At 65.3% G+C, this 459,310-nt stretch carries 399 protein-coding genes, 5 tRNA genes, 1 other RNA gene, 11 pseudogenes and 1 riboswitch (2 of these 417 cut by a window edge); of the genes and pseudogenes, 222 read left to right on the top strand and 194 right to left on the bottom strand.

All coding sequences use genetic code 11. The annotated features are described in order from the left end of the window. Positions 1–744, bottom strand: the beginning of a protein-coding gene (locus tag AC3QL2_RS13975; protein WP_493230998.1) for a TonB-dependent receptor plug domain-containing protein. 1,701 nt of this gene lie to the left of the window's left edge; only the first 744 of its 2,445 coding nucleotides appear in the window; the start codon lies at positions 742–744; its stop codon lies off the left edge, out of view. 141 nt (positions 745–885) lie between these two features. Between AC3QL2_RS13975 and ftrA the strand changes: the two genes are divergently transcribed. Continuing rightward, complete coding sequence (gene ftrA / locus AC3QL2_RS13970) at positions 886–1,881, top strand: transcriptional regulator FtrA (RefSeq protein ID WP_493230997.1); 996 nt, start codon at positions 886–888, stop codon at positions 1,879–1,881. A 93-nt stretch (positions 1,882–1,974) separates the two neighbouring features. Here ftrA and AC3QL2_RS13965 read toward each other — a convergent pair whose 3' ends face one another. From AC3QL2_RS13965 to AC3QL2_RS13955, 3 genes are read right to left on the bottom strand one after another with little or no spacing between them, the layout of a single operon-like run. After that, complete coding sequence (locus AC3QL2_RS13965) at positions 1,975–2,574, bottom strand: c-type cytochrome (RefSeq protein WP_493230996.1); 600 nt, start codon at positions 2,572–2,574, stop codon at positions 1,975–1,977. After that, entirely contained in the window at positions 2,561–3,868 is a 1,308-nt protein-coding gene (soxC, locus tag AC3QL2_RS13960) for a sulfite dehydrogenase (RefSeq protein WP_493230995.1), read from the bottom strand. Before soxC ends, AC3QL2_RS13965 begins: the two co-directional genes overlap by 14 nt. 33 nt (positions 3,869–3,901) lie before the next feature. Next, positions 3,902–4,720, bottom strand: a complete 819-nt coding sequence (locus AC3QL2_RS13955) for a class II glutamine amidotransferase (protein ID WP_493230994.1) — start codon at positions 4,718–4,720, stop codon at positions 3,902–3,904. 465 nt (positions 4,721–5,185) lie between these two features. Between AC3QL2_RS13955 and AC3QL2_RS13950 the strand changes: the two genes are divergently transcribed. After that, positions 5,186–6,094 carry a hypothetical protein gene (locus tag AC3QL2_RS13950; protein ID WP_493230993.1) on the top strand — a complete coding sequence of 303 codons (909 nt, stop codon included), beginning with the start codon at positions 5,186–5,188 and terminating at the stop codon, positions 6,092–6,094. 19 nt (positions 6,095–6,113) lie between these two features. On the opposite strand, the gene AC3QL2_RS13945 is transcribed toward AC3QL2_RS13950, so the two are convergent. Both AC3QL2_RS13945 and AC3QL2_RS13940 read right to left on the bottom strand, forming a co-directional pair. After that, on the bottom strand, positions 6,114–7,313 hold the full coding sequence (locus AC3QL2_RS13945) for an ATP-binding response regulator (RefSeq protein ID WP_493230992.1): 1,200 nt from the start codon (positions 7,311–7,313) through the stop codon (positions 6,114–6,116). Next, entirely contained in the window at positions 7,310–11,464 is a 4,155-nt protein-coding gene (locus AC3QL2_RS13940; protein ID WP_493230991.1) for a PAS domain S-box protein, read from the bottom strand. The genes AC3QL2_RS13945 and AC3QL2_RS13940 overlap by 4 nt, the downstream gene beginning before the upstream one ends. Before the next feature lie 195 nt (positions 11,465–11,659). On the opposite strand from AC3QL2_RS13940, the gene AC3QL2_RS13935 reads away from it, so the two are divergent. Next, the gene (locus AC3QL2_RS13935) at positions 11,660–12,127 is read left to right on the top strand and encodes a hypothetical protein (RefSeq protein ID WP_493230990.1); all 468 of its coding nucleotides are present in this window, start codon (positions 11,660–11,662) and stop codon (positions 12,125–12,127) included. A 217-nt stretch (positions 12,128–12,344) separates the two neighbouring features. On the opposite strand, the gene AC3QL2_RS13930 is transcribed toward AC3QL2_RS13935, so the two are convergent. From AC3QL2_RS13930 to glmU, 13 genes are all read right to left on the bottom strand, one after another. Further along, positions 12,345–12,662, bottom strand: a complete 318-nt coding sequence (locus AC3QL2_RS13930; protein ID WP_493230989.1) for a hypothetical protein — start codon at positions 12,660–12,662, stop codon at positions 12,345–12,347. A 7-nt stretch (positions 12,663–12,669) separates the two neighbouring features. Beyond that, positions 12,670–13,218, bottom strand: a complete 549-nt coding sequence (locus AC3QL2_RS13925; protein WP_493230988.1) for a J domain-containing protein — start codon at positions 13,216–13,218, stop codon at positions 12,670–12,672. A 223-nt stretch (positions 13,219–13,441) separates the two neighbouring features. Beyond that, complete coding sequence (locus AC3QL2_RS13920; RefSeq protein WP_493230987.1) at positions 13,442–15,088, bottom strand: putative bifunctional diguanylate cyclase/phosphodiesterase; 1,647 nt, start codon at positions 15,086–15,088, stop codon at positions 13,442–13,444. 25 nt (positions 15,089–15,113) lie between these two features. Then, positions 15,114–15,827 carry a ferredoxin--NADP reductase gene (locus AC3QL2_RS13915; RefSeq protein WP_493230986.1) on the bottom strand — a complete coding sequence of 238 codons (714 nt, stop codon included), beginning with the start codon at positions 15,825–15,827 and terminating at the stop codon, positions 15,114–15,116. Positions 15,828–15,842: 15 nt separating this feature from the next. Further along, the gene (locus AC3QL2_RS13910) at positions 15,843–16,265 is read right to left on the bottom strand and encodes a c-type cytochrome (protein WP_493230985.1); all 423 of its coding nucleotides are present in this window, start codon (positions 16,263–16,265) and stop codon (positions 15,843–15,845) included. An 18-nt stretch (positions 16,266–16,283) separates the two neighbouring features. Then, entirely contained in the window at positions 16,284–16,868 is a 585-nt protein-coding gene (locus tag AC3QL2_RS13905) for a ferritin-like domain-containing protein (protein WP_493230984.1), read from the bottom strand. 40 nt (positions 16,869–16,908) lie between these two features. Continuing rightward, on the bottom strand, positions 16,909–17,598 hold the full coding sequence (locus AC3QL2_RS13900) for an RNA polymerase sigma factor (RefSeq protein WP_493230983.1): 690 nt from the start codon (positions 17,596–17,598) through the stop codon (positions 16,909–16,911). A 79-nt stretch (positions 17,599–17,677) separates the two neighbouring features. After that, on the bottom strand, positions 17,678–19,882 hold the full coding sequence (locus tag AC3QL2_RS13895; protein ID WP_493230982.1) for an OsmC domain/YcaO domain-containing protein: 2,205 nt from the start codon (positions 19,880–19,882) through the stop codon (positions 17,678–17,680). Between the two features lie 41 nt (positions 19,883–19,923). Beyond that, the gene (locus tag AC3QL2_RS13890) at positions 19,924–22,251 is read right to left on the bottom strand and encodes an ATP-binding protein (protein WP_493230981.1); all 2,328 of its coding nucleotides are present in this window, start codon (positions 22,249–22,251) and stop codon (positions 19,924–19,926) included. Beyond that, a complete protein-coding gene (locus tag AC3QL2_RS13885; protein ID WP_493230980.1) occupies positions 22,248–22,679 on the bottom strand; it encodes a hypothetical protein in 432 nt (143 codons plus the stop codon). The genes AC3QL2_RS13890 and AC3QL2_RS13885 overlap by 4 nt, the downstream gene beginning before the upstream one ends. Before the next feature lie 6 nt (positions 22,680–22,685). After that, complete coding sequence (locus tag AC3QL2_RS13880) at positions 22,686–23,957, bottom strand: hypothetical protein (RefSeq protein WP_493230979.1); 1,272 nt, start codon at positions 23,955–23,957, stop codon at positions 22,686–22,688. A 627-nt stretch (positions 23,958–24,584) separates the two neighbouring features. After that, positions 24,585–26,423, bottom strand: a complete 1,839-nt coding sequence (gene glmS, locus AC3QL2_RS13875; protein ID WP_493230978.1) for a glutamine--fructose-6-phosphate transaminase (isomerizing) — start codon at positions 26,421–26,423, stop codon at positions 24,585–24,587. A gap of 60 nt (positions 26,424–26,483) precedes the next feature. Next, the gene (gene glmU, locus AC3QL2_RS13870) at positions 26,484–27,848 is read right to left on the bottom strand and encodes a bifunctional UDP-N-acetylglucosamine diphosphorylase/glucosamine-1-phosphate N-acetyltransferase GlmU (protein WP_493230977.1); all 1,365 of its coding nucleotides are present in this window, start codon (positions 27,846–27,848) and stop codon (positions 26,484–26,486) included. A gap of 205 nt (positions 27,849–28,053) precedes the next feature. Between glmU and AC3QL2_RS13865 the strand changes: the two genes are divergently transcribed. Together AC3QL2_RS13865 and AC3QL2_RS13860 are read left to right on the top strand one after the other, a co-directional pair. After that, on the top strand, positions 28,054–29,463 hold the full coding sequence (locus AC3QL2_RS13865; RefSeq protein ID WP_493230976.1) for a bifunctional enoyl-CoA hydratase/phosphate acetyltransferase: 1,410 nt from the start codon (positions 28,054–28,056) through the stop codon (positions 29,461–29,463). Beyond that, on the top strand, positions 29,460–30,659 hold the full coding sequence (locus AC3QL2_RS13860; RefSeq protein ID WP_493230975.1) for an acetate/propionate family kinase: 1,200 nt from the start codon (positions 29,460–29,462) through the stop codon (positions 30,657–30,659). The genes AC3QL2_RS13865 and AC3QL2_RS13860 overlap by 4 nt, the downstream gene beginning before the upstream one ends. 215 nt (positions 30,660–30,874) lie before the next feature. Here AC3QL2_RS13860 and AC3QL2_RS13855 read toward each other — a convergent pair whose 3' ends face one another. From AC3QL2_RS13855 to AC3QL2_RS13805, 11 genes are all read right to left on the bottom strand, one after another. Beyond that, on the bottom strand, positions 30,875–32,338 hold the full coding sequence (locus tag AC3QL2_RS13855) for a glutamate synthase subunit beta (protein ID WP_493230974.1): 1,464 nt from the start codon (positions 32,336–32,338) through the stop codon (positions 30,875–30,877). A gap of 2 nt (positions 32,339–32,340) precedes the next feature. Further along, positions 32,341–37,017: a glutamate synthase-related protein gene (locus tag AC3QL2_RS13850; RefSeq protein WP_493230973.1), complete on the bottom strand. Its 4,677-nt coding sequence runs from the start codon at positions 37,015–37,017 to the stop codon at positions 32,341–32,343. A 235-nt stretch (positions 37,018–37,252) separates the two neighbouring features. Beyond that, entirely contained in the window at positions 37,253–38,377 is a 1,125-nt protein-coding gene (locus AC3QL2_RS13845) for a deoxyguanosinetriphosphate triphosphohydrolase (protein ID WP_493230972.1), read from the bottom strand. Between the two features lie 11 nt (positions 38,378–38,388). Then, complete coding sequence (gene aroB, locus AC3QL2_RS13840) at positions 38,389–39,468, bottom strand: 3-dehydroquinate synthase (RefSeq protein ID WP_493230971.1); 1,080 nt, start codon at positions 39,466–39,468, stop codon at positions 38,389–38,391. Beyond that, entirely contained in the window at positions 39,456–39,986 is a 531-nt protein-coding gene (locus AC3QL2_RS13835) for a shikimate kinase (RefSeq protein ID WP_493230970.1), read from the bottom strand. The genes aroB and AC3QL2_RS13835 overlap by 13 nt, the downstream gene beginning before the upstream one ends. A gap of 52 nt (positions 39,987–40,038) precedes the next feature. Beyond that, the gene (locus AC3QL2_RS13830; RefSeq protein ID WP_493230969.1) at positions 40,039–42,054 is read right to left on the bottom strand and encodes an Ig-like domain-containing protein; all 2,016 of its coding nucleotides are present in this window, start codon (positions 42,052–42,054) and stop codon (positions 40,039–40,041) included. Positions 42,055–42,323: 269 nt separating this feature from the next. Further along, on the bottom strand, positions 42,324–44,504 hold the full coding sequence (locus AC3QL2_RS13825; protein WP_493231610.1) for a type IV pilus secretin PilQ: 2,181 nt from the start codon (positions 44,502–44,504) through the stop codon (positions 42,324–42,326). Positions 44,505–44,506: 2 nt separating this feature from the next. Beyond that, complete coding sequence (locus tag AC3QL2_RS13820) at positions 44,507–45,031, bottom strand: pilus assembly protein PilP (protein ID WP_493231609.1); 525 nt, start codon at positions 45,029–45,031, stop codon at positions 44,507–44,509. 5 nt (positions 45,032–45,036) lie between these two features. Next, the gene (locus tag AC3QL2_RS13815) at positions 45,037–45,711 is read right to left on the bottom strand and encodes a type IV pilus inner membrane component PilO (RefSeq protein ID WP_493230968.1); all 675 of its coding nucleotides are present in this window, start codon (positions 45,709–45,711) and stop codon (positions 45,037–45,039) included. Beyond that, on the bottom strand, positions 45,708–46,313 hold the full coding sequence (locus tag AC3QL2_RS13810; RefSeq protein WP_493230967.1) for a PilN domain-containing protein: 606 nt from the start codon (positions 46,311–46,313) through the stop codon (positions 45,708–45,710). The genes AC3QL2_RS13815 and AC3QL2_RS13810 overlap by 4 nt, the downstream gene beginning before the upstream one ends. Next, a complete protein-coding gene (locus AC3QL2_RS13805) occupies positions 46,310–47,386 on the bottom strand; it encodes a pilus assembly protein PilM (protein WP_493230966.1) in 1,077 nt (358 codons plus the stop codon). The genes AC3QL2_RS13810 and AC3QL2_RS13805 overlap by 4 nt, the downstream gene beginning before the upstream one ends. A 175-nt stretch (positions 47,387–47,561) precedes the next feature. Here AC3QL2_RS13805 and AC3QL2_RS13800 point away from each other — a divergent pair, with 175 nt between their 5' ends. Beyond that, on the top strand, positions 47,562–49,844 hold the full coding sequence (locus tag AC3QL2_RS13800) for a penicillin-binding protein 1A (RefSeq protein ID WP_493230965.1): 2,283 nt from the start codon (positions 47,562–47,564) through the stop codon (positions 49,842–49,844). Between the two features lie 17 nt (positions 49,845–49,861). Here AC3QL2_RS13800 and cyaY read toward each other — a convergent pair whose 3' ends face one another. Continuing rightward, positions 49,862–50,182 (bottom strand): iron donor protein CyaY, encoded by a 321-nt coding sequence (gene cyaY, locus AC3QL2_RS13795; RefSeq protein WP_493230964.1) that lies wholly within the window; start codon positions 50,180–50,182, stop codon positions 49,862–49,864. A 47-nt stretch (positions 50,183–50,229) separates the two neighbouring features. Between cyaY and lptM the strand changes: the two genes are divergently transcribed. Together lptM and lysA are read left to right on the top strand one after the other, a co-directional pair. Beyond that, positions 50,230–50,418, top strand: a complete 189-nt coding sequence (gene lptM / locus AC3QL2_RS13790; protein ID WP_493230963.1) for an LPS translocon maturation chaperone LptM — start codon at positions 50,230–50,232, stop codon at positions 50,416–50,418. Beyond that, the gene (lysA, locus tag AC3QL2_RS13785; RefSeq protein WP_493230962.1) at positions 50,415–51,677 is read left to right on the top strand and encodes a diaminopimelate decarboxylase; all 1,263 of its coding nucleotides are present in this window, start codon (positions 50,415–50,417) and stop codon (positions 51,675–51,677) included. The genes lptM and lysA overlap by 4 nt, the downstream gene beginning before the upstream one ends. 131 nt (positions 51,678–51,808) lie before the next feature. Here the strand turns inward: lysA and AC3QL2_RS13780 are convergent, their stop codons facing one another. Genes AC3QL2_RS13780 through AC3QL2_RS13755 form a run of 6 tightly spaced genes read right to left on the bottom strand, consistent with a single transcriptional unit; the run spans position 51,809 to position 57,392 of the window. After that, positions 51,809–53,212 (bottom strand): exonuclease domain-containing protein, encoded by a 1,404-nt coding sequence (locus AC3QL2_RS13780; RefSeq protein WP_493230961.1) that lies wholly within the window; start codon positions 53,210–53,212, stop codon positions 51,809–51,811. Positions 53,213–53,219: 7 nt separating this feature from the next. Beyond that, positions 53,220–53,408, bottom strand: coding sequence for a DUF3460 family protein (locus AC3QL2_RS13775; protein WP_493230960.1), 189 nt, complete (start codon positions 53,406–53,408; stop codon positions 53,220–53,222). Between the two features lie 39 nt (positions 53,409–53,447). After that, entirely contained in the window at positions 53,448–55,658 is a 2,211-nt protein-coding gene (locus AC3QL2_RS13770; RefSeq protein WP_493230959.1) for a RelA/SpoT family protein, read from the bottom strand. Between the two features lie 26 nt (positions 55,659–55,684). Further along, positions 55,685–55,900, bottom strand: a complete 216-nt coding sequence (gene rpoZ / locus AC3QL2_RS13765; RefSeq protein ID WP_169145968.1) for a DNA-directed RNA polymerase subunit omega — start codon at positions 55,898–55,900, stop codon at positions 55,685–55,687. A gap of 1 nt (position 55,901) precedes the next feature. After that, a complete protein-coding gene (gene gmk / locus AC3QL2_RS13760) occupies positions 55,902–56,516 on the bottom strand; it encodes a guanylate kinase (protein ID WP_493230958.1) in 615 nt (204 codons plus the stop codon). A gap of 9 nt (positions 56,517–56,525) precedes the next feature. Then, entirely contained in the window at positions 56,526–57,392 is an 867-nt protein-coding gene (locus tag AC3QL2_RS13755; RefSeq protein WP_493230957.1) for a YicC/YloC family endoribonuclease, read from the bottom strand. Between the two features lie 86 nt (positions 57,393–57,478). Here AC3QL2_RS13755 and AC3QL2_RS13750 point away from each other — a divergent pair, with 86 nt between their 5' ends. The 15 genes from AC3QL2_RS13750 (at position 57,479) to AC3QL2_RS13680 (ending at position 72,127) form a co-directional block, all read left to right on the top strand. Further along, on the top strand, positions 57,479–58,429 hold the full coding sequence (locus tag AC3QL2_RS13750; protein WP_493230956.1) for a serine/threonine protein kinase: 951 nt from the start codon (positions 57,479–57,481) through the stop codon (positions 58,427–58,429). Beyond that, on the top strand, positions 58,426–59,334 hold the full coding sequence (locus AC3QL2_RS13745) for a PP2C family protein-serine/threonine phosphatase (protein WP_493230955.1): 909 nt from the start codon (positions 58,426–58,428) through the stop codon (positions 59,332–59,334). The genes AC3QL2_RS13750 and AC3QL2_RS13745 overlap by 4 nt, the downstream gene beginning before the upstream one ends. Continuing rightward, a complete protein-coding gene (gene rph, locus AC3QL2_RS13740; protein ID WP_493230954.1) occupies positions 59,331–60,077 on the top strand; it encodes a ribonuclease PH in 747 nt (248 codons plus the stop codon). The genes AC3QL2_RS13745 and rph overlap by 4 nt, the downstream gene beginning before the upstream one ends. A gap of 22 nt (positions 60,078–60,099) precedes the next feature. Further along, positions 60,100–60,693 carry an RdgB/HAM1 family non-canonical purine NTP pyrophosphatase gene (gene rdgB, locus AC3QL2_RS13735; RefSeq protein ID WP_493230953.1) on the top strand — a complete coding sequence of 198 codons (594 nt, stop codon included), beginning with the start codon at positions 60,100–60,102 and terminating at the stop codon, positions 60,691–60,693. 25 nt (positions 60,694–60,718) lie between these two features. Then, positions 60,719–61,942 (top strand): radical SAM family heme chaperone HemW, encoded by a 1,224-nt coding sequence (gene hemW / locus AC3QL2_RS13730; protein WP_493230952.1) that lies wholly within the window; start codon positions 60,719–60,721, stop codon positions 61,940–61,942. 34 nt (positions 61,943–61,976) lie between these two features. Next, on the top strand, positions 61,977–63,245 hold the full coding sequence (locus tag AC3QL2_RS13725; RefSeq protein WP_493231607.1) for an HsdM family class I SAM-dependent methyltransferase: 1,269 nt from the start codon (positions 61,977–61,979) through the stop codon (positions 63,243–63,245). 97 nt (positions 63,246–63,342) lie between these two features. Beyond that, positions 63,343–64,641 carry a glutamate--cysteine ligase gene (gshA, locus tag AC3QL2_RS13720; RefSeq protein ID WP_493230951.1) on the top strand — a complete coding sequence of 433 codons (1,299 nt, stop codon included), beginning with the start codon at positions 63,343–63,345 and terminating at the stop codon, positions 64,639–64,641. Between the two features lie 39 nt (positions 64,642–64,680). Next, positions 64,681–65,622, top strand: coding sequence for a glutathione synthase (gshB, locus tag AC3QL2_RS13715; RefSeq protein WP_493230950.1), 942 nt, complete (start codon positions 64,681–64,683; stop codon positions 65,620–65,622). Then, a complete protein-coding gene (locus AC3QL2_RS13710) occupies positions 65,613–66,665 on the top strand; it encodes an FAD:protein FMN transferase (protein ID WP_493230949.1) in 1,053 nt (350 codons plus the stop codon). Before gshB ends, AC3QL2_RS13710 begins: the two co-directional genes overlap by 10 nt. A gap of 121 nt (positions 66,666–66,786) precedes the next feature. After that, the gene (locus tag AC3QL2_RS13705; protein WP_493230948.1) at positions 66,787–67,170 is read left to right on the top strand and encodes a PTS sugar transporter subunit IIA; all 384 of its coding nucleotides are present in this window, start codon (positions 66,787–66,789) and stop codon (positions 67,168–67,170) included. A gap of 60 nt (positions 67,171–67,230) precedes the next feature. Beyond that, the gene (locus AC3QL2_RS13700; protein ID WP_493230947.1) at positions 67,231–67,500 is read left to right on the top strand and encodes an HPr family phosphocarrier protein; all 270 of its coding nucleotides are present in this window, start codon (positions 67,231–67,233) and stop codon (positions 67,498–67,500) included. Positions 67,501–67,564: 64 nt separating this feature from the next. Next, positions 67,565–69,286, top strand: coding sequence for a phosphoenolpyruvate--protein phosphotransferase (gene ptsP / locus AC3QL2_RS13695; RefSeq protein ID WP_493230946.1), 1,722 nt, complete (start codon positions 67,565–67,567; stop codon positions 69,284–69,286). A gap of 177 nt (positions 69,287–69,463) precedes the next feature. Further along, positions 69,464–70,588: a homoserine O-succinyltransferase MetX gene (gene metX / locus AC3QL2_RS13690; protein ID WP_493230945.1), complete on the top strand. Its 1,125-nt coding sequence runs from the start codon at positions 69,464–69,466 to the stop codon at positions 70,586–70,588. Positions 70,589–70,601: 13 nt separating this feature from the next. Further along, positions 70,602–71,204 (top strand): methionine biosynthesis protein MetW, encoded by a 603-nt coding sequence (metW, locus tag AC3QL2_RS13685; protein ID WP_493230944.1) that lies wholly within the window; start codon positions 70,602–70,604, stop codon positions 71,202–71,204. 59 nt (positions 71,205–71,263) lie between these two features. Continuing rightward, a complete protein-coding gene (locus tag AC3QL2_RS13680; RefSeq protein ID WP_493230943.1) occupies positions 71,264–72,127 on the top strand; it encodes a Dyp-type peroxidase in 864 nt (287 codons plus the stop codon). A gap of 24 nt (positions 72,128–72,151) precedes the next feature. Here AC3QL2_RS13680 and AC3QL2_RS13675 read toward each other — a convergent pair whose 3' ends face one another. From AC3QL2_RS13675 to AC3QL2_RS13665, 3 genes are all read right to left on the bottom strand, one after another. Further along, positions 72,152–73,021 (bottom strand): PA4780 family RIO1-like protein kinase, encoded by an 870-nt coding sequence (locus tag AC3QL2_RS13675; RefSeq protein WP_493230942.1) that lies wholly within the window; start codon positions 73,019–73,021, stop codon positions 72,152–72,154. A gap of 262 nt (positions 73,022–73,283) precedes the next feature. Next, complete coding sequence (arfB, locus tag AC3QL2_RS13670) at positions 73,284–73,685, bottom strand: alternative ribosome rescue aminoacyl-tRNA hydrolase ArfB (RefSeq protein ID WP_493230941.1); 402 nt, start codon at positions 73,683–73,685, stop codon at positions 73,284–73,286. A 39-nt stretch (positions 73,686–73,724) separates the two neighbouring features. Further along, on the bottom strand, positions 73,725–74,138 hold the full coding sequence (locus tag AC3QL2_RS13665; protein ID WP_493230940.1) for a VOC family protein: 414 nt from the start codon (positions 74,136–74,138) through the stop codon (positions 73,725–73,727). Positions 74,139–74,288: 150 nt separating this feature from the next. On the opposite strand from AC3QL2_RS13665, the gene AC3QL2_RS13660 reads away from it, so the two are divergent. From AC3QL2_RS13660 to AC3QL2_RS13650, 3 genes are all read left to right on the top strand, one after another. Beyond that, a complete protein-coding gene (locus tag AC3QL2_RS13660) occupies positions 74,289–75,326 on the top strand; it encodes an RNA methyltransferase (protein ID WP_493230939.1) in 1,038 nt (345 codons plus the stop codon). Between the two features lie 286 nt (positions 75,327–75,612). Next, positions 75,613–77,724: a TonB-dependent receptor gene (locus AC3QL2_RS13655; RefSeq protein WP_493230938.1), complete on the top strand. Its 2,112-nt coding sequence runs from the start codon at positions 75,613–75,615 to the stop codon at positions 77,722–77,724. A 10-nt stretch (positions 77,725–77,734) separates the two neighbouring features. Then, the gene (locus tag AC3QL2_RS13650) at positions 77,735–78,433 is read left to right on the top strand and encodes a PepSY-associated TM helix domain-containing protein (RefSeq protein ID WP_493230937.1); all 699 of its coding nucleotides are present in this window, start codon (positions 77,735–77,737) and stop codon (positions 78,431–78,433) included. Between the two features lie 3 nt (positions 78,434–78,436). Here AC3QL2_RS13650 and AC3QL2_RS13645 read toward each other — a convergent pair whose 3' ends face one another. The 5 genes from AC3QL2_RS13645 to AC3QL2_RS13625 all read right to left on the bottom strand — a co-directional run bounded on the left by AC3QL2_RS13645 (position 78,437) and on the right by AC3QL2_RS13625 (position 81,515). Continuing rightward, positions 78,437–79,444, bottom strand: coding sequence for a nucleoid-associated protein (locus AC3QL2_RS13645; RefSeq protein ID WP_374484526.1), 1,008 nt, complete (start codon positions 79,442–79,444; stop codon positions 78,437–78,439). 167 nt (positions 79,445–79,611) lie between these two features. Further along, on the bottom strand, positions 79,612–79,815 hold the full coding sequence (locus AC3QL2_RS13640; protein ID WP_493230936.1) for a hypothetical protein: 204 nt from the start codon (positions 79,813–79,815) through the stop codon (positions 79,612–79,614). A gap of 15 nt (positions 79,816–79,830) precedes the next feature. Continuing rightward, positions 79,831–80,202 (bottom strand): diacylglycerol kinase, encoded by a 372-nt coding sequence (locus AC3QL2_RS13635; protein WP_079434880.1) that lies wholly within the window; start codon positions 80,200–80,202, stop codon positions 79,831–79,833. A 20-nt stretch (positions 80,203–80,222) separates the two neighbouring features. Beyond that, a complete protein-coding gene (locus AC3QL2_RS13630; protein WP_493230935.1) occupies positions 80,223–81,020 on the bottom strand; it encodes an alpha/beta fold hydrolase in 798 nt (265 codons plus the stop codon). Between the two features lie 3 nt (positions 81,021–81,023). Next, positions 81,024–81,515: a flavin reductase family protein gene (locus AC3QL2_RS13625; protein ID WP_493230934.1), complete on the bottom strand. Its 492-nt coding sequence runs from the start codon at positions 81,513–81,515 to the stop codon at positions 81,024–81,026. 101 nt (positions 81,516–81,616) lie between these two features. On the opposite strand from AC3QL2_RS13625, the gene mutY reads away from it, so the two are divergent. Beyond that, positions 81,617–82,672 carry an A/G-specific adenine glycosylase gene (mutY, locus tag AC3QL2_RS13620; RefSeq protein ID WP_493230933.1) on the top strand — a complete coding sequence of 352 codons (1,056 nt, stop codon included), beginning with the start codon at positions 81,617–81,619 and terminating at the stop codon, positions 82,670–82,672. A gap of 57 nt (positions 82,673–82,729) precedes the next feature. Here mutY and AC3QL2_RS13615 read toward each other — a convergent pair whose 3' ends face one another. The 4 genes from AC3QL2_RS13615 to AC3QL2_RS13600 form a co-directional block, all read right to left on the bottom strand. Beyond that, positions 82,730–83,332 (bottom strand): LON peptidase substrate-binding domain-containing protein, encoded by a 603-nt coding sequence (locus AC3QL2_RS13615; RefSeq protein ID WP_493230932.1) that lies wholly within the window; start codon positions 83,330–83,332, stop codon positions 82,730–82,732. A gap of 55 nt (positions 83,333–83,387) precedes the next feature. After that, positions 83,388–84,005 carry a flavin prenyltransferase UbiX gene (locus AC3QL2_RS13610; protein WP_493231606.1) on the bottom strand — a complete coding sequence of 206 codons (618 nt, stop codon included), beginning with the start codon at positions 84,003–84,005 and terminating at the stop codon, positions 83,388–83,390. 103 nt (positions 84,006–84,108) lie between these two features. Next, positions 84,109–85,617 (bottom strand): high affinity choline transporter 1, encoded by a 1,509-nt coding sequence (locus AC3QL2_RS13605; protein ID WP_493230931.1) that lies wholly within the window; start codon positions 85,615–85,617, stop codon positions 84,109–84,111. A gap of 90 nt (positions 85,618–85,707) precedes the next feature. Continuing rightward, a complete protein-coding gene (locus AC3QL2_RS13600; protein ID WP_493230930.1) occupies positions 85,708–88,626 on the bottom strand; it encodes an EAL domain-containing protein in 2,919 nt (972 codons plus the stop codon). Positions 88,627–88,941: 315 nt separating this feature from the next. Between AC3QL2_RS13600 and ubiU the strand changes: the two genes are divergently transcribed. The 27 genes from ubiU (at position 88,942) to AC3QL2_RS13465 (ending at position 112,995) form a co-directional block, all read left to right on the top strand. Further along, the gene (gene ubiU / locus AC3QL2_RS13595) at positions 88,942–89,955 is read left to right on the top strand and encodes a ubiquinone anaerobic biosynthesis protein UbiU (protein WP_493230929.1); all 1,014 of its coding nucleotides are present in this window, start codon (positions 88,942–88,944) and stop codon (positions 89,953–89,955) included. Between the two features lie 4 nt (positions 89,956–89,959). Next, positions 89,960–90,865, top strand: coding sequence for a U32 family peptidase (locus tag AC3QL2_RS13590; RefSeq protein ID WP_493230928.1), 906 nt, complete (start codon positions 89,960–89,962; stop codon positions 90,863–90,865). A 19-nt stretch (positions 90,866–90,884) separates the two neighbouring features. Continuing rightward, positions 90,885–91,355, top strand: a complete 471-nt coding sequence (ubiT, locus tag AC3QL2_RS13585) for a ubiquinone anaerobic biosynthesis accessory factor UbiT (RefSeq protein ID WP_493230927.1) — start codon at positions 90,885–90,887, stop codon at positions 91,353–91,355. Between the two features lie 123 nt (positions 91,356–91,478). After that, a complete protein-coding gene (locus tag AC3QL2_RS13580; protein WP_493230926.1) occupies positions 91,479–92,558 on the top strand; it encodes a VanZ family protein in 1,080 nt (359 codons plus the stop codon). A gap of 96 nt (positions 92,559–92,654) precedes the next feature. Beyond that, a complete protein-coding gene (locus AC3QL2_RS13575) occupies positions 92,655–92,963 on the top strand; it encodes a (2Fe-2S) ferredoxin domain-containing protein (RefSeq protein WP_481120831.1) in 309 nt (102 codons plus the stop codon). 2 nt (positions 92,964–92,965) lie between these two features. Beyond that, positions 92,966–93,604, top strand: a complete 639-nt coding sequence (locus tag AC3QL2_RS13570; protein ID WP_493230925.1) for an alpha/beta hydrolase — start codon at positions 92,966–92,968, stop codon at positions 93,602–93,604. A 13-nt stretch (positions 93,605–93,617) separates the two neighbouring features. Continuing rightward, positions 93,618–94,226, top strand: a complete 609-nt coding sequence (locus AC3QL2_RS13565; protein WP_493230924.1) for a glutathione S-transferase — start codon at positions 93,618–93,620, stop codon at positions 94,224–94,226. Further along, positions 94,226–95,182: an ATP-binding cassette domain-containing protein gene (locus tag AC3QL2_RS13560; RefSeq protein WP_493230923.1), complete on the top strand. Its 957-nt coding sequence runs from the start codon at positions 94,226–94,228 to the stop codon at positions 95,180–95,182. Before AC3QL2_RS13565 ends, AC3QL2_RS13560 begins: the two co-directional genes overlap by 1 nt. 6 nt (positions 95,183–95,188) lie before the next feature. Next, complete coding sequence (locus tag AC3QL2_RS13555) at positions 95,189–95,989, top strand: ABC transporter permease (RefSeq protein ID WP_493230922.1); 801 nt, start codon at positions 95,189–95,191, stop codon at positions 95,987–95,989. 7 nt (positions 95,990–95,996) lie between these two features. Then, the gene (cutA, locus tag AC3QL2_RS13550) at positions 95,997–96,332 is read left to right on the top strand and encodes a divalent-cation tolerance protein CutA (RefSeq protein ID WP_493230921.1); all 336 of its coding nucleotides are present in this window, start codon (positions 95,997–95,999) and stop codon (positions 96,330–96,332) included. An 87-nt stretch (positions 96,333–96,419) separates the two neighbouring features. Beyond that, the gene (gene dsbD, locus AC3QL2_RS13545; protein WP_493230920.1) at positions 96,420–98,234 is read left to right on the top strand and encodes a protein-disulfide reductase DsbD; all 1,815 of its coding nucleotides are present in this window, start codon (positions 96,420–96,422) and stop codon (positions 98,232–98,234) included. Positions 98,235–98,288: 54 nt separating this feature from the next. Then, a riboswitch (S-adenosyl-L-homocysteine riboswitch) is annotated at positions 98,289–98,397 on the top strand. 101 nt (positions 98,398–98,498) lie between these two features. Then, on the top strand, positions 98,499–99,911 hold the full coding sequence (ahcY, locus tag AC3QL2_RS13540; RefSeq protein WP_493230919.1) for an adenosylhomocysteinase: 1,413 nt from the start codon (positions 98,499–98,501) through the stop codon (positions 99,909–99,911). A gap of 55 nt (positions 99,912–99,966) precedes the next feature. Then, positions 99,967–100,824: a methylenetetrahydrofolate reductase [NAD(P)H] gene (gene metF / locus AC3QL2_RS13535; protein WP_493230918.1), complete on the top strand. Its 858-nt coding sequence runs from the start codon at positions 99,967–99,969 to the stop codon at positions 100,822–100,824. Positions 100,825–100,829: 5 nt separating this feature from the next. Next, the gene (locus AC3QL2_RS13530) at positions 100,830–101,108 is read left to right on the top strand and encodes a DnaJ domain-containing protein (protein ID WP_493230917.1); all 279 of its coding nucleotides are present in this window, start codon (positions 100,830–100,832) and stop codon (positions 101,106–101,108) included. Beyond that, a complete protein-coding gene (locus AC3QL2_RS13525) occupies positions 101,105–101,611 on the top strand; it encodes a hypothetical protein (protein WP_493230916.1) in 507 nt (168 codons plus the stop codon). The genes AC3QL2_RS13530 and AC3QL2_RS13525 overlap by 4 nt, the downstream gene beginning before the upstream one ends. A gap of 18 nt (positions 101,612–101,629) precedes the next feature. Continuing rightward, positions 101,630–102,394 carry a hypothetical protein gene (locus tag AC3QL2_RS13520; RefSeq protein ID WP_493230915.1) on the top strand — a complete coding sequence of 255 codons (765 nt, stop codon included), beginning with the start codon at positions 101,630–101,632 and terminating at the stop codon, positions 102,392–102,394. A gap of 10 nt (positions 102,395–102,404) precedes the next feature. Next, on the top strand, positions 102,405–103,631 hold the full coding sequence (locus AC3QL2_RS13515) for a hypothetical protein (RefSeq protein ID WP_493230914.1): 1,227 nt from the start codon (positions 102,405–102,407) through the stop codon (positions 103,629–103,631). Between the two features lie 128 nt (positions 103,632–103,759). Further along, a complete protein-coding gene (locus AC3QL2_RS13510) occupies positions 103,760–104,917 on the top strand; it encodes an ABC transporter substrate-binding protein (protein WP_493230913.1) in 1,158 nt (385 codons plus the stop codon). A gap of 826 nt (positions 104,918–105,743) precedes the next feature. After that, positions 105,744–105,914: a DUF2256 domain-containing protein gene (locus tag AC3QL2_RS13505; RefSeq protein WP_493230911.1), complete on the top strand. Its 171-nt coding sequence runs from the start codon at positions 105,744–105,746 to the stop codon at positions 105,912–105,914. Positions 105,915–106,204: 290 nt separating this feature from the next. Beyond that, positions 106,205–106,573: a hypothetical protein gene (locus AC3QL2_RS13500; RefSeq protein WP_493230910.1), complete on the top strand. Its 369-nt coding sequence runs from the start codon at positions 106,205–106,207 to the stop codon at positions 106,571–106,573. 16 nt (positions 106,574–106,589) lie between these two features. Next, the gene (locus AC3QL2_RS13495) at positions 106,590–107,072 is read left to right on the top strand and encodes a YfbM family protein (RefSeq protein ID WP_493230909.1); all 483 of its coding nucleotides are present in this window, start codon (positions 106,590–106,592) and stop codon (positions 107,070–107,072) included. Positions 107,073–107,403: 331 nt separating this feature from the next. Beyond that, on the top strand, positions 107,404–107,919 hold the full coding sequence (locus AC3QL2_RS13490) for a hypothetical protein (protein WP_493230908.1): 516 nt from the start codon (positions 107,404–107,406) through the stop codon (positions 107,917–107,919). 94 nt (positions 107,920–108,013) lie between these two features. Next, a complete protein-coding gene (locus AC3QL2_RS13485; RefSeq protein ID WP_493230907.1) occupies positions 108,014–108,688 on the top strand; it encodes a CsgG/HfaB family protein in 675 nt (224 codons plus the stop codon). Further along, positions 108,685–109,068, top strand: coding sequence for a DUF4810 domain-containing protein (locus AC3QL2_RS13480; protein WP_493230906.1), 384 nt, complete (start codon positions 108,685–108,687; stop codon positions 109,066–109,068). The genes AC3QL2_RS13485 and AC3QL2_RS13480 overlap by 4 nt, the downstream gene beginning before the upstream one ends. Positions 109,069–109,105: 37 nt before the next feature. After that, complete coding sequence (locus AC3QL2_RS13475; protein WP_493230905.1) at positions 109,106–109,768, top strand: DUF799 domain-containing protein; 663 nt, start codon at positions 109,106–109,108, stop codon at positions 109,766–109,768. 250 nt (positions 109,769–110,018) lie between these two features. After that, entirely contained in the window at positions 110,019–111,017 is a 999-nt protein-coding gene (locus tag AC3QL2_RS13470) for a PEP-CTERM sorting domain-containing protein (protein WP_493230904.1), read from the top strand. Between the two features lie 274 nt (positions 111,018–111,291). Next, the gene (locus AC3QL2_RS13465) at positions 111,292–112,995 is read left to right on the top strand and encodes a DUF6765 family protein (RefSeq protein ID WP_493230903.1); all 1,704 of its coding nucleotides are present in this window, start codon (positions 111,292–111,294) and stop codon (positions 112,993–112,995) included. Positions 112,996–113,120: 125 nt separating this feature from the next. Here the strand turns inward: AC3QL2_RS13465 and AC3QL2_RS13460 are convergent, their stop codons facing one another. Both AC3QL2_RS13460 and AC3QL2_RS13455 read right to left on the bottom strand, forming a co-directional pair. Beyond that, on the bottom strand, positions 113,121–115,034 hold the full coding sequence (locus AC3QL2_RS13460) for a hypothetical protein (protein WP_493230902.1): 1,914 nt from the start codon (positions 115,032–115,034) through the stop codon (positions 113,121–113,123). Positions 115,035–115,256: 222 nt separating this feature from the next. Continuing rightward, on the bottom strand, positions 115,257–117,257 hold the full coding sequence (locus tag AC3QL2_RS13455; RefSeq protein WP_493230901.1) for a UvrD-helicase domain-containing protein: 2,001 nt from the start codon (positions 117,255–117,257) through the stop codon (positions 115,257–115,259). Between the two features lie 81 nt (positions 117,258–117,338). Between AC3QL2_RS13455 and AC3QL2_RS13450 the strand changes: the two genes are divergently transcribed. The 9 genes from AC3QL2_RS13450 (at position 117,339) to AC3QL2_RS13410 (ending at position 124,980) form a co-directional block, all read left to right on the top strand. Then, entirely contained in the window at positions 117,339–118,286 is a 948-nt protein-coding gene (locus tag AC3QL2_RS13450; protein WP_493230900.1) for a homoserine kinase, read from the top strand. Between the two features lie 107 nt (positions 118,287–118,393). Next, entirely contained in the window at positions 118,394–119,194 is an 801-nt protein-coding gene (locus AC3QL2_RS13445) for a BPSS1780 family membrane protein (protein WP_493230899.1), read from the top strand. A 4-nt stretch (positions 119,195–119,198) separates the two neighbouring features. After that, complete coding sequence (locus AC3QL2_RS13440; protein ID WP_493230898.1) at positions 119,199–119,972, top strand: BPSS1780 family membrane protein; 774 nt, start codon at positions 119,199–119,201, stop codon at positions 119,970–119,972. After that, positions 119,962–120,612: a nicotinate-nucleotide adenylyltransferase gene (nadD, locus tag AC3QL2_RS13435; RefSeq protein ID WP_493230897.1), complete on the top strand. Its 651-nt coding sequence runs from the start codon at positions 119,962–119,964 to the stop codon at positions 120,610–120,612. Before AC3QL2_RS13440 ends, nadD begins: the two co-directional genes overlap by 11 nt. Positions 120,613–120,616: 4 nt before the next feature. Beyond that, positions 120,617–120,985, top strand: coding sequence for a ribosome silencing factor (gene rsfS, locus AC3QL2_RS13430; RefSeq protein WP_493230896.1), 369 nt, complete (start codon positions 120,617–120,619; stop codon positions 120,983–120,985). 46 nt (positions 120,986–121,031) lie between these two features. Beyond that, positions 121,032–121,502, top strand: a complete 471-nt coding sequence (rlmH, locus tag AC3QL2_RS13425) for a 23S rRNA (pseudouridine(1915)-N(3))-methyltransferase RlmH (RefSeq protein ID WP_493230895.1) — start codon at positions 121,032–121,034, stop codon at positions 121,500–121,502. A gap of 4 nt (positions 121,503–121,506) precedes the next feature. Then, complete coding sequence (locus AC3QL2_RS13420; protein WP_493230894.1) at positions 121,507–122,106, top strand: Maf family protein; 600 nt, start codon at positions 121,507–121,509, stop codon at positions 122,104–122,106. A gap of 160 nt (positions 122,107–122,266) precedes the next feature. Further along, positions 122,267–123,721: a ribonuclease G gene (rng, locus tag AC3QL2_RS13415; RefSeq protein ID WP_493230893.1), complete on the top strand. Its 1,455-nt coding sequence runs from the start codon at positions 122,267–122,269 to the stop codon at positions 123,719–123,721. A gap of 170 nt (positions 123,722–123,891) precedes the next feature. Beyond that, positions 123,892–124,980, top strand: coding sequence for a ComEA family DNA-binding protein (locus AC3QL2_RS13410; protein WP_493230892.1), 1,089 nt, complete (start codon positions 123,892–123,894; stop codon positions 124,978–124,980). A gap of 64 nt (positions 124,981–125,044) precedes the next feature. Here the strand turns inward: AC3QL2_RS13410 and AC3QL2_RS13405 are convergent, their stop codons facing one another. Next, entirely contained in the window at positions 125,045–125,578 is a 534-nt protein-coding gene (locus AC3QL2_RS13405; RefSeq protein ID WP_493230891.1) for a M48 metallopeptidase family protein, read from the bottom strand. 199 nt (positions 125,579–125,777) lie between these two features. On the opposite strand from AC3QL2_RS13405, the gene AC3QL2_RS13400 reads away from it, so the two are divergent. From AC3QL2_RS13400 to AC3QL2_RS13375, 6 genes are all read left to right on the top strand, one after another. Then, positions 125,778–127,055, top strand: coding sequence for a TolC family protein (locus AC3QL2_RS13400; RefSeq protein WP_493230890.1), 1,278 nt, complete (start codon positions 125,778–125,780; stop codon positions 127,053–127,055). Between the two features lie 12 nt (positions 127,056–127,067). After that, a complete protein-coding gene (locus AC3QL2_RS13395; RefSeq protein WP_493230889.1) occupies positions 127,068–128,135 on the top strand; it encodes an HlyD family secretion protein in 1,068 nt (355 codons plus the stop codon). 8 nt (positions 128,136–128,143) lie between these two features. Then, positions 128,144–130,102: an ATP-binding cassette domain-containing protein gene (locus tag AC3QL2_RS13390; RefSeq protein WP_493230888.1), complete on the top strand. Its 1,959-nt coding sequence runs from the start codon at positions 128,144–128,146 to the stop codon at positions 130,100–130,102. Then, positions 130,099–131,253, top strand: a complete 1,155-nt coding sequence (locus tag AC3QL2_RS13385; protein ID WP_493230887.1) for an ABC transporter permease — start codon at positions 130,099–130,101, stop codon at positions 131,251–131,253. Before AC3QL2_RS13390 ends, AC3QL2_RS13385 begins: the two co-directional genes overlap by 4 nt. Then, positions 131,250–132,419, top strand: a complete 1,170-nt coding sequence (locus AC3QL2_RS13380) for an ABC transporter permease (RefSeq protein ID WP_493230886.1) — start codon at positions 131,250–131,252, stop codon at positions 132,417–132,419. Before AC3QL2_RS13385 ends, AC3QL2_RS13380 begins: the two co-directional genes overlap by 4 nt. A 75-nt stretch (positions 132,420–132,494) precedes the next feature. After that, positions 132,495–134,939 (top strand): sensor histidine kinase, encoded by a 2,445-nt coding sequence (locus AC3QL2_RS13375; protein WP_493230885.1) that lies wholly within the window; start codon positions 132,495–132,497, stop codon positions 134,937–134,939. A gap of 9 nt (positions 134,940–134,948) precedes the next feature. On the opposite strand, the gene AC3QL2_RS13370 is transcribed toward AC3QL2_RS13375, so the two are convergent. Further along, entirely contained in the window at positions 134,949–135,905 is a 957-nt protein-coding gene (locus tag AC3QL2_RS13370; protein ID WP_493230884.1) for a phospholipase A, read from the bottom strand. Positions 135,906–136,102: 197 nt separating this feature from the next. On the opposite strand from AC3QL2_RS13370, the gene AC3QL2_RS13365 reads away from it, so the two are divergent. Next, positions 136,103–137,356 (top strand): Bcr/CflA family multidrug efflux MFS transporter, encoded by a 1,254-nt coding sequence (locus tag AC3QL2_RS13365; protein WP_493230883.1) that lies wholly within the window; start codon positions 136,103–136,105, stop codon positions 137,354–137,356. An 11-nt stretch (positions 137,357–137,367) separates the two neighbouring features. Here AC3QL2_RS13365 and AC3QL2_RS13360 read toward each other — a convergent pair whose 3' ends face one another. The 4 genes from AC3QL2_RS13360 to AC3QL2_RS13345 all read right to left on the bottom strand — a co-directional run bounded on the left by AC3QL2_RS13360 (position 137,368) and on the right by AC3QL2_RS13345 (position 146,491). Next, positions 137,368–138,297, bottom strand: coding sequence for a LysR family transcriptional regulator (locus tag AC3QL2_RS13360; RefSeq protein ID WP_493230882.1), 930 nt, complete (start codon positions 138,295–138,297; stop codon positions 137,368–137,370). A gap of 4 nt (positions 138,298–138,301) precedes the next feature. Beyond that, a complete protein-coding gene (uvrA, locus tag AC3QL2_RS13355) occupies positions 138,302–143,824 on the bottom strand; it encodes an excinuclease ABC subunit UvrA (RefSeq protein ID WP_493230881.1) in 5,523 nt (1,840 codons plus the stop codon). A 103-nt stretch (positions 143,825–143,927) separates the two neighbouring features. Continuing rightward, the gene (locus AC3QL2_RS13350; RefSeq protein WP_493230880.1) at positions 143,928–145,904 is read right to left on the bottom strand and encodes a DUF1631 family protein; all 1,977 of its coding nucleotides are present in this window, start codon (positions 145,902–145,904) and stop codon (positions 143,928–143,930) included. A gap of 71 nt (positions 145,905–145,975) precedes the next feature. Continuing rightward, positions 145,976–146,491, bottom strand: coding sequence for a hypothetical protein (locus AC3QL2_RS13345; RefSeq protein ID WP_493230879.1), 516 nt, complete (start codon positions 146,489–146,491; stop codon positions 145,976–145,978). Positions 146,492–146,642: 151 nt separating this feature from the next. Here AC3QL2_RS13345 and AC3QL2_RS13340 point away from each other — a divergent pair, with 151 nt between their 5' ends. Beyond that, positions 146,643–147,500, top strand: coding sequence for an HDOD domain-containing protein (locus AC3QL2_RS13340; protein ID WP_493230878.1), 858 nt, complete (start codon positions 146,643–146,645; stop codon positions 147,498–147,500). A gap of 126 nt (positions 147,501–147,626) precedes the next feature. Here AC3QL2_RS13340 and AC3QL2_RS13335 read toward each other — a convergent pair whose 3' ends face one another. From AC3QL2_RS13335 to AC3QL2_RS13320, 4 genes are all read right to left on the bottom strand, one after another. Then, positions 147,627–150,149 carry a DNA topoisomerase III gene (locus AC3QL2_RS13335; protein WP_493230877.1) on the bottom strand — a complete coding sequence of 841 codons (2,523 nt, stop codon included), beginning with the start codon at positions 150,147–150,149 and terminating at the stop codon, positions 147,627–147,629. A 153-nt stretch (positions 150,150–150,302) separates the two neighbouring features. Further along, positions 150,303–150,782 (bottom strand): Smg family protein, encoded by a 480-nt coding sequence (locus AC3QL2_RS13330; protein ID WP_493230876.1) that lies wholly within the window; start codon positions 150,780–150,782, stop codon positions 150,303–150,305. Between the two features lie 29 nt (positions 150,783–150,811). Further along, the gene (gene dprA / locus AC3QL2_RS13325) at positions 150,812–151,903 is read right to left on the bottom strand and encodes a DNA-processing protein DprA (protein WP_493231605.1); all 1,092 of its coding nucleotides are present in this window, start codon (positions 151,901–151,903) and stop codon (positions 150,812–150,814) included. Between the two features lie 10 nt (positions 151,904–151,913). Continuing rightward, positions 151,914–153,011, bottom strand: a complete 1,098-nt coding sequence (locus AC3QL2_RS13320; protein WP_493230875.1) for a LysM peptidoglycan-binding domain-containing protein — start codon at positions 153,009–153,011, stop codon at positions 151,914–151,916. 143 nt (positions 153,012–153,154) lie between these two features. Between AC3QL2_RS13320 and def the strand changes: the two genes are divergently transcribed. From def to htpX, 3 genes are all read left to right on the top strand, one after another. After that, positions 153,155–153,658, top strand: coding sequence for a peptide deformylase (gene def / locus AC3QL2_RS13315; RefSeq protein ID WP_493230874.1), 504 nt, complete (start codon positions 153,155–153,157; stop codon positions 153,656–153,658). Next, the gene (gene fmt, locus AC3QL2_RS13310; RefSeq protein WP_493230873.1) at positions 153,658–154,578 is read left to right on the top strand and encodes a methionyl-tRNA formyltransferase; all 921 of its coding nucleotides are present in this window, start codon (positions 153,658–153,660) and stop codon (positions 154,576–154,578) included. The genes def and fmt overlap by 1 nt, the downstream gene beginning before the upstream one ends. Before the next feature lie 171 nt (positions 154,579–154,749). Then, entirely contained in the window at positions 154,750–155,601 is an 852-nt protein-coding gene (gene htpX, locus AC3QL2_RS13305) for a zinc metalloprotease HtpX (protein WP_493230872.1), read from the top strand. A gap of 108 nt (positions 155,602–155,709) precedes the next feature. Here htpX and AC3QL2_RS13300 read toward each other — a convergent pair whose 3' ends face one another. The 11 genes from AC3QL2_RS13300 to AC3QL2_RS13250 all read right to left on the bottom strand — a co-directional run bounded on the left by AC3QL2_RS13300 (position 155,710) and on the right by AC3QL2_RS13250 (position 170,893). Then, positions 155,710–159,645 carry a PAS domain S-box protein gene (locus tag AC3QL2_RS13300; protein ID WP_493230871.1) on the bottom strand — a complete coding sequence of 1,312 codons (3,936 nt, stop codon included), beginning with the start codon at positions 159,643–159,645 and terminating at the stop codon, positions 155,710–155,712. A 138-nt stretch (positions 159,646–159,783) separates the two neighbouring features. Next, positions 159,784–160,878, bottom strand: coding sequence for a protein-glutamate methylesterase/protein-glutamine glutaminase (locus tag AC3QL2_RS13295; RefSeq protein ID WP_493230870.1), 1,095 nt, complete (start codon positions 160,876–160,878; stop codon positions 159,784–159,786). Next, positions 160,875–161,378: a chemotaxis protein CheD gene (locus AC3QL2_RS13290; RefSeq protein WP_493230869.1), complete on the bottom strand. Its 504-nt coding sequence runs from the start codon at positions 161,376–161,378 to the stop codon at positions 160,875–160,877. The genes AC3QL2_RS13295 and AC3QL2_RS13290 overlap by 4 nt, the downstream gene beginning before the upstream one ends. Continuing rightward, positions 161,375–162,181 (bottom strand): CheR family methyltransferase, encoded by an 807-nt coding sequence (locus AC3QL2_RS13285; RefSeq protein WP_493230868.1) that lies wholly within the window; start codon positions 162,179–162,181, stop codon positions 161,375–161,377. Before AC3QL2_RS13285 ends, AC3QL2_RS13290 begins: the two co-directional genes overlap by 4 nt. Before the next feature lie 41 nt (positions 162,182–162,222). Further along, positions 162,223–162,813, bottom strand: coding sequence for a chemotaxis protein CheD (locus tag AC3QL2_RS13280; protein WP_493230867.1), 591 nt, complete (start codon positions 162,811–162,813; stop codon positions 162,223–162,225). Between the two features lie 19 nt (positions 162,814–162,832). Beyond that, entirely contained in the window at positions 162,833–163,411 is a 579-nt protein-coding gene (locus tag AC3QL2_RS13275; protein ID WP_493230866.1) for a chemotaxis protein CheW, read from the bottom strand. Positions 163,412–163,431: 20 nt separating this feature from the next. Further along, positions 163,432–166,707 carry a methyl-accepting chemotaxis protein gene (locus AC3QL2_RS13270; protein WP_493230865.1) on the bottom strand — a complete coding sequence of 1,092 codons (3,276 nt, stop codon included), beginning with the start codon at positions 166,705–166,707 and terminating at the stop codon, positions 163,432–163,434. 27 nt (positions 166,708–166,734) lie between these two features. Next, positions 166,735–168,912: a chemotaxis protein CheA gene (locus AC3QL2_RS13265; RefSeq protein ID WP_493230864.1), complete on the bottom strand. Its 2,178-nt coding sequence runs from the start codon at positions 168,910–168,912 to the stop codon at positions 166,735–166,737. Positions 168,913–168,926: 14 nt separating this feature from the next. After that, positions 168,927–169,220, bottom strand: coding sequence for an STAS domain-containing protein (locus AC3QL2_RS13260; RefSeq protein WP_493230863.1), 294 nt, complete (start codon positions 169,218–169,220; stop codon positions 168,927–168,929). A 15-nt stretch (positions 169,221–169,235) separates the two neighbouring features. Then, positions 169,236–170,522: a methyl-accepting chemotaxis protein gene (locus AC3QL2_RS13255; RefSeq protein WP_493230862.1), complete on the bottom strand. Its 1,287-nt coding sequence runs from the start codon at positions 170,520–170,522 to the stop codon at positions 169,236–169,238. 5 nt (positions 170,523–170,527) lie between these two features. Continuing rightward, positions 170,528–170,893: a response regulator gene (locus tag AC3QL2_RS13250; RefSeq protein WP_374481559.1), complete on the bottom strand. Its 366-nt coding sequence runs from the start codon at positions 170,891–170,893 to the stop codon at positions 170,528–170,530. A 361-nt stretch (positions 170,894–171,254) separates the two neighbouring features. Here AC3QL2_RS13250 and mnmG point away from each other — a divergent pair, with 361 nt between their 5' ends. The 4 genes from mnmG to AC3QL2_RS13230 are packed head-to-tail and all read left to right on the top strand — an operon-like array spanning position 171,255 to position 175,439. Then, on the top strand, positions 171,255–173,159 hold the full coding sequence (gene mnmG / locus AC3QL2_RS13245) for a tRNA uridine-5-carboxymethylaminomethyl(34) synthesis enzyme MnmG (protein WP_493230861.1): 1,905 nt from the start codon (positions 171,255–171,257) through the stop codon (positions 173,157–173,159). Further along, positions 173,156–173,788: a 16S rRNA (guanine(527)-N(7))-methyltransferase RsmG gene (gene rsmG / locus AC3QL2_RS13240; RefSeq protein ID WP_493230860.1), complete on the top strand. Its 633-nt coding sequence runs from the start codon at positions 173,156–173,158 to the stop codon at positions 173,786–173,788. The genes mnmG and rsmG overlap by 4 nt, the downstream gene beginning before the upstream one ends. A 2-nt stretch (positions 173,789–173,790) precedes the next feature. Continuing rightward, on the top strand, positions 173,791–174,561 hold the full coding sequence (locus AC3QL2_RS13235) for a ParA family protein (RefSeq protein ID WP_079434801.1): 771 nt from the start codon (positions 173,791–173,793) through the stop codon (positions 174,559–174,561). A gap of 8 nt (positions 174,562–174,569) precedes the next feature. Then, positions 174,570–175,439, top strand: coding sequence for a ParB/RepB/Spo0J family partition protein (locus AC3QL2_RS13230; protein ID WP_493230859.1), 870 nt, complete (start codon positions 174,570–174,572; stop codon positions 175,437–175,439). Positions 175,440–175,681: 242 nt separating this feature from the next. On the opposite strand, the gene AC3QL2_RS13225 is transcribed toward AC3QL2_RS13230, so the two are convergent. Together AC3QL2_RS13225 and AC3QL2_RS13220 are read right to left on the bottom strand one after the other, a co-directional pair. Then, a complete protein-coding gene (locus AC3QL2_RS13225) occupies positions 175,682–175,897 on the bottom strand; it encodes a hypothetical protein (RefSeq protein WP_493230858.1) in 216 nt (71 codons plus the stop codon). A gap of 98 nt (positions 175,898–175,995) precedes the next feature. Then, entirely contained in the window at positions 175,996–176,643 is a 648-nt protein-coding gene (locus AC3QL2_RS13220) for a Crp/Fnr family transcriptional regulator (RefSeq protein WP_493231604.1), read from the bottom strand. A gap of 111 nt (positions 176,644–176,754) precedes the next feature. On the opposite strand from AC3QL2_RS13220, the gene AC3QL2_RS13215 reads away from it, so the two are divergent. From AC3QL2_RS13215 to AC3QL2_RS13205, 3 genes are all read left to right on the top strand, one after another. After that, positions 176,755–178,683, top strand: a complete 1,929-nt coding sequence (locus tag AC3QL2_RS13215) for a CHASE2 domain-containing protein (RefSeq protein ID WP_493240260.1) — start codon at positions 176,755–176,757, stop codon at positions 178,681–178,683. 164 nt (positions 178,684–178,847) lie between these two features. Continuing rightward, a complete protein-coding gene (locus tag AC3QL2_RS13210; protein ID WP_493230856.1) occupies positions 178,848–182,243 on the top strand; it encodes a FecR domain-containing protein in 3,396 nt (1,131 codons plus the stop codon). A 49-nt stretch (positions 182,244–182,292) separates the two neighbouring features. Further along, positions 182,293–182,712, top strand: a complete 420-nt coding sequence (locus AC3QL2_RS13205) for a hypothetical protein (protein ID WP_493230855.1) — start codon at positions 182,293–182,295, stop codon at positions 182,710–182,712. 430 nt (positions 182,713–183,142) lie between these two features. On the opposite strand, the gene AC3QL2_RS13200 is transcribed toward AC3QL2_RS13205, so the two are convergent. The 6 genes from AC3QL2_RS13200 to AC3QL2_RS13175 all read right to left on the bottom strand — a co-directional run bounded on the left by AC3QL2_RS13200 (position 183,143) and on the right by AC3QL2_RS13175 (position 189,919). Further along, positions 183,143–184,234, bottom strand: coding sequence for a septal ring lytic transglycosylase RlpA family protein (locus AC3QL2_RS13200; RefSeq protein WP_493230854.1), 1,092 nt, complete (start codon positions 184,232–184,234; stop codon positions 183,143–183,145). Positions 184,235–184,276: 42 nt separating this feature from the next. Beyond that, on the bottom strand, positions 184,277–185,419 hold the full coding sequence (gene rodA, locus AC3QL2_RS13195) for a rod shape-determining protein RodA (protein ID WP_493230853.1): 1,143 nt from the start codon (positions 185,417–185,419) through the stop codon (positions 184,277–184,279). Continuing rightward, the gene (gene mrdA, locus AC3QL2_RS13190) at positions 185,412–187,316 is read right to left on the bottom strand and encodes a penicillin-binding protein 2 (protein ID WP_493230852.1); all 1,905 of its coding nucleotides are present in this window, start codon (positions 187,314–187,316) and stop codon (positions 185,412–185,414) included. The genes rodA and mrdA overlap by 8 nt, the downstream gene beginning before the upstream one ends. A gap of 14 nt (positions 187,317–187,330) precedes the next feature. Further along, entirely contained in the window at positions 187,331–187,852 is a 522-nt protein-coding gene (mreD, locus tag AC3QL2_RS13185) for a rod shape-determining protein MreD (RefSeq protein ID WP_493230851.1), read from the bottom strand. A gap of 3 nt (positions 187,853–187,855) precedes the next feature. Next, positions 187,856–188,704, bottom strand: coding sequence for a rod shape-determining protein MreC (gene mreC, locus AC3QL2_RS13180; protein ID WP_493240259.1), 849 nt, complete (start codon positions 188,702–188,704; stop codon positions 187,856–187,858). 171 nt (positions 188,705–188,875) lie between these two features. Next, positions 188,876–189,919 (bottom strand): rod shape-determining protein, encoded by a 1,044-nt coding sequence (locus tag AC3QL2_RS13175; protein WP_493230849.1) that lies wholly within the window; start codon positions 189,917–189,919, stop codon positions 188,876–188,878. Positions 189,920–190,029: 110 nt separating this feature from the next. On the opposite strand from AC3QL2_RS13175, the gene gatC reads away from it, so the two are divergent. The 4 genes from gatC to gatB all read left to right on the top strand — a co-directional run bounded on the left by gatC (position 190,030) and on the right by gatB (position 193,867). Beyond that, positions 190,030–190,317: an Asp-tRNA(Asn)/Glu-tRNA(Gln) amidotransferase subunit GatC gene (gatC, locus tag AC3QL2_RS13170; protein WP_493230848.1), complete on the top strand. Its 288-nt coding sequence runs from the start codon at positions 190,030–190,032 to the stop codon at positions 190,315–190,317. A gap of 75 nt (positions 190,318–190,392) precedes the next feature. Further along, positions 190,393–191,847 (top strand): Asp-tRNA(Asn)/Glu-tRNA(Gln) amidotransferase subunit GatA, encoded by a 1,455-nt coding sequence (gene gatA, locus AC3QL2_RS13165; RefSeq protein WP_493230847.1) that lies wholly within the window; start codon positions 190,393–190,395, stop codon positions 191,845–191,847. Between the two features lie 11 nt (positions 191,848–191,858). Then, complete coding sequence (locus AC3QL2_RS13160; RefSeq protein ID WP_493230846.1) at positions 191,859–192,380, top strand: hypothetical protein; 522 nt, start codon at positions 191,859–191,861, stop codon at positions 192,378–192,380. Between the two features lie 26 nt (positions 192,381–192,406). Further along, on the top strand, positions 192,407–193,867 hold the full coding sequence (gatB, locus tag AC3QL2_RS13155; protein ID WP_493230845.1) for an Asp-tRNA(Asn)/Glu-tRNA(Gln) amidotransferase subunit GatB: 1,461 nt from the start codon (positions 192,407–192,409) through the stop codon (positions 193,865–193,867). Between the two features lie 68 nt (positions 193,868–193,935). Here the strand turns inward: gatB and AC3QL2_RS13150 are convergent, their stop codons facing one another. Next, positions 193,936–194,712, bottom strand: coding sequence for a hypothetical protein (locus tag AC3QL2_RS13150; protein WP_493230844.1), 777 nt, complete (start codon positions 194,710–194,712; stop codon positions 193,936–193,938). Between the two features lie 214 nt (positions 194,713–194,926). Here AC3QL2_RS13150 and AC3QL2_RS13145 point away from each other — a divergent pair, with 214 nt between their 5' ends. From AC3QL2_RS13145 to AC3QL2_RS13135, 3 genes are all read left to right on the top strand, one after another. Further along, positions 194,927–197,989 (top strand): bacteriohemerythrin, encoded by a 3,063-nt coding sequence (locus AC3QL2_RS13145; RefSeq protein WP_493230843.1) that lies wholly within the window; start codon positions 194,927–194,929, stop codon positions 197,987–197,989. Positions 197,990–198,161: 172 nt separating this feature from the next. Then, the gene (locus tag AC3QL2_RS13140) at positions 198,162–199,688 is read left to right on the top strand and encodes a gluzincin family metallopeptidase (protein WP_493230842.1); all 1,527 of its coding nucleotides are present in this window, start codon (positions 198,162–198,164) and stop codon (positions 199,686–199,688) included. Positions 199,689–199,748: 60 nt separating this feature from the next. Then, positions 199,749–200,171 (top strand): hypothetical protein, encoded by a 423-nt coding sequence (locus tag AC3QL2_RS13135; RefSeq protein ID WP_493230841.1) that lies wholly within the window; start codon positions 199,749–199,751, stop codon positions 200,169–200,171. Positions 200,172–200,199: 28 nt separating this feature from the next. Here AC3QL2_RS13135 and AC3QL2_RS13130 read toward each other — a convergent pair whose 3' ends face one another. Continuing rightward, entirely contained in the window at positions 200,200–200,709 is a 510-nt protein-coding gene (locus tag AC3QL2_RS13130; protein WP_493230840.1) for a DUF4405 domain-containing protein, read from the bottom strand. Between the two features lie 240 nt (positions 200,710–200,949). On the opposite strand from AC3QL2_RS13130, the gene AC3QL2_RS13125 reads away from it, so the two are divergent. Together AC3QL2_RS13125 and AC3QL2_RS13120 are read left to right on the top strand one after the other, a co-directional pair. Then, the gene (locus AC3QL2_RS13125; RefSeq protein ID WP_493230839.1) at positions 200,950–201,720 is read left to right on the top strand and encodes a TIGR01458 family HAD-type hydrolase; all 771 of its coding nucleotides are present in this window, start codon (positions 200,950–200,952) and stop codon (positions 201,718–201,720) included. A gap of 12 nt (positions 201,721–201,732) precedes the next feature. Continuing rightward, entirely contained in the window at positions 201,733–203,115 is a 1,383-nt protein-coding gene (locus AC3QL2_RS13120; protein WP_493230838.1) for an APC family permease, read from the top strand. 109 nt (positions 203,116–203,224) lie between these two features. On the opposite strand, the gene AC3QL2_RS13115 is transcribed toward AC3QL2_RS13120, so the two are convergent. The 3 genes from AC3QL2_RS13115 to AC3QL2_RS13105 form a co-directional block, all read right to left on the bottom strand. Further along, entirely contained in the window at positions 203,225–203,755 is a 531-nt protein-coding gene (locus AC3QL2_RS13115) for a DUF4337 domain-containing protein (protein ID WP_493230836.1), read from the bottom strand. Between the two features lie 48 nt (positions 203,756–203,803). After that, positions 203,804–204,472 carry a hypothetical protein gene (locus tag AC3QL2_RS13110; RefSeq protein ID WP_493230834.1) on the bottom strand — a complete coding sequence of 223 codons (669 nt, stop codon included), beginning with the start codon at positions 204,470–204,472 and terminating at the stop codon, positions 203,804–203,806. A gap of 428 nt (positions 204,473–204,900) precedes the next feature. Further along, positions 204,901–205,368: a hypothetical protein gene (locus AC3QL2_RS13105; RefSeq protein ID WP_493230832.1), complete on the bottom strand. Its 468-nt coding sequence runs from the start codon at positions 205,366–205,368 to the stop codon at positions 204,901–204,903. 389 nt (positions 205,369–205,757) lie between these two features. Here AC3QL2_RS13105 and AC3QL2_RS13100 point away from each other — a divergent pair, with 389 nt between their 5' ends. From AC3QL2_RS13100 to AC3QL2_RS13060, 9 genes are all read left to right on the top strand, one after another. Next, the gene (locus AC3QL2_RS13100; RefSeq protein ID WP_493230830.1) at positions 205,758–206,219 is read left to right on the top strand and encodes a hypothetical protein; all 462 of its coding nucleotides are present in this window, start codon (positions 205,758–205,760) and stop codon (positions 206,217–206,219) included. 153 nt (positions 206,220–206,372) lie between these two features. Beyond that, positions 206,373–206,852 carry a DUF6985 domain-containing protein gene (locus AC3QL2_RS13095; protein ID WP_493230828.1) on the top strand — a complete coding sequence of 160 codons (480 nt, stop codon included), beginning with the start codon at positions 206,373–206,375 and terminating at the stop codon, positions 206,850–206,852. A gap of 18 nt (positions 206,853–206,870) precedes the next feature. Further along, positions 206,871–207,461, top strand: coding sequence for a hypothetical protein (locus AC3QL2_RS13090; protein WP_493230827.1), 591 nt, complete (start codon positions 206,871–206,873; stop codon positions 207,459–207,461). 28 nt (positions 207,462–207,489) lie between these two features. Then, positions 207,490–207,780 carry a YciI family protein gene (locus AC3QL2_RS13085; protein WP_493230825.1) on the top strand — a complete coding sequence of 97 codons (291 nt, stop codon included), beginning with the start codon at positions 207,490–207,492 and terminating at the stop codon, positions 207,778–207,780. A gap of 239 nt (positions 207,781–208,019) precedes the next feature. Beyond that, positions 208,020–209,312, top strand: coding sequence for a sensor histidine kinase (locus AC3QL2_RS13080; protein ID WP_493230824.1), 1,293 nt, complete (start codon positions 208,020–208,022; stop codon positions 209,310–209,312). Further along, on the top strand, positions 209,297–210,646 hold the full coding sequence (locus AC3QL2_RS13075; protein ID WP_493230823.1) for a sigma-54-dependent transcriptional regulator: 1,350 nt from the start codon (positions 209,297–209,299) through the stop codon (positions 210,644–210,646). Before AC3QL2_RS13080 ends, AC3QL2_RS13075 begins: the two co-directional genes overlap by 16 nt. 166 nt (positions 210,647–210,812) lie before the next feature. Further along, positions 210,813–211,499, top strand: coding sequence for a hypothetical protein (locus tag AC3QL2_RS13070; RefSeq protein ID WP_493230822.1), 687 nt, complete (start codon positions 210,813–210,815; stop codon positions 211,497–211,499). Between the two features lie 17 nt (positions 211,500–211,516). Beyond that, entirely contained in the window at positions 211,517–211,864 is a 348-nt protein-coding gene (locus tag AC3QL2_RS13065; RefSeq protein ID WP_493230821.1) for a DMT family protein, read from the top strand. A gap of 6 nt (positions 211,865–211,870) precedes the next feature. Next, positions 211,871–213,199 (top strand): MFS transporter, encoded by a 1,329-nt coding sequence (locus tag AC3QL2_RS13060; protein WP_493240257.1) that lies wholly within the window; start codon positions 211,871–211,873, stop codon positions 213,197–213,199. Here the strand turns inward: AC3QL2_RS13060 and AC3QL2_RS13055 are convergent. Continuing rightward, the gene (locus AC3QL2_RS13055; RefSeq protein WP_493230818.1) at positions 213,138–214,103 is read right to left on the bottom strand and encodes a DMT family transporter; all 966 of its coding nucleotides are present in this window, start codon (positions 214,101–214,103) and stop codon (positions 213,138–213,140) included. The genes AC3QL2_RS13060 and AC3QL2_RS13055 overlap by 62 nt on opposite strands. 105 nt (positions 214,104–214,208) lie before the next feature. Here AC3QL2_RS13055 and AC3QL2_RS13050 point away from each other — a divergent pair, with 105 nt between their 5' ends. Then, positions 214,209–214,697 (top strand): Lrp/AsnC family transcriptional regulator, encoded by a 489-nt coding sequence (locus AC3QL2_RS13050; RefSeq protein WP_493230816.1) that lies wholly within the window; start codon positions 214,209–214,211, stop codon positions 214,695–214,697. A gap of 90 nt (positions 214,698–214,787) precedes the next feature. On the opposite strand, the gene AC3QL2_RS13045 is transcribed toward AC3QL2_RS13050, so the two are convergent. Continuing rightward, entirely contained in the window at positions 214,788–215,987 is a 1,200-nt protein-coding gene (locus tag AC3QL2_RS13045) for an MFS transporter (protein ID WP_493230814.1), read from the bottom strand. A gap of 179 nt (positions 215,988–216,166) precedes the next feature. On the opposite strand from AC3QL2_RS13045, the gene AC3QL2_RS13040 reads away from it, so the two are divergent. Continuing rightward, entirely contained in the window at positions 216,167–216,862 is a 696-nt protein-coding gene (locus AC3QL2_RS13040) for a PA4824 family protein (RefSeq protein WP_493230813.1), read from the top strand. 119 nt (positions 216,863–216,981) lie between these two features. Here AC3QL2_RS13040 and AC3QL2_RS13035 read toward each other — a convergent pair whose 3' ends face one another. The 3 genes and pseudogenes from AC3QL2_RS13035 to AC3QL2_RS13025 form a co-directional block, all read right to left on the bottom strand. After that, on the bottom strand, positions 216,982–218,601 hold the full coding sequence (locus AC3QL2_RS13035; protein WP_493230812.1) for an inorganic phosphate transporter: 1,620 nt from the start codon (positions 218,599–218,601) through the stop codon (positions 216,982–216,984). Between the two features lie 161 nt (positions 218,602–218,762). Next, positions 218,763–219,422, bottom strand: a pseudogene (ppk2, locus tag AC3QL2_RS13030) (polyphosphate kinase 2); the annotation flags it as partial. Positions 219,423–219,482: 60 nt separating this feature from the next. Beyond that, positions 219,483–220,748, bottom strand: coding sequence for an ATP-binding protein (locus tag AC3QL2_RS13025; RefSeq protein ID WP_493230811.1), 1,266 nt, complete (start codon positions 220,746–220,748; stop codon positions 219,483–219,485). A gap of 256 nt (positions 220,749–221,004) precedes the next feature. Here AC3QL2_RS13025 and AC3QL2_RS13020 point away from each other — a divergent pair, with 256 nt between their 5' ends. Further along, the gene (locus AC3QL2_RS13020) at positions 221,005–221,445 is read left to right on the top strand and encodes an NUDIX hydrolase (protein WP_493230810.1); all 441 of its coding nucleotides are present in this window, start codon (positions 221,005–221,007) and stop codon (positions 221,443–221,445) included. Between the two features lie 3 nt (positions 221,446–221,448). Here the strand turns inward: AC3QL2_RS13020 and AC3QL2_RS13015 are convergent, their stop codons facing one another. Next, on the bottom strand, positions 221,449–222,354 hold the full coding sequence (locus AC3QL2_RS13015) for a LysR family transcriptional regulator (RefSeq protein ID WP_493230808.1): 906 nt from the start codon (positions 222,352–222,354) through the stop codon (positions 221,449–221,451). Positions 222,355–222,455: 101 nt separating this feature from the next. Here AC3QL2_RS13015 and AC3QL2_RS13010 point away from each other — a divergent pair, with 101 nt between their 5' ends. Continuing rightward, entirely contained in the window at positions 222,456–223,571 is a 1,116-nt protein-coding gene (locus tag AC3QL2_RS13010; RefSeq protein ID WP_493230807.1) for an alkene reductase, read from the top strand. 82 nt (positions 223,572–223,653) lie between these two features. Here the strand turns inward: AC3QL2_RS13010 and AC3QL2_RS13005 are convergent, their stop codons facing one another. Beyond that, positions 223,654–227,946, bottom strand: a complete 4,293-nt coding sequence (locus tag AC3QL2_RS13005; RefSeq protein ID WP_493230806.1) for a PAS domain S-box protein — start codon at positions 227,944–227,946, stop codon at positions 223,654–223,656. Between the two features lie 426 nt (positions 227,947–228,372). On the opposite strand from AC3QL2_RS13005, the gene AC3QL2_RS13000 reads away from it, so the two are divergent. The 8 genes from AC3QL2_RS13000 to pncC all read left to right on the top strand — a co-directional run bounded on the left by AC3QL2_RS13000 (position 228,373) and on the right by pncC (position 233,629). Then, on the top strand, positions 228,373–228,807 hold the full coding sequence (locus AC3QL2_RS13000) for a CBS domain-containing protein (RefSeq protein ID WP_493230805.1): 435 nt from the start codon (positions 228,373–228,375) through the stop codon (positions 228,805–228,807). Positions 228,808–228,975: 168 nt separating this feature from the next. Then, entirely contained in the window at positions 228,976–229,587 is a 612-nt protein-coding gene (locus tag AC3QL2_RS12995; RefSeq protein WP_493230804.1) for a riboflavin synthase, read from the top strand. After that, positions 229,584–230,684: a bifunctional 3,4-dihydroxy-2-butanone-4-phosphate synthase/GTP cyclohydrolase II gene (gene ribBA, locus AC3QL2_RS12990; RefSeq protein WP_493230803.1), complete on the top strand. Its 1,101-nt coding sequence runs from the start codon at positions 229,584–229,586 to the stop codon at positions 230,682–230,684. The genes AC3QL2_RS12995 and ribBA overlap by 4 nt, the downstream gene beginning before the upstream one ends. Positions 230,685–230,721: 37 nt before the next feature. Continuing rightward, positions 230,722–231,192 carry a 6,7-dimethyl-8-ribityllumazine synthase gene (gene ribH / locus AC3QL2_RS12985; protein ID WP_493230801.1) on the top strand — a complete coding sequence of 157 codons (471 nt, stop codon included), beginning with the start codon at positions 230,722–230,724 and terminating at the stop codon, positions 231,190–231,192. Further along, positions 231,189–231,668, top strand: a complete 480-nt coding sequence (gene nusB, locus AC3QL2_RS12980; protein WP_493230800.1) for a transcription antitermination factor NusB — start codon at positions 231,189–231,191, stop codon at positions 231,666–231,668. The genes ribH and nusB overlap by 4 nt, the downstream gene beginning before the upstream one ends. A gap of 31 nt (positions 231,669–231,699) precedes the next feature. Next, positions 231,700–232,668, top strand: a complete 969-nt coding sequence (thiL, locus tag AC3QL2_RS12975) for a thiamine-phosphate kinase (RefSeq protein ID WP_493230799.1) — start codon at positions 231,700–231,702, stop codon at positions 232,666–232,668. Further along, on the top strand, positions 232,665–233,144 hold the full coding sequence (locus AC3QL2_RS12970) for a phosphatidylglycerophosphatase A family protein (protein WP_493230797.1): 480 nt from the start codon (positions 232,665–232,667) through the stop codon (positions 233,142–233,144). Before thiL ends, AC3QL2_RS12970 begins: the two co-directional genes overlap by 4 nt. Further along, complete coding sequence (gene pncC, locus AC3QL2_RS12965) at positions 233,144–233,629, top strand: nicotinamide-nucleotide amidase (protein ID WP_493230795.1); 486 nt, start codon at positions 233,144–233,146, stop codon at positions 233,627–233,629. Before AC3QL2_RS12970 ends, pncC begins: the two co-directional genes overlap by 1 nt. Here the strand turns inward: pncC and AC3QL2_RS12960 are convergent. Further along, the gene (locus tag AC3QL2_RS12960) at positions 233,620–233,778 is read right to left on the bottom strand and encodes a hypothetical protein (protein WP_493230793.1); all 159 of its coding nucleotides are present in this window, start codon (positions 233,776–233,778) and stop codon (positions 233,620–233,622) included. The genes pncC and AC3QL2_RS12960 overlap by 10 nt on opposite strands. Positions 233,779–233,845: 67 nt before the next feature. On the opposite strand from AC3QL2_RS12960, the gene recA reads away from it, so the two are divergent. The 8 genes from recA to AC3QL2_RS12920 all read left to right on the top strand — a co-directional run bounded on the left by recA (position 233,846) and on the right by AC3QL2_RS12920 (position 239,855). Next, the gene (gene recA, locus AC3QL2_RS12955; RefSeq protein ID WP_493230792.1) at positions 233,846–234,877 is read left to right on the top strand and encodes a recombinase RecA; all 1,032 of its coding nucleotides are present in this window, start codon (positions 233,846–233,848) and stop codon (positions 234,875–234,877) included. A gap of 25 nt (positions 234,878–234,902) precedes the next feature. After that, the gene (gene recX, locus AC3QL2_RS12950) at positions 234,903–235,352 is read left to right on the top strand and encodes a recombination regulator RecX (protein WP_493230790.1); all 450 of its coding nucleotides are present in this window, start codon (positions 234,903–234,905) and stop codon (positions 235,350–235,352) included. Further along, positions 235,339–236,061, top strand: a complete 723-nt coding sequence (lptB, locus tag AC3QL2_RS12945) for an LPS export ABC transporter ATP-binding protein (protein WP_493230788.1) — start codon at positions 235,339–235,341, stop codon at positions 236,059–236,061. Before recX ends, lptB begins: the two co-directional genes overlap by 14 nt. Before the next feature lie 15 nt (positions 236,062–236,076). Next, positions 236,077–237,537, top strand: coding sequence for an RNA polymerase factor sigma-54 (locus tag AC3QL2_RS12940; RefSeq protein ID WP_493230787.1), 1,461 nt, complete (start codon positions 236,077–236,079; stop codon positions 237,535–237,537). Positions 237,538–237,553: 16 nt separating this feature from the next. Then, positions 237,554–237,877 (top strand): ribosome hibernation-promoting factor, HPF/YfiA family, encoded by a 324-nt coding sequence (gene hpf, locus AC3QL2_RS12935; RefSeq protein WP_493230785.1) that lies wholly within the window; start codon positions 237,554–237,556, stop codon positions 237,875–237,877. A 159-nt stretch (positions 237,878–238,036) separates the two neighbouring features. Continuing rightward, on the top strand, positions 238,037–238,522 hold the full coding sequence (gene ptsN / locus AC3QL2_RS12930; RefSeq protein ID WP_493230784.1) for a PTS IIA-like nitrogen regulatory protein PtsN: 486 nt from the start codon (positions 238,037–238,039) through the stop codon (positions 238,520–238,522). Further along, the gene (hprK, locus tag AC3QL2_RS12925) at positions 238,491–239,426 is read left to right on the top strand and encodes an HPr(Ser) kinase/phosphatase (RefSeq protein WP_493230783.1); all 936 of its coding nucleotides are present in this window, start codon (positions 238,491–238,493) and stop codon (positions 239,424–239,426) included. The genes ptsN and hprK overlap by 32 nt, the downstream gene beginning before the upstream one ends. A gap of 126 nt (positions 239,427–239,552) precedes the next feature. Continuing rightward, a complete protein-coding gene (locus AC3QL2_RS12920) occupies positions 239,553–239,855 on the top strand; it encodes a PsiF family protein (RefSeq protein WP_493230781.1) in 303 nt (100 codons plus the stop codon). A gap of 73 nt (positions 239,856–239,928) precedes the next feature. On the opposite strand, the gene AC3QL2_RS12915 is transcribed toward AC3QL2_RS12920, so the two are convergent. The 3 genes from AC3QL2_RS12915 to AC3QL2_RS12905 form a co-directional block, all read right to left on the bottom strand. After that, a complete protein-coding gene (locus AC3QL2_RS12915) occupies positions 239,929–240,792 on the bottom strand; it encodes an FHA domain-containing protein (protein WP_493230780.1) in 864 nt (287 codons plus the stop codon). A gap of 88 nt (positions 240,793–240,880) precedes the next feature. Next, entirely contained in the window at positions 240,881–241,816 is a 936-nt protein-coding gene (gene ttcA, locus AC3QL2_RS12910) for a tRNA 2-thiocytidine(32) synthetase TtcA (protein WP_493230778.1), read from the bottom strand. Between the two features lie 67 nt (positions 241,817–241,883). Next, on the bottom strand, positions 241,884–242,633 hold the full coding sequence (locus AC3QL2_RS12905) for a pteridine reductase (protein ID WP_493230777.1): 750 nt from the start codon (positions 242,631–242,633) through the stop codon (positions 241,884–241,886). 113 nt (positions 242,634–242,746) lie between these two features. Between AC3QL2_RS12905 and AC3QL2_RS12900 the strand changes: the two genes are divergently transcribed. Next, complete coding sequence (locus AC3QL2_RS12900; protein WP_493230776.1) at positions 242,747–243,907, top strand: class I SAM-dependent methyltransferase; 1,161 nt, start codon at positions 242,747–242,749, stop codon at positions 243,905–243,907. A 57-nt stretch (positions 243,908–243,964) separates the two neighbouring features. On the opposite strand, the gene AC3QL2_RS12895 is transcribed toward AC3QL2_RS12900, so the two are convergent. Further along, positions 243,965–244,183, bottom strand: a complete 219-nt coding sequence (locus AC3QL2_RS12895) for a hypothetical protein (protein ID WP_493230775.1) — start codon at positions 244,181–244,183, stop codon at positions 243,965–243,967. Between the two features lie 206 nt (positions 244,184–244,389). Beyond that, complete coding sequence (locus AC3QL2_RS12890; protein WP_493230774.1) at positions 244,390–245,196, bottom strand: alpha/beta hydrolase; 807 nt, start codon at positions 245,194–245,196, stop codon at positions 244,390–244,392. A 190-nt stretch (positions 245,197–245,386) separates the two neighbouring features. Here AC3QL2_RS12890 and AC3QL2_RS12885 point away from each other — a divergent pair, with 190 nt between their 5' ends. Further along, positions 245,387–245,584 carry a DUF2905 domain-containing protein gene (locus tag AC3QL2_RS12885; protein WP_493230773.1) on the top strand — a complete coding sequence of 66 codons (198 nt, stop codon included), beginning with the start codon at positions 245,387–245,389 and terminating at the stop codon, positions 245,582–245,584. Here AC3QL2_RS12885 and AC3QL2_RS12880 read toward each other — a convergent pair. From AC3QL2_RS12880 to AC3QL2_RS12865, 4 genes are all read right to left on the bottom strand, one after another. Next, positions 245,549–247,501, bottom strand: coding sequence for a transglycosylase domain-containing protein (locus AC3QL2_RS12880; protein ID WP_493230771.1), 1,953 nt, complete (start codon positions 247,499–247,501; stop codon positions 245,549–245,551). The genes AC3QL2_RS12885 and AC3QL2_RS12880 overlap by 36 nt on opposite strands. Positions 247,502–247,631: 130 nt before the next feature. Continuing rightward, positions 247,632–248,894, bottom strand: a complete 1,263-nt coding sequence (locus tag AC3QL2_RS12875; RefSeq protein ID WP_493230770.1) for a multifunctional CCA addition/repair protein — start codon at positions 248,892–248,894, stop codon at positions 247,632–247,634. After that, positions 248,891–249,844, bottom strand: coding sequence for a complex I NDUFA9 subunit family protein (locus AC3QL2_RS12870; protein WP_493230768.1), 954 nt, complete (start codon positions 249,842–249,844; stop codon positions 248,891–248,893). The genes AC3QL2_RS12875 and AC3QL2_RS12870 overlap by 4 nt, the downstream gene beginning before the upstream one ends. Before the next feature lie 70 nt (positions 249,845–249,914). Continuing rightward, complete coding sequence (locus tag AC3QL2_RS12865; protein ID WP_493230767.1) at positions 249,915–251,879, bottom strand: lytic transglycosylase domain-containing protein; 1,965 nt, start codon at positions 251,877–251,879, stop codon at positions 249,915–249,917. A 41-nt stretch (positions 251,880–251,920) separates the two neighbouring features. On the opposite strand from AC3QL2_RS12865, the gene AC3QL2_RS12860 reads away from it, so the two are divergent. Then, complete coding sequence (locus AC3QL2_RS12860; protein ID WP_493230766.1) at positions 251,921–252,538, top strand: 5-formyltetrahydrofolate cyclo-ligase; 618 nt, start codon at positions 251,921–251,923, stop codon at positions 252,536–252,538. Here AC3QL2_RS12860 and AC3QL2_RS12855 read toward each other — a convergent pair. Next, positions 252,528–253,445 carry a hydrogen peroxide-inducible genes activator gene (locus AC3QL2_RS12855; protein WP_493230765.1) on the bottom strand — a complete coding sequence of 306 codons (918 nt, stop codon included), beginning with the start codon at positions 253,443–253,445 and terminating at the stop codon, positions 252,528–252,530. The genes AC3QL2_RS12860 and AC3QL2_RS12855 overlap by 11 nt on opposite strands. 202 nt (positions 253,446–253,647) lie before the next feature. Between AC3QL2_RS12855 and AC3QL2_RS12850 the strand changes: the two genes are divergently transcribed. Together AC3QL2_RS12850 and AC3QL2_RS12845 are read left to right on the top strand one after the other, a co-directional pair. Then, positions 253,648–255,156, top strand: coding sequence for a DegQ family serine endoprotease (locus AC3QL2_RS12850; protein WP_493230763.1), 1,509 nt, complete (start codon positions 253,648–253,650; stop codon positions 255,154–255,156). A 192-nt stretch (positions 255,157–255,348) separates the two neighbouring features. Continuing rightward, a complete protein-coding gene (locus AC3QL2_RS12845) occupies positions 255,349–257,376 on the top strand; it encodes a TonB-dependent receptor plug domain-containing protein (RefSeq protein WP_493230762.1) in 2,028 nt (675 codons plus the stop codon). Positions 257,377–257,388: 12 nt separating this feature from the next. On the opposite strand, the gene AC3QL2_RS12840 is transcribed toward AC3QL2_RS12845, so the two are convergent. The 5 genes from AC3QL2_RS12840 to AC3QL2_RS12820 all read right to left on the bottom strand — a co-directional run bounded on the left by AC3QL2_RS12840 (position 257,389) and on the right by AC3QL2_RS12820 (position 263,777). Next, entirely contained in the window at positions 257,389–257,727 is a 339-nt protein-coding gene (locus AC3QL2_RS12840; protein ID WP_493230761.1) for a P-II family nitrogen regulator, read from the bottom strand. A gap of 57 nt (positions 257,728–257,784) precedes the next feature. Then, positions 257,785–260,886, bottom strand: coding sequence for an efflux RND transporter permease subunit (locus AC3QL2_RS12835; RefSeq protein WP_493230759.1), 3,102 nt, complete (start codon positions 260,884–260,886; stop codon positions 257,785–257,787). A 9-nt stretch (positions 260,887–260,895) separates the two neighbouring features. Next, positions 260,896–262,098, bottom strand: coding sequence for an efflux RND transporter periplasmic adaptor subunit (locus AC3QL2_RS12830; protein ID WP_493230757.1), 1,203 nt, complete (start codon positions 262,096–262,098; stop codon positions 260,896–260,898). Positions 262,099–262,112: 14 nt separating this feature from the next. Then, positions 262,113–263,339 (bottom strand): TolC family protein, encoded by a 1,227-nt coding sequence (locus AC3QL2_RS12825; protein ID WP_493230756.1) that lies wholly within the window; start codon positions 263,337–263,339, stop codon positions 262,113–262,115. A 120-nt stretch (positions 263,340–263,459) separates the two neighbouring features. Beyond that, positions 263,460–263,777, bottom strand: coding sequence for a hypothetical protein (locus tag AC3QL2_RS12820; protein ID WP_493230755.1), 318 nt, complete (start codon positions 263,775–263,777; stop codon positions 263,460–263,462). Positions 263,778–263,904: 127 nt separating this feature from the next. On the opposite strand from AC3QL2_RS12820, the gene AC3QL2_RS12815 reads away from it, so the two are divergent. The 4 genes from AC3QL2_RS12815 (at position 263,905) to lipA (ending at position 267,000) form a co-directional block, all read left to right on the top strand. Next, positions 263,905–265,029, top strand: coding sequence for a D-alanyl-D-alanine carboxypeptidase family protein (locus AC3QL2_RS12815; protein WP_493230754.1), 1,125 nt, complete (start codon positions 263,905–263,907; stop codon positions 265,027–265,029). Between the two features lie 122 nt (positions 265,030–265,151). Continuing rightward, positions 265,152–265,421, top strand: coding sequence for a YbeD family protein (locus AC3QL2_RS12810; protein WP_493230753.1), 270 nt, complete (start codon positions 265,152–265,154; stop codon positions 265,419–265,421). Next, the gene (gene lipB, locus AC3QL2_RS12805) at positions 265,418–266,047 is read left to right on the top strand and encodes a lipoyl(octanoyl) transferase LipB (RefSeq protein ID WP_493230752.1); all 630 of its coding nucleotides are present in this window, start codon (positions 265,418–265,420) and stop codon (positions 266,045–266,047) included. The genes AC3QL2_RS12810 and lipB overlap by 4 nt, the downstream gene beginning before the upstream one ends. A 5-nt stretch (positions 266,048–266,052) precedes the next feature. Then, positions 266,053–267,000 carry a lipoyl synthase gene (gene lipA, locus AC3QL2_RS12800; RefSeq protein WP_493230751.1) on the top strand — a complete coding sequence of 316 codons (948 nt, stop codon included), beginning with the start codon at positions 266,053–266,055 and terminating at the stop codon, positions 266,998–267,000. A gap of 124 nt (positions 267,001–267,124) precedes the next feature. Here lipA and AC3QL2_RS12795 read toward each other — a convergent pair whose 3' ends face one another. From AC3QL2_RS12795 to AC3QL2_RS12770, 6 genes are all read right to left on the bottom strand, one after another. Continuing rightward, positions 267,125–268,138 (bottom strand): T6SS immunity protein Tli4 family protein, encoded by a 1,014-nt coding sequence (locus AC3QL2_RS12795; RefSeq protein WP_493230750.1) that lies wholly within the window; start codon positions 268,136–268,138, stop codon positions 267,125–267,127. 44 nt (positions 268,139–268,182) lie between these two features. Beyond that, complete coding sequence (locus AC3QL2_RS12790) at positions 268,183–269,466, bottom strand: T6SS immunity protein Tli4 family protein (RefSeq protein WP_493230748.1); 1,284 nt, start codon at positions 269,464–269,466, stop codon at positions 268,183–268,185. Beyond that, entirely contained in the window at positions 269,466–271,187 is a 1,722-nt protein-coding gene (locus AC3QL2_RS12785) for an esterase/lipase family protein (RefSeq protein ID WP_493230747.1), read from the bottom strand. The genes AC3QL2_RS12790 and AC3QL2_RS12785 overlap by 1 nt, the downstream gene beginning before the upstream one ends. A 46-nt stretch (positions 271,188–271,233) precedes the next feature. Then, positions 271,234–272,472 carry a T6SS immunity protein Tli4 family protein gene (locus AC3QL2_RS12780; protein ID WP_493230746.1) on the bottom strand — a complete coding sequence of 413 codons (1,239 nt, stop codon included), beginning with the start codon at positions 272,470–272,472 and terminating at the stop codon, positions 271,234–271,236. Beyond that, on the bottom strand, positions 272,469–274,244 hold the full coding sequence (locus AC3QL2_RS12775; RefSeq protein WP_493231602.1) for an esterase/lipase family protein: 1,776 nt from the start codon (positions 274,242–274,244) through the stop codon (positions 272,469–272,471). Before AC3QL2_RS12775 ends, AC3QL2_RS12780 begins: the two co-directional genes overlap by 4 nt. A gap of 71 nt (positions 274,245–274,315) precedes the next feature. Then, complete coding sequence (locus tag AC3QL2_RS12770; protein WP_493230745.1) at positions 274,316–276,931, bottom strand: type VI secretion system Vgr family protein; 2,616 nt, start codon at positions 276,929–276,931, stop codon at positions 274,316–274,318. Positions 276,932–277,198: 267 nt separating this feature from the next. Between AC3QL2_RS12770 and AC3QL2_RS12765 the strand changes: the two genes are divergently transcribed. Further along, complete coding sequence (locus AC3QL2_RS12765; protein ID WP_493230744.1) at positions 277,199–278,197, top strand: LysR substrate-binding domain-containing protein; 999 nt, start codon at positions 277,199–277,201, stop codon at positions 278,195–278,197. 453 nt (positions 278,198–278,650) lie between these two features. On the opposite strand, the gene AC3QL2_RS12760 is transcribed toward AC3QL2_RS12765, so the two are convergent. Further along, entirely contained in the window at positions 278,651–280,609 is a 1,959-nt protein-coding gene (locus AC3QL2_RS12760) for a sigma-54-dependent Fis family transcriptional regulator (protein WP_493230742.1), read from the bottom strand. Between the two features lie 429 nt (positions 280,610–281,038). Here AC3QL2_RS12760 and AC3QL2_RS12755 point away from each other — a divergent pair, with 429 nt between their 5' ends. The 5 genes from AC3QL2_RS12755 to aldA all read left to right on the top strand — a co-directional run bounded on the left by AC3QL2_RS12755 (position 281,039) and on the right by aldA (position 286,393). Further along, the gene (locus AC3QL2_RS12755) at positions 281,039–281,656 is read left to right on the top strand and encodes a QcrA and Rieske domain-containing protein (RefSeq protein WP_493230741.1); all 618 of its coding nucleotides are present in this window, start codon (positions 281,039–281,041) and stop codon (positions 281,654–281,656) included. A gap of 56 nt (positions 281,657–281,712) precedes the next feature. Further along, complete coding sequence (locus tag AC3QL2_RS12750; protein WP_493230739.1) at positions 281,713–283,431, top strand: methanol/ethanol family PQQ-dependent dehydrogenase; 1,719 nt, start codon at positions 281,713–281,715, stop codon at positions 283,429–283,431. A gap of 108 nt (positions 283,432–283,539) precedes the next feature. After that, complete coding sequence (locus tag AC3QL2_RS12745) at positions 283,540–284,406, top strand: transporter (RefSeq protein ID WP_493230738.1); 867 nt, start codon at positions 283,540–283,542, stop codon at positions 284,404–284,406. Between the two features lie 31 nt (positions 284,407–284,437). Beyond that, positions 284,438–284,908, top strand: a complete 471-nt coding sequence (locus AC3QL2_RS12740) for a DUF1097 domain-containing protein (protein ID WP_493230736.1) — start codon at positions 284,438–284,440, stop codon at positions 284,906–284,908. Between the two features lie 48 nt (positions 284,909–284,956). Further along, positions 284,957–286,393, top strand: a complete 1,437-nt coding sequence (aldA, locus tag AC3QL2_RS12735) for an aldehyde dehydrogenase (RefSeq protein ID WP_493230734.1) — start codon at positions 284,957–284,959, stop codon at positions 286,391–286,393. 194 nt (positions 286,394–286,587) lie between these two features. Here the strand turns inward: aldA and AC3QL2_RS12730 are convergent, their stop codons facing one another. The 4 genes from AC3QL2_RS12730 to AC3QL2_RS12715 all read right to left on the bottom strand — a co-directional run bounded on the left by AC3QL2_RS12730 (position 286,588) and on the right by AC3QL2_RS12715 (position 290,519). Further along, a complete protein-coding gene (locus AC3QL2_RS12730; protein WP_079437100.1) occupies positions 286,588–286,845 on the bottom strand; it encodes a MoaD/ThiS family protein in 258 nt (85 codons plus the stop codon). Then, positions 286,842–288,020 carry a WD40/YVTN/BNR-like repeat-containing protein gene (locus tag AC3QL2_RS12725; RefSeq protein ID WP_493230733.1) on the bottom strand — a complete coding sequence of 393 codons (1,179 nt, stop codon included), beginning with the start codon at positions 288,018–288,020 and terminating at the stop codon, positions 286,842–286,844. The genes AC3QL2_RS12730 and AC3QL2_RS12725 overlap by 4 nt, the downstream gene beginning before the upstream one ends. A gap of 134 nt (positions 288,021–288,154) precedes the next feature. Beyond that, positions 288,155–289,363, bottom strand: coding sequence for a S53 family peptidase (locus tag AC3QL2_RS12720; RefSeq protein ID WP_493230732.1), 1,209 nt, complete (start codon positions 289,361–289,363; stop codon positions 288,155–288,157). Between the two features lie 124 nt (positions 289,364–289,487). After that, entirely contained in the window at positions 289,488–290,519 is a 1,032-nt protein-coding gene (locus AC3QL2_RS12715) for an adenosine deaminase (protein WP_493230731.1), read from the bottom strand. A gap of 171 nt (positions 290,520–290,690) precedes the next feature. Between AC3QL2_RS12715 and AC3QL2_RS12710 the strand changes: the two genes are divergently transcribed. Next, entirely contained in the window at positions 290,691–291,308 is a 618-nt protein-coding gene (locus AC3QL2_RS12710; RefSeq protein WP_493230730.1) for a PEP-CTERM sorting domain-containing protein, read from the top strand. A 60-nt stretch (positions 291,309–291,368) separates the two neighbouring features. Here AC3QL2_RS12710 and AC3QL2_RS12705 read toward each other — a convergent pair whose 3' ends face one another. Then, entirely contained in the window at positions 291,369–292,448 is a 1,080-nt protein-coding gene (locus tag AC3QL2_RS12705) for a BMP family ABC transporter substrate-binding protein (RefSeq protein ID WP_493230729.1), read from the bottom strand. A 162-nt stretch (positions 292,449–292,610) separates the two neighbouring features. On the opposite strand from AC3QL2_RS12705, the gene AC3QL2_RS12700 reads away from it, so the two are divergent. Then, complete coding sequence (locus AC3QL2_RS12700; protein WP_493230728.1) at positions 292,611–293,099, top strand: nucleoside deaminase; 489 nt, start codon at positions 292,611–292,613, stop codon at positions 293,097–293,099. 94 nt (positions 293,100–293,193) lie between these two features. Here AC3QL2_RS12700 and ccoG read toward each other — a convergent pair whose 3' ends face one another. Continuing rightward, positions 293,194–294,606 (bottom strand): cytochrome c oxidase accessory protein CcoG, encoded by a 1,413-nt coding sequence (gene ccoG, locus AC3QL2_RS12695; protein WP_493230726.1) that lies wholly within the window; start codon positions 294,604–294,606, stop codon positions 293,194–293,196. 116 nt (positions 294,607–294,722) lie between these two features. Between ccoG and AC3QL2_RS12690 the strand changes: the two genes are divergently transcribed. The 3 genes and pseudogenes from AC3QL2_RS12690 (at position 294,723) to AC3QL2_RS12680 (ending at position 296,391) form a co-directional block, all read left to right on the top strand. After that, complete coding sequence (locus AC3QL2_RS12690; protein ID WP_493230725.1) at positions 294,723–295,187, top strand: RrF2 family transcriptional regulator; 465 nt, start codon at positions 294,723–294,725, stop codon at positions 295,185–295,187. A 109-nt stretch (positions 295,188–295,296) separates the two neighbouring features. After that, positions 295,297–295,974: pseudogene (locus AC3QL2_RS12685) on the top strand (methyl-accepting chemotaxis protein); the annotation flags it as partial. Further along, on the top strand, positions 295,975–296,391 hold the full coding sequence (locus AC3QL2_RS12680; protein WP_493231601.1) for a CZB domain-containing protein: 417 nt from the start codon (positions 295,975–295,977) through the stop codon (positions 296,389–296,391). It begins immediately after the preceding pseudogene. Between the two features lie 11 nt (positions 296,392–296,402). Here the strand turns inward: AC3QL2_RS12680 and AC3QL2_RS12675 are convergent, their stop codons facing one another. After that, positions 296,403–297,221, bottom strand: a complete 819-nt coding sequence (locus AC3QL2_RS12675) for a class I SAM-dependent methyltransferase (RefSeq protein WP_493230724.1) — start codon at positions 297,219–297,221, stop codon at positions 296,403–296,405. 178 nt (positions 297,222–297,399) lie between these two features. On the opposite strand from AC3QL2_RS12675, the gene xdhA reads away from it, so the two are divergent. The 11 genes from xdhA to AC3QL2_RS12620 all read left to right on the top strand — a co-directional run bounded on the left by xdhA (position 297,400) and on the right by AC3QL2_RS12620 (position 313,894). Beyond that, on the top strand, positions 297,400–298,872 hold the full coding sequence (gene xdhA / locus AC3QL2_RS12670) for a xanthine dehydrogenase small subunit (RefSeq protein ID WP_493230723.1): 1,473 nt from the start codon (positions 297,400–297,402) through the stop codon (positions 298,870–298,872). Beyond that, complete coding sequence (gene xdhB, locus AC3QL2_RS12665) at positions 298,869–301,196, top strand: xanthine dehydrogenase molybdopterin binding subunit (protein ID WP_493230722.1); 2,328 nt, start codon at positions 298,869–298,871, stop codon at positions 301,194–301,196. The genes xdhA and xdhB overlap by 4 nt, the downstream gene beginning before the upstream one ends. 37 nt (positions 301,197–301,233) lie before the next feature. Then, positions 301,234–302,250, top strand: a complete 1,017-nt coding sequence (gene xdhC, locus AC3QL2_RS12660) for a xanthine dehydrogenase accessory protein XdhC (RefSeq protein WP_493230721.1) — start codon at positions 301,234–301,236, stop codon at positions 302,248–302,250. Continuing rightward, positions 302,247–303,815, top strand: a complete 1,569-nt coding sequence (locus AC3QL2_RS12655) for an ABC transporter ATP-binding protein (RefSeq protein ID WP_493230720.1) — start codon at positions 302,247–302,249, stop codon at positions 303,813–303,815. Before xdhC ends, AC3QL2_RS12655 begins: the two co-directional genes overlap by 4 nt. Further along, positions 303,802–304,872 (top strand): ABC transporter permease, encoded by a 1,071-nt coding sequence (locus AC3QL2_RS12650; protein WP_493230719.1) that lies wholly within the window; start codon positions 303,802–303,804, stop codon positions 304,870–304,872. The genes AC3QL2_RS12655 and AC3QL2_RS12650 overlap by 14 nt, the downstream gene beginning before the upstream one ends. 10 nt (positions 304,873–304,882) lie before the next feature. Beyond that, positions 304,883–305,803 (top strand): ABC transporter permease, encoded by a 921-nt coding sequence (locus AC3QL2_RS12645; RefSeq protein WP_493230717.1) that lies wholly within the window; start codon positions 304,883–304,885, stop codon positions 305,801–305,803. Positions 305,804–306,473: 670 nt separating this feature from the next. Then, positions 306,474–307,835 (top strand): 8-oxoguanine deaminase, encoded by a 1,362-nt coding sequence (locus AC3QL2_RS12640; RefSeq protein WP_493230716.1) that lies wholly within the window; start codon positions 306,474–306,476, stop codon positions 307,833–307,835. Then, complete coding sequence (gene guaD, locus AC3QL2_RS12635) at positions 307,832–309,175, top strand: guanine deaminase (protein ID WP_493230715.1); 1,344 nt, start codon at positions 307,832–307,834, stop codon at positions 309,173–309,175. Before AC3QL2_RS12640 ends, guaD begins: the two co-directional genes overlap by 4 nt. 82 nt (positions 309,176–309,257) lie before the next feature. Further along, entirely contained in the window at positions 309,258–310,451 is a 1,194-nt protein-coding gene (locus AC3QL2_RS12630; protein WP_493230714.1) for an MFS transporter, read from the top strand. A gap of 106 nt (positions 310,452–310,557) precedes the next feature. After that, entirely contained in the window at positions 310,558–311,934 is a 1,377-nt protein-coding gene (locus AC3QL2_RS12625) for a GGDEF domain-containing protein (RefSeq protein ID WP_493230713.1), read from the top strand. A 55-nt stretch (positions 311,935–311,989) separates the two neighbouring features. Further along, the gene (locus tag AC3QL2_RS12620; RefSeq protein WP_493230711.1) at positions 311,990–313,894 is read left to right on the top strand and encodes a B12-binding domain-containing radical SAM protein; all 1,905 of its coding nucleotides are present in this window, start codon (positions 311,990–311,992) and stop codon (positions 313,892–313,894) included. 9 nt (positions 313,895–313,903) lie between these two features. Here the strand turns inward: AC3QL2_RS12620 and AC3QL2_RS12615 are convergent, their stop codons facing one another. After that, positions 313,904–314,563 (bottom strand): PEP-CTERM sorting domain-containing protein, encoded by a 660-nt coding sequence (locus tag AC3QL2_RS12615; RefSeq protein ID WP_493231599.1) that lies wholly within the window; start codon positions 314,561–314,563, stop codon positions 313,904–313,906. 194 nt (positions 314,564–314,757) lie between these two features. Between AC3QL2_RS12615 and AC3QL2_RS12610 the strand changes: the two genes are divergently transcribed. Next, the gene (locus AC3QL2_RS12610) at positions 314,758–315,066 is read left to right on the top strand and encodes a hypothetical protein (protein WP_493230710.1); all 309 of its coding nucleotides are present in this window, start codon (positions 314,758–314,760) and stop codon (positions 315,064–315,066) included. A 107-nt stretch (positions 315,067–315,173) separates the two neighbouring features. On the opposite strand, the gene AC3QL2_RS12605 is transcribed toward AC3QL2_RS12610, so the two are convergent. Continuing rightward, positions 315,174–315,258, bottom strand: a tRNA-Leu gene (locus AC3QL2_RS12605). A 181-nt stretch (positions 315,259–315,439) separates the two neighbouring features. On the opposite strand from AC3QL2_RS12605, the gene AC3QL2_RS12600 reads away from it, so the two are divergent. Continuing rightward, a complete protein-coding gene (locus AC3QL2_RS12600; protein ID WP_493230708.1) occupies positions 315,440–315,994 on the top strand; it encodes a flavodoxin in 555 nt (184 codons plus the stop codon). A 468-nt stretch (positions 315,995–316,462) separates the two neighbouring features. Then, complete coding sequence (locus tag AC3QL2_RS12595; RefSeq protein ID WP_493230706.1) at positions 316,463–317,422, top strand: methyl-accepting chemotaxis protein; 960 nt, start codon at positions 316,463–316,465, stop codon at positions 317,420–317,422. Positions 317,423–317,434: 12 nt separating this feature from the next. Here the strand turns inward: AC3QL2_RS12595 and AC3QL2_RS12590 are convergent, their stop codons facing one another. From AC3QL2_RS12590 to AC3QL2_RS12580, 3 genes are read right to left on the bottom strand one after another with little or no spacing between them, the layout of a single operon-like run. After that, complete coding sequence (locus AC3QL2_RS12590; protein ID WP_493230705.1) at positions 317,435–318,202, bottom strand: ABC transporter permease; 768 nt, start codon at positions 318,200–318,202, stop codon at positions 317,435–317,437. Positions 318,203–318,212: 10 nt separating this feature from the next. Then, complete coding sequence (locus AC3QL2_RS12585; RefSeq protein ID WP_493230704.1) at positions 318,213–318,992, bottom strand: ABC transporter ATP-binding protein; 780 nt, start codon at positions 318,990–318,992, stop codon at positions 318,213–318,215. A gap of 26 nt (positions 318,993–319,018) precedes the next feature. Beyond that, positions 319,019–320,059, bottom strand: coding sequence for an ABC transporter substrate-binding protein (locus AC3QL2_RS12580; RefSeq protein ID WP_493230702.1), 1,041 nt, complete (start codon positions 320,057–320,059; stop codon positions 319,019–319,021). A 410-nt stretch (positions 320,060–320,469) separates the two neighbouring features. On the opposite strand from AC3QL2_RS12580, the gene AC3QL2_RS12575 reads away from it, so the two are divergent. After that, the gene (locus AC3QL2_RS12575; protein ID WP_493230701.1) at positions 320,470–321,333 is read left to right on the top strand and encodes a hypothetical protein; all 864 of its coding nucleotides are present in this window, start codon (positions 320,470–320,472) and stop codon (positions 321,331–321,333) included. 95 nt (positions 321,334–321,428) lie between these two features. Here AC3QL2_RS12575 and AC3QL2_RS12570 read toward each other — a convergent pair whose 3' ends face one another. Then, entirely contained in the window at positions 321,429–322,727 is a 1,299-nt protein-coding gene (locus tag AC3QL2_RS12570) for a dicarboxylate/amino acid:cation symporter (RefSeq protein ID WP_493230700.1), read from the bottom strand. A 138-nt stretch (positions 322,728–322,865) separates the two neighbouring features. Beyond that, positions 322,866–323,573: a DNA/RNA nuclease SfsA gene (gene sfsA, locus AC3QL2_RS12565; protein ID WP_493230699.1), complete on the bottom strand. Its 708-nt coding sequence runs from the start codon at positions 323,571–323,573 to the stop codon at positions 322,866–322,868. Positions 323,574–323,754: 181 nt separating this feature from the next. Between sfsA and rquA the strand changes: the two genes are divergently transcribed. Beyond that, positions 323,755–324,441 (top strand): rhodoquinone biosynthesis methyltransferase RquA, encoded by a 687-nt coding sequence (rquA, locus tag AC3QL2_RS12560; protein WP_493230698.1) that lies wholly within the window; start codon positions 323,755–323,757, stop codon positions 324,439–324,441. An 18-nt stretch (positions 324,442–324,459) separates the two neighbouring features. On the opposite strand, the gene AC3QL2_RS12555 is transcribed toward rquA, so the two are convergent. From AC3QL2_RS12555 to cbiB, 5 genes are read right to left on the bottom strand one after another with little or no spacing between them, the layout of a single operon-like run. Next, positions 324,460–325,266, bottom strand: a complete 807-nt coding sequence (locus AC3QL2_RS12555; RefSeq protein WP_493230697.1) for an ABC transporter substrate-binding protein — start codon at positions 325,264–325,266, stop codon at positions 324,460–324,462. 10 nt (positions 325,267–325,276) lie between these two features. Beyond that, positions 325,277–326,299, bottom strand: a complete 1,023-nt coding sequence (locus AC3QL2_RS12550) for a hypothetical protein (protein WP_493230696.1) — start codon at positions 326,297–326,299, stop codon at positions 325,277–325,279. Next, complete coding sequence (locus tag AC3QL2_RS12545; protein WP_493230695.1) at positions 326,296–327,165, bottom strand: cobalamin-binding protein; 870 nt, start codon at positions 327,163–327,165, stop codon at positions 326,296–326,298. Before AC3QL2_RS12545 ends, AC3QL2_RS12550 begins: the two co-directional genes overlap by 4 nt. Positions 327,166–327,189: 24 nt before the next feature. Continuing rightward, a complete protein-coding gene (gene cobD / locus AC3QL2_RS12540; protein WP_493230694.1) occupies positions 327,190–328,161 on the bottom strand; it encodes a threonine-phosphate decarboxylase CobD in 972 nt (323 codons plus the stop codon). Next, positions 328,154–329,095, bottom strand: coding sequence for an adenosylcobinamide-phosphate synthase CbiB (cbiB, locus tag AC3QL2_RS12535; protein WP_493230692.1), 942 nt, complete (start codon positions 329,093–329,095; stop codon positions 328,154–328,156). The genes cobD and cbiB overlap by 8 nt, the downstream gene beginning before the upstream one ends. A gap of 39 nt (positions 329,096–329,134) precedes the next feature. Here cbiB and AC3QL2_RS12530 point away from each other — a divergent pair, with 39 nt between their 5' ends. The 4 genes from AC3QL2_RS12530 to ssrS all read left to right on the top strand — a co-directional run bounded on the left by AC3QL2_RS12530 (position 329,135) and on the right by ssrS (position 331,388). Beyond that, on the top strand, positions 329,135–330,646 hold the full coding sequence (locus AC3QL2_RS12530; protein ID WP_493230691.1) for a cobyric acid synthase: 1,512 nt from the start codon (positions 329,135–329,137) through the stop codon (positions 330,644–330,646). A gap of 32 nt (positions 330,647–330,678) precedes the next feature. Further along, positions 330,679–330,873, top strand: a complete 195-nt coding sequence (locus AC3QL2_RS12525) for a coiled-coil domain-containing protein (RefSeq protein ID WP_493230690.1) — start codon at positions 330,679–330,681, stop codon at positions 330,871–330,873. A gap of 1 nt (position 330,874) precedes the next feature. After that, positions 330,875–331,171, top strand: coding sequence for a cell division protein ZapA (locus AC3QL2_RS12520; protein WP_493230689.1), 297 nt, complete (start codon positions 330,875–330,877; stop codon positions 331,169–331,171). Positions 331,172–331,206: 35 nt separating this feature from the next. Further along, positions 331,207–331,388, top strand: a non-coding RNA gene (ssrS, locus tag AC3QL2_RS12515) — 6S RNA. Positions 331,389–331,475: 87 nt separating this feature from the next. Here the strand turns inward: ssrS and AC3QL2_RS12510 are convergent. Next, the gene (locus tag AC3QL2_RS12510; RefSeq protein ID WP_493230688.1) at positions 331,476–331,931 is read right to left on the bottom strand and encodes a c-type cytochrome; all 456 of its coding nucleotides are present in this window, start codon (positions 331,929–331,931) and stop codon (positions 331,476–331,478) included. A 147-nt stretch (positions 331,932–332,078) separates the two neighbouring features. Between AC3QL2_RS12510 and AC3QL2_RS12505 the strand changes: the two genes are divergently transcribed. Next, positions 332,079–332,155 (top strand) — tRNA-Arg (locus AC3QL2_RS12505). Positions 332,156–332,301: 146 nt separating this feature from the next. Here the strand turns inward: AC3QL2_RS12505 and AC3QL2_RS12500 are convergent. Next, positions 332,302–332,517 (bottom strand): helix-turn-helix domain-containing protein, encoded by a 216-nt coding sequence (locus tag AC3QL2_RS12500; RefSeq protein ID WP_493230686.1) that lies wholly within the window; start codon positions 332,515–332,517, stop codon positions 332,302–332,304. A 147-nt stretch (positions 332,518–332,664) separates the two neighbouring features. Between AC3QL2_RS12500 and AC3QL2_RS12495 the strand changes: the two genes are divergently transcribed. The 4 genes from AC3QL2_RS12495 (at position 332,665) to AC3QL2_RS12480 (ending at position 335,834) form a co-directional block, all read left to right on the top strand. After that, positions 332,665–332,901 (top strand): hypothetical protein, encoded by a 237-nt coding sequence (locus AC3QL2_RS12495; protein ID WP_079437374.1) that lies wholly within the window; start codon positions 332,665–332,667, stop codon positions 332,899–332,901. Next, entirely contained in the window at positions 332,894–334,132 is a 1,239-nt protein-coding gene (locus tag AC3QL2_RS12490; RefSeq protein WP_493230685.1) for an Arm DNA-binding domain-containing protein, read from the top strand. The genes AC3QL2_RS12495 and AC3QL2_RS12490 overlap by 8 nt, the downstream gene beginning before the upstream one ends. After that, the gene (locus AC3QL2_RS12485; protein WP_493230684.1) at positions 334,125–335,096 is read left to right on the top strand and encodes an HD domain-containing protein; all 972 of its coding nucleotides are present in this window, start codon (positions 334,125–334,127) and stop codon (positions 335,094–335,096) included. The genes AC3QL2_RS12490 and AC3QL2_RS12485 overlap by 8 nt, the downstream gene beginning before the upstream one ends. Before the next feature lie 144 nt (positions 335,097–335,240). Continuing rightward, complete coding sequence (locus AC3QL2_RS12480; protein ID WP_493230683.1) at positions 335,241–335,834, top strand: hypothetical protein; 594 nt, start codon at positions 335,241–335,243, stop codon at positions 335,832–335,834. Here AC3QL2_RS12480 and AC3QL2_RS12475 read toward each other — a convergent pair. Further along, positions 335,816–336,091 (bottom strand): helix-turn-helix domain-containing protein, encoded by a 276-nt coding sequence (locus AC3QL2_RS12475; RefSeq protein ID WP_493240410.1) that lies wholly within the window; start codon positions 336,089–336,091, stop codon positions 335,816–335,818. The genes AC3QL2_RS12480 and AC3QL2_RS12475 overlap by 19 nt on opposite strands. A 186-nt stretch (positions 336,092–336,277) precedes the next feature. Here AC3QL2_RS12475 and AC3QL2_RS12470 point away from each other — a divergent pair, with 186 nt between their 5' ends. Beyond that, positions 336,278–336,931 carry a hypothetical protein gene (locus AC3QL2_RS12470; protein WP_493230680.1) on the top strand — a complete coding sequence of 218 codons (654 nt, stop codon included), beginning with the start codon at positions 336,278–336,280 and terminating at the stop codon, positions 336,929–336,931. Positions 336,932–337,284: 353 nt separating this feature from the next. Continuing rightward, a complete protein-coding gene (locus tag AC3QL2_RS12465) occupies positions 337,285–337,728 on the top strand; it encodes an Xre family toxin-antitoxin system antitoxin (RefSeq protein ID WP_493230679.1) in 444 nt (147 codons plus the stop codon). Positions 337,729–337,918: 190 nt separating this feature from the next. Here AC3QL2_RS12465 and AC3QL2_RS12460 read toward each other — a convergent pair whose 3' ends face one another. After that, positions 337,919–338,245 carry a hypothetical protein gene (locus AC3QL2_RS12460; RefSeq protein WP_493230678.1) on the bottom strand — a complete coding sequence of 109 codons (327 nt, stop codon included), beginning with the start codon at positions 338,243–338,245 and terminating at the stop codon, positions 337,919–337,921. A 90-nt stretch (positions 338,246–338,335) separates the two neighbouring features. Here AC3QL2_RS12460 and AC3QL2_RS12455 point away from each other — a divergent pair. Next, positions 338,336–339,059 (top strand): annotated as a pseudogene (locus AC3QL2_RS12455) (transposase); the annotation flags it as partial. Here AC3QL2_RS12455 and AC3QL2_RS12450 read toward each other — a convergent pair. The 6 genes and pseudogenes from AC3QL2_RS12450 to AC3QL2_RS12425 form a co-directional block, all read right to left on the bottom strand. After that, positions 339,052–339,345 (bottom strand): annotated as a pseudogene (locus AC3QL2_RS12450) (transposase); the annotation flags it as partial. The pseudogenes AC3QL2_RS12455 and AC3QL2_RS12450 sit on opposite strands and share 8 nt — an antisense overlap. Before the next feature lie 198 nt (positions 339,346–339,543). Beyond that, positions 339,544–339,954 (bottom strand): hypothetical protein, encoded by a 411-nt coding sequence (locus tag AC3QL2_RS12445; protein WP_493236655.1) that lies wholly within the window; start codon positions 339,952–339,954, stop codon positions 339,544–339,546. Further along, a complete protein-coding gene (locus AC3QL2_RS12440) occupies positions 339,951–341,285 on the bottom strand; it encodes an RHS repeat-associated core domain-containing protein (RefSeq protein ID WP_493240408.1) in 1,335 nt (444 codons plus the stop codon). The genes AC3QL2_RS12445 and AC3QL2_RS12440 overlap by 4 nt, the downstream gene beginning before the upstream one ends. Positions 341,286–341,295: 10 nt before the next feature. Continuing rightward, on the bottom strand, positions 341,296–341,649 hold the full coding sequence (locus AC3QL2_RS12435; protein ID WP_493236410.1) for a hypothetical protein: 354 nt from the start codon (positions 341,647–341,649) through the stop codon (positions 341,296–341,298). A 10-nt stretch (positions 341,650–341,659) separates the two neighbouring features. After that, complete coding sequence (locus AC3QL2_RS12430; RefSeq protein WP_493236409.1) at positions 341,660–342,016, bottom strand: hypothetical protein; 357 nt, start codon at positions 342,014–342,016, stop codon at positions 341,660–341,662. 17 nt (positions 342,017–342,033) lie between these two features. Beyond that, positions 342,034–344,004, bottom strand: a complete 1,971-nt coding sequence (locus tag AC3QL2_RS12425) for a hypothetical protein (RefSeq protein WP_493240406.1) — start codon at positions 344,002–344,004, stop codon at positions 342,034–342,036. Between the two features lie 1,981 nt (positions 344,005–345,985). On the opposite strand from AC3QL2_RS12425, the pseudogene AC3QL2_RS12420 reads away from it, so the two are divergent. Next, positions 345,986–346,234: pseudogene (locus AC3QL2_RS12420) on the top strand (IS5/IS1182 family transposase); the annotation flags it as partial. A 170-nt stretch (positions 346,235–346,404) separates the two neighbouring features. On the opposite strand, the gene AC3QL2_RS12415 reads toward AC3QL2_RS12420, so the two are convergent. The 12 genes from AC3QL2_RS12415 to gspG form a co-directional block, all read right to left on the bottom strand. Then, entirely contained in the window at positions 346,405–347,499 is a 1,095-nt protein-coding gene (locus tag AC3QL2_RS12415; RefSeq protein WP_493240271.1) for an IS5 family transposase, read from the bottom strand. Positions 347,500–347,705: 206 nt separating this feature from the next. Next, the gene (locus AC3QL2_RS12410; RefSeq protein WP_493236425.1) at positions 347,706–348,218 is read right to left on the bottom strand and encodes a type II secretion system protein; all 513 of its coding nucleotides are present in this window, start codon (positions 348,216–348,218) and stop codon (positions 347,706–347,708) included. Beyond that, on the bottom strand, positions 348,215–348,592 hold the full coding sequence (locus AC3QL2_RS12405) for a type II secretion system protein (RefSeq protein ID WP_493236427.1): 378 nt from the start codon (positions 348,590–348,592) through the stop codon (positions 348,215–348,217). Before AC3QL2_RS12405 ends, AC3QL2_RS12410 begins: the two co-directional genes overlap by 4 nt. Further along, positions 348,592–349,062, bottom strand: a complete 471-nt coding sequence (locus AC3QL2_RS12400) for a type II secretion system protein (RefSeq protein ID WP_493240405.1) — start codon at positions 349,060–349,062, stop codon at positions 348,592–348,594. Before AC3QL2_RS12400 ends, AC3QL2_RS12405 begins: the two co-directional genes overlap by 1 nt. Further along, a complete protein-coding gene (locus AC3QL2_RS12395) occupies positions 349,059–351,398 on the bottom strand; it encodes a secretin GspD/PilQ domain-containing protein (RefSeq protein WP_493240404.1) in 2,340 nt (779 codons plus the stop codon). The genes AC3QL2_RS12400 and AC3QL2_RS12395 overlap by 4 nt, the downstream gene beginning before the upstream one ends. After that, positions 351,395–351,874, bottom strand: a complete 480-nt coding sequence (locus AC3QL2_RS12390) for a hypothetical protein (RefSeq protein WP_493236390.1) — start codon at positions 351,872–351,874, stop codon at positions 351,395–351,397. Before AC3QL2_RS12390 ends, AC3QL2_RS12395 begins: the two co-directional genes overlap by 4 nt. Beyond that, positions 351,871–352,425 carry a hypothetical protein gene (locus AC3QL2_RS12385; RefSeq protein ID WP_493236392.1) on the bottom strand — a complete coding sequence of 185 codons (555 nt, stop codon included), beginning with the start codon at positions 352,423–352,425 and terminating at the stop codon, positions 351,871–351,873. The genes AC3QL2_RS12390 and AC3QL2_RS12385 overlap by 4 nt, the downstream gene beginning before the upstream one ends. Continuing rightward, positions 352,422–352,967, bottom strand: a complete 546-nt coding sequence (locus tag AC3QL2_RS12380) for a PilN domain-containing protein (protein ID WP_493236393.1) — start codon at positions 352,965–352,967, stop codon at positions 352,422–352,424. The genes AC3QL2_RS12385 and AC3QL2_RS12380 overlap by 4 nt, the downstream gene beginning before the upstream one ends. Continuing rightward, positions 352,964–353,671 carry a hypothetical protein gene (locus tag AC3QL2_RS12375; RefSeq protein WP_493236395.1) on the bottom strand — a complete coding sequence of 236 codons (708 nt, stop codon included), beginning with the start codon at positions 353,669–353,671 and terminating at the stop codon, positions 352,964–352,966. Before AC3QL2_RS12375 ends, AC3QL2_RS12380 begins: the two co-directional genes overlap by 4 nt. Then, positions 353,652–355,169, bottom strand: coding sequence for a GspE/PulE family protein (locus AC3QL2_RS12370; protein ID WP_493236396.1), 1,518 nt, complete (start codon positions 355,167–355,169; stop codon positions 353,652–353,654). Before AC3QL2_RS12370 ends, AC3QL2_RS12375 begins: the two co-directional genes overlap by 20 nt. Further along, positions 355,166–356,341: a type II secretion system F family protein gene (locus AC3QL2_RS12365; protein ID WP_493236397.1), complete on the bottom strand. Its 1,176-nt coding sequence runs from the start codon at positions 356,339–356,341 to the stop codon at positions 355,166–355,168. Before AC3QL2_RS12365 ends, AC3QL2_RS12370 begins: the two co-directional genes overlap by 4 nt. A gap of 3 nt (positions 356,342–356,344) precedes the next feature. Further along, positions 356,345–356,773: a type II secretion system major pseudopilin GspG gene (gene gspG, locus AC3QL2_RS12360; protein ID WP_493240402.1), complete on the bottom strand. Its 429-nt coding sequence runs from the start codon at positions 356,771–356,773 to the stop codon at positions 356,345–356,347. Between the two features lie 200 nt (positions 356,774–356,973). Between gspG and AC3QL2_RS12355 the strand changes: the two are divergent. The 7 genes and pseudogenes from AC3QL2_RS12355 to AC3QL2_RS12325 all read left to right on the top strand — a co-directional run. Further along, a pseudogene (locus AC3QL2_RS12355) lies at positions 356,974–357,546 on the top strand (hypothetical protein); the annotation flags it as partial. A 939-nt stretch (positions 357,547–358,485) separates the two neighbouring features. Next, positions 358,486–360,456: a hypothetical protein gene (locus tag AC3QL2_RS12350; protein WP_493240406.1), complete on the top strand. Its 1,971-nt coding sequence runs from the start codon at positions 358,486–358,488 to the stop codon at positions 360,454–360,456. A 17-nt stretch (positions 360,457–360,473) separates the two neighbouring features. Next, entirely contained in the window at positions 360,474–360,830 is a 357-nt protein-coding gene (locus tag AC3QL2_RS12345) for a hypothetical protein (RefSeq protein WP_493236409.1), read from the top strand. 10 nt (positions 360,831–360,840) lie between these two features. Beyond that, positions 360,841–361,194: a hypothetical protein gene (locus tag AC3QL2_RS12340; protein WP_493236410.1), complete on the top strand. Its 354-nt coding sequence runs from the start codon at positions 360,841–360,843 to the stop codon at positions 361,192–361,194. A gap of 10 nt (positions 361,195–361,204) precedes the next feature. Further along, positions 361,205–362,560, top strand: a complete 1,356-nt coding sequence (locus tag AC3QL2_RS12335) for an RHS repeat domain-containing protein (RefSeq protein ID WP_493240400.1) — start codon at positions 361,205–361,207, stop codon at positions 362,558–362,560. Positions 362,561–362,568: 8 nt separating this feature from the next. Then, complete coding sequence (locus AC3QL2_RS12330) at positions 362,569–363,003, top strand: hypothetical protein (protein WP_493236378.1); 435 nt, start codon at positions 362,569–362,571, stop codon at positions 363,001–363,003. 75 nt (positions 363,004–363,078) lie between these two features. Beyond that, positions 363,079–364,231: pseudogene (locus AC3QL2_RS12325) on the top strand (IS3 family transposase). Between the two features lie 350 nt (positions 364,232–364,581). Here the strand turns inward: AC3QL2_RS12325 and AC3QL2_RS12320 are convergent. From AC3QL2_RS12320 to AC3QL2_RS12310, 3 genes and pseudogenes are all read right to left on the bottom strand, one after another. Beyond that, positions 364,582–365,436, bottom strand: coding sequence for a hypothetical protein (locus AC3QL2_RS12320; RefSeq protein WP_493236380.1), 855 nt, complete (start codon positions 365,434–365,436; stop codon positions 364,582–364,584). A gap of 19 nt (positions 365,437–365,455) precedes the next feature. Next, complete coding sequence (locus AC3QL2_RS12315) at positions 365,456–366,241, bottom strand: hypothetical protein (RefSeq protein WP_493236382.1); 786 nt, start codon at positions 366,239–366,241, stop codon at positions 365,456–365,458. Between the two features lie 141 nt (positions 366,242–366,382). Beyond that, positions 366,383–367,317: pseudogene (locus tag AC3QL2_RS12310) on the bottom strand (IS5 family transposase). Between the two features lie 175 nt (positions 367,318–367,492). Here AC3QL2_RS12310 and AC3QL2_RS12305 point away from each other — a divergent pair. The 4 genes from AC3QL2_RS12305 (at position 367,493) to AC3QL2_RS12290 (ending at position 372,171) form a co-directional block, all read left to right on the top strand. Beyond that, complete coding sequence (locus AC3QL2_RS12305) at positions 367,493–369,193, top strand: hypothetical protein (RefSeq protein ID WP_493236384.1); 1,701 nt, start codon at positions 367,493–367,495, stop codon at positions 369,191–369,193. 3 nt (positions 369,194–369,196) lie between these two features. Then, positions 369,197–369,667 (top strand): hypothetical protein, encoded by a 471-nt coding sequence (locus tag AC3QL2_RS12300; RefSeq protein ID WP_493236386.1) that lies wholly within the window; start codon positions 369,197–369,199, stop codon positions 369,665–369,667. A gap of 903 nt (positions 369,668–370,570) precedes the next feature. Next, a complete protein-coding gene (locus tag AC3QL2_RS12295; RefSeq protein ID WP_493236388.1) occupies positions 370,571–371,086 on the top strand; it encodes a hypothetical protein in 516 nt (171 codons plus the stop codon). Positions 371,087–371,350: 264 nt separating this feature from the next. After that, a protein-coding gene (locus tag AC3QL2_RS12290; RefSeq protein ID WP_493240398.1) for an IS5 family transposase occupies positions 371,351–372,171 on the top strand; the annotation gives its coding sequence in 2 pieces (ribosomal slippage) (positions 371,351–371,699 and positions 371,699–372,171; 822 coding nt in all). A 170-nt stretch (positions 372,172–372,341) separates the two neighbouring features. On the opposite strand, the pseudogene AC3QL2_RS12285 reads toward AC3QL2_RS12290, so the two are convergent. After that, positions 372,342–372,620 (bottom strand): annotated as a pseudogene (locus tag AC3QL2_RS12285) (IS701 family transposase); the annotation flags it as partial. Between the two features lie 603 nt (positions 372,621–373,223). On the opposite strand from AC3QL2_RS12285, the gene AC3QL2_RS12280 reads away from it, so the two are divergent. Continuing rightward, positions 373,224–374,474: a hypothetical protein gene (locus AC3QL2_RS12280; RefSeq protein WP_493240397.1), complete on the top strand. Its 1,251-nt coding sequence runs from the start codon at positions 373,224–373,226 to the stop codon at positions 374,472–374,474. Here AC3QL2_RS12280 and AC3QL2_RS12275 read toward each other — a convergent pair. Next, positions 374,452–375,639, bottom strand: a complete 1,188-nt coding sequence (locus tag AC3QL2_RS12275) for an IS256 family transposase (protein ID WP_493240413.1) — start codon at positions 375,637–375,639, stop codon at positions 374,452–374,454. The two genes, AC3QL2_RS12280 and AC3QL2_RS12275, sit on opposite strands and share 23 nt — an antisense overlap. Here AC3QL2_RS12275 and AC3QL2_RS12270 point away from each other — a divergent pair. After that, positions 375,541–376,953, top strand: coding sequence for a hypothetical protein (locus AC3QL2_RS12270; RefSeq protein ID WP_493240424.1), 1,413 nt, complete (start codon positions 375,541–375,543; stop codon positions 376,951–376,953). The genes AC3QL2_RS12275 and AC3QL2_RS12270 overlap by 99 nt on opposite strands. A 126-nt stretch (positions 376,954–377,079) precedes the next feature. Further along, positions 377,080–377,241 (top strand): annotated as a pseudogene (locus AC3QL2_RS12265) (patatin-like phospholipase family protein); the annotation flags it as partial. Positions 377,242–379,568: 2,327 nt separating this feature from the next. On the opposite strand, the pseudogene AC3QL2_RS12260 reads toward AC3QL2_RS12265, so the two are convergent. Next, a pseudogene (locus AC3QL2_RS12260) lies at positions 379,569–379,788 on the bottom strand (transposase); the annotation flags it as partial. A gap of 246 nt (positions 379,789–380,034) precedes the next feature. On the opposite strand from AC3QL2_RS12260, the gene AC3QL2_RS12255 reads away from it, so the two are divergent. Next, positions 380,035–380,844 carry a hypothetical protein gene (locus tag AC3QL2_RS12255; protein WP_493235951.1) on the top strand — a complete coding sequence of 270 codons (810 nt, stop codon included), beginning with the start codon at positions 380,035–380,037 and terminating at the stop codon, positions 380,842–380,844. Here AC3QL2_RS12255 and AC3QL2_RS12250 read toward each other — a convergent pair. Further along, positions 380,828–386,131: a hypothetical protein gene (locus AC3QL2_RS12250; RefSeq protein ID WP_493235952.1), complete on the bottom strand. Its 5,304-nt coding sequence runs from the start codon at positions 386,129–386,131 to the stop codon at positions 380,828–380,830. The two genes, AC3QL2_RS12255 and AC3QL2_RS12250, sit on opposite strands and share 17 nt — an antisense overlap. A gap of 470 nt (positions 386,132–386,601) precedes the next feature. Here AC3QL2_RS12250 and AC3QL2_RS12245 point away from each other — a divergent pair, with 470 nt between their 5' ends. Continuing rightward, positions 386,602–387,846: a cystathionine gamma-synthase family protein gene (locus AC3QL2_RS12245; RefSeq protein ID WP_493235953.1), complete on the top strand. Its 1,245-nt coding sequence runs from the start codon at positions 386,602–386,604 to the stop codon at positions 387,844–387,846. Positions 387,847–387,930: 84 nt separating this feature from the next. Here AC3QL2_RS12245 and AC3QL2_RS12240 read toward each other — a convergent pair whose 3' ends face one another. After that, complete coding sequence (locus AC3QL2_RS12240) at positions 387,931–388,671, bottom strand: siderophore-interacting protein (RefSeq protein ID WP_493235954.1); 741 nt, start codon at positions 388,669–388,671, stop codon at positions 387,931–387,933. 63 nt (positions 388,672–388,734) lie between these two features. Between AC3QL2_RS12240 and AC3QL2_RS12235 the strand changes: the two genes are divergently transcribed. From AC3QL2_RS12235 to AC3QL2_RS12220, 4 genes are all read left to right on the top strand, one after another. Then, complete coding sequence (locus AC3QL2_RS12235) at positions 388,735–389,175, top strand: MarR family winged helix-turn-helix transcriptional regulator (RefSeq protein ID WP_493235955.1); 441 nt, start codon at positions 388,735–388,737, stop codon at positions 389,173–389,175. A 171-nt stretch (positions 389,176–389,346) separates the two neighbouring features. Further along, positions 389,347–389,422, top strand: a tRNA-Asn gene (locus tag AC3QL2_RS12230). A 9-nt stretch (positions 389,423–389,431) separates the two neighbouring features. Continuing rightward, positions 389,432–389,507, top strand: a tRNA-Gly gene (locus tag AC3QL2_RS12225). A gap of 12 nt (positions 389,508–389,519) precedes the next feature. Then, a tRNA-Lys gene (locus tag AC3QL2_RS12220) sits at positions 389,520–389,595 on the top strand. Between the two features lie 36 nt (positions 389,596–389,631). Here AC3QL2_RS12220 and AC3QL2_RS12215 read toward each other — a convergent pair. Next, on the bottom strand, positions 389,632–391,290 hold the full coding sequence (locus AC3QL2_RS12215) for a SulP family inorganic anion transporter (RefSeq protein WP_493235956.1): 1,659 nt from the start codon (positions 391,288–391,290) through the stop codon (positions 389,632–389,634). A gap of 223 nt (positions 391,291–391,513) precedes the next feature. Here AC3QL2_RS12215 and AC3QL2_RS12210 point away from each other — a divergent pair, with 223 nt between their 5' ends. The 3 genes from AC3QL2_RS12210 (at position 391,514) to AC3QL2_RS12200 (ending at position 393,871) form a co-directional block, all read left to right on the top strand. Then, a complete protein-coding gene (locus AC3QL2_RS12210) occupies positions 391,514–392,332 on the top strand; it encodes an alpha/beta fold hydrolase (protein ID WP_493235957.1) in 819 nt (272 codons plus the stop codon). Positions 392,333–392,846: 514 nt separating this feature from the next. After that, complete coding sequence (locus tag AC3QL2_RS12205) at positions 392,847–393,326, top strand: hypothetical protein (RefSeq protein ID WP_493235958.1); 480 nt, start codon at positions 392,847–392,849, stop codon at positions 393,324–393,326. Positions 393,327–393,334: 8 nt separating this feature from the next. Continuing rightward, entirely contained in the window at positions 393,335–393,871 is a 537-nt protein-coding gene (locus AC3QL2_RS12200; protein WP_493235959.1) for a DUF1697 domain-containing protein, read from the top strand. Positions 393,872–393,912: 41 nt separating this feature from the next. Here AC3QL2_RS12200 and AC3QL2_RS12195 read toward each other — a convergent pair whose 3' ends face one another. Both AC3QL2_RS12195 and AC3QL2_RS12190 read right to left on the bottom strand, forming a co-directional pair. Further along, the gene (locus AC3QL2_RS12195) at positions 393,913–394,338 is read right to left on the bottom strand and encodes an organic hydroperoxide resistance protein (RefSeq protein WP_493235960.1); all 426 of its coding nucleotides are present in this window, start codon (positions 394,336–394,338) and stop codon (positions 393,913–393,915) included. 178 nt (positions 394,339–394,516) lie between these two features. After that, positions 394,517–396,469, bottom strand: coding sequence for a PhoX family protein (locus AC3QL2_RS12190; protein ID WP_493235961.1), 1,953 nt, complete (start codon positions 396,467–396,469; stop codon positions 394,517–394,519). 98 nt (positions 396,470–396,567) lie between these two features. Here AC3QL2_RS12190 and AC3QL2_RS12185 point away from each other — a divergent pair, with 98 nt between their 5' ends. Continuing rightward, positions 396,568–397,041: a GNAT family N-acetyltransferase gene (locus tag AC3QL2_RS12185; protein WP_493235962.1), complete on the top strand. Its 474-nt coding sequence runs from the start codon at positions 396,568–396,570 to the stop codon at positions 397,039–397,041. Between the two features lie 32 nt (positions 397,042–397,073). On the opposite strand, the gene AC3QL2_RS12180 is transcribed toward AC3QL2_RS12185, so the two are convergent. The 3 genes from AC3QL2_RS12180 to AC3QL2_RS12170 form a co-directional block, all read right to left on the bottom strand. Further along, positions 397,074–398,558, bottom strand: a complete 1,485-nt coding sequence (locus AC3QL2_RS12180) for a hypothetical protein (RefSeq protein ID WP_493235963.1) — start codon at positions 398,556–398,558, stop codon at positions 397,074–397,076. 74 nt (positions 398,559–398,632) lie between these two features. Continuing rightward, positions 398,633–399,055, bottom strand: coding sequence for a GtrA family protein (locus AC3QL2_RS12175; RefSeq protein ID WP_493235964.1), 423 nt, complete (start codon positions 399,053–399,055; stop codon positions 398,633–398,635). A gap of 97 nt (positions 399,056–399,152) precedes the next feature. Continuing rightward, positions 399,153–400,100: a glycosyltransferase family 2 protein gene (locus tag AC3QL2_RS12170; protein ID WP_493235965.1), complete on the bottom strand. Its 948-nt coding sequence runs from the start codon at positions 400,098–400,100 to the stop codon at positions 399,153–399,155. Between the two features lie 314 nt (positions 400,101–400,414). Here AC3QL2_RS12170 and blaOXA point away from each other — a divergent pair, with 314 nt between their 5' ends. After that, on the top strand, positions 400,415–401,188 hold the full coding sequence (blaOXA, locus tag AC3QL2_RS12165; RefSeq protein ID WP_493235966.1) for a class D beta-lactamase: 774 nt from the start codon (positions 400,415–400,417) through the stop codon (positions 401,186–401,188). Positions 401,189–401,365: 177 nt separating this feature from the next. After that, positions 401,366–401,797 carry a cupin domain-containing protein gene (locus AC3QL2_RS12160; RefSeq protein WP_493235967.1) on the top strand — a complete coding sequence of 144 codons (432 nt, stop codon included), beginning with the start codon at positions 401,366–401,368 and terminating at the stop codon, positions 401,795–401,797. 179 nt (positions 401,798–401,976) lie between these two features. On the opposite strand, the gene AC3QL2_RS12155 is transcribed toward AC3QL2_RS12160, so the two are convergent. Next, positions 401,977–402,267, bottom strand: a complete 291-nt coding sequence (locus AC3QL2_RS12155; protein WP_493235968.1) for a hypothetical protein — start codon at positions 402,265–402,267, stop codon at positions 401,977–401,979. Positions 402,268–402,348: 81 nt separating this feature from the next. Here AC3QL2_RS12155 and AC3QL2_RS12150 point away from each other — a divergent pair, with 81 nt between their 5' ends. From AC3QL2_RS12150 to AC3QL2_RS12140, 3 genes are all read left to right on the top strand, one after another. Next, positions 402,349–403,332 carry a restriction endonuclease gene (locus tag AC3QL2_RS12150; protein ID WP_493235969.1) on the top strand — a complete coding sequence of 328 codons (984 nt, stop codon included), beginning with the start codon at positions 402,349–402,351 and terminating at the stop codon, positions 403,330–403,332. Positions 403,333–403,512: 180 nt separating this feature from the next. Next, positions 403,513–405,204, top strand: coding sequence for an AIPR family protein (locus AC3QL2_RS12145; RefSeq protein ID WP_493235970.1), 1,692 nt, complete (start codon positions 403,513–403,515; stop codon positions 405,202–405,204). A gap of 437 nt (positions 405,205–405,641) precedes the next feature. Continuing rightward, the gene (locus AC3QL2_RS12140) at positions 405,642–406,238 is read left to right on the top strand and encodes a hypothetical protein (RefSeq protein ID WP_493235971.1); all 597 of its coding nucleotides are present in this window, start codon (positions 405,642–405,644) and stop codon (positions 406,236–406,238) included. A 204-nt stretch (positions 406,239–406,442) separates the two neighbouring features. On the opposite strand, the gene gstA is transcribed toward AC3QL2_RS12140, so the two are convergent. Both gstA and AC3QL2_RS12130 read right to left on the bottom strand, forming a co-directional pair. Beyond that, positions 406,443–407,048, bottom strand: a complete 606-nt coding sequence (gstA, locus tag AC3QL2_RS12135) for a glutathione transferase GstA (protein WP_493235972.1) — start codon at positions 407,046–407,048, stop codon at positions 406,443–406,445. A gap of 129 nt (positions 407,049–407,177) precedes the next feature. Next, a complete protein-coding gene (locus AC3QL2_RS12130) occupies positions 407,178–408,029 on the bottom strand; it encodes an SDR family oxidoreductase (protein WP_493235973.1) in 852 nt (283 codons plus the stop codon). Between the two features lie 91 nt (positions 408,030–408,120). Here AC3QL2_RS12130 and AC3QL2_RS12125 point away from each other — a divergent pair, with 91 nt between their 5' ends. Next, a complete protein-coding gene (locus tag AC3QL2_RS12125; RefSeq protein ID WP_493235974.1) occupies positions 408,121–408,549 on the top strand; it encodes a winged helix-turn-helix transcriptional regulator in 429 nt (142 codons plus the stop codon). A 17-nt stretch (positions 408,550–408,566) separates the two neighbouring features. Here the strand turns inward: AC3QL2_RS12125 and AC3QL2_RS12120 are convergent, their stop codons facing one another. The 7 genes from AC3QL2_RS12120 to AC3QL2_RS12090 are packed head-to-tail and all read right to left on the bottom strand — an operon-like array spanning position 408,567 to position 415,471. Next, a complete protein-coding gene (locus tag AC3QL2_RS12120) occupies positions 408,567–409,550 on the bottom strand; it encodes a HEAT repeat domain-containing protein (protein ID WP_493235975.1) in 984 nt (327 codons plus the stop codon). Positions 409,551–409,569: 19 nt separating this feature from the next. Continuing rightward, positions 409,570–410,454, bottom strand: a complete 885-nt coding sequence (locus tag AC3QL2_RS12115) for an ABC transporter ATP-binding protein (protein ID WP_493235976.1) — start codon at positions 410,452–410,454, stop codon at positions 409,570–409,572. Then, on the bottom strand, positions 410,451–411,245 hold the full coding sequence (locus AC3QL2_RS12110; protein WP_493235977.1) for an ABC transporter permease: 795 nt from the start codon (positions 411,243–411,245) through the stop codon (positions 410,451–410,453). The genes AC3QL2_RS12115 and AC3QL2_RS12110 overlap by 4 nt, the downstream gene beginning before the upstream one ends. Continuing rightward, a complete protein-coding gene (locus tag AC3QL2_RS12105; RefSeq protein WP_493235978.1) occupies positions 411,242–412,657 on the bottom strand; it encodes an ABC transporter substrate-binding protein in 1,416 nt (471 codons plus the stop codon). The genes AC3QL2_RS12110 and AC3QL2_RS12105 overlap by 4 nt, the downstream gene beginning before the upstream one ends. A gap of 24 nt (positions 412,658–412,681) precedes the next feature. After that, positions 412,682–412,927, bottom strand: coding sequence for a 4Fe-4S dicluster domain-containing protein (locus AC3QL2_RS12100; RefSeq protein ID WP_079436527.1), 246 nt, complete (start codon positions 412,925–412,927; stop codon positions 412,682–412,684). 15 nt (positions 412,928–412,942) lie between these two features. Beyond that, the gene (locus tag AC3QL2_RS12095; RefSeq protein WP_493235979.1) at positions 412,943–414,700 is read right to left on the bottom strand and encodes a fumarate reductase/succinate dehydrogenase flavoprotein subunit; all 1,758 of its coding nucleotides are present in this window, start codon (positions 414,698–414,700) and stop codon (positions 412,943–412,945) included. 3 nt (positions 414,701–414,703) lie between these two features. Next, positions 414,704–415,471: a GntR family transcriptional regulator gene (locus AC3QL2_RS12090; protein WP_493235980.1), complete on the bottom strand. Its 768-nt coding sequence runs from the start codon at positions 415,469–415,471 to the stop codon at positions 414,704–414,706. 349 nt (positions 415,472–415,820) lie between these two features. Between AC3QL2_RS12090 and AC3QL2_RS12085 the strand changes: the two genes are divergently transcribed. Beyond that, the gene (locus AC3QL2_RS12085; protein ID WP_493235981.1) at positions 415,821–417,191 is read left to right on the top strand and encodes an amidase; all 1,371 of its coding nucleotides are present in this window, start codon (positions 415,821–415,823) and stop codon (positions 417,189–417,191) included. A 21-nt stretch (positions 417,192–417,212) separates the two neighbouring features. Here AC3QL2_RS12085 and adeC read toward each other — a convergent pair whose 3' ends face one another. From adeC to AC3QL2_RS12070, 3 genes are read right to left on the bottom strand one after another with little or no spacing between them, the layout of a single operon-like run. Further along, on the bottom strand, positions 417,213–418,607 hold the full coding sequence (gene adeC / locus AC3QL2_RS12080) for an AdeC/AdeK/OprM family multidrug efflux complex outer membrane factor (protein WP_493235982.1): 1,395 nt from the start codon (positions 418,605–418,607) through the stop codon (positions 417,213–417,215). Positions 418,608–418,617: 10 nt separating this feature from the next. Beyond that, positions 418,618–421,782, bottom strand: a complete 3,165-nt coding sequence (locus AC3QL2_RS12075; protein WP_493235983.1) for an efflux RND transporter permease subunit — start codon at positions 421,780–421,782, stop codon at positions 418,618–418,620. 12 nt (positions 421,783–421,794) lie between these two features. Continuing rightward, entirely contained in the window at positions 421,795–422,991 is a 1,197-nt protein-coding gene (locus AC3QL2_RS12070; protein ID WP_493235984.1) for an efflux RND transporter periplasmic adaptor subunit, read from the bottom strand. A gap of 206 nt (positions 422,992–423,197) precedes the next feature. Between AC3QL2_RS12070 and AC3QL2_RS12065 the strand changes: the two genes are divergently transcribed. The 3 genes from AC3QL2_RS12065 (at position 423,198) to AC3QL2_RS12055 (ending at position 426,736) form a co-directional block, all read left to right on the top strand. Further along, on the top strand, positions 423,198–423,860 hold the full coding sequence (locus AC3QL2_RS12065; RefSeq protein ID WP_493235985.1) for a TetR/AcrR family transcriptional regulator: 663 nt from the start codon (positions 423,198–423,200) through the stop codon (positions 423,858–423,860). 99 nt (positions 423,861–423,959) lie between these two features. Further along, positions 423,960–424,454 (top strand): phasin family protein, encoded by a 495-nt coding sequence (locus tag AC3QL2_RS12060; RefSeq protein WP_493235986.1) that lies wholly within the window; start codon positions 423,960–423,962, stop codon positions 424,452–424,454. 302 nt (positions 424,455–424,756) lie between these two features. After that, positions 424,757–426,736 (top strand): multiheme c-type cytochrome, encoded by a 1,980-nt coding sequence (locus AC3QL2_RS12055; RefSeq protein ID WP_493235987.1) that lies wholly within the window; start codon positions 424,757–424,759, stop codon positions 426,734–426,736. 148 nt (positions 426,737–426,884) lie between these two features. Here AC3QL2_RS12055 and AC3QL2_RS12050 read toward each other — a convergent pair whose 3' ends face one another. Further along, positions 426,885–427,331, bottom strand: coding sequence for an SRPBCC family protein (locus AC3QL2_RS12050; RefSeq protein ID WP_493235988.1), 447 nt, complete (start codon positions 427,329–427,331; stop codon positions 426,885–426,887). A gap of 64 nt (positions 427,332–427,395) precedes the next feature. Next, positions 427,396–427,635 carry a hypothetical protein gene (locus tag AC3QL2_RS12045; protein WP_493235989.1) on the bottom strand — a complete coding sequence of 80 codons (240 nt, stop codon included), beginning with the start codon at positions 427,633–427,635 and terminating at the stop codon, positions 427,396–427,398. A gap of 326 nt (positions 427,636–427,961) precedes the next feature. Here AC3QL2_RS12045 and AC3QL2_RS12040 point away from each other — a divergent pair, with 326 nt between their 5' ends. Beyond that, complete coding sequence (locus AC3QL2_RS12040) at positions 427,962–431,087, top strand: hybrid sensor histidine kinase/response regulator (protein WP_493235990.1); 3,126 nt, start codon at positions 427,962–427,964, stop codon at positions 431,085–431,087. Here AC3QL2_RS12040 and AC3QL2_RS12035 read toward each other — a convergent pair. Beyond that, positions 431,077–433,233, bottom strand: a complete 2,157-nt coding sequence (locus AC3QL2_RS12035; RefSeq protein WP_493235991.1) for a hybrid sensor histidine kinase/response regulator — start codon at positions 433,231–433,233, stop codon at positions 431,077–431,079. The genes AC3QL2_RS12040 and AC3QL2_RS12035 overlap by 11 nt on opposite strands. Before the next feature lie 268 nt (positions 433,234–433,501). Between AC3QL2_RS12035 and AC3QL2_RS12030 the strand changes: the two genes are divergently transcribed. Together AC3QL2_RS12030 and AC3QL2_RS12025 are read left to right on the top strand one after the other, a co-directional pair. Then, positions 433,502–434,140 (top strand): hypothetical protein, encoded by a 639-nt coding sequence (locus AC3QL2_RS12030; RefSeq protein WP_493235992.1) that lies wholly within the window; start codon positions 433,502–433,504, stop codon positions 434,138–434,140. A gap of 153 nt (positions 434,141–434,293) precedes the next feature. Further along, positions 434,294–434,902 (top strand): hypothetical protein, encoded by a 609-nt coding sequence (locus AC3QL2_RS12025; protein ID WP_493235993.1) that lies wholly within the window; start codon positions 434,294–434,296, stop codon positions 434,900–434,902. A gap of 55 nt (positions 434,903–434,957) precedes the next feature. Here the strand turns inward: AC3QL2_RS12025 and AC3QL2_RS12020 are convergent, their stop codons facing one another. Further along, positions 434,958–435,338: an Hsp20/alpha crystallin family protein gene (locus AC3QL2_RS12020; RefSeq protein WP_493235994.1), complete on the bottom strand. Its 381-nt coding sequence runs from the start codon at positions 435,336–435,338 to the stop codon at positions 434,958–434,960. A gap of 18 nt (positions 435,339–435,356) precedes the next feature. Then, positions 435,357–435,788 (bottom strand): Hsp20/alpha crystallin family protein, encoded by a 432-nt coding sequence (locus AC3QL2_RS12015; RefSeq protein ID WP_493235995.1) that lies wholly within the window; start codon positions 435,786–435,788, stop codon positions 435,357–435,359. Positions 435,789–435,972: 184 nt separating this feature from the next. Between AC3QL2_RS12015 and AC3QL2_RS12010 the strand changes: the two genes are divergently transcribed. Further along, complete coding sequence (locus tag AC3QL2_RS12010) at positions 435,973–437,124, top strand: S1C family serine protease (RefSeq protein WP_493235996.1); 1,152 nt, start codon at positions 435,973–435,975, stop codon at positions 437,122–437,124. A gap of 39 nt (positions 437,125–437,163) precedes the next feature. Here AC3QL2_RS12010 and nfsB read toward each other — a convergent pair whose 3' ends face one another. Then, entirely contained in the window at positions 437,164–437,817 is a 654-nt protein-coding gene (nfsB, locus tag AC3QL2_RS12005; RefSeq protein ID WP_493235997.1) for an oxygen-insensitive NAD(P)H nitroreductase, read from the bottom strand. 265 nt (positions 437,818–438,082) lie between these two features. On the opposite strand from nfsB, the gene AC3QL2_RS12000 reads away from it, so the two are divergent. Beyond that, positions 438,083–438,322: a hypothetical protein gene (locus AC3QL2_RS12000; protein ID WP_493235998.1), complete on the top strand. Its 240-nt coding sequence runs from the start codon at positions 438,083–438,085 to the stop codon at positions 438,320–438,322. A gap of 66 nt (positions 438,323–438,388) precedes the next feature. On the opposite strand, the gene AC3QL2_RS11995 is transcribed toward AC3QL2_RS12000, so the two are convergent. The 3 genes from AC3QL2_RS11995 to AC3QL2_RS11985 all read right to left on the bottom strand — a co-directional run bounded on the left by AC3QL2_RS11995 (position 438,389) and on the right by AC3QL2_RS11985 (position 441,759). After that, complete coding sequence (locus AC3QL2_RS11995; RefSeq protein WP_493235999.1) at positions 438,389–439,855, bottom strand: sensor domain-containing diguanylate cyclase; 1,467 nt, start codon at positions 439,853–439,855, stop codon at positions 438,389–438,391. A gap of 213 nt (positions 439,856–440,068) precedes the next feature. Further along, positions 440,069–441,205 carry a PEP-CTERM sorting domain-containing protein gene (locus AC3QL2_RS11990; RefSeq protein ID WP_493236000.1) on the bottom strand — a complete coding sequence of 379 codons (1,137 nt, stop codon included), beginning with the start codon at positions 441,203–441,205 and terminating at the stop codon, positions 440,069–440,071. 374 nt (positions 441,206–441,579) lie between these two features. Continuing rightward, entirely contained in the window at positions 441,580–441,759 is a 180-nt protein-coding gene (locus AC3QL2_RS11985; protein ID WP_493236001.1) for a hypothetical protein, read from the bottom strand. Between the two features lie 385 nt (positions 441,760–442,144). Between AC3QL2_RS11985 and AC3QL2_RS11980 the strand changes: the two genes are divergently transcribed. Genes AC3QL2_RS11980 through AC3QL2_RS11970 form a run of 3 tightly spaced genes read left to right on the top strand, consistent with a single transcriptional unit; the run spans position 442,145 to position 445,809 of the window. After that, positions 442,145–442,483, top strand: coding sequence for a P-II family nitrogen regulator (locus tag AC3QL2_RS11980; protein ID WP_079436551.1), 339 nt, complete (start codon positions 442,145–442,147; stop codon positions 442,481–442,483). A 10-nt stretch (positions 442,484–442,493) separates the two neighbouring features. Beyond that, positions 442,494–444,005, top strand: a complete 1,512-nt coding sequence (locus AC3QL2_RS11975) for an ammonium transporter (RefSeq protein ID WP_493236002.1) — start codon at positions 442,494–442,496, stop codon at positions 444,003–444,005. Between the two features lie 58 nt (positions 444,006–444,063). After that, the gene (locus AC3QL2_RS11970; protein WP_493236003.1) at positions 444,064–445,809 is read left to right on the top strand and encodes a methyl-accepting chemotaxis protein; all 1,746 of its coding nucleotides are present in this window, start codon (positions 444,064–444,066) and stop codon (positions 445,807–445,809) included. A 97-nt stretch (positions 445,810–445,906) separates the two neighbouring features. On the opposite strand, the gene AC3QL2_RS11965 is transcribed toward AC3QL2_RS11970, so the two are convergent. Next, a complete protein-coding gene (locus AC3QL2_RS11965; protein ID WP_374479395.1) occupies positions 445,907–446,509 on the bottom strand; it encodes a helix-turn-helix domain-containing protein in 603 nt (200 codons plus the stop codon). A gap of 146 nt (positions 446,510–446,655) precedes the next feature. On the opposite strand from AC3QL2_RS11965, the gene purU reads away from it, so the two are divergent. The 11 genes from purU to folB all read left to right on the top strand — a co-directional run bounded on the left by purU (position 446,656) and on the right by folB (position 458,475). After that, the gene (gene purU, locus AC3QL2_RS11960) at positions 446,656–447,516 is read left to right on the top strand and encodes a formyltetrahydrofolate deformylase (RefSeq protein ID WP_493240394.1); all 861 of its coding nucleotides are present in this window, start codon (positions 446,656–446,658) and stop codon (positions 447,514–447,516) included. A 24-nt stretch (positions 447,517–447,540) separates the two neighbouring features. Further along, positions 447,541–448,782, top strand: a complete 1,242-nt coding sequence (locus AC3QL2_RS11955) for an FAD-dependent oxidoreductase (RefSeq protein ID WP_079437539.1) — start codon at positions 447,541–447,543, stop codon at positions 448,780–448,782. 29 nt (positions 448,783–448,811) lie between these two features. After that, positions 448,812–449,069, top strand: a complete 258-nt coding sequence (locus AC3QL2_RS11950) for a sarcosine oxidase subunit delta (RefSeq protein ID WP_493236365.1) — start codon at positions 448,812–448,814, stop codon at positions 449,067–449,069. Further along, the gene (locus tag AC3QL2_RS11945; RefSeq protein WP_493236363.1) at positions 449,066–451,966 is read left to right on the top strand and encodes a 2Fe-2S iron-sulfur cluster-binding protein; all 2,901 of its coding nucleotides are present in this window, start codon (positions 449,066–449,068) and stop codon (positions 451,964–451,966) included. Before AC3QL2_RS11950 ends, AC3QL2_RS11945 begins: the two co-directional genes overlap by 4 nt. Next, complete coding sequence (locus AC3QL2_RS11940) at positions 451,966–452,568, top strand: hypothetical protein (protein WP_493236362.1); 603 nt, start codon at positions 451,966–451,968, stop codon at positions 452,566–452,568. Before AC3QL2_RS11945 ends, AC3QL2_RS11940 begins: the two co-directional genes overlap by 1 nt. 36 nt (positions 452,569–452,604) lie before the next feature. Further along, positions 452,605–453,933, top strand: coding sequence for a type III glutamate--ammonia ligase (glnT, locus tag AC3QL2_RS11935; protein ID WP_493236361.1), 1,329 nt, complete (start codon positions 452,605–452,607; stop codon positions 453,931–453,933). Positions 453,934–453,957: 24 nt separating this feature from the next. Beyond that, on the top strand, positions 453,958–454,866 hold the full coding sequence (locus AC3QL2_RS11930) for a class II glutamine amidotransferase (protein WP_493236360.1): 909 nt from the start codon (positions 453,958–453,960) through the stop codon (positions 454,864–454,866). Continuing rightward, positions 454,854–455,543: a protein glxC gene (locus AC3QL2_RS11925; protein ID WP_493236358.1), complete on the top strand. Its 690-nt coding sequence runs from the start codon at positions 454,854–454,856 to the stop codon at positions 455,541–455,543. Before AC3QL2_RS11930 ends, AC3QL2_RS11925 begins: the two co-directional genes overlap by 13 nt. 96 nt (positions 455,544–455,639) lie before the next feature. Continuing rightward, positions 455,640–457,001 carry an FMN-binding glutamate synthase family protein gene (locus AC3QL2_RS11920; RefSeq protein ID WP_493236357.1) on the top strand — a complete coding sequence of 454 codons (1,362 nt, stop codon included), beginning with the start codon at positions 455,640–455,642 and terminating at the stop codon, positions 456,999–457,001. Positions 457,002–457,092: 91 nt separating this feature from the next. Continuing rightward, positions 457,093–458,010, top strand: a complete 918-nt coding sequence (gene folD, locus AC3QL2_RS11915; RefSeq protein ID WP_493240392.1) for a bifunctional methylenetetrahydrofolate dehydrogenase/methenyltetrahydrofolate cyclohydrolase FolD — start codon at positions 457,093–457,095, stop codon at positions 458,008–458,010. Positions 458,011–458,079: 69 nt separating this feature from the next. Next, positions 458,080–458,475 (top strand): dihydroneopterin aldolase, encoded by a 396-nt coding sequence (gene folB, locus AC3QL2_RS11910; RefSeq protein ID WP_481116400.1) that lies wholly within the window; start codon positions 458,080–458,082, stop codon positions 458,473–458,475. Between the two features lie 150 nt (positions 458,476–458,625). On the opposite strand, the gene AC3QL2_RS11905 is transcribed toward folB, so the two are convergent. Continuing rightward, complete coding sequence (locus AC3QL2_RS11905; RefSeq protein ID WP_493235866.1) at positions 458,626–459,078, bottom strand: SRPBCC family protein; 453 nt, start codon at positions 459,076–459,078, stop codon at positions 458,626–458,628. Positions 459,079–459,238: 160 nt separating this feature from the next. On the opposite strand from AC3QL2_RS11905, the gene AC3QL2_RS11900 reads away from it, so the two are divergent. Beyond that, positions 459,239–459,310 carry the start of a diguanylate cyclase domain-containing protein gene (locus AC3QL2_RS11900; protein WP_493235867.1) on the top strand. Its footprint extends 1,293 nt past the window's final position, so only the first 72 of its 1,365 coding nucleotides appear in the window; it begins with the start codon at positions 459,239–459,241; the stop codon falls past the right edge of the window.

Here is a 459,310-nt window from a genome sequence, read left to right as displayed (position 1 = left end):
GTTGGCGGCGGTCAGGTAGGGCGGCACGAAGCGCGCGTCGTAGTCGCTGCGGTCGCTGTGGCCGTGGTACTTGGTTTCCACGCTGAGGTTCAGGAAGGCATCCTCGTGGGGCTTCAGGCCGACGTTGGCGGACAGGTTGCCGCTGGTGCCGTCGTCGTCGTAGTACTGGCCGCCGCCGAAGCTGACGCTGCCGCCCTGGTCGTTGCGCTTGAGGATGATGTTGATGACGCCGGCAATGGCGTCGGAGCCGTACTGGGCGGCGGCGCCGTCCTGCAGCACCTCGATGTGGTCGATGGCGGACAGCGGGATCAGGCTCAGATCGGCCGACGCGCCGCCGGAGAAGGCGCCGCCGGTGACATTGACGTTGGAGGTGCCGTGGCGGCGCTTGCCGTTGATGAGGATCAGCGTGTGGTTGGGGTTGAGGCCGCGCAGGCGGGCGGCGGTGGTCAGCGCCGCCGCGTCGCCGCCCTTGGCGTCGGACGTGAAGGCCGGCACGTTCTGGGTGAGGGCCTGGATCAGGTCGGGCGAGCCGCCGCGCTTCAGCGTGGCGGCGTCGAGGATCTGGATCGGTGCCGGACTGTCGGCGGCCTTCAGGCCGGCCTGGCGGGTCCCGGTGATGATGACGGTGTCGAAGGACTGGGCCGGATCGGCCGCGCCGGGGTCGGCGGCCGGGGTCTGGGCCAGCGCATAGCCGGATGACATCAGGGTCAGCAGGGCGGTCGTGTGACGGAGGCTGGGGCTCATTGATTCCTCTTGGAGTGCTGACGGATATCCGGTCGGGATTGACGAGAACGAGTCGAAATTATCCCTGGCAGGATTCCTGCATGGCATTGGAGGAACGGACAATCAACCTCAACATTGCGCCATTGCCTTGCTCATATCCATATGAAAATAAAAGATAAAAACAAGCTCGTCGTCTCCGTCGCCTATGATCGGCTGGGCGCTTTCGAATTCGGCTGCGTGACCGAAATATTCGATTTGCAACGCCCCGAGCTGGACGTGGACTGGTACCGTTTCGCGGTCTGCTCGGCCGAGGGCGGCACCCTGCGCGCCAGTGGCGGAATCCGTTTCGAAGCCCCCAACGGGCTGGAGATTCTCGATCTGGCCCATACCATCATCATTCCCGGCTGGCGCGACCCGGACGAGCCGCCGCCCGGCGCGCTGCAGGACCGGCTGCGCGCCGCCTATGCGCGGGGCACGCGCATCTGCTCGATCTGCTCGGGGGCTTTCGTGCTGGCCTGGTCGGGCCTGCTGGACGGCAAACGGGCCACCACCCACTGGCGCTTCACGGACAAGATGAAGCGGCGCTTCCCGAACATCCAGGTGGAAGCCGACTCGCTCTACGTGGATGCCGGGCAGATCCTCACCTCGGCGGGCTCGGCGGCCGGGCTGGACATGATGCTGTACCTCGTCGCACGGGATTACGGCAGCCGCGTGGCCAACCGGGTCGCCCAGCGCCTGATCGTGCCGCCGCACCGGGAGGGCGGCCAGGCCCAGTTCGTGTCGCGGCCGCTGCCGGCCGACGAATCCGGCCGCCTGTCGCGCCTCATCGACTGGGTCCGCCAGCACCTGGAGCACCCGCATACGGTGGCCTCGCTGGCCGACCGGGCGGCCATGAGCCCACGCACGCTGCAGCGCCAGTTCCGCGAATCCACCGGCCTGTCGCCCTACGAGTGGCTGCTGCAGGAAAGGGTGGCGCTGGCCAAGCAATTGCTGGAAACGCCCCATGTGCCAATTGCGGCGATCTGCGAGCGGGCCGGTTTCGGCTCCGAGGAGTCCTTCCGCCACCATTTCCGGCGCGTCGCGCGGGTCAGCCCGTCGAGCTACCGGCGGGCCTTCCTGCAAACCCAGGGCGATGTGGCGGAGGACGCCGCCGCCTGAGATTCCTTCAAAGCCGCCCGCTGCTGCGGGCCGGGCAGCGCCGCCACAACACTGCTGCCCGGCCCGCACGGGAAGCGGGCAGCAGCCGGGGCTTCAGGAACCCGGCACGCAGTCCTTCATGCAGCGCGTACCGATCACGTCCGGGCGGTCGTCCACCTTGAAGCCGTCCCGGTTGGGCATCACGATGCGCGGCAGGCTGGCCGCGTCGAGGCGCCCGTCGGCCGGCAGCAGGCCGTTGAGGTGCAGCACGTAGGCGCTCACCGCATAGACCTCGTCCGGCGCCAGGGACTGCGGGCTGTCGAAGGGCATCGCCCGCCGCACGTAGTCGAACAGGGTGGTAGCGTAGGGCCAGAAGCTGCCGACGGTACGCACCGGCGTCTTGGTGGCGAGGCTGCCCTGCCCGCCGGCCAGGCGGTCGGCGATGCCGTTCTGGCCACCGGCGCCGTGGCAGGCGATGCAGCGGGTCTCGTAGATGCGCTGGCCGGCGGCCACCGTGCCGCTGCCGGGCGGCAGGCCGCGGCCGTCCGCATCGATGTCGATGTCCCAGGCCGCCAGTTGGGCGGCGTCCACCGGCGTACCGAGGCCGAGGGGCTGGCCACTCCGTACGGGCTGGCTGTGGCAGGCGGACAGCACGGTCGACAGCGCCAGCGCGCCGACCAGAGCCGCCAGCGGCTTGCGTTCAAACGTGGACATTGTGCACCTCCCCGCTCGGCAGCACCTGCCAGCTCTGAATGCCGTTGTGGTGGTAGGCAGACTCGGTGCCGCGGGCGGCGATCAGCTGGCTGCGGGTCGGCTGCACGTTGCCGTGGCTGTCCACTGCGCGGCTCTGCAGCACTGCCGGACCGCCGTCCCACAGCCAGGGCAGGCTGAAGCGGGTCAGGGCACGGTCGAGCACCGGCATCTGCAGCACGGCCTCTTCCCAGTTGCGCCCGCCGTCGATGGACACGTCCACGCGGCGGATGCGCCCGTGGCCGGACCAGGCCAGGCCACTGATCTGCTGGCGGCCACGGTTTTTCAGGATCTGCCCGCCGGATGGCCCGGTGATCACCGACTTCACGTCGAGCACGAAGGAGAACTGGCGCGACGTGCCGTCCGGCAGCAGGTCGGTGTACTTGGAGGTTTCCTGGCGGCTCTGCCACGGCGCGGTGCCGAGCTTGAGGCGACGCAGCCACTTGACGCTGATGTTGCCTTCCCAACCGGGCAGCAGCAGGCGCAGCGGGTAGCCCTGCTCCGGGCGCAGCATCTCGCCGTTCTGGGCGTAGACGATCAGCGCATCGTCGAGGGCCTTGTCCAGCGGCACGCTGCGCGTCATCGCCGCCGCGTCGGCCCCTTCGGCGAGCAGCCATTTGGCCTCCGGCGCCACGCCGACCTCCTGCAGCAACGTGCCGAGGGACACGCCGGTCCACTCGCAGCAGCTCAACAGGCCGTGCAATGACTGCACGGTGAGCTTGCGCGCCGGCCTCCATTCGCTGCCGCTGTTGCCGGCGCATTCGAGGAAATGCACGCGGGACACCGCCGGAAAGCGCAACAGGTCGTTGAGGCTGAAGGACAGCGGTCGCTGCACAAGGCCGTGGATCACCAGCCGGTGCTGCTCCGGGTCGATGTCCGGAATGCCAGCGTGGTGGCGCTCGAAGACCAGCCCGTTGGGGGTGATGGTGCCGAAGATGTCGGCCAGCGGCGTCAGGCTCGACGCCGCGGTGGGAAATGGCGGCTGGGCCCCCTCGCGGACGCGGCGGATCACCCGCCCCTCGAAGCCCGACGGCTGGCCATAGGGATTGGCCGCCGGCCGCCCCTGGCTGCGCGTCCACGCCGGCACCGGCAGGGCTTCGCCGGCGGCGCGGGCCGGGCTGGCCAACGTGGCGGCGGCAACACCGGCGAACGCCGCGCCGCCCTGCAGGAAGCGGCGGCGGCCGGGCGGCTTGGCGCTCTTGTCGGCAACCAGATCGTCACCGGCGTCGAAGCCGGGCGGAGGCAGATAGGGGGGCATGGGTCCTCGCGGGAGAGTCGTCGGAAGAAGGGCTTACACGCAGTCGTCGGTGGCCAGCGGCGCCTTGCCGGCCCTCGTCGGGGCCATCGCCACCAGCTCGCCGGCCTGGAAGCACCACAGGCTGCCGGCCGGCATCGGCACCCAGCGCTCGTTGGCGGTAAGCGGCACAGTGGCGACGATGACGGTGCGGCTCGCCGGGTCGAGGCGGCAGCCGAGGTCGACGCTGAGATCGGCGTCCACCAGCTGCACGTCGCCAAAAGGCGCCTGGCGCGTCACGTGGCTGAGGCGCGTTGAACTGTGGGCGAACAGCAGCTCGCCGTCGGACAACAGGAAGTTGATGACGCCGAAGCGGGTCAGCGCGATGGCCGCCCCACGCAGCCATTCGAAGAGGGCCAGGCGTTCCGGTGGGTGGTCGCCGAAGCGGCGCTGCAGGCCTTCCATCAGCCAGCAGAAGGCGAGCTCGCTGTCGGTGGTGCCAGCCGGCCGGAAGCGGCCCTCGATGACCGGCGCGAAGTCGAGCAGCGTGCCGTTGTGGGCAAACACCCACTGGCGACCCCACAGCTCGCGCGAGAAGGGATGGGTGTTCTCCAGGCGGACCGCCCCGATGGTCGCCTTGCGGATATGGGCGATGACGGTGGTGGCGTGCAGCGGATGATCCGCCACCAGCGCCGCCAGCCGCGACGAGCAGGCCGGCTGCGGGTCGTGCAGCACACGCACGCCGCCCTCCTCGAAGAAGGCGATGCCCCAGCCGTCGGCATGCTTGTCCGTCTCTCCACCACGGGCCCGGAAGCCCGTGAAGGAGAAGCAGATGTCGGTGGGCAGGTTGCTGTTGAGGCCAAGCAGTTGGCACATGGGATCAGTTCCGGCGCGGCGGGACCTGGCGTTCAGGGCAGGTCGTGATACGGGCGCAGGCTCGTTCGACCAGGCTCGGCACGCCGCGTGGCGGCAAGACGGAGGAACGGAAAGCGGCGGATGCAAGACATCATGGAAGGAGACCTGATCTTGTTCTGGCTGACGGGATACAGCCCGCCGTCACCGCAAAATCCACGCCAGGGTGCATCGCCCTGCCCCGCCGCCCGAGGCCCTTCCCCGCCCTGCCCCGCGTTGAGTGGCGGACGGCGCCCTCACAGCCTCCGCCCCGCACGGCCAGCCAGCCTCAAGGAGCACCGCCGGATGCTGCAATCGGGGCAGCCCGGCCGGCAGCGCTGCTGGCATCGGCACAGCCGCATCCGCCCTTGCCGGCCTACCGGCCGGCAACTAGGCTGAGAGTCCGGCCATTCCCCGCCCCGGCGGGCGGCCTCTTGCGGAGCACACACCATGGGCGAACCCAGCACCCACCCCGTCATGCTCGATGACGACACCAAGCGACGCCTGGCGGAACAGCAGGCCACCTGCCCCTTCGTCGGCAGCCTCGTCGCCGAGGGCGTGCTGCCCGTATGCAACGGGGCGGACGCCCCGCTGGCGCGCCTCGAAGACCTGCGCATCCTCGGCAACAGCGGCGGCGGCAACCTGGGCGACCTGCTGGTGCTGTTCGCCGCCGGCAACCATGCCAGCATGGACGACGGCACCGGGCACATCAAACGGCCGGTGCCCGCCGGGCTGTTCTTCCTGGGCTTCCCCGGCTCCCAGGGTGCCCATCCGGGCCACAGCGGCATCCTGATGGGCGATCCGGCCACGCCCGGCTCGGGCCGCTTCGATCCCGACGCCTTCGCGCGCCTCGCCGCCCTGGCGCGGGACGGCTGGATCCGCCGCACGGACGTGGGGCACTTCATCGCCGCCAACCTGGCCCGCGACCCGGCCGCCAAGGTGCTCGGCAGCCACGTGGCCCGACTGCTCGCCTCCGACCTGCTGGATCTCGCGGAAAGTGCCGGCAGCCGGCTGTGGCACACGCTGTTCGGCGGCGCCGACGATCAGGATGCCGCCCATCGGCGGATGGAAGAGAAGCTGACCCGCCTGCTCGGCGAGGACAACCTGGTCGGCGCGGCGGGCGAGTTCGGCCTGCTCTTCGCCTTCCTGGCCAACCAGCCCGGCCGCCGGGAGATCGACGGCGACCCGGCCGTGGACCTGGACGACCTGGTCGCCATGTTCCGGGACAAGCGCCTGCCGGACGGCTGGCGCAACTGGAAGAAGACCCGCGGGGACTGGGTGGTCCACACCACCGCGCTGCTGCTCGCCGCCGCCCGCGAGTACCTCAGCCTGCGGCGCGCCCAGCGGCCGCCGGGCTGACGGCCGCAAGACGAGCGAGCTAGGCCGGCGCGCGCCGGACCCGGATCGTGAACCAGAACGTACTGCCGCGACCTTCCTCGCTCAAGCAGCCGGCGCTGCCGCCCATCGCCTCGGCGAGCTTCTTCACCGTAACGAGGCCGATGCCGGTGCCGCCGAAGCGCCGCGTCGGCGAGTTGTCCACCTGTTCGAAGATGGTGAACAGACGCGGCACGGCATGGGCCGGAACGCCGATGCCCGTATCGCGCACTTCGAACCGCAGCGTGAGTTCGGCCGCCTCGCCCGCCGCGTCGCGGGTGTCCACTTCCCACGTCGCGACAATGCAGACCGAGCCCTTTTCGGTGAAGGTGATGGCATTGCCGACATAGCACAGCAAGGCCAGGCGCAGGTTGGCGGCATCGCCGATCACCGTGAGGCCCCGCAAGGCGTCCGCATCGGCAATGAGCTGCAGTTGCTTGGCCATCGCCCGCCCCTGGCTGTCCGCGACGACCTCCTCCACCACCGCGCGGGCATCGAGCAGTTCCTCGCGCAGCACGATGGTCCGCGACTCCAGCTCGGTCAGCTTGAGGATGCCGTCCACCAGATCAATGAGCCGCTTGTGGATCGGCACCATCTTGTCCGCCAGGCTCTTCTGCTTGTCCGACAGCTCGGTGCGTTGCAGCAGATGGATCATCGCCGACAGCTGATGCAGCGGCGTGCGCAGCTCGTGGGACATGTTGCCGAGGAAATGGGTCTTGGCGACGCTGGCCGCCTCGGCCGCCAGCTGGGCCTTGCGGAGCGCCTGGGTACGCTCGGCGACGAGTTCTTCCAGGTTGTCGTTGTACAGACGCAGGGCCACTTCCTTGGCACGCAGGGCCAGTTGCACGTCCACCCGCGCGCGCACCACGTCCGGGTTGATCGGCTTGTGGATGAAGTCCATCGCACCGGCGGCGAGGGCGGCGGATTCGCTGGCCGAATCGTTCATGGCCGTCACGAAGATGACCGGGATGTCACGGGTGGCCGCGTCGCCCTTCAACTGGCGCAGCACTTCGTAGCCATCCATGCCGGGCATCTGCACATCGAGGAGGATCAGCTCGGGCCGGTTATGACTGATGAACTCCAGCGCCTGCTCGCCGGACAGCGCGAAGCTGACCTTGCAGCGGTCGGACAGGATGTGGGCCAGCACCTGCACATTGCTCGGCGCGTCGTCGACGATCAGGATCATCGGCTTGGTGGTCGTCACAGCAGATCCTTTCTCGCGCTTCCATAGGGTTTGAGCAACTGGCTGGCGCTCCTGAAATCCAGCTCGGCCATGCGAGCGGCAAGTTCCGCGAACAGTGTAGCGCCGATATGGGCCCGCAAGGCCGGCGCCGCCGCATCGAAGCACTGCCCCGCCTCGAAATCCTGCGCATCGAGCAGCGCGCACAGGCGGTCGATCTCCGCCCGCTCGATCGGCTCCACCGTCTGGCTGGCCCGTTCGAGCGCCCGGGCGGCCTGGGCCTGCCAGCTGGCGATCACCGGCATGGCCGCCTGCTGCAAGCCGGCGAGCGCGTCGGCGAGGGCACGCCGCGCGCCGTCCAGACCATCGGCATCGCCAGCCTGGGCCAGGCTTTCGAGCTGGGTAGCCAGCCGTGCGACGCCAAGGGCACCGATCAGGCCGGCGCTGCCGACCAGCTTGTGCATCCGCTTCGCCAGCCCGTCCCTCGCCAGCAGCGCATCGCCAACCGACGGCGCCCCGGCGAACTCGCCGAGGAAACGCTCCACCATCGACAGGAACAGATCCGGGTCACCGCCCAGGCGATGCCGGGCACCGTCCGCATCGAGCCCGGCAATCTCCGGCCAGGCCTGCTCCGGCGACATCCCGCGGACCAGCGGCCGGGCTTCCGGCGGCACGCCGGTGCGGCGCTCCAGTTCGGCGCGAATGGTGGCGATCAATTGCTGCGGATCGACGGGCTTGGTCAGGAAAGCGCTGGCGCCCGCCGCCAGGGCCTGCTCCTTCTGGCTGGCCAGCGCGCCGGCGGTGAACGCGATGACGGGGATCTGGTTCAGCAGGCCGTCTTCCCGCATCCGGCGGGTGGCCGTGAAACCATCCATCACCGGCATCTGCATGTCCATCAGCACGATGTCGACAGCGTGGTGATGCCCAGCCAGCCAGTCCAGCGCCTGCTGCCCGTTCATGCACAGGCTCACCTCGGCGCCCTGGCGTTGCAAGGTGTTAAACGCGACGTCGAGGTTCATCTCGCTGTCGTCCACCACCAGCGCCCGCACCCCGGTCAGCCACTGGAAGCCGGCGAGGTCCAGCTTGGCCTCGGCCTGCGGCAGGGCCGCCGGATCTGCCGCAATGAGCGGAATGTCGACCCAGAACCGGCTGCCGCAACCGGCCTCGCTGCAGACACCGACCTGCCCGCCCATCAACTCGGCGAGCTTGCGGACGATGGACAGGCCCAGGCCCGTGCCACCGAAGCGGCGAGTGGTGGAGGCTTCGGCCTGCGTGAAGGGCGTGAACAGTGAAGCCATCGCCTCGGGCCGGATGCCGATGCCGCTGTCCGCCACCTCGAAGCGCAGCAGCCGGGGGAGCTGGTCGATGGCCAGCAGCGTCACGCGGACTTCACCGCGTTCGGTGAATTTGATCGCGTTGCTCAGCAGGTTCATCAGGATCTGGCGCAGGCGCGTGTCGTCGCCCAGCAGCACCGGCGGAATCCCGTCCGGCGGCGCCACCACGCTGAGGGCGATGCCCTTGTTGACGGCCTGCACCGAGAACACCGAGCGCAGCTCCTCCAGCAGCGCCAGCAGACTGAACGGCCGCATCTCCAGCGCCAGCTCGCCAGCCTCGATCTTCGACAGGTCCAGCGTGTCGTTGATGATCGTCAGCAGCGTGCGGCCGGCGATCTGGATCTTGCCCAGCATCGTCCGCTGCTCGTCGTCGAGGGCCGTCTGTTCGAGCAGCTGGGACATGCCGAACACCGCGTTCATCGGCGTACGCAGTTCGTGGCTGATGAACGCCAGGAAGTCGCCCTTCGCGCGGCTGGCGTCCTCGGCCGCGTGCTTCGCCATCACCAGCGCCTGCTCGAAGAGCTTCTGCTCGGTCATGTCGAGCACCGTGCCCGTCATGCTGGCCGGCTCGCCTGCGGCATCGCGTTCGACCTCGCCTTGCGTCAGGATCGTGCGCTGGGAGCCGTCCTTCCGGTTGATGCGGCATTCGACGCGGTAGGCCGCCCGCCCGGCCAGAGTCTCGGCGATGGCAGCCTTCACGTGGGCATGATCTTCCGGTGCCACCAGATCGAAGAAATGGGCGTAGCTGGCCTCGACCTCGCCGGGCTCGTAGCCGAAGATGCGGAACAGTTCGTTCGACCACTCGTTGGCACCGGACGCCACGTCCCAGGTCCAGCTGCCCAGATTGGCGATCTTCTGCGCGTCGCGCAGGTGCTTCTGGATCTGCTGCTGGCGCTTCTCGGCCCGCTTGCGCTCCATGATGTCCTCGACCATGCACAGGTGGCGCGGCCGCTCCCCCGGCGCCACCTGGACCGGCGCGACCTTCATGCGGATCCACACCGGGCTGCCGTCGGGGCGGAGGTAGCGCTTGTCCATCTCGAAGAAGGAAATTTCGCCGGCATTGAGGCGGGCCATGTTGTCCAGGTCCTCCTGGAGATCGTCGGGATGGGTGATGGCCATCCAGTCGATCGCCAGCATTTCCTCCCGCGTCCGCCCGGCAATCAGCGCGAATTTCGGATTCACCTCCTGGATGCGGCCGTTCAGGGAGTCGATGAGGGCGATGCCCACCGGCGCCTCGTCGAAGATGGTGCGGAAACGCTGCTCCGACTCCTGCGTGAGCTGCACCGCCTGCTCCGCCACCTCCCGCGCGTTGAGCCATTCCGCCTGGTAGCGCTTCTCCGCGTCGATGTTGCGCCACCCACCGATGTAGGACTCGACCACCCCACAGGCATCGCCGAACGGCTTGATCCGCACGGAAACCCAGCAATAACCGCCCTCGCGCTTGCGCACGCGGGCCTCGAAGACCCCGGACCGGCCCGGCTGCAGGCCCTGGCGGAATTCCAGTATCGCGGCATGGTCCTGCGGATCCACGAACGCCAGGAAGGGCTTGCCGACCATCTCGTCCGGCGTCCAGCCGACCTGGCCGGTCACCGACGGCGAGACCCACTCCAGGATGCCGTGGTGGTTTCCCTTGAACACCACGTCCGAAGCATTTTCGGCGAGCAGCTGGAAACCGGCCCGCGAGGCCTCCAGCTCGGCCGTACGCGCCGCGACCTGGGCCTCCAGCGACGAACGGGCGGCCAGCAGCTTGTCCGCCATGCTGTTGAAAACAGCGCCCAGCGCGCCGAGTTCCGCCGCATTGCGGGACGACACCGCCACCCGCGCACCCAGCTCTCCGGCCCCGAAGCGCTCCACGGTGCGGGTCAGCGCTTCCAGCGGACGGCTGACGCGGGCCGCGAACCGGTAGGCCAGCGCCGCAAAAACCAGCACGATCAGCAGCCCGATGCCAAGCATGCGCTGGCGCAGCACCGCCACGTCGGCCAGCGCCTCATCGAAGGGCTCGCGCAGCACGATGCGCCAGCCGAGGCCGTTGTCCTCCCGCGGCACCGGCATCACGGCGGTGAGATAGCGGACCCCATCGACCACCTCGTCGCGCACACCGTCCATCCCCTGCCCCTGCGCCGGCACGACGGACGCGCCGAGACGGCTCAGGGGATACAGCGCGATCCCCTCCCCGTTGGCGATGAAGACCTCCGGCCGGGAGCCCTTGCTGCGCCGGGCGAGCACGTTGTCCACCGTATCGACCACCCAGGACCAGGGGATGTGGGCCGCCACCACGCCCTTCAGCTGCCCCTGGCCGTCATGGATTGGCGCGGCGACATCGATGAAGCGCAGGGGCTCCCTGTCATCCGGCTTGCCCAGATGGCGCGCCAGCATGACCGCCTCGTGCACATCGCCGACGAACGGACCGGCCAGCCCGGTCTTGAACCACGGACGCGCCGCGACGTTCTGCCCCACCAGCAAACCGCCCGTGGCCTGCTGGACTTTCCCGCCCGGATCGGCGATGCCAATCCATGCGAACTCGCTGCGCAAGGCCTGGTGCTTTTCCAGCAGCACCTGGACCGGCGGCGTCGCCAGATCGGCCTGCGTCAGCGCCGGGCCGCCGCTGAGCAGCAGGATCTCCCGGCGCCGCTCCTGCAGGCCGACCGCCAGCAGATCGGCGGCCGTCGCCGCATTGCCCTGCAGCGCCCGGATCGCGGCGCTGCTGGCCTGGTCGGCGATGAGCCGGCCGAAATACAGCATCGTCGCCACCAGCATGATCAGCGCAAGGCCACCGAGGCCGACCGACAACTGGCTCCGGAAACTACGGAAAAACGACAGGGCACCGGCGAACTGAAGCATGGGAAACGGACCCGATCAGATTGGAACTGGCCTCATTATTGTGCAAGAAACGCCTTCCTGCCCTCGGAAACGCTGTGAAAAGGTAAGTCACCCCTGCCGCATACCGACGGCGAGCTATCCGACATGGCGCGATTGAAGCAAACAGGCAAACCGGGCAGCATGGGCGGCGATTCCTCACCCTCAACCACCGCCTCCATGTCCCTTCGCCGGATCATCGCCTTCTTCGTGCTGCTCGGCGCCCTCTACGTAGCGGCCACCCTCCGCGACGGCCTCGGCATGTTGGGCCCGGTCTTCGTCATCCTCGCGGTGATCGTCGCGATCCTGGCCCTCGCCGTGGTCATCTTCGACCTCCCGTGGAGCCAACCGAACCCACGCATCCGCACGCGCCCCCCACTGCGGGCCTGCCCGGCCTGCGGCGCGACGACGCTGGTGGACGGCCGCATCTACGCCAACCGCAACGACGACGGCCGCGCCGAGCGCTTCTTTCCGAAAGGCCTTCGCCTGCTCGCGCTGCGCCACTCCGTCGGACTCAACGGCCGCCACCCCTTCCGCGCCTGCCTGTCCTGCGGACACCTGTGGAGCGCGCTGGATGCCGAGGCGCTCCGCGAATTGATGGAGGCAAGCGGGGTGAAAGGGAATGAAATGGTGCGCCGTCAGAAATAGGCGTGAGGAAAGATCGCGTCCTCGAATTTCACCGACGACTGATCAAATCGCTGGAGGTCGGTCAAAGAGGGGCCGGGCGTGAAGACCGGGCAGCAACTCCGGCGATCAACGGCCTGTCGCTGCGGGCAAATGATCGGCCAAAGCGGTCGTCGGGTGAAGTTGAGTGCGGGGGACAGAACGGGTTCGAGGGGTGCCCGCTAGGCAGCTTCAGGCCCACTCACCGGGACTTGTGGTACTCCGCAACCAGCACCCGTGCCTTGAGCCGCATGATGTCCTTCAGCATGCGTATTTTCCGGCCGTGCTCCTGGTGGGCCAGGTCGTAGATCTGCTTCTTGAGCGTTTCATCGCAGCCCTCCGGCAAGCTCAGGGACCATTGGGTGAAATAGGTGTCGTAGCTGTCGATCGTCTTGATCAACTCGAAGCGGAGCTTTTCCCGATGCTTCGCCGGGATGGAGGCCAGGATTTCCTCGATGTCGGCATCGTAGTCGTGATTGCGCGGGTTGTTCGGAACGGGAAATTCGATGATCTGGGTCATGGGGCATTCACCTGTTGATCGTTTCGAGCAAGGCGGCGCGGGCTTTCGTGATGCGTACGAAGCGTTCGTGGCTGCCGCCGGCGTCGGGGTGGGCTTTCTGGGCGAGCTTCCTGAAGGCGGCATTGACCTGGCTGCGGTCGAGCTTTCCGTCGGCCGGCAGGTTCAGCGCTTCGCGGTGTTGCCGCTCGTCCTCGGGCTGGCGCATGCCAGGGTGGCGACTGTGGTGGCTTTGCCCGCCGGAGAAGCGCGCGAACTCCTCGTTGATGCGCTGCTGGGCGGCACGGCGCAGGTGGATCGATTCATGACGCAATTCCGCCTGATCGTCCTGCCAACGCTGGCGCGACATGACGATGCAGGCCGCAAAGGCGATGCGGCCGTGGGTCTCGAGTTCGTCGAGGCTGAACGGCCCGACCATGTCGAAGGGGTCGTCCAGCCATGCCTGGCGGCAGCTGCCGCCCTGCTCGACGCGGCCGAGCGTGGCGGTGGTGACAAGGCCGAGCCCGCCGTTCCAGATCACCCATTCCTCGTCGCCGGCGGCCGCATACGCGTCATGCATGCCTGGCCTCCCGGGCCTGGCCATCGTGATATCGCCGGGACCGCGCGCGGCCGCGAGGGTGGCGCCTGTCCGACGCGCTGCCTGAACTCGCCGGACAGGCGGCCTGGTAAGTGGCTTGAATTGAAGGAAACACGACAAGAATCGCCCGTTTGAACGCTGTTCCCAACGGGGTTGCAAATTGCGCACCAAGCAAGCGCAGCAGGCACGGCCCGTGCCGGCCGGCTTACACGGTGGTCTCGCTCTGCTGGCGGACCAGCCGGTGGAATTCGGCCGGCGGCAACGGGCGCCCGAACAGGAAGCCCTGCCCGATATCAACACCCAGGGCGGTGAGGCTGGCGGCCTGGGCCTCGGTCTCGATGCCTTCGGCGATCGTTTCCAGCCCCAGCCCGCGGGCCAGCGCGACGATGGCCTGGGCGACGCTGACGGCCGTCTGGTTATCCGGCAGATCGCGCACGAAGGCGATGTCGATCTTCAGCGCATCGACGGCGAAGTGGCGCAGGTAGGCCAGCGCGGTGTGGCCGGTGCCGAAGTCGTCCAGCGAGACCCCGACCCCCAGCGCACGCAGCGCCTGCAGCCGGGCATTGACCGAGGGCACGTCCTGCACGGCGGCCGACTCGGTCAGTTCGATGACCAGCCGGCCCGGCGCCAGTTCAGCCTGTGCCAGCGTGCCGCACAGGCGGGCGACGAAGTTGGGGTGGTAGAAGTCCAGTGCCGAGAAATTGACGGCGACGCTGATCGCCGGGTCGGGACACATGGCGATCTCGACCAGGCTGCGCTGCAGCACCCAGTCGGTAATCTCGCCCACCAGGCCGAGCCTTTCGGCCAGCGGGATGAATTCGGCGGGCGGGACCGGGCCCAGCTGCGGGTCGTCCCAGCGCACCAGTGCTTCGGCGCCGACGATCCGCCGGTCGGCCAGGCGGCATTTGGGCTGCAGCACCAGCATCAGCCGGTCGTGGCGCACCGCCTCGCGCAGGCGGGATTCGATGCAGAACTCGCGCACCGTCGATTGCTGCAGGCCGTCGGTGAACGCATTGATGCCGCCGCGGCCGGCGGCGCCGGCGCGGTCGCAGGCCCACTGCGCGGTGCGCAGCAGATCGGCATAGCCGCCGCTGGGGCTCGACAGGCCGAAGGTGACGGTCAGCAGGAACACCGTCGTGTCCAGCGCATAAGGCTGGCGCAGGACGGCGGCCAGCGTGTCCACCCGCGCCTCAGCATCGTCGCCCAGCCACAGCGCGAAACTGTCCTCGCGCACGCGCCCGACGGTTTCGTGGGGCGCCAGCGCGGACCCGAGACGGGCGGCGATTTCCTGCACGGTGGCGATGCTCCAGCGCTCGCCATAGGCCACCGAGAAGCGCCGGAACTCTTCGAGCCGGAACACCGCGATGCGCCGCTGGCCCTCCGCCAGACCGGCGCAGTGTTCGGCAAAGCCCCGCTGGTTGAGCAGGCCGCTCTCGGCGTCGTGCAGCGCGAAGTAGCGCATGCAGTCCTCGCTGCGCTGCCGTTCGCTCATGTCGCGGACAAAGCCGGTGAAGTAGCGCCGCCCGTCCCGCTCGAAGGCGGAGATGCCGACCTCGACCGGAAAGTGCGAGCCGTCCTTGCGCAGGCCGTCGAGCCGCTGGCCGCTGCCGAGCACATGCTTGACGCCCCGGTCCGGGCTGAAGGCGCGCAGGAAGCCGTCGTGCTGCTCCTTGAGCGGCGACGGCACGATCAGCGAGATGTTGGCCCCCAGAAACTCCTCGCGCTGCCAGCCGAACATCCGCGTGGCGGCCGGATTCACATCGACGATCAGGCCATGGGCATCGATGGTGAATGCGGCATCGAGGCTGGTGCCGAGGATGCCTGCAATGGCTTCGGGGCCATAGTCGAACATGCCGCTCTCCCGAATCTGCTGCCCGTCAGTAGCCGTAGAAGCCTTCGCTGCGGATATCGTCCTCGTCGGCGCCATGGCGGCACAGATCGGCCTGCATGGCTTCGACGAAGGCCGGTGGCCCGGCCAGGTAGTAGATCGGCGCCGTAGCAGCGAGGCCGACCAGCAGCGCGCCGTCCATCCGGCCGCTACGCCCCGTCCAGCCCGGCGGCACGGCGTCGGCCTGGGTCAGCGTCGGAATCACGCGCAAGCCCGGGGTGTCGCGGGCCAGGGCCAGCAGTTCGTCCAGAAAGGCGGCATCCCCGGCACGCCGGTTCGAGTAGACCAGCACCAGTTGCCGCGCCGCGCGCTGCTGCGCCGCCTGGCGCAGGATGCTGACGAAGGGTGTGATCCCGATACCGCCAGCCACCATCACCGCGTCGCGGGCGGCGTCCCTGTGCAGGGTCAGGCTGCCGAACGGACCGTCGATGTCCACCGCGGCGCCCGGCGCCAGCGCACGCAGGCCCTCCTTGTAGGCGCTGCCCCGCAGGCGGGTGGCGATGCTCAGGCGGGCCTCGTGGGGGGCGCTGATCAGCGAGAAGGCGTGGCGGGCGGCCTGCCCGTCCTCCTGCACGGTCGGCAAGGCGAGGTCGATCGCCTGCCCGGCCCGGAACACGAAGTCCGCGGGCTTTTCGAAATGGAAGGCCATGGTCCGCTCCGCGACCAATTCAGAGCCGATCAGCCGTGTGGTGTAGGTGCTCATCTCCGTGTCCTCCTTCTACGGAAGTCGCTCGGCGCCCACCGGCAGATTCTGGCAGCGCGCCGAGCGGCCGGCTTCGCGCAGGAACAGGATCAGGTCCCGCCGCTCGCCGTCGTCCTTGATCCCATCGTAGCCCATGCTGGTGCCGGGGACGGCCGTGGGCGGCGAACGGAGGAAGCGGTCGAGCGTCCTCTCGTTCCACACGAAGCCGGCACGGCGCATGGCGGGCGAATAGAGAAAGCCCGGCACGCTCCCCGCCCGCCGGCCGATCAGGCCACAGTGCCGCGGCCCGGTCCGGTCGGTCTCCAGCGCGTGGCAGGCGGCACAGCGCTCATACACCTGGGCGCCCCGCGCATAGGCGTCGGCGGGGGCATCCGCCGCCGACGCGCCGACGAGCGCGGCGCCCAGCAGCAGCCCACCCAGGGCGTGCAGCGTGCCCATGGCCGTGGTCCTCCCGCCTCAGTGGACGAAGGCGTCGGGGACCGGCACCTCGCCAACTGCCTGGCGCAGGACGGCCCAGTGCATCGCCTCGTCGCCGAGTATGCTGCCGGCGGCCTTGGCGAGATCCCGGTTACCGAACAACGGAATGGCGCCCAGGTAGGCGCTGACCGCGCCCTTCTCGAGCCCGGCGGCAAAGCGCAGCACGTCGGTCTGGTTTTTCAGCGTGTCGACCGGAAAGCTGTACTTGTCCCTGGCGCTGACCGGCCGCCCGCCGAGCTTGCCGATGGTGCCGGCAAGCAGGTCGGCATGCTGCTTGTGATGGCCCTGGAAAGTGAGCGCCAGATCGAGAGCCGGCTTTTGCAGCAGGCCGCTTTCGGCACCGACCTGGTAGGCCGCGATGGCTTCCAGTTCGGCGCCCAGCGCGGTGTTGAGGATGCGCAGGTCGCTTTCGGCCGCGCCATCGGCCTTGGCGGCCTTGGCAGCCAAGGCCTCGCGGCCGGAAAGCAGCGCAATGGCCGTGCCGGAAAGCAGCAGGCCAGTCTGGCCGAGGAAGCTGCGGCGCGGTTCGACGATCGCAACGGCCTGCTTGATCAGTGCATTCATGATTCGTCTCCTTGTGCGGTGGGGTGCAGCGCGGGGCTGCTCAAACGGACTTCTGCCGCAGGCGTGCCAGCACGCCCGCAACGATCCGGTCGCAGCGGTCCCCGGCAAAGGCGAACACCTCGCCGAAGACGTCATCGATATCCTTGGCCAATGCCTTGCTGAGAAGATGCCGGGCCCGGAAGAAGCGAGTGCGCACCGTCGCCTCGGGAATGCCGAGAATCCCGGCGGTCTCTTCGTTGCTGAGCTCCTCGACGCCGCGCAGCACGAAGATCTCCCGGTACAGGTCCGGCAGCCGGTCGATGTGGGCTTCGAGCAAGTGGCGTAATTCGCCGTTGGCGGCGGCGGACTCGGGGTTCTGGAAACGGCTCTCGCCCATGTCGTCGTCCTCCTCGCCCGCGGGGGCATCGCTAGCGGCAAAGATCGCCCGTTCCTGGCCCAGGCGCTGCCGGCGACGGATCGCCCGGTTGGCGACGATCCGGATCAACCACGTGGACAGCCGCGCTTCGCCGCGGTATTGGCCCATGCCCCGGTAGGCGAGCAGGTAGGCGTCCTGCACCACCTCCTCGGCCTCCCGGTCGTCGCGCAGGATGCTGCGCGCGGTGCGGAACAGCATCTGGTTGTGGCGCCGCATCAGCGTCTTGAAGGCATCCTGGTCGCCTGCCGCAACGGCATGCGCCAGCTCAAGGTCTGCATCGGCAGCCTGGGTGACGGGGTGTTGGTCCGGGATCATGGGTTGCTCCGTTGCGTACGTCGTCAACCCATTGGATGCAGGTGCTGCGCTCCCCGTTTCAGGGGAGCATCAGGAATTTCTAGCCGGCGGAAGCCACCACCTTGGCCCGCGCCGTGTGCAGTTTCCGGTAGCTGTCGATCAGGCGCTGGTGGCGGTCGAGCCCTTCCAGTTTCATGCTCGTCGGCGTCAGGCCGAAGAAGCGCACGCTGCCGTCCACCGAGCCCATCGCCGCGTCCATACGCGGGTTACCGAACATGCGGCGGAAATTGGCCTCGTAATCGGCCAGTTCCAGCTCGTCGTCCAGCACCACCTCCAGCACTACGTTCAGGGCCTGGTAGAACAAGCCGCGCTCGACCGTGTTCTCGTTGTATTGCAGGAAGGCTTCCACAAGTTCCTTCGCCGCGTCGAATTGCTGCAGGGCGAGATTGATCAGCAGCTTCAATTCCAGAATGGTCAGCTGGCCCCATTCCGTATTCTCGTCGAACTCGATGCCGATCAAGGTAATGATGTCGGTGTAATCGTCGAGCTCGCTGTCCTCCAGCCGCTCGAGCAGCGCTTCCAGGCGGGCATCGTCGAGGCGATGCAGGTTCAGGATATCTTCACGGAACAGCAAGGCCTTATTGGTGTTATCCCAGATCAGGTCTTCCAGCGGATAGATTTCCGAATAGTCCGGCACCAGGATGCGGCAGGCCGTGGCGCCGAGCTGATCATAGACGGCCATATACACTTCCTTGCCCATCTCCTCGAGAATGCCGAATAGGGTCGCGGCCTCCATCGCATTGGAGTTTTCGCCGTGGCCGGAGAAATCCCATTCGACGAATTCGTAATCGGCCTTGGCGCTGAAAAAGCGCCACGACACCACGCCGCTGGAATCGATGAAGTGCTCGACGAAGTTGTTCGGCTCGGTGACGGCATTGCTTTCGAAAGTGGGCCGCGGCAGATCGTTAAGGCCTTCAAAACTGCGGCCCTGCAGCAATTCGGTCAGGCTGCGCTCCAGCGCCACCTCCAGGCTGGGATGCGCGCCGAAGGACGCGAACACACCGCCGGTACGCGGGTTCATCAACGTGACGCACATCACCGGGAATTCGCCGCCCAGCGACGCATCCTTCACCAGCACCGGAAAACCCTGATCTTCCAGGCCCTTGATGCCGGCCACGATGCCGGGGTATTTGGCCAGCACTTCCTGCGGTACATCGGGCAGCGCAATTTCGCCTTCGAGGATTTCCCGCTTCACGGCCCGCTCAAAGATTTCCGACAGGCATTGCACCTGCGCTTCGGGCAGCGTATTGCCGGCGCTCATGCCGTTGCTGAGGAACAGGTTGTCGATCAGGTTGGTCGGGAAATACACCACCTCGCCGTCCGACTGGCGCACATAGGGCAGCGTGCAGATGCCGCGCTCCGTATTGCCGGAATTGGTGTCGTAGAGGTGCGACGCGCGCAGCTCGCCGTCCGGGTTGTAGATCTCGAGGCAGTAATCGTCGAGCAGGCCCTTGGGCAACGCATCCTTCTTGCCCGGCTTGAACCAACGCTCATCCGGGTAATGCACGAAGGCCGCATTGGCGATGTCCTCGCCCCAGAACTGGTCGTTGTAGAAATGATTGCAATTGAGGCGCTCGATATATTCGCCCAGGGCCGACGCCAGCGCGCTTTCCTTGGTCGCGCCCTTGCCATTGGTAAAGCACATCGGCGAATGGGCGTCGCGGATATGCAGCGACCACACATTGGGCACCAGATTGCGCCACGAGGCGATTTCGATCTTGATGCCCAAGCCGGCCAGAACGCCCGACATATTGGCGATGGTCTGCTCCAGCGGCAGATCCTTGCCAACGATATAGGTGCTGGCGTCGGAATCCGCTTTCAGCGTCAGCAGGGCCTGCGCGTCGGCATCCAGGCTTTCCACTTCCTCGATGACGAACTCCGGCCCGGTCTGCACCACCTTCTTGACGGTACACCGGTCGATGGAGCGCAGGATGCCCAGCCGGTCCTTGGCGGAGATATCCGCCGGCAATTCGACCTGGATCTTGAAGATCTGCTGGTAGCGGTTTTCCGGATCGACGATGTTGTTCTGCGACAGGCGGATGTTCTCGGTGGGAATGTTGCGGGTTTCGCAGTACAGCTTCACGAAATAGGCCGCACACAAGGCCGAGGACGCCAGAAAGTAATCGAACGGCCCTGGCGCCGAGCCATCGCCCTTATAACGGATGGGCTGGTCGGCGATTACCGTGAAGTCATCGAACTTGGCCTCGAGACGAAGCTTGTCGAGAAAATTGACCTTGATTTCCATGGGGGAATTCCGAAATGGCGTTCAAAACGAGTTGGTCGCCATTATCGCGGTTTTCCCGGTGGGAGACCCGTGTGGTCGAGATTGGCCTGGATCTCCAGCCGTAGGGCGTCGAATGCATCGGCCAGCAGCCCGGCCAGTTGCCCACACTCGGGGCTGCCCTCTCCGGCGGCGTGCTCCAACTGCATCGCCAGTTCCCGGCAGGAGGTGGCGGACAGATTGCCGCTGACCCCGCTCAGGCGATGGGCAATGAACTGGAGTTCGGCAAAGTTCGCCTCGGCCCCCAACCGGCGTAAAGCGGCCGGCATCTCGCAAAAATCCTCCACCGCCCGGTGCAGCAGCTTGTCGACCAGGGCTGGTCGGCCGGCGAAGCGCTGTCGCAGGGCGGCCCAGTCGAGCACACCGGCGCCGGCAGAGCCCGCCAGGCCAGCCTGCTCCGCCGCCAGCTCCGACCCACCGGCCAGGTCGCCCCTCGGCGGGGCCGTGCGCGGGTCGATCAGACGGAAATCGACCACCTGCCGGATCGCCGCCACCAGGCGGTCCGGCTCGATCGGCTTGGCCACATGAGCCACCATACCCGCCGCCAAACAGCGCTCCTGCTCCCGCTGCACCACGTGGGCGGTCAGGCCGATCACCGGCAGGCCAGGGGCCAGCGCATGGATCAAGCGGGTCGCCTCGTAGCCATCCATCTCCGGCATCCGGATGTCCATCAGCACCACGTCGTAGGCGGCGGGCTGCTGCTTGAGGCAATCGACGGCCTGACGGCCGTTCTCGGCAAAGCGGCAGTAGGCGCCTTCATGCAGCAGCAGATCCTCCAGCACCACGCGGTTGAGCTCGACGTCCTCGGCAGCCAGCACCCGCAGGCCTGCCAGCCGCTTCGCTGCGGGCAGGGCCTGATCCGTGCAGTCGGAGCGGAATTCAGGCGCCGCGGCCTCGACCAGGGGCAGACGCAGGCTGAAGCAGCTGCCCTGCCCGACCGTACTCCTCACCTCGATTCCGCCGCCCATCAGGCGCGCCAGGCGCATCGAAATCGCCAGCCCCAGCCCGGTTCCGCCAAAGTTGCGGGTAGTCTGGTTGTTGGCCTGCTCAAAAGGCAGAAAGATGCGCTCGAGCACCTCTGCGCTCATACCGATGCCTTCATCAGCGACCTCGAACAACAAGTCGCCCCCCTCGACCCGCACCGCCAGTGACACACGCCCCCGGGCGGTGAACTTGACCGCATTGGAAAGCAGGTTCACCAGGATCTGCCGTATCCGCAGTGCATCCCCCTGAATCCAGGCTGGCAGGTTCTGTGCGGCATCGAGGGCGAGATCGAGCCCCTTTTCCTGGCAACGGAGGCGCACGAGTTCGCCCGTCTCCGCAATCAAGGCGGACAGGCAGATCGGCGCCGCGTCGATGTCGAGCTTGCCGGCCTCGATGCGTGAGAAATCCAGGATATCGTTGAGTACGCCTAGCAGGTGTTCCCCCGCCGTCAGGATGCGCTTGAAATGATCCCGTCCGTGCGCCTCCATGCTGTCCCGCGCCCCGATGCGGGCCAGCCCGAGCACGGCATTCATCGGCGTCCGGATCTCGTGACTCATGTTGGCGAGAAAGACGCCTTTGGCTTCCGAAGCCGCCTCCGCCAGCTGGCGCGCCCGCTCCGACTCGTCCATGGCGTCGGCCAGCCGATCCGACAAGGCATTGATGTCGGCAACCAGCTGGCCCAGTTCGGTGCCCGCATGCCCCCGCGGAACCGACAGGTGTTTGCGGTCCCCAGGTGTCTTCTGCTTCAGATCCGAGGAAATCCGGAGCATCGGGCGAATGAAGAAATGCCCGAAAGCCACCACGATGACCAGCAGGACGAATAGCAATTGCAGCGCCAGTTGCTGCAGCGCCAGGCGAATATCGGAGTCACGCAGTGCGGCAACGACCTGCCCGTCCGCCAGCAAGGTGATTTCACCGATCGTCTTTTCCTTGCTGAAGGGCGATCCGATGCGTCGGGTGATGGGTTTGACATGGCTGGCCACTGAGCGGCGACTGCCCCCCCGCTCGAGTTGCGCCAGGACCTCGGCGTCGCTGCGGATGACCACGCCTAGCACTTCCGGATTGCTCATCAAGCCCAGGGCAACTTCCTTGGCCAATTCACGATCCTGCACATAGCACACTACTTTCAGCGCGCTTTCCACTGTCCCCAGCAGACTTTCGAGGCGAGCCTCGATGGTGCTGATCGCCCTCTCCCCGGTCACATGCGCGGTATACGCCATCGAGACAATGGCGGCGACGAGGAAGGCGACGACCGTCACTCCCGCTGCATGCACGGCAATGCCGCGGTTCCTGAAGCCCGACATCACGGGTTGTGGTGCATCCGGTTCCACGATGCCGGGGGCGCTCATGGATTCCCCAGGGGCAAAACGATCCGCACCCGCTCATCGACCTGACTGCGTTCGACATAGCCAATCGCACCCTCGACCGTCGCCACGGCCTTGATCAGCTCCTGCACGGATGAGCTCACTTCGGGCGGCTTCGTCTTGCCGGAAAAATAGAGTCGCGCCCAATAGGCGCTTATTTCCGCCGGATTCTTGTCCACCAACTTGCGGTAGAAAACCGTGCGCAGCTCATCACCGACGGGCAGGTCGTAAGGCCTGGCAAGGACGCCCGACGGCAGTTTTCGGTAGCGTCCGAGAAAGATGTTGATGACTTCGTCCTGCGTCAGGGCCTTGATGCCGCTGCCGGCCCCTACCACGACGACCACCTCCGCCAGCACGGACGCGGGCGCCAGCAGGGCCAGCAGCACGAACAGGAGCGTACGCAGCTTCGCCATGGCGGATCAATAGGCAAAATCCAACGCGGCACTGAATACATTCATGTGCCCGTCCCAGTGGATATTGGGCCCGCGGAACAGGAATATTGAATCAGTGCTGCCGCGAATGGCATCCGCCTGGAACTTCAAGGCCCAATTGGGCCGGAAGTCCCAGCGTACTCCCAAGGTAACCGTATGCTGGTCCAGATGAGTTCCCGCGACGATCTCCTTCGCGAACATATTCAATGCAGGGCCGAAAGGACCGGCAGGCACCGTCGTGACACTAGCCGGTTTGCTCCTCACCCAGGAATAACCCAGATAAGGCGTGAGCGCACCCAAGCGATAAGCGCCGAGCACGAAGGCGGCCCGGCTATCCTCATAGGATTCGGTTTGATGCCTGATCCTTCCGATCATCCCCTGGATCTGCAAGGCCCCCTTGTCGTACACCAGACCGATGGAATCGAAGCGGGAGTGGGTATCGACGGTGCGGAGTTCCGGTATCTGGCCGGTGATATCGACAGGGGCGATCGACTTGAAAGGCGCCAGGGCGGGCGTGGAAGCGATCAGGAGATTGGCCAGATAGTTCAAGGGCTGCTCGGGCGAGGAGAACTTCACCTCCATGTGGGCGACCCGCAATTGCCACGGCCCCTTCAGAAAATCCAGATAACCGCCGAACAGCTGCGAACCCCTGATGTCCCAGGTCACCGGATCGAAGAATCCGGTTCTTTCCGGGGAGCGCCCCCCATATAGCTTGCCACGCAGCACTCCATCCGCTACCGAAGTACTCACCATGACATCCGCGCCATCGAAATAGGCGAAGACCAGGGAGCCATAGAAATCCGCCGGGGGACGAATTGCGATGTTGGAGTAACCGACCAGCCGGGAATCGGCCAGCATATAGATTTCCGGCGCCAGCCGGCCGACACGGACCTGCAGATCGGGAGAGAACTCGTGACGCAGAAAGGCCCAGGACACTTCCGGCGTGTGGGTCCCCTCGGGGCGGTAGCGGCTGATCACCTGCAGCACGCCTTCGGTCTGCGGCCCGAGGTGCGCATTCATCTGCAGGCCTACCACGGAATCATTGCGGCTGGTCCAGTGCTTCGTTATCCCCCGCGGCTGGGACAGATCGCGCACGAACTCGGCATCATTGCTGTCCGAGCGCGCCACCCCCAGGGTGCCAAAACCCTTGAACTCCACGGCTGAAGCCACAGACTGGAACACGGAGTCCTCGGCATGGGCATGGAGAGACGGCAAAACACCTGCCATCACGGCAAAGAGCCTGGCTAGCGCGCGACGCATGATGAACGACCAAGCACCATAAGAGGACACCAGATGAGACAGGGGAACAGGCGCTTACAGTGAAAACCGCCGCCCCTGAACAAGGTCATCTTAGCCAGACAAGGCCGGCCCGAACAACGCAAGCTGATTCATTTCGCGTAATCACCCAAAATTTAACAGTTTGAACGGCGACGCCTACTCTGCGCCCGCCTCCCCCCTCACCGCCCTCCGGAAAGAAATGAAAAAATCATTCTGAACAATTCACTAGCGGTACAAAAAATAAAAAAACGGAACCCATATCGGGCCTGCAAGGCCATTGCCTGACAATTCAGTGATGACGCAAAACGATTGCCTGGCGCAACAAATCATCCGTTCCATATGAAAAAAGGGATCCATCACATGACGGATCCCTTTTCTCATATGGACAACTTCTCTTTTCACATCACCGAAACTACGGGAAATATAAAAAATGCCTTAACGCTGCGACAAAACGACTCGGCGGCATGACTAAATCACATCTCGATATGGAGAAATGATTTAGTCATGCCACCGATACTCTCTTGCATGTGAAAGACCGCTCCCCTCATATGAAGAAAAACGTCTTTCACGGCGCAAAAGGTTCTTGCCATGTGAAGAAGGAAGCGCCCCTTACTCCACCGTCACCGATTTGGCCAAATTACGCGGTTTATCGACGTCGGTGCCCTTCACCAGCGCGGCGTGGTAGCTGAGCAGTTGCAGCGGCACGACGTGGAGGATGGGGGACAGCAGGCCGTAGTGTTCGGGCAGGTGCAGGATGTGCACACCTTCCGATTCGGCGATCTCGCAGCCGACATCGGCAAACACGTAGAGCTCGCCGCCGCGTGCGCGGACTTCCTGCAGGTTGGACTTGAGCTTTTCGAGCAGGCTGTCGTTGGGGGCGACGGCGATGACCGGCATCTCCTTGTCCACCAGGGCCAACGGGCCGTGCTTGAGTTCGCCGGCCGGGTAGGCTTCGGCGTGGATGTAGGAGATTTCCTTGAGCTTGAGCGCGCCTTCCAGCGCGATCGGGTAGTGCATGCCACGGCCGAGGAACAGGGCGTGGTGCTTGCCGGCGAAGCGCTGGGCCCAGCGTTCGATCTCGGGCTCCAGTTCGACGACCTTGGCGACGGCCACCGGCAGGTGGCGCAGCAGGGCCAGATGGCTGGCCTCGTCGGCTTCGGAGAGGCGGTTATTGACCTTGGCGAGAGCCAGCGTCAGCAGCGCCAGCGCCGCCAGCTGGGTGGTGAAGGCCTTGGTGGAGGCGACGCCGATCTCGGGGCCGGCGCGGGTGATGAAACGCAGCGCGGCCTCGCGCACGATGGCGGACTCGGGCACGTTGCAGATCGCCAGGGTCTTGGTCATGCCCAGGCCCTTGGCGAACTTGAGGGCGGCCAGGGTGTCGGCGGTCTCGCCGGACTGGGAGATGACGACAACCAGGGTTTCGGGGTCGGGCACCGATTCGCGGTAGCGGTATTCGCTGGCGATCTCGACGGAACACGGCAGCTTGGCAATGGCTTCGAGCCAGTAACGGGCCACCATGCCGGCGTGGTAGCTGGTACCGCAGGCGAGGATCAGCACACGGCGGGTGGCGGCGAAGACGTCCACCGCGTCGCTACCGAACAGCTGCGGCGACACGCTGCCGCCGCCGGCGATCATCTCCAGCGTGTTGGCGAGTGCCTGGGGCTGCTCGAAGATTTCCTTCTGCATGTAGTGGCGGTACTTGCCAAGCTCGACCGCATCGGCGGACAGGCTGGAGATATGTACCGGGCGATCCACCGGCGTGCCATCCTGGCGCGTGACACGGTAGCCGTCGAGGGTCAGCTCGGCCACATCGCCGTCCTCGAGGTACACCACCTTGCGGGTGACCTGCAGCAGCGCGGCGGTGTCGGAGGCGGCGTAATGGCCGTCCTCGCCGATGCCGAGCAGCAGCGGCGAGCCCTTGCGGGCGACGATGGCGCGGCCCTGGTCGAGCTCGCTGACGACGCCGATGGCGTAGGCGCCGACCAGCTCGGCCAGCGTGGCGCGCACCGCGTCGAACAAGTCGGGGATGGTCTTCAGCTTGTCGTGCAGCAGGTGGGCGATGGCTTCGGTGTCGGTCTCCGACGTGAAGGCGTAGCCCTTGGCGCGCAGGCCGGCGCGCAGCTCTTCGAAATTCTCGATGATGCCGTTATGCACGACGGCAAGGCCGCCGGAGATGTGCGGGTGGGCATTTCGCTCGCTGGGCACGCCGTGGGTGGCCCAGCGGGTGTGGGCGATGCCGATTTCGGCGGACAGGCCGGTGGCGTCGGCCTGAGCCGCCAGCTCGGCGACGCGGCCGACGGCACGCAGGCGCTGCAGCGTGGGCGTGCCGTTCTGCTTGAGGACGGCCAGGCCGGCGGAGTCGTAGCCGCGATATTCGAGCTTGCGCAGGCCTTCGAGCAAAACGGGAACGATGTTACGACGGGCGATGGCGGTAACGATGCCACACATGATCGGAAACCTTTCAGAGTTGCCCGGCCTGCACGGCCGGACCGGAAATGATGGACGGCATCAGGCCTTCTTGATCTTGACCGGGCGTTTCCAGCCCGGGATCGACAGCTGCCGCGCGCGGGACACAGTGAGCTGGTCGGGCGGCGCATCCTTCGACAGCGTGGTGCCGGCGCCGAGGGTGGCGCCGCGGCCGACGCGGACCGGCGCAACCAGCTGGGTGTCGGAACCGATGAAGACGTCGTCCTCGATGATGGTGCGGAATTTGTTGGCGCCGTCGTAATTGCAGGTGATGGTGCCGGCACCGACGTTGACTCGCTGGCCGATGTCCGCGTCGCCGATGTAAGCCAGGTGATTGGCCTTGGAGTGGTCGGCGATGGCGCTGTTCTTGACCTCGACGAAGTTGCCGAGGTGCACGTCCTTGCCGAGCACGGTGCCGGGGCGGGTTCGCGCGTAGGGGCCGATCACACAGGCCTCGCCCATCTCGGTGTCCTCGATCTGGGAAAAGGCGGCGACCTTGGTGCCGGCGCCGATCTTCGCGTTCCGGACGACACAGTTGGCGCCGATGCGCACGCCGTCGCCAAGCTCCACTCGGCCTTCGAAGATGCAGTTGATGTCGATCTCCACGTCGCGGCCGCAGATCAGCTCGCCGCGCACGTCGAGGCGAGCCGGGTCGATGACGGTGACGCCGGCATCGGTGAGGCCGCGGGCGATGCCGCGCTGGTAGATGCGCTCCAACTCGGCGAGCTGGGTCTTGTTATTGACGCCGAGGGTTTCCTCGAAGGCGTCGGGCTGCGTGGTGACCACATCCAAGCCGTCGGCGACGGCCATCGCGATGATGTCGGTGAGGTAGTACTCGCCCTGGGCGTTGTCGTTGCGCAGGTTAGCCAGCCAGTGGCGCAGGCGCGCGACGGGGGCGACGAGGATACCGGTGTTCACTTCGCGGACGCTGCGCTCGTCGGGCGTGGCGTCCTTCTCTTCGACAATGCGGGTGACCTGCCCGGCCGCATTACGCAGGATGCGGCCGTAGCCGGTGGGATCGTCCATCGTGACGGTGAGCAGGGCCAGGCGCTCGGCGCCGGCCGCCTGCATCAGGCGCTGCAGCGTCGGTACGCCGATCAGCGGCACGTCGCCGTAAAGGACCAACGCGACGTCGCCGTCCTCGACCAGCGGCATGGCCTGCTGCACCGCATGGCCAGTGCCCTGCGGCGGGTCCTGCCGGGCCCAGGCCAGGTCGGGGGCATCCAGCGCCTCGCGCACCACCTCGCCGCCGTGGCCGTACACCACCACGATGCGCCGCGCCTCCAGTGCCCGCGCGGTATCCAGCACGTGGGCCAGCATGGGCTTGGCGGCCAGCGGCTGCAGCACCTTGGGCAGCACCGAACGCATGCGCTTGCCTTGTCCGGCGGCGAGAACGATCACTTCCATGAGAATTCCTGATGCAGTTTGAATGTAAGCTGGGGCGGATTCTAACATGCACGAATTAGCCACTTTGCGGCGCAGTTCTCGGATGCACCGATCACATCTCCAGCCCGCTGACGCGACGCAACAATCCTTTGATCTAATACTAAAGTTCTTCCAGGCCCGTTCGTTAGAATCAGGGCGCTGCAATGCAAAAAAACAGGATAACGCCATGATCGACGCTCGTGATTTCATCCAGAACCGGACGTTTGACGAAATTGCCGTGGGCGACACCGCCCAGTTGGTACGCACACTACGCCCGGAAGACATCCATCTCTTCGCGGTGATGTCGGGGGACGTGAATCCGACCCACGTGGACCCCGAATTTGCCCGCTCCAGCCAGTTCCGCGAGGTGGTCGGGCATTCCATGTGGGGCAGCGTGCTGATCTCGTCCATCCTCGGCACCGAGTTCCCCGGCCCCGGCACCGTGTATGTCGGCCAGACCCTCAAGTTCTGGCGGCCGATCACCATCGGCGACACGCTGACCGTCACCATCACCTGTACCCAGCGCTTCGAGCACAACCACCACCTGCTGCTCGACTGCCAATGCATGAATCAGGACGGGCTGAAGGTCATCGACGGCACCGCCGAGGTGATGGCGCCCACCGAGAAGATCAAGCGCCTGCGTGTCGCGATGCCGGAAATCACCATTTCCGACCGCCAGCAGCGCTACCTCCACGCGCTGGAACTGACCAAGGGCCTGGAGCCGATCCCCATCGCGGTGGCCCACCCCTGTGACACCGAATCCCTGCGCGGCCCTCTGCAGGCACGCGACGCCGGCCTGGTGATCCCGGTGCTGGTCGGCCCGGAAAGCAAGATCCGCGAAGTGGCCGAGCAGGAAGGCCTCGATCTGCGCGGCGTGCGCATCGTCGATGCGCCGCACAGCCACGCCTCCGCCGAGATCGCCGTGCGCCTCGCGCGCTGCGGCGAGGTCGAGGCGCTGATGAAGGGCTCGCTGCACACCGACGAGCTGATGAGCGAAGTCGTCGCCAAGGACACCGGCCTGCGCACCTCGCGGCGCATCTCCCACGTCTTCATGGCCGACGTGCCGACCTACCCGCGCCCACTGCTGATCACCGACGCGGCGATCAACATCGAGCCGAGCCTCGACGACAAGGTGCACATCATCCAGAACGCCATCGAACTGGCGATCATGATGGGCGTGCCGGAACCCAAGGTGGCGATCCTGTCCGCCGTCGAAATGGTGAACGTCAAGATCCGCTCCACCCTCGACGCCGCCGCCCTGTGCAAGATGGCCGACCGCGGCCAGATCAAGGGCGGCCTGCTCGACGGCCCGCTAGCCTTCGACAACGCCGTGTCGCTGGTGGCCGCCAAGACCAAGGGCATCCGCTCCGCGGTGGCCGGCCAGGCCGACATCCTGGTGGTGCCCGACCTGGAATCCGGCAACATGGTCGCCAAGCAGCTCGAATACCTCGCCGACGCGCTAATGGCCGGCGTGGTGCTGGGCGCCCGCGTGCCCATCGTGCTGACCAGCCGCGCCGATACCGCCGAAACCCGTACCGCCTCCTGCGCCATCGCGCAGCTGATGGCCCATAAACGCCGCCAGGGAGTCCGCCTGTGAAAGCCATCCTCATCCTCAATGCCGGCTCGTCGAGCCTGAAGTTCGCCCTTTTTCCGATGATCCCCGAGCTGGCCGACCGACCGCGCCTGTCCGGTCAGGTGGAAGGCATCGGTGCCGAGCCGCTGATGCACGCGGTGGACAGCAGCACCGGCGAGCGCTTCGCCGAAGGCCTGACCGTGCCCGAGGGCACCGACCAGAACGGCCAGCACCGCCTGGCACTGGAATTCCTGTTCGAGTGGATCAACCGCCACACCCCCGGCGTGGACATCATCGCCGCCGGCCACCGCATCGTGCATGGTGGCGACCACTACGGCGCCCCCGTCGTGCTGACGCCTGAAGTGGTCGGCGAACTGGAAGCCCTGATCCCGCTGGCGCCGTTGCACCAGCCGCACAACCTGCGGGCCATCAAGTCGCTGTTCACGCTGATGCCCGAGGTGCGCCAGGTCGGCTGCTTCGACACCGCCTTCCACCGCACCCGCCTGCCGGTGGCGTCGCGCTTCCCGCTGCCCCGTGCGCTCTACAACGAGGGGGTCAAGCGCTACGGTTTCCATGGCCTGTCCTACGAGTTCGTGTCCCGCCAGCTGCCCGACCTGCTCGGCGAGGAGAAGGCAGGTGGCCCGATCATCGTCGCCCACCTGGGCAACGGCGCCAGCATGTGCGCACTGCGCGACGGCGTCAGCCGGGACACCAGCATGGGCTTCACCGCGGTGGACGGCCTGATGATGGGCACCCGCACCGGCGCCCTCGACCCCGGCGTGATCCTGCACCTGATCGAACAGAAGGGCATGGACGCCAAGTCCCTCAGCAACCTGTTCTACAAGCAGTCCGGCCTGCTCGGCGTGTCCGGCATCAGCCAGGACATGCGGGCACTGCTCGACTCCGACGAGGCATCGGCGAAGGAAGCTGTCGAGCTGTTCTGCTACCGCGCCGCCTGCATGATCGGCCACCTGTCGATGGCCGCCGGCGGGCTGGATGCGCTGGTGTTCACCGGCGGCATCGGCGAACACGCGGCGCCTGTGCGCGCGCGCATTGCCGAATGGCTGGAATGGACCGGCCTGCGCCTCTACCCCGCCGCCAACCAGCGCCACGCCACACGCATCCACGCCAAGGACAGCAAGGTGGAAGTGCTGGTCGTGCCGACCAACGAGGAATGGATGATCGGCCACCACACGGTGAACCTGCTGGGGCTGAACTGAGGCCTCAGGGCTGATAGGCGGCCAGGACCACGGAAGGCGCGCCTTCCGTGGGAGTCGTGCGGGGCAAACTCATTCGCCCCCAACTGCAACAGGCGCATCCCGTTCCCGCAAAAGGACGCCCTGCAGTCCTCGCCTGATCAGCGGGTGATGCGAACGCCGCCAGAAATGCAAAAGGCCCGGAAACCCGGGCCTTTTTGCTTGCTGCGCTGGATGGATCAGCGCGGCAGGACGCTGCTGCCCATCAGGAAGGTGTCGACCTCGCGGGCGGCCTGACGGCCTTCGCGGATCGCCCACACGACCAGGGACTGACCACGGCGCACGTCGCCGGCGGCATAGACCTTCGGCACGTTGGTGGCGTAGCAACCGTCACCGTCGGTGGTGGCCTTGGCGTTGCCACGGCCGTCCTTGTCGACGCCGAAGGCTTCGAGCAGGGACGCCACCGGGTTGGTGAAGCCCATCGCGAACAGCACCAGGTCGGCCGGCAGCTCGCGCTCGGAACCCGGCACTTCACTCGGCTTGCCGTTCTTCCATTCGAGTTCGACGGTACGCAGGGCCTTGACCTTGCCGTTCTCGCCGATGAACTCCTTGGTGGACACGGCGAACTCGCGGGAGCAGCCTTCCTCGTGGGAGGAAGAGGTGCGCAGCTTGATCGGCCAGTACGGCCAGGTCAGCGGACGGTCCTCTTCCTTCGGCGGCTCGGGCATCACTTCGAACTGGGTCACGGACGTGGCGCCGTGACGGTTGGAGGTACCCACGCAGTCGGAACCGGTGTCGCCACCGCCGATCACGATGACGTTCTTGCCAGCCGCGGAGATCGGGTTCTTGTCGTCGCCCGCCACTTCCTTGTTCTGCGGAATCAGGAATTCCAGCGCGAAGTGAACGCCGGCCAGCTCGCGGCCCGGGACCGGCAGGTCACGCGGCACTTCGGAACCGGCGGCGAGGATCACCGCGTCAAACTCGGACTTGAGCTGCTCGGCGGACACCACTTCGACGGCATCATCGTTGATGCCGGTGACGCCCGGCTTCACGCCGACGCAGACCTTGGTGCGGAAGGTGACGCCTTCGGCCTCCAGTTGCTCGACGCGACGGTCGATGGTGGACTTGTCCAGCTTGAAGTCGGGGATGCCGTAGCGCAGCAAGCCGCCGATGCGGGAGCTCTTCTCGAAGACGGTCACGTCGTGGCCGGCGCGGGCCAGCTGCTGGGCCGCAGCCAGGCCGGCAGGGCCGGAACCGACGACCGCAACCTTCTTGCCGGTCTTGGTGGCGGCGGGCTGGGCCTTGACCCAGCCGTTTTCCCAGGCCTTGTCGATGATCGCGTGCTCGATCGACTTGATGCCCACCGCTTCCGTGTTGATGTTCAGCGTGCAGGCCGCCTCGCAGGGTGCGGGGCAGATCCGGCCGGTGAAATCCGGGAAGTTGTTGGTCGAGTGCAGGACTTCGATCGCTTCCTTCCAGTTGCCGCGGTAAACCAGGTCATTCCAGTCGGGAATGATGTTGTTCACCGGGCAGCCGTTGTTGCAGAACGGAATACCGCAATCCATGCAGCGTGCGCCTTGCTTGGCCGCATCCTCGTCGCTCAGGTGGTCGACGAATTCCTTGTAGTGCTTGAGACGCTGCTCGACCGGGGCGTATGCCTCGGAAAGACGCTGGTACTCGAGAAATCCAGTTGGCTTGCCCATTGTTACGCGGCCTCCAGTTCTTTCTGTTGTTGCGCGGCCATCTCGGCCAACGCGCGACGGTATTCGTGCGGCATCACCTTGACGAACTTGCAGCGGTAGGCTGCCCAGTCGGCCAGGATGGCCTTGGCGCGCTCGCTGCCGGTGTAGGTGGCGTGACGCTCGATCAGCATCTTGAGCAGGGCTTCGTCGGCCATGCCCAGGTGACGCACGTCGACGCGGCCGTGGCCTTCGAGGTCGTCACCGGCCTCGGACCCCTGACGGGCGGCGAATTCTTCCTCGACCGGCTCCAGGGCCACCTGGGCCATGTTGCAGCGGCCTTCGAAAGTGCCGTCCTCGTCGAACACGTAGGCGACGCCGCCGGACATGCCCGCAGCGAAGTTACGGCCGGTCATGCCGAGCACGACGACGGTACCGCCAGTCATGTATTCGCAGCCGTGGTCGCCCACGCCTTCGACGACCGTGGTCGCACCGGAGTTACGCACCGCGAAACGCTCACCGCCGACGCCGGCGAAGTAGGCCTCGCCTTCGGTCGCACCGTACAGCACGGTGTTGCCGATGATGATGTTGCTCGGCGTGTCGCACTTGAAGCCGGGCGCTGGGCGCACGATGATGCGGCCACCAGACAGGCCCTTGCCGACATAGTCGTTGCCTTCACCAACCAGCTCGAGGGTCAGGCCACGGGACAGGAAGGCTGCGAAGCTCTGGCCGGCGGTGCCGTTGAGGCGGATATGCACGGTGTCGTCCGGCAGGCCGGCGTGACCGTACTTGGCAGCAAAGCGGCCGGACAGCATGGCGCCGACGGTACGGTTGATGTTGCGCACCGGGACTTCGAAGGAGACCTTCTCGCCATTTTCGAGGGCCGGCTTGGCCAGCTCGATGAGCTGGTTGTCGAGGGCCTTGACCAGGTTGTGATCCTGGACTTCGGTGTGCAGGCGCGGCACTTCGGCAGGCACGTTCGGCAGGTGGAAGATGCGGCTGTAATCCAGACCGCGGGCCTTCCAGTGCTCGATGCCGGCACGCATGTCGAGCAGGTCGGCACGGCCGATCAGGTCGTCGAACTTGCGGATACCCATCTGGGCCATCAGCTCGCGCACTTCCTCGGCAACGAAGAAGAAGTAGTTGACCACGTGTTCCGGCTGGCCGGAGAAGCGCTTGCGCAGCGCCGGATCCTGCGTGGCCACGCCCACCGGACAGGTGTTGAGGTGGCACTTGCGCATCATGATGCAGCCTTCGACGACCAGCGGCGCGGTGGCGAAGCCGAATTCGTCGGCGCCCAGCAGCGCACCGATGACGACGTCGCGACCGGTCTTGATCTGGCCGTCGACCTGCACGCGGATGCGGCTGCGCAGACGGTTGAGGACCAGGGTCTGCTGGGTTTCAGCCAGACCCAGTTCCCACGGGGAGCCAGCGTACTTGATGGAGGACAGCGGAGACGCACCGGTGCCACCGTCGTGACCGGCGATCACCACGTGGTCGGCCTTGGCCTTGGCCACACCGGCCGCCACGGTACCGACGCCCACTTCGGACACCAGCTTGACGGAGATGTCGGCCGTCGGGTTGGTGTTCTTCAGGTCGTGGATCAGCTGGGCCAGATCTTCGATCGAGTAGATGTCATGGTGCGGTGGGGGCGAGATCAGACCGACGCCCGGCACGGAGTGACGCAGGAAGCCGATGTACTCGGACACCTTGTGGCCGGGCAGCTGGCCGCCTTCACCGGGCTTGGCGCCCTGGGCCATCTTGATCTGGATCTGGTCGGCATTGACCAGGTACTCGGTGGTCACGCCGAAACGGCCCGAAGCGACCTGCTTGATCGAGGAACGCAGGCTGTCGCCAACCTTCAGCTCGATGTCGCGCTCGATGCGGCTGGCGCCGATCAGCTCGGACAGCTTGGTGGGCTTGGAGATCGGGATGAAGCGCTTCGGATCCTCGCCGCCTTCGCCGGTGTTCGACTTGCCGCCGATGCGGTTCATCGCGATCGCCAGCGTCGTGTGGGCTTCGGTGGAGATGGAGCCGAGGGACATCGCGCCGGTGGCAAAGCGCTTGACGATTTCCTTGGCGGATTCGACCTCTTCCAGCGGCACCGGGGCGCCAACGGGCTTGAGTTCGAACAGGCCGCGCAGCGTCATGTGGCGCTTGCCCTGATCATTGATGATCTTGGCGTATTCCTTGTAGGTGTCGATCTGACCGCTGCGGGTGGAGTGCTGCAGCTTGGCGATCGCGTCCGGCGTCCACATGTGCTCGTCGCCGCGGATGCGGAAGGCGTATTCGCCACCGGCATCGAGGGCGTTGGCCAGCACCGGGTCGGCACTGAAGGCAGCCTGGTGCAGACGGATGGCTTCATCCATCACCTCGAACACGCCGATGCCTTCCACCTGGGACGCGGTACCGGTGAAGTACTTCTCGACCAGCGTCTTCTTGAGGCCGATGGCTTCGAAGATCTGGGCGCCGGTGTAGGACATGAAGGTGGAGATGCCCATCTTGGACATGACCTTCATGAGGCCCTTGCCGACGGCCTTGATGAAGTGCTTGACGTACTTCTCGGCGGTCTCGGCATCACCGTGTGCCATCTCGGTGAGGGTCTCGAGGGCCAGGTAGGGGTGCACCGCCTCGGCGCCATAGCCGGCCAGCACGGCGAAGTGGTGGGTCTCGCGGGCGGAGCCGGTTTCGACCACCAGGCCGGTGCGGGTACGCAGGCCCTTGGTGACCAGGTGCTGGTGAATGGCGGACGTGGCCAGCAGGGCCGGGATCGCTACCTGCTCGGCACTGACCTTACGGTCGGACACGATCAGGATGTTGGAGCCTTCCAGCACCGCGTTCTCGGCTTCGGCACACAGGGAGGCCAGGCGTGCTTCGACGCCTTCCTTGCCCCAGGCCAGCGGGTAGCAGATGTCCAGTTCGGCGGAGCGGAACTTGTTCTCGGTGTAACGGGCGATCTCGCGCAGCTTCGCCATGTCGGCGAAGGTCAGCACCGGCTGGGTGACTTCCAGGCGGTACGGGGGGTTGATCTCGTTGATGCCGAGCAGGTTCGGGCGCGGGCCGACGAAGCTCACCAGGGACATGACCAGTTGTTCGCGGATCGGGTCGATCGGCGGATTGGTCACCTGAGCGAACAGCTGACGGAAGTAGCTGAAGATCGGCTTGGCCTTGGCGGACAGCACGGCCAGCGGGCTGTCGTTGCCCATCGAGCCAGTGCCTTCCTCGCCGGTCTTGGCCATCGGCTCGAGGATGAACTTGACGTCTTCCTGGGTGAAGCCAAAGGCTTGCTGACGGTCCAGCAGGGAAGCGGCGCACTCGGGCGCAGCGACGCTGGCAGGCGCTGCACAGGTGTCGAGCTTGATGTTGATGCGGGACAGCCATTCCTGGTAGGGCTTGGCGGCGGCAAGGGATTCCTTGATTTCCTTGTCGTCGATGATGCGGCCCTGCTCCATGTCGATCAGGAACATCTTGCCCGGCTGCAGGCGCCACTTTTTGACGATCTTCTCGTCGGGAATCGGCAGCACGCCGGATTCGGAGGCCATCACGACGTAATCGTCGTCGGTGACCAGGTAGCGGGCGGGACGCAGGCCGTTACGGTCGAGGGTCGCACCGATCTGGCGGCCGTCGGTGAAGGCCACCGCGGCGGGGCCGTCCCACGGCTCCATCATGGCCGCGTGGTATTCGTAGAAGGCACGGCGCTTCTGGTCCATCAGCGTGTGGGATTCCCAGGCTTCGGGAATCATCATCATCATCGCGTGGGCCAGGGAATAGCCGCTCATCACCAGCAGTTCGAGCGCATTGTCGAAGGCGGCGGAGTCGGACTGACCCGGGTAGATCAGCGGCCACAGCTTCTGCAGGTCTTCGCCGAGCAGCGGGGACTGGGTGCCCTTCTCGCGGGCGCGCATCCAGTTGTAGTTGCCGCGCACCGTGTTGATTTCGCCGTTGTGGGCGATGTAACGGAACGGGTGGGCCAGGTGCCAGGTCGGGAAGGTGTTGGTCGAGAAGCGCTGGTGCACCAGGGCCAGCGCGGAGACGCAGCGCGCATCCTGCAGGTCGGAGTAGTACTGGCCGACCTGGTCGGCAAGCAGCAGGCCCTTGTAGTTGATCGTACGCGCCGACATGGACGGCGTGTAGAACTCCTTGGAGTGCTTCAGCTTGAGGGCGGCGATGGCGTTGGCGGCACGGCGACGGATCACGTACAGCTTGCGCTCGAGGGCGTCGGTGACCATCACGTCGGGACCGCGGCCGATGAAGACCTGGCGGATCACCGGTTCCTTGGCCTTGACGGTCGGGGACATCGGCATGTTCGGATCGGTCGGCACGTCGCGCCAGCCGAGCACGACCTGGCCTTCGGCGCGGGTGGCGCGCTCGATTTCGTCCTCACAGGCGAGACGGGAGGCATGCTCCTTCGGCAGGAAGACCATGCCGACACCGTAGTCACCGGCCTGCGGCAGGGTAACACCCTGCTTGGCCATTTCCTCGCGGAACAGCGTATCCGGAATCTGGATCAGGATACCGGCGCCGTCACCCTGCAACGGGTCGGCACCCACGGCACCCCGGTGGTCCAGATTCTTCAGAATTTCGAGACCCTGATTTACGATCTCATGCGTCTTGTTGCCCTTGATATGTGCAATGAAGCCGACACCACAGGCGTCATGTTCGTTGGCGGGGTCGTAAAGACCCTGCTCCAGGGGAAGATCCATCTTGTTTTTCCTCGACACAACACACACCGGCGCCGCGTAGCGCACCGCGCCGGACCTTCAAACTGCGGGAAATCGCCCCGTCCGAACCGTGAAAAAGCCGGCGACACGCGGCCAGCCGGCTACGTTCGATCCCGACGAGGAGACCGTTCAAACACATTGGGCGAGGGTCGAATATACCGCTCCAAGAGCCCTGTTTTCAAGGATTTTTTTGCGCCGCCGCAAGCCGTTGCGGGGCTTAGTGGATCTCACCGACCGCAAAGAGGCGCCGGTGTTCACGCATCGCATACCGATCCGTCATTCCAGCGACATAATCAGCGATCGCCCGCGGCTTGTCATTACGGGCCATCTGCTGGTATTGCGGCGGCAACAGACGGGGGTCGTTCATGAACGCCCCGAAGAGATCCTGAATGATGCGCCTGGCCTTGTCGGTCATGCGCAGCACCTGGAAGTGGTGATACAGACTTTCGCGCAGGAAGGTCTTGAGGACGCGCAACTCGGGCAGCATCCCGTCGCTGTAGGCCACCAGGCGCGGAGCCGCGTGCACGTCGGCAAGGGACGCGACGCCGGCCGCGGCGATATTGGCGCGGGTCTGCTCGATGAGGTCCACCGCCATCATGTTGACCATGCGGCGGATGGTTTCATGGATCAGCCGCCGCCCGGCCAAGCCCGGATAGGCCGCCTCGACCGCCTCCCGGTTGCGGCGGAAGATCGGTACCGCATCGAGTTGCTCGAGGGTGATCAACCCGGAGCGCAGGCCGTCGTCCACGTCATGATTGTTGTAGGCGATCTCGTCGGCCAGGTTGGCCAGTTGCGCTTCCAGCGAGGGCTGGCGCCCGTCGATGAAGCGCTGCCCGATGTCGCCGAGCAGTGCGGCATTTTTGAACGAACAGTGCTTGAGGATCCCTTCGCGGGTCTCGTGCATCAAGTTGAGGCCATTGAACTCGGCGTAGCTCTCTTCGAGCACATCCACCGTCCGCAGGGACTGCAGATTGTGCTCGAAGCCACCGAAGTCCTTCATGCAAGCGTGCAGCGCATCCTGCCCGGCATGGCCGAAGGGGGTGTGACCGAGGTCGTGGGCCAGGGCCACCGCCTCGGCCAGATCTTCATTGAGGTGCAGCGCCCGCGCTATGGAGCGGGTGATCTGCGCGACTTCGATGCTGTGGGTCAGCCGGGTGCGGAACAGGTCGCCTTCGTGATTGACGAAGACCTGGGTCTTGTATTCGAGGCGCCGGAAGGCCGTGCAGTGCACGATGCGGTCGCGGTCGCGCTGGAACTCGCCGCGCGCCACCGGCGGCGGCTCGACCACCCGGCGGCCACGGGAATTGGCCTCGACGACGGCGTAAGGCGCCAGCTCGGCCATCGGCGGGGCGCTCAGCAGCAGGCCTCGATGGAGGCGCGGATGTCGGCCTGGCTGGCCTCGGCGGTGATCACCGCCTCCCCCACCGCCTTCAGCAGCACCAGCCGCAGGGTACCGTCCGCCACCTTCTTGTCGTGGGCCATCAGCTCGAGATAGCGATCCGCCCCCAGCGGCGCCCCCTTGACCGGCAGGCCAGCGCGCTCATGAATGGACCGCACCCGCTCGACGTCCGCATCGGACAACCAGCCCAGGCGCCGGGACAGGTCGGCAGCCATAATCGCCCCGGCCGCCACGGCTTCGCCGTGCAGCCAGACGCCATAACCCAGCCCGGTTTCGATGGCGTGGCCGAAGGTGTGCCCGAGGTTGAGCGTTGCACGCACACCCTGCTCGGTTTCATCAGCAGCGACGACTTCCGCCTTGTTGCGGCACGAACGCTCGACGGCTTCGGCCAGCGCATTGGCATCGCGGGCGAGCAGGCGCTCGACGTTTTCCTCGATCCACGCCAGGAAGGGCAGATCCCGGATCAGCCCGTACTTGATGACCTCGGCCAACCCCGCCTTCAGCTCGCGCTCAGGCAGTGTATTGAGGACCGAGGTATCGGCGAGCACCAGACGCGGCTGGTAGAACGCACCGATCATGTTCTTGCCGAGGGGATGGTTGATCGCGGTCTTGCCGCCGACGGACGAATCCACCTGGGATAGCAGCGTGGTCGGAACCTGAATGAAAGGTACGCCGCGCTGGTAGGTCGCCGCGGCAAAGCCGACCATGTCGCCGACCACGCCACCACCGAGGGCAATCAGCGTCGTTCCCCGGTCGCAGCGGCTCGACAGCAGGCCATCGAAAATCGTGTTGAGAGTCTCCCAGTCCTTGTGCGCCTCGCCGTCCGGCAGCACGATCTCGGTGACCGTCAGCCCGCGGGCCTTCAGCCCATCCACAAAACCGCGCAGGTAGAGGGGGCCCACCACGTCGTTGGTGATCACCGCCACGCGGCGCGACTTCACATAGGGCAATACCAGTTCGGAGTCTGCCAGCAGCCCGCCACCGATCCGGATCGGATAGCTGCGGTCGGCCAGTTCGACGTTCAGTGTGCGCATAAGTCCTGCAATTCCTTTTCAATCAGACGCACCATCGCATGCGGCGTTCCACGCCCGCCTTCAACGATGATGTGGGCTACCTCGCGATACAACGGATCGCGGACCACGTACAACTGCTGCAGCCGCCCCTTCGGGTCCGGCACCTGCAGCAAGGGACGTGTCTTGTCGTGACGGGTGCGCTCCCACAGCACGTGGGGCGGCACGTTGAGATAAATGACCACCCCCCGCCCGGACAGCAGGGTACGGTTGATGGGATTGATGACGGCACCGCCACCGGTCGCAAGCACCATCCCCGACTCGGTTGTCAGCTCATCCAGGGTCTGGGTCTCCCGACGCCGGAAGCCCTCCTCGCCCTCGATCTCGAAGATGGTCGGGATCTTGACCCCGGTCCGCGCTTCGATCTCGTGGTCACTGTCGACAAAACGAAGGCCGAGACGCTTGGCAAGCTCCCGGCCGACGGTGGTTTTTCCTGAGCCGGGCATGCCGACGAGGACAACACACCGGCACTTATCGATCATAAACCCATCCACTTTTCATCATGAATGGGGTTATGTCCGGAACGGAATACAGTCAATTATTTTTTACCTGAACAGAAATGAGCGTGGTGAGCCCCTTGGGCGAGGTGGCCTGTAGCGTAAAGGTACCATTCGGTATCGTTTTACATTTGGTTCCCTGCATTTGAATGCTGTGGGTCGTCCCCCCCGGAGCAATCGTATCCAAAACCTTATTGTTCAATACCGTGACCTCTGCGGCCACAGGGTCGGTAGAGCCGCTCTGCGTATAAAGAACAGAATTATTCGTTGCAGCAAAGACTGTACCTGCCGGCAAGGGATTGTTGTTCACGTCCGACATGCGAATACTGAATTGTGCAGAGCATGTCCCGGTATAGCCGCCGTTCCCATCAGGCGTAAGACCGAACGTATCGGTGACCGTAATGCCTTTCGAGACCTGGTTCGACGTCGTCTTCACATTATCTGACGACGGATAAACAAACTGGACGTAACTCCCAGAAAGAATCATGACCAGATCACGACGCACCTGAGCCTGCCCCCACGTCTTGTTGCACGTATTGGCTTTCGACTTCGCATTTTCATATCCAACATATGACGGGCATGCGTCTCCCGTACTTTGATTGTCAGCCGATGCGACGAAGGGGAAATACTGTTCGGGCGATGTCCAGATGCCGTCTTCATTGTTGTCAACAAAGACATCCCCGATGTTCCGGAAAATCTCAGGGGACTTCCACAGGTTATCGCCGTTTGTATCGTCGAAGCCCTCTTCGCCATTGGCAAAAGCCAGCACAGTCACACGCCCATTTTGCACACAGGTCGTCGAATCCACGTTCGGATCGGTACCCGTCACACGACGACTACCACTTGTATCCAAGCATACCGCCACCGATTCGTTTCTCGGCCGACTTTCTGCACTGACAAAACTGATGGAACACGTTCCGCTCGCCAAGGAACAGGTACCCGGCGACGGAGAGGTGCCTGCGCCTTCAGTCACAAAGTTCACCGTCGTCCCGTCCGGCACCGGATTACCGACTCGATCGAATGCATAGACAGTCAAACTGGACGTGACACCATCGTATTCCCAGCCTTCGATGTTATGCACGCCTGCAGATAACGAGAAACGATCCTGCGAGGGCAAGCCGGTGGAAATGATCAACTTGCTCGACTGTGTGCTCAGCGACGCATTGAGTACGTTGGCAAGCACCCAGACGGAAGTCGGATTGGAACCCGCCTGTACAGTTACCGATACCGTTCCGTCCGCAGCCGTCTGCTTACGCACCTTGCTGTTGGTCATGGCGTCGACTGCAGCCTTGGTATTGTCGTCGAGCCTGATATCACCCGTCCAATTGCTCAGGTAGAACTCAAGCGTTGCAGAGGGCACTGCCACACCGGACGCATCAACAACTTTGAACGTCACAGTAGAGACGGTGACAAGACCCGCCGTTCCCTTCAATGCAATCGAAGAGGGGGTTGCCGAAACGAATTGAATATTGGCAGGCGCAGAACCGGCGGATTTGATCGTCCCTTGCACCGATTTGTCCAGCAGGGTGGCCGTAATGGTGTCCACGCCATTGCAGCCCTTATCCGTGTAAGTAGCCGTGGCCACGCCATTCACCGTTTGGACAGTGGAGGGCAGGCTCGCTTTGCCGCTGCTCGCACAACCTGACGAAAAACTGACCGCAATGGGAGAGGTGGTCGGACTACCATTCACATTGACGGTGACAGAGACAGTGCTCGTCCCATACGCGGGGATATCCGTTGCACTGATCGCCAGACTGCTCAAAGCAATATTGGCAGCACCAACCTGATAACTCCCAGCGCCAGAAACAGTGGTTGAATTGACCGATGCGGAGGCAGTCACGGAACCTGCGCCTGCAGCACTAAGAGAAGCGCTCGACATCTGAACTGTTGCAACACCAGCACTATTGGTGAGCGCAGTCCCGGACGAAGGATTGAAAAGCCCCAAGGAGGCATCCGTTACGAAGGTCACGACGGCCCCGGACACTGCTGCGCCACTTGCGTCTTTCACTGTCGCGCGAACGGTAACAGAACCCGACGACGGCAGCGTATTCACCGTAGCTCCGGATGCATCTAGGATGGCGACTGTCACTGCAGCAGTCGCCGTCGTGTTCGTCGAACCACTCCCCGAACACGTGATAAACCCGCCTGGACAGGATGAAGAACTTCCTGACCCGCCTCCACCACCTCCACCACCTCCACCACCTCCACCACCTCCGCACCCGGCAAGGAGCAGCACAAAGAGGCTGGCAAGCACTGAATGAATGCGCAAGGCTCGACACGTAGCACTGAAGTTAAGCATACAAATTTCCATTCAGATCAAGCTCAGCGCAGACCAAGCTGATCGTTAATGATGCGAGGCGTAATGAAGACGAGCAATTCCGTCTTGTTGTCCTTACGCTCGGTATTTCTGAAGAGGTACCCAAGCACGGGCACATCTCCCAGCAACGGGATCTTGGTCGTGTTATTCCCGACTTCCTGAACGTAGATTCCGCCAATCACTACAGTGCCGCCGTTCTCGACCACCACTTCGGTCTTCACGTGCTTGGTATCGATCGGTACGTTATTGTTGGCGACGGGCTGGTCATAACGCGGCTGATCCTTGTTGACCTCCAGCGACATCATCACCTTCCCGTCGGGGGTGATCTGCGGCTTCACCTTCAAGGCGAGGTTGGCTTTCTTGAAACTGACGGTTGCAGCAGTCGTACCACTCGCCTGCGTCTGGTAAGGCACTTCTGTACCTTGCTCGATCAGCGCTTCTGCCTTGTCCGCCGTCATGACCCGCGGCCGGGAAACGACCTTGCCACGACCATCCGCTTCCAGTGCCGAAACCTCGAGATCGATGTAGCGGGTTGCCGCGCTGTTCCACAGGGCGAACGAGAACGCACCGACCGACTTGCTGTTGATCTGCGACGCCGGCAAATTGACACCCAGACTACTGGTGTAATCGGGCACAGTCGAAATCTGGCCGGCCTGGTAGGCCGTCGACGACAGGCTGCCAGTGCCGAAGGTATTCCGGTAAACCGAAACACCATCCGAAGTCGTCCCGATCTTCCCGCCGGTCTTCCCTCCGAAACCGAGGCGCACGCCCAGGTTGCTGGCGAACGTGTCGGTGGCCTCGACGATCTGCGCCTCGATCAGGACCTGGCGCACCTCGACGTCCACCTCAGCGATCAGGCGCCGGATGTCCTCGAGCCGGGACGGCACGTCGCTGACGAAAACCTTGTTGCTGCGCTCGTCGGGCAGAACGCTGCCACGCTTGGAGAGTACCGTCTGGTCCTTGCTCTTCAGGAATTCCGCAACGCTCTTGGCCTTGTGGTAATTGATCTGGAAACTCTCGGTCCTGAGCGGCTCCAGGTCGCCGACCTGGGCCTTGGCCTCCAGGTCGAGCTTCTCACGGGCCGCCAGTTCGTCCCGCGGGGCGATCCAGATCACGTTGCCGTTCTTGCGCAAATCCAGCCCCCGGGCCTGCAGGATGATGTCGAGGGCTTGATCCCAGGGCACGTCCTTGAGCCGCAGCGTCAGATTGCCCTGCACGGAGTCGCTGGTGATGATGTTGAAGTTCGTGAAGTCGGCGATGACCTGCAGCACCGAACGAACATCGATGTTCTGGAAGTTGAGGGACAGCTTCTCCCCGGAGAAACGCTCCTTGCCGGAACCCTGCGTCAGCTTGTTGGGATCTTCCTTGACTGGCTTCACCTCGAGCACGAACTGGTTGTCGCTCTGGTATGCATTGTGTTCCCAGAGCCCGCGCGGCGTCACCGTCATGCGCACGTTGCCACCCTGGGTCTGGGTCAGCACGGAGGACACCGGCGTACCGAAGTCCAGCACATCGAGTTTGCGGCGCAGTTGTTCCGGTGCGTCGGTCTTCAGGAAATCGACGATCAGCTTTTCACCCTGCTGACGGATGTCGATGCCGGCATTGGGGTCGGACAGATCGACAACCAAGCGCCCCTCACCATTCGCACCACGCCGGAAGTTGATGTCACGAATGGCATGCCGCTCCGCCTGCCCCGCGGCAGCCGGTGCAAACTGGGTGCTCTGCTGCACGAGCGAACTGGTGGCCTCGCGGATCGGCCCGGTCGCCAGCGTGATCAGTAGGTCGTTTCCATCCTGACGTGTCTCATAGGGGTAGACGCGGGACAGGTTCAGGACCAGGCGGGTCCTGTCCCCGACCTGCACGACGCTGACGCTACGCAGATCACCGGCATTGAGCACCTGGCTGTTACGCCCGAGACCGTTCGCGGTATCCGGGAAATCAAACGCGATACGCGCAGGACTCGCCACGCTGAAACTCGCCGGCGAAGCCGCAAGTGGTTTGGCCAGCGTGAGCTTGAGGATGACGTTCCCCCCCTGCTCCGCAGCCATGATCTTCTCGATCCGGTTACTGGCCGGCACTACATCCCCAGCCTGCTGAACCTGTGCGAACACGGCCTCCGAAGGCAGCAAGCCGCCGAGACAAACCGCCACCACCAACGCACCAAACCTGAGCCCACAAGGTCTCATCTTCATTTCTTCGCCTCCTGAGGCGCCTGCTCCTGCAACTGAAGCGTGCTGATGCGCTCGGTCCACTCACCGCTCGCGTCCTCTACAAGTTCTTTCAAGCTCACATCGGATTCACTGATGGCCGTGATCTTCCCGTAGTTCTGCCCAAGATAGTTGCCAACCTTGACCTGGTGGAGCGTCTTGTCGACAGCGATGATGGCATGGACCTGCCCTTTCTTCATCATGACGCCGACCATCCTGAGCGATTCGAGCGGATAGGCTTCCAGGGGCTCCCGACGACGGTTCGCGTCGGGCATGAACATGGTCGATTTCTTGTCCGGCTCCAGCTTGGCAGGCTTGAACGGATCAAGCATGCCACCACTGTCGTAATTCACGACGGAGGCCTTCCGAATCGGCGGCAGGGGTTTGAGGTTCGGCTTGAGGTCCTTCGAGGCCTCCGCCATCCAGTCACGCAGATCCTGCTGCTGGTCGCTACAACCGGCGAGCAGCGCTGAAACCAACAGGGGCACCACCAGAGTCAGTCGCATGATCGTCACTTGCGCGCCTTTTCCTTGGCCTTTTCCCTGCGCAGAGTCGCAACTTCCTCGTCATCCAGATAACGATAGGTCATCGCGGTCGCGTCGAACTTCAGGCTGCCATCCTTGAGCGTCTCGATGGCCACATCGTTCAGGGTCACGATGCGCGGCATCTGCGCCACGTCGCTGACGAACTCACCGAGGTCGTGGTAATTGCCGGTCACCCGCACGGCGATCGGCAACTCCGCGTAGAAGTCCTTCAGGCCTTCAGAGCCCGGCTTGAAAAGCTCGAACTGCAGGCCACGCCCCAGGCCCGCCTGGTTGATGTCGGCCAGCAGCGACTCGATCTCGGAGCGGTTCGGCAACTGCTTCAGCAGCGCACCGAACTGGCGGTCGATTTCGGCCAGTTGCCGGCGGTATTCGGGAAGATTGACGGCCTGGCGCTTCTTGGTGAGCCACTCGTCCTTCAATGTGAGCTCTTCCTTCTGCTTGGAATCCAGCGAGGTCAGCTGGTCGCTCCAGTCGAACCACCAGCCACCGACGACGATGACCAGGAAGATCGCGAGCAGCGTCGCAAGCCGGGGCAGCAGAGGCCATTGGCCGGGATCGTTGGGATCCAGGCCCTGAAAGTCCCTCATCAGGGTCTGGACGTCCAGCGTCCGGAGCTTTTCGATCGACTCCTTGATACTCATTGCGGCTTGCCTCCCGCAGCAGCACCACTACCGGGCTTCGGCTTACCGGCGTCCTCGGTCTTGGCCCGCTCGACGCTCACATTGAGATTGAATTCGCTGACACGGCGGGTGTTCAGAATCGCCGCCTTGACCTCGACCAGATCGGCGTGCTCCAGATAGGGCGAAGCTTCGAGATTGCGCATCAGCGTGGAGACACGGGCGTTCGACTGGGCGTAGCCGGTCAGGTTGATCTTCAGGCCAGACTGCTTGAGGGTCTTGAGATAAACCCCCTCCGGCATCTGGCGGACCAGTTCGTTGAACAGCTGGACGGTCTCGGTACGGTTGGTCTGCAGCGACTCGATGACCTGCTTGCGGGACAACAAGGCCTCAGCCTGTTCCCTCAAGCCCTTGATCTCGACGATTTCCTTGTCGAGCACCGCGATTTCATGCTTGAGGAAGCCGTTCTTCTCATCCTGGCCGTCCACATAACCGGCCAGGATCGTGTGTCCAATGAACCACACGACCAAGCCGGCAATCGCCACAAGGGCCGCAAACAGCGCGAACTGCTGGCGGCGCGCCTTGCGTTTCTCTTCCCGGTGGGGAAGCAGGTTGATACGGATCACGAATCAAACCTCCGCAGTGCCAGACCACAGGCAACCAACAAGGCAGGAGCATCCGCGGCAAGATTCTTCGGCCGCACCTTGGGGCCGAGGCTCATGTTCGCAAACGGGTTGGCGACCAGGGTATCCACCTGGGTACGCCCGGCAACGGTTTCGGCCAGCCCCGGGATCACCGCACACCCTCCCGCGAGGACGATGTGGTCGACCTGGTTGAACTGGGTGGAGGTAAAGAAGAACTGCAGGGCCCGCGACACCTCCAGCGCCATCGCATCCATGAAGGGGCGCAGCAGGTCGGTCTCGTAACTCTCCGGCAACGAACCCGTGCGCTTGCCACTCTCGGCCTCCTCGAGGGACATGCCGAAATGACGCATGATGTCCTGGGTCAGCAGGAAACCGCCGAAGGCCTGCTCACGGGCATACACCTGGTTGCCGTTGCGCAGCACCGAGACATTCATGACATTGGCCCCCGCATCCACCAGCGCGATGATCTTGTCATCGCCGCGATCGGGCAGCTGCTCCTGGACAAGCTCGAAGGCCGCCAGCGACGCATAGGATTCGACATCCATCACCAGCGCCTTGAGGCCGGCAGCTTCTGCGGCGGCAACCCGGTCCTCGACCTTCTCCTTGCGGGACGCGGCGATCAGCACCTCATCCTCATCGACATTGGATGCGGCGGGACCGATGACCTGGAAATCCAGGTTCACCTCATCGAGCGCGAACGGGATGTACTGGTTGGCCTCGGACTCCACCTGCACTTCCAGCTCCTGGTCGCGCAAGCCGGCAGGCAGGATGATCTTCTTGGTGATGACTGCGGACGCCGGCAAAGCCAGGGCCACAAAGCGGGTCGCGGTTCCGAGCCGGCGCCAGCCACGCCGGATGGCGTCGGAGACGGCTTCGAGATTGACGATATTCCCATCGGACACCGCCTCCCGCGGAAGCGCTTCGATGGCGTACCGCTCGACCCGATAGCCGCCCCCCGAGACGGTGGACAACTCCACCATCTTGACCGAGGACGACGAGATGTCGACCCCGACCAAAGGACGCGCCCGAGGGCTCAAAAAGGAGAGGTCGATCACAAAAAGTCCTGATATTTCTTTATGTTAGGTGCAATACCAACAAACTACTTGAGATGCTAACAACAACCATGACAAGTGTAAAGGCAAGGCCAGGCAGAATACCGGATCGCATATCCGGCGACAAATCCGGCCTCCTCGTATAATGCGGCACTTCATTCCGCTCCCCGCTCCCGACATGCGCTGGGTACTCTACCCCTTCATCGCACTGCTTGGCCTGCTGGCCATCGGCCTCGCCATCCTCGCCCTGGCCGTCGCTTTCGCCTGGCCAACCCTCCCCTCGTTGGAGGCGCTGACCGACTACCACCCCAAGATTCCGTTACGCGTTTACACCGCCGACGGCGCCCTGATCGGCGAATACGGCGAGGAACGCCGCGCCTTCATCCGCATCCAGGACGTCCCTCCGGTGCTCAAGCACGCCATCCTGGCCGCTGAAGACGACCGCTTCTACCAGCACTCCGGCGTGGACTTCGCCGGCGTGCTGCGCGCCGCTGGTGCCAACATCATCACGGGCAGCAAGCGCCAGGGTTCGTCGACGATCACCATGCAGGTCGCGCGCAACTTCTTCCTGACCCGGGAAAAAACCTATTCGCGGAAACTCTACGAGATCCTGCTCGCCTTCAAGATCGAACAGAACCTCACCAAGGACCAGATCCTCGAGGTTTACATCAACCAGATCTACCTTGGCCGCCGCGCCTATGGCTTTGCCGTCGCCGCCCAGACCTATTTCGGCAAATCCATCCATAACCTTAACGTTCCCGAGGCGGCCATGCTCGCCGGCCTGCCGAAAGCCCCCTCCGCCTACAATCCGGTGGTCAATCCGAAGCGAGCAGCACTGCGTCAGCAATACGTGCTGCGCCGCATGACCGAACTGGGCTTCATTTCCGAGGCGGAGCACCAGCAGGCCGTCGATGCACCGCTGAAGGTCGTCACCGGCCCCTCCGACTATGGCGGCGGAGCCGACTACGTGGCAGAAATGGCCCGCCAGATCGCCTACGAGCAGTTCAAGGAAGAAGCCTATACCCGCGGCATCAAGGTCATCACCACGATCAACAAGGCCGAACAGGATGCCGCCTACCGGGCGCTACGCCGCGGCATCCTGGATTACGATCGCCGCCACGGCTACCGGGGCGTCGAAGGCTATGTGGATCCATCCCGGATGAGCGGAGAGCAGACCGAGGGCCTGGACGAAGTCCTGGCCGAGACGCCTGACTACGACGACCTCCAGGCAGCCATCGTGACCCAGGCGGGCAATGGCGCGGTCACCGCATACCGCTACGGCGAGACCTTCCGCATCAGCGGCGACGGCCTGCGCTTCGCCGCGGCGATGCTCAGCGAGAAGGCCCCGCCCAACAAACGCATCCGCCCGGGCGCCATCATCCGCGTGGTGCACGTGGACAACCACTGGGAGATCAGCCAGTTGCCGGAGGTCGAAGGCGCCCTGACCGCGGCCGACCCACGCACTGGCGCGATCCGCGCGCTGGTCGGCGGCTTCGACTTCAACCGCAACAAGTTCAACCACGTCACGCAGGCATGGCGCCAACCCGGCTCAAGTTTCAAGCCTTTCATCTATTCAGCCGCCTTCGAGAAGGGCTACGGCCCGAACAGCATCGTCGACGACTCACCGATCTCCTTCCCCGCTGGCGACACTGGCAGCCAGGCCTGGGAACCGAAGAACTATGATGGCAAGTACGACGGGCCGATGTCCCTGCGTTCCGCACTGGCGCGCTCCAAGAACATGGTGTCGATCCGCCTGCTGAAATCCATCGGCCCACGCTACGCCCAGGACTACGTCACCAAGTTCGGTTTCGACGCCGAGCGCCATCCGGCCTACCTGACCATGGCCCTCGGCGCCGGCTCCGTCACGCCCTGGCAGATGCTGCGCGGCTACTCGGTCTTCGCCAACGGCGGCTACCGGATCGAGCCCTACCTGGTAAAGGAGATCCAGGACGAGGCCGGCAACGTGCTGGCGCGTGTCGACCCACCGGTAGCCGGACAGACGGCCGAACGGGCCGTCGACGAACGCAATGCCTACCTGATGGACTCGATGCTGAAGGACGTCGTCCGCCGCGGCACCGCCGCCAAGGCCTTGGTCCTCAAGCGCGGCGACCTGGCCGGCAAGACTGGCACCACCAACGAGTACGTGGACGCCTGGTTCTGCGGCTACCAGCCGACCGTCGTCGCAGTGGCGTGGATCGGCTTCGACCAGCCACGCAAGCTGGGCAGCGGCGAAACTGGTGGCACAGCAGCCCTGCCGATGTGGATCAACTACATGCGCAAGGCCCTCGACGGCGTACCCGAGAGCTATCCGACCCCGCCGGACGGCCTGATCCGCATCCAGCCGGAAGGCAGTGCCACCGAGGAGCTGATCTACAAGGAAAACCTGCCGGCCGCGCCGGTGGAAGCTCCGCAGGAGCCCACCAGCCCGCCGGCGGAAGAGGCCCCGCGCAACACCAACTAGCGGAGCTCGGGAGCCGGTCAGCCCTTCAGGTTGACCGGCTCCCCGGCCTGCTCGGACATGCAGCGGGACAGCACGGCATAGAAATCCGCCCCGTCCCGCGTGCCCAGCCAGCGCCTGCCGTCCGGGCGGAAGTGGAAGCCGCCCGACTTGGCGGCCAGCCAGATTTCCCGCGCCGCGCTGTGCCGGTTGACGATGATCTTGCTGCCGTTGTCGAACTCCAGTTCGAAGACCCCGCCCGGCTTGACCTCGTAATCGAAATCCAGCTCACAAGCCTCCAGCAGGCCCTCCAGACGCTCCAGTTCGGCATCCGCCAAGGCGTTGAAATCCGCTTCGTCCATCGACCCCTCCATTGTTCTGTTAACATTGCCGTTTTTGCGCGGAACCCATGCGAACCATCGCCATTGCCGCCGCGACCTGCGGCCTGCTCGTCCTAGCCGGCTGCGGCATCAAGGGGCCGCTGTACATCCCGCAAGTTCCCAAGCCCGCCAACAAGCCGGCTCCGCAGCCCGCCGACGCCACCCTGGCGCCGGGCGGCGATCATAACAAACCCGCTCCCCAGGATTCAGTCAAATGACCACCGCACTGCCCGTGCCGACGCTCGTCGCCGGCCCCGCCGGCCTGACCCTCGAAGGGGTCGCCCTCGCCGACATCGCCGAGCGCTTCGGCACCCCGACCTATGTGTATTCCCGCGCTGCACTGACTTCCGCCTTCGCGGCCTACCAGCAGGCCCTCGGCATGCGCAAGGCACTCGTCTGCTACGCGGTCAAGGCCAACTCCAGCCTAGGCATCCTGTCGGTGTTTGCCAAGCTGGGCGCCGGTTTCGACATCGTATCCGGCGGTGAGCTCGCCCGCGTCCTCGCCGCCGGCGGCGACCCCGGCAAAGTGATCTTCTCCGGTGTCGGCAAGAGCGTCGCCGAAATGCGTTACGCGCTGGAGTCGGGCATTGGCTGTTTCAACGTCGAATCCGCCGCCGAACTGGACCGTCTGAATGAAGTGGCCATCAGCCTCGGCAAGCGCGCGCCGATCGCCTTCCGCGTCAATCCGGACGTCAATCCGAACACCCACCCGTACATCTCCACCGGCCTGCGCAGCAACAAGTTCGGCGTGGCCTTCACCGAAGCCCTCGCTCTCTACCGCAAAGCGGCCAAGCTGCCGAACATCGAGATCAGCGGCATCGACTGCCACATCGGCTCCCAGCTCCTCGATCCGGCCCCGATGGCTGAAGCGGCCGACAAGATCCTGGGCCTGGTGGACCAGCTGGCCCGCGAAGGCATCACGCTCGACCACATCGACCTGGGCGGCGGCCTCGGCATCCGCTACCGCGACGAGGAACCGCCGACGCCGACCGAATACCTCAAGCCCCTGCTGGAGCGCTTCGCCGGCCGCGACGAAGCCCTGTGCTTCGAGCCGGGCCGCTCGCTGGTCGGCAACGCCGGCCTGCTGCTGACCCGCATCGAATACCTGAAGCCCGGCGTCGAGAAGAACTTCGCGATCATCGATGCGGCGATGAACGACCTGGCCCGCCCCGCGCTGTACGACGCCTACCACGAGATCGTCGCGGTGGCACCGCGCGCCGTGCCCGCCACCCGCTACGAAGTGGTCGGCCCGATCTGCGAGAGCGGCGACTTCCTCGGCCACGATCGCGACCTGTCGGTGGAAACCGGCGACCTGCTGGCGATCCTGTCGGCCGGCGCCTACGGCATGACGATGAGCTCCAACTACAACACCCGCCCGCGCGCGGCCGAGATCCTGGTGGACGGTACGGAAGTGCACGTCATCCGCGACCGGGAAACCCTCGCCCACCTGCTCGCCGGCGAACGCCCGCTGCCCTGAGCGGCGCAAACCTCCGCAGGGCGCGTTCATTCGCGCCACGGAGGAATCGGGTTTTCAGTCAGAACTGATGTGAAGCAGGAAATGCCCCGAGCCGCAGCACCTCGGCTCGGGCAAAACCGGGTTGACGCGCCTCAGTCCAGCGGCGTGACCGCCGCCCGCCCCACGGGCGTCTCCAGCCAGCGGACGAGGATGCGGTAGATATCGGGATCGAAACGGCGCTGCGGCAAGGCCGCCCGCAGACCCGCCAAGGCCACCTCGTCATCGACGCTGCCGAGCAGGCACCACTGGTCCACCACATGCGCAGCGCTGCGCCCGGTATCGGCATGGTGTTCGCGCACTACCACCGGGCCGGACCACGACCAGCGTCGCAGGCGCAGGCTTTCGAGCACCTTCAGCAAACGCTCGTCGTGCTGCGCCGCGCTCTCCTTGCCGGCACACACGCCTGCACAGCGGCGCGCCTGATGCGCAAGGCAAGGCCCTTCGCTCCACGCCTCGGTGCCGATGCGGCGCGGGCACAGCTTGTAGAGACTGGCCAGTTCCCGCAGCGCGTTGTCGGCTTCCTTCTTGGTCCGGAAAGTCCCGTAGAGATGCTCCCAGCCCGCCGGATCGCCGCCGTTCAGGGGCTCGCGCTGCAACACCGGGCCACGCCGGCGGGCCGCGTCGAAACGCAGGCCGAAGACCGCAGCGGCATCCGCAGGCTGACGGTTCTCGGCCGGCCTCTCGGTGCGGACGAGGTGCGACTCGAGCAGCAGCGCACCCAGCTCGCCGGCGGTCACCCGCCAATCCACACGGCGGACCTGCTGGATGATCTTGGCCTCCCGGCCCTTCAGCTTGTCACCCGCAAAGTGGCTCATCACCCGCGAGCGCAAGCTGACGCTGCGCCCGACATACAGCAGCGCATCGTTCTCGCCGTAGAAGAGATAGACCCCTGGCCCTTCGGGCAGGCCTTCGAGCACCCCTTCGGGTAGACCTGCAGGCCGGTTCGGCGCCTTCATCGCCTTGATGATCGCCGCATCGAGCACCCCACGCTCGAAGCTTCCCGCCACCTGGCCGACAAACTGGACCAGGGCCTCCGTATCGCCAAGGGCGCGATGGCGGGCCGAACAGACGAGCCCGTGACGCTCAATCAGGGCGTCGAGACCATGGCGGTGATGCTGGGGATAGAGGGCGCGCGACAGCTTGACGGTGCACAGCACCGGCGCCTCGAAGGACTGGCCCAGACGCTGGAACTCGTTCTTGATGAAGCCGTAATCGAAGCGCGCGTTATGGGCGACGAAGATGCAGTCCGCAAAGAGCTCGCGGACCCGATCGGCCACGTCGGCGAAAGGCTGCGCCTCCGCCACCATGTCGTCGGTGATGCCGACCAGACTCTGGATGTTTGGCGGAATGGCCCGCCCGGGATTGACCAGGGTGGACCACCGCTCGACCAGTTCACCGTTCTCGACCCGCAGGATCGCGATTTCAGTGATCCGGTCTTCCACCGGATTGGCCCCGGTGGTTTCTACGTCGATGAAAGCAAGCTTGGGAGCGAGCAATGCCCGCTCAGCTTTCAGTCGAGTAAGGATAGGGCTTGTGGGCGACGCGGCCGACCGCGTACTCGCGCTGGGTTTCCAGATCCTGCGGCTTGTCCCACCACAGGGCGCGGCCCTTCTTCTGCTCTTCGACCTGCTCAGGATGCTTGGCCATCCATTCGCGCATGAACTTGGTGTGCTCGGACTCGTAACCTGCCATGTGGATCTCCCTTTTTAAGCGGCGTGGATTCTAGCAGCCTCAGCTGCCCTTCTGGTCGCCCTTGAGGCGGTTGATGCGGACCACCTCCGGGATGTTGCGTATCCCGCGGATGACCTTGGCGAGATGCAGGCGATGGGTCACCTGCACCGTGATGTAGATAGTGGAATAGGCGCCCTGCTCGCCGTCGGTGCTGACGTTCTGGATATTGCAGTCCTGCTCGGCGATCGCATTGGCGACCTTGGCGAGCACTCCGCGCACATTCTGCGTGAGCAGACGCAGCGTCACGTCGAACAGGCGGTCGGTGGCGGTTTCCCATTCCACGTCGATCCAGCGATCCCGCTCGCTGCGCAGCTTGCGGGCCTGCGGACAGTCGTGCATATGCACTTCCAGCCCCTGCCCCTTGCGGATGATGCCGACGATGGGATCGCCCGGGATCGGCCGGCAGCAGCGCGCCAGCTGGACCGCGACGCCTTCGGTACCGCGGATCAGGATCGCTCCGGCGGGCTTGGGCTTGACCACGTCAGCCCGGCCGGATTCGGCATCCTGGATCTCTGCCAGGCGCCGCGCGACGATGGCCGGCAGGCGCCGCCCAAGGCCGATGTCAGTCATCAGCTCCTTGCGGGTGGCGAGAGTGAACTCCTTCAGGAAACGCTCCCACGCGAAGGTGCTCACCTGGCCGAGGGTCAGGCCATGCAGGCGCAGAGCCTGATTGAGCAGACGCTCGCCGAGGGTCGAGGCTTCTTCCTGCTGGGCGTTCTTGAGGAAATGGCGGATCTGCGCCCGCGCCTTGCCGGTCCGCACATAGGACAGCCAGGCCGGGTTGGGGCTAGCGTGGGCGGCAGTGATGATTTCGATCTGGTCGCCGTTGTGCAGTTCAGTGCGCAGTGGCATCAGCTCGCCATTGATGCGCCCCGCCACGCAGCGGTTGCCGACGTCGGTATGCACCGCATAGGCGAAGTCAACTACGGTGGCGCCGCGCGGCAGCGCGAAGATCTTGCCCTTCGGCGTGAAGGCGTACACCTCGCCGGGGAACAGGTCGACCTTCACGTGCTCCAGGAACTCGCTGGAGTCACCAGACGTGGATTGCAGTTCGAGCAGCGACTGCAGCCAGCTGTGGGTCTTGTGCTGCAGCTCGGTGAGGGTTTTTTCGTCTTCCTTGTACAACCAGTGGGAAGCCACGCCGCTCTCGGCGATGTGGTTCATCTCCTGGGTGCGGATCTGCACCTCCACCGGCGTGCCGAAGGGGCCGATCAGGGTGGTGTGCAGGGACTGGTAGCCGTTCGCCTTGGGGATGGCGATGTAGTCCTTGAACTTGCCCGGCACCGGCTTGTACAGCGCGTGCAGCGCGCCGAGGGCGCGGTAACAAGTCTGCACGTCCGGCACAATGACGCGGAAACCGTAGATGTCGAGCACCTGGGAGAAGGTCAGGCGCTTCTCCGACATCTTGCGGTAGATGCTGTAGAGGTGTTTCTCGCGGCCGCGCACGTCGGCCTGGATGTCCCACTGGGGCAGGCGTTCCTCGATCGCGGCGAGGATCTTGCCGACCACTTCACGCCGGTTGCCCCGCGCCGCCAGGATGGCCTTGGACAGCACGCGGTAGCGCATCGGGTAGCGATGCTTGAAGGCCAGTTCCTGCAGCTCGCGGTACAGGCTGTTGAGGCCCAGCCGGTTGGCGATCGGCGCGTGAATTTCCTGGGTTTCGCGGGCGATGCGGCGCCGCTTGTCGGGACGCACGCAGTCGAGCGTGCGCATGTTGTGCAGGCGGTCGGCCAGCTTGATGAGGATCACCCGCAGGTCGCTGGCCATCGCCAGCAACATCTTGCGGAAGTTTTCCGCCTGGGCTTCCTCGTGGGACTGGAACTCGATCTTGTCAAGCTTCGACACCCCATCCACCAGTTCCGCCGTGGTCCGCCCGAAACGCTCGGCGATCTCGGCCTTGGTGATGTGGGTGTCCTCCATCACGTCATGGAGGAGGGCCGCGCACAGGGCCTGGGCGTCCAGGTTCCAGCCGGCGAGGATCTCGGCGACGGCGACCGGATGGGAGATGTAAGGCTCACCGCTGATCCGCATCTGCCCTTCATGGGCATCGGCGGAGAAGTGATAGGCAGCCTCGATGCGCCCCACGTCCTCGGGACGCAGGTAGGCGCTGACAATGTTCTTCAGGCGACCGAAGTCGAGAGGCAGGACGCAGGAAGCGGGGGGCTGGAAAACGCCGCTACCACTGACCGGAGTTGGCGCGGCGGATTCCATGGCATTGCTCTCTGGCGGAAAGGCGCTCAGGCCTGGCCGCGGTTGAGGACTTCGGCGCCGACCTTGCCGGCAGCGATTTCACGCAGCGCGATCACGGTGGGCTTGTCCTTGTCGTGGCGGTCCAGATCCACCTGCGGGGTGGCGCCGGCCGTCAGCTGACGGGCACGGTAGGTCGCAGCCAGGGTCAGCTGGAAGCGGTTGGGGATTCTTTTCAGACAGTCGTCGACGGTAACGCGGGCCATATCAATCCTGTTCCAGGTAATGGAAAAACTCCGGCTTGCGTGCCTCCTGGTTGGCGTAACGCAGCCGCGAGGCTCGCACCACGGCAACCAGATCGTCCAGGGCCGCAGGCAAGTCTTCGTTGATTATAACGTAGTCGAACTCCGCCACATGACGCATCTCGCCCCGGGCTGCCAGCACGCGGCGGGCGATCACCTCCTCGCTGTCGGTGCCACGGCCGCGCAGGCGACGCTCCAGTTCATCCACCGACGGCGGCAGGATGAACACCCCGACCGCCTTGGGGAACACTTTGCGGACCTGCTGGGCGCCCTGCCAGTCAATCTCAAGCAGGATGTCCTTGCCGGAGCTGATCTGGGATTCCAGCCAGGTCTTGGAGGTCGCGTAATAGTTGCTGTGCACCTCGGCCCACTCGAGGAACTCGCCCTTGTCGCGCAGCGCGCGGAAGGTCGGTACATCGACGAAATTGTAATGCTGGCCATGCACCTCGCCGGTACGCGGTGCACGGGTGGCGTAGGACACCGACAGACTGACCAGCGGGTCACGCTCCAGCAGGCCGCTGACGAGGGTGGTCTTGCCAGCGCCGGACGGCGCGGTGACGATGAACAGGGTCCCGGGCATGCTCACTCCTTACTCGATGTTCTGCACCTGCTCGCGCATCTGCTCGATGGCCAGCTTGAGTTCGACGGCAATCGCGGTCATGTCGGCAGCCATGGCCTTGGAGCCGAGGGTGTTGGCCTCGCGATTGAGCTCCTGCATCAGGAAATCCAGCCGCTTGCCGGCCGCACCACCGACCTTGAGGATGCGCTCGACTTCATCCAGATGGGTGGACAGGCGGGACAATTCTTCCGCCACATCGACGCGCTGGGCGAACAGGCCGACTTCCAGGCGGATGCGGTCGTCGTCGAGGGTCGCCGCTGCGTCGCGCAGGCGGGTGGCGAGCTTTTCCTGATATTCGGCGACCAGCGCCGGCACGCGCGGCTGCACCGTGGCAACCAGGCCACGCATGTGGGCGATGCGCCCACGGATCATCTCGGCGAGCTTTTCGCCCTCGCGCCGGCGGGTGGCGATCAGCTCGTCCAGCGCCGCGGCGATGGTCGCCGCGATCTCCGGCTGCAGGGATTCGAAAGTCACGCTGTCGTCGGCCAGCATACCGGGCCAGCGCAACACCTCGGCCACCGACAGCGGCGCGGCCTGCGGCAGGTCGGCCTGCACTACCGCCTGGGCGGCTTTCAGCTGGGCCAGCAGCACACTGTTGATCGCAAGGTCGCGAGGTGCGCTATCCTTCGCCTGCAAATTGAAACGGCATTCGACCTTGCCCCGCCGCAGCTTGGCGGTGATGGCTTCGCGCAGCATCGGTTCGGCCTGCCGCAGATCGTCATTGATCCTGAAGGCGAGGTCGAGATAGCGGGAATTGACGCTGCGCAATTCCAGGTGCAGGGCGACTCGGCCCAGGTCGCGTGCCTGGACGGCATAGCCCGTCATGCTGTGGATCATCGTGTTTTTCCCGAGATAGCGCGGCGAAGCGAGGCTAAACTAGCGCCTTCGACCGCCACAAAAGACGAAGTGTAGCGCCCTGCCTGATGGCCACTCAACAAAACTGCGCCCTGCCGTCCGGATTCCAGCTCGATCACTACCGGGTCGAGCGACAGCTGTCCCTGGGCGGCTTCTCCATCGTGTACCTGGCCTACGACCAGGACGGGACGCCGGTCGCCATCAAGGAATACCTGCCCAACTCCCTCGCGTTGCGGGCCGAGGGTGAAGTCACGCCGCACGTCACCGAGGCCTACCAGGGCGCCTTCCGCTACGGCATGAAGTGTTTCTTCGAGGAAGGCCGGGCGCTGGCCAAGCTGGTGCACCCCAACGTGGTGCGGGTGCTCAACTTCTTCCGCGCCAATGGCACCGTCTACATGGTGATGCAGTTCGAGCGCGGGCGGACCCTCCACGACTACGTGCAAAAGAACAAGGGCAACGTCCGCGAGCGCTTCATCCGCGGCGTGTTCACACGCATGCTCAATGGCCTGCGCGAGGTGCACGCACACAAGCTGCTGCACCTGGACATCAAGCCGTCCAACATCTACCTGCGCGCCGACGGCACGCCCGTGCTGCTCGACTTCGGCGCGGCGCGCCAGACTCTGATGTCCGACACGCCGATCCTCAAGCCGATGTACACACCCGGTTTCGCATCGCCGGAGCAATTCACCAACCGGGACGCCCTCGGCCCGTGGAGCGACATCTACAGCGTGGGCGCCAGCATGTATGCCTGCCTGGCCGGCATCTCGCCGCAGCGCTCCGACGAGCGCCTCAAGCACGACACCGTGGTGCCCGCCACCAAGGCCTGGGCCGGACAATACTCGCCGCATTTCCTGGCCACCATCGACTGGTGCCTGCAGCTCGACCCGCTGAAACGGCCGCAGAGCTGTTTCGCGCTGCAGAAGGTGCTCGCCCAGCGCCATCGGGAAGCCCCCCCGCAACAGAAGTCCTGGCTCGAAGGGCTGGGAACAAGACTAAGAACAATGATAGGCCGCTCATGAGATTCACGATTTTCCAGGAGAGCCGGGTCGGCAAGCGCCGCACCAACCAGGACCGCGTCGCCTACTCCTACACGCGGGATGCGCTGCTGATGCTGCTCGCCGACGGCATGGGCGGGCATCTCTACGGCGAGCTGGCGGCACAGATCTCCGTCCAGTTCATCGCCCAGTCCTTCCAGCAGGAGGCCAAGCCCAAGGTCACCGACCCGGTGCTGTTCCTGTCGCGGGTGCTCAGCAACGCCCACCACGCGATCCTCGACTACGCCTTCGACAAGCACCTGTCGGACATCCCGCGCACGACCATCGTGGCCTGCCTGATCCAGGACGGCATCGCCCACTGGGCTCACGCCGGCGACTCCCGCCTGTACCTGATCCGCAAGGGCCGCCTGATCGCCCAGACCCGCGACCACTCCCGCGTCCAGCTGATGCTCGACCAGGGCCTGCTGGATGCCGAAAGCGCCGCCGTGCATCCGGGCCGCAACCGCATCTTCTCCTGCCTGGGCGGCAGCCATCCGCCGCAGATCGAGTTCTCCCGCGGCGCGCCCCTCGGCAACGGCGACGTGATCGCCATGTGCTCCGACGGTGTGTGGGGCCCCCTCGACACCGACACCCTGGTGAAGGGCCTCACCGACGGCAAGGTCATGGAAAGCGTGCCGCGCATCATGAACAATGCCGAGGAGCTCGGCGGCGCCCAGTGCGACAACATGTCCCTGATCGCCATGGCCTGGCACGACGACAACCCGGGCGACATCCCCGACACGGTGTCCACCCGCACCATGCCCTTCGACGCCGTCACCACGCAGATGGAGGGCTTCGGGCGCGGCAAGCGCGACCAGGAAGACCTCAGCGAAGACGAAATCGAACGCGCCATCCGCGAAATCAACGCAGCCATCCACAAATTCAAATGACCACCGCCTCCGATACCTTCGCCCGCCCCAGCGGCCGTGCTCCCGCCGACCTTCGTCCGATCCGCATCACCCGCGGCTTCACGCGCCACGCCGAAGGCTCGGTGCTGATCGAATTCGGCGACACCCGCGTGCTGTGCACGGCCAGCGTCGAAGAGAGCGTGCCGCCCTTCCTGCGCGGCAAGGGCCAGGGCTGGCTGACCGCCGAGTACGGCATGCTGCCCCGCTCCACCCACACCCGCAGCCCGCGGGAAGCCGCCAAGGGCAAGCAGAGCGGCCGCACCCAGGAGATCCAGCGCCTGATCGGCCGCAGCCTGCGCGCCGTGGTGGACATGGAAGCCCTCGGCGAGCGCCAGATCACCATCGACTGCGACGTGCTGCAGGCCGACGGCGGCACCCGCACCGCGTCCATCACCGGCGCCTGCATCGCCGTCCATGACGCCCTCGAAGGCCTGGTCAAGGCCGGCAAGCTGCCTGCCAATCCGATGCGCGATTTCGTCGCCGCCATTTCCGTCGGCATCTACAAGGGTGTGCCGGTGCTCGACCTCGATTACCCGGAAGACTCCGGCTGCGACACCGACATGAACGTGGTGATGACCGGTCGCGGCGGTTTCGTCGAAGTGCAGGGCACGGCCGAAGGCACGCCCTTCTCCCGTGCCGAACTCGACAGCCTGCTGGAACTCGCCGCCGCCGGCGTGGCCCAACTGGTCGTCGAACAGAAGAAGGCGCTCGGCATTGGCGCCTGAAGCCCACGGAGGATCTGGCGCCATGAAACAGCTCGTCCTGGCCAGCGGCAACGCCGGCAAACTCAAGGAACTCTCCGCCCTGCTCGCCCCGCTCGGCATTGAAGTGCTGCCCCAGTCGGCCTTCAACGTCAGCGAGGCCGAGGAGCCGCATCCAAGCTTCGTCGAAAACGCCCTCGCCAAGGCCCGCCACGCGTCCCGCGCCACCGGTCTGCCGGCCCTCGCCGACGACTCGGGCCTGTGCGTGGACGCGCTGGGCGGCGCGCCGGGCGTGCTGTCGGCGCGCTTTGCCGGCGAGCCCAAGTCCGACGAGCGCAACAACGCGCTGCTGCTCGAACGCCTGGCCGGCCAGGCCGACCGCCGCGCCCGTTTCTACTGCGCGCTGGCCCTCGTCCGCCACGCCGACGACCCGCAGCCGCTGATCGCCTGCGGCGAATGGCACGGCGAGATCCTGCCCGCGCCGCGCGGCAAAGGTGGCTTCGGCTACGACCCGCTGTTCCTCGTCACCGACCTGGAGCAGACCGCCGCCGAGATCCCGCACGAACTCAAGAACGTCCTGTCCCACCGGGGCTCCGCCTTCCGCCAGTTGCTCGACAAGCTGCGCGCCGAACAGAGCTGAGCCCCCGCTTCACGCATCACGCTCCATGCCCGAAAACCGGATCATCCCGATCACACCCAGGGCCGCCGCGCCGAAATTCGCCGACGGCCGCTGGGAATCCCGCCTCATCGCCTCGCCGCCCCTGTCCCTGTACGTGCATTTCCCGTGGTGCGTGCGCAAGTGCCCGTACTGCGACTTCAATTCCCACGCGGTGAAGGACGAGGGCATCCCCGAACAGGCCTACATCGCGGCCCTGGTGGCCGACCTGGAAAGCGCGCTGCCGCAGATCTGGGGCCGCCGCGTTCACACCATTTTCATCGGTGGCGGCACACCCAGCCTGATCACCCCCGACGGCCTCGACGAACTGCTCACCGCGATCCGCATGCGCGTGCAGCTCGACCCACAGGCCGAGATCACGCTGGAAGCCAACCCGGGCACCGTCGATTCCGGCCGTTTCCGGGCCTTCCGCCAGGCTGGCGTCAATCGCCTGTCGGTCGGCATCCAGAGCTTCGACGAACGACACCTGCAGGCCCTCGGGCGCATCCACGGCCGTGCCGACGCCATCGCGGCGGCCGAAGCGGCACTGACCCACTTCGAGGCGGTCAACCTCGACCTGATGTACGCGCTGCCCGGCCAGACCCTCGCCGAAGCCGGGGCCGACCTCGCCACCGCGCTGGCCCTCGGCCCCCAGCACCTGTCCTGCTACCACCTGACGCTGGAACCCAACACCGCCTTCGCCGCCAATCCGCCGGAAGTGCCCGACCCCGACCAGTCCGCCGACATGCAGGACCTCGTCGAAGCGCGCCTGGCCGAAGCCGGCTACGGCCACTACGAGACCTCGGCCTTCGCCAAGCCCCACCGGGAGTGCCGCCACAACCTCAACTACTGGACCTTCGGCGACTACCTGGGCATAGGTGCCGGCGCCCACGGCAAGCTGTCGTCCCATGAAGGCATCGTGCGCGAAACCCGCCCCAAGCATCCGGCGGCCTACCTGGCGGCCCGCGACAGCGACGCTTTCGTGCAGGAACGCCGCAATATCGGTACCGACGAGCTGCCCTTCGAGTTCATGATGAACGCGCTGCGTCTCAACAAGGGCGTGCCGCTGCGGCTGTTCTCCGAGCGCACCGGCCTGCCCTTCGAGGCCGCCGAAGAAGGCCTGCTGAAGGCCCGCCAGCAGGGGCTGATCGAGATCGACGACGAGACCCTGCGCCCATCCGCCAAGGGCCGCCACTTCCTCAACGAACTGCTGATGCTGTTCCTCGCCGCCTGAACCGCCTGTGCCTGCCAAGCCCGGCCCCAAGCCCCTGACTCCGACCGCCGCCGACCTGCCGACTCCCGAGGCCCTCGGCCAGGTATTCACGCCCGACAAGGTCGTGCGCGCCATGCTGCGCCTGCGCCAGAACGCCGGCCGCGTGCTCGAGCCCTCCTGTGGCGACGGCGCCTTCCTGCGCCACCTGCACAACGCGGTCGGTATCGAGTTCGACCCCCGCCAGTGCCCGCCGGGCGCAAGCAACATGGACTTTTTCGCCTATCCGGAGAGCGAGAAGTTCGACACCGTCATCGGCAACCCGCCCTATGTACGCTACCAGGACATCGGTCGGGGCACGCGGGCGCTGCTGCGCCAGGACGGCCTCGACGGACGCAGCAACCTCTACCTGTTCTTCATCGAGAAGTGCCTGCACCACCTGCAGCCGGGCGGCGAGCTGATCTTCATCACGCCGCGCGATTTCCTCAAGGCCACCAGCGCCCGCCCGCTCAACCGCTGGCTGTTCGAGCACGGCACCATCACCCACGCCATCGACCTGGGCGACGCCCGCGTGTTTTCCGGCGCCGTACCCAACTGCCTGATCTGGCGCTACGAGCTCGGCAACCTGTCGCGCCGCACCGCCTGGGCGCAGATCGGCCAGGGCGACGACCTCGCCCGCAGCCTCGAACAGCCGCCCTGGCAGGCCCGCCACTTCTTCGAATGCGCCGGCCACCTGCTGTTCTCCCGCGGCGAATACCCCCTCAGCCTGGCCGACGTGGCCAGCGTGAAGGTCGGCGCAGTCTCCGGGGCCGACGACATCTACGTCAGCGACACGGCCGGCACGCGGGACTTCGTCAATTCCCGCACCGCCCGCAGCGGCGAGACCCGCCGCATGATCTGGTGCGAACCCGGCGCCGGCGCACCCGGCGTGCTGCTGCCGCACCGGGAGCGCTTGCTCGCCCGGCGCATCCGCCCCTTCGACGAGAACAACTGGTGGCAGTGGGGGCGCGGCTACCCGCAGACCGACGCACCGCGGGTCTACGTGAACACCAAGACGCGCCAGCTGAACCCGTTCTTCCTGCACGCTTGCAACAACTTCGACGGGGCGATCCTCGGCATTTTCCCGCTGTGCCGCGATGCTGATCTAGCCGCCTTCCGCGACGCCCTCAACGGCGTGGACTGGGCCGACCTGGGCTTCGTCTGCGACGGGCGCTACCTGTTCTCCCAGCGCAGCCTGGAAAACGCACCGCTACCCGACAGCTTCCGGGCCTTCCTGCCGCCCGCGGCTGGCGCCCCACCGTCGGGGCCGCCGGAGTCGATGGTGTAACATCGATCGAACAAATACGGGCCACGCAGGTCGACGACGCACGCGCATTCGTCGGACACCCGACGCATCGCCCCCTGAGAACAGTCCGCGAGGCCCCATGGTTCCCCATCTCACCACCGCCCTCACCGGCCCGCTGCTGGAGCTGGAACGCCACTTCCTCGACAACGCCTGCGCCATCGAGCGCTGGATGCGCACCCGCTGGCAGGAACACCTGCCCCCCTTCTACGCCTCGACGGACCTGCGCAACGCCGGCTTCAAGCTGGCGCCGGTGGACCTCAACCTGTTTCCCGGCGGCTTCAACAACCTCCACGACGCCTTCCTGCCGCTGTGCGTGCAGGCCGCCCAGGCCGCCATCGAGCGCATCTGTGTCGACGCCCGGTCGATCCTGCTGATCCCGGAAAACCACACCCGCAACCAGTTCTACCTGCAGAACGTCGCCAAGCTGGTGTCCATCCTGCGCCTCACCGGCCTGGAAGTGCGCCTCGGCAGCCTGCTGCCGGAGATCACCGAGCCGACTGCGGTCGAGCTGCCCAATGGCACCAGCCTCACGCTGGAACCGCTGGAGCGCCACGGCCGTCGCCTCGGCCTGAAGGACTTCGACCCCTGCGCGGTGCTGCTCAACAACGACCTGTCCGCCGGCGTTCCCGCCCAGCTCGAAAACCTCCACGACCAGTGGGTGATCCCGCCGCTGCATGCCGGCTGGCACACCCGCCGCAAATCCAGGCACGCCGCCGCCTACGACCGCGTGACGCAGGAGTTCGGCGCCGCCATCGGCATCGACCCGTGGCGCATCAACCCGGCCTGGGACAGCTGCAGCGGGCTGGACTTCCAAACCCGCAGCGGCGAGCAGGAACTTGCCGACAAGGTCGCCACGATGCTCCACGGCATCCGCGCCAGGTACAAGGAATACGAAATCGGCGACGAGCCCTTCGTGATCGTCAAGGCCGACGCCGGCACCTACGGCATGGGCGTCATGACGGTCAGGGACGCCGCCGAGCTGATCGGCCTCAACCGCAAGCAGCGCAACAAGATGAGCGTCGTCAAAGAGGGCCTGGCGGTCCACGACGTGATCATCCAGGAGGGCGTTCCGACCCTCGAAACCGTCCATGACGCCACCGCCGAGCCGGTGGTCTACATGATGGACCACTACGTGGTGGGCGGCTTTTACCGGGTGCATGGCCAGCGCGGCCGCGACGAGAACCTCAACGCCCCTGGCATGCAGTTCGAACACCTCGCCTTCGAGGCCCCCTGCAGCCTGCCCGACTGTAGCCTGGGGCCGGATGCCCCGCCGAACCGCTTCTACGCGTACGGCGTGGTGGCCCGGCTCGCCCTGCTCGCCGCCGCCCTCGAAATCGAAGCCACCGAACCCGCTGTTCTGGCCGCAGAAGCGGCCTGAGCCTCCCGACAAGAACACATCGCCAACACCGACACGACCATGAAATTCGCCTTCATCCTCGACCCCCTCGACAAGCTCAAGGCCTACAAGGACTCCAGCATCGCCATGATGCGCGCCGCCGCCCGCCGCGGCCACCAGGTCTACGCCATCCAGCGCGAACACCTGGTGTGGGAAGCCGGCACCGTCAGCGCCCGCGCACTGGCCCTGACGCTCACCGACGACGACGAAGCCTGGTATGTAGCGGACGCCGAGGAAAGCCTGCCCCTCACCGCCTACGACGCGGTGCTGATGCGCCAGGACCCGCCCTTCGACTTCGAGTACGTCACCGCCACCTGGCTGCTGGAAAGCGCCGCCAAGGCCGGCGCGCGGATCTTCAACAGCCCGGAGTCGATCCGCGACCACTCCGAGAAGCTGGCGATCCTCGAATTCCCCCAGTTCATCCCGCCGACCCGCGTGGCCCGCGCCGCCGCCGACGTCAATGCCTTCATTGACGCCCATGGCGATACCATCCTCAAGCCCCTCGACGGCATGGGCGGCAGCCAGATTTTCCGCGTACGCGCCGACGACCCCAACCGCAACGTGATCATCGAGACGCTCACGCAGGAAGAGCGCCGCACGATCATGGCCCAGGCCTATCTGCCGGCCATCTCCGGCGGCGACAAACGGGTGTTGATCATCGGCGGCAAGGTCATCCCCTACTCCCTCGCCCGCATCCCCAAGGCCGGCGAGACCCGCGGCAACCTGGCCGCCGGCGGGCGTGGCGTGGCCATGCCGCTGACCGACGGCGAGCGCGCCATCGCCGAATACCTGGCGCCCATCCTGTGGGCGCGCGGGCTGCTCATCGTCGGCCTCGACGTGATCGGCGACCGCCTCACCGAGATCAACGTCACCAGCCCCACCTGCATGGTCGAGATCAGCGCCCAGATGGGCTTCGACGTGCCCGGCGCGGTCATCGACGCCCTGGAGGCCGCATGCGCCTGAAACGGCACCTCGCCGGCTGGCTGGCCGCAGTTGCCTGCGCCACCGGCCTCCTGGCCGGCTGCAGCCGGGAGCGCATCCACCAGCAGGAGTCCTACGTCTTCGGCACCCGTGTCGAGGTCCTGACCTGGGATGCGTCCGAAGAACATTCCCGCGCCGCGGTGAGCGAGGTATTACGCGAGTTCGACCGCCTGCACCGGGCCTACCACGCGTGGGAGCCGTCCGAACTCACCGCCCTCAACAGCGCCATCGCCGCCGGCCAGCAGGACATCCCGGTGTCGCCCGAGCTGGCCGCTATGCTCAGCGACGCCAAAGCCATCGCCGCCAAGGGCGACGAACTGTTCGACCCGGCCCTCGGCGAGCTGATCGCCCTGTGGGGCTTCCACACCGACACCTTCGTGCCGACCCACCCCGATCCGGCCAAGCTGGCGGCGATCACCAAAGCCCATCCGCAGATGGCCGACCTGACCATCGTGGACAACAAGGTCAGCAGCCGCAACCGGGCCGTCCAGCTCGACCTGGGTGGCTACGGCAAGGGCTACGCGCTCGACCGGGCGGCGGCGATCCTGCGCGCCCACGGCGTCAACAACGCCCTCATCAACATCGGCGGCAACGTGCTGGCCCTCGGCAGCAAGGGCGACCAGCCCTGGCGGGTCGGCATCCAGCACCCCCGCGAACCGCGGCCGCTGGCGTCCCTGCCGCTGCGCGACGGCGAGGCGATCGGTACCTCCGGCGACTACCAACGCTTCTTCGAACTGGACGGCGTGCGTTACTGCCACCTGCTCGATCCGCGTACCGGCATGCCGGCCCGCGGCACCCAGGCGGTCACAGTCCTGATCACCCCGCGCCCCGACGCCGGCACGCTGTCCGACGCGGCCAGCAAACCGGTCTACCTGGGTGGAGATCGCTGGCGCGAATACGCCAAGCGCTTCGGCATCGACCACGCGCTGCGGGTGGACGCCGACGGCAAGGTGGAAGTCACCCGCGCCCTCAACGATCGTCTCCAGTACGGCGACAAGATCAAACCGGCCCGCATCGTCGACTGAGCCCCGCTTGTTTGATCTGACGCATCCTTTCACGGATTGTTACTTGCCAGCAGTCTCCATCTGACGCAGCCTTCAAGGATTCCGTCTTGCCCGACGGAACCCATCGGATAGAATGGCCTGAATGATCGGAATCCTCATCATTACCCACGGCAGCCTGGGTGAAGCGCTCATCCAGTGCGTATGCCACGTCATGAACCGCCGGCCGCCACAACTGCTGCAACTCGGCGTATCCGGTCAGGACGATCCGCTCGACGTCCTGCCGCTGGCCCGACGCCTGCTGAACATGGTCGATAGCGGAGACGGGGTATTGATCCTGACCGACATTCTCGGCGCCACCCCCGCCAACACCGCGGCCAAGCTCCTGGAGCCGGGCCGCATCGAAGGGGTGGCAGGCGTAAACCTGCCCATGTTGCTGCGGACCATCACCTACCGGGAACGCAATATGGAAGTACTGGTCAAGAAAGCCGTGGCCGGCGCCTGCGAAGGCGTCGTGCATATGAAATAAAGATAGAAATCGAAGGCCCCGACACAAGAGCCCAAAACCACATCGAGGAAGAAGAAAGAGATGCCACGTCAGGACGCCGAAATCATCAACAAGCTGGGCCTCCACGCCCGCGCCTCCGCCAAACTGACCCAGACCGCCAGCGCCTATGAAAGCGACGTCTGGCTCGAACGCAACGGCAAGCGCGTCAACGCCAAGAGCATCATGGGGGTGATGATGCTGGCCGCCGCCAAGGGCAGCACGATCACCATCGACATCGACGGCCGCGACGCCGACCAGGCCATGTCCGCCCTCGTCGGCCTCATCGCCGACAAGTTCGGGGAAGGCGAATGACACGCCGCCCCGCGCCCTTCAGCACCCGTCCGGCCAGCCTTCCGTCTGCCGCCCGGGTGCGGCGATGAGCTTCACCGTCCACGGACTCGCCGTCTCCCAGGGCATCGCCATCGGCCATGCCCACCTGGTTTCCCATGCGCTGCTGGAAGTCGCCCATTTCACGATTTCCCCCAAGCACGTGGAGTCCGAGGTCGCGCGCCTGCTCGCTGCGGTCGCCACGGTCAAGACCGAACTAGCCAGCCTGAAGGCGTCTGCCAGCGCCGGTGCGGCACCTTCCGAGGTGGACGCCTTCATCGGCATGCACATCATGATCCTGCAGGATCCGATGCTCGTCGATGCAGCCTCCAACCTGATCCGCACCCGCCGCTCCAACGCCGAATGGGCGATGGTCCAGCAGATGGAACAGCTGGTCGAACAGTTCGAAGCCATCGAGGACGCCTACCTGCGCGAGCGCAAGGCCGACGTGGTGCAGGTGGTGGAGCGGGTCGTCAAGGTCCTGCTCGGCCATCCGGGCCACCTGCCGCCCAAGCGCAAGGACGGCCTGGGCACCATCGTCGTCGCCCACGACCTGTCACCCACCGACACCATCGGCTTCAAGGACCACGCCGTCGCCGGCTTCATCACCGACGCGGGCGGCCCCACCGGCCACACCGCCATCGTCGCCCGCAGCCTGTCGATCCCGGCGGTGGTGGCGCTGCGCCACATCCGCCACGTGGTCAAGGACGATGAGCTGATCATCATCGACGGCACCCGCGGCGTGGTCATCGTCGATCCGGACGAACGGGTCCTCGAGGAATACCGCCTGCGCAAGGCCGAGGTGGAGCTCGAACGCTCCAAGCTCAAGCGCCTCAAGTCGATGCGCGCGGCCACCCTCGACGGTGAGGAAGTGCAGATCCTCGCCAACATCGAGCTGCCGCCCGATGCAACCCAGGCCAAAAACGTCGAGGCCGACGGCGTCGGCCTGTTCCGCACCGAGTTCCTGTTCATGAGCCGCGACACCTGGCCGGACGAGGACGAGCAGTTCGAAGCCTACAAGACGGTGGTCAAGACGATGGCCGGCAAGCAGGTCACCGTGCGCACCCTCGACGTCGGCGCCGACAAGGAACTCGAAGGCGCCACCCGGCCGGAGGACAACCCGGCCCTCGGCCTGCGGGCGATCCGCTACTGCCTGGCCGAACCGAAGATGTTCCTCACCCAGCTGCGCGCGCTGCTGCGGGCCAGCCACTTCGGCAAGCTGAAGATCCTGATCCCGATGCTGGCCAGCAGCAACGAGATCGACCAGACCCTGATCCTGCTCGAAAAGGCCAAGACCCAGCTGCGCGAACGCAAGATCAAGTTCGACGAGGCCGTGCCGGTGGGCGGCATGATCGAGGTGCCCGCCGCGGCGCTGTGCCTGGGCGCCTTCACCAAGCGCCTGCAGTTCCTGTCCATCGGCACCAACGACCTGATCCAGTACACGCTGGCCATCGACCGTGGCAACGAGGCGGTCGCCCACCTCTACAACCCGCTGCACCCGGCCGTGCTGCGCCTGATCCACCAGACCATCCAGGCCGGTGTTAAAGCCGGCATCCCGGTGTCGGTGTGCGGCGAAATGGCCGGCGACCCGGACTGCGCCCGCCTCCTGATCGGCATGGGCCTGCGCCAGTTCTCCATGCATCCGGCGCAGATCCTCGAAGTCAAGCAGGCCATCCTGCGCGCCGACGCCGCCGACCTGACGGTCAAGGTGCAGCGCCTGCTCAAGCTGGACGATCCTGACCGGGTCCGCGAGGCAGTCGAGAAACTCTGACATGCTGGCGACCGGCGGCGGGTTTGACTTGCCGCCGGCCATCGCGCTACTCTGTACCCCACAGCGCCGATTTGAGTCCTTCAGCTTGCGGGCGCTTTACAAGTACGGCTAAAGCGACGGCAGCCCAGTCCGCGACCGTTCGCCGGCTGGGTTTTTCGTTTCCGGAACGAAACTGAGATGACACAAGAACAATCCATCGGAATCGTGGTGCCACAGACGGCCCACTTCAGCACGCCCCTGCCCCTCAAGAGCGGCGGCACCCTCACCGAGTACGACCTGGTCTACGAGACCTACGGCACCCTCAACGCCGCACGCAGCAACGCGGTGCTGGTCTGCCATGCGCTGTCCGGCTCCCACCACGTGGCCGGCATCGACGCCGACAGCGGCGCCGTCGGCTGGTGGGACAACCTGGTCGGCCCCGGCAAGCCCCTCGATACCGGGCGCTTCTTCGTGATCGGGGTGAACAACCTCGGTGGCTGTTACGGCAGCTCCGGCCCCAACTCGATCAACCCGGCCACTGGCAAGCCCTGGGGCGCCGACTTCCCCTTCGTCACCGTCGAAGACTGGGTCGATGCTCAGGCGCGGCTGGCCGACCAGCTCGGCATCGAGCGCTTCGCCGCGGTGGTCGGCGGCAGCCTCGGCGGCATGCAGGCCCTGTCATGGACGCTGCAGTACCCCGAGCGCGTCGCCCACGCACTGGTGATCGCCTCCGCACCCAAGCTCACCGCCCAGAACATCGCCTTCAACGAAGTGGCTCGCCAGGCCATCCTGAAGGACCCGGAATTCCACGGCGGCCATTACTACGAGCACGGCGTGGTACCAGCCCGCGGCCTGGCGCTGGCGCGCATGATCGGCCACATCACCTACCTGTCGGACGACGCGATGGGCCAGAAATTCGGCCGCACGCTGCGCCACGACAAGCCGGTGTTCAGCTACGACGTGGAATTCGAGATCGAGTCCTACCTGCGCTACCAGGGCGACAAGTTCGCCGGCTTCTTCGACGCCAACACCTACCTGCTGACCACCAAGGCCCTCGACTACTACGACCCGGCCTTCGACTACGACGGCGACCTGGTGGCCGCCCTCGGCCGCGCCAAGGCCGACTACTTGGTGGTGTCCTTCAGCACCGACTGGCGCTTCGCCCCGTCGCGCAGCCGGGAGATCGTCTACGCGCTGATGCACAGCGACCGGCGGGTCAGCTACGCCGAGATCGACTGTCCGGCCGGGCACGACTCCTTCCTCCTCGACGACGCCCAGTACCACTCCGTGCTGCGTGCCTACATCGACAACATCAAGCTGTGAGGACTGGAAAAAAATGAGCTTCCAGCGCTATGACTACGATGTGATCTCCAACTGGATCGAGCCCGGCGAACGAATCCTCGACCTGGGCTGCGGCGACGGCAGCCTGCTGCGCTACCTGAAGGAGCGCCGCCAGGTCCGCGGCTACGGCGTCGAGAACGACCCCGAGCGGGTCCTCGCCTGCGCACGCAATGGCATCAACGTGATCCAGATCGACTTGGAACAAGGCCTCGCCGGCTTCGACGACGGCTTCTTCGACCACGTCATCATGAGCCTGTCCCTGCAGGCCATGCGCAACACCCAGGGTATCCTCAAGGAGATGCTGCGGGTCGGCCACGAGGCAGTGGTGAGCTTCCCCAACTTCGCCTACTGGCGTCATCGCCAGGCCATCCTCAACGGCCACATGCCGGTTTCCAAGAACCTGCCCTACCAGTGGTACGACACGCCCAACGTGCGCTTCTTCACCATTGCCGACTTCGAGACCCTGTGCGAACAGGAAGGCATCGCGATCCACGAGCGGCTGGCTTTCGACGAGGACAAGGTGATCGTCGAGGAGCCCAACTTCCTGGCCAGCGTGGCCCTCTACCGCCTCGGCCGCAACGGCTCGACGGGCGGCTGACGGCCCGGCGGGGATTGCTCTATCATCGCCGGCGAAGCGAACAATACCCGGAGAGAATCATGAGCACCCCGCAAGCCGGCATCCTGCAGCCGCTGCCGCCCCTCGCCCGCTACCTGTCCTTTTCCCTCACGCCCGACAGCGACGTGTCCGCCGGCCTCGCCGCCCTGCAGAGCGTCGTGGACGGCGAGCGCACCGTAGCCGGCATCGGCCTGGCGCCGGTCAGCGCCCTCGGCCGGAAAGTCGTCGGCCTCAAGCCCTTCCCGCCTCTCAACGGCCCCGGCGTGGAACTGCCCTCGACGCCCTTCGCGCTGTGGCTGTGGCTGCGCGGCGAGGACCGCGGTGAACTGCTGCACCGGGCCCGCCACCTCGAGGAGGCCCTGGCCCCGGTGTTCCAGCTGGAAGAATCCTGGGACGCCTTCAAGCACGACGGCGGCCGCGATCTCAGCGGCTACGAGGACGGCACCGAGAACCCCACCGACGAAGGCGCGGTCGAAGTCGCCATCGCCGCCGACGGCTCCAGCTTCGTTGCCGTACAGCGCTGGATCCACGACTTCCGCCGCCTCGAAGCGATGGCGCCGGAGGAGCGCGACGACTGCATCGGCCGCCGCCGTTCCGACAACGAGGAGCTCGACGACGCCCCCGCATCGGCCCACGTGAAGCGCACCGCCCAGGAGAGCTTCAGCCCGGAGGCCTTCGTGCTGCGCCGCTCGCTGCCGTGGGCGGAAGGCCGCGACGCCGGCCTGATGTTCGTTGCCTTCAGCCACACGCTGGACGCCTTCCAGGCCCAGATGCGCCGCATGGTCGGCCTGGAGGACGGCATCGTGGACGCGCTGTTCCGCTTCACGCGGCCGCTGTCCGGCAGCTACTTCTGGTGCCCGCCGATGACGGACAGCAAGCTGGACCTGTCCCGCCTGCGGGCCTGAAAACGACCGAACGGCCCCGCCTGCTCAGTCCCCGCCCAACGCCTCGAGCCGGGCTGCCTCCAGGCGGGCCCGCCGTTCAGCATCTTCATCCTTGGCTGCGTCGATGACCTGCATGACCTCATCCAGGTCCACGTCTCCTGCCGCCTCCTCGAAACGGCCCGTCAGAGGGCTTTCCGGATGGAGCGCCCCAGTCTCGTAAAGAGACCAGATTTCAGGGCCGTAGCGGGTATCCAGCAACACCGGTGCAAACTGGCCGAAGTAGCTGGCCAGGTTATCCACGTCCCGCTCCAGCATCCGCTTGGCGTTGTTGTTGGCCGCGGCATCCACCGCCTGGGGCAGGTCGATGATGACCGGGCCGTTCGCATCCACCAGCACGTTGTACTCGGAGAGATCGCCGTGCACGATGCCGGCGCACAGCATGCGCACCACCTCGCGGATCAGGGCCGCGTGGTAGGCAAGCGCCTCCTCCTCGCTCAACGCCAGATCATTGAGGCGCGGTGCCGGCTCGCCATCCTCGTCGGCCACCAACTCCATCAGCAGCACGCCCTCATGGAACTGGTAGGGCTCGGGCACCCGCACGCCCGCCGCGGCGAGGCGGCGCAGGGCATCCACCTCGGCGTGCTGCCAGGCGGCCTCCTGCTCCTCGCGGCCGTAGCGGGAGCGCTTGGCCATCGCTCGGGCCTGGCGGCTGTTCTTCACCTTGCGGCCCTCGGTGTAATCCACCGCGGTGTGGAAGCCACGCTTGTTGGCCTCCTTGTACACCTTGGCGCAGCGGATCTCGTCACCGCACTGGACAACGTAGACCATGGCCTCCTTGCCACTCATCAACTGACGCAGCACGCCATCCACCAGACCATCGGCGACCAGCGGTTCGATTCGGCTCGGTGTCTTCATGTGCGGGCCACCGGGTTCAGCCTGGCATGGGCCGCCAGCAAGGGGATGGCGATGGAGGATTCGAAAGCGGCATCCTTGCCGAAGATGAAACAGTGGGATTGCATGGGGAGTCCTGCGGGATGCTGCGTAAAAAGGCCGGTGACAGTGCCGCCGGATGAACGACCGGCACATGCGGGAAGAAACAGGGAAGAAATTGCGGGGCGCGGTAAAGGCGTGAAGCGCCCGGATAAAGAGTGACGCGGCAATTATCTCGCATCCAGCCCTATTCGACACGCCCCCGGCCGGCCTTGACGGCACTACGACGCGCCTTGCCCTCCAGCCGGCGAGTCACCGAACCCCGGGTCGGCCTGGTCGCCCGCCGCGCCTTCGGCACCACCGCGACACTATCGATCAGCGCCTGCAGGCGGCCCAAGGCCTCGGCGCGGTTCTTGTCGAGGCTGCGGTACTCCTGGGCCTTGATGATGATCACCCCGCTCTTGCTGATACGCTGGTCACCCAACTGGAGCAGACGCGCCTTGATGGCGTCGGGGAGCGACGACGCAACAATGTCGAAACGCAGATGCACCGCCGTCGACACCTTGTTGACGTTCTGCCCACCAGCCCCCTGGGCACGGATGGCGGTGAATTCGACCTCGTCGTCGGACACGCGGAAAGAGGGGCACATCGCCGGCACTTTACCCGATACGCGGCCCCCGGCACCCCGTCACGGCGCCACATTGAGCATCCACAGCACGCCGAAGCGGTCCGTCACCATGCCGAAACAGGGCGACCAGAAGGTCTTGCCGAGCGGCATCTGCACCTGCCCGCCATCCGCCAGTGCGGTGAAGACTCCCTCGGCCGCAACCGGATCGGCCGGCGCGACGGACAAGGCGAAGCCCTGGAACGGCGTGCCACCCTGGCAGCGACCGTCGGAGGCCATCAGCAGCGTGTCCCCGATGCGGAAACTACAGTGCAGGACCTTGTCTTCCGAACCGGGCGGCAACATGCCCGGCGGCGGCGGTTCGGGGTTGTCCCGGTTACGCATCAACATGTCCACCTGGGCACCGAAGATGTGCTGGTAGAACTGGACGGCCTCTTCGCAGCGGCCATCGAAAAACAGGTACGCGTTTACTTGCATGGCAGGTCTCCTTCCGGGGTTGGACACGATGCGGGCACACCGCCCGATGCTGGAGGTTTAGGCGACAGTGCGGCCGGCGTCCACCGGGGTTTTCATCGCGGACAACGCGGATACCGCCCCCCGGCCCCAATTGCTATCATTCGCCCCCTCATGCGCATCGAACACCTCCGCCAACGCCTCGCCGACCTGGGCGCCAAACCCGTGCACATCCAGCGCGTGCTGCGCGCGTGGACTCACGCCCTGCCCCTCGACGCCGGGCCCACGCGGCGCGGGCCGATGCTGCCGCAGGCCATCGTGGACGCCCTGCCGGCCCTCGCCGAAGAACTTGCCGGACTGGCCCAGGTGCGTTCGGAACACCCGGCCGACGACGGCTCGGCACGCCTGCTGGTGCAACTCGCCGACAAGCAGACGGTGGAGAGCGTGCTGCTGCCGCGGGACGGCCTGTGCGTGTCCAGCCAGGTGGGTTGCGCGGTGGGCTGCCGCTTCTGCATGACCGGCCGCGACGGCCTGCTGCGCCAGGTGGGCAGCGCCGAGATCGTCGCACAGGTGGTGCTGGCCCGCGCCCGCCGCCACGTGAAGAAAGTGGTCTTTATGGGCATGGGCGAACCGGCCCACAACCTGGACAACGTGCTGGAAGCGATCCAGCTCCTCGGCACCGAGGGCGGCATCGGCCACAAGAACCTGGTGTTCTCGACGGTCGGCGATCCGCGGGTCTTCGAACGCCTGCCGGAAGGCCCGGTGAAGCCTGCACTGGCCCTGTCGCTGCACACCACGCGCGCCGACCTGCGCGCCGACTTGCTGCCCAAGGCACCACCGCTGACGCCGGACGAGATCGTCGAACTCGGCGAAGCCTACGCCCGCACCACCGGCTACCCGATCCAGTACCAATGGACGCTGATCGACGGGCTCAACGACACGCCGGAAGAACTCGACGGCATCGTGCGCCTGCTGGCCGGCAAGTACGCGATCATGAACATGATCCCCTACAACGCGGTGCCCGACCTGCCCTACCGCCGGCCGGACTGGGACAAGGCTGCCGATATCGCGCGCCAGCTCCACCGCCGCGGCATCCTCACCAAGCTGCGCAACTCCGCCGGCCAGGACGTGGACGGCGGCTGCGGACAGCTGCGCGCCCGCCTCATCGCCGGTGAAACGCCGGTACGCATGGTCCGCAAACCGGCGGCCTGATACCGCCTCCGCAACACCTTTCCCCCCCTGCCCCAAGCACCGTCTCCCGCGCCCCCACGCGGAAAACGGCGGCATCCTTGCGCCCTCTCCCCAGGCCGGCGCGCGCCCTGCGCTGCACCAATCGGATTCATCGGACTTGCAGATGAGAATAAACATCATTTACAATTTTCACAGATTTACCGATATTTACCCTGCTTAACACCCGGGCTTTCAGCCAGCCAGAGCCGTCAGACGACGCGACCAGCCAGCCACGCCGGATCACATCCCAGGTCTCCAAGGAACCGACATGGCACTGCAACGACGCCCGCTGGCGCTGGCAATCTCCCTCCTGTGCAGCTCCGGCGCATGGGCCCAGCAATCTACCGAAGCCGATGGCGGGCCGACCTTGTCCGCGGTCAAGGTCAGCGGCGGTCGCGAACTGCCGCCGACCTACAACCCGCCCACCGCCACCAGCGCCACCAAGATCGACGCGCCACTGCGCGACATCCCGCAGACCGTCAATGTGGTGCCCCAGAGCCTGCTGCGCGACCAGGCCGTCCATTCGCTGCAGGACGTGCTGAAGTCGGTGCCCGGCGTCGGCCTGTCCACCGGCGACGGCCAGCGCGACCAGGTGACGATCCGCGGCTTCTCGGCGATCGCCGACCAGTTCATCGACGGCCTGCGCGACGATGCGATGTACTTCCGCGACCTGTCCAACATCGAGCAGGTGGAAGTTGTCAAAGGCCCAGCGTCAGTGCTGTACGGCCGCGGCTCGTCGGGCGGCCTGATCAACCGCATCACCAAGAAGCCCGGCATGGACCGCAGCGAGGTCAGCCTGCAGGTCGGCAGCTGGAACCAGCGCCGCGGCGAGGTGGACCTGGCCCGCAAGTTCGACGACAGCGGCGTGGCCTTCCGCGTCACCGGCGCCATCGAGCGCGGCGACAGCTACCGCGACATGCAATTCCTTGAACGCGAAGCTTTCGCACCGTCCCTGTCCTTCCAGCTCGGCAGCCAGACCAGGCTGCTGATCCAAGCCGAATACCTGTCCGACCGCCGCCTGACCGACTTCGGCGTTCCGGCCTACCAGGGCCGGCCGGTGAATGTGCCGGCCAGCACCTACTACGGCGCCGCCAACGCCCGCGACGCGGACTACACGCAGACCCGCGTATCAGCCATCGGCTTCACGCTGGACCACCGCTTCGACGAGGCCTGGTCGGTACGCAACGCCTTCCGTTATTACGACTACACGCTGGACCGCAACAACACCCTGGTCGGCTCGGTCAATGAAAAGGCCCTGACCGCCTCCCTCAACCGCAGCAACGTGCGACGCCAGGAAGACGGCTACTTCAACCAGACCGAGCTGGTTCAGAAGACCACACTGGCCGGCATGCCCCACCAACTGCTGTACGGCGTCGAGGTCAGCCAGCAGACCAAGGACCAGCTGTTCCGCACCCAGAACAACATCGCCACCGTGTCGCTGTTCAACCCGGTGCTGCCGGTGCTGCCCTTCAACGTGACTGCTGCGCCGTCCACCAACAACGTCGGCATCATGTCGGTGAGCAGCGCCTACATCCAGGACCTGGCCACCCTGTCCCAGCACTGGAAGGCCCTCGCCGGCCTGCGCTACGACCGCTTCCAGCAGGCAACCCGCGAACGCCGGGCCGGCCAGTCCAACCTGGAACGCACCGACAGCGCGCTGAGCCCGCGCGCCGGCCTGGTCTATCAGCCGACCGAAGACCGTTCCTACTACGCGTCCTGGAGCAAGTCCTTCCAGCCGTCCGGCGAGAGCCTTCCGCTGGCCGCCAACAACGCCAGCATCGCCCCGGAGGAAACCACCAACAACGAGATCGGCGCCAAGTTCGACTTCTTCGATGGCCTGGCCTCAGCCAGCGCGTCGGCTTTCCGCCTCGAGCGCACCAACATCAAGTCCACCGATCCGGCCACCAACGCCCTCGTGCCCCTCGGCGTACAGCGCACCAACGGTATCGAACTGAGCTTCTCCGGCGATCTGCCCCACGGCTGGCAGCTGTGGTCCGGCTACGCCTGGCTGGATGCACGCATGGTGTCGTCGATCGCCATGGACGCCGGCCAGGCGGTGCAGGGCAAGCGCCCGACGCTGACGCCGGAACACAGCGCCAACCTGTGGCTGACCAAGGCCCTCGGCGGCGGCTTCGGTGCCGGCGCCGGCCTGAACTACGTCGGCGACCGCTTCGCCAACCCGGGCAACACCGTCACGCTGCCGTCATACACCACTGTCGACGCGATGGCCTATTACCGCGTCAAGGGCCTCGACCTGCAGCTGAACCTGACCAACCTGTTCGACCGCAAGTACATCGTCGCCGGCCACGGCAGCAATGCCAACCTGAACCTGCCGGGCGCCCCGCGCGCCGCACAGCTGACCGCCCGCTACGCCTTCTGAGGACTGCCCGATGCCTTCCAGCGACACCGCCATCCTCGACGGCAAGCCTTCTGCCGCCCCGCAGCACGCCGCCGGCGCCCGCCCGCGGCGGCGCAGCCGACGCGCGGTGTTCCTCGGCTGGCTGCGCAAGATCCATCTCTACGTGGGGTTGTGGGGTGCCGCGCTGGGGCTGCTGTTCGGCGCCACCGGCATCCTGCTCAACCACCGGACAGTGCTCAAGATCCCGGTGGAGAAGACCGTACAGACGACGGTCCAGCTGCAGCTGCCGCGGGCATTCGGCAGCCCCGACGAGCTTGCCGGCTGGCTGCGTGATGAGCTGGGTTTCAGCACGGGACAAGTCACCCAGGTGAAGACCCAGCCGGCCCGCACGGTGGTCTGGGCCGACCGGGACGTGGCCCAGCCGGAGCGCTGGACCATCGGCCTGCAGACGCCGACCCGCGGGGTCAGCGCCGAGTATTTCGTCGGCAACCGTTTCGTCAAACTGGACCAGTCGGACGCCACGCCGATCGGCACCCTCACGCGGCTGCACATGGCGGTCGGCGCCAGCGCCTTCTGGGTGCTGCTGTCCGACACCATCGCCGGCAGCCTGATCCTGCTGTCGATCACCGGCCTGCTGCTGTGGACGCAGTTCCACCCGCTGCGCACCACCGCCGTGTTCACCAGCCTCGGCGCGCTTTCCGCCGCCGGCTGGTTCATGTGGACGCTGTAGGACTCACTCCTCCAGCAGCAGCTTCTTGAGGCTTTCCGGCACGTTGGTCAGCACCAGCGTGTTGCTGGCCTTGTCGTACTGCACGGCGCCCGACCGCAGGCCGCTGCGCTCGAACTCCAGCTTCCAGTCCTCAGCGCTGGCCCGGAAGCGGATCAGGGGCTTCAAGGCACGCTTGTCCGGCACGAAGCCGCTGGCCAGATCGAGGGCTTCGTCCTGCAGCGTCTCGCTGAGCTTCTGCGGTGCGTCGGGGAAGATCTGGCTCGCCACCGACTGCAGGTCGAGGGCCGCGCCGCTCTCGCCCATCTCCTCCAGCACCAGGTGGGCGCGTTCGAGCAGTTCGTCGCGCTCGCGGGTTTCCAGTTGCTGGGTGTCGGCGAAATGGCTCAGGGTCTCGACCAGCTTCTTGGTCTCCTTGAGGGCGATCACCACGTCGGTACAGCCGAGGAAGCGCTTGAACCAGCCGGCCAGGTCGCCACGCCCCTTCAGGAAGGCGATGTAGCGCTCGGCGCCGTTCTGCCAGGCCGTGATGTCGATACGCCCGGCCACCTGCAGCGCGCCGAAATCCAGGTGCGGGCTGTCGTGGATGCTGAGGCCGTCGCCGATCACCGTGCCGAGGGTCTCCTGCAGCAGGGCGACGTACAGGCAGTCGGCCCCGAAAATGGTGGCGCGGGCGATCAGCACGTAGCCGCCGTCATCCACCTTGTCCTCGTCGAGGCGCTGCTGCAGGTGGGTCACCATCTCGCGGGACAGGGTCGCGAAGTCCATGCTGCCGTCCACCGCGTGCTCGCGCACCAGGCGTGGCATCGGAAAAGCCCGCTCGTCCTTCTCGAACCAGCCATAGCCCTTGCCCGGCCGCTCGGCGAAGTGCCGGCACAAACGCTCCATCAGGCGCGCGGCGGGCTCGTCGACGGGATTGGAGGCCGGCCGCAGCTCGACCGTGGACGCACCCTCGGCGGCACGGATCAGGCGGTGGATGACGAGGTCGGCGATCGCCTGGGTCGATTCGGACATGGACAACTCCGGAAATGGACGGGGGCGCGATTCTCTCACGCCGGGCAAGGGATGACGGACCCCGTGGACGCGAATTCACCCGCCCTGCAGCGGACCATGGGGGAATGAACGCATCCCCGCGCGGGACATCCCTCATCCCTCAGAGGACATCCCCGGCGGGGCTTCCGTCAGAAACGCATCTTGCGGCGGTTGCCCGGCAGCTGGCGCAACTGCTCCCGGCGCTGCTGGCCGGCGGACTGCGGCTTGGCCGGTGCCGTGTTCTGCTGCGCCGCCAGCTCCGGCGGGATGTTGGCACCCACGCCGCGCGGGCAGAAGCCGGTGGTGGCGCAGGTGCAATTGACGCAGGGTTTCTTGCCGGGTGCGGTGTTCATGACGATTTTTCCTGCTTAGCCAAACAGCACCAGCCCCCACACGGCGACGACATTCACCAGCGCTACGAAGACCGCCGCGCTCCCGATGTCCTTGGCGCGCTTGGCCAGGTGGTGATGTTCGAGGGAGATGCGATCCACGGTGGCTTCGAGGCCGGAATTGATCAGCTCGACGATGATCACCAGCAGCACGCTGGCGATCATCAGCGCCTTGCCGATACCGCTGGCGGGCAGGAACAGCGCCAGCGGGATCAGCACGATCGCCAGCCAGACCTCCTGGCGGAAGGCGTCCTCGTTGCGGTAGGCGGCACCGAGCCCGGCCATCGAGTAGTGGAAGGCGTTCCACACGCGGGTCAGGCCGGTCTTGCCTTTGAAGGGGCTTTCTTCCATGGCGGGCAAAATGTCCAAGCCTAGCGGCTGCCGGTGACAGACAGGTTATCGAGGCCGGCGATGAAAGCGCGGACCTCGGCGGCGAAGGCTTCCGGCTCCTCGAAAGGCGCCATGTGGCCGGCGTCCAGCTCCCGGTACGTGGCCAGCGGCAGGCGCTCGGCCATGCGGCGCACCACCTGCGGCGTGGATACGGTGTCGTGGGTGCCGGCCAGCACCAGTGCCGGCATGGCCAGCGTGCGCAAGGCTACCCGCTGGTCGAAGCGCACCAGCGCATGCATCGCAGCCCGGTAGCTGTCGGGTGGAATCCGCGCCATCAGGTCCACGGCGTCATGCACGACCTCGGCTTCGCTGCCGGGGCCGACCATCGTCGGGATCAGTTCGATGGCCAGTTCGCGCATGCTGGCCCCATCGTCCAGCGGCCCCAGGCGACGGTCGAGGAAGGCGTTCTGCAGCGCACCCGACGCAGCGCCGAAGGCCGGCGTGCAGCAAGCCAGCACCAGGCCGGCGACCCGCTCCGGAAACCGCACCGCCGTCTGCAGCGCGATCATGCCACCCATGCTGTGGCCGACCAGCACCACGCTGTCGAGGCCAGCCTCGTCGAGCAGATCCACCACGGCGCCAGCAAAGCTGTCGAAGCTGACGGGCTCCACCGCCGGGCTGGCGCCATAGCCGGGCATGTCCCAGGCCAGACCGCGCCAACCCGCTGGCGTCATCTGCGGCAGGATGTCGAACGCGCCGGCGGCACCACCGCTGACCCCATGCAGGAACACCAGCCCACGAGAGCCGCTACCGGTCTCGATCCAGTGCGGTGCATCCATGTTTCAGGCCAGACGGCGGTAGGCGCCGCCCTGGAAAACCAGCGGCGTCTTGTCGAGCTGGCGGTCGAAGCGCACCACTTCGCCGATGAACACCACATGGTCGCCGCCTTCATGGCGGGAGAACTGGCGGCATTCGAACCAGGCCACGCAGCCCGGCAACAACGGCACGCCGTCCAGGCCCTCGGTGAAGGGCAGGCCGGCGAACTTGTCGTCGCTGCGGCTGGCGAAACGCTGGGAGATGTCCTGCTGATCCTCGGCAAGGATGTTGATCGCGTACACTGCGGCGTTTTCGAAGATCGGCACGCTCGGCAGGTGTTTGGACAGGCTCCACACGACCAGCGGCGGCGTCAGGGACACCGAATTGAAGGAGCTGACGGTGAGGCCGATCGGCTCGCCACTCGGCGCGCGGGCGGTAATCACCGTCACGCCGGTGGGAAACATGCCCAGCGTGTCGCGAAAGGCGCGTACCGCCGGATCATTCTTGGGAGAGGTCATATGAAATCGGGTAGTCCGCGCGCCATCACGGCGGGCAGCAATCCAGTTGGGGGGGTTGAAATTATCGCCGCCCGGCGGGCCAGCGTCGAGAGCTTACGAAATTGAGTACGTTTGCGGAAACCCTGATCGCCTGGCAGCGCCAGCACGGCCGCCATGACCTGCCCTGGCAGACCGACGATGCCTACCGGGTGTGGCTGTCGGAGATCATGCTGCAGCAGACCCAGGTGGAAACCGTCATCCCCTACTACGCGCGCTTCCTCGAGCGCTTTCCGGATCTGCCCAGCCTCGCCGCGGCGCCGGTGGAGGACGTGCTGACCCTGTGGAGCGGCCTCGGCTACTACGCCCGCGCGCGCAACCTGCACAAGTGCGCCCAGGCCCTGATGGCCCGCCACGGTGGCGTGTTTCCGGCCGATCCGGCCCAGCTCGCAGAGCTGCCGGGCATCGGGCGCTCGACAGCGGCGGCGATCAGCGCCTTCGCCTACGGCACGCGGGCGGCGATCCTCGACGGCAACGTGAAGCGGGTGCTGACCCGCGTCTTCGGCATCGACGGCTTCCCCGGCACCAAGGCCGTGGAAAACCGCCTGTGGGACCTGGCGGAAAGCCTGCTGCCGGAACGGAACGTGGGCGTCTATACCCAGGCCCAGATGGACCTCGGCGCCACGATCTGCACCCGCGGCCGGCCGGCCTGCACCCGCTGTCCGCTGGCCGAACGCTGCGTGGCGCTGCGCGACGGCCGCGTCGCCGAACTGCCGACCCCGCGGCCGCGCAAGGAAAGCCCCCAGCGCAGCGGCCGCTTCGCCGCCATCCTCGCCAATGGCGCGGTGCTGCTGGAACGCCGCCCGCCGAGCGGCATCTGGGGCGGCCTGCTGAGCCTGCCGGAACTGCCGGAGGACGCCGACAGCGCCGAATGGGTGGCCCAGCACTACGGCCTGGACGTCCGCCAGCGCACGCCGCTGACGCCCTTCCGCCACGTGTTCACGCATTTCACGCTGACACTGCAACCCGAAGCACTGGAAGTCGCACCGCCCGCCCCCGCTATCGCCGAAGACGGCCGCCTGTGGCAGCCCCTCGACCGCCTCTCCGACGCCGCGCTGCCAGCACCAATCCGCAAGCTGCTCGAACAGCTGGTGCAGGACGACCTGTTCAGCAGGACCTGAGCCGGACCGGGAACGCTCGATCTGCAATGGGCGATTGAAGGCCGTGCCCTCCGGAACTCAATCGCTGCTGTCGATCAGCTGATGCTGCTGCAGGTAGACATGGATGATCTCCAGGCGGGAGATCGAATCGTTGAGTTCGAGCAGGCGCTGGCGGGCCTTCACCGGGATCGGCAGGATCTCGGCGAGGCGGTAGCCAACCCAGCTGGCGTCGTCGAAACGGTGCGGCGGCGGGAACATCTCGTCGCCGGCGTCGGCCACGATGGCGCGCAGCAAGGGCAGCAGGCTGCGCAGCTCGTCCGGCACCGGCTCCACCGGCGGTTCGATGATCACTTCCACGTGGGCCGTCTGCAGGCGATTGGAATGGATGTCCCGCGACGCGATGCGGAAACGCTCGCCGCCCCGGCAGGTGATGAACAACAGGCCGGGCTGGGACATGTCCCAATCGGTTATGCGCGCAACGGTGCCGGTCTCGAAGGGCACCGCCGGATTGCCGACCTCGCCGCCTTCCTGGATCAGGCACACACCGAAGGGCGTCCCGGTGCGCATGCTGCGCGCCGCCATGTCGAGGTAGCGGGCCTCGAACAGCTTGAGGGACAGCACGCCATCGGGGAACAGCACCGTATGCAGCGGGAAGAGCGGGATTTCGACGGTCTCATGCATGATGTCACTCCTGTAATCCGGCACAGCCTCCCCGTCGGCGCAAGTGGATGCGCCCCTACTCGTCGCTTTCTCCCCAGCGGGGCATCAACGCGTGGGGCACGGCCAGCTGGTCGAGCACCCGGGCGACGACGAAATCCACCACCTCCCCGACCGTCTGCGGCCGGTGATAGAAGCCCGGATTGGCCGGCAGGATCACCACCCCCATGCGGGCCAGGCGCAGCATGTTCTCCAGGTGCAGCGGCGAAAACGGCGTCTCCCGCGGCACCAGGATCAGCTTGCGCCCTTCCTTGATCGCCACGTCGGCAGCCCGCTCGATGAGGTTGCCGGCCAGGCCGGCGGCAATCGACGCCAGCGAACCCATCGAGCACGGGCACACGACCATCGCGTCTGGCGGGTTGGAACCCGAGGCCGGCGGCGCGAACCATTCCTCGCGGCCGAACACCCGCAACTGCCCGGCTGCCGCACCGAAGCGCTCGCCCAACAGGGCCTCCACCTCAATCGGCCGGGACGGCAGGGCAAGATCCATCTCCTGCTTCGCGACGATCTGCGCCACCTGGGAATACAGCAGCCACACCCGGCAGCCGGCGGCCAGCAGGCACTCCACCAGGCGCAACCCGTAGGGCATGCCGGACGCCCCGGTGAGGGCGACGGCGATGGTCTTGGGCAATTGCACGGACGGGGTCAAGGCGGGATTCCTGGCTGATAGCGGTTAATACGACAGACGGCAAGACGCGGCCAAGGTTCCGGCCAGCGCGGCGGGGGCGATGAATCCGCCACTACTGGCCATGTTTGTGCACTGCGCCGATCCCCTCGTGGGCAAGGCCATGGGGCTCAGCCGCATAGTGGCCGCGGAGCAGGCGGTCATGCACGTGGATGTCGTGGTGAACCAGCTGCCTCACAAGCGAGCCGACCACCATCGCCACCGCACTGGCTGCCAGACCGGCCAGCTGGGCCGGCACGAAGGGGTCCTCGCCACCGGCCAGGAGCACCGCCAGCCACACGCCGATGCCGCAGAAGATGGACGCCAGCGCCCCCTGGTTGGTCGCCCGCCGCCAGTACAGCCCGCACAGCAGCGGCACGAAGGCCGACACCAGGGTTATCTGGTAGGCGTTTTCGACCATCTTGAAGATGCTGGCCTTGGAGTACATCGCGTAGATGGTCACCAGCACGGTGAAGCTGAAGGTCACCACGCGCATCCAGAACAACAGCTTGCGATCGGTGAGATGCGGCAGCGCCGGCTTGAGGATGTTCTCGGTGAAGGTCACCGACGGCGCCAGCAGCGTGGCCGACGCGCAGCTCTTGATCGCCGACAGCAGCGCGCCGAAGAACATGACCTGGGCCACCAGCGGCGCCTTGCTCAGCACCAGCTCGGGCAGGATCATCTGGGAATCGGAAGAGATCAGGCGCGCCACCATGTCGGGCGAGATCAGCGTCGCCGAGTAGGCCAGGAACATCGGCACGAAGGCGAACACGAAATACAGGCTGCCGCCGAGCACCGACCCCCACACCGCGATCTTCTCGGACTTGGCCGACTGCACGCGCTGGAACACGTCCTGCTGCGGGATGGAGCCGAACATCATGGTCACCGCGGCAGCGAAGAAGGCGATCATCTCCTTCGGCTCGGCGGGCGGCAGGAAGGCGAACTTGCCTTCGCCCAGGGCGTGATTGACGACCGCCCCAACGCCGCCGGCCATGCTGCTGACCTCGCCGCCGATCCACAGCATGCCGATGACGATGATGATCATCTGCAGGAAATCGGTGACCGCCACCGCCCACATGCCGCCGAACAGCGTGTAGATGAGGATCGTGCCGGAGCCGATCCACATGCCGGCTAGCCGGCTCACCTCCCCGCCCGACACCACGTTGAAGACCAGCCCGAGGGCGGTGATCTGGGCGCCCACCCAGCCGAGGTAGGAGATCACGATGGCCAGCGTGGTCAGCACCTCCGCGGTACGCCCGTAGCGCCGCTTGTAGAAGTCGCCGATGGTCAGCAGGTTCATGCGGTACAGCGGCGCCGCGAAGAACAGGCCGACCAGGATCAGGCACAGGGATGAGCCGAAGGGATCGGCGACCACGCCATGCAGGCCTTCGTTGAGGAAGGTCGCCGGAATGCCGAGCACCGTTTCCGAGCCGAACCAAGTGGCGAACACCGTGGCGGTGACCATGTAGAAGGGCAGATGACGGCCGGCGACGGCGAAGTCCCTGGTGTTGTGAACCCGCGTGGCGGCGATGAGGCCGATGGCCACCGAGATCAGCCAGTAGGCGATGACGAACCAGAACAGCATCGGAAAAAATGGAAAAAGCGTTGGCGAATCCGCGGATTATAGGGACGAGCGGGGTTCGCGGGGGCGCCACGAAGGAGTAGCTTTTCCGTCTTATGCCAAACGCTCGGCGAAGCGTTCCGCCGGTTCCGCCTTGCCGAAGTGCCAGCCCTGCAACGAATCGCAACCCAGATCGAGCAGTGTGTCAGCCATCGCCGCGCTCTCGACGCCTTCCGCCACCAGCCCGAGGCCCAGGTTGTGGCCGAGCCCGACGATGGCGGCGACGATCGCCCGATCCTCCGGCCCGGCGTTGATCGCCCGCACGAAGGACTGATCGATCTTCAGCTTGTCGAGGGGGAAGCGCCGCAGGTAGGCGAGGCTCGAGTAGCCGGTGCCAAAATCGTCGATGGCGATCGACAGGCCCAGCGCCTTCAGCTCGGCGAGCTGGTGGGCGGCCTGCTCCACGTCGGCCATCACCATGCTCTCGGTGACCTCGAGGGTCAGCAGGTCGGGCGGCACGTCGTGGCGCTCAAGCGCCGCCGCCACGGTGGCGACGAAATCGGCGCGGCGGAACTGCAGCGGCGAAATGTTGGCCGCCACCGGCACCATGCGGCGCCCCTCCGCCCGCCAGGCCGCCAGCTGGCGGCACAGGGTGTCGAGCACCCACGCGCCGATGGGCAGGATCAGCCCGCTCTCCTCGGCCAGCGGAATGAAGCGGGCCGGCGGGACATTGCCGAGTTCCGGGTGGGTCCACCGCAGCAGCGCCTCGGCGGCAATCAGCCGGCCGTCGGCCGCCACCACCGGCTGGTAGTTCAGCGCCAGCTCGCCCCGCTCCAGCGCGCGGCGAAGCGCGTGCTCGATGGACAGCCGCTCGCTGGTCGCGGTGGCCATGCTCTCGGTGAAGAACTGCACACCGTTGCGCCCCTCTTCCTTGGCCTTGTACATCGCCATGTCGGCCCGGTCGAGCAGGATCTCCGCGTCCTCGCCGTGATCCGGATAGACTGCCACGCCGACGCTGGTGGACAGGCTGAACTCACAGCCGGCCAGGCGGAAAGGCTCGTCCAGGGCCGCCAGCAGACGCTCCCCCGACGCCTGGAGATCCGCCGGACCGCCCTGCTCGGGCACCACCACGACGAATTCGTCGCCGCCGTGGCGCAGCACGCTCTCCCCGTCACGCAGCACCGACGTCAGGCGCTGGGCGACCTCCACCAGCAGCTGGTCGCCGACGTGATGACCGAGGGTGTCGTTGATGTTCTTGAAGCGGTCGAGGTCCAGGAAGCACAGTCCGATCCGCCGCCCATTCCGCCTGGCGTCCTCGACGGCCCGCGCCATGGTCGGCTGCAGCGCGGCCCGCGACGGCAGGCCGGTGAGGAAATCGTGGTTGGCCAGGAAGCGGATGCGTGCCTCGTCGGCCTTGCGCCGGCTGATGTCGGAGAACACCCCGACGTAGTGGAAGGCCGGACCGTCCGGGGCCCGCACGACGCTGATCGACATGTCGGCGGGGAAGCTCTCGCCGCTGGCCCGGCGTATCCACACCTCGCCCTGCCACAGACCGTCCTGCAGTGCCTCGGCGCGGATACGGCTGGCGAAGCCGCGCGGATGCACCTGCGGATCGAACAGCACCAGCGGCCGCCCGCGCACATCCAGCCCGGCAATGCCGGTGAGCGCGGTGAAGGCGCGGTTGGTCATCACCACCCGCCGTTCGGGATCGATGATGACGATGCCTTCCGAATTGTTCTCGAAGACCTTCGCCGCCAGCCGCAGCGTCTCGTCGCGCCGGTAATTGCGCAGCGCAAAGCCGATGTCGGTGCTCATCTCATCGAGCAGGGCCACCGTCTGCGCATCGAAAAAATGCTTCTCGGCTTTGCGCAGCACCAGCACCCCATCCGGCCCGCCGCTGTCACGGATCGGGAACAGGGCGAAGGAGCCGGCCGCCTTGTCCCGCCCCGGGCAGCCGGGGCACACCCCCGCCATGCCGGGCAGGGCCGGATCATTGACGATCAGCGCCTCGGCCGGAACCTGATGCGTGGGCAGACAGCCCAGATCCGTGCCTCCGTCACGGCAGTTGCCGTGCATGGCCACGGGCTTGAGGACGCCGCCCTCGGTCTCAGGGAAGCCGATCCAGGCCAGGTCCAGCTCACCGAACTCCACCGCGATGCGGCATACCTGGGGCAACAGCACTTCCGCATCGCGGGCATGCACGATAGCCTTGTTGGTCGCCGACAGGGCGTGGTGCAGGCGCTGCAGGCGCTCGATGTCGCGGTTGCGGGCGCGCAGCGCGGACAGGGTTTCGTCGAGGGTCTCGGCCAGCTCCCCGAGCTCGTCCCGACGCACCACCGGCACGCGGACTTCGGCGTCCGCGCCGCCGGGCGCCCGGCGGCGCCCGAGGACCGCGCGGATGGCCTCGGCCGGACGCAGCACGTAGCGGGACAGCAGCAGATAGACCAGGCCGGCCACCAGGCTCAGCACCGCCCCCAATCCGACGGACAGGTGTAGCGCCGTTTCCTCGGCGGCCTGCCACAGGCTGTCCGCATCGAGGCGCAGGAACAGCACACCGTCGGCCAGGCGACCACTGCCGCCCCCGGCGCCGGGCAGCAGCACCGGCTCCAGTACATCCAGGCTGCGACGCCGGGAGTCCAGCACTCGCGCGCCGCGACGGGACGCCTGCACACTGCCGAGACTGGCCGCCAGCGCCCGGTCGGGCAGCGCCGACAGCCCCTGATCGTTCCAGTCGGGGTCACTGGCAGCGATGACGCGGCCCGGCTCACCCGCCGCCAGCACCAGGCGCTGCACGTCCGGTGCAGCCCCCAGCGCGGACACGAGGCGGCGCAGGTCGGCGGAATCCTGGGCAGTCTCAGCCGCCGCATGGACCGCCGACACGACTGCCTCGGCGCGCTGCTCGACGAGGGTCTGGAAGCGCTCCACGATGCCGGAGTACAGCACGCTGACCAGCAAGCCCATTCCCGTCGCCCACAGGGCCAGCAGGGGCCCGAGCAGACGCCAGCGCAGGGACAGGAAACGGCCGCCGCTCATCGGCGCATGTCCTTCGACATGCACGTCATACGGGGCGACCGCTCTCGGCGATGGGCTCGCGGGCGATCAACAACAGGAGGAAGTGACGACGCGACACGGGCATGGACGGGCTCATAAGCCAAATCAATAATCTTCTCCGCCGACAAGTATGCACCGGTGTTCAAAAAATGCCCATGTCCCGAAACCGCCCGACACACTCGCCGAGCGGCACCTCCAATCCCGGTCGCGACCCGGCGCCCCGTTGACCGCGGTCAAGGCCCGCCCGGCAGGGCACGCCTATAGTCCGCCGGCGTCATTTTTCGCCGCCCGGAACCCATGACTCCCCCGCATCCGATCGAACTGGTCTGCCCCGCCGGCAGCCTGCCCGCCCTCAAGACCGCCATCGACAACGGCGCCGACTGCGTCTATCTCGGCTTCAAGGACGCCACCAACGCCCGCAACTTCACCGGCCTCAACTTCGACGACAAATCGATGGCCGACGGCGTGCGCTACGCCCACGAGCGCGGCCGCAAGGTGCTGCTGGCCCTCAACACCTACCCGCAGACCGACAACTGGTCCAGTTGGACCCGCGCCATCGACCGCGCCGCCGACTGCGGCATCGACGCGCTGATCCTCGCCGACCCCGGCCTGATGGCCTACGCGCGCAAGACCCACCCGCAGCTGCGCCTGCACCTGTCGGTGCAGGGCTCGGCCACCAGCTACGACGCCATCAATTTCTACTACGAACGTTTCGGTATTTCGCGGGCCGTGCTGCCGCGCGTGCTGTCCCTCGCCCAGGTCGAACACGTGATCGCCAACACCCCGGTCGAGATCGAGGTGTTCGGCTTCGGCGGGCTGTGCGTGATGGTCGAGGGGCGCTGCGCGCTGTCGGCCTACGCCACCGGCGAATCCCCCAACTGCAACGGCGCCTGCTCGCCGGGCAAGCACGTGCGCTGGGAGCAGACCCCGAAGGGCATGGAAACCCGCCTCAACGGCATCCTCATCGACCGCTTCGCCGACGGCGAGCGGGCCGGCTACCCGACCCTGTGCAAGGGCCGCTTCGACGTGAACGGCGAGACCTACTACGCCATCGAGGAGCCCACCAGCCTCAACACGCTGGAACTGCTGCCCGAGCTGGCCCGCGTCGGCGTGCGCGCGATCAAGATCGAGGGCCGCCAGCGCAGCCCCGCCTACGTAACTCAAGTCACCAAGGTATGGCGCGCCGCCATCGACCGGCTGCAGGCCAACACCGCGCCCTTCCGCGTCGAGGCTTCGTGGATGGCCGAACTCAACAAGGTGTCCGAAGGCCAGAGCCACACCCTCGGCGCCTACTACCGCCCCTGGAAGTAAACCGATGAAACTCGCCCTCGGTCCCCTGCTCTACTACTGGCCCCGCCAGGCCACGCTGGCCTTCTACGCCGACATGGCCGACGTGCCGGTGGATATCGTCTATCTCGGCGAGACGGTGTGCTCCCGCCGCCACGAACTGCGCCTCAGCGACTGGCTCGAAGTGGCCGACATCCTCGCCGCCGCCGGCAAGGAAGTCGTGCTGTCCAGCCAGGTGCTGGTCGAATCCGAATCCGATCTCAAGACCCTGCGCCGTATCGTCTCCAACGGCCGCTTCCGCGTCGAAGCCAACGACATGGGCGCGGTGCGCCTGCTCACCGACAGCGACGCGCCGGTCACGGACTGGATCGCCGGCCCGACGCTGAACATCTTCAACCCGGCCACCCTCGGCATGTTCGCCGAGCTCGGTGCCACCCGCTGGGTCGCCCCGCCGGAGATGTCGCGCCAGCAGATCGCCGAACTGCGCGGCGGCCTCGGCCGGCCGATGGAAGTGGAAGTGTTCGCCCACGGCCGCCTGCCGCTGGCCTTCTCGGCGCGCTGCTTCACCGCCCGCCACTACAACCTTCAGAAGGACACCTGCGAGTTCCGCTGCCTACAGTTCGCCGACGGCATTCCGCTGAAGACCCGCGAAGGCGAACCCTTCCTGACCCTCAACGGCATCCAGACCCAGTCCGCCCACGTACACACCCTGCTCGGCGACCTGCCCGCCGTGCAGGCTGACGGCCTCGACATCCTGCGCATCAGCCCCCAGGGCGAGCACACCGCCGAAGTCATCGACCTGTTCCGCCAGGCCCTGGCCGGCACGCTTCCGCCCGCCGAGGCCTTGCGCAACGCCCGCCCGCTGCTGCCGGAAGCGCCGTGCAACGGCTTCTGGCACGGCCGGCCCGGCGTCGAACAACTCGTCACCGCCTGATCTTCCGGAGCGCCCGACCATGAAACTGCCCGCCTTCACCCTGCCCAAGCCGATTGCCAGCGTCGGCGCTCGCCTGCCCCAGCTGCCGCCGACGCTGGCGCTGGTCGGCGGCCTCAACCTGACCCTCGACCGCATCCTGCCGCGCGACACCCTGGAACCGCTGACCGGCAAGCGCCTGCTGCTCAAGGTCACCGATGCCGGCCTGGCGCTGCGCTTCACCTTCACAGCGCGGGGCTTTCGCCCGCTGTTCGACTCGCGCCAGCCGGACCTGACCATATCCGCCACCACCCGCGACTACCTGGCCCTCGCGCTGCGCGAGGAAGACCCGGACACCCTGTTCTTCAGCCGCCGCCTGCTGATGGAAGGCGAAACCGACCTCGGCCTGCTGGTCAAGAACACGCTCGACGCGGTGGACTGGGATGCGCTGCTGGCGCGCCTCGCCGCCTTCCGCCCCGGCTTCGGCAAGCGCACGCCGGCCCAGCCGGCCTGAGGCTGCAGCGGGGGTGGCCCCCACCCCGGCCCCATCTCCCGGCCACGGCGTGGCGCGGGTCCGCCGCCCCAAACCCGTGTCCGCAGCTAGAATGAAGCCTGACGCGCTTCTCCAGCCAGCCCGATGCCTTCGCCACGCCACAGTTCTCCGCTCGCCGCCTACTTTGCTGCCGCCATCGGGATACTGATCGTCTACGCCTGCCTGCATCCCTTCACCGGCTGGCGGGATCCAGGCCTGCCGATCTTCGACTTCCTGTCCGCCCCGTGGCCGCGCTACTACAGCTGGGTGGACCTGGTGGTGAACGTCATCGGCATCGTGCCCTTCAGCTTTGCGCTGGTGCCGGCGCTGGGCCGCCTGCCCCGCACACTGGCGGTGCTGCTGGCGATCCTGCTCACCGCCAGCATGAGTCTGTCGGTGGAAACCCTGCAGAACTTCCTGCCCACCCGCGTCTCGTCCAACGTGGACGTGGGCTGCAACACCATCGGCGGCATCCTCGGCGCACTGGCCGGCGCGCGCTGGGGCGAGCGCCTGTTCGCCCCCGACAGCGGCCTCACGCGCTGGCGCCAGCGGCGCATCGTGCCTGGCCATGCGGGCGAGATCGGGCTGGTACTGATGGGCCTGTGGCTGCTCACGCTGCTGACCCCCGAGAGCCTGCTGTTCGCCACCGGCGACCTGCGCCGCCTGTTCGATCTGCCGACCCCGCTGCAATTCAACCCGACGCGCTTCGTCAAGGTTGAGGCCGCCATCGCCACCAGCCAGTTGCTCGCCGTCGGCCTCACCGCCAGCTGCGTGATGCGCCGCTTCAGCCCGTGGCCGCTGGCCGCGCTGGTGCTTCTCGGCCTCGGCGCCAAGACACTTGCCGCCGCAGCCTTCTTCTCCCCCGGCGAGCCCTTCCACTGGATGACCCCCGGCGGGCAGATCGGCCTCGCCGCCGGCGCGGCGCTGCTCGGCGTGTGCCTGCTGCTGCCCAAGCGCAGCCACGGCATGCTGGCCGGCATGGCGCTGCTGGTTGGCACCGCGCTGGTCAACCTGGCCCCCGAAAACCCCTTCCTGCCCAGCGACGTGGAACTGATCCGCCACGGCAACTTCCTCAATTTCCACGGTCTTACCCAGCTCACGGCCAGCCTGTGGCCCTTCGCGGCCTTTGCCTACCTGGGCCTGACGGGCCCCAGTGCGCCGGAGAACAAGGGCCGCCGACCCTGACCGCGGGCTTCACCCGACTCTCCCGCACACGGGGCGATTGGCCGATAATCGCGACCACATTCCAACAATCAGAACCGCTCCCCCGGAGACCCGCCCATGAGCTACTTCAAGCACCACGTCTTCTTCTGCTGCAACCAGCGCGGCCCCGGCGAAACCTGCTGCGCAGCCCAGGGCGCCGTCGAGCTGCAGACCTATGCCAAGGACCGTATCGCCGCGCTGGGCCTGAAGGGCAAGGGCAAGGTGCGCATCAACAAGGCCGGCTGCCTCGACCGCTGCGACGAAGGCCCGGTGCTGGTGGTGTACCCCGACAACGTCTGGTACACCTTCGTGGACAAATCCGACGTGGATGAAATCATCAGCGAGCACCTGCAACACGGCCGCATCGTCGAACGCCTGAAGATCTGATCATGCCCGCCACCGAAACCGCCCTCATCAACGGCCCCGACGGCGCGATCGAACTGATCATCGACACGCCGGACCAGGTCCGCGGCATCGCGCTGGTCTGCCACCCGCACCCGCTGTTCCACGGCGCCAACACCAACAAGGTCGCCCACACCCTGGCGCGGGTCTTCCGCGACATGGGCTACGCGGCGCTGCGCCCCAACTTCCGCGGCGTCGGCAAGAGCGTCGGCAGCCACGACAACGGCGGCGCCGAAACCGAGGACATGCTGTCCGTCATCGCGTGGGCGCAGAGCCGCTGGGGCGGCCTGCCGCTGGCCCTCGGCGGCTTCTCCTTCGGCGCCTACGTGCAGACTCGCGTCGTCGCCCGCCTGGCCGACAGCATCACGCCGCCCGGCCGCATCGTGCTGGTCGGCACCGCCGCCGGCGAAGTCACCGGCGCGCGCAGCTACACCACGCTGCCGGTACCCAAGGACAGCCTGATCATCCATGGCGAGCGCGACGAGACCGTCGCCCTCACCAACGTGATGGAATGGGCCGAACCGCAGGAGCTGCCGGTCGTCGTCGTCCCCGGCGCCGACCACTTCTTTCACGGCAAGCTGCACATCATCCGCAGCATCATCGAACGGGCGTGGCGCCCTCTCTGACAGCACAAAAACAATGAAACTCGTCGTCTCCCTCACCAGCCCCTACGCACGCAAGATCCGCATCGTGCTGGCCGAAAAGGCCCTGCCCTTCGAGCAGATCGTGGATATCCCGTGGGTTCCCGAAACCCGCGTGCCCGACTACAACCCCCTCGGCAAGGTGCCGGCGCTGGTCGCCGACGACGGCCAGGTGTGGTTCGACTCGCCGGTCATCGCCGAATATCTCGAAACTCTCGGCGGCCCCGAGCTGATCCCCGCCGAGCGCCTGGCCGCGCTGCCGGTGCGCCAGAGCGAGGCCCTCGCCGACGGCATCACCGACGCCGCCGTGGCGGCCTTCCTGGAAAGCCGCCGCCCGCTGCCGAAGCAGGATCACGCCAACATCCAGCGCCAGCTCGACAAGATCCGCCGCGGCCTGGCCGCGCTGGAAGAACGCCTCGAACAACGCCTGGGCCTTGGCGACGAAGCCCTCAGCATCGCCGACATCGCCGCCGGCTGCGCCCTCGGTTACCTGGACCTACGCCTCGCCGAGTTCAACTGGCGTTCCCGCCACACGGCGCTGGCCGCCTGGGCCGAGCCGCTCCTCGCCCGGCCGTCCTTCGTATCCACCACGCCGCCGCCGAACTGATGCCCCTCGAGATCAGCGGACTCGTCAAGCGCTTCGGCGAAGGCAGCGAAGCCCGTGAAGTGGTACGCGGGCTCAACCTCAGCCTGCGCCCGGGCGAATGCTTCGCGCTGCTCGGCCCCAACGGCGCCGGCAAGACCACCACGCTGCGCTGTGCGCTGGGCCTCACCGCGCCCAACGCCGGCGAGATCCGCCTGTGCGGGCTGCCGGTGCCAGAGCAGGCCCGCGAAGCCCGCATGCGGGTCGGCGTGGTGCCCCAGATCGACAGCCTCGACCCGGACTTCACCTGCGCCGAGAACCTGGTCGTCTTCGCCGGCTACTTCGGCATCCGCGAGAACGCGATCCGCCCACGCATCCCCGAGCTGCTCGCCTTCGCCGGCCTGGAGGGCAAGGACAACGCGCGCATCCAGTCCCTGTCCGGCGGCATGAAGCGGCGCCTCACGCTGGCCCGCGCGCTGGTCAACAAGCCCGAACTGCTGATCCTCGACGAACCCACCACCGGCCTCGACCCGCAGGCCCGCCACCTGATCTGGGAGCGCCTGCGCCGCCTCACCGCGGAAGGCACGACGATCCTGCTGACCACCCATTTCATGGATGAGGCCGAACGCCTCGCCCACCGGCTGGCCATCCTCGACACCGGGCGCATCCTCGCCCAGGGCAGCCCGCGGGAAGTCATCGCCGCCCACATCGAACCGCAAGTAGTGGAAGTGTTCGGCGAATGGACCGGCAACGGCCAGGCCGCCGGACCCGAATCCGGTGCCGCCGCGTGGGCCACCCGCTACGCCGCCGATTTCAGCAAGCGCTGCGAGATCAGCGGCGAAACCGCCTTCTGCTATACGGACGACGCAGCCCCGCTGCTGGCCCACCTGGCCCATCAGCCCGGCCTGCGCACCCTCCACCGCCCGGCCAACCTGGAGGACGTGTTCCTCAAGCTCACCGGCCGCGAACTGCGCGACTGAACGCCCATGGATAAACCGTCCGGCCGCCGCGGCCACTTTGCTCCGCCACGCCTGTCCCTGCGCTTCGCCGCGGTGTGGCGGCGCAACTTCCTGGTCTGGAAGAAGCTCGCCCTGCCGTCCATCGTCGGCAACCTGGCCGACCCGGTGATCTACATGCTGGGCCTCGGCTACGGCCTCGGCATGCTGGTGCCGCAGGTCGAGGGCGTGTCCTACATCGCCTTCCTGGCCGGCGGCACGCTGTGCTACTCGACGATGAACGCCGCCACCTTCGAAGCGCTGTACTCCGGCTTCTCGCGCATGCACGTGCAGAAGACCTGGGAAGCCATCATGAACGCCCCGATCGCCCTCGACGACATCGTCGCCGCCGAGCTGGTGTGGGCCGCCAGCAAGGCCACCCTGGCCGGCACGGCGATCCTCGCGGTGATCGCTGCCTTCGGCTTCACCGCCTCGCCGCTGGCGCTGGCGGCGATCCCGGTGGTATTCCTCACCGGCCTGTGCTTCGCCGCCCTCGGCCTGATCATGACCGCGCTGGCGCCGAGCTACGACTTCTTCATGTACTACTTCACTCTCTTCATCACGCCGATGACGCTGCTGTCCGGCGTGTTCTTCCCGCAGAGCCAGCTGCCCGCCGCGGTACGCAGCATTGCCGACGCGCTGCCCCTCAGCCACGCTGTCAGCCTCGCCCGGCCGCTGCTGCTCGGACAGGTGCCGCAGAACATCGCGCTGCACGCCGGCATGCTGGCCGCCGTCACCGTCGCCGCCTTCTGGCTGGCCCTGGCGCTGACGCGCCGCAGGCTACTGAAGTGAAAACCCTATGAGCACCACCGACGACACCCTGCTGGTCCTCACCAACCTGCCCGACGCGGCCGCGGCCAACACCCTCGCCGCGCTGCTGATCGAGCGCCGCCTGGCCGCCTGCGTGAACATCCTGGCCCCATGCACCTCGGTCTATCGCTGGCAGGGCGCCGTCGAAACGGCCAGCGAAGTGCCGCTGCTGATCAAGACCACCTGCGCCCGCTACGCCGAGCTGCAGGCCGCCGTGCAGGAAGCCCATCCCTACGAACTTCCCGAGCTGATCGCAGTCCCTGTCACTGACGGTCTGCCCGGCTACCTGGCCTGGGTCGCCGCCGAAACGCAGGCTGCCACCTGAACGCCTCTGGCGCCTTCAACAGCCCGGGCGCCATTTCTTGATCCATTCGCGGGGCGGCCCGGCCGTGCTGCCCCTACACTGCCGGCCATGATCCGAATCCGCACCTTCCTGCTGCCCCTGCTGCTCTTCACGCTGTCCCTGCTCGGCAACCTCGCCCGCGCCGCCGAAGAGCCGCTGCCGGTCGAACAGGCCTTCCGCGTCTCCGCCCGCGCGGTGGACGACCACACCGTCGAAGTGCGCTTCCAGATCGCCGACGGCTACTACCTGTACCGCCACCGCTTCAAGTTCCAGGCCGAAGGCGTGACCTTCGGCGAAGCAGCCATCCCGCCCGGCAAGCCGAAGAAGGACGATGCCTTCGGGCAGGTGGAGATCTACCGCCACGAACTGGTCGTCCCGGTGCCCATCGTCGCCGGCAAGCCGCCCTTCGAGCTGGAAGTCAGCAGCCAGGGCTGCGCCGACATGGGCATCTGCTACCCGCCGCAGAAGCAGAGCTTCACCATCGCCGCAGCCGGCGCCGACAGCGGGTCCGGCGGCTTCCTGGCCCGCGCGCTGGGCAAGGGCGACGCGCCCGCCGCCAGCGCAGCGCCTGCCTCTGCCGCCCCGGACGGCCACGACGAATCTGGCCGCATCGCCCGCCTGCTGTCCGGCGGCAGCACTGCCACCATCCTGCTCAGCTTCTTCGGCTTCGGCCTGCTGCTGGCGCTGACGCCTTGCGTGTTCCCGATGATCCCGATCCTGTCCGGCATCATCGTCGGCCATGGGCATGCGATCACCAAGAGCCGCGCCTTCGGCCTGTCCAGCCTGTACGTGCTCGGCATGGCCCTCACCTACGCGGCCGCTGGCGTCGCCGCCGGGCTGTCCGGCACGCTGCTGTCCGCCGCCCTGCAGAACCCCTGGGTGCTCGGCGCCTTCTCGCTGATCTTCATCGTGCTGGCCGGCTCCATGTTCGGCTTCTACGAACTGCAGCTCCCCATCGCGCTGCAGAGCCGCCTGTCCGACACCGTCAACCACCAGAGCGGCTCGCCCGGCGGCATCCTGCTGATGGGCGCCCTGTCGGCGCTGATCGTCGGCCCCTGCGTCGCCGCGCCGCTGGCCGGCGCGCTGCTCTACATCGCCAAGACCGGCAACGCCGCGCTCGGCGGCGCCGCGCTGTTCATCATGGCCTTGGGCATGGGGGCCCCGCTGCTGCTCGTCGGCGTGCTGGCTCGCAGCGCGCTGCCCAAGCCAGGCCCGTGGATGGAAGGGGTTAAGCGCGCCTTCGGCGTGATGCTGCTGGGCGTCGCCATCTGGCTGGTCACGCCGGTGCTGCCGAGCGTCGTACCGATGCTGGCCTGGGCCGGCCTGCTGGTGTTCTCGGCGATCTACCTGCACGCCCTCGACCCGTTGCCGCCCCACGCCAGCGGCTGGCAGCGTTTCTGGAAAGGCTTCGGCGTGCTCGCGCTGATCGCCGGCGCGGCGCTGTTCATCGGCGCGATGGCCGGCTCCCGCGATCCGCTGCAGCCCCTCGCCATCCTGCGCGCCCAGGCCGCCGGTGCCCCCGCCGCAGCCGAAACCAGGTTCCAGCGCGTCGCCTCGGTGGAGGAACTCGACCAGGTTCTCAAGACCGCCACCCGCCCGGTGATGCTCGACTTCTATGCGGACTGGTGCATCTCCTGCAAGGAGATGGAGCGCTTCACCTTCGCCGACCCGGCCGTCGCCAAGCGCCTGGCCGGCTTCCAGCTCGTGCAGGCCGACGTCACCGCCAACAACGACGCCGACAAGGCGCTGCTGAAGCGCTTCAATCTCTTTGGCCCGCCCGGCATCATCTTCTTCAAGCCCGGCGGCGAAGAACGCCAGGACCTGCGCGTGATCGGCTTCCAGGAAGCGGAAGTCTTCGCCAAGGTCCTCGACGCAGCCCACTAGGAGCGCGGCAAAATTCTCAAGAGAATCAGCGTCGATCCGCTATAATCGCCGACCTGAATCGAGGAGCGCTGCAAGACTGCCGGGTGCAAGGCCCGCCGTCCCAGGCTCGATGTCGGTGTCGCGAGGTCTTTCTCTCCGCCACCTGCAACCGCGCTCACCCGTCCATGCTTGTTTGCAAACCCGTGCCGGGCACGGGGAGACGCGGTGAGCCATCATCCCGAGCCACGCGTAGTCCCTTCCCGGCCACATGTTCGAGGAATTCTCATGAACGCTGTGGCTGAAAAGTTCACCGATTTCGTTATTGCCGACCTGTCCCTGGCCGACTGGGGCCGCAAGGAAATCCGCATCGCCGAAACCGAGATGCCCGGCCTGATGGCCATCCGCGACGAGTTCGCCGCGGCCCAGCCCCTGAAGGGCGCGCGCATCACCGGCTCCCTGCACATGACCATCCAGACCGCGGTGCTGATCGAGACGCTGACCGCTCTCGGCGCCGAAGTGCGCTGGGCCTCGTGCAACATCTTCTCGACCCAGGACCACGCCGCCGCCGCCATCGCCGCGCAGGCCATCCCGGTGTTCGCCGTCAAGGGCGAATCGCTGGCCGACTACTGGGACTACACCCACCGCATCTTCGAGTGGGCCGACGGCGGCTACTCCAACATGATCCTCGACGACGGCGGCGACGCGACCCTGCTGCTGCACCTGGGCGCCCGTGCCGAGAAGGATCTGTCCGTCATCGCCAAGCCCTCGTCCGAAGAAGAGACCATCCTCTTCGCCGCCATCAAGGCCAAGCTGGCCGTCGATCCGACCTGGTACTCCGTGCGCCTGGCCGCCATCAAGGGCGTCACCGAGGAAACCACCACCGGCGTGCATCGCCTGTACCAGATGCACCAGCGCGGCGAACTCAAGTTCCCGGCCATCAACGTCAATGACTCGGTCACCAAGTCCAAGTTCGACAACCTGTACGGCTGCCGCGAATCGCTGGTGGACGGCATCAAGCGCGCCACCGACGTGATGGTCGCCGGCAAGGTCGCCGTGGTCGCCGGTTACGGCGACGTGGGCAAGGGCTCCGCCCAGGCCCTGCGCGCCCTCTCCGCCCAGGTGTGGGTCACCGAGATCGACCCGATCTGCGCGCTGCAGGCCGCCATGGAAGGCTACCGCGTGGTCACCATGGAATACGCCGCCGACAAGGCCGACATCTTCGTCACCACCACCGGTAACTTCCACGTCATCACGCACGACCACATGGCCGCCATGAAGGACCAGGCCATCGTCTGCAACATCGGCCACTTCGACAACGAGATCGACGTCGCCTCCATCGAGAAGTACCAGTGGGAAGAGATCAAGCCCCAGGTCGACCACGTGATCTTCCCGGACGGCAAGCGCATCATCCTGCTCGCCAAGGGCCGCCTGGTTAACCTCGGCTGCGGCACCGGCCATCCGTCCTACGTGATGTCCAGCTCCTTCGCCAACCAGACCATCGCCCAGATCGAGCTGTACACCCGTACCGCCGACTACCCGGTGGGCGTGTACACGCTGCCCAAGCATCTGGACGAGAAGGTTGCCCGCCTGCAGCTCAAGAAGCTCAACGCCCAGCTCACCGAGCTGACCGACGAGCAGGCTGCCTACATCGGCGTGTCCAAGACCGGCCCGTACAAGGCCGAGCACTACCGCTACTAAGAGCTGGCCCCTGCCTGCCGGCGCCGCTGCGCCGGCAGGCCCGCGAGGAAATCCCGTGCCGAACAAGACTCCCTTCTCCATCGAATTCTTCCCGCCCCAGACCCTGGAAGGCGTCGAGAAGCTGCGCGCCACCCGTGCCCAGCTGGCCGTGCTGCAGCCCGAGTTCTTCTCGGTCACCTTCGGTGCCGGCGGCTCCACCCAGGCGCGCACCTTCGAGACGGTGTTCGAGATCCAGCGTGAAGGCCACCAGGCCGCGCCGCACCTGTCGTGCATCGGCTCCACCCGCAGCCACATCCGCGAGATCCTGCTGCGCTACAAGGCCGAAGGCATCCGCCGCATCGTCGCGCTGCGCGGCGACCTGCCCTCCGGCGTCGGTGATCCGGGCGAGCTGCGCTACGCCAACGAGCTGGTCGAATTCATCCGCGCCGAGACCGGCGACCACTTCCGCATCGAAGTCGCCGCCTACCCGGAATACCACCCCCAGGCGCGCACCCCGCAGGACGACCTGCAGGCCTTCAAGCGCAAGGTGGATGCCGGCGCCGACTCGGCGATCACCCAGTACTTCTACAACCTCGACGCTTACCTGCACTTCCGCACCGAGTGCGAGCGCCTCGGCGTCAGCGTGCCCATCGTGCCGGGCATCATGCCGATCGTCTCGTTCTCCAAGCTGGCGCGCTTTTCCGACGCCTGCGGCGCCGAGATCCCGCGCTGGATGCGCCGCAAGTTCGAAGCCTTCGGCGACGACTCGGAATCCATCAAGGCCTTCGGCCTCGACGTGGTCAGCGAGCTGTGCGCCAAGCTGATCGAAGCCGGCGCCCCCGGCCTGCACTTCTACAGCATGAACCAGGCCGCCCCCACCATCGCCCTGTGCGAACGGCTGGGCATCGGCCAGGTCAACAACAAGCAGGGCTGAACGCCATGCGCGATCCCTACGAAGTCCTCGGCGTCGCGCCGAGCGCCTCGGCGGAAGTCATCAAGACCGCCTACCGCAAGGCGGCGCGCCTCTACCACCCGGACCGCAACCCCGATCCGGGCGCCGCGGCGCGCTTTCGCGACATCCAGGCGGCCTACGATCTGCTTGCCGATGAGGCCAAGCGCCGCGACTACGACGCCCTGCGTCAACGCAACCTCATCGACGATCCGCTGCAGGAGGCCACATCCCTGTGGGCCTCGTACATTGAAAAGGTAATTTCTTGACCTCGTTTTACTTCGAAGACATTTTCGAGCGCTACGCCAGTGAAATCGACGACCTGCGCACCGACTCGGAAGGCAAGGACGTGCTCAAGAAGCGCGTCCGCGAGAAGCACAGCGAATTCCCCTTCCTGCTCTCGATGATCGACACCGCCCCCGAGATGGTGGCCTCCGCCCTCCACGGCGCCTTCCGTTTCACCTCGGGCAAAGCCTTGCACGCCGTATCGCAAAGCGAACCCGGCGACGGCCTCTTCCCGGCCTGGGACGAACTCGCCGAATCCCTCGACATCGCCCCGTGGGCCCAGCCGCTCATCGCCCAGAGCCTCAAGCAGGCCGGCGGCGCCGACTTCCTCGTCACCGCCGCGGTGCTCGAATGGATGCTCGGCAGCGGCGCCATTGCCCGTGCCGCCGCCCCCAGCACCAGCGATGAAGACGAAGACAGCGACGACCTCGGCGAAGCCGGCGAAGAGTGGCTGTCCGAGCAAGGCTTCGACGCCGTCGACCGTTAATCGAAAGGTTTTCTCCCCATGTCTGAGCTTGTCATCAAGCAAACCCATGCCTTGATCCAGGCCGGCGAAATCGCCGAAGCCGAAGCCAATCTCGCCGTCATCGCCGAACAGGAAGGCGACCACGCCCTGGTGGCGGTGCTCGACGAGATGGCCCCCAAGGACGTGCTGGCCGTCATGCGCGAATTCGACGCCAGCAAGGAATCGGTCATCAACCTGCTGGTCAGCCCCGAGCAGTTCGTCCAGGCCATCCTCCTCGAACGCCAGTACGGCGAGCCCCTCGAGAAGTACGTGCCGCGCCTGCGCAACACCATGAACGCCGTCATGCACCGCACCGGCCCGTCCTGCGCCGAAGTGCTGGAATGCCTCGCCGAGCACGACGAAGGCGTGCGCCTGCTGGCCGACTACTTCATCGACCACTACGACTCCCTGCTCGCCCTCGCCTTCCACGGCGTGTTCGAACAGGAGATCGACGCAGAAAAGGCCTTCGCCCCCAAGTCCGCCATCACCTGGGACGCCGAGCGCGTGGACGAGCTCGACCAGGGCCTGGAGATCGGTGACGCGATCGAGATGGTGCGCGTGCGCATGTCCCGCTCCGAAGTGGCCGACAGCGACTGGATGGAAACCGCCTGGGTGCTGCGCCACGAGTTCCAGGACACCTTCGAGCTGCTGGTCATCGAGATCCAGGACCGCCTCCAGCGCGCCGCCGAAGCCGCCCGCCTGCCGGCCGAATCCGAACCGGGCGTACCGCGCCTGGAAGAGGACGACGAAGAATCCGCGATCTGATCCGACGCCCATGTCCATCGATACCGCTCTCGCCACCGTCGACACCAGCCCCTATTTCGAACGGGTGCTGCGCCACGCGCTGAAGAACCACCACGTAGATGCCGGCCGCCTGGACGGCATCCACAAGGAAGGTGCCAAGGGCATTGTGCAGTTGGCGGCCTACTTCGGTACCGCCAACCTGCGCCCCGAACTGGAAATGGCCCGCAACCGGCTGGTGACCCTCGTCGGCCTGGCCCTCGAAGCGGAATCCGGTGGACGCATGGACGTCGCCACCCAACTGCTGCGCGACAAGACGCTGCTGGCCCTCTCCAAGGCCGGCGCCGACCGCCTGCGCAAGCTCCACGCCCTGCCCAGCGAGCGCCTGCTGGCCGGCCCCGAGGTGTTGCGCGAGAACGAGAAAGACTTTCTCGACAAGCACACCTCGGTCACGCCGATCACCTTCTCGCGCTACCTCGCCGAACGGCGCGCCCGCGAGCAGCACCAGCACCACATCGAGCTGGCCTACTGGCTGGCTGGCAAGTTCGGCGTGAGCCGCGACGACGCCACCGAATGGCACGTGTTCAGCGAATCGGTGATCAACAGCGCGCTGCTGATCCTGCTCAGCGAACGCAAGCCCGCCGGCTTCTTCAGCGTCGACCGCTTCATGAAGCTGCACGAAGCCGCGCTCAAGAAACGCAGCCCCGCCTTCCCGACCCTCGACGCCTGGCTGGAGGACGCCCCCGCCCACCTGCGCAGCCTGATGGAGAAGGAGAAGGAACGCTTCATCGCCAAGGTGCTGCCGGTGATCCGCGAAGTGCCCGCCACCGAGCTCTACCGCAACCAGGACCGCTTCTCCGGGCTGTTCTTCTTCGACACCAGCTCCGTCGACGAGATCACCCACCACGACAAGGCCCGCGCCGAAGAATGGCAGCACATCACCGGCCGCCAGGGCGACCACACCGACGTGCAGTGTGGCGTGCTGCTGATGATCGCCACCGGCGTCGAACCGACCCGCAGCCTGCGCAAGAAGGACGCCCTGCAGATCTGGGACAACTTCCGCGACAAGGGCTTCGACGAACAGGCCGTCGCCCACTTCATCGAAAACGTCGTCCCCTTCGAATACCAGGCCGACGTGCGCCGCATGTGGCTCGAAGACCTCGGCCCCGAAGCCCGCATGCAGCTCGACCAGCACGACGAGGGCGACGTCCTCGACTACCTGCAGGACACCTGCCGCGCCAGCTGGAAAAAACGCGGCTGACCCCCGGCATCGCGCCAAAACCATGACACCCCCATATCCGCAAGGCATCGCTTGCGGATAAAATCGCGCCTCCAACAATCGAGAGCCGGCAACAGATCGGCTCCGTCACCCTGTTCATGGAGACTGTCATGGGATTTCCCGCCCGGGTCCTGCCGGCCCTGACCACGCTGATCGGCAGCCTGCTGATTGCCAGCACCCCGCTGCACGCCGCCCCCGAAGCCTCTGTCGCGAGCGACACCATCCGCATCGGCCAGAGCGCCGCCCTCAGCGGCCCGCTGGCCGAGCTCGGCACCGAACTGCGCGACGGCGCCGACGCCTACCTCAAGTGGATCAACAGCAAGGGCGGCATCCACGGCAAGAAGATAGAACTCGTCAGCGACGACGACGCCTACGTGCCCGAACGCGCCGTGCAGAACGTCAAGAAGCAGCTCGACAACGACAAGGTGCTGGCCTTCCTCGGCATCATGGGCACCGCCAACTACTGGGCCGTCATGCCCCTGCTCGACGAACGCAAGGTGCCCTCCGTCGCCCCCTACACCGGCTCCGACGACCTGCGCAACCAGACCTCCCCCTACACCTTCTGGGTGCGCGCCAGCTACGGCGACGAAGCCGAGAAGATCGTCCGCCAGCTCACCACCACCGGCGTCACCCGCATCGCCGTTTTCTACCAGAACGATACCCTCGGCATCTCCGGCGTGGATGGCGTCACCAAGGCCCTGCGCAGGCGCAACCTGACCATTGCCGCCAAAGGCGCCTTCGACAAGAACACCCTCGACATCGCCCCCGCCGTGCGCAGCATCACCGCCGCCGACCCGCAGGCGGTGATCATGTTCAGCACATACAAGGCCACCGCCAACTTCGTCCGCAAGCTCAAGCAGGGCGGCAGCACCGCCCAGCTATTCGCCGTCTCCGTCGTCGGCGTCAAAGCCCTCGCCAACGAACTCGGCCCCGACGCCACCGGCATCGCCATCTCCCAGGTCATGCCCTACCCCGGCAACGCCGCGCTGCCGCTGGTGCGCGAATTCGAAGCCCTCCCCAAGCCCTTGCAACCCAAAGCCGGCCTCACCTACACCACGCTGGAAGGCTTCATCGCCGCCAAGGTCCTCGTCGAAGGCCTGCGCCGCGCCGGCCCCCAACCCACCCGCGAAAAACTCACCACCGCCCTCGAAAGCCTGCGCAACTACGACGCCGGCGGCTACACCCTCGACTTCGGCCCCGGCAAACGCCAGGGCTCCCACTTCGCCGAAGTCACCATCCTCGGCAGCGGCGGCAAGCTGCTGCACTAAGCGCGCAGCAGACACCAAGGGAGCCCGGAGGCCAAGGCCAACCGCGCTGAATCCTTCGAGCCCCTGAAACGCAAAAGTCAGAAGCGCCGTCACAATCACGACACAAATCTATTGCACAATCCGGCCCACGCATGGTAGGGTGCGCCACCAATTCACCAAGAAGCCCACCACCAACCGGGGCTTTTCGTGAATTTCAATAGCGCCTATCGCGCAAGCAGCGGCAACCCTCCCATCCAGACGCAGCGTTCCGAATTTGCCAGCCATGGCGCCAACGGAACGCCCGGATGCGAAGCCTTCCCCTTCTTGAAAACAAACCGGCGGACGAGCCATAGCGCGTCATCGCGTTTGGCACCGGCAAGCACTGCGTACCCACGACATCACGGGCAATCGGATTTGCTCGGTCGTGACGTCGCACTCCTGGGGTACGCCTCAAGACACGGTAGGCCTTGTCTTATTAAATTCATCCTGCATGGCACGCGCCATCTCAAAAAATAAAACTATGCACAACACCACACCCATCACTGTAGGCCGCTTCCGCGTTTCCCCCATGACGAAGCAAGACTCCGACGGCGGCTTTGCCGCATCGGTGTCCATCCACTCGGGCAGAGGCACATCCACCACGACCCGGATCATGCGTTTCAAACCCAGCTTCACGAGTCAAACCGCTGCCCTGCATTACGCCTCGACCGAAGGCGTCGCCTGGGCCCTTCAGAACTAACAGCAAGCCAACACACGATGGAATGCAAGAGCCGGCCAGCAAGGCTCTGGCAGCGCTCTTCGTCATGGCTGCGGCCCGTATGATGTCGATCATGGGTACCGCCACACCTTGAGCCCACCCACCTCCCGCACGCACAGCACGAAAAAGTCCGATCTTCCGAGCAAGATCTGCGCATGCTGCGGCAGGCCATTCCTGTGGCGAAAAGAATGGGCGTCAGTCTGGGCAGAGGTCAAATATTGCTCCGATAAAGCATCTCGCAACCCGGAAGTCATTTCTTGACCATGCGAAATGACTTCATCCATCTCATAAAAGTGTTCTGAGCCACCCGAATAAATTTCGGCACCTCCAGAACATTTATCTCGCATCACTGAATCCTCTTCGCCACCTCGCGAATGTTCTTCGCCTACCCGCGAAGTTCAATCGCCCCCCGCCGAACTCACTTCCGGGCTTCCGAGTGCATCACTTCACAGCCCAAAATGCATACGCCATCGTAGTGTATCGGGCATAGACAGCGTCTCCAGCTTCTTGCCCACCACACACACGCCATGGCCAACCCCACCAAAGTCCGCATGTCGCCGCAACATCTCAGGGCCGACGAAGACACCTACCGCGCCCTCAAAGGCATCCCCCACTACCAGCCGTACAAGGACGGCTACAGCTTCCCTGCCGTCAGCGCCGCCTACGAGCGCCTGAACGCCGCCCACGAAGCCGAGCTCCACGCCCGCAACACCCACGCCGCCACCCGCGACGCCCTCATCGCCGCGCAGCACGAATTCCACGAACTGATCCTCGGCGTGAAAAACCAGGTCAAGGCCATCTACGGCCCGGATTCGGACGAACTGGCGGCGCTGGGGTTGAAGAAGAAGTCGGAGAAGAAGGGGCGGGGGAAGGCGTCCGGCAAATCCGCAAATGAAGTAACCGTCGGTCGCAACAGTTGATACCCGGAGAATCCCCATGTCGATGATTGGAAATTTCCTAGCGTTACCCCAAACCGAACTGGATGCGCTATACGCTAATCCTGAGTCCGTTCCTATGGTCCTCTATGAAACGCAAGCATCTGAAACTGTTGATCTCGATAAGGCGTGGCACGGAATCCACTTCATGCTGACAGGAGAGCAATACGGCGGGGCTGGACCGCTTGCCCAAGTCATCATGGGTGGCATACCAATCGGCGAAGAAGATGTTGGTTACGGCCCCGCCAGGGGAATGTCTGCATCTGATGTCAAAGAAGTAGCAGTTGCACTTGGCCAAATATCGGAAACCGACTTTCGAGCTAGATTTGATCCAACTGCGTTGAGCAACGCCGATATCTATCCTCGGATTTGGGAAGATGGCGACGGCGCCTTGGACTACATTACAGATAACTTTCTTGAAGCCAAACGCTTTTACGAAATGGCTGCAGAAAGAGAATTGGCCGCAATTCTCTTCATCAACTGAACATCTCTAAGCTTTTGCATTTTCCTCACACGGACATATTGAAATCTCGCGCTGAACTCCAAGCATCCAGCGCGAGACAATATCAATCGACAACCTCTACCTCCTTGCATCATCAGTGCGTTCAGCACATTGCCAATTCGCGGACTTCTGGTGGCGGTACAATACGATGGCATATCCATTGCCTGTACCTCCCTAAAAGGAAACGCGCTTGTAGATGGGCTTGGTGGAATGGGCCTGTGCAAGCTTGTCATCGGGCATCTCCACCTCCCACAACTAAACGGAGGGCGGAGCAATGGCTCCTAATATCCGCCTAGGGACCAAGGAGAAACGTATGCCATTCACACCATTCCATTTCGGCCCCGGCGCAGTCCTTCATGCTCTGGCGCCACGCCGCGTCAGCTTTCTCGCCTTCTGCGCAGCCAATGTGGTGGTCGATATCGAGCCGCTGTATTACATGCTCACCCGCCAGTATCCGCTGCACCGCTTCTTCCATACCTTCATTGGGGTGTCCTTCGCGATAGGGCTGACGGTGGCCTTGTTTATCGGGCTGTTGAAAGCAAGTACCAAGGTCCGTTTCATTCCCAACCTGTTCGGCTGGAAGTCGCTCACCCCACTCCCCGTCATCGTCGGCGCCGTGCTTGGTGGCTATACCCACATCGTGCTGGATGGCCTGATGCACGGTGACATCCAGCCACTGGCGCCATTCAGTTCCGCCAATCCCTTTCAGGGGCTGGTATCGCTGGCTGCGTTGCATCGGTTCTGCATCTATGCAGGCGTGTTCGGACTGGCCGTGGTGGCGATACGCAGACTAACGCATCGCCGACGGACACAACCCATTCGCCCGTGAATGGCCAGCCCCTGTGCCCCGGTTCACAGACCGGATCATTACGGGAACATACAATGATGCCGAAAACATCCCCATCGACTCCGAGAAGAGAAACATGAAACGCGTCCTTGTTCCCGCAATTGTTCTGGTCGGCGCCATTGGCGTGCTGAGTGGCTGTGCGACCGAAGATTCCCGCAGCCTTGCCGTTGCCAAATCCGCGTCGGCGGCGCGGCCTTATAGTGGCGTGCGCAATCCCATTTCCGTGGGCAAGTTCGACAATCGCTCCACGTTCATGCGCGGCATTTTCACCGACGGGGTGGACCGCCTCGGTAGCCAGGCCAAGACGATCCTGATCGGGCATCTCCAGCAGAGCAACCGCTTCAATGTGCTGGACCGCGACAACATGAGCGAGATCAAGCAGGAGGCGGCGCTGAGCAAGACGACGCAGACCTTGAAGGGCGCGCGTTTCGTCATTACCGGTGATGTCACCGAATTCGGCCGGAAGGAAGTTGGCGATCACCAGTTGTTCGGCATCCTGGGGCGCGGCAAGCAGCAGATCGCCTATGCCAAAGTGACACTGAATGTAGTGGATGTGCAGACCGCTGAAGTCGTTTATTCGGCCCAGGGCGCTGGTGAATACAGTCTGTCCAACCGGGAGGTGATCGGTTTCGGCGGCACGGCCAGTTATGACTCGACCCTCAACGGCAAGGTGCTCGATCTGGCGATACGCGAGGCGGTGGACAGCCTCGTGGGCGGCATTGAAAGCGGCGCGTGGCGCCCCGTCAATTGATCCGCGCCGACGCCCTCGCCATGTATCGCTTTTGCAGAAATGGTTTGCTGGCCGCAGCAGTGCTGTCCGCCACCCTGACGACGGGCTGCGCCAACCGTCCGCAATCCGTCTATTACTGGGGCGACTATCAGCCCCAGGTCTACACCTATTTCAAGGGGGAAAAGGGGCCGGAGGATCAGATCCAGGCCCTGGAAGCGACGCGTGAAAAAGCCGCGGCCCAGGGCAAGCCCCTGCCCCCCGGCTTTCAGGCGCATCTGGCGATGCTGTACGGTCAGAGCGGGCGCACCGATCGCATGAAACAGAACCTCGAAGCAGAGAAGCAGCAGTTTCCGGAAAGCACAACGTTCATGGATTTCCTGCTGAAGAAGGTCTCCCCCTGACGGTCCGTCGAGGCACACGATGAAAGAGAAATACGCCATGAAATGGACCACCCTGCTTGCCGCCGCCTTGCTGCTGGGCGGCTGTGCGACGCAAGGCAAGAAATACGACTACTCGGCTTTCCAGCAAAGCCGGCCGGCCTCCATCCTCGTCCTTCCGCCCCTCAACGGTTCGCCGGACATCGGCGCAACCTACAGCCTGTGGTCGCAGACGACGCTCCCGCTGGCCGAGTCGGGCTATTACGTGCTCCCAGTGACGCTGGTCGACGAGGCCTTCCGGCAAAACGGCCTGACGGCGCCCGCCGACATCCACGAGATTGCCATCGACAAACTGCGCCAGATCTTCGGCGCGGATGCGGCGCTGTATATCAACGTCAAGCAATACGGCACGTCCTATATGGTGGTGTCGAGCGAGACGCGGGTGACAGCAAACGGCAAGCTGGTGGATCTGCGTTCCGGGGCAACCCTGTGGGAAGGCAGCGCAACGGCGTCCACCAGCGAGACCGACAATAACTCCGGCGGTGGCATTGTCGGTTTGCTGGTCAAGGCCATCATTTCCCAGATCGGCGACACCCTTTCCAACCGGGGACACGCTATTGCCGGCATCACCAGCAGCCGTCTGCTCTCGGCTGGGCAACCGAATGGAATTCTTTATGGACCCCGTTCTCCAAAGTATCTGAAGGACGGCTCGCCGACGCCTTGAGCGCCGGATGGGACAATCAGGCGGGGCGCTCAGCAAAGCCAACAGCAAGCTCCCCGCAAGAAATGCGAAAGACCAGCGAAAGACATTGCAGAGCATCGATGTCGAAGGGCTTTACACGCCACTTCAAGCTTTCACCCACATCTGCAGGAAATTTCTGATTAATTAATCATCTAATCGCGTCAGCCTGCTTCTTGCTTGGTGAGTTCAGTCGCAGCCTCTTGCAGCGCGACAAAACCCAAAGGAGGAAGACATGAGCAGAATGCTGGCCAGGATGCTGCGTACCACTCTTTCGCTGGTGCTGGTGGCGGGGGCAGTGAATGCGGAAGCAACCCTCTTCTCGGGAACGCTTTTTTACACCACCTACAACGGAGGGCAGAACGTCTGGAGCATCGATTTCAATTACAGCACCGCGACGAACAGCTATAACCTCACCAATAACACCAATATTGCTTCCACCAACGGTGCAGACGGCATCATCTTTGCGCCCAACGGGAATCTGCTGGTTGGCGGGCAGGGCTCCGGCAATGTCTATGAAGTGAACAAGACCAGTGGCGCCGTGGTGAATACCCAATTCACCGGAACGCCGACCTATCACCTTACCCTCGATCCAAACGGCAACAAGGTTTACACCAGCGATTTCGGCGGGAGACTCAACACGCTATCGCTCCCCATCGGCACGGGCAGTACGCCGACGACCATTACGGGGAACGATGGCGGCATCACGCAGATCGCGTTCGGCATGGGCGGTACGGTCTTCTATGTGAACGGAAGCCCCAACGGATTCGGCAACGTCGGCACCATCGATCTTTCCACCGGTGTCACCACACGTCTCCATTCGTCGGTTCTTCCCGCCCACGGACTGATCTTCGATCCATTCACCAACATGATCACCATGTTCGGTGATGGCCATACGGGCACGATGAATGCCACCGACGGTTCGGGCCTCAAGGTGAGCGGCACGCAATTCACCTGCGACTTCGACCAGGGCGCGGTCACCGGCACCGGTATCGCGTTGGTCGCCGGCTGTGGCCGACTGACCCTGCTGGACTATACCCAGTCTCATGACATCACGAATCCGGACTGGTTCGGCTCGATCTTCGTAAATGGAGCGATCGACGACGTGGCGCCACTCGTCGGTGCCGGCTCGCAATGCGGCACTCGCTGCAGCTCTGTTCCGGAACCGGCGACGCTGAGCCTGCTCGGCCTCGGCATCATCGGGGCACTACTGGCCCGCCGCCAAAGGGCCTGAAATTGCAGTGCTTCGTGCCGGACACCCACAGCCTGGCACGAAGACCCTTTTAACGCCCTTTTTCCATCATCGAACGACGGCGAAAGGAGCATTCATTCCGCATTCAAGCGACACTTTAATATTCCAATCTCGTAATCCAAATGACGTTTGCTAACATTCCATTCGTGTACTCCAATGCACAGACACGATTTCGGCAAACGTCTCGCCTTGCACCTCTCATAGGTGCTACGGCACGTGTGCCGTCCCCCAAAATGAGATTTCAGCGAGGCAATCCATGGATATCGATTTCCACTACTACGCCACCTACGTAGCAGCCGTCGTTGCAGGCTACAACACCACCGATGCCACATCGATCGCGCATGCCGCGCAGTACATCGATGACGCGACGCCGATCCGGCAGATCAAGACGGCCGATATCGAGACGATCGCCACGGTATTGCCAACCCTATCCAGCGATCCCCACGAGGAAACGGCGGTGGGCTCGGCCAACGACTGGAATCCGAACAAGATCGCCCGCCACCGGCGGATGTGGACGGCCTTCCATTTCCTGCCCGGCAATATCGGCCCCCATTACGCGGTGCCCTACAAGGGGCCACAGTCCGATTCGTCCGTCTATGGCGCGTGGAACTACAACGACGAGCTGGCCCAGTTGCAGTTCCAGTCCATGTGCCTGCCCGGCAGCCCGCTCGCGCTGGCAATGGTGGAGGACACGCTCAGGAATCATTCGCACGATCTGAAGATGATCGGCATCCGCATGCATGTGCTGATTGACACCTTTGCACACCAGCACTTTTGCGGCTCGGCGGCCTGGCATGTGAATGACGTGCACAACGATGGGCAGTATTACGACAAGAGCGGCAACATCACCAACATTGAGGTGGGCTTTTTCGACAAGACCGGCGGATCGGGCAACTACAACTCACTCAGCTTCACCGGGCACGGCCGCATGGGCCATCTGCCTGATTACCCGTGGATCACCTTCCTGTACCAGCCGCGCTGGTCGGACAAGACGATCACCCGCGACAACCCCACCCAGTACAGCCGGGCCTTCCGGGAAATGGCCCATGCGCTGTACTGCATCCGGACCGGCACGGAATACACCTACGGCCTGTCCGACGATGCGCTGCTCAGCAGGCTCGGTGTTTCCGGCGCGGTCTTTGCCACGGTGGACGAGATCATCCGCCTGCGCCCGAAGGGCGAGAGCGTTGGCGAGCGCACGGCTTACATTCTGTCGGACTGGACCGACGAGCGTTGCGAGAACTGGCGGGAAAGACTCAATGGCCAACGGTTCGAGCACGCCCTGCTGAAAGCAGCACCGCCGGACTACCAGGAAGCCCAATACCAGGAAGAGGCCGAAGCGTTGCTGGGCAGGAATCAGCCCATCAGCGGCAGCGCATACGCGGCGTGGCATGGCGCCGCGCTACAGCACCTGGACTTCGTGGACACCTACCTCGGCGAGCATAAGCTGGGCCGTCTGCTCGGCACCGTGCCCTTTGTGGGGGCCGCAGAGTTGAAGCACATCCTGGACAAGACCTGTTTCATCGCACCGCGCATGAACGAGAAGGAGGCCGTCGTCGAGGTGGAGAACGACAGCCGGGAGAGCGGCACGCCCATCCAGCTGTACGACCGCAAGCATTCCACGCCCGAAGTCCATTGGACGCCCAAGTACATCGGGAAGAATGAAGACGGCGACGATCTGTTCACCTTCCACAACGCGCGCATCGGCAAGTACCTCAGCGTGAAGGATGGTTTCGCCCGCAGCAGCGACCAGCCTTATGCGTTCCGTCTATCGGTGAGCTCCACGAACATCGGCGCAGGCTGGCCGAAACAGCCCCGCCATCTGTCGATCTGGGTGGATGAGGATCACGTGCTCAAGCTTGAAGACAACCAGTTCGGCGATAGCACCAAGCTGCAGGTCTGGGAGCCGGATCCGAACAATCCTCACTTCAACGACTGGCTCGTCCAGGCCGCCAGCTGAGACATTCCAGCGCAGGCTCCGCCGCCGCGCTCTTTCCGGAGTCCGGCACTGATCCTGTTCGCGTGGGACGACGCAGCAGACCGAGGAGGGCATGGCGACGGAGCCCCGCCGTCATGCCCTGCAGTTCAGCGGGACAAGGGCGGCCACATCAGGGCACCACGAATACTCTTGGAGTCCCCCATCACTTCGCTGTTGTTCAACCACACAGCCAGGGTGCCTGTGGAAATCGACGCCAGCGCCGGGTAATAGAGGCGTGTGCTGGCCTGCGGGGCCCCACTGACGGCAAGGCCGGGGGCCGCTGGCGAGACACTGCCGTCGGCACCGATACACCGTGCGTACACACCGGTGGGGCCACCCGGATTGTTGACGTAGGCTCCCTGCGACCAAGCCAGTACGTATCCGCTGGCCGCGAAGACCAGGGACGAATCACCGGAATTGGTGGTAATGCCAACGGCAAGGGGTAGCCCGCCGCTGGCCGGCGGTCCGTTAAGAAGCACACCTTCGCGGGTGATGAAGGTCCCGTACATGTCGCCTGGCGAGGAGTAGTTGAGACCGACGTAGTTACGACGATCTATCCAGGTGATCAGGCAATTGACCGGGTCACAGGCGACACGGGGCGCGAATTGCATGTCGGGAGCGGTAGAGATGGCGATGGGCACGAGATCCAGCAGAGCCCCCGCCGTACTCACCCGTGCGGCCACAATGTCGTGGTCAGGCAGGCCGGATGAGCCGGTTTCCCAGGCTACGATGAAGTCCCGCCCATCGAAAGCGACCGCTGGTATATCCGAATAGCCGGAAATGGCCGTTCCGATCAGGAAGTCAGCCCCGACGACACCGCTGGACGAGACGAGCACGCCGCGAATGGTGCTCTGTACCGGATCGTAGTTGTAATAGGCCACCAGATATTGTCCGTTGCCGTAGGCCACCGCGGGAAAGCGGCCGTTCGCCGCCAGGACGGCCCCAGGGTAAGGATCCAGCACTACGCCGTCGCTACTTACCCGTTGTGCGTGCAAGCCAGCCTCATCACGCATGACCGTCATGTATGTATTGCCATTGGAGGCAACAGCAGGCGCACCCTCCAGACTGGACAAAGCCGCGCCGGAGAGGGCGATATTCTGCTGCAACGCCCCGTCGGCAGCGATGAATTGGCCGATCCATTGTCGACCACTGGCGCCCTGGCGGTTACTGACGAGTAAATAGCGTATGCCATCGCTGGACAGGGCCGGTCCGCCGGGCCGGGTTGCATCGGAGTCTCCGTTAGCCAACACGCCCAAAAGATCGCGCGGCGGAAATACCCCGCCCTTGATGCCATTGACGGACACCGCGCGCAAATCGGACGTCTCCGTGCTGGTTTGTGTACCGACAGTGGCTTTGACAAGCTGGCGGATGGTCCCTATGCCATCGGCACGCCATTCGTGGACGGTCTCCGCGACGGGCACAGAACCCCCAGCAGACAACGTCAGGGTGCCTGCTATGTCGTAACGGATCCGTGCAGCATTGGAGAAACTACCAGCCCCGAGCACCAATGTCTCGTAACCTTCGACGACGCCGGTCACCTTGACGTCTACGTGCTCGTCCTTGCCATCCCCGTCCAGATCAGTACCGATGTCCACGTTCTTGCGGTCGAGCAACGGCGTCTGGCTGAACGTGCCGTCGAAACGCATGAAGTCCACCTGATTGATGATCGCATTGACCCAGCTTGCCGGGGAATTGTCTCCCAAATAGACGAAGGCCCGCGCATCCTTGGCGTAATAGCTGTCGACGGCGACCCCGTCCCCCGATGGATTGCTTTCTCGGAACACCCAGGCATTAACACCTGCGACAGGCTGCGTCCCGGTGATCTGCATTTCATTGATATAGGTGGAAACCGAGGAATCCGGAGAGATGGAGTTGACGTCGTAAACCCAATCCGCCCCGGTGAGCACCGGATAATAGGACTCTGAAATTCCGGTCGCTTGCGGTGGCGTCGAACCGCCACCGCCACCCCCACCACAACCTGCCAGGAAGACGCCCAGCAGGACCATGATCCGCTGCCGCATGACACACCTCCCGTCTGTTCTTCGAGACTCTTTATTATTCAGGGTAGGCAGTGATCACTATGCTTTCAAGAAAATGGAGCGCATTTACCATGCATTCATTTGAAATATAAAAAAATGAAACTAAACTTCCCGAGACTTACCCTTGCTTTGCTTTCGCCATAAATTGGCGAAATAGGGGACATCTAAAAAACTGTTATTAGCGCGAAGCCGAATAGCCCCCGATCAGGCGGCACCACCACCTGTTTTACCGAGCATCGCCCGCAGGTTGGCGATGCGTGCTCGGGCGTCTTCCTTGCTGACCGGCTCGGGGTTCTTGCGGTCGCTGCGCTTGATGCCTTCCATGCCCATCTCGTCGATGAAGCGCGACGGGTCGCAGGTACGCACGTCGCGGCCGGCCTTGCGGCGTTCGCAGTAGCTGATGGTCAGGCTGCGCTGGGCGCGGGTGATGCCCACGTACATCAGGCGGCGCTCTTCCTCGATCTTGTCCTCGTCGATGGACGACTGGTGGGGCAGCAGCCCTTCCTCGACACCGACCAGGAAGACGTGCTTGAACTCCAGCCCCTTGGAGGCATGCAACGTGGCGAGCTGGACCTGGTCGAGTTCCTCGTCGTTCTTGTCGAGCATAGTGATCAGGCTAATAGTCTGGATCATGTCCGACAGGGTCTTGCCGTCCTCCTCACCCTTGCGGCCGAGCCAGCCGGTGAAGTCGCCGACGTTGCTCCACTTGGTCTCGGCTTCGCGGGGCTCGCAGCTTTCGTACAGCCAGGCTTCATAGTTGATGGCCTTCAGCATGTCGTTGATGACTTGCCCGGCGGGTTCGCGCGGGGCGCGGTGGGCCATGCGGTTGATGAAGTGGCAGAACTCGCGCACGGTTTCGAGCTGGCGGGCGTTGACGTGCTCGGCGGCGCCCTCCTCAAAGGCGGCGCTGAACAGGCTGATGTTGCGGTTGGAGGCGTAGCGGCTGAGGGCTTCGATTGAGGCAGCACCCACGCCGCGACGCGGCACGGTGATCGAACGGATGAAGGACAGGTCGTCGTCCTCGTTGGCGATCAGGCGCAGGTAGGCGCACAGGTCCTTGATTTCGGCGTTCTCGAAGAAGCTGCGCCCACCCGAGATGGCGTAGGGGATCTTGTGGTTGCGCAACTGCTGCTCGAACAGGCGGGCCTGGTGGTTGCCGCGGTAGAGGATCGCGTAGTCCTTGAAATGGGTACGGTTCTCGAACTTGTGGGCGGACAGCTTCATCACCACCGCCTCGGCCTCGTGCTCTGGGGTCTGGTAGGCCACCACGTTCACCGGGTCGCCAGCGCCGTGCTCGGACCACAGCTTCTTCTCGAAGAGCTTCTCGTTGTTGGCGATGACGGTGTTGGCGGCGTGCAGGATGCGCGTCGTGGAGCGGTAGTTCTGCTCCAGCTTGATGACCTTCAGCTTGGGGAAATCCACCGGCAGCTGGCGCAGGTTCTCCACGTCGGCACCGCGCCAGGCGTAGATGGCCTGGTCGTCGTCGCCCACCGCGGTGAAGGCCGCGCGCACGCCGGTGAGCAGCTTGATCAGCCGGTACTGGGCGCGGTTGGTGTCCTGGTATTCGTCGACCAGCAGGTAGCGCAGCTTGTTCTGCCAGCGCTCGCGCACCTCGGGGTGCTCCTCGAAGAGCTTGACCGGCAGGCGGATGAGATCGTCGAAATCCACGCCCTGGTAGGCGCGCAGGGTCTTGTCGTACTCCATGTAGAGCAGCGCGGCTGCGGACGAGATTTCGTCGTTGGCCAGGTGGGCCGCCTCGTGGGGTTCGACGAGGGCGTTCTTCCAGCTGGAGATCTGCCACTGCAGGGCCTTGGCGCGGTTCTTGTCGGTGTTGGCCGTCATCTCGGCGATGATCTGCGTGGTGTCCGACGCGTCGAGGATGGAGAACTGCGGCTTGAGGCCGAGCAGCGCGGCCTCCTGGCGCACGATGCGCACGCCGAGCGCATGGAAGGTACACACCGTGAGACCCTTGACCGCGCGCCCGCCCATCAGCTTCTCGATGCGCTCCAGCATCTCCTTGGCCGCCTTGTTGGTGAAGGTGATCGCGGCGATGTTGTGCGGGTTGAAGCCGCAGTCGCTGATCAGGTAGGCGATCTTCTGGGTGATCACCCGCGTCTTGCCGGAACCGGCGCCGGCCAGCACCAGGCAGGGGCCGTCCAGGTAATGGATGGCTTCGCGTTGCGGGGCATTGAGGAGGAGCGACATGAGCGTGCTGCGGACATCGGGTGGAGCGGGAGCGCATTCTACCGCGCCGCAGCGACCGGCCTGATGTAAGCTCTTCGCACCATGTCCGTCTTCACTCCCGTCACCGACGCCGACCTCGCGGTCTGGCTGCGGAACTACGCCATTGGCCGCCTGGATGTTCTGCAGGGGATCTCCGCCGGCGTGCAGAACAGCAATTTCTTCGTCACCACCAGCCTCGGCCGCTACGTGCTGACGCTGTTCGAGACGATGCCGCGTGCCGAGCTGCCTTTCTATCTGCACCTGATGGCCCACCTGGCCCGCCACGGCCTGCCGGTGCCGGCGCCGATCGCCAACCGGGACAACGAATACCTGGGCACCCTGTCCGGCAAGCCGGCGGTGCTGGTCACGCGCCTCGCCGGCAAGTCGGAGATGGCGCCCACCGTCGCCCACTGCGCGCGCATCGGCTCGATGGTGGCCGGCCTGCATCTGGCCGGGCAGTCCTTCGGACGCAAACAGGCCAACCCGCGCGGCGCGGAATGGCGCCGCGACTGCGCGGCCCGCGTGCGCACCCATCTGCCCGCCGACGAGCAGGCCGAACTCGATGCCGAGTTGGCCTTCCAGACCGGCTTCGACCTGCGCGCGCTGCCGCAAGGCGTGATCCACGCCGACCTGTTCCGCGACAACGTGCTGTGGGACGGCGATTTCGTCGGCGGCGTCATCGACTTCTACTTCGCCGGCGTGGATGCGCTGCTGTTCGACGTGGCGGTCACCGTCAACGACTGGTGCGCCGACGCCGACGGCCAGCTCGATGCGGCCCGCGCAACGGCGCTGCTCGCCAGCTACGCCGAGGCCCGCCCCTTCACCGCCGCCGAACGCAACGCCTGGCCGGCCGTGCTGCGCGCCGCCGCGCTGCGCTTCTGGCTGTCGCGGCTGGAAGACTTCCACCTGCCGCGCCCCGGCGAGATGGTGCTGGTGAAGGATCCGGGCGAGTACCGGCGCATCCTGCAACTGCGCTCCCATGCCGATGCGCTGCCGGTTTTGCCGGCCTGAAAACGTGCCGCGAGGGTTTTGCCCGTTTGAACTGGGTGGGGGATTTGGGCTAGCATCTCGTCGCAGCGCAACATCCTGATTTTTCACTCCGTTTCCCACGCCCGACAATGACCGAACCGGCTGCCCCGGCACACCATCCCCACAACGCCGCGCGCCATCCGCGCCCGCGCCATGTTTCGCCCTTCGAAAGCCTGGTCTGGCTGAAGGCCGGATGGTTCTATTTCGCCCGCAATCCGGGGGTGTGGGTCGCCATCAGCGTGATCTTCATCATCATGCTGTTCGTGTTGGGCCTGGTGCCGCTGCTCGGCTGGGCGGTGGTGCTGATCGGCTTCCCGGTGATGGTCGCCGGCATGGTGCTGGGCTGCCATGCGCTGGCCCAGGGCAAGGCGCTGCGCGTCGAACACCTGTTCGCCGGCCTCAAGGTACATGCCGGCAACCTGTCGCTGGTGGGCGTGTTCTACCTGCTCGGTGGCCTGCTCGCCGGCTTCGTGTCGGTGCTGATCGGCGGCGGCGCGCTGCTCACCGGCTACATCCTCGGCGCGCTGGCCGGCATGGGCATGGGCCTGGTCAGTGGCGTGCTGCTCGGCAGCATCGTGTTCTCGGTGCTGTGGGTGCTGCTGATCACCGCGCTGTGGTTCGCCGCCCCGCTGGTGGTGCTGCGCGACACCCCGCCACTGGATGCGATGAAGATGTCCCTCTCGGCCTGCTTCGGCAACTTCGGCGCCTTCGTGGTGCTGGGCGTGCTGATCTACGTGCTGATCTGGGTCGCCATGATCCCCGCCGGCCTCGGCGTACTAATCCTTGTTCCGGTGCTCGCCGGCACACTGTACGCGTCCTACCAGGACGTCTTCGGCGACACGGCGCTGGTCTCACCGCACGCCGCCGCGGCTCCGGCAGAGACGGACTGAGCGGATGCAGGCGCGCACCTTACCGGCCCAGCGCGGCTGGGCCTGGATCGCCGATGGCTTCGCCCTGTGGCGGCGCAACCCGGCGCTGGTCACTTTCCTGGTCTTCGGCAGCTCGCTGACGCTGCTGCTTGTCGCCGCGATTCCCCTTATCGGCCAGGTCATCATGTTCCTGGTGATGCCGGCACTGTCGCTGGGCATTTTCAACGGCTGCAAGGCGGTCGCCGAACGGCGCAAGGCCGGGCCCGAAATCCTCGTTTCCGGCTTCCGCCAGAACCTGCAGGAGCAGGTCAAGATCGGCGGCATCTACTTCATCGGCTCGCTAATCGTGCTCGGCCTCAGCACGCTGTTCGATGCCGAGGTGAACAGCAAGCTGTTCAAGGCCGTGATGGGCAAGACCAGCTGGGGTGAGACCCTCGACGACCCGGCGTTCATCGTCGCACTGCTGGTCAGCACGGTCGGCTCGACACCGCTGATGATGGCCTACTGGTTTGCGCCGCTGCTGGCCGGCTGGGGGCGCATCCCGGCCACCAAGGCGCTGTTCTTCAGCTTCGTCGCGTGCCTGCGCAACTGGCGCGCCTTCCTAGCCTTCGGGCTGGGCCTGATGGGCGTGGCGCTGGGCGCCGGCGTGCTGGTCAGCGTGCTCGAACTGGTCTCGCCACTGCTGAGCCTGCTGCCGGCGCTGGCCTTCCCGATCGTCTTCATCCCGGTCGTCTTCGCCAGTTTCTACGCCAACGCGCTGGACGTGTTCGACCGCATCGGCCCTGACGATGCCAGCTGAACACGCCCTCGGGCTTTTCGGCGGCACCTTCGACCCGATCCACTACGGCCACCTGCGCCTCGCCGAAACAGCCCGCGAAGCCCTCGGCCTGGAGACGGTGCGCTTCATTCCCGCCGGCCAGCCGCCGCATCGGGACGCCCCCGGCGCCAGCGCCGCAGACCGGTTGGCGATGGCCCGTCTGGCCACCGCGGACAACCCGGCCTTCGACGTGGACCCGGCGGAAGTGGAGGCCGCGCAGGCGAGCTTCACGATCCTGACCCTCGAACGCCTGCGCGCCGAGCTGGGCCCCACGCGGCCGCTGGTGCTGCTGCTTGGCGTCGATGCATTGCTCGGCCTGCCCACCTGGAAGCGCTGGCACGAACTCTTCGACTTCGCCCACGTGGCCGTCGCCAACCGCCCCGGCTACAGTCTCGACAGCGCACGCATGGCACCGGAGCTGGCCGAACTCACGCACCGCCGCCACGGCACGCTGGACGCCCTCGAAGGCCGCCCGGCCGGCTCGCTGGTGCAGTTCGCGATGACCCCGCTGGCGATCTCCGCCACCGACATCCGCGCCCGCCACGCTGCCGGCCAGAGCCTGCGCTATTTGCTCCCGCCGGCCGTTGTTGACTATATTTCCTTGCACCAACTCTACCTCTGAATCAATGGAAATCACCCAATTCGAACAACTCGTCGTCTCCGCCCTTGAAGACATCAAAGGCAAGGACATCCAGGTCATCGATACCACCCGCCTCACCTCGCTCTTCGACCGGGTGGTCATCGCCAGTGGCGACTCCAACCGCCAGACCCGCTCCCTCGCCCGCAACGTGGCCGACAAGGCCCGCGAAGCCGGCCTCACGGTGATCAGCGTGGAAGGCGAAGACTCCGGCGAATGGGTACTGGTGGATCTGGGCGACATCGTCGTGCACGTCATGCAGCCGGCCGTCCGCGCCTACTACAACCTGGAAGAGCTGTGGTCCGCCACGCCGGCGCGCCCGTCCCGTCCCGGCAGTGCCGCGGCCCGCGCCGCCTGATCCTTACCGCACGACCCGCGGCGCAACCGGCGCCGCCCCCCGCCCCATGAAACTCCTGATCGTCGCGGTCGGCACCCGCATGCCGGCCTGGGTCGACACCGCCTTCGACGACTTCGCCAAGCGCATGCCACGCGAGCTGCCACTGCAGCTCGTCGAGGTGAAGGCCGAGCCCCGCACCACCGGCAAGACCGTGGAAGCCATGATGGCCCTCGAAGCGTCCCGCATCGAGGCGGCCCTGCCGCCGCGCTGCAGGCGCCTGATCCTCGACGAACGCGGCGAGGACCTGACCACCAAGGCCCTCGCCAAGCGCCTGGAGCGCTGGCAGGACGTCGGCGACGACGTGGCGCTGATCATCGGCGGACCGGACGGCCTCGACCCGGCCCTGAAGGCCACCGCCCACGAGACGATGCGCCTGTCCAGCCTGACCCTGCCCCACGCGATGGTGCGGGTGATGCTGTCCGAAGCCTTGTACCGGGCCTGGAGCCTGTCGAAGAACCATCCGTATCACCGGGAATGATGTCGTGATCTACCTCGCCTCCAACAGCCCCCGTCGCCGCGAACTGCTCAAGCAGATCCATGTCCGTTTCGAACCGCTGCTGTTCCGCAGCGGAGCGCGAGCCGACGCCGATGTGAACGAGGACGTTCTACCCGGCGAGGACGCCTTCACCTACGTGCAGCGGGTCGCCATGGCCAAGGCCGTCGGCGGCATCAAGCGGATCAGCTGGCGCAGCCTGCCGCCGCGCCTCTTGCTGGCTGCCGACACCACGCTGGAGCTGGATGGGGCGATCATCGGCAAACCGGACAATGCGGAGCACGCAGTGGACATCCTGCGCTCCCTGTCCGGCCGCAGCCATCAGATTCTCACCGCTGTGGTGGTCAGCGACGGCCAGCGCTATGCCCAGCGCCTGTCGACCAGCGAAGTGCGCTTCCGCACCGTGGATGAGCAGGACATCCGCCGCTACGTGGCCAGCGGCGAGGCCGCCGACAAGGCCGGCGCCTACGGCATCCAGGGCCGCGCTGCAGTCTTCATCGAGGAGATCCGTGGCAGCTACACCGGCATCATGGGCCTGCCGCTGTTCGAGACTGCCGCCCTGTTGCAGGAATTCGGCTATCCTCTCTGATTGACGCCGACCAACAAGAGTCGGCCGCCTATCGGAGGAGAAGACCACCACACGCTAGCTGGCGCGACACGCCCCGCGCAGCCGATGCCGGACGAGCGGCGATCGGCGATGGCACATCCACGCGATGTGCCATCGCCCATCACCGTTTGCTTCTCGCATCATGTCTGACGAATACCTGATCAATTTCACCCCTCAAGAAACCCGCGTCGCCCTCATGCAACAGGGCGTCGTGCAGGAAGTCCACGTCGAACGCACGGCGAGCCGCGGCATCGTCGGCAACATCTATCTGGGCCGCGTCGTACGCGTGCTGCCCGGCATGCAGTCGGCGTTCATGGACGTCGGCCTCGAACGCACCGCCTTCCTGCACGTGGCCGACATCTGGGCCGACCGCCACCACGGCGACGCGCCGCGCCCCATCGAACGCATCCTGTCGGAAGGGCAGAACCTGATCGTCCAGGTGCTGAAGGACCCCCTCGGCACCAAGGGCGCCCGCCTGTCTACGCAGATCTCCATCGCCGGCCGGATGCTGGTCTACCTGCCCCAGGATAAGCACATCGGCATTTCCCAGCGGATCGGCGACGAGGCCGGCCGCGAGGCCCTGCGCGAGCGCGTCACGCGCCTGCTGCCGAGCGACGAGACCGGCGGCTACATCGTCCGCACGATGGCCGAGAACGCCAGCGACGAGGAGCTCGCCGCCGACATCGCCTACCTGCGCAAGCTGTGGGCCGAGATCAAGAACCGCAGCGTCGGCGCCCGTCCGCCCACGGTGCTGTACCAGGACCTCAACCTGGCCCAGCGGGTGCTGCGCGACCTGGTCACCGACGCCACCACGCGGATCGTCGCAGACTCCCGCGAGAACTTCCAGAAGCTGACCGGCTTCGCCACCGAGTACATGCCGCAGGTGCTGCCGCTGCTCGACCACTACACCGGCGAGCGCCCGCTATTCGACCTGCACGGTGTCGAGGCGGAGATCGAGAAGGCGCTGGCGCGGCGGGTCGAGCTCAAGTCCGGCGGCTACCTGATCATCGACCAGACCGAGGCGATGACCACCATCGACGTGAACACCGGCGGCTTCGTCGGCGCGCGCAACTTCGACGACACCATCTTCAAGACCAACCTGGAAGCGGCCCAGGCCATCGCCCGCCAGCTGCGCCTGCGCAACCTGGGCGGCATCATCATCGTCGACTTCATCGACATGGAAAGCCCGGAACACCGCACCGCGGTGCTCGAAGAGTTCCGCAAGGCGCTGGCCCGCGACCACACCAAGATGACGGTGAACGGCTTCACCACCCTCGGCCTGGTGGAGATGACCCGCAAGCGCACCCGCGAATCCCTCGCCCACCTGCTGTGCGAACCCTGTCCGACCTGTAACGGGCGTGGCGAGGTGAAGACCGCCCGCACCGTGGCCTACGAGATCCTCCGCGAGCTGCTGCGCGAGGCACGCCAGTTCAATGCCCGGGAGTTCCGCGTACTCGCCGCGCCGAATGTCATCGACCTGTTCCTGGAAGAGGAGTCCCAAGCGCTCGGCATGTTATCGGACTTCATAGGCAAGGCCATTTCCCTGCATCCGGAAGCCAGCTACGGCCAGGAACAGTTCGATATCGTGCTGCTCTGACAACGACGTCCGCATTGCCGCACCTATGTAGCGCATCCTACATTTGGCGCGGCCTGCGGCGGTTTTCTGCCCCTCGTCGGTGCATCGAAATATTCAATCGGCCAGTGATTGACGATGCAATCAAAGCGCCTTCAAAATCCGGCGCCTCGATACAGGCAGGACCACTTGCAATGCATACCCAAAACCTTCTCCAGGCCACCACCGGCCAGCATGCCGGCGCAGTGCGCATCGGTTTCAATCACGGCTACGCCTTCGACGGCGACAGCGTCCGCCTCGACGCGGAGCTGCTGGTCGGTAATCCCGATGCAACCACCGATCAGGAATGGGCACTGCAGCTGTGGGCCTGCGAGACGCCCTTCGCCGGTGAGCCGGTCCGCGGCACCAAGGTCGCCGAGCTACCGGTCGGCCAGCTCGACAGCCTCAACCAGAGCTGGGTCAGCGCCTTCACCGCGGCCCTGCCACCCGCCGGCCACGCAGAGCACAGCATGGTGCTGGTCCTCGCCAGCGGTCGTGACGGCCAGTTCGACGCGGTTCAGGATTTCGCCAACTTCCCGCGCGCGGAGAGCTTCGTACAGCCGCGCCTGGCCGGCGCCTCCGGCTTCAGCCTCGGCGAACAGAGCGTTGGCATGCGTGTGGAAAGCCTCGAAAACCCCCGCGCCAGCGACAACCTGAGCGGCACCCTGTCCCTCGAACTGTGGGCCCTGGCTGCTCCTTACGCGGCCGGCACGCCCGCTGGCACCCAGCTGGCCGCCGCCAACCTGGGCTCCCTGGCCGGCCAGCGCAGCTGGCAAGACCTCGACCTGACGCTGCCGCTGGCCGCCCGCCCGGTCGGCACCTGGCACGTGGCATTGCTGCTGCGCGAATGGACCGCCACCGGCTACGCGACCCGCGACTTCGCCAACTTCTCACTGCCGGTCAGCTGGAGCGCCGACGAAGAACCCAGCGCCGCGCCCGAGCCCGTCAAGGCCGAACCGGCTGCCGAACCCGTCGCCCAGCCGAAGGCAGCCGGCAAGACCGCACAGAAAGCCGCCACCAAGGCTTCCGCAAAGTCTGCCAAGGCTGAACCGGCTGATACCACCAGCCTTGTCTCCATCAACACCGCCGGCAAGACCGAACTGGCCGCACTGAAGGGCCTGTCGAAGACAGCCGCCGCAGCCATCATCGCCGCCCGCCCGTTCAAGACCATCGACGAACTGCTGACGGTCAAGGGCATCGGCGCCAAGCTGCTCGACAAGCTGAAGAACAACCTGAGCCTGTAAGCAGCGCTCCGGCAAGCGCCGCGAGGCCCGGCCCGGATCACTCCGGCGCCGGGCCTTGTTCATTTCAGGGGCGCGTGCCCGGCGTCCATACGCCATCACCGGTGGCCTCCAGCCAGCACAGCCAGGCCCGCACGTCGAACTCGAACTGGTGGTAATCCGGCTCCATGCGGCAGCACAGCTGGTAGAAGGCCTTGTCGTGCTGGCGCTCCTTCAGGTGGGCCAGCTCGTGCACTACGATCATCCGCAGGAATTCCGGCGGCGCCTCCCGGAACAGGTTGGCGACGCGGATCTCCCGTTTGGTCTTGAGCTTGCCGCCCTGCACCCGCGCCACCGTGGTGTGGGTGCCCAGCGCGTTGTGGATGGTCTGCAGCTTGCCGTCGAAAGCCACCTTGCTGAGGGGCTCCGCATTGCGCAGATGGCGCGCCTTCAGCTCCGTCACGTATTCGTAGAGCGCCGTGTCGTTGCGCACGCCATGGGGCTGGGGGTATTTCTTCAGCAGCCAAGGGCCGAGGCGGCCGTCTTCCAGCAGCTCGCGCACCTGGCCGACCAGATGCTCGGGGTAACCGAAAAGGTATTTGAGGGACACAGGAACGGACATCGGCGACGCAAACAAGACGGAAGGAGGCGATTCTAGCGGTTGACGCCGGGTCACTTTGATCTTCCGCAATGCGGAGTCCATCCTGTCGGCGTAATTTACTGACCGACAAGTCATTAATTACCCGGCGGAGGATTCGATGAAGGCTCCCCGTTTCCACCTTGGACCTGCCACAAGCCCGTGCCGCTTGATACGGCCCGCGTTGCTGGCGGCGCTCCTCACCGCCACGCTGCCGGCCTGGTCAGCTGAAACCCTGGCCGACGCATGGCGCCAGGCCCTGTCCGCGGATGCCCGCCTGCGTGCCGCCGACGCCGAAGCCGACGCGGCCCGCGCCACCCGCGCTGCCGCCCGCGGACTGGCGCTACCGAAAGCCACTGCCAGCTCCAGCTACACGATGCTGAGCAGGGAGCCGGCCGCGCTGATCGGCCTGCCGTCCATCCCCGGCATCAACCTGCCCGACCAGATGCCGCTGTCGGAACGCAACTACGCGACCCACGCGCTGCAGGCCACGCTGCCGGTCTACACCGGCGGCCGCATCAGTGCCGCAGTGAATGCCGCCGAAGCCGGCGTGCAGGCCAGCGGCTTCGAGCGCACGCGCAGCGAGCAGGCCATCAAGCTCGACGTCGCCGAAACCTACCTGAACGTTCTGCGGGCACGTAGCGCATTGGCGGCCGCCGAGCGCCACCTGGCCGCCCTCGACGCCCACGCCGCCGACGTAGCCGAACTCGGCAAGCAGGGCCTGGTCGCCCGCAACGACATCCTGTCGGTCGCCGTCTCCCAAGCGGATGCGCGCCAGCGCCGGACCCAGGCCCGCAATGCCGCCGAACTCACCGCCGCGGCCTACAACCGCCTGCTCGGCCGCCCGCTCGACAACCCGGTGGACCTCGCCGAACCCGCCAGCGACATGTCCGGGCGGCCGGACATCGCGGCCCTAGAAGCCCGTGCCCGCGGCCTGCGTCCGGAAATCGCGCTGCTCGGCGCCCACGCCGAAGCCACCGACCACGAAGCCGAGATGGAGCGCGCCGGCACCCGCCCACAGGTCGGTATCAAGGCCGCCGTGCTGCACGAGGACAACCGCTACCGGGTCAACCAGGACATCGCGCAGCTCACGGTCGGCGTGCAGTGGGACATCTTCGACGGCGGCGTGCAGCGCCGCCGCGCCGATGCCGCCACGGCCCGCGCCCGCGCCGCCCGCGAGCGGCAAGACGACGCGGCCAGCCTGATCGCGCTGGAAGTCCGCAAGGAATGGCTGGCCGTCGGTGAGGCGGACGAACGCCTGGCCACCACCCGCACTGCCCTGGCCCAGGCCGACGAGAACCTGCGGGTGGCCCGCGACCGCTACCGCAACGGCGTCGGCACCCACACCGAGGTGCTCGATGCGGAAGCCCTGCGCAGCCTCACCGACAGCAACCACCTCAACGCCCACTACGATCTCCACCTCGCCCGGCTCCGGCTCAAGAAGGCCGTCGGCGAGCTGTGACGGGAGCCCGCCATGCGATTCGACAAGAAGAACCTCCTGATCGGCCTGGTGGCCGTGGCCGTCATCGGCGGCGGCATCTGGGCGTGGCAGCGCTTCGCCGGCAGCGGCGCGCTGCCGGAAGGTCTGATCCAGGCCAACGGCCGCATCGAGGGCGACCACACGACGGTGGCCAGCAAGCTGCCCGGGCGCGTCGCCGTGTTGAAAGTGCGCGAGGGCGACGCCGTACAGGCCGGGCAGGTACTGGCCCAGCTTGAGGACACCCAGCTCGCCGCCAAACAGCAGCAGGCCGATGCCGCCGTCGCAACCATCGCCGCCCAGTTGCAGGCCGCCCGCGCCCAGTTGGCCATTGCCCGCCGCGAAGTGCCGCTGGCCGAGGCCAGCGCCGACGCCGTGCTCGCCAAGGCCCGCGCTGCCGAAGCCCAGGCCGCCAAGGATGCCCGGCGCTTCGACGAGCTGGCCGAGCGCGGCACCGTCGAACCCCGCCGCGCCGAGCAGATGCGCCTCGCCCACACGACCGCCCAGGCCGACCTGCGCCAGGCTGAGCAGAGCCTCAGCGCCGCCCACCTCGGCCACGACAAGGTGAAAGCCCGTGAGAACGACGTCGCCGCGCTGGAAGCCAGCCTGCGCCAGGCCGAAGCCGGGGCGAAGGAAGTCGCCAGCCTGGTGGACGACCTGAGTCTGCGCGCGCCGACCGGCGGCGTGATCCTCACCCGCCTGCGCGAAGCGGGCGAGATGGTTGCCGCCGGCACGCCGGTCTTCGACCTGGTGGACCTCGACAAGCTCTACCTCAAGGTCTACGTGCCCGAAAAGCAGATCGGCCAGCTGCGCCTCGGCCTGCCAGCGCAGGTGTATACCGACGCATTCCCTGACAAAGCCTTTCCCGCCACCATCCGCTACATCGCGTCCCAGGCCGAGTTCACGCCGAAGGAAGTGCAGACCCCCGACGAGCGGGTCAAGCTGACCTATGCGGTGAAGCTCTACTTCGACGCCAACCCCGAACACCGCCTGACCCCAGGCGTACCCGCCGACGCGGTGATCCGCTGGCAAGACGGCGTGCCCTGGCAGGCCCCACGCTGGTAACGCAGACCATGTCCGCACCGGCGATCCGCGTCGAAGGCTTCATCAAGCGCTACGGCAAGCGCGTGGCCGCCGACGGTCTGGCGCTGACAGTGCAGCACGGCGAGATCTACGGCCTGGTCGGCGCCGACGGGGCCGGCAAGTCCAGCCTGATGAAGGCGGTGGCCGGCGTGCTGGCCCACGACGGCGGCACGGTGGAAGTCTTCGGCACCGTCATCGATTCCGAGCGGGCCGCCGAGAAGGTCAAGCAACGCATCGGTTTTCTGCCCCAAGGGTTGGGCCTCAACCTCTACCCGGACCTGTCCATCGAGGAGAACGTGGACTTCTTCGGCCGCCTGCGTGGAGTGCCAGGCGCGGAGTTGGCCGCGCGCAAGAACATGCTCCTCGGCATGACCCGCCTCGACGCCTTCCGCAGCCGCCCGATGCGCCAGCTGTCCGGTGGCATGAAGCAGAAGCTCGGGCTGGTGTGCACGCTGATCCACGAACCCGAGCTGGTGATCCTCGACGAACCGACCACCGGCGTCGATCCGGTATCGCGCCGCGATTTCTGGGCCATCCTCGGCAAGCTGCTGGAGGAAAAAGGCATCACCGCGCTGGTGTCCACCGCCTACCTGGACGAGGCCGACCGCTTCCACCGCGTGTCCCTGTTCCACGAGGGCAAGGTGATGGGCGAAGGCACGCCGGCCGAACTGATCGCCCGCGTGCCCGGCACCCTCGCCCTGTTCCGCGCCGAACCCCAGGCCGACGCCCTGCCGCGCCTGAAGGCGCAGTTCCCGCAGACCGAAGCGATGGGCGCCTGGTTGCGGGTGTTTGCCGAAGGGCTGGATGTGGCCCAAGCGCGTGCGGCGGTCGACACCTGCCTCGCCGCGTCCGGCCCTGCCGATACCACCATCCATCTCAGTGACTGGTTCGCCCGCGAGCCCGAACTGGAGGATGTCTTCGTCGCCATGCTGCGCCAGCGCGGCGCCCGCCTCGACACCAGCCTGCCAGCCGACGCCCCCGCCGCCGCGCCGACCTCGACGCTGGCCATCGAAGCCACCGGCCTGACCCGCGTCTTCGGCGATTTCCGCGCCGCCGACGCGGTGAGCTTCGCCGTGCCCCAGGGCGAGATCTTCGGCCTGCTCGGCGCCAACGGGGCCGGCAAGACCACGGTAATCAAGATGCTCACCGGCATCCTCAAGCCCTCGTCGGGCTCCGGCCGCGTCGCCGGCGCCGACATGCGCAGCGCCGGGCTGGCGATCAAGGAGCGCATCGGCTATATGAGCCAGGCCTTCTCCCTGTACCACGACCTGTCGGTGGTCGAGAACATCCGCCTGTACGCCGGCATCTACGGCCTCGACGACCGCCGCGCACGCCAGCGCAGCGACTGGGTGATCGGCATGGCCGGGCTGGCCGGCTTCGAGAACGACGCCGCCGGCCGCCTGCCGATGGGCCTGCGCCAGCGCCTGGCCCTCGGCTGCGCGCTGGTCCATGAGCCGCGCGTGCTGTTCCTCGACGAACCCACCTCCGGCGTCGATCCGATCGGCCGCCGCATGTTCTGGGACATCCTGTTTCACCTGTCGCGGCGCGAAGGCGTGGCGATCCTGGTAACCACCCACTACATGAGCGAGGCCGAGCACTGCGACCACCTGGCCCTGATGTTCGCCGGCCGCGTCGTCGCCGACGCCTCGCCGGAGGCCATGAAGCAGGAGCTGATCACCAGCGCCGGCCAGTTGCTGGAGCTGCGCGTCGACCGCCCGGTGCCGGCCCAGAATGCATTGCGGGACGCCGGCTTCGCCAACGTGGCGCTGCACGGGCGCGCCGTGCACCTGCTGTCGCGCGATGCCGACACCGACCGGGAACGCCTGCCGGCCCTGCTCGACAAAGCCGGCATCGCGGTGCAGTCGGTGAGCCTGCGCCCGCTGTCGATGGAAGACGTCTTCGTGCAGCGCATCACCGCGCTGGAAGACGCCGGACGGAGGTCGCCATGAACGGCCAACGCATCGTCGCCCTGGCCTGGAAGGAGTGGCGCGAGATCATCCGCGACCGCCTGTTCTTCGCGCTGGCCTTCGTCGTGCCGGCCATGCTGATGCTGCTGTTCGGCTTCGGCCTGACGCTGGACGTGGAAAACCTGCCCTTCGCGGTGGTGGATTACGACAAGACCGCCGCCAGCCGCGACTACGCCTACCGCTTCATCTCGTCGCGCTACTTCGCCTTCCAGGGCTACGCCGCCGACGAGCACGACGTGGACGCGCTGCTCGCCGACAACAAGGTGCGCATGGTGCTGGTGATCCCGCCGCGCTTCGACGAACGCCTGGGGCGCGGCGAACCGGCGCCGGTGCAGGTGCTGATCGACGGCACCTTCCCGGAACGCACCCAGACCAGCATGGGCTACGTGACGGCGATCAACAGCGCGGTAAGCCTCGACAACATGGCCCACGCCCTGTCCCGCGTACGCGGCATTCCGCTCGCCGAGGCGCGCCAGCGGGTCCAGCCGGTCAAGCTGGAGGTCCGCTACCTCTACAACCAGAGCGTGAAGAGCATCTGGTCGCTGGCGCCCAAGCTGATCATGCTGATCATGATGCTGTCGCCGCCCTTCCTCACCGCCGTTGGCGTGGTGCGCGAGAAGGAGTCCGGCTCCATCTTCAACATCTACTCGTCCACCGTGTCGCCGGGCGAATTCCTGCTCGGCAAGCTGGCGCCCTACGTGGCGATTTCCATCGCCAACGCGATGTTCCTGTGGCTGCTCGCCACCTGGCTGTTCGGCGCGCCGTTCAAGGGTGACCCCCTGTTCTTCGCCTTCGCCACGGTGCTCTACGTCATCTGCACCACCGGCATCGGGCTGGTGATCTCGATGCTGGTGCAGACCCAGGTGGCCGCGATGATCGTCGCCAGCATCGTCAGCATCATCCCGGCGGTGCTCTACTCCGGCGTGCTGCTGCCGCTGCCTTCCCTATCGCCGGCGGCATCGGTGCTGGCTCACGCGCTGCCACCGATGTACTACACCAACATCGTCGTCGGCTGCTTCCTGAAGGCGGTGAGCTGGCACGCGCTGTGGGTCGAGGTGCTGGTGCTGGCCGCCTACGCGGTAGGCCTGTTCGGGCTGGGCTACCTGTTGTTCACCAAGAGGCCGAAATCATGAGCGACATGACGAACGGCGGACTCTTCTCGGTGCCCGGGCTGCGCCGCCTGCGGGTGATGACGCAGAAGGAGCTGCTGCAGCTGTTCCGCGACGTGGCCCTGATGGTGTTCTTCCTGTACAGCTTCACCGGCGACATCTACCTGGCCGCCTCCGGGGTCAGCATGCAGCTCAAGAACGCCGCCATCGCCACCCTCGACGCCGACTACAGCTTCGCCTCACGGGAGCTGGCGAGCCGCTTCCAGCCGCCCTACTTCCAGCCCGCCGGCAGCGTGGCCGACGCCCGACAGGCGATCCGCCGCCTCGACGACGGCGACGTGATGGCCGTGCTCGACGTGCCGCCACGCTTCCAGGAACGCCTGCAGCGCGGCGAACAGGTGTCGGTTCAGCTGCAGGTGGACACCTCCAACTCGGTGCTCGGCTTCCTCGCCTCCAGCTATGGGGCACAGATCGTCGGCAAGTACGCCCTCGAAGCCGCCGCCCAGCGGGAAGGGCTGGCGGCGTCCGGCGGCATCGCCGGCCCGCTGGTCGAGGCCGACACCCGCGTTTGGTACAACCCCAACCAGAACGACGCGTGGTTCATGGGCATCTCCGAGCTGCTCACCGTGGTGACCCTGTTCTCCATCCTGCTGCCGGCGGCGGCAATGGTCCGCGAGAAGGAGCGCGGCACCATCGAGCAGCTGATGGTCACGCCGCTGACGTCCTTCCAGATCCTCTTCCCGAAGGTCGTCGCGATGACGCTGGTGATCCTCGCCGGCAGCGCCATCGCGCTGTTCGGCGTGCTCGGCCCGCTGTTTCAGCTGCCGATGCGCGGCAGCCTCATCACCTTCTTCCTGATCACCGCCCTCTACGTGTTCACCACCGCCGGCCTCGGCCTGCTGGCCGCCACCGTGGCCCGCAACCTGGCCCAGGTCGGCATGCTGACGGTGGTGATCCTGATGCCCATGCTGCTGCTCTCCGGCGCATGGACGCCCATCGAGGCGATGCCGCCGTGGATGCGCGGGCTGGCCTGGATCTCGCCGCTGCACTACTTCCTCGACGCCGCCTACGGCATCCTGCTGAAAGGTGTCGGCATGGACCTGCTGTGGGATTCGGTGCTGGCGATGGGCGGGCTGGGCATTGTCGTCTTCGCCGCCGGCATGCGCCGTTTCGATCGTCAGTTCGGCTGAGCACGGCGGCTTAGGCCGCACCTTCCGCTACGGAATGGCGTAGAGTCCTGTTCCATAACAAGAACAGCCTCCGTCATGCCCGCCTCGTCGAATCCGTCCGCCAGCCGCACCCTGCTCGCCCGCAGCCTGTGCCTGCTGGCCTGCGTCGCCCTGTGCCTGCTGCAGGGCCTGGCCCGGGCGGAAAACGGGACGCCGCCGCCCCATGTGCTGTACCTCAACTCCTACCACCCGGGCTACGCCTGGAGCGACGCGATCGAGGAAGGCATCCGCGAGGAGCTGGCCGACGACACGCGCCAGGTGGAACTGTCGGTGGAATACCTGGACGCCCGCCGCTTCCCCGACCCCGCCCGCATGGACCTCCTCGCCGACGCGATGGCGATCAAGTACCGCGGCTACCGGCACGACCTGCTGATCGTCTCCGACAACGACGCCTTCGACTTCGCGATCCGCCACCGGGAGCGCCTGTTTCCCGGCCTGCCCATCGTGTTCTGCGGCTTCAACCATTTCCGCCCGGAGGCGCTGAAGGGCATCGACAACATCACCGGCGTGAACGAGGAAATCGACATCGGCGCCAGCGTGGAGCTGGCGCTGAAGGTCCATCCGGCCACGCGCCAGCTGGTCTTCATCCTGTCCACCGGCGACCCGAGCAGCGCCCGCAGCGCCAGCGAAGCCGAGAGCAGTATCCTGCCCCGCTACAAGGCGCGCTTCCAGGTCAGCGTGCTGAAGGATGCGTCGATGCAGACCATCCGCGAACGCCTGCAGACCCTGCCGAACGACGCGCTGGTCTTCCTCGCCGGCCAGACCAGCGACCGCGGCGAGGGACGCGCGCTGACCCCGGTGGAGAACGGCCGCCTGGTGGCCGCCGCCAGCCCGGTACCGGTGTATACCTTCTGGGACTTCCACCTCGGGACCGGTGTGCTCGGCGGCCACGTGCTCAACGGCCTCGACCAGGGCCGCGAAGCCGCCCGCCTGGCGCGCCAGGTCCTCGACGGGCGCCACGCATCCGACATTCCGGTGACAATGAAGTCCCCGGCCCGCGACGTGTTCGACTACCCCACGCTGCAACGCTTCGACATCCCGACCAGCGCCCTGCCCGACGGCGCCGAGATCATCGACGCCCCGACCAGCCTGTGGGCGCTCTATCGCGGCCAGATCCTCGCCGCGATCTTCGTCGTGGTGCTGCAAGGCCTGCTGATCGTCGCGCTGATCCGCGTCGCCCGCCAGCGCCACCAAGCCCTCGCCGAGCTGGCCGAAGAACGCAGCCTGCTCGAAGCCCGCGTGCGCGAACGCACGGCCGAACTGGCCGACGCCAACACCCACCTCACCGGCGAGGTCGCCGAACGCCGCCGCGCCGAAAACGGCCTGCGCGAGGCCGTCGCCGTCACCGAGACGGTGCTGCTGGCCTCACCGATCCCCATCGGCGTGTATCGGGACACCGGGCCCTGCGTGATGGCCAACGAAAGCTATGCCCGCCTGGTCGGCGCCAGCCGCGAACAGCTGCTGGCCCAGAGCTTCCACAGCATCCACGCTTGGCACGCCAGCGGCATCCACGACGACTGCCTGCTGGCCTTGCAGACCGACACCCGCCAGCAGCGCCAGATCCACGTGACGACCTCTTTCGGCCGCGAGATCTGGGCCGACAGCCTGATCCTGCCGGTGCACCTCAACAACGAAAAACACCTGCTGATCCAGTTCGTGGACCAGACCGAGAGGGTCCAGATGCTGACCGAGCTGGAGCAGCACCGCCAGCACCTGGAAGCCCAGGTCCGCCTGCGCACCGCCGAGCTGCAGGCAGCCAAGGAACTGGCCGAAAGCGCCAACCGGGCGAAAAGCACCTTCTTGGCCAACCTGAGCCACGAGATCCACACGCCCCTCAACGCCATCCTCGGCTTCAGCCGCATCCTGCGGGACAAGAGCAGCGACGAGAAGCAACGGGACCGCCTGGAGCGGATCCTGGCAGCGGCCAGCGGCCTCCACCAGATCCTCGACGATCTGCTCGACCTCGCCGCCCTCGACGCAGAGCGCATCCCTATCGACGAAAAGCCGTTCGCCACCGACGACCTCGCCCAGCGGGTCGCGGACGCCACCGGCGCCGACCTGCGTGCCCGCGGCCTGGACTACACGGCGGACCTCGCCGGCCTGCCCACGCAGCTGAAGGGCGACCCGCAGCGCATCGGCCAGATGCTGATCAACTACGTCGGCAATGCCGCCAAGTTCACCGAGCGGGGTTTCGTCGCCTTGCACGGGCGAGTGCTGCGGGAAGATGCCAGGGGCCTGCTGCTGCGCTTCGAGGTGCGGGATTCCGGTATCGGCGTGAAGCCGGAAGACCAACAGCGCATCTTCCTCAGCTTCGAGCAGGCCGACGGCTCCTTCACGCGCCGCCACGGCGGTACCGGCCTCGGCCTCGCCATCAACCGCAAGCTAGCCCGCCTGATGGGCGGCGAAGCCGGCGTGGACAGCACGCCGGGCGAAGGCAGCACCTTCTGGTTCACCATCCGCCTGAAAACGGCCACGCCCTGAGGCCAGTGCCTACAGCCAGTCCACCAGCGACACGCCGATACCAAGGGTGGTCTGGCGGTGGTTGTAGTCGATCAGCGTCTCGCCGAAGCCGTTGAAGAGCTGTACGAAGCCCTTCAGGTTGCGGTGGATCGGGAAGCTCCAGTCGAGCTGGGCCGAGCCGCGGCCGGCCAGCAAGGGGCCGCGCAGGTTGAGGCCGATGCCGTGCTCGCCGAGTTTCCACATGGCCTGCAGGTCGCCGTAGCCCAGGTAGCGGCCGATGTCCGGGTTGTCGTCGTGGCTGGCCTTCTCGGGCAGGCGATACCAGGGTCGCAGCACCAGCGCGAAGTCGCCGCGCTCCACGCCAACCTGGGCGGTGATGCGGTTCCAGCTGCGCGACAGCGGCACCGCGCGGCCGTTGGACTGGTGGTTGATGCCGACCGCCAGCATCTTCACCTGGAAGCCCAACCCAGCGTCCAGGTTGCTGCGGAACACCGCCATCAGCTCCGGCTCATAGTCCGTCTCACGGAACGGCGAGGAATTGCTCTTGTTGTACACCTGCCAGCTCGACTGCTGCGTGTAGCCCAGCCACAGGTCGCCGTGGTGGCCGACCAGACCTTCCCACAGCTTGGTCTTGAAGCTGATCTGGTACTTGGCCTCCACCGGCACCACGTCCTGGGGCTCGCTCACGCTGTGCAGCGGACTCGGCGAACCCGGCTGGCGGTTGGCCGACGTGGTCCAGCGCCCAAGCAGCATGTAGGTCGGCTTGTAGGGCCGGATCAGGAAGCTGCCGCGCTTGTCCTCCGCATCCAGCTCCCAGCGGGCGGTGAACGGCGGCGAATCGGAGACCGGTGCAGGCGGCGCCTCCCGGTGCGCGCGGCCGACCGCCGCGTCGTAGCAGGCCAGCCGCTCGGTGTTGTCGGCGATCGCCGCGCAGGCTGCTGGATCGCTGGCCAGCACGGCGGATGTCGAGAGAACGCCGGCCAGCATCAACAGCACCGCCCCCGGCCGGTGCCGGCAACACCTCATTTCAGTCTTGCCCCCCATTCATGCTCCCTTCCTGGATACCCGAATCGTCCCGCCCGGCACACCGCGCCCGCAGCGCTGCATAGCGGCTATGCAGCTGACGCCATGGGCAACTGCAGCAGGCCGCCCATACTGTAGCCCCCAACCGGTACTTCATCATCATGACAACGACTTCTCCAGGCGCCGAAGAGCGCCTCGGCCTGCCGCCCTGGCTGGTCCTGCTCGGCGTGCTGACCGCCATCGGCCCGCTATCCATCGACATGTACCTGCCCAGCTTCCCGCTGATCGAGCGCAGCCTGGGCGGGCAGCCCGGCAGCGTCGAGCTGACGTTGGCCGCCTTCTTCATCGGGCTGACCCTCGGCCAGCTGTTCTATGGTCCCTTCAGCGACCGCTTCGGCCGCAAGAAGCCGCTCTACGTCGGCCTCGCCCTCTATACGATCGCGGCGATCGGCGCCGCCTGCGCGACGAGCATCCCGGCCTTGATCGGCTGGCGCTTCGTGCAGGGCCTCGGCGGCTGCGCCGGCATCATCATTCCCAGCGCCATCGTCCGCGACCGCTGTTCAGCGCGGGAATCGGCGCGCGCCTTCTCGCTGCTGATGCTGGTGATGGGCCTCGCCCCCATCCTTGCCCCGCTGGTCGGCGGCGCACTGCTCGGCCTGGCCGGCTGGCGCAGCATCTTCGTCGTGCTGGCGGTGTTCGGTGCAGGCTGCCTGCTGGCCATCCGCGTCGGCCTGGCGGAAAGCCACGACACCCGCCACGAACCGCCGCTGCTGCTCGGCACGGTGCTGCGCAACTACGGCCGCCTGCTCGCCAACCGGGCCTTTCTCGGCTACGCGCTGGGCGGCGGCCTGGCCATGTCGGGCATGTTCGCCTACATCGCCGGCTCGCCCTTCGTGCTCATCGACCTGTACGGAGTCGCGCCGCAGGACTACGGCTGGTTCTTCGGCAGCAACGCCTTCGGCCTGATCGCCGCCAGCCAGCTCAACGCCCATCTGCTGAAGCGCTACCCGGCAACGCTGCTGCTGCGCCGCGCGCTGTGGGTGCCGCTGCTCACCGGCCTGCTGCTCGCCGGGCTGGCCTTCACCGGGCAGATCTCGCTGCCGTGGTTCGTCGGCGCCTTCTTCTGCTTCGTCAGCAGCCTCGGCTTCATCATCCCCAACGCCACCGCCTCGGCGCTCGCCACCCACGGCCAGCAGGCCGGCACCGCGGCGGCCCTGGCCAGCGCGCTGCAGTTCTTCTTCGCGACCCTCGCCGGCGCGCTGGTCGGCCTGCTCCACGACGGCAGCGGCCGGCCGCTGGCGGCGGTGATGGCCTTGTGCGGCATCGGCGCGTGGGCCGCGCACCGCCTGCTCGTCGCCCATCACGACCACCGCCACGCTGGCGCGGCGGAACCGTCCCACTCCAGCGCCGCCTGAGCCCCAGCAGGCTAGCTGCCTTCGAGCTGCGCGTCCGGCCACTCGCCGGACGCCACAAGGCGGCCCACCTCGTCCTTGATCAGCCGGACGATGCCCCACAGGCCATCTGGTACGACCCGGTTGCGCGCCAGCACCAGCCCGACCTGCCGGCTGACCTCCGGGTCGGTCAGGCGGCAGGTCTTCAGCAGGCCGGCGACGATCTCGTCCCGCACCGCCGCTTCCGGCAGCAGCGTGGCGCCGCAGCCTTCCAGCACCATGCGCTTGATGAGGGCGATGGAGCCATCCAGCTCGACCGCAATCCGCGGCGCGAAACCATGGCGCGCCGCCAGGGATTCCACCTGCAGGCGCAGGCCGTGGTGGGTGCTTGGCAAGATCAGCGGGATGTCCCGCAGCGCGGATACCGGCAGCACATCGCCGGCCAGCGGATGGGCGGCCGGCAACACCAGGCGCAGCCCCTCGCGGAGCAGCACGTCGGCCTGCACGACGCCCTGCTCGGGCAGGTAGATCAGCGCCAGGTCCACGGCGCCGCCGGCCAGCTTGTCGAGCAGCTGGTCGGCCAGCCCTTCCACGAAGCGCAGACGGGTGTCGGGATAACGCGTCCTCAGCAACCGCGCCAAAGGCCCGAAAAGCAGGCTGGCGAGGGTCGGCTGGGCGGCGATGTGCAGCTGGCTCGGGCCGCGTCCGTCCCCGTGCTGCATCACCGAGCCGGCCTCGTCGAGCAGGCGGCCGATGGACTCGGCGTATTCGAGCAGCTTCTCGCCCCTTTCGGTGGGCAGCACGCCGCGCCCGCTGCGGTGCAGCAGGCGCGTGCCGAGCTCGCCTTCCAGCGCTGCCAGGCGCCGGCTCAGCGTGGACTGGTCGACGCCCGTCTCCAAGGCCGCCCGCGAGATGCTGCCAGCCTTGACGATGCGCGCGAACAGCCGCAGGTCGTCGGAGTTCATCGCCTCAGGCGGCCTCGCCGCGGCGCGCCGCCAGAAACTCGCCGAGGATGCGCCCGGTGTGGGAGCGCGCCACCTGCACCACCGCCTCCGGCGGCCCTTCGGCGACGATCTCGCCGCCGCCGTCGCCGCCTTCCGGCCCGAGGTCCACAATCCAGTCGGCTTCGGCCATCAGGTCCAGGTCATGCTCGATGACCAGCACCGTGTGGCCGGCGTCGGCCAGGCGGTGCAGCACGTGGATCAGCTTCTCCACGTCGGCCATGTGCAGGCCGACGGTGGGCTCGTCGAGCACGTACAGGGTGTGCTTCTCCGGCGGCAGCGGACGGCCGGGGCCGGCCGCCGACTCGCCGGCGCGGCCGCGCACCTTGGCCAGCTCGGAGACCAGCTTGATGCGCTGGGCTTCGCCGCCTGACAGGGTCGGGCTGGGCTGGCCGAGGGTCAGGTAGCCGAGGCCCACGTCCTGCAGCAGGCGCAGCGGATGGGCGATGGACGGGTGGGCGGCGAAGAAATCCACTGCGTCCTCCACCGCCATGTGCAGCAGGTCGGCCACCGTCTTGCCCTTCCACTGCGCGGTCAGGGTTTCCGGGTTGAAGCGGGCGCCGCCACAGGCCTCGCAGGGCATCTTCACATCGGGCAGGAAGTTCATCTCGATGGTGATCTGGCCCTGCCCCTCGCACACCGGGCAACGGCCGGCGCCGGTGTTGAAGGAGAAGCGCGAGGCGTTCCAGCCGCGCATCTTGGCCTCGGTGGTCTCGGCGAACAGCTTGCGAATGGCGTCCCAGAAGCCGATGTAGGTGGCCGGGCAGGAGCGCGGCGTCTTGCCGATCGGCGTCTGGTCCACTTCCAGCACGCGGCCGACCAGCTCGCGGCCAGCCAGCTCGGCGCAGCCCACCGGAGCCCCCGCCGCCAGGCTGGCGTGCAGCACGTCGCGGGCGAAGGTGGATTTGCCGGAGCCGGACACGCCGGTCACCACGCACAGGCGGCCGAGGGGCACACGGGCCGAGACGTTCTTCAGGTTGTGCAGGCTGGCATTACGCACCACCAGCGCCGGCTGATCGTCCGCCACCGCACGGCGCGGCGCCAGCGGATGGACCAGCGGCTGGCGGAAGCAGCGCCCGGTGGCCGACTCCGGCGCCGCCATCAGGTCGGCCAGCTTGCCTTCGGCGATGATGCGCCCGCCGCGCACGCCGGCGCCGGGGCCGATGTCGATGACGTGGTCGGCACGGCGGATGGTGTCCTCATCGTGCTCCACCACCAGCAGGGTGTTACCGCGGCCGCGCAGGGCTTCCAGCGTGTCGAGCAGCAGCTGGTTGTCGCGCGGGTGCAGGCCGATGGTCGGCTCGTCGAGGATGTAGCACACCCCGGTGAGGTTGGAGCCGAGCTGGGCCGCCAGGCGAATGCGCTGGGCCTCGCCGCCGGACAGGGTCGGTGCGGCGCGGTCGAGAGCCAGGTAGCCGAGGCCGACCTTCTTCAGGAAATCCAGCCGGCCGCGGATCTCGCCGACCAGGTCGCGGCCGATGTCGGCCTCCCGGCGGGCCAGCTGCAGGCCGTCGAAGAAGTCCGCCACCTTGCCCACCGCCAGCGAGGCCAGCTCGTGCAGGCCCAGGTCGCGGAAGCGCACCGCGCGGGCCACCGGGTTGAGGCGGGCGCCGTGGCAGCTCGGGCAGGCCTCGTCGCCGTCGGTCTCCAGTTCGCCCAGATCGAGGTCGTCCGGGTTCTCCACCTTACCGGCGATCTTGATGCCGGTGCCGTAGCAGTCCGGGCACCAGCCGTGCTTGGCGTTGTAGGAGAACAAGCGCGGATCGGGCTCCGGGAAGCTGGTGCCGCAATCCGGGCAGGCGCGCAGCGTGGACAGGGTGGTCAGCGTCGCGGACTCCTCGCCGAGCGGCAGCACCTTGAGGACGCCCTTGCCGTGCTCCAGCGCCGCCTCCACATATTCGCGCAGTTGAGCTTCGGTGTCCGGCCTGACCTGCACCATGCCCACCGGCAGCTCGATGTTGTGTTCCTTGTAGCGGTCGAGGCGCGGCCATTTCTTCGTTGGCAGGTAGCCGCCATCGACGCGCAGCTGCTCGAAGCCCTTGCCCCGCGCCCACTTGGCGAGGTCGGTGTACAAGCCCTTGCGGTTGATGATCAGCGGCGCCAGCAGCTCGACGGAGCGGCCGTTGAAGTCGCGCTGGATCTGCGCCACGATGTCCTCGAAGCTCTGCGGCGTGACCGGCACGTCGCAGTCCGGGCAGTACTGCGTGCCGAGCTTCACGTAGAGCAGGCGCAGGAAGGGCTGGATCTCGGTGAGGGTGCCCACCGTGCTCTTGCGCCCGCCGCGGCTGACCCGCTGCTCGATGGCCACCGTCGGCGGAATGCCGAAGATCGCGTCCACCTCGGGGCGCGCCGAGGGCTGGGCAAACTGGCGGGCGTAGGCGTTGAGGGATTCCAGGTAGCGCCGCTGGCCCTCGCCGAAGACGATGTCGAAGGCCAGGGTGGACTTGCCCGAGCCGGACAGGCCGGTGATGACGGTGAACTTGTCGCGCGGGATGTCCAGGCTGATGTTCTTGAGGTTGTGGTGGCGGGCATGGCGGATGGTGATGGCCTTCTGCGCCACGGCCCGGTAGCGCGGCGCCGGTTCGGCGACCCGCGGCGCGGCCTGCATGGCCAGCAGCTGGGCGGCGTAGTCGGCCAGGGCCCTGCCGGTGTGGGAGGCCGGCGTGGCGATGAGCGCGGCCGGCGTGCCTTCGGCAACGATCATCCCGCCGCCGCTGCCCCCCTCGGGGCCGAGGTCCACCAACCAGTCGGCGGCGGCGATCACGTCCAGGTTGTGCTCGATGACCACCAGGGAATGGCCCGCATCCAGCAGCTTCTCGAAGGCCGACAGGAGCCGAGCCACGTCCTCGAAGTGCAGGCCGGTGGTGGGCTCGTCGAACAGGAACAGCAGGCCGGGCTCGTCGGCCATGTCGACAGCAGCGGCCTTCCTCGACTTCTTGGCCGCCAGTTGCGCTGCTTCGGCCAGGTAGCCGGCCAGCTTGAGGCGCTGGGCCTCACCGCCGGACAGGGTCGGTACCGGCTGGCCGAGGCGCACGTACTCCAGCCCCACGTCGGCCAGCGGCGCCAGCGCGGCGAGCACCGCCTTCTGGTCGGCAAAGAAGGCCAGCGCTTCGGAGACGGTCATCTCCAGCACGTCGGCGACGCTCTTGCCGCGCCAGTTGAGGGCCAGGATCTCCGGCCGGTAGCGCTTGCCGTCACAGTCAGGGCAACGCAGGTAGACGTCGGACAGGAACTGCATCTCCACGTGCTCGAAGCCCGAGCCGGTGCAGGTCGGGCAGCGCCCGGTGCCGGAGTTGAAGCTGAAGGTGCCCGGCGTGTAGCCGCGCTCCTTGGCCTCCTCGAGGTTGGCGAAGAGTTTGCGGATGGCGTCCCAGGCGCCCACGTAGCTGACCGGGTTGGAGCGCGCGCTCTTGCCGATCGGCGACTGGTCCACCATCACCACGCCCTTGATCGCCTCCACGCCGGCGAAGCCTTCAAAGGCGCCGGGATGCTCGGCAGGCTGGCCGAAGTGCTTGGCCAGCGCCGGGAACAGCACGTCCTGGATCAGCGTGGACTTGCCGGAGCCGGACACGCCAGTGACACCAACCAGGCGCTGCAGCGGGATCGCCAGATCGACGCCGCGCAGGTTGTGCTGGCGCGCGCCGAGCAGCGTCAGGCGCGGCGCGTCGGCCGTCACCGGCCGCGGCACACGGCGCGCATCGACGCGCTTGCGGCCGGCCAGGTAGGCGCCGGTGAGGGAGGCCGGATCGTTGGCGATACTCACCGGCGGGCCGTAGGCGACGATCTCGCCACCGCGCTCGCCGGGGCCGGGGCCGATGTCGAGCAGGCGGTCGGCAGCCAGCATCAGCTGCGGGTCGTGCTCCACCACCACCAGCGAGTTGCCGGCGTCGCGCAGGCGCTCCATCACCCCGAGAATGCGGTTGATGTCGCGCGGGTGCAGGCCGATGGACGGCTCATCCAGCACGAACAGGGTATTCACCAGCGAGGTGCCCAGCGCGGTGGTCAGGTTGATGCGCTGCACCTCGCCGCCGGACAAAGTGCGCGACTGGCGGTCCAGCGTCAGGTAGCCGAGGCCCACGTCCTGCAGGTACTTGAGGCGCCCCTTGATCTCGCCGAGCAGCAGCTCGGTGGCTTCGTCCAGTGGCGCCGGCAGCGTGAGCCCGGCGACGAAGGGGACGATCTCGTCCACCGGGCGGGCCAGCAGTTCGTGGATCGCCCACTCGCCGGCGGCGGCCGGCAACCGCCACAGCAGCGCGTCCGGCTTGAGGCGGGCGCCGTGGCAGGCGGGACATTCGGTGTAGCTGCGGTAGCGCGACAGCAGCACCCGGATGTGCATCTTGTAGGCCTTGCTCTCCAGCCAATCGAAGAAGTGGCGCACCCCGTACCACAGGCGCGGCCAGGACGAATCCCAGCTCTTCCACTTGTCGTCGCCTTCGAGCAGCCAGTGGCGGTGTTCCGGCGACAGCTCGCGCACCGGCACGTCCATCGGCACGCCGTACTTCTTGGCCATCTTGGCCAGGTCGTCCTGGCATTCCTTGAAGCTGGGGCTCTGCCAGGGCTTCACCGCGCCTTCCGCGAGGGTCTTGGACTCGTCCGGAATGACCAGTTCGAAATCGACGCCGATGACCCGCCCGAAGCCGCGGCAGGTGTCGCAGGCGCCGATCGGCGAGTTGAAGGAGAACAGGCTCGGCGTCGGGTCGGAATAGGCGATGTCACAGTCGGCGCAGTGCAGGCCGGAGCTGAATTTCCAGCGCGTCTCGCCGTCGTCGCCCAGCGCATGCACGCTGAGGCGGCCGTGGCCGGCACGCAGGCCGATCTCCAGCGCCTCCATCACGCGGGCGTGCTCGGCGTTGCCGAGGCGGAAGCGGTCCTGCACCACGTCGAGCTGCTCGCCGTTGCGGGCATGGATGCGGGTGTAGCCCTGCTGGGCGAGAAGGCCGGCGATCTCCTCGTCGCTGAAGCTCGTCGGCACGGTGACCGGGAAGCTCACCACCAGGCGCGGATCGCCGGCCGCCGCGGCGCGGGCCGCCAGGTCGGCGAAGATCGTCGCCGGCGTGTCGCGGCTCACCGGCTTGCCGCAGCAGCGGCAGTGCAGCTTGGCGGCACGGGCGTAGAGCAGCTTGAAGTGGTCGGCCAGCTCGGTCATCGTGCCGACCGTCGAGCGGGAGGTGCGCACCGGGTTGGTCTGGTCGATGGCGATGGCCGGCGGCACGCCTTCGATGCGATCCACCTGCGGCTTGTCCATGCGGTCGAGGAACTGCCGCGCGTAGGGGGAGAAGGTCTCCACGTAGCGGCGCTGGCCTTCGGCGTAGAGGGTGTCGAAGACCAGCGAACTCTTGCCGGAACCGGACACCCCGGTGACCACCACCAGCTCGTTATGGGGGATGTCGAGGGACAGGTTCTTCAGGTTGTTCTGGCGCGCGCCGCGGATACGGATGGCGTCGGCGTCAGCGGGGCCGTGATCGGCCGGACAGGCAGGATCGGAACACATGGGCAGCGGAGTCGGAGAAGAGGCAGGCGGCCCCCATTGTAGGGCCTGTAGGCAGACCTGCCGCAGCACCGCGGGTTCCCCCGCACTGCCAGCGCCCCCCGGATCAGGGATTGATCAGCTTGTCGGTGGCCGCTTCATCGACGATCGACTCGTCGCGGAACAGACGGGTTTCTGGCGAAGAGGCCTGCTGGGCCAGCGCGCGGGCGGTGACGGCGAGCATCTCGCCGCTGTCGCCATCGACGATCAGGATCAGCTGGCGGGCCGGGCCGATCAGCCCGACGAAGCCACGGGCGGTGCTCCCGTCCGGCAGTCCGACCGACACGCTGTCGCCCACCTCCAGTTCGGCCCACTCGGCGGCCAGCGACAACTCGCCGGCAAAATACTGCTTGTAGCGCAGGACGCGGAAATCCGGCCGCTCGCCGACCGGACCGAGGATCGGCATCGCGGGCCTGCGGTAACGGGGCTCGGGCCCGGGCCGGCCGGCGATCAGCGCGGCATGCAGCTCCAGACACGGCGCCAGGCCTTCACGGATGCGCTCCGGAGCCAGGCCTAGCCAGGCCAGCCCCTCCTCCAGCGAACGCATCAGTGCCGGCATCTGGGCCATCAGTTGCCGCCGCACCGCCTCATCCGGTTCGGGCATCGCGCTGACCAGCAGGCGGTGGGCCACCTGCACCCGGGCGGTCCATTGGGGGCTTTCGGTGCCGTAGCGATAGGCCGTCTTGGCCAGCACATGCACCCAGAAGCCCTCGATGAAAGCCTGCACCACCGGGTCCGAACGATGCCCGATCAGCAGGTAGATCGCGCGGCTCGCCTGGTGTAGCGCCACCTCGCGCCGCTCCAGGCGCTCGGCTTCATCCTTGCAGGCTTCGGCGCGGGCCAGCGCCCCTTTCTGACGGGATCTAAGCAGGGTTTCCGCCCCGGTCAGGGCGACCTGGAAATCCCGGTCCTCGATGCGCGGTTGCCGCTGCAGCGGACGCGCGACGAGCAACAGGCCCCGGCAGACCGGCAGATCGGGGGGACAATCGGGCGGGAGCGTCTGGCCGACATTGGCGATCAGATCCACCAGCCGCAGGGCCGGGTGACGCTCGTCGGCGAGCAGGGTGTCACTGCGCAGGGCCAGGCGCAGCATCGGCACCCTCAGGCCGGCCAGGACCGTGCGGATCGTTTCCGGCAGGTACTCGGCAGCCCCTACATAGGCAAACACGGTTTCCACGACTTCGACGGCCGCCGCTCTGGACGGCGCCAGCAGGGCCCCGAGCTCGCTCGTGCCGAGGGACTGGGGCACACCGCCGCCATAGTTCTGGCGCTCGCCGAGCCAGGCCTCGACACGCTCCAGCAATGCTGCGGCCAGCGTCGGATCGAGGTGGGCGGTACCGGGCGACATTTCCCGCCGGGCCAGCACCGACAGGCGCAAGGCATCCACCGCATGGATGGGCAGGTTGCGCGGCGCTTCCGCCGCCTCCACACGCTCGCTGCCCGGCCCCAGGTATGGACGGGACGGCGTGGCGATGCGGTAACGGGAGTCGATGCCCGCATTGGCCAGGTCGTGCTCGAGTTCCCGATAGAACGCGCACAGGTGACGCTGCAGGGGCTCCTCCAGGCGCTTGAGGAGCACCATCGCTTCCTGGACGCTGAGCCGCTCGGCCTCCTTCAGCGCGCGCAGCGCCCGGCAAACGCTCTCGGTGCCCACCGGCGACTCCTTCTGCAGCGTGCTGTCGGTACCGGTCATCAGCATGCGCATGCGCAGGTGCAGGGCCGCCAGTTCGCGCGCGCAGCCGTCCCGCAGACGCTGGTCGAGGTTCATCAACTCGACCGAATAATCCATGTCCTCATCGTGCACCAGGCTGATGCGGGACGCCGTCAGCCCGTGCATCTGCTCGAACCCGGGCCGCTCCTTGCTGCCCGACAACTCGTCGAAGCACTGGCCGGCGGCCTGGGCCATTTCGTCCAGCCACGCGGTGTGGCGAATGACCTCGCCCGCCCCCTGACGCAGCGTCTTCAGGAAACGCGCACGGCAGTCGGCCAGCAACTGGACGGCCATCGTGCCGGATTTGTCGTCGGTGATAGAAGGGAGCGCCATGGCGATTGCGTTCGTGTTATTTGGGCAGATCTTAGCGGTGGCTGACTATACCGGGAAAAACATCGAAATCTTCAATGTGCAGGACGCCCTGCCAAGCCGACTTTAATGAGCAGGCGCCACGCCGTCCACAGCCCGAACACGACGACCATCCCCCATTTCAGCAGCGAACACGTGGCCGACAGGGGGATGAGCGCACTCGGCGCGCCGAAGGGCCCGGCCAGCAGACGGAGCTGCAGCAGGTTTTCTGCGACATCGAACAGCGCCGCCAGCGGCAGCAACGCGGCCAGCCTGCCGGACGCCCGGCTCTCGCTCTCCGCGAACAGGCCGCCACGGCGCGCCAGCACGTAGCCGAACAGCGCGTAGAGGCACAGGTGGAGCCAGTCCGCAGCAAAATGCCCGCGATAGGCCTGCAGCCCCTCCTGCCCCCAGGCGCGCAGAACTCCCCAATAGCGCTCGGAGCTGAAGCTGAGTTGCAGGCACAGGATGTTGGGACGGTACGCCCCCACCAGCCGGGCCAGATGCACCTGGGAAACCGCTACCGCCACGCCGGCCAACCCCACCAGCCAGGGAGACGTACGCACTGTCATTCCGCCTCCGGCCACTCACTGCCACGGCACGGGTGTGCAATAGTCACGGATGCGGCAAAGCAGCCATTGCCCATCGTCACCTTCGATTTAAAATAATAAAATTGATTTTTTCGACAAATTCATAAAACCGGACCATCGTCAGCACGGAATCATGACAAGCTCTACCCTGTCTCCAGCTCCCAGCAGCGCGCGACTCGCGGCCGATCTGGCCGCGATCCGCATTCCCGCCTGCCCGGCCGTGGTCACCGAGGTCCTGCGGGAAGCCCGCAAGGACGAACCGAACTTCAAGGTCCTGGCCCGCATCATCTCGTCCGACGTGGGCATGTCCGCGATGGCAGTCAAGCTCGCCAACTCGTCGATGTTCGGCTCCGCGGCTCCGGTCAAGAGCGTGCAGCAGGCCATCAACCGCCTCGGCACCAGCAACGTACTGAACATCATAGTCGCTGCCGCGCTGCGCAGCTCCGTCGATGGCCTGCCGGCCGACTTCCTGCAGCATTTCTGGGACATGGCGGCCTCCCGCGCCCTGTGTGCCGGCCTGCTGGCCCGCAAGCACGTGGGCATCCCGCCGGAGGACGCCTATACCTACGGACTCTTCCAGAACGCCGCCGTGCCGGTACTGATGCAGCACTTCTCGAGTTACACGGCCCTCTACAGCAGCGCCGGGGAGCACGGTGATCATCTGGTGGGGCTAGAACGCGCGCAGTTCCACAGCGACCACGCGGTGGTCGGCTGGCTGCTGGCGCGCAACTGGGGCCTGCCGGCCAAGATCGCCGCAGCGATCAAGCATCACCACAACCCCGAACGCTACATCCTGCCGGAGGAGGAACTGCCATCGAATGCGCTGGCGCTGATCGCCGTCACCCAGCTCGCCGAGTACATCATCGCCGAACTCGGCGGCGCTGCGCTGGACGTGAGCCAGCGCACCTTCGAGGACGCCCGCAGCTTCCTCGGCACGACCGACCACGACCTGGACGAATTCCGCGAGATCGTCGCCGCGGCATTGGTCTGAGGAGGAACAGGGAGAGCACTGGGGAAGCCGACGGGTACGAGCCCATCGGCAAGCTCCGAGTCCCGCCCCTTCGGCATAAAAAAGCCCGCCATGCTCTGGCGGGCTTTTTTCCGAAGCGGGCTCGGCCTACTCGGCTTCAGCCTTCTTGCGGGTGGCCGGCTTCTTGGCGGCCGCAGCCTTGGGTTCCTTCTTCTCGAACTCGAAACCGACCTTGCCGTCGTCACCGCGCACCAGGAAGGCGGAGAACTTGCGCTTGGTGCGGCTCGACACGAAGCCGCGCAACAGGTCGGTCCGCCCGGTATCGAGCAGCTTCTGCATCTGATCGCGCTCGATCGGCTGCTGCAGGATGATCTTGCCAGAACGGAAATCGCAGGATTTGTCCGGCCCCACCGACTTGCAGCAGACGTAGGACAGGCCGTGCTCATACACCTGGGCACTGCACTTCGGGCACTGGCCCAGGGAGTCCTGGCCGGAGAAGTCCACCGCCTCGGCGGCTTCGTCTTCCTTCGGCTGGCCAAAATCGAATTCGGGCTGCTTGTCGTCGTTGAGACGGATCTCGGCGTTGAACAAACGCCCCATCTTGTTGCGGAAGCCCAGCAGCGGGCCAACCCGGCCGGTGGTCAGCAGGGCCTCGATCTCCTGGATCTCGAACTGGCGGCCGGCGACGATCTTCCAGGCGCTCCAGTCGCAGCTCTGGCAGGAGAACTTCTTGTAATTCTCCTTCACCTGGCCGCCGCACTTGGGGCAAGGCGTCTGCAGCGTGGCGAAGTCGCCGGGCACAGTGTCGGACTCGTAGCGCTTGGCGCGCTCGACGATGTCGCGGGTCATGGCCTGGATGTGCTCCATGAACTCGGCCCGCGACAGCGCGCCGCGCTCCATCTGGGCCAGCTTGTGTTCCCACTCGCCGGTGAGTTCCGGCGAGGTCAGCTCGTTGGTGCCCAGGCCGCGCAGCAGCGTGATCAGCGAGAAGGCCTTGGCGGTCGGGATCAGCTCCTTGCCGTCCCGCAGCATGTAGGTTTCGCCAATCAGGTTTTCGATGATCTGCGCGCGGGTCGCCGGCGTGCCGAGGCCGCGACCGGCCATCGCGGCGCGCAGCTCCTCGTCGTCCACCATCTTGCCAGCACCTTCCATCGCCGACAGCAGGGTGGCTTCGTTGAAGCGTGCGGGCGGCTTGGTGACCAGGGCTTTGACCAGGATCTCGTCGGTGCTGACCTTCTCGCCGGGTTCGACGGCCACCAGCTGCGGCGTGCCGCCCTCTTCATCACTCGCTGCCGCGGCGGCCTTGCCGTAGATGGCCAGCCAGCCCGGATTGACGAGGATCTTGCCCTCGGTCTTGAAGGCTTCACCCTCGACACGGGTGATACGGGTGGTCACGCGGTACTCAGCGGCGGGGTAGAACACCGCCAGGAAGCGCCGGGTCACCAGATCGTAGATCTTCGCCTCGGCCTCGGACAGGCTCTTGGGCGCCGTGCCGGTGGGGATGATTGCGAAGTGGTCGGAGATCTTGGCGTTGTTGAAGATGCGCTTGTTGGGCTTGGCCCAGCCGTGCTTGACGATCTCGTTGGCGAACGGCGCATAGGCATCCGGCAGGCCGCCGAGGATGCCCTGGACCTGGCCGACGTAATCCTCCGGCAGCGCGCGGGCATCGGTCCGCGGGTAGGTCAGGACCTTGTGCTTTTCGTAGAGGGCCTGGGCCAGTTGCAGCGTGGTCCGCGCCGAGAAGCCGAAACGGCCGTTGGCCTCGCGCTGCAGGGAGGTTAGGTCAAACAGCAGCGGCGACAGCTGGGTGGTCGGCTTGGACTCTTCCTCGACGGTGCCGGTCTTGCCCTCGCACTTGGCCTTGATGGCTTCGGCCTTCGCCTTGTCCCACAGACGGAAGGCGGTGGCATGCTCAGCGAGTGGCGTGCCTTCCTCGGGCTTCTTGAAACCCTCGTCGAACCAGCGGCCGGCATAGGCACCGGCCTGGCAGCCGAAGCTGGCCTCCAGCTCCCAGTAGTCGGTGGGCTTGAAGGCGCGGATCTTCTCCTCGCGCTCGACGACGATGGCCAGCGTCGGGGTCTGCACGCGCCCGACCGTGGTCAGGTGGAAGCCCCCGGTCTTGGAGTTGAAGGCGGTCATCGCGCGGGTGCCGTTGATGCCGATCAGCCAGTCGCTCTCGGCACGGCACACGGCCGCTTCGCGCAGACCTTCCACGTCGGCGGCGGCGCGCAGCTGGGCGAAGCCGTCACGGATCGCGCCGGCGGTCATCGACTGCAGCCACAGGCGCTGCACCGGCTTGGCGCTGCCCGAATGCTGCACGATGAAACTGAAGATCAATTCCCCTTCGCGTCCCGCGTCACAGGCGTTGATCAGGCCGGTGACGTCCTTGCGCTTGATCAGACGGGTCAGCAGCTTGAGTCGGTCCTCGGTCTTCTCGATCGGGTTGAGGGCGAAATGGGGCGGAATGACCGGCAGGTGCGCGAAAGACCACTTGCCGCGCTTGACTTCGAATTCGGCGGGAACGGTGAGCTCCAGCAGATGGCCGACCGCCGAGGAGAGCACATAGTGCTCCGACTCGAAATAGTCTTTTTCCTTGGTGAAACCACCCAGGGAGCGGGCGATGTCTGCCGCGACCGAGGGCTTTTCCGCGATGATCAGCTGCTTGCTCATTGGAGTACCTTCGTGCTGCGCACTCCGGTTCTCGCCCAGCGGGCGTCCGGCCGGCTCACGCCTGTATTGCGCAACATGGCGCCTGATTCGGGTTATTGGGAGAGCGGCGCATCATACGGAAGCCTGCACCAGGCGTGCAAGCCGCCTGGCCGCTCAATGCACCGGGAATGCAGCCGGCTCGTCTTCGTCCTCGAGCCCTTCGTTGAGCAGTTCGTCGAGGATCAGCCCGTTGATCGGGCGGTCCTGCTGCCACAGCACCATCAGCACGATGACCTTGAGGTTTTCCAGCTCGATCTCCGGATCGTCGAGGGCCAGCGCCCGCTCGATGATGATCTCCCGGCACTCGGCATCAAGGATGCCGGCGTTTTCGAGGAACAGCAGGAAACCACGGCACTCGACCCCCAGGCGGGCCAGCTCGTCGTCGGCGTAGACGCGCAGGGAGCCGGCACGGGCGTTCTGGGCCGGGCGCTCACCGTCGGACAGCTGGCGCAGACCGGACAACCATTCCAGGGCGTCGGTGATTTCTTCTTCCTCGAAACCGGCGGCCGTGAGCTTGCGGGCCAGCTGCGCAGGTTCGGGGCATGCGTCAGCGTGGACGTAGTTCTCGAAGAGGTACACGAGGATATCGAACATGGCGCGTAGGGCCTGAGGCCGGTGGTTTTTCAAAGGCGCTGGAGGCGCCCTCCGGGCAGGCGGGAGACCCGTCCGTCGAGTTCCAGCGTAAGCAGAATGGCGTAGAGCGCTTCCGGCGTCAAGCTGGTGCGGTGCACAAGAGTCTCCATATCCACCGGATCATGCCCCAGCGCCGTAAGCACGACGCTTTCGTCTCCGGCCCCCTCCATCGGGCCGGGAGCTTGCTGCGGCGCCACTTCCAGCGTCGGCAGGCGCAGCTCCTCGAGTATGTCACTGGCAGATTCGACGAGCTTCGCGCCGTCGCGGATCAGGCGATGGCAGCCGCGGGACAGCGGCGAGTGGATCGAGCCGGGGATCGCGAAGACCTCGCGTCCACAGTCGCCGGCCAGGCGTGCGGTGATCAGAGAACCGCTCTTGACCGCCGCCTCGACCACCAGTACCCCACGGGACAGACCGGCGATCAGCCTGTTGCGGCGCGGAAAATGATGGGCCAGCGGGCCGCTGCCAAGGGGAAATTCACTGACGATGGCGCCGGCTTCGGCGATGCGCCGGGCCAGCGCCGCATTGCGGGCCGGGTAGATACGGTCGGCCCCGGTGCCAATCACCGCCACCGTGCGCCCAGCCCCGGCAAGGCCACCCCGGTGCGCTGCCGCATCGATGCCGAGAGCCAGGCCGCTGACGATGCCCAGGCCGGCGGACGACAGCGCGGCGGAAAACGCCTCCGCGTTGGCCTCCCCCTGCGGCGTCGCGTTACGCGCGCCCACCACGGCGATGGAGGGGCGGCCCAGCAGGTCGACGTCACCCTTTACGTAGAGCAGTACGGGAGGATCGGGGATTTCGAGCAGTGCGGCCGGGTAGGCCGCATCGCCGAGGGTCACGATGGCGTTGCCGGGTCCGTCCTGCCAGGCCAGACCGGCGTCCACCGCCTCCGCTGCAGCGTGTTCGAGGAGCAATCTGGCCGCGGCGTCGCCGACGACTGCCGCCAGCGCGGTGTGCGTGGCCGAGTAGATCGCCTCCGGTAGCCCGAAGGCGGCCAGCAACTGGCGCTGGCTCGCCGGGCCCAGGCCCGGCGTGAGGGTCAGCCGCAGCCAACCGGAAAGAGGATGGGCGGCCGGCAAGATGGTCTGCCGCTCAGGGCTTGCGTACGCTGTCGGCCACCGTCACCGCCCCTTTGCTGTCCATCACCAGCGCGTAGGAGAGGCGGTCGAAGACCCGGAACACGAAAACCAGCCCGTAACGCTGCTCAGGCAGGCGGAAACGCTGGGCAGGGCCGACGTTGTCCTCCCTGTAGACCGTCTCACCCCGGTTCCGGTGCAGCGCCAGGACATGGCCGACCTCGATACCGTTGCGTTTGCCGAGACTGAGGGACACCACATTGTAGCGACCGGTCTCGTTCACCCCGTTGTAGATCGAAACGACGCGCCCGGAGAGATCCTCGTCCGGCGCATGGGGCACGTAGCTGGGCAATTCGGGGCGGCCCGCCGGCAGCAGCCGGTCGCCCTTGCCGATTTCCTGCTTGGCAGTCAGCACCACCAGGCTGGTGGGCACCACGGTCCCCGGCTTGCTCTCGGCAGCAGCCTGCTGATCGGCAACCGGATCTGCATTCACCTCCGCAACGCCGAGATGCACGGCTTCGTAGCCGAGGATCTCGCCGCTCACCGGATCCTTCAGCGGCTTGGCCTTGCGGTACACATTCCAGGTTTTGGTGTCCGGCGTGATGCGCGTCGCAAAGATGGTGTCGCCGGCACTGGTGAACACGCGCCCTTCCTGGGTCGCGACGAGGATGCCGGCGGTAGTGTCTTCCCGGTCGGACACCACCAGCGGCTCGGTCAGGAAAGGCGCGATCACGCGCAGCGGGATGCTCTGGATCGCCGCCTTGTCGGGCGTGGAATACACCTGCGGGAACCGCTTCTCGTAAAGAGGGCGATCGGGCGGGCTGCCGACGCGCTGGCCAAGCTTGAGCGTCGGGCCGTTACGGTCGAGCACGATGATCTGGCCAGGATAGATCAGGTGCGGATTGCGGATCTGCTCGCGGTTGAGGCGCCACACCTCGGGCCAGCGCCAGGGCTCTTTGAGGAACATGCCGGAGATGCCCCACAGGGTGTCACCGGGAACCACGACATGGCTATCTGGCGCGTCGTCGGCCAGGCGTACAGGGCTTGCGGCACCGGCACCGACAGGTACCAGGGCGGCGACGCCGATCAGGAGGGCGGATATAATGCGAATCATCGGAAGAGCACTCGCTTTCGGCGAACAGGCATCACCCGGCAAAGGGTTGCCTGTGTTGCGGAGCCGATACCCGCCTTGCAAGATGCGAGCATCGTAGATTTGGCTCAAAATTCTGCACGTAAAGTCTTCATCCGGCAATATTTATGGCCCTGCTACCCATTCTCCGTTATCCCGATCCTCGTCTGCACACCCGTGCCACCCCGGTACGCGAGGTGACCGACGAAATCCGCCGGCTCATCGCCAACATGGCCGAAACCATGTACGAGGCCCCCGGCATCGGCCTGGCCGCCACGCAGGTGGACGTCCATAAGCGGGTCGTCGTCATCGACGTTTCCGAGGACAAGTCCGAGCTGCTAGCGCTGATCAACCCGGAAATCCTCGAGCGCTCCGGCGAGCATCTGGGCGAGGAAGGCTGCCTGTCCGTGCCCGGCATCTACGACAAGGTCGTCCGCGCCGAGCGGGTCAAGGTGCGCGCCCTCAACCAGAAGGGCGAGAGCTTCGAAATGGAGGCCGACGGCCTGCTCGCGGTGTGCATCCAGCACGAGCTGGACCACCTGGAAGGCAAGGTCTTCGTCGAATACCTGTCCCAGCTCAAGCAGACCCGCATCAAGGGCAAGCTGGCCAAGAAAGCCCGGATCACCGCCTGATGAAAGTCGCCTTCGCCGGAACCCCCGAATTCGCCGCCGCCGCGCTGCAGGCCATCCTCTCCGCCGGCTTCGAGGTCCCCCTGGTCCTGACCCAGCCGGACCGCCCCGCCGGGCGCGGCATGCAACTGCAGCCCAGCCCGGTCAAGCAGGTCGCCGTCGCCGCCAGCATTCCCGTCCATCAGCCGGAAAAACTGCGCACGCCGGAACAGCAGGCGCCGCTGGCCGAAGCCGGCGTCGACGTGCTGGTGGTGGCCGCCTACGGCATCATCCTGCCCCAGGCGGTGCTCGACCTGCCGCGCTACGGCTGCCTCAACATCCATGCCTCACTGCTGCCGCGCTGGCGCGGCGCGGCGCCGATCCACCGGGCCATCGAGGCCGGCGACGCGGAAACCGGCATCACCATCATGCAGATGGATGCCGGCCTCGACACCGGCCCGATGCTGATGAAGCGCAGCACGCCCATCGAATCCGACGACACCACCGGCAGCCTGCACGACCGCCTGGCCGGCCTCGGCGCCGACCTGATCGTCGACGCCCTGCGGGCACTACCCGACGGCCTCACGGCCACGCCGCAGCCGGCCGACGGCGTCACCTACGCAGCCAAGATCGGCAAGGCCGAGGCCACCGTGGACTGGACCCGCCCGGCTGCCGAGATCGAACGCGCGATCCGCGCCTTCAACCCCTTCCCCGGCGCGCTGGGCACCTACCAGGGCACGCCGATCAAGCTGTGGCGCGCCCGCGCCATCGACGCCAGCGGCGCCCCCGGCGAGGTACTGATGGCCGAAGGGGCCGGCGTGATCGTCGCCTGCGGCGAGGGTGCGCTGTGCATCACCGAGCTGCAGAAGCCCGGCGGCAAGCGCCTGGCCGCAACCGATTTCGTGCGCGGCACGGCCATCGCCGTGGGCAGCCGCTTCGACTGATCCAGCCTCCCGAGCACCGTCCCAAGCCCGCGCCGCCCGCGGGCTTTTTTTCGCGCCTCATGCCGGTTGGCTGCCGCCTTCCCGCAAGCATCTAAAAATTCTTGAATTTTTGGGGGCTTCCCCCATCTAACCGGTGTTTCCCACTCAAATCCGAAAGGACGGTTACACCCAATGCTCGGCAACTGGCTCAAGACATCCATCCTGATGGCGGCGATCATCGCGCTGTTCGGCGTGATCGGCGGCCTCATCGGCGGCAAGTCGGGGATGGTGCTCGCGCTGGTCTTCGGCGGCGCGATGAACCTGTTCTCCTACTGGTTCTCCGACAAGATGGTCCTGCGCATGTACAACGCGCAGGAAGTGGACGAAACCAGCTCCCCCTACCTGTACAACATGGTCCGCGAACTGGCCGGCCGCGCCCAACTGCCTATGCCGCGCGTGTACATCATCCACGAGGACCAGCCGAACGCCTTCGCCACCGGCCGCAACCCCGAGAACGCCGCCGTGGCGGCCACCACCGGCATCCTGCAGATGCTCAGCCAACGCGAACTGCGCGGCGTGATGGCCCACGAGCTGGCCCACGTGAAGCACCGGGACATCCTGATCTCGACGATCTCAGCGACGATGGCCGGGGCGATCTCGGCGCTCGCCAACTTCGCGATGTTCTTCAGCGGCCGCGACTCGGAAGGTCGGCCGGCCAACCCGATCGCCTCCATCGCGGTAGCCCTGCTCGCCCCGCTGGCCGCCAGCGTGATCCAGATGGCGATCTCCCGCGCCCGTGAGTTCGAGGCCGACCGCGGCGGCGCCGAAATCGCCAGCGACCCGCACGCACTGGCCGACGCGCTGATGAAGATCGACGCCTACGCCCGCGGCATCCCGATGCCGACCGCCGAGGCCCACCCGGAAACCGGCCAGATGATGATCATGAACCCGCTATCGGGCCGCGGCCTGGCGGGCCTGTTCAGCACCCACCCGGCCACCGAGGAGCGGGTCGCCCGCCTGCGCGCGATGGCCGGCCGCCGCTGAAGCTGCTGCACCTGCCACCGTACGGAACCCGGCCACGGCCGGGTTTTTCATCATGGCTGGCCAGCCACGCTGGCCGCCATCAGGCGGGCGCGACTTTCAAGACCTTGCTCACGACCGGGTATCCATCCCGGTACTCAGGGCCACGCGAATTGCGCTCATCAGTTTCGGCAGCACCTGCCCGAGCGTGGTCAGCTGATCCGCCAGCACATCTATGTTCCCGCTGCGCACGGAGCGGCAGATCCCATCGGCCAGCGCGAAGACGTCGGCCGCCCCTACGTTGCCTGCGGCCCCTTTCAGCGTGTGGGACAGATGTTCGATGCCGGCCAGGTCACCGGCCGCCAAGCAGGCATTGAGGCGATCAGCCACGTCTCCCTGGTTGCTGACGAAGATTCCAAGCAAGCGTCCATAAGTAGGCCACTTGCCCCGCACCAGGCGCACCCCCTTCTCGGTGTCGAGCCCCGCGATGCGCCGCAGGCGGGCAATCCATGCGTCGGAGCCGATCTCATCGGCGATGGCAACGGGCCCGGGCGCCGACGACTGCAGCACCGCGCCCGGCACAAGCCATTTGAACAGCATGCGGCGCATGTCTTCGGGTTCCACCGGCTTGGCGAGAAAATCGTTCATGCCTGCGGCCCGGCACGCATCCTGGTCCTCATCAAACGCGTTGGCAGTCATCGCGATGATCGGCAATTCGCCCATTCCGGGCAGCCCCCGAATGCTTCGGGTCGCGTCCAGACCATCCATCACCGGCATCTGCATGTCCATCAGCACCAGGTCGTAGGACGCCTTCTGCACGAACGCCACCGCCTCCCGGCCATTCGCGGCGCAGTCCACGACCATGCCAAGGTCGGAAAGCATATCCATCGCCACTTCCTGGTTCAGCAGGTTGTCCTCGACCAGCAGGACGCGTAGCCCCTGCAGAGCGGGGCCCCCTTCGGGCGGCATGTCGCCGCGCAGGTCACCCCCGACCACGGGCAGGCTCACGCCCGGCCGGGCCTGCAGGCGGGCAGTAAACCAGAAGGTGCTGCCCTGCCCCTGGCAGCTTTCGACCCCGGCCTCGCCGCCCATCAACGCGGCCAGATGGCGGGTCAGGGCCAGGCCGAGGCCGGTGCCGCCGTACTTGCGGGTCGTGGACGCATCCGCCTGCTCGAAGGACTGGAACAGTCGCGGCAACTGCTCGGCGGCGATGCCTATCCCGCTGTCGGTGACCTCGAAGCGGACCAGCAGGTCCTGCTCCCCTTCCTCGACAATGCGGGCCGTCAGACTCACTCCACCGAACTCGGTAAATTTGACCGCGTTGCCGAGGTAGTTGAGCAAGGCCTGGCGCAGGCGCGTCACGTCGCCGCGCAGTACCGGCGGCAAGCCGTCGGTGTCGGAACGGAAGCTCAGGTGCTTGGCGGCCAGGCGCTCATGGATCAGCGAGTGGGCCTGGTTGAAGAGGGCCTCCGGCGAAAAGTCGATCGCTTCCAGCTGCAGCTTGCCGGCCTCGATCTTCGAGATATCGAGGATGTCGTTGATGATCGACAGCAGGTGCGCACCGGCATGGCGGATCTTGAGCAGGCGGTCGCGCTGGGCAGCGTCAAGGGGACTGCGTTCGAGCAGGCGGGCCAGGCCGAGGATGGCATTCATCGGCGTGCGGATCTCATGGCTCATGTTGGCCAGAAACGCGCTTTTCGCCTGGCTGGCGGATTCAGCACGCTGGCGCGCCTCGGCCAGTTGCGCGGTACGCTCGGCGACCAGGTCCTCGAGGTGATGGTGATAGACGGCAAGCTGGGCGTCCCGCTCGCGCAGCTCGGTGATGTTGAAAAAGGATGCCATGAAGAAATCGCCCACATCAGCCCCCGCCACCAGCAAGGTCCGTAACTCCCCGGACTTGCAGGTGATGCGGAACTCCCGGGGCTCGACCGGGCGGCCGGCGGCGCGGGCCTGGTCGATGGCCTCCAGCCAGACGTTCCGTGCCCAGGCCCGGTAGTCCGGGTCGGGATAGGCCAGCTGCCACCAGGTATCCGCATCGGGGATCTCCTGACGGGTGTAGCCGAAGCTCTCGATGAAGCAGCGATTGATACCGACGATCCGCCCCTCGCCATTGACGAGACTGAGCGGCAGCGGTGCCACCTCGAACAACTGGCGGAAGCGGGCCTCGCTTTCCCTCAGGGCGGACTCTTCCCGGTGGCGCGCGATGGCGATCGCTGCCAGGTCGGTGGCCATCACCACCTGCTGGAGATGGCTTTCCGCCGGCCCCGAGACGCTCTGCGGATAGAGCGCAAAAGTACCGAGCACCGCCCCTTCCCGGCTGAAGATCGGCATCGACCAGCACGCCACGAGGCCATACTCCGCGGCCAACGCCCGGTAGTTCTGCCACAGAGGATCGTGGGCGATGTCCTTGACGATCACCGGACTGTGACGCCATGCTGCCGTACCGCAGGAGCCCACCCCCTCCCCGATGGCCAGGCCATCGACAAGACGGTTGTAGCCCGCCGGCAGGCTGGGCGCCGCGCCGTGCCGCAGGTGCACGCCATCCGCATCCAGCAGCAGGATGGACACCCTCACGTCGGGCAACTGGGCTTCGACGCCATGGGCCAGGGTTTCCAGAGTGTTATTCAGCGCGGCGCCCGAGGCGACCATCTCGAGGATACGGTGCTGAGCCGCCAGGGAGATCTCCCCCTGCTTGCGAGCCGTGACATCGGTCCACGAGCCGACAATCTCCGCACCCTCCTCGGCCTCGCTACCCGCCATGCGCAGTTCATCGCGCACCCACACATGGCGCCCGTCCCGATGGGCGAAGCGGTATTCGAGGCCCAGTTGCCCCCCGACCTTCAGGCTGCGCCAGGCAGCCTTCGCGGCCGCGACATCATCGGGATGCAAGCCGGCCAACCACCATCCCGGCTGCAGCACCTCCTCCGGCGTGTAGCCGAGGATGCGCTGGATATTGTCGCCGACCATGACCGGCACCCATTGGTCAGCCTCCCGCCGCATCGCGTACAGAATGGTCGGGCTGGCCTCAACCAGGTGGCGCAGCTGGCTCTCGGCCATCAACTGGCGGCGCTGGGCCTCCTCCCGCGCGGACCTATCGCGCAGCGCCCGGATGCCGAAGGCGAGATCGCCGCCCAGATCGGACAAGAGGCACATTTCTTCGTCGTCAAAAGCATCAGCCTCGCTGGAATAAACGCTCAGCGCCCCGAAGCAATGGCCGTCAGCATCCAGCAGCGGCAACGCGCAGGAAGACGCGTAGCCGTTACGCACGGCAGCCTCCCGCCAGGGTTCGAAGCGTGCATCGCTGAGGATGTCGCGGCACACCTGCGGCCGTCGTTCACGAATGGCCGTGCCTGTGGGCCCGACGCCGTCCGCGCCGTCACGCCATGACACGACCACAGAATCCAGGTAGCCATCGATGCAACCGGACTCCGCCACCGGCCGGACCCGCCGTTGAATGTCATGTTCGGGATAACCGACCCAAGCCATCCGGTAGCCACCGAAATCCACCATCAGGCGGCAGATGTCCTGCAGAAGGGTGTTCTCGTCGCTGGCGCGCGCGACCGCCTGGTTGCATTCGCCGACCGTCGCCAACGCACGATTCGCACGCCTCAACCCGGCCTCGACGCGCTTGCCCGCAGTAATGTCGCGGGCCACCCCAAGCACGCCGATCAGCTTCCCATCCGCGTCGTACATCGGGGTCTTGATGGTCTCGAGAATTTCCTGATGACCATCCGATGCAAACGTGACGAGTTCCTCGTTGCGCAGCGGCGCAAGCCCCTCCATGGCGGCCAGATCGTTCCGGCGGAAGGTATCGGCCAGTTTCAGCGGGACGAAATCATAATCGGTGCGCCCGACGATATCGGCCTCGCGAGCGCCGAAGAACAACTCGAAGCGCGGGTTGCAGGCCAGGTAGACGCCCGCGGGATCCTTCAGCCAGACCAGGTCCGGCAGGGTCCGGACCAGGGCGTCGAGCAGCGGGCCCGGACGTGTGCCGCCGCCGACCGGAGCCGGAGTGAGGACGGCGGAGGAAACGGCTTGGGAGCACGAAGTCTCCGGCGGCAGAGACATGGGGTAGGGCCCTTTGCGGTCGCAGGTCAAGGCTTGCCCGGCGCCCACACCGAACCGGAAGGGACGCGTCGGACCAGCGAAATCAGGACATCGACATTAACACGAAGCGTAGCGGCAGATCGGCACATGAAACCCGCCTCAACCATCCTTTCCGCGGCTCCAGGCCAGCAGACCGCCAGCTATGTCATGCAGAGGCAGTACGCTGCCAACCGCGCCACGCAGGATGGCCTCCTTCGGCATGCCGAAGACAACACAGGTTTCCTCGGCCTCAGCGATCGTTACCGCACCCGCATCGCGCATTTCCTTCAGGCCCAAGGCCCCATCGTCACCCATGCCGGTCATGATAATCCCCAGCGCATTACCGCCGGCCACGCGGGCCACCGAACGGAACAACACATCCACCGACGGCTTGTGCCGGTTGATCAGCGGGCCATCCATGACGCCAACGAAATAGCCGTTGCCATCCCGGGCCACCTGCAGGTGGCGCCCACCCGGCGCGATCAGCGCCAGCCCGGGTTCGACACGATCCCCATGGCGCGCCTCACGCACCTGGATGCGGCACAATCCGTTGAGGCGACGGGCAAACATTTCGGTGAAACCGGCCGGCATGTGCTGCACCACGACGATGCCTGGCACATCTTCCGGCAGCGCGGTCAACACCGCCTCCAGCGCCAGCGTTCCACCGGTGGACGTGCCGATGGCCACGATGCGTGTCCGGTCGCCACCGGCCGCCAGGCGTGGCCCACGCGGCAGGTCGCCGAGGGTCAGCTTCGGGCGCGGCGGCGCCTCCGCAGCTGGCGCGGCCCTGGCCCTGGCCGGATGCAGGCGGGCATTCGCCGCCGCACGCACGGCCGCCACCAGGCTGTCGCTCTCGTCCTGCAGGAACTGTTTGAGGCCGACCTTGGGCTTGGTCACCAGGCCAACCGCCCCCGCCGACAGCGCCTCGAAGCTGGCCTTGGCGCCGCTCTCCACCAGCGTCGAGCAGATCACCACCGGCGTCGGCCGCTCCGCCATCAGCTTGCGCAGGAAGGTCAGGCCGTCCATGCGTGGCATCTCGATGTCGAGGACCACCACGTCGGGCCATTCCTTGCGCATCTTGTCGATGGCGAACAGGGGATCGACCGCAGTGGCCAGCACGGTCATGTCGGGCTGGGCGTTGATCGCCTCACTGGCAACCTGGCGCACGATCGCCGAGTCGTCGACGATCATCACGCGAATCGGGCGGGATCTCATGGATTCACCTCGTCGATTGGGCGATGAGCCAGCCACACGTGACCGGTCCACAGGTCGAAGATCAGCTTGCGGTGCCCCGTCCCGCCGCAATGGGAGGCGCTCGGGCGATAGCCATGCCGAACCAGCAGCGCATCGGCCGCATCCACGTTGCGACGGGCGATGTCCATGACCGCCGGGCGGCCCGCGTCGCGGTTCAGCATGTTGCCGCCGCCGAAAACCTTCACCTGGTAATCCGTCGGCCGACCGCCCGCCTTTTCGACCTCCCGATCGAAAAGGGCCAGCGCCTCATCCGCATAGCGCCCGTCCAGCGCCTGCCCGCCCATCCGCCCACGGCTCGGCAGCATGTAATGACACATGCCACCGATCAGGCGCAGCGGATGCCACAGGGTTATGGACACGCAGGAGCCGAGCAGCGTCGAGATGCGCGTGCGGCCACCACCGAAGAAAAACCCGCCGGGTTGCAGGAAGACTTCCCGGATATCGTCGCCGCACTCGATCATGGTTTGCGATAGATCGTCGCCTTCACCAGTTCCAGCCCCTGCTGGATCCCGTTGAGCGTCTCGGAATGGCCGATGAACAGATAGCCCCCCGACTTGAGGCGCGGCAACAGGTTGGCAACGACTTTACGCTTGGTGTCCATGTCGAAATAAATCATCACGTTACGCAGGAAGATCACGTCGAACTCACCGATATCGGCCGACACCGGCAAGGTCAGATTGACCTGCCGGAAGCGCGTGCGGCGCTTCAGCTCGGGTGTAATCAGGAAGGTCCCGCTCTGGCTGCGCACGCCTTTGAGGCAGTAGCGGGTCAGGAACTCGGGCGGGATACCCTCGTTCCGGTCGAGCGGATAATGCGCCGCGGCGGCCTTGGCCAGCACCTGGGTGCTGATGTCCGAGCCCACCACCTCCCAGGGGGACTGCGGCAGCGAATCGGCCAGCAGCATCGCAAGCGTATACACCTCCTCGCCGGTGGAGCATGCAGCGCTCCACACACGGAAGGTACCGGCGGAACGGCGGGCACGGATCACCTCCTGCTTCAGGAAGGCGAAGTGGCCCGGCTCACGGAAGAAATAGGTTTCGTTGGTGGTCAGCAGATCCACCATGACCTGCAACTCCTCCGGATGCTGGCCAGAACTGAGCAGGCGGTAATACTGGGAAAAGGTGTCGAAGTTGTGGTGCTTCAGGCGCTTGGTCAAGCGGCCGACCAGCAGCACCTTCTTCGCGTCGGACAGGCTGATGCCGGCGATCTTGTAGATCAGCCGCTGAAACAGCGCGAATTCCTCGTTGGTGATGGCGGAACCCATGGGGCTCCCGACAGGGGGGCGAACCCGTTCCATGGTGATCCTCAAAACAGTTCGACGTTGTTGTCCGGCTCGGCGGGCCTGTTCAGTGTGGCCGCATAAGCCTGCTCCTCGCGGGCAATCACCTCCGCCGTGGCGTGGGACGTGACGATGCGCTTGCACCAGGCGTCCCCGTTGCCGGGCAGGAACAGCAGCTTGCGCGACCAGGGGCCGAGAAAATCCGACGCCAGCAGCGGAATGCCTTCCCGCTTCAGCCAGTCGCGGGCAAAACGCGCATTACGCTGACCGATGGCGAGGGACTGTCCGGAGGTTTCGATGATGGTACCACCCCCGAAAGCCTTGGCCTGCAACCGCGGTTTGCGGGCCCCCTGGGCCAGCAGCGCATTGAGCAGGGCCTCCATCGCATAGTCGCCCGCCAGCAGCGCATCCACCTCGCCATGGGCGCTGCGCTGCAGGTTGGGCAGCATGAAATGGTTGATACCGCCGATCCGCGTCTGCGGATCGAACAGGCACACCGCCACGCAGGAACCCAGCAACGTGGCCAGCGGCCGCTCCCGCTCCACCGCCCAAGCGCCGGGCGCCACGTTGCGGGCCAGGCGCTCGATCTCCCGCGCCGGCAGACTGGCGTAATCCATCGTCCTCACCCCGCAGCACTCAAGCCGACGGCGTGCCTCCCGACAGGTCGGCCGTTCCACCATCCGAAGCGACGCGGGCCAGCGTGGCAATCTCATCGACCGAGAGGACTTTCTCGACCTCCAGGATGATGACGAACTTGCCATTCACCTTGCCCATCCCCTTGATGAAGTCAGCGCGGATCTTGGCCCCAAAGGACGGCGGCGGCTCGATCTCCGAAGCCGGAATCTCCAGCACTTCGGACACCGCGTCCACCACCACGCCGACATCCTGGCGCTCGTCGTTCTCGGTGAGTTCGATGATGACGATGCAGGTCCGTCGCGAGATCTCGGAACGCTTGCCGCCAAAGCGGCTGGCCAGGTCGATCACCGGCACCACCGCACCGCGCAGGTTGATGACCCCGCGGATGAAGGGTGGCACCATCGGAATCTCGGTGACCGTCCCGTACTCAATGATCTCCTTGATGTTCAGGATGCCGACGGCAAACATCTCGCCGCCGAGCAGGAAGGTCAGGTACTGGGCCGGGCTGGTGTCGACGACCGCTGGGGCCTTGGCCCCGGCAACGGCAGTGGCCCCCGCCGGTGTGGGCAGCGTGCTCATGCTCTGGCTCCTTTCGCCGCTCAGAACTTCTCGAAGTCGCCTTCGTTGAACGCGAAGCCCGCCACCTTGGCCGGCGTACGGGCCTTGCTGACGTGGGAATGGCCCAGCGCCGCCGACGGTGCCGCGGCCAGAATCCGGCCCATATTGCGCTCGTCGATGGTGAAGAACTGCATCAGTTGCTGCAGCTGCTCAGCCTGGCCGCCCAATTCTTCCGCGGTTGCGGCCAGTTCTTCGGACGCCGACGCGTTTTGCTGCGTGGCCTGGTTGAGCTGGTTCATTGCGTTGTTGATCTGCGCAACACCGGAGGACTGCTCCTGGGACGCGGAGGCGATCTCCTGCACCAGGTCAGAGGTCTTGCGGATCGACGGCACGATCTCGTCGAGTAGCTGACCGGCGCGCTCGGCCAGGCCAACGGAATCACCAGCCAGGCCGCCAATTTCCTGCGCTGCGACCTGCGAACGCTCGGCCAGCTTGCGCACCTCGGCCGCCACCACCGCGAAGCCCTTGCCATGCTCGCCGGCACGGGCCGCCTCGATGGCGGCGTTGAGGGCCAACAAGTTGGTCTGGTAGGCGATGTCGTCGATGATGCCGATCTTCTGGGCAATCTTCTTCATCGCATCGACGGTGTTCTTCACCGCGTCGCCACCCTCGGTGGCCTCCACCGCGGTCTTCGAGGCCAGGTTGTCGGTGACCTTAGCGTTCTCCGCGTTCTGCTTGATCGAGGCCGACATCTGCTCGACCGACGCGGACGACTCCTCGACGCTGGCCGCCTGCTCCGACGACGACTGGGACAAGGATTGGGCGGTCGCCGAGACCTGGCCGGACGCGTTGGTCAGCGCATCCGCGGCAGTACGCACCTGGGTGATGGTGTCGGAGAGCTTGCCAACGGTGTTGTTCACCGCCTCCTTGAGTGCCTTGAAATCGCCCTGGTAGTCGTTGGTGATGTTCTGGGTCAGGTCGCCCTGCTCGATCGCGCTCATGATGCGGCGCACTTCGTTGATCGGCCCGACGATGGCATCCAGCGTGCCATTCACGCCATCCACAATCTTGCGGAAGTCGCCCCGGTGCTGGCTGCCATCGGCACGGGTTTCCAGGCGCCCGGCAATCGCTGCGGCGGACAGCATGTTGGCATCGCCAACCAGCTTGTTCACCGCGTCGATGCAGGTATTGAGGTTGTTCTTGATGATGTTGTAGTCGCCGCTGTACGGGTCGGTGATCTTCGGCGGGATATCGCCCTTGGAGATACGGTCCACGTAGTCCGCGGTGACATTGAGCGGATTCACGATGTTGGTGATGGTGTCGTTCACGCCCTTCACCAACTGGTTCCAGCCCCCCACGAAGAGCGCTGCGTTGGCACGCTTCTTCAGCTCGCCCTCGGCGGCGGCCTTGATGATGATGTCGGTCTGCTCCAGCAGATCGCTCATCATCTTCACCACGTTGTTCAGGTTGTTCTTGATGACGTTGTAGTCACCCTTGTACTCGGTGGTGATCAGCGGCGGGATGACGCCCTTGGCCACCTTGTCCACATAGTCGGCCGTCACGTTGAGCGGATTGACGATGTTGGTGATGGTGTCGTTCACACCCTTCACCAGCTGGTTCCAGCCACCCACGAAGAGGGCCGCGTTGGCGCGCTTGTTGAGTTCGCCATCGGCAGCGGCCTTGATGATGACATCGGTCTGCTCCAGCAGATCGCTCATCATCTTCACCACGTTGTTCAGGTTGGTCTTGATGAGATTGAAATCACCGTTGTAGTTGTCGGTGATGACCGGCGGAATGACCCCCTTGGCAATCTGATCCACGTAGGTAGCCGTCACATTCAGCGGTCCGATGACCGCATCCAGCGTGTCGTTAACCCCCTCGACGATCCTGCGGAAATCGCCCTGGTGCTTGCTGGCATCGGCACGGGTCGCCAGACGGCCTTCGACAGCAGCCTTGCTAAGCGCGTTGGCATCGACGATCAGGGCCTTGATATTGGCACGAACCTGTTCGATGGTCTCGTTGATAAACTTCTTCTTGCCCGGGAACTGCTCCAGCGGCGCGTCCATGTTGCCTTCACCGAAGGCCTTCACGCAGGCCATGGCCTTCTTCTTGACCGCAATGTGGCCGAAGACCATCCCATTGACGCCCTTCGCCATCTCTGAATATGCACCCTGGAACTTGTTTTCGTCGATGCGCACATCAATGTCGCCGGCGTCGTGTTCGGATGACATGTGATTCATCTGCGCGATCAGGCCGTTGAGGCTGTCGATGCAGGTGTTGAGGTTGTTCTTGATGGTATTAAAGTCACCGTTGTAGTTGTCGGTGATCTTGGTCGGGATATCGCCCTTCGAGATGCGATCCACGTAGTTGGCCGCCACGTTCAGCGGGTTGATGACGGAATCGAGGGTTTCATTCACCCCTTCGACAATCTTGCGGAAATCACCCTGATGCTTGCTGGCATCGGCACGCGTGGCCAGACGGCCTTCGACAGCAGCCTTGGACAGGCGCTCGGCATCGGCAGCCATCGCCTGCACCGAGTGCTGGATCGACTCGACCGCCTGCACGACCTGGCCGACCTCGTCCTTCGCATCGCTCTTGAGCGTGAAGTTGAAGTCGCCTACCGCCATCTTCTTGGCCGCCTCGACGACCTGATTGACCGGACGGGTGATGCTGCGGGTCAACCACAGGGCGATCAGCACGGCGAACACCAGTGCAACGCCGGCGATGGTCAGCACCAGCGAGCGGGAGGACTGGGCCAGCTCAACCGCATGCTGCCCCCCCTTCTTCGCAGCCTCGACCTGAAAGCCCTCAAAGTCCGCCAGCGACTGGTTGTAGGCGTCGGCCGCATCCTTGTATTCACCGAACAGCATCTGGACCGCCTTCTCCTGGTTGTACTGGGGAGAAGAGGTATCCGCTACCAACAGCAACCGGTCCGTCACCGGGTTGAACTTCGCCCGCAGCTCAGACACCTTGCCCAGCAGTGCCTTGCCTTTCTCGGTACTCACCAAGGGCGTCATCTGCTCGAGGATTTCACTATTGCGGCTGCGCAGCTTGGCGATCGATTCGAGCGTCTGCCTTTCCAGGTTCTTGTCCGTCGTCAGGATCATGTTGCGCACCTGACGCCCGATCATCAGCACGTTGAACTTCATTTCGTCGGCCAGCACGATCTTCGGCAAGCGGCCTTCGGCCAGATCATCGATGCCGTCGTTGAGCTCGTTGATACGCGTGATCGACACCGCCGAAATCGCCACCAGCAACATCAGGACGACGGCGAAGCCGATCCCCAGACGAACACCTATTTTTAGGTTATTGAACATGATGAATCTCCGGGTAAGACAGCAAGGTCAGACACTACGTTGCTCCGGACGGGCCAGCATGCGCTGCTCGGCCTGACCGGAAATCTTGATGAGGGCGGAAATATCGAGGATCAGGGCCACCTCGCCGCTGCCTAGGATGGTCGATCCGCCGATGCCCTGCAGGTGGCGGAAGATCGCGCCGAGGGGCTTGATGACGGCCTGCAGTTCGCCGGCCAGACGGTCCACCACGATGCCGGCGCGCTGGCCGGCGTATTGCACGACCACCACGCTCTCCCGCGCCGGGCGCTCGCCGGGCAGGCCGAAGCTCTCCCGCAGGCACACCGACGGCAGCACCTGGCCACGCAGGTTGAAATAGTTGCGATCGTGCTCGGCCTCAGGCCGCTCGACACACTCGACGACCGCGTCGAGGGGAATCACGTAGGAGCGGTTGGCCGACACCACCAGGAAACCGTCGATGATCGCCAGCGTCAGCGGCAGCCGCAGCGTCAGGCGCGTGCCCTGGCCGGACTGGCTGCTGACGTTGATGGTGCCGCGCAGGGCCTGCAGGTTGCGGCGCACCACGTCCATGCCGACGCCGCGCCCGGACAGGTTGGTGACCTGGTCGGCGGTAGACAGGCCGGGCGCGAAGATCAGGTCGTAGATCTCCCGGTCGGACAGATGGGCATCCGGCTCCACCAGGCCGCGATCGATGGCCTTGGCCAGGATCTTGTCGCGATTGAGGCCGGCGCCGTCGTCGGCTACCTCGATGACGATGTTGCCAGCGTCGTGGTAGGCATTGAGCAGCAGCGTACCGCGCGGATTCTTGCCGGCCGCCTCGCGCACCGCCGGCGCCTCGATGCCGTGGTCGAGGGAGTTGCGCACCAGGTGCATCAGCGGATCGCCGATCTTCTCGACGATGGATTTGTCGAGTTCGGTCTCGCCGCCGGAAATCAGCAGCTCCACGTCCTTGCCCAGATCCTTGCAGGCATCGCGGACGAGCCGGTGGAAACGGTTGAAGGTCTCGCCGATCTGCACGGTGCGCAGTTGCAGCGACGCATCGCGGATCTCTTCCACCAGTCGCGTCAGCAGTGACGAGGATTCGATCAACTCGCCATCGCTGCGCTTGTGGGCCAGCAGGCTGGTGGCCGCGCCGGCAATCACCAGTTCGCCGACCAGGTTGATCAGGTGGTCCAGCTTGTCGGCCGGCACGCGGATCAGCTTGGCGTCCTGGGCCTTCTTCTCGCTGACCTGGGTCTGCTTGGCCACCGCCGCGGCGACTACCTCGGGCTGCACGACCTGCTGGGCCACCAGGATCTCGCCGATCGGCTTGTCGTGGTGTTCGGCCGCCGGCACTTCGCCGTCGTCCGCGGCTTGGGCACGCAAGCCGTCGCTCAGCTCATCGGCGGTCAGCGCGCCGATGCGCACCAGGATCTCGCCCAAACGCAGGTTGTCTTCCGGCAGGCTGTCGATCAGATCGAGATAATCATTCACCTTGCTGTTCGGCGGCAGGATCGACAGCTGGCATTCGTCACGCACGAAGGCGAACACGTCTTCGATGGCCTGCTTGTCGGCGGCGGACTCCAGCGCGATCTCGAACCCCAGGTAGCACAACTCCGGATCCATCTCGGCAACCGGCGGCATCCGATCGGCCAGCGTTTCTACATGGCGGATGTTGCCGACCGTCTCGAGGAAACGCAGGAAGTTCTCCGGATCCATACCCTGGCGCAGCACGTCGGGGCCAAAGCGCACCGAGATATGCCAGCAGTTATGGCCAGTCTGCGGGGACGGAATGCGCTGCACGCCGGGCTCCGTGGCCTTGGGTGCGGCCTGCACCTGTCCGCCCGGCCCGAAAGCCCGCAGGCGTGCCAGCAGGCTGGCCGTCTGGGTTTCGATATCGGCGGCCCCCATCTGCGCGGAGCCTGCCTCGCTGGCGACCAGCACGCGCAGGTGGTCGGTGCAGACCAGCATCAGCGCGGCCAGTTCGGTGGTGACGGCAATTTCGTGGTTGCGCAGGCGATCGAGCACATTCTCGACCACGTGAGCAAAGGACTCCACGGCGGCGGCTTCGACCATCCCGGCCGCGCCCTTGATGGTGTGGGCCGCCCGGAAGATGCCGTTGAGGGTGGTCTCGTCGTCGGGGTGGGCTTCCAGCTCGAGCAGCAGCGATTCGAGCGCGTCGAGCTGCTCACCGCTTTCCTGCAGAAAGACTTGCTTGAGTTCGTCCATGGTGAGCGCCGGGATTATTCTGCGGAGACGACCAGCGGGTCGCCGAACCAGGCCGCAAGGTTGTAGAACTCAATGAGCGACTGCACGGCTGGGCTGTGGGCGACGATCGCCAGCGTCTTGCCGGAGGCGCTGGCTTCCCGCTTGACCAGCATGAGCAACTGGCAACCCGCCGAATCCATGCGCTCTACACCGGACAGATCCAGCTCGATGCGCTCGGCCTCAGCCAGCAGGCCGAGCAGGCCGGGCTTCAGCTCGGCGACGCGATAGATCGTGAAATCCTCGGCGAAAGCCTGACGAATGACACTCATGCTGCCCTCTGACGGTTAAAACAGTTCGACTGCCGGGCCATCGCCTGCCGAGGCCGACGCAGAACGAGAAAGAGTGATGCCACTGCGCCGGGCGTGCTCTTCGCGCTCCCTCTCCATCACATAGCTCTCGAAGAGGCGGTCGATCTGTTCGGTCATCGCTGGAATGTCGCTGATGGCGGCGGTGCCGTTCAAGCAGGCGGACAGTTTCAAGACATGCTCGTCGAGACGCTCCAGTGCCTCGATCACGTGGCCGATCTGCTGGCGGGTGACATCCTGAAACTGCACGCTGGCCATGGTTTCCATGAACATCTCGGCCAGCCGGTGGCTCGATTCGCGGAACACGCGGAGGATCCGGTTCTCATGGTCGAGCAGCTGCGTATAACTGTCGCTGACCTCATGGAACTGATCGGCCACCGTGCGCAGTGCATCTTCCTCGGCATTCGAAATGCTCTGATCCAGCTGGGCGCTGAACTTGGACTGGATGGTATGCACGACGCGATCGATGCCTTCGCTGATCTTCAGCACGGCCTGGTCGGTCTGCCCGGCCAGCTTGCGCACCTCGTCCGCCACCACCGCGAAGCCGCGCCCCGCTTCACCGGCCCGGGCCGCCTCGATGGCCGCATTGAGGGCCAGCAGGTTGGTCTGGCTGGAAATGTCACGGACCAGATTGACGAACTGCGCCAGGGACTTGGCCTCCTCGAGCGCCGCCATCACATGCGCCTGCTCTTCGCCGACGTTTTCGAGGCGACGATGGATGTAATCCTGGAGCGCGCTGAGGGTCTGCTGGTTGGAGGCTGCCCGCGTGTTGGCAGCCTCGACGATCTGGTTGGATTCCTGCGAAAAGGCCTGCACGACCTGATCCAGATCCTGGACCACCGCATCCACCGCCTGCAAACGCTCGACCATGCCCAATGCCGCAGCCTCGGTCTGGTCGGTGACGGCATTGAGCTGCCCGACGAGGATGCCATTGAGATGGGGCACCTGGTCCAGGGAGCGGCTGACCTCGGCAGCGACCTCCGTCTTGTGCTCAAGGCTATCCTTGGTCTTATCGAGCGCATGCTCCGCACCGTACAGCGCATCCCGATAACGCATGACCGACAGCATGCTGAGCGCCTCGAAGCTGAGCAGCACAGCCGCAATCGCACCAATGGCATCCACCAGGGACTGGCTGAGCCCGACACCATCCAGCAGGACCCGGTGATAGGTGTCGTTGCCGAAATACACGACAACGAACACCCCCACCGCGGTCAGCAGGGACAGGAGCAGACGGCGGCGCCGGGATTTCTCGCGGATGGCCTGCATGACGTTCAGCGCAGGACGAGCTTGATCGTATTGAGCAGCGTATCCGCCGTCGCCGGCTTGACGATCCAGCCCGACGCGCCGGCGGCCTTGGCTTCGGCGCGCTTGCTCTGCTGGGATTCGGTGGTCAGGAACAGGATCGGCATGAAGCGCAGCTCGGCCTTCTGGCGCACCACCTTGATGAACTCGATGCCGTTCATGCCGGGCATGTTGAGGTCGGTGATCAGCAGGTCGGGCTTGGTGCCCGCCGCCAGCTTCTTCTGGCCGTCCTCGGCGCTGTTGGCGGTGACGACCTGAAAGCCGGCCTTGGTGAGAATTCCGGAAATGGACAGCAGAACGGTGGCCGAATCATCGACCAACATGATTGTTTTCATTTTTCCTCCTCCCGGAACGGCATACCCGGGGTGTCGAAGCAGCAAGACTTGTGAGACGAGAGGGTGCAAACCCAAGCCGGGCAATGCATCCTGACATCCGTATATTGCATGGTTCTACGGACGACAGGGTGCAAACTTTAGAATCTTCGGGGAAATTTGATTTATTGCCCACCCAGGCCCCAACGCCATTGGCAATACCTCTTTGGTGACGCACGCGAAGCACGCTTCAGGCCACCAAAGATCACCTGTAAACCGTTGTAAATCCTTTGTTTTTCAGGCACTCCCCAGGTACTGAGGCTGTATTTTTGCGGCGCAAGGTCGTATCATGCGGCTCCCCCGTTTCACCATTCCCGGTTTCCCCATGCTTCATCCCACCCGTTTCGACGTCATCGTGGTCGGCGGCGGCCATGCCGGCACCGAGGCCGCACTGGCAGCCGCACGGGCCGGGTGCGCCACGCTGTTGCTCACCCACAACATCGAGACCCTCGGCCAGATGAGCTGCAACCCGTCCATCGGCGGGATCGGCAAGGGCCATCTGGTCAAGGAAGTGGACGCCCTCGGCGGCGCCATGGCGGCGGCCACCGACGAAGGCGGCATCCAGTTCCGCATCCTCAACGCCAGCAAGGGGCCGGCCGTGCGCGCCACCCGCGCCCAGGCCGACCGGGTGCTGTACAAGGCGGCAATCCGCAAGCGCCTGGAGAACCAGCCCAACCTGTGGCTGTTCCAGCAGGCCGTGGATGACATCACCGTCGCCGGCGACCGGGTCACCGGCGTGGTTACGCAGATCGGCCTGCGCTTCGAGGCGCCCACTGTCGTACTGACTGCCGGCACCTTCCTCAACGGCTTGATCCACGTCGGCCTGCAGAACTACTCCGCCGGTCGCGCTGGTGACCCACCGGCGATCAGCCTCGGCCAGCGCCTGAAGGAACTCGCGCTGCCCCAGGGCCGCCTGAAAACCGGCACGCCACCGCGCCTCGACGCGCGCAGCATCGACTTCTCGGTGATGGAGGTGCAGCCCGGTGACGATCCGGTGCCGGTGTTCAGCTTCCTCGGCAAGGCCAGCCAGCACCCGCGCCAGCTGCCGTGCTGGATCACCAACACCAACAGCCGCACCCACGACATCATCCGCGCCAACCTCGACCGCTCGCCGATGTATTCCGGCGTGATCGAAGGGGTCGGCCCGCGCTACTGCCCGAGCATCGAGGACAAGATCCACCGTTTCGCGGACAAGGACAGCCACCACGTCTTCCTCGAGCCGGAAGGCCTCGACACCCACGAGATCTACCCCAACGGGATCTCCACCAGCCTGCCCTTCGACGTGCAGTTGGACATCGTGCGCTCCATCAAGGGCCTCGAGAACTGCCACATCCTGCGCCCGGGCTACGCCATCGAGTACGACTACTTCGACCCGCGCAACCTCAAGTCCAGCCTGGAAACCAAATCCATCGGCGGGCTGTTCTTCGCCGGCCAGATCAACGGCACCACCGGCTACGAAGAAGCCGCCGCCCAGGGCCTGCTGGCCGGCATCAACGCCGCGCTGCAGGTGAAGGGCCAGGAAGCCTGGTGCCCACGCCGCGATGAAGCCTACCTGGGCGTGCTGGTGGACGACCTGATCACCCGCGGCGTCTCCGAGCCCTACCGGATGTTCACGTCCCGCGCCGAATATCGCCTGTCCCTGCGCGAGGACAACGCCGACCTGCGCCTCACCGAGACCGGCCGCCGCCTGGGCCTGGTGGACGACGCGCGCTGGGCCGCCTTCTGCACCAAGCGCGAAGCCATCGAACGCGAGACGGCACGCCTGCGCGCCACCTGGGCGACGCCCGTCAAGGTGCCGGCGGAAGCCGCCGAAGCTGTGCTCGGCAAGTCCATTGAACGAGAATATTCCTTCTTCGACCTGCTGCGCCGCCCCGGCGTCAGCTACGCGGCGCTGATGACGCTGCCCAGCGCCCCGGAAGCACCAGAAACCGACCCGCAGGTCGTCGAACAGCTGGAAATCGCCGCCAAGTACCAGGGCTACATCGACCGCCAGCTCGACGAAGTGGCGCGCCAGGCCGACGCCGAGGCCACCCGCCTACCGCCCGACCTCGATTACGGCACCGTGCGCGGCCTGTCCAAGGAAGTCCAGGGCCGCCTCAACCAGCACAAGCCGGAAACCATCGGCCAGGCCAGCCGCATCCAGGGCGTCACGCCGGCGGCCATCAGCCTGCTGCTGGTGTGGCTGAAGCGCGGCGAACTGGCCCGCGGACAGGAGCAGAAATCAGCATGAGCCGCCGTACCCTCGAACAGGGCATCGCCGCCCTCGGCCTCGACCTGCCCGCCGACGCTCCGGAGAAGCTGCTCGCCTTCGGCCAGCTACTGATCAAGTGGAACAAGGTCTACAACCTCACCGCGATCCGCGACGAGGCCCAGGTCATCACCCATCACCTGCTCGACTCCCTGTCGGTACTGCCGCAGCTGGCCGGCATCTCGCGGCTGGTGGACGTCGGCTCTGGCGGTGGCCTGCCCGGCGTGGTGCTGGCGATCTGCCGGCCCGACCTCCAGGTGGACTCGGTCGAGACGGTTCAAAAGAAGAGCACCTTCCAGAACCAGGCGCGGATCGAGCTCAAGCTCGCCAACTTCCGCGCCCACCACGCCCGCATCGAAAGCTGGCAACCGGCCTATGCGCCGGATGCCCCCGACGGCATCATTTCGCGCGCCTTCGCCGACCTGGCCGACTTCGTGAATCTCACAGCCCACCTGGCCGGACCGCAGACACGCATCCTGGCCATGAAGGGCGTGTACCCTGAAGACGAAATCGCCCGCATTCCGGAAGGCTTCGCCATGGAACGCAGCGCAGAACTCCAGGTGCCCGGCCTCGACGCCGAACGCCATCTCATCATTGTGAAACGGACCTGAGCATGGCCCGCATTTTCTGCATCGCCAACCAAAAGGGTGGAGTCGGCAAGACGACCACCTGCGTCAACCTCGCCGCCGGCCTGGCCGCCGCCAAGCAGCGCGTACTGCTGATCGACCTGGACCCCCAGGGCAACGCGACGATGGGTAGCGGCATCGACAAGCGCACCCTCGGCAAATCGGTCTATCACCTGCTGGTGGGCCTATGCACCGTCGCCGAGGCGCGCGTGCGCTCGGAAGCCGGCAAGTACGACGTGATCCCCGCCAACCGCGATCTGGCCGGCGCCGAAGTCGAGCTGGTCGGCCTGGAGCGGCGCGAGAACCGCATGCGCGACGCCCTCGCGCTGCACGCCCAGGAATACGACTTCATCCTCGTGGACTGCCCGCCGTCCCTGTCGCTGTTGACCCTCAACGGCCTGTGCGCCGCCCACGGCGTCATCATCCCGATGCAGTGCGAATACTACGCGCTGGAAGGCCTTTCCGACCTGGTCAACTCGATCAAGAAGGTGCATGCCAACCTGAACCGCGAGCTGGGCATCATCGGCCTGCTGCGAGTGATGTTCGACCCCCGCGTGACGCTGCAGCAGCAGGTCTCCGCCCAGCTCGAATCGCACTTCGGCGACAAGGTCTTCAAGGCCGTCGTGCCGCGCAACGTGCGCCTCGCCGAGGCCCCCAGCCATGGCGTGCCCGGCGTGGTGTTCGACCGCAGCGCCAAGGGCGCCCAGGCCTACCTAGCCTTCGCCAAAGAACTGATCCAGCGGGTAAAAACCCTCTAACCGACACCATGGCATCTCCGAAACTCAAAGGCCTCGGCCGCGGTCTCGACGCGCTCCTCGGCGGCAATGCCGAGCCGGAAAAGGCCGAGGGCGAACTGCAGATCCTGCCCGCCTCCGAACTGCAGCCCGGCAAGTACCAGCCGCGCACGCGCATGGACCCGGGCTCCCTGGAAGAGCTGGCCGCCTCCATCAAGTCCCAGGGGGTCATGCAGCCCATCCTGGTGCGCCAGATCGGTGGCGCCTTCGACGCCAAGCGCTACGAGATCATCGCCGGCGAACGGCGCTGGCGCGCCGCGCAGATCGCCGGCCTGTCCGCCGTGCCCTGCCTGGTACGGGAGATCCCGGACGAAGCCGCGCTGGCGATGTCCCTCATCGAGAACATCCAGCGGGAAGACCTCAATCCCCTCGAAGAGGCCGCCGGCATCCAGCGCCTCATCGACGAGTTCGGCATGACTCACCAGCAGGCCGCCGACGCCGTCGGGCGCTCCCGCCCGGCCGCCTCCAACCTGCTGCGCCTGCTGCAACTAGCCCCGCCGGTGCAGGAGCTGCTGATGGCTGGTGACATCGACATGGGCCACGCCCGCGCGCTGCTGCCCCTCGACGGCGCCACGCAGATCGGCCTGGCCAACCTGATTGCCGCCAAGGGCCTGTCGGTGCGCGACGTCGAGCGCCTGGTGCACCAGGCGCTCAATCCCAAGAGCAAGCTGCCGCCCCCCCTGCCCGACCGGGACATCCTGCGCCTGCAGGAAGACATCGCCGACCGCATCGGTGCAACGGTGAAGATCAAGGCCAACAAGAAGGGGGTTGGTGCCGTAACGATCCAGTTCGGCAGCCTGGACCAGCTCGACGGACTGCTCGAGAAGCTGAACCTGAAGTAAGCGGAACGCTTGCGCGGGCGGGGCTCACCCGCCCCTAGGGCTTGTCCTGTCCCAGCAGTTGCTTGAGCAGGGAACGCCTGGCTTCCTGCCGCTTAACCCCGGGCGACTTCTCGTGGGGCCCCGCCTTGCGCTGCAGCGCCGGAACAACCAAAGGATTCCGCGGCCCGCCCTTCCGGACACCGTCCGGATTGCGGAACACCAGTTTCTGGCGCGTACCGAGAGTCCGATTGGCCATCGTATGCTTAGGGCTTGCGCCCATGGGCCGCATCGGCAACGGCGAGTTGCTCCAGCGTGGCTGCTTCCGTCACCCCGGAAATCTCGGCGAAACAAGTGTCAAGCGGGCACTCGCGGCCTGGTGGGCAGCCGTGCTCCAAGGCACACTGGCGCTGGGTCTGGTCAGTCAAAACCATCTCGCGGACGGCTTCGCAACGACTGATGGGCGAATCGATGAAGCTCATGATATTCCTCCCGTCGATGCTTCCAGTGTAGTCCGGGCGTGTTAAATTTCCTTCCTATTAGAAGGGTTTTTCACCCCTCAAACCACATCCGCCATGCCTTACCAGCTCTGGGGCAATTTCTTGCACAGGATGATGCGTTGCTGCTCGATCTCGATGTAACCACCGGCAACCAGGTCGCGGAGAATGCGATTCACCATTTCCCGCGAGGCGCCCACCATGTTGGCGAGGTCCTGCTGGGTCAGGCGGCGGTCGATCAGCATGATGCCATCCCGCTCGACGGCCATCGTTTCGAAGAGCCGGGCGATCCGCCCGAACACATCGACGAGCGCGAGCGCCCGGACGTTGTCGGTGAGCAGGCGGATCCGCGCCACCAGGTTGCGCACCACCATCTGCATGCAGGTTGGATCGGACTCGATCAGTCCCAGGAAGGCCGTGCGCGGAATCTGCAATACTTCACTCCGCGTCACCGCAATGACCGACGCGGAACGGGGGGAATCGTCGAGCAACGCGAGCTCGCCGAAGTAATCCCCCGGATCGAGGAGGGACAGCGTGACTTCCCTCCCGTTGTTGTCGGTGAGAAAGGCCTTGAGCGACCCGCTTTGCACCACGAACAGACTGCTGCCCTCGTCACCCTCGTTCACGACGATGGTATTGGCCGCAAAGCTGCGTATGCGCGAACGCTCCTTCAGCATCTTGACCTGCGTTTCATTCAGGCCAGCAAACAAATCCACCCGCTCAAGATACATCACCCACGTTCCCCCCTATGACCGAACAGTCCTGACCACCGCCCCGTGCTGCCTCCAGACAAAACCTTCGCCGGATTTCTTCTGACCACACTGCTGGTGCTGGCGATGATCATGTTGTCGCCAATCCAGGAGCTGGAGAACGGTGCAGGCCTCGATTTGCTCTATTCATTGCGCGGCCCTCGTCCAGCGCCCGAATCGGTGGTGATTATAACCCTCGATTCCCGCTCAGCCCGGGACCTCGGTCAGTCTCCCCGTCCCGAACGCTGGCCTCGCATCCTCCATGCCCGCCTGGTAAACGGTCTCGCCGAGCGCGGGGCACAGGCCATCGGCTTCGACGTGCTCTTTGAAAGAGAGCGCGAACCCGCCGACGACCAGGCACTGGCCGCCGCCTTGCGCAAGGCCGGCAACGTGACGCTCATCGAGGGCGTGAGCCGTGAGGCCATCAACGGCCCCCGCGGCGAAGTCCTGGCCAGCATGGACCACCTGACCCAGGCCCAGCCCATGCTGCGCGATGCGGCCTGGGCCAACGGCCCCTTCATCATGCCGAAAACCCCTGACGGCGTCATCGAATTCTGGGGCACCGTGCCCAGCGTCGGCGACCGGCCGTCCCTCCCCCTGCTGATGGCCCGCCGCATGGGGCAAGCGCTCGAGGCCCAGCAGCCTGGGCAGCGCCACATCCTCAATCTCTACGGCCCGATCGGCAGCATTCGCACCATCCCCTACTCCGCCGCCCTCGAACTGGTCGCCGACCCCGCCGCCGGAGACGCCGCATTCCGCGGCAAGGCGGTCCTGATCGGCTTTTCCGAGTTCAACCAGTCGCGCCAGGCCGACATGTTCCGGACCCCCTACAGCACACCGGACGGCCTCGACGTCAGCGGCGTCGAACTGTGCGCCACCGCGCTCGGCAACCTGCTCGAAGACTCCAGCCTGGAGCGCCCGCAGCCGGGCGCAGCAGCGGCGGGCATGCTCGCCTGGGGCCTGCTTCTCGCCCTCTGCTGGCGCCTGACCAGCACCCGGCAGGCCCTGACCCTCACCGTGGCTCTCGCCCTCGGCTGGCTGGCCATCGCCTATGCGAGCTTTACCTGGGCTCATCTGTGGCTGCCGGTCATCCTGCCCGCCGCAATCGCCCCCTTGCTCGCCACGGCCGGCGGCTTCGCGCTGCACATGCGCGCCGCGCGCAAACGGGAGGACCAACTCGTCAAGGCCCTCGACCGGGGCCTCAGCCGCCAAGGCAACGCCAAGCTCGCCCAACTGCTGCAGGGACACGACGGCGGCCGCATGGTCCATGGCGTGTGCCTGTGCAGCGATATCGAGTCCTACACCAGCCTGTCCGAGAGCCTCAGCCCGGAAGCCACCCTCGAAGCTCTCAACCGCTATTTCGCGATCTTCAACCCACTCGTCGAGGCACACGGCGGCCATATCATGGACATTGTCGGCGATTCGGCGATGTGCCTGTGGCTTGCCGACGACTCCGCCGCAGACGCCTGCAACCGGGCCCGGGCCGCGGCGCTGGCCTTGCATCAGCAATTGAACGTCGCCACCACGCCGGGCGCCCTGAAGACCCGCTTCGGCCTCCACTATGGCCCGGTCGTCCTCGGGGAAGTCGGTAGCGATCAGCACCGCGAACTGCGGGTGGTCGGCGACATCGTTAACACATCGAGCCGCATCCAGGGCGGGAACAAGCCACTGGGTACACGGATCCTGGCGTCCGCCGCAGTCGTCGCCCAAGGCAGCGACAGCGGTGAGCATGGCTATGCCCGTGCCCTCGGCGCCTTCGCCCTGGTCGGCAAGCGGGCACCGCTCGAACTCCACGAAATACTGGCCGCTCCGCTCCAGCCGGAGCTTGCCCTTGCCTTCGAAACCGCCCGCAACGCCTACGCCACCGACGTACCAGAAGCCGCCCTGGTCCACCTGCAGCAGGTGCAGGAACACCTGCCGCAGGACGGCCCGACGCGCTTCTACCTGCAGCGCTGCCGTGACCGCCTGGCTGGCGTTCCAGTTCCCGATGGGGATGGCCACATTGTCATGACCAGCAAATAGAGTGCAGCCAAGGAACAGGAAAAAATTGATACAAACTGCATTTATTCAAATAAGACAAAGACTTAAACATTCAGCAGATACGCATTCTGCAGGGATTTGCGGTTAATATTGCGCCTGCACATGCCTTGCCAAAGGCGCCACAAATTCGATCCGGTACAGTTGAAATGGGGCCAACCTCCTCCACCCAGCGCACTTTTTCGCTACATCCACAGCAGCTTGCCCTGGCTATCGCCTGCGCCCTCGCGGCGCTCGAAGCGGGTGCGGCCTGCGAACCGAAGGCCGGCACGCTGACGGCACTGGAGGGACGGGTTGAATTCCGTAGTGGCGGGAGCGGCAACTGGCAGGCCGCAACGCCGCATCAGCCCCTGTGCCCCGGCGACCAGCTTGCGGTGCGCGGCCCCGGCCGCGCCGCCGTGGTGCTGAGCCAGAACGTCCTGGTACGCCTGGACCAGAACACCACTCTGACGCTGCCGCCGACAGCCGACAGCGGGGAACTGGGCCTGAGCAAGGGCATCGTTCATGTCATCAGCCGTTTCAGCAAGCGTTTCGGCGTCATCACGCCGTTCGTCAATGCAATGGTGGACGGCACCGAATTCACCGTCGCCAGCAGTGACAAGGACGCCCAGGTGGTGGTCGCCGAAGGCCGGGTCCGCACCGGCAATGCCGCTGGCGAAAAGGTCCTCGGGCCCGGAGATGCCATCGAGGCCCATGCCGGCAGCGCCCCCGGCAGCATCGCGGTCCGGCCGCTGGATGCCGTCGCCTGGGCCATCCATTACCCACAGGTCGCACGCCTCGACAGCAACGCGCTCGCCAACCAGCCGGCGGCACTGCGGCAAAAGCTCGAAGCGGCCCAGCGCGAGGCCGATCGCGGGCATTTCCTGGCCGCCCTCGACACCCTTGGAGACACTCCCGTGTCGACGCCCGCGGTGGCAGCCCTGAAAGCGGGCATCCTCCTCGGCCTCGGCAAGGTCGACGAAGCCCAGGGCCTGCTTGCCTCCCGCGCCCAGGACAAGCACGCGGCACTGGCGGCAGTCCAGTCCATCGTGCACGTCAGCCGCAACGAAAACACCGAGGCGGAAGCCACCGCTCGACAGGCCCTGGCCCTCGACGAGACTTCCGTTTCCGCCCAGCTGGCCCTCAGCTATGCACTGCAGGCCACCCGGCGCCTGCCGCAAGCCCTGGCCGCCGCCGAGCGCGCCACCGTGCTGGCCCCCAACGATCCTGTGGCGTGGGCGCGCCGAACCGAGCTCGAGCTGAGCCTCGGCCATGCCACCGCCGGTGACGACGCAGCCCGGCGTGTCCTGGCCCTCGATCCCGATACCTGCCGGGCCCGTGGGCTGGCAGCCTTCGCGCGCCTGCTGCGCGGCGAAACCGCGGATGCCCGGGCCGATTTCGTGACGGCACTCGAGCATGACGACAGTGATCCCCTGACGCATTTCGGGCTCGGGCTGGCGCTGATGCGCCTGGGCGACACCGAAGGCGGCCGCCGCGAAGTCGAAATTGCCGCCCTGCTCGATCCCAGCAATGCCGAGCTCCGCAGTTACCTGGGCCGTGCCTATCTCGAGGAAGCACGCAACAAGGTCGCCGGCGCCCAGTTCGACCTGGCCCGCCGCCTCGATCCAGCCTCGCCGACGCCCTGGTACTTCGACGCCTTCCTGAAGCTGCTCCAACGTGAACCGCTGGCCGCCATCAACAGCGGCGAAGAGGCCCTGGCCCGCAACGACAACCGCAGCGTGATGCGCTCCAGCGAATTGCTCGACCAGGACCGGGCCGCCCGCACAGCCAGTCTCGGTGCCGCCTATCAGCAGGTGGGCTTTGCCGCTGCGGCCCAGGCGACCGCCATGAACGCGATCGAGGATGACGTGCAGAGCGCATCGGCCCATCGCCTGCTAGCGGATGCCTATGCGGAAACCCCGCGCTTCGAGACGGCCCGACTGGGTGAATTGCTGCAAGCCCAGTTGCGTCAGCCCATCGGCCAGTGGCCCCTGCCGCCCCAGTTCGTGATGCCCCCGCTGCCCACCCTCGACGGACCGCGCGCCGCATCGCCCGAAGAAGCCACCTCCTTCTTCGACCGCAAGCCGGACCGCTTCGCCGCCACGCTGGCGGCAGGAACCCGGGAAACCCAGTCCGGCAGTCTGGTTGCCTCTCACTCCTGGGAGCGCGGGCAAATCTCCGTCGGCGCCTTCGACTACCGAGGCCGCGGCCTCGACGAACGCATGACCGACACCCATCTCAGCGGTGGCCGCGTCAATGCCCAGTTCGCTCTGACGCCCGACACCATGGTCCTGGGAGAGATCCGCCACAGCGAGCGCAACGGCGGCGATATCGACAAGTCCCTGTTCGATGGCCCGATCAATACCGACCATCGCATCATCAACGACCTGCAGCGCATCGGCGTACGCCATACCTTCGGCAACGGCGAGGAACTCATCGCCGAAGCCAATACCCAGCGTATTCGTGAGCGCGTCGAGGATCTCTTCCAGAGCAGTGGGCTCGACAACAACATCGATGCAACGCTGGGGCAGCACAGCAAGGCCATGTCGGCCCTGTATTCGCTGCAACGGGACTGGGGCAGCGTCGCCACCGGCGCCACAGCCTTCCGCCTGTCCGGCACCCGCGACATCAATCTGTCCTTCGCCCCCAGTGCAGCCCCCGACATGATCCTGGGCACCTATACGCTCCCGACCACGCAACTCCGGAGCGACCGGGACACCGTGTTCAGCTATGGTCAATGGAGGCTCAACCAGGTCGTCATCCTACATGGTGGCGCCGAGTACGTCCGTCTTGACGAACTCAACAACACCAAGGGCGAACGCATCAACGGCAAGTTCGGGGTCGTTGCCCGCCTGCACAGCGGCACCACCCTGCGCGGTGCGTTCTTCCAGGGCGTTTCCGGCTCGAAGTACGATCGGGAAAGCCTTGCCCCCACGCAGTTTGCCGGCTTCAACCAGGTGTTCGACGACACCAACGGCACCCGCTGGCGGCGCGCCGCCGTGGGTGTCGAGCAACGCTTCGGCAATGGCATCAACGCCGGGCTGGAAGCCTCCGCCCGCCATATGGACGTACCGATGCCGGGCCTCAGCAGCACCAACGACCTGGAGGCCTGGAAAGAGCAGCTCCATCGCGCACATCTCACCCTGCCTCTCGGCCAGAAGCTGGCGTTCAGCCTCGAATGGCGCCACGAAGAAATCACGGCCCCAGACGACACGGCCCTGCGCGACAGCTTCCATCCCTACAAGGTCCGCACCGATCTGATTCCGGCCCGGCTGTGGATCAAGACCGGCCCTGCCGACACCCTGCTCGAGCATTGGACCGTTGACCAGCATGCCGCGCTGCTGTCCAGCGCGGGGAGCGAAACCCGCGCCCAATCGAAATTCTCGGTCACCAACCTGCGCTTCTCGCTGCCCATGTTGAGCAATCGCCTGACCATGTCTCTTGGCATATACAATGTATTCGATCGTCAATTCCGCTTTCAGAATACCGACCTGAACGGCGACCCTCGGGTCCCCCTGTTCTATCCCCAGCGCACCGCGCTGCTGCAGGGCAACCTGCGTTTCTGAGCGCGGAGCTTGCCGGTCGTCCGTATAAACCATCTGGAGAACCTAAAGAATGAGGCTGTTTCCGACTCGACGCACTTTCCGGCAACTCACGCTGATCGCCGCTGGCCTGATGGGCAGTGCACTGATCCAGGCGCCGGCGTTCGCCGCCAGCAACCTGGGGCAATTCACCAAGGGCGTGCTGGCCCCTGCCGACATCACCGGCGCCGTCGTCTTTGGCAAGAACGGGGAGATCATCCCGCTCGACGCCAAGGGCAAGCCTGCCAAGGCCTGCGTGATGTCCAAGCTGGCAACTGACATGGCCAAGGCCAAGAAGGCTGCGCTTCCGGAGTGTGAAGGCGGCAACGCCCAAGGGGGCTCCGACGGCCCCAAGCCCAAGGACAGTACGCCCTGCCAGGGTTACTACATCGTCTGGATCGGCGGTGTCCCTGTCAAAGTCTGGTATCCGGCCGGCTGCACCCCGCCGAACTGATCCTGCCGCAATGAAATGGGCCGCGCACGCGGCCCATTTCATTTGGAAGCCCACGACAACTCAATGCCCGGGCGAACGGCTTGGATGAAACTGGAGGTGATAACTGCGGATGTGCCCCCAGAGCACCGCAAGCAGATCGATTTCGTCCGGAATATCCTCCAGATTGAGCTCCTGGCAAATCTCTATACCCCCGAGCGCATCGCTAGGGCACGGAGTACCAACGGCAAGAGGCAATGAAGGGTTGCGATGAAGTAGGGCCATGGTTCCAAAGTCCGGAAAACACGGGCCACCGAATTGAAAGAGCCACAGGCAACGCCTTGACTCGACCCGCAGCTTCGAAGCTTAGGCGCAACACCCCAAACATGAAGCCGGCAAAGTCACCCTTCCCATGTGAAGGGTGTCACTGGGCGCAGGAATAGCGGGCCGGTACTTACTCGGCCCGCCCCTTGACGACCGGCTTCAACTTCAAGGTCGTGGCAATGCGGTCCGCCATCTCCCGCGCTTCCAGCGCAGACGCGAATGGCCCTAGTTGAAGCCGGTACTTGCCCTCGGAAGCCAGCACCGACACGGACTCCTTGAGCGACTTGAGCTCGTGCTCGACGAAGCCCTTGAAGTTCTCTGCATTGACGGACGAGGCAAACGCCCCCAGCTGCAGGAAGACACCCTCGCGCTCCGGGCGCGGCGCAGCGGAAGAACCCTGATTCTGCACCAGCTGCGGCATTACCGCCGCCGCCACGGGCTCAGCCGCAACCCTTGACGCAGCCGGGGCAGGAACAACCACCGCCGCCACACTTACCGGCGCAACGGCCGGCTGCGGACGGGACGCATGCACGACCGCAGGCACCGCCGCCTTCCGGCGCGCCAGCGGCGGCACCGGCCGACGTGGCTGGACCATCGCCACCCCTTCCGGCAGGACCAGGGCAAGTTCGACGTTGGCGTGCCCCTGGTCGGCAAAGCCGAGCTTGTAGGCGGCCGCATAGGACAGATCGATGATCCGCCCCGGATGAACCGGGCCACGATCATTGATGCGGACGATCGCCGAACGCCCGTTGGCCAGATTGGTCACCCGCACATAGCTGGGGATCGGCAAGGTCGGGTGGGCGCCGGTCAACGCATACATGTCGTAGGGATCACCACTGGACGTACGACGCCCCTGCAGGGCCTTGCCGTACCAGCTGGCCGTCCCCTTCTCACGGAAGGCTCCGGCACTGTTCCCCAGCACGGCACCGCGGGCGAGTGCGTAGTCGCCCCCTTCATACACCGGAGCGATCAGTTCCCCATTTTCGTCGGACTGGGCCGACGCATCTTCTCCCGTCGCATAACGCAGGCGGCCGCCCGCGAGGGACGACGCTTGAGCCGGTCTGAGCCCCGCCTGCAGGGCCTGCGCATGCAGCACCCCGGCAGCCGGGGCGGCCGTCACCGGACCTTGTGGCGGGAGACCGGCACAGCCAGTCAGAAGCAGGGCGCTACCGAAGGGCGCCAGCACGAGGCAGGCGCGACGAAATATCGCTACAGGGGGCATGACGCTCTTCCTGTTCGGGCACGCGCATCAGCGCGCGCGGGTTCAGGTGCCTACCCGACGCCGATGGCGCTGTATGCTCATGAGCATCCCAACGCCGAGACAAAGGGTAACGAGTGCAGTGCCGCCGTAACTGACGAAAGGCAGCGGAACGCCAACAACCGGAAGGATTCCGCTCACCATGCCCATGTTCACAAACGCATAAGTGAAGAAGATCAGCGTAAGGGCGCCTGCAAGCAGGCGCGAGAACAGGGTCGGGGCACCCGCGGCAATAAAAAGGCCGCGAAAGATCAACAGGATATAAAGTACCGCAAGAAGCAGGGCGCCGGCAAGCCCAAATTCCTCGGTGAGCACCGCGAAGATGAAGTCCGTATGACGTTCAGGCAAAAAATCCAGGTGCGTCTGGGTACCCTTGCCCCAGCCCTTACCCATCACGCCCCCCGAACCGATGGCGATGGTGGACTGGATGATGTGGAAACCCTTGCCGAGCGGGTCTGAAGTCGGATCGAGCAGCGTGCACACCCGATGTTTCTGGTAGTCCCGCAGGCCTGGCCACACCACATCCGGCTGACAGATGGTGTCGCCCATCGCCACAATGGCACCGACGCCGACGATGCCGACCAGCGCCACCGGCAGGATCAGACGCCAGGTCAGACCGGCGAAGAACAGCACGTAGAAGCCCGCCGCCGCCACCAGGATCGCCGTGCCAAGGTCGGGCTGCTTGGCGATCAAGCCCACCGGCACCAGCAGCAGCGCCGCCGCCACGAAGAAATCCCGCACCCGCAACATGCCTTCCCGGCTCTGGAAATACCAGGCCAGCATCAGCGGCATCGCGATCTTCATCAGCTCGGACGGCTGGATACGCGCCACGCCGATGTTCAGCCAGCGCCGCGCGCCCTTCGACACATCGCCGAACAAGGCTACCCCGATCAGCAGCAGCACGCCCAGCACATACAGCGGCAGGGCCACGCTCATCATGCGCTGGGGCGGGATGCGCGCAGCGGTCCACATCACTACGAAAGCCACCCCGATATTCATCGCGAGGGTATCCAGGCGATCCGGCGACGCACTGACCATGACCACCGTGGAAAAGCTCAGGATCGCCAGCACGATCAGGGCCAACGGCCCATCAAGCGGCGAGAGGACTCCCGCCAGCCACTTACGGAGGCTGAAACGGAAGTCAGTCACCGCCGGCATCCCCCGTCGAACCTTCCGCCGCAGGATCTTCAGCGGCCATCCCGGCCGGCAGCTTGCCGAGCAGGTAGTAGTCCATCACCGCGCGGGCGATCGGGGCTGCCGACTGCCCGCCAAAGCCACCGTTCTCCACCAGCACCGCCAGTGCGATGGTTGGCTTGTCGGCCGGTGCGAAGGCGATGAACAGCGCATGGTCGCGCAGACGCTCATTGATCTTCGCCGAGTACTTGCCGCCCTTCAGCGAGAACACCTGGGCCGTACCGGTCTTGCCAGCCGACAGATAGGGGGCGCCCGCGAAAGCCCGTGCACCGGTACCCTCCTTGTTCACACCGATCATCGCTCGCCGGATCGTCTCCAGATGCTCCGGCTTGATCGGGATGGTTTTGATCGGCTCCGGCTCGATGGCGCGGCGGGCACCATCCTTAGCGCTCTCGATGTATTTGACCAAGTGTGGCTTGTACATCACGCCGCCCGCCGCCAGCGTGGCGGTGGCATGCGCCAACTGCAGCGGCGTGTAGGCGTTGTAGCCCTGGCCAATACCGATGGAGATCGTCTCGCCGCCGAACCACTTCTGCTGCTCCGGCCGCTTGAAGCGCTTGCGCTTCCACTCCGGCGACGGCAGCACGCCGGTGCTCTCTCCTTCGATATCGATGCCGGTGCGGCTGCCAAAACCGAACTGGCCCATGATCGAGGCGATCAGGTCGATGCCCATGTCGTTGGCCAGGCGGTAATAGTAGGTGTCGCAGGACTGCACGATGGAGCGGTACATATCCACCATGCCGTGACCACCCGGCTTGTCGTCGCGGAAGTGGTGACCACCGAAATCGTAGAAGCCCGGATCGGCGATTGCCTGGCCCGGCGTGCGCTTGCCACTCATCAACGCGGCCAGGGCGAGGAAGGGCTTGAAGGTCGAACCCGGCGGGTAGGCGCCGTTGAGCGCCCGGTTGACCAGCGGATGATCGAGCGAGTTGTTCAGCTCATCCCAGTCCTGGGCCCCAATGCCATCCACGAACAGGTTGGGATCGAAGGTCGGCACCGACACCAACGCCAGGATGCCGCCGGTGCCTGGCTCGATGGCCACCAGGGCGCCGCGCCGGTTGCCGAAGGCCTTCTCGACCACCTCCTGCAGCTTGAGGTCGACGGTCAGGACCAGGTTGTTGCCCGGCGTCGCATTGGTCCGCCGCAAGGCCCGCACCGCCCGGCCGCCGGAATCCACCTCAACCTCCTCGAAGCCGGTCGTGCCATGCAATTCCCGCTCATAGCTCTTTTCCAGGCCGGCCTTGCCCATGTGGTCGGTGCCACGGTAGTTGGCCGCATCGTCGTTCTCCTCGATGCGCTCCAGATCACGGTCGTTGATGCGACCGATGTAGCCGACCAGGTGGGCACCCAGGTTACCCATCGGGTAATCGCGGAACAGGCGGGCCTTCAGCTCGACGCCCGGAAAACGGTAGCGCTGGGCAACGAAGCGAGCCACCTCCTCGTCCGACAGGCGGTTGCGGATCGGCAGCGACTCGAAGCTCTTGCTCTCGTCCATCAGCTTCTTGAGGCGCCGGCGGTCCTTCGGCTGGATGTCCACCAGCTTGGAGAGCGCCTCGATGGTCGCATCCAGGTCCGCCACCTTGGACGGCGTGATCTCCAGCGTGTAGGCCGAGTAGTTGCGGGCCAGCACCGTGCCGTTGCGATCCAGGATCAACCCGCGGTTCGGCACCACCGGCACCAGGGAAATCCGGTTGTCCTCCGCCCGCGTGGAGTAGTAGTCGTAGCGGAGCACCTGCAGGTAGAAGAAACGCGCGGCCAGCAACGCGAAGCACACCACCGCCACGACGCCGGCCACTGCCAGACGGCTGCGGAAACGGGCCAGTTCCTGTTCGGGAGTACGAATACCGCTCATGGCATGGACCAGCCCTAGATCGGCCGGTTCTCGTCCCGCTCGACCGGCCGGTACTGGGGCAACAGCAGCACGTAATGCAGCGGGATCCACAGCGCCGCGCCGACGAAGCTGCCGAAGAACATCCACCAACCCGGGAACTCGGCGCCCGCCAGCAGGCGCACGATGACCATCACGACCTGCGCCAGGAACAACAGGGGCAACACGTGCAAGGCCTGCTCCACCGGCGTGAACCACATCACCCGGCGGGCCAGCTCATTGGCCGCATAGGCCAGCAGCACGTAGGCGAAGGCATGCTGCCCCAGCGCCGCGCCGACACCGATGTCGGTCAGCAGGCCAAACACGAAACCGGCGCCGATACCAATCTTCAGCGGCTCGCGCACGCACCAGAAAGCCAGCACCAAGGCCACGAAGTCCGGCACCGCCGGCAGGTGCCCGGTGGGAATGTAGTTGAGGAACAGCGCAAAGAAGAGCGTGGTGTAGACGAACCACATCTTCACCGGCAGCAGGATTCGGCTCGAACGGTTGGTCGGTTGCATCGCCTAGTCCTTCACCGCGCGGGACTTGCGCCCCTTGCCCTTGTTGATGACTTCCGGCTCGGGCGGCCGCGGCAGCACGTTGGCCCGCTGGCCGAGCACCAGCACGTGGCTGAACTGCTCGACACCGGCCGCCGGCAGGCACGGAATGCGCGCGAAGGCCTGGGCCTGGTCGCGCTCGACGCGCGCCACCGTCGCCACCGGCAAGCCCGACTGGAAAACCCCGTCGAGGCCCGAGGTCACCACCTTGTCGCCGGGCTGCACGTCGGCATTGGCCGCCAGGTAGCGCAACTCCATCAGACCGTTGCCCGAACCGAACAGCACCGCCCGCAAACCGCTGCGGACGATCATCACCGGAATCGCCTGGTCCTTGTCGGTCAGCAGCGTCAGTTCGGACTGCATCGGGAAGACCCGGGTGATCTGGCCGACCACACCGACGTTGTCCACCACCGCCTGCCCGGCCACGATGCCGGCCTGGGTGCCTTTGTCGAGGATCACCTTGCGGGAGAACGGGTCCTTGGCGGTGTACATGATCTCGGCCACGACCGAATCGACCTTCTGGCGCGCGCGCACCTCCAGCAACTCACGCAGGTGGCGGTTCTCCTGCTCGATCTGGTCGAGGCGCAACAGGCGCTCGGCGCCCTGCAACTGCTGGCGCTTGAGTTCCTTGTTCTCGATCTGCAGGCGCACCAGCGACGCGAAGTAGTCCGACGCGTTGCGCACGAAATCCGCCGGCGTGGCCGCCGCCATCTGCATCGGATAGGCCAGCACCGACAAGCCCTGGCGGAAGGCGTCCAGGTAACGCAGGTTGAGGTCGCTGATCAGCAGCCCCAGCGAGACGAGCACGAAGAACACGAGCTTGGCCAGCGGCGCAGGCCCGCGTTTGAAAAAGGGAGGAGGCGAATGGCCGACCATGGGCAGTCCGCTTGTCGATCACGCAACGACCGCGCCCGGGACCAGCCCGGGTCGCCGGCACACGCAGGTGAACGAAGCGTTCACCGCGGGCGCCCCGATCGTCGCCGACGCTTACTCGCTGGTGAAGATGGAACCGAGCTGGTCCATCTTTTCGAGGGCCATGCCGGAACCGCGCACCACACAGGTCAGCGGATCATCGGCGACGATGACCGGCAGACCGGTTTCTTCCATCAGCAGGCGGTCGAGGTCGCGCAGCAGCGCTCCGCCCCCCGTCAGCACCATGCCGCGCTCGGCGATGTCGGCGCCCAGTTCCGGCGGCGTCTGCTCAAGGGCGATCTTGACCGCGGAAACGATCTGGTTGAGCGGCTCGGTGAGCGCTTCGAGAATCTCGTTGGAGGAAATCGTGAAGGCGCGCGGGATACCTTCGGCCAGGTTGCGGCCCTTGACTTCCATTTCCTGCACTTCGGAGCCCGGGAAGGCCGAGCCGATGCCCTTCTTGATCGATTCTGCGGTGGTCTCACCGATCAGCATGCCGTAGTTGCGGCGGATGTAATTGACGATGGACTCGTCGAACTTGTCGCCACCGACGCGGATCGAACCCGCATAGACCATGCCGCCGAGAGAAATCACACCCACTTCGGTGGTACCGCCGCCGATATCGACGACCATCGAACCGGTTGCGTCGGCCACCGGCATGCCCGCACCGATCGCCGCAGCCATCGGCTCCTCGATCAGGTATACATTGCTGGCACCGGCGCCGAGGGCGGATTCGCGGATCGCCCGGCGCTCCACCTGGGTCGACCCGCAGGGCACGCAGATGATGATGCGCGGGCTGGGGGAGAACAGGCGGGTGTCATGCACCTTCTTGATGAACTGCTTGAGCATCTGCTCGGTGACGGTGAAGTCGGCGATCACGCCGTCCTTCATCGGCCGGATGGCAGTGATGTTGCCCGGCGTCTTGCCCAGCATCTGCTTGGCGGACATCCCCACGGCGAGGATGGTTTTCTTGGCATTCGGCCCGCCTTCGGTACGGATCGCAACCACGGACGGCTCATCGAGAACGATGCCCTTTCCCCGGACGTAGATCAGCGTGTTCGCGGTGCCAAGGTCAATGGCGAGGTCATTCGAAAAGTAGGAGCGCAGAGAACCAAACATCGGTGGAGAATCCCGGAAACCGTAGGGGTTGGAGGTGGGAATTGGGCAATCGAAGAATCGCTTATGATAACCTACAAACCTTTGTCGTTTAAGCAACTTTGTAAATAGCCATGTCTCTTTCCCTCGACGAAGTCCGCCATATCGCCAAGCTCGCCCGACTCGAACTCGCCGCCGGCGACGCCGAGGCCACGCAGGCCAAACTGAACGGAATTTTCGGCCTCATCGAGGAGATGCAAGCAGTCGACACCGACGGGGTCGAGCCGATGAGCCACCCCCAGGAACTGGCCCAGCGCCTGCGCGACGACGCGGTCAGCGAAGCCGACCGCCGCGCCGCCTTCCAGGCCGTCGCGCCTCAGACCGAAGCCGGCCTGTATCTGGTGCCGAAGGTCATCGAATAAGGCCCGCCACCGGACTCTGATCGCCGCCGGCCCGGCCGGCGCCCCAGCACCGCTCAAACCGCAGCCCCACGCACCATGATCGAATCCAGCCTCAAGGACATCGCCGCGGCCCTCCGCGACAAAAAGGTTTCCGCCGTCGAACTCGCCAACGAGAGCCTTTCCCGAATCGAAGCCGGCAATGCCCGCATCAACGCCTTCGTCACCGTCGACCGGGACGGCGCCCTGGCCGCCGCCAAGGCCGCCGACGAGCGCCTGGCCGCCGGCACGGCCGGCCCGCTGACCGGCATCCCGCTGGCCCACAAGGACGTCTTCTGTACCGAAGGCGTGCTCACCACCTGCGGCTCGAAGATGCTGTCCAACTTCGTCAGCCCGTACGACGCCCACGTGGTCAGCCTTCTCAAGCAGGCCGGCGCGGTGATGGTCGGCAAGACCAACATGGACGAGTTCGCGATGGGCTCCTCCAACGAGAACTCCCACTTCGGCCCGACCCGCAACCCGTGGAACACCGACAAGGTGCCCGGCGGCTCGTCCGGCGGTTCCGCCGCGGCGGTCGCCGCGCGCATGGTGCCGATCGCCACCGGCACCGACACCGGCGGATCGATCCGCCAGCCGGCATCCCTGTGCGGCATCACCGGCATCAAGCCGACCTACGGCCGCGTGTCCCGCTACGGCATGATCGCCTACGCCTCGTCGCTCGATCAGGGCGGCGCCTTCGGCTACAGCGCCGAAGACTGCGCGCTGCTGCTGTCCGCCATGGCCGGCCACGACCCGCGCGACTCCACCAGCCTCGAACAGGGCGCCGAAGACTTCGGCCGCGACCTCGCCAAGCCCCTCGCCGGCCTGCGCATCGGCCTGCCGAAGGAATTCTTCGCCGAAGGCATGTCCGATGACGTGCGCGCCGCCGTCGACGCCGCCATCGCCGAATACCGCAAGCTCGGCGCCACCACCGTCGAGGTGAGCCTGCCCAACGCCCGCCTGGCGATCCCCGCCTACTACGTGATCGCCCCCGCCGAGGCCAGTTCCAACCTGTCCCGCTTCGACGGCGTGCGCTACGGCCACCGCGCCGCCAACTACGGCGACCTCAACGACATGTACTGCAAGAGCCGCGCCGAAGGCTTCGGCGGCGAGGTCAAGCGGCGCATCCTGGTCGGCACCTACGTGCTGTCCCACGGCTACTACGACGCCTACTACATCAAGGCCCAGAAGCTGCGCCGCCTGATCGCCAACGACTTCGCCGCCGCCTTCCAGCAGTGCGACGTGATCGCCGGCCCGGTCAGCCCGACGGTGGCCTTCGGCATCGGCGAAAAGAGCGACGACCCGGTCCAGATGTACCTGTCGGACATCTACACCATCGCCGTGAACCTCGCCGGCCTACCCGGCCTGTCGCACCCAGCCGGTTTCGGTGCCGGCGGCCTGCCGGTGGGCCTGCAGCTGATCGGCAACTACTTCGGCGAGGCCAGCCTGCTGAACACTGCCCACCAGTACCAGCAGCACACGGACTGGCACACGCGGGCTCCGGCCGGCCTGTGAAGGCACGCATCATGACCGCCCTGCCACGCTCCTCCGCCGTCCGCATCGCCGCCGGCCTGGCCGTGGCCGTGCTGGCCGGCTGTAGCGTGGTCGCACCGCGCCCCTCGACGGCGCCGTCGGCCCCGGCGGCCGAACAGCAGCCGTCCGAGGTTCTGGCCGCCCCGTCCGGCCGCCTCAAGCCGATGCCGCTGCGCACCTTCACGGTCGCCACCGAATGCCGCTTCCGCGACGAAACCGGCAGCTCGGGCAAGGCCACCGTGGACGTGTCCGAATCCAAGGTGCGGGCCCTCAACGTCGAACTGACGATGCCCAAGCACGGCATCTGCCGCTACGACCTGGCCAACTTCCATCAAACCCAGGCCCTGCCGTCCGTCGAACTGGAAGGCCCCCGCGACTGCCGCGTGCGGATGTGGGAACAGGGCGAGCAGATCACCGTCGCCTTCGCCGGCTGCTACAGCATGTGCTCCCCGTCCAGCGCCCACGACTACGTGTGGCCGCTGCTGATCGACAAGAACACCGGCAAGTGCGACTGAACGACCAAGAAATCTAGAGAGCAAACATGAGCAGAACCGACTGGGAAGTCGTCATCGGGCTGGAAATCCACACCCAGCTCAACACGCAGTCCAAGATCTTCTCCGGCGCCAGCACCGCCTTCGGAGCCGAGCCCAACGCCCAGGCCTGCGCGGTGGACATCGCGCTGCCCGGCGTGCTGCCGGTGCTCAACAAGGGCGCCGTCGAGCGGGCCATCCGCTTCGGCCTGGCCATCGGCGCCACCGTCGCGCCGAAGAGCATCTTCGCCCGCAAGAACTACTTCTACCCCGACCTCCCCAAGGGCTACCAGATCAGCCAGTACGAACTGCCCGTCGTGCAGGGCGGCCAGATCACGCTGCTGGTGCCGGACGGCAAGGGCGGCGCCTACGAGAAGGTCGTCAACCTGACCCGCGCCCACCTGGAAGAAGACGCCGGCAAGAGCCTGCATGAAGACTTCCACGGCATGACCGGCATCGACCTCAACCGAGCCGGCACCCCGCTGCTCGAGATCGTCTCCGAGCCCGACATGCGTTCGTCCGCCGAAGCCGTCGCCTACGCCAAGGCCCTGCATGCGCTGGTGCGCTGGATCGACATCTGCGACGGCAACATGCAGGAAGGCTCCTTCCGCTGCGACGCCAACGTCTCCGTGCGCCCCCGCGGCCAGGCCGAGTTCGGCACCCGCCGCGAGATCAAGAACCTCAACAGCTTCCGCTTCCTGCAGCAGGCCATCGACTACGAGATCCAGTGGCAGATCGATCTCATCGAGGACGGCGGCAAGGTCCAGCAGGCCACCGTGCTGTTCGACGCGGACACCGGCGAAACCCGCGCCATGCGCAGCAAGGAAGACGCCCACGACTACCGCTACTTCCCCGACCCCGACCTGCTGCCGCTGGTGATCGACAGCGCCTGGATCGAGCGCGTGAAGGGCGAGCTGCCCGAACTGCCGGAAGCCCTGTCGGCCCGCTTCCAGGGCGAATACGGCCTGTCCGCCTACGACGCCACGACCCTCACCGCCAGCCGCGAAGTGGCCCAGTTCTACCTCGACACCGTCGCCGCCGCCGGCACCGCCAACGCCAAGACCTGCGCCAACTGGGTCATGGGCGAACTCGCCGGGCGCCTCAACAAGGCCGAGCTGGACATCACCGCCAGCCCCGTCAGCGCCGCACAACTGGCTGGCCTGGTGCAGCGCATCGCCGACAACACCATCTCCAACGCCATCGCCAAGAAAGTCTTCGAGGCACTGTGGAACAAGGAAGGCGAGTCCGCCGACGCCATCATCGAAGCCCAGGGCCTCAAGCAGGTCACCGACACGGGCGCCATCGAGGCAATCATCGACGAAGTACTGGCCGCCAACCAGAAGTCCGTCGAAGAATTCCGCGCCGGCAAGGAAAAGGCCTTCAACGCGCTGGTCGGCCAGTGCATGAAGGCCTCCAAGGGCAAGGCCAATCCGGCCCAGGTGAACGAGCTGCTGAAGAAGAAGCTCGGCTGAGTCCCGCCAGCCTGCTGGAAATAAAACGGGCCGCCCCTCGGGACGGCCCGTTTTGCATGAACGGCGCCCTACTTCCAGTAGGGCAGCAGCGCCTTTGCCGCGTCGATGCGATGCGCTGCACTGGCGGTCGGGTCGTTCATCACTGCCAGCAGGAAGCTCTGCGGATCGCCGAAATGGCCTTCGACGCCGAGCCTTTCAGTGCAGCCCATCGTCGGCAGCGCCGGCAGGCCCGACTGCACCTCGGCCACCACCGATGGCGCCGCCACGACAGGCGGCGGCGCCAGCTGCACCAGCGCCCGCTCGAAGGCGGACCGGTCGATGCGCAGGAAATTACCCAGCAAGTCGGCCTGGCGCTCCGGATTCGGCGCGATGTCCAGCCACGGCTCATGGGCCAGCACCCGCCCCATCGACGGATCGATGAAGGCCGACCACTTGCCGCTGGCGGCGTTGATGCCCGGCACCACGTGCACCGTCGTTCCCGGACACGGTGTCAGCCGAGCCGTCGGCACCTCGGCCAGATAACGCCGGCACAGCCCGGCCAGGAAGCTGCCTGCCTTCGCCTGCGGCACCGGATCGGCCAGCGGGAACCACAGCTGGAAACCGTCCGCCCCCGTCACCGCCATCACCGGCGCCGGCAGTTGCAGGTCATCCTGCACCGCCTGCCACAGGGCCGCCACATGGTCCCAGGCATCCGCGCCATTCACCCCCAGCACCATCGCCCGCAGCTGCCCGTCCGGCCCCAGCGGATCGAAGACCTGCGCCGCCCCACTCAGCAAGGCCGCTTCATCCGGCGACAGGCCGGGGTAGAAGAAGAGCCGCTGCAACTCTGCAATCAGTTTGTTCATGGATCACCACCAGACGACGACCGGGCGACTGTACCCGGCCTGGCCATCCATTCGCAACGTGATGGTCAGGCCAGCGTGGTCATGGCGCCGGCAGGCGCCTCCTGCCAGGAACCGGGCGAGAATCAGCAAAAAAGACGCACCCGCACACACTATTCACGGCCTCTCCGCCCCAAACCGGGCAATAATCCGAAGCACGCCGCCGCCGCCGCCCTCCATGAATACCATCGACATTTTCCCGTGGGACGATAACTTCAACACGGGCCTGCCCACCATCGATGAGCAACACCGCAAGCTGGTGCATCTGCTCAACCGACTGGCCGGCCAGCTCGCGCTGGAAGCGGACGAACTGGATCTGGCGCCGCTGTTCGACGAACTGGCCGCCTATACCGTCTACCACTTCGAAACCGAAGAACGAATCTGGAACACGTTCATGGGAGGCGACGCCCATGAACTCGCTCACCGGGACAACCACGCCTCCTTCGTCCGCTACGTCCAGCAGACCCGCGACAGCCTGGACACCCGCCGGCAAACCGAAGTCGCCGAAGAGGCCCTGGGTTTCCTGACACGCTGGCTGGCCTCCCATATCCTGGAAACCGACCGGGCCATGGCCTACACCGTGTGCGCCATCCAGGACGGCATGCCGCTGGATGCCGCCAAACGGCATGCTGCGGGACAGATGAGCGGAGCCACCCGCACGCTGATCGACATCATCCTGTCGATCTACGCCACCCTGTCCAGCAACACGCTGCGCTTGCTGCGCGAACTGGCCGAACACCGCCAGGCCCGGATCGCCCTCGGCGAAGCCAAGGACGCGCTGGAGAAATCCGGCAGGTTGCTGCAGACCATCATCGACACGGTACCGATGCGCGTCTTCTGGAAAGACCGGGACCTGCGCTACCTCGGCTGCAATCCGGTCTTCGCGCGGGATGCCGGCAAGTCGGCCCCGTCTGAACTGATCGGCAAGGACGACTACGCCCTCACCTGGGCACCGGAAGCCGACATCTACCGGGCCGACGACCAGGCGGTCATCACCTCCGGCAAGCCCAAACTCGGTTACGAAGAGCCGCAGACCACACCGGACGGCCACCAGATCTACCTGCGCTCTTCCAAGGTGCCGCTCACGGGCTCCGATGGCGACATCATCGGGGTCCTGGGCATCTACGAGGACATCACCGAAAGGACCGAAGCCCAGAAAGCCCTGCACGAGAGTGAGGAGCGCCTGCGCCTGGCCCTCGGCGTCTCCAACCAGGGCTGGTTCGACCTGGATCTGCCCAGCGGCCGCGTGGACGTCAGCCCCAATTACGCCAGCATCATCGGCCACGACGGCAGCGACTTCGAAACCAACCTCTCCAACTGGTTCGCCAACATCCACCCGGAAGATGTGGAAGCCCTGAAGCACAAGTTCGCCGCCTGCCTGCAGGGCGGCGGCCCGGAGAACATGGAATACCGCCGCCGCACCCGCGATGGCGAGTGGATCTGGCTCGAATCCGTCGGCAAGATCGTGCAATGGGATGCCTCCGGCAAGCCCCTGCGCATGATCGGCATCCATACCGACATCTCCGCCCGCAAGAAAGCCCACGAAGAGCAACGCCGCCTGAACCGCGCCCTGCGCCTGCTCAGCGAATGCAACCTGGCGCTGGTGCGCGGCGAAGACGAAAGCCAACTGCTCAACCACATCTGCCGCCTGGTGGTCGAATCCGGCGGCTACGTGATGGCCTGGGTCGGCTACGCAGACCACGACCCGCAGAAGTCGGTCCAGCCCGTCGCCCGCTCGGGCTATGAAGAGGGCTATCTGGACAATGTGCGGATCAGCTGGGACCACGAAGTGGACATCGGCCGCGGCCCGACCGGCAGCGCCATCTGGTCCGGCGAGACGCAGATCAACCAGGACGTGGAGAGCAATCCGGGCCTCACCCCCTGGCGCACGGCCGCCACCCAGCGGGGCTACCGCTCGTCGATCGCCCTGCCGCTGCGCCACGACGGCACCGTGTTCGGCGCGCTGACCATCTATGCGGCGGAGCGCAACGCCTTCGGCAAGGATGAAATCACGCTGCTCGAAGAGCTGGCCGCCAACCTCAGCTTCGGCATCCGGACCCAGCGCACCCGTGCCCAACGGGAGGCCGCCATCGCCGCCAACCAGGCCAAGAGCTCCTTCATCGCCAACATGTCCCACGAGATCCGCACGCCGCTCAATGCCATCAACGGCATGGTGCACCTGCTGCGCCGGGATGGCGTGGACGAGCAACAGGAAGGCCGCCTTACCAAGATCGAGGACGCCAGCCAGCACCTGCTGGAGATCATCAACACCGTGCTCGACCTGTCGAAGATCGAAGCCGACAAGCTGGAACTCGCCGACGATCCCATCGACCTGCACGCCCTGCTGCAGCGTGCCGCCGCGATGGTCCAGGACCGGGTACACGGCAAACCGCTGCAGCTGAGCATCGCCCTCTCGCCAAACCCGGCCCCGCTGCTGCGCGGCGACGCCACCCGGCTGCAACAGGCCCTGCTCAACTACCTCGCCAATGCGGTGAAGTTCACCGACGCCGGACACATCCGGCTGAGCTGCGAGCTCACCGCAGACGACGGCGACAGCGCGTGGGTCCGCTTCACCGTCCAGGACACCGGGATCGGCATCGCCCCCGACACGCTGGCCCGCCTGTTCTCGGCCTTCGAACAGGCCGACAACTCCACCACCCGCCAATACGGCGGCACCGGCCTCGGCCTCGCCATCACCCGCAAGCTGGCCCAACTGATGCACGGCGAAGCCGGCGCCGAGAGTACCCCCGGCGTGGGCAGCACCTTCTGGTTCACCGCCCGCCTCAAGCATGCGGCAGACACGGCCAAGGCAGCATGCCCGGCAGACATCACCGACGCCGAAAACACCCTGCGCCAACGCTTCGCCGGCAGCCACGTCCTCCTGGTGGAGGACGAACCCACCAACCGCGAGGTCGCCCGGCTGTTCCTCGAGGATGTGGCCCTTGCCGTGGATATCGCCGTGGACGGCCTCGAAGCGGTATCCCGGGCCCGCTCCGGCCGCTATGACCTGATCCTCATGGACATGCAGATGCCGCACCTGGACGGCCTCGATGCCACCCGGCAGATCCGCCGCCTGCCCGGCCACGCCCATACACCGATCATCGCCATGACCGCCAACGCCTTTGCCGACGACCGGCAGCGCTGCCTGGCCGCCGGCATGGACGACTTCATCGCCAAGCCCTTCGATCCCGGCCAGCTCTTTGCGGCGCTGCTCCAGTCCCTCGCCGGCCGTGGCACCTGAGCCCGCCGATGCGGGGGGCATCCCCCGCGCGAGCACATTTACATTGCACCATCGTGGGCTAGACTGGCCTTAGCCCGCCAGTGACAGGCAAGCGGGCCAAACAACCCGGCCCGGACGGACAGTGCCGCGCCGCGGCCCCACCGCCGGGCTCACACCTGGAAGGGGGATGATCATGGCCAAGACTTCTTCAGACGCGGGCAGCAAGAAACCCTCCAAGAGCAGCACCAAGCCGCCCAAGACACCGAAGCCGCCAAAACCGCACAAGACGCCGACCCCAACGGCCAGCCTCATCAACGCCTGGGAGCAGGACCCGGGCGCCAGCGCCGCAGCGGACGGTGGCACGCTGGTCCAGCGTAGCGTCCCCAAGCTGTCCGCCACGCCCCTGCCCACCAAGATCACCCACCCGTCCAGCGCCCCCGCCGCCGGGGTGTACATGCCCGCCACCGCCGAGTTCCGCTACTGGGCCTGCGCCGACGCGCTGCGCCGCGGCTCCGACTTCTGGGGCGGCCTGATCGCTGGCGTGCAGTGGCAGGTCGGCACTACCCTGCCGGTGGACCTCGACCACGGGCAGGACCTCAACGCCTATTACGACCGGGTCGGCCTGCGCTTCTTCCACGGCAGCGTGCGGGGCCGCACCTTCTATTCCGGCGAAAGCCCGGACGTCGTCTGCCACGAACTGGGCCACGCCCTCCTCGATGCGATCAAGCCGCAGCTGTGGGACGCCGCCAGCCTGGAAGTGGCCGCTTTCCATGAATCCTTCGGCGACATGAGCGCCCTGCTCACCGCGCTGCAACTGCCGTCGGTGCGCCACAGCGTACTCGCCGAGACCCAGGGCGTGCTCTACCGCTCCAGCGCCCTGTCGCGCCTGGCCGAGCAGCTCGGCTGGGCGATCCGCCAGAGCTACCCGGACGCCGTCGAAAGCGACTGCCTGCGCAACGCGGTCAATTCCTTCTCCTACACCGCGCCCCAGCACCTACCCAGCTCGGGGCCCGCATCGGTGCTCAGCGCCGAAGCGCACTCCTTCTCCCGCGTGTTCACCGGCGCCTTCTTCGAAGGGCTGGCCGGCATGTTCAAGGCCCAGGCCAGCCAGGACGAGAATAGCCTGCTCAGCGCCAGCCACGACGCCGCCACGCTGCTCGTCGCCGGCATTGGCAGTGCGGCGGTGGTGCCGGCCTTCTACAGCCAGGTGGCGGCGCAGATGATCCTCGCCGCCAAACAGCAGTTCGCCGCCCTGCCCTACGCCCAGGCCCTGAAGAGCGCCTTCGTCCGCCACGGCATCCTGTCCCCCGCGGCGGCGGCCGTCACCGAAACCGCCAGCCCCCGCGGCATGGCCGAACCGGCCGCCGAACTGGCGCGCCTGAGCCTGTCGGTCGCCGAATACGGCCTCAGCGACGAGGAGGTGCATGTCTTCGCCCCGTCCCAAGCAAGCTCGCTGGCGGTGGCCGGCGGGGCGCGGGGCATGGGCTCGTCGCCCGACACCGCGCCCACCGATGCCGCCCGGGCCTTCCTGGAACACCTGCTGCGCCGGGGCCGCCTCAAGCCCCAGGAAGAGAAAGGCGGGCAGACCCGCGGGCTCATCGCCCGGACCACCGCCCCCGACACCCACGAAACCCACACCCACGAGCTGCGCCGGGAAGGCAAGGACCTCGTCCTGCGCCGCCTGCGCATAGACTGTGGCCCATGCTGCACGCACCACTGACACAGCCACTCCGGCGGGACGCAGGCCCCGCCGGCCTCCACCAACACTTCGGACAGCCCCGTGACCGACCCGCAAGCCATCCCCGCTCCCAGCCCCGATGAAGCCCTGCTACTAGCGGGACTGGCCGGGCGCGGGCTGGAACTGGCCGGCATCGACGTGCACCGGCCCGACGGCAGCTACGACCTGCAGGTCACCCGCCTGCAAGCCCTCGACGGCGGGCACGGCGCCACCCTCTACGCCCCGGTGCGCTTTCCGTGCCGGGTCCGCCTGACGGCGGCCGGCGAGCTCGACTGGCTGGACGGCGACGCCGCCGCAGACGCCGCCCGGGCCGACGCCCAGGCCTGGCTGTCGATGCTGATCGCCAACAAGCAACTCGCCCCGGCCGGCGCGCCCCTACCGCCGGGCGCCACCCACCGCATCGAAACCGACGCCGCCGGCCGCCCGGTGGTACGCCGCGCCCGCTTCGGCCTGGGCTTCCACTGAAGGCCCGGCGGCGGGCAAGAGGGTCCGCTCAGCGGCCAGGCGCCTCCAGTACCTTCGTTTCCAGCACCTTCTTCAGCAGGCGCGCGCGCTGGCCCATGTCCGGCCCGGCCAGTTCCCCCAGGCTCTGGGTGTCGGAAGCCTCGGGCAGACCTTCGGCGGCCAGCACCGCCCGGATCTGCTCCGGGCTCTTGCGGGCCACCTGGGCCAGCGTGGCGAGCGGCGCGTCCGACAGGGCGCGGACCGAGGCCATGAAGGGCGGCTCGCGCTTGGCCCCGACACTGACGAAGCTGAGGGCCAGCAGCACCGCGAAGGCCCCCATCACGCCGGCGCCGATGCGCGACGTGCAATGGCGCTTGAAGGCCGCCAGGTTGGCCACCACGTGCAGCACCACACCGGCGAGCAGCAGCCAGCTCAGCCATTCATGGGCCAGCTTGTTGAGGCCCGAATCCAGGTGGAAGAAGATCAGTACGCCCGTCACCGCGGACAGCAGAAAGGTCCCGGCCGCAATCGGCGTGACCCAGTTTCGCGAAATAGCCATCTTGTTATTGCCCAATCGACATGGAAGCGGCGGGAGCGGGCCCGCCCGGTGGAAACACGGGGTCATTTTCGGTTGGGCAAGCGGCAATGCGCGCTAGCGGGGGTAAAAGCGTGTAAATGACGGCGTGGCGGGCCTTGTAGCGCAGTGCTAGCCTGACAGCAGGATCCCTGCCCCGCCATGCGGACGCGCGCCCGCCGGCGCGGCGATGGGGGCGGGCCGCTGCCGAACGGAGAGACATCCATGCCCCTGCCCACCGCCCCCCGTGCCGTGCTGATCGACCTGGCCGGCGTGCTGCACATCGACGACCAGGCCATCCCCGGCGCGGTCCAGGCCCTCGAGGCCCTGCGCGCCAGCGGCCTGCCGCTGCGCTTCCTCACCAACACCACGCGCAGCCCGCGCGGGCGCATCGTCGCCAGCCTTCAGGCAATGGGCTTCGACATCCAGGCCGACGAGATCCAGACCGCCGTGCTGGCCACCCGCCGGCTGGTGGCGCAGCGCGGCCTGCATCCGCATTACCTGGTCCATCCCGACATCGCCGGCGAGATCGGCGCCAGCCATGCCGAGCCGGACGCGGTGGTGATCGGCGACGCCGGCCCGCACTTCGAATACGACGCGCTGAACACCGTCTTCCGCCTGCTGATGCAGGACCTGCCCTTCATCGTGATGGCCCGCAACCGCTACTTCATGGCCCGCGACGGCCTCACCCTCGACATGGGCGCCTTCGTCACCGGCCTGGAATACAGCAGCGGCCGCCAGGCCGAGGTGGTCGGCAAGCCGGCCGAGCCCTTCTTCCGCACCGTGCTCGACGAACTCGGCGTGGCCCCCGCCGACGCCGTGCTGATCGGCGACGACCTGGCCGACGACATCGGCGGCGCCCACGCCGCCGGCATTCCCGGCATCCTGGTGCGCACCGGCAAGTTCCGCCCGGCCGACGAGCACCACCCCACCCACCGCCCGGCCGCCGTGGTGGACGACTTCGCCGCCGCCGTCGCGCTGCTGGCCACCGCCTGAAGCCCGGCCCGCATGGACATCCAGCGCAAACTGGCCCCGGACGCCCTCGGCGCCTTCGAATCGGCGGTGATGGGCATCGCCGGCACCGCGCCGGCCTTCAGCGTCGCCGTCACCACCGCCACCATCGTCGCCGCGGTGGGCGTGCTGTCGGTGGGCAGCATCCTGTACTGCGGCCTGATCATGTTCGGCATCATGCTGGCCTTCTTCCACCTGTGCAAAATCACCCCCGACGCCGGCGCCGCCTATGCCTGGGTCGGCCACGTCTTCGGGCGCAGGTGGGGCTTCTTCGCCGGCTGGGGGCTGCTGGTCGCGTCGATCTTCTTCATGGTCTCGGCCACCGTCCCGGCGGCCACGTCGACGCTGGTGCTGCTCGCCCCCGACAAGGTCGAGAGCACCGCCTGGGTGACCTTCACCGCGGCGATCTGGCTGACCCTGGTCACCGCCGTGGTGACCCGCGGCATCAAGCACTCCAGCTACGCGCAGCTGCTCCTCACCGGCACCGAGACCACCGTGGTGCTGGCGCTGATCGTCGGCGCCTTCGTCGAATTCGGCGGCCGGCCGGCCCACGTGCCGTCGGTCATCTGGTTCTCGCCCTTCTCCTTCACGCCGCAGCTGTTCGCCACCGGCGCGCTGACGGCGATCTTCTTCTACTGGGGCTGGGACGTGACCCTCAACCTCAGCGAGGAAACCCGCCACGACGGCACGGACGGTGCCCACCCGGCCGGCAAGGGCGCCTTCTGGGCGATGGTGAACCTGATCCTGTTCTTCATCATCATGATGGTCGTGGTCCTCATCGTGCTCAGCGACGAGGAGATCGCCACGGCCAACACCAACGTGTTGTACGCCATCGCCAACAAGCTCTTTCCGCCGCCGTGGAACTACCTGGCGGTACTGTCCACCATTCTCAGCACCATCGGCACCATCGAGACGCAGATCCTGCAGTTCAGCCGCAGCATGTTCGCAATGGCCCGCGACCAGATGCTCCACCCCCGCTACGCCGACATCCACCCCCAGTGGCAGACCCCGTGGCTGGCCACGCTGGTGATCTGGCTGCTCGGCGTGCTGCTGTTGTTCAGCGCGTCCTACATGCCGTCGGTGAGCCGCATCCTGCAAAGCTCCATCCTCGCCATCGGCTTCCAGATCTGCTTCTACATGAGCCTGGCCGGCTTCGCCTGCGCCTGGCACTACCGCGCCCGGCTGACGAGCGGCGCCGTGGACGCCGTGTCCTACGTGCTGTGGCCGCTGCTGGCCGCGCTGTTCATGGTCTTCATCGCCATCTACAGCATTCCCAGCTTCGATGCCGTCACCGACGTGATGGGCATCGGCGGCATCCTCATCGGCTTCGTGCCGCTGCTGCTGGGCCGGCTGCGGCGGGTGAACCGTGCCCCCACCTAGCGGCCCGTCCCGCGCCTCCGCCCACGACCACCCGGCGCGGCCGTGCAGTATGCAGAGGGCGTTTCATCGCGGCTGAGCGCCCACCGCCGGCAGAAGGCCGTGCCGAGCCTCAAAGAAACCCCAGGAACCCATCCGCAAACAGCGCCACCCCCACCAGCCCGATGGGGATCGCGGTCCACCACACCCGCTTGGCCTTGACCAGGCCGGCCACCGAGTTGAGCAGGATGGCCACCTGCAGGAAGATCACCGCCAGACCGAAGGGGCGGCCGTGCAGCTTGGCTTCGTCGCGCAGGGCCTCGAAGGCGCGGGCCTTGGCCTCGATGTCCTTCTTCTCCTGCTTGTAGCGCTCGATCTCCTTCTGGTATTCGGCGATCTTCTGCTGGTAGGCGGGCACGGCAGGGTTGTCCGGCGGCAGGGCCATGGCCTGCAGGCGGAACTGTTCCACCTGCACCTCGAACAGGTGCTGCTTGGTGCTCTTGGACTGGTAGAAGGCCCACTGGTCCGACGCCAGCGCCTGATTGACCACCCCCTGGGTCGAGAACGACCCGCCCTTGAAGGTGGACAGGGTTGCGCACACGGCCAGCACCACGGTGGCCAGGGACATGCCGTTGAGCCACGGCTCCTTCTTTTCTTCGCTCATGCTTCCAACTTTCCTTGCTGCAAATACAGGCGGCAGATCAGGCCAGCCTCACTCGACGACGGCCGGTACCACAGTGGCTGCGGGTACGGGCGGGGGAGCCAGCACCGCGCAGGCCTCGGGCAGCCCGTCCAGGCCCTGCTTTTCGACACTGAAACGGACCACTGGCGCGTCGTGGCCGGCCTGCTGCACGCGGATCACATACAGGCTGTCGTAATCGTCGTCGGCCCATTTGGGCACCGCCTTGGGATCGGCGCCGAAGGTCTTGAGAAACAGGCGCGCCAGGGATTCGCCCCAGTGGTGCTCCCAGGCGATCACGTGGGTGCCGGTCGGGTGGGCGAGCACCTGGTGCACCAGCGGCTTGATGTCCTCCATGCCGCCGCCGAGGGTCACCGGCTTGCCGGCGCGGATCGCCAGCGGCTCGATGGTGGCCAGCGGGCGCACATAATTGAAGGGCACGCCCTTGTCCTTCTTCAGCACCCCCGGATTGGGCGCATACACCCCATCCGGCGCGCCGAAGCGCGACAGCAGCAGCGGCGCCAGCGCCAGCGAGCGGTTGAGCCCCTGGCAGGTCAGCTGGCCCAGCCCGTCGGCGGGCTTCTCCCCATGGCGCAGGATCACGATGGTCATGTCCGCAAAGGCCGGCGCCGCCGCCAGCCCGCAGGCCAGCGCCAGGCCCCGCAGCGCAAGGCGCGCGGCAGCGGTTCGAAGGATCTTCATGTGAGTGGGCCCCAATGGCAGCCCCGCCGCCGGAATGGGGCGGGGCGATTCAAGAGGCGCGATCTTCCGGGATTTTTGCCGCGAAGGACAGGGGGCCGTGGGCCATCCGGCCCCGCGCACGCCGGGGTGGATATTCACTTTCCATTTTTCGGGTACGGAGCCCGAAGTTTCGGACTCGACGGTCGAAGTTTCGAGCTCGGAACTCGAATGTTCGAGCCCTGAATCCGAAACTTCGAGCTTTGAGCTCGAAACTTCGAGTCCTGGGCTCGAATATTCGAGCAGATCGGCCGAACATTCGACCGTGGATCCCGAAACTTCGAGTTCAAACACCGAAAGTCGGACAGTTACTTTCCATCACCGGAATAATTCCATCCGATTTTCGGCAAGCGCCCCCGAAAAACGCCACCGCCCCGTCCCGCGATCCGCCCTCAGGCCGTGGTTTCGGCGGGCTTGGTCTTGCGACCGGGGTTGCGCACCAGCATCGCCTTGCGCAGGGTTTCCAGCCCCTCGCTCTTCCCGTACATCTTCATCAACGCATACCCTTCCAGCATCGCCACGAGGATGTCACTGCCCAGCGCCGTCTCGGTGTCCTCCGCCTTCGCCATCACCTCGCGCAAGCGCATCAGGCGCGGCCGCAACGCATCGAAGGCCGCGAAATCGCGCTTCATCTCGGGCACCGAAAAGCTCGGCGGCAGGATGTCCCGGTTGTGCTCCAGCACCAGCGCCGTCTGGCGACAGAACTGCTCCGACTTGTCGCCCATCTTGCTGAGCGCCCGCACCTCGTCGGCCGACAGGCTGATGAAGGGCTCGAAGACCCGCTCGATGTTGGTGAGCGCCTGATCCAGCATGGCAAGGGCTTCGGCGGACAGATCGAGGGAAACGAGGTTCTGCGTCATGGCGTGGCTCCGGGTGAGATAGGGAAGATCGCACCGGGCGGGTCCGCAAGGCGGACAGCCATCGCCGGCGCGCCGGAATATTACGATGAGATTACGTCAAATGCATACATTGACGAGCGAAGTGGACACCCGCGGTGTCAAGCCCACCTGCCACATGCACGCGGAGTGACGTACTCAACTGAAGCGCTTGGCAGCAGATGGGAGCATGGCAACTCGCACTCCTCACCTTGCACGCTGGGCACAACCAAAACCATGAAGCACGTACTGTTCGTTTGCAGCCAGAACCGACTGCGCAGTCCAACTGCCGAGCAAATATTCTCGGATCACCCGGGCATTGAATGCACGTCTGCTGTCCAGTTACTTTCACCGTAGTGCATGAAGGAAACACCATGGCGCGTGTTGATAAGCTGACCAAGCTCGTCGCTGTTTTCGACCAATTCCACGCCACTATTGGTGCGATGGATGATCCACTCGCCAAGCAGCTTGTCGACGGCTGGGGAAGTATTAGGAATCAATATATCAGCCCCGAGGACGCACCTCGCTCTGTCTTTGCGGCAGGAATGGAGCAGGGTCTGCGTGAGACACCCATGGCACTGAGATCGATGCAATCTGCATCTAGAAAAGTAGCAATGGACGCCCTTGCAGCCGCGATCACAACGCACTATCCGGAGTTTTTGGCCAAGGACGCGGCACGCCTGGACAAGATCAAAGCACGTGGCTTCATTCGGAGCGAGAACGAGTTCTATCTGGTCTGCCACCATGTCGCCACTCTCGAAGGGAAACCAGGCCGAGAGGCGGAACTGGCACAGTATTACGAATGGGTCGATCGATTTGAGGCACGAGGCAAATGAAGCATAGCCGTTCGGCCTGCAGACATCGGTCGTCGTCGGGAATAACAACGATCCTAGGGAGCTGATATCGGCCTTGATCGCGTATCACCCGGGGCCACGCGACAAGCCAAGCACAACGCAGCTTGATTCAACCTCGGACGTCGGGAGCAAAGCATGTTCGGACTCTTCAGGACGGAAGACTTCCACCACCCTTCCCTCGGCACGCTCCAACGGAGCCGCGGATATTGGCGGGGACAGATTTCCTTTCCGGGCGTGGGCACGGTCCCACTCATTGTTGATGGCACTCCCAAGGGCCCAGATCCCCACGCATTTCAGCACGCCATGAACCTGCCCGCGGATTTTGCCCACATTGCCCCCGAACTGAAGCAGGCGCTTTACGAACACTATGAGCCTTACGCCGAAGCCACTATGAAGGGGCACCTGGCAGCACAGCGGGGCCCCCTTCCACAAGTATCCTGCCCCGAGGACGCGCTACGCCTGCTAGTGCCGGGAGCCGTGGCAATCATCGAACTTGACGGAAAACTCGCTACGGAGATGTGCTTCAACGTCCCGTGGGACGAAGAACACATGCTTGGTGCAAGGTTTCGGGGAGGGAAATGGATCGAGCTCTGCGGTAGCACCCTCGTGCCATAAAGGTAACACCCAGGCGGCTTGAACACTGATCTCAACACCCTTCACACAGAACGTCATATGCATAAGCTCTCGCGCCAATCAGGCGATGCGTGGATCGCGCATTCCCATCCAGCCACGTTCAGAACCGAAATCGTAAGCGATGGAAATGAACGTCTCGTTGCGGGGGTACCAGTTGGAGGCGTCACCATATTCAAGCGTCTGGTTGAATCCATCGAAGCGCCGTATTTCTTGCTCTACGTACTCCACACCCCGCGCGGCGAAGGCCAAGCGGGACGGTACCAGAGTCCGTCTATCGGCCTCGACAAGCTGGAGTCCTTTCTGGAACGTTACGCCGCGTTCCTGTCTGGAGACGCCCGCTTCGATATCTGGGCGTACTCCCCAAGTGAAAATGCAACCGTTATCTGGGATCGCCACGATCTTATCTACGCCTACGGCGCAACTGAGCGCTTTGCCATGGCATTACGGGAGCTTGGTTTCGAACAAGGAACTCCTGGTATCCAGTTCCCTCATCAACACCACTATCGCGCAGAGTTCGATGCTGATGCATCGGATGTCTTGCACGCATTTGAATGGTGCTATTCGCCTCTTCACCCGGAGGATGAGCAGTGAGCACTCGCCAAGGACAAAGCCCGCGGGCATGTTTGTCGTGCTGTTGAACTACGTTGAGCCGTTATCCGAAGTTGATCGTTTCGTTGGAGAGCATCACCAGTTCTTGAAACGCTATTACGCAGCGGGAAATCTCCTTCTTTCGGGGCGTAAAGAACCGCGTACGGGTGGCGTAATCCTTGCAACCGCAGGAACCCGTGCCGAAGTCGAGTGCATTATCCAGAGCGATCCATTTCACCGAGAAGAGATCGCCAGCTACGAGATCGTCGAGTTCCTGCCGTCGATGTCGGCGGAACACCTTGCCAATCTGGTCGCGCCGTAACTCAAACGCTCCGGAACGTCGGCTTCTCCAGGTCTGCAATGACCGCTTTCGGCGAGCCGGCCGTTTCTTGCGCGGCAATGTCCGTTCTGGCAAGGTGGTGTCCATCACCGGAACGATCTCCGGCTCCCCGGCGGAGCTTCACATCAAGGAAACCTGATCTGCCGCAGCAACCATCCGTTCGACGCGATCTGCTGATCCTCTGGCTTTCCATCGCTGCGGTTGCGCTTGTGCTGGGGTGGTTGCTGCTGTTGCTCAGCCGCCAGAGCGCCGGCCCCCAGATTGCGCGGGCGCGCCAGCTTACCTCGACCAGTTGCCAGGCGCTGCAAGCGGGTGCGGCGCGCATGCGTCAGCAGTTTCCGCCGGCAAACGGTCCGTCCCATCCCATGGCCGCGGCCGCTGCCGCGGCACAGGCGGTGCTCGATCTGGCGCTACGCGACCAGCCGGGCATGGAGGGCGGATTCTGGCGCGCGGATGCGGGGGTGGTGGCCTACGCCTTTCCAACCTATGACGGCACGGGAATCAAGCGCGATCCGCCGAGCGCCGAACTGGAGCGCATTGCCGCCACGGCCCAGCGTGCGCAGGATTCCGCAGGCCTCGTGGCGGACGTGCGGCCGGGTTTGCGCGAGGCGGTGGCTTTCGCGGCCTGCCCCGTGGACACCGATGACCGGCGCCTGGTCGCGTGGACGCTGATGCGCGTGCCGCTGCTGGCGACAGAAACGGTCAACACCTTGATCCTCGCGGTGAGCCTGCTGCTGGCACTGGTCGTGGTCTCGGGTGCGTGGCTGGGCTGGATGATTTCGCGCTGGCAGCGTCAGTCGAGCGATCTGCGCAGGCAGCTGGCCCAGTCCGAACGCCTGGCCACGCTGGGACGCGTCTCCGCCGGGCTGGCGCACGAGATCCGCAACCCCTTGGGCACGATGCGCATGAAGGTGGAGAACGCGCTGGCGGCACCGGCGGAGTTGCGGGAGGCGCGCGTGGAGGGTGCGCTGGATGCCGTGCTGTCCCAGACCGCACGCCTGGAGACGCTGGTGTCGAGTCTGCTGGCCTTGACGCAACCGTTCCGCGCGGAGCGTCAGGCCGTCGACCTGCAGGGCTGGCTGGAAGCGCGGCGCGGCGCCCACGCCGAGGCTGCGCAAAGGAGTGGCGTACGAATCACGCTGGCGCTTGAACCGGAGCTGGCCGACGCCGCAAAAGGACTCGCGCTGTTCGACCCGATACAAATGGCCCGGGTCTTCGACAACCTGCTGCTCAACGCGCTGGCGCACACGGGAGAAGGCGGCGAGGTCGAGCTCGGTGCCAGTCGCACGCGCCGCGGCGCCCTGCTGCTGTGGGTGGCAGACAATGGTTGCGGGATACCGGCCGAGCTGCGCGAGACGCTGTTCGAGCCTTTTGCCACGTCCCGCGCGGGCGGCACCGGCCTGGGGCTGGCGCTCGTGCGCGAGATCGTACAGGGCCATGGCGGGCAGGTCGCACTCGCCGGGTCGGCCAGGGGAACACGCATTGAGATGGAGCTGCCGTGGCCCGAATCCTGATCGTCGACGATGACGCGGCGTTCCGCGACAGCCTTGCGGAAACGCTGCAGGACCTGGGGCATTCAGTGCTGCAGGCCGAAACCTCCGACGCCGGCCTGCACACGCTGCGCAGCGAGGACGTGGATGCGGCCATCGTCGACCTGCGACTGCCGGGAGAGGATGGCCTGACCTTCCTGCGCCGGGCGGCGCACATCTCGCAGGTGCCCTGCATCATGCTCACCGCCTATGCGAGTGGCGGCAATACCATCGAGGCGATGCGCCTGGGGGCGTTCGACCATCTGACCAAGCCGGTGGCCAGGGCAACCTTGGTCGAAACGCTCGGGCGCGCCCTGCGGCAGGAAGCCAATGCCCCGGACCGACATCAGGAGGCCGGCGCAGCGCCCGTTGCAAGAGCGCCCGCGGACAGCAGCGAACTGGTCAGCAGCAGCGAAGCGATGCGCCAGGTCTTCAAGCGCATCGGGCTGGCGGCGGACAGCGAGGCCACGGTGTTGATCCTCGGCGAGACGGGGACGGGCAAGGAGCTGGTGGCACGCGCCCTGCATCGCAACAGCGGCAGAGCGGCAAGGCCCTTCGTCGCGGTGAACTGCGCCGCGATTCCGGCCGAGTTGATGGAGAGCGAGCTGTTCGGCCACGTCAAAGGGGCATTCACGGGCGCCGTCAGTGAGCGCCTCGGGCGCTTTCGCGAGGCCGATGGCGGCACCCTGTTCCTCGACGAGATCGGCGACATGCCGCTGTCCACCCAGGCGAAGATTCTGCGGGTGCTGCAGGAACGCGAGATCACCCCCGTCGGTACCAACCGCGCCCAGCCGGTGGATGTGCGCATTGTCGCGGCCACGCACCGGGATCTGCCCGCGGCGGTCAGGGAGGGGCGCTTCCGGGAGGACCTGTGGTATCGCCTGCAGGTGGTGCCGCTGTGGCTGCCACCGCTGCGCGAGCGCCTGGGCGATGTGCTGCCGCTGGCCGAACACTTTCTGCGCCTGCTGGGCGGCGACGCGCCCAAGCGGCTGAGCGCGGCGGCAGCCCGGTTGCTGCTGGCCCACCCCTGGCCCGGCAACGTGCGCGAACTGCGCAATGCCATGGAACGCGCGGCCATCCTCAGCCACGGCGCCGTCATCGATGTCGAGCATATCGGCCTGCTGACACCCACGGCGTCCGCCCCGGGCCTGGACATCGACTGGGACGGCCCGATGGAACTGGCCGTCGCCCGCGTGGAACGCGAGATGATCGTGCGTGCCCTGGCGGCAACGGCCGGCAACCGCGCGGAGGCGGCGCGGCGCCTCGGTCTGTCGCGCCAGCAGCTCTACCGCAAGCTGGCCGAGTTCAAGCTCGACTGAATCTGCCGCACAAAGGCCGGTGTCCGATCCGGTGACACTCCGACGTCACCAGAACGGACGGCGGATACCATCACGCGATTTCAAGCCGTTGATTTAACTAAAACTCTCATTGGCATGGTGTTTGCGCTACAGCTTGGGTGCTTTTCCCAACCCAAGGAGCTTCGCCATGTCCGCGCATTTCCCCGCCACGTCCGTCGCGCTGGCATTCGGCCTGTGCAACCTGAGCGCCCACGCCGTGCCGCCCGGTCCGGCCCCTCATCTGCCCCCGCCACCACATCAACGGTTCGAGGCCCCTGCGCCAATGGGCCAGTACGCCGTGGAAGGCCAGGTCCAGCGGATGCTCATCAATCCCTACGGTGAGGTTGACGGACTACGCCTGAGCGACGGAACGATTGCCAGATTCCCGCCGCACATGGCCGATGCACTCACAGCGGCGGTCAAGGTCGGGGACGCCGTCCGGATCATCGGACGGGCGGAAGCGGGAGGCACGCTCAGGGCCGACGCCATCGTCCACACCGGCAGCGGGCGTGCCCTATACGACCAGCCGCCACCGGTTGGCGCGGGCCGGGCCCTGCCGCCCCACCTGCGCGCCCAGCGACTGCAGCCCCAGCAGGTGGAGGGCCGCGTGGAAACGGTGCTCACCGGGCCGCGGGGAGAGGCCAACGGCGTCATCCTGAGCAACGGCAGCATCGTCCGCTTTCCGCCTGAAAGCCTGCATCTTTCGGTGCAGACGGGCGCGCCGTTCGCGGCGTCCGGACTCGGCACCCGCAATGCGTTTGGCACATCCCTGGAAGCCATCAGCATGGGCACGACCCTGTCCGCTCTGCAACCCCTCTACGAGCGCGCACCGTAAATACTGGAATCCCCCCGATGCCCCCCAAAGTCTTACCCATCGCCCTTCTTCTCGTCTCCAACGCCTTCATGACGGTTGCCTGGTATGGCCACCTCAAGTTCGGAGAGCGCCCCCTTTACCTGGTGATCCTGGTGAGCTGGCTGATCGCCCTGGCGGAATACTGCTTCGCGGTTCCCGCCAACAGGATCGGCCACGCCATCTACAGCGCCGCAGAGCTCAAGACGATGCAGGAGGTCATCACGCTGGTCGTCTTTGCGGTCTTTTCCGTCGTTTATCTCGGTGAGCGGCTCACGCTCAACCATCTGGTGGGCTTTGGTTTCATCTGCCTGGGCGCGTTCTTCGTCTTCAAAGGCCCGTTGAACTAGGAGCCGATGATGGCCATGCTCTCCACGCACACCAGCTCGCAAAACTGGCTTTCCGGGCTGAACTTCTTCCTGGCCGACGTCCGTGACGGTCTCGGGCCCTTTCTCGGTGTGCTTCTGGCCAGCCAGGGCTGGCGGGCCGATGACATTGGCTATGTGATGGCCCTGGGCGGTGTCGCCTGCATGCTGACGACGACACCGATGGGCGCCTGGGTCGACGCATCGCGCCACAAGCGGCTTCTGTTGGCGAGTGGCACCATCGTGCTCACGCTCGCCACCGCGGCGCTATGGACGACGCCGTCGTTCGGGGTCGTTGCCGCTTCCCAGGCGGTGACCGGTGTCGTGGGCGCCTTGATGGGGGCCGCCATCACGGGCATCACCTTGGGCGTCGTTGAGCGAAGGGATCTGTCCTGGCAGTTGGGCGTCAACGAGGCCTGGAACCATGCCGGCAATCTGGTCGCAGCCGGATTGGCCGGGCTGGCGGGCTACCGCTGGGGGCTGTCGGCCGTGTTCGTTCTGATGGTGGTGATGGCCTGCGCAGCGCTTGCCTGCTTGTGGAAGATCCGTCCGCAGGACATCGACCATGAGCGTGCTCGTGGCGGTGATCTGGTACCCAGCCCGCCAACTCAAGATTGCCGCGCCCCGCCGTCCATCCGGCAAGTGATGACGGACTCGCGCGAACTGGGCCTCATCGCGATCACCATGCTGCTGTTCCATCTGGGTAATGCCGCGATGCTGCCCTTGTTTGCGCAATCGATCGTCACGCGTGGGCTGGCGGACCCCAGCATTTTTACGGCATCGACCATCATCGTGGCCCAACTGGTCATGATTCCCGCTGCACTGTGGGCCGGATGGCATGCCAGCCGGCACGGATATCGGACGCTGATCATTGCCGCCCTGCTGGCTTTACCCTTGCGGGGCCTGATCGCCGGTTGCTGGGAATCCCCATGGGCACTGATTCCAGTCCAGGCCCTCGACGGAATCGGAGCAGGTCTGCTGGGGGTCGCCTTGCCTGGACTGGTTGCTTCCATCCTGCAGGGCACCGGAAACGTCAATGCGGGGCTCGGCGCGGTGATGGCAATCCAGGGCGCGGGGGTGGCCATGAGTCCGGCACTCGCGGGCTGGATCGCACACCATTTCGGCTATGGCGCGGCTTTCATCGTCCTGGGCATCGTTGCCGCAGCCGGACTGTTCATCTATCTTTTCGGCACTCTCTTCCTGATGTGCCCGAATAGCAGGCTTCTTATTCCCCTATTGCGCCGCAATCATGAACGCTTCAGGACTGGACTGCAGGAATTCCCGATTCCCTTCTCTGATGCACCGTCACGCAGGAAATGACGCTGAATACCACGAACACGAAAGCGGCCGCCTCGGGCAAGGTCGGCAGGCGTTGTTCCCAGACAAAGCAATAAAGCAGCGCAAACAGCGTTTCGAAAAGGATCATTTGCCCGACCAGCGTCAAAGGCAATATACGGCTCATGGAATTCCAGAAGGCGTTGCCGGCAATCGACGCGAAGACGGCCAGCCCGATTGATACGGCGGCAAGACGCAGCCATGCGGATTCGCCGTGCTGGCCATTGGTGAAGGCCAGGGCGAGCGGGATCATGGCGAGGGCCTGCGCACCGGTCACAATGCCGATCAGCAGATTCCATTCCTGGGCAGAAATGGTATTGCCGAGGCGGACAAGCCATCGCTGATTGCCGACGGCGTAGCTGGTCCACGACACCAGCGCGCAGATTGCGCACGCCAGCCCCGCGGCGTGCGTACCCCCTTCGCCGGCCCCCAGTTGAGCAATGGCTTGCCAGCCGATGCACATTGCGCCGCCAATGCACAGCAGCAGCGACGGCATGAGCCGCGGGAGGGGCACGGCGCCATGGTCGCGGCTGCCGATGAGGGTCACCGCGACGGGGAGAAAACCCATCACCAGGGAAGTCATGGCGATGCCGCCGAGCTGCACGGCGCTGGACAGCAGGACGTAGTAGAGCGTGTTGCCGGTCAGCGAAAGCCAGGTCAGCGCGATCCATTCCCGACGGCTTATTCGGGCAAAAATGGCGTGCCGTTTCGGCCAGATCAAGAGCACCGAAATCGCCCCGTAAAGCAAATAGCGGCCAATACTGATTTGCAGTGGGGAGAATTCCCTGACCAGTTCGGGCGCCAGAAAAACCAGCCCCCACAGGGCGCCGGCGCCCATTCCGAAACCGATGCCCTTGCCAATGGCGGCCGAGTTTTTTCCATTGCCCACTGAATACCTGCCGCAATCCGAATCTCTTGATCGATGAAGCGTAGCATCGGAGATCAGATTAATTTCCGCTATTATCGGCCTGGAAATGCAACAAAAACTCGCCCCATGAAGAGAAAGCCCGAGCCGCACAGGTTGCTGGACAGCTTTGACCGGGCCATCCTCCGGATCATCCAGCACGACAACAAGACGCCCCAGCGCGCCATCGCCGAGGAGGTGAACCTGTCGGCGGCGGCGGTGCAACGGCGGATTGCCGCGATGGAAGCGGCCGGCGTCATCACGCAGAACACGGCGGTCGTCGATCCGGACAAGGTGCCGCTGACCATCACGGCCATCGTCGAGCTGCATTTGCAGGACGAGCGCGCGAGCACCGTCGATGCGGCCAAGGCGATCTTCCGGGAAGCTCCGGAGGTGCAGCAGTGCTACTACGTGACGGGCGGGAGCAGCTTCGTGCTGGTCATCGTGACGCCCGACATGCGGACCTACGAGGCGCTGACCCGCAAGCTGTTTGCGACCAATGATCTCGTGGCGCGCTATCGCACCCTGATTGCGCTGGACAAGGTGAAGACGGGCACCGGGATCGTCATTCCCGATTGAGTCGGGCGGCTGGCCACCGGTTGCAACACCGTCGGCTCGTCGGTAGCCCACAGGAGGTGGATGACGCCCACCGGGGCCGGCCGGCGGCGTTCAGATGGATTCGGTCGCCGGCACCAGCTTTCTGCTGGTTCGCAATTGGACGAGCACCAGCAGCAGGCCCAAGGCCGCCAGCGTGCCACCCGCAACCGATACCGCCGCATAGCTGCCGCCGGCTTGCAGGACGGCCCCGCCCAGCGCGGCACCCAGCGCGTTGCCCAGGTTGAAGGCGCCGATATTGACCGACGATGCGAGCCCCGGGGCGGCGGTGGCGGCGCGCATCACACGCATCTGCAGCGGCGGCACCACCGCGAAGGCGGCCGTCCCCCACACCAGCAGCGCCACGGCCGCGCCCAGCTGGGTCTGCGCGAACCACGGGTAAGCCAACATGCTGGTGACCAGCACCAGCAGGAAGCCGATCAGCGCCCCATCGACGGAGCGGTCTGCGAGCTTGCCGCCGACCGTGTTGCCGATCGTGAAGCCGATGCCGATCAGCACCAGCATGGCAGTGATGAAGGCCGGCGAGGCCTGGGTGAGCACCTCCAGCGACGGATTGATGTAGGTGTACAGCGCGAACATCGCGCCGGAGCACAGCACCGTGGTGGCGAGCGCCATCAGCACCGGCGGGCGCGTCAGGGCATGCAGTTCGGCGCCGACGTCCGGCACATGGCCCTTGCCGCCCGGCGGCAAGGCGAAGCGCAGCGAGGCCATGGCGAGCACGCCGAGCATCGCCACCGCCGCGAAGGACTCGCGCCAGCCGATCTGCTGGCCCAGCCAGGTCGCCGCAGGAACGCCGCCGACGTTGGCGATGGTCAGCCCCAGGAACATGGCGGCCACGGCGCTGGCCTGTTTCTCCCGTGGCACCAGGCTGGAGGCCACCAGGGAACCCAGGCCGAAGAAGGCGCCGTGGTTGAGGCTGGTGACCACCCGCGCCACCATCAGGCTGAGGTAATCGGGTGCCAGGGCCGACAGCAGGTTGCCGACGGTGAAGATCGCCATCAGCGCGATCAGGGCCTTGCTGTGGGACCAACGGGCCAGCAGCAGGGTCATGATCGGCGCACCGACCATGACGCCGATGGCGTACGCGGAGACCAGCATGCCCGCCGAGGGGATGGAGACGCCGACGCCCTGGGCAATGGTCGGGAGCATGCCCATCGGGCCGAACTCAGTGGTGCCGATGCCGAAGGCACCGATGGCGAGTGCCAGCAGCGGCACGGCCGCGCTGCTCTGCGAGGGGGAATGAATATTGGACATGAATTTCTATGAGTTGAATTCCTGAGCGAATTCTGACGCCTGCGTTTTTGCGGATAAAGGCTTATGGCGCAAAACACTTTTGCGTCAATCAAGGTCAATTAGGGAAATCTGCTGGCGGACCCCAGCAACCACAGGCGCCGGGAAATATGGGCGCCATGTCTGCCCAATAGAATGGACTGATGAAATCCGGTGCCCTGGCCTTGGCAGCCTTGATCTTTCCATCCTGCGTCTTCGCCGCCCGTCCGTTCGTCACGGATGATGCGCGCCTGACCACCGGCGGCAGTTGCCAGTTCGAGAGCTGGACACGCGTCTATCCGCACAGCCGGGAGATCTGGGCGCTGCCGGCCTGCAACCCGACCGGGAATCTGGAATTCACCTTTGGCGGCGGGCGGGCCAGATACGACGGCGAATCGGCAACGCGCGATTACGTCTTTCAGGCCAAGACCTTGTTCCGCCGGCTGGAAACCAATGACTGGGGCTGGGGCCTGGCGGCGGGCACCATCCGCCATCCGGAAATCGCCCCCGGCCCCAACCTGCTCGGCAATACCTACGCCTATATTCCGGTTTCCATTTCCCTGAACGACGACCGGCTCATCGTCCATACCAACCTGGGCTGGCTGAAGGACCGTGCCTCCGGGCGCAACAGCGCGTCGTGGGGGATTGGCGGCGAATTCAGCCTGCGCGCCCGGCTGCTCGGCATCGCCGAGACCTACGGCGACAACCACGGCATGTCCTATGGACAACTGGGCGTCCGTTATTCCGTGATCCCCGATCTGTTGCAGCTCGATGCCACAGCCGGGCAGCAACTGGCCGGGCCCGGCAAGAGCCACTGGCTGTCCTTCGGCATCCGCTACACGCCCGACAAACTGTTCTGAACACCAGCCCGGGAGACTGGAAGACCGAGCGATGGGCGAGCCCCTGCCCGGTCAAACGGCCGGACAGGGGATTTTCACTTTCTAGATCACGTGGCGGCCGGTGCCTGACCGCCGGCACTTCAGAAGATGTGCACGAACAGCCAGTACAGGCTGCCCGACAGGATGATCGCCGCCGGCAGGGTGAGGACCCAGGCCATCAGCAGGTTACGGACGGTGGACATCTGCAGGCCGGAGCGGTTGGCAGCCATGGAGCCGGCCACGCCGGAGGACAGCACGTGGGTGGTGGATACCGGCAGGCCGAACATGTCGGCGGCGCCGATGGTGCCCATGGCCACCAGCTCGGCGGACGCGCCCTGGGCGTAGGTGAGGTGGGTCTTGCCGATCTTCTCGCCGACGGTCACGACGATGCGCTTCCAGCCGATCATGGTGCCCAGGCCAAGGGCGATGGCGACCGCCACCTTGACCCACAAGGGGATGAACTTGGTGGCTGCGTCGAGCTCGGTCTTGAAGGCCTTCAGGTTGGTGCGCGCGTCGTCGTCGAGCTTGACCGCCTCGCTCTTCTCGATGAAACGGATCGCTTCGGAGGCCAGGTACATGTCGTTGCGCACGTTGGCCACGGAGTCGGCCGGCAGCTTGGCGAGGGAGTCGGACTGCTTGACCTGCTCCTCGATGGTGCCGCTCAGCGCGGCCAGGGCCGGCAGCACCTCGGGCGTGAGGTCCTTGGTGCGGATGTAGGTCGACAGCACCTCGCGGGGGGCGGCCGGCGGCGCCATCGGTGCGGCCTTGAGCAGGGCTTCCTGGGTGACGTGGGCGACGGCGGCGAACTGGGTGACCTCGCTGGCCGGCATGGCGCGGTTCAGCGCGTAGGACAGCGGCACGGTGCCGACCAGGATCAGCATGATCAGGCCCATGCCCTTCTGGCCGTCGTTGGAGCCGTGGGCGAAGGAGACGCCCGTGCAGGTGAGGATCAGGATGCCGCGGACCCACCAGGGCGGCGGGGTGTCGCCCTTCGGCTCGTCGTACAGCTCACGGTTCTTGACGAGGGTGCGCAGCACCAGCAGCAGGATCGCCGCGCAGCAGAAGCCGACCAGCGGGGACAGCAGCAGGGAGTAGCCGACCTTGGTGGCCTGGGCCCAGTCGACGCCGCTGGTGCCGTCGCGGCCGTGCATCAGCGCGTTGGCCACGCCGACGCCGATGATCGAGCCGATCAGGGTGTGGGAGGACGAGGCCGGCAGGCCGAACCACCAGGTGCCGAGGTTCCAGATGATGGCGGCGATGAGCAGCGCAAAGACCATCGCGAAGCCGGCGCTGGAGCCGACCTGCAGGATCAGTTCGACCGGCAGCAGGGAGATGATGCCGAAGGCCACCGTGCCGCTGGACACCAGCACGCCGAGGAAATTGAAGACGCCGGACCACACCACCGCGAAATGGGGCGGCAGCGAGTGAGTGTAGATGACGGTGGCCACCGCGTTGGCGGTGTCGTGGAAGCCATTGACGAACTCGAAGCCGAGGGCGATCAACAGCGCGATGCCGAGCAGCAGGTAGGGCAGCAGGGAGCCCATCTGCGTGCTCGACTCGGCGATGTCGGCAAAGACGCTGTAGCCGGTGAACAGCAGGCCGCCGAGGATGAAGACCAGGAACAGGGCGCGGCTGCGCGGCCCGGAGCCATGATCCAGATTGGGTTTGGATGAGGCGCGCAACGCGTCGGGCGTGGCGGCCATGTCAGTGCTGGGGTTCATGCGGTTATTACCTGTAAATGGGGTCGCCGCATTTTCATTGCCGCCCATGACGGCTCAATGATGTCTGCATGGAAGCTCATGGTGCCGATTGCAACAAATGGCAAACTGGCCCGGCGGCCCTATCCCCGCGGCGGAGCCGCCCGTGGGTAGACAAGCGGCGCTCAGCCGAAGTAGTCGGGCACCATCATCTCGCCGGAAACCGGGTGGCGGACGTAGTCCGGGTGGCGCACCCGCTCCGGCAGATCGACCGGCGGACGGATCACTTCCTCGTAGGGCATCTGGTCGAGCAGGTGCTGAATGCAGTTGAGGCGCGCGGCCTTCTTGTCATCGGCATGAACGATCCACCAGGGCGCTTCCGGAATGTGGGTGCGCTCCAGCATCACCTCCTTGGCCTCGGTGTATTTCTCCCAGCGGGCGCGGGATTCCAGATCCATCGGGCTGAGCTTCCACTGCTTGAGGGGGTCGTGGATGCGCGACAGGAAGCGGAAGTGCTGCTCCTCGTCGGTGATGGAGAACCAGTACTTGATGAGCTGGATGCCCGAGCGCACCAGCATGCGCTCGAACTCCGGCACCGAGCGGAAGAACTCCTCGTACTCGTCGTCGGAGCAAAAGCCCATCACCCGTTCGACGCCGGCCCGGTTGTACCAGCTGCGGTCAAAGAGGACCATCTCCCCGGCGGCCGGCAGGTGATGCACGTAGCGCTGGAAATACCACTGGGTGCGTTCCCGGTCGTTCGGCGCCGGCAGGGCCACCACGCGGCACACGCGGGGGTTGAGGCGCTGGGTGATGCGCTTGATGACGCCGCCCTTGCTCTGGTTGTCGATGCAAACTCGAGCGGCAGCGTGCCGCAAGCGTGTTACAGCAACGGGCCGACAGGCGTTTCAGGCACCGGGGAAATGGAGCGAGAAGCACGCGCCCCCCGCCGGCAGGTTGCGGGCCGTGATGCCGCCGCCATGCAGGTTCATGATCTCGCGGGAGACCGACAGGCCGAGGCCGGCGCCGCCTGTCCCGGTCGGCGTCTGGCTCGACAGGTTGAAACTCTCGAAGAGGCTTTCCAGTTCGTCGTCGGGAATCCCCGGCCCCTGGTCGATGACATCGAGGCGGTAGCCGACGGCGGGCTCCGCGGTGGTGCTGCATTCGACAGCCAGCCGGAGGACGATTTCCGAGTTGAGCGGCGAGAACTTCAGCGCATTGCCCAGCACATTGGTGAGCACCTGGCCGATGCGCTGCGCATCGGCGCGCAGCGGGGTCGGGGCTTCGGGCCGGTCGAGACGGACGACGATGTTGCGGTGCCCCGCGGTGTCGGCAAAGGTGTCGCGGACGGTGGCCAGCAATTCGCCGAGATCGGTGTAGCCGATATCCAGCACGATGCGTCCGGTATCGAGCCGGGACACGTTCAGCAGGTCGTCCACGAGCAGCGACAGCTTGACCGTGCTTTCGTGGATGCGGGCGAAATAGCTGCCGAGCTTGGGCCGATCGGCATCGGCATGCCGCTGCGTTCCCAACTGGGAGAAGGCCATGCTGGCATGCAGCGGCGTGCGCAGTTCGTGGGACATCTGGGTCAGGAAATCGCTCTTGGCCCGGTTCGCGTGCTCGGCCTCCTGCTTGGCCAGCCGCAAGTCGCGGGTGCGCTCCTCGACCATCGCATACAGGCGGTCGCGGTGTTGCCGCAGCTCATCGGCGGCGCGGCGCTCGTGCTGGCGCAGCGCGGCAAGCACGTCACTGGTGAAGCCAACGCCCTGCAGTTTGCCGTCGCAGACGATGACGAAGCTCTCCGGCAGGCCGCCCGGCACGTCGCCAACCAGGCGGTCGGCGATCTCGTGGATCGGCAGCGCGGCGTCGATGCGCACCGGCGCGTCATCCATGACCTTGGTACAGCGTTTCTTGCCGTAGACTTCCCAGTGAAAACGGCCGGCGATCTGCACCATGAAGCTCTGCCGGTTGATCAGCCCGACCAGGAGACCCTCGGCCAGGACCGGCAGGCACTGGATCTGCGGCGAGGCCTCGAAGATCTCGAAGACTTCCGTGTTGCGGGTGCCGGCATCGATGAAACGCACCGCATGGCACAGGTCCGCCGCGGTACACGCCAGTTTGTCCACCGCCTGCGCGGAGGAGGCTTTGCCGGAAGAAATGCTTTTGTTGGGCACGATGAACGACGCGAGAAGACGAGGAGTGGAGATGGGCCGCTGGCGGGCGATGACGTTATCTGGTCGGGCCCGGACAGGCTGGTTAGCCATGGACAATCAAGGCTAACCCACTTTGGTGACAGGGAATTTGCAGGCTAATATCGGCCCCTGCGCGAGCATTGCAACGCGGTGACGCAAAATCGTCACATAAAAGAAACCCTGCTCCGTTATAAGATATTCGTATTACCCCTGATCCATCAGCGAAGCCCCGACAGTCATGGCAAAAGACCGCGTGAAGCCCTCGCCCGCCAAAACCGGCGTGTGGGCCATCATCCAGTGCATCGAAACAGGCAAGCTCCTGCTCGGCAAGCGTTCCGAAGTCGTCAATAACTCAGGGTTGTGGAATTTCTTCGGGGGCCGGGTGGATCGCGGCGAGGCGCCGCGCAAGGCGCTGATGCGCGAGCTGGTGGAGGAAACCGGCCTGCGCGTGAAGGAAAAGCAGCTGATCAAGCTCGGGCGCGTGTCGTCCATCAGCGGCGACGTGGCCGACCGGGACATGCACTACTACCTGCTGCGCGTCAGCCAGGAGATCGCTCCGCGCCTCAACCGCGAACACTCCAACTTCCGCTGGTTCAAGCGCAGCAGCCTGCCCGACAAGTTCAACCGGCCGACCACCGCGGCGATCAAGCGCGGCCTGCTCGAGAAACTCGAGCACTGAAGCTCACGGCGCGGCTCGCGGCCCGCCGCGGAAGGCTTCCTCCAGGTAGCCCAGCAGCGCCTTGATGCGCGCCGGCTGATAGCGCCGGCTCGGATAGGCCACATACAGCGGCGAAGGCTCGCCGCGGGCATCGGGAAAGAGTTCCACCAGGCGGCCGGCGGCAAGATCGTCCTCCACATCCAGACGCGACTTGTAGGCGATGCCGTGGCCCTGCACGGCCCACTGGCGCACCAGCGCACCATCGTCGGCGGCGCGGTCGCCGCGCACCTCGATCTCCCTCTGCCGGCCCTGGTGGAACAGGCTCCAGCGGTCGAACAGTTCCCCATTGCGGTAGAAGCAGATGCAGTTGCGGCCGGCCAGCTCCTCGAAGGTGGCCGGCGTACCGTGACGGGCCAGATAGGCCGGCGCGGCGACCAGCACGCGGCAGTTGTCGGTGAGCTTGCGGCCGATGAGGCTGGAATCCGCCGACAGGCCGTAGCGCAGCACCAGGTCCACCGGGTGGCGATAGAGGTCGGTGAGGCTGTCCGACAAGTGCATGACCAACCGGACCTGCGGATGGCGCAGACGGAAAACTTCGAGCAGCGCATCGAGGCGGCCGCGGCCCAGATCGGACGAGGCACCCAGGTGGATGTCGCCGCTGAGCTGCTCGCGCCCTTCGCGCAGCGCGGCGAGACCTTCTTCAAGCAATTGCTGGGACTGGCTGCAGTAGGCGAGGAAGTTCTCGCCGGCCTGGGTGAGGCGCAGCGAGCGGGTCGAGCGTTCGAAGAGCTGGCTGTCCACGCGCTGCTCCAGGCGCTTGATGGCGGCGCTGGCGGCGGCGGCACTGAGGCCGAGGGCCCGCCCGGCGGCGCTGATGTTGCCCAGTTCGCTGACGCGGATGAAGAGCTGGACGTCGGCCAGGTGAATCATTTTCAAACCTCGTTTGAGAATGCATCAAATCCTAGCCCAATTATCAAACGGAAGCCCCTTCCCTAGACTGGCCTCACCTCCACTATCTTCAGGCCATCGCCATGAGCGCTTCCCTCTTCCAGCCCTTCTCCCTCGGCACGCTGACGCTGCCCAACCGCATCGTGATGCCGCCGCTGACCCGCGCCCGCGCCGGCCAGCCGGGCAACGTGCCGACCGCGATGAACGCCGAGTACTACGCGCAACGCGCCTCGGCCGGGCTGATCATCGCCGAGGCCACCGATATTTCGGCGGACGCCAAGGGTTACTCCCTGACACCAGGCGTGCACAGCGCCGAGCAGATCGCCGGCTGGCGCCTCGTCACCGACGCAGTGCATGCGGCCGGCGGACGCATCTTCCTGCAGATCTGGCACTGCGGCCGCATGTCCCACCCGAACCTGCGCGGCGGCGCGACGCCGGTGGCGCCGTCAGCGGTCGCCTTCCCGGGCCAGATCTGGCTGGCCGGGCCGGACGGCAAGGGCGGCATGGTGGATTGCCCAGAGCCCCGTGCCCTCGACCGGGCAGAGATCGCGCCCATCGTCGCCTCCTTCCGCCAAGCGGCGCTGAACGCCATCGAGGCGGGTTTCGACGGCGTCGAGATCCATGCCGCCAACAGCTACCTGATCGACCAGTTCCTGCGCACCACCTCCAACCGGCGCGACGACGACTACGGCGGCAGCCGGGACAATCGCCTGCGCTTCCTGCGCGAGGTGGTGGACGCGGTGATCGGCGCGATTGGCGCCGAGCGCACCGGCGTGCGCCTGTCGCCGCGCAACCAGGCGCGCGGCATGGACTGCCCGGACAGCCTGCCAACCGCCCTCGCCGCGGCGGCCTTCCTGGCCGAACGCGGGGTGGCCTACCTGCATACCAACGAGCCGGAAGAGCCCGAGCCCAACCCGGCGGCGGAAGCCTTCCATGCCGACCTGCGCGCGGCCTTCCCGCGGCCGATCATCGTGGCCGGCGGCTATACGCTGGCCCGCGCCAAGGCAGTGCTGGCCAAGGGGCACGCCGACCTGGTGGCCTTCGGCCGGCCCTTTATCGCCAACCCGGATCTGCCGACCCGCCTGCAGCACGGCTGGCCCCTCAACACCCCGGACGCGACCACCTTCTTCGGCGGCGACGCCCACGGCTACACCAGCTATCCCTTCCACGCCCAGATCACCGAGGAGAGCCCCGCATGAAAGCCATCGGCTTCCGGCAGCCCGGCCCCATCGGGCGGAACGACGCGCTGGTCGGCATTGAACTAACGCGCCCCGGCGGCGGCTAGCGCCGCCGCAGCCAGCGCAGGATGGTCGAGAACAGGCGGTCCGGGTCCACCGGCTTGGACAGAAAATCGTCCATGCCGGCGGCCATGCACTGAGCGCGGTCTTCGGCAAAGGCATTGGCTGTCATGGCGATGATCGGCACCTGGCCGTAGGCCGACAGCATGCGGATCCGGCGGGTCGCCTCAAGGCCGTCCATCTCGGGCATCTGCATGTCCATCAGAATCAGGTCGAAGACCGAGCCAGCGGCCATGTCCACCGCCACCGCGCCGTTGCCGGCGATGGCCACATCCAGCCCGGCATCGAAGAGGAAGAGCTTGGCGACCTCCTGGTTCACCGGCTCGTCTTCCACGAGCAGGATCTGCGCACCGGCATATTCCTTCTGCAGCACCCTCTCCGCACAGCCGCCGTCATCCTGATCCGGCAGCGCCTGCTGGATGGAACGCCCGAGCCCCAGCCAGGCGGTGAACCAGAAGGTGCTGCCCTTCCCGACATCGCTCGTCACGCCGGCTTCGCCGCCCATCAGTTCGGCCAGCCGCCGGGTGATCGCCAGCCCGAGGCCGGTGCCGCCATACTTGCGGGTGGTGGAGGCGTCGCCCTGCTCGAAGGGGCGGAACAGCTTGGGCAGGACCTCCCGCGGGATACCGATGCCGGTGTCGCGCACTTCTGCGCGCACGCGCAGTGCGTCGCCCTGGCGCTCGTCGATGCGCAGGCTGAGGGTGATCGCCCCGGACTCGGTGAACTTGACCGCATTGCTGGCCAGGTTCAGCAGCGCCTGCGTGAAGCGGGTCGAATCGCCACGCACCAGACAGGGCACGCTCTCTGCGTCCACGACGAGGCACAGGCCCTTGGCGGTGCTGCGGTCGTGGATCATGGAGGCGACGTTGGCGGCCACCCCTTCCAGTGCGAACTCCCCTTCCTCGAGGATGAACTTCTCGGCTTCAATCTTGGACAGGTCGAGGATGTCGTTGATGACGCCGAGCAGGTGCTGGGCGGCGCCGTCGATCTTGCCGAGCTGCTCGGCCTGGGTCGGGCTGACGCCGTCCCGCTGCATGATGCGCGCCATGCCGAGCACCGCATTGAGGGGCGTGCGGATCTCGTGGCTCATGTTGGCGAGGAAGGCGCTCTTGGCCCGATTGGCGGACTCGGCGGCCTCCTTGGCCTGCAGCAGCTCTCGGGTGCGCGCGTCCACCAGGCTTTCCAGATTCTGGCGGTGGCGCTGCAGCTCCTGCTCGGCGCGCTTGCGCTCGGTAATGTCGGTGGAAATGCCGCACAGGGCGTCGATGCTGCCGTCCTCCCGGCGCAGGGGTAGCTTGATCGAGATGTAGCTGTGGGTCTCGCCGGTGCGGGCGTCCACATTGTTCTCCTCGAGCTCGATGCGTTCGCCGCCTTCGATGACCCGGCGGTCGTTGTCGCGCAGGTTGCGGGTCGTCGTCGCGTCGAAGAAAGCGTCGTCGGTACGCCCGACGATCCGCTCGCGCTCGACACCGAACAGCCGGCAGACCGCACCATTGGCGTAGGTGTAGCGGTATTCCGTATCCTTGATGTAGATGTAGGCGCCCACGTTGTCGAGGATGGTGGCCAGCATCGCTTCGCTCTGGCGGCGCCCTTCTTCGGCCAGGCGGCGGGCGCTCACGTCGATGACGATACCGATGTAGCTGCGCACCCGGCCCTCGTCGTCGCGCACGGGCTGGGCGATGGACAGTAGCCAGCGGGGCGGCTGTCCCTCCGGCAGATTGACCCGCCACTCGACCTCGAAACGCTCTTCGCGGGCGCTCGCCTCCACAATCACCGCGTCGGCCTGGACCCGGTCGGCAGGATGGACCGTATCCAGCCAGGCGGCATAGGACGGGGTGACGGAGTCGGGCTCGAGCCCGTACAGGCCCCACAACTCATCGGACCAGTAGCGGTTTTCGCTCTCGATGAAGACTTCCCAGAAGCCGGCCCCTGCGGCATCGAGGGCGAGGCGCAGGCGCCGTTCGCTGGCCTTGAGCAGCGCTTCCGCCAGACTGCGCTCGGTGACGTCCGACACGGTGGCCAGCACATGATCCACGCCGTCGATGTTGAGGTTGCCGAGGCTCAGTTCGATGGCGAACTCGCTGCCGTCCTTGCGGCAGCCGCGCAGGCTGCGCCGGGACATCAGGGCCTGGGCCTGGGCCGGGCTGTGGTGATAGCGCTCGCGCTGGAGACCGTGGCTCGCCCGCTGGTCCTCCGGTACCAGCATGTCGACGGGCTGGCCCACCAGCTCATCCTCCACATAGCCGAACATCTGCGCGAGGGCCGGGTTGACGAGCACCATCTCCCCATCGGGTTTGACCACCAGCAGACCTTCCACGCTGGAATCCCAGACCTGGCGGAAACGGGCCTCGCTATGGGCCTGGGCGTCCTCGGCGCGGCGCAGGTCTGAAATGTCGGTGAAGGTCAGCACGGCGCCTGCTCTGCCGCCGGCCTCGTCGAGGTAGGGATCGACCTGGACCAGGTAATGCAGATCGCGCTGCTGCACGTGCTCGACGCGCGAACCCTCGCCGGCCACCACACCGCTCACCCACTGGCGCAGCAGCGGCAGGTCGAGGTGACAGGGCACCCCGTACAGGAACTGGCCGACATCGCCAGGCAGCAAACCGAAGATGCGCCCGGCCAGCGCATTGAAGCGGGTCACCCGCCCGTTCCGGTCCACCACCACCAGACTTGAGCGGATGGAATCCTGGATGTTGGCGAGGGTGGTGTTGAGCTGGACGTACTCGAGGGACTTGAGGCGCAAGGCCTCGTTGAGCGTCGTGAGCTCCTCGTTGGAAGCCTGCAGCTCTTCGTTCGAGGCCTGCAGTTCCTCGCTGGAAGCCTGGATCTCCTCATTGAGGGACTGCAGCTCCTCGTTGGACATCTCCAGTTCCTCGATGACCGCCTGCAGATGTTCACGGGTGTCGGCCAGTTCCTGGCGCAGTCGGGCGATCTCTTCCGCCGCTTCGGCGGCAGCCAGCCCTCCACCATCCCCATCCACCACTGGCGCCGTCTTGAGCGGTGTCTCTTCGAAGCTGATCAGCACGGCGCCCGATGGCGCCCCATCCGGTCCAGACACCCGCCGCAGAACGGGACGGACGCGCAGGGTCTCGCCGCCGATGCGCACCCGCGCACCGACGCCGCACAGCACATCGGTGGCATCCTGGCGCATGCGCAGGCCCAGGGCCTTGAGCTCGCTGCGCAGCTCCGGCAACACCAGCGCGAATACCGAGAAGTCGGCACTGGCCACCGGCAACGCGAAGTAACGCCGCGATGCGCCGAAGAAATGCAGGGGCTCGAAATTGGCATCCACCAGCACGCCCGGCGGACCATAGGCCTCCACCACCAGATCCCGCGCCTGCTCGGCCAGCACTTCGCGTTGTGGTCTGGCGTGCATGCGCGGTGCTACGCGGGTGATCCGCTCGGGCAGGCCGGTCCGGAAACTGGGCACGTGCACCGCGCCTGAAGTGGCTCGGCGCCGGAAGAGCTTTCCGGCGCTATCGACGGGCTCGAACAAATCATGTCCATAACCGATGGACTCGGCCTTGCCGAGAAAGAGCAAGCCCCCAGGGTTAAGTGCGAAGTGGAAGCAGCCGATCAGCTCGGTCTGTTGCTCGGGCTTGAAATAGATCAGCACATTGCGGCAGCTGATCAGATCCATGCGGATGAAGGGCGGGTGGCCAGTCAGGTCGTGCAGCGAAAACACGCACAGCTCCCGCAGAGCCTTGCCGACCCGCCAGGCTTCGCCGTCGGCGACGAACCAGCGGGCCAGGCGTTCGGCCCCCAAGCCTTCCAGCCCGGCGGCATTGTAACGGCCGGTACGGGCAAACTCGAGAGCCCCCTGGTCGATGTCGGTGGCGAAGATGCGGACCTGACGCGCGCGCCCCTGCTCCTGCACGATCTCGGCCAGCAGCATTGCGATGGAATACGCCTCCTCACCCGTTGCACAGGCCGGCACCCAGGCCCGCAGCGGCACGGCGGCGGGCAGCCGGCCGACCAGTTCGCGCAGGCTGTGCGCCAGTTCGCCGAACACCTCGGCATCACGGAAAAAAGACGATACGGACACCATGCAACCCTGTTGCAGGCAGCCCAGTTCGTCCGCGTGCTTCTGCGCGTAGGCCAGATAGTCCGTCAGGGTGCTCAAGCCCAGCATCCGGCAACGCCGTACGGCGTGCCGGTGCAGGCTGCCTTCCTTATAGCGTTCAAGATCCACGCCGGTTTGCCGGGAGGCCGGTTCGAGCAGGGCGTGGAAAGCTTCCGCCTCCCTCTGGATGGATGGTTCGGGACTGCTTGTCATTGTTCTTGCATTGCCCGTCGTGTCCGCATCGGAGTCCGGACAGCCACACGCCGTCCGCCACTGGATGATGGTATGCCTAAGTACGGGCCTGCACCACGCTGCCCAACACAGGTATGGCGGTACTTTTTCGCAACTTGCGAAAGTACCCCGAACGTTCCATGATTAACCATCGAATCCCTCCACGAGGAGCAGCCCCAATGACCCGCTCCGTCGCCCTCCTCCTCGCGCTTGCCCTGGGGTGCATCTCCGCAGCGCAAGCCTGCAGCACTTCCAGCAGCAAGCACACCAAGCCCGACATCAGCAAACCGGCCCAGCCTCCGGGAGGGGCCTGACCCGCATTCCGGATTCCCGGCGGGGCGCCCGTACGCCCCGTCTTCGCGCTTACCCTGTCCGCATCTTCAACACACACCTATAAAGGAGACAACGATGCTGAATAGAACCCTGCGTGACGTCATCGACGGCCAGTCCATCACCTGCGCCATCGCCGCAACCAGTGTCCGTGCCGCGGCGGTTGCGATGGCCAACGCCCAGGTCGGCGCGATTCTGGTGGTTGACGACGACGGCCTGCTGACCGGCCTGTTCACCGAACGCGACGTGCTCAACCGGGTCGTGGCCAGAGGCCTCGACCCGGACAAGACGCCCCTCTCCGACGTGATGTCGGTGAACCTGCAGACCGCCAGCCCCGACAAGCTGCTCGACCACGCGCTGCACATGATGTTCGAGGGCGGTTTCCGCCACGTTCCGGTGGTCGACAACGGCCGCCCGGTCGGCATGGTATCGGCGCGCAATGCGCTGGGCCGTGAGATCTGCCAGTTCGAGGAGGAACTGAAGGAACGCGACCACATCGCCGAAATTCTTTAATCGCCCGGCAACATCGCCCCCGACAGGGATTCGATCTCTGCCGGGGGCTGGTTCGAATGATTCGGCCCCCGCGGACGGAAGCCGGGCTCTCTGCCGTCCGCACAAAGCGCCAGCCCCGTGCGGAAATCGCCTAGAATCGCGTTTTCCCCTTTCCAAGCCCCCAATCCCATGTTCTCCGGAATCGTTGCCGCTACCGGCCGCATCCTGAGCGTGTCGCCCCTTGAAGACGGCGTTCGCCTTGCCGTGGACGTCGGCACCCTCGACCTGGACGACGTCCAGCTCGGCGACAGCATCGCCAACAACGGCGTGTGCCTCACGGTGATTGCCCGCGAAGGCAATACCGTCCACTTCGACGTGTCCCGCGAAACCCTCAACTGCACGGTCGGCCTCGCCGAGCCCGGTGAGGTGAATCTCGAGAAGGCCCTGCGCCTGGCCGACCGCCTCGGCGGCCACCTGGTCACCGGCCACGTGGACGGCATCGGCGAAGTGGTCAAGTTCGCGCCGATCGGCGAGAGCCATGAACTGATCATCCGCGCCCCGGCCGCCCTCGCCTGCTACATCGCCAAGAAGGGCTCGGTGACGATCGACGGCGTGAGCCTGACCGTCAATCGCGTCCACGGCCGCGAGTTCTCGATCAACCTGATTCCCCACACCGTTCAGGTCACCACCCTCAAGCGCCTCGCCGCCGGCAGCACCGTGAATCTGGAGATCGACCTCATCGCCCGCTACGTGGAGCGCATGCAGGCCTGGCGCAACAGCGACGAAGGAGCTTCCGCATGAGCGCACTGGCCCCGATCCAGGACATCATCGCCGACATCAAGGCAGGCAAGATGGTCATCCTCGTGGACGAGGAAGACCGCGAGAACGAAGGTGACATCGTCATCGCCGCCGAGTACATCACGCCGGAAGCCATCAACTTCATGGCCAAGCATGCCCGCGGCCTGATCTGCCTGACGCTGACCGAAGAGCGCTGCCGCCAGCTGGGCATCAACCACATGGCGCGGGACAACCGCAGCCAGTTCAGCACCGCCTTCACGGTGTCGATCGAGGCCGCCGAGGGCGTCACCACCGGCATTTCCGCCGCCGACCGGGCGCGCACCGTGCAGGCTGCCGTGGCCCGCCATGCCAAGTCCACCGACATCGTGCAGCCGGGCCATATCTTCCCGATCATGGCCAAGCCGGGCGGCGTGCTGATCCGCGCCGGCCACACCGAAGCCGGCTGCGACCTGGCCGCCATCGCCGGGCTGGAACCGGCGTCGGTGATCTGCGAGATCATGAACGACGACGGCACGATGGCCCGCCTGCCCGAACTCATCGAGTTCGCCAAGGAGCACGGCCTGAAGATCGGTGCGATCCGCGACCTCATCGAATACCGCGCGCGCACCGAGAAGCTGATCGAGAAGGTCAGCGAGAAGACCGTCGCCACCGCCCACGGGCCTTTCCGCCTGTGCGCCTTCGAGGACAAGACCTCCGGCGACGTCCATCTAGCGATGGTGTATGGCGACATCTGCGCCGACGTCGAAACCCTCGTCCGCGTCCATGAACCGGTGTCGGTGCTGGACTTCCTCGACACCTCCAGCGGCCGCCACAGCTTCCCGGTGGACGCCGCCCTCAAGCGCATCACCGAGCACGGCAACGGCGTGATCGTGCTGCTGTACCGCCCGCAGAGCGGCCAGGAACTGCTCGCCCAGCTGTCCGGCGACCCGGCCGCCACCAAGCCGGCCCAGAAGTGGGACCCACGCCTCTTCGGCATCGGCGCCCAGATCCTGCGCGAACTCAAGGTCGGCAAGATGAAGCTTCTGGCCAGTCCGCGCAAGATCCCCAGCATGGCCGGTTTCGGCCTGACCGTCGTCGGCCACGTCGCGCCCGAAGCCTGAGCCCACCGGCCCACGAATCCTCCTTTCAGGTAACCCCATGCCCCGTTACGACAACATTCCCGAAATCGCCCCGAACCTCGACGGCCAGGGCCTCCGCGTCGGCATCGTCATGTGCCGCTTCAACATCGACGTCTGCGAAGGCCTGCTGTCCTCCTGTACCGCCGAGTTGCTACGCCTCGGCGTGGCCCCCGACGCGATCACCATCGCCACCGTGCCGGGCGCCCTCGAAGCCCCGCTGACGCTGCAGACCATGGCGAAAAGCGGCCGCTACGACGCGCTGGTGGCCCTCGGCGCGGTGATCCGCGGCGAGACCTACCACTTCGAACTGGTCTCCAACGAGCAGGGCGCCGGCCTCACCCGCGTCACGCTGGACACCGGCGTGCCCATCGCCAACGGCATCCTCACCACCGAGGACGACGACCAGGCCCTGGCCCGCATGCAGGTGAAGGGTGCCGACTGCGCCCAGGCCGCCATCGAGATGGCCCGTTTGCTGAAGGCGCTGGCATGAGCACGCCGAACAAGTCCCCCCGCCGCCGCGCCCGCGAATTCGCGCTGCAAGGCATCTATCAATGGCTGCTGAGCCAGTCCTCGCTGACCTCCATCGAGAGCCAGATGGGCGAAGTGGGCGGTTTCGACAAGTGCGACCGCGACCTCTTCCTGGGCCTGCTGCGCGGCACCATCGGCAACGCGCCCGACCTGCAGGTGGCCTTCGCGCCCTACATCGAGCGCCCCCTCAACGAGCTGTCGCCGATCGAGCGCGGCATCCTGCTGATGGCCACCTTCGAACTGGTGCATCGCCCGGAAACGCCGTACCGCGTGATCATCAACGAGGCCATCGAGCTGGCCAAGGGCTACGGCGGCACCGACGGCCACAAGTTCGTCAATGGCGTGCTCGACAAGCTCGCCGCCCGCGTGCGGGCCGACGAGGTGGAAGCCAACGCCCAGCAGCGTCGCGGCCCCCGCAACAACGACAAGTCGAACTGAGCCGGCCCCGCCGCCGGACCGTCCCCGCGCGATGCCCTCCGAATTCGCCCTGATCCGCCGGCACTTCACGCGTCCCGCCCGCCACACCGACCTGGCGGTGGGCGACGACGCGGCGCTGATCCGGCCCCGGGCCGGCATGCAGCTGGCCATCTCCACCGACATGCTGGTGGCCGGCACGCATTTCTTCGCCGACACCGACCCGGAAGACCTGGGCTGGAAGACCCTCGCGGTGAACGTCTCCGACATCGCCGCGATGGGCGCCGAACCCCGCTGGGTGGTCCTCGCAGCCTGCCTGCCGAGCGCCGACGAAGCCTGGATCGAGGCCTTCGCCCGCGGCTTCTTTGCCTGCTGCGAGGCCTTCGGCATCGACGCGATCGGTGGCGACACCACGCGCGGGCCCCTCAACCTGTGTCCGACGATCTTCGGTGAAGTCCCCACCGGCACCGCCATCACCCGCTCCGGCGCCCGTCCAGGCGACGACCTGTGGGTGTCCGGCGCGCCGGGCCGCGCGGCCCTCGGCTTGGCCGACCTGCGCGGTGAGATTCAGCTGGCCGCGGCCTGCCGCGCCGACTGTCTGGCCGCGCTGCAACGGCCGCAGCCGCGGGTTGCCCTCGGCCTGGCCCTGCGCGGGCTTGCCAGCGCGATGCTGGACGTCTCCGACGGCCTGTTCGGCGACCTGAGCCACATCCTCGAACTATCCGGCGTCGGCGTGGAAATCGACGAAACCGCACTGCCCCTGGCCGCACTGACCACCGCCTGCGGCGACGCAGCGCGGGCCTTCGCCGCCTGTACCGCCGGCGGCGACGACTACGAACTGCTGTTCACCGCACCGGCCGAGCGCCGCGGCGACATCGCAGCCATTACGCAGCGCCTGCAACTGCCGCTGCACCGCATCGGCCACATTACCGAACAAGCCGAGCAACTCTCGCTGCGCACCCGCGACGGCCAGTTGCGACCGGCGCAGGCCAGCGGCTACGACCACTTCGGCCGCGGCGCATGAAGCCCACGCCGCGCTTTCTGGTTTCCGACCCAGCCCACTTCGTCGCCCTCGGCTTCGGCTCCGGCCTGGCACCGAAAGCCCCCGGTACCTTCGGCACGCTGGCCGGCTGGGCGCTGTTCCCTTTCGTATCGGCGCCGCTGTCCGACGGGATGTTCAGCGCGCTGCTGGTGGCCTGCTTCCTGTTCGGCATCCTGGCCTGCGAACGCACCGGCCGGGCTCTCGGCGTGGCCGACCACGGCAGCATCGTGTGGGACGAGATCGTCGCGATCTGGCTGGTGCTGTGGCTGACCCCAACCACGCTGGCCTGGCAGGCCGCCGCCTTCGTGACCTTCCGCTTTTTCGACATCGTCAAGCCGCCACCGATCCGCTGGGTGGACGAACGCACCCGCGGCGGCTTCGGCGTGATGCTCGACGACCTGCTGGCCGCCGGCTATTCGCTGCTCGTGCTGGCCATCCTGAAGAGGATCATCGGCTGATGGACGCTCAACTGGAAACCCTGTCCCGCCTCGTCGGCGAGCATCTGCAGGCCAAGGGCTGGCGACTGGCCAGCGCGGAATCCTGTACCGGCGGCTGGGTCGCCGAAGTGGTCACCGCCACGGCCGGCAGTTCGGCCTGGTTCGACTGCGGCTTCATCACCTACTCCAACGACGCCAAGTGTGCGCTGCTCGGCGTCTCGCCGATGACCTTGGCGCGTTACGGCGCAGTCAGCGAACAGACCACCGCGGCGATGGCCAGCGGCACGCTGGAACGCGCCGAGGCCGACCTGGCCCTGTCGATCTCGGGCATCGCCGGTCCCACCGGCGGCTCGCCGGAAAAACCCGTCGGCACCGTCTGCTTCGGCTGGATCCGCACCGGCGAGGCCGCCCAGACCGCGACCTGCCACTTCGACGGCGACCGGGAAGCGGTGCGCCACCAGGCCGTTGTCTTCGCCCTCGAAGAGCTGCTCCGCCGCTACCGCTGAAGCGCTTCGCCGCCGCCAGGCGCAATGCCAAAAAAGTCATCTGGCATGCGGATTGCAATAATGCTCAGCAATTTCGCTGGACGCCCGCCAGCGACTGTATAAAATACCAGCATCGCCACATGCTTCGTGGCGAAAATTTGCTGCGGCACCTGCGTCCACTCCTACGCAAACTCTGTGCCATAATCTCCAAAACCCTTATCACAAGGATCAAGACAAATGGATGACAACAAGGCCAAGGCCCTCGCCGCTGCCCTTTCGCAGATCGAAAAGCAGTTCGGCAAAGGCTCGATCATGCGCCTCGGTGACGGCGAGGTCGAAAGCGACATCCAGACCGTGTCCACCGGCTCCCTGGGCCTCGACATCGCCCTCGGCATCGGCGGCCTGCCCCGTGGCCGGGTTGTCGAAATCTATGGTCCCGAATCCTCCGGCAAGACCACGCTGACCCTGCAGGTCGTAGCCGAGATGCAGAAGCTCGGCGGCACCGCCGCCTTCATCGACGCCGAACACGCGCTCGACGTCACCTATGCCCAGAAGCTCGGCGTCAATATCGGCGACCTGCTGATCTCCCAGCCGGACACCGGCGAACAGGCCCTCGAGATCGCCGACATGCTGGTGCGTTCCGGCGGCGTGGACGTGGTCATCATCGACTCCGTCGCAGCGCTCACCCCGAAGGCCGAAATCGAAGGCGAGATGGGCGACCAGCTGCCTGGTCTGCAGGCCCGCCTGATGTCCCAGGCCTTGCGCAAGCTCACCGCCAACATCAAGCGCACCAACACGCTGGTGATCTTCATCAACCAGATCCGCATGAAGATCGGCGTGATGTTCGGCAGCCCGGAAACCACCACCGGCGGCAACGCGCTCAAGTTCTACGCATCCGTGCGCATGGACATCCGCCGCATCGGCACCATCAAGAAGAACGACGAGGTGATCGGCTCCGAGACCAAGGTGAAGGTCGTCAAGAACAAGGTCGCCCCGCCGTTCCGCGAAACCCTGTTCGACATCCTGTACGGCGAAGGCACCTCCCGCGAAGGCGAGATCATCGATCTGGGCGTCCAGCACAAGTTCGTCGACAAGTCCGGCGCCTGGTACGCCTACAACGGCGAGAAGATCGGCCAGGGCAAGGACAACGCCCGCGAGTTCCTGAAGACCAACCCGCACATCGCCCGCGAGATCGAGAACAAGATCCGCGTAGCGGTCGGCCTGCCCGAGATGGCCGCGGTGGCTCCGGCAGCCGCAGCGGCGGCCTGACGAAGCGGCCCCGGACGGCACGCCGATGACTGCAAGCCTGCATGAGCGCGCGCTACGCTGCCTGGCCCAGCGGGAACACTCCCGCGTGGAGCTGGCGCGCAAGCTCGGCACGCTCGGCAGCCACGAGGAGGTCGATGCCGAGCTCAACCGCCTCGTAGACCTCGGCCTGCTGTCCGATGCCCGTTTTGCCGACGCCTACGTGCGCGCCAAGGCCAGCCGCTTCGGTGCCGCCCGCCTGAAACTGGAACTGAGCCGCCGCGGGGTATCCTCCGAACTGATCGGCGACGCGATCGCGGAAAACACCGCTGAGAGCGAATTCGAACGGGCACGCGACATCCACCGCCGAAAATTCTCCACGCCGCCCGCAGACGCGCGAGAATGGGCACGGCAGGCGAGATTCCTTCAAGGTCGCGGCTTTTCCACCGAAATCATTCGTAGAGTCCTGAAAGAACACCCCGGCGATGAGCCTGCTTAAAGTCAGCAACCTGCGCAAGAAGTACAAGGCCCGCACGGTCGTTCACGACGTTTCCTTCAACGTCGGCAGTGGCGAGGTCGTCGGCCTGCTCGGCCCCAATGGCGCCGGCAAGACCACCTGCTTCTACATGATCGTCGGCCTGGTGGCCGCCGACGGCGGCGAGATCACCCTCGACGACGAGGTGCTGACCCATCGCCCGATCCACCAGCGCGCGCGCCTGGGGCTGTCCTACCTGCCGCAGGAGATGAGTGTCTTCCGCAAGCTGACGGTGGCCGAGAACATCCAGGCTGTGCTCGAGCTGCAGAGCCTATCCAAGGCCCAGATCGCCAGCCGCCTCGACGAATTGCTGAACGAGCTGGGCATCGAGCACCTGCGCGACAGTACCGCCATCTCCCTGTCCGGCGGTGAGCGCCGTCGCTGCGAGATCGCCCGCGCCCTGGCCACCGCCCCCCGCCTGATCCTGCTCGACGAGCCCTTCGCCGGCGTCGACCCGATCGCCGTCATCGACATCCAGAAGATCATCCGCTTCCTGAAGGACAAGGGGATCGGTGTGCTGATCACCGACCACAACGTCCGTGAAACCCTCGGCATCTGCGATCGTGCCTTCATCATCAACGCCGGCGAGGTGCTGGCCAGCGGCCGCCCGGACGAGATCGTTCACAACGAACAGGTCCGCCAGGTATACCTCGGCGAGCACTTCAGGCTCTGAGGCCCGATACGACTCATGAAGCCCAGCCTTCAGCTCAAACTCTCCCAGCATCTCGCGCTGACGCCCCAGCTGCAGCAGTCCATCAAGCTGCTGCAGTTGTCGACCCTCGAACTCAACCAGGAGATCGAGAAGATCCTCCTGGAAAACCCCATGCTCGAGCGGGAGGAGCCCGAGGGCGACCTCGGCTCGAGCCGCGTCGAGGCGCCCGGCCCCGTGGCGCCGGCGGGCAGCGAAGCCGCCCACGAGCGCGAGCAGGAGCAATCCCGGGAGGCGGAACGCGAGCGCGAGCCGGACCACGATTTCGACGGCAGCGGCGAAGCCGGCGAATGGGCTGCGGCGGGTAGCGGCGGGCAGCGCGACGACGACGACGAGACCGACTTCCAGGAGTTCCAGGCCGCCGTGCCATCCCTGCGCGACCACCTGGACGCTCAGGTCGCCCTGACCCCGCTGTCCGACCGGGACAGGGCGCTGGTGCGCTTCCTCATCGAGGCCCTCGACGACGACGGCTACCTCAGCCAGGATCTGGCTGACCTGCTGCCGCTGCTGCCCCCCGAGCTGGAAATCGAGCTCGACGATCTCAAGATCGCGCTGCGCCAGATCCAGAGCCTGGACCCGGCCGGCATCGGCGCCCAGGACGTGGGCCAGTGCCTGGCCTTGCAGCTGCATACCCAGCCCCCCGGCGAAGCCCGCGACCTGGCCATCGCCATCGTCAGCGAACACCTCGAACTGCTGGCTGCCCGCGACTTCCTGAAGATCAAGCGCGCCCTGCGCTGCAGCGACGACACGCTGCGCGAGGCCCATGCGCTGATCCTCAGCCTCAACCCGCGCCCCGGCGCCCAGTTCTCCCAGGCCGACACCCGCTATGTGGTCCCCGACGTGGTGGTCCGCAAGATGCGTAACAACTGGGTCGTCAGCCTCAATCCCGACGCGATGCCGCGCCTGCGCATCAACCAGCTGTATGCCCAGATCCTGCGCGACAACCGCGGCGCCAGCGGTTCCCTGTCCAGCCACCTGCAGGAAGCACGCTGGCTGATCAAGAACGTGCAGCAGCGTTTCGACACCATCCAGCGGGTTTCGCAAGCGATCGTTGACCGCCAGCGCCAGTTCTTCGATTATGGCGATGTGGCAATGCGACCGCTGACCCTGCGGGAAATTGCCGAACAACTGGATCTACACGAATCCACCGTTTCGCGGGTGACCACCCAAAAGTACATGGCCACACCGCGGGGCATTTTCGAGTTCAAGTATTTTTTCGGCAGTCACGTTGCCACCGACAGCGGTGGGGCTGCTTCCTCGACGGCGATTCGGGCGCTGATTCGCCAGCTCGTGGGAGCGGAAGACAAGAAGAAACCCTTGTCCGACGCCAAGATTGCCGAGTTGTTGGGCCAGCAGGGTATCGTCGTGGCTCGTCGGACAATTGCAAAATACCGCGAGTCCCTCGATATTCCGCCGGTCAGTCTGCGCAAAACCATCTGACAGAAAGGTAGCAACCATGAACCTCAACATCACGGGGCATCACGTCGAAGTTACGCCGGCCATCCGCGAGTACGTCACGAGCAAGCTGGACCGCGTGATCCGTCACTTCGACAACGTCACCAGCGTCGGCGTGATCCTCTCGGTGGAAAAGCTGCGTCAGAAGGCCGAAGTTACCGTGCACGTGCGCGGCAAGGACATCTTCGTCGAGAACGAAGATGCCGACATGTACGCAGCCATCGACGGGCTGATCGACAAGCTCGACCGCCAGGTCCTGAAGTACAAGGACAAGACCAGCGACCACGGTCACGACTCCCTGAAGCAACACCTCGCCGAGTCCTGATTCCCGGCGTCGCGTAATACCCTTTTCCCCGGGACCGTTGTGGCTATAATGCGCCCCAATTGACACAACGGCCCCGGCGGCCTCCGCCTCCGGATCTTCCTGAATCGCCTTTCACCGGCAACCTGTGTCGGCCCGTTCCGCACACGGGAGAGTCCTCGCATGAACCTCATCGCCAAACTTCTGCCGCCGACCAACGTGGTCGTCGGACTCGAGGCGAGCAGCAAGAAGCGCGCTTTCGAGCAAGCCGGCCTGCTGTTCGAGAACAACCACGGCATCGGCCGCAGCACAGTCTTCGACAGCCTGTTTGCCCGCGAGAAGCTCGGCTCGACCGGCCTCGGCCAGGGCATCGCCATTCCCCACGGCCGCATCAAGGGCCTCAAGGAGGCGCTGGGTGCCTTCATCCGCCTCGCCGAGCCGGTACCCTTCGACGCCCCCGACGGACGCCCCGTGTCGATGCTGTTCGTGCTGCTGGTTCCCGAGCAGGCCAACGAGCACCATCTGCAACTGCTGTCCGAACTGGCCCAGATGTTCAGCGACCGCAGCTTCCGTGAACAGCTGATGAGCGCGCCCGATGCCCAGGCCGCCCACACCCTTTTCGCCCAATGGGGCAGCCATGCGTCAGACGACAGTCAGCCGGCTGTTTGACGACAACCTGGAGCGCCTGCGGCTGCGCCACATCTGCGGCAGCCTGGCGACCCGCATTTCGGTCTCCGAAGACCGCATCTGGCCTGCCGACATGGTCGGCCACCTCAACCTGATCCACCCGGACCGCCTGCAAATCCTCGGCTCCTCCGAGATGGCCTGGGCCCGCCGCCAGACCCGCGAGAAGGTCATCCACCACGTCCGGGAGATCCTCTCCTACGCCCCGCCGGCACTCATCGTCGCCGACGACGAGGAGATTCCGAGCAGCATCCGCACGCTGTGTGCGAACGAGGACATCGCCCTCTTCGCCAGCCCGCTGCCGTCCGCCAACGTCATCGACCTGCTGCGCAGCTACCTGTCGCGCCAGCTGGCCGAAAGGGTCGCTCTGCACGGGGTGCTGATGGACGTGCTGGGCCTTGGCGTGTTCATCACCGGCGACTCCGGCGCTGGCAAATCCGAACTGGCGCTGGAACTGATCTCCCGCGGCCACGGCCTGGTGGCCGACGACATCGTCGAGTTCTCGCGCATCGCCCCGACCGTGCTGGAGGGGCGCTGCCCCGAACTGCTGCAGGACGTCATCGAGGTGCGCGGCCTCGGCATCCTCAACATCCGTACGATCTTCGGCGAAACGGCCTGCCGGCGGAAGATGAAGCTCAAGCTGGTGGTCCATCTGCAACGCCGCCAGCCGGGCCAGGAAGACCCGCTACGCCTGACCCTCGACGGCGAGCAGCAACCCATCCTCGGCGTGCCGGTACGCCGCGTCGTGCTGCCGGTTGCGGCCGGCCGCAACCTCGCCGTGCTGCTCGAGGCCGCCGTGCGTTCGACGATCCTGCTGCTGCGCGGCATCGACTCGACGCAGGAATTCGTCGACCGCCAGCGTCGCGCAATGGAAGAGAGCGGCTTCTAGCCGCCGTTGACACAACTCGTCGCAAACGACGTGTTGGCGGGCCTTTACGCCGTCAACTGCGGGTCTCGCGGTGCGTTTATGCTGCATCCGCAGCACCGACAAACCGTCCATACGAGGAGTGGCATGATGAAAAAAATGATCCTGAGCGTCGCCGTGTCCCTGTTTGCCGCCAGCCTGGCGCCTGCAGCCTTCGCCGCAACCGGCCAGCAGAACAAGATGAAGGAATGCAATGCCTCCGCCGCCGACAAGAAAGGCGATGAGCGCAAGGCCTTCATGAAGGACTGTCTGTCGGCCAAGCCTGCCGCCGCCGCCAAGGATGGCAAGACCACCCAGCAGGACAAGATGAAGTCCTGCAACAAGGAAGCCGGCGACAAGGCGCTGAAGGGCGACGAGCGCAAGAAGTTCATGAGCGGCTGCCTGAAGGGCTGAGCTGCTTCATTTCCATGATAAAGGGCCGCGGATGCGGCCCTTTATCATTCAGCCCGGCGCCTGTGCTCCCCGATCACCCCAAGGCAAACGCCACCACATCCGACATGTTGTCGTTGACGGAGAAACCGCAGCCGATATGCCCTTTCTCGCCGAGGATGAACTCCTCGCGTTTGATGCAGTGCTCCGGGCTGCCCTCCTCCAGCAGGAAGGTTCCGTTGGTACTCGAATCGGTCAGGTAGAACAGGCCGTTGCGCAGTTCGAGGCGCGCATGGCGGCGAGAAACCCGCGGATCGGAGATCACGATGTCGTTGCCGGTATCGCGCCCGAACAACAGCGCCGGGCGGGCCACGTCGATCACCCAGCTCCGCCCGCGATAGCTGATCCGCATCTGCTTCTGGGCATGCAGGGCTTCGTGACGCAGTTCAGCCGGACTTGGCGGCGTTCCCTCCCCGAGCTCGAGGACGGGAATCGGCATTTCACCCACGCCCTCATCGGAATGCCCCAGCATGCGGCGCAAGGACGGCGTCAATACCCGCCCGAGGTTCTCCGACACCGCAATGCTGTCAGGCCCATGGCTTTCGACCAGCAGCACGGCCAGCTTCTCGGCCTCCAGCCCCAGCCCCTCGGCTTCCGTCTCCAGCACCACCCCTGCCTTCAGCACCAGCTTGATGCCGCTCAGCGGCGGCAACGCCCGGACCCGCTCACGCATTTCCCGGGCGGCCAGCAGCGCCGAGTCCGCATCGGGAAAATGGGCCACCAGCGACTCCCCCCGCACCGCAAAACCGATGGCCTGGTAGGCCTCTGCGCAACGCGACATGCGGTTGAGACTGCGTTCGACCGCGTAGGCCGCCTCGGCCTCGCCCAGCTTTTCGGCAAGATGAACGCCGCCCGCGATCTCGGCGAGGAGGAGGCAGGGCGCCCGGGCGCGATCATGCATGCTGGACGACTCCGCGACCTACTGCAGGCGAAAAAAGCGGGATCCGGATCAGGTGGCTTCCGGCAGGGGCAGGGCTGTGGTTCATGAATCAGTTCTTCCAGAATCCGATCGGGATGGAGGCTTCATGCTCCGGATGGGACGGCAACTCGGGACTGTCGAAAACGATGTCCCCCTGTTCCACCTGCGTATCCCGCGACACGTTGCGGAAATCAAACAGCTCGACGTCGGCCATGTGCGACGGCACGATGTTCTTCATGGCGGTGGAGATGGAGACGATGCGCCCCGGGAAGCGTTCGTCCCAATCGCGCAACATCGCCTTGATCTGCTTGCGCTGGGCATTCTCCTGGCTGCCACACAGGTTGCACGGGATGATCGGGTACTCCATGCCACGGGCAAAGCGCTCGATATCCTTTTCCGCACAGTATGCCAGCGGCCGGATCACCACGTTCTGTCCGTCATCGCTGACCAGCTTGGGCGGCATGCCCTTCATCTTGCCGCCGAAGAACATGTTCAGGAACATGGTCTCGATCATGTCGTCGCGATGGTGGCCGAGGGCGATCTTGGTTGCGCCGAGCTCCTTCGCCGTGCGGTAGATGATGCCCCGGCGCAGACGCGAGCACAGTGAGCAGGTCGTCTTGCCTTCCGGGATCTTGTCCTTGACAATTTTGTAAGTGTCTTCGGTAACGATCCGGTATTCCACGCCCACCGATTCGAAGTACGCCGGCAGCACATGGTCGGGGAAGCCGGGCTGCTTCTGGTCGAGGTTCATCGCGACGATGCGGAAATCGATCGGCGCCCGCTCACGCAGTTCCATCAGCAGGCTCAGCAGCGTGAACGAGTCTTTCCCGCCTGACAGACAGACCATGACAACGTCACCGTCGTCGATCATCCGGTAATCGCCGATGGCTTCGCCGACCTTGCGCATCAGGAACTTCTTCAGGCGCAGGAAGGTGTTGGAATGGCGGCTTTCCGTTTCGGACTGTTCTGCTGCCTGGCTGGCGATGGCTGGCACTACGTGTTCCATGTCAATTAAATTTCCGAAAATTATAGTCTGATAGCATCAACAGCCATCGGCATAAATGTTAAATAACTTATAAATGGGCGCTGCGGCCGCCGTCCACCGACAGGATCTGGCCAGTCACGTAGGGCGCATCGAACAGCAGGAAGCGCACCGTGCGGGCGATGTCCGACGGCGCGCCGACCCGCCCCAGCAGGGTATGGGCGACGATGCGCTCCCGCTCCTGCGGCGGGAACTGCCCATCGTCGGGCCATTCGATCGCCCCCGGCGCCACCCCATTCACGCGGACCCGCGGCGCCAGTTCCAGCGCCAGGGCGCGGGTCAGCCCGAGCAAACCGGCCTTCGCCGCGCAATACAAAGCGTAGCCCTTCAACGGCCGCTCGGCATGGATGTCGACGATGTTGACGATCGCCCCGCCGCTCGCGCTCAGGTGTGTGGCCGCCGCCTGGGCCAGGAACAGCGGCGCCTTCAGATTGGAGCCGACCAGATCGGTCCACGCCGTCTCATCGATTTCGCCCAGGGCCGTCGGGAAGAAGCTCGACGCATTGTTGACCAGCCCATCGAGCCGCCCGAAACGCGCCACGGCGGCGTCCACCAGACGCGGCAGCGCCGTGCTGTCGAGCAGTTCGGCCTGCAGCGCCACCGCCGAGCCCGGGCGCAGCCCTTCAAGGGCCGCGACCAGCGCCTCGGCCTCGCCGCGGGAATGGCGATAATGCACGGCCACCTGCGCACCGGCCGCGTGCAGACAGCGGACGATTTCGGCGCCCACGCGCCGTGCACCGCCCGTCACCAGCACGACCGGGGCGATCGGATCTTCAATCATGACTACCAGGGGAGAGAATCGAAGCGAAGGGCGTAATCATACGGTGCCAACCCCCTCGACGGTGCACTGCAACGAACGGTTAAAATGCGGACTTTCCCCTATCCACCGCCGCCATGAACCTGCCCCAGCCCTCGCCCGACGCCCTCGAACAGAGCGCACGCCTCGTTTACCGCCTGCGCAGCCTGATCGAGGCACAGGACGGCTGGATCTCCTTCGCCACCTACATGGCCGAAGCCCTGTACACGCCCGGCCTTGGCTACTACAGCGGCGGCGCCCACAAGTTTGGGCCAGGCGGCGACTTCATCACCGCGCCGGAACTGACTCCCTTGTTCGGCCAGGCGCTGGCGGCCCAGGTTCAGCAGGTCATGGGATTGTCTTCGCCACACATCATCGAAGCCGGCGCCGGCACCGGCCTGCTGGCCGCCGACCTGCTGCTGGAACTGGAGCACCGCGGCGCGCTGCCGGACAGCTACGGCATCCTCGAGGTCTCCGGTGAGCTGCGCGAGCGCCAGTTCGACACCCTCGCCGCCAAAGCCCCCCACCTGGCGTCCCGCGTCCGCTGGCTGGACAGCCTGCCGGAGCGCTTCTCCGGCGCGCTGGTCGCCAACGAGGTGCTCGACGTGATGCCGGTTCATCTCGTCGCCTGGCGGCCGGACGGCATCTTCGAGCGGGGCGTGGCCCTCGGTGCCGACGGCAATTTCGTCTGGGCCGACAAGCCGGCCAGCGGCAAGGTCGCCGAAGCAGCGGCCACCCTCGATGTGCCGTTGCCCGAGGACGGCGAATACGTCAGCGAGATCAACCTCGCCGGGCGGGCGTGGATCGCCGAATGGGCGGTACGCCTGGAACGCGGGGCCATGCTGCTGGTGGACTACGGTTATCCGCGGGCCGAGTACTACCTCGACAGCCGTGCCACCGGCACGCTGCTGTGCTACTTCCGCCACCACGCCCACGGCGACCCCTTCCTGTGGCCGGGGCTCAACGACATCACCGCCTTCGTCGATTTCACCGCAGTGGCCGAAGCCGGTTTCGAGGCCGGCCTCGACGTGCTCGGCTACACCAACCAAGCCACGCTGCTGTTCAACTGCGGCGTGCTGGAATGCCTGTCCCGCCGGGCGCCGGAAGACAGCGTGGATTACATCCGCGCCTCCAAGGCGGTACAGCGCCTCACCGGCCCCCATGAAATGGGCGAGCTGTTCAAGGTCATCGCGCTCGGCAAGGACATCACCCAGCCGCTGCTCGGCTTCATCCGGGGCGACCGCCTCCACGCGCTCTAAAAAGCAAAAAGGCCTGCTGGCTCGATGAGCCGGCAGGCCTGACGGGAACCGCGAGTCCTACTCCTGGTAGCGATACACCGCTGCCAGGAAGGCCTCCACGTCGGTCGGCGCCGCATGCTGCCCGCGCCCGACGCTCGCCACCTCCTGCAGTCCCAGCGCCAATTCGGGGGGTAAGGGGTTGGCATTCAGCACCTCATCGCCGTACGCCATGCCGACCTCTTCGATCGGCTCGCCGTAGATCCGAGCACCGCTTTCCATATCCATGCTGATCACCATATCGGCCTCCGTTGCGGGTAAGGGAAAAAATCAGGCCCGCTGATGCATCTAACGGCTGCGGCCTCCAAAGGTTGAAGGAAAATCGGTACGGAACCCCTGCAGCCGCCTCCGCACCCTCTCGTTCACGGTTTCAGCATGGTCGACGGCGCGCCGCGCCGCCATGACGGACTTCACGGCACGGGCCAGACACGGCCCGTTCGGAGCCCTTACAGGCCTTTTTCCTTCATCCAGCGCACGATCGGCTCGGCCGCCAGACGCCAGTCCGACTCCATCATCAGGCCGTGCCCGAGGCCCGGCAGGATCTGCGCCTTGACCCCGTAGCGGGCCGCCGTCATGCGGACCTGATCCGGCGGGATCAGCACGTCGTACTCGCCACCGAGCACCAGCATCGGCGGAATCTGCATGCGCGACAGGAAGGGCAGGTCAAACAGCGACATGTCCCAGATCGCCCGATGGGACTCCGGCTGGCACAGGTGGTAATAGCGCTGCAGGCGGTCCAGTTCGATCGCCTCGTGGAACAGCGCGTCGCGCAGGGTTTCCATCTGCGGCTGGCCGCCGCCCATCAGGCGGTTGAGATCGCCGAGCAAGTGCGGCCGCGCGAAGGCCAGCCCAAAAGCCGAACCGAGCAAACCCTGCGGCGGCACCGAGGACATCAGCACCACGCCGGGCGCCGAGTGGTTCTCGAGGAATTTCTGCACCACCATGCCGCCCATCGAGTGTCCGACCAGCACCGGCGGCGCCGGCAGCGCGGCCACCACCTCCGCCACGTCGGCCACGTAGTCGGCGATCGAGAAGCTGTCCAGGTAGGCCCGCCCACGACTCTTGCCATGGCCGGACAGGGACATGGCGTACGCCGTGAAGCCCTGCTCGGCAAACCACGACAGGAAGAACTCATCCCAGCACCAGGCGGCCGTGTAAGCGCCGTGGATGAACAGCAAGGGGGTTTCGTGGGCCGTCGTCCCGGCCGGTGCGCGACAGAGAACTTCCAGGTCGCCAAAACGGGAGCGGTTCATGCACACGTCCTCTGAGGAGGGACGGCTGAAAACGGCAGACAGGGGGTCGGCGTCATGGGGTGGGCGTGAATATGTATTGTTGTGGGTCCAGAACTTACAGCACACACGGGCAGGGCGAAAGCAGAAAACATGCTGCTGCGCAGAAAACTGCGGTTAAATCGGGGCTTTGAACGACTGAAGGCAACCGGCAATGCTCAAATGGCTGCTGGCCATCGTGGTGGTGGCGGTAGTTTCCGGACTCGGCTCCGGCCTGCCCCTACGGCGCTGGCGCATTGGGCACCTGCCCGGCGACTTGCATTTCGACGTCTTCGGGCGGCACATCCACATTCCATTCACCAGCACGCTGCTGATGTCACTGGCCGTCTGGCTGCTGCTCCGGGCGCTGTAGGTCCGGTTCGAGAGGAGCCCGCACGGCGAAGGTCACGCCGTCGAGGACCTGGCCTTCGGCAGACATCAACTCCAGCACATGCCGGCCGGCCACCGGCCGCCAGGCGATCCGCTCGCCGCGCCCCAGAGCCTCTCCGTTAAGGCGCCACCAGGCGCCCGCTGGCAGGTGGGTGGCCTCGAAATACACCTTGAAGCCCTCATCACGCAGCAGCGCCATCGCATCCACCAGCATGCCGTTGAGCGGCTGGACGATGCGCGGCAGCACCCGTGGCACGGCAACCCGCTCCACTTCCGTGCCGCGGATGAACCATTCCCGCCGTGGGCTCTCGACCGGCGGCTCGAACACCACCAGGCTCGGCACCACGCCTGCCGGCGGCACCGGCCGCACTGGCGTCTGGCCCCGCTGCAGCCCACGCAGGATGTCGTTCCAGGCCTGGCTGGCAGCGGGCTGCGCGCTGCGCAGCCCGGCCACCCACAGGACGATCGTGAAGCGCTCGGAGAAGCCCACCGTCAGCGTCTCGCGGCTGTCCACCGTGTATTGGCGGACGACATAGGGCAACGGAGCGCCATCGGCATCCGGCAAGGCCAGCATGTCGCTGACGATAAAGCTGGCCTCCGGCCGCAGCAGGCGGCGCTGTACCCGATCTACGTTGGGTTGGAAGCGGGGCACCTGCCATTGCCCACCCACAGCCAGGCTGCGGTAGAGGGCGGCCAGCGGCAGCAGGGCCAGGTCGGCACTGCCGCCACGCACGTCGACCTCGGCCTGACGCAGACGCTCCGACAAGCCCTCCCCCACGAGCCGGCCCACGGCCTGGGCCGGATCACTCATTCCTTCGGCCAGCGCGCGCCGCACGCTGACCCACATGCGCTCGTCGGGCAAGGTTGGTGCGTGGTTGGCCAGCGCCTCGTCGAGCAGGCTGGCGGCGGTGATCTGCCGGCGCTCGAGCGCTAGGCCATAGGCAAAGGGCGACAGCAGGCTACCCGCATTGCGCGGCGTCAGCGCATGGTCCGGCGCCGCGTAATCCGGCGCCCCGACGTAGGCCAGCACGTCGCCGGTGGGATTGTCGAGCACCACCGCGGCCGACTCCAGCGTACCCAGCCGATGCAGCACCGCGGTCACGCCCTTCTGAGCTTCCGCGTCGAGCGTGCTGGTCAGACGCTCGCCCGGATGCTGCAGGAGCAACCGCCCCGCATGGGACGCCCATTCCCAGCGCGGCCCGGTGTGCTGGCGGTCGAGGTTATTGGTGGCCAGACGCTGGACCACCGCACACGTCGACGGCGCATTGACGCGCTCGGCCAGTACGCAGGCACGGTGGGCAACGACATCCGGCTTGGCATTGGGCCCGCGCAGCAGGACCGACAGAAGCAGTGCTTCAGGGCGCCCCAGTTCGGACGGCGACTTGCCGAACAATGCCCGCGCCGCCGCATGGACGCCCTGCAGGTCGCCGCGGAACGGTGCCAGATTGAGATAGGCCTCGAGAATCTGCTCCTTCGTCCAGCGAGCCTCCAGGGCCTGGGCGGCCAACGCCTGGTCCCATTTCTGGCCCAGGCTGCGCCGCGGCATGCCGTCGCGGCCAAGGGCCAGTTCCGGGTCGAGCAGGCCGGCCAGCTGCATCGACAAGGTCGAGGCGCCGCGTTTGCGGTCGTACCACAGGTTGTGCCATAGGGAACCGGCAAACGCCTTCCAGTCGACGCCGGAATGCTCGAAGAAACGCTTGTCCTCCGCCGCCAGCAGGGCCTCCTTGAGCGATGGGGACAGGCTGTGCAGACCCACCCATTCCAGGCGGCGCACATGGGGGTTGAGGCGCCGCTCGGCCAAGGGCGTGCCGTCCCGCGCGAGCAGAACGCCTACCGAAGGCAGGGCACTGGCCTTGACCTCGGAAAAGGCCGGGATCGGCTGCACGGCCGCGGCAGACACGGCCAGACTCAGGCCGGCAAGCAACAGGATTATTCGCCGGACCAGGAGTGACACGACAGGCAAATCGATGGGCAAGCGCATGGAAGTGCGCGCATTGTAGGTCGCTACGACGGCGGCGTGCGTGGAAAGGCTAACGAGTTTCTACGCGGCATGGAGCGTTCGCCGCGCCGGCATCGGCTTCGCGGCCTTCCAGCTGGCGCACCGCCGCCACGCGGGCCGCATGGACCTCGACCGGGATGCGCACTTTGTCCGCCACGCCGCGGGCGATGGCGCCGGCATCGACGCCGCGCACCGCGGCCAGCGCCGCAAGCAGGCGCTCGCGCTGGGGATAGGGCCGCTCCTCGTAAGTGCTGCGCCCCCGGTAGTCGCAAGCACAGGCGTCGAGCAGCGCGACGAAACGTTCGGGCCGGCGCAGGCCGTCGCAACGCTCGATGAGCTTGACCGTGGTCTCGGCGCGCAGAACCTGGCCCTGGTGCACGATGCCGTGCTCACGGGCCATCATCAGCGCCAGGTCGCGGCAGTCGACCGGGCATTTGAGGCGCTGGCAGACCTCCCGCGCCAGCCGCTCGCTGGCCGCCTCATGCCCGTAGTGATGGGGCAGCACATCCTCCGGCGTGACGCCCTTGCCCAGGTCGTGCAGCAGGCAGGCCAGCCGTCCGGGCAAGGCCAGGCCGTCGGCGGCGGCGCGGTCGAGGACCATCAGGACATGGACGCCGGTGTCGCCTTCCGGGTGGTATTGCAGCGGCTGCGGCACGCCGAACAGGCAATCCACTTCCGGCAGCAGCCGCGCCAGCGCGCCGCAGTCGCGCAGCACCTGGATCATCCGCGACGGCCGCGCTTCCATCAGGCCGCGGGCGAACTCCTGCCAGACCCGCTCCGGCACCAGCGCATCCACCTCGCCAGCAGCGACCATCGCGCGCATCAGCTCAAGGGTTTCCGGCGCCACCGTGAAATCGGCGAAGCGGGCCGCAAAACGCGCCAGCCGCAGGATGCGCACCGGGTCCTCGGCAAAGGCCGGGCTGACATGGCGGAACACCCGGCTGTCCAGGTCGCGGCGGCCGCCGTAGGGATCGACCAGCACGCCATCGTCGTCGCGGGCAATCGCGTTGATGGTCAGGTCGCGGCGAGCCAGATCCTCTTCCAGCGTGACGTCCGCCGCGGTGTGGAAGACGAAGCCGGCGTAGCCAGGCGCGGTCTTGCGCTCGGTGCGCGCCAGCGCATATTCCTCGTGGCTGCGGGGATGGAGGAAGACCGGGAAGTCCTTGCCGACCGGCGTATAGCCCTCGGCCAGCAGGGTTTCAGGGGTGGCGCCGACGACCACCCAGTCCCGGTCCTTGACCGGCAGGCCGAGCAGTTCGTCACGGATGGCGCCGCCGACACAGTAGATTTTCATGGGCGATGCAGTTGGAAAGCGGTGTAGCGGCCGCGCTTGTTGAGGGATCCCAGGTAACACGGCGCCACTGCCTCGAGGGCCGTCGGATGGCGCCCCCACGGCTGCGGCGCACCGCTGGCGACGTTGGGCACGCGCATCGAGCGCACGTTGTCGCGGCTCATCAACGGCCCGGGCAGGCATTCGAGCAGCGCCGCCTGCAGCATGGCCAGCCCTTCCGGCAGCGGAATCACCGGACGCGGGTGGCCGGTGATGCGGCCGACGTATTCGACGAGCGCCTGCAGGCTGTACGGCCGTGGGCCGGCCAGCTCGTAGGTCTGGCCGACGGCGTCCGGCCGTTCGAGGGCCTCGGCCACCACTTCCGCCACATCACCCACATAGACCGGCTGGAAGCGTGCCTTCGCGCCGCCGAGGGGCAGCACCGGGAAACGCTGGAGCAGGCTGGCAAAGAGGTTCAGGAAACGGTCGCCGGGCCCGAAGATCACCGACGGGCGCAGGATGGTCCAGCCGATGTCGGGCGCCGCGGCACGGATCGCCGCCTCGCCGTCGGCCTTCGAGCGCAGGTATTCGGACGGCCCGTCCGCCGCCGCACCCAAGGCGCTGACATGCACGATGCGCTGCACGCCGGCCTCGCGGGCGGCGGTGACGATGCCCTTGGGAAGAACCACGTGGGCATGGGCGAAATCCGGCCCGTAGGGATGGCCGGAGCGAGAATGCAGCACGCCGACGAGATTCACCACCGCGTCGACGCCGCTCATCAGCACCGCCAGTTCGGCCGGATCGCCGACGTCCGCCTCGACCACGTCGGCGGTCGGCAGGGCCAGCAGGTGGCGCACCCGCTCCCGGTGGCGCGTGGGGATCAGCAGCGTCTTGCCGGATGCGGCCAGGCGGGCGGCGACTGCGGTACCGACGAAACCGCTACCGCCGATGAGGAGAACTGTGCGGATGGACATAATGACGATTCCCGAGCGATGCAACTGCTCTACAGATCGCCACGCCGCCAAAGAATTCCCTCCGCGACGCTCATTCCAGCCCGGCACCCGGCGCGGGGCTGCCCAGGTCGCTGCCACCAGTGCCGTCGCTGGCCGAGATGGTACCCAGGCGCGCCTTCAGGGACGGCGCCCGCCCGTCGAGCAGCGCGGAGTAGATGATGCTGTTGGCCATCACCTTCTTCACGTAGTCGCGGGTTTCGTTGAAGGGGATGGTCTCGGCATACACCGCGCCTTCGAGGGGCTTGCTGTCCTTCCACTTCTTCGCCCGCCCCGGGCCGGCGTTGTAGGCGGCGGACGCCAGCACCGGGTGGTTGTCGAGGCCGGCCAGCACCATGCGCATGTAGGTGGTGCCGAGCATCACGTTGGTGTCCGGGTCCTGCAGCCAGCCGACGTTGAAGCCCTTCATGCCGAGTTTGCCGGCGACCCACTGGCCGGTGGCCGGCATGATCTGCATCAGCCCCTGGGCGCCGACGCCGGAACGGGCGGCGGTGACGAAGCGGCTCTCCTGGCGCATCAGGCCATAGACCCAGCCGGTGTCCAGGTCGCGGCTCTTCGCGTTGGGCTCGATGCGGTCGCGGAAGGGCGCCAGGTAGCGCAGGCTGTAGTCGTGCTCGTTGCGGGTGCGGTCGGCCGCGTTGATGGCCCGGTCGTAGATGCCGAGCTGCTGGGCCATCTGGGCCGCGGCGAGCAGGAAGCGGTCGTCCTTGTTGCGCAGCGTCCAGTTCCACTCGCGGGTTCCTTCGGTGCGCAGGTCCAGGCGGAACAGCGCGATGGCCCGCTGCAGGCCCGGCGTCTGGCGCGCCAGCTCGGCCTCGTCGACGCTGGTGGCGCGGGCCTTGGCGGGCAGCGTGAAGGTCTGGCCGAGCTCCTCGCCAGCCAGGATGCTGTAGAAGGTCGGATGGCCGGCGATGCGCGCGAACTCCTTGCGCGCGGCCTCGCGGTTGCCGAGGGCCTGCTGGGCGCGGCCGAGCCAGTAGCTCCAGTCTGGCTGCTCGCGCAGCGCCGGCGCCATGGCCTCGACAGCGCTGCGCACGGCGCGCCAGTCCGCCGCACGCAAGGCCGCACGCACGCGCCAGGTGGCCTGTTCGTCGGACATCGGGGTATCGCCGGCGGCCTTGAACCAGGCGTTCGCGTCCGGCAGCAGGCGGGCCGCCGCCTGCCAGCCGATCTGCGCCAGTACGTAGGCGCGGTCACTGCTCGACAGACGCTCGTCGATGCGTGCATAGCGCACGTAGGCGGCCGGCGGATCGTCGCGGGCGATGCGGGCCAGGGCGATCAGCGCCAACTCGCGCCCCTGGCGGGACGCCGAGAAATTGATCGGCAGGCGGTCGAAGTAGGTCGCTGGATTGGTGCTGGCCCGGTCGAGTTCAGACGGGGCCGGCTGCTGGTCGGCCGGCAGCCAGCTCGCCACCGCGCGGGCGCCGGCGAGGCGCTTGGCCTCCATCAGGCGGCGGATGCGGAACCACATGTCGTCCGGGCTGACCAGGGCCTCTCGGACCAGGGTCTGCAGCACCGGCACGCAGCTGTCGGGCGTATCCACCAGCTGGAACCACAGCGGACGGGCTTCGTCGAGCGCGGTCCGGTCACCGTTCTGCAGGCGGGCCTGGAACTGGTAGCACTTCAGATCCTGCTCCGGCTGCTCCATGTTCGGAAATTCACCGGCCAGCTGGGCCCAGTCGCCGCGCCTGCCGAGGTTGCGCAGCCACTCGCCACGCAGCTTCTCGGCCACCCAGCTGCCCGCATAGCGCTGCAGGAAATCCTGGATACGCGCCGCATCCACGTCGCCGGGCCGGGTGACCTGATTGGACAGCGCCCAGTATTCGGGATAGGGATCGAGGACGTGCCCCGTGGGGGGCGCAAACTGGACCAGGCGATTACGGTCGCCGCTGCGCGCGGCATCCCTGGCGAGCAGAATTCTCTCGTCACCCGGATCGCCACCGGCCGGCAAGGCCATCCACAACACTGCCGCCAGCACGGCCCACACGCTATTCTTCATTGCTTTTACGTCCTGCATCGATGCCAACGGAGAATAGCACAGTGCCCCCTCCCCTCCCCCACCCGGAAGCGGATCCGGACGCCACAGTTGCCGCACTGCGACAAAATTTAAGAAAAACCCGCATCGCCGCACGGGAGCAGCTCCCCGCGGCCGAACGCGCGGCCTTCACGCGCCGGATCGAGGATCATCTGGACCGCCTGCTGGACGCGCTCGCGCCGAAAACGGCGGCCTTCTGCTGGCCGTGGCGCGGTGAGGTGGATCTGGTGCCCTGGGCGCAGCGCTGGCTGGCCGCCGACCCGGCACGGCAGATGGCACTGCCGGTGGTCCGGACGCCGTGCGCACCAATGACCTTCCTGCACTGGCACCCGGAAGTCCCGATGGAAACGGATCACCACGGCATCCCGGTTCCCGCCGGCACGGAAACCCTGCAGCCCGAGCTGATCCTGGTGCCCCTCAATGCCTTCGATGCGGCGGGTTACCGCCTCGGCTACGGCGGCGGCTATTTCGACCGCACGCTGGCGGCGCTGCAGCCGGCGCCGCTGTGCGTCGGCGTCGCCTTCGAGCTGGCACGGGTGGCCGACACCTTCCCGCAGCCCCACGACCAGCCGATGGACTGGATCGTCACCGAGGCCGGGGCGGCCCGGGCAATCAGCGGCTGACCGCCCGCACGCCGGCCAGCGGGCTGGACAGGATCGCCGAGCGGATCACGTCGATGGCGCCGCTGCGCGGATAGGTTACCCGCCAGGCCAGTGCGACGCGGCGGAAGGGTTCCGGCGCCACGAAGGGGCGCACGCTGAGCAGCGCATTACCGTCCGGCAGCGGGTCGGCCGCACTGCTCGGCAGCACGGTGATGCCGGCGCCAGTGGCCACCATGTGGCGGATGGTTTCCAGCGAACTGCCCTCCAGCGTGCGCTGCAGGCCTTCGCCGCTGCGGCACATCGGGCATACCTCCAGCACCTGATCGCGGAAGCAGTTGCCGGCCCCGAGCAGCAGCAGCGGCGCCTCGGCCAGCGTAGAGGCGGCGATCGCCTGCTCCTTCTCCCACGTATGGCCGGCCGGCATCAGCACGCGGAAGGGCTCGTCATAGACAGCCTGGGTGACGATGCCGGGCTCCTCGAATGGCAGAGCCACGACGATCACGTCCAGGTCGCCGCGCTTGAGGGATTCGGCCAGGCGGGCGGTGTAGTTTTCCTGAATCAGCAGCGGCATCGACGGCGCCGCCTCATGCACGCGCGGAATCAGGTGCGGCAGCAGGTAGGGCCCGATGGTGTAGATCACGCCGACCTTCAGCGGGCCGGACAGCGGGTCGCGGCCGGCGGTGGCGAGCTCCTTGATCTGGCCGGCCTCGAGCAGCACCTTTTCGGCCTGGGCGACGATGCGGGCGCCAATGTCGGTGATCTTCACATCGGCGGCGCTGCGCTCGAAGAGCGTCACGGCCAGCTCTTCTTCGAGCTTCTTGATCGCCACCGACAGGGTCGGCTGGCTGACATTGCAACGTTCGGCGGCATGCCCGAAATGACGCTCGCGGGCCAGCGCAACGAGATAGCGGAGATCGGTCAACGTCATGGAACACACCTGCAATGGTGATAGAGATTAACTATACAACGCCCACGCCAAAAAGCAGCCTTTGCGTATGTCGGCCGGCAGCCGCGCGGCCCTCTTGCAGTCTGTCCGATCACCCCCACTTTTGTAAGCGATTGTTGTAGCAGGGAACACGACGCCGCCGCGCGGCGTCCATGAATTCAGATAAAAACTACAGGAGTTGCGCATGAAAACTGCCGTGCTTCGTTCCAGCCTCGCCTTTTCCGCCATCGTCCTGGCCCTGTCGGGCTGCCTGCAGGAGGGCGGCGCCATTTCCCCGTCCCATGCCGTCAGCACGCCGCCGGCGGTCGCTCCTGCGGCACCTTCCGCCGCCGCGGCCAACCGCTACGGCCTGCCGGACTTTTCGGGATTGGTCGAACAGGTAGGGCCGGCAGTCGTCAATATCAGCGTCACCCAGAAGATCAGCCGCGGCGACGCCGCGTCCGGCGAAGACCCCTTCGCCGACGATCCCTTCTACGACTTCCTGCGCCGCTTCGGCATCCCCGTGCCCGGCACGCCGGGCAGCGGCGGCGGACGCGGTGGCCGGGCGGCGCCCGAGCAGATCCAGCAGGGCGTCGGCTCGGGCTTCATCGTCAGCGCCGACGGCTACGTGCTGAGCAACGCCCACGTGGTGGACGGCGCCACCGAGGTCACCGTCCGGCTGACCGACAAGCGCGAGTTCAAGGCCAAGGTGGTCGGCTCCGACAAACGCACCGACGTGGCGTTGCTGAAGATCAACGCCAGCGGTCTGCCCTACGTGAAGACCGGCGACGCCGAACACAGCAAGGTCGGCGAGTGGGTCGTCGCAATGGGCTCGCCCTTCGGCTTCGAAAACACCGTGACCGCCGGCATCATCAGCGCCAAGGCGCGCCGCCTGCCGGACGAGACCTACGTGCCCTTCATCCAGACCGACGTGGCGATCAACCCGGGCAACTCCGGCGGACCGCTGTTCAACCTGGCCGGCGAAGTGATCGGCATCAACTCGCAGATCTACTCCCGCTCCGGCGGCTTCATGGGCATCTCCTTCGCAATCCCCATCGACGTGGCGCTGAAGGTCAAGGATCAGTTGCAGAAGTACGGCAAAGTGTCCCGTGGCCGCCTCGGCGTGGCCATCCAGGGCCTCGACACCGACCTGGCCCAGAACTTCGGTCTCGACAAGCCCACCGGCGCACTGGTCGCCAACGTCGAAGCGGGCTCGCCGGCCGAAAAGGGCGGACTGCAGGCGGGTGATGTGGTCCTCGGCGTCAACGGCCAGAAGGTGGACAGCTCCGCCGACCTGCCGCGCATCATCGGCGAGCTGAAACCGGGCTCTGTGGTGCGCCTGTCGGTCTGGCGCGACCGCAAGGCCCGCGAGCTCAACGTCACCCTGGGCGAACAGGTCGCCGAACGCAGCCTCGCCGCCCCCCCGGAGCACAAGTCCGAAGCAGCCAGCAGCAAGCTGGGCCTGACCGGCCGTGGGCTGACAGCCCAGGAAGCCTCCCGCCTCGGCGTGCCCGGCGGCCTGCTGGTCGAAGATGCCGCCGGCCCGGCCGCCAAGGCCGGCCTGCAGGCCGGCGACGTGATCCTTGGGATCAACAATCAGCCAGTCACCGGCGTGGCCCAGTTCCGCAAGCTCCTCGACGCGGCCGGCAACCGCTTCGCGCTGCTGGTCCAGCGCGGCGGCAGCCGCATCTTCGTGGCCGTTCGCCTGTCCTGAGCCCGGCCGCCGGCTGCGCTGTCGACAGACGATGCAGCCGGTCCACCCGGAGCCATAGAATTGTGAGATAGCTCATTTAATACCGATAAAATGATTCACAACCTAACCAGAGCGAGGTCGATATAATCGAAAGGTTGGGGGTGACAAAAGTCTGGGAGACCCCCGTTTCCACCCAAAAATAAAAATCGCTCAATGCCCTTGCTGACAATTCGGCAGGCCCTACCTGCTGCGCTTGCCGGTTTGCTGTGCCTGCCCACGCTCCATGCCCAGGCGCAGAGCCGGGGTGACAGCGCGGAATCCCCGTTTTTCGAAGAACTGCCCACGGTCCTGTCGGCATCCCGCCTGCCCCAGGTCCTCAATGAAGCGCCCGGCGCGGTCACCATCCTCGACCGCGAGTTCATCCGCGCCACCGGCTACCGGGATGTCGCCCGCCTGCTGCGACTCGTTCCCGGCATGCAGGTCGGCCAGGAGCGCGGCCATGCCCAGTGGGTAACCTACCACGGCCTCGGCAGCGACTACCCGACCGAAATCCAGGTCCTCATCGACGGCCGCTCGGTGTATGCGCCGAGCTCCTTCGGCGGTGTCGACTGGTCAGCGCTGCCGCTCACCATCCAGGAAATCGAGCGCATCGAGGTCGTCCGCGGCACCAACTCCAATGCCTACGGTGCCAATGCATTCCTGGGCGTCATCAACATCATCACCCGCCACAGCCACCAGGACCACGGCACCTCGGGCCAGATCAATGTCGGCCAGCACGGCATCGCCGACCTGTACGCGAGCTGGACGGGCGGTAGCGACGGGCTGGGCGTCCGCTTGTCCGCCGCCCAGACGCGGGACAACGGCTTCAGCGCCCTCAACGACTCCCGCCACACTCAAACGCTCAGCCTGCGCAGCGACTACCGCCTGAATTCCCGCGACGAACTGACACTGCGGGCCGGGTACAGCCGCGCCCAGCGGGGACTCGGCTACCCCGATTCGCTGTTCGACAACAATGCCGAGCGGAACGCCGATTCCGAGGCATCAACCATCCACCTGACCTGGCGCCGGACGCTCGACGAGAACGAAGAATGGCTGGTCAGCCTCTACCGCAACCACGAAGCCGGCACGGAGAAGTGGCTGGCCTCGGCGCCGCCCACCTTTCCGGCCGTCCCACTCAATCGCAGCCGCGACAGCGATCGCACCAACGCCGAGATCCAGCACCGCTTCGCGCTGACCCCCGATGCACGCATGGTGTGGGGCCTCGAGGCGCGGCGCGACTCGACCGACGCGTCCTTCCTGTTCGCAGGCCAGAAACCGCCGGTGCTCGACCTGTACCGCGGCTTCGCCAATCTCGACTGGCACCTGACCCCCGAGTGGCAACTCAACCTCGGCGGCCTGCTGGAGAAGAACAGCGGGATGGCCAGCCAGTTCATCCCACGCGCCTTCCTCAACTGGCAGGCGAGCCCCCGCGACACCTTCCGGGCCGGCTACGCGCGGGCGTGGCAGCAGCGCAACCTGTTCGACCTATACGGCGACGTGCGGGCCTACGATCCCAAATCGGGCATCCTGGTGTCGTGGCCCTACGTGTCCAATCCCAATCTGCGCACGCCGCACGTGGATACCGTCGAAGTGGGTTACCTCGGGCGCTTCCCGGCCTTCGACGCCACACTGGACGTGCGCATCTTCAACGAACGCATCACCGATTTCGTGATCCGGCAGACGGTGCCCTCCCCGGTCGGCCCGCTGCCGCTGCCGCTGCCCAGTTCCCAGTTCGTCAATGTGGACACGCCGGTCGAGCTGCGCGGCATCGAATACCAGCTGCGCACCAAACCCTGGACCGGCGGCGAAGTGCTGTTCAGCCACACGCTGATCGATCGCCGGGTCAGTGATCGATCCATCGCCGAGCGCACCTCGCCCTATTCGGCCAGCCTGACCTGGTTGCAGGACTACGGCAATGGCTGGAAGAGCACGGCCAGCCTGCTGCGCATGGGGCCGCTGGCCGGCGGCTACGGCTACGTGCCGGGCTATGACTACGTGTCGCGGCCCTACACCACCCTCGACCTGCGTATCGCTCGCAACTTCCGCATGGATGGCCGTCTGGTGGAAGTGGCGCTGAACGGCATCAACCTGGGCTCGTCGCACCAGGAGATCACCGACCGCTCGGAGCAGTTCCTGCACCCCGACCGGCCGGTGAATCCGGCGTCCAGCATGGTCTGGCTGTCCGTCGCCATCGATCTCTGAACGACCGGCGCCTCAGGCTTGCGGGGTGCCGTCGACGGTCTTGCGGATGAACACCGCGCGGTCCACATCCACCACCCACACCAGCCCGTCGCCGGTCTGGCCGGTGCTGGCCACCTGCACGACCTGCTCGACCAGCGCATCCACCAGCTCATCCGGAGCGAGGATCTCGACCCGTACCTTGTCGCTGAAATCCGTCAGCTCGTCCTTGATGGTGGCCGGCGTGTGACGCACGGTAGAGCCGCAGCCCACCGCCTTGCTGATGGTCATCCCCGGAAAGCCGGGGATAGCCCGCAGAACTTCACGCAGCCGGGGCAGTTTCTGGGGCCGGATGACGGCGCGTATCTCTTTCATGATGTCTCCTTCGCACTGCAGCGGGCCGCCCCGCAGGGCGGCCCTTTCAAGTCTTGATCAGGCTTCGTAGGGGGTGTCGTCGAACCACTTGTAGAGGGTCGGCAGCACCACCAGGGTCAGCAGGGTCGAGGTGATCAACCCGCCGATCACCACGATGGCCAGCGGACGCTGCACTTCCGAGCCCGGCCCGGTGGCGAACAGGAAGGGCACCAGCGCCAGCAGGGCTACCGTCGCGGTCATCATCACCGGCCGGAAACGCAGCGTCGCCCCCTTCACCACCGCCTCGGCCAGCGGCACGCCCTCGGTGCGCAGGCTGCGGATGTAGCTCACCAACACGACCCCATTGAGCACCGCGATCCCCCACAGGGCGATGAAGCCCACCGAGGCTGGCACCGACAGGTATTCGCCGGTCACCAGGAGGCCGATCACCCCGCCAACGCTGGCAAACGGCAGCACCAGGATGATCAGGCTGGCCAGCTTGAGGGAGCCGAACAGCAGGAACAACAGGAAGAAGATCGCCCCGACGGTCACCGGGATGATGATCGTCAGGTGGCCCATCGCCCGTTCCAGGTTCTGGAACTGGCCGCCCCATTCCAGGTAATAGCCCTCCTTCAGCTTGACCTTGGCATCCACCGCCTTCTGCAGCTCGGCGACGAAGCCGCCCAGATCCCGGTCCTTCACGTTCACGCCGACCACGATGCGACGCTTGGCGAGCTCACGGGATATCTGCGCCGGACCGTCGGCGACGCGGATCAATGCCAGGTTCTCCAGCGCCACCTGGGCGCCGCCCGGCGTGCTGATCAGGATGTCGCCGATCTTCTCGACCTTGTCGCGGAAGCTCTCCGGCAGGCGCACTACCGACGCAAAGCGCCGCTCGCCCTCATACACCTCGGTGGCCTGCTTGCCGCCGATGGCAGCCTCGATGGTGTCGTTCACGTCCGACACGTTGAGGCCGTGACGGGCAATGGCCTGGCGGTCGATCTCGATGGACAGGTACTGCTGGCCGGTGACCCGCTCGACGCGGATATCCTCGGAGCCGGCGATGCCGCCCGCCACGCGGGCGATCTCCTCGGCCTTCTTCTTCAGCTCGTCCAGATCGTCGCCGAAGACCTTGATCGCCACGTCGGAGCGCACCCCGGTGACCATCTCGTCCACCCGGTCGGAGATCGGCTGGGCCATCACCACCTGCACGCCGGGCAGGGCCTTCAGCTTCTCGCGCATCGCCGCGGCGATGTCGTCCTGGGTCCACCCGGCCGGCCACTCGTCGCGGGGCTTGAGGCTGACGATCGGGGTCGACTCGTTCTGGCCCTGCGGGTCGGCCGGCGACTCGCCGCGACCGACGCCCGAGATGGCCGACTTGACGCCCGGCACCTGCATCACCAAGCGCATCGCCTCCATTTCCATCTTGATGGACTCGTCCAGCGAGATGTTCGGCACCCGGTTGATGCCCGGCACCACCGAACCTTCCTTCATCTCGGGAATGAAGGCAGTGCCGAGGAAGGGGAACATGCCCAGCGTGACGACCAGCAGGATCACCCCGCCAGTGACGGTCTTGCGGCTGTTGGCCACCGCCCAGTGCAGCAGCTTCAGGTAGGGCGCCTTGATTTTGGCGATCAGCCAGGTGTCGTGCTCCGCGCCGCCTTTCAGCAGGTAGGATGACAACACTGGCGTGAGGGTCAGGGACAGGAACAGGGACACCGCCAGCGCGATGGCGATGGTGTAGGCCAGCGGCGCAAACATCTTGCCTTCCATGCCCTGCAGCGTCATCAGCGGCAGGAACACCAGGATGATGATGCTGACCCCGAAGATCACCGGCGTGGACACCTCGCGCACCGCGTCGAAGATGATGCGTACCTTGCTCTCGCCGCGCTCGGTGGCATGGCCGAGACGCGCGAAGGCGTTCTCCACCACCACCACCGAACCGTCCACCATCAGGCCGATGGCAATCGCCAGGCCGCCGAGGGACATCAGGTTGGCCGAGATGCCGTAGTGGTTCATCGCCAGGAAGGTCAGCAGCGGCGTCAGCACCAGCGTGGCCACCACGATCAGACTCGAACGCACGTCGCCGAGGAACAGGAACAACACCACCACCACCAGCGCGATGCCTTCCAGCAGCACCTTGATGACCGTGTAGAGCGCCGCATCGACCAGCTCCGAGCGGTCGTAGTAGGGCACGATCTGCAGGCCGTCGGGCAGCATGCCCTTCTCGTTGATCTCCGCCACGCGGGCCTTGATGCGGCTGACCACCTCCTTGGCGTTGCCGCCGCGCAGCATCATCACCACACCGCCCACCGACTCGGTGACGCCGTTCTTCACCACCGCGCCCTGGCGCACCTCGTGGCCAAAGGTCACTTCCGCCACGTCGCGCACATACACCGGCGTGCCACCGACCTCCTTCAGCACGATGGCGCCGATATCGGACAGGCTCTTCACCAGGCCGACGCCGCGGATCAGGTACTGCTCGGCGTACTGGGGCAGCACGCCGCCGCCGGAGTTGGCGTTGTTGCGGGCCACCGCCTCATACACGTCGCGCACGGTGATCTTGTAATGGCGCAGGCGGTCGGGGTTCACCAGCACTTGGTACTGGCGCGCGAAGCCACCCTGGGAGTTGATCTCCGCGACGCCGGGGATCGAGCGCAGCAGCGGGCGCACGACCCAGTCCTGGGCGATGCGCCTGTCGGTCAGCTCTTTCTCGGTCAGCTCCCGGTTGCCGTCGTCGGGCCGGTCGAGGGTGTACTGGTACACCTCGCCGAGGCCGGTGGACACCGGGCCGAGCACCGGCACCACGCCTTCCGGCATCCGGCTGCCCACTTCGAGCAGGCGCTCCATCACCAGCTGGCGGGCGAAATACACATCGGTCGCGTCGGTGAACACCAGCGTAATCAGCGACAGGCCGGGCTTGTTGAGGGAACGCATCTCCTCCAGGCCAGGCAGGCCGGTCATGGAGATTTCCAACGGCACGGTGACGAAGCGCTCCACCTCCTCGGGGGAACGCCCCTTGGCTTCGGTAGCGATCTGCACCTGTACATTGGTCACATCGGGGAAGGCATCCACCGACAATTTGCGCGCCGCGTTGAGGCCGAAGGCGAGCAGCACCACGGCCACCACCACGACCACCAGGCGCTGGCGGAGCGCGGCACGGACAAGGGATTCGATCATGGTCCGTCCTTATTCCAGCTCTTTACGCTTGCGCTCGTTGTTCAGGTGGAAAGCACCCGATACGAGGATCCGCTGATCGGCCTTGAGGCCCGACAGCACCGCCCGCCGGCCGTCCATGTCGGGGCCGAGGCGCACCGCGGTCAGGCGGAACTGCTGCGGCCCCGTCTCGACGAAGACGTTGTCGGCATCGCCATCGCGCACCACCGCTTGGGACGGCACCACCACCCGCTCCACCGGCGCGGCCTGGATCAGCATGGTCGCCAGCATCGCCGGCTTGAGCTGGCGCGCGGCGTTATCCACCACGCTGCGCACGGAGATCGTGCGGGTCTCCGGATTGACCGTGTCGGCCACGTAGATCAGCTTGCCGGTCAGGCGCGAGCCGAGGGCCGGCACCTCGATATCCACCGACTGGCCGGCCTTGACCAGTGCCGCCTGCTGCTCGGGCACCTCGGCGGTGACCCACACGCGGGACAGGTCGGCCACCACGAACAACGCATCGGCCGGCTGCACCACCTGGCCCTGAGCCACCGGCCGCTCGACCACGACGCCAGCCATCGTCGACGCCACCGAGATCACCGAATTGATGCTGCCGGAACTGCCCAGCCGGTTGATGGCCCCCGACGACATGCCGAGCACACGCAACTGGTCGGCCGCGCCGCGCTGTTCGGCGGAGGCAATGGCCAGTTCGCTCTCGCGGCGCTGCAGCTCGGCCTTGCCGATCACGTCGGCGGCGAACAGCTGGCGCGCCCGTTCCACGCTGCGCGCCTGCAGATCGGCCTGGGCGCGGGCTTTCAGGTAGGTGAGCTGGGCGGCGCTCAGCTCGGTACTGTTGATCGTCGCCAGCGTGTCGCCGATCTTCACCGGCTGGCCCAGCTGGGCCTGGATGTCGATGACGCGGCCGGTCACCGTCGCGCCGATGCGCGTCACTCGCTGCGCATCGAAATCCACCTTGCCGGCCACCCGCAGGGTGTCGGCAACGGCGCTCTGCCCGGCCGGCGTCACCTTCAGTTCGGCGCCGAACCCGGGCGGCACGGTGACCAGTGCCGGATCGGCCGGCGGCACCTTGGCATTGACCACACCGCCTTCGGCGATGGCGGCCGTGCCGTTGGCGTCGGCAGCGGGTTTGTCGGTAGTCTGCGCAGCATCCTTGCTGCACGCGGAAATCATGAGGGCGGCCAGCAGGGTGGCCAGGGTGGTCGGTCGAAGCTTCATGGGAGCGATCCGGATCATTGAGCTGCGCGCAGGCGCTCGATTTCGATGACGGCCAGCTGCAGTTCGTAGCGGGCGGCGATGAGTTCATTACGGGCGGCGCGGAAGACCCGCTGGGCATCCAGGTAGTCGAGAATGCCGCGCTCGCCGAAGCGGTAGGCGGCTTCGGCCACCTTCAGCGCGGCCTCCGCCTCGCGGATGATCCCGTTCTCGAGGGCATTCACCTGGGTGCGGGCGATCTCGTACTGGCGATAGGCGCCTTCCAGCGCCTGGGTCAGGGCCAGCTCCTGCCCGGCCTGCTCGCTGCGGCTCTTGCTCAGCAGCGCGCCGGCCTCGGCCACCGGCCCCTGGCGGCGGTCCCACAGCGGCACGCTGAGGATCACGCCGACGCGGCTGTCACGGAGCTCGCTGTCGCGCTCCTCGGTCACCTTGACGGCCAGCTCGGGCTGGCGGCGCAGACGCTCCAGCTCCAGCTGGCGCTCGGCGCGCTTCACCTCGGCCTGGCTGCGCGCCAGCTCCGGATTGCGGGCCAGCACCTCGGCGCGCAGGCTTTCGAGGCTCGGCACCGTCGGGCTGGTCGCCAGCGAACCCTCCACCGCGAACCCCGAAGGCAGGTTCGGACTGACCACCGCCCGCAGCGCCGCCCGCGCCTGGGACACCCGCAGCGCGGCGCCTTCGGCCGACTTCTGCGCGTTGAGCAGCTCGGTGTCGGCCTTGATCAGCTCATAGCGCGGCGACTCACCAGTCTGTACGCGCACCGCGACGCGGGCGCGGATCTGCTCGGCAAGGCCCAGGTCCTCCTTGGCCGCGCGCACTTCTGCCTCCCGGCGCAGCAGTTCGTAGAAGCGCTGATCGAGGCGGGCCAGCAGATCGTTCTCGAAACTGCGCTGCTCGGCCTCGCGGGCATTCAGCGCGAAGCCGGCGGCGTCGATGCGGGCGTCCCGCTGCCAGGGGTTGTCGACGCGCTGGGTGATCTCGAGGCTCTGCACCGCGCCGGTGGTGGCGCCGGGCGCGCGGGCCCGCGTGCGGCCGGCGAGGAACTCCACCTCGGGGTTGGGATAGGCGCCGGCACTGGTCACCTGCGCCCGCCCGGCCTCGACGGCCGCCCGCGCGGCGGCAAGGGAAGGATGGGCGGCCCGGGCCGCGTCGCGCAGCGCCGGCAGGGAATAGGTGGCAGTACCGTCGGCGACGGCGTGGGTGGCAGCCAGCAAAAGGGCGGCGGCCAGAAAGGACTTCCTGAACATGCGGATTCATCAGCACCCAGCAGGTGCTGCTCCCGTTTTGTTATGCGACAAGCGACAGGCGACACAAGGCCCGTCCGGAACAAGACGTGAAGGCGCAACCGGCCCTGGCGGGCAGGTCGTTCAGGCGTTTCTGGGAGGCGGTGCCGCGGGCTGCGGCAGGATGGAGTACCACACCGGAGGAACAGCTTCCGGGCGGACGTCTAAGAGATGGAGAACAGGGAGCGGGATACCGCTGGAGAGCGCCGGGCAGTCCTGCGGATCGGCGCCGTGCAGGTCGGGGACTAGCGGATCGGCCTCGGCGTGGAACTGCTCCGCGCTCTGCATGTAGTCGGCCAGATCTTCCGCCGCGTCGATGCAATCGTCGGCAAAGGCCGCCCCTGCCCAGATGAGCACGAGACAGGCCAGCACGAGAGAGAGACCACGGCGAATGAGTTGCATTGCGTCAATCCAGACAGGGCGAGCCTAATGGAGTTCCCGCTGCAGTGCAAAAAAACCATTACAAACTCGGGCGTCGGGCACCGGACGGGGTGTCTATAATTGCGCTTTTGCTTCTCCCCACCCCACCATGTTGCGTCGTTTCATCCTGCTCCTGCTGCTGATTCCTACCCTCGTCTTCGCCCAGATGGTCCCGCCGACCGTCGCTGCACGGGCCTGGCTGCTCCTCGACGTGGGCTCCGGCCAGGTGCTCACCTCCGAGAAACCCGACGAGCGTATCGAGCCGGCATCGCTGACCAAGCTGATGACCGCCTACCTCACGTTCGCGGCGATCAAGAACAAGACCATCACCCTCGACCAGATCGTTCCCGTCTCGGAAAAGGCCTGGAAGATCAGCGGCTCCAAGATGTTCATCGAGCCCAACATGCCGGTCACCGTGAAGGAACTGATCCACGGCATGATCATCCAGTCCGGCAACGACGCCTGCATCGCGCTGTCCGAAGCCATCGCCGGCTCCGAAGAGAACTTCGTGCAGCTGATGAACAAGGAAGCCGCCCGCCTCGGCCTCAAGAACACCCACTTCGAGAACTCTACCGGCCTGCCCAGCCCGACCCACCTGGCCTCGGTGCACGACTTGGCCATGCTGTCCGCCGCGATCATCCGCGACTTCCCGGACTTCTACCCGATCTATTCCATCAAGGAATACACCTACAACAAGATCCGCCAGCCCAACCGCAACCGCCTGCTCGCCCTCGATCCGACCGTCGACGGCCTCAAGACCGGCCACACCGAGAGCGCCGGCTACTGCCTGATCTCCTCCGCCAAGCGCAACGACCGCCGCCTGATCTCGGTGGTCGTCGGCACCACCAGCGACAACGTGCGCGCCCAGGAATCCCAGAAGCTGCTCAACTGGGGCTACCTGGCCTACGACGACGCCAAGGTCTATACCGCCAACCAGGCCGTCAGCGATTTCCGGGTCTGGAAGGGCGCCGAGAACAGCGTCAAGGTCGGCGTGCTGAGCGACCTGATCCTGTCCCTGCCGAAGGGCGACGCACAGAAGCTGAAGACCGCCATCGTCACCCCGCCGGATCTGATCGCCCCGATCGCCAAGGGCCAGAAGGTCGCCAGCGTGCAACTGTCGATGGACGGCAAGACCATCGGCGAATACCCGCTGGTTGCCCTCTCCGACGTCCCCGAAGCCGGCTGGTTCGGCCGCCTGTGGGACGCCCTGCGCCTGTGGATCAAGAACCTCTGACAGCCGCGGCATTTGAGGATCGCGTCGGGACACTTGAAGTTGCGCACCTGCGCCCGCATCTTGTGAGGGTGACCGCCCAGCGCGCCCCCGCCCCGACGCCTCCCCCTCAACCAGGAACATCGATGACTGAACAACGCACCACCCTGCTCGAATTCCCCTGCGAATTCCCGATCAAGATCATGGGCGCGCGGGTCGACGGCTTCGCCCAGGCCGTGCTGGAAGTGGTGACGGTGCACGCACCGGACTTCGACGGCACCTCGATGGAGATGCGCCCGTCGGCCAAGGGCAACTACCTGTCCATCACCTGTACCGTCAATGCCATTTCCCAGGCCCAGCTCGACGATCTCTACCGCGCGCTGACCGCCCACCCGCTGGTCAAGGTCGTACTGTGATCGTCCGCCACCTGGGCCTGGTGCCCTACGAGCCCACCTGGCGGGCCATGCAGGAATTCACCGCCAGCCGCAACGACGCCACCCCGGACGAGTTGTGGCTGGTCCAGCACCCGCCGGTCTACACCCTCGGCCAGGCCGGCAAACCCGAACACCTGCTGCACGCCACCGAAATCCCGCTGGTCAAGATCGACCGCGGCGGCCAGATCACCTACCACGGCCCCGGCCAAGTGGTCGCCTACCTGCTGCTCGACCTGCACCGCCGCCACCTCAAGGTGCGCGAAATGGTGAACCTGCTCGAACAGGCCATCATCGACTGCGTCGCCGACTTCGGCCTCGTCGCAGAACGCAAGGATGGCGCGCCAGGCGTGTATATCGCCGGAGAAAAGGTCGCCGCCCTCGGCCTGCGCGTACGCAACGGCTGCAGCTATCACGGCCTTTCCCTTAACGTCGACATGGATTTAACCCCGTTTACGTGGATCAACCCTTGCGGCTATAGTGGGCTCAAGACAATACAACTCAAGGACTTCGGCGTGACTGAAGGCCCCGACGAAGTCGCCGAACGGCTTCTCGGCCACCTCCAGCGACATTTTCCCGAAGTACCGCCCACCGCCTTACCAAAGGATTAGATTCAATGGATTCCGAGAGCCGCAAGCAACGCGGCGCCGAAAAAACTGCCCGCATCCCCATCAAGATCGTTCCCGCCGAGCGCCTCAAGAAGCCCGACTGGATCCGCATCAAGCTCGGTGCGGGCGTCGAAGTCGAACGCTTCAACGAGATCAAGGACACCCTGCGCGAGCACAAGCTGCACACCGTCTGCGAAGAAGCCTCCTGCCCCAACATCCACGAATGCTTCGGCAAGGGCACGGCCACCTTCATGATCATGGGTGACATCTGCACCCGCCGCTGCCCCTTCTGCGACGTCGGCCACGGCCGCCCCGAACCGCTGGATGCCAACGAACCGGCCAACCTGGCCAAGACCATCGCCGCGATGCGCCTCAACTACGTGGTGATCACCAGCGTAGACCGGGACGACCTGCGCGACGGCGGCGCCCAGCACTTCGTCGAATGCATCCGCTCCACGCGCGAAGCCAGCCCCAAGACCACCATCGAAGTGCTGGTGCCCGACTTCCGCGGCCGCATGGACGTGGCCCTGGACATCTTCGACCAGTCCACGCCGGACGTCATGAACCACAACCTGGAAACCGTGCCGCGCCTCTACAAGCAGGCCCGCCCGGGTGCCGACTACGCCTACTCGCTGGAACTGCTCAAGCAGTTCAAGGCCCGCCACCCGGAGGTCAACACCAAGTCCGGCCTGATGGTCGGCCTCGGCGAAACCGACGAGGAAATCCTCGAAGTGATGCGCGACATGCGCGCCCACAACGTGGACATGCTCACCATCGGCCAATACCTCCAACCCTCCGGCGGCCACCTGCCGGTGCTGCGCTACGTCCATCCCGACACCTTCAAGATGTTCGAGACCGAAGCGCTGAAGATGGGCTTCAAGAACGCCGCCTGCGGCCCGATGGTCCGCTCCAGTTACTGGGCGGATCAGCAGGCGCACGGAGCCGGCGTGGTGTAAGTCAGCCGCGTACGAGTTCGTAGCACACGCACTGCAAGGGCCGGTCTGCATAGCGCAGCCGGCCCTTGTTTCATTTCGGGCTTCTTCATTTGGCAGCTGCGGTGCTCCCTCCGCCGGCGCTGAATCACTCCAACCGGTCTCCTGACACGGCACCAGGCGCCGGCGCGATCATACCCGCACCGTGCACAGCCCGGTCGGTGGGGCGCAGGCGGATGGAGTTCACCACGGCGTCGAACAATTCGACAGCCTCCTGTTCGGAGATCGTCGGGCGCACATCCTTGTCTTTCCCCCGTCCGGTACTTAGTTGCACGACGATGACGGGTTTGAAGGGATCATCCAGTTCATAACGGGATTCCCATCGGAACCTATGAACCTTGTACCCGTCATCCGTCGGGACCATGTTCAGCGACTCTTCGCCCTTGATCGGCCCGACATCATGGGCTCCACGGCGCAAAGTCTTGATTTTTCCCATCACGGACATGAAAATTTCAGGGACTTTTGCACTCCCTAGACGTTCAAGAAGCGACGGCTCAGCTTTAATCATGGTCATCGTCTCAACGGAGACGCTCAGATCCGGCCACTTATTGAATCTCAAACTAGTCCGAACATTCTCAGACGCATTCCCAGATCCGTCAGTCATGATAAATCCATCCTGAATACACAGACCTGGCTCGGACGGAATTTCGTTTAGCTCTCGCACTAGAAGACTGGATAACATGACATCAAGTCTTGGCAACACAGTTTTTTTGAATACGCCCTCGTCGTAGCTATCTTGCAATGACGAGAAGAGAACTCCCTTTTTCAAGGCATAAGCTTCAAATCCAAAACTATCCTCCCCAAATAGATTCTGGACTATAGCAATTACTCTTGAATTCGAATTGGGTGAATAGCTTCGCACCAAAGCCGGACCTCTCTTGCTATCCCGACCACGGTAAGCCCCCTCTCGCTCTGCCACCATTTTTTCGAAACCTGCCGTATCCATAGCGACTCGCCCAGACTCAAGCTCACCAAACATGTACTCGGATGTAATTCCCAACATCTTTGCCCCTTCCGGCAAGTTGACAAGGAAACGTCCAAAACACACTGGCGTCCCAGAGCGCTCTGGCTCAGCAATACAGAGCGAACTGAAAAGTGCCATCACTACGGCGCAGCACCTACGCATCCAGGAACTTCCGCATATCGTCACCCTGCGCTCCCCTGACCATCCGGCGGCGTGTCATCTGCGGGCATCTCATAGGCCACCAGTTTCCACACCGTTGCGGACCGGTAAGTTGGAGCGGCTTCGCCGCGCAGTTTCTGCCAAAGGCTCGCTGTACCGCTCACGGGCGTATGCGGCATGACCTCGCCTTCCCGGATCAGGCGTTCTTCTCCTTCTTCAGCCCGCCAACGGCCTGTTTGCGGACACTGACGTCCTGTCGTGGCCATTTCTCCGAGGGGGGCTTTCGGGGCCGGGGCTGCCTCGCTCCGTTTGACCGGGCCGGTCGGGCGCAGGCGGATGGAGTTCACGATGGCATCAAAGATTTCAACTGCATCCTTATCCGAAATCGTTGGACGCTGCCGTCGTCCTGAGTATCCCGTATTCAGTTCCACAACAATCATCGGCTGAAAGGGATCATCGAGTTGAAATTTCGACTCCCACCTAAAAGCATGAACTTTATAACCTTGGTCAGTGGGCAGCATATCCAGGGACTCCTCCCCCTTGATTGACCCAACGTCATGATTCCCACGTCGTAGTGTCTTGATTTGTCCAATCAGCGACAGAAACACTTCGGGAACCGTGGCACTCTGCAAACGATCAAGCAGCGATGGTTCAACTTTAGAAATCTTTATCGTTCTAACTGAAAGATAAAGATCTGGCCATTTCTTAAAATTCAAAACTAGCCGACTACTCTCAACCCCCTTTTCGGAACCGTCGCTAGCGATAAAACCATTTTCGATGCACAAGCCGGGTTCTGAGGGAATTTCATTAGATCCCCGAACCCTCAACCCCTGTAGCACTCGTGCTTGCACCCTATCGAGAACAGAGTCGATCTTATGAGGTTCATACCCATACTGCCCCATTGAGAACAACATATTTTTTTCATACTTATAAGCCTCAAATCCAAACGCAGTGCGAGTAATCAACTGACGATGCAACTTAAAAATCCGGCTATTTAGTGGCACACCGCCGATAGTGGAAACGAACTGAAAGCCATCTTTCCCCCCGGTTTCCCGAAGCTGTGCCTCCCGGCTTGTCATGCGCTCAGAAAATCCTCGCTCGCTCATCTCCACTCGCTCGGAGATAATGCTCGCAAACAAATAATCAGTGCTTAGTCCCGCCACCTCCGTTTCTGGTGGAATGGTGATTATGAAACGGCCGAAACATGTGGATTGCGACGCCTCGACAGCAGCCTCCGCTGAATTACTTGCCGACACCATAAAGGAGACTCCCAAGAAAAATGATGCACGAAATATGAATGCGAACATTATTTGTTTTTCGGCAGATTTTTTAACGGTTCTGCTAGCTGTATGAGGCAACCAAGGCTATACACAACAGCATGTTGAGCCACCTCATTCTTATAGCTTAATTGGTGATCAAAGCCAGTCATTCTAAAAACAGCTCTTATGGATTGATCAGTTTGATCAAGCAGCATGCCCGATTGGCGTGGGACAGTGGCATCCCCTGCGTTCTCATCTACATCACTTGCCGGCCTTGCAGACCGAGGAAGATACAGTCTTATTTCACGCGCGCCATCGGCCAGGACGCTCTCCCCCAACGTTGTCCAACTCTTGGCCTGAGCATGCATCAATCCAGATTGAAGAAAATTGGAAGGTGTATCCTTGGCAACCCAGCGTACAGATCCATAAGTCACCTGGCTTTTATCAGATCCATAATAGCCGTAGGTTTGAGGATGAAAATACAATTCCATATTTTCATGAAACCCCTTGGCTTTTGTTAGTGCCAGTTCATAGGACTGTATGGGAGTCAGACCACAATCTTTAGTTATACCTGCCGGATCAATCAGGGTTTCATCCACCATACCCCACCATTTATCCTGAACGCGTACCGCATAGATCTCTTTATAGGGATCGCCACCCGGCGTAGGCAATGGCGGCATCAGCGCTTCCTTTCGCTCCCCACTATGTAGCTCGAAGCGCAACCATCCGGCGGGATAGTGTTTGGTCGGCAGCAATTCCAACGGCCCAGGTGAATTGGCCATCACGCAGGTAATGTCGGCAGCACTCCACCCAAGAACTTTCGCCGCAAATGCCCCCTTCACATCGGAAGGCCCCTTGGTCTCCGTTCCGGCCCGGAATCGCCGATAAACGACCGGGGCGCCGCCAACGGGCTGGACGCCATGGACGACACCGAGGATGTCCTTTTCGGCCAGTTTTGCCGCGGCGCGTGCAACCAAGCCTCCCATTGAGTGGGTTATCAGGATCACCCGACCTTCCGGGATGAACTGGCAATCGGGATTGCTGTAGTGCTTGAGAACATCCTGGATGCGCTGGACCAGGCGCTTGGCGGAATCGGCATTGCTTTCCAGCCAGTTGTAGCCGCAGGCCCATACCGGATAGTAGTAGTCATCCAGGCGCGCGATTTCATCGTCGGTCAGCGGGGGACAATCGCCGCCGGCAACCTTGTTCCAGCGCTTGAGCGCATCCGTCGGCAGCGGGTTGCCGTCCTTGTCCTTCTGCCCCGCCGGATACTGCAGGGTTTTGGCCAGTTCCCAGACCGGCATCAGCCGGGACGGCAACCCGTCCGGGCTGCTTTCGTACTGGTCATTCAGTACTTTCTCGAGAGTCAGCAGGATTTCCCCGTAACTCTCCCAATGTAGTTCTCCCCAGCCACGACGACGTGCCTCGGACTCGTCGAGGGTATAGGTGAAGTCCGACAACTCGACCGGGCCCGTCGGATCGACCTCACAATGCTCGGGCGTCAGCTGCGTCTGACGCGCTGCCGCATCCTGCCTGCATCGGTAGAACCACTCCCCTATACCTTCGGCCGTTCCATTTGGGGGTCGCCAGGCCGGGGGCTGTTTAGCGTCATATTCCGCCGTCGCCCTCAAATTACTCCCCATGATCCCCGGCACGAAGATCACCGGGATCACGTGCCGTTTGGGCAGGATGCATAGCGCGCGCGGGGCGAAGCTTTCGGGGCTGAGGACAGAGTCGAAGACGGGGTTGCCGTTCGTGTCGAAGCGCATCACGAGGCGGCATGTCGCCCTTGCCGTATGAGCGGAGTGCGGACGGTCAGCCCGTGCTCCCCTGACTATCCGACGGCGTGTCATCTGCGGGCATCTCATAGGCCACCAGTTTCCACACCGTTGCAGATCGGTAGGTCGGAGCGGCTTCGCCGCGCAGCTTCTGCCACAGGCTCGCCGTGCCGCTCACCGGCGTATGCGGCATGACCTCGCCTTCCCGGATCAGCCGCTCTTCCCCTTCCTCAGCCCGCCAGCGGCCTGTTTGCGGGCACTGGCGCCCCGTCGTGGCCATTTCTCCGAGGGGAGCTTTCGGGATCGGGCTCGCCTCGCTCCGTTTGGCCGGGCCTGTGGGACGCAGGCGGATGGAATTCACTACTGCGTCGAACAATTCGACAGCCTCCTGTTCGGAGATCGTCGGACGCACATCCTTGTCTTTCCCCCGTCCGGTACTTAGCTGCACGACGATGACGGGTTTGAAAGGATCATTCAATTCATAACGGGATTCCCACCGGAACTTATGAACCTTATACCCCGCATCCGTCGGCAGCATGTTCAGGGACTCCTCTCCCTTTATCGGCCCGACATCATGAACTCCACGGCGCAGAGTCTTGATTTGCCCCATCAAGGACATGAAGATTTCAGGGACTTTTGCGCTCCCTAGACGCTCCAGAAGCGATGGCTCGGCTTTAGCCATGGTCATCGTCTCAATTGAAATTCTCAAATCCGGCCATTTATCGAATCTCAAACTTGTCCGAACATTTTCGAAATCATTCTCCGAGCCGTCAGTTTCGACAAAGGCATCCTGGATGCACAGACCAGGAGAAACGGGAGCTTCTTGAAACTGCCGCAATCGAAGATTAGAGAGCATCTTCTCAAGACTTGGCAACACCTTCTCTTTCAGAACCTTTTCCTCATAACTTTTCTCGTTCATAGAGAAAAGAATAGGTCCTTTCAGGCCGTAAGCTTCGAATCCAAAATTATCATGACCAAACACATCTTCGACAGTAACAATGACCCGAGCACCAGAATAAGGCGCATAGCTTCGTACGAGGATACGATCATTCTTCTTGTCGCTCCCTTTATAGACACCCTCCCGCTTGGAAACAAATTGTGCAAACCCTTTCTCATCTATGTCAACTCGCTCCGACTTGAGAGAACCAAACAAATAGTCAGTCGATATTCTCGAGACGCTTGCCCCTGGAGGCACATCCATCAGGAAACGACCAAAACATGTAATCTCACTCGGCGTGTTCTTCGCGGCAGCCAACCCTTCATCGGCAATCGTCATAGCGCATGCTCCGGCAAGCAGGAAGAGGATGACTCTAAACATGGACTTCCTTTCGATTGAGGCAATTTCTGAATAGGCTTAGCAACAAGAACGAGACGAGCAATGCTGTAACTTACGGCATGCTGCACTTCGGCGTTCTTATAGCTGAATTGATGGTTAAAACCCTTCATTCTGAAGATCGCTTGAATGGCACCCTTCCCACCCTTCAAAAGATCCCCGGATGCACTGGGCACCGTAGCATCTCCTGCGTTTTCCCCATTTGCATCATTGGACGCCGCCGCCCGAACAAGATGCATACGAACACCACCCTCTCCCTCAGCGAGGACGCTCACCCCCAGCCTTCCCCAAAACTTAGCCTTCCATGTCATGAGTCCCGTTTTCATTTCAAAAGGGACATCATCCTGCGTTACCCAGTGCACCGCCCCATATGAAACCTGCCTTTCATCTGAACCGTAATAAGCATAGGTCTTTGGGTGAAAATAAAGGCCAAGTTCTTTTTCATGAAATTTCTTAACACTTCTAAGAACATCTAAATAGTATAAAAAAGTCGCTTTATTTTCCGTATTTAACAACCCAGCGGGATCAATCAGAGTCTCATCCACCATCCCCCACCACTTATCCTGTACGCGCACCGAGTAGATTTCTTCATAGGGATCACCACCCGGCGTTGGCAAGGGCGGCATGAGCTCTTCCTTCTTCCCCCCACTGTGCCGCTCGAAGCGCAACCACCCGGACGGATAATGTCTGGTCGGCAATAGCTCCATCGGCCCCGGTGAATTGGCCATCACACAGGTAATCGCCTCGGCATCCCAGCCGAGGATTTCCGCGGCGATGCCCCCCACCACGTCAAGGGGACCACTGGTTTCCGTACCGGCACGGAAGCGCCGATAAACGACCGGTGCTCCGCCAACCGGCTGGACGCCATGAACGATGCCAAGGATGTCCTTTTCGGCCAGTTTTGCCGCGGCGCGTGCAACCAAGCCCCCCATCGAGTGGGTTACCAGGATCACCCGACCTTCCGGGATGAACTGGCAGTCGGGATGGTTATAGTGCTGGAGGACATCCTGGATGCGCTGGACCAGGCGCTTGGCGGAATCGGCATTGCTTTCCAGCCAGTTGTAGCCGCAGGCCCATACTGGATAGTAGTAGTCGTCCAGGCGCGCGATTTCGTCGTCAGTCAGTGGGAGACAGTCTCCGCCGGCAACCTTGTTCCAGCGCTTGAGTGCATCCGTCGGCAGCGGGTTGCCGTCCTCGCCCTTCTGCCCCTCTGGGTACTTCAAGGTTTTGGCCAGTTCCCAGACTGGCATCAGCCGGGATTGCAGCCCATCCGGGCTGCTTTCGTACTGGTCGTTCAGCGCTTTCTCAAGGGTCAGCAGGATTTCCCCGTAACTGTCCCAATGCAACTCTCCCCAGCCACGGCGGCGTGCTTCATCTTCATCCAGCGTATAAGTGGATTCGGACAATTTTATTTTCCCCCCGGGGTCGACCTCGCAATGACTGGGTGTAAGCGCTCGCTGACGCTGGGAACTGAGCTGAAAGAGCCGGCTCAACCACTCCCCAAGCCCCGTACATACCCCATTTGGCGGGCCCCAGACGGACGGCTGGTCCTGGTCATATTCCGCCGTCGCCCTCAAATTACTCCCCATGATCCCCGGCACGAAGATCACCGGGATCACGTGCCGTTTGGGCAGGATGCACACCGCGCGCGGGGCGAAGCTTTCGGGGCTGAGGACAGAGTCGAAGACGGGGTTGCCGTTCGTGTCGAAGCGCATCACGAGGCGGCGTGTCGCCTGGGGGTGGACCGGGACGTCGGGAAAATCGGCCATGGCGGGTCGGGATCGGGTCAGGGTTTGGGGGTGATCGACAGGGGTTTCATGTCGGTATCGCTGACGATGCTGCGGGACGCTCCATCGGCGCTGCTGTTGCCGTCGTCGCGCAGCGCACCCTCCGCATCGTGGACGGTGTAGGCGATGCCTTCGCGGGCCTGGCCGGCGCGGCCGGCGAAAGCGACCCGCTCGTTGGTGCGCATGCTCGACGTGGGCATGCCGGGCAGGTCGATGCCACCGCCCCCGCCGCCGCCGAAGTTGAAGCCGGCGGCCTTGCCCTGCACCTGGCCGGTGGCCGACAAGGTGATGCCGCTCTCGTCCAGCGCGATCTGCGCGCCGGCCGTCTTCAGCAGGATGCGCGGCGCCTCGATGAGGATGGAGTCGAGGGAATACTGGTGCAGGCGCTTGGCGGCGCCGATGTCGATGCCGTCCCGGTGGGCCATCAGCTGCAGCTGCCCGGCCGCCGCGACGAGCTTCATGCCGGCCTGGTGGGCGAAGGCGGCGATGCCCTGGGCGGCGCGCATGACGATCTTGCGGCCGGTGCTCAGGTTGACGTCCTGCATCGCGGTGAAATCCAGGTTGCTCCCCGATGAGGCCTGCACGCTGCGGGGACTCGACATAGCGATGCCGGCCGGCGCCGACACGGCAATGGCCGCCTCCGCCGGCTGCTTGTGGTCGCCCCAGCCACCGACGGCGTCGCGCAACGCGGCCTGGCCGCTGGTGTCGGTACCGCCGGCCTGGTGGGCCGTCGCCATCTCGCCGAGCTGGCGGCTCATGGCCAGCGTCACGTCGAGCTGGCCGAGGAGTTCCTGGCGGTCCAGCGTGCCGCCCTTACCTTCCGGACGCGGGTCGGCGCTGATCAGCAGGCCCTTGGCAGCCCGCAGCGCACCGAACAGATCGGAACGCAGTTCGAATCCGGCCCCCCGGTAGACCGACGCCCCATCGTGGCGCGGACCGCCGATCCAGCCCAGGTTGAGCTGGGTCTTGCCGCACTCGGACGACAGCTTGGTCTTGATCTGCCCGGTGGAATCATCGAACAGCAGCTCGCCGTAGCCGCTGCCGCGCAGCTCCCGGCTCTGGAAGCCGGACAGGGCGCGGTTGGCCGGGTAATGCCCGGCCCCGGAGAAGCGCGGCGGCGGATGGGTGCCGTTGCTGAGGCAGCCCAGCACTACTGGCCGGTCGATGTCGTTGCCGATGTAGCCGACCAGCACCTCCTGGCCGACCCGCGGCAGGTGCAGCTGCCCCCAACCCTCGCCGGCCACGGGCGTCAGCACCCGCAGCCAGCAGGTGTCGCGGCCTTCCGGATCCCACGGGAAGCGGACCTGAATGCGCCCCAGCGCATCGGTATTGACCTCCTCCCCCGGCGGGCCGACAACCACCGCCGGTTGTACGCCCGGCGCGGTGGGCTTGGCATGGCGGCTCTGCTCATAGGCGGGGCGCCAGGGCACGCCGGCGCGGACCGCAGTGAAGCGGTTACGATAGCCCGCTTCGCCCTTCGCCCCGTCAGCGCTGCCGTCCGCGAGGCCGGAGATGCGATGGAGCAGGTCCGGCGCCAGGTTGTTGCGGGCGTCGTGCTCGACGGCCACATAGAGGAAGCCCTTGTCGTCGGCCGCGGCGTAATGGCCGTCCAGATGGAAGCTGCTGCCGGCCACCGCGCTACGGATACTTCCGCCGCCCTCCCAGCACAGCGCGCGGGATTCGAAAGCCTCCATACGCAGGCGGGCATAGCGGTACAGGTCGTCGCTACCCGATCCGTAGTACTGGGGCTGGGGCCCATAGTCCGGCAGCCCGCGGGCCAGATCGGCACCTGGGCCGTCGTCGAGGAGGGTCGGCAGATCCGCGGTCAGGCTCACCACCCCCTTGTATTCCCAGCTCTGCAGCGCCACGCCGCCCGGCACCAGGCGACGCGTCGGCTCCCAGCGGTCGATGGTGTCGAAAGCCTCGGTGGCAAGGGCCTGGCGATAAGGCTGCACGGCCTGGGCGTTACTGGGCAGCGCCCCCACATCGTCGAAGAACACCAGGCTCTGCAGGCCGACCTCGTCGCCGTCCGCCGGCAGGTGCTCGAAGTAGTAGCCGATGCCTTCCTCCGCGGCCAGGCGCTCGATGGCAGCCAGCGCGCTTTCCTGGTGGAAGACCGTGTAGCTGCGCACCGGGTAGCGGCCGATCAGCGCGAAGCGCCACTGCAGATCGGGCACCGAACGCTGCCAGCGGCGCAGCTCGGCATCGAGGATGTCCGGTACCGACAACTCCTGATAGGTACGGGCCACCCGCCCGATGCCCAGCAATGCGAAATGCGGCGCCAGCGTCAGGTCGAAACGCGCGAAGCCGCCATCCGCCCCGCGCGGCGTAGCGCGGGTAACGACGCCGTTGAACCAGCGCGCATTGCCGGTCACCCCTTTCAGCTCGACTCCGATCCGCCGCCCGAGAAAGCGCTCCGGCCCTATCCCCGCCTTGGCGCTGTAGCACTCCAGCTCATAGGCATAGCACTCGGACAGCGCCTCCCGTCCATGCAGGCGGCCCGCCAGCAGCAGGCTGCCATCCGGCTCGCCGGCGTCGATATGCAGGGCAAGCAGGCGCGACGCGTCGGTAAAGCTGCGCAGCAAGGCCGCAACAGATGCGGGCGAGAAGTCCATGGCAACACACTCGGCAGTGGCAGATGGAGGCGCATTTTAATTCCATGTGGATTTAATATGCCAAACAAATCTCCGTTCTGCATGGTGCGTCCATTCGCCCGACATCCCGCCGCCACGCACCAGCCCAGTGCCCGTGCCCCTGCCCCGCACCACAACGGCCCTCCATGACAGGGCAAACGTCACCCCGTAGCCCCGAAATGGGGGCCTTTCCCCATGGAACGTTTTTTGCACCGCAACACGCAATCAACCATTCATCGGAGAGCCGACATGGCCGCGAACTGCACCTGGGATTCCATGGATGTCCATCTGCTGCGCGTACTGCACGCCCTGCTCACCGAGTGCAGCGTGAGCAAGGCGGCGCGGCGTCTCAACCAGTCCCAGCCGGCGGTCAGCACCGCGCTGCGGCGCCTGCGCGACATCACCGGCGACCAGTTGCTGGTGCGCTGTCGCAACGGCATGACGCCCACCGAGCGCGGTGCCGGGCTGCTTGAGCCGGTCAAGATCGCGCTGCAGCAGATCGAGGCGATTGCGGTGCGGCAGGTCAAGTTCGACGCGGCCAGCTCGCGGCGCATCTTCAACATCGCCACGCCGGACTACCTCAACGCGGTGCTGCTCGGCGAGATCGTCGCCCGCCTGCGCAAGCTGGCGCCGCACAGCCAGGTGGCCTTCCATTCCCTCGGGCCGGATTACGACTACGCCCGTGCGATGGAGAACGGCGAGCTCGACGTGGTGATCGGCAACTGGCCGCAGCCGCCGGAAAACCTGCGCATCGCGCCACTGTTCGAGGACGAGGTGGTGTGCCTGATGCGCAAGGGCCATCCGCTGGCCGGCAAGCCGCTGGGCACCGCCGAATACCTGGCCGCCGAGCACCTGGTGCCGACCCCCTATGCGGTGGGCCAGCGCGGCGTCATCGACCTGCACCTGGCCCGCGAGCGCATGAAGCGCAACGTGGTGGCCTACGTGCCCTACTTCGGGCTGGTGCCCTACCTGCTGCTGGAAACCGACATGCTGTTCTCCAGCCCGCGGATCTTCGCCGAGCACTGTGCCAAGATGATGCCGCTGGCCGTCGCCGAACCGCCGATCGAATTCCCGAAGATGAGCTTCTACCTGCTGTGGCACGACCGCAGCCACTACGAGGAGGAATGCCGCTGGTTCCGCGAGCAGATCATCTCGGTGGTGCGCAACTCGCCGGCCCTGCAGAAGCCGGCCGCCGGCGCCGCACCGAAGGGCCGCGCCGCGGACAGCGGCGCCTACGCCACGGTTTGATGCGGAACCGCCACCCGCCCCGACCGATGCCGGGGGCAGGCTGGCGGGCGAATTTTCATGCGGAAGAATGATTTTTTCCCGCCGAAAAATCATTTTTTGGCGGGAAAATTCCGTTTTTTCATATGACATAAAAATCCGGTCATATGAAAAATTCCTCGATATGCGTGTCGGAACGATTTTGTCCCGTGACAGATTCGTTCCAGCACACCACCGGACGATCGCGACACGTGGCGGAATTCTTGCGCCACATGACAAAACGTACGGGCGGAGTGACGCAGGGATTTTTTCCGCCGAAACATCGGTTTTTTCGGCGGAAAAAATCTTCCTGCGGCCCGACCGAACGAACCCTTCATCCACGACATGCCACGAGTGGCGCACAGCGACGGCTGATTCCGTGACGGGCGCGCGGCGTTCGGCGCCTGCACGCCGGCTCCCGCAGCGGCGCGAAAAACCTCAGTGCGTCAGCCGGCCGTGGGCCTCCAGCGCATCGACGGCATTGGGGGCGACGATGCCCTGGCGCTGCATGCGCCGGTAAAGCGTCGAGCGCGACACGCCGATGGCGGCGGCCGCGGCCGAGATGTTCCAGTGGCAGCGGCGCAGTTCGTCGAGCAGGACTTCCCGCTCGCTGCCGGCCGGGCGCCCCACCTCCGGTGCAGCCGCAAATACGGCAGCTGGCGGCGCAGCGACAAGCAGCACCGGTGCTTGCAAGCCATCGGGAAAATGGGCTGCCGCCAGCACGCCGTCGTCGCACACCGCCACCGCAAAGCGCAGCGCGTTGCGCAGCTCGCGGATGTTGCCCGGCCACGGGTAGGCGGCCAGTTGTTCGAGCACCACGTCGGGCAGGCTCAACTGCCGCCCGGCGGTGGTCAGCTCCTGGGCCAGCACCTGGCGGATCACCACCCGCCGGTCGGAGCGCTCGCGCAGCGCCGGCAGGCGGAACACCGCCGCATTCAGGCGGTAATACAGGTCTTCGCGGAACTGGCCGGCGCGCACCATCGCCGCCAGGTCCCGGTGGGTTGCGCAGACCACGTTGAGGTCCACCGCCTCCGGTTCCGACGCGCCCAGCGCCACCACCTCGCCCTCGGCCAGCACGCGCAACAGGCGCGTCTGCAGGGCCAGCGGCATGTCGCCGATCTCGTCGAGGAACAGGGTGCCGCCGCTGGACTGCTGGACCTTGCCCTTCGAGCCCTTGGCCTTGGCGCCGGTGAAGGCGCCCTCCTTGTAACCGAACAGCTCGCTCTCGATCAGGCTCTCCGGGATCGCCGCGCAGTTGAGGGCCACGAAAGGCTTGTCGCGGCGCAGGCTGTGGCCGTGGATCGCGCGGGCGAAGGCTTCCTTGCCGGAGCCGGTCTCGCCGAGCAGCAGGATGGTCAGCTTGCGGTCCACCACCCGCTTGACCCGCTCGATGCTCTCCAGCACCCGTGGGTCTTCGGCGGCCAGCGCATCGAAGCCGCGTTTGACGGACAGCGTGGCGGGCACCGCCGCTTCGCGCACCGGCGCGCGCAGCTGGGCTTCGAAGCGCACCCCGTTGGCCAGGCAGCGCAGCGGAATCGGCGCGCCGGGGCGCTCGTGGGCGCGCTTCACCAGCTCGTCGGCGGACAGGTCGAAGACGTCCTCGATGCGCCGCGACGGCAGCTCCGCGCCGGGGAACAGCCCGGCCCGCAGGCGCCGGCTGGCGGCGAGGATGCGCCCACCATCGTCGAAGGCCAGGCAGTGCGCCTCGCCGAGGCTCCAGCAATCTCCCGGCCCGCTGATCGACAGGATCCACGCCGTCTTGTAGCTCTCTACAAATAGCGCGTTCTCGATGGCCAGCGCGTTCTGCTGGACCAGCCGGAACACCACCGACTGGCTGCTGCGGTTCTCCGGCGCCGCGAAGGCCGACGCGTTCAGCACGCCGACCAGCTCGTCGCGGGGGCCGAACACCGGCGCCGCGCTGCAGGTGATGCCGTGGTTGTGGTTGCGGAAATGCTCCTCCCGATGCACCAGGATCGGCGCCCGGTCCACGATGGCGGTGCCGACACCGCAGGTGCCTTCGTCGGATTCCGACCAGCAGGCTCCGGTAATGAAGCCGCGGCGCCGGAACTCCGCATCCAGGCTGGGCGTGCCGCGGAAATCCACGCTGGTGCCGTCGCCGGTGGTGAGCAGCACGCAATAGCCGGAATCGCGCACTTGTTCATGCAGGCGCGCCACGCCCAGCTGGGCGATGCGCAGGAAGGTCGCGGTGCGGTCGCGCAGGTCGCGGAACTCGGCGGCCGACAACACCCGCGGGCTGGAACGCGTCGAGGGGTCGATGCGGTAGGTTTCCTCCGAGCGCCGCCACGATTCGCGCAAGCGCGCCTCGGTGGCCGCCAGGCTCAGTATTCCGCCGGGCAAGAGCCCCCCGGCCAAGGCATCGGTGTGCCTGCCCTGCATATCCATCTCCTCGTCTCCACCGCTTATATGGCGTGCGCCGCGCTGGCGGATTCCGCCGCTGCGGCTGCTATTTGTGGCTGGATGATAGCGCATGAAAATTGCCACCGCGAATAAAAAGCGGCGAATAAGGAAATACCCCGATGAATACCGCAGCGCAGCAGAAAAGCAGGCTGTAGCGAATTACGGTTTTGCGACACGACACCTGATGCACGCCCCGCTACACCTGTAGTGCACGGGCGGACGGCAGGCGGCCGTCAATTCAATCCATTTTGAATTTAAAACAAATCCTTCGCCATCAATAAAAACAAGAAGCGATTGATTCATAACAACAAAACAAACAAAAAACCTCCTTCCTGCGTTCCATTTCAATTCCGTGGCACAGGCTTTGCCTAATAGACCCGGCCACAAACCAGAACGCAGGACAGGAATATGAACAGGACGCCCTCCACACCGTTTGTCGAGACCACGCCGGAGAACGTGGCCAATCCCAATAGACGGGAAACGCTGAAAGCCACCTCGGCGCTGCTCCTCTGCGCCGGGCTGGGAATTGGCCGCAATGCCCTTGCCGACGACGATGCCAATTCCAAGCCGAAAGTCGGCGACCAATTGGCGCGCACCGATAGCGAAGGCAAGGCCCAGCCCCTGCGCGGCAGCGAGATCCAGCCGGATGCCAAGCCGGTGGCCGCCTTCCCCTTCGAGCCGGCCACCGGCGAGGTGCGCGACGGCTCCCGCCTCAACAAGGTGATCCTGGTCCGCGTCGATCCGCAGGAGCTCACCGACGAGACCCGCGCCTATGCCGCCGGCGGCGTGCTGGCCTATTCGGCGGTGTGCACGCACCAGGGCTGCGAGGTTTCCGAATGGGTCGCCAAAGACAAGACCCTGATGTGCTACTGCCACTTCTCCAAGTTCTCCCCCAGCCAGGGCGGCCAGGTCGTCGCCGGCCCGGCCCCGCGCACCCTGCCGCTGCTGCCGCTGAAGGAGGAGAACGGCGTGCTGGTGGTGGCCGGCCCCTTCACCTCCCACCCCGGCGTCGCCAAGTCCGCCTGATTTTTCCCCGCCTCACCCGCTCGCCCACACCAAAGCAATAAAGGAGACATCTGCAAATGAAAACCCGACTCAAGGCCCTGTGTGCCAGCCTGGCCCTCGTCCCCATGTTCGCCGGCGCCAGCCTGGCCCCCTACAGCCCCGTCACCGACGCCCGCCTGACCAAGCCCGAGGCCGGCAACTGGCTGATGTACCGCGGCAACTACGAGGGCTGGGGCTACAGCCCGCTCAAGCAGATCACCAACCAGAACGTCGGCAAGCTGGTGCCGGCCTGGTCCTACACCACCGGCATGACCGAGGGCCACCAGGCGCCGCCCATCGTCAATAACGGCTACATGTACGTGTCCACCCCCAACAACCAGGTGATCGCGCTGGAAGCCGCCACCGGCAAGGAGCTGTGGCGCTACAAGAAGACCATCCCCGACGAGCTGATGCAGCTCCACCCCACCAACCGCGGCGTGGCGCTGTACGGCGACAAGCTCTACCTCGCCACCACCGACGCCTTCCTGGTGGCCCTCGACGCGGCCACCGGCAAGGAGCTGTGGAAGGTGCCCGTGGCCGACTGGAAGAAGGGCTATTACATGACCCTCGCCCCGCTGGCCGCCAAGGGCAAGATCATGGTCGGCTCGTCCGGCGGCGAGCTGGGCATCCGCGGCTTCATCGCCGCCTTCGACGCCGACTCCGGCAAGGAAGCCTGGCGCACCTACACCATCGCCGGCCCCGGCGAAGCGGGCAGCGAAACCTGGCCCGGCGAGACCTACAAGACCGGCGGCGGCTCGGTATGGATCACCGGCACCTACGACTCCCAGACCAACATCGCCTACTGGGGCGTCGGCAACGCCGGCCCGTGGATGCCCGACACCCGCCCCGGCGACAACCTCTACGCCAACTCCACCATCGCCCTCGACGTGGACACCGGCAAGATCAAGGGCCACCACCAGTACCACTGGAACGACGCCTGGGACTGGGACGAAGTCTCCGCGCCGCTGCTGATCGACCTGGAACACAAGGGCAAGAAGTTCAAGTCCCTGGTGCACGCCGGCCGCAACGGCTACCTGTGGCTGCTGGAGCGCACCCAGGACAAGGTCAATTACGTGGATGCCTGGCCCTACGTGACGCAGAACGTGTTCACCAGCCTCGACCCCAAGACCGGCCGGCCGACCTATGACGCCAAGCGCATTCCGGGCACCGGCAAGAAGACCGACTTCTGCCCGTCCCTGTGGGGCGGCAAGGACTGGCCGCCGGAAGCCTACAACCCGCAGACCGGCCTGCTCTACATCCCGGCCAACAACAACCTGTGTTCCGAGCTGACCGGCGAACCGGTCAAGTACAAGGCCGGCAGCCTGTACATCGGTGTGTCCCTCGACAACATCCTGACCAACGTGCGGATGACCGAGAAATCCCGCCAGCACATCGGTGAAGTGCAGGCCTGGGACCTGAAGACCGGCAAGAAGGTGTGGACCCACACCTACCCCGAGATGAACTGGGGCCCGCTGATGACCACCGCCGGCAACCTGGTGTTCGGCGGCGGCACCAACGACCGCATGTTCCGCGCCCTCGACGCCAAGAGCGGCAAGGTGCTGTGGGAGACCCCGACCCCGTCCGGCGTCACCGGCGTGCCCTCGTCCTTCGAGGTGGACGGCGAGCAGTACGTGGCCGTGCAGTCCGGCTGGGGCGTCGATGCCCAGCGCATGCAGGGCGCCTTCGACGCGGTGCTCGACCACAAGACCGTCGTACCCCAGGGCGGCACGATCCTGGTCTACAAGCTGCAAAAGTAAGCCCACCCCGCTCCACCCCGGTTCAGCCCACCCGCGTGATCCGCCCCGCGCCGCCCTCCGGCGGCGCGGCGGGAGGACTCACGCCCAAAAACGACAAAGGAGACATTCATGCAGACCCTTCACACCCCCTTCCGCCGTCTGTTGTCCGCCGCCGCGCTGGCCGGCCTGGGCGCCGCCTGCGCCCCCGCCGCCTTCGCCCAGACCACCTTCGACGTCATCGGCCCCCACGAATACGAGCTGCCGGTGGACTTCAAGCCCTTCAACGTCTTCGTGCAGTACGGCTACGTGCAGAACAACAAGGACACCTTCAACGCCAACGGCGACAAGGTGAAGGGCGACGGCAGCCAGACCATCGTCGGCATGTCCAAGTACGTGCGCTTCTGGACGCCGGAAGGCAACCCGAAGATCGGCCTCGCCTACGAGGTGATCGTGCCGGAGATCGGCGTGCGCAACCAGCACGCCGCCAATGCCGCCGACCGCCACATCAGCGGCATCGGCGATCCGCTGACCGGCTTCGCCGTGTGGATGAAGCCGAGCCCCGACTCCACCTTCGGCTTCCAGTCCTTCCTGCAGGTTCCGGTCGGCGACGACCGGGTCAGCGACACCAACTGGAAGAACCTGTCGAGCTTCCTGTGGGACGTGCGCCTCACCGACAAGCTCGGATGGACCGCCGACGCCGGCATGGTCTTCCAGAGCGAGAAAAAGGACGGCAGCCGCCCCGGCAACACCTTCCACACCAACCACCGCCTCGGCTACCGCGTCACCGGCCTGCTCGAGCCCTTCATCGCCCTCGACTACGAGAGCACCAGCAGCCGCAACAACCAGCCCAGCGCCCGCGTGCTGGACGGCGGCGTCGGCGTGATGTTCCACACCTTCGACAACCAGTCCATCAGCCTGCGCTACTCGTCCAGCATCGACGGCAAGAACCACGCCGCCAACAACAGCATGAACATCAAGTACGCCTACGTGTGGTGATCCCCCAAAACCAGCGCCAAGGAGTGTTCCCATGAAGATCCTGCATGCCCTCGCCTTCAGCATCGCTCTGCTCGTCGCCGCCTGGGTTTATCTTAGCGTCGGCAACCCGAACCTGGGCTTCAACCCGTGGATCGGCTTCGTCGCCTGGGCCGCCTTCTTCGCCGCCGGCGGCGGCGGTAGCGGGCTCAGCAAGGCCCTCGGCGCCGGCCTGGCCGGCATCCTGCTCACCGCCGTGACCCTCGCCGGGGTGCAGGCGATGGGCGGCGGCCTCGGCCCCCTGATCGGACTGGTCGCCGTGCTGGCCTTCGTGCTGGTGGCGATGGCCGACATCGGCGCGCTGTCCTACACGCCGGCGGCCTTCCTCGGCGCGGCGTCCTTCTTCGGCTCCGGCGGAAAGATCGACCTCAGCATCGCCCTCGTCGCCCTCACCTGGGTGGCCGGCCTCGCCTTCGGCTACGTGTCGGAGAGCGTCGGCAAGAAACTCGCCCGCCCCGCGACTTGAACCTCCCCCCACAACACCCCAACCCCACACGACTCAAGGAGACCTACCGTGACGACCCTCTACGAGAACTACATCGACGGCCGCTTCGTGCCCGCCGACGCCTCTACCGCCATCGACGTGCATAACCCGGCCAACCACGCGCTGCTGGCGCGCATCCCCACCGCCAGCAGCGACGAGGTGAATGCCGCGGTGGACGCCGCCCGCCGCGCCCAGCCGGGCTGGGAACGCCTGCCGGCGATCCAGCGCGCCGCCCACCTGAAGGCCATTGCCGCCAAGGTTCGGCAGAACAAGGAACGCCTCGCCGAGATCATCACCCGCGAGCAGGGCAAGGTCCTCGGGCTGGCCCGCGTCGAGGTGGATTTCACCGCCGACTACATGGACTACATGGCCGAATGGGCGCGCCGCATCGAGGGCGAGATCCTGCAGAGCGACCGGCCGGGCGAGACGATCTTCGTGCATCGCAAGCCGATCGGCGTGACCGTCGGCATCCTGCCGTGGAACTTCCCGTTCTTCCTGATCGCCCGCAAGATGGCACCGGCCCTGGTCACCGGCAACACCATCGTCGTCAAGCCGAGTGAGGAGACGCCGATCAACGCCTTCGAGTTCGCCCGCCTGGTGGCCGAGGCCGGCCTGCCGGCGGGGGTCTTCAACCTGGTCGGCGGGCGCGGCGCCGACGTGGGCGCCAGCCTGTGCACCCACCCGGACGTGGGCCTGATCAGCTTCACCGGCAGCGTCGCCACCGGCTCGACGATCATGCAGGCGGCCGGCCGCAACCTGACCCGCGTGAACCTGGAACTGGGCGGCAAGGCGCCGGCCATCGTGCTGGCCAGCGCCGACCTGGACCTGGCCGCCAAGGCGGTGGTGGATTCCCGCGTGATCAACACCGGGCAGGTGTGCAACTGCGCCGAACGGGTCTACGTGGAAAAGTCGGTGGCCGATGAATTCAGCGCCAAGGTGCGCACGCTGATGGCCGCCACGCGCTACGGCGATCCGCTGGCCGAGCCGGATGTGCACATGGGCCCGCTGGTGAACCAGATCGGCCTCGACAAGGTAGCGGCGATGGTGAACCGGGCCCGCGAACAGGGCGCCGAGGTGATCCTCGGCGGCCGCGTGGCGGACCGCCCGGCGGGCTACCACTACGAGCCGACGGTAATCACCGGTTGCAGCGCCGACATGGAGATCATGCGCAAGGAGATCTTCGGCCCGGTGCTGCCGATCCAGGCGGTGGACGGCCTCGACGAGGCCATCGCGCTGGCCAACGACTCCGAGTACGGCCTCACCTCGTCGATCTTCACCAAGGACCTCAACGCGGCGATGCAGGCCTGCCGCGAGCTGCGCTTCGGCGAGACCTATGTGAACCGGGAACACTTCGAGGCCATGCAGGGCTTCCACGCCGGCCGCCGCAAGTCCGGCATCGGCGGTGCCGACGGCAAGCACGGCCTCTACGAGTACACCGAGACCCACGTGGTGTACATGCAGAACTGAGCCGGTAACCCCACCCTTTCAGCGGCGCAGACCTTCGCCGGCCTGCGTCGCTGATCAAAAGTTTTCTCCTCGTTGTTCTCCGCGTTGTTGTTACGGCGGCCGCCGACCCCTCGGTCGTGCCGCCGGGACGGCGGGCGAATCCTCCCTCTCGCCCGTCGTCCCTCCTTTTTTTGCCCCGCCTCAGTTGCCCTGCCTCAGCCGCCGCTGAGGGCCTGCACGATGACCAGCTCCTGCACACCGTCGAGCCGCCGGGCCAGGTCGAAGACCTGCTCCCCATCGACGAAGAAGCGGATGTGCGGACGGATGCGGTTCTGCTCGTCGATCATGCGGAAGCGGATGCCCGGATAGCTGCGGTCCAGCGCGGCCAGCACCGCCGCCAGCGTATCCCCACCCGCCTCGGCGTAAGCCTGCTCGGTGTAGGAGCGCAGCGCGCTGGGGATCAGCACCTTCACGACGCGCCCTCCACCCCCATGGCCACCTCCACCGCGTAGATCTCCGGCAGGTGCTCAGCAATGCGCGTCCATTGGCGGCCCTCGTCGCCGCTCATCCACAGCTCGCCGCTGGTGGTGCCGAAATACAGCCCGACCGGGTCCGCGCTGTCGGCCGTCATGGCCTGGCGCTTGACAGTCCACCACGCCTGCTCGCCCGGCAGGCCGGCGTCGAGGCGCTGCCAGCTGTCGCCGCCGTCGCGGGTGCCATACACGGCCGGTTTGCCGTCGGGGCTGGTGCGCGGCCACACGCTGGTGCCGTCCATCGGAAAGACCCACACCGCATTCGCGTCGCGGGGATGGACGACCATCGGGAAGCCGATGTCGCCGACCTCCGCCGGCATTGCGCGGCCGATGCGCTGCCAGGTGTCGGACGGGCGGTCGAGGCGGTAGATGCCGCAGTGGTTCTGCTGGTAGAGCCGGTCCGGATTGGTCGGACACAGGCGCACGCAGTGGGGATCATGGAAAGTGGGGTCGCTGCCGTCGAAGCCCTCGACGACCTCGATGCCGCTGAGCAGCGGCGCGAAGCTGCGGCCGCCGTCCCCCGATTCATGCACGCCGCCGCCGGACATCGCGAAGTACAGGTGCTCGGCGTCGCGCGGGTCGACGATGATGGAGTGCAGCTTGGGGCCGTCCGGCGTGCCGTCCTGCACGGTGCCCATCCACTGGCGGTACTGCGGGTCGTCGTTGATCGGGGAGAACGGCGCCCAGCTGACGCCGCCGTCCTCCGAACGGAACAGACCCTGTGGCGAGGTGCCGGCGTACCACACGCCGGGCTGGTCGGCGTGGCCGGGGGTCAGCCAGAAGGTGTGGTCCACCGAACGCCCTGCCTGGCCTTCGGGAGCCGGCGCGAAGGCCGGCGGACGGGCCGCTTCCTGCCAGCTGCGCCCCAGGTCGGTGGAACGGAACACCGTCGGCCCGAGGTGGCCGGTCTTGGCGGCCGCCAGCAGGGTGCGCCCGTCCCGCGGGTCGAGCACCAGGTGGTTGATGATGTGGCCCAGGAAGTGGGGGCCCTCCACCCGCCAGTGCTGGCGGGTCGCGTCGCCGTGGTACAGCCAGGCGCCCTTGCGCGTGGCCACCAGCAACAAGACGGGGCTGGGACCGCGCTGCGCGGCCCCCTTATCGATCTCGCTTGCCATCGCTCGCTCCTCCAAAAGACCGCCGGCGTGGCGGGAGGGCGGCTGCGGCACGCGTCCGCTGCGCGTGTCAGGGCCGCCGACGAACCCGTGGGTGACGGGAATGCCTGCTTTCGATCATGCCGGCGACGCCAAGTTCAGGGTAGCGCCACCAGCGCGGGCACCAGCAGGGCCGCCTTCGGGCTGCCCAGGCCGGTCACGTAGTCGTAGCCGCCACTGGCCGAACACAGGGTGCCACAGCTACCGTTGCTGCCGGTGGTGATGTCGTTGAAATCACCATAGGCGCTTTTGGCGACGGCGTAGAGATTGTTGTACGGCGCCGCCAGGCGGGCACGCCCGAGGGCCACACGCTGGGAATTGACGATGGCCAGCAGGGCCGCCCACTGGGGCGCACCGGCGCTGGTGCCGCCCACCTGGAACCAGCCGGACTGGTTCGCGTAGGTGACGCTGCTGTACACCGGGAAGCCCGTTGCAGGATTAGCGTCATAGGCCACATCGGGGCTGCCACGCTTGCCAGCGTAGGGCGTCGGCAGGTTGGTCTGGCCCGACGGTTCCGGTTCGTAGGCGCTCAAACCACCGCCGCTGCCGGACCAGGCGCTCTCGCCAACGTAATTGCCGGCCGAATCGACGCTGAGGGTGCTGCCGCCAACGCTCAGCACGTACTGGGAGGCCGACGGATATTCGACGCCGGCACCGCTGTCGCCGGACGAGGCAGTAAAAGCGACGCCCGACACCTTGAAGTGACTGTCGTAGTAGGTTTCGCTGCTGAACTCGCTGCCGCCGAAGCTCATGGACACTGCGGTAGCGCCCTTCTTCACGGCGACGTCGACCGCAGTCAGAAGGTCGGAAAAGCTGCTCGAACGGGCCTCGACCAGCATGATCTTGGCGTTCGGCGCGATCGCATGGGCCCATTGCACGTCCAGCGCCATCTCCAGCGACCAGCCGGCGTCGCTCTTGGGTTTGCTCCCAGCTGCATAGATCTTGGTGAAACAGCCGTTGGCGGTCGTACAGGCCGGCAGGCCGAAGGTGGCGTTGAAGACCCCGAGGTCGGACTCGATGGACGGATCGTCGTAGGCATCGATGATCGCGATGATCTGGCCCTCGCCGCCGTTGGCGATCTGGTCGAAGCCGTAGGAGCGGCGTACCTGCACCGGTGTCAGCCCGCTCGGTACGGTGTTTGTGACCGACGGATGGATGTGAAAAGGCGGGCGGGCATAACCTTGCGGCGCGCGTACGCCCTCTTGCGCATGGATCACGTCATCGGCCAGTGCGGGGGCGGCCAGCAGGGCGGCCTGCACTCCGAGGCCCAGCACCCAGGCGGCCCGCTTGCAATGCTTGTTCTTCATTTTCCACTCCGTTCGTCGCAGGGTAGAAGTTGGACGGCCTTCCTTCCCAAACCTCTATCGAACAGCAGAAAGCTGTCGACAGCTTGACGCCACCGGCAGCGTGTCGCGGTGAGTCCGGCCAACTTCAGTGCAACGCGCCCGCCGCGGCGAAGTAGGCGTCCAGTCGCGCGATCCAGCCGGCCTTTTCGTCGTCGCTGGCGAACCCCGCCTCGAAGCTGTTGCGCGCCAGCCGGTACCAGGTGGCGGCATCGAAGTGGAAGGCTTCATGCACCGCGCGGATGTTGGCGTTGAGGTAGCCGCCGAAATAGGCCGGGTCGTCGCTGTTGAGCATCGCCTTGGCGCCAGCGGCGAGCAGGCGCGGCAGGCTGTGCTCGCGCATGTCCTTGAACACGCACAGGCGCGTGTTGGACAACGGGCAGACGGTCAGCGGAATACCTTCCTTCGCCAGGCGGGCCAGCACCGCGGGGTCGTCCACCGCCCGCACGCCGTGGTCGATGCGCGCTGCGCCGAGCAGATCGAGGGCTTCGGTGATGTATTCCGGCGGGCCTTCCTCGCCGGCATGGGCCACCACCGGCTTGCCGAGTTCGCGGCAGCGGGCGAACAGACGCACGAACTTGGACGGCGGATGGCCGCGTTCGGACGAATCCAGCCCGAAGCCGTGGATGCGTGCCAGGTAGGGTTCGGCCTCAGCCAGGGTGGCCAGGCATTCGTCCTCGCTGAGGTGGCGCAGGAAGCACAGGATCAGCCGCCCCGAGATGCCCCAGCGCCGCGCCCCTTCGGCCAGCCCGTCGTCGAGGCCGTCGAGCACGGTGGCGAAGGGGATGCCGCGGGCGGTGTGGGTCTGCGGGTCGAAGAAGATTTCAGCGTGTATCACCCCGTCGGCGGCGGCCCGCTCCAGGTAGGCCAGCATCAGGTCGCGGAAATCCTCGCGGGTGCGCAACACATCGGCGCAGGCGTAGTACAGGTCGAGAAAGCTCTGCAGGCTGTCGAAGGCGTAGGCCGCCTTCAGCGCCGCTTCGTCGGCATAGGGCAGCGTGATGCCGTTGCGGCGGGCCAGCGCGAAGGCCAGCTCGGGTTCGAGGGTGCCCTCGATATGGACGTGCAGCTCGGCCTTGGGCATGCCAAGGGCCAGGGAGAGGGTGTCGCGGGCGGTCATGGGTGGGTCTCCACGGCAGGGACTATTCAATTTCGGATCGGCGGGTGACCGGGACGGGTAATCGGAGGCGCCCCTTTAAACTCATAAGGCATACACTGCAAAACCCTTTATGCATAGTCAAATCGTGCACACAGGCTTGCAATTACCTCACTCATCATCCGGGGACTCACCATGCATCGATTCGCGCTTCGCCGTGCCGTCGCAGGCCTTGGCCTGCTGGTTCTCGCCACGTTCAGCCATGCCGCCACCTTCAACTTCCACCAGGCAGGTTACTCCAGCGGGGGCGAAGTGAGCGGCTACTTCAGCGGCACGGACCTCAACGGCGACGGTTATCTCAACGGCGCTCACGGTGAAATCAGCGATTTCCAGCTGTCCTTTGCCGGCAACGCGTCGATCGGCGCCTTCAGCGTCGACTACGCGGACTTCCTGCAGACGGTGTCGATCGGCTGGGGGCTGATCTACCGGCTCGGCTCGGCGACGATCGGCACCGAGTTCAATGGCCTGGCCGACGGCATGCTATTGGTCTTCAATTTTGACGCCAACGGTATGCCGCAGGACTCGATATCGGCGGTCCAGCTGGCGGACAACTTTCTGAGTGCGAACACTTCCGGCATCCAGAGCCTTACGCCGCCCAGCGCCTTCGGCACCGCGTCCGACGCCTACGGCAACATCGACATGGCTTTCGCGCCGATGACCCTCTCGCTGCAGAGCGTGCCGGAACCCGGCAGCCTGGCCCTGGCCGCCTTGGGCGGCGCCACCCTGCTGGCCCGGCGGCGGCGGCGGAGCTGAACATGGCGGCAGGCGGCGAAGGGCAGCCCGGCCCCCTCGCCGCACGCCACCGCGAAGGCCTTACTTCGGGATCGAGCCTTCCACGCCTTCCACGTAGAAATTCATCTTGCGCAGGTCCGGGTCGCCCATGGTCTTGGCGGCGGCCAGCACTTCCTTGCCGTCCTGGCCCTTCAACGGGCCGGTGAAGGGATGCAGCTTGCCGGCCTTGATCGCGTCGCGGCGCTCCTCGGCAAGCTTCTTCACGTCGGCCGGCACGGCCGGGCCGAAGGACTCGATGTTCACCGCGCCCTCCTTCACGCCCCACCAGATGTCGCCGGACTTCCAGGTGCCGTCGAGCACTTCGCCGACGGCCTTGGTGTAGATCACGTCCCAGTGCAGCACCGAGGCCGCCAGGTGGGCCTTGCCGCCGAACTTGGTCATATCGGAATCCCAGCCGAAGGCCAGCACGCCCTTCTCCTGGGCGGCCTGCACGACGGCCGGCGAATCGGTGTTCTGCATCAGCACGTCGGAGCCCTGGGCGATCAGGGTCAGCGCGGCTTCACGCTCCTTGCCCGGATCGAACCAGCTGTTCACCCAGATCGCGCGGGTGGTGGCCTTCGGATTGACGCTGCGGGCGCCGAGGGTGAAGGCGTTGATGTTGCGGATCACCTCGGGGATGGGGATCGACGCCACCACGCCGAGCTTGCCGGTCTTGCTCATCTTGCCGGCGACCACGCCGAGCATGTAGGCGCCCTCATAGGTGCGCACGTCGTAGACGCCCAGGTTGGGCGCCGTCTTGTAGCCGGTGGCGTGCATGAACTTGGTGTTCGGGAAGGCCTTGGCAACCTTCACCTCCTGGTTCATGTAGCCGAAGGAAGTGCCGAAGATGATCTTGTAGCCCTGCTGGGCCAGGTCGCGGAAGACCCGCTCGGCGTCGGCGGTTTCCGGCACGTTCTCGACGAAGGTGGTCTTTACCTTGTCGCCGAACTTGGCGTCCACGGCCTTGCGGCCCTGGTCGTGGGAAAAGGTCCAGCCGTGGTCGCCGGTCGGGCCGATGTACACGAAGCCGATCTTGGCGGGGTCGGCGGCGAAGGCCTGGCTGGCCAGCCCCAGTGTCACGAAGACACAGGTGGCGGCGGTCTTGAAGCGGGACAGGGACATGGGGGCAATCTCCGTGGGCAGGGTTGTGCGTCGTGGGAGCCACTGTAACAACCGGACCACCGCGAACCCATCCCGGTTCCGTTATGACCGGTATATGGTTCGGCGCAGAAAGCGGCCCGCGGCGGCGGCCATAATCCGGCCACCTTCAAGCGGAGCACGAGCATGTCCTTTCCCACGTCCCAGGACGAACATTTCCTGCGTTACGCCATCGAGCTGTCCCGCCGGGTGCGCGACAGCGGCAAGCACCCCTTCGCCGCATTGGTCGTCGATGCCGCCGGGAATATCGTCGCCGAGGCCGGCAACGATTCCCTGCCCCCAGACGGCGATCCGACCCGCCACGCCGAGCTGGTATCCGCGGCGCAGGCGGCGCGCCGCCTGACGCCGGAAGAGCTGGCCAAGGCCACGCTGTATTCCAGCGCCGAGCCCTGTGCGATGTGCGCCGGCGCGATCTACTGGTGCGGCATCGGCCGCGTGGTGTATGCGCTGTCGGAGCACGCGCTGCTCGGCCTCACCGGCGACCACCCGGAGAACCCGACCTTCTCGCTGCCGTGCCGCGAGGTGTTCGCCCGCGGCCAGCGCCGCATTGAGGTGCACGGGCCGTGGCTGGAGGCCGAGGCGGCCGCGCCCCACGCCGGCTTCTGGAAACGCTGAAGCCGGCTGCGGGGATTTCAAGGAAACGTCGGGCCGCCCCAGGTTTCCTTGCCCCCCGCGGGGCGGGCTGGGTGCAGCCCAGCCCTGAGGGCACTCACGGCAGCCAGAACTTGGCCGGCTCGTCGATGCGCACGTCGGGCGCCGCGCTGTCGGTGAGGACGAAGTGCATCGGCTTCGAGCCGTGCTGGTTCTCCACCGCGTCCGGCGCGACCCGCACGGTGACCGTCACCGCCGTGCTGGCGGCGCCGGGCACCTTGACCTGCACCGGCGTCGCCAGGCGGATGCCGTCGATGCCGGCCACGTCGACGGTGTAGCTGCGCTCGGTCTCGCTGGTGCTGATCAACTGCAGCTGGAAGACGTTCTCGATGCTGCCGTCGTCGGCCTCGCGGGCCATCACGCCGCGGTCGCGCACCACGTCCACCTTCAGCGGCGGGCGGGTCAGCAGCGACCAGCCGGTGGCCACGGTGAGAATCAGGAACACCGCCGAGTAGATCAGCGTGCGCGGCCGGAAGGCGCGCCTCACGATGTCCTTGCGCACCAGGCCTTCCTTCAGCGCGTTCTCCGTCGAATAACGGATCAGGCCGCGCGGATAGCTCATCTTGTCCATCACCTGGTCGCAGGCGTCGATGCACGCCGCGCAGCCGATGCATTCCACCTGCAGGCCGTTGCGGATGTCGATACCGGTCGGGCAGACCTGCACGCAGATGCCGCAATCCACGCAGTCGCCGAGGCCCTCCTTGCGCGGATCGGCCTTCTTCGAGCGGCTGCCGCGCGGATCGCCGCGCTGCTCGTCGTAGGTGATGATCAGCGTGTCGGAGTCGAACATCACGAACTGGAAGCGGGCGTAGGGGCAGATGTACTTGCACATCTGCTCGCGCAGGAAGCCGGCGTTGCCGTAGGTGGCGGCGCCGTAGAACAGCACCCAGAAGATCTCCCCAGCTGTCATCGACACGCTGAGCGCCTCGTGGCCGAGGTCCTGGATCGGCGTGAAGTAGCCGACGAAGGTGAAGCCGGTCCATAGAGACAGCGCCAGCCAGATCGCGTGCTTGGCCGTCTTGCGGCCGAACTTGGCGGCACTCATCGGCGCCGCGTCGAGCTTCATGCGCTGCTGGCGGTCACCTTCGATCTGCTTCTCGATCCACAGGAAGATCTCCGTATAGACCGTCTGCGGGCAGGTGTAGCCGCACCACAACCGCCCGGCCACCGCGGTGAACAGGAACAGGGCCAGCGCCGACAGCACCAGCAGCAGCGCCAGGTAGATGGTGTCCTGCGGCCACAGGACCAGGTCGAACAGGTAGAAGCGGCGCGCGTCCAGGTCGAACAGCACGGCCTGCCGGCCGTGCCACGGCAGCCAGCACAGGCCGTAGAAGATAAGCTGGGTCAGGGCCACGAAGCCCCAGCGCCAGCGCTGGAAGAAACCCTGGATGGAACGGGGATAGACCTTCGGCTCCGCCTTGAACAGCGGCTGGATCGGGATGACGCGTTGGGGTTGGGGCTGATCGGACATGAATATAACCGGCGCCTTATAAAGATATATGTTCAGTGCCTCTTTATGCTAACAACCGCCTGATGGATAATCAACATCCTGCGTACATCTTTTGAACCGCCCGACGGAAAGCGCCGATGCGACTGAGCACCTTCACCGACTACTGCCTGCGCACGCTGATGTACGTGGGCGCGGAACGCGAACGCCTGGTGACCATCGGGGAGATCGCCCAGGCCCACGGCATCTCCGAAAACCACCTGATGAAAGTGGCCCACCACCTGTCGCGCAACGGCTTCATCGACACCCAGCGCGGCAAGGGCGGCGGCATGCGGCTGGCCCGCGATCCGGGCAAGATCGTCCTCGGCGACGTGATCCGCCAGACCGAGACCGACTTCGCGCTGGTCGAGTGCATGGGCGACGCGTCGTCCTGCCGCCTCGGCGGGGACTGCGAACTGCAGGGCATCCTGCAGGAAGCCCTCACCGCGCTGCTCAAGGTGATGGACGGCTACACGCTGGCCGACCTCATCAAGCGCGGGCCGCAGGGCGAATGGCAGGCGATCCGCCTGTTTCCGCCCACCGCCCCCGCCGCCGGCGACGCCTGAGGCCGGGCGCAGCATCAGCAATCTCCGCACCGCCTTGACGCGGATCAAGGCCTGCGACGCAATACCCGATCAAATTACTCAACATTAAACCCCTCAGGAAGCACATCCCATGCTCGGTTCGAAAACCCGGCGCGAACTCGCCGTCGCCCTCGCCGACAACGCCGCCCTCAAGGCCCAGACCCAGGCCCTGCGCGACGAGTTGGCCGACCTGCAGCGGCGCCTGGCCGACGCCGAGGCCGGCAGACAGCAGCTCGCCGCCCGCCAGAACCTGCTCGACGGCGTGGTCGGCAACATCCCGCATTTCGGCGAGTCCCTGGCCGGCATCCGGCAGTCCTTCGCCGGCCTGTCGGAACAGCTCGGCGAGGACAAGGCCTCGGCGCAGACCGCCGCCCGCGAGTCCGACGCCAACCGCAGCGCCTTCGAGAAGATCGCCGACAACCTGCGCACAATGTTCGAGCGCATCCAGGCCGCCGGCCACAGCGTCGATGGCTTGTCCCAGCGGGCCACGGAAATCGGCGGCATCGTCCGGCTGATCCGCGAGATCGCCGAGCAGACCAACCTGCTGGCCCTCAACGCCGCCATCGAAGCGGCCCGGGCCGGCGAGGCCGGGCGCGGCTTCGCGGTGGTGGCCGACGAAGTGCGCAAGCTCGCCGAACGCACCGCCAAGGCCACCACCGAGATCGGCAGCCTGGTCACCGGCATCCAGGCCGAGACCGGCGAAGCCCGCAAGATCATGGAGATCGGTGCCGGCGACGCCGCCAGCCACGGCGCCGACAGCGAAGCGGCGATGCACAGCATGCAGCGCCTGTTCGGCCTGTCCCGCCACATGCAGGACAGCATCGCCACCTCGTCGCAACTGGCCAACGCCGAGCTGGCCAACATCGAGGAGCTGACCCTCAAGCTCGAGGTGTACAAGGTGCTGCTGGGCCTCTCCGACCTGCAGCCGCGCGACCTCCCCGACGAGACCCAGTGTCGCCTCGGTCGCTGGTACTACGAGGGCGAAGGGCGCACCGAATTCTCGCGCCTGCCCGGCTACCGGGACATGGAAGCCCCGCACAAGGCGGTGCACGACCACGCCCGCCGCGCCGTCGAGCGCTACCGCAGCGGCGACTTCAACGGCGCCCTCGACGCCCTCGGCCGCATGGAAGAAGCCAACCTGACGGTGATGGCCGGCATGGAGCGCATCCTGCGCGGGCGCGGCTGACCCCGCGGGCCTCAGTGCTCGACGGTCACCACCTGCGCCTGGATCTTGCCGTCCAGCGGTCCGGCGCCGAAACGGGCCCGCAGCGCGTCGGCACTCACACGCATGGCAGCCTCCAGCCTGCCCGGATCGCGCGCATCGATCTCGTTGCGTAACGGTGTGCCCTGGCAGAAGGCCAGCGCCAGCGCTTCTGCCGACTCGGCGCGGCCGCGCTCGGCCCGGGTCTCGAAGCGGATCGGCGCCGTGAAGCCGGCCAGGCGCAGATCCTCCTCAATGCGCTGTCTGTCGTGGTAGCCGTGGGGCGTCCGCGCCATGAAACGCGGCGGATCGTCCGGAAACAGCGTGGCCAGCGCGTCCGTCACGCAATCGGTAAATTCATTGTCGACGAGCCGGTCCCAGACGCTGAAGATCAGCACGCCGCCCACCCGTAGCACCCGCCGGATCTCGCCCAGCGCCTGGGCCTTGTCGGCAAAGAACATCACCCCGAACTGGCAGACGACCGCATCGAAGGCGCCATCGCCAAAGGGTAGCCGTGCCACGTCCGCCTGCTGCCAGGTCACCGGCCGCGGTGTGCCGATGCGCCCCGCCTCGTCGAGCATGGCCTGGTTCAGGTCGGTGGCGACGATGGCGACGTCGGCCGGCAACCTTGCAGCCAGCGCGCGGGTCACCACCCCGGTCCCTGCCGCCACCTCCAGCACCCGCTCCAGCCTGCGCCCGCGCAGACGGCCAGCCATGTCGACCGCGTAAGGGGCGAAGATCACCGGCACCAGATGCGTCTGGTACAAGTGCGGAATCGAACCGGCAAACTGCTTGTCCAACCCAGGATTGAGCATGATCCACCCTCCAGCCATACAACAGTCTTCGACTGGCCGGGGCACCCAGGGGTTCGGAGCACCTGCGCGTTCATTCAGCTTTGCCCATATTCCGTATACGCCGGCACCGGCAGCAGGGCGGCGCGCCATGTGTTAACTTGAAATCATCCCGGTACGCCGGCATGCACGAGTCAGCCCCATGAGCGAACGCCCCATCCATTTCTACTTCCGCGGCGAGATCCGGCAGATCGCCGATGCGCTACCGACGCGCACGGTATTGCAGTTCCTGCGCGAGGACGCCCACGCCACCGGCACCAAGGAAGGCTGTGCGGAAGGGGACTGCGGCGCCTGTACGGTGGTGCTCGGCGAGAACATCGGCGGCGAACTCCAGCTGCGCGCGGTGAACGCCTGCATCCAGTTCCTGCCGACCCTCGACGGCAAGGCCTTGTTCACCGTCGAGGACCTGGCCGGCATCAACGGCCTCGGCATCACCGGCCTGCTCCACCCGGTGCAGCAGGCGCTGGTGGATACCCACGCGTCCCAGTGCGGGTTCTGCACGCCGGGTTTCGCGATGTCCCTGTTCGCCCTCTACGAAAACAACCCGGCATGCCCGGACAAGGCCGCCGTCTGCGACGCGCTGTCCGGCAACCTGTGCCGCTGTACCGGCTACCGGCCCATCGTCGACGCCGTGCCGGCCGCCTACGAACAGGCCCGCGTCGGCCTCGACCGGCCTGAGATCCTCGCCGCGCTGGCGCCGCTGGCCGCGCTGCCACCCCTCGACTACCGCGCCGCCGGCCAGCGCTTCCTGGCCCCGCGCAATCTCGCCGAACTGGCCGACGCCCGCCTCGCTGCGCCCGACGCGCGCCTGCTGGCCGGTGGCACCGACGTCGGCCTGTGGGTCACCAAGCAACTGCGCGAACTCGGCGACCTGATCTACGTGGGCGCGGTGCCCGAGCTGAAGACGATCCGCGCCGACGCGGACGGCCTCCACATCGGCGCCGGCGCCAGCCTCACCGATGCCTTCGAGGCCCTCAGCGCCTTCGAACCGGCGTGGACCGAACTGGCCCGCCGCTTCGCCTCGACGCCGGTGCGCAACGCCGGCACGCTTGGCGGCAACGTGGCCAACGGTTCGCCCATCGGCGACTCGATGCCCGGCCTCATCGCGATGGGCACGCAGATCGTGCTGCAGCGCGGCGAACGGGTGCGCCGGCTGCCCCTCGAGGACTTCTACCTGGCCTACCAGAAGACCGCCCTGGAAGCCGGCGAATTCGTTCTGGCGCTGCAGATTCCGCCACAACCGGCGGAGCGCCGCTTCCGCACCTGGAAGATCTCCAAGCGTATCGACCAGGACATCTCGGCGGTGTGCGGCGCCTTTGCGCTGAGCCTCACGGACGGCGTCGTCAGCGAGGCGCGCATCGCCTTCGGCGGCGTCGCCGCCACGCCGCTGCGGGCCCGCGCCACCGAGAAGTTCCTGACCGGCAAGCTGTGGGGCCAGACCACCGCAGCAGCGGCGGCCGACGTACTCGCCAACGAATACACGCCCCTCGACGACATGCGCGCCTCGGCCGCCTACCGCCGCCAGGCGGCGGCCGGCCTGCTGCAGCGCTTCTGGCTGGAGGACGCGACAGGCGGCGCACCGACGCGCCTGTCCGAACTGGAGGTGCTGCCATGAACGCCCCCAACCGCAACCCGCCCCCCGCTGTCGGCGCCGGCCTGCCCCACGAGAGCGCCCATCTGCACGTCAGCGGCCGCGCCACCTACGTGGACGACATCCCGGTGCCGGCCGGCACGCTGCACGCCGCGCTGGGCTTGTCCACCATCGCCCACGGGCGCATCAAACACCTTGACCTGTCCGCCGTGCGCGCCGCCCCCGGCGTGCGCGCGGTGATCACCGCCGACGACATCCCCGGCGACAACGACTGCGGCCCGGTCAAGCACGACGATCCCATCCTGTGCGACGGCGAGATCCTGTTCCACGGCCAGCCGCTGTTCGCCGTGGCCGCCGACAGCCACGAGCTGGCCCGCAAGGCGGCCCGGCTGGCCAGGGTCGAAGTGGAACCGCTGCCGGCCCTGCTGAGCGCCGAAGCCGCCGCCGAGGCCGAATCCTGGGTGCTGCCGCCGGTCGAGGTGACGCGCGGCGACGCGGCCGCCGCGCTGGAGGCCGCCCCCCACCGCCTGCGCGGCGAAGTGCAGTTGGGCGGCCAGGAGCACTTCTACCTGGAAGGCCAGACCGCCTGCGCGATCCCGCTGGAGGACGAGACGATGCGCGTGCTCACCTCCACCCAGCACCCCACCGAGATGCAGCACATGGTGGCCCACGCACTCGGCTGGCGGGTGCACCAGGTCACCGCCGAATGCCGGCGCATGGGCGGCGGCTTCGGCGGCAAGGAAAGCCAGTCGGCCCAGATCGCCTGTGTCGCCGCGGTGCTGGCCCAGCGCTGCGGACGGCCGGTCAAGCTGCGCCTCGACCGGGACGACGACATGCGCATCACCGGCAAGCGCCACGACTTCCACATCGAGTACGACGTGGGCTTCGACGCGGCCGGCCGCATCGCCGGGCTGAAGCTGCTGCTGGCCTCCCGCTGCGGCTTCTCGGCCGACCTGTCGGGCCCGGTGAACGACCGCGCCATCTTCCACGCCGACAACGCCTATTACCTGGACGCGGTGTCCATCCTGAGCCTGCGCGGCCGCACCCACACGGTATCCAACACCGCCTTCCGCGGCTTCGGCGGGCCGCAGGGCATGTTCGCCATCGAATCGGTGATCGACGATATCGCCCGCCACCTCGGCCTCGACCCGCTGGCCGTGCGCCAGGCCAACTTCTACGGCGACAGCGCCGGCAGTGAGCGCAACGTCACGCACTACGGCATGAAGGTCGAGGACAACATCGTCCACCCCCTGGTCGCCGAGCTGGCCGCCGAGGCCCGTTACGCCGAGCGCCGCGCCGCCATCGACGCCTTCAACGCCAGCAGCCCGCTGCTCAAGAAGGGCCTGGCGCTGACGCCGGTGAAGTTCGGCATCTCCTTCACCGCCACCTTCTACAACCAGGCCGGCGCGCTGGTGCATGTGTACAACGACGGCACCGTGCTGGTCAGCCATGGCGGCACCGAGATGGGCCAGGGCCTGTACACCAAGATCCGCCAGATCGTCGCCGAGGAATTCGGCCTGCCGATCGAGGATGTACGCCTGTCCTCCACCGACACCAGCCGGGTGCCCAACACCTCGGCCACCGCCGCCTCGTCCGGCACCGACCTCAACGGCAAGGCCGCCCAGGCCGCCTGCCAGGCGATCCGCCGGCGCATCGCCGGTTTTGTCGCCGAACGACTGGGAGTCAGCGACGAGGCGGTGATCTTCGCCGCCGGCATGGTCAGCGCGCCCGGCTTCGACGCCACTTTCGCCAGCGTCGTCGCCGATGCCTACCGGGCCCGCGTGCAGCTGTGGGACGCGGGCTTCTACAAGACGCCGAAGATCCATTACGACCCAGTGACCATGCAGGGCCGGCCGTTCTACTACTTCTCCTACGGCGCAGCGCTGGCCGAAGTGGCCATCGACACCCTCACCGGCGAGAACCGCGTGCTGCGTGTGGACATCCTCCACGACGTGGGCCGCTCCATCAATCCGGCCCTCGACATCGGCCAGATCGAGGGCGGCTTCATCCAGGGCATGGGCTGGCTGACCACCGAGGAGCTGGTCTACCAGCCTGACGGCCCGCAAGCCGGCCGCCTCGCCACCCACGCCCCGTCCACCTACAAGATCCCGGCGGTGTCCGACCTGCCGGCGGTCTTCAACGTGCGCCTGTTCGACAACGCCAACGTGGAGGACAGCATCCACCGCTCCAAGGCGGTCGGCGAACCGCCGCTGATGCTGGCCTTCTCGGTCTTCTTCGCACTGCGCGACGCGGTGGCGGCGGCCCTCGGCCCCGGCACCCGCCCACAACTGGACGCACCCGCCACGCCGGAAGCCATCCTGCGCGCGCTGCACGGAGGGCGCCTGTGATGCCTCCCTTCCCCGCCACGCTACCGGAGATGTCCCCATGAACGACTGGCTCCCCACCCTCGCCGACTGGCTGGCGGCCGGCCAGCCGGCGGTCCTCGTCACCGTGGTGCGAGCCGACGGCTCGACGCCACGGGAAGCCGGCGCCACGATGCTGGTCGGGCGCAATTCCACCGCCGACACCATCGGCGGCGGCCACCTGGAATGGCTGGCCACCGCCGCCGCCCGCGACCTGCTGGCCAAGGGCGGCCAGCCCCACGTGATGCGCTGCGCCCTGGGCGCGTCCCTCGGTCAGTGCTGCGGCGGCGTGGTGTGGCTGGCGCTGGAGCGCATCGAAGCCAGTGAAGCCGCCAGCTGGCTGAGCCGCGCCGCGGCCGTTGCCAGCTGGCAAACGCTGCAGCGCCGCCTGCTGTCCGGCGACGAGGGTTCCCTGTGGTCCATGAGCGCGAATGAGCAAGGCAAGCGCGATCCGGCCCATTTCTGGTCCGATGGCGGCCATTGGCAGTTCGAGCAGCAGATCCGCAAGACCCAGTTCCCGGTGGTGCTGTTCGGCGCCGGCCACGTCGGCGAAGCCATCGCCCGCACGCTGGCGCCGCTGGGTGCGCACATCAGCTGGGTGGACAACCGGGACTCCATCTTCCCCTCCGAGCTGCCGGCCGGCACCGACGCCATCAGCACCGATACGCCGACCGCCGAGGTGCGCGCCGCGCCGCCCTGCGCCTACTTCCTGGTGCTGACCCACGACCACGGCCTCGACTTCGAGCTGTGCGAGGCGATCCTGGCCCGCCACGACTTCGCCTTCTTCGGCCTGATCGGCTCGACCTCCAAGCGCGCCCGCTTCGAGCACCGCCTGATCGCCCGCGGCATCGACCCGGCCCGGCTGCTCGACATGACCTGCCCGATCGGCGTGCCCGGCATCCGCGGCAAGGAGCCGGCCGTCATCGCCGCCTCTGTGGCAGCCCAGCTGCTGCAGGTACGCGAAGCCCGCCAGGCCATCGCCGAGACATCCCGCCCCTTGCGCATCACGCCCTTCCTGCTGTCAGGAGCCCGCCCGTGAGCATTCCCCCGCCCCCCTTCAGCGGCCCGCTGGCCGGCATCCCGCGCCTGGAACTGTCCGGCATCACCAAGCGCTACCCGAGCGTCGTCGCCAACGATGGCATCAAGCTCAAGGTCGGCCCCGGCGAAATCCACGCGGTGCTCGGCGAGAACGGCGCCGGCAAGAGCACGCTGATGAAGATCATCTACGGCGCCGTGCAGGCCGACGCCGGCCAGATCCAGTGGAACGGCCGCGAAGTGGTCGTCGCCAACCCCGCCGAGGCGCGCCGGCTCGGCATCGGCATGGTGTTCCAGCACTTCTCCCTATTCGAGACGCTGAGCGTCGTCGAGAACATCGCGCTGGCCCTCGACGAACCCTTCGACCTCAAGGCGCTGGCCATCCGCGTGAAGGAGGTTTCGACCCGCTACGGCCTGCCGCTCGACCCGGACCGCCTGGTGCACAGCCTGTCGGTGGGCGAACGCCAGCGCGTCGAGATCGTGCGCTGCCTGCTGCAGCAGCCCCAGCTGCTGATCCTCGACGAGCCCACCTCGGTGCTCACCCCGCAGGCCGTGCAGAAGCTCTTCGAGACCCTGCGCCGGCTGGCCGCCGAGGGCGTCAGCATCCTCTACATCAGCCACAAGCTGCACGAGATCCAGAGCCTGTGCCACAGCGCCACGGTGATGCGCGGCGGCAAGGTCACCGGCACCGCCACCCCGTCGCGGGAAACCCCGGCCAGCCTGGCGCGCATGATGATCGGCCGCGAGCTGCCGGTGTGCGAGGTGCCCGCCTACACCGGCATCGCCACTCCGGCGCTGACGGTGAACAAGCTGTCCCTGGTGCCCGACGACCCCTTCGGCACCCGCCTGCAGGACATCGACCTGGAGGTGCGCCGCGGCGAGATCCTTGGCATCGCCGGCATTTCCGGCAACGGCCAGGCCGAGCTGCTGGCCGCCCTGTCCGGCGAGACCACGAGCACGCCGGACTCCGTCAAACTGGTCGGCCTGCCGGTCGGCCACCTGGACGCCGGCCGCCGCCGCAAGCACGGGCTGGCCTTCGTGCCGGAAGAGCGCCTTGGCCGCGGCGCGGTGCCGTCCATGTCGCTGGCCGACAACGCGACCCTCACCGCCCAGCGCCAGGGCCTGGTCAAGAAAGGCTTCCTGCGCCCGAAGGCCGCATGGGACTTCGCCAAGCGCTGCATCGAACGCTTCGACGTGCGCTGCGGCGGCCCCGGCGCGGCGGCGCGCAGCCTGTCCGGCGGCAATCTGCAGAAGTTCATCGTCGGCCGCGAGATCATGCAGCAGCCCATCGCAATGGTCGTCGCCCAGCCCACCTGGGGCGTGGACGTCGGCGCCGCCGCCTTCCTGCGCCAGACCCTGATCGACCTGTCCCGCCAGGGCGTGGCGATCCTGGTGATCTCCGAAGAGCTGGAAGAGCTGTTCGAAATCTGCGACCGCATCGCCGTACTGGCCGAAGGCCGCCTCGGCCCCGCCGTGCCGAAGGCCGACACCAACGCCGAGAAGATCGGCATGCAGATGTCCGGCCTGTTCGCCCCCGCCGACAAGGAACCCGCCCATGCCGCTGCTTGAACCCCGCCCCACACCGTCGGCGCGGATGCGCCTGCTGTCGCCGCTGATCGCCATCGGCCTGACCCTGGCGGTCGGCTCCCTGCTGTTCCTGGCCCTCGGCAAGAATCCCGTCGAAGCCTTCACGGTGTTCTTCATCCAGCCCCTGTCGTCGGGCAACGGCTGGAGTGAGCTGATGGTCAAGGCCGGTCCGCTGATCCTCATCGCCCAGGGCCTGGCGATCGGTTTCCGGGCGCGCATCTACAACATTGGCGCGGAAGGCCAGCTGATCGTCGGCGCGCTGGCCGGCGGCGGCGTGGCGATCGCCCTCGACGGCGTGGATGCCTGGTGGGTGCTGCCGCTGATGGTGGTGGCCGGCGCCATCGGCGGCGCGCTGTGGGGTGCCGTCCCGGCGCTGCTGAAAACCCGCTTCAACGCCGAGGAAACCCTCACCACGCTGATGCTCACCTACATCGCCAGCTTCACGCTGTCGTACATGGTGAATGGCCCCTGGCGCGACCCGGAGGGGATGAACTTCCCGCAGTCCATCATGTTCGGCGACCCGGCCCTGTTCAGCCCGTGGTTCGAGGGCATGCGCGTCAATGCGTCGATCCTGATCGCCGCCGTCGCCTCCATCGCCTTCTGGATCTTCACGTCGCGCAGCTTCCTGGCCTACCAGCTCACCGTCGGCGGCCTGGCCCCAGCGGCGGCCCGCTACGCCGGCTTCTCGGCCCAGCGCACGGTGTGGGTCAGCCTGGTGCTGTCCGGCCTCACCGCCGGCATCGCCGGGGTCGGCGAAGTGGCCGGGCCGGTCGGCCAGCTCAACCTCAACATCTCGCCGGGCTACGGCTTCGCCGCCATCATCGTGGCCTACCTGGGGCGCCTCAACGCGGTGGGCATCGTGCTGGCCGGGCTGCTGATGGCCCTGCTCTACCTGGGCGGCGAGGCGGCCCAAGTGGCGCTGCAGCTGCCAGCGGCGATCACCGGCCTGTTCCAGGGCATGTTGCTGTTCTTCCTGCTCGGCGCCGACGTGTTCGTCGATTACCGCCTCAAGCCCCGTCCCAAGCCCGCTTACGCGTAAGGACCCCGCGATGCTCGAACACCTGATCCCCGTCCTCGCCGGCACCCTCGGCGCCGCCACGCCGCTGATCTTCGCCGGCCTCGGCGAACTGGTGGCGGAGCGCACCGGCGTCATCAACCTGGGCGTCGAAGGCATGATGCTGATCGGCGCCATCGCCGGCTTCGCCGCCGCCGCGGATTCGGGCGGCGGCGCACTGGCCGGCCTGCCCGCCGGGGCCGTCGCCGGCATGCTGGCGGCGCTGGTGTTCGCCGTGCTGTCCCTGTCGATGGCCGCCAACCAGGCCGCCTGCGGCCTCGCGCTGACCATCTTCGGCGTCGGCCTGTCGGCCTTCATCGGCCAGCACTACGTGAGCTTCAGCCTGCCCGGCCTGCAGCCGCTGGACATCCCCGGCTTGGTGGACATCCCGGTGATCGGCCGCATCCTGTTCCATCAGGACCCGGTCACTTACCTGGGCCTGATCACCTTCGCCGTCGTCTGGTGGGTGCTCCGGAAAACCCGCCTCGGCCTGGTGCTGAAGGCCGTCGGCGAAGCCCCCGACGCCGCCCATGCGATCGGCTACCCGGTCATCGCCATCCGCTACGGCGCCACGCTGTTCGGCGGCGCAATGGCCGGCATCGCCGGCGCCTACCTGTCCACGGTCTACACGCCGCTGTGGGTGCAGAACATGGTCGCCGGCCGCGGCTGGATCGCCATCGCGCTGGTGGTCTTCGCCACCTGGAACCCGACCCGCCTGCTCTTCGGCGCCTGGCTGTTCGGCGGCGTGACGATCCTCCAGTTCCACGCCCAGGGCCTCGGCATCGCACTGCCGGTGCAGTTCCTGGCTGCGCTGCCCTACCTGGCGACGGTAGTGGTGCTGGTGCTGATCTCGCGGGACAAGCGCTTGTTACAGCTGAACTTGCCGGCTTCGTTGGGGAAGCCGTGGATGCCGTAGATGTGAGGTGGGGCTTTTGCCCCGGTGGTGGCCTCCCCGGTAAGCCCGTGCCTTTTCTGAATGGCTTTCCGGTTTATTGGCTTACGTTGGCCGGGTCTCGCCCCGGCAGGCGACCTCCTTCTTTGTCACACGACAAAGAAGGAGGCAAAAAAACGTGCCCCGCTTCCGCGCCCCCTGCGGGGGTGCCCGAGTTCCGGGCGTGCCGGGCGGGGTCTGCGCAAACTCGCCCTGCGGGCTCAAACATGCGCAGCCCTGATCCGCCCGTCCCACCCTCCACTCGGCGCGGCAGAGGGGGAAAGGAAAAGCGGCCGCTCGATGGCAGGTGCCGCACAAGGCGGCTATACCAACTACCTCAGCTTCAGGAAAGGCTCGGAGCCTCCCCCAAAGCCCGTCCCGAACCTTTGATCCGCACAGCGGCAGGCAGGGAAGTCCGGCGCGGCTGTTTGAGGAGGCGAAGCCGACGAGTTCCGCGACGGCCGCCTGCTGCGAGCAGCGCAGGGAAGTCGTCCGCATAGCGGACGACCGGTGAGGCACGGGTCGCCTTCTTTGCCTTCTTTCTTGGCGACGCAAGAAAAAAGGTCGCCCGCCGGGGCGAGTCCCGGCCAACGTAAGCCCATAAAACGGAAAGCTGTTAATCAGCCCTAACAGAACGCCCCGACAGCGCAAAAAAATGAGCAAAACCCTCCTCCTCCACCACGCCGACACCCTCATCACAATGGACGCCACCCGCCGCGAGATCCGCGACGGCGCGGTGTTCATCCGTGACGGCATCATCGAAGCCGTCGGCCCGAGCACGGAACTACCCGCCCACGCCGACGAGGTGCGCAATCTCTCCGGCCGCATCGTGCTGCCCGGCCTGGTGAACACCCACCACCACATGTACCAGAGCCTGACCCGCGCGGTGCCTGGCGCGCAGGACGCGGAGTTGTTCGGCTGGCTGCAGACGCTCTACCCGATGTGGGCCGGGCTGACGCCGGAGATGATCCGGGTGTCCACCCTCACCGCAATGGCCGAGCTGATCCTGTCCGGCTGCACCACTTCGTCGGATCACCTCTACCTCTATCCCAACGGCAGCCGGCTGGACGACAGCATCGAGGCGGCGACGTTGATCGGCATGCGCTTTCACGCCTGCCGCGGCAGCATGAGCGTCGGCCGCTCCAAGGGCGGGCTGCCGCCGGACGCGCTGGTGGAAGACGAAGCGGCGATCCTCACCGACAGCCGCCGCCTCATCGAGACCTGGCACGACCCGGCCCGCCACGCGATGCTGCGGATCGCGGTGGCGCCCTGCTCGCCGTTCTCGGTGAGCACCGACCTGATGCGTGAATCCGCCGCGCTGGCGCGCAGCTACGGGGTGTCAATGCACACCCACCTGGCCGAGAACGACAACGACGTGGCCTACAGCCGCGAGCGCTTCGGCATGACGCCGGCCGAGTACGCCGAGAGCCTGGGCTGGGTCGGCCCCGACGTGTGGCACGCCCACTGCGTAAAGCTCGACGCGGCCGGCATCGCGCTGTTCGCCCGCACCGGCACCGGCGTAGCCCACTGCCCGTGCTCCAACATGCGCCTGGCCTCGGGCATCGCGCCGGTCCCGGCAATGCAGGCGGCCGGCGTGGCGGTCGGGCTGGGGGTGGACGGCTCGGCCTCCAACGACGGCGCCGACCTGCTCGGCGAGGCCCGCCAGGCCATGCTGCTGGCGCGGGTCGGCCACGGCCCGGCAGCCATGAACGCCCGCCAGGCGCTGGAGCTGGCGACCCTCGGCGGCGCCAAGGTGCTCGGCCGCGACGACATCGGCGCGCTGGCACCGGGCATGAGCGCCGACCTGATCGCCTTCCGCAGCGACACCCTGCGCCTGGCCGGCGGCGCCGTGCACGACCCGGTGGCGGCGCTGGTGTTCTGCGCCCCGGACGCGGTGGACCTGAGCCTCATCAACGGCAAATGGGTCGTCGAGGACGGCAAGCTGCAGACGGTAGACCTGCCGGGCATACTCGCTCACCATAACCGCCTAGCCCGACAACTCGCGGAGGCCTCGTGACCCAGCACCAGCCCACCCCCGCCCAGGCGCACGTGCTCGTGCGCGGCCAGATCCTCCACTACCTGGCCGACCCCGGCCCCGGCGACGACCCGAGCGCCTGGGAGTTCTTCGACGACGGTGCGCTGTGGATCGTGGACGGCCGCATCCACGCCGCCGGGCCGTGGTCGGCGATCAACGCCAACATGCCGCCCGACGTGCGCCGCGCCGCCCTCTTCCACGACCACCGTGACCGCCTGGTGCTGCCGGGCCTGGTGGACACTCACATCCACTACCCGCAGGCGGGGGTGATCGGCTCCTTCGGCCGCCAGCTGCTGGACTGGCTCAACGACTACACCTTCCCCGCCGAGGCCCGCTTCGCCGACTACGGCGTGGCCGAGCGTACGGCCGAGTTCGTCGTGGAGCGCCTGCTCGCCCACGGCACCACCACCGCGTCGGTGTTCGCCACGGTGCATGCCCATTCGGTGGACGCCTTCTTCGAGGCCGCCGCGGCGCGCAAGCTGCGCATGCTGTGCGGCAAGGTGCTGATGGACCGCAACTGCCCGGACGAGCTGCGCGACGACGCGGTCTCCGGCCGCGCCGACAGCCAGGCCCTGATCGAACGCTGGCACGGCCGCGAGCGCCTGCGCTACACCCTCACGCCGCGCTTCGCGCCAACCTCCACGCCGGAACAGCTGCACGCCGTCGGCGAACTCTTCGCAGCCCACCCGGACCTGCACCTGCAGACCCACCTGGCCGAGAACCCGGCCGAGATCGCCTGGGTGCGTGAGCTCTTCCCCGAGCGCAGCAGCTACCTGGACGTCTACGCCCATTACGGCCTGCTCGGCCCGCGCAGCATTTACGGCCACTGCATCCACCTTTCGCCGGCCGAGCGCCGCGAGATGGCCGCCACCGGCGCCGCCGCGGCCTTCTGCCCGACCTCCAACTTCTTCCTCGGCAGCGGCGCCTTCGACTACGCGGCCAGCACCGCCGCGGGCCTGCGCGTTGGCCTCGCCAGCGACGTGGGCGGCGGCACCGGCTTCAGCCTGATCCGCACGCTCGGCCAGGCCTACGAGGCCAGCCAGATCCACGCCGCGCCGCTGTCCGGCATGCGCGGCTGGTACCTCGCCACCCTCGGCGGCGCCCGCGCCCTCTACCTGGACGAACACATCGGCAGCTTCCAGCCCGGCCGCGAGGCGGATTTCGTCGTCCTCGACTGGGCCGCCACGCCGGAACTCGCCTGGCGCATGGACAGCACCCGCACGCTGGCCGAACGCCTGTTCGCACTGATGATCCTCGGCGACGAGCGCTGCGTGGTGGCCACCCACGTGCTCGGCGAATCCGCTTTCACCCGCCGCACCTGAGCCCGCCCAGGGGCCTCGCCCCGCATCGGGCAAACGGTAGAATGGCAGGCTCCCCGCGGCCCTCCGACTTCCCAGCCTGCCCATGCCCGCCTTCCTCCGCGCCCTCGAATCCCGCAACTACCGCATCTACTTCGCCGGCCAGCTGGTCTCCCTGGCCGGCACCTGGATGCAGCAGATCGCCATGGTGTGGCTGGCCTACCGGCTGTCCGGTTCGGCCCTCGTGCTCGGCACGGTCGGCTTCGCTAGCCAGATCCCGATCCTGGTCTTCGGCGCCATGGGCGGCGTGGTCACCGACCGCTTCGACAAGCGCCGCCTGCTCATCACCACCCAGGCCCTGTCGATGGTGCAGGCGCTGCTGCTGGCGGCGCTGGCCTGGCGCGGCGAGGCGACCACCGGGCACCTGATCGCGCTGGCCTTCGGACTCGGCTGCATCAACGCGCTGGACGTGCCGACCCGCCAGGCCATCGCAGTGCACCTGGTGGACGACAAGGGCGACCTGCCCAACGCCATCGCGCTGAACTCCTTCCTGATGAACGTGGCCCGCTTCGTCGGCCCGACGCTGGCCGGCTTCGTCGTCGCACTGGTCGGCGAGGCGGTGTGCTTCCTGCTCAATGCCGCTTCCTACCTGGCGGTGCTGCTGGCCCTGCTGGCGATCCGCCTGCCCGCCGACGGCAAGGGGCGACCCTCGGCACCGCCGCTGCAGGCCCTGCGCGAGGGCCTCAGCTACGCGGCCGGGCATCCCGGCATCCGCTCGTCGCTGCTGATCGTCGCCACCACCAGCTTCCTCGCCGCGCCCTACGTGGTGCTGATGCCGCTGTTCGCGAAGGAGATCTTCGGCGGCGACGCACGCCTGTTCGGCCTGCTGGTCGGCTGCGCCGGCGGCGGCTCGCTGATCGGCAGCCTGTACCTGGCCGGGCGCCAGGGCACCGACGGGCTGGCCCGCTTGGTCGGCATTGCCGCCCCGGCGACGGGCGCGGCGGTGGCCCTGTTCGCGCTGTCCCCCGGCCTCTGGATGGCGATGCCGGTGCTGGTCGCCCTCGGCCTGGTGATCATCGTCACCGTGGCCGGCAGCAACACGCTGATCCAGACCCAGGTGGACAACGACTTCCGCGGCCGCGTGATGGCCCTGTTCACGATGGCCTTCCTGGGTATCGCGCCGCTCGGCAGCTTCAGCGTCGGCAGCCTCGCCCATGCCTTCGGCGTGCGCCCGACACTGGTCGCCTGCGGCCTGCTGACGATTGCCGCCGGCCTCGCCTACCGGCGCCGCGCGGGCTGATCGCGGCAGACTGACTTCATTCCCAACGGGTAAAACTCCCTTGCGTCATCCTTCGCCTGCGCTTATCGTCGAGTCCCAAAAACAATAAAGGACAGGGAGCGTACGCATGCCCCACACCCCTCGTCTGGCAGCCGAAACCTGGCAGCGCCTGGCCGAGACCTCGTCGGACGCGATCCGTGCGGCGGTCACCGGCATCATCCAGCGGGACAAGGCCGAACTGGCCGGCCGCTTCTACGAGCAGATGATCGACGACCCCGCCGCGGCCCAGTTCCTGTCGGTGCAGGCCGTCGAAGCCCACCTCAAGCCAGGCCTGCAGCGCTGGATGGAAATGCTGCTGTGCCACCGCAGCGTGGAGGAACTCGTCGCAGCCCTCGCCCTGCAGCGCCACGTGGGCGAGGTGCATGCCCGCGCGCAGATCCCGGTGCAACTGGTGGCGCGGGGCTTCCGCTTCCTCAAGCAGGCCATCAACGCCCGCCTGATCGCCACCGACCTCGACCGGGAAGCCCTGGTCCATGCGGTACTGTACGTGGACCACCTGACCGACATCGCCTTCGAGGAGATGAGTGCGGCCTTCATCCTGTCCGCCGAACGCAGCGCCCGCACCGACGAGGCCTACAAGATGCACGAGGCCGGCCGCAATCTGGCCCTGGAGCGGGAAAAGCAATCCGTCGCAATCCTCGAGTGGGAGGCCCGCGTGTATCGCCTGCTGGCCTCCGGCGCGCCTTTCCACGATATGCCCAGCCTGCAGGACTCGGAATTCGGATTGTGGCTGCATCACAAGGCGCCGCTGCTCTTCGAAGACACCCGCGAGCTGCCGCTGATCGAAGCCTGTGTGGAGCGCATCGACCGTTCCCTGTTCCCGCGCCTGAGCGGTGAGCGGAACGCCGCCCAGGACGGCGACGATCGCCGTGCGCTGACCCGTGCGGTGCTGGTGGAGATCGAGGAACTGAAGTACCTGCTGCGCAACATGTTCGACCACATCATGGAGCTGGAGATCGGCCGTGACGTGCTGACCCACCTGTTCAACCGGCGCTTCCTTCCATCCATCCTGCGCCGCGAGATCAGCCTGGCCCGCAAGTACGAGTGCACCTTCTGCGTGCTGATGATGGACATCGACCACTTCAAGCGCATCAACGACGAGCACGGCCACGACGCCGGCGACCGGGTGCTGCAGCAGGTCGCCGGGCTGATCGTCAGCCAACTGCGGGCTGGCGACTTCGTGTTCCGCTACGGCGGCGAGGAATTCCTCGCCGTGCTGGCCGAGATCGACCTCCCGCGGGCGGTCTCCGTCGCCGAGAAGATCCGCCAGCGCATCGGCGACAGCGACGTCTTCCTGGCCGGCGGCGAAGCGATCCGCGTCACGATGAGCATCGGCCTGGCCGGCAGCGACGGCCACCCGGACTACCAGCGCCTCATCGACCGGGCCGACAAGGCCCTTTACGCGGCCAAGGAAGCCGGGCGGAACCGGGTGGCGACGGACTGATATCATTCCGGGCCTCGATCGCACCACCTTCCGGGCCCCCGGCCCGGCCGCCGCCATGACCGCAAGCCCCGGCCCCCGCGTGCTGTCGCTCATCCCGCCGATGACGCAGCTCAACACGCCCTACCCGTCCACCGCCTACCTGACCGGCTTCCTGCGCAGCCGCGGCGTGGACGCGGTACAGGACGACCTGGCCCTGAAGCTGGTGCTGGAACTGTTCTCCGCCGCCGGCCTCGATGCGCTGCGCGACAAGGTCCGCGCGCTGCCGGAGAAAAAACGCTCGGCGACGCTGCACACCTTCGACGGCGCCTTCGAACGCTACCGTGCCACCGTCGGCCCGGCGCTTGGCTTTCTGCAGGGTCGCGACCCGACCCTCGCCCACCGCATCGCCAGCCGCGCCTTCCTGCCCGAAGGGCCGCGCTTTTCGTCCCTCGACGTGTATTACGACCCGGACGGCGGCGATCCGCTGGCCTGGGCCTTCGGTGCACTGGGCGTGCAGGACAAGGCCCGCCACTTGGCGACGCTATACCTCAACGACCTGGCCGACGTGCTGCGCGAAGCCGCCGATCCGCGCTTCGAATTCGTGCGCTACGCCGAATCCCTGGCCATGGCCCAGCCGAGCTTCGAGCCGCTGGCCAAGGCCCTCGCCGCGCCGCCGACACTGGTGGACGAGACCCTCAAGCAGCTCACGCTGGACACCGTGGCCCGCCACCAGCCGCGCGTCGTGCTGCTGTCGGTGCCCTTCCCCGGCTCCGTGTATGCGGCCTTCCGCATCGCCCAGACCATCAAGTCCGCCCACCCGCACATCGTCACCGTGCTCGGCGGCGGCTTCGTGAACACCGAGCTGCGCGAGCTGACCGAGCCGCGCGTCTTCGACTACTTCGACTACCTCACGCTGGACGACGGCGAGCGCCCGCTGCTGGCCCTGCTCGAACACCTGGACGGCAAGCGCGGTGCATCGCGCCTGGTGCGCACCTACCTGCGCGAAGACGGCCAGGTGCGCTACATCAACCTGGCCGAAGCGGACATCCCCTTCGCCGAAGTCGGCACGCCGACCTGGGACGGCCTGCCGCTGGGCGGCTACCTGTCCATCCTCGACATGCTCAACCCGATGCACCGCCTGTGGTCGGACGGACGCTGGAACAAGCTCACCGTAGCCCACGGCTGCTACTGGAAGAAGTGCAGCTTCTGCGACGTGAGCCTCGACTACATTGGCCGCTATGACGCCGCCAGCGCCGAGATCCTGGTGGACCGCATCGAGGCAGTGGTCGCCGAAACCGGCCAGACCGGCTTCCACTTCGTGGACGAGGCCGCCCCGCCGAAGATGCTGAAGGCCCTCGCCGACGAACTGGCGCGACGCCAGCGCTCGATCTCCTGGTGGGGCAACATCCGCTTCGAGAAGTCCTTCACCCCCGAGTTGTGCCAGCAGCTCGCCGACAGCGGCTGCATCGCCATCTCCGGCGGCCTGGAAGTGGCGTCCGACCGCCTCCTCAAGCTGATGAAGAAGGGCGTCTCGGTGGACCAGGTGGCCCGCGTCACCAAGGGCTTCAGCGACGCCGGCATCCTGGTGCACGCCTACCTGATGTACGGCTTCCCGACGCAGACCGTGCAGGACACCGTGGATGCGCTGGAATACGTGCGCCAGCTGTTCGACGCCGGCTGCATCCAGTCCGGCTTCTTCCACCGCTTCGTGTGCACCGTGCACTCGCCGGTCGGCCAGAACCCCGACGAATACGGCGTCAAGCTCAAGCCTCTGCCGCCGATCAGCTTCGCCAAGAACGACGTTGGCTTCATCGACCCCACCGGCGTGGACCACGACGCCCTCGGCGTCGCGCTGAACAAGGCCCTCTACAACTACATGCACGGCATCGGGCTGGACCAGGACGTGCGCAGCTGGTTCGACGGCAAGGTACCCCGGCCGCGGGTGCCCAAGCACTTCATCGACCGGGCGCTGGGTTACTGAGCAGCTGGATTACTGAATGTCGCGACGGCCCCGGCGCCGCCGGGATGCCGCCCAGCCGGCACCCGCAACGGCGACGCAAGCCAGCGTGCCGGGCTCGGGCACCGTAGCGGCCGGAGCCACCGCCGTGGCGACGATCTGATAGGTGAAGGAATCAGAGAAACCCAGCGGCGACACACCGCTCAGGAAGAAGGTTTGATCATCGAAGGTGCCGGCGTAGGTTTCGCTGAACATAGCGCCCCCGCTGCAACTGCCGAAGGGCAAGGAGCAGGGGTTGTTACTCCCCGTAAAACTGTTGCCAGTCACGATGCCGGTGAATGTCGGGAACAGAAAACCGAGTGCCGCTGCGCCGCCGGAATCAATGAGCGCAGATTCGAAACGGATCAGGGTGACATCGAAGAACGATGATGGATCGAACCAGACGGGGACCGAAATCGTCTCCTTCTTCACATCGAAGCTTCCCGACAGCATAAAGGTCTGCGGCGCCGGCGGCAGCGAGCAGTTGCCGGACGGATCGCAGATCGGAGGCATGCTGGACGTGTAGGTCACCGAACTCTGACTGGCATCGATCTTGACCACTGCGGCCTGCGCTGACGCACTTGCCGCGCCCAGCATGAGGGCAACGGCGGCAAGCCGGGCAGCGGAACGACGGCGCGGAGCCATTCTGGACATGTTCAAGGGCTTTTCCTTTTCGAAGGTTTACGGGGAACATCAGGCCAAACCAAAAGCAGCCCGGATTATTCCATTAGGATTTACCGGAAAAGGTGCGAAATCACCTGAATGACAGAGGAATCGTCCACTCGCCCGCCACCGGCTCCCCGTCCCGCCAACGGTCTACAATCACGGCTTTTGCCGCCGTCCCGCCCATGAAACTGTCCAATCTCCCGATCGGCGCCCGCTTCGAGTTCGAAGGAAAGATCTACACCAAGACCGGCCCGATGACCGCCAGCGCCGAGAGCGGCGGCCAGCGCATGATCCCGCGCTACGCGGTGCTGAAGCCCGTGGACGGCGTTCCGCCTCCCGCCGCGCCCACCATCAGCCCCAGCGTGGACGCCGACACCGTGCGCCAGGCCTTTGACGCCTTCTACGGCACCTGCCTGCGCCTGACCGACGACTTCGGCCGCGCCGAACTGGAAGCCGCGCGGCAGCGCTTTCTGGAGAGTCTGGAGAAATAGCCTGCGTGCTGCGCCGACAGATCGGCGCACGGTAGACGCAAAAAAGGCCGGAACCCTTGATTTCTCTGGGCTTACCGGCCTGATTCGGAATACTGCGGAACAGCTATTGGTGCCTTGGGCGAGACTCGAACTCGCACGTCTTGCGACACTACCCCCTCAAGATAGCGTGTCTACCAATTTCACCACCAAGGCATCCATGCATGACCCGGCTCCGTGAATGCAGCTGCCGGAACGGGTGCGCAGAAGGAGGCGGATTATAGCGGAGCCGGCGCGAAGGTCAACAGGTACCGGAAAACCGCCGGGGCCGGAGGGTATGAATTCTGCTTGGAAGCCGTGATCCCTCAAATACGAGTCGCGTTCACGACAATCCATCATGAAAACCATCGGCATCTTTTTCGGCACCGAAACCGGCACCACCCGGCTCATCGCCAAGAAAATCCACAAGAAGCTCGGCGACGAAATCGCCAGCAAGCCCGTCAATGTGAACCGCATCGAGATGGCGGAAATGCTCCAGTACGACGCCTTGATCCTCGGTACGCCGAGCTACGGCGTCGGCGAGATTCCCGGCAAGAGCGCCGGCTGCCTGGAGCCGAACTGGGAAGAGTTCCTGGCGAAAAGCGGCACGCCGGATTTCAGCGGCAAGCGCATCGCCTTCTTCGGCCTGGGCGCCCAGGAACGCTATTCCGACCGCTTCGCCAGCTCCCTGCTGCGCCTCCACGATGTCTTCAAGGGCTTCGGCGCGGAGATCGTCGGCGACTGGAGCACCGAGGGCTACACCTTTGCGCATTCCGCGGCAGTGCAGGACGGGCGCTTCGTCGGCCTGGTCATCGACGAGCGCACCCAGGGCATGTTCACCAACGAGCGCCTCGATACCTGGCTGGCCCAGGTCAAGCCGCTACTCCTTGAGAAACTCGCCACACCGGCCTGAACACCCACGCTTCACCCCGACATCGGCAGACCGTCGCCGGCGGCACACTTCCGATGCATCAAGTGATGCACTGATACCGATATTTTATTTATCGATTAGATCATTTGATGAACATCCAATCCCAGGCCAAGCAGCCCTGCCACGGCCTGTAAGCGTCCCCATGCCGCGCATCCCGCGTCCGGACTGGATCGGGCGCTTTTTCCCGGCATCCACTCCCCGCGCTGGCACCCTTTCTGCTCATTAAGCAGCGGATGGCGTGAATGTGACCAGATGCTCGACCGGCGGGCATCCTCACCTCACGTTGCCTGATGTTCGCCTCTGTCCCCGGTTCAGCGCCTCTCCCTCCCGTTTCTGACATCCGCGTGCGCGTCGATCGTCCAGAAAAGCTGAATCGGGATTTCGACCCGCGGAAGCGGGTCTTTTTTTGCCCTGACATCGAAGCCCACCCTGCCCGACGAGACACCCGCCATGCCGAACGCCCAGACCTTCGACAAGAACACCCTGATCTGCCTGTCCGCCGTCCTCCTCGCCGGCGCGGCGGCCGTGTTGCCGAACGGCGTTGCGCAGAGCGCCTGCGCCGTGCTCGCCGCGCTGTGCGCGCTGGTGGCCGGCCTGGGTCACCGCTCCGAAAGGCGGGGCATCCATCGCCAATTGCTGCCGCGCCTGCACGACGAGCTGGCGGCAGCGCAGACCACCAACCAGGCCTTGCGCCAGGAGCTGGAGGCAGCACGCCAAGCCCTGCAGGCGGGCACAAGCACCACGGAAAGCGATCCCCGCAGCACCGCCGTCTTCGCCTCCATCGCCGATGCCGCACGCCTAGCCGCCGAGCTGGGCATGTCGGTGGAGCAGGCGCTGGCCGACATGGCCAACGCCAACCGCCTCGCCGAAGCCAGCGGGGCGCGGGTGGCGGCCGGGCGGAATCACATGGGCAGCGCCAAGACGGACATCGAGCGGGCCGGCGACTGCCTCGCCAGGGTGCAGGCCGACCTGGACACCCTCGCCGTCCAGTCCGGCCAGATTCCCGCCATCGTCGCACTGATCACCCAGATCTCGGACCAGACCAACCTGCTGGCCCTCAATGCAGCGATCGAAGCGGCGCGGGCCGGCGACGCAGGCCGCGGCTTCGCCGTGGTGGCCGACGAAGTGCGCAAGCTGGCCGAGCAGGCCAAGGCCGCCAGCGACCGCATCGGCGCCATCGCGACAGAGCTGCAGCACACCTCGTCACAGGCGTCCACGTCGGTCCTCAGCGCCAGCACCGCGGTGAGCGCCGGACGGGACGCCACCGCCGAGGCCGAAGCGGCGATGCGGGCGATCCAGGACAGCGCCCGCGAGCGCGTCGCGGTGGTCACGCAGATCACCGAGGAAATCCGCAACCACCGGGACATCGGCCAGTCGCTGATGGTGGCGCTCGCCCGGGCCGAGGCCTGAGCGGCGCCAGCGTCACGCCGCGCCGTTCGGGTTGCGGTGGGCCCAGCTCGTCATGCGCTTCTCGACGAAGGCGAACAGCTCGTACATCACGACGCCCATCACGCCGATGACGATCAGCCCGGCAAACACCAGGGGCATGTTCATCGACGAACTGGCCGACATCATCAGGTAGCCGATGCCCAGGTTGGACGCCACCGTCTCGGCGATCACCGAGCCGACGAAGGCCAAGGTGATCGCCACCTTCAGGGACGCGAAGAAGTACGGCATGGCGCGCGGCAAGCCGACCTTGGCGAGGATGTCGAGGCGTGAGGCACCCAGCGAACGCAGCACGTCCTCCAGCTCCGGCTCCAGCGTGGCGAGGCCCGTGGCCACGTTGACCACCACCGGGAAGAAGGAAATCAGGAAGGCGGTTAGGATGGCAGGCACCGTGCCGATGCCGAACCACACCACCAGCACCGGCACAAAGGCCACCTTGGGGATCGAGTTGAAGCCGACCAGCAGCGGATACATGGCCCGGTAGAGCACTGGCGACGAGCCCACCGCCATGCCGATCAGGAGGCCCACCAGCACGGCGATGGCGAAGCCGGCCAGCGTGGTGAGGAAGGTCTGGGTGGCGTGCATCATGATCGGCTCGAACTGCTCGACGCCCACATGCCACACCGCGCTGGGTGCCGGCAGCAGGAATTCGGGCACGTCGAAGCCGATGCAGATCAGCTCCCACAGCAGGAACATGCCGGCCACCACCAGCCACGGGGCAGCCTTGACGAGATTGGGTTTCATGGCTGTCCTTTCAGGATGCGCGCACGCGGCCGATGTGCTCGCGCAGTTCATGGACGTAGCCGGCGAAGGCATCGGTGTAGGTCACGTCCAGGTCGCGCGGGCGCGGCAGGTCGATCTCCCGGCGCACCAGCACGCGGCCCGGCCGCTTGCTCATCACATAGACGGTGTCGGCAAGAAAGACCGCCTCGCGCAGGTCGTGGGTGACGAGGATCACCGTGAAGGGCTGCAGCTGCCACAGGTCGCGCAACATGCACCACAGCTCTTCGCGGGTGAAGGCATCCAGCGCGCCGAAGGGCTCGTCGAGCATCAGCAGGCGCGGCTGGTGGATCAGCGCGCGGCAGATCGACGCCCGCTGCTGCATGCCGCCGGACAGCTCCCACGGGAACTTGTCCTCGAAGCCAGCCAGGCCGACCTTGGCGAGCAGCTGGCGCGCCTCGGCCTCGTAGCGCGGGCGCTCCTTCTTCAGCGTGGACCGGTAGGGCTCGACGATTTCCAGCGGCAGCATCACGTTATCGAGGGTCGTGCGCCAGGGCAGCAGGTTGGCGTTCTGGAAGGCCATGCCGACAATCTTCAGCGGCCCGCCGACCTGGCGGCCGTCCACATAGACATAGCCGCCGGACGGCATGCGCAGGCCGGAGATGAGCTTCATGAGGGTGGATTTGCCGCAGCCGGACGGACCGACGACGGCGACGAACTCGCCCTCGCGCACGTCCAGGCTGACGTCCTCGATGGCCAGCGCGCCACCCGGCGCGTAGGCGAGATCGACGTTCTCGAATTTGACGAAGGACATGGGTCTTTTCGGAAGGAGGGGCAGGCCTACAGGCTGCGGTCGGCCTTGGCGGGCAGGAAGGCGGCGTTGAACAGCTCGGCGGCCGACGGCACCTTGGGCAGCGCGTAGGCTTCGGCGGTCTCCGCCATCGAGCGCTTGAGGCGGTCCGGCGTCACCGCGCCGAGGCCGATCTGCTTCACTTCCGGTGTGACGATGCTCGACTCGATGGCCAGCTTCAGGCGGCGCGTTTCGAGGCCCGTGTCGATCAGCGGGTCGCGCTCCTTTACCGCCGGCACCGCCGCTTCCGGCCTGGCGATGGTCTCCTTCAGCGCCTTGTTGAAGGCGCGCAGGAAGCCCTCGATGGCCTTCGGCTTGTCGGCAATCAGCTTCGGGCTGGCGATGATCGCGTTGCCATACAGCTCGACACCGTGGTCCGGGTAGCGCAGCGCGACGATGTCGGCCGGCTTCACGCCGCGAGCTTCCAGGTTGAGCAGGCTGGTGAAGTAGAAACCGGTGATGCCGTCCACGTCGCCGCGGGCTAGCAGCGTCTCGCGGATCGCCGGATCCACCGACTGCCACTTCACGGCGTCCACGCCCAGCTTGTTGGACTTGGCGAAGGCCGGCCAGGCCTTGCGGCCGGCGTCGAAGATCGGCGCGGCGAGGGTCTTGCCGGCCAGGTCGGCGGGCTTGGCGATGCCGCTCTTCTTCAGCGCGAACACCGCCGCCGGCGTGGCGTTGTACACCATGTACACCGCCTGGATCTTGGAGCCCGGCGTCTTGGCGTCGTATTCCACCAGCGCGTTGAAGTCGGCAAAGCCCATCTCGTAGGCGCCGGTCGCCACGCGGGTCACCGCGCCGGCCGAGCCGTTGCCGGCGTCGATGGTCACGTCTAGCCCTTCGGCGGCGAAGTAGCCCTTGCTCTTGGCGAGCAGGAAAGGCGCCGCCGGCCCCTCGAAGCGCCAGTCGAGGGTGAACTTGATCTTCACCGGCTCCTCGGCGAATGCGGGGGCGGGTAGCAGGGGTGCGGCGAGGGCGGCAAACCCGGCGGACAGAAGCAGGCGACGGGATGCGCGGAAACGGTGCGGCATGGGCAGAAACTCCGGAAATGATTGGACGAGTACGTCGAATGGTGCATCTCGCCCTCTTTCCGCAATCTCCATGCCAATTTCCAAGCCGTTGATTTGTATGTCTTTAAATCCTCACGGCGGAATCGCCCCGGATTCAGGCCGCAATCTCCCCGAAAAAGCCGCCAGAATACGCCCCCGCATGGTGCAAAACGCTATTCCACGCACTCGCAGAGTGCATGCAAAAACCATATAAACAACGGGAAAGATTCTTTATTTTCAAATGGATATACACCATCAACTATATCCTTTTGGTGATGATGGATATCGCCATGCCCATAGCGGGCTCCTGCTAGATTCGGCTCCAAGGCGTCGCCGTGCCTAGCCACGCGGACCACCTACAGATCCCTCGAATCGACCAATCAGGAGCCACCATGAAGTTCTCGCAGAAGACGATCCTCGCCGCATCCCTCCTTGCAGCCTGTGCCGGCACGGCTACCGCCGCCGAATGGAGTGACACCTCCATCGGCTACCGCTACGGCACCAAGTTCGCCGAGCCATACGAGAGCAACAGCATCAACAAGAGCATCGTCAACCTGACCCACGCCAGCGGCTACAAGTACGGCACCAACTTCCTGAACGTGGACCTCCTCCTGTCCGACAGCAAGGATCCGGTCGGCCCCGGCTCGAAGTCCGGCGCCCAGGAAATCTACATCGTCTATCGGCACACCCTGGATTTGGGCAAGATCACCGGCCAGGACTTCAAGTTCGGCCCGGTGCGCGGCCTCGGCCTGACCGGCGGCTTCGACGTGAATGACAAGAACGACGCCGGTTACAACTCCCGCAAGCGCATGCTCGTCGCTGGCCCGACGCTGATGATGGACGTCCCCGGCTTCCTCAACGTGAGCCTGCTCTACCTGTGGGAAAGCAACGCGCCCTACAGCAAGTTCTCCAACACCCAGACCGACCGCTACAGCTACGACGTGCACCCGATGCTGACGGCCGCCTGGGGCATCCCCTTCAACCTCGGCCCGGTTCCGCTGTCCTTCGAAGGCTTCGCCAACTTCATCGCCAGCAAGGGGCAGAACGAGTTCGGCGACGGCACCAAGCCGGAAACCAACATCGACATGCAGGTCATGTACGACGTCAGCCCGCACATCGGCGCCGCCAAAAACACCTTCAAGGCCGGCTTGGAATACCAGTACTGGCGCAACAAGTTCGGCAACGACCACACCAAGGCCGCCGGGGACGGCGCCTTCGCCAAAACGCCGATGGTGCGCGTCGAGTACCACTTCTGAGCCCGCTTGGACGGCAGGGGCGAATCCCGCCCCCCCGATGGACGCAAAAAAGCCAACCCCGCGGGGTTGGCTTTTTGATGGAGAAGACGACTGGATCAGGCAGCTGCGGCCAGCGGCTTCTCGCCGTTCGAATCCTCGTCGAGCACACCGTTCAGGGCCTTGTTCATCCGATCCATGTCCAGCTCGTTCTCGGAACGGGACACCACCACGGTGGCGACGGCGTTGCCGATGATGTTGGTCAGCGCACGGGCTTCGCTCATGAAGCGGTCGATGCCGAGGATCAACGCCATGCCGGCCACCGGGATCGTCGGCACCACCGCCAGCGTGGAAGCCAGGGTGATGAAGCCGGCACCGGTGATGCCGCTGGCGCCCTTGGAGGTCAGCATCGCCACCACCAGGATGGAGAGTTCCTGGGACAGGGTCAGCTCGGTATTGGTGGCCTGCGCGATAAACAGGGCCGCCATCGTCATGTAGATGTTGGTGCCGTCCAGGTTGAAGGAGTAGCCGGTGGGCACCACCAAGCCGACCACGGAGCGGGCGCAGCCCATCTTCTCGAGCTTCTGCATCAGCTTGGGCAGGGCGGACTCGGAGGACGAAGTACCCAGCACGATCAGCAGTTCCTCGCGGATGTACTTGACGAACTTGAAGATGTTGAAGCCGGTGTAGCGGGCGATGGTGCCCAGCACGATGAAGATGAACAGGATGCAGGTGAGGTAAAACGAACCCATCAGCTTGGCCATCGGGATCAGGGAGCCCACGCCGTACTTGCCGATCGTGAAGGCCATCGCACCGAAGGCGCCCAACGGAGCGAGCTTCATCACGGTATTGACGATGCCGAACATCACGTGGGAGATCTGCTCGACGAACTGGAACACCGGCTTGCCCTTCTCACCCATCGCGGCCAGCGAGAAGCCGAACAGGATGGCCAGCAGCAGCACCTGCAGGATGTCGCCCTTGGCGAAGGCATCGACGAAGGTGCTCGGGATGATGTTGAGGATAAACTCCACCGTGCTCTGGGCATGGGCCTTGGCGGTGAAGTCGGCGATGGCCTTTGTGTCCAGCGTCGTCACGTCGGCGTTGAAGCCGGCGCCCGGCTTGGCGACGTTGGCGACCACCAGGCCGATCATCAGCGCAAAGGTGGACACGATCTCGAAGTACAGCAGCGCCTTGCCGCCGACCCGGCCGACCTTCTTCATGTCCTGCATGCCGGCGATGCCGTGCACCACGGTACAGAAGATCACCGGAGCGATGATCATCTTGACGAGCTTGATGAAGCCGTCGCCAAGGGGTTTCAGATCGACCCCCAGCTTGGGCTCGAAATATCCCAGCAGCACGCCGCAGGCGATGGCGAACAGCACCTGCACGTACAGAACCTTGTAGAACGGCTTCTTCATGACGGTTAATCTCCGGTGTTATATAGGACTATGAGACGAACAATAGATCCCCCACCGAAGCCCCGAAATTGTGTCCTCCCCCATTGTGGACGGCCCTATTGTGGTTATCCGCAATAGGCTGAAACAATCGGACAGGCGTCAGCCCAGTACGACGACCGCCAGCCGCCGGTCGAGCACGATGCCTTCCGGCGTGACCTCGGCCCCCAGCGCGAACACCTCGACCCCCTGGGCCAGCGCGTCGCGGAGCGCCTGCCCGTAGGCCGGATCGATGTGGTCCGCCGGCCGCACCTCGTCCACGTCGCCGCGCTGCACGCAGTAAACCAGCGCCGCCCGATGGCCGGCCGCCACCATCGCACTCATCTCGCGCAGGTGCTTGGCGCCGCGGGTCGTCACCGCATCCGGAAAGAAACCGACGCGCCCCTCCACCGCGGCGGTGACGTTCTTGACCTCCACGTAGCAGTCGGGCCGGCCGTCCCCCTGCAGCAGCAGATCGATGCGGCTGCCCTCGCCGTACTTCACCTCCGGGCGGATCGTCCGGTAGCCGGCCAGTTCGGGCAGCGTACCGGCCTCGATCGCCTCTCGCACCAGGGCATTGCTGCGTCCGGTATGCACACCGACCACGCAGCCCGGCGCCACGTCCACCAGCTCCCACGTCCATTGGAGCTTGCGCGCCGGATTGTCCGCCGGCGACAGCCACACCCGGCTGCCCGGCGCCTTGCAACCGAGCATCGAGCCGGTGTTGGGACAGTGGGCGGTCACCAATCCAGCTGGCGTTTCCACGTCGGCCAGGAAACGCTGATAACGCCGCAGCAGGCGGCCTTCTAGTAGCGGATGAGGGAAGCGCATGGCAGATCAATGTCGGTAAAGGATGCGGTCATCAGCCTGTCCGCATGGAAAAAATCACATCGCAAGGGGCACTAATTCTCTCACCCGCCGTATCATGGCCCCAGAAAGCAAGCGTGGTGCGGCTTTGCGCCGGGCCACCCATTACAACCCGCCGAACAACGACAGCCAACGATACCCAGCCATGCGCGATCCTTCCCCAGCGGCGGCGGCCAGCGAGCTGCCCGACTATCTCCGCGAAACCTACACCTGGGCCTATCTCGACCACCGCACCGTGCCCTGGCTGGACCGGCCGGTCGTGGTGTCCGCAATCCTGTGGGGCAACGCCAGCCGTCTGATGGACAGCGCGGTGCGGGAATTCAACCCCGGCCAGCGGGTGCTGCAGGCGGCGGCGGTGTATGGTGATTTCTCGCCGCGCCTGGCCCGCCGGCTTGGCGACGCAGGGCAGCTCACGGTGCTCGACGTGGCGCCGATCCAGATCGCCAACACCCGGCGCAAGCTCGCGCCGTGGCCCCAGGCCCACGCCCAGGTGGCCGATCTCACCGAGCCGGTGGGTGCCACCTTCGACGCCGCCTGTTGCTTCTTCCTGCTCCACGAAGTCCCGCACCATGCACGCCGGCGCATCGTCGCCAACCTGCTGGCGGCGGTCGAGCCGGGCGGCAAGATCGTCTTCGTGGACTACCACCAGCCCCGCTGGTGGCACCCGATGGGGCCGATCATGGCGCTGGTGTTCCGCTATCTGGAGCCCTTCGCCAACTCCCTGCTGGCCGACTCCATCGAAACACTGGTGCCCGAATGCGCCGACTTCGAGTGGCGCAAGGAAACCCGTTTCGGCGGGCTGTACCAGAAGGTGGTCGGCATCCGCCGCTGACACCTTACGGAAGGGCGTTCAGCCCTCCGCCACCCGGTCCAGGCACGCGGCAATTGCCGGCAGGCCCTCGCGGATCGCCGCCGGCCCCGGCGCCAGCAGGATCGCCGACTTGATCTCGAAGACCCGCCCGTCGCGCACCGCCGGCAGCACGTCCCAGCCCTCGCGCGAGGTGACGTGGCCGGGCTGGAAGTGCTTGCCGCACCAGGAGCCGATGATCACCTCCGGCACCCGCGGGATGACCAGCGCCGCATCGGCGAGGATGCGCTGCTTGGCGTTGGGATGCACGGACAGCTCGCCGAAGCAGTCTTCGCCGCCGGCGATGCCGATCATCTCGGACACCCAGCGGATGCCGGTAATCAGCGGCTCGTTCCACTCCTCGAAATAGACCTTCGGCCTGCGCCCCAGGCGTGCTGCGCGAGCCTCGCCGCGGGCCCGCACATCGGCGATGGTCGCTTCCAGCTCGGCCACCAGGGCCAGCGCCTTCTGCTCGGCACCCACCAGCCGGCCGACGGTCTCCACCATCGCCAGGATGCCGTCCACGCTGCGGTGGTTGAACACATGCACTGCCACGCCGGCCTTCACAAGATCCCGCGCGATATCGCCCTGCAGGTCGGAAAAAGCCAGCACCAGGTCCGGCTCGACGGCCAGGATGCGTTCGATCTTGGCGCTGCTGAAGCCGCTGACCTTGGGCTTCTCCTTGCGCGCCCGCGGCGGATGGGTGGTGAAGCCGGAGATGCCGGCGATGCGCGCCTCCTCGCCGAGCAGGTAGAGCACTTCGACAGTCTCGGTGGACAGGCAGACGATGCGTTGGGGCAGACGGGACATGGGCTTTGCGTTATCGGGGATAAGGCGCCGGGCACCGCTGACGGTCGCCGGCCGGGTTGCACAGATGGACCTGAGCTAGGAAGGCCTCCGCCGCCTCCCGGGGGTTTTCGCTGTCGGCCTTCAGCCGCTCGGCGTCACCCGCCGGCAGGCGCCAGGCGCGCTGGACCACATACACGTAGTCCGGCCCCTCGATGGCCTTCACGACCGCCATTTCGGCGTAGTTGGTATCCGGCACCTGGGGGCACACCAGGTAGGTCTGCACGGTTTCGCCGCTGGCCCCGTCGCCGTCGCGGGGCAGACTTTCCACCGAACCGGCCGGCACACCGCAGCGAACCTGGCGGGCCTGCTGCATGCCTTCGAGCAGTGCCCGCGCCTGGCCCGGACTGTTTACCCGCGGCAGGCCCTGCACGCCGATCAGCTGGGTCCATTCCCGCGGGCTGTCGCCGAGGGGCACGAAATCCGCCAGCCAGCCCCGCGCACCGGCGCTGTTGGCGGACGGCACGCTGTCCGACGGCAGCGGCAGGTTGAGCCAGCGCAGCGTGCCGGCAGATTCTTCCGCGCTGCGCGCGGCGGCCAGCTCCTGCAGGCGGCGCAGCGGCGGATCGAGCTCGGCCTGAAAGTCGGTGGCACTGCTCTCGCTGACCTTCAGCTGGGAGCTGCTGGCTTCGAAGCTGTACCACACGTCGTAATGGCGCAGCGCGCCGCAGGCCTGCACGGACCAGCGTTCCAGGGCGTGGTGCACGCGACGAGGCCGGGTTTCGATGAGATCCGGCGCGGCCTGTACCGTATCGATGACGATCAGGTTGCTGCAGGCCTTGGCGCGCCGGCTTTCCAGCGCCTCGATACGTTCGATGACCTTGGACTGGGCAGCGGCCTGGCGCCATGCGCCGGCATAGCCCGGCACTTTGCGCTCATCCGCGGGAACGGCGGCCACCTGGCCGATCTGCGTGACGACCTCGCCGGGGAACGGGCCGGCCGCGGCCACCCGCAGCGCCGCCGCCAGCGCCAGGCCGAGCAGGACGCGGCCCTTCATCGCTTGGCCCGCGCTTCTTCGAGCTGGCCGCACAGGCGCTCGGCACCGTCGAGGATGCGCGGCGTGTGGCGCTGGATCAGGTCCGGCGGGATGAAGAACAGGTTGCCCTTGGCCACCGCCGGCAGCTTGGTCCACTTGCGCCAGTCGTCCAGCCATTCCGGCCGGCTCTCGCCCATGCCGCTGGCGACGATGACATCCGGTGCGGCAGCCAGCACCGCTTCCACGTCGATGGTCGGTGCCAGCATCGGCAGCTTGGTGAACACGTTGTCGCCGCCGCACAGGCGGATCACGTCGGAAATGAGGTGTTCGCCGTTGATGGTCATCAGCGGGCGGTTCCAGATCTCGTAGAAGGTCCGTACCTTCGGACGCCCTGCATAGCGGGCCTCCAGCGCCGCATGGCGGTTGCGGAAGGCCTGCGCGGCCGCGTCGGCCGCGGCAGCGGTGCCGGCCAGCCGTCCGAACTGGGACAGGCTGCGGGCCACGTCCTCGATGCGCCGCGGCTCGTTGATGAAGACCGGCACGCCGAGGGCCTTGAGCTTGTCCAGCTGAGCTTCCCGGTTGCCGCTCTTCCAGGCGATCACCAGGTCGGGCTTGAGGGACGCGACCTTCTCCATATCCGGCGCGGTGTAGCTGCCAACCCGCACGACCTTGCGCGCCGCCTCCGGATAGTCGCTGTACTGCACCGCACCGACCACCCGGTCGCCCGCGCCGGCGGCGAACAGCAGTTCGGTCACATGGGGCGCGAGACTGACGATGCGCCTGGCCGGCTGCGCGAGATGGAGAGCCTGGCCCTGGTCGTCGGTGACGTCGATGGACGCCCGGGCGAAACCGGACACGAGCAGCAAGGCGAGAAGAAACCGACTCATGGAGAGGTCTTTCAGTGGAGGTCGTTACAGTCGGGCGAGCGCCGCGGCCAGGCGCGACCACTCGCTCTCGTTGCCCGGCAGGCCGAAGCGCAGCCCGGACGGCGTGTCGAACAGGCGGGTCAGGATGCCCTGCCCCGCGAGGCGGGCATGGATGCCGCTTGCGGCAGCGCTCGGCCGCCACTGGAACAGCGCCGTGCTGGCCCCGCCGCAGAGGCCATGGCGATCCAGCAGGGCTCCGAGCCGCCGGCTGTCGGCCACCAGACGCTCCTGCGCCGCGTGCTGCCAGGCCCGGTCGGCCAGCGCCGCGGCGGTCACCGCCCGCGCCGGGCCGGACACCGCCCACGGCCCGAGCCGCTCGGCCAGTCGCGCACGCAGCGCGGCCTCGGCAAACACGAAGCCGACCCGCGCCCCGGCCAGGCCGAAGAACTTGCCCACCGAACGCAGCACTACCAGGCCGGGGCGCCCGGCCAGCGGCACCAGGCTGTCGGCCGGCTCGGCATCGATGAAGGCCTCATCCACGATCAGGCGCCCGCCGCGGCTGGCCAGGTCTTCCTGCCAGACCAGCAACTGCCGGCGCGAGAAACGCTGCCCGTCCGGATTGTTGGGCTGCACCAGCAGCAGCGTGTCGGCATCGCGTACCGCAGCGTCGATCTGCTCGGCCGGCAGCGCCCGCAGCGCGTGGCCGCGCCAGGCGTGAGGGTGCTCGGCGTAGGTCGGCGCCAGCGTGATCACGCGGCCGGGCGGAAAACACGCCGGCAACGCCTGGATGGCGGCCTGGGAACCCGCCACTGGCAGCAACTCCGAGCTGCCGTAGTAGGCCGCGGCGGCAGCTTCCAGGCCGTCGTCGTCTTCCGGCAAGCGCAGCCAGACATCCGGCGCCAGCGCGGGCACCGGGTAAGCCCTGGGATTGATGCCGGTGGAAAGATCCATCCAATCGCCCAGCGGAATACCGTAATGCTGCGCCGCGCTACGCAGGCGACCGCCGTGTTCAAGCATGGAGGAACACGCTGACGATGGCGACGCCCAGCACCCACAACCAGACGCTGTTCTGCACCAGGGCCAGCGCCTTGTCGATGTCCGCCGCCGCCGCCGGCCGGCCAGCGCCCAGGGACGGACGGCTTTCCAGGTGGCCGTGGTAGATCGCCGGGCCGCCGAGGGACAAGTCCAGCGCACCGGCACCTGAGGCCATCACCGGCCCGGCGTTGGGACTGTCCCAGGCCGGTGCCTGGGTGCGCCAGCAACGCAGCGCGGTCGCCGTGTGACCGAGCAGCGCGTAGCTCAGCGCGGTCAGGCGGGCTGGAATGAAATTGAGCACATCATCGATGCGCGCCGCCGCCCAGCCGAAGCGCAGATAGCGCTCATTGCGGTAGCCCCACATCGCGTCCAGCGTGTTGGCGAGGCGGAACATCAGCGCCCCCGGCCCACCCAGCAGCGCGAACCAGAACAGCGCGCCGAAGATCGCGTCGTTGCCGTTTTCCAGCACTGATTCGACGGTGGCCTTGGCCACGCCGGACTCATCCAGTTCGGACGTATCGCGGGACACGATCCACGACAGGCGGCCGCGCGCACCGGCCAGATCGCCGGCCGCAAGAGGTGCCGCCACGGCCCGCGCGTGCTCGGCCAAGCTGCGGCCGCCGATCGCCGCGTACAGCAGCACCACGTCGAGCAGCATGCCGAACCAGAAATGCCCCTCCCGCAGCGAACCGGCCAGCGCGACCCACGGCAGCACCGCCACGCTCCAGGCGAGCAGGCCGACGGCCCGGTTGATGATGCCGATGCGGCGGAACAGGCGCTCGACGGCTGACGCATAGCGGCCGAAGCCGACCAGCGGGTGGTAACGGCGCGGCTCGCCGAGCAGGTGATCGAGGAGCAGACCGAGGGCCATCGGGATGACAATCGGCAGCAGGACGAGGAGGTATACAGCGGACATGGGATAATCGAAAGCTTTCTGCACCCGAGATTGTAAGTCATGCGCCACGCTAGCACCCTGATGGTTCAGGGCACCACGTCCGACGCGGGCAAAAGCACCCTGGTCGCCGGCCTCGCCCGCCTGTTGTGGCGGCGCGGCGTGCGGGTCGTGCCCTTCAAGCCGCAGAACATGGCCCTCAACTCGGCGGTGACGGTGGATGGCGGCGAGATCGGCCGCGCCCAGGCCCTGCAGGCGGTGGCCGCCGGCCTCGACCCCCACACCGACATGAACCCGGTGCTACTCAAGCCTTCCACCGATATCGGCGCCCAGGTCATCATCCACGGCCGCGCGGTGGCCAACCTGTCGGCCCGCGACTACCACGAGTACAAGCCGCGAGCGATGGCGGCCGTGCTGGAAAGCTACGGCCGCCTGACGGACCAGTACGAGGCGGTGCTCGTCGAAGGCGCTGGCAGCCCGGCGGAAATTAACCTGCGCGACCGGGACATCGCCAACATGGGCTTCGCCGAAGAGGTGGACTGCCCGGTAATCCTCGTCGCCGACATCGACCGCGGCGGCGTATTCGCCCACCTGGTCGGCACCCTCGACCTGCTGTCGCCCAGCGAACAGGCCCGCGTGAAGGGCTTCGTGATCAACCGCTTCCGCGGCGACATCGGCCTGCTGCAGTCCGGCCTCGACTGGCTGGAACAACGCACCGGCCGGCCCGTACTGGGCGTGCTGCCCTACCTGCACGGCCTCTTCCTCGACGCCGAGGACGCGCTGGCCGACGCCCGCGTTGAAAAGGGCGAAGCCCGCCTGCGCGTCGTCGCGCCGGTCTATCCGCGCATCTCCAACCACACCGACCTGGACGCCCTGCGCCTGCACCCGCAGGTCGATTTCAGCTGGGTCGGCCCCGGCCAGCCCATTCCGCCGGCCGACCTGATCGTGCTGCCCGGTTCCAAGTCCGTGCAGGCCGACCTGGCCTGGCTGCGCGCCCAGGGCTGGGAGACGGCGATCCGGCGCCACCTGCGCTACCGCGGCAAACTGGTGGCGATCTGCGGCGGCTACCAGATGCTCGGCCGCCAGTTGCACGACCCGCAAGGCCTCGAAGGCGCTCCGGCCAGCCTGCCCGGGCTCGGCCTGCTCGACGTGGAAACCACGCTGGAAGCCGAGAAGCAGCTGGTCAATGTATCCGGCACGCTGGCGCTGCCCGGCGCGCCAACCGTGCGTGGCTACGAGATCCACATGGGCGTCACCCGTGGCGCGGCCCTCGAACGCCCCGCAGCCCATCTCTCCGACGGCCGCCCCGACGGCGTGCAGTCGGATGACGGGCAGATCCTCGGCACCTATCTGCACGGCCTATTCGACCACCCGGACGCCCTCGCCGCGCTGCTGGCCTGGGCCGGCGTCAGCGATGCGGAGCGCATCGACCTGGCCGCCCGCCGCGAAGCCGACCTCGACCGCCTCGCCGACAGCATGGAAAAACACCTGCATCTGGACCGTCTGGCCGCCTGCTTCGGCGACGGCGCCGCGGCCCGCGCCTTGCGTTCGTCATCGCCGACGGCGCTTGCTTGACCCCGTCCTCGCCCCTCTCTAACATTCGCCGCATGGACGCCGAACTCGCTTCACTCGAACAGAAACTCGAACAACTGATCAGCCATTGCACGGCTGCTCGGACCGAAAACCAACGCCTGCGGGAACGGGTCGCCAGCCTCGAAAATGCCAATCAGGAGCTCAACGCCAAGCTGAGCCAGGTCGGCAACCGTCTCGAGGACCTTCTCGCCCGCATCCCTGAGGCCTGACATGGAACAGCTGGATATCAAGCTGCTGGGGCGCGAATACCGCGTCGCCTGCAAGCCGGAAGAAAAAGACGGCCTGCTGGCCGCTGTAGCCTATCTGGATGGCAAGATGCGGGATCTGGCCACCAAGACCAATTCGTCCGGCGAACGCCTGGCCGTCATGACGGCCTTGAATATCAGCCACGAATTTCTGCAACATCAACGCGCCGGCGGGTTTGACATCCCGACGCTCAAGCGTAGAATCGAACACATAAACGGTCGCCTCGATACCGCCCTCGCTGAGCAGGTAAACCTGTTCTGAGAACGGAAAATCCGGGCAATCGAAAAGGTTTGATAAATCCCCTGCGGTGTTGGTCAAGGCTTAAAACTCCTTGAACCAATGTCTTCGTGACATGGGTCGCTGCCCATAGAAACCGTTGGTGTGCGCGTTCCTCGTCGAACGTGCCTGATACGGAAGGAATGCGGCCCCCCTGAACTCCGGTTCAGGATGAAGGCCTGACGGCACGCGCGGGGGACCCACAAAGAAAAGGCGCAGACAACGGTCTGCGCCTTTTCCATTTCCGCGCCGGCTTTTGCCCCGTGGAGCAAAAGCCGGCCAGGAAGACTTATTCCGGAGCCTTGAAGCCGGCGCCCGCCTTGTTGGCCAGGAAGGCCACGGCACGCTTCAGCTCGTCGTCGGTCAGATCGGCCGCACCACCACGCGGGGGCATGGCGTTCTTGCCGGCGGCGGCGGACTTCACCAGGGTGTCGTAGCCCTGGGCGATACGCGGGCCCCAGGCAGCCTTGTCGCCAGCCTTCGGCGCACCAGCGGCACCACTCTCGTGACACGCAGCGCAGACGGCCTTGAAGATGTCCTCACCCTTGCGGCTGCCGGGCGCAACGGCCGGCGCGGCGGCCAGCTCAACCTTGGCAACCGGCTGAACCAGCTTGGCAGCCAGTTCTTCATCGACGGCGGCCTTCTTGCCACAGCCCACGAGCTGGGTAGCAAGCGCAGCAACACCGATGGAAAGCGCAATCCGCGCAAAGGAACGAACAGGGGCAGAACGACCAAGATCCGACATGCTGAATTCCTCGATTACTGGCAAATTTAATAAAGCATTGATTATAGCGGGGCTATTCACCTTCTGTCAGGCAAAGCATGGACTTCGCCGCCGTTTCAGGCTATCCTGCGCGCCGCACATGAAAATGCGCGGCATTGTTTCCGACAGGCGCCCGTAGCTCAGCTGGATAGAGTACTGCCCTCCGAAGGCAGGGGTCGGACGTTCGAATCGTCTCGGGCGCGCCAATACATCAATGGGTTAGATCGACAGATCTAGCCCATTTTTGTTTTGTGCCCACGCCGTGCCCAACGTGTGCCCCATCCGTGCCCACTGTTTAGCGGCATTTCGCGGAAAGCAGCAGATTGATCACTGCTTTCCGTGCCTGCTTTTTTCACGAAGGCAGATTCTCCTTCACCCGCTCGAATAGATCTCCCACCTCACATGCGAACAGTTCGCAGAGGCGGTCGATCGTCTCCATGTCCACCCGGTTAGCAGTCTCGTTGTAAAGCAAAGTAATGGTGTTGCGATGAAGGCCCGTTTCACGGGCAACGTCAGCAATCTTGAGCTTTCGCTCCCCCATCATCCGGGACAGGTGACATCGGATCATTCCTTCCTCCAAAACAAAAAATCATCTTGAATGACAAAAAGAGATTGACAACGACCTTTTGAGAGATAGAATGTCACTCAGAACGACAAAACACACAGCTAAATGTGTTTTTAAAGTTCTGCGTGATTTTAATTCTTGGAGACTGTCATGTCACTGACCTACCTCACCACCGACGAACTGTCGGGCCTCATCAAGTACGACTCAAGGACGATCCGGGAACGCCTCAAGGACAGCGTCCTGCTGGAGGGTACCCACTACATCCGCCCATTTGGCGGCAGGAAAATTCTGTACATCTGGGAGCACATCGAACGCGACATGGGCTTGAAGTCGGCCGACACCAGTTTCGCGATCCCGATGGCCAACGGAGGTGTCTGCCATGGGTAGCATTCGTCGGCGAACCGACAACAATCTGCTATTTCTGGATTTTCGATTCAGGGATATCAGGTGCCGCGAGCAAACCGCTCTTCCAGACACTCCAGCAAACCGGAAGAAGGTTCAGAAGGTTCTCGATCGGATCGAAGCCGACATCGCCACCGGCATCTTCGAGTACCGCAAGTACTTTCCGGCCAGCAAAAACGCCGCCCGCTTCGATGCGCCTCCGGCAATCAGTGTCGCTGTGACTGTGACCGCTCCAAGCACACCACCGCTCGCCCCGACGCCGCTCTTCAAGGACTTCGCGGAAACCTGGTATCTGGAGAAGGAAGTGGAATGGCGTAAGTCCCACCGGATCACGATCCGACGGGAGCTCGACAGCCTGATTTCCCGGTTTGGGGAGAAGGCGGTCGGCCAAATCACCAAGGCTGACGTACTTGCCTACCGCGCCGAACTCGGCAAAGTGACTGCGCGGGGCAAGGAAACCAAGTTGTCTGCTGCACGGATCAACAAGATGCTGAATCCGCTCAGGCAAATCCTCAACGAAGCGGCCGACCGATTCAATTTTCCCACGCCCTACCAGAACATCAAACAGCTACGTATCAAGCGCACGGACGTGGATCCTTTCTCCCTTGAGGAGGTGAAATCCATCCTCGCCACCGTGCGGACGGACTTCCACGACTACTTCACCGTGCGCTTCTTTACCGGCATGCGCACTGGCGAGGTGGATGGACTCAAGTGGAAGTACGTGGATTTCGATCGCCGGCTGATCCTCGTCCGCGAGACGGTTGTCCTTGGTGACGAGGAATACACCAAGACGGACGGCTCGCAGCGGGACATCCAGATGAGCCAACTCGTTTTTGATGCGCTCAAGCGTCAGTATGAAGCGACCGGCAGGATTTCCGCATTCGTATTCTGCAATCGGCTGGGCAAGCCGCTCGATCACAAGAACGTGACGAATCGGGTCTGGTATCCCCTCCTTCGCCACCTAGGGCTCAAGAAGCGGCGCCCTTACCAATGCCGACACACGGCGGCCACCTTGTGGCTCGCCGCCGGCGAGGCGCCAGAGTGGATCGCGCGGCAGCTCGGCCACACAACCACCGAGATGCTGTTCCGGGTCTATTCCCGCTATGTGCCCAACCTGACCCGCCGGGATGGTTCGGCCTTCGAGCGCCTGATCACCCAGTCGATCGCCGAGCAGCCGCTGCCCGTTCAGCACGCGAAGGAGAACCACAATGTCTGATTCGAAACTCACTTCTGGCGTCGGTCAGTTGCCGGGCGCCGATCACCTGGTGAATCGCCTCCCCACGGTGTTTCGCCTGCAAGCCATCGCTCGCCTCCCCTTCGATGAGCGACACACTCTGTGCCAAGCCGTGTTGTTCCATGAGCAAGCCAGCCTCAAAGTCGAGTGGCTGTGCCGCCAACCTGACAACCGGCTCACCGTCGGTACCCTGGTGGCGGTCCGTTGGCTCGGTCGTCCGGTGACAATGGCTGGGGCAGTGAGGATCTCGCGTATCGTGAAGCTGGAGCGGCCGGAGGCCAGCGTGAATCCCTTCTCCACGATTCTCCATGCGTGGGTCAAGGATCGCGCGCTCATCGCGCGTGCCGCCCAACTCTGGGAAGCCATGGGTCGTCCTCTGCAACACCTGTTCAACGCGGTGTTCTGGGATCACCACCGGTTCGAGCGCTACCTGGACGGGCCCAGTTCTCTGGCGGGCCACCACAATGGCCGTAACGGCAATTTCAGGCATGCGGTCGAGGTCGCTGAACGCGCTCGGGCCCTCGCCAGCCACCACACGGAGGCGCACCTGCCGGTGCTGATCGCCAGCAGTCTCCTGCACGATGCCGGCAAGGCCGAGGAATACCGTTTCAACGGCCGGCACCGGCGATTCGAGATGACCGAGAGAGGAACCCTCCTTGGGCATAAACACACCGTACTGGAGTGGATCGCTGCCGCCCGCGTGCAACACCGGGTGATCATCCCGGAGCCCCATTACCTGGCCTTGCTCCATGCCATCACCGCCGCCAAGGGGGCCCCTGACTGGCTGGGACTGCGGGAGCCGCTCAGTCTCGACGCCCACATCCTTTCGATGGTGGATCGTCTGTCCGGGCAAGCCGATCTGGTGGCCCGCCATGCGCCGGTACAAGGCGGATTTGGTGCCTACCACCGGCATCTGGGCGGACGGCCTTACGTACTGAGGGAATGAGGCCACTCAGGGCAGGCTCCGCCGCTCGGCCTTCCCGCGGCGGCGGAGCAAAGTTATCGCTTTGAGCATTGAGGCGTTCCGTTTTGCTGATTCTGACAGCGGACGTCCCGTCATTCCCATTCTTGATATTGTTTGGAGAGTCTCATGAATCCACATGAGGGTAGCGCTCGTCCCAATAGTCCATCACTGCACGGCACCCGCGTCACGCGTACCTTTGAATTGGCCAATCCGCGTCTCATAGACACCTGGAAATGGAGGTTCGCCGAGATCAGCGACCGTCTGTATGCCATTTCCGTCATGGGCCCCACGGTGCTGCGCGAGAGCTATCCCACAGCAACATCCGAGGAGATCAAGGATTTGATCAAGCTGCAGTCGCACAAGATCGAACAGATGATCAAGTGGGCCGACCAGCAACTCCTCACGGAGAACCTGCAGATAGGCCAACCCGGCCGACTCGAAGTCCTCAACGCGGCCATTCGGACGCCGCTGGCCAGTGCTTACATCGATCTCTTGATCCAGGTGGACTGTGCGCTTCGCTTGCTCGACTCGCTGTGGCTGCAAGGCGCTCTCACCGACGCTGGCCATGCAGAAAGGGTAGCGGCGATGCGGCGAATACCACGAAGGGTTCTGGGCGCAATCAGAAAGGCGCATTGGCACTGCCGCAGAGACATACAGGCCCAGTATGCGAGACACGCCTCCTCTACTGATGCGCAGCACACTCACTCAGACTGCAACTGACGGATCAATAGGTGGAGCTGGTCGCGGGAGCAACCACCCAGAATCCGAATCAACTCCGCCAGGTCGTCATCCGGCTCATACAGGTAGGAGACAGGCACCCCCAGTTCAGCAGCCAGGCGTTGGGCTGTTTGCAGATCCGGCACATGCTTGCCCCGTTCATATTGGTTGATTCGGGCACTCGCAACGAACTGATCAACACCGGCCAAGATTCCAAGCTGCTTCTGCGATACGCCTTTTGCTTCGCGGGCCGTCTTCAAGCGCCTGGCGAACACTGATCTTTCATCCACTCTCAGTCCCCTGCTTACAAGGACTAAGAGATTCTTAGGATTTACACCTATGGCATACCAAGGAATCCTTAGCATCCACACCAACGGTACCGACGCTGCCTCCAAGGCAGCCTCACCAATCCGATATTTCTGCATCCATCGAACAAGGAAAGAAACATGCACAAGAAAGCTACCGCCCTGGCAGCCGCAATCATTCTGAGTGGCTGCGCCTCCATGAAGCCGACTTACCACACCGAGTCGACGTTCGTGATCTACGATGTCCAACCAGCGACGCTCGACAGAAATCAACTCCTGACTGCCGTACTGGGTGCAGTGCAGAAGAGCGCCACCAAGTTGAGGGTCAATCGTGACATCCCTCCCGCGGAACTTCCGGCCATCCCAGGTCGGTTCGAGCTGCAGGATCCATTCGCTAATTCGAAACTGGGTGCGCTGATGGCCTCACAGGCTCAGAACATTCGAGTCCCGGTTTGCAAGAACGCCTTGATGACCGTATCGACAGATGACACCTCGATGGCACGTTACGGAGAGCAGACGACGTTCTTTCTGTGCGTCCTTCCCTACAAGGACGGCTATCAGCTCGATATCCATGCAACTTTCACTCGCGTAAGCGGTGGCTTTAGTCCTCAAGGCATCGGTACGGCCGTTGGACGCTCTCTCGTGGGCGACTCGAGCCAGTTCATCCCTCAGACGATGTACTCGGTCCGTACAGCGGCCGAATCGGTAGGCGGCAAGGTGACGGTTGTCGATAGCTACATTCCAGAGGATTTCAAAGGCGCATTTACCAATCAGGCCGAAGGCGCTGGAAAGTGACCAATACAGGGGGAGCGTTGAGAATGGACAGTCATGCCCCTCGCGCCTCCGCCTGGTCCGAATCGACCTAGCCGCGTTGCTACTGATCGGCCCGCCGGTCCGGGGCGACGCCTACAGTCTGTTTGCCTGGAAAGCGGCGCGCGATGCACTGAACGGTGGTGCGCACCATGGTTTGCACTTTGCGTTCTCCAGATCCCGCTACGGCAAGCCGGCCATGCATGAAGCAACGTAGATCATGCGTTTTGGGGAGCACCACTTGTGACACTTACGCATCTGCACCGGCACTACGTCGAATCCGGACGTGTTACTCGAGCATGTGTCTAGAAACTAAGTTCACAGCAACGGAGCTTGCCTTGGAACCCGACACCACGACGTTTGCGAAAACCCTCTATCGAGCCTCACCGGCTGAACGCATCAGCTTCATCCGCGCTGGGGTGCCAGCCTCCAGCATTCCAGAGCTCGTGACAGCGATGCACGTGTCGCGAGAAAGCCTACTGCGCCTGCTCAATCTGCCTGCTACCTCAAGCCGACAGAAAGCCCGTTCAGAAGCCATGCTCTCGACTGAACAATCCGAGCGATTCATCGGGCTAATGCAGTTGATTGGTCAAGTCGCCGTCATGATGCACGACTCAGGCGACTCAACGGACTTTGACGCCGCCCGATGGGTCGGCGAGTGGCTTGAGCAGCCGGTCCCCGCCTTGGGTGGAGCGAAACCGTCGGACTACATGGATACGATGACGGGACAGAGGCTTGTATCCAATCTGCTTGTACAGTCGCAGCTTGGCGTGTTCGCGTAATGCCAGGGGATGGGCTGACCTACTGGGGGTAAATACGAGCCCAGGTAGCCAGCACTACCAACCGATCAAGGCACAACGAGCGGCTGCGCGGCACGACGCTTGAAGCCCCTAGGCACAGCGCCGGTGCTGCGCCTAGTGATTTTGCAAACGTGATGGAGACGTCTGGGCTTACAGGGTTGACGCTAAGAGTTCAAGTCGCCAGATCGACAATCAGGTCCATCATTGCCATTGGCACGGTACCTAATGGCTCGTCCCCAAGAACCAAAACGGACAGGTCACAGTAACGGTCCACAAACCGCACTCGCTGCGGCCCAATCATCGGAACGACCTGATGATGGTCATTGAGCAGCACGACTTCGCGGATACCCGCCTCGGACATATCAAACCCGAACTGACCCGCCCCATGCTCTGGCACAGTCAGAAAAACTTCTCCGTCATCCACCGCTGCCGTTCGTGCCAGAGCACGCTTGGTGAGAAAATAATCGGCCCTGAACAATCTGCCCCAGTCTTTCTCCACGCGGGCTGAGCATCCTTGGATGCCTTGCCGAATCTTTCAGTTTTCAATGCAATAGCTTCACTTTCTGGAAGATTGGGAGGGCAGTTTTCGATGACGACCTGGAATTTTCTCCGCGCCCGGTTGGAGGCGATGATCGATCTGCGCCACCCGCTGGCGGCATTGGCAACCCGCATGCCGTGTGCGGAGATCGAATCGGCGCTGGCGCCATGCTTTGCCCGCCAGGACCGCCAAGGGCGTAGGGCCGAAGGCTTGGATCTGTTCGGCCCAAGCGCAGCGGGGCGTCCGCGCCTGCCGATCCGACTGATGGTCGGGCTTCTGTACCTGAAACACGCCTTCGGTGAGAGTGACGAGAACGTGCTTCAGAAAATAGGCCGAGAACCCGTATTGGCAGTTCTTTTGCGGCGGCGGGTATCTTGAAACCCGGTTGCCGTGCGACCCAAGTGGCCTGACGCGCTTCCGTCGTGCGCTGGGGGATGCGGGGATGGAGGAGATCCTGGCCAAGACCATCGAGGCCGCCGTGTCGATGAAGGCGATTGCGCCCAAGGATCTAGAGCGGGTGATTGTGGACTCCACGGTGCAGGAGAAAGCCATCGCCTTTCCCACCGACATCCGGCTGCTCGAAGTTGCCCGGCGCAAATTGGTGCTGATCTCCAGGCGGGCCGGACTGGTGCTGCGCCAAACAGTCGAGAAAGAAGGCCGTAGTCTCAGGCGACGGGCCGGCGGCTACGCCCATACCAGGCAGTACCAACGGATGAGAAAGGTGCTCAAGCGCCAGCGGACGATCCTGTGTCGGGTCATGCGTGAGCTATCCCAATTCAGCGACTTGTACAGCTCTTGTGGTAATTTATGCGCGCTCTTGATCAGTGCGTTGTCCACCGTCTCGGTGTCCTTGCCGGTAAATTTGAGCGGCATCACGTAACGTGACCGGCGCTCAACGAGCGTCGCTATCTGACTGTACTGGCTTCACACAGCAGATCACCCTCCCAATGACCGGGGGCCGCTGGGTCTTCCGCCGTTGCGGGACGTTCGCTAATGGAGACGGTATCGATGATTCGGCCGTGGTTGGGCGTCTTCTGCCTGTGATGACGAGAGCGGGGCATGGTGAATTGCCCCTGGTTTCCTAGACACCCTGCAGCCTCACAACTAAGGCAATACAGTTCTCTCATCCTCGCCCCCGAGTTGCTTCGGACTCTATCGAGGCGACAACTATTCTGGCGCGGGGGGCTATAAACCAGACCCCTTATCGCTTCCCCGAATTGCAAAAGGCCGCTTATGCGGCCCTTTCCCTAGTTTCGCTGTCAGCTGAACACGACTTGCTCGCACACTGCTGCAATCTGCGCTCCGGCTGAGGGTTCGAAGACCACCAGTTCCAGTGTGCCACCTGCACAATCGTTTAACCAATCTTGCTTACGTTGCTCGGTGAGCCACGAGGCAGCGTCAGAAAGACTCGTGGCCCACGTTATCCAATGAACGATCCCGTCGGGAGAAATATTTTTCTGCGAAGACAATAGTACGCGACTCACCACGTTCTGTAACGTCAAATCCTCACAGCGAAATGCCTTCACCCCTAACAACTCGACTGTGTCGAGTGCGCCATCTTCTTGACGAAAGCTCAAACGCGCAATCGAATTGTTACGATCAACGGCTACGGTTATCAGCTCCGCATCGTGCAAGGGTAGCCCTTTAGAGTACTCATAATTCATAGTCACAACCCCCTTCCTCGACCTTGAGGCCAAGGAGAAATAGGCACACCCGGTCCGCGTATTGGCCCCCCGTTCGGACCACGGTCCCAGTTGTGAGCATGCGGCACCCCTTGCCCATGGTCGTGATCCCAATCAATATCGTAATCTGGTTTTCCATCAGAGCCATATTGACGCTCCTGACCACTACCTGGATTCACATGACATGAACCAGGTTCGCCTGTGTTCGGGGTCTTGCCCTCGCTTAAGATCGGACCAAGCACATTCCAACCAATCCAGGTCCCAACACCCGCACCAATCACGCCGCCTACGATGGTGCCAACACCCGGGAATACCGCAGTGCCGATTTCAGCGCCAATCGTCGCGCCGGCAACAGGGTTCAAACCTCGCGGGTCTCTATAGCCGAGCGGATTCCCACCCACGTATGCATACGCATTACTTCCGCCCTCGATCCCGATCGGATCGGGTGGGATATACCGCCCGAGCCTGGGCGAGTAGTAGCGATTCCAATTGTAGTGCAGCCCGCTCTCCAGATCGTAGTACTGCCCCGGGAACCTCAGGTTGATGCTGGTGTACTTGCCGTCGCCGTCCGGATCCTGAGTGGGGGCGCTTGCGCCGTAGCCATCGCTGTCCCAGCGCCACTGGATGATTCCGGCATCGTTCTTGGCCAGGCGCGGGGTGCCCAGGTGGTCGTGCTGCAGGTGCAGGGTGCGGGGCGGCGTGGAGAGCGCAGCGTGCTCGATGATGGTGATGGGTAACTCGCCCAGCCAGGCGTAGGTGCGCAGCGGCGTGCCGTCGCTGCGAGTCTCGGCGATGAGGTGATCGTCCTGGTCGTAGTGGTAGAGGATCGTCTGGGCGCCCTGGGGCGCGGCGGCGGTAGTGGTCTTGCGGCTGCGGCGGTTGCGGTGATCGTAGGCGTAGGTGGCAAGGAGGCTGCCGCTCTTCGAGACGGTCTTGAGGCGTCCGACCTCGTCCCAGGTGTAGGTGTACAGATCGTCGGCGAGGAGGTTGCCGGCGGCATCGAAGGTGACGGCAATGCCGTTCAGGGTAGCGATGCGGTCGGAGGCCGGTGTGTAGGTGACGAGCGTCGGTGGCACGGCGCCGTTGGTGCTGCGGTTGGTATTGGCATCGTAGGCATGGGCGCGGGTGCCAGTAAAGCCCGCCTCGGTCTTGAGGCGGTTGAGCTCGTCGTAGGTAAAGCTGCGGGTGCCACGGTCGCTGGAGAGGGTGGAGAGGTTGCCCAGGACATCGTAGGTGTAGGTGTCGGCACGGGCCGGCGCGCCGACCAGGAGCAACGCGGCCAAACCGATCCGGATCAGGCGCAGGAGCGAAGCAGGCATGGTCCGGGTCTCAGTAGTTGGCGAAGAAGGTGGCGGCATCGGCGTTGCCATAGGTGGCGATGGACGAGCACACCGCGGCGCTTGTGCTGTCGTACTGGGCGGTAGTGCCGGCCTGGGTGATCTGGGCGGCCAGGGCCTGGGCCTGCCAGAGCTTGCAGACCTCGGTGGGGATGCCCTTCCACGCCACCGAGGTATTGCACAGGGTGACCCAGTCGCCGCGCCAGGCCGGTTTGATGCGTAGCTCCCCGGTGGCGGTGTGGGCCAGATCGGTCACAGTCCCCTTGCAGGTGAGGCTGGCGGCGAAGGTGGCCGGTGCGAGGGTGCCAAGGAGAAGGGCGAGGGCGAGGCGGATACGAAGCGTCATGGCCGTCCCCTCAGTTGTTGCCGACGAACTCGGGCGCGTCGGCGTTGGTGTAGTTGCCCATGGCGCCGCAGGTGGCCGCGGTGGTGGTGGCGTAATAGACCCGGCTGCTGGTCTGGGCGATCTGGGCGGTGAGGACATGGGCGTGCCAGCGCTTGCACACCTCGACCGGGATGCCCTTCCAGACGGTGCTCACATTGCACAGGGTGACCCAGTCGCCGCGCCAGGCCGGCAGGATGCGCAACTCGCCGGACGCCGAGGTCTGGATCTGGGAGATACCGCCCGTGCACGAGAGGGCCACGGCGTGAGCCTGCAGCGCGGCGGTCGAGAGAACGAGGCCCAGGGTGAGGGCGGGGAGTCGCAGTGTCATGGTGGCGTGCCTCGGCATCATTGAAGGAGATCTTCGAAGAAGAGATTGGGCGGAACCCCGACGAGCAGACGGCGGGTGGGTGAAGTGCTGGAGGCGTAGGGCGGATTGGGGCTGAAGGTGGCGTAGAGGTGGTGTACGCCCTGAGGTAGCCCACTGAGGGTGCCAGTCAGCAGGCCGGCACTGGCCGGGCCTTCGGCGAGTTTGTTGGGGCCCTGGCAGTCGAGCCGACACAGGCTCAGGGTACCGCCCGCCTGGACGGGGTTGAGGGCGACGGTGAAGGTCAGGCTCTGGCTGGGGCGGATGTAGCGTCGGCTCAGGCCGACCGTCAGCGACGTCGACGCCAGCCCCAGGGTGGAGAACCCCAGTCGTCCGTCCTCGTCACGCTGGATGGAATGGGTGAGCCCGCTGCCTTGGGTCAGCTGAGTGGGCTCGCCCGATCCATCGTAGGTAATGGCGGAGGCGACCGGGAACACGCTGGAGCCCTGGGTGGCGGTCAACGTCTGGACACGCCCTGCCGCATCGAGGGCCTGATCGAGGAGCGTGCCGGTGGGGGTGAGGGTGGCGACGAGGCGGTCGGCGGCGTTGTAAGTGTACTGAGTGGTGAAGGTCTTGCCGCCCTCGAGACGGGTTTCCGAGAGGCGGTTACCACGGACGTCATAGGCATACGTGGTGGTGACGGTGCCGTCGGCCACCTGGCAAAGGCGCCCCTTGCCGTTGATGCAGCCGGTGGCGCTGTCCCAGGTGTAGGTGAGGGTCTGAACGACGGAGCCCGTGCTGCTCTTGAGCAAAGTCTGGGTGAGCCGGTTGAGGGCATCGTAGGTGTGGCTCAGGGTGTTGCCGCGGGCGTCGCTACGGGTGAGGAGGTTGCCGGCGGCGTCGAAGGTGGTGCTGACGGCGCCCCGGTCTGGTCCGCTCTCCTGGCGCAGATTGCCCAGGCCGTCCGTCGTGAAGTTGGTGCTGGCCCCATTGGGCGCGACGAAGCGGGTGATCTGATCGAGGGCGTCGTAGTCAAAGCCGGTATGGCCCGGGGTAGGCAGGGGATCGGTGATGTCCTGGACGCGTCCGAAGGTGTCGCGGGCATAGGTCGTGGTTCGCCCCGCGGGATCGACGACGGCATTGAGCCGGTCCATGGCATCGTGGCGCGTCTCAGTGACATGGCCAGCTGAGTCATAGTGCTTCCAGGGCCGCCCGAGGGCATCGAAGTCGGTGCGGGTGCGGCGGGAGATCCGACCCTGGCTGTCGTGGGTCTCGGAGGCGGTGATGTTGCCGGCGTTGTCGAGCGTGAAATGCGTGGTGTTGCCCATGCTGTCGCTGATGTCGGTCAGGCGATGGGCGGCATCCCAGGTGTAGACGGTGTAGCTGTTGTCCGGGAGCGTGACGCGGGCGAGGCCGCCCCAGGGGGTGTAGTCGTATGTAGTTGTCTGTCCGCCAACGCTGCGGGTCTTGAGCCAGCCACGGGGGGTGTAGGTGAAGGTGAGGGGCGTGCCGTTGGCGTCGGAGGCCGCGAGCAGGCGCCCCGCCTTGTCGTACTGGGTGTAGTTCCAGGTGTGGCCCAGGGCGTTGGTGACGCTCTTCAGATCCCCCCGGGTCCAGGTCGCGGTCGTATCGGGATAGTAGGTGTAGGTGGTGGTGTCGGCGACGTCGGTGCGCGGACCGTTCTCGGTGAGGACCTGGCCGAACGCGTTGTAGGTGTAGGTCCAGGTTCGGGCGAGCCCATCGCTTGCTGCGGCGAAGGCGGCGGCGCCGGAGGTGTCGGTGGTGGGTTGCTCGACCTTCTTGCACAGCACGGCGATGGGCTGCCCGTCAGGGAGCTTGGCATCGGCGGGGGCGCAGGTGGCAACGGCGTTGCCGCCCGTGGGGTCGGGCTGTCCGTTATAGACCCAGGTGGTGATGCGCTTGGGCTCGGCACGGCGGGCTTCGAGGTGCCAGAAGGGATGCCACTGGGTGGTGGTCTTGCGCTGGCCGGTTGCGGGGGCCGCAGCCGTCACATCGGTCGGGCAGGCGCTGGCGCCCTCGATGCGGGCCGTCTCGAGGTTGCGGGTCGGGTCGTTGGCGTAACAGGTCTTGAGGCCCGCAAAATCGGTGCGCGACGTGACGTTGCCGGCACTGTCGTACGTGATTGCGCTGCTCGACGCGCTGCAACCCGCGCCCCCAGGACGCGAAGTCCCTGTTTCATAAACAACACCATCAATTGTGATGGTTCCTATCGCAAAACTCTGACGAAAGTCGGGTGTGACTGTAAAAGAGTTGGTTTCATACTGAATTTCAGTGCCTTGCACCGAACCCGTGTGCTCAGTGCGAACAGGACGGCCGGATGAATTGTACTGATATGTTGAGTACCTATTCGCGGCTTCGTCAATAATTCCAGTTAATGGATTAGCATCAAATTCACCAAAGTATGAATTAGCCAGTTCAGCATTATTTTGAGAATTGCCTGAAATGTCATTCATATTGTAAATACGAGACCCAATTACGGAGAAGGAATCTAAATATTGAGGCGGAGGCATGCCTGGTCCATATTCACTCTCGTATAGAAAGGTTTTAGTCTTCGTATCCGGAAACTCAATTTTCTCAAGCCTATCCAGACTTAATGAAATAGCATACTTATAGCGCACTTCGTCTGCAGATAGCACGTCCAATCCATCCGGAGCTTTGGCTAGCTTAATGGTTCGATCACGCAAGTCGACAATGGATTCGATGAAATTCTGACCGTTGCGATTTATCTTGACATGCCGTCCAAAAGCGTCATTTATTTCTACAATAAATCCAGCTGAGTTATAAATTTCATACGTTTTGGAGACTCTATCGGTTAGCCGATAGCCTTCAGGAATTTCTATTAAATCTATGCTGTTGTGGCGAACTGGGACCAAGCTGGATGAAATCCGCTGAAAAAACTCGCGCCGATCAGCCGTTCGGACTGCCTCAAGAAGCTGAGTGTCTCGGGCATTTTTGACTATTTTTCGATCGTATGGAGATAAGAACCATCCCTGCCCAAGCAGACCTCTAATGCGATCGATGTTAAGGCTAGAGTATTCAATAGTGCTCTGAATCCCTTCCGGTAGGCTCGGAAAGGCGTCAGATTCCCGGTGTATTTTTGAACCAAGGCCAGGAGAGATAGGATTGCCGTACTCGCAAGTCTTGCTTAAATACCTGGAACGATTTCGGTAACAGATCTTGTTGGTGTTGTCGAAAGTCCAGCCATTGGGGCATGCCAAGTAGGGTATAGACCAAGCCCTTCCCTCCCAGTTTTCTACTGATGATGACCCTCCGTTTTTCTGTAACCAAGTTACCGTGTATTGACAAGAGGGTGTTCCATCCGTATCGAAATGACCAGCTCCACCCGAGTAGCAAATTTGACATGCATCCGTTGGATAACTGCAGGCATTTGGATAACAACCGGGTGATGATGCTTTACACGCAGCATCCCAGGATGAAAAGTATTTATTAACCATCGACGAATAAACAACATTGGGCTTAATGCTCTCTGTTTTGTTGCTTCCGTACCCTTCTGAAATAGCCTGCAAAGAAAAAAATGACAAACAAAATAAAACAACCCATTTTTTTATAAAATCCATTGCCATATTTAGGTTGTCATTTTCTTTCATTTCTTAGGCCCAATCTAAAACAATCTTTATTTCACTAAGTTAGCGAGAGTTTTTTCAATTGCATCGTTACTCATTGATCTGAAATCGTGAGAACCTCTTTTTCGAATGCAGAAAATCTCGCTCAAAAAAAATGCCGACGGCAAATAATATGCATTATATATTTCAATAATGTCAACTACATATTGATACCCAGGGAATAAATGTGCGCGTTTTCACTTACAGCGTTGATCGGCTTCCACTGCTCGAACTGTTGGTGTTGGTGATCAAGATCGGTAGCCTGGCGAGGCTACGTAGGCACCTTAGTTCTTCACACACACTGCAAGTCCAAGGTCAAGGCGCCGCCGGTGTAGATCGATGGGCTGAACCGCTGGCTGTCATCCTGACCGGCGCCAATCGCAACGACGTGCCCCAACCTCTGCCCCTCGTCGAGGTGACTCCACCCCTCCGTTGCAAACGGGGGCATCCGCTCTCCAAGCCTCGGATCATCCCGGCCGACCGCGGCTACAGCCATGACAAGTATCCTCGGCCACTCCGCGCTCAAGGCATCAAGACCGAGATCGCACGGCGCAACACGCCGCATGGCAGTGGCCTAGGTAAAGCCCGCTGGGTTGTCAGCGAACCATCGGTTAGCAGGCCGATGCAAAAAGCTCAGACTCCACGTCCAGCCTGAAGCCCGTTGTTTGATCTCTCATGACTTCATTCCCGAAATTGGATTCTCAATCCCATTTTTATGCCCATAGACTGGGCAGGGAAATGGGTTTTCACCCGATTCCAAGTGCCGCTTCATGCCGCACTCCCCATCGTCTGCAATTTCGCAATCCGCAGCAGGTTGTACGCCGCTGCCGACAAATAGGCGGCGATCTGGGTTCGGGCTTCTCCGATGAAACGGGTCTTTCTCATTCCACCCACCGTCTTCAACCACCCGAAGATCTCTTCAACCCGCTTTCTCTTGCGCTGGCTGACCTTGTAGCCTTCGGTGCAGGTCGTCCGTCCATCGAGGCCCGGTGTCTTGCGTCCTTCAATTCGGGCGATATGAGGTTTGATCTTGTGCTCGCGCAAATGCTGGACAAAGTCCTTCACGTGGTAGCCCTTGTCGGCCCCCAGCGTCTTGGGATGAATCCTGCGGCGCCGGGCGCGGGTGAGCAGTTGGCGAGCCGCTTTGTGTTCGGCCATCGTCGCATCGGTGATGAGCAGATCGATACACAGGCCGCTGCGGTTCTCCATGAGCGCATGGCCGCCGTAACTGAGCTTGGCCGGTTGGCCGTTGCCTTTCCTCATGAGCTTCGCGTCGGGATCGGTCGTGCTCCGGTGGGTGGCGTTGGAACGCTTCTCGCCTTTGAAGTCCACCATGCCGGTGCCGTCACCGCCGGGCTTGGGGGGCTCGTCGTCGTCCTTGCGCTTGAAGCTCTTGAAGGATGCCCAAGCGTCGATCAAGGTGCCATCCACGGTGAAGTGATCGGACGACAGCAGCTTGTCCTTGCGGGCCAGACGCACCACTTCGTCAAAGAAACGACGGGCGATGTCCGTTTCCACCAATCGCTCGCGCAGGCGGCTGAAATTGGATTGATCCAATCCACCCGACTCCAGGTCCAGATCGAGAAACCAGCGAAACAGCAGGTTGTAATCGAGTTGCTCACAGAACTGCCGATCCGAGCGCACCGAGTAAAACGCGATCAGCAACTGCGCCTTGAGCAACCGCTCCGGCGGAATCGACGGTCGGCCGCCCTTGGCGTAAAGCCCATCGAGTTCCGCGGAAATCGCCGAGAGTGCCGAGTCGGCCAGTTTCTTCACCGGACGCAGCGGATGATCGGCCGGAATCCGGGACTCGACCGAGAAATAGTGGAACATCGAGGACTGGGGATCGACTTCGCCGCGCATCGGTGCTGTGCCTGGGGTTTGAAGGATACGGCTAGGACAGGTGGGTGGCCGGATCGTTCACTGGGTTCTGCATCAGCCTGTTAGTTACACAATTACCGACGCCTGAATGTTCGATTCGCTCGATTGGCTGTCAGTCACAAAGCCTTTATCAAGATCGCCTGCAGCCTCATTTGCTTTGCTGGCGAAAGTTGAAATACGCGGGAGGCTCATTTTGTTAGGGTTTCTTGGCGCGTCTTCAGACCATTACGCTTTGGCCCTTCCAGCCGGAACAACCAGTCGGTGTAACGAATGCTCTCACCATGCTCACTGGACAGGTTCACCCAAGCAGGTAGATGTGCACGCCGCAATGCAGGTCCGAGCGAACGGCTACGCACCCCGATAACTCGTCCCTCCTGGCGCTCTACGATCCAATCCGCCGCGCCAGTCATCGGATCGCGGTACAACCGGCGCAGATGGCGCCGCACGAAAGGCACACGTGGGTCGAGGACCAGATCGTTCAGCGTCGCCGGACCAACCGCTGGGTCGTCAGGCTGGGCGGCCTGATAGCTGGCCAACGCGCGGGCAAACTCGCCGCCGATGAACAGCAGCTCGGCTTCCCGCGCTCGCTGGGCGGTGATCGACCACAGGCTGCCGAAGCGGGCCAGGCCGAAGCCCAGGGCCGCCACCGCGAAGAGCATCAAGAGGTAGGTGACGCCGCGCTGGCGTCCGCGCGTGGTCATAGCTCGCCGAACGGACGCCCGTCGCGGGCCGTTCCGGGGGCGCTGCTGTGCAGGTCCCACACGCCGGCACCGCCGGGTGGGGCCACCAGCAGCCAGCCATCGCGGCGGTCAGTCAGCGGATCCACCGGCGCAGCGCGCAGGTAGCGGCGGTCTACCAACTCGTCCAGGTCCTGTGGGTAACGCCCGGTGTCGCCGCGGAACTTGTCGATGGCGTCGCGGGTGACCGCCAGCGTTTCGGCCAGGGCCGCCTCCCGCGCCCGTTCCAGATGCACGAAGTAGCGTGGAGCGGCAATCGAGATGAGCAGCGCGACGATGGCCATCACCACCAGCAGCTCGATCAGCGTGAAACCACGGCCGCCGCCTGGCATCCGCATCACCATTCCCGGTAGGGCACACCGTCGAGCCCGCTGCCCGGCGCGCGGGAATAGACGTCGTACACGTCGCGCCCTTCCTCAGGCGCATCGGGTGGGCTGGCGTAGCTGCGCAGACCCCAGGTTTCAGCAGGGTTTAGCACTCGACCGGACTCGAAAGGATCTCTAGGCAAGCGTCTTAGCAGATAGATACGCGCCCCATCGGGAGAACGCTGGTCAGGCACACCTTGAACCAAGACATCCAAGGTGGGCGGATAGCCGCTTCCATCTGCCGCCCGAGCTATACGCCCTTCATCCACCAGTTGCTTGTAGCGATCGATGCCTTCGCGGAGCTGGCGCAAGGCCAAGCGCAGTTCACCTTCTTTGGTGCGCTGGACGGTGAGCTGCGCGACTGGCACCGCGATGGCCGCCAGGATGGCCACAATTGCCGTAGTCACCAGCATTTCAATCAGGGTGAAACCTCGCGGTCTCATTTACCCCCCGATCTTGCCTCGATCCTGACACTTACCGGTGGTGACGTAGGGACAGGCTGAAGCTGCCCGTCGACCTGAGCCAGAGCAGAACGTATCGAGAACCAAGCTTGACCTTTAGCCTCTTCGCGAACCTTAAAACGTATAGCCAATTGGGCCGAATCGCCTGCCGGCAACTGCAGCTCAAGAGTATTTCCACCCTCACGTGGCTGATCCATTGGCTCCACGAGACGAGCATCAAACCCCATCAACACGGGGCCACCTTCACCTGAGATGCCCTTTGCCTGCACCGTTACGCTGAAGACTTCACCGGGGCTCACTCGGTCGGGGCCCAGGATGACAAGCTCCTTCGATGAGGCCTCCTCTAGGCCCGTAGATTCTCCGCCCTCCGCCACTTGCGACGGAGTATTTGAGCCACCGGGATCCAAGGGAGTTGCTAGCACCGGCATCGCCACCACCGGCGGCGGCAACGTCTCGGCCTGCCGTGTCCCAGCCGCCGGCCCCGCCACGGGCGCGAGCAGCAGCGGCGCGGCCCCCACCGCCGACTCCGTCCCCGCACCAAACGTGGCACTGGCCAGCGCCGGCTGGTTGAGATTGCGCAGCACCCGTGGGGTGATCAGCAGCACGATCTCGGTCTTGTTGGCCACGTCACGCTGGCTGCTGAAGAGCCGCCCGAGCCCGGGCAGATCGCCGAGGCCCGGCAGGCGGTTGGCGGCACTGCGCTCCTCGTCGCTGATGAGGCCGGCCAGCACCTGGGTCTCCCCGTCCTTCAGGCGCAGGGACGTGGCGGCGCTGCGCGTGCCAACCTGGTAGGCCAGGGAGTTGGACGGGCCGAGGACTTCCTTGACCACGCTGCTGACCTCCAGATTCACCTTGATCGCCACCTCCTCGTCCAGGTGCACCGAAGGCTCCACCTCCAGCTTGAGGCCCACGTCCAGGTAATTCACCGAGGCCGATACGCCCACGTTGGCGGTGGAGGTGGTGGTGAACACCGGCAGCTTCTCGCCGATGTGGATGCGCGCCTTGTCCCGGTTCTTCACGCGGATGCGCGGGTTGGCGAGGATGTTGGAATCCCCGTCCTGGTCCTTCAGGTTGAGCAGCAGGCCGGGGTTGGCCACGTAGGGCACCATCGCGCCGGTGTTGCGCAGGTTCACATTGCCGCTGAGCAGCTGGCCGCCCAAGTTCTCGGTGATGGTGGTGCCGGTGGTGGTGGTCACCGCGCTGGTGGTGTTGGGCTGCAGCAGGCCGTAGCCGATCTGATCGGGGAAACGCAGGCCCAGTTCGAGCAGCTTGTTGCGGCTGATCTCCAGCACCTCCACTTCCAGCATCACCTCCGGCTCGGCCAGGTCGAGGCCGGCGATCAGCCGCTCGGCGAGGCGCACCGCGTCGGGCGTGTCCTTCATCACCAGCAGGTTGAGGCGCTCCTCCACAAAGACGTCCTTGGTCTTGACCATCTGCTTGACCAGTTCCATGGCCTGCTTGGGCGACGCGTTGGCGAGGTAGAAGCTGCGCGTCACCAGCTCCTGGTAGTCCTTCTGCTTGGCCGGCGTGTTGGGGTAGATCAGGATCGAGTTGTCGTTGAGCAGCTTGCGTTCAAGCTGCTGGGTCACCGCCAGCAGCTTGAGCACGTCGTCGATGCTGCTGCGGCGCACGAAGATCGACACCTTGGTGTCGGGTCGCACGTCCTTGTCGAGCACGAAATTGAGGCCGGACTCCCGCGACAAGACCTCCAGCACGCCGCGCAGCGCGGCGTCGCGGAATTCGAGGGTGATCGGCTTGGCGAGAGGTCCCTTCAGCGCCACCGGCAGCGGATCGCGGGCGGCGGTACGCTCGTCGAGCCGGCGCATCACGCCACGCGCCACCGCATGGCCGGGCTCGGCGGCCAGCACGCTGCGGGCGACCTGCTCTGCGCCGACGAAGTCCTGCGCGTCGAGGCGCTTGCCAGCCTCGGCCGCCATCCGGTTGCGCTGGCGCTGGGCGGCGATCGTCTCCAGCCCGGCGACCACCCGCGGGTGATTCGGGTCGTACTGGCGCGCCAGCACCAGCGCCGCCTCGGCGTCCTCGAAACGGCCGCCGGCCCGCGCCTCCTCGGCCACGGCCAACTGGCGCAAGGTCAGGCGGTCGCGCTGGCGCAGGTAGTAGCTGCGCAGCGCCAGGTTGGCGGGGTCGGCGGCGACCTTCTGCTGCAGCTCGCGCAGGGCCGCGTCTGGGGCTCCGCTGGCGAAGGCCTGGCGGCTTGCCTCCAGGGCGGGGTTGGCGGCGCAGGCGGTCAACAAGGCAAATACGAGGGCAAACGCGGCCCCGGCGCACAGGGTACGGAACGGACGTCGTGGCTTCATGGATTGCCTGTGCTCAGGCTCTGGGTTTCGTTGAGGGGCAAATACAGGAAGTCGATGCGCTGGCGGCTCACCGCCGTGACCCGGTAGCGGCCATCGAGCACGTCGCCGGGGCGCACCGCGCGGACCTCGTCCCGCTCCAGCAGGAAGGCCGCCGGCGGGCCGCCATCCTCCAGCGCGCCGCCGTAGCGGTAAGGCAGCGGCGGTGCGACGGGCTTGGTGTCGACGACTGGCGAAGGTGGCGGCGGCGGCAGGAAGCTGCGTGCGGGGAAGAGTTCGCCCGGCGGTCCATCGGCCGGCGGACGCGCGCCAAGGCGCAGTTCGCCCAGCGGCGTGGCCGGGATGGCGGCCGGACGTGCACGGCCGGCCTTGCGCAGCGGCCGCGCACCGCCGTCGCCCTCATCGTCCAGCCCGGCGGCCCACCAGGCGGCGGCAAGGACGGCGCCCAGCGCGAGGATCAACCCATGGGCGCGTTTCATGAGCGCCCCCGCAGGAAAATCACCAGCCGGACCCGCGCGTCCAGTTCCTCGGCGCCGATGTCGGCGCGCTTCAGCAGCAGCCCGTCGATAGCGACCTCCGGCAGTTCGGCCAGCAGGTCGCCGAGCCACAGGCGCAGCGCGGCATAGCGGCCGTGCAACGGCAGCTCCAGCGCCACCTGCTCCAGCGGCGTGCCGGTCACCGGCGTGGAGCGGTAGTCGGCCTTGTCGGCGGCGAGGCCGCGGGCCAGCGCGTAGCCGTGGATGCGCACCAGCAGATCGGGCAGGCCGTCGCTGGCCGGGAAGGCGCCGTAGTAGGCGTCGAGGCGCTCCCGCTCGGCGGGCGGCGGCGGCAGCGCGTGGCGCTGCTGGCGCAGCAGGCTGCGGCTCTGGCGGTCCAGCATGTCGGCTTCGTCGGCGAGGGGCCGGTTGCCGCTGATGTCGAAGGCCAGCGCGAAAACCATTAGCGCCACGCCGAGCACGCCGGCCCAGCCGGCGCCGCGCAGGATCCGCTGGGCTTCCGCTCGTAAGCTGGCGAGGCGCGGCGCCGTCACGGCTGCGCCTCCCAGCGGGCCTGCAGGTCGAAGCCGACCACCGGGAGCGGCCCGTTCTGGCGGAAGGCGTAGCCCGCCAGGCGCACGTCGCGCAGCGCCGGGATGGCTTCGAGGCGTTTCACGAAGGCGAAGACCTCGGGCAAATTGCGGGCCTCGCCGCTGAGCTTGAGCCGCCCCTTGGCGCCGTCCTGGTCCATCTCCAGCAAGGCCAGGCCCGGATCGTCGGCGGCGCTCTCGAGGGCCGCCAGCAAGGCGTTCCAGTCGCGACCGAGGCCGGCCACCACGCCGAGGGCCGCGCGGCGTTCGGGGTCCGTGAGTGGCGCCACCGGTGGTCGGACCGGATGGGCCACGGCGCTCTGCCGGCGCGCCCGTTCATCGGCATGGCGCGCCTCGGCGAGGCGGGTTTCGGCCACGTCGAACTCATGCAGCACAGCGAATGCGGCGAGCCCTCCGCAGGCCAGCATCAGCCAGCCGAGCGCGCCGGGCGGTCGGCGGCGGCCGCTGAAGTCCAGGTCCACTGCCGCCGGCACGGCGCGACTCACGGACGGGCCTCCACGCAATCGGCGTGGGTCCAGCCGGCCGGCAGCGGCGCGTCCGTCGGCAGCACACCGGCCACGTAGAAGGTGCCGGCGGCCGGTGCGTCCGGCAGCGTGGCGAGCAGCGCGATCAGGCCGTCCACCGCAGCGCGGCCATCGGCCTCGCCGACCGGCAGGCTGCGCAGGGCCCGCCAGGCGCCAGCCGCCCACACCCCGATAGTGACGCGCCCCGGCTCCCGGCGCGCGAAGGCGCCGTCGCCACGGAAACGGCGGCGGGCCCAGTTGAAGTCGGCCAGGAAAGCCGGCTCGACCGCCCGCAGGCTCAATCGGCGCTCCCTCGCCCAGTCCCGCAGCGCGTCGTGCAGGGCGAGCGGCAGCGCCGCGGCGACACACTGCGGCCCGGCGGCGTTGCGGTCGGCGAGCGCCACCCAGGGCCCAGCACCGAAAACCTCGACAAATCGATGTTCGACAAAAACCCGTCGCTCGTCCGCCGACAGCCCCTTCGGCCAGGTCACACGCAAATAACGCACGTGGCGGTCGGCGACGGTGACGTGCAGGCGCGAGAAGCGCGGCAGCGCCGGCAAGGCGGCCAGCGCCTCGCCCCAGTCGGCGTCAACGACCGGCTGCTCGATCACACCGGCCCGCCGCTCCAGCCGCAGCGCATCCGGCCCGATATGCAGCGTCGCGCGCTCAGGCCACGAAAGTGACACGGTTCAGCTCCTGCAAGGTGGTGAGACCGTCGCGGACCAGCGCCAGGCCGGCGTCGCGCAGGCTGGCGAAGCCGCGCCGGCGAGCCGTCGCCTTCAGCTCGCGCAGCGGCGCGCGGGCGATGATCAGGTCGCGCAGCTCGTCGTCGAGGATCAACACCTCGGCGATGGCGTGCCGGCCCCGGTAGCCTGTGCCGCGGCAGGCACCGCAGCCGCTGCCGGCGCGGAAACGATAGCCGCTCATGCTCGCCAGGCCGGAGTCGGCGAGCAGCGCGGCGTCGGGCGTGCACTCGGCGCTGCAAGCCGGGCAGTTCACGCGGATCAGGCGCTGGGCCACCACGCCGTTCAGGGCCGCCACCAGGTTGTAGGGGTCGATGCCCATGTGCATGAAGCGGCCGATCACGTCGAAGACGCTGTTGGCGTGCACAGTGGTGAACACCAGGTGGCCGGTCAGCGCGGCCTGCACGGCGATCTCTGCGGTCTCCGGGTCGCGGATCTCGCCGACCATGATCTTGTCCGGGTCGTGGCGCAGGATGGAGCGCAGGCCGCGGGCAAAACCCAGGCCCTTCTTCTCGTTCACCGGAATCTGCAGCACGCCGGGCAGTTGGTACTCCACCGGGTCTTCGATGGTGACGACCTTCTCCTGCCCCGAGTGGGTTTCGGACAGCACGGCGTAGAGGCTGGTGGTCTTGCCCGAGCCGGTCGGCCCGGTGACCAGCAGCATGCCGTAGGGCTCCATGGCGAGGCGGCGCAGCGTGGCGCGGGTGGCGGCGTCGAAGCCGAGGGTCTCGAGGGTGAGGGCCGCCATCTCGCGGGTCAGGTGTTCCTTGTCGAGCAGGCGCAGCACGGCGTCCTCGCCGTGGATGCTGGGCATGATGGAGACCCGGAAGTCGATCGGGCGGCCGGCGGCGTGGACCTTGAAGCGTCCGTCCTGGGGCACGCGCCGCTCGGCGATGTCAAGCTCGGCCAGCACCTTCAGGCGCGACAGCACCTGCTCGGCCAGTTCGCCGCCCTGGGCGCCGCCGGCCCGCGTCAGCACGCCGTCCACCCGGTATTTGACGACCAGCCCACCGGGCACACTCTCCAGGTGGATGTCGCTGGCCCCCTGCTGGATGGCGTCGTAGAGGGTGGAGTTAACCAGCTTGACCACCGGGCTGGCGTCGCTGGCGATGCGCCGCAGGGACAAGTCCTCGCCGTCGTCCACGCGGGCCGCGGCGGCTTCGCCGAGCACGCCGGCGACGACGCGGCCGGATTCCGCGTGGCGGGCCAGGCAGGCGGCCAGATCGTCGCGGCGCGCCAGGCGCAGCGCGAAGGGTTCGGCGAGGCGGCCGCCGAGGCCGTCGAGCAGGTCGGTGTCCTGCGGGTCGGCGACGGCGATCAGCAGCCGCCCGTCGTCCGCGCGGCCGGCGAAGGCGTCGCGGCGCAGCGCGTCGTCGAAAGGCAGCGCGGCAAAGTCGGGCTGCAGCGCGAACAGTTCGGCGTGGCCGATGGCGGCAATCACTGGATGCTCTCCGCCACCTGGAAGATCGGCAGGTAGAGCATCACCAGCACCACGCCGACGCCCACCGCGATCACCAGCATCAGCAGCGGCCCGGCCAGGCGGGCCACCAGTTCGAGCCAGCGGGCGTTGTCCTGGTCGTGGAAGTCGGCGGCGCGCTCCAGCATGTCGCCGAGGTTGCCGGCCTTCTCCCCCACCGCCAGCATGCGCAGCGCCACCGGCGTGGCGAGGCCGTGGGCCTGCAGCGTGGCGGTGAAGCCCTGCCCTTCGCGCACCGCCGTCCGGCTGGCCAGCAGGCCGGGCCGCAGCACCGGCGACAGCAGGCCCTCGACCATACCCATCGCCGCCACCGCCGGGATGCCGCCGCGCAGCAGCATGCCCAGCGTGCGGTACAGGCGGGCCAGCTCGAAGACGCGCAGCCGCTCGCCGAGGCGCGGCAGGCACCAGGCCAGGCGTAGGAGCGCGGCACGGCTGTCGGCGCGGACGGCCAGTGCCCCCAGCCCTCCGAGCGCGGCCACGACAGCGCCGCCGATCAGCCCGCCATGGGCGTCCATCAATTGCCCCCAGTCGAGCAGCAGGCGCGACATCCACGGCAGCTCGCCGCCGACACTCTCGAAGACTTGCGCGAAGCGCGGCACCACAAAGAGCAGCAGGAACAGCATGACCGCCCCGCCCACCACCAGCAGCAAGGCCGGGTACACCGCGGCGGCGACCAGCGTGCCGCGGATCGCGTCGAGCTGGCGCTGGTAGGCCACGTAGCGGGACAGGGCGGGCTCCAGGTCGCTGGTGTGCTCGGCGGCGCGCACGGTGGCCACGTACAGAGGCGGGAAGGCGGCTGGCTGGGCTTCCAGCGCGGCGGACAGACTGCGGCCTTCCCGCAGCCCGTGGCCGAGGGCGTCCACTACCGCGCGCAGAGCCGGGCGGGCCTCCTTCTCGGCGAGGGCGCCGAGCGCGTCGGCCAGCGGAATGCCGGCGCGCAGCAGGGCCACCAGCTCCTGGTTGAACAGCATCAGCGGGAAGCGCGCGCCGCGGGCCGGCCGCCCCAGCGGCGCAACCGACAGCACCGCCAGGCGGCGCTCGGCAGCCAGCGCGCGGGCGGCAGCTTCATCGACGGCATCGACCTCGATGTCGACCACGGACGAGGCCGCCCCGAGGGCGCGAACACGGAAACGCATGGCTCACCAGTTGACGATGTCGGCGGCCTCGCCGCTGCCGCCGGGCTGGCCGTCGCGGCCGAAGGAATACAGGTCGAACTCGCCGTGCTCGCCCGGCTGCTGGTACTGGTAGGGCTTGCCCCACGGGTCGTCGGGCACCGCCTTCTTGAGGTAAGGGCCGGCCCAGCGAGCGGCATCGGCCGGCTTCTCGGTAAGGGCGCGCAGGCCTTCCTCGGTCGTCGGGTAGCGGCCCACGTCGAGGCGGTACTGGTCGAGCGCCTTCTCCAGCCCGTCGATCTGCGCCCGCGCCGCCTTCACCTCCGACTTTCCGATGTGGGCGAAGAACTTGGGCCCGACGTAGCCGGCCAGCAGGCCGATGATGGTCATCACCACCAGCAGTTCGAGCAGCGTGAAACCAGCAGCAGTTCTTCGGGCTCCCAGAAATTTACGCATACAAAAAGCATAAATTAAATTGACATACGAATTATATATCAGGCATATTTAAAACGCCTAACAATTTTTCAGGCATACATTGCCAATGCGTACTTCGGCCCTCGATAGAGCAACAAGACGTTCGATCGAATTTCTTTAAAACCCCTAGTACACCAAAGAAGAATCCCAGCATTAACCCTACGACCAGGACAGCCTCCCCCATGAAAAGAAGCACCACGCAAGTCATCGTTACCGCAAGGAGCAGTCTCTCCTTCCGACTTCGCCCTGTGGTTATGGTGGCACTATCTTTGGTTGCGGCCCCCTCTTTTTCTGCGGGCTCGTTTTATACAACAGGCGGATATAGTGGCGGCTACTCCGGTTCAGGCTTCCTATCAATAGAGGAGGCCGCAAAATGGAGTTGCCGTATGAACATGACTATGCCATGGGGCGCCAACTCCCCCCCTCCGCCTCCCAGCTTCTTCAGCTGCGACGGCCGTGCTGTCTATTATCAAATTCAAAGCACTCCTTTTCTTCAATATGGCGGGTGGACAAACTGGTGGGGTTCATATTTGTCCGATGGGTATGGCCCCTATCCTTATTTTGCTATTGGCTATGATCCGCAGCGTCCTCCCCGCGCAAAAGATCTAGGTAACGACGGCGGCTGTGGTGGCGGCTCTTCGCCTGCCACCCCGAACCCGATCTCCATAGGCACGGGCGATAAATACCTTAATGAAGCTGATCTGGTTGGGTCGATTGGCGGCCAACTCGAATTTCGCCGCTACTACAACAGCAGCGTATATATGCAAGGCACCGCCATTGGGGAAAAGTGGCGTCACAACTACGACAGAAGAGTCGGAATCCCTCTCCTATATGAGAGTTTTGGCTTGACAACAATCAACCGAGCTAACGGCAAGGTTTTTTCGTTCTCCAAAACACAAAACAACTGGACTTCCGATTTGGATGTCACCGATGGGCTAAAGGCACTCACCGATTCGAGTGGCAATCAAACCGGCTGGCTCTACACTGTCGCATCCGGCGGATTTGAAATCTACAGTTCAAGTGGAACCCTACTTTCCCTCGTCACTCCATCTGGCGCATCGCAATCATTGTCTTACGATGCAACCACCGGTCTTCTTTCTGAAGTCAAAGACCATTTTGGTCGATCTTTGAGTTTTTCGTACAACGGAGGAAAGCAGCTCATTTCCGTACAAAACTCAAACGGAGAGGTTGTTTCGTACACTTATCTTGCGTCCAATCTTTTATACGAAATCAAATACAACGACGCAAGCACCAAACGATACATTTACAATGAATCGGCAAACACAGTCGAGTTCGGTCCTCTTGCGAAGATAACTGGCATTATCGACGAAGCGGCCATTCGTTTCTCAAGTTACAAGTACGACGTCAATGGACGTGCCATTTATGAAACGCTTCCTGAAGGAGTTTCAAGTTATCTGCTTGCTTACTCCTCCAATAGCGCTTCAGTTACAGACCCACTCGGCACTATTCGCACGTACAACTTCCAAACCCTAAATGGCGTAACCAAAGCCGCAGGTCAAAGCCGCCCCGACGGAGCGGGTTGCAGCGCGTCGAGCAGCGCAATCACGTACGACAGTGCCGGCAACGTCACGTCGCGCACCGATTTTGCGGGCCTCAAGACCTGTTACGCCAACGACCCGACCCGCAACCTCGAGACGGCCCGCATCGAGGGCGCCAGCGCCTGCCCGACCGATGTGACGGCTGCGGCCCCCGCAACCGGCCAGCGCAAGACCACCACCCAGTGGCATCCCTTCTGGCACCTCGAAGCCCGCCGTGCCGAGCCCAAGCGCATCACCACCTGGGTCTATAACGGACAGCCCGACCCCACGGGCGGCAACGCCGTTGCCACCTGCGCCCCCGCCGATGCCAAGCTCCCTGACGGGCAGCCCATCGCCGTGCTGTGCAAGAAGGTCGAGCAACCCACCACCGACACCTCCGGCGCCGCCGCCTTCGCCGCAGCAAGCGATGGGCTCGCCCGAACCTGGACCTACACCTACAACGCGTTCGGCCAGGTCCTCACCGAGAACGGTCCGCGCACCGACGTCGCCGACACCACCACCTACACCTACTATCCCGATACGACCGCGACCTGGACCCGGGGGGATCTGAAGAGCGTCACCAACGCCCTGGGCCACACCTGGAACTACACCCAGTACGACAAGGCGGGGCGCCTGCTCGCGGCCTCCGACGCCAACGGCACGCCCCTCACCTTCACCTACACCCCCCGTGGCTGGCTCAAGACCCGCAGCGTTGGCGGACAGACAACTACATACGACTACACCCCCTGGGGCGGCCTCGCCCGCGTCACGCTCCCGGACAACAGCTACACCGTCTACACCTGGGATGCCGCCCATCGCCTGACCGACATCAGCGACAGCATGGGCAACACCACGCATTTCACGCTCGACAACGCCGGCAACATCACCGCCTCCGAGACCCACGACAGCCAGGGTCGGATCTCCCGCCGCACCCGCACCGACTTCGATGCCCTCGGGCGGCCCTGGAAGCACTATGACTCAGCTGGCCATGTCACTGAGACGCGCCACGATGCCATGGACCGGCTCAATGCCGTCGTCGATCCCGCGGGGCGAACCACGACCTATGCCCGCGACACCTTCGGACGCGTCCAGGACATCACCGATCCCCTGCCTACCCCGGGCCATACCGGCTTTGACTACGACGCCCTCGATCAGATCACCCGCTTCGTCGCGCCCAATGGGGCCAGCACCAACTTCACGACGGACGGCCTGGGCAATCTGCGCCAGGAGAGCGGACCAGACCGGGGCGCCGTCAGCACCACCTTCGACGCCGCCGGCAACCTCCTCACCCGTAGCGACGCCCGCGGCAACACCCTGAGCCACACCTACGATGCCCTCAACCGGCTCACCCAGACTTTGCTCAAGAGCAGCACGGGCTCCGTCGTTCAGACCCTCACCTACACCTGGGACAGCGCCACCGGCTGCATCAACGGCAAGGGGCGCCTTTGCCAGGTGGCCGACGGCACCGTCACCACCACGTATGCCTATGACGTCCGTGGTAACCGCCTCTCGGAAACCCGTCTCGAGGGCGGCAAGACCTTCACCACTCAGTACACTTACAACGCCGCCGACCGCCTCGTCGCCACCCTCACCCCCACCGGCACGCTCCTCGATCAGGCCCTCGATGCGGCAGGGCGTGTCCAGACGTTGACCGCCACCCAGGGCTCCAGCGTGTTCCCGGTCGCCTCCGCCATTACCTACGATGGATCGGGCGAGCCCACTCAGCTGACCCAAGGCAGCGGGCTCACCCATTCCATCCAGCGTGACGAGGACGGACGACTGGGGTTCTCCACCCTGGGGCTGGCGTCGACGTCGCTGACGGTCGGCCTGAGCCGACGCTACATCCGCCCCAGCCAGAGCCTGACCTTCACCGTCGCCCTCAACCCCGTCCAGGCGGGCGGTACCCTGAGCCTGTGTCGGCTCGACTGCCAGGGCCCCAACAAACTCGCCGAAGGCCCGGCCAGTGCCGGCCTGCTGACTGGCACCCTCAGTGGGCTACCTCAGGGCGTACACCACCTCTACGCCACCTTCAGCCCCAATCCGCCCTACGCCTCCAGCACTTCACCCACCCGCCGTCTGCTCGTCGGGGTTCCGCCCAATCTCTTCTTCGAAGATCTCCTTCAATGATGCCGAGGCACGCCACCATGACACTGCGACTCCCCGCCCTCACCCTGGGCCTCGTTCTCTCGACCGCCGCGCTGCAGGCTCACGCCGTGGCCCTCTCGTGCACGGGCGGTATCTCCCAGATCCAGACCTCGGCGTCCGGCGAGTTGCGCATCCTGCCGGCCTGGCGCGGCGACTGGGTCACCCTGTGCAATGTGAGCACCGTCTGGAAGGGCATCCCGGTCGAGGTGTGCAAGCGCTGGCACGCCCATGTCCTCACCGCCCAGATCGCCCAGACCAGCAGCCGGGTCTATTACGCCACCACCACCGCGGCCACCTGCGGCGCCATGGGCAACTACACCAACGCCGACGCGCCCGAGTTCGTCGGCAACAACTGAGGGGACGGCCATGACGCTTCGTATCCGCCTCGCCCTCGCCCTTCTCCTTGGCACCCTCGCACCGGCCACCTTCGCCGCCAGCCTCACCTGCAAGGGGACTGTGACCGATCTGGCCCACACCGCCACCGGGGAGCTACGCATCAAACCGGCCTGGCGCGGCGACTGGGTCACCCTGTGCAATACCTCGGTGGCGTGGAAGGGCATCCCCACCGAGGTCTGCAAGCTCTGGCAGGCCCAGGCCCTGGCCGCCCAGATCACCCAGGCCGGCACTACCGCCCAGTACGACAGCACAAGCGCCGCGGTGTGCTCGTCCATCGCCACCTATGGCAACGCCGATGCCGCCACCTTCTTCGCCAACTACTGAGACCCGGACCATGCCTGCTTCGCTCCTGCGCCTGATCCGGATCGGTTTGGCCGCGTTGCTCCTGGTCGGCGCGCCGGCCCGTGCCGACACCTACACCTACGATGTCCTGGGCAACCTCTCCACCCTCTCCAGCGACCGTGGCACCCGCAGCTTTACCTACGACGAGCTCAACCGCCTCAAGACCGAGGCGGGCTTTACTGGCACCCGCGCCCATGCCTACGATGCCAATACCAACCGCAGCACCAACGGCGCCGTGCCACCGACGCTCGTCACCTACACACCGGCCTCCGACCGCATCGCTACCCTGAACGGCATTGCCGTCACCTTCGATGCCGCCGGCAACCTCCTCGCCGACGATCTGTACACCTACACCTGGGACGAGGTCGGACGCCTCAAGACCGTCTCGAAGAGCGGCAGCCTCCTTGCCACCTACGCCTACGATCACCGCAACCGCCGCAGCCGCAAGACCACTACCGCCGCCGCGCCCCAGGGCGCCCAGACGATCCTCTACCACTACGACCAGGACGATCACCTCATCGCCGAGACTCGCAGCGACGGCACGCCGCTGCGCACCTACGCCTGGCTGGGCGAGTTACCCATCACCATCATCGAGCACGCTGCGCTCTCCACGCCGCCCCGCACCCTGCACCTGCAGCACGACCACCTGGGCACCCCGCGCCTGGCCAAGAACGATGCCGGAATCATCCAGTGGCGCTGGGACAGCGATGGCTACGGCGCAAGCGCCCCCACTCAGGATCCGGACGGCGACGGCAAGTACACCAGCATCAACCTGAGGTTCCCGGGGCAGTACTACGATCTGGAGAGCGGGCTGCACTACAATTGGAATCGCTACTACTCGCCCAGGCTCGGGCGGTATATCTCACCCGATCCGATCGGGATCGAGGGCGGAAGTAATGCGTATGCTTATGTCAACGGCAACCCGATTTCCTTGACTGATCCGGAGGGGCTATTCGCAGGTGTAGGTAATCCGGTTGTTGGTGGTGGTGTGCTGATCATCGGCTGCGCCATGTCACCAGGATGCCGCCAAGGCTTGAGCAATGCAATATCCGGTATAGCTAATGCCGTGATATCGGCGGCCGGCAATGCGGTTGACAAGGTATGCAAGCCAGCAAAAGAAAATGCCGAACCTGGGGACCTGTGTGAGCAGCTAGCACTGGCTGAAGCGCAAGCAGGAGCCGGGGTTCCAATCATGGGGGCAATGGCGGATGAACCACGATTGATTGCCGTTTATGGGAAAGGCCCATGGATAAAGAAACAGCATACGCACATCTGCCCCAATGGACGTAAGCTTGTAATTCACTACTTTAGTAATGGCGTAAAAAACGTAGAGCTTAAGTTCAAATAGAGGAAAGCATGAAGAGACTTCGAATTTCGCTGCGGTTGGATGAGGGTGAAAGTGCTGAGCTAACAGCTATTTTAAGCTGCGACGGGTTTAAAGGAATGGGGCAATGCTATATAGATATCAGAGATTTCGAACGCAAAATTGAAGGGTTCTTAAGCTATCCATTATCAAAAGATGCGGCGCCTTGCATTGAAGGAGGCTACTTCAAGAAAGACATGAGCGGCCTTTCTCAAACCCATCTGAGGATTGCCGCCTTTCCAATAGGGAGCGTCGGAAAGGTCGCTCTAGAGGTTGAACTGAGTAGCCCCTTTGATGAGGACTTAAGTGAGTTTCGGGCACGACTCGTTGCATCCATTGCTTTGGAATATGAAGACTTGCGGAGACTGTATGAGGCGCTGAAGTCCAGCACCAGGGAGCCTGGCGTAGAGTTCATCGTTGATTTCTAGTCTTAGAAGCTCTGAATTGCCCCGGGTTTCCTAGACACCCTATACCCTCACAACTGAGGCAAATCGGAGGTGTTCATGGAAACGAAGAAGTCGCAGCAACGCTTCACTGAAGAATTCAAGACCGAGGCGGTCCGTCAGGTGACGGAACGGGGTCATCCGGTCGCTGAAGTGGCGGCCCGGCTTGGGGTCAGCAGCCACAGCCTGTACGCCTGGATCAAACGCTACGGGGTTCCGCCGGCGCAGCGCACTCAGCAGGACAGCCAGTCCGATGAGATCAAACGCCTCAAGGCGGAGCTACGCCGGGTGACCGAGGAGCGCGACATCTTAAAAAAGGCCGCCGCGTACTTTGCCAGGCAGTCCGGGTGAAGTACGCGTTCATTCAAGCCAATGAGGCTCTTCACCCGGTGCGGCGCCTGTGTGCGGTGCTGGCGGTTCATCACAGCGGTTACTACGCATGGCGCCGGCAGCCCCATTCCCCGCGCTGCCAGGACGACCGGCGGGTGAGTACCCTGGTGCATCAATCCTGGATTGAGAGCGGGCGGGTGTATGGCTATCGCAAGGTCTGCACCGATCTGCGCGACCTGGGCGAGCGCTGCGGCAAGCACCGGGTGGCCCGGCTGATGCGCCAGGCCGGCTGGAAGTCCCAGACGGGCTACACGCGTCGGCCCGGGTTTCGCAGCGGGAAGCCAGCGGTGGTGGCACCCAACCACCTGAAGCGCGCGTTCGACGTCGCCGAACCCAACACGGCGTGGGTGACCGACATCACCTACATCCGCACGCACGAGGGCTGGCTGTATCTGTCGGTGGTGCTGGACCTGTTCTCACGCCAGATCGTCGGCTGGTCGATGGGCGAGCGGATGACTCGCGATCTGGCGATCGGCGCCTTGCTGATGGCCGTCTGGCGAAGAAAGCCGGTGCTAGTGCATTCCGACCAAGACAGCCAGTTCAGCAGCCACGACTGGCAGGACTTCCTGAAGGCTCATCGACTCAAACCCAGTATGAGCCGACGCGGGAACTGCCACGACAACGCTGTGGTGGAAAGCTTCTTCCAGTTGCTCAAGCGCAAACGGATCAAGCGCCAGATCTACCTGACCCGGGAAGACGCACGGGCCGACGTGTTCGATACATCGAGCTGTTCTACAACCCGAAACGCAGGCACAGTCACAACGACCAGCTCTCGCCGGTCGAGTTTGAACAGCGGTATCTTTTGAGGAACGGGAACGTCTAGGAAACCCGGGGCAATTCAGCATGACAAATGAGTATCATTGCAAAGTCGCTCATTTTCATGTCATGCGAGGTTTGAAGGTAGCACAAGAAGTACCGCCTCAATGACTGACTGCTTCCTGAATCCATGCCTGACTCACACTTCCGGCCAATAGCTGCCGGTCGATGTCACCATTCAATTTAAATAGCTTGGATCACGTCAGCCTCCGCTGAATGGCCGGTTTGCGCTGAGCAAATTACCGGTGGCACTGTCTCAACCCGGCCAGTAACGGCCTCTTCGGTCAACTCGCAGAGCAACCGCTTCAGGCTGATCGCAGACCTTTGCTAGTTTGAGGCACCGGTCGTGCCAGCCAATTAAGGGCGAATTTTGACCGGTGCATTGACACTCGGAGGTAGTGCCATCATCACATGCAAGTCCTCGCTAGCGTGCTGAACGTCAGTTTCTAGGCTAAGTACCCCGTCGAAGAACGACCCGAGGAGCACATAATCCTGGTCGAGAATATCGTTCAATACGACCTTGTCCGTTGCTGTATCCAGGCCACCATCTCCCAACCATTGAAGCGCATGGTGAATCAGTAGATAGCACCAGCGCCTTGTCATGCTCTTGGTCTTCCAGAGCCTGCGCGAAACTGACGCTGGCGCACCGATGTTTTCCATGTGCGCCACGTAGAGTGCATCTCCGACACTACGGGCGATACCAATACGTGCCAGGCGTCCCGACATCCCCTCCTGTCGGCACGCCTTGATTTCGTCGTTAGTGAGATTGGAGCGCAACTTGCCCACCACACTCAGGAGTTCCTCCCGGTTAGCCTGGGCGTTCAACTCGTGCTTTTGGAGGTCTTGTCGGATCTCGTCCATCCGTCCTCGTAGTCGAGACATGGTTTGTCCGTTACCCGAGCGGCTTTCCACAATGGCACCGCGGAGTAACTGAGTAAAATCGTCGGGCAGCAGTTGCCCTTCCGCCGACACTCGCCGTTTTAACTCCAACCTGCGGGCCTCCTGTACAGACATCGACATAAAGCAGCGTTTCACGACAGGAATGAATGCCTCAAAGCTAAGGCGGAACGTTTTCTCCCACCTTTCGCTCTTGACCATCTCTAGAAGCCCAGTATCTGGGATGACGAACTTTGTATCCGACTGCGCTGCCATTAATTTGACAAGCTCAACCCTGCGCATGACGTTCTGGTCAACAACGTAGATTTTTGCCATGGTCTCCAAGCGCAGGCAGTTAAAAGAGGAGTTGGTCGCCTAACGCCTCTATAGGTGTCGCATAGAGCTGACCTGCTTTGGCGGAGTGCCCCCAAATCATTCCGGTGATGCGTGCATCGGTTGGACTCCACGTTTTGCCTTGCCGGGTAATCTCTTCGTAGCGGGTGTTCCACAATAACGATCCGCTCATCCCATCCGGCAAAGACAGCGAACCGCGGGTGCCAAGCATGGGCAACGCATGCTCAGGACTCCAAGCTAGGCAGACGTGGATTTCACGAACCGGGTGGGGTGGCTCCTCTTTGAAGACAGCCTCGTTCAGTTGGACCTCTCGGAGAAACACGGCGGTGCCTTGGACGATCTGAGTATCGAACATCTGCGTTGTGTCGGCCCCAGGAAATCCGTAGGTATAAAGTAGTTCGCCCTGAACCGGTTTGTGTGCGGTTGCAAACAGCGATCTTGGCACGCATTGGCCTTTGTGTTTAAGCACCTTGAACGAATTCTTGATAGTCGCAATGGCGGCGTCGATCGGGTGCGGGACATCGATGAACTTACCTTCGATACTGATCCCGTTTTCGCAGCCAAAGCATGAGTAGCCAAGGCGGCCGCGCTTCTGCCAACGAGCTACGTGTTCACATGTGACGATGCATGGCGATCCTTCGTACTCAATGAGCCAACCGGTGCCAAGGTGGTCGCCCGGTGGTTCCCGTGTGTCGCCTTTCGGGATGAACTGGATTGCACAGACATATGGCTCAACGAAGCTCGTCAGTGCTTCGGCTTCGGCATCAGACAAAGGTGGCTGTGACATGGTCCTCCCTGTTTTATGCTTTTGGTTGCGTATTCTCTCATGCCTGCTGTCGCCCCTTTGATCACAACTAGCCGACTAGCCTCGCATGGCTTTGTTGCACAACTCCCCGTTGAGGGGAACCTCCCCTTTCCCCGGACGGATTTATGCCACGCGCACCGTCTGCGGGGTGCCCAGGTGGGTGAAGCGATTCAGGATCGCCGCACGAATCTGCAACTCGGCGACCTGCCGGTCGGAGTCCCGCGCCACGACCCGTTCGCCCAGCAGCTTGAAGCACCTCATTTTCCCCTCCACCAGGCTGCGCAGGTGGTCCCCGCTCCATTTCTTCCAGATTGCCTGCCCGACCTGCCCGGTGGTGCGCAGGATTTCGTTGCGGACCTTCGCGCCGGGCCGATCCTCCTTCCACGGCCGGGCATTGCGTCGCACGGGGATGACTGCAGTCGCCCCACGAAAGGCAATGGCCTCATGGCAGGCCTTGGTGTCGTAGGCGCCGTCGCCACTGACCGACAGCACGGTCTCCGTCGGCGGAACCTGCCCGAGCAGATCCGGCAGCATCGGGGCATCGCCTACGCCGTTGCCCGTGACCTCGATCGCCCGGATCTCCAGCGTCTCGGCGTCGATCCCTAGATGAACCTTGCGCCATTGCTGGCGGCGGTCCGCCCCGTGCTTCTTCGTCTTCCACTCGCCTTCGCCGAGCATCTTGATGCCGGTGCTGTCGATCAGCAGATGCAAGCCCGTGTGCTTCACACTCACCCGAATCATCACCCGAAGCGTCTTCTGGCGACGGCACAGCGTGCTGTAATCGGGCACGCACCAGTCGAGCCCGGCCAGCTTCAGCAGGCTCTCTACGAACCCGGCGGCTTGGCGCAGCGCCAGACCGAACAGCCCCTTCACCGTCAGACAGAACTGGATCGCCTCGTCACTGAACGTCAGCGAGCGGCCCCGCTTGCCGGTCGCTGCGGCCTGCCAGCACAGCTTCGGATCCAGCCACAGATCATCAGCGAGCCGCGCCTCCTGAGGGCTGCGTTGTAGCTCTTCCAGTTCGTCGTGCGGTACTTCGCGGCAGGCGGCTTGGTCATGCCGGAAGCTTGCCCGGCAATGCGAAGCGCGACCTTTGTCACGCATATCGCATTTTTGTTACTATGGCTTCCATCGAGAGCAAGACGCCAGGGAGGCCGTATGGCGACAATTGGTTTTCGCACTTGCCTTCGTCGAAGCAGTGCCGTGCTGCCACTCTTCTGTGCTGCGACAGGGATGACCTCGATCAGCTGCACGGCTGCGGACGCCGACGTAAATACACAGAACGTTAGATCGGCCATCGTGCGAAAGGTGATTGCGTCATTCAAGCATCAAGCTCAGCCCAGCAACATGGTCGGAGGCTATGACGATCAAATTCAACATAAGGCGGCCGCTGCATGCATTGTCTGGGATACCAAATGGTGGCATCCGGCCCAATTTGCGTATTGGGGTGTGAGTTGGGGATACGACTCCGCGAGTGAAGCAAGCGCACAAGCGCTGAAAACATGTGAAACACAGGCAAGAAACGACGCCTTCGGGACTCGTTCTCGCGGCCAACTGAACTGCTCATGCGAGGTAATTCTTCAAGGCTCGGAAGCTTCACTGACTATCCCTCCAGAGACGGTTGCCGGTGTATCCGAGAGACTGAGTCCAGACACAATCCCGACGCTAGGCGCCGCCTGGTTGAAAGGCGGACAAATTTCCACGCCTCAGTACGACGACGATAAGGATACCTGCGCTGCATACACGTTCGATATGGCACAACGCTATAATTTCCCGATCGAGCGACTCCCAGATTCTCGTGAGAGCAAGGCGCCGGAAATTTTCCCTGGAGCCCCCCTCATTGAAGAACAAATGCCTCAGCGATCTGCTTGGGCGCGCACATCCTCTTTAAGGGACAACGACGACCTGCGCTTTTCGCCCCCAACAGGTTCCAGAGGCTATCGAACAGTATTTACGCTTCCTAATGGCTGGTGGTATCACTACCGGCTGCATCGATTACCAGCCGAATCAACTCCAATATTTCTCAAGCGCCTGGCTTCCTATGACAATAGCAGGCTGTTCGGGCGATTTACTGCCGTTGGCGAGACCGACCGTTCCGAGGCGCCATTGCCGAACGTGCAGTTCGCTCAATACGTTCGTTTTTACGATATAGAGAAGTTTCCCGAAGCAATCGACAGCTTTGGGTATGAAGTCTTTCCGGACAAAACGATTGCGCTAAAGAGCGGTGAGCATTCGTTGAAGCTTTGGGTGATTGCGACCGTCCCCGTAGATTCGGAATGGATTCCATTGGGAGCACCGCTCAGGACGGTGGTTCCTCTGGCTTTGGAAACGACAAAAAGCCTGTATGTCTATAGTGAGCAGGTCGATTCATTGTTCGCATACCGCAACAGTATGGGCGGCAACATTCTTGTTGAGCATCAAGCGGCCATTGATTTTAGTAGCTGTCCTAACCTAACGGACTGCGCTACTCAGATAAAGAAAGCATTCAAAACCGCAGTTGCAACAGAATTTTCGGCACCACCTCTGTCTGCCGTTTCCGTGAAAACCCCACTTGCTCCTGATCAGGTTCGACTCCAACGGTTGTACGAGGAAAGCAATGTACTTCGCGGTTTCGCTGGGCCGTGGTATGAGATCGCAACGTACACAATTTCAGTCTGGGCCAGCGACAAATATGGCATTGGGTCAGATGACAACGACCCCGCCACTCTAAAGTCGACTTTTGTCGCCAACAGATTATTCATAAATGTTGATTTGGGACTTCAGATTGGAGTCGGCAAGAAGGGCGGATATCCAGAGCCTGAGCCGGCCCAATACGTCGCGTACCGAAGGGCAATCGAAGCAGCAATCCAGCGAGCAATCAATTCTACAACGCAGCAATTCGGTGGTCGCGTTGAGAACGGAGTCGGTTACATAAGCGCAACCATCAGGAGATGACCAATGAATATCGAGCAGGTTCGAAACTGGCTAGGCATCTACTTTCTAGGCACGACAGCAGTTATCGGTGCGTACATTCTCATGTTTCAGCAGACTCGGCTGTTACCGATCAGTGCGAGTGACGCGGAGAGTGCTTTCAAAATAATCATTCCGACATTTGTGGCTCAGTTAACGGTCGTGTTTAAGTGGGTCGCCAATCCGCCGTCCTCTAGTGAAACTCTCTTGCGCTTACCGGCGTGGGCGGTTAAGGGGCCGCCTCTTATAGTGGATTTCATCCTTCTTGCCACGATTATTTATCTGATTATCGACGGTGGTCAGTCCGCAAGCGGTAATCTCTTCAAGAATATGGTTACTTTTTGCGTTAGCCTTCTCTCTGCAAGTACAGTCTTCATCGTTTCGTCGGTATTTGGCGGGACAACGCCTACTGCGCAGCCGCAGTCCGGTCAGCAGCAGCCGGGAACGACGACAAGTTGAGTCGAAGTTCTTCTTTAACGTGCGATGCATCTGAAGGGGGCCACTTGGATCGGGCGGATGGCATTGTCGTACTGCTCATCCCCGAGTGACCACGTTCTCGCATCTCGATAGGCTGCGATGGGTCGGAAAGACTCATTGGCAGATCTGAACTATTGGTATTCCAACGGCTACAGCGATTGAACCTGCCAAGCGTAATCCGGAAGGCGGCTTTCTGAGCATAAGGTACATTCGCGAACGGCGGCTAACTGGAAGCTAGATTGGGATGCTGACTGGCTGAAATTGGCCGGTTGGGTGAGGTCCCCAACGGCAGCTTCGGAGCATTCCGGTTCGCAGAATTTGGGTTCGGCTGACTAGCCGCTTTCGGGAGATCGCTTTGGCCGTTTTGGGTCGGGAGGGTGAATTCGCCGACGGTGGAAGCGGTCAGCCGGCATAGCTTGCTCCCTGAAGGGCAGCTTACCGAAGTATTGCCGACCGAGTTGGCAGGTCCATCGAATGGCCGCTCTGGCCTGAGCGGCCGGACAAGCTGGCGTCTGTCAAAGGCAGTTCCTAGCCAAGAGCCACCGGTGACAGTTATATGGCACTTGTAAGCAGCCCACATTTGCCTATGTTAAATATACGAAACGACTAAATACTCGTTTCGGCCAGGAACGGCCGGTCGTCATCCGATCCAGATAGTAGCTATTCGGGCGCGGCGGTGCGCTTTCGGCCTAAGCACTACATGGACCGAATCGACCTACTATGCTGTCGGCTGCTGCTTTCCCTGTCATGTTATTTTGCATTGTGCGTCGTTTGCATTTTTGAAAAATGACTTTCTGGCCGTGTTAGCCGGCATTCCGATGTTATGCGGCAGAACTGTCCCCAGAAAACAAAGTTAGACCTCTACCGACCCTCACGAGGTACCTCATGAGCACATCAGAGATCGGAACTGTCCTTGGCGTTCTAGGTTTTGGGTTGTCCTGCGTCAATCTGTGGCGTTCAATACAGACAACGAGAGAGACACGTAGTCTTGCATTCGCTCAAAAGAAACAAGAGGCCCTCGCTCTCGTCATAGAAGGCGAAGTTGGCAATATGGCCGCGCGCCGTCAACTTTGGGATGTTCGAGATGAAGCATATGAGATCGGCGCAAATGAAATCGTTGAGAATGCAGACGAATTTATCAAGAACTATGACTCTTCAATTGCTAGCCTCGGTGATGTGCGTCGAGAGCTTGAAGCTCAAATTGCCGGAAAAATGGGACATAAGGACCATCTAAAGCTGATTGAGACAACGATTGCGAAGATCAAGCAGATATCCGATCCGAAGAAAATCTCCGAAGAAGTCGCCGTCTTTGTCGATCCAGCAAGGCGGAATATCTTTCTGCGAAAGAAGATCAAAGCAAATGAGGAGATTCCCACCAAACAAAAGCCGACCGAAGACTAACCTCTCCATCAAGCGGACCGTCAAAAAGCTGCGCTTTTTGCCGCCCGCTTATGTTAGAGGTTAGGCGTCGAAGCCATCATCGCGCACGCACGAATGATGTAAAAGTCTACCTGGGAGGAATGCCACCGTGGACCGCACAAAGTTCCAAGAATATATTCGAAAGATTGCGAAGCGCTTTAGAATTCCTAACAAAAAGACCCATTTCCCCCTGTTCACGATGGTCGAATTTCGTTAACCTCGGCCTTGTTTCTTTGAATAGAGGACATGGCCAAAGCACTTCTCGACGACGATCTGTGGGCCTTGATCGAACCGTTGCTACCTCCCGCCAAGCCCCGTCGGAACAAGTATCCGGGGCGCAAGCCGCTCGATGATCGAGCGGTTCTGACCGGCATCCTGTTCGTCCTGCAAAGCGGCATCCCTTGGGAGATCCTGTCCCAGGAAATGGGCTGCGGCTCGGGCATGAGTTGCTGGCGGCGCCTGCGGGCCTGGCAGGAAGCGGGTGTCTGGGACCGGCTGCATGAGGTGCTGTTGGCCCGCTTGCGCACGGCCGACAGGATCGATTGGTCCCGTTGCATCGTCGATTCTTCCTCCATTCGTGCTGTGGGTGCGGGTCAAAAACAGGACCCAATCCCACCGATCGCGCACGCCCCGGCTCCAAGCACCACCTGATCACCGAAGCGCAGGGCATTCCGTTGGCGGTCATCCTGACCGGCGCCAATCGCAACGACGTAACCCAACTTTTGCCCTTGGTCGAAGCCATTCCACCTATTCGTGGCAAGCGGGGGTGCCCACTCTCCAAGCCCCGCATCATCCAGGCCGACCGTGGCTACGATCACGACAAGTACCGCCGGCCCCTTCACGCTCAAGGCATCAAAACCGAGATCGCCCGGCGCAACACGCCGCACGGCAGCGGCTTGGGCAAAATCCGCTGGGTGGTCGAGCGAACCATCGGCTGGCTCCACAATTACCGACGCCTGCGGGTTCGATTCGAGCGATTGGCCGTCATTCACGAACCCTTTATCAAGATCGCCTGCAGCCTCATTTGCTGGCAAAAGCTGAAATGCGCGGAAAGCTCATTTTGTTAGAGCTTCTTATAGCGGAGGCACCGCACCGCGCGTGCGGTGATGGCAGCGCATGGCCCTCGCTTGGTGCTGGCGTCGCCAGCGGGACCAGGCGAGGATCCGGGCCGCATCGGGCCGTTTGGAGCAGATCAATTCGATCAGCAAGCGACGCACTTCCGGAACGGTGAGGGGGATCACGCGGGTGGCAGGCCCCCTTTTTTGCCTGCACCTGCAGGTGCCACCAGGAAGGCATGGGCGAGCAGCGACAGGGTGATGTGTCGATACTAGGCCAACCAGGTCCGCACTTCGTATTCATCCAGTCCTCACTCCTGCTTCGTCGCTTCAAACCCCGCCTCGATCGCCCAGCGTCGCCCGGCAACCTTCACCAGGGTTGACAGGCCCATCCCTTCGCGCGGGGCAAAGGCCACGTAGTAGGCCAACTCGTCCGGATTCTTGAGGCTGCGCCGCACCACCAGCCAATGCCCCCCAGGCCCGTTCGTCGACCGTCAGTTGGAGTCGCCACAAGGGCTGCCAGGCCCAAGCGTACCAACGCGGCCCTTTGCTGCCGGCCCCCGCCGACAGGCGTTGCCACGCGGTCTCCGGCAACTCGGCGACTAACTCCCGTGCTGACTGATAGCGTGGTCCGTCCCGCCACAGCGGTTCATTGCACGCCACGGCCAGCACGAACCCTGCGCTCGAAGACGTAGGCGTTGTCGCGGCTGTCGCGCGATGCCGGGTCAGGCGTGTGCAAGCCCAGCAGCGCGCACAGCTCGGTGAGGAAGAGCTGGTAATTGGCCCTCTCACTACCGCCGACCTTGCTCCAGCACTAGGGGAAACAACACCCTGCAGCGATGAAGCCGGCCCCCGAAACAGACACGAGTGGAGCCCGCAGGAAGATCGAATTCGATGATGAAATTATGAAAAGCCTTTCTATACTCGATAAACGCATAGCCCAATGAATTACTACAAATAATTAAAACGTCGAACCAACCGCGCGGGCAACTGCGTTTAGCCATGCATCGGGCACGGGACGCCTGAGCACCCTGCCAGCCAAGGTCTTAAACCGGGAGAGCGTCATGAGCATGCCAAAAGTGTCCACTTTATCTCTGGCGGTGATCGCTGCGGTCACCTGTGCAGGCTGTGCGTCCTATTCCAAGCTGGCCCCAGGGACGACGCTGGGAAAGATCGAGGTGTCAGGAGTGCGCGTCTCGTCCCGGGAGCGCATGGTCAATGAGCGCCTCAAGCGCCGGGAATTTCTCGAGAGCCAACTCACGGCGGCGCAAGCACTCCCTGAAACCGCGTTTACTGCAGATGGTGGATTTTCGATACGTAGCGTTTCCGGCGTCGGGGCGGGGCTCGGGCTGTCCCTCGACGCGGGCAGCGCCGGGTTGGCCAAGCTCGGCAAGGCGCGGGATGCCCAGCGCCTGCGCAACCAGCAGGAGATGGACGCTAAGGATCAGGAGCTTCTGCTGGCTATCCGAGAAAAGCTGCTGGCAGATGTGAAGGCCGGCAACACGACCCCCGAAAAGGCCAAGGACATCATGGCCGCACTAAAGCCGGTGGACACCGGCGCCACCGCCCCCAACAACACCACACCACCCGACCCGACCGAAGCCGCCAAATGGCGAGACGAAATCAGCAAACTGCTGAAGTCGGTGGCAGATCTGCCACCCGGCCTGCAGCCCACCGCGGGCAAAAATTCCCCGATCGACCTGTTCCGGGACAAGCTAGCCCTACTGGAGGAGATCCGCTCCGAAATGGCTGCCAACGAACTCGATGACCGCCACGACCTGTATGGCTCGACGCTGGTGCGGCTATCGGTGGACGCGACCTTGATTCCCGACGATGACACCAGCGCGTGGGGAGTCGTCGAGATGAGGGTCAAGCCGATTGTCAAGGAAGATATGTTCACGGAGGAGGGGTTCGTCAAGCGGCTCGACGAGTTGGCACGTGATAGGGAGCTCCGCGCGAAAAGGCAGTACGCACGAGCATGCTTCGGCAAACCATCGGTGCTTGACAAGGACAGAACAGCAATAAATCTGCTTAGCAGGTTCACCTTCGCAGATCGGAGAATAAATGAGGGTTCGAAGAAGCAGTCTCGGAATACCGATCCCTTGGGTAATAAGGTCTACACAACAAATGGCAACTTGAAGGAAGTCGAAAGTCTCCTTGGAAATGCACTTACATCCATGAGAGAGGGGAATAATTCAGACTTTTGTGCAATTTCCTGGGAGTGTCAGATATTTTGTGTTCAAGGCGGTTCGATTCTTCCTGCCCTGCCGCGGCAGGGCAGGAAGAATCGGCTCATCGTGTCATCGCCGGGATGAAACGATCGGTGTAGAGGATGGCAAACTGGTTCATCGCCTGCCTCCAGTACAGCATCGGCTTCTTCCACTCGGCCGTAATGTTGCGCAGCGCCAACCAGATCAACTTGGTCGCCGCCTCGTCCGTCGGGAAGTGGCCCCGCGTCTTGATGATCTTGCGTACCCGCGCATTAAGACTCTCGATAGCATTGGTCGTGTAGATGACCCGGCGCACCTCGGGTGGGAAGGCAAAGAACGGGATCACCTGCTCCCAGGCCCGTCGCCACGACAGCGTGATGGTCGGGAAGCGCTGCCCCCATTCCCCTTCTGCAAACGCCTCGAGCGCCGCCTCCGCCGCCTCGACGCTCACCGCCTGGTAGATCGGCTTCAAGGCATCGGCGAGCCCCTGACGGTCCTTATAGCCGGCGTAGCCCAGGCTGTTGCGCAGTAGATGCACGATGCAGGTCTGTAGCGTCGTGCGCGGATACACCGCTTCGAGCGCCTCGGCCATGCCTTTCAGACCGTCGGTGACGGCAATCAGGATGTCGTCGCAGCCGCGCAGCTTCAGGTCGTTGAAGACCTTCAGCCAGAACTTCGCTCCTTCGGTCTGCTCGATCCACAGGCCCAGGATGTCCCGGCTACCGTCCGAGCGCACGCCCAGCGCCAGGAATACCGCCTTGCTGCACACCACCGCATCCTCGCGGATCTTCACCCGCAAAGCATCGAAGAACACCACGGGGTACATCGCCTCGAGTGGCCGGCTCTGCCACTCCCGCACTTCTTCCATCACCGAGTCGGTGACCTGGCTGATGAAGTCCGGCGACACCTCTGTGTTGTACATCTGCATTAGAAATGCCTGGATCTCGCGCACGCTCATCCCGCGGGCGTACATCGCAATGATCTTGTCGTCGAAACCCGTAAAGCGCCGTTCGTGCTTGCCGATCAACTTCGGCTCGAACTGTCCGGCACGGTCCCGCGGCACGTCGATGCGCAGCGGCCCCTCGTCGGTGAGCACCGTCTTGCCGCTCGTGCCATTGCGCTGGTTGGCGCTCGATTCAGGCTTCTCCTCGCCCGCTGCGTAGCCAAGGTGATGGCTCATCTCGGCCTGCAGCGCCCGCTCGATCAGCGCCTTCTTGAAACCGCGCATCACGTCCTCGACCGCCTCTGCCGTCATCGGACCTGTCACCATCTGCTCCAGCCATCGCTTCGCCTCTTCCGGCAACTCCGCAACGGCGGGCAGGGGCTGTTTCTGTTTCTTCCTTGGCATAACCTTCCCTTTCAGGGCTTACGTTATGCCTCAAACACAAAAATTCTGACAGGCTCAATTTCCTTCGAAAATAACTTTCTGAAGCCTTTGGTCGAGCGGATTTTTTACGCAGAAGTTCTGATGACAAGTCTGTCTTTGCCCAAAACTTCTCTCTCGGAGAAGTCGAGCACTCTTGACCTCTACGATATTGTCGATTTGAAGCGGGACACCAAGAGCGACAATTACGGGTTAAAGAAGAAAGAGACAGTAATAACAGAGTTCAGCACTTGGCTTGCGGAATCGAAAAAAGCCCTAAAGTCCCTCCCCTATGCCTATGCAGTAACCCCGAAGGAGCAGGTGCAGCGCATTTCCCAGAGCGGCTCGCGACGCGATGCGATGGAGTTGATGCTGGCCCTGCAGGCGGTCAGCGGTGCGGGGAGCGCGTCCGGAGCGATCTCGATGATGCAGGCGAACGAGGTGATCTCCTCGGCACTGCACCGGCAGCCGCTGGTCGTGGGCTACGGCCGGACGCCCGTCGATGAAACAGACGAACACCGCCGCGTGGGCTGGGTGCTGGGGCCACGCTTCAAGGTGGAGCAGGACATGCGTGGGCGCCCGGAGTTCGGCTTCCGCCACCGGATCGTGCAGAACACCCTGAACGCAGAGATCGCCGTGCCGCTGCTCGCCTCCGGCCTGGATGTGGTGATGTGCGGCGGCTGGCGAAACGAGCGCGATGCCGCCACAACGGCGGGCGGTGACGACACATGCTCGGCCGGGATGAAGGTGATCGGGCGTGAGACGGTCTTCCTGCCGCAGAGCCCAGAGGCGCTGGCCGAGACCTTCGACCCAGACGCCCGGCGCCCCTACCCCGAACTCTATGCGCGCCGACTCATTCCGCAGGGCATCTCCGCCGATGTGCAAAAACCAGGCGCAGAAGCGGTAGGCCCCGCCAAACGGTCGGTCCTGATGCTTCAGGGCGTCAACCTATGGCGCAACCCGCAGGTCTTCGTCGGCAGCATCAAGGCCAGCGAGGTGCTGGTGCTGTCGGACATGCGGGGCATCCAGGCCACCTTCGATGTGCCGCCCGAGACCCTAGCCGATTGCAGGGCCGATCGCAGCGTTACGGTGGTGACCTCGACCGGCAGCGTCGACTTCGGCCCTGCTGGCGAGTGCACCAATGGTGACGCGAAGCCAACCACGCCGGACACGAAGAAGCCTGCAAAGGCAGCAAGTCCGAAGGCACAGGTCAAAAAGTGAGCAGGCGCACGCAAGCAGCGTGATCCCACGCTACTTGCGACAACCGGGCAGGCACTAATCCTGAAAGGGCTAGATACCATGTCAGAGCATGCCCCTCCCCCTCCGAGGGGAAATTCGAAAGAGCCTATGTCCTACAATTGCGACCTTGTCATGAAGGGCGGTGTCACTAGTGGAGTAGTTTACCCCAGGCTGATCGCTGAGTTGTCGACCCATTACCGCTTTTGTAACATCGGTGGCACCTCGGCCGGAGCGATAGCCGCGGCGGCCTGCGCCGCTGCCGAATATGGGCGAAACCACGGTAAGCCAGATGCATTTTCCGAGCTGGACGAGTTGCCGCAAACTCTCGGAGCAGACTCTAGGCTGAAGGGGCGTTCGAAACTGTTCTCACTGTTCCAGCCGGCCGATGCGGTTCGCGCCCAGTTTGCTGTACTCACGAAGGGGCTCAACGCTAGGCCCGTCGAGGCGGTATCTCGGATCATGGGTGGCATCCTGTGCCTGCACTGGGGCCTGGTGGCTGGCGGGCTTCTGGCCGGATGCCTATTGCTGTGGCCTTGCGTTGCCTGGTTGGCGCCGGGACTGGGCACTGCTGCCAGCATGGCGGTAGCCTTCGGGACGCAGCTGAGCATGATGCTGATTTTTGGGCTGAGTTTTCGCCGCGGAGCCTCCAGTGCGATGCGTACTGTCATCCTGGGATCTGCATCACTGATACTGCTGACCCTGGGGCTGCACTGGTTGTACACAGCCGACTGGAGTCTTGCGGCACTGGCTACAAGCGTTGCGCTCTGGGGACTCGCCCTGCTTGAATTGACAGCAATACTGATCGTCGTCGTCGTACGTTTCGCCAAGAGCTTGCTCGAGGGGATACATGGAAACGGCTACGGGCTTTGCAGTGGCAGCACTACCAACACCGACGGAGAGCCCGGATTGACCGAGTGGTTGAGCGGATACCTCAATCAGCTAGCTGGACTGCCCAAAGGGCATGCTCCGCTGAGCTTTGGCGATCTGTGGGGAACAACCGACCCGAAAGCTCCACGAAAAATCAATCTTGAAGTGATGACTTCAGCATTAAGCCAGCAAATGGTTTACGGCATTCCATTTCGAGACGATGCACCACGTTTTTTCTACGATCCAAATGAGTGGACGGCACTATTTCCGCCGGAAGTGATGGACAGCCTTGCAGTCGCGGCAAACTTAAAAAAAATGTCGGTTACCAACGCCGATGGCAAAGTGTTGCGCCCATTGCCACGCGGTAGCGCGTTACCGATAGTAGTTGCCGTCCGCATGAGTCTGAGCTTTCCGGTCCTGCTGTCAGCCGTGCCGCTGTACGCAATAGATTGGAGCCGCACGAAAAACCAGAAAAACCGTCGCACCCCGGTTGCTACGCGAATCTGGTTTTCGGATGGAGGCATCGGGAGCAACATGCCACTGCACATGTTCGACGCACCGCTACCCGCCCATCCAACCTTCGCCGTCAATTTGAAAGCGGAACACCCAGACCATAAGATCCAGGATCCGGAGTGTGCGGACAACAAAGGCGGCCGCGTGTATCTGGCAGACAGGGCCGAGAAAGGGCGGCAGCGCTACTGGCCCGACCCCGATGACAAAACTCCCCTAAGCGGCCTGGTAGGTTTTTTGCTCGGTATCGTCGGCACGATGCAGAACTGGCGCGACGAGATACTTTTCCCGTATCCGGGCTTTCGTGACCGTATCGTGCAGATCAGCCAGCGCTCTAGGGAGGGTGGCCTGAACCTGAACATGCCACCGGACCGAATCGAAGCTCTGAGCAATGCAGGAAAGATGGCGGCCGAGCGATTGAGGGATCGCTTTCACCCAACCGGGAGTGAAAACGGAGCGGGGTGGAGCAATCATCAGCGAATCAGGCTAGCAACCTTTTTGGGCACAATGCAGTCCCCAACCGCAGAACTCAATACGCTGATAAGCAGTCCGATTTGGAAGAACTACCTGAGGGATATCACGCGCTACAACTCGGATGAGCGGGCGTTTGCCGGGAAGTTTCTTGATGAATTGATAAGGGTTTGCACCGTCGGCGCCGGGACGCCTTATTCACTCGAAAAGAAAGCATATAAACCCCTGGCCCGACTCCGCATCACTCCGGTCATCTGAATCCAGACACCATCATCCACCCGCTCGGCTGAACATGCGAGGGAAAGGAGCGCGCTCCTACATCGCCGGCCAAGGATCACCCCTACCCGATTTTCCAGGGCTATCGCACCTACACGACGTCGTCGGTCCTGAACAATCCACCCACCCCTTCCCCGGCGCGAGGGGCGGTCTGAAGCCCCCTAGGTCTTGCCGAGTCTCCCAGTTGCCCGTGCAATCGCATTCACTTTCTGGATGATTTGGAGCGCAGGTTTACGATGACGACCCCAGACTTTTTCCGTGCCCGGCTGGATGCGATGATCGATCTACATCACGCGCTGGCGGTATTAGCCACCCGCATGCCGTGGGCCGGGATGAAACGCTCTGGAGGACGTCTGTCCTCACCCGCCTGCCGACCCAGCCGCAGAGTCGGATCGGGGAGCTTGCCGCATCGGTGGCGGCCGGAGTCAGCCTGAGGCTCAGTCAAGAGGGGATTGCCGAGCGCTTACCGTGCACAAGCGGGCCAACAGCACCTCATGCAGCCTGTCCCAGACACCGGCCTCTTGCCAGACTCATGCCCAAGCCGCAGCCCATTTCCTTGGGCAGCATCTCCCAAGGGATACTGCTTTGCAGGACGAAGAGGATGCCGGTCAGAACGGCTCAATCATCGAGCGGCTTGCGCCCCGGATACTTGTCCCGACGGGGCTTGGCGGGAGGCGGCGACGGTTCGATCAGGGCCCACCGATCGTTGTCGACAAGTGTTTGACCATGTCCTCTACTCGAAGAAACAAGGCCAAGGTTAACGAAATCCGACCATCGTGAACGGGGGGAATTGGTCATTTTGTTAGAGCTTATTAGCCGCAAGAACGAAAAGAACCAGTAATTTTATTTGGCAGCCGCCAAAACAGCCCCCGCGCCAAATAAAACCGGCAATAAACCATGTCAGCATAAACCATCACAACAGACACATGGTGGCGAGACATGACCAAACAGAATAACCTTGAAGCCCTAGACAACCTAACGAAAGGCGATCCAATACTGATTATCGAGCAGCAGACAGCTATCGCCGTCACTCAATACGACACCAATATTATCAGCGGGGATTTTTCGTCCATTAATTGGCAACAGCTACAAAGCATTTCCACCGGCATCATAGCGACCATCTCATCATCCCAAATCATCGACGAAGAAATGCTCGAGGCGCGCCAAACACTGCTTCGCGACCCAGCAAGCAAAACAATATCACCCTGCATACATATCTATTGCCATCGCTCACTCACCGAAGTGGAGAAAGATACAATAAGGTCCCTTTGCTTATACCAGTCATCACACATACTACAAGCACCGTCCCGCCGCACCGGCACCGACGATATGTTTACCGACCTCACCAAGATTGATTTAACGGACCGCCAAAGAGAAGCGGCCGAAAATGGAGCCCGCACTGCTGCCGCCGCAGTCGGAGCAAAACTAACCCATCCAATCACTATTACTGACGGTCAAAAATCAAAAATTAGCGAACTAGCCGGTAAAGTACAAAAACATCCGAAATCGCTCGTCGCCCCGACCGCAAACCGAATCGTTAATGCAATTATTGATCTGCTTAGCTATAGTCAATTTTCATTAAAATTGATAACTGAAGATGGAGAAGTCGTAACTGGCAATTATGAGAATCACGAAGATTTTCCGCTACTCGCTGAACGACTAAAAAATAGAGACATATACCTATTCGCTCTAGCCGAAACGATCGCCGACAATGGGAGAAGCATGATATCAATCAGCCTTGCCGATTAAACTCGCCAACAATCTCGCCCAAGACGATAGACGTCATAAGCTCCGCGCCATGTCGTATGGGGTGATCCGTCTCTCGGATAAGCATTGCAATTCGATGACTAACGGTGAACTCACCATCATCACCGCATCTCACAGCATCAATCTGGACTGCAGGTACTGAACGCCTGCAGTCCTTAACATCAAAACCATTGGATTGAGCCGCACTAATCAATTTAGCGGCACACTTTGCCGAATGCACAACTAGCAACTGCTCGCTACCGATCCCCCACCAATCCAAGTGATATTTCGCCGCCTCCAGATCCTCGACAGTCCATAGAACCAGCTGCCTGGATGTGGTTATTTTTGTGTACAAATGACTCATGCGGGTAATTTTAGCCATACCCACCCGAGTCCTAGCCCAATCGATCCATTCATCCCACACGCCATCATTAAAGCGCGTGATCAACTGTGCCAGCGATGGATACATCTCTAACGTAGAGGGGATAAAAGCCCGATCAGAAGCGCTAAATCTAAATCGGCTTGCCATATTATCAAGTCGCTTATCAATTAATTCAGCGACATCCCCATCCAAGTCCAGGGCATCCGCTGCCACGCCTCGCACAAACCCACGAGCTCGTAGCCGCAAATACATCAGGCCATCAGCCACCGTCAGATTCCGTGCCTGTTGCCGTTCGAATCCATCGAGGATTACAGCACATGATGCGGGTGCATCGTCCAGATACCTTACGCCCGTAAGCCGTACTTCCTTTTCGGCATCCAAGGCGTTGTATTGATTACTCCAGCAATCCAATATATGCAGATAATATTCTTGAGTCGTTCCCGCAGCTGCATGCCCCAAATACCGCTCGACGGCCGGGAGTGCCCTCCGCGTCTTTTCGGAGCCCCCCAAAAGCATGCTCCTGACCTTGTCAATCGACGCAGACTCGCGGTCATCCAGCCCCAGTCCATCAACACCAAAAACACTCGCAGCAACGACATTGCCTGCGCTATGGCGTGCGTGATGGATATTGGCTCGCGGATTGCCTGTCACCACGCGTAGCAAAGGGATCAATAACTTCCTCAAGAGTGACGCAAATGATCTTCTTGTTTGAGGCGCAGCACTCGTCGCATCAACGCCAAACACCGGATAAGTCGTGTCGCCTCCACCTTGCGCCTCTGCCTTTGTCAGCATATTTCTGACTAGACTTTCTTCTCTCGCATCCAATTTCGCCAGCAAAGGAACCAAACGGCGAGATGACTTATTTGTTTTCAGCTTTCTCAGTTTGTTATTTCTCACAATAACAACTAACCCAGACTCTAGATCTCCAACGATGTCCTTGCGCAAAAGCCCAAGACTTTCGCCGACGCGAAGACCGAATCGATAGGCAAAAAACAATAGGAGTGCAGCCAGCTTACCCGTCTCGTCACCCACATATTTTTCAAGATAGGTAAGAACACGGAGATACTCCGTCTCCGAAAGAACACCAGGATTTGCATTTAAAGACCTATCCGATCCAGCGACAAGGGACCAGTCAGGCTCCTCCACGGATTTCTGCCACATAAGCCAGGCATGGAACTCCTCCAGCCGAAGTCGGCTATAGCGTTGCGATTTGACTGGGACCTCATCAATAATCGACGCGTAAACTTCCGTTATCTCGTCCTCATCCAGCTCTTCAATTTCGATATCAGGTGCGAGCTCGACGATATATTTTGATAGCGCACAGAGATAACGCTCCACTGTCGCAAGGCTCAGATATTGATCCCGATGTTGATTCCGCCGAGTCAGCAGATGTGCAGTCCAATGAGCCAACAGGCAGACCAATGAGCCTGGATCACCCGCAGCAGCGGCAATCAATTCACGGATCCCCGCCGCACGCTCATCTCGTGTCAGCCGACGCAAGCCTTCTTTTTCGCCGAGGAGAGACACAATTTCACGGACCAGTTTTCGATTTGCCTGTTGCCGTTGATCTGAACCGACTGAGGTATTAACAGCCAGCAACACACTCGCCGCGGGCATTTCCTTCGGCCGCTCCGAATCCATCACTTTCGCCAAATACCCGAAGTCACGCACATAGCCATCTTGCAAACGGGTAAAGTCATACCAGTTAAGGGAAAGCGACTTAACTCTTCCTGCAAGATAGCCAGCAACGATGCCAGGCCGACTCATGGCATTAACTTGGTCGACCAATTCTGCGATTGCTAAAACAAGCTGTTCAACGTTGGCAATTCCTGAACTGCTTAGGGCATGACTCTGAATGCAATCGACCAACGGTCGGAGATTTTGATCAATAATCCTTTTCCCCGCATTGTTGGCCCGTTTTCCCGTCAGTCCTGCAGCCAATAGGCACGCTGCCGCTCGACTGATCTCAAGGCGACGACAGAGTGCATCCGGCCCTGCTTCGGCGACGCTCTCTCCAAGCTCTATGTATGTCCGATCTCGGAAGCCGATAACGCGGTAATTCTCACCAGCAAGGATGTCCTTTAAAGCCTCCCCATCTGTCAACCTTGATTCGAGCACCAACCTCAGCACGCCAAGCGTCAACGCCTGCCCCAGCGCTCGTGGCAGATACCGAGGCTCTGGCACTAAGTCCATCAAATTCATCAAGCGTTGATACGCTCGGTAGGCACCACATGCCATGGATGTAATGGTGCTAGGCTCATCAGCAAAGGCCAGATATATCCTCCGCATTCGGATAGGCCGCACCTGCTTTTCTTGTGCCCGTTCAAGCTGCTTCAGCAAAACAGCGTATCGCAGCTGCCCCAGTGCATGAGGGATACCGTTGGGATTAAATACGAGCGCGCGGCTCAATTGATCGATTTCGTCTGTAGTGAGTTCACCGATTGGACGCCCATTACAGACTGAGTCGATCATCACCCGAGCGCCCTGCACCGCGGCACGCAATCGCGCACGACGCCGTCTGGCACGTTCGGCCCGTCCAAACAGTACTGGCCCTTGCAGGTCCGCCGCACGAGGGAGCAAGTTTGCGAAGGGTATCGATTCAAAGTGCCGCGCGGTCTTGATGGGTCGAAAGCCGAGACTGGCAAAACATGCTTCCAAAGCAGACCTGGCACCCGTCATGTCCTCCAGCCAGACACGCGCGGACCGATCTCCATACGTGGCACTCCCTCGCTCCGCGTGCCCCAGCAAGCCATCGATGATCTCCGGGTCCAACTCGGCGGATCGCAACCTCGTGGCAAGCCGATGACGCAAGTGCCGAAGAGGTAGAGACCACGTAAAACCCCCCGCACTTGCAATCCCTCCCTCGCTGCATGGCTCCCACTGCAGCGTCCCCCCATCGAGACGCAGCATGAAGAACAGCGGCAAGCATGGAGCACCATCGCGGGTCGTTACAGCGACGACCTGACGTCCGAGCTCAATGTCTCCACTCTTTTCTATCCAGCACCCCAGCGATCGGAGATAAGGGAGATATTGTCCTGCAACGAAGTCGCACAGCCGCCGTGGCAGCGGCACGAGGCGCCCGGACCGCGACGCACCACTCACCTTGTCGGCCACAAAAACCGTTCCAGCATCCAAGTCAAAATCCCTGAGCGCCTCGAATGGTGCACGGATGGGTCGGGTACCGGAAGCAGCGTGTAGTGCGACGACCAAGTAGCTCGTGAGCGCGTTGTGATACTGGAGTACATCCTTGCCTCGCAGGTGACGCAAGGCATGCCCAGCTCGACGTATCTCACTACGCAAAAGCGACTCAATGGGATCAAGTCGGCTACCCAACACATTTGAAGTGGATAGAGCACCGTCAAGCATCGGAACTGGGAGACCTGCACGACGGAGGGTGCTGGCGAGCTCACTACCTGTCCAGCTTGGATACGCCGCCGCACCTGGCAGTCCAGTTTGGGGGTGGCGAGCGTAGAGGCGCGCTAGGATTGCATCCTTGGTTGTGCTGTAGAGCTGCGAGGGCAGGACGTTGGCCAGCATGCCGGCGGTCACTCGCGGCGCAACCTCCTGCATGACCTCGCGGAACCGGCTTAACAACACCTGGGCCGGGAGCAGATCCCCCAAAAAAGTCGGCGATAAGGGTAGCAACCGCTCAACACCGACGGTAAGCGCCCTAGCCACCTCCTCAGGCAACCGAAGCTCATAATGGGCACCCAGCGCGCGAACCCAGCGGCTTTGGTCATCAGTGGGGCTCCATCCTCGGCTGGGGCGTGCGCTAGCGCGTAACAGTGCGGCTGATGATGAAACCGACCATTCTTCGCCAACACTATCTGACAGCCTAATGGCAAGGACTCGAGCGAGGGAACGTCCGGTGGTGATTGCGATCCACACAACGGCGGCAAGCAGTTGGTCCTCTGCGGCGCTCGTCTTTAAGGCTGTCGCCATCCATGCCTGGATGCCATGCAACTCGTCAGGCGTAAGGCGCGACCAAGTCCAAGATAGGAACTGGTGCTCCTCAAGGGTGGTGAGGAGGATGGAGGAGGCGTATTTTGTTTGGCCGATGAGCGTTGCATCCTGAGGCACACTCACACAGACCAGATCGTCGTCACGGTCCCCAACGGACTCAAGGTCCGACGATGACTCGTCGTCATCTACATTGAGCAAGACAGGGAACACCGGTGCAGCGGCATGCAGTTGCTCAATGCTAGTACGCCATAAACTGGCATCGAAAAGCTGCCCACGTAAAGGCCCAACTGCAGCGTGGTCTTCCCGTAGCGCGACTTGGTTCAGCGCACGCAAGAATGCTCTAGCGTTGGATTCCAGCCGCTCCGATCGCAGCTGTACTGCTACTCGGACACATATTTGGGGGTCTAGCGCATAGAGATCCCGGGCTGTTAGCCGCAGTGAATTTAGGATGTCTAGCCAAGCATCCTTGCCATCACCCGCAAGTCTCAGCCGGGTTGCGACCTCTCGGACGGCCGTGTCGAGGAGGATCCCCCGCTCTGCACGTTCAAGCGCATGCATAAGCAGCCACAGCCGCAGTCGGTCATACCCAGCCCGCCCGACAGTGTCACCCGACGCATATGGGTTACGCGTCGCCAGCAGGGCATAGAGATACTGGGTATCCAGTCCGCCCTCAAACCGGGTTCTGGCCGGCAGGGCATCAGGTAGCGGCCGATAGTGTTCGAGTACATTTTGACCAGCGACGGCCAACCGGTGTGCCAACCGCCACAACAGTCTTGCATGTACACTCTCTTCAGCCCACAACTCCAGGTCATTGAGAATGCCGGGCTTAACAATGTAGTGCAGTATGGATCCGACGGCCCCTGGCCGCTCGATAGCTGCCGTCGCATCACACAACAGCATGACAGGAGGCAGCAAATCCTCGGCACCTGCCCACGTGTACAGCACTGCCCACGTAGCCGTGGGGGGAGCAGGAGTCGTTGCAAGAACCCGTTTATCCGGGTCTAATAGCGCGGCTTGAGCGGGCTGCAAGGACTTAGAGAGAGGCACGTTGGGCTAGAGGTGGCGATCGATGATCTACACAGACTAACATCAACACCCCGTTTTTGCAGGTTGTAGACCTATTGTTAGCGTTTCTGTGCGTGCAATCTGCACACAGACGGCGGGCCCTCCGAAGGGTCGGACGTTCGAATCGTCTCGGGCGCGCCATACACCGAAAACAAGCGCTGGAGTCATCTGAACTCAATGGGTTAGGTCTGAAAAACCTAGCCCATTTTGTTTTGGTGCTCCGCAAAGGCCCACGCTTCAACGACGCAGCGGCAGAATTGAAGCATTAAACTGTTACCAGCAATGGGTTCAGAAATCCCGTGGTCCTGGGGCGCAGGCACTTCAGGATCAAACTGATGTAGGTTTGATGAATGAAATCGTCCCCTGACAATCGCGCGCTGACCACCGACAACGTCCATTCCGACCGCCGCTTCGGCGTCGAACATGGCGGCATCCACAAACCGATCCACACCTCGGTGCAGTATGGCTTCGACCGGGTCGAGGATCTGATCGGCGCCTTCCAGGGCACCTACAAGGGCGGCTACCAGTACGCCCGCCAGGGCACGCCGACCACGGCCGCCCTCGAAGCCAAGATCACCGCGCTGGAAAACGGCGTGGGCACGGTGTGCTTCGCGACGGGCATGGGTGCCATCTCGGCGGTCTTCCTCACGCTGCTGCGCGCCGGTGACCACCTCGTGGCCAGCCGCTACATCTTCGGCAACACGAACAGCCTCCTCGGCACGATGGAAGGCCTGGGCGTCGCGGTGGACAAGGTCGATGCCTGTTCCGTCGAAGCCGTTGCCGCCGCCATCCGGCCGGAGACGCGCATGGTCTTCGTCGAGACGATCGCCAATCCGCGCACCCAGGTCGCCGATCTGGAACGCATCGGTGAGCTGTGCCGCGAGCGCGGGCTGATCTACGTGGTCGACAACACCATCACCTCGCCGGCCCTGTTCCGGCCCCGCGCCGTCGGCGCCAGCCTGGTGATCAACTCGCTGACCAAGACCATCGCCGGCCACGGCGAAGCCCTCGGCGGGGCTGTCACCGACACCGGCCTGTTCGACTGGTCGCCCTACCCGAACATCTTCGCGCCCTATCGCAAGGGCGACCCGAAGGGCTGGGGCCTGCTGCAGATCCGCAAGAAGGGCCTGCGCGACACCGGCGCCACGCTGTCGTCGGAGCAGGCGCACCGCATCAGTGTCGGCAGCGAAACCCTTTCGCTGCGAGTGCAGCGCGCCAGCAGCACGGCGCTGGCGCTGGCCCAGTGGCTCGAACGCCATCCGAAGATCGACGCGGTCCACTACCCCTTCCTGCCGTCGCACCCCGAGCACGAACGTGCCACGAGTCTTTTCGCGGCCGGTTCCTGGCTGCTCAGCTTCGAACTGAGCGACCCGACGACGCTGGTCGAGGTGCTCAACCGCCTCAGCCTGCCGATCAAGGCCACCGGCCTGGGCGACACGCGCACGCTGATCATCCCGGTTGCGCCAACCATCTTCTGGGAAGCAGGCCAGGAAGCGCGCGCGGCGATGGGCATTGCCGAAGGCCTGATCCGCCTGTCCGTCGGCCTCGAAGACGAAGCCGACCTGATCGCCGACTTCGAGCGCGCCCTGGCGTAACAGTATTCGGCGGGGTGGTAAGGAGACCCGCTTGATGCCGCCATCGACGACATGGCTCTGCCCGATGACGAGGGCGTTCCACATTCAGTCGTCCAGCCGCTCGTGGAAATCCGCAGCGCCCTGTTTCCAGTAGGCGGCGATGCGCATGTCCACGCCGGCGACGCCCTTGTCCTTCAGCAACTCGCGCAGCGAGCGCATGATGCTGGCCTCGCCGGCGCCCCACGCAAAGCCGCTGCCGGCGGGCAGTTGCAGCGCGCGGACGGCGGCCAGCAGTTCATCGCCGCTGCGCACCCAGCTCACATCCGCGTTCGCCGCGCTGGCGAAGTCGCGGCGGTCCGCCGCGTCGTCGACCTGGATCACCGCGATGGCCCGGGCACCGGCCGGGAGTTCCCGCAGGCGACGGTGGATGGCCGGCAGCGCCGAACTGTCGCCCACCAGCAGATGCCAGTCGTAGTCCAGCGGAATGATCATGGAGCCCCGCGGGCCGCCGATGGTGGCCTGCTGGCCGATCTGCGCCGCGCGCGCCCAGTCCGACGCCGCACCGCGCGCGTGCAGCGCGAATTCGATGGACAGGCTGCGAGCCGCTGCATCGTGGTGCAGCGGAGTATAGTCGCGGCGGACGACTTCGCCGGCCGGATCGACGAACATGAACTTCACATGGTCGTCGAACGACAGGGACACGAAATCGGTCAGGTCGTCCCCGCTGAAAGTCACACGCACGAAGCCGGGACTGACCTGCTCCACCTGGGCGACGCTCACCTCGCGGCGACGCAGTTCATGGCGGACGCGCTGGATGCGGCGCTCCCCTTTGAGTGTTGTTTCCATTGACGTTCCAATTAGTTGATAACGTCAACAATTCTGGAAAACAAAGTTGATAAAGTCAACGATATGAGTAACGATCGGGCCAAAGACGTATTCGAGGCGGTCCATACCGTCATGCACCTGTTCCGCTCCCGACAGTACCGGGCCCTGCGCGAGAGCCCGCTGCAGCTCACGCACATGGAAGGCAAGGTGCTGGGTTTCTTCGCCCGTAATCCGGGGGAAACGCTGAGCACCCTCGTCAGCCATTCCGGGCGCGACAAGGGCCAGCTGGGCCGGCTGACGGGCTGCCTGCGGGAACGCGGATTGCTGGAAGCACGGCCGGATGCGAACGACCGGCGCAATCTGCGCCTGTACCTGACACCGGAGGGCGAGGCCGTCTCCGCGTCGCTGGGCGAACAGGAACGCGAGCTGTCCCAGCAGGCGATCCAGGATCTCAGCCAGGCTGAGCAGGACGTGCTGCTGTCACTGCTGGAGCGGGTACGCAGGAATCTCGACGCGGCGTCCTAGCTTTACCACCCGGTTTTCCGCCCCCACCAGAACACATGAAAGCGACGAGCCCCTCTCCGTAAGAATTTTTTGGCATTCAAATGATCGCTGAGTGCCACAAATCGGAAACATGTGCTATAGTTCGCGCCCTCTCTTACAGAACACCGTGAGAACAGCGCAAAACGCTTGTATTCCTCGATAGCTCAGTCGGTAGAGCGCCGGACTGTTAATCCGTAGGTCCCTGGTTCGAGCCCAGGTCGAGGAGCCAGAATTCAATGCGGCAGTAGCTCAGTTGGTAGAGCGCAACCTTGCCAAGGTTGAGGTCGAGAGTTCGAGACTCTTCTGCCGCTCCAGTTTCAAGAAGTGGGTTGTTAGCTCAGTTGGTAGAGCAGCGGACTCTTAATCCGTAGGTCGAGTGTTCGAGCCACTCACAACCCACCAAGCATCACCGCAAAGGCCACCTTCGGGTGGCCTTTGTCATGTCTGGCTTCCCGCGCTCGCGCACTTCCGCAGTCGCGTGGCCTGCACGGCGTCATCCACGCTCCAGTAGGCGGCAATCGCGTGGTCGATCTCGCCCACCAGGCCGGCGCGGGACAGCGCATCGCGGATTCGGTCCTTCACCCTGGCCAAGGCCAGCTCGATGCCGGCGCTGCGCAGGTTGGCAGCCAGTTCGGCGAGCGCCTCGCCGGCCGTCACATCCAGCTCGTCGCAAACCTCCAGGCTCAGCACCACCACACCCGGCTGCCGCTCCAGTGCCGTCGCCCGTACAAACTGGAAAGCCTGCTCCGCGTTGGCGAAGAACAAGGGTTCATCCACCCGCAGGATCAGCAGGCCGGGCGTTCGGATCGCCTCCGCGTGGCGCTGGCAATCCTGATAGTCACGGGTGCCCGGCAACTGCCCCAGCTCCACCACCACCGGCTGCGCGAAGCGATGAATGGCCAGCAGCAGCGACGAACCCACCGCCAGCAGCATGCCAAACAACACTCCGAAGGCCAGCACCGCCAGCGCCGCCATCACCGCCAGCCAGGCGTCGCCACCCGCGCGCAGGCCGGTGATGACCGCCTTCGGCCACAGGTTGTGGGACAGGATGCCAACCATCACCGCCGCCAGCACCGGCAGGGGCAGCAACCCAAGCGCAGTGCGAGCATGCCACAGCAGCAGACCCAGGGTGAGCGCCGCGGCGAGCCCGGCCGCCTTGCTGCGCGCCCCCGCCGAATAGTTGGCCGCCGCCGCCGAAAACCCCGCCCCCACCGGCAGGCCCTGCAGGACTCCGCTCAGCAGGTTGCTGGCGCCGATGGCCAGGAGCTCCCGGTCCGCGCTGAGCGTGTCGCCTTTCTGCAGTGCCAGCGAACGCACCGAACCCCAGGACTCGGCGAACAGGATCAGCAGCAGCGCCGGCGCCCATTCGGCCATGCGCAGCCAGCGCTCGGCGCTCAGGGACGGCAGGTCCAGGGCCAGGCTGCGCCACTCGATATGCCCCACCAGCGCGATGCCGCGACTGCCCAGGTCGAAGGCCGCGGACGCCGCGATCCCCAGCGCCAGCACCACCAGCGACTGGGGCAGGAAAACCACGCGCCGCAAGCCATGATGCACTGCCAGCCACAGCGCCAGCGCAATGGCACCGAGGCCGACGCTGGGCCAGTGGATCGCATCCGCCGCATCGAACAGCCCCGCCAGCAGCTGCCACGCGTTGTGGCCCGCTACATGCACGCCGGCCAGATGGGGCAACTGCTTGAGCACGATGGTCACCGCCAGGCCCCACGCAAAGCCGCGCAGCACCGGCCGCGAGATGAAGGCGCCAATGGAACCGGTATGCAGCAGGCCCGCCATCACGAACAGCGCGCCGGTCAGCAAGACCAGTGCGTAGCCCATCTCCGGCCCACCCACCGCCACCGCGGTGGCGAAGATCGCCGCGGCGGACGAGGTCGGCGCGACGATCGCGAAGCGGCTGCTGCCGAACAACGGATAGACGATCAAGCCCACCAGCGCCGCCAGCAGCGCGTGGGACGGCGGCACGCCGGCGATCGCCGCATAGGCCACCGACTCCGGCAGCAACACGCCGGCCACCGACAGGCCGGCGAGGATGTCTCCCCACGGCAGACTGGGCGCGGCAGGCGGGCTTCGGAGCGGCGACATGGCGAACGGGGATCGACGTCGGATGAAGCATTATCCCCAATCCACGACGCCCGGGAGACCGACAGTGGCGCAACCCCGGCTAGGGTTATCCCTAGAGGGATTTACCGGCCCTGCTGAATTACGTTAACGTCAACGTTATAAAAAGGCGCAGCCCGATGCCAGCTCCATCTCCGGAAGCCATCGGCAGCACGCCCCCGACACCGCCAAAGGAGAGCACAAGCCCATGTCCGAATCCGACGCCCCCCGCAGCACCGCCCAGGACATCTGGGTCGAGCATCCCCGCGGCCGCCTGTTCTCCCGCGTGTGGACGCCCACCGGCCGCGACACCGGCGCACTCCCCGCCGAGCCTATCGTGCTGCTGCACGACTCCCTCGGCTGCGTCGAGCTGTGGCGCGACTTCCCGGCCGAACTCAGCGCCGCCACCGGCCGCCGCGTGATCGCCTACGACCGTCTTGGCTTCGGCCGCTCCGACCGGCGGAACGACACGCTGAGCCTCGACTTCATCGTCGACGAAGCCCGCAGCTACTTCGCCACCGTACGCCGCCACTACGGCTTCACCGGCTTCATCATCCTTGGGCACAGCGTCGGCGGTGGCATGGCCATCAATTGCGCGGCCCAGTTCCCGGACGACTGCAAGGCTGTCATCACCATCGCCGCCCAGGCCTTCCTGGAAGACCGCACGGTCGAAGGCATCCGCATCGCCAAGGAACAGTTCCAGGACGACAAGCAGGTCGACCGCCTGCGCAAATACCACGGCGACAAGGCCCGCTGGGTGCTCGACGCGTGGACCGAAACCTGGCTCGCCCCCGATTTCGCCGACTGGTCCCTGCACCCCGTGCTGCCGAAGGTGAACTGCCCGCTGCTGGTCATCCACGGCCTCCACGACGAATACGGCTCGACCCGCCATCCCGAACTGATCGGCGAACTGAGCAACGGCCCCGCCCGCGTCGAGATCATCCCGGACACCTTCCACATGCCCCACCGGGAAAAGCCGGAGACCATCGTCACGCTGGTAGCAGACTTCATAGCAGCGCTGCCGTAATCCCACGCCGGCATCAGCATCCCCTGCGGAAATCTCACGCATCTGGCGCGGGAACGTTTTTTCGCCAAATGGTACGTATATGACATGGATCGGCGCGGTGGCCAGCCACCATGCTTGCACCGTTCGCGGGGCTTCCATGCAACAGCGCATCCACACCGTCCTCATCCTGCCAGCCGCCATCACGCGATACGGCCTCAGCCAGCGACGCTCTCCAGCGCCGACATCCTCGGCGGCCTGGCCATCTTCCTGCTGGCACTCGTCGTCTGGTTGGCCGGCCTGTACCTGCGCTTCAGGAAAGCAAACTGAAGCAAGCCCACCGTTGCCCGTGCCGGGACTCAGTGAGCAATTTCCGAAGCAGCGAGTGGACTAATCCGTAGGCGACACGAACTGCGCTCCATAGACTGCATCCATCGCCATTCACGGCATTTGCATCGATGGGGTGGCGCGTTCGTCCCCGCGCCGCGCATGGATCGCCATGTGCGTGCATCCCTTGATGCCCGAGGAGCCGCCTCCTGTGACACGCACTACCTTCGCTCTGCTGCTCGGCCTCTCCGTCCCTGTCACGGCCGCCTGGCCTGTAGCAGCACAACCGCTGCCGTCGCCATCCCGCACCGTTTTCAAATGCGACCAGGGCGGCAAGACGGTCTATTCCGACTCGCCCTGCCTCGGCGCGCAGCGCATCGAAGTAGAGCCCACCCGCGGAGTCAGCAAGCTCTCCGGCAAGGAGCGCGTGGCAGCAGACGTCCAGCACGAACATTTCAGAGAGCAGATGTCCGACGCCATCAGACCGCTCAGCGGCATGGACCGCAAGCAATACGCCACCTTCGAACGCCGCTTCAAGCTCAGCCCGGAAGCCCAGCAGGAATGCCGGCGTCTCAACACTCACCTCCCGCCCCTGGAACGCCAGGAGCTGCAAACCAGCGGCACCGAACTCGCCGCTGTGCAGCAACAACTCTTCGCACTGCGCAAGCGCTTTCGGGAACTCGGCTGCTGACCACCACGATGCACACCTACATCGCCCTGTTCCGCGCCATCAATGTCGGCGGCAAGAACACCCTGCCGATGAAATCGCTGACAGCCCTGCTCGAAGGCATCGGCGCGACGGAGGTCGGCACCTATATCCAGAGCGGCAACGCGGTATTCCGCCATGCCGACGGCGACGCCGTGCCGATTGCCGCACGGCTGGTGGCGGCAATCGGAGAACAGCATGGCTTCGAACCCCAGGTGCTGCTGCTGCGCCGGGAGGACATCCTGCGGGCCTGCGAGCGGAATCCGTTTCCCGAGGCGGAGGCCGACCCCGCGTCGCTGCACCTGGGATTCCTGACCGCCACGCCGCCCGCGCCAGACCTGCAGAAGCTGGCGAGCCTCAGGAAGGACAACGAGCGCTTCGTGCTCGACGGCCGCGTGTTCTACCTCCACGCCCCCGACGGCGTCGGCCGCTCAAAAGTAGCCGCCAGCAGCGAACGCCTGCTCGGCCTCCCGATGACGGACCGCAACTGGCGAACCGTCTGCAAGCTCCGCGAACTGGCCGAGCGTTAGTGCCCGCCTGGCCGCAGCGCCGGCCAAACGGGAGCATCCACTCAGACGAGCGTCAGCCGCACATCGATGTTGCCGCGCGTGGCGTTGGAATACGGGCACACGATGTGTGCCTTGTCGACCAGTTGCTGCGCGGTATCCCGCGGCACGCCGGGCAGGTTGATCTGCAACTCGACCTCGATGGCGAAGCCGGTCGGGACCGGGCCGATGCCCACGTTGCCAGTGATGCTCAGCGTATCCGGCAGCGCAACCTTCTCCTTGGCCGCCACGAACTTCAAAGCCCCGATGAAGCACGCCGAATAGCCGGCGGCAAACAGCTGCTCGGGATTGGTGCCGGGGCCGCCGGCACCGCCGAGTTCGCGGGGTATGGCCAACTGGACCTTGAGCGCGCCGTCGGACGACTCGGCACGGCCGTCACGGCCCCCGGTGGCGGTGGCATGAGCACGGTACAAGACTTTTTCGATGGACATGGTCATCTCCTGTTGGGGCGGTTCGAATGAAGGGGTGCCGCTGGGCAATGCCTCCCCCTACTCCACTTTAGACGCCCGACGAAATCAAGGAGTCCCGTCCGTGCACCGCCCCGCACAGGCCCCATTCGGCGTGACGCCACGCAAATGGCACCACGCCCAGGATGACCGCTGAACCGGCTTACTTCGCCAGCTTGAACTGCTTCAGCTCACCCGTCAGATAACCCACTGCAGCACCGGACTTGTTCTTGTAGTTGGCTTTGATCAGCGGGTCCAGCGTGTCCTTGACGATGCTGTGAATGCTGCCCCAGTCGCCCGGGTGCTGGAAGTTGCTCATGATGTAGGTCCAGCCATTGATCTCATCGACGGCATGCAGGCCGGTGGATTCGCCGCCGGCGGGGATCGACATGATGCGCGACAACGCCTTGGTGTCGATGTTGTAGGCCCACAGGAAGTTATTGACGTGCTGGCCGCTGTCCTCGCCGATGAACAGGGTGCGCATCTTCTCCGAGAACTTCAGGTTGTCCGGGTTGGCGACCTTGTTCGGGTTGCCGGTGTTGCCCAGCGCGTCGGCCGTGATGTCCTCGCCGACCAGCAGCGCCTTGGTATCCGCCGGCATCCACTCGCTGTTGATGGCCGCGCCCTTGTCGTCCTTCAGGCCGCTCTTCAGGTTGAGCGCCATCACCGCGCCGGCCTTGAGGGCCTTGTCGATGGAGATGCCGTTGCCGGCGGTGTAGCCCTTGCCGCCGACGACCATCGAGTCCTGGCAGTTCTGCAGCGCGGAGTAGGCCACCTTGTCCTTGATGTTGACCGTCGTGCCTTCCATCTTCGTGAAGCCCATGCTGGCGCCCACGTAGGCCGCGTAGCGATGGGTTTCCAGGAAGGCGGCGGCCTTCTCGTTGATCACCTTGATCCACTCGGTCTTGCCGTTGGAGATCACCTTCTTGAAAGTCGCATCGGCGGGGTCGGCGCTGCGCACATCCATGATGTCGGTCGGCTTGATGCCGCCGTCCACCAGGGCCTTGATCTCGGCACTCGTCGTCGAACCCAGCTTGATCCACGACAGCGCCGCCGCAGACGCAGCCGGATCGAGGGAGAAGCCCGCGCCGACCTTGGCGACGTACAGCGAACCGGCGGACAAGTCATTCTCCTTGTCGGCGACGAACACAAAGTAGCCGCTGTTGGTCGCGTCGTCGCCCATGAACACCGTGCGGCGGTCGGGCATCACCTGCACCAGCTCGTGGGAGATACGGCCCACGCAGTAGTGCTTCTTGATCGAGCCGGTGCCGTCCGCATTGACGGTGACTTCCGGCAGATGGCCGTAGTGATAGGGGTTGGCGGTCGCCTCGTTGCCGAACAGGTTCTTGCTGAAGGCCTTGAGCTGGGCGTTGCTGGAATTGAACGCATCCGGCTCGTACTCCTCGCTCGACAGGTGGGTGCCCCACGGCGACAGGCTGGCGCCGCAGGTGATCCACAGGCCATTGACCTTGGAGGTATCCACGTTGTGGTATTTCACCAGGGACAGCTTGCCGGTAGCCTGATCCTGGTCGAGGGTCAGCACGGCGATCGGCGACGGCAGCTTGCCATACATGTCGGTCGTGCCGTCCTGCGCCCAGGTCGTGTATTCGAACTGCACCACGGCGAACACGGGCTTGCCCTTCACGCCATCCACCTTCGCACCCTCGACGGTCAGCAGCGATGTGCCGTCCGGCGAATCGGAGAAGAACTGGCGCTCCTGGCCGACCACCGTGCCGTCGATGATCGGCTGATTGTTGATGTCGTAATAGCCGCCGGCCAGGATCTTGCCGCCCTTGCCGTCGGCCACCAGGTCACCCGTAATGAAGAAGGGCTGGTAGGCCAGCGTGTAGTCGAGCTTGCTCGAATCGGCAAAAGTCACCGACATCACCGAACCCACCGTCGTCGTGGCCATTGCAGCCGGGTTGGCCAGCGTCGGCGCCGGCATGCTGCTGAAGCTGACGCTGGAGAGCGCCACCGGCGCGTCGGACCCGCCGCTGCCGCCACAGCCGCCCAGAAACGCGGAAGCCCCCGCGATGGCAGAGGAAAACGGCAGCAAGGGAGCACCCGACATGAGCTTCAGGAGGTGGCGACGGGACGAATCCGGCAAAGTGTTCATAGCAGTGACGATTCCAGTGAGATGGCGGAAAGGGCGCAATCTTCACTGGCGATCATGAAAGCTTTATGAAAGCCTGGTGATAGCTTTGCCCCGTCGCCATGAAACAGTCACCCCCGCGAGCCCACCCGACCATGCACCTGAGCATCCGTGAATTCGAAGAACCCGACCGCGAAACCCTGCGCCAGCTCTACACCGCCGCCCGCCGCGCCGCCTTCACGTGGCAGGACGCCAGCGCCTTCCAGCCCGCCGATTTCGACGCCGACACCGAAGACGAATGCATCCTCGTCGCGCTGGCCGACGGCCACCCCGTCGGCTTCGCCTCCATCTGGGAGCCCGACAGCTTCCTGCACACCCTCTTCGTCCATCCCGACTTCCAGCACCAGGGCGTCGGCAAAACGCTGCTCACCCACTGCTCGGCCTACTTCACCGCCGCCACCCCAACGCTGAAATGCCTCAAGGCCAACACCCCGGCCATCGGCTTCTACACCCACCAGGGCTGGCAGGCCGTCGCCGACGGCGATTCGCCGGATGGGCCTTATCTGCTGTTTGCGCGGCCGGCCGAGGGGGCGTGATGGGATGGCAGGACTTCCTTGCCGCCCTGGATTCAGGCGGGCAAAACACCTGACTGATGACTTCCGTGCTCGATCAATTGGCTCCTCATGCGGGAGTCCACCAAGTGCGTGAGAAGCGAAAAGCTGAGCAGCCAAAGCAAGACCTCAATGCCCGCGTAGTATCGGTCCAGCGCAAAAACCATTAATGAAGATACGTACAGGTCGCAAAAACACAGCACGACAATACATGCGGTAGCGAGCGCGACAGCACCTTTACCCCCCCGCTTTGCAAGGAGCGCATACAAGATAACGACTGACAACAAGAAAGCGGGAGCGATGTATTTTGGAATCAGCAAGAAATCCAGATTCTTGGAAAAATAATCCTGGCTGTCGGAATTGCGAATCTGCTCCGGAGAGTTACTTTTCTCAATCGCTGGCAGAGAGCCAAGAACTTGCTTGTTTACGTTATCGATGCGCCCCGGAATGATAAGGCCTTCACTCGCATCATCAACGATCAATTTGTATAGTTCAGCCCCACCGTCCAAGGCATACAAGATCAGGTTGTGGCCGGACATGAGGCCCTCCATGACCAGGCGGCGAATCTTCAAGTTGTATTCGTCGTAATCCTTCGATGATTTCTGAAGCAGTTCAGCAGGGGTCTGGACACCCTCCACAGGACCTATCATCTGGTCGAGTCTTGTTCGGGGATAATACCGCTTCAAAATCTCCTGATGGCTCCCCTTTATCAGCGCTTTCTCTTCCGCCATGAACGGGGTTTCATAGTTTATGAACTGATTGGCCGAGATAAGCAGCTGAATCCCATCCTGCTTTGAAAAGCCGGGCACACCAAGTGTTGCAAGATTAATTGCAACCGTAGCGGACAAAAGCGCCAGAGGCGTAAGCCACAGAGACATCTTCCGCTCGACAAAGATGTAATGGTACGCATACAGCAAGATCGATGCCGCAAGAAAGATAATGCCGATGGACTTCGTGAGTGCGGAAGCAAGAGCAAAGACAAAGATGTATCGAAGCTTGCTTCGACGCGAATCCAGCGATGGATTGACCGCATAGTTGAACATCATTGCGCACGCAATGATCACCATCGATGAGAAAACCGACTCACTCAGGACCATGTACGAATACAGGAACGTGCGCAGCGACAGAGCGATGATCACAACCATTGCGAAAAGCCTGAATACTGCAGACTTTCCCGGCATGAATTCCTTGATGGACCAGTACACCGAAATATAGAAGACGGAAATCTGAAATATGACTATTGATACGATCTTCTTCTGCGTTCCCGCCAGCAGCAGGTAGTACAACATCGGCAATCCGACTGGCCTGTTTTGATTCCACACAAAACGGTGGTCGGAAAACAGAACATCCGCGGTGTAGAGATACCCTGCAGAATCCGTAAAAAGACTGAACGGACCAATATAGAAAAACAACAATCCCGCATGCAGAACAAGGATCGAGATCAGCGCAAATTCAACGAACCCCCTCACTGCCCTGGGGTAGGATAATTTTGTTAAGAGCATATGATTCTTAATCGTCCTGCAATATCAATCCGATCAACCCGACTTCAAGTTCATGGCCAGCGCCGGCCGTTTGATCAATTCAATTTGAAGACCAGACGCCTGGACATCACGAAGTTGAAGACCATCCCTGCAACCGACCCCGCAGCGACCGCAAGCGATGGGTGGTCATAGACAAAAGAAACGGACAAAACCAGCGCAAGATAGACTCCGTTGTTGGCAACCCATCCCAGCGTATTGGCTGCGATATAGCGCAACCACTCCTGCCTCCAGGCGTACCTGCTGGCTCCGAAGGTATATTTTCGATTCAGCCACCAGGTCGTTGTGACGGCCAGGGGGAAGGCCAGCGCCTGCGCCCAAAGCGGCCCAACCGACAGCTTCAAGCCCTCAACAATCGAAGCATTGACAATGAACCCTGCCACGCCAACCAGTCCAAAACATAAGATCTGGCGTAGCAGGGAATGCTGAGGCGCGGCTCCGTTCGGACTTTTCTGCATCATCGACTCCGTCCAGATTTTCCCCTGGCGTATCCTGCATGGCCCAAGCCAGGCTCATCCAAAACCCCGGGCGCCCTGCGTTTTTTTTGCGGAACCACCATCAAGGCTTCTTGAACGGAACAGAGAGAAGCTCACGTTCAAAGTTTCTTTTGTCCTGATGGGTGATCGAATCAAGAATAAGGGCAATTGCAACAAGCACGATCGCCGTAATCTCCAAGCCTGTGGCCAGCACTGCCAGGGGCACATGGTGGATGTACCGCTCCCGTATCCAGTCTTCGAAAACGGGGATGCTGGCGACAATACCCAGCAAGCCGACCAGCAGCCCGCTGCCTCCAAAAAAGGCCAGCGGCCGGTAATAGCGGAGAATCCTGGTTATGGTATTGATAACCCTTGTACCGTCTCGAAGGGTATTCAGCTTGGAAAAACTTCCGGCCGGCCGGTCCTTATAATTCACAGGTATTTCAACAATGCGAAAGCGCTTGTCCAGAGCATGCAGCGTCATGTCCGTTTCGATTTCGAACCCTTCGACCAGGATCGGATAGCTCTTGACAAAACTCCGGTTGAACACACGGTAACCGCTCATGATATCTGCCAGATCCGCATGAAACAGGAGGTTCACCAGATCGCGTACCAAGCGGTTGCCGAACCCGTGGAGGGCGCGCTTGTTTTCCGCTGAATAATGCCCGGCACTATGGCGATCGCCAACAACCATGTCCGCCTCGCCGGCAAGAATTGGCGCCATAAGTTCACGTGCCCGTTCAGCAGGATAGGTGAGATCCGCGTCCGCGAGAATATATATGTCGGAATCGATTTCCAGAAAGGCGCGCCGGACTGCGTTCCCCTTACCAGGGCGCTTCTCGTTTATGACGGAACCTTCGCACTTCAGATCGGACAGGGTTTTCCTGGCAATCGACTCGGTTGCATCGGTTGAGCGGTTATTTACGATATAAATCGCAGCTTCTGGCAAATGAAGATGAAAATCCTCAATCGTTGCAGAAATGGTTTTCTCTTCGTTGTAGGCAGGCAGGATTACTGATATTTTTTTCATAATGATTTCATCAAATCGATTTAAATAACCGACAATTGCATTTTGATTTTTAAAAAATGCTATCAGCGATACGTATCAAGATCAATGACCTTGATGTTTGCTCTAGCGACGCGTTGATCTCGAAGGGGCGTCCGTGCTCGGGCATCAAATATTCGAATCGGCGTATCAAATGGCTGCCGGTAGGTATCAGCAAGGGCGACGAGAACATCAAATTCGAACTTCGTCTACCGAATCCGAAAAATGTGAAATGCTCCGTAGCAACCGCGCCGGTTGTCGTGCGATACCCCGTCATCCCCACGACATCACCGTACGCAATGAAAGCCCTACTGCTGTTGCTCGCCCTCGCGCTTCCGACCCTGGCCCAGGCCGAAGACGAGGGCATCGCCAGGATCTTCCGGGCCCACGGCGTGGAGGGCACGATGGTCATCACCGCCCTGCACAACGGCCAGACCTACATCCACAACGACGCCCGCGCCGCCCGGCGCTATCCGCCGGCCTCCACCTTCAAGATCCTCAACACGCTGATCGCCGCCCAGGAATGGGTCATCGCCGACCGCGACACCCCCTTCAAGTGGGACGGCATCGAGCGCGAGATACCCGACTGGAACCGGGACCAGACCCTTTCCTCGGCCTTCAAGGTTTCCTGCGTGTGGTGCTACCAGGACATCGCGCGCAAGGTCGGCGCCGGCACCTACCGGCGCTACCTCGGCCAGGTCGGCTACGGCGTCCTCGCCGAACCGTTCGACCTCGCCACCTTCTGGCTGACCGACCAGCTACAGATCAGCGCCCAGGAACAAGTCGCGTTCCTGAACAAAGTCTGGCAACACCAACCGCCCTTCGGCGCCCACGCCTACCAGGTGCTGCAGGACGTGATGCTCGTCGAACGAGCCCCCAGCTACCGCCTCTACGCCAAAACCGGTTGGGCCGCCCGCAGCCAGCCGCAGATCGGCTGGTACGTGGGCTACGTGGAACGCCACGGCGAAGTCTGGCTGTTCGCCACCAACATCAGCCTGCGTTCCGACCAGGACCTGCCCCTGCGCCAGGCCATCACCCGCGCCGCGCTGACGGAAAAGGGCGCCTTCCGCTGATGGCGGGAGGATGCAGCCCCCCTTCAAACCCCCGCAGGAATCACGCCTCTTGCCTTTTCCACCCGCGGCCACTAATTAATTACAGCATGGCCTCCCCCGGCACCCCCGGGGCCCGGGCGGCCTGCCCCACGGGGCAACAGCACATCAGGCTCTATCGATAACAACAAGGAGGCTGTCATGCGGTGCCGCAGATCAAAACTCGTTTTCGCTGCAATCTCCAGCCTGGTGGTCCAGCTGGGTGTTTCGGCCCACGCCGCCGAGACACCCCCTGAAAAACCTGTGGGCCTGACCGGGGGCAACGACGCGGTCGGCATGGTCGACCTCGCCCCCCATAATCTTCCCGGCACCCTCGCGGATTACGCACTCCGCGCCCGCGCAATAGGCGTCGCCCCCGGCGGTGCGATCCATAGCCACTCCCACGCCGGCCGTCCCGGCATCGTGCGCGTGACGAAAGGGACCCTCGTCGAATACCGGGGCACCACCGAGCGCACCCTCCACGCCGGCGACTGGTGGTTTGAAAATGCCGATACCGTGCATTGGTTCCGCAACCCAAGCACGACGGAGGCCGCAGAGATCTGGGCAGTGGATCTGGTACCCAGGCAGAAATAAGACGCGAACGCTTGACACTCCCACGCTCCGATTTGAACTCTCGCCCCTCCGGGCACCGGGAGTTCAAATCGGCGTTGAACCACTTCAACCCGGACTTGAACCGGTTCAAGTCCGGGCTGCACAAGTTCATCTCGCCGCATCGACAGTTCAAATCCGCGCCCCGCGGGTTCATGTCGCCGCTACGAAGGTTCAAGTCCGAGGTGCGAAAGTTCAAGTCCGCGCAGCTCGAGTTCAAGTCCCGGCATCAAAAGTTCATCTCCGAGCATCGACAGTTCAAGTCGGCGCATCAAACAGCCCACCGCGCGCCCCGCGAGGATGATGAAAACGCCAAACCCCTGCCGTTTCTGCCAAATTCGAAAAATGTGAACTGTTCCGTAGCGGGCGGGCCGCATGCCGTGCGATATCTCTCCCATCGCCACGACATACCCGGATGCAATGAAGGTCCCGCTGCTGCCGCTCGCCGCCAACATCACGCTGTGCTCCGGGCAGACCATGCCCCTGCGGCAAGCCATCACCCGCGCCGTGCCGACGGAAAAGGGAATCCGCCACTGATGGCCCGCAAACGCTACCGCCGCAAACACGCCGCGCTGGCAGACCTGCTCAACGCCCCGTGGCCGGTGAGCGCGGTACTGGCCCTGGTGGTCTATGCCAGCCTCAAATGGGCCCTGCCCGCCTATGGCGCCGGCAACATGATCCTCCAGCCGCTCACCCTCGCCTTGTCTTCCTTCGCCGAACTGGCCGGCGGCGGCCTGCTGCTGATCGCCGTACTCGCCTATCTCCGCGCCGTCGTCAGCGCCAGGAAGGCCACCGAAACCAGCGCGCCCAGGCTCGCAGCGGAGCCCGCGCACGGCCCCGTGCATGCACGGGTCTTCCACCCCAGGCAGGAACCCAGCCTCAAGAACCCCGCCGCGGGCGACGAGCCCATCATCGCCTCCTCAGCGCCGGAACCCCAGGCCGACACTCGCCCCACCGCCTGGAGCATCGAGCTGATCCGCGACCTGGAATGGAAACGCTTCGAGGACGTCTGCCAGCGCTTCTACGCCAGCAAGGGCATCGAGAGCGCCACCACGCCCCTCGGCCCGGACGGCGGCATCGACATCCGCCTCTTCCAGAGCGCCACCGAAACCGACAAGGGCAAATGCACCGCCATCGTCCAGTGCAAAGCCTGGGGCGAGCGCCTCGTCGGCGTCAAACCCGTGCGCGAACTGCTCGGCGTCATGACCCACGAAAGAATCCCCAAAGCCTTCTTCATGACCAGCGGCGGCTTCACCCCCGACGCCAAGGACATCGCCAAGGCCAACCACATCACGCTGATCGACGGCGAGATGTTCCTGCTGATGATTCTTCGCTTGCCGGAGGCTGTGCGGCAGGAATTGCTTAATTTCGCAATTGAAGGGGATTACAAGGTGCCGACGTGTCCGAGCTGCGGGATCAAGATGCGGGCGGTGGCGGGGAGCAAGGGGAAGGCGGGGTTTTGGGGGTGTTTCAATTATCCGCGGTGTCGGCAGACACTTGGGATGAGGAGGGATAGGTGAAGAGAGAATCAAATAAGGATTCGGACAGACGGCCCCCGACCAATAACCGCCTTTCATACTGCTAGACCTATAGCAGACGGCGCGGACTGTCCGCATGATTAAAACATAAAGTCGAATAGCATTTTATAATCCTAAAGTCATTTCTAAAACGCCAAAAGGGAACTCGAAAAAGGAAGGAAAATGAAAGTTACAGATCTCAACCACAACGCTTTCTCCGAGCATGAACTCAAACCCTATGAAAAGCGGGCCCCCGACTTCTCTGGTCGATTCATCAGATGGTTCTTAGAAAATATATATCGATTGGAAGAAATAACTGCCGATGATGCCTGCGTAGATTCCAAGCACGACAAGGGCGTGGACGCCATCTATGTTGATGATCTCTCTGAGACCGTATTCATCATACAAGCTAAAACAAAGACTAAGGACAACGCTGAGTTTGGCGATACCGAAATTAAGGAATTTTACGGAACCCTCGGACAATTCGATAGCAAAGAGAAGATTGACGAAATTCTCCTCGAAACGAAGAGCGATACGCTGAAGCAGACCATTTTGAGAACGAGCCTTGCTGCAAAGGTGGGCAGCGGGTATGAGGTGCACGGTGTATTCATAAGCAATGCGAAGGCAAATAAAGATGCAGAAGCAATTATCGCCAAACTGCCAAAAATCGAACTCTATGATGCTGTTGCAATAGTCAATGATTACGTTGATTTAGTCGTGGATGGTGGTATCAAAGAAAGCTACTACTTCGATGTTTCTGACTCTGACGTCATCAAATATGATGCTGGCGGCGCGGCTGCTCGGCTGTTTTTAGCACCAGCCCTCAACCTCCTCAAAATGAACGGGATCGCGGATGGTCGTCTTTTCGAACAGAACGTCCGATTGGCCCTGGGCAACACCAAAGTCAACAAAGGGCTAAGACAAAGCATAAGGGAGAAGGGGGAGCACAAGAACTTTCCGCTATATCACAACGGAATAAACGTACTCTGCAAGAAAATTGTTTCCGAAACAGAGGAACGGATCGAAGTCGAGGACTACGTAGTAGTAAATGGCGCACAAAGTCTCACATCACTAATGGCTGAAAAATCGAAGATCACAGAGGATCTTAAGATATTAGTTAAGCTAATTGAAACAAAAGGGGACACCGCTCTTTCTCAGCGGATTACTACGAACAGTAATAACCAAAACGCGATCAAAGCACGCGATTTGAAATCCAACCACAATATTCAGCAACGACTAAAGGCGGAAGTTAGTGCCATCAGCAATGACGCTATTTCATATGAGATTAAGCAAGGTGAGGACAACAAAGGCAAGTCAGTTATATCAAACGAGCAAGCAGGCCTGATCCTGCTCGCAATGGATCTCGCGCAGCCATGGAGCTGTCACCAGAAATACAAGGTGATGGATGACCTTCACTCAGATATCTTCGGCAGGCCTGATGTCAGCGGCTCAAGAATTCTAGGATACTGGGAGTGCTTCAAATCAGTGGAAATGGCGCTTGACGCGATCGATGACAAACATTTCGCCTACTACAATCTCACGAAATACTTCTTGGCCTATGCAGTAGTCAGTCTCATCCGAACTGACCCGGCGGGCGTAGCAATGCTAAAGAACATGAAGGGGGTTTTCTCTTCTGGACGGCTGTCAGAATTAGTCGAGCTCTTTGAAAGCCTAGCGAAATCGCTTGCTGTCGATTTAAATGCTGAAATTGTCGTCGAGGACACAGAGTCATTTGACTACAAGAATGAGCTTAAGAGCCCGGCCTGGTGCAAGAAGATCTCAGCGAGGTTGGTTGCACAATACTCCAAAGATGTAATGCGGAAGAAGGCTGAGCCAATTAGTGCCCTTTGTAAAAATCTGTCTATCGCAAAGTGAGACGCATGTGTCGTCTTAATGTCCGTTTATTCAAACCTGGAAATTCCGCTTTGGGTCGATAGCGGTAGTTTGGCGACCGAGGACGGAGCGACTGCTTTGGCCGAGGAAGAGCCCTAGTATCAGCGACTGGACCTCCGCCGGAGTAGATTTCATGTTGATGCACTAGAGTGACGACTATCGACTAGGAGTCGCCCGATCCAGACAGCCGCTATCCGGGTCTAGCGGTATCCTCTCCTCCTACCCCACACATGGATCGTGGTCACCCCACAATGCCGTCGGTTACTGCTTTTCCTGTCGTTTTATTTTGGATTGCGTGTAGTTTGTGATTTTAAAAATCAACTTTCAGAACATCTTGTCAAGCATTTCGATGCTATGCGGTAAAAATGTCGCTATAAAATTAAGTCAACCCTTAAAAACCAACCCCAACAGCACTCAACATGGCAACCGAGAAGACAGCATTTGACGACTGGCTGAAAGATAACCTCTGGAGAGACTTACTATTCAGATCTGCGTTTTGGGTGGTCATTGCGTCACTCGGGGCTTACTACTCATTGGCTATTGACGCTCAGTCAGCAAATGAGTATTTGAAGCGTCAGTCAAACTCCGTCTTTCGCGTGGCGAACATCATTGGAACGGCGGCTATCTTCTTGGGACTTATCGCGATGATGTTTAAGGACCTAGAGCAAATGTCTCCCAAATTTTGGGGCCGAGATGCCGGCTTGGGGCGGGTAGGTGGTGTTTTTAGGCGGCTGGCAGGTGACATGACCCTCTGGACTCTGGGAGCGTTGGTGTCCACGTTGTTTGTAATCGGACTTGTCGGCTGCCGTTCAACTGGTTCGTGGACGAACTGGGCGTTGTTTACGGTTCTATATCTTTTGCTTACAGCCATGTGCTTCATAGTTGCTCTACTCAACGTTTACGTTCGCAGAGCTGAGCCGCTACTTGCCACCAAATTTACAAAGCCGCGTTGGGTCTTTGGGGCTTATGTGATCGTAATTCTCGGGTGCCCGTTATATCTGCGCCTGACGCCTTGAGGGCTAGCAGGTCGCTCGAGCCGATTCGCATCGGCCAGCCGCCGCTCGCGGCTCCGCTTCAACGTTGAACGACCGCTTTCTTTAAAGCTCAAATGCAGCCTTGGGTCGGGAACTGTCAGTTGAGGATCTGGCAACGGATGGCAGTAGCGGCCGAGAACCCGCAATTTCCCCAAAAAGCCGGCGCTTTCGCGCCGGCTTTTTACATCAAATCAACCCTTCCGCCTTCAACGCCGCCTGCACGGCAGGCCGCGCGGCTGCGCGTTCCTGGAACGCGATCAGGTTCGGATAGGGGCTGAGGTCGAAGTTGATGACTTTCATCCAGCCCAACGTGGTGAACAGGTAGCCGTCGGCGACGCTGAAGTCGTTGCCGAGCAGGTAGGGCTTGTCGGCGAGGTGCTGGTTCACGTGGCCGAGGCGGCGTTCCAGGTTGAGCTTGGCGGCGGCTTTCCAGTCGTCCTTGCTCAGCGGGTGGAAGAAGGCGGTCACCGACTTGTGGATTTCGGTGGCGATGAAGTTGAGCCAGCTTTGCAGGCAGTAGCGCTCGATGCTGCCGTTGGGGGGCGCGAGCTTCTTTTCCGGGGCGAGGTCGGCGATGTACTGGACGATGGCCGGGCCTTCGGTGAGGACTTCGCCGGAGTCGAGGACCAGCGCGGGCACGTAGCCCTTGGGATTGACTTCGAGGTAGTTGGCGCCGCTGCTGGTGACCTTGGTGGCGAGATCGACGCTTTCGGACTCGTACTTGAGGCCGGCTTCTTCGAGGGCGATGTGCGGGGACAGGGAACAGGCGCCGGGTTTGAAATAGAGCTTCACGTAGTCTCCTTGGTGCGCGCGGGGCGCGGTTCTTGTGGTCTGGAACAGGAACTGGCCGGCTGGGCGCGGATAAGGCGCTCAGCCGGCCAGTGGCAAAGATAGCAGCGGATCAGGCTGTCTTGCAGATGCTTATTGCAGGGCGGCCTTGACCAGCGCCGCCAGACCGGCGGTGGGGTGGCCGATCAGCTGGCTGAGCTGGTGGCTGTCGTCGAACAGGCCGCCCTTGGAGGCGCCGATGTCGGACTCGGCCAGCAGCGCGGCGAGGCCTTCCGGCAGGCCGGCGCCGAGCAGCGCGGCCTTGAAGTCGGCTTCGGGCAGGTTCTGGTAGGCCACCGCCTTGCCGGACTGGCGGGCGATCTCGGCGGCCAGCTCGGCCAGCGTGTAGGACTCGTCGCCGGCCAGTTCATAGACCTTGCCGGCCTGCCCGTCGCGGGTGAGGACGGCGGCCGCGGCGGCGGCGTAGTCGGCACGGGCGGCGGAGGCGATGCGCCCTTCGCCGGCGCTGCCGAGCACCACGCCGTATTGCAGCGCAGGCGGGATGCTGGCCAGGTAGTTCTCGGTGTACCAACCGTTGCGCAGGATGACCGCCGGCAGGCCGGCTTCAACGATGAGCTGTTCGGTGGCCTTGTGCTCGGCGCCCAGCGGCAGCGGCGTGGTGTCGGCGCGCAGCAGGCTGGTGTAGGCGATGAGGCCGACCTTGGCGCGCTTGGCGGCGTCGATCACCGCGCGGTGCTGGGGCAGGCGGCTGCCGACTTCGCTGGAGGAGATCAGCAGCAGCTTGTCGGCGCCGGCAAAGGCGGCGTCGAGGGTTTCCGGCCGGTTGTAGTCGGCCTCGCGGACCTGCACGCCACGCGCGGCGAGGTCGGCCACCTTGGCCGGCGTGCGCACGGCAGCGACGATCTGGGCGGCGGGAACGGTTTGCAGCAGGTTCTCGATGACGAGGCGGCCGAGCTGGCCGGAGGCGCCGGTAACGACGATCATGATGCGACTTCCTTTATCTGGGAGAGAGGAAGCGGCAGAATATCCGCCTGACTAACTTTTAGTAAGTACGCACCTGAAGGTAAGTGCAATCATGAATGCAGACCATGACGACGGAGCCGAAGAGCGCCCGACCCTGGCCGAGATGATGCGGCGCGGCGATGTGTTCGCCGAGAAGTGTCCGTCCCGCGAGGTGCTGAAGCACGTGACCAGCCGCTGGGGCGTGCTGCTGCTGGTCGGCCTGCTCGGCGGCACACACCGCTTCAGCGACCTGCGCCGCAAGGTGAACGGGATCAGCGAGAAGATGCTGGCGCAGACGCTGCAGCAACTGGAGAGCGACGGCTTCCTCGCGCGGGTCTCCTACCCGGTGGTGCCGCCCCACGTGGAATACACGCTGACGCCGCTGGGCGAGCAGATCGGCCGCAAGGTCGAGGCGCTGGCCGACTGGATCGAGCTGAACCTGCCGGAAATCCTGGCCGCCCAGCAGGCGCGGGCAGGCCAGGAAGAAGGCGTGGCGGCCTGAACCGACGGCGGGTCGCGTCAGCCCGCCGCGCCGATGCGCAGCTGGATCTGGCCGATGGCCAGACGGGCGGCCTTGCGCACGTCGGGGTCGGAATCCTGCTGGGCCTGCTCCAGCGCAGCCAGGGCGCTGGCGGCGCCGATCTCGCCGAGGGCCAGCGCGGTTTCCTTGCGCAGGTTGGCGGACGAATGGACCAGCGCCGAGCCGGCCAGCGCCGGCACCGCCCGTTCGTCCTGCAGGCGGCCGAGGGTGCGGGCGGCGCGCAGGCGGACCTGCCAGTAGTCGTCCTCCAGCGCGGCGATCAGCGCATCGACGGCCTCGGCCAACTTGAGCTTGCCGAGGGTCGTCGCGGCCTCTTCGCGCACCTGCCAGACCTCGTCCTTGAGCGCGCCGAGCAGGCCCGGCAGCACGCTGGCGTCCGGCGCCAGGCCGAGAGCACCGACGGCGGCGCGGCGCACCTCGGGGTCGGCATCGTGCCCGGCCAGGCGGGTCAGCGCCGGCAGTGCCTCGCGGCGCTTGAGCCAGCCGAGCACGCCCACCGCCTCGCGGCGGACCTCGGCCTCCGGTGCCTCGGCGGCGGCCAGCGCCGGTGTGCAGCTTTCCGCCAGGCGCAGCTCGCGCACGGCGCGCAGCACGCTGGCCCGCACAAAGGCGCTGGCACTGGACAAGGCCGGCAGCAGCAGGCGGCCGCTGTCCGGCAGGCGGATCTCGGCCAAGCTGTGGGCGGCGGCGTGGCGCACCGGCTCGGCGGCATCCTCCAGCGCACCGAGCAGCGCCGTGACGGTCTGCGGGCTTTCCCAGTAGGCGAGGCGGTCGGCGGCTTCGGCGCGGACCACGGCATCGGGGTCGGCCAGCGCGGCGGCCAGCCACGGCGCGTGGTCCTCGTTTTCGAGTTCGGCCAGTTCGATCAGGGCCAGGCGGCGCACCGTGGCGTCATCGGACTGCAGGCGCGGCAGCAGGGCCGCCAGGTCGGCGTCGTCGGCGGAGAGAAGGGGCACAGTCATGGGAATCGGTTTCAAGGGGTCAATCGGAATAGGCGGTGGCGTCCGCCGCGTCGCCCGACGGCTCGCTGAGGGGCGACAGCCGCGCCAGCGGCACGGCCGGCGCGGAGTCCCGCAGCAGGGACAGGCAGTGGCGCTTGTGTTCGATGAAGCTCGGGCCGGTCAGCCATTCGGCGGTGCGCGGGCGCTCCGCCGGCACGTGGATCTCTTCGACCACCCGTCCCGGGCGGGCGCTCATCACCAGGATGCGGTCGGCCATGAACAGGGCTTCGTCGATGTCGTGGGTGACGAACACCACGGTCATGCGGCGCTTGGCCCACAGGGCCAGCAGCAGCTCCTGCATCTTCAGGCGGGTCAGCGCGTCGAGGGCGCCGAAGGGCTCGTCCATCAGCAGCACGCGGGGCTGGTTGATCAGCACGCGGGCGATCTCCACGCGCTGCTGCATGCCGCCGGAGAGGGCGTTGGGGTAGCTGTTCTCGAAGCCCTCCAGGCCCACCTCGGCGAGCCAGGTCAGGGCCTGGGCGCGGCGTTCGGCACGCGGCACGCCGCGCATGCGCAGGCCGTAGGCGACGTTGTCGAGCACCGTCAGCCACGGGAACAGGGTGTGGTGCTGGAACACCAGGCCGCGCTCCGGGCCGGGCCCGGCGATGGGCTGGCCGTCGAGCAGCAGGCGTCCGCTGGATGGCGCCAGGTGGCCGGCCAGCCCGCCCAGCAGCGTGGACTTGCCGCAGCCGGACGGCCCCAGCAGGCACACGAACTCGCCGGGCCGGATGTGCACCGACACGTCGTCGAGGGCGGTGAAGCGCGCCGCGCCGCTGCCCAGCTCAACGGACACCCGCTCGATCTCGAGGCTGCCGGTGGCGGGCTGCGCCGGGGACAGATCGGACAGTTTCAGTACGGCGTTCATGCGCGGCCTCCGGGGCGGTACCAGGGCATCAGGGCCTGCCCGGCGCGGTGCAGCAGGGCACTGCTGCCCATGCCGAGCAGGCCGATCAGCAGCATCCCGACGATGATGTTGGCGTAGTTCTGGACGGTGTAGGACTCCCAGGTGTAGTAGCCGATGCCGTACTGCCCGGAAATCATCTCGGCGGTGACGAGGCAGAACCAGCAGGTGCCCATGCCGATGCTGAGCCCGGTGAGCACCGACGGCGCAGCGGCCGGCAGGATCACCCGCAGGAAGATGCCCCAGCGGCGCGTGCCGAGGCTGCGCGCCGAGGCGATGAGGCGCGGGTCGACGCCGTGCACGCCGTGGATGGTGTTGAGCAGGATCGGGAACAGCGCGCCGACGAAGGTGATGAAGATCATGCTGCCCTCCGAGGACGGGAACATCAGGATCGACAAGGGGATCCAGGCCACGGCCGGGATCGGCCGGGCCACCTCGAGGGGCGGCATCAGCGTCTCCCGGACCCAGCGGAAACGCCCGATCGCCAGTCCCAGCCCGACCCCGGCGACGGCCGCCAGCACGAATCCCGACAGGACCCGGCTGAGGCTGCTGCCCAGGTGGTACTGGAGCTTCGGCGACTGCAGCAGGGCCCACGCGGCATCGAGCACTTCCAGCGGCTGCGGCACGTTCTGGAAGGTCACCAAGCCCAGGTTCAGGTGCCGGGACGCGGCCAGGTGCCACAGCGCCACGCAGGCCAGCAGCGACAGCACGGGCAGCAGGCGCCGCCCCGCCGAAGGGCGATCGGACGCGCTCACCGGCCGCCCCCGGCGGCCTTGAGGGCGGCGAAGTCGAGCAGCTGGCCCTTGTTGGCCGAGGCGTAGGCCACCGCCGCATCCTTCTGCAGGAAGGCGCTCACCTCGCCTTGGGCGTCGCGGGCGAACCAGGCCGTCGGCGCCAGCAGCTTGATGTGGTGGATCAGGTCATGCACATACACCGCACGCACGCTTTTGCCGGACTGCTCCAGGCGGCGCAGATCCTGGAAGGCGTTGCCGATGCTGGCGTAGTGGCGCACCTTGGGCTCGCCGGCCACCCACAGCCCGGCCAGGCGCTTGAAGTCGGTGATCGGCTTGCCGGTCAGCGCGTCGTTGGCCTTGAGGGGCAGTTTGTCGTAGTTCTTCAGGCGGGCGTCGTAGTTGAGGCCGGCCTGCTTGAAGGCGGCGCGGATGTACTGGTCATCCACGAAGGTGGCCGGGTCCAGCGTCACGTCGATGCGGCGCATCAGGTGCAGCGTGTCGATGGAGGTCTTGAGGGCCTGGCGGTACTCGGGCTTCCACGTGAAGTCGCGGGTCTGCAGGCCGAGGGGGCCGTGGAAGAGGTAGCTCACCGGCGCCTCGATGCCGGTCACCTTCTCGATCAGCTCGCTGTATTTCTCGGGGTCGCTGGCAAACAGGCGGTCGGCCTCGATGGCCGCGCGCAGGAAGGCCACCACCACTTCCGGGTACTTTTTGGCGAACTCGGCATTCACCAGCGAACCGTGGAAGGTCGGCGTGGACGACTGCACGCCGTCGTAGATCTTGCGGGCGAAGCCGCGGTAGGGGAACAGCTCGGCGAAGGGCACGAAGTCGGCGTGGGCGTCGATCTTGCCGGCCTGCAGCGCGGGGCCGGCGACTTCCGGCGCCTGGGTAACGATGTTGACGTCCTTCTCCGGGTCGATCTTCTGGCTCTTCAGCGCGCGCAGCAACATGCCGTGGGCGGCGGATGCGAAGGGCACCGAAATGGTCTTGCCGCGCAGCTCGGCGAGGGAGGTGACGGTGGAATCCTTCGGCACCACCACGCCGTTGCCGCTGCCCTCGGTGCTGCCGGACAGCACGGTGATGAACAGGCTCTTCTTGCCGGCCTTCTGGAAGGCCGCGCCGTTGGCCGAGCCGGGGAAGTCGGCCATCGTGCCGATGTCCAGCTTGTCGGCCACCATCTCGTTGGTCAGCGGTGCGCCGGAGGTGAAGTTCTTCCACTGGATGTCGTACTGCACGTCCTTGTACTTGCCGTCCTTCGGCAGGTATTTGTCGAGCAGCTTGAGCTCGCGGATCAGCAGGCCGCCGGTGGCGCAGTTGATGGTGGTGTCCTGGGTGCCGATCGCCACGCGCAGGGTCTCGGCGTGGGCGGCCAGGCTCACGGTCATCGCGGCAAGCGCCGCGGCGGCAGTCTTGGTCAGGGTCGAAAATCGCATGAATGGGTCGTCCGTCGGTTGGGGTTAGCGCAGCAAGTAGGGAATCGCGACCTGGATCGCGCCAGTCGGGCAGTCCTTCTGGCACGGCAGGCAGTACCAGCACTCGTCCCGCTTCATGTAGGCCTTGCCGGTGGCGGGATCGATGTCGAGGATGTCCATCGGGCACACGTCGATGCACACCGTGCAGCCCTTGTGGGCGATGCATTTGTCCAGGTCTACGGTGACCGCCGCTTCGCTGTACTGGGCGATGCTTCGGGGTTGGAAAGCCATGGGTATCTCCGGAAATCAGGCGGTGGCGACGGCCCGGGCGGCCGTCGTCGGGTTCAGGCGCAGGCGGTCGTAGGCGTCCTTTTCCTGCTCGGCAATGGGCACGATGTAGGGCTCGACCGGGCGCTTGAGGTGGCTCATGCGGCCATCGGCGCCCTTCTTCAGGTGGGCGTGGCAGAACCACTCGGCGTCGTTGCGCTCGGGGTGGTCGACGCGCAGGTGGTACAGGCCCCAGCGGCTCTCGGTGCGGAACAGGGAGGCGCGGGCGGCCATCTCGGCGCAGTCGAGGATCGCCGCCACTTCGGCGCAGCGCATCAGCTCGTGGGCGTCCGCCGCCTTGAGCTGCTGCAGGTCTTCGCGGATCTCGGCGAAGCGCTCCAGCGCGATCTCGTACTTGCGGGTCACCTTGGGGGGCTGCAGGTAGTCGTTCACGAAGCGGCGCAGCTTGTATTCCACCTGCAGCGGCGGCAGGCCGTGCTCGCGCAGCAGCGGCGCGAAGATGCGCGCCTTCTCCCGCTCGACCTGCTCCGCGTCGATGGGTGCGAAGTCGATGGCGGCGGCGCGCTCGGCCGCATTGACACCGGCGAACCAGCCATAGACGAAGGCGCCGAGCATGTAGTTGTGCGGCACCGCGGCCATGTCGCCAGCCGAGTAGAGGCCCGGCACCGTGGTTTCGGCGCGCTCGTTCACATACACGCCGGAAGCGCTGTGGCCGCTGCAGAAGCCGATCTCCGAGATGTGCATCTCGACCATCCGGTGGCGGTAGTCCGTGCCGCGGCCGGCGTGGAACTGCCCGCGGCTCGGCCGCTCGTTGCCGTGCAGGATGGTCTCGATGGTCTGGATGGTCTCCTCGGCCAGGTGGTCGAGCTTGAGGAACACTGGGCCGTTGCCGCTCTGCAGTTCCTGGTAGAACTCCAGCATCATCTGGCCGCTCCAGTAGTCGCACTCGATGAAGCGCTCACCGCGGTTGTTGGCGGTGTAGCCGCCCAGCGGACCGGTCACGTAGGCGCAGGCCGGGCCGTTGTAGTCCTTGATCAGCGGGTTGATCTGGTAGCACTCCAGGTTGGCCAGCTCGGCCCCCGCGTGGTAGGCCATGGCGTAGCCGTCGCCGGCGTTGGTGGGGTTCTCGTAGGTGCCCATCAGGTAGCCGGAAGCCGGCAGGCCCAGCCGCCCGGCGGCGCCGCAGGCCAGCACCACCGCCTTGGCGCGGATCACGTGGAATTCGGCGGTGCGCGAGTCGAAGCCCATCACGCCGTTGACGCTGCCGTCGGCAGCGGTGAGCAGGCGGGTGGCGACGATGCGGTTGGTGATCTCGACGCGCGCCCGCTTGAGCTGGCGGTAGAGCACCTTCTTCACGTCGTGGCCTTCCGGCATCGGCAGCACGTAGGTGCCCATGTGGTGCACCTTGCGCATCGCGTAGTCGCCGTTGGCGTCCTTCTCGAACTTCACGCCCCAGCGGTCGAGCTGCTCGATGGTGGCGAAGCTGTGTTTGGCGTAGGCATACACCGTGGCCTGGTTGACGATGCCGTCGTTGGCGATGGTGATTTCCTTGGTGTACTGCTCGGGCGTCGCATAGCCCGGCACGACGGCGTTGTTGAGGCCGTCCATGCCCATCGAGATCGCCCCGCTGCGCTTCACGTGGGCCTTGTCGATCAGCAGCACGCGCACGCCGGGGTTGCGCTCCCTGGCCTTGATGGCAGCCATCGGGCCGGCGGTTCCACCGCCGACCACTACCACGTCGTATTCGCTTTCGATGACCTTAATGTCGTTGGGCATAACTCACTCCGCAGAGGATGGATCGCGATCCACCTTGAATCGGTATTGGAAGGTGTCGCCGCGGAAGTACAGGAACTCGTAATCCACGGGACGGCCGGCGTGGTCGTGGGTCAGGCGCTCGACGCGCAGCAGCGGCGCCCCCCGGGCCACGTTGAGCCGGCTGGCCAGCTCGGTGTCGGCAGCCACTGCGTCCAGGGCCAGTTCGGCCTGGCCCAGCGGCACGCCGCAGTCGTTCTCGAGAATGACGAAGATGTCGCGGCCCTCCAGGTCGGCCCGCGCCACCTGCAGGCCCAGGTCCCGCTGCAGCCAGGTCAGCTCGACCGACACCGGCTCCCGGTCGAGCAGGCGCAGGCGGCGAATCTCGATGACCGTCGCGCCCTCCGCCACGCCGAGGCGGGCCGCCACCCGCGCGTCGGCAGCCACCTCGGCGAGGCTCAGCAGGCGGTTGCGCACCTCGTGGCCGTGGCTACCCATCTGCTCGGCGAAGCCCTGCAGGCGGCTCACGTTCTGGAAGGCCTTGGGCCGGCTGACGAAGCTGCCGCTGCCCTGCCGGGTGTAGATCAGGCCTTCCTGCTGCAGCGCGCCGATAGCCTGACGCACGGTGATGCGGCTGGCGTCGAACTGGGCGCCCAGTTCGCTCTCGGACGGCAGGCGGGTGCCTGCCGGCCAGTCGCCGTCGAGGATGCGCAGGCGCAGTGCCTTGCTGATCTGCCGATAGAGCGGCATATCGGCGAATTCCGGCCGGGAGGTTTGCAGTTCGGTGGAGGACATCTCAACTCGTCATAACAAGCTGAGGCCAATTTATTGATTTGAATCAAAAGCCGGAACTGAAAAGAAATGCGAACGATATGCACGCTTGAGAAAAGGCATTCGCTGCGGATTTCCTGATATGCGGAATCAATGCGTCCGCCAGGCCTGTCGGCGCGATGCTGGCGGCGCATCAGCGGCGTGCTGGTTTCCACGCAGCGGACGGCGCCGGTCCTTCCCGTCGGGAATTGCGGCCAGCACGCCAAACCCTTCAGAACACGGGAGAAATCGGATGCCGTGCCGCGCGCGTATCCCCAGGGCATGGAACTTGCGCCGCAGCGCCGTCATTCCCTTCCGACCGCGAGACGCCCCGATGCCCACCGACCTGACCCAACTCAGCGCCCATGCCCTGCTCGGCCTTTACCGCAGCCGCAAGCTGTCGCCCGTCGAAGTGACCCGCGCGGTGCTGGCCCGCATCGACAGCCTGCAGCCCCACTACAACGCCTACCGGGCGGTCGATGCGGAATTCGCGCTGGTCCAGGCCCGCGCCTCGGAGACGCGCTGGCAGCGCCAGAAGCCCCTCGGCGGGCTGGACGGCATTCCGGTCGCCTTGAAGGATCTGCTCAACGTGAGCGGTTTTCCGACCCGCAAAGGCAGCCTCGCCACGCCCGACACGCCGGCCGGCGAGGATTCGCCGGCGGCGGCACGGCTGCGCGAGAGCGGCGCGGTGATCCTCGGCAAGACGCAGACCGCCGAGTTCGGCTGGAAGGGCCTCACCGAGACGAAGCTGGCCGGCATCACGCCGAACGCCTGGGACCGCCAGTACGCCAGCGGCGGCAGCAGTGGCGGCGCGGCGGTGGCCGCGGCGCTGGGCCTGGGGCCGCTGCAGGTCGGCACCGACGGCGGTGGTTCGATCCGCCAGCCGGCGGCGGTGAACGGGGTGTTCGGCTTCAAGCCCACCTACGGGCGGGTCGCGGGTTATCCGGCCGCCCACAACGGCAGCCTGTTCCACATCGGCCCGCTGACCCGCAACGTCACCGACGCGGCACTGCTGCTCAACGTGATCGCGGCACCGGACGTGCGCGACTGGAGCAGCCTGCCGAAGGACATCGGCGACTGGACGGCCGGCCTCGACCAGGGCATCAAGGGCCTGCGCATCGCCTACAGCCGCACGCTGGGCTATCTGAAAGTGGATGCGGGCATCGCCGCGGTGGTGGATCGGGCGGTGGCACGGCTGGCGGACCTGGGCGCCATCGTCGAGGCGGTGGATCCGGGCTTCGAAAACCCGGCGCCCATCCTCGATGCGCTGGCCGCCGAGCGGGCCGTGCGCCTGCGCCGGGACATCGGCGCGGCCGGGCTGGCGCTGGTGGATCCGGCGATCCGGGAGTCGGTCGAAAAGGCGGAGCAGCACAGCCTGGCCGACGTGGTGGCGACCCACCAGGCGCGTGCGGCGCTGGGGGCCAGCCTGCGCCGCTTCCACCAGCGCTACGACCTGCTGGTCACGCCGGTCACCTCGCAACCGGTGCCGCGGATCGGCACGGCGCCGTCGGCGCCCTTCCTGTCCCCGTTCAACCTCACCCAGCAACCGGCTGCAGCGGTGCCGGCGGGCATCGACAGCAACGGCCTGCCGGTGGCGCTGCACATCGTCGGGCCACAGTTCGCCGACCTGCGCGTACTGCGGGCGGCCCGGGCGCTGGAGCGCCTCCAGGCCTTCCCGATCCTGCACCTAAGCGCCCTGCTGTGACGCAAGGCGTGGGGCCGGCGCTTACTTCGCCCCGCCGCCGAGCACCTTGTACAGCGTGACCTGATTGCTCAGCCCGGCCAGCCGGACGGTGATCAGGCTCTGCTCGGCGCTGTACTGGGCGCGCTGGGAGTCGAGCACCGCCAGGTAGCTGTCCACGCCCTTGTCGAAGCGCGCCTTGGACAGCCGGTAGCTGGCCGCGGTGGCGTCCACAAGGGATTGCTGGGCGGCCAGCTGGCCTTCCAGCGGGGTGCGCAGCGACAAGGCATCGGCGGCTTCGCGGAAGGCGGTCTGCACGGCCTTTTCGTACTGGGCCAGGCCGATCGCCCGGTCCGCCTCGGCAACCTTGAGGTTGGCGCTGATCCGCCCGGCGTCGAAGATCGGCAGGGTGATCTGCGGCGCGAAGCTCCACGCACCGGCGCCGCCCTTGAACAGGTCGGACAGCTGGCTGCTGGCGACGCCACCCTTGGCGGTCAGCGTGATGCTCGGGAAGTAGGCCGCCCGCGCCGCGCCGATGTTGGCGTTGGCGGCCTGCAGCGTGCGTTCCGCCTGCAGCACGTCGGGGCGCCGCTGCAGCACGTCCGCCGGCACGCCGTCGGGCACGCCGGTCAGCGCCGAGACGCTGCCCAGATCGCCCGGCTGAGCCAGCTCGTCGGGCAGCGGCCCGCCGATCAGCAGCGCCAGCGCGTTGCGGTCCTGGGCCAGCTGGCCGGTGTAACGGGCCACGTCCACCCGCGCCGAATCGACGCTGGTCTGGGCCTGGCGCAGGTCCAGCTCCGACGCGCTGCCCAGCTCGAAGCGGCGCTTGGTGAGGTCGTAGGAGCTTTGCTGGCTGACCCGGGTTTCCTCGGCCAGCTTCAGGCGCTCGTTGTCGGCGACCAGCGTCAGGTAGGCGCTGGCGACCTCGGCCACCAGGCTGATCTGCGCGCTGCGCCGGGCTTCCTCGGTGCCGAGGAACTGGTACAGGGCCTGGTCCTTGAGGCTGCGGATGCGACCGAAGAAGTCCAGCTCGTAGGACGCGAAGCCGAGGCCGGCGGTGTACTGGTGGGTGGTCATCGCCTGGCCGGTGGTGGACAGGCTGGCCGGCGTGCGCTGGCCGGTGCCGCCGGCCGTCGCCTGCACGGTGGGGAACAGGTCGGCGCGCTGGATCTGGTACTGGGCGCGGGCCTTCTCGATGTTGAGGGCGGCGACGCGGAGGTCCCGGTTGTTGTCCAGGGCCAGCGCGATGAGCTGGCGCAGGCGGGCATCGGTGAAGAAATCCTGCCAGCCGATGTCGGCCGCGGCGGCGGCTGAAGCCGCAACCCCCGCGTCGGCCGGCCATTGCTGCGGCACCGGCGCGGCCGGCGTCGCGTAGTCGGGCGCCAGCGTGGCGCAGCCGGCCAGCACGGCGGAGGCCAGCGCCGCGGCGAGAAGAGTCATGCGGGGCATCTCAGCGCACCTCCTGGGCGGGAATGGATTCGGCCGGCGCGGCGTCCGGAGCGGTCTTGCCCCGGAACACCCGCCGCACGGCCACGAAGAACAGCGGCACGAAGAGCACGGCCAGCACGGTGGCGGACAACATGCCGCCAATCACGCCGGTACCGATGGCGTTCTGCGCGCCGGAACCGGCACCGTTGGAGAGGGCCAGCGGCAGCACGCCGAGGATGAAGGCCAGCGAGGTCATGACGATGGGCCGCAGGCGCAGGCGCACCGCTTCCAGCGTCGCGTCGATCAGGCCCTTGCCGTGCTCCATCTGTTCCTTGGCGAATTCGACGATCAGGATCGCGTTCTTCGCCGACAGGCCGATGGTCATCAGCAGGCCGACCTGGAAGTACACGTCGTTGGACAGCCCGCGCATCATCGCCGCCAGCAGCGCACCGATGATCCCCAGCGGCACCACCAGCATCACCGCGAACGGAATGGACCAGCTCTCGTACAGTGCGGCCAGGCACAGGAACACCACCAGCAGCGAAATCGCGTACAGGGCCGGCGCCTGGGAGCCGGACAGACGCTCTTGGTAGGACAGGCCGGTCCATTCGAAGCCGATTCCGTCCGGCAGCTTGGAAGCCATGTCCTCCATCGCCACCATCGCCTCGCCGGTACTGTGGCCGGGCGCCGCGGAACCCATGATCTCCGCCGACGGCAGGCCGTTGTAGCGCTCCAGGCGCGGCGAGCCGTAGGTCCAGTGGGCCGACGCGAAGGACGAGAAGGGCACCATGTCGCCATTGCTGTTGCGCACGTACCACTTGTTCAGGTCCTCCGGCTGCATGCGGGCCGAGGCGTCACCCTGCAGATAGACCCGCTTGACGCGGCCCTTGTCGATGAAGTCATTGACGTAGGCGCTGCCCCAGGCGGTCTGCAGGGCGTTGTTGATGTCGGCCAGGGACAGGCCCAGCGCGCCGGCCTTGGCGTGGTCGATGTCGAGCTTGTACTCGGGGGTATCGTCCTGGCCGTTGGGACGCACGCCGACCAGCAACGGGTTCTGCGCCGCCATGCCGAGCAGCTGGTTGCGGGCGTCGATCAGGGCCTGGTGGCCGAGGCCAGCGCGGTCCTGCAGCTGGAAGTCAAAACCGCTGGCGTTGCCCAGTTCCACCACCGCCGGCGGCGCGAAGGCGAAGGCCATCGCGTTGCGGAAGGTCGAGAAATAGCCCATCGCCTTGCCGGCCACCGCCGCCACCTTCAGGTCGGGGCGCTTGCGCTCGCTCCAGTCCTTCAGGTTGATGAAGGCGATCCCGTTGTTCTGGCCGCTGCCGGCAAAGCTGAAGCCGGTGACGGTGAAGATGGACTCCACGGCCTCCTTCTGGTCGTCCAGGAAGTGGTGCTCGACCTTCTCCATGACCGCCAGCGTGCTTTCGGCGGTGGAGCCGGCCGGCAGGATCACCTGGGACATCAGGAAGCCCTGGTCTTCTTCCGGCAGGAAGGCGGTCGGCAGGCGCAGGAACAGCGCGCCCATGCCGATCACGATGAGGCCGTAGATCACCAGGTAGCGCTTGCTGCTGCCCAGCATGCGGGCGACGACGGAGCGGCTGCCCGCATTGCTGCGCTCGAAGGCCCGGTTGAACCCGCCAAAGAAGCCGCCCAGCAGGCCGCCCTCACCGGCCGTGTGGCCCTGGGCCACCGGCTTCAGCAAGGTTGCGCAGAGTGCCGGCGTGAGGACCAGCGCCACCACCACCGACAGCACCATCGACGACACGATGGTGATCGAGAACTGGCGGTAGATGACGCCGGTGGAGCCGCCGAAGAAGGCCATCGGCACGAACACCGCCGACAGCACCAGCGCGATGCCGATCAGCGCGCCGGTGATCTGGTTCATCGACTTGCGCGTCGCTTCCTTCGGCGACAGGCCTTCCTCGGTCATCACCCGCTCAACGTTCTCCACCACCACGATGGCATCGTCCACCAGCAGGCCGATGGCCAGCACCACGCCGAACATCGTCAGCGTGTTGATCGAGAAGCCGGCCGCGGCGAGCACGCCAAAAGTGCCGAGCAGCACCACCGGCACCGCGATGGTCGGGATCAGCGTGGCGCGGAAGTTCTGCAGGAACAGGTACATCACCAGGAAGACCAGCACGATGGCTTCGACCAGGGTCTTCACCACTTCCTCGATGGAGACCTTCACGAAGGGCGTGGTGTCGTAGGGCGTCACCGCCTTCACGCCCGGCGGGAAGAACTTGGACAGCTCGTGCAGCTTGGCCTTCACCGCGTCAGCGGTGTCCAGCGCGTTGGCGCCGGTGGCCAGCTTGACGGCCAGGCCGGTGGCCGGCTTGCCGTTGTAGCGCGCCACCACGTCATAGGATTCGCCACCCAGTTCGATGCGCGCCACGTCGCGCAGGCGCACGGCGGCGCCGTCGGCGGTGGTGCGCAGCAGGATCGCGCCGAACTGCTCGGGCGTCTGCAGGCGGCTCTGCGCGGTGATCGTCGCGTTGAGGCGCTGGCCCTTCGGCGACGGCATGCCGCCGAGCTGGCCGGCGGAGACCTGGGCGTTCTGCGCGGTGATGGCGGTGCTGATGTCGGCCGGAGTCAGCTTGTAGTTGTGCAGCTTGGCCGGATCGAGCCAGATACGCATCGCGTACTTGCTGCCGAACAGCTGGGTTTCGCCGACGCCGTTGATGCGCGAGACGATGTCCTGCACGTTGGAGGCGACGTAGTCACCCAGGTCGATGTCGCTGAGGCTGCCGTCTTCCGACACGAAGCCGACCACCATCAGGAAGTTGGTGGTGGCCTTGGCAACCTGCACGCCCTGCTTCTGCACCTCTTGCGGCAGCAGCGGGGTGGCCAGGGCCAGCTTGTTCTGCACCTGCACCTGGGCGATATCGGGGTCGGTGCCGGCATCGAAGGTCAGCGTGATCGTCACCGAGCCCGACGAGTCGCTGGCCGCCGACATGTAAGTCAGGTGATCGATGCCTTTCATCTTCTGCTCGATCACCTGGGTGACGGTGTCTTCCAGGGTCTTGGCGGAGGCGCCGGGGTAGGTCGCGCTGATCGACACCGCGGGCGGGGCGATCGGCGGGTACTGGGAGATCGGCAGCGTGCGGATCGCCAGCACGCCGGCGAGCATGATGACGATCGCTATGACCCACGCGAAGATGGGCCGGTCGATGAAGAAACGGGACATGCTCGTGCTCCCTTAGCGTGCCGCAACCGCCGGGCCGGCCGGCGTCGGCGCCTCGGCCTTGGTGACCGGTACCGGCTTGACCGGCGCACCCGGATGGATCTTCTGCAGGCCATCGACGATCAGCTTGTCGCCGGCCTTCAGGCCTTCGCTGACCAGCCACTTGTCGCCCAGCGCGCGGCTGGTCTTGAGGGTGCGCTGCTCCACCTTGCCGTCTGCACCCACCACCATGGCGGTCGGGTTGCCCTTGGTGTCACGGCTGACGCCCTGTTGCGGCACCAGAATGGCCTGCTCGTCGACGCCCTCTTCGAGCACCGTGCGCACGTACATGCCGGGCAGCAGGTCACCCTTCGGATTCGGGAAGACGGCGCGCAGCGTGATCGTGCCGGTGCTCTGGTCCACGGTGATGTCGGAGAACTGCAGCTTGCCGGGCAGCGGATAGGCACTGCCGTCCTCCAGCACCAGCTTGACCGCCGCCTGGCCGGCACCGGCCTTCTTGAGCTGGCCGCTGGCCAGATCGCGCTTGAGGCGCAGCAGCTCGGCGCTGGACTGGGTCACGTCCACGTAGATCGGGTCGAGCTGCTGCACGGTGGCCAGCGCGGTCTGCTGGCTGGCGGTCACCAGCGCACCCGGCGTCACCGTCGAGCGGCCGATGCGCCCGGCGATCGGCGCGGCGACCTTGGTGTAGGCCAGGTTGATGCGCGCGGTCTCGACCGCTGCCTTGGCTGCCGCCACGTCGGCCTGGCCCTGCTTGAGGGCCGCCTGGGCGTCGTCGTAGTCCTGCTGGCTCACAGCCTTGATGGCCACCAGCTCCTCGTAGCGGGACGCCTTGCTGCGCGTGCTCGCCAGGTTGGCTTCGGCCTTGGCGAGGCTGGCGCGGGCGCTTTCATAAGCCGCCTGGTAGGTGGCCGGGTCGATCTGGTACAGCGGCTGGCCGGCAGCTACGTCGCCGCCCTCAGTGAACAGCCGCTTCTGGATGATGCCGCCGACCTGCGGCCGCACGTCGGAAACCATGTAGGCCGCGGTACGGCCGGCCAGCTCGGTGGTCAGCGCCACTTTCTGCGGCTGGACTTCCATCACGCCGACTTCGGTCGGCCCCATCGGGTGCTGTTGACCGGCGGCTTTCGGCTCGCCGCAACCGCTCAGGATGACGCTGCCCAGCGCCAGCAGAAGCCCGGCGGAACACACCGCCTTGTTCATTTCGATCTGCATATTCAAAACCTTTCCTGCCTAGAGTGGGCACGAAACCAGCCCGTTGGGGAGAGCAAAAAGTATTCGGCGCACATAAAAGAATGAACGCTCATTCTAGTTCGAGCGCTCATTCTATATTAGAATCCGCCGCATAAGCAAACGCCTGCAGACGGCAAACCCTCAACGCAAGGGGTGCCCCATGAAACGAGGATGAGGAGAAAACAGCCATGAACACACAGACTTACACGCAGCAGGAACAGTCCCGCGCCGAAGCCCGCAAGGCCCAGGTGCTCAACGCCGCCACCGCCTGCTTCCGCCGCCAGGGCTTCCACGGCGCGAGCATGGCGCAGATCTCGAAGGCCGCCGGCATGAGCGTCGGCCACATCTATCACTACTTCGAGAACAAGGAAGCGATCATCGCGGCGATCGTCGAGCGCGATCTGCTCAACCTGCTGACCATCACCCAGCGCATCCGTTCCGCCAGCGATGACGGCGACATTCTGCGGGCCATGGTGGACGACATCCAGCACTGCACCGCGGACCTCGACAACGACGACGCACCGCTGATGCTCGAGATCGTCGCCGAGGCGGCGCGCAATCCGGGCGTCGCCACCATCGTGCACACCGCCGACCGCACGGCCCGCGAGCGCCTCGTCGAACTCATCCGCGAAGGCCTGCAGTTCCGCGGCGTGAGCCGTACCGACGCCCAGATGGAAGGGCCGCTGGAAGTACTGTACGCGGTCTTCGAGGGTCTCACGGTGCGCATGATCCGCAACCCGGACCTCGATCCACAGATCCTGCTGGCACCGCTGCGCAGCGTGCTGGAACACATCCTCGAAGAACTGATCTTCAAGGCCGCGGACAAGGCGGCCGTCGGCGAGGCCGCCTGAGCGGAGGCCTGGCGCGCACGCGCATTGACATCGAACAAGCGCCGCCCGCCGCAAAGCGCGTAGCGTGAAGGCTCCCACGCCCACATCGCGGAGGTGCCCATGTTCCCGTCACCGAACTTTTACGCGCCCACGGGCGCAGGTCGGTACAACGATCTGCTGTCCTTCTGCCAGGGTTCGCTCGTTTGTGCGCAGCGCCTGGTCTCCCTCAACCTCAAGGCCGCGCAATCGCTGATGGAAGGCAATCTGGAAACCGTCCAGAGCCTCGCCCGAGCCCGCGACCTACAAAGCTGGAACGAGGCCCAACTGGCGCTGACCGAGCATGTCATCGACCAGGTCATCGGCTACGCCGGCGATTTCAACGAAGTGGTCGCCGCCAACCAGCAGGAGATGGCCGGGTTGCTGAACCTCAACACCGATACGCCGGTCACGCCGCAAACCGCGCCGCCCCCCGCACTCACAGCCGGCCCTGCCATCGTCGGCGAGCTGTTCCGGACCCTGCTCGACGCCGCCGTCAAATCCCGCGACGCGATGCTCGACATGGCCCTGCAGGCGGATGCCAGCCTGCAGGGCAAACCGGCCCGCAAGCGTTCCTGATCGCACCTCCAGAAGCGTGGTGAGGGAACCCTGGCGGTTCCACTTGCCAGCTTCAATTGTTACTACATATTCAGAATATAAGAATATTTGAATTTACGGTTGAAGCTGTCCACAGCTCCACATAAAATCATTACCACACTGGTGTCATGGCATTGATTTCCACTGCATAACTGGATTTGCCACATGACTTCAGCTGACAAGAAGGCTTGAACGCTGAAGTCGCGACCGTGTCACTCCGTCGTGCGCCGCCACAAGCCCGTCCGAATCCACTGCGATCCAACCAGCCAAAGGCGGGAGCACCCATGCACACGACAACTCCACCGGCGCGGCGCCAGCGGCGCCTTGGCATTACCCTGACCTTTCTTGCAGCCAGCACGCTGGGCGGCCTGGCCTACGCCGACATCACATGGCTGCAAACGCTGATCGCCAAAACCGGCGTGCAACAGACTCAAACATCGGAACGCGGCCCCCGGACGGGCAGCAACACGACAGCGAGCAGCAAACGCAGCGACAGCGCCTCCAGCAACAACTGGTCCGGCTCCGCCAACCCCTTCCTCGGGATCACGTCGGTCTCGTCGGCGGGCACGACCACGCTGCGCGCAAGCAGCACGACGACCAAGGTCACCGCGGCCGCCACAACCGGCAGCTTTGCGTCCCGCTACGCGCTGCTGGCCTGGAACGACCTGGGCATGCACTGTGTAGACGGCAAGGACTACTCGATCATGTCCATCCTGCCGCCCTACAACAACCTGCACGCCCAGCTGATCGACCGCCAGTCCGGCAAGCAGGTCACCTCCGGCGTGACCTTGAGCTACGAGGCACTGCGCGATCCGTCGGGCTCCATCAATACTTCGTCGGCCAGCAAGACCAACTTCTGGCAGTACGTCAAAGCCCTGTACGGCGGCGCACCCGCTCCCAACCGAGGCCTCAATTTGAGCAACCCGGCGGTCAGTAACCCGACGCCGAGCACCCAGCCAGCCACGATGAGCTACAACCAGGTGCAGAGCTGGTACGAAGCCGAAGGCCTGCCCATCCTGCCCTACGACGACACGCTGACCAGCAACGGCTACAACAAGAATTACTACCCGATGGTGAAGGTCGTCGCCAAGAGCAGCACCGGCATCGTGCTGGCCAGCACCCAGACCGTACTGCCGGTGTCCGACGAGATGACCTGCATCAGCTGTCACGCCAGCAACTCCAACAAGGATGCAGCCAAGCCGCCGCTGCGCGGTTGGGCCAACTACAGCGCCGATCCGGAAAAGGATTGGAAGAAGAACGTGCTGCGCCTGCACGACGACAAGCACGCCAACGACCCGGTTTACCAGGCGGCCTTGCTCAAGCTGCAGCCGGTGGCGGCCGCCGGCCTCGCCCAGCGCGCCGACCAAGGGACGCCGACTCTCTGCGCCTCATGCCATGGCTCCAACGCGCTCGCCTCGCCGGGCTTCACCGTCACGGCGAACGGCCAGACCGTGAAGATCTCTGCCCTCACGTCCGCCATGCACCGCTTGCACGGCCAGGTAAAGGATCCGATCAAGCAGATCGCACTCGACAGCATCGGCAACCGGGACTCCTGCTATCAGTGCCACCCGGGCTCCGTCACCAAGTGCTTGCGCGGCGCCATGAGCGACACCCCGGGCCTCGACTGCCAGAGCTGCCACGGCAACCTGGGCGCGGTCGGCAAGGCCAGCCGGGTCGGCTGGCTGCAACAACCTAACTGCCAGGCCTGCCACCACGACGGCAAGCGTGGAACCGCCGCCGTCACCGACGTGACGACCGGCGCCCTGCGCGCGGTCACCGACACCCGCTTCGCCACCAGTGCCAACACGCCGAAGACCGGCTTCTCTCTGTTCCGCTTCAGCGTCGGCCACGGCAAGACCCAGTGCGAGGCCTGCCACGGTTCCACCCACGCCGAGTACGCGTCGAAGAACCAGACCTGGGCAAGCAGCCACGACAACGACCTGCTGCAATCGAAGGCCATCCAGGGCTACGCCGGCACGATCACCGAATGCACGGTGTGCCACGCCACGGTGCCCCTCACGAAGAACGGCGGCCCCCACGGCATCCACACCATCGGCCAGGCCTGGGTCAATGCCCACGGCGACCAGGTTGAGGCAGGCGGCGCGTCGTCCTGCACCGCCTGCCACGGCAGCGACTACCGCGGCAGTCCGTTGTCGCAGGTGAAGATCGCCAAGACCTTCACCCACGACAGCAAATCCTACGTGCTGGCCGCTGGCACCAAGGTCGGCTGCTACACCTGCCACAACGGCCCGAAGGGAGACTGAAACCCGACTCTTGCCTTCCACCGGTCAGAAAAAGGGGCGCACCATGCGCCCCTTTTTTTGCTGGCCTGCCGTCACAGTGGCCTGACCGGCACACACAGCTGTGCAGTCGAAGATACCAGTGGCCGGGCCATCGGCCCGCCATGTGGAATCAGCCCGGGATCTCGGCCTCCACCAGTTGCGCGAGCAGCTGCAGCGACTCCTGCCAGCCCAGGTAGCAGGCCTGCGGCGGGATGATCTCGGGGATGCCTTCCTGCACGATGTTCAGCTCGGTGCCGCAGAACACCGCACTGAGCACGACCGTGGTCTGCATCTGGCCGGGCAGGTTCGGATCGTCAAAGACGCCCGTGTAGCGCATCCGCGCCCCTGGCTCCAACTCCAGGTAGGTGCCACCGAACGCGTGGCTGTGCCCGCTGCTCAGGTTCGTGAAGGACATGCGGTAAGCACCGCCGACCTGCGCATCCAGCTGATGGACGGTACCGGTGAAGCCATGGGGCGGCAGCCACTTGGCCATCGCCGCGGGATCGAGAAAAGCCCGGTAGATGCGCTCCGGTGGCGCGCGCAAGACACGGTGCAGACGGACGGTATGGGTGCTCATGCTCACTCCTGGGTGGAAAGGCGTCCCTGAACTGTAGTCGATAGCTTTAGACGGCGCCGACGGCTCATTTGCCGAGCGTCTCGATTCGGAAACGCATGTCGAAGATCGCCGCCTGCAACGCCTGTTCCGCGCCACTCCGCCCGCCGGGCCGGTCCGGATAGTCCGTCCAGTCCCCGTAGCGCAGCTGCCAGCCGTTCAAGAATGTGTCGTCCACCCGCAGGATCAGCTCGGGCACCAGGAAGACGTCGCCGGCCGCGGTGACCTGTTCGCGCAGTGGAACCTGCTCGGGGGACTCGATGAACATGGCGGGGCACTCCGTGCAAGGACACAAGGCGCGCAGCATACCGCGCTGGCGGGCACGGGGTCAGCGCTGCCGGACAGTCGGCATAGAACGGCTGGCACGCCCTGCCCCACCTCCCGGCAACACCGGCAGCCGCTCCGGCGACGCGCGGCATGTGTCAGATGGTGACAAAAGTCCTGCCCCACACGCACGCCTCCCTCACCGCCGCCAGAATCGGAAACAATACGCGGCCGCGGTGGCCATACGGCCCCGCTCCCGGCAGAACCAAGGGAGGAACGGTGTTCCAATCGCTCAATGTAAAAAAACAGTTACTCGTCGTCGCAACGATTGTGTGTGCCCTCTTCGCGGGCCTGGCTATCCTCGTCTGGAGCGCGACGCAATCGATCATCGATGCCGCCCACGGCATGGCCCAGGGCAAGGACGTTGTCGCCGACGTGCTGCCGCCGCCCCTGTACGTCATCGAGGCCCAGCTGACGGCCCTGCAGCTCGGGCAGGCCCGGGCGGGGGAACGCCCTCCGCTGCTGGACAAGCTGACGACGCTCAAGCGCAAGTACGACGAACGCAACGCCTACTGGGCGGGGCAGGCCCTCACCCCGGAGCTGCGCGACGCATTGCTGGCAACCGAGAAGCGCACCGCGGATGCTTACTGGCGCTTCCTGTTCGACGACTACGTCGCCGCCCTCCAGCACGACGATACGGCGGAGGCCGCGGGCCTCCAGCAGACGCTGCTGGAACGCTACGAAGCCCATCGGGCCGCCGTCGATGCGACGGTGGGGATCGCCTCGGCCTTCGCCGACCGGACCTCCAACAACCTTTATCTGACGGCAAGCCGCGTCCGCCTGCTGGTCGGCGTACTGACCATCGGCGGCGTACTGCTGGCGGGCGGTCTGATGTTGCTCAGCGCCCGCGTCATCCTGCGCCGCCTTGGCGGCGAACCCATCGCGATGCAAAGGGTCGCCCGCCGGATCGCCATGGGCGATCTGGACACGGAAGTGGAGGTTGCCTATGGCGACGAGCGCAGCCTCGCGGCCTCCATACGGCACATGAAGGACAGGCTGCGCGAATCGATCGCCCTGCTCGAACAGGAACGCCGGCAGCTGCGCACGCTGATCAACACCCTGCCCGATCTGGTCTGGCTGAAGAACCCCCAGGGCGTCTTCATCACCTGCAACAACAAGTTCGAACGCCTGCTCGGGGCCCCCGGGAACGAGATCATCGGCAGGACGGATCACGACTTCCTCCCGGCCGAACAGGCCGACGCCTTCCGGCAACACGACCTGCATGCCATCGAAACCGGACAACCCTGCGTCAATGAAGAGACGGTGACCTACCGGGACGACGGCCACGAGGAAATGCTGGAGACGATCAAGACGCCGATGTATGACGACGCCGGCCGCCTGATCGGCGTGCTCGGCATCGCCCGCGACGTCACCCGCACCCATCGCCTGATGGCGGAGCTCGAAGCCGCGCGCCAGGACGCCCTCAAGTCGAACACCGCCAAAAGCGCCTTCCTGGCCAACATGAGCCACGAGATCAGGACCCCGATGAGCGCCATCATCGGCATGGCCGACCTGGCGCTGGCAACCCACCTGAGCCCCCGGCAGGCCAACTACGTCGGCAAGATCAGGGCGGCCTCGGAGAGCCTGCTCACCATCATCAACGACATCCTCGACTTCTCGAAGATCGAAGCCGGCAAGCTGGACCTGGAATACGCTCCGTTCGTGCTGGAGACCGTCTTCGAACAACTGTCCGGCATCGTCGCCCTGCGCGCCGAGGAACAGGGCGTCGAGCTGCACTACGACATCGACGACGACTCCCGCCTGCTCGAAGGCGATGCGCTACGGCTCGGCCAGATCCTGACCAATCTGGTGTCGAACGCCCTCAAGTTCTCGACCGGCGGCAACGTGGTCGTGGCGGTGGAAACCGGCCCGACGGAACGGGACACGGTGGAGCTCCACTTCTCCGTCAGCGACGAAGGCATCGGCATCAGCGAAGAGCAGGTGGCACGCCTGTTCACGCCCTTCACCCAGGCCGACACGTCGACCACCCGCCGTTATGGCGGGACCGGCCTCGGCCTGGCCATCTGTCGCCAGCTCGTCGACATGATGGGCGGCCGCATCTGGGTGGACAGCACGCTGGGCGCCGGCAGCACATTCCACTTCACCGCGCGTTTAAAGGCGTTCGGGCCGGATCGCCGGCGCGGCATCGGTGAATTCGGCCAACAGCTGGCAGCCCATGCCGCCCGCCCGGTGCTGGTGATCGACGACAACCCCGTCGCGCGGCACATCCACGCCCATCTGTGCCAGCAACTGGGCTTGCAAGTGGAGTTCGCGGGGAGCGGCGACGAGGTCCTGGCCCGCATGGCAGCGGCGCCACCCCCCGACTACCTGTTGTGTCTCGTGGACTGGCGGATGTCGGGCATGGACGGTGTCGAGACGATCCGGCGCCTCAAATCGGTCTATCGCGACCACCGGATGAAATCTCCGCCGATGCTGCTGGCCACCGCCTTCAGCCATCACAAGGAACTCGACGCCGTCGCTGGCGAGATCGACGGCCTGCTGGCCAAGCCCGTCAGCGCGCGCCACCTGTACGTCGAGATCGCCAACAGCCTCGGCTTCCCGGACAAGGGCGCCCCCGTGATCGAACGACGCGGCGTCACTACCCGGCAATGGTCGCGTTTCCACGGGCTGGACATCCTGGTCGTCGAGGACGTGGAGATCAACCGGGAGATCATCGGCGAACTCCTGGGCAGCGTGGGCCTGGCGGTGCGCTTCGCCGCCAACGGCCAGCAAGCGCTGGAGGCCGTCGCCACCAGACGACCCGACCTGATCCTGATGGACGTGCAGATGCCGGTGATGGATGGCTTCGCCGCGACGCGCCTGTTGCGGCAGCAAGCCGACTACCGGGACCTGCCGATCATCGCCCTGACCGCCAACACCATGGCCGACGAAAAGGAAGCCTGCCGGCAGGCCGGCATGAACGCCCACGTGGCGAAACCGATCGACATGGATACGCTGTTCGACGAGATCAACACCCACATGCCGGCCGAACGGATCACCGCCGCGGCGATCGTCGAAGACGAACAGCCGGTCGCCGTCTATCCCGAGCTACCGGGCATCGACGTGGCAGTCGGTCTCACTTACATCAAGAAAGCAAAGTCGCTGTACCGCCTCCTGGCCAAGTTCCGCGACACCCACGGCAAGACCTTCGAGCCCAGCTTTGCGCAGGCCATGGCCGCCAACGACTGGGGCAGCCAGATCCGGCTCGCCCACACCCTGAAAGGCATCGCCCGCACCCTCGGGGCTTACGATCTCGGCGAGGCAGCCGCCGCCCTGGAGGCCGCGGCGCACGACAAAGATCGGGAACGTACCGCGGCGCTCTTCGCACAGACCGTGGATCGGCTCCAGCACGTCACCGACGGATTGCTGGGGGTGGAGGCGCTGATCACCGCATAGTTTCGTGAGCGGGCCCGAGGCCGCCCTCGGCATCCGCAACTGCAAGGTCCAGCCAGCGCTCCAGCAGCGCGAACAGCACGTCCGGCGCCACCGGCTTGGCGATGAAGTCGTTCATGCCAGCCTCCAGGCAGCGGGCCTTGTCCTCGGCGAAGGCGTTGGCGGTAAGGGCCAGGATCGGCACGGCCTGCCGGCCGGGCAGCGCGCGGATGCGGCGCGTGGCTTCGAGGCCGTCCATGCCGGGCATCTGCATGTCCATCAAGATCAGTGCGTAGTCGTTGGTGCTTGCCATGTTCAGGCCCTGCACGCCGTCCTCGGCGGCATCCACCCGAAGCCCCACATCGCCGAGCAGGCTCAGCACGATCTCCCGGTTGACCGGCTCGTCCTCCACGAGCAGCACGCGGCGCCCCGTGTGGCGGTGCGCCAGGCGCTGCTCCGCCGCCTCGGGGGCACTGGCTAGCACCGCCGACAGGCCCTGCGCCCCCTTGCGCAGGCGGGCGGTGAACCAGAAGGTGCTGCCCTGCCCGGGCACACTGCTGGCGCCGGCATCGCCGCCCATCAGCTGGGCGATCTTCCTGGTGATCGCCAGCCCGAGACCGGTCCCGCCATACTTGCGCGTCATGCTGTTGTCGGCCTGCTCGAAGACGTTGAACAGGCGCGGCATGGCTTCCGCCGCGATGCCGACGCCGCTGTCCTCGACGGTGAAGCGCAGCACGACGCTGTCCGCCCCCTCCTCCAGCGTGTCGACGCGCAGCGCGATGCGGCCGGCCTCGGTGAACTTCACTGCGTTGTTGGCATAGTTGAGTAGGGCCTGCTGCAGGCGGGTCGCGTCGCCGAGCAATACGCAGGCCGGCGGCAGCTGCAGCTGCACGTCGAGCTGCAACCGGCGGTCCTCCGCCTGCCCGCGGACCATGTCCACCACCGCACCGACGATGCGCTCCATCTGCAGCGGTGCCGCGTCCATGCTGAGCTTGCCCGCCTCGATCTTGCTCAGCTCCAGCACCGCGTTGATGATGTGCAGCAGGTGCACGCCGGCCGCCTCCAGCTTGCCGAGCTGCTGGGCCTGGCGCGCGCTCAGGCCACCGCGCCGCAGCAGATGGGCCATGCCGATGATGGCGTTGAGCGGCGTGCGGATCTCGTGGGACATATTGGCCAGGAAGGCGCTCTTGGCCAGGTTGGCGCCCTCCGCCGCCCGCGTGGCCTGCAACAGTTCGCCGGTGCGGCGGGCCACCGTGTACTCCAGGTCCTGCCGATAGCGGGTCTGCCGCCACAGCAGCACCCCCAGCAGGGCCAGGCAGGCCAGCGTGGTCAGCGTTGAAATGAGTGCCGTGCGCCACCACTCGGCAAGGAAGTCGTCCGTCGCCAGCCCCACCGCCACATAGAAGGGGTAGGCACCGACGCGCTTGTACGCGTAGATGCGCTCCTGCCCGTCGAGCACCGCCTGGAAACGGATAATCCCCTCCCGGTCGCCCTGCTCGATGCGCTGGTACAGCGGATTGTTGCTGATCACCTGATTGACCGCCTCCGGCAGCAACGGGATGCGCATCACCAGCCGCGCATCGTCGCTGCGCCGCCAGGTGACGACCCCATGGGCACCGAGGTCGATGGCGTTCACCAGCGTGGACAGGTAATCCAGTTCGAGCGGCGCCATCGCCGCCCCGACGAAGCGCCCCTGGGCATCGCGGATCGGCAGCGCCGCAAAGAGCTGCGGCCGATGGCTGATACGCCCGACACTGACCTCGGAAAAGAACAGCGGATGATCCGGCTGCTGCTTGAGGATCTCGAAATAACTGCGCCCGCGCGCGCTCGGCGGCGTGCCTGTGCTGCGGGTTTCGGAGAGGTACAACACGTTGCCGTCCCGGTCGATCAGGCGCAGCCCGCTGATCTCCGGAAAACGCTGGGCCCACGCAGCGAGCTTGCGCTGCAGTTCCGGGGCATAGTGCTCCCGGGCGGCCAGATCGAGGGCCCCGACGGGGACCTCCTCCGCCAGCGCCGCGAGGGTCGTCTCGGTACGCCGCAGGGACACATCCAGCCGTGCTTCGAGCACCTCGACCAGATTGCGCGCATTGGCGGTCGCCAGCCGAATCTGGCCCTGGTAGCCCTCCGCCAGGAAGAAACCGAGCAGCACCAGCACCGCGACGGCAAACAACAGGAAGCCGCCAAGAGACTTCCAACAGGACAGCCTGGATGCGGATCTTGGACTTTCACACTTCGACTGCTCGGACAACGACTGGAAAGTCCGCATGGGGATCGACTGGGCCTCGGAATCTCGGGATCGAACTGCCGGCCGATCATAACGCCCTGGTCATCCCCTTGCACGCCACCACCGCACGCGCAAGAAGATATCTGGCCGGCGCAGTGGAAGCTGGGCGATAGTGCATGTTAACGTCCGCCCCCCGTCACACCGCTCACCCGCCATGGCCCCGTCCGCCGCCCTGCTGCCGCCCGCCGTCGACAAGCGCCTGCGCGACTTCGCCGGCGGCGCGCCGTTGCGGGTCCGCCACCAGGGTGCCGGCGAGCCCGGCAGCGACGTGTATTGCCACGCGGTGGTACGCGACATGGTGGCGGCCTCCGGCGGGCGCCAGTGTTTCGGCTGGCTGCACAGCCTGCCGGCCCACGCCGGGCCGCAGCAGGGCGCCCACGGTTTCACCTTCCACTCCGTGTGGCTGTCGCCGGATGGGCAACTGGTTGACGTGGCACCCCACGCCTTCTCGCGGGACGGCTGGAGCGTCTTCATCCCAGACCGCCGGCGGCGCTACGACTTTATGCAGGACATGGGCTACAACGCGCTGGTCATCTACACCGACGCCCGCGTCAGCGATTACGCGCGCAAGCTCAGCGGCCTGCCGGTGGCGCCCGGCGAGCTGTACTGGACCTCGCACCTCTACCTGTTGCCGGTGACTACTTATGAGGGGCGCTTCCGCCGCGCGTCGCGCTACCTGGCCGAGATCGAGCAGCGCTACGGCCTGCGCAGCGACGGCAAGCGCCTCGTCGGGCTGGAAGGGCTGAGCCACAGCCAGCGCATCGAACTGGCCTTCAATTACGGCGTGTATTGAGCTGCGCCGCCGCGCATTCCGATGCCGGAACGGCCACGCGGTTGACCTGGCGCAAACAAAGCCGGATTGCCATCGTTCCGACACCGTCCCGTTACCGTACTGTCATCCGGCGTACCCACAGTGCCCCCATCCAAACCACAAGAGGGCGGCCAGATGCATGATTTCCTTGAAAAACTGCGCACACTGCGGTGGGACGACCATCGCTATTACCACCAGTGCCGGATCAACCAGACGCTGCATCTGATCAGCGCCTTCAGCTTCCTGTGCGCCTACGGCCTGCTCTTCGTCGATCCGGCCATGGCGGGCCTGGTGGGCTGGCTGGTCGGCATGGTGGCGCGCCAGTCGGGGCACATCTTCTTCGAGCCGCGGGAGTTCGACCGGGTGAACAACACCAGCTACGACCACAAGGAATCGATCAAGGTCGGCTACAACATGCGCCGCAAGGGTGTGCTGATCGGCATCTGGCTAAGCATCCCGGCGCTGCTGTACGTGCAGCCGACGCTGTTCGGGCTGTTCGACGCGCAGGCCGGCTTCCTGCACAAGCTCGGCCTGGTGTGGCTGGGGCTGGGCATCGCCGGGCTCGCATTCCGCACCGGGCATCTGTTCTTCCTGCGCAGCCCGGCCTGGGGCCTGGCCTGGATGTGCAAGATCCTCACCGACCCCTTCCACAACGTGGACATCTACTGGAAGTCGCCGGTGTGGCTGCTGCGCGGCCAGCGCCTCGACCCGCTCGAGCACGACCTGGAAGAAGCGGCGGCCTGAGCCACCGCTTGGCATCAAAGCGGTGGCTCAGGCCGCAGGCGCCCCGCTGGCCGTCTTACTGCACCCGCACCTCGATGCGCCGCGGCTGGGCATGCTCGGCCTTGGGGATGCGCAGGGTCAGCACGCCGTGCTCGAAGCTGGCCGTCACCTTGCCGGCGTCGAGCTCCTTCGACAGCGTGAATTGGCGGCGGTAGCGCGGCAGGCCCACTTCGGTGTGGGTCAGTTCCATGCCCTCCGGCGCTTCGAGCACCACTTCACCGTCGATGGTCAGCACGTCGGCCTCCACGTGCAGGCTGAGGCGGTCCTTCGGCACGCCGGGCAGGTCGGCATACAGCGTGATGCCGCCGGCGTCCTCCAGCACATCGACGGGGGGCAGCAGCGCGGCGTCCTCGCGGGTCGCGGAGGCGCTCTTGGGGGCTTGGTTGTTATCGCTCATGGTCGGTCCTCCGGGGGCTTACTGGATGCTGATGCGGCGCGGCTGGGTTTCTTCGCGGCGCTGCACGCTGACGTGCAGCACGCCGTCGCGGTACTTGGCGACGATGGAATTGGGATCGATGTCGTCGGGCAGCGACACCACGCGGCGGAAGCGCCCGGCGAAGCGTTCGCCGATGTGCTCGGTGGCCTGCTCGGGCACCGCCGGCCGCTGGCGCTCACCGGCGATGGTCAGGATGCCCTTTTCGAGCTGCACGTCCAGCGTGGCCGGATCGAGGCCCGGCGCGAAGGCGTAGATCTCCACCGCATTCGGGGTGCCGCCCACGTTGAGGGCGGGATAGCCGCGCTTCTGGCCGCGGATGCTCGGGCCGGGTTCGACGGTCTGCTGCACGTCCCGCTGCAGCCGCTCGAGTTCGGCGAGCAGATCGCGGGGGAACATGGATCGGTAGTACATGCGTGCCTCCTGAAAGTGGGGGAAAAGGCGGCGCCGGGGCGCCCATGGCCCCATAGCTGAGTGCGCGCCCTGGCAATTTCAAGGCCTTGAAGTTCGCCTCCGCATCCCCCATCTTTCACGCAGGCGCGTGCGTGGCGCAGTGCTCCGCATGTGGCCCGACGGCCCACGACGACAGGCAGCCCGCATGCGCTACGACGACGACTCCTCCAACCAGCAGCAACGCTTTGCGCAGCGCTGGCTCCTCATAACCGTCTGCGTGGGGGCGCTGATGCTGCTGTGGCATTTTCTGCCGGCGCTGGAGTCCGCCTTCAGCCCCCAACAGGCCAGCGAGCGCATCGTGACGCCGCGCGGCGACCTGGCCGCCGACGAGAAATCGACCATCGAACTGTTCGAGCACGCGCGCAATTCGGTGGTGTACATCACCACCTCGCAGCTGGTGCGCGACACCTGGACCCGCAACGTGATGTCGGTGCCGCGCGGCACCGGTTCGGGTTTCATCTGGGACGACGCGGGCCATGTGGTCACCAACTTCCACGTCATCCGCGGCGCGTCGCAGGCCACGGTACGCCTCGCCGACGGGCGCGACTACCAGGCGGCGCTGGTGGGCGCCAGCCCGGCCCACGATATCGCGGTACTGCGCATCGGCGTCGGCTTCAAGCGCCCGCCGCCGGTGCCGGTGGGCACCAGCGGCGACCTGAAGGTGGGGCAGAAGGTCTTCGCCATCGGCAATCCCTTCGGCCTGGACTGGACACTGACCACCGGCATCGTGTCGGCGCTGGACCGCAGCCTGCAGGGCGACGACGAGGGCCCGCCGATCGAGCACCTGATCCAGACCGACGCGGCGATCAACCCCGGCAACTCCGGCGGCCCGCTGCTCGACTCGGCCGGCCGCCTGATCGGCATCAACACGGCGATCTACAGCCCATCCGGCACCTCGGCCGGCATCGGCTTCTCGATCCCGGTGGATACGGTGATGCGGGTGGTGCCGCAGCTGATCCACAGCGGCAAATACCTGCGCCCGGCCCTTGGCGTGGAGCTCGACGAGAGCCTCAACCAGCGCCTATCCCGCGGGCTGGGGGTCGAAGGGGTGGTGATCCTGCGCGTGCCACCGGGCTCGGCGGCCCACCGCGCGGGCCTGCACGGCATCACGCAGCACCCGGACGGCAGTCTGGTGCCGGGCGACATCATCGTCGCGGTGGAGGGCAAGCCGGTGGATTCGGTGGCCCGCCTGGTGGCACGCCTCGACGACTTCAAGGTCGGCGACACGGTGTCGCTCGAGATCCTCCGCGGCAGGGAGCGCCAGACGGTGACGGTGGCGCTGCAGCCGGGCAGCTGAGCGCCGGCCGCACAACGGGGGCTTCGGCCCCCGCAGCGATCACAGCTCGGTGAACAGCGCCCTGTCGGGCAGGCGCGACTTGGGCAGCTTGGCGTTGAAGTCGTCCGCGCCGCTGTAGCCGAGGGCCACCAGCACCACGCCGGTGAGGCCGCGCTCAGTGAGGCCGAGGGCCTCGTCCAGCGCCTTCACGTCGAAGCCTTCCATCGGACAGGCGTCGATGTCCAATGCCGCCGCGCCGAGCAGCAGGGTGCCGAGGGCGATGTAGACCTGGCGCTCGATCCAGCTGCGCTCGTCCTTCAGCTCGGTCTGGTGCAGGTTCACGTAGAAGCGCCGGCTCTTGTCCTGGTTGGCCTTGGCTTCGTCGGTCGCGAAACGGCCATCGGCGTGCTCGGCGTCGAGCACCGCCGACAGGTGGGCGTCATCCAGCGTGGTACGGGCACACAGCGCCACCACGTGGGAGGCCTTGCGGACCTTCGGCTCGTTGTACGCAAAGCCGCCCTGGGTGGCCTGCGCGACGCGAGCCTTGGCTTCCGGAGTGGCGGCGATGACGAAATGCCAGGGCTGGGAATTGACCGACGACGGGGCGTTGCGCAGCAGCACGCGCAGTTGCTCGACGAGGGCTTCGGGGATCTGGCGTTCGGCGTCGAAGGCCTTGGTGGTGTGGCGGGTCTGGGAAATGCGGGCTATATCCATAAGGGTGCGTGTCCTTGCGTTCTCGGTTGTCAGGCAGCGCGCCGCCACTGCGCGGAAGGGCGCTTGCGGCGCTGCAGCAGTGTAGAGGGCTGCCTGCGGCGGAAGTTCATGGCGGGCCTCATCACGCTGCGCGGGCGGCATCTAGCCCGCTGCCCGGGTGTCATCGTCGTGCAATCTGCGGTGCGCATGCTGGCGTTGGAGTCTGGAGGCGCGCCCGCCCCGGCCGGGCGTGCAATTTCATGTGCAAAGCTGTGACGAGGTGACCATGACGGCCAAAGTCTATTGCTACCACTGCATGACCTACCACCACCCCGAATCGATGCAGAAGATCACGACCCGCACCGGCGAGCGCTGGCGCTGCATCCGTTCCATCGAAGCCGCACAAACCAGCGTGAATGCGCGCGATGCCTTCGGCGAACGCCAGTCCGAAATCAACCGGGCCCGTGCCCGCGCGGTACAGGAAAACGCGCTGCTCGGACGACGGCTGGCAGAACACGCCCTCTAAGCATCGCGACAAGCCCGCCCTGCCGCCACTACCGCGGGCCGCGGTCGTGCCCCCCCCAGCACCGCATCAGCCGACCAGCGGCTCCGCCGCCACGACCACCCGGTTGCGGCCGGCCTCCTTGGCGGCATACAGCGCCCGGTCCGCACGCTCCACCAGATCGATGCCGACCGGGCCCATCGAGTGGTTCGGATTCTCCACTGGCCAGGCCGGCCGCAGGCAGGCCACGCCGATGCTGACGGTGACCCGGCTGGTTTCCAGCGTGCCGCGATGGACGATGCGCAGCGCAGCCACCGCATCGCGCAAGCGCTCGGCCACCTGGGAGGCGGCGGCCACGTCGGTGCCTGGCAGCAGCGCCACGAACTCCTCGCCGCCGTAGCGGGCCACCATGTCCGCGGCGCGGACGACCGCGACGTTGAGGGTCTTGGCGACCATCTGCAGGCAGCGGTCGCCTTCCACATGGCCGAAGTGGTCGTTGAAGTCCTTGAAGTGATCCACGTCGATCATCAGCACCGACAGCGGCTGGCCGCTGCGCATTGCGCGGCGCAGCTCGAGGTCGAGGGAGCCGTCGAAGGCCCGCCGGTTGCCGATACCGGTCAGCGCGTCCTGGGTGGTCAGGCGCTTGAGGGTTTCGGTCAGCTGCACCAGTTTGCGGTACAGGATGCCGCTTTCCACCAGCAACACCAGCAGCACGAAGCTCGCCGCCAGCAAGCCATATACGCGGCCAGCATAAAAACCCAGATCGAAGCGCCCGCCGTTGAGCATCGCCGACAGCGCGATGTCGATCAAGGACGCACAGATCATGATCATCAGCCACAGATCGAGCACCGAATGGGGGCGGCTGAACCACAGCACAGCCAGCGCCAGCAGGCTGGTGAACCACGTCGAGGCCACCACGAGCGACATCAACGGGCGGTAGCGGTTGCCGTCCATGATCGCCGGCAGCAGGTCCTGCCCGACGGTGGCCAGCGCGGTGAAGCCGGCGCTCAGCGCCACCATGCCCGCTCCGGCGGCCATCAGTGGCAGGCGCCGCCGGAGCGGCAGCACGGAAGACACGCAGTCCCGCCTCTTGAAACGCGCGTAGGCGACGATGAACAGCGGGAAGACACCGTGCCAGAACATGTACAGCCAGGCCGTGCTCTGCGGGCCGGAGCCCAGCAGGCCGGTGGAGGTGAACAGTCCCGGAAAGCTCAGCGCATGGGCGACGGTCATGCACGCCACGTACAGATAGCCGCAGCCCAGCACGAACAACGCGCGGGAATTGAACGAAAGATACTGGCTGAACAGCAGGGCCGCGGTGATCAGGTCGGTGACCACCAGCCAGGACTCATAGCACGGGATGAAGCCCCAGATCGGGGGCAGCGGCTCCTGCGCGAACGGGGCGAGCAGCGCGAAGACCAGCAGGGAGAACACCAGGACAGCCAGCGCCACGCGCTTTTCGCGCGGACTGGCGGTCAGCGTGGACAGGAACAGGGCGCTGCCGTCGGATGGATCGGCGGGAACGCTGTCGGTGAGTCCAGGCGCAGTCAAGGACATGATGAATTCCCGCTCGCGGTCGGTGTGACCATGCAGAGACGTCCAGAATAAGGCCCAACCCTCAATCGCCAAGCGTGAAATAAATCACGCTTTATGGCATTCCACGAATCACCCGGCACCAACAAGAAAGGCGCGCCGCTTCCGCAACGCGCCCCCCGTTCAAGGCCGCGGCCCCCTTTGCCGGGCGGGCCACGCTTGACTGCCGTTACCGGCTCACTTGCGCCGGCGGCGGCTCAGACCGAGGCCGAAAACGCCCATCCCGACGAGTGCGAGGCTGGCCGGCTCGGGCACCTGGAGGCTGAAGGCGCTCATCAGCAGCGGCTCCTGCACGTTGGCGGTCAGGTACAGGTCCAGCGTGTAGTTGCTGCGGCTGGACGACGCGCCGACATCGGCGTCCGACAGGCTCAGCTGGTAGTGGCTGGTATAGCTGCCGGGCAGCGACGTGTCGAGCAGCGCGGTGAACAACAGCGTGTCGCCCGGGTTCAGCTCGCTGAAGGTGGACAGGTCGGTGTACAACACACCGGTGTCGCCGCTGGCATTGATCGCGTCCAGGTCCAGGCCGACACGATCGCCGGCCAGGTTGGACAGGGAGAACAGCAGGCTGGCCGGCGTACCGGTCAGGAAGCTCCCCAGATCGATGGTCACCACGGACGAGGTCGAACCGTTGATCGTCGGCGCGGCGTGCAGCAGGTAGGAATACGTGGCATTCACGGTTCCGGACCAGTTGAGCGCCGCGGTGGTCGTTTCCGCACCGGTAAATGCACTGCCGGTCTGGGATGCGCTCAGCGTCGACGCGCTGCGATTGACCAGCACCGAGCTGCTGCCCACATAGGCGTTCAGGTCGGCCGCGTTGGCCGCGCCGGTCAGGTTGGTGGCGACGCTGGCGCTGGTCGAACCGTCGCTGCAGGCACCCTTTCGCAGGCCATTGCAGGTATCGCTGGCACTCAGCGTGGAGAAGGTACGAGTCACACCGGGCGCCGTGATCTGCGCACCGCTGCTACCGGAACCCTGGGTATGCACAGCATTGTTATTACCGTTGCCACCACCAGCCGTCGCGGTCGAGGCGACGGACAGGGTGCGGGACGAGGTCACGTTGATAGTGGCGCCGGTCAGCACGCCCAGGCTGGAATCAAACTGGGCGACGCTGCTGCTGCCCAGGGCGACGTTGTTCAGCGTGGTGGCACCGCCACCTTTGGGATCGCTGACCGATGCGCTGTCGTTGAAGCTGGCGTCGGCGGTGGTGGTCACCAGCAATGCGTGGGCGGACAGCGGCAGCGCCATGGTGCAGGCGCCGATTGCTGCGGCTTTCAGCACGCCGGAAAAGCGCGGTGCTGTAGTGGGGTATGTCATAAATGAACTCCTGTGGGTTAAGTCGCTAACGCAGTAGTGGTTTGGGTCCCGTTGCTGCGTGGTGACTGCCGGGATGAGTCCACAATAAGGACGAACCTCAACCCACAAGAGTGAAAAGATCACGGCTGACCTGTCGTTTTTACATTTATTTGGCAAAAATTGCAGATTTGCAAGACTCGCGACAGCTAGTCGAAAGTCATGCTTCAAAAAATCGAAGCCCGCCCTGCGCGGCCAAGCGCGGGGCGGGTTCATGACAATCAGCCGACCTGCGGGCTCTCGGGCCGCCCGCGGCAGGAAACAGTCAGTCAGACAGCTTCACCCGGGCATGCAACCGGGCACGCCCGAGGGAAACGAAATACCGGCTTGGAGCCCCCTCAGCGCCAGCCGCCGAACTGCCGCATATGCAGGCCGTCGGGCCCCGCATCTCGTTCCTCGGGGCCCTGCAGGCCCATCGTCGCAAGGCGCGCCGAACGGGAGTCGCGGGTCGTGTCGGTGATCCAGGCCAGGCCGGCTTCCAGTCGGTCCAGGCAGTGCCGCCAGAATGCAGAGAACATGTCTCATCCCTCCTCAACATTGATACGGTTCTAGCCAAGCAAACGACATACCAGTATTACCGTATTACGTATCCAGCAGGATACAGCCTGTATTCCACGTCGGATTGCGACTTTTCTGTCGCTTTCCCAACGCCTCTTCGTCGCGTCTCCTCCCCTTTCCGGCTGCCCGACTTGGTGCAGTTTTGACCTCCACGCCGTTTTTTAGTGCGTGAAATTTATTTTCATTTTGTTAAACCCCTTGGTTCTGTAGGGATTGGCGGCTTGGCATAGCTCGTGCTTTTCTCCATGTGAAACTTTTGTTCTTTACATGCAATGCCGCCTATGAAAACCCGCCCACATCCCGTCCGGCTTCCTTGCGGTTGCCGGGCCTCCCATGGAGGTTCCAATGAAATGGATTAGCGCAATCATCAAGCCGTTCAAGCTCGACGAGGTCCGCCTGGCCCTCAATGCCGTCGGCGTGAACGGTGTCACCGTCACCGATGTGAAAGGCTTCGGCCGTCAGAAGGGGCACACCGAGCTGTACCGGGGTGCCGAGTACGTCGTGGACTTCCTGCCCAAGGTGAAAGTGGAGGTTGCCGTGCCCGACGACGTGCTGGAAAGCGCGATCGCCGCCATCGAGCAGGCCGCCGCCACCGGCAAGATCGGCGACGGAAAGATCTTCGTCTTCGACCTGCAGAAGGCCGTCCGCATCCGCACCGGCGAAGCCGGTATCGAAGCCCTTTAGGAGCGCTCCCATGAAACGCATTCTTGCCCTGGCAACCCTGCTTTTCGCCCTCTGTTTCGCGATGCCCGGCTGGGCCGACGATGCCCCGGCCGCTGCGGCGACCATCAGCGCCGCCGCCACTCCGGCGGCCACAGCCGCAACTGCCACAGCCGCAACTGCCACAGCCGCAACTGCCACAGCCGCAACACCGGCAGCCCCTGCGGCAGCCGCCCCCGTTCCCAACAAGGGCGACACCGCCTGGCTGATCACCGCCACGCTGCTGGTGGTGATGATGGCAGCCCCCGGCCTCGGCCTGTTCTACGGCGGCATGGTCCGCAGCAAGAACATGCTGTCGATCCTCATGCAGTCGCTGGTGATCTTCTGCCTGCTCGGCGTGCTGTGGGCCGTTTACGGCTACAGCCTGGCCTTCACGGACGGCAATGCCTTCATCGGCGGCTTCGACAAGCTGTTCATGAAGGGCGTCACGCCGGACACCGTGGCCGCCACCTTCAGCAAGGGCGTCGTGCTGCCGGAGTACATCTTCGCGTCCTTCGAGCTGACCTTCGCGGCGATCACCCCGGCACTGATCATCGGCGGCTTCGCCGAGCGCATCAAATTCACCGCGGTGCTGGCCTTCATGGTGCTGTGGTTCACCTTCTCCTACATCCCGATGGCCCACATGGTGTGGTACTGGGCCGGCCCGGATGCCTTCACCTCCGCCGAAGCGGCCGAAAAGGCGGCTGAAGTGGGTGGCTTCCTGTTCAACAAGGGCGCCCTCGACTTCGCTGGCGGCACCGTGGTGCACATCAACGCCGGTATCGCCGCGCTGATCGGCGCCTTCATGATCGGCCCGCGCCTTGGCTACCGCCGTGAATCGATGGCCCCGCACAGCCTGACGATGACGATGGTCGGCGGCTCCCTGCTGTGGGTCGGCTGGTTCGGCTTCAACGTCGGCTCGTCCCTGGAAGCCGGCGCCACCGCGGGCCTGGCCTTCTTCAACACGCTGGTCGCCACCTGCGCGGCAACCGTTGCGTGGACCTTGATCGAAGCGATCTTCAAGGGCAAGCCGTCGATGCTCGGCGCGATCTCCGGCGCCATCGCCGGCCTCGTCGTGATCACCCCGGCCTGCGGCCTGGTCGGCCCGATGGGCGCCATCATCATGGGCCTGCTCGGCGGCCTGGTGTGCTACTGGGGCGTCAATGGCCTCAAGCGCATGCTCGGCATGGACGACACCCTCGACGTGTTCGGCGTGCATGGCGTCGGCGGCATCCTCGGTGCGCTGCTGACCGGCGTGTTCGCCTCCCCCGAACTGGGCGGCACCGGTGTCTACGACTATGTCGCCAACGCCGTCGCCCCGTACGACATGGGCGCCCAGCTGGTCGCCCAGGCCTGGGGCGTGGGCACCGCGGTGGTGTGGTCCGGCGTGGTGTCCTACATCGCCTTCAAGCTGGTGGACATGGTCATCGGCCTGCGGGTCGAGGAAGACGCGGAGCGCGAAGGCCTCGACCTGAGCACCCACGGCGAGTCTGCCTACCACGACTGAGCCCATGTCGATGAATCGTTTTATGAAGGGCCTGTTCGGGCCCCGCGGAAACGACTTCATGGCCGCCGACGACACCGTCGGCGGCGGGGCCCCGGAGCCCATCGCGGCTCCGCCGGCCCCGCCGTCGCCGGGCCGGCGTCTGGCCCTGTGGGGTCGCCACATCGCCCATCTGATCCGCCACGGCATGAATGCCGAAACCGCCCACGCCGCCCACTTGGGCGAAGTGGAAGCCCGCATCGGCGCGATGACCCTGGAGATAGAACGCGGCCAACGCCGCATGCAGGACGGCAGCGAGGAAGCCCACGCGCTGCGCGAGCAGGCCGAAGCTACCCTCGCCGCCAGCGCCGGCACCATCGACGCGGGCCTGGCCGAACTGGAAGCCACGCTGTCGGCCAAGGTCGCGCGCATCGGCGAAGTGGTCAAGGTGCTCGAGAAGATCGGCCGCGACCTCGACCTGCTGGCCCTCAATGCCGCCATCCAGGCTGCCAGCGCCGGCGAACAGGGGCGTGCCTTCGCGGTGGTCGCCGACAGCATCCGCGCCCTCGCCGGCGACACCGTCGCCAATGCCAAGAGCGCCTCCCGGCTGCTTGATTTCACCGACTTCCAGCACGGCCTGCAGGGTTTTCGCCAGGAGAGCGCGGCCAGCGTGGCCCGCGCCAACCAGGAAACCGGCGCCGCCTTCACACGTATCGAGGACACCTTCGCCGGGCTGCGCGATGCCCTCGCGACCCTCGACGAACACGGGCGGGTCATCTCCGCCATGCACACCCTCAACCAGTCCACCTTCGACCGCCAGCGCCTCAAGCTCGAATGGGCCGAGCGCCTGTGCGTCGACATGGGCGGACTGGAAAAACAAGCCCACGACAACATCGTGCCGGTGCTCGACCGCCTGCTCGACAAGGAAGGCCTCACCGCCGACGCCGGCTACGACCGGCTGGCCGACATTCGCCGCCGCGGCCGCCTGCGGGTGGCCATCGAGCCGGCCTTCAAGGGCCTGTCCTTCCGCCTGCAGCCCGGCGCGCCGCTGCGCGGGCTGGACGTGGACTACGCCCGCGCCTTCGCCAAGCACCTGGGCGTGGCGGTGGACTTCGTCGAACACCCGTGGGACCAATGCACCGAACTGCTGCAGGCCGGCCGCCGCCCCGGCGAGCCCGCCGCCGACCTGGTGTGGAGCGCGCTGCCGCCGAACGCCGCCTACAAGGGCGTGGCCTTCTCGGACAGCTACACCTACCTGAACTACGTGCTGGCGCGCCGCCACGGCGACACGCGCATCGACGGCGTGGCCAGCCTGGAAGGCAAGGTCCTCGGCTGCATCAACGACCCAGCCGCCTTCGCCGCGCTGGAAGCCGCCGGCCTGCGCTGGAGCAAGCACACCCGCAAGGAGCCGGGCACCGTGCGGCTGGCCAACCTGATCGGCTATTCCGACCAGGGCGTCATCCACGACGCGCTGGCCGACGGCACCGTGGATGCCTTCGCGGTGGATCACCCGATCTTCGCGTGGGCCTGCTACGGGCAGGACAGCCCGTGGCGCGGGCGCATCGAGATTATGCCCGCCGCCCTGTCGCGCCAGCCCTGGTTCTACGCGGTCGGCGTCGCCGACGATCCGTCATCGTGCCGCCTGCTGCAGCAGGTCAACCGCTTCATCGCCGGCTTCATGAAGAGCCGCGAGCGGGAACAGATCGAGAAGACCTGGCAGTTCGCGGTGCTTCGCGGCACCGGCAGCTACCGCGACGAAGCCGGCAAACTGCGCGGCGAAGACGCGCTGGCCGCCGATCTGGCCCGGCTGGCACCGTGCGAGCCGTGAAATCCTGTGCCCGCCGGGGCCTGCCTTCCGTCGTGGATGCAGGTCCGCGCGGGAAATTCGCCGTTCGTCCGCGGAGCCCCGATCAGGCACCGCCGGCTCAGCCGGCCTCGCCCGGGTTCGGATACATCAGCACGCTGAGGAAGCGGATCGGGCACTTGCTGAGCTTTTCCGGGCCGTGGGGAATGTCGGCGCGGAAGGTCAGCGCGTCGCCCGGCTTCAGCACATAGGTGTTCTGGCCGTGGCGGTACTCGATCTCCCCCTCGAGCATGTAGATGAACTCGGTGCCCGGGTGCTCGAAGATCGGGAAGGTCTCCGACTCGTGGTCGATGGTGATCAGAAAGGGCTCGAAGACCTTGGTCGGCCCCTGGTCGTAGGCCAGCAGGTGATAGGTGTGCCCCTTCTTGGTGCCGCGCCGCACCACTTCCATCCCCTCGCCGTCCTTCACCAGCTGCGCGCTGCCGTCGCGCACGTCGTAGCCGCGGAACAGCGTGGCGATCGACACGCCGAGAGCGCCGGCCAGCCGCGACAGGGTGTCCAGGCTGGTGGCCGTCTGCGCGTTCTCGATCTTCGACAGCATGCCGCGGCTGATGCCGGCCAGGTTGGCCACATCCGCAATGGTGAGGCCGTGCTTCTGGCGCAGGTCGCGGATCGTGTTGCCCAGGTAGCGCTCCAGGCTGCCGCTGCCTTCTTGTTCGCTCATGGGGGTTCTCCCACCTAAATCTCGATGACGAAATTATTGCACAGGCAGGTGTTTCATACGAGGAAAAAATAGTTGACACGATTCACCTCGAGATGCACCATGTGCAAAAATAATTCTCTACATGAACTTCCAGCGGAGTTGAGAGCATGTCATCGAGTCGTCGCTACACCCTGTCCCTCTCCTGTCCCGACCGGGTCGGCATCGTCGCCGCGGTAAGCGGCTTCCTTGCCAGCCATCAGGGCTGGATCACCGAGGCGAACCACCACGCCGACGCCGAGGCGGGCCGCTTCTTCATGCGCCAGGAAATCCTGGCCGACTCCCTGCCCTTCGGCATCGACACCCTGCGCGACAAGTTCGCCCCCATCGCCGTCGAGTTCGGCATGGACTGGCGCATCTCCGACAGCGCCCGCAAGAAGCGCGTCGTCATCCTCGTCTCCAAGCAAGAACATTGCCTGTACGACCTCTTCGCCCGCTGGCAGTCCGGCGACCTGGACATCGACATCCCCTGCGTCATCTCCAACCACGAAACCTTCCGCGGTTTCGTCGAGTGGCACGGCATCCCCTTCCACCACGTCCCCGTCACCGCGGACAACAAGCCCGCCGCCTACGCCAAGGTCGAGGAGCTGTTCCGCGAGGCCGACGGCGACGTGATGGTCCTCGCCCGCTACATGCAGATCCTCTCGCCGGAGCTGTGCATCAACTACCCCGGCCAGATCATCAACATCCACCACAGCTTCCTGCCCAGCTTCGTCGGCGCCAAGCCCTATCACCAGGCCCACACCAAGGGCGTCAAGCTCATCGGTGCCACCTGCCACTACGTCACCAGCGAGCTCGACCAGGGGCCGATCATCGAGCAGGACGTCATCCGCGTGGATCACTCCGACGCACCCGACGACCTCGTCCGCTACGGCAAGGACATCGAGAAGGCCGTACTCGCACGCGGACTGCGCTACCACCTCGAGGACCGCGTCCTCGTCCATGGCAACAAGACCGTCGTCTTCCGCTGAAACACCGGAACTAGAGGAACCACCATGCCCTGGCGTCTCCTGCGCTTCGCGCTCAACAAGAAGCACCCGGAACCCCGGATGTTCACCTTCCACGAGAAGCTGAAAGCCAGCTACGACGTGGTCATCATCGGCGGCGGCGGACACGGCCTGTCGGCCGCCTACTACCTGGCCCGCGAACATGGCATCACCAATGTCTGCGTGCTCGAGAAGGGTTACATCGGGGGCGGCAACACCGGCCGCAACACGACCATCATCCGCTCCAACTACCTGACCCCCGAGGGCGTCCAGTTCTACGACGAGTCCGTGCGCCTGTGGCAGGACCTGTCGGAAGACTTCGACCTCAACCTGTTCTACGCCAACCGGGGCCACTTCACCCTCGCCCACACCGATTCGGCGCTGCGCACCATGCGCTGGCGCGCCGAGGTGAACAAGCACTACGGGGTGGCCTCCGAAGTGGTCGGGCCGGAAGTGGTGAAGGAAGCCGCGCCGATGATCGACATCACCTGCGCCGGCCACTCGCCGATCCTCGGCGCGCTGTACCACGCCCCCGGCTCGGTGGCGCGCCACGACGCGGTGGCCTGGGGCTACGGCCGCGGCGCCGACCAGCGCGGCGTCGAGATCCACCAGCAGACCGAAGTGCTGGGCATCGACGTGGAAGGCGGCAAGGTCAAGGGCGTGCGCACCAGCAAGGGCTACATCAGCACCGGCAAGGTCCTGTGCGCGGTGGCCGGCTCCACCCCGCGCATCCTCAAGATGGTGGACGTCAAGTCGCCGATCTACATCCACCCGCTGCAGGCGATGGTCAGCGAGCCGGTCAAGCCCTGGCTCGACCCGATCCTGGTGTCCGGCAGCCTGCACGTCTATATCAGCCAGTCGGCCCGCGGCGAGCTGGTGATGGGCGCCTCCCTCGACCCCTACGAGCTGCACGGCACCCGCTCCACGCTGGACTTCGTCGAAGGCCTCACCAGCCACATGCTGGAGATGTTCCCCTTCCTCTCCAACGTGAAGGTGATGCGCCAGTGGGCCGGCATGGCCGACATGACCCCCGACTTCGCGCCGGTGATGGGCAAGACCCCGGTGGATGGCTTCTACCTGGATTCCGGCTGGGGAACCTGGGGCTTCAAGGCCACGCCGGTGTGCGGCAAGACCATGGCCCACACCATCGCCACCGACACCGCCCACCCGCTGATCACCGGCTTCTCCCTCGACCGCTTCCGCAACTACGCCCTCACCGGAGAAAAGGGCGCGGCCTCGGTCGGCCACTGACCCGGCCCCGGAGAGAAAGGAAAACCGCCATGAAGATCATGACCTGCCCCCTCAACGGCCCGCGCCCGGTTTCGGAATTCCACTACTGGGGCGAAGTGCGCCCGATGCCCAACCCGGCCACCGCCAGCGACGACGCCTGGGCCGACTACATCTTCAACCGCAACGGCGCCCCCGGCCTGAAGAAGGAATGGTGGTGCCACACCCCCAGCAACACCTGGTTCATCGCCGAGCGGGACACCGAGAAGGACGTCGTGCTCAAGACCTATTTCTACGAGGGAGATCAATGATGCGTTTGCCCGCCACCCGCGGCGAGTGGATCGACCGCTCCCGCCCCGTCGAATTCAAGTTCGAAGGCCAGACCTACAAGGGCTATGCCGGCGACACCATCAGCGCCGCCCTGTGGGGCGCCGGTGTCCGCGTGCTCGGCCGCAGCTTCAAGTACCACCGCCCGCGCGGCGTGCTGTCCCTGGCCAACCATGACGTCAATGCGCTGCACCAGTCGGGCGGCACGCCCAACGTGCGCGCCGACGTCACGCCCCTCATGGCCGGCATGGACCTGACCGCCGTCAATACCTTCGGCAGCCTGGCCGACGACAAGGGCCGCTTCCTCGGCAAGCTGTCCGCCGTGCTGCCGGTCGGCTTCTACTACAAGGCCTTCCACAGCAAGCGCCTGTTCCCCATGTGGGAGCGCATGTTCCGCGCCATGACCGGCCTCGGCAAGGTAGACCTGAAGAGCCCGCACAAGCGCACCCCCAAGGCCTACGACTTCTGTGACGTGCTGGTCATCGGCGCCGGCCCGTCCGGCCTGTCCGCCGCGCTGGCCGCCGCCGCCCAGGGCGCCGACGTGACGGTGGTGGACGAGAACGCCCAGGCTGGCGGCAGCGCCGGCTACCAGCTCGGCAACGATAACGGCCGCCGCCAGCAACACGCCGACCTGCTCGCCAAGGTTGCCGCCGAGCCGCGCATCCGCGTGCTCACCGGCACCTACGCCGCCGGTTACTACAAGGACCACTGGATTCCGCTGGTCAGCGCGGAGCGCATGCTCAAGATGCGCGCCGGCAGCGTGGTCGTCGCCAGCGGCGCCTTCGAGCAGCCCGCCGTTTTCCACAACAACGACCTGCCCGGCATCATGCTGGCCTCGGCCGCCCAGCGCCTGGCCTACCGCTACGGCGTCAAGCCGATGGACAAGGCGGTGGTGCTCACCGCCAACGTCGACGGCTACCGCGCCGCGCTGGATCTGCTGGCCCTCGGCACCGCCATCGCCGCGGTGGTGGATCTGCGCGCCAACCCCGGCAAGGCCGAACCGCTGGCCCACCTGCTGCGCCAGTCCGGCGTCGAAGTGCTGAGCGGCCACTGCGTCGTCGAAGCCCGGCCCGGCGCCAACGGCCTGTGTGCCGGCGCCCGCATCGCCACGCTGCGCGCCGACGGCACCCCCGCCGCGCAGACCCACGACATCCCCTGCGACGGCATCCTGATGAGCACCGGCTGGGCCCCCGCCGCCAACCTGCTGTATCAAGCCACCACCCGCATGCGCTTCGACCGGGCGGTGGAACAGTTCGTCCCCGACGTGCTGCCCGACGGCGTGTTCGCCTGCGGCCGCGTCAATGGCGTCTTCGAACTGGAGCGCAAGCTCGAAGACGGTGCCCGCGCCGGCAGCCACGCCGCCGCCGCGGCCGGCTTCGGCAGCGCCAGCGGCGCAGCCCTGGCCCCCGAAAGCGAGAGCCCCAGCCACCCGTGGCCGATCATCGACCACCCGGCCGGCAAGAACTTCGTCGATTTCGACGAGGACCTGCAGTTCAAGGACTTCTGCAACGCGGTACAGGAAGGCTTCGACAACATCGAGCTGCTGAAGCGCTTCTCCACCAACGGCATGGGCCCCAGCCAGGGCAAGCACTCCAACATGAACGGGCTGCGCATCCTGGCCCGCCTGACCGGCAAAGAACCCCAGCAGGTCGGCACCACCACCGCGCGCCCCTTCTTCCACCCGGTGCCGATGTCCATCCTGGCCGGCCGCGGCTTCCACCCGGAACGGCGCACCCCGCTGCACAGCCGCCACGACGCCCTCGGCGCCAAATGGATGCCGGCCGGCGTGTGGCAGCGCCCGGAGTATTACCAGCTCGCCGGCAAGAGCCGCCTCGACTGCATCCGCGGCGAAGCCCTGGCGGTGCGCAACGGCGTCGGCCTGATCGACGTAGGCACCCTCGGCAAGCTGGAAGTCATCGGCCCGCAGGCCGCCGAGTTCCTGGAGCGCGTCTATACCTCCAACTACGCCAACCTCAAGGTCGGCATGACCCGCTACGCGGTGATGTGCGACGAGTCCGGCGTGGTCATCGACGACGGCGTGGTGGCCCGCCTGGCGGATGATCACTTCTACTTCACCACCACCACCTCCGGCGCGGCGACGATCTACCGCGAGCTGTCCCGCCTCAACACCATGTGGCGGCTCGACTGCGGCATCGTCAATCACACCGGCGCCTTCGCCGCGGTGAACCTGGCCGGGCCGAAGTCCCGCGAGGTGCTGCGCAGCCTGACCGGCCTCGACCTGTCGGCCGCCGCCTTCCCCTACCTGGCAGTGCGCGAGGGCGAGGTGGCGGGCATCCCGGCACGCCTGATGCGGGTCGGCTTCGTCGGCGAATGGGGCTACGAGATCCACGTGCCGGCCAGCAACGGCGGCGCCCTGTGGGACGCCCTGATGAAGGCCGGCGCCGGCCACGGCGTCCGCCCCTTCGGCGTGGAAGCCCAGCGCCTGCTGCGCCTCGAAAAGGGCCACATCATCATCAGCCAGGACACCGACGGCCTTACCACGCCGCTGGAAGTCGGCATGGAATGGGCGCTGAAGATGAACAAGCCCTTCTTCGTCGGCCAGCGCAGCCTCACCGCCGTCTCCCACAAGCCGCGCAAGCAGCAACTGGTGGGCATCAGCTTCCCGGCCGGCCACGAAGGCCCGGTGCCGCTGGAGTGCAACCTGGTCATCGAGGGCGGCGACATCGCCGGCCGCGTCACCAGCATCGCCTGGAGCCCGACCCTCAAGCGCCACATCGGCCTCGCCTTCGTGCGCCCCGACCTGGCCAAGCCCGGCCACACCGTCAGCATCCGCCTCACCGGCGGCTCGATGGTCCAGGCCCAGGTCAGCGCCACCCCGTTCTACGACCCGGACAACCTCAAGCAGAAGGAGGCCGCGTGATGCCCAGCAACGCCCTCGCCGTGAGCCCGGTGGCCGACATCGCCACCCTGCCCGACCCCGCCGCCCAGAAGGCCGCCGTCGCCAATCTCGGCATCGCCGACCAGTCCCTCACGCCGCGCCACGGCTGCAAGGGCCCCGGCGCCGCCGCCTGGCTCGAAAGCTTCGGCCTGCCGATTCCGCCGCAGCCCAACAGCTGGCTGCCGGTGGACGGCGGCGGCCTGATCGCCCGCCTCGGCTTCACCGAGTTCCTGGTGGAAGGCCCGGCGACGCTGATCGCCCGCCTCGCCGCCGCGCCGCGCAGCGCCGGCGTCTATCCGGTGCTGCGCCAGGACGTCGCGCTGCTCATGGGTGGCGCCCGCCTCGACGAACTGCTGCGCCAGACCTGCAACGTCAATTTCCGTCCCCTCGACCTGGCCACCCGCCCGGTGGTGCTCACCTCGATGGTCGGTGTCGGCGTGACGGTGATTCCCGAGTTCCGCAACGGCCAGCCGGCAGTGCGCATCTGGTGCGACGGCAGCTACGGACATTACCTGTGGGAGACCTTGCTCGACATCGCCGTCGAGCTGGGCGGCGGCGCCGTAGCCCCCCACAGCTTCAACTGACCCCCCACGACCCCCACCCCAATCAGGAGAGCGGCAATGACGCCCACAGAAGCAAAGAAGTTTCTCGCGGACAACGACGTCAAGTATGTCCTTGCCCAGTTTGTCGATATCCACGGCACGGCCAAGACCAAGTCGGTCCCCGCCGCCCACTTCGAGCACATCCTCACCACCGGCGCCGGTTTCGCGGGCTTCGCGGTGTGGGGCCTCGGCATCGAACCCAACGGCCCGGACTTCATGGCCGTCGGCGACCTGGACACCCTCAGCCTGGTGCCCTGGCAGCCCGGCTACGCCCGCATCGCCTGCGACGGCCACGTGAAGGGCGAGCCCTGGCCGCTCGACACCCGCGTGGTGCTGAAGGACCAGATCAAGCGCCTGGACGCCAAGGGCTACACCTTCTTCACCGGCCTGGAGCCCGAGTTCTCCCTGCTCAAGAAGGATGAAGCCGGCAACATCATCCCGACCGACCCGACCGACACGCTGCCCAAGCCCTGCTACGACTACAAGGGCCTGTCGCGCAACCGCCAGTTCCTCGAAACCCTCACCGACAGCCTGCGCGCGGTGGATGTGGACGTCTATCAGATCGATCACGAGGACGCCAACGGCCAGTTCGAGATCAACTACACCTACGCCGACTGCCTGACCTCCGCCGACCATTACCTGCTGTTCAAGATGGCCGCCTCGGAGATCGCCAACGACCTGGGCATGATCTGCTCCTTCATGCCCAAGCCCTTCGCCAACCGGCCGGGCAACGGCATGCACATCCACATGTCCCTCGGCGACGGCAAGACCAACCTGTTCGCCGACAAGACGGACAAGCACGGCCTCGGCCTGTCCAAGCTGGCCTACCAGTTCCTCGCCGGCATCCTGGCCCACGCGCCGGCCCTGGCCGCCATCTGCGCGCCGACGGTCAACAGCTACAAGCGCCTGGTCGTCGGCCGCTCGCTGACCGGTGCCACCTGGGCCCCGGCCTACATCAGCTACGGCGACAACAACCGCTCGTCGATGGTGCGCATCCCCCACGGCCGCCTCGAACTGCGCCTGCCAGACGGCGCCTGCAACCCCTACCTGGCCACCGCCGCGGTGATCGCCGCCGGTCTCGACGGCATCGAGCGCGACCTCGACCCGGGCCTGCCGCAGAACCAGAACCTCTACGCGCTGAGCCCCGAGGAACTCAAGGCTGCCGGCATCGAGATCCTGCCGCAGAACCTCCACGAAGCCCTGCTCGCCCTCGAGAAGGACACCGTGCTGTGCAAGGCCCTCGGCCCGGTCGCCGGCGAGTTCCTGCGCCTCAAGCACATGGAATGGGTGGAGTACATGCGCCACGTGTCGGACTGGGAAATCAAGAACTACCTGGAATTTTTCTAAGAACTGAACGAAGGAGAAACGACTATGTGTGGAATCGTCGGATTGCTGGTCAAGACGCCAGCCCTGCGGGAAAAGCTCGGTGAACTGATGGTGCCGATGCTGATCGGCATGACCGAGCGCGGCCCCGACTCCGCCGGCCTGGCGGTGTTCGGCAACCCCCTGGCCGACAGCCAGCGCAAGATCAGCGTGTATTCCGGCCTCACCGAGGACGGCGCCGACTTCAACTGGCTCGGCCTCGGCCATGAACTGAAGTCCCACCTCGGCGTGCCGGTCGGCATCGAAATCAAGGGCAACCACGCCGTGCTGACCTTCGACGTGGCCCCGGCCATCGTCAAGCGCTGGATCGCCGAGCACCACCCCAAGCTGCACATCCTGTCCACCGGGCGCAGCATCGACCTCTACAAGGACATCGGCACCCCGGCCGAAGTGGCCGCCCGCTACGACTTCAGCAAGCTGACCGGCTCGCACCTGGTCGGCCACACCCGGATGGCCACCGAATCCGCCGTGACGCCGGACCGCGCCCACCCATTCACCGCCGGCGAGGACTTCTGCCTGGTGCACAACGGCTCCCTGTCCAACCCCAACGGCATCCGCCGCATGCTGGAGCCGCGCGGCATCCACTTCGAGACCGACAACGACACCGAAGCCGCCTGCCGCTTCCTGGAATGGCGCCTGCGTGAAGGCGACGACCTGGAGACCGCCCTGCAGAAAGGCTTCGAGGAGCTCGACGGCTTCTTCACCTTCCTGATGGGCACGCCCGACAAGCTGGCCCTGATCCGCGACCCCTTCGCCTGCAAGCCGGCAGTCGTTGCCGAGACCGACGACTACGTGGCCATCGCCTCCGAGTTCCGCTCCCTGGCCCACCTGCCCGGCATCAAGCACGCCACCGTTTTCGAACCCGCGCCCGAGGAGATGTACGTATGGAACGCCTGACCTTTGACCTCGCCACCCAGCCCCTGCGCGAGCTCAACACTTTCCTGCACAACGACGCCAAGGACGGCAAGGCCCGCCACGTCACCGTGCTCAACCCGGACGGCGCCCACAACATCGCGGTCGGCCTCGACTGCCCGGTGGAAGTCGAGATCGTCGGCCACGCCGGCTACTACGCCGGCGGTATGAACAAGGCCGCCAGCGTGACGATCACCGGCAGCGCCGGCACCGGCGTCGCCGAGAACATGATGAGCGGCAAGGTGCACGTGAAGGGCTTCGCCTCCAACGGCGCCGGCGCCTCCGCCCACGGCGGCCTGCTGGTCATCGACGGCGATGCCGGCCTGCGCTGCGGCATCTCGCTGAAGGGCGGCAACATCGTCGTCGGCGGCTCGGTGGGCAGCTTCTCGGCCTTCATGGCCCAAGCCGGCCGCATGGTGATCTGCGGCGACGCCGGCGACGCCCTCGGCGACTCGCTGTACGAAGCGGTGCTCTACGTGAAGGGCAACGTGAAGTCCCTCGGCGCCGACGCCCAGTACGAACCGATGACCGACGAAGACATCGCCGCGGTCGCCGGCCTGCTCGACCAGGCCGGCCTCGACCACGACCCGAAGGCCTTCAGGCGCATCGCCTCCAAGCGTTCCCTTTATCACTGGAACGCCGACGCCAACCAGGAATATTGATCCCGCGCCCCGTCCGGGGCGGAGCGCCAAAGCCGCCTCCGCCCCCATCAGGACGACGCCGACGGACTTAGCCGACGAATATTGAGGAGTTCCCAAATGGAAACCAAACCCGTGCAATTCAAGAACCTCTCCCGCGAGGAATCCTACGGCTACGACCGCAAGACCCTCGACTACATCCGCAACGCCGCCGCCCACGGCCTCTACGAGATCCGCGGCATGGGCGCCAAGCGCAAGCTGCCCAACTTCGACGACCTGGTCTTCCTCGGCGCGTCCATGTCCCGCTACCCGCTCGAGGGCTACCGCGAGAAGTGCCTGACCAAGACCGTGCTGGGCACCCGCTTCGCCAAGAAACCGATCGAACTCGATATCCCGATCACCATCGCCGGCATGAGCTTCGGCGCCCTGTCCGCCAACGTGAAGGAAGCGCTGGGCCTGGCCGCCACCGAGATGGGCACCTCCACCACCACCGGCGACGGCGGCATGACGCCGGAAGAGCGCCGCTCCTCCAAGATCCTGGTGTATCAGTGCCTGCCGTCCCGCTACGGCTTCAACCCGGACGACGTGCGCAAGGCCGACGCCATCGAGGTCGTCATCGGCCAGGGCGCCAAGCCGGGCGGCGGCGGCATGCTGCTGGGCCAGAAGGTGAACCCGCGCGTCGCCAAGATGCGCACCCTGCCGGAAGGCGTCGATCAGCGCTCCGCCTGCCGCCACCCGGACTGGACCGGCCCGGATGACCTGGCCATCAAGATCCAGGAACTGCGCGAGATCACCGACTGGGAAAAACCGATCTACGTGAAGGTCGGCGCCACCCGCACCTTCAACGACGTCAAGCTGGCCGTCCATGCCGGCGCCGACGTGGTGGTGGTGGACGGCATGCAGGGCGGCACCGCCGCCACCCAGACCTGCTTCATCGAACACATTGGCATCCCGACCCTGGCAGCCGTACGCCAGGCCGTCAATGCCCTCGAAGACCTGGACATGAAGGGCAAGGTCCAGCTGATCGTCTCCGGCGGCATCCGCACCGGCGCCGACGTGGCCAAGGCGCTGGCGATGGGCGCCGACGCGGTGGCCATCGGCCAGGGCGTGCTGGTGGCCCTCGGCTGCAACGGCGAGACCTACTTCCAGAACGGCGCCCACCACGACGCCATTGCCGACTACAACGCGCTGGGTACCTCCCCCGGCTTCTGCCACCACTGCCACACCGGCAAGTGCCCGGTCGGCGTCACCACCCAGGACGCCATCCTGGAGCAACGCCTGACCCCGGCGGTGGGCGCCAAGCACCTCAAGAACTACCTCAAGACCCTGAACATGGAACTCACCACCATCGCCCGGGCTTGCGGCAAGCAGAACGTGCATCACCTGGAGCCGGAAGACCTGGTGGCCCTGACCATCGAAGCCGCCGCCATGGCCGGCGTGCCGCTCGCCGGCACCAACTGGATCCCCGGCCAGGGCTTCTGAGCAAGCAAGTTTCTCCCTCTCGCCCCGCAAGGCGTTTCGCCGGGGCGATCCGACCACGGATCGCCCCGCTTTTTTCCAGGAGACTGAATCCGTGACCGCCCAGATCATCGACGGCAAAGCCCTCTCGAAACGCCTGCGCGAAGGCTTCCGGGAGCGCGTCGATCACCTCGCCGACCAGGGCGTTCAGCCCGGCCTGGCCGTCATCCTTGTCGGCGACAACCCCGCGTCCCGTGTCTATGTCGGCAACAAGATCAAGGCCTGCGAGGAGTGCGGCGTGCGCTCCTTCCACATCGCCCTGCCCGCCGATACGCCCCAGGCCGAGGTGCTTGCCACCATCGCCCGCCTCAATGCCGACCCAGCTGTGCATGGCATCCTGATCCAGCTGCCGCTGCCCCCGCACATCGAGCCGCGCAGCGTGCTGGAGGCGATCTCGGTGCACAAGGACGTGGACGGCTTTCACCTCTACAACGTCGGCGGACTCGTCGTCGGCAACACCATCTTCCCGCCGTGCACGCCCTACGGCGTGCAATTGCTGCTCGACACCACCGGCACCGACGTGGCCGGCAAGAACGTGGTCGTGGTCGGCGCCAGCAACATCGTCGGCAAGCCGATGGCCCTGATGCTGCTGCAGCGCGAGGCCACCGTGACGATCTGCCACGCAAAGACCCGCGACCTCGCCCAGCACACCATCCTCGCCGACATCCTCATCGTCGCCGCCGGCAAGCCGGGCCTGATCGTGCCTCAAATGGTCAAGGAAGGCGCCATCGTCATCGACGTGGGCATCAACCGCCTGACGGACGGCCCCAACGCCGGCAAGATCGTCGGCGACGTGGACTTCGACGGCGTCAAGGAGAAGGCCAGCTGGATCACCCCGGTGCCCGGCGGCGTCGGCCCGATGACCGTCACCATGCTCATCGAGAACACCCTGCGCTCCGCCGAACGGGCGCTACGCATGCGCCAGGCCGACGATTTTCAGGATTGGGAAGCACCAACCCTCAAGAATGGCTGACAATGCCGCCCTCGACGCGCCGGATGCGTTTCCGGCGCCGCACCCAACCACCGCCGCCGGAGCTTGCCCATGTCCACCGATGATTGCCTGATCCGCCTCGAAGGCCTCGCCCTCGACGCTTCCATCGGCATCTACGCCCACGAACTCGCCGCCCGCCAGCCGCTGGAGATCGACCTCACGCTGGCCATCGACGGCACGCTGGCCGCCCGCAGCGACGACATCCGCCACACGGTGGACTACGACCGGGTCGTCGAATGCCTGGAAGAGCTCCTCGCCAGCCGCCACTTCAACCTGCTGGAAAACCTCAGCCAGGCCATGCTCGACGCCATCGGCGCGCGCTTTCCGGTGCGCCGCGCCGAGATCCGCATCGCCAAGCCACTGGCGGTGCCCAAGGCCCGCCGCGTGTCGGTGAGCCGCAGCTGCGAGTGGAAACGCGAAACCATCAAGGCCGTTGCGGCAGGCTGATCCGCCGCGGCGGTGGATTATCCCCGCCCGGCGTGACCAAGCCTGTGGATAAGGTGTGGGGGTTGGCCACAAACCCCTGACACGGCAGGATTTTTATCGACTGCCTAAAAATTAGGCAACAACGCAAACCATTGCCGCCCCACGCCAGCCTCAGCTGGCGTTGAAGGCCAGTTCCTCTTCCGGCAGGTTTTCCGCCTGCCACTTCAAGCCGCTCGCCTCCATGGCGAGGAAACGCTTAGTCACATGGCGCATCAGGAAACCGATCACGCCACCCAGCAGGCCCTCGTACACCATGCACAGATCGACGACGCAGCCCGACGCGGTGGGTGTCACCATGTGCTGCGCGACGGCCTTCATGCCTGGGCTGCGGGACTCCCACACGAAATGCACGCCGGGCTCCAGCGCGGTGACCGTCCATATCGCCGCCGGAAAGCCCGGCTGGGACAGGCGCACACTCGATCCGACCGCCAGCGGCAAAGGCGTCAGCGCCTCCACGCTGGACACCGACCCCGTCCATTCCGGCCAGCGCGCCACATCGGTCTGGATCTGCCAGACATGCTCTGCCGGGGCCCTGATTTCAGTCGATGTCTGGAATGTACGCATGGCTCGTCCCCGAATCGGAGGTGATGACATAGTAATAGCACCCAACACCCCCCTTGTCACCCTTCCCGCAGCCTTGGACTAGAATGGTTGGAAACATCAAAAACAACGAAAGCGCCGCATCACGTAGCCGGGACACGACCGTCTGGAGGCAGGGTGGAAAATGCACAATCGCGACGAGGACAAGCGCCCCTCCGGCAGCCACCTGGATGCGCTGCGCGGCGTGCTCGACGGA

Source organism: Zoogloea sp. GW822-FHT05C07, from assembly GCF_058800215.1.
Note: the sequence above shows the minus strand (reverse complement) of the source record. Positions and strands in the feature narration are given on the sequence as shown.

Excerpts from the sequence above, each read along its gene's own strand:
- mnmG (WP_493230861.1), top strand. The coding sequence starts at position 171,255 with ATGCTTCATCCCACCCGTTTCGACGTCATCGTGGTCGGCGGCGGCCAT.
- AC3QL2_RS12240 (WP_493235954.1), bottom strand. The coding sequence starts at position 388,671 with ATGGAAACAACACTCAAAGGGGAGCGCCGCATCCAGCGCGTCCGCCAT.
- rdgB (WP_493230953.1), top strand. The coding sequence starts at position 60,100 with ATGAAACAGCTCGTCCTGGCCAGCGGCAACGCCGGCAAACTCAAGGAA.
- AC3QL2_RS12790 (WP_493230748.1), bottom strand. The coding sequence starts at position 269,466 with ATGTTCGCATTCATATTTCGTGCATCATTTTTCTTGGGAGTCTCCTTT.
- AC3QL2_RS13210 (WP_493230856.1), top strand. The coding sequence starts at position 178,848 with ATGGGGCCAACCTCCTCCACCCAGCGCACTTTTTCGCTACATCCACAG.
- AC3QL2_RS11990 (WP_493236000.1), bottom strand. The coding sequence starts at position 441,205 with ATGACATACCCCACTACAGCACCGCGCTTTTCCGGCGTGCTGAAAGCC.
- lipA (WP_493230751.1), top strand. The coding sequence starts at position 266,053 with ATGGATTCCGAGAGCCGCAAGCAACGCGGCGCCGAAAAAACTGCCCGC.
- AC3QL2_RS13770 (WP_493230959.1), bottom strand. The coding sequence starts at position 55,658 with ATGGAATCCGCCGCGCCAACTCCGGTCAGTGGTAGCGGCGTTTTCCAG.
- AC3QL2_RS13230 (WP_493230859.1), top strand. The coding sequence starts at position 174,570 with ATGGCATCTCCGAAACTCAAAGGCCTCGGCCGCGGTCTCGACGCGCTC.
- ubiT (WP_493230927.1), top strand. The coding sequence starts at position 90,885 with ATGAAACTGCCCGCCTTCACCCTGCCCAAGCCGATTGCCAGCGTCGGC.
- AC3QL2_RS12010 (WP_493235996.1), top strand. The coding sequence starts at position 435,973 with ATGCGCTACGACGACGACTCCTCCAACCAGCAGCAACGCTTTGCGCAG.
- AC3QL2_RS12620 (WP_493230711.1), top strand. The coding sequence starts at position 311,990 with ATGACCGCAAGCCCCGGCCCCCGCGTGCTGTCGCTCATCCCGCCGATG.
- AC3QL2_RS13410 (WP_493230892.1), top strand. The coding sequence starts at position 123,892 with ATGCATACCCAAAACCTTCTCCAGGCCACCACCGGCCAGCATGCCGGC.
- AC3QL2_RS11950 (WP_493236365.1), top strand. The coding sequence starts at position 448,812 with ATGAAGATCATGACCTGCCCCCTCAACGGCCCGCGCCCGGTTTCGGAA.
- ahcY (WP_493230919.1), top strand. The coding sequence starts at position 98,499 with ATGAACGCTGTGGCTGAAAAGTTCACCGATTTCGTTATTGCCGACCTG.
- AC3QL2_RS12485 (WP_493230684.1), top strand. The coding sequence starts at position 334,125 with ATGTCTGATTCGAAACTCACTTCTGGCGTCGGTCAGTTGCCGGGCGCC.
- AC3QL2_RS12275 (WP_493240413.1), bottom strand. The coding sequence starts at position 375,639 with ATGGTGACAGGTCCGATGACGGCAGAGGCGGTCGAGGACGTGATGCGC.
- AC3QL2_RS12755 (WP_493230741.1), top strand. The coding sequence starts at position 281,039 with ATGAACAGGACGCCCTCCACACCGTTTGTCGAGACCACGCCGGAGAAC.
- AC3QL2_RS12610 (WP_493230710.1), top strand. The coding sequence starts at position 314,758 with ATGAAACTGTCCAATCTCCCGATCGGCGCCCGCTTCGAGTTCGAAGGA.
- AC3QL2_RS12545 (WP_493230695.1), bottom strand. The coding sequence starts at position 327,165 with ATGAGTCGGTTTCTTCTCGCCTTGCTGCTCGTGTCCGGTTTCGCCCGG.
- lptM (WP_493230963.1), top strand. The coding sequence starts at position 50,230 with ATGCGAACCATCGCCATTGCCGCCGCGACCTGCGGCCTGCTCGTCCTA.
- AC3QL2_RS12015 (WP_493235995.1), bottom strand. The coding sequence starts at position 435,788 with ATGTACTACCGATCCATGTTCCCCCGCGATCTGCTCGCCGAACTCGAG.
- rlmH (WP_493230895.1), top strand. The coding sequence starts at position 121,032 with ATGAAACTCCTGATCGTCGCGGTCGGCACCCGCATGCCGGCCTGGGTC.
- sfsA (WP_493230699.1), bottom strand. The coding sequence starts at position 323,573 with ATGCGCTTCCCTCATCCGCTACTAGAAGGCCGCCTGCTGCGGCGTTAT.
- AC3QL2_RS13530 (WP_493230917.1), top strand. The coding sequence starts at position 100,830 with ATGCGCGATCCCTACGAAGTCCTCGGCGTCGCGCCGAGCGCCTCGGCG.
- AC3QL2_RS13955 (WP_493230994.1), bottom strand. The coding sequence starts at position 4,720 with ATGTGCCAACTGCTTGGCCTCAACAGCAACCTGCCCACCGACATCTGC.
- AC3QL2_RS12700 (WP_493230728.1), top strand. The coding sequence starts at position 292,611 with ATGTCCTTTCCCACGTCCCAGGACGAACATTTCCTGCGTTACGCCATC.
- ubiU (WP_493230929.1), top strand. The coding sequence starts at position 88,942 with ATGACTCCCCCGCATCCGATCGAACTGGTCTGCCCCGCCGGCAGCCTG.
- AC3QL2_RS13100 (WP_493230830.1), top strand. The coding sequence starts at position 205,758 with ATGGCGCGTGTTGATAAGCTGACCAAGCTCGTCGCTGTTTTCGACCAA.
- AC3QL2_RS12490 (WP_493230685.1), top strand. The coding sequence starts at position 332,894 with ATGGGTAGCATTCGTCGGCGAACCGACAACAATCTGCTATTTCTGGAT.
- AC3QL2_RS12900 (WP_493230776.1), top strand. The coding sequence starts at position 242,747 with ATGAACCTGCCCCAGCCCTCGCCCGACGCCCTCGAACAGAGCGCACGC.
- adeC (WP_493235982.1), bottom strand. The coding sequence starts at position 418,607 with ATGACTCTTCTCGCCGCGGCGCTGGCCTCCGCCGTGCTGGCCGGCTGC.
- AC3QL2_RS12570 (WP_493230700.1), bottom strand. The coding sequence starts at position 322,727 with ATGAAGAAGCCGTTCTACAAGGTTCTGTACGTGCAGGTGCTGTTCGCC.
- AC3QL2_RS13910 (WP_493230985.1), bottom strand. The coding sequence starts at position 16,265 with ATGGGCACGCTGCACGCCCTGGGTGGGCTGCTGCTGGGCGCCGCGCTC.
- AC3QL2_RS13705 (WP_493230948.1), top strand. The coding sequence starts at position 66,787 with ATGATCGGAATCCTCATCATTACCCACGGCAGCCTGGGTGAAGCGCTC.
- AC3QL2_RS13160 (WP_493230846.1), top strand. The coding sequence starts at position 191,859 with ATGACCGCCCTGCCACGCTCCTCCGCCGTCCGCATCGCCGCCGGCCTG.
- AC3QL2_RS12340 (WP_493236410.1), top strand. The coding sequence starts at position 360,841 with ATGACGCTTCGTATCCGCCTCGCCCTCGCCCTTCTCCTTGGCACCCTC.
- AC3QL2_RS13615 (WP_493230932.1), bottom strand. The coding sequence starts at position 83,332 with ATGCATGAGACCGTCGAAATCCCGCTCTTCCCGCTGCATACGGTGCTG.
- AC3QL2_RS12025 (WP_493235993.1), top strand. The coding sequence starts at position 434,294 with ATGCATGATTTCCTTGAAAAACTGCGCACACTGCGGTGGGACGACCAT.
- AC3QL2_RS12090 (WP_493235980.1), bottom strand. The coding sequence starts at position 415,471 with ATGTCCTCCACCGAACTGCAAACCTCCCGGCCGGAATTCGCCGATATG.
- blaOXA (WP_493235966.1), top strand. The coding sequence starts at position 400,415 with ATGAAAGCCCTACTGCTGTTGCTCGCCCTCGCGCTTCCGACCCTGGCC.
- AC3QL2_RS12675 (WP_493230724.1), bottom strand. The coding sequence starts at position 297,221 with ATGCTCAATCCTGGGTTGGACAAGCAGTTTGCCGGTTCGATTCCGCAC.
- rsmG (WP_493230860.1), top strand. The coding sequence starts at position 173,156 with ATGAGCCGCCGTACCCTCGAACAGGGCATCGCCGCCCTCGGCCTCGAC.
- AC3QL2_RS13440 (WP_493230898.1), top strand. The coding sequence starts at position 119,199 with ATGCAGGCGCGCACCTTACCGGCCCAGCGCGGCTGGGCCTGGATCGCC.
- hemW (WP_493230952.1), top strand. The coding sequence starts at position 60,719 with ATGCCCGAAAACCGGATCATCCCGATCACACCCAGGGCCGCCGCGCCG.
- AC3QL2_RS13775 (WP_493230960.1), bottom strand. The coding sequence starts at position 53,408 with ATGGCAGGTTACGAGTCCGAGCACACCAAGTTCATGCGCGAATGGATG.
- AC3QL2_RS13555 (WP_493230922.1), top strand. The coding sequence starts at position 95,189 with ATGGATAAACCGTCCGGCCGCCGCGGCCACTTTGCTCCGCCACGCCTG.
- AC3QL2_RS12840 (WP_493230761.1), bottom strand. The coding sequence starts at position 257,727 with ATGAAAGAGATACGCGCCGTCATCCGGCCCCAGAAACTGCCCCGGCTG.
- AC3QL2_RS11920 (WP_493236357.1), top strand. The coding sequence starts at position 455,640 with ATGGAAACCAAACCCGTGCAATTCAAGAACCTCTCCCGCGAGGAATCC.
- gatC (WP_493230848.1), top strand. The coding sequence starts at position 190,030 with ATGTCTCTTTCCCTCGACGAAGTCCGCCATATCGCCAAGCTCGCCCGA.
- AC3QL2_RS13640 (WP_493230936.1), bottom strand. The coding sequence starts at position 79,815 with ATGAACACCGCACCCGGCAAGAAACCCTGCGTCAATTGCACCTGCGCC.
- AC3QL2_RS12895 (WP_493230775.1), bottom strand. The coding sequence starts at position 244,183 with ATGGTGATCAGCATGGATATGGAAAGCGGTGCTCGGATCTACGGCGAG.
- AC3QL2_RS13005 (WP_493230806.1), bottom strand. The coding sequence starts at position 227,946 with ATGACAAGCAGTCCCGAACCATCCATCCAGAGGGAGGCGGAAGCTTTC.
- AC3QL2_RS13260 (WP_493230863.1), bottom strand. The coding sequence starts at position 169,220 with ATGAGTGTCATTCGTCAGGCTTTCGCCGAGGATTTCACGATCTATCGC.
- AC3QL2_RS12725 (WP_493230733.1), bottom strand. The coding sequence starts at position 288,020 with ATGGCAAGCGAGATCGATAAGGGGGCCGCGCAGCGCGGTCCCAGCCCC.
- AC3QL2_RS12775 (WP_493231602.1), bottom strand. The coding sequence starts at position 274,244 with ATGCGCTTCGACACGAACGGCAACCCCGTCTTCGACTCTGTCCTCAGC.
- AC3QL2_RS12160 (WP_493235967.1), top strand. The coding sequence starts at position 401,366 with ATGCGGTGCCGCAGATCAAAACTCGTTTTCGCTGCAATCTCCAGCCTG.
- AC3QL2_RS13065 (WP_493230821.1), top strand. The coding sequence starts at position 211,517 with ATGCCCCCCAAAGTCTTACCCATCGCCCTTCTTCTCGTCTCCAACGCC.
- AC3QL2_RS11955 (WP_079437539.1), top strand. The coding sequence starts at position 447,541 with ATGCCCTGGCGTCTCCTGCGCTTCGCGCTCAACAAGAAGCACCCGGAA.
- AC3QL2_RS13175 (WP_493230849.1), bottom strand. The coding sequence starts at position 189,919 with ATGTTTGGTTCTCTGCGCTCCTACTTTTCGAATGACCTCGCCATTGAC.
- ptsP (WP_493230946.1), top strand. The coding sequence starts at position 67,565 with ATGAGCTTCACCGTCCACGGACTCGCCGTCTCCCAGGGCATCGCCATC.
- AC3QL2_RS13820 (WP_493231609.1), bottom strand. The coding sequence starts at position 45,031 with ATGCGACTGACTCTGGTGGTGCCCCTGTTGGTTTCAGCGCTGCTCGCC.
- AC3QL2_RS11985 (WP_493236001.1), bottom strand. The coding sequence starts at position 441,759 with ATGTTCTCTGCATTCTGGCGGCACTGCCTGGACCGACTGGAAGCCGGC.
- AC3QL2_RS13570 (WP_493230925.1), top strand. The coding sequence starts at position 92,966 with ATGCCCGCCACCGAAACCGCCCTCATCAACGGCCCCGACGGCGCGATC.
- AC3QL2_RS13580 (WP_493230926.1), top strand. The coding sequence starts at position 91,479 with ATGCCTTCGCCACGCCACAGTTCTCCGCTCGCCGCCTACTTTGCTGCC.
- AC3QL2_RS13345 (WP_493230879.1), bottom strand. The coding sequence starts at position 146,491 with ATGACAGTGCGTACGTCTCCCTGGCTGGTGGGGTTGGCCGGCGTGGCG.
- AC3QL2_RS12280 (WP_493240397.1), top strand. The coding sequence starts at position 373,224 with ATGAGCATGCCAAAAGTGTCCACTTTATCTCTGGCGGTGATCGCTGCG.
- AC3QL2_RS12055 (WP_493235987.1), top strand. The coding sequence starts at position 424,757 with ATGCACACGACAACTCCACCGGCGCGGCGCCAGCGGCGCCTTGGCATT.
- AC3QL2_RS13045 (WP_493230814.1), bottom strand. The coding sequence starts at position 215,987 with ATGTCCAATATTCATTCCCCCTCGCAGAGCAGCGCGGCCGTGCCGCTG.
- gspG (WP_493240402.1), bottom strand. The coding sequence starts at position 356,773 with ATGCGTAAATTTCTGGGAGCCCGAAGAACTGCTGCTGGTTTCACGCTG.
- AC3QL2_RS13590 (WP_493230928.1), top strand. The coding sequence starts at position 89,960 with ATGAAACTCGCCCTCGGTCCCCTGCTCTACTACTGGCCCCGCCAGGCC.
- AC3QL2_RS12855 (WP_493230765.1), bottom strand. The coding sequence starts at position 253,445 with ATGACGTTGACCGATCTCCGCTATCTCGTTGCGCTGGCCCGCGAGCGT.
- AC3QL2_RS13680 (WP_493230943.1), top strand. The coding sequence starts at position 71,264 with ATGAGCACCCCGCAAGCCGGCATCCTGCAGCCGCTGCCGCCCCTCGCC.
- lysA (WP_493230962.1), top strand. The coding sequence starts at position 50,415 with ATGACCACCGCACTGCCCGTGCCGACGCTCGTCGCCGGCCCCGCCGGC.
- AC3QL2_RS11970 (WP_493236003.1), top strand. The coding sequence starts at position 444,064 with ATGGCCGCCGACGACACCGTCGGCGGCGGGGCCCCGGAGCCCATCGCG.
- AC3QL2_RS12795 (WP_493230750.1), bottom strand. The coding sequence starts at position 268,138 with ATGGCACTTTTCAGTTCGCTCTGTATTGCTGAGCCAGAGCGCTCTGGG.
- AC3QL2_RS12365 (WP_493236397.1), bottom strand. The coding sequence starts at position 356,341 with ATGCGTTTCCGTGTTCGCGCCCTCGGGGCGGCCTCGTCCGTGGTCGAC.
- AC3QL2_RS13010 (WP_493230807.1), top strand. The coding sequence starts at position 222,456 with ATGAGCGCTTCCCTCTTCCAGCCCTTCTCCCTCGGCACGCTGACGCTG.
- AC3QL2_RS12065 (WP_493235985.1), top strand. The coding sequence starts at position 423,198 with ATGAACACACAGACTTACACGCAGCAGGAACAGTCCCGCGCCGAAGCC.
- AC3QL2_RS13495 (WP_493230909.1), top strand. The coding sequence starts at position 106,590 with ATGTCGATGATTGGAAATTTCCTAGCGTTACCCCAAACCGAACTGGAT.
- AC3QL2_RS13070 (WP_493230822.1), top strand. The coding sequence starts at position 210,813 with ATGTCCGCGCATTTCCCCGCCACGTCCGTCGCGCTGGCATTCGGCCTG.
- AC3QL2_RS12130 (WP_493235973.1), bottom strand. The coding sequence starts at position 408,029 with ATGATCGTCGTTACCGGCGCCTCCGGCCAGCTCGGCCGCCTCGTCATC.
- AC3QL2_RS13920 (WP_493230987.1), bottom strand. The coding sequence starts at position 15,088 with ATGTTCGACTATGGCCCCGAAGCCATTGCAGGCATCCTCGGCACCAGC.
- rquA (WP_493230698.1), top strand. The coding sequence starts at position 323,755 with ATGCGCGATCCTTCCCCAGCGGCGGCGGCCAGCGAGCTGCCCGACTAT.
- AC3QL2_RS13200 (WP_493230854.1), bottom strand. The coding sequence starts at position 184,234 with ATGCCCCCTGTAGCGATATTTCGTCGCGCCTGCCTCGTGCTGGCGCCC.
- metX (WP_493230945.1), top strand. The coding sequence starts at position 69,464 with ATGACACAAGAACAATCCATCGGAATCGTGGTGCCACAGACGGCCCAC.
- glmU (WP_493230977.1), bottom strand. The coding sequence starts at position 27,848 with ATGGAAGTGATCGTTCTCGCCGCCGGACAAGGCAAGCGCATGCGTTCG.
- AC3QL2_RS13825 (WP_493231610.1), bottom strand. The coding sequence starts at position 44,504 with ATGAGACCTTGTGGGCTCAGGTTTGGTGCGTTGGTGGTGGCGGTTTGT.
- AC3QL2_RS12510 (WP_493230688.1), bottom strand. The coding sequence starts at position 331,931 with ATGTCGGATCTTGGTCGTTCTGCCCCTGTTCGTTCCTTTGCGCGGATT.
- AC3QL2_RS12145 (WP_493235970.1), top strand. The coding sequence starts at position 403,513 with ATGAAAGTTACAGATCTCAACCACAACGCTTTCTCCGAGCATGAACTC.
- AC3QL2_RS12180 (WP_493235963.1), bottom strand. The coding sequence starts at position 398,558 with ATGCTCTTAACAAAATTATCCTACCCCAGGGCAGTGAGGGGGTTCGTT.
- AC3QL2_RS12320 (WP_493236380.1), bottom strand. The coding sequence starts at position 365,436 with ATGGCAAAAATCTACGTTGTTGACCAGAACGTCATGCGCAGGGTTGAG.
- AC3QL2_RS13755 (WP_493230957.1), bottom strand. The coding sequence starts at position 57,392 with ATGATCCACAGCATGACGGGCTATGCCGTCCAGGCACGCGACCTGGGC.
- AC3QL2_RS12770 (WP_493230745.1), bottom strand. The coding sequence starts at position 276,931 with ATGGACTTCTCGCCCGCATCTGTTGCGGCCTTGCTGCGCAGCTTTACC.
- AC3QL2_RS13800 (WP_493230965.1), top strand. The coding sequence starts at position 47,562 with ATGCGCTGGGTACTCTACCCCTTCATCGCACTGCTTGGCCTGCTGGCC.
- AC3QL2_RS12625 (WP_493230713.1), top strand. The coding sequence starts at position 310,558 with ATGCCCCACACCCCTCGTCTGGCAGCCGAAACCTGGCAGCGCCTGGCC.
- mreD (WP_493230851.1), bottom strand. The coding sequence starts at position 187,852 with ATGCAACCGACCAACCGTTCGAGCCGAATCCTGCTGCCGGTGAAGATG.
- AC3QL2_RS12000 (WP_493235998.1), top strand. The coding sequence starts at position 438,083 with ATGACGGCCAAAGTCTATTGCTACCACTGCATGACCTACCACCACCCC.
- AC3QL2_RS12405 (WP_493236427.1), bottom strand. The coding sequence starts at position 348,592 with ATGCGGATGCCAGGCGGCGGCCGTGGTTTCACGCTGATCGAGCTGCTG.
- AC3QL2_RS12905 (WP_493230777.1), bottom strand. The coding sequence starts at position 242,633 with ATGATTGAAGATCCGATCGCCCCGGTCGTGCTGGTGACGGGCGGTGCA.
- AC3QL2_RS13020 (WP_493230810.1), top strand. The coding sequence starts at position 221,005 with ATGGCAAAAGACCGCGTGAAGCCCTCGCCCGCCAAAACCGGCGTGTGG.
- AC3QL2_RS13950 (WP_493230993.1), top strand. The coding sequence starts at position 5,186 with ATGGGCGAACCCAGCACCCACCCCGTCATGCTCGATGACGACACCAAG.
- AC3QL2_RS12175 (WP_493235964.1), bottom strand. The coding sequence starts at position 399,055 with ATGATGCAGAAAAGTCCGAACGGAGCCGCGCCTCAGCATTCCCTGCTA.
- AC3QL2_RS11965 (WP_374479395.1), bottom strand. The coding sequence starts at position 446,509 with ATGAGCGAACAAGAAGGCAGCGGCAGCCTGGAGCGCTACCTGGGCAAC.
- cutA (WP_493230921.1), top strand. The coding sequence starts at position 95,997 with ATGAGCACCACCGACGACACCCTGCTGGTCCTCACCAACCTGCCCGAC.
- AC3QL2_RS12780 (WP_493230746.1), bottom strand. The coding sequence starts at position 272,472 with ATGACGATTGCCGATGAAGGGTTGGCTGCCGCGAAGAACACGCCGAGT.
- AC3QL2_RS12100 (WP_079436527.1), bottom strand. The coding sequence starts at position 412,927 with ATGGCTTTCCAACCCCGAAGCATCGCCCAGTACAGCGAAGCGGCGGTC.
- AC3QL2_RS13845 (WP_493230972.1), bottom strand. The coding sequence starts at position 38,377 with ATGGCCGAGCTGGCGCCTTACGCCGTCGTCGAGGCCAATTCCCGTGGC.
- AC3QL2_RS13510 (WP_493230913.1), top strand. The coding sequence starts at position 103,760 with ATGGGATTTCCCGCCCGGGTCCTGCCGGCCCTGACCACGCTGATCGGC.
- uvrA (WP_493230881.1), bottom strand. The coding sequence starts at position 143,824 with ATGTGTTCCGATCCTGCCTGTCCGGCCGATCACGGCCCCGCTGACGCC.
- hprK (WP_493230783.1), top strand. The coding sequence starts at position 238,491 with ATGCGTCAGACGACAGTCAGCCGGCTGTTTGACGACAACCTGGAGCGC.
- AC3QL2_RS12050 (WP_493235988.1), bottom strand. The coding sequence starts at position 427,331 with ATGAGCACCCATACCGTCCGTCTGCACCGTGTCTTGCGCGCGCCACCG.
- AC3QL2_RS13455 (WP_493230901.1), bottom strand. The coding sequence starts at position 117,257 with ATGTCGCTCCTCCTCAATGCCCCGCAACGCGAAGCCATCCATTACCTG.
- AC3QL2_RS12530 (WP_493230691.1), top strand. The coding sequence starts at position 329,135 with ATGCGCCACGCTAGCACCCTGATGGTTCAGGGCACCACGTCCGACGCG.
- AC3QL2_RS12045 (WP_493235989.1), bottom strand. The coding sequence starts at position 427,635 with ATGTTCATCGAGTCCCCCGAGCAGGTTCCACTGCGCGAACAGGTCACC.
- AC3QL2_RS13130 (WP_493230840.1), bottom strand. The coding sequence starts at position 200,709 with ATGGCTATTTCGCGAAACTGGGTCACGCCGATTGCGGCCGGGACCTTT.
- ftrA (WP_493230997.1), top strand. The coding sequence starts at position 886 with ATGAAAATAAAAGATAAAAACAAGCTCGTCGTCTCCGTCGCCTATGAT.
- AC3QL2_RS12345 (WP_493236409.1), top strand. The coding sequence starts at position 360,474 with ATGACACTGCGACTCCCCGCCCTCACCCTGGGCCTCGTTCTCTCGACC.
- AC3QL2_RS12440 (WP_493240408.1), bottom strand. The coding sequence starts at position 341,285 with ATGCCTGCTTCGCTCCTGCGCCTGATCCGGATCGGTTTGGCCGCGTTG.
- AC3QL2_RS12920 (WP_493230781.1), top strand. The coding sequence starts at position 239,553 with ATGAAAAAAATGATCCTGAGCGTCGCCGTGTCCCTGTTTGCCGCCAGC.
- aroB (WP_493230971.1), bottom strand. The coding sequence starts at position 39,468 with ATGCGCACACTGAACGTCGAACTGGCCGACCGCAGCTATCCGATCCGG.
- AC3QL2_RS13490 (WP_493230908.1), top strand. The coding sequence starts at position 107,404 with ATGCCATTCACACCATTCCATTTCGGCCCCGGCGCAGTCCTTCATGCT.
- AC3QL2_RS12245 (WP_493235953.1), top strand. The coding sequence starts at position 386,602 with ATGAAATCGTCCCCTGACAATCGCGCGCTGACCACCGACAACGTCCAT.
- AC3QL2_RS11940 (WP_493236362.1), top strand. The coding sequence starts at position 451,966 with ATGCCCAGCAACGCCCTCGCCGTGAGCCCGGTGGCCGACATCGCCACC.
- AC3QL2_RS13605 (WP_493230931.1), bottom strand. The coding sequence starts at position 85,617 with ATGCTGTTCTGGTTCGTCATCGCCTACTGGCTGATCTCGGTGGCCATC.
- AC3QL2_RS12630 (WP_493230714.1), top strand. The coding sequence starts at position 309,258 with ATGCCCGCCTTCCTCCGCGCCCTCGAATCCCGCAACTACCGCATCTAC.
- AC3QL2_RS12400 (WP_493240405.1), bottom strand. The coding sequence starts at position 349,062 with ATGAGACCGCGAGGTTTCACCCTGATTGAAATGCTGGTGACTACGGCA.
- AC3QL2_RS12270 (WP_493240424.1), top strand. The coding sequence starts at position 375,541 with ATGGCTCATCTCGGCCTGCAGCGCCCGCTCGATCAGCGCCTTCTTGAA.
- AC3QL2_RS13250 (WP_374481559.1), bottom strand. The coding sequence starts at position 170,893 with ATGAAAACAATCATGTTGGTCGATGATTCGGCCACCGTTCTGCTGTCC.
- AC3QL2_RS13120 (WP_493230838.1), top strand. The coding sequence starts at position 201,733 with ATGGACATCCAGCGCAAACTGGCCCCGGACGCCCTCGGCGCCTTCGAA.
- AC3QL2_RS12085 (WP_493235981.1), top strand. The coding sequence starts at position 415,821 with ATGCCCACCGACCTGACCCAACTCAGCGCCCATGCCCTGCTCGGCCTT.
- AC3QL2_RS12335 (WP_493240400.1), top strand. The coding sequence starts at position 361,205 with ATGCCTGCTTCGCTCCTGCGCCTGATCCGGATCGGTTTGGCCGCGTTG.
- AC3QL2_RS12615 (WP_493231599.1), bottom strand. The coding sequence starts at position 314,563 with ATGTCCAGAATGGCTCCGCGCCGTCGTTCCGCTGCCCGGCTTGCCGCC.
- AC3QL2_RS13320 (WP_493230875.1), bottom strand. The coding sequence starts at position 153,011 with ATGATTCGCATTATATCCGCCCTCCTGATCGGCGTCGCCGCCCTGGTA.
- AC3QL2_RS12075 (WP_493235983.1), bottom strand. The coding sequence starts at position 421,782 with ATGTCCCGTTTCTTCATCGACCGGCCCATCTTCGCGTGGGTCATAGCG.
- AC3QL2_RS12875 (WP_493230770.1), bottom strand. The coding sequence starts at position 248,894 with ATGAAAATCTACTGTGTCGGCGGCGCCATCCGTGACGAACTGCTCGGC.
- lptB (WP_493230788.1), top strand. The coding sequence starts at position 235,339 with ATGAGCCTGCTTAAAGTCAGCAACCTGCGCAAGAAGTACAAGGCCCGC.
- AC3QL2_RS12305 (WP_493236384.1), top strand. The coding sequence starts at position 367,493 with ATGACCTCGATCAGCTGCACGGCTGCGGACGCCGACGTAAATACACAG.
- AC3QL2_RS12590 (WP_493230705.1), bottom strand. The coding sequence starts at position 318,202 with ATGAAACCCAATCTCGTCAAGGCTGCCCCGTGGCTGGTGGTGGCCGGC.
- folB (WP_481116400.1), top strand. The coding sequence starts at position 458,080 with ATGTCCACCGATGATTGCCTGATCCGCCTCGAAGGCCTCGCCCTCGAC.
- AC3QL2_RS13450 (WP_493230900.1), top strand. The coding sequence starts at position 117,339 with ATGTCCGTCTTCACTCCCGTCACCGACGCCGACCTCGCGGTCTGGCTG.
- AC3QL2_RS12150 (WP_493235969.1), top strand. The coding sequence starts at position 402,349 with ATGGCCCGCAAACGCTACCGCCGCAAACACGCCGCGCTGGCAGACCTG.
- metW (WP_493230944.1), top strand. The coding sequence starts at position 70,602 with ATGAGCTTCCAGCGCTATGACTACGATGTGATCTCCAACTGGATCGAG.
- AC3QL2_RS12115 (WP_493235976.1), bottom strand. The coding sequence starts at position 410,454 with ATGAACGCCGTACTGAAACTGTCCGATCTGTCCCCGGCGCAGCCCGCC.
- gatB (WP_493230845.1), top strand. The coding sequence starts at position 192,407 with ATGAGCAGAACCGACTGGGAAGTCGTCATCGGGCTGGAAATCCACACC.
- AC3QL2_RS13265 (WP_493230864.1), bottom strand. The coding sequence starts at position 168,912 with ATGGACGAACTCAAGCAAGTCTTTCTGCAGGAAAGCGGTGAGCAGCTC.
- nfsB (WP_493235997.1), bottom strand. The coding sequence starts at position 437,817 with ATGGATATAGCCCGCATTTCCCAGACCCGCCACACCACCAAGGCCTTC.
- AC3QL2_RS12885 (WP_493230773.1), top strand. The coding sequence starts at position 245,387 with ATGCTCAAATGGCTGCTGGCCATCGTGGTGGTGGCGGTAGTTTCCGGA.
- AC3QL2_RS13815 (WP_493230968.1), bottom strand. The coding sequence starts at position 45,711 with ATGAGTATCAAGGAGTCGATCGAAAAGCTCCGGACGCTGGACGTCCAG.
- AC3QL2_RS12395 (WP_493240404.1), bottom strand. The coding sequence starts at position 351,398 with ATGAAGCCACGACGTCCGTTCCGTACCCTGTGCGCCGGGGCCGCGTTT.
- AC3QL2_RS12105 (WP_493235978.1), bottom strand. The coding sequence starts at position 412,657 with ATGCGATTTTCGACCCTGACCAAGACTGCCGCCGCGGCGCTTGCCGCG.
- AC3QL2_RS12710 (WP_493230730.1), top strand. The coding sequence starts at position 290,691 with ATGCATCGATTCGCGCTTCGCCGTGCCGTCGCAGGCCTTGGCCTGCTG.
- AC3QL2_RS13745 (WP_493230955.1), top strand. The coding sequence starts at position 58,426 with ATGAGATTCACGATTTTCCAGGAGAGCCGGGTCGGCAAGCGCCGCACC.
- ptsN (WP_493230784.1), top strand. The coding sequence starts at position 238,037 with ATGAACCTCATCGCCAAACTTCTGCCGCCGACCAACGTGGTCGTCGGA.
- AC3QL2_RS12595 (WP_493230706.1), top strand. The coding sequence starts at position 316,463 with ATGCCGAACGCCCAGACCTTCGACAAGAACACCCTGATCTGCCTGTCC.
- AC3QL2_RS13110 (WP_493230834.1), bottom strand. The coding sequence starts at position 204,472 with ATGAAGATCCTTCGAACCGCTGCCGCGCGCCTTGCGCTGCGGGGCCTG.
- AC3QL2_RS13635 (WP_079434880.1), bottom strand. The coding sequence starts at position 80,202 with ATGGAAGAAAGCCCCTTCAAAGGCAAGACCGGCCTGACCCGCGTGTGG.
- AC3QL2_RS13235 (WP_079434801.1), top strand. The coding sequence starts at position 173,791 with ATGGCCCGCATTTTCTGCATCGCCAACCAAAAGGGTGGAGTCGGCAAG.
- AC3QL2_RS12170 (WP_493235965.1), bottom strand. The coding sequence starts at position 400,100 with ATGAAAAAAATATCAGTAATCCTGCCTGCCTACAACGAAGAGAAAACC.
- AC3QL2_RS12640 (WP_493230716.1), top strand. The coding sequence starts at position 306,474 with ATGAGCAAAACCCTCCTCCTCCACCACGCCGACACCCTCATCACAATG.
- glnT (WP_493236361.1), top strand. The coding sequence starts at position 452,605 with ATGACGCCCACAGAAGCAAAGAAGTTTCTCGCGGACAACGACGTCAAG.
- xdhA (WP_493230723.1), top strand. The coding sequence starts at position 297,400 with ATGAGCGAACGCCCCATCCATTTCTACTTCCGCGGCGAGATCCGGCAG.
- AC3QL2_RS13270 (WP_493230865.1), bottom strand. The coding sequence starts at position 166,707 with ATGTTCAATAACCTAAAAATAGGTGTTCGTCTGGGGATCGGCTTCGCC.
- AC3QL2_RS12745 (WP_493230738.1), top strand. The coding sequence starts at position 283,540 with ATGCAGACCCTTCACACCCCCTTCCGCCGTCTGTTGTCCGCCGCCGCG.
- AC3QL2_RS12195 (WP_493235960.1), bottom strand. The coding sequence starts at position 394,338 with ATGTCCATCGAAAAAGTCTTGTACCGTGCTCATGCCACCGCCACCGGG.
- AC3QL2_RS13880 (WP_493230979.1), bottom strand. The coding sequence starts at position 23,957 with ATGCGTCGCGCGCTAGCCAGGCTCTTTGCCGTGATGGCAGGTGTTTTG.
- thiL (WP_493230799.1), top strand. The coding sequence starts at position 231,700 with ATGCCCTCCGAATTCGCCCTGATCCGCCGGCACTTCACGCGTCCCGCC.
- AC3QL2_RS13385 (WP_493230887.1), top strand. The coding sequence starts at position 130,099 with ATGAACGGCCAACGCATCGTCGCCCTGGCCTGGAAGGAGTGGCGCGAG.
- AC3QL2_RS12190 (WP_493235961.1), bottom strand. The coding sequence starts at position 396,469 with ATGAACACTTTGCCGGATTCGTCCCGTCGCCACCTCCTGAAGCTCATG.
- AC3QL2_RS13850 (WP_493230973.1), bottom strand. The coding sequence starts at position 37,017 with ATGGATCTTCCCCTGGAGCAGGGTCTTTACGACCCCGCCAACGAACAT.
- AC3QL2_RS13035 (WP_493230812.1), bottom strand. The coding sequence starts at position 218,601 with ATGAACCCCAGCACTGACATGGCCGCCACGCCCGACGCGTTGCGCGCC.
- AC3QL2_RS13965 (WP_493230996.1), bottom strand. The coding sequence starts at position 2,574 with ATGTCCACGTTTGAACGCAAGCCGCTGGCGGCTCTGGTCGGCGCGCTG.
- AC3QL2_RS12095 (WP_493235979.1), bottom strand. The coding sequence starts at position 414,700 with ATGCCCAACGACATTAAGGTCATCGAAAGCGAATACGACGTGGTAGTG.
- AC3QL2_RS12480 (WP_493230683.1), top strand. The coding sequence starts at position 335,241 with ATGAATCCACATGAGGGTAGCGCTCGTCCCAATAGTCCATCACTGCAC.
- AC3QL2_RS12995 (WP_493230804.1), top strand. The coding sequence starts at position 228,976 with ATGTTCTCCGGAATCGTTGCCGCTACCGGCCGCATCCTGAGCGTGTCG.
- AC3QL2_RS12580 (WP_493230702.1), bottom strand. The coding sequence starts at position 320,059 with ATGCCGCACCGTTTCCGCGCATCCCGTCGCCTGCTTCTGTCCGCCGGG.
- AC3QL2_RS12600 (WP_493230708.1), top strand. The coding sequence starts at position 315,440 with ATGAAAACCATCGGCATCTTTTTCGGCACCGAAACCGGCACCACCCGG.
- AC3QL2_RS12125 (WP_493235974.1), top strand. The coding sequence starts at position 408,121 with ATGAATGCAGACCATGACGACGGAGCCGAAGAGCGCCCGACCCTGGCC.
- AC3QL2_RS13515 (WP_493230914.1), top strand. The coding sequence starts at position 102,405 with ATGTCCATCGATACCGCTCTCGCCACCGTCGACACCAGCCCCTATTTC.
- AC3QL2_RS13390 (WP_493230888.1), top strand. The coding sequence starts at position 128,144 with ATGTCCGCACCGGCGATCCGCGTCGAAGGCTTCATCAAGCGCTACGGC.
- AC3QL2_RS12915 (WP_493230780.1), bottom strand. The coding sequence starts at position 240,792 with ATGCATGATCGCGCCCGGGCGCCCTGCCTCCTCCTCGCCGAGATCGCG.
- AC3QL2_RS12810 (WP_493230753.1), top strand. The coding sequence starts at position 265,152 with ATGACTGAACAACGCACCACCCTGCTCGAATTCCCCTGCGAATTCCCG.
- AC3QL2_RS11945 (WP_493236363.1), top strand. The coding sequence starts at position 449,066 with ATGATGCGTTTGCCCGCCACCCGCGGCGAGTGGATCGACCGCTCCCGC.
- AC3QL2_RS13500 (WP_493230910.1), top strand. The coding sequence starts at position 106,205 with ATGTCGCCGCAACATCTCAGGGCCGACGAAGACACCTACCGCGCCCTC.
- AC3QL2_RS12890 (WP_493230774.1), bottom strand. The coding sequence starts at position 245,196 with ATGAACCGCTCCCGTTTTGGCGACCTGGAAGTTCTCTGTCGCGCACCG.
- AC3QL2_RS13470 (WP_493230904.1), top strand. The coding sequence starts at position 110,019 with ATGAGCAGAATGCTGGCCAGGATGCTGCGTACCACTCTTTCGCTGGTG.
- AC3QL2_RS13125 (WP_493230839.1), top strand. The coding sequence starts at position 200,950 with ATGCCCCTGCCCACCGCCCCCCGTGCCGTGCTGATCGACCTGGCCGGC.
- AC3QL2_RS13645 (WP_374484526.1), bottom strand. The coding sequence starts at position 79,444 with ATGTCCGAATCGACCCAGGCGATCGCCGACCTCGTCATCCACCGCCTG.
- gshB (WP_493230950.1), top strand. The coding sequence starts at position 64,681 with ATGAAATTCGCCTTCATCCTCGACCCCCTCGACAAGCTCAAGGCCTAC.
- AC3QL2_RS12120 (WP_493235975.1), bottom strand. The coding sequence starts at position 409,550 with ATGACTGTGCCCCTTCTCTCCGCCGACGACGCCGACCTGGCGGCCCTG.
- recX (WP_493230790.1), top strand. The coding sequence starts at position 234,903 with ATGACTGCAAGCCTGCATGAGCGCGCGCTACGCTGCCTGGCCCAGCGG.
- AC3QL2_RS12415 (WP_493240271.1), bottom strand. The coding sequence starts at position 347,499 with ATGCGCGGCGAAGTCGATCCCCAGTCCTCGATGTTCCACTATTTCTCG.
- AC3QL2_RS13890 (WP_493230981.1), bottom strand. The coding sequence starts at position 22,251 with ATGAGCGCCCCCGGCATCGTGGAACCGGATGCACCACAACCCGTGATG.
- AC3QL2_RS13360 (WP_493230882.1), bottom strand. The coding sequence starts at position 138,297 with ATGAACTCCGACGACCTGCGGCTGTTCGCGCGCATCGTCAAGGCTGGC.
- AC3QL2_RS13655 (WP_493230938.1), top strand. The coding sequence starts at position 75,613 with ATGGCACTGCAACGACGCCCGCTGGCGCTGGCAATCTCCCTCCTGTGC.
- nusB (WP_493230800.1), top strand. The coding sequence starts at position 231,189 with ATGAGCACGCCGAACAAGTCCCCCCGCCGCCGCGCCCGCGAATTCGCG.
- AC3QL2_RS13215 (WP_493240260.1), top strand. The coding sequence starts at position 176,755 with ATGTTGTCGCCAATCCAGGAGCTGGAGAACGGTGCAGGCCTCGATTTG.
- AC3QL2_RS12140 (WP_493235971.1), top strand. The coding sequence starts at position 405,642 with ATGGCAACCGAGAAGACAGCATTTGACGACTGGCTGAAAGATAACCTC.
- AC3QL2_RS13295 (WP_493230870.1), bottom strand. The coding sequence starts at position 160,878 with ATGAGATCCCGCCCGATTCGCGTGATGATCGTCGACGACTCGGCGATC.
- AC3QL2_RS12785 (WP_493230747.1), bottom strand. The coding sequence starts at position 271,187 with ATGCGCTTCGACACGAACGGCAACCCCGTCTTCGACTCTGTCCTCAGC.
- AC3QL2_RS12155 (WP_493235968.1), bottom strand. The coding sequence starts at position 402,267 with ATGTTGGCGGCGAGCGGCAGCAGCGGGACCTTCATTGCATCCGGGTAT.
- cbiB (WP_493230692.1), bottom strand. The coding sequence starts at position 329,095 with ATGTCCGCTGTATACCTCCTCGTCCTGCTGCCGATTGTCATCCCGATG.
- AC3QL2_RS12715 (WP_493230731.1), bottom strand. The coding sequence starts at position 290,519 with ATGACCGCCCGCGACACCCTCTCCCTGGCCCTTGGCATGCCCAAGGCC.
- rph (WP_493230954.1), top strand. The coding sequence starts at position 59,331 with ATGACCACCGCCTCCGATACCTTCGCCCGCCCCAGCGGCCGTGCTCCC.
- arfB (WP_493230941.1), bottom strand. The coding sequence starts at position 73,685 with ATGTGCCCCTCTTTCCGCGTGTCCGACGACGAGGTCGAATTCACCGCC.
- AC3QL2_RS13475 (WP_493230905.1), top strand. The coding sequence starts at position 109,106 with ATGAAATGGACCACCCTGCTTGCCGCCGCCTTGCTGCTGGGCGGCTGT.
- AC3QL2_RS13575 (WP_481120831.1), top strand. The coding sequence starts at position 92,655 with ATGAGCTACTTCAAGCACCACGTCTTCTTCTGCTGCAACCAGCGCGGC.
- AC3QL2_RS12940 (WP_493230787.1), top strand. The coding sequence starts at position 236,077 with ATGAAGCCCAGCCTTCAGCTCAAACTCTCCCAGCATCTCGCGCTGACG.
- AC3QL2_RS13375 (WP_493230885.1), top strand. The coding sequence starts at position 132,495 with ATGCCCGCCTCGTCGAATCCGTCCGCCAGCCGCACCCTGCTCGCCCGC.
- dsbD (WP_493230920.1), top strand. The coding sequence starts at position 96,420 with ATGATCCGAATCCGCACCTTCCTGCTGCCCCTGCTGCTCTTCACGCTG.
- AC3QL2_RS13630 (WP_493230935.1), bottom strand. The coding sequence starts at position 81,020 with ATGGATGCACCGCACTGGATCGAGACCGGTAGCGGCTCTCGTGGGCTG.
- AC3QL2_RS12210 (WP_493235957.1), top strand. The coding sequence starts at position 391,514 with ATGTCCGAATCCGACGCCCCCCGCAGCACCGCCCAGGACATCTGGGTC.
- AC3QL2_RS13370 (WP_493230884.1), bottom strand. The coding sequence starts at position 135,905 with ATGCTGGCCGGCGTTCTCTCGACATCCGCCGTGCTGGCCAGCGATCCA.
- AC3QL2_RS12185 (WP_493235962.1), top strand. The coding sequence starts at position 396,568 with ATGAAACAGTCACCCCCGCGAGCCCACCCGACCATGCACCTGAGCATC.
- AC3QL2_RS12850 (WP_493230763.1), top strand. The coding sequence starts at position 253,648 with ATGAAAACTGCCGTGCTTCGTTCCAGCCTCGCCTTTTCCGCCATCGTC.
- AC3QL2_RS13930 (WP_493230989.1), bottom strand. The coding sequence starts at position 12,662 with ATGACCCAGATCATCGAATTTCCCGTTCCGAACAACCCGCGCAATCAC.
- AC3QL2_RS13925 (WP_493230988.1), bottom strand. The coding sequence starts at position 13,218 with ATGCATGACGCGTATGCGGCCGCCGGCGACGAGGAATGGGTGATCTGG.
- gatA (WP_493230847.1), top strand. The coding sequence starts at position 190,393 with ATGATCGAATCCAGCCTCAAGGACATCGCCGCGGCCCTCCGCGACAAA.
- AC3QL2_RS13085 (WP_493230825.1), top strand. The coding sequence starts at position 207,490 with ATGTTTGTCGTGCTGTTGAACTACGTTGAGCCGTTATCCGAAGTTGAT.
- AC3QL2_RS13050 (WP_493230816.1), top strand. The coding sequence starts at position 214,209 with ATGAAGAGAAAGCCCGAGCCGCACAGGTTGCTGGACAGCTTTGACCGG.
- ccoG (WP_493230726.1), bottom strand. The coding sequence starts at position 294,606 with ATGTCCGATCAGCCCCAACCCCAACGCGTCATCCCGATCCAGCCGCTG.
- xdhB (WP_493230722.1), top strand. The coding sequence starts at position 298,869 with ATGAACGCCCCCAACCGCAACCCGCCCCCCGCTGTCGGCGCCGGCCTG.
- AC3QL2_RS13300 (WP_493230871.1), bottom strand. The coding sequence starts at position 159,645 with ATGTCTCTGCCGCCGGAGACTTCGTGCTCCCAAGCCGTTTCCTCCGCC.
- cyaY (WP_493230964.1), bottom strand. The coding sequence starts at position 50,182 with ATGGACGAAGCGGATTTCAACGCCTTGGCGGATGCCGAACTGGAGCGT.
- AC3QL2_RS13625 (WP_493230934.1), bottom strand. The coding sequence starts at position 81,515 with ATGACCTCTCCCAAGAATGATCCGGCGGTACGCGCCTTTCGCGACACG.
- mrdA (WP_493230852.1), bottom strand. The coding sequence starts at position 187,316 with ATGAGCGGTATTCGTACTCCCGAACAGGAACTGGCCCGTTTCCGCAGC.
- AC3QL2_RS13405 (WP_493230891.1), bottom strand. The coding sequence starts at position 125,578 with ATGTCCGTTCCTGTGTCCCTCAAATACCTTTTCGGTTACCCCGAGCAT.
- rpoZ (WP_169145968.1), bottom strand. The coding sequence starts at position 55,900 with ATGGCCCGCGTTACCGTCGACGACTGTCTGAAAAGAATCCCCAACCGC.
- AC3QL2_RS12680 (WP_493231601.1), top strand. The coding sequence starts at position 295,975 with ATGCACAGCATGCAGCGCCTGTTCGGCCTGTCCCGCCACATGCAGGAC.
- AC3QL2_RS12330 (WP_493236378.1), top strand. The coding sequence starts at position 362,569 with ATGAAGAGACTTCGAATTTCGCTGCGGTTGGATGAGGGTGAAAGTGCT.
- glmS (WP_493230978.1), bottom strand. The coding sequence starts at position 26,423 with ATGTGTGGCATCGTTACCGCCATCGCCCGTCGTAACATCGTTCCCGTT.
- AC3QL2_RS12300 (WP_493236386.1), top strand. The coding sequence starts at position 369,197 with ATGAATATCGAGCAGGTTCGAAACTGGCTAGGCATCTACTTTCTAGGC.
- AC3QL2_RS13115 (WP_493230836.1), bottom strand. The coding sequence starts at position 203,755 with ATGAGCGAAGAAAAGAAGGAGCCGTGGCTCAACGGCATGTCCCTGGCC.
- AC3QL2_RS12550 (WP_493230696.1), bottom strand. The coding sequence starts at position 326,299 with ATGAAGGGCCGCGTCCTGCTCGGCCTGGCGCTGGCGGCGGCGCTGCGG.
- AC3QL2_RS13150 (WP_493230844.1), bottom strand. The coding sequence starts at position 194,712 with ATGAACAAACTGATTGCAGAGTTGCAGCGGCTCTTCTTCTACCCCGGC.
- gshA (WP_493230951.1), top strand. The coding sequence starts at position 63,343 with ATGGTTCCCCATCTCACCACCGCCCTCACCGGCCCGCTGCTGGAGCTG.
- nadD (WP_493230897.1), top strand. The coding sequence starts at position 119,962 with ATGCCAGCTGAACACGCCCTCGGGCTTTTCGGCGGCACCTTCGACCCG.
- rsfS (WP_493230896.1), top strand. The coding sequence starts at position 120,617 with ATGGAAATCACCCAATTCGAACAACTCGTCGTCTCCGCCCTTGAAGAC.
- AC3QL2_RS12815 (WP_493230754.1), top strand. The coding sequence starts at position 263,905 with ATGTTGCGTCGTTTCATCCTGCTCCTGCTGCTGATTCCTACCCTCGTC.
- AC3QL2_RS12070 (WP_493235984.1), bottom strand. The coding sequence starts at position 422,991 with ATGCAGATCGAAATGAACAAGGCGGTGTGTTCCGCCGGGCTTCTGCTG.
- def (WP_493230874.1), top strand. The coding sequence starts at position 153,155 with ATGGCCCTGCTACCCATTCTCCGTTATCCCGATCCTCGTCTGCACACC.
- AC3QL2_RS13905 (WP_493230984.1), bottom strand. The coding sequence starts at position 16,868 with ATGAATGCACTGATCAAGCAGGCCGTTGCGATCGTCGAACCGCGCCGC.
- gmk (WP_493230958.1), bottom strand. The coding sequence starts at position 56,516 with ATGCCCGGGACCCTGTTCATCGTCACCGCGCCGTCCGGCGCTGGCAAG.
- AC3QL2_RS12830 (WP_493230757.1), bottom strand. The coding sequence starts at position 262,098 with ATGAAGCTTCGACCGACCACCCTGGCCACCCTGCTGGCCGCCCTCATG.
- AC3QL2_RS12750 (WP_493230739.1), top strand. The coding sequence starts at position 281,713 with ATGAAAACCCGACTCAAGGCCCTGTGTGCCAGCCTGGCCCTCGTCCCC.
- AC3QL2_RS11905 (WP_493235866.1), bottom strand. The coding sequence starts at position 459,078 with ATGCGTACATTCCAGACATCGACTGAAATCAGGGCCCCGGCAGAGCAT.
- pncC (WP_493230795.1), top strand. The coding sequence starts at position 233,144 with ATGGACGCTCAACTGGAAACCCTGTCCCGCCTCGTCGGCGAGCATCTG.
- cobD (WP_493230694.1), bottom strand. The coding sequence starts at position 328,161 with ATGCTTGAACACGGCGGTCGCCTGCGTAGCGCGGCGCAGCATTACGGT.
- AC3QL2_RS12835 (WP_493230759.1), bottom strand. The coding sequence starts at position 260,886 with ATGATCGAATCCCTTGTCCGTGCCGCGCTCCGCCAGCGCCTGGTGGTC.
- AC3QL2_RS12470 (WP_493230680.1), top strand. The coding sequence starts at position 336,278 with ATGCACAAGAAAGCTACCGCCCTGGCAGCCGCAATCATTCTGAGTGGC.
- AC3QL2_RS13350 (WP_493230880.1), bottom strand. The coding sequence starts at position 145,904 with ATGGCGCTCCCTTCTATCACCGACGACAAATCCGGCACGATGGCCGTC.
- recA (WP_493230792.1), top strand. The coding sequence starts at position 233,846 with ATGGATGACAACAAGGCCAAGGCCCTCGCCGCTGCCCTTTCGCAGATC.
- AC3QL2_RS13285 (WP_493230868.1), bottom strand. The coding sequence starts at position 162,181 with ATGGGTTCCGCCATCACCAACGAGGAATTCGCGCTGTTTCAGCGGCTG.
- AC3QL2_RS12870 (WP_493230768.1), bottom strand. The coding sequence starts at position 249,844 with ATGTCCATCCGCACAGTTCTCCTCATCGGCGGTAGCGGTTTCGTCGGT.
- AC3QL2_RS13900 (WP_493230983.1), bottom strand. The coding sequence starts at position 17,598 with ATGATCCCGGACCAACACCCCGTCACCCAGGCTGCCGATGCAGACCTT.
- htpX (WP_493230872.1), top strand. The coding sequence starts at position 154,750 with ATGCTCGGCAACTGGCTCAAGACATCCATCCTGATGGCGGCGATCATC.
- AC3QL2_RS13145 (WP_493230843.1), top strand. The coding sequence starts at position 194,927 with ATGAATACCATCGACATTTTCCCGTGGGACGATAACTTCAACACGGGC.
- AC3QL2_RS13855 (WP_493230974.1), bottom strand. The coding sequence starts at position 32,338 with ATGGGCAAGCCAACTGGATTTCTCGAGTACCAGCGTCTTTCCGAGGCA.
- AC3QL2_RS11980 (WP_079436551.1), top strand. The coding sequence starts at position 442,145 with ATGAAATGGATTAGCGCAATCATCAAGCCGTTCAAGCTCGACGAGGTC.
- AC3QL2_RS13660 (WP_493230939.1), top strand. The coding sequence starts at position 74,289 with ATGCGCATCGAACACCTCCGCCAACGCCTCGCCGACCTGGGCGCCAAA.
- AC3QL2_RS13465 (WP_493230903.1), top strand. The coding sequence starts at position 111,292 with ATGGATATCGATTTCCACTACTACGCCACCTACGTAGCAGCCGTCGTT.
- AC3QL2_RS13365 (WP_493230883.1), top strand. The coding sequence starts at position 136,103 with ATGACAACGACTTCTCCAGGCGCCGAAGAGCGCCTCGGCCTGCCGCCC.
- AC3QL2_RS13885 (WP_493230980.1), bottom strand. The coding sequence starts at position 22,679 with ATGGCGAAGCTGCGTACGCTCCTGTTCGTGCTGCTGGCCCTGCTGGCG.
- AC3QL2_RS13280 (WP_493230867.1), bottom strand. The coding sequence starts at position 162,813 with ATGGATTACGCCAGTCTGCCGGCGCGGGAGATCGAGCGCCTGGCCCGC.
- ribBA (WP_493230803.1), top strand. The coding sequence starts at position 229,584 with ATGAGCGCACTGGCCCCGATCCAGGACATCATCGCCGACATCAAGGCA.
- AC3QL2_RS13105 (WP_493230832.1), bottom strand. The coding sequence starts at position 205,368 with ATGACGCAGAACCTCGTTTCCCTCGATCTGTCCGCCGAAGCCCTTGCC.
- AC3QL2_RS12720 (WP_493230732.1), bottom strand. The coding sequence starts at position 289,363 with ATGAAGAACAAGCATTGCAAGCGGGCCGCCTGGGTGCTGGGCCTCGGA.
- AC3QL2_RS13485 (WP_493230907.1), top strand. The coding sequence starts at position 108,014 with ATGAAACGCGTCCTTGTTCCCGCAATTGTTCTGGTCGGCGCCATTGGC.
- AC3QL2_RS13290 (WP_493230869.1), bottom strand. The coding sequence starts at position 161,378 with ATGATCGAGTGCGGCGACGATATCCGGGAAGTCTTCCTGCAACCCGGC.
- AC3QL2_RS13040 (WP_493230813.1), top strand. The coding sequence starts at position 216,167 with ATGAAATCCGGTGCCCTGGCCTTGGCAGCCTTGATCTTTCCATCCTGC.
- AC3QL2_RS13340 (WP_493230878.1), top strand. The coding sequence starts at position 146,643 with ATGACAAGCTCTACCCTGTCTCCAGCTCCCAGCAGCGCGCGACTCGCG.
- AC3QL2_RS12705 (WP_493230729.1), bottom strand. The coding sequence starts at position 292,448 with ATGTCCCTGTCCCGCTTCAAGACCGCCGCCACCTGTGTCTTCGTGACA.
- AC3QL2_RS12575 (WP_493230701.1), top strand. The coding sequence starts at position 320,470 with ATGAAGTTCTCGCAGAAGACGATCCTCGCCGCATCCCTCCTTGCAGCC.
- AC3QL2_RS13750 (WP_493230956.1), top strand. The coding sequence starts at position 57,479 with ATGGCCACTCAACAAAACTGCGCCCTGCCGTCCGGATTCCAGCTCGAT.
- AC3QL2_RS13335 (WP_493230877.1), bottom strand. The coding sequence starts at position 150,149 with ATGAGCAAGCAGCTGATCATCGCGGAAAAGCCCTCGGTCGCGGCAGAC.
- AC3QL2_RS12060 (WP_493235986.1), top strand. The coding sequence starts at position 423,960 with ATGTTCCCGTCACCGAACTTTTACGCGCCCACGGGCGCAGGTCGGTAC.
- AC3QL2_RS13095 (WP_493230828.1), top strand. The coding sequence starts at position 206,373 with ATGTTCGGACTCTTCAGGACGGAAGACTTCCACCACCCTTCCCTCGGC.
- AC3QL2_RS11930 (WP_493236360.1), top strand. The coding sequence starts at position 453,958 with ATGTGTGGAATCGTCGGATTGCTGGTCAAGACGCCAGCCCTGCGGGAA.
- xdhC (WP_493230721.1), top strand. The coding sequence starts at position 301,234 with ATGAACGACTGGCTCCCCACCCTCGCCGACTGGCTGGCGGCCGGCCAG.
- AC3QL2_RS12740 (WP_493230736.1), top strand. The coding sequence starts at position 284,438 with ATGAAGATCCTGCATGCCCTCGCCTTCAGCATCGCTCTGCTCGTCGCC.
- AC3QL2_RS13330 (WP_493230876.1), bottom strand. The coding sequence starts at position 150,782 with ATGTTCGATATCCTCGTGTACCTCTTCGAGAACTACGTCCACGCTGAC.
- AC3QL2_RS12410 (WP_493236425.1), bottom strand. The coding sequence starts at position 348,218 with ATGACCACGCGCGGACGCCAGCGCGGCGTCACCTACCTCTTGATGCTC.
- AC3QL2_RS13835 (WP_493230970.1), bottom strand. The coding sequence starts at position 39,986 with ATGATCGATAAGTGCCGGTGTGTTGTCCTCGTCGGCATGCCCGGCTCA.
- AC3QL2_RS13000 (WP_493230805.1), top strand. The coding sequence starts at position 228,373 with ATGCTGAATAGAACCCTGCGTGACGTCATCGACGGCCAGTCCATCACC.
- AC3QL2_RS13560 (WP_493230923.1), top strand. The coding sequence starts at position 94,226 with ATGCCCCTCGAGATCAGCGGACTCGTCAAGCGCTTCGGCGAAGGCAGC.
- AC3QL2_RS13710 (WP_493230949.1), top strand. The coding sequence starts at position 65,613 with ATGCGCCTGAAACGGCACCTCGCCGGCTGGCTGGCCGCAGTTGCCTGC.
- AC3QL2_RS12500 (WP_493230686.1), bottom strand. The coding sequence starts at position 332,517 with ATGATCCGATGTCACCTGTCCCGGATGATGGGGGAGCGAAAGCTCAAG.
- AC3QL2_RS12030 (WP_493235992.1), top strand. The coding sequence starts at position 433,502 with ATGGCCCCGTCCGCCGCCCTGCTGCCGCCCGCCGTCGACAAGCGCCTG.
- AC3QL2_RS13865 (WP_493230976.1), top strand. The coding sequence starts at position 28,054 with ATGATCGACGCTCGTGATTTCATCCAGAACCGGACGTTTGACGAAATT.
- AC3QL2_RS13675 (WP_493230942.1), bottom strand. The coding sequence starts at position 73,021 with ATGAAGACACCGAGCCGAATCGAACCGCTGGTCGCCGATGGTCTGGTG.
- AC3QL2_RS13565 (WP_493230924.1), top strand. The coding sequence starts at position 93,618 with ATGAAACTCGTCGTCTCCCTCACCAGCCCCTACGCACGCAAGATCCGC.
- AC3QL2_RS13380 (WP_493230886.1), top strand. The coding sequence starts at position 131,250 with ATGAGCGACATGACGAACGGCGGACTCTTCTCGGTGCCCGGGCTGCGC.
- ttcA (WP_493230778.1), bottom strand. The coding sequence starts at position 241,816 with ATGGAACACGTAGTGCCAGCCATCGCCAGCCAGGCAGCAGAACAGTCC.
- AC3QL2_RS12845 (WP_493230762.1), top strand. The coding sequence starts at position 255,349 with ATGCCCTTGCTGACAATTCGGCAGGCCCTACCTGCTGCGCTTGCCGGT.
- fmt (WP_493230873.1), top strand. The coding sequence starts at position 153,658 with ATGAAAGTCGCCTTCGCCGGAACCCCCGAATTCGCCGCCGCCGCGCTG.
- AC3QL2_RS12585 (WP_493230704.1), bottom strand. The coding sequence starts at position 318,992 with ATGTCCTTCGTCAAATTCGAGAACGTCGATCTCGCCTACGCGCCGGGT.
- AC3QL2_RS12235 (WP_493235955.1), top strand. The coding sequence starts at position 388,735 with ATGAGTAACGATCGGGCCAAAGACGTATTCGAGGCGGTCCATACCGTC.
- AC3QL2_RS12970 (WP_493230797.1), top strand. The coding sequence starts at position 232,665 with ATGAAGCCCACGCCGCGCTTTCTGGTTTCCGACCCAGCCCACTTCGTC.
- AC3QL2_RS13940 (WP_493230991.1), bottom strand. The coding sequence starts at position 11,464 with ATGCTTCAGTTCGCCGGTGCCCTGTCGTTTTTCCGTAGTTTCCGGAGC.
- AC3QL2_RS13275 (WP_493230866.1), bottom strand. The coding sequence starts at position 163,411 with ATGAGCACGCTGCCCACACCGGCGGGGGCCACTGCCGTTGCCGGGGCC.
- AC3QL2_RS12435 (WP_493236410.1), bottom strand. The coding sequence starts at position 341,649 with ATGACGCTTCGTATCCGCCTCGCCCTCGCCCTTCTCCTTGGCACCCTC.
- AC3QL2_RS12200 (WP_493235959.1), top strand. The coding sequence starts at position 393,335 with ATGCACACCTACATCGCCCTGTTCCGCGCCATCAATGTCGGCGGCAAG.
- AC3QL2_RS12690 (WP_493230725.1), top strand. The coding sequence starts at position 294,723 with ATGCGACTGAGCACCTTCACCGACTACTGCCTGCGCACGCTGATGTAC.
- AC3QL2_RS13665 (WP_493230940.1), bottom strand. The coding sequence starts at position 74,138 with ATGCAAGTAAACGCGTACCTGTTTTTCGATGGCCGCTGCGAAGAGGCC.
- AC3QL2_RS12555 (WP_493230697.1), bottom strand. The coding sequence starts at position 325,266 with ATGTCCCGTCTGCCCCAACGCATCGTCTGCCTGTCCACCGAGACTGTC.
- soxC (WP_493230995.1), bottom strand. The coding sequence starts at position 3,868 with ATGCCCCCCTATCTGCCTCCGCCCGGCTTCGACGCCGGTGACGATCTG.
- AC3QL2_RS12020 (WP_493235994.1), bottom strand. The coding sequence starts at position 435,338 with ATGAGCGATAACAACCAAGCCCCCAAGAGCGCCTCCGCGACCCGCGAG.
- AC3QL2_RS12520 (WP_493230689.1), top strand. The coding sequence starts at position 330,875 with ATGGAACAGCTGGATATCAAGCTGCTGGGGCGCGAATACCGCGTCGCC.
- ribH (WP_493230801.1), top strand. The coding sequence starts at position 230,722 with ATGCCCCGTTACGACAACATTCCCGAAATCGCCCCGAACCTCGACGGC.
- AC3QL2_RS11925 (WP_493236358.1), top strand. The coding sequence starts at position 454,854 with ATGGAACGCCTGACCTTTGACCTCGCCACCCAGCCCCTGCGCGAGCTC.
- AC3QL2_RS12765 (WP_493230744.1), top strand. The coding sequence starts at position 277,199 with ATGGCCGCGAACTGCACCTGGGATTCCATGGATGTCCATCTGCTGCGC.
- AC3QL2_RS12430 (WP_493236409.1), bottom strand. The coding sequence starts at position 342,016 with ATGACACTGCGACTCCCCGCCCTCACCCTGGGCCTCGTTCTCTCGACC.
- AC3QL2_RS12255 (WP_493235951.1), top strand. The coding sequence starts at position 380,035 with ATGACCAAACAGAATAACCTTGAAGCCCTAGACAACCTAACGAAAGGC.
- AC3QL2_RS13700 (WP_493230947.1), top strand. The coding sequence starts at position 67,231 with ATGCCACGTCAGGACGCCGAAATCATCAACAAGCTGGGCCTCCACGCC.
- AC3QL2_RS13395 (WP_493230889.1), top strand. The coding sequence starts at position 127,068 with ATGCGATTCGACAAGAAGAACCTCCTGATCGGCCTGGTGGCCGTGGCC.
- AC3QL2_RS13225 (WP_493230858.1), bottom strand. The coding sequence starts at position 175,897 with ATGAGCTTCATCGATTCGCCCATCAGTCGTTGCGAAGCCGTCCGCGAG.
- AC3QL2_RS13060 (WP_493240257.1), top strand. The coding sequence starts at position 211,871 with ATGATGGCCATGCTCTCCACGCACACCAGCTCGCAAAACTGGCTTTCC.
- AC3QL2_RS12865 (WP_493230767.1), bottom strand. The coding sequence starts at position 251,879 with ATGAAGAATAGCGTGTGGGCCGTGCTGGCGGCAGTGTTGTGGATGGCC.
- AC3QL2_RS12650 (WP_493230719.1), top strand. The coding sequence starts at position 303,802 with ATGCCGCTGCTTGAACCCCGCCCCACACCGTCGGCGCGGATGCGCCTG.
- rng (WP_493230893.1), top strand. The coding sequence starts at position 122,267 with ATGTCTGACGAATACCTGATCAATTTCACCCCTCAAGAAACCCGCGTC.
- AC3QL2_RS13520 (WP_493230915.1), top strand. The coding sequence starts at position 101,630 with ATGTCTGAGCTTGTCATCAAGCAAACCCATGCCTTGATCCAGGCCGGC.
- hpf (WP_493230785.1), top strand. The coding sequence starts at position 237,554 with ATGAACCTCAACATCACGGGGCATCACGTCGAAGTTACGCCGGCCATC.
- AC3QL2_RS13015 (WP_493230808.1), bottom strand. The coding sequence starts at position 222,354 with ATGATTCACCTGGCCGACGTCCAGCTCTTCATCCGCGTCAGCGAACTG.
- AC3QL2_RS12215 (WP_493235956.1), bottom strand. The coding sequence starts at position 391,290 with ATGTCGCCGCTCCGAAGCCCGCCTGCCGCGCCCAGTCTGCCGTGGGGA.
- AC3QL2_RS12390 (WP_493236390.1), bottom strand. The coding sequence starts at position 351,874 with ATGAAACGCGCCCATGGGTTGATCCTCGCGCTGGGCGCCGTCCTTGCC.
- AC3QL2_RS12295 (WP_493236388.1), top strand. The coding sequence starts at position 370,571 with ATGAGCACATCAGAGATCGGAACTGTCCTTGGCGTTCTAGGTTTTGGG.
- AC3QL2_RS13445 (WP_493230899.1), top strand. The coding sequence starts at position 118,394 with ATGACCGAACCGGCTGCCCCGGCACACCATCCCCACAACGCCGCGCGC.
- AC3QL2_RS13220 (WP_493231604.1), bottom strand. The coding sequence starts at position 176,643 with ATGTATCTTGAGCGGGTGGATTTGTTTGCTGGCCTGAATGAAACGCAG.
- AC3QL2_RS12525 (WP_493230690.1), top strand. The coding sequence starts at position 330,679 with ATGGACGCCGAACTCGCTTCACTCGAACAGAAACTCGAACAACTGATC.
- AC3QL2_RS11995 (WP_493235999.1), bottom strand. The coding sequence starts at position 439,855 with ATGTCCTTGACTGCGCCTGGACTCACCGACAGCGTTCCCGCCGATCCA.
- AC3QL2_RS13255 (WP_493230862.1), bottom strand. The coding sequence starts at position 170,522 with ATGCAGGCCATCCGCGAGAAATCCCGGCGCCGCCGTCTGCTCCTGTCC.
- AC3QL2_RS13915 (WP_493230986.1), bottom strand. The coding sequence starts at position 15,827 with ATGAGCACCTACACCACACGGCTGATCGGCTCTGAATTGGTCGCGGAG.
- AC3QL2_RS13895 (WP_493230982.1), bottom strand. The coding sequence starts at position 19,882 with ATGGAAATCAAGGTCAATTTTCTCGACAAGCTTCGTCTCGAGGCCAAG.
- purU (WP_493240394.1), top strand. The coding sequence starts at position 446,656 with ATGTCATCGAGTCGTCGCTACACCCTGTCCCTCTCCTGTCCCGACCGG.
- AC3QL2_RS13205 (WP_493230855.1), top strand. The coding sequence starts at position 182,293 with ATGAGGCTGTTTCCGACTCGACGCACTTTCCGGCAACTCACGCTGATC.
- AC3QL2_RS13600 (WP_493230930.1), bottom strand. The coding sequence starts at position 88,626 with ATGAGCGGCGGCCGTTTCCTGTCCCTGCGCTGGCGTCTGCTCGGGCCC.
- AC3QL2_RS13140 (WP_493230842.1), top strand. The coding sequence starts at position 198,162 with ATGGCCAAGACTTCTTCAGACGCGGGCAGCAAGAAACCCTCCAAGAGC.
- AC3QL2_RS13935 (WP_493230990.1), top strand. The coding sequence starts at position 11,660 with ATGTCCCTTCGCCGGATCATCGCCTTCTTCGTGCTGCTCGGCGCCCTC.
- AC3QL2_RS12315 (WP_493236382.1), bottom strand. The coding sequence starts at position 366,241 with ATGTCACAGCCACCTTTGTCTGATGCCGAAGCCGAAGCACTGACGAGC.
- AC3QL2_RS13460 (WP_493230902.1), bottom strand. The coding sequence starts at position 115,034 with ATGCGGCAGCGGATCATGGTCCTGCTGGGCGTCTTCCTGGCAGGTTGT.
- AC3QL2_RS12495 (WP_079437374.1), top strand. The coding sequence starts at position 332,665 with ATGTCACTGACCTACCTCACCACCGACGAACTGTCGGGCCTCATCAAG.
- AC3QL2_RS12645 (WP_493230717.1), top strand. The coding sequence starts at position 304,883 with ATGCTCGAACACCTGATCCCCGTCCTCGCCGGCACCCTCGGCGCCGCC.
- AC3QL2_RS12760 (WP_493230742.1), bottom strand. The coding sequence starts at position 280,609 with ATGCAGGGCAGGCACACCGATGCCTTGGCCGGGGGGCTCTTGCCCGGC.
- AC3QL2_RS13650 (WP_493230937.1), top strand. The coding sequence starts at position 77,735 with ATGCCTTCCAGCGACACCGCCATCCTCGACGGCAAGCCTTCTGCCGCC.
- AC3QL2_RS12820 (WP_493230755.1), bottom strand. The coding sequence starts at position 263,777 with ATGCAACTCATTCGCCGTGGTCTCTCTCTCGTGCTGGCCTGTCTCGTG.
- AC3QL2_RS12825 (WP_493230756.1), bottom strand. The coding sequence starts at position 263,339 with ATGTTCAGGAAGTCCTTTCTGGCCGCCGCCCTTTTGCTGGCTGCCACC.
- AC3QL2_RS11975 (WP_493236002.1), top strand. The coding sequence starts at position 442,494 with ATGAAACGCATTCTTGCCCTGGCAACCCTGCTTTTCGCCCTCTGTTTC.